At 33.1% G+C, this 461,373-nt stretch carries 325 protein-coding genes, 4 pseudogenes, 1 riboswitch and 2 other annotated features (2 of these 332 only partly in view); of the genes and pseudogenes, 280 read left to right on the top strand and 49 right to left on the bottom strand.

Translation table 11 applies throughout. The annotated features are described in order from the left end of the window. From EHE19_RS14905 to EHE19_RS14835, 15 genes are all read left to right on the top strand, one after another. Positions 1–529, top strand: the 3' end of a protein-coding gene (locus EHE19_RS14905; RefSeq protein ID WP_137696900.1) for a hypothetical protein. Its footprint begins 587 nt before the window's first position; only the last 529 of its 1,116 coding nucleotides appear in the window; its start codon lies beyond the left edge, outside the window; its stop codon occupies positions 527–529. A gap of 524 nt (positions 530–1,053) precedes the next feature. Continuing rightward, positions 1,054–2,517, top strand: coding sequence for an aminotransferase class V-fold PLP-dependent enzyme (locus EHE19_RS14900; protein WP_137696899.1), 1,464 nt, complete (start codon positions 1,054–1,056; stop codon positions 2,515–2,517). A 282-nt stretch (positions 2,518–2,799) separates the two neighbouring features. Then, positions 2,800–3,852, top strand: coding sequence for an energy-coupling factor ABC transporter permease (locus tag EHE19_RS14895; RefSeq protein ID WP_137696898.1), 1,053 nt, complete (start codon positions 2,800–2,802; stop codon positions 3,850–3,852). 65 nt (positions 3,853–3,917) lie between these two features. Beyond that, entirely contained in the window at positions 3,918–4,721 is an 804-nt protein-coding gene (gene cbiQ / locus EHE19_RS14890; protein WP_137696897.1) for a cobalt ECF transporter T component CbiQ, read from the top strand. Positions 4,722–4,728: 7 nt separating this feature from the next. Further along, positions 4,729–5,493, top strand: a complete 765-nt coding sequence (locus EHE19_RS14885) for an energy-coupling factor ABC transporter ATP-binding protein (protein ID WP_137696896.1) — start codon at positions 4,729–4,731, stop codon at positions 5,491–5,493. 19 nt (positions 5,494–5,512) lie between these two features. Then, positions 5,513–5,935 carry a DUF3842 family protein gene (locus EHE19_RS14880; RefSeq protein WP_137696895.1) on the top strand — a complete coding sequence of 141 codons (423 nt, stop codon included), beginning with the start codon at positions 5,513–5,515 and terminating at the stop codon, positions 5,933–5,935. Further along, entirely contained in the window at positions 5,928–6,119 is a 192-nt protein-coding gene (locus EHE19_RS14875) for a CooT family nickel-binding protein (protein ID WP_137696894.1), read from the top strand. The genes EHE19_RS14880 and EHE19_RS14875 overlap by 8 nt, the downstream gene beginning before the upstream one ends. Before the next feature lie 82 nt (positions 6,120–6,201). Continuing rightward, positions 6,202–7,110 (top strand): hydroxymethylbilane synthase, encoded by a 909-nt coding sequence (gene hemC, locus EHE19_RS14870; RefSeq protein ID WP_137696893.1) that lies wholly within the window; start codon positions 6,202–6,204, stop codon positions 7,108–7,110. After that, positions 7,107–8,609, top strand: coding sequence for a uroporphyrinogen-III C-methyltransferase (gene cobA, locus EHE19_RS14865; RefSeq protein ID WP_137696892.1), 1,503 nt, complete (start codon positions 7,107–7,109; stop codon positions 8,607–8,609). The genes hemC and cobA overlap by 4 nt, the downstream gene beginning before the upstream one ends. After that, on the top strand, positions 8,606–9,583 hold the full coding sequence (gene hemB / locus EHE19_RS14860; protein WP_137696891.1) for a porphobilinogen synthase: 978 nt from the start codon (positions 8,606–8,608) through the stop codon (positions 9,581–9,583). Before cobA ends, hemB begins: the two co-directional genes overlap by 4 nt. Beyond that, complete coding sequence (gene hemL, locus EHE19_RS14855) at positions 9,583–10,866, top strand: glutamate-1-semialdehyde 2,1-aminomutase (protein WP_425314290.1); 1,284 nt, start codon at positions 9,583–9,585, stop codon at positions 10,864–10,866. Before hemB ends, hemL begins: the two co-directional genes overlap by 1 nt. Positions 10,867–11,276: 410 nt before the next feature. Beyond that, complete coding sequence (locus EHE19_RS14850) at positions 11,277–12,764, top strand: ABC transporter ATP-binding protein (protein WP_137696889.1); 1,488 nt, start codon at positions 11,277–11,279, stop codon at positions 12,762–12,764. Positions 12,765–12,769: 5 nt separating this feature from the next. After that, a complete protein-coding gene (locus EHE19_RS14845) occupies positions 12,770–13,561 on the top strand; it encodes an ABC transporter permease (RefSeq protein WP_137696888.1) in 792 nt (263 codons plus the stop codon). Beyond that, on the top strand, positions 13,558–14,370 hold the full coding sequence (locus EHE19_RS14840; protein ID WP_137696887.1) for an ABC transporter permease: 813 nt from the start codon (positions 13,558–13,560) through the stop codon (positions 14,368–14,370). Before EHE19_RS14845 ends, EHE19_RS14840 begins: the two co-directional genes overlap by 4 nt. Continuing rightward, complete coding sequence (locus EHE19_RS14835) at positions 14,351–15,886, top strand: extracellular solute-binding protein (RefSeq protein WP_137696886.1); 1,536 nt, start codon at positions 14,351–14,353, stop codon at positions 15,884–15,886. The genes EHE19_RS14840 and EHE19_RS14835 overlap by 20 nt, the downstream gene beginning before the upstream one ends. 283 nt (positions 15,887–16,169) lie before the next feature. On the opposite strand, the gene EHE19_RS14830 is transcribed toward EHE19_RS14835, so the two are convergent. Then, entirely contained in the window at positions 16,170–17,024 is an 855-nt protein-coding gene (locus tag EHE19_RS14830) for an AraC family transcriptional regulator (RefSeq protein ID WP_137696885.1), read from the bottom strand. Positions 17,025–17,593: 569 nt separating this feature from the next. On the opposite strand from EHE19_RS14830, the gene EHE19_RS14825 reads away from it, so the two are divergent. From EHE19_RS14825 to EHE19_RS14720, 22 genes are all read left to right on the top strand, one after another. Then, positions 17,594–20,149, top strand: a complete 2,556-nt coding sequence (locus tag EHE19_RS14825; RefSeq protein WP_137696884.1) for a beta-L-arabinofuranosidase domain-containing protein — start codon at positions 17,594–17,596, stop codon at positions 20,147–20,149. Positions 20,150–20,470: 321 nt separating this feature from the next. Then, positions 20,471–20,956, top strand: coding sequence for a DUF4256 domain-containing protein (locus EHE19_RS14820; protein ID WP_425314318.1), 486 nt, complete (start codon positions 20,471–20,473; stop codon positions 20,954–20,956). A gap of 601 nt (positions 20,957–21,557) precedes the next feature. Next, complete coding sequence (locus EHE19_RS14815) at positions 21,558–21,917, top strand: response regulator (RefSeq protein WP_137696882.1); 360 nt, start codon at positions 21,558–21,560, stop codon at positions 21,915–21,917. Between the two features lie 52 nt (positions 21,918–21,969). Beyond that, positions 21,970–22,212, top strand: a complete 243-nt coding sequence (locus EHE19_RS14810; protein WP_137696881.1) for a hypothetical protein — start codon at positions 21,970–21,972, stop codon at positions 22,210–22,212. Between the two features lie 156 nt (positions 22,213–22,368). Beyond that, positions 22,369–23,220, top strand: coding sequence for a methyl-accepting chemotaxis protein (locus EHE19_RS14805; RefSeq protein WP_137696880.1), 852 nt, complete (start codon positions 22,369–22,371; stop codon positions 23,218–23,220). Positions 23,221–23,294: 74 nt separating this feature from the next. Beyond that, positions 23,295–24,275, top strand: a complete 981-nt coding sequence (locus tag EHE19_RS14800; RefSeq protein WP_137696879.1) for a methyl-accepting chemotaxis protein — start codon at positions 23,295–23,297, stop codon at positions 24,273–24,275. Positions 24,276–24,293: 18 nt separating this feature from the next. Then, the gene (locus tag EHE19_RS14795) at positions 24,294–25,766 is read left to right on the top strand and encodes a chemotaxis protein CheW (RefSeq protein WP_171003532.1); all 1,473 of its coding nucleotides are present in this window, start codon (positions 24,294–24,296) and stop codon (positions 25,764–25,766) included. 55 nt (positions 25,767–25,821) lie between these two features. Next, on the top strand, positions 25,822–26,925 hold the full coding sequence (locus EHE19_RS14790) for a protein-glutamate methylesterase/protein-glutamine glutaminase (protein ID WP_171003531.1): 1,104 nt from the start codon (positions 25,822–25,824) through the stop codon (positions 26,923–26,925). Between the two features lie 77 nt (positions 26,926–27,002). Then, the gene (locus tag EHE19_RS14785; protein WP_137696877.1) at positions 27,003–27,413 is read left to right on the top strand and encodes a response regulator; all 411 of its coding nucleotides are present in this window, start codon (positions 27,003–27,005) and stop codon (positions 27,411–27,413) included. 30 nt (positions 27,414–27,443) lie between these two features. Next, positions 27,444–28,592, top strand: coding sequence for an Hpt domain-containing protein (locus EHE19_RS14780; RefSeq protein WP_137696876.1), 1,149 nt, complete (start codon positions 27,444–27,446; stop codon positions 28,590–28,592). Further along, entirely contained in the window at positions 28,576–30,330 is a 1,755-nt protein-coding gene (locus tag EHE19_RS14775) for a HEAT repeat domain-containing protein (RefSeq protein WP_137696875.1), read from the top strand. Before EHE19_RS14780 ends, EHE19_RS14775 begins: the two co-directional genes overlap by 17 nt. Beyond that, entirely contained in the window at positions 30,327–31,151 is an 825-nt protein-coding gene (locus EHE19_RS14770) for a CheR family methyltransferase (RefSeq protein ID WP_137696874.1), read from the top strand. Before EHE19_RS14775 ends, EHE19_RS14770 begins: the two co-directional genes overlap by 4 nt. Positions 31,152–31,165: 14 nt before the next feature. Next, on the top strand, positions 31,166–31,534 hold the full coding sequence (locus EHE19_RS14765; protein ID WP_244648253.1) for a response regulator: 369 nt from the start codon (positions 31,166–31,168) through the stop codon (positions 31,532–31,534). A 17-nt stretch (positions 31,535–31,551) separates the two neighbouring features. Then, entirely contained in the window at positions 31,552–32,580 is a 1,029-nt protein-coding gene (locus EHE19_RS14760) for an Hpt domain-containing protein (protein WP_137696873.1), read from the top strand. Between the two features lie 5 nt (positions 32,581–32,585). Beyond that, a complete protein-coding gene (locus tag EHE19_RS14755) occupies positions 32,586–33,770 on the top strand; it encodes a chemotaxis protein CheA (protein ID WP_190530341.1) in 1,185 nt (394 codons plus the stop codon). Between the two features lie 263 nt (positions 33,771–34,033). Beyond that, positions 34,034–34,810, top strand: a complete 777-nt coding sequence (locus tag EHE19_RS14750) for a ParA family protein (RefSeq protein ID WP_137696871.1) — start codon at positions 34,034–34,036, stop codon at positions 34,808–34,810. Then, positions 34,791–36,578, top strand: coding sequence for a chemotaxis protein CheW (locus EHE19_RS14745; RefSeq protein WP_137696870.1), 1,788 nt, complete (start codon positions 34,791–34,793; stop codon positions 36,576–36,578). The genes EHE19_RS14750 and EHE19_RS14745 overlap by 20 nt, the downstream gene beginning before the upstream one ends. 585 nt (positions 36,579–37,163) lie before the next feature. Beyond that, positions 37,164–38,948 (top strand): sensor histidine kinase, encoded by a 1,785-nt coding sequence (locus EHE19_RS14740; RefSeq protein WP_137696869.1) that lies wholly within the window; start codon positions 37,164–37,166, stop codon positions 38,946–38,948. Positions 38,949–38,952: 4 nt separating this feature from the next. Next, the gene (locus tag EHE19_RS14735; protein WP_137696868.1) at positions 38,953–40,503 is read left to right on the top strand and encodes a response regulator transcription factor; all 1,551 of its coding nucleotides are present in this window, start codon (positions 38,953–38,955) and stop codon (positions 40,501–40,503) included. 391 nt (positions 40,504–40,894) lie between these two features. Next, positions 40,895–43,198, top strand: coding sequence for a pectate lyase family protein (locus EHE19_RS14730; RefSeq protein WP_137696867.1), 2,304 nt, complete (start codon positions 40,895–40,897; stop codon positions 43,196–43,198). A 382-nt stretch (positions 43,199–43,580) separates the two neighbouring features. Then, entirely contained in the window at positions 43,581–45,290 is a 1,710-nt protein-coding gene (locus EHE19_RS14725; protein WP_137696866.1) for an ABC transporter substrate-binding protein, read from the top strand. A 927-nt stretch (positions 45,291–46,217) separates the two neighbouring features. Next, entirely contained in the window at positions 46,218–48,734 is a 2,517-nt protein-coding gene (locus tag EHE19_RS14720) for a glycoside hydrolase family 9 protein (protein WP_244648252.1), read from the top strand. 293 nt (positions 48,735–49,027) lie between these two features. Here EHE19_RS14720 and dinB read toward each other — a convergent pair whose 3' ends face one another. Then, positions 49,028–50,248 (bottom strand): DNA polymerase IV, encoded by a 1,221-nt coding sequence (gene dinB, locus EHE19_RS14715; protein ID WP_137696865.1) that lies wholly within the window; start codon positions 50,246–50,248, stop codon positions 49,028–49,030. A 437-nt stretch (positions 50,249–50,685) separates the two neighbouring features. Here dinB and EHE19_RS19995 point away from each other — a divergent pair, with 437 nt between their 5' ends. The 12 genes from EHE19_RS19995 to EHE19_RS14665 all read left to right on the top strand — a co-directional run bounded on the left by EHE19_RS19995 (position 50,686) and on the right by EHE19_RS14665 (position 61,858). Beyond that, positions 50,686–50,820: a hypothetical protein gene (locus EHE19_RS19995; protein WP_280513951.1), complete on the top strand. Its 135-nt coding sequence runs from the start codon at positions 50,686–50,688 to the stop codon at positions 50,818–50,820. 41 nt (positions 50,821–50,861) lie between these two features. Next, entirely contained in the window at positions 50,862–51,485 is a 624-nt protein-coding gene (locus EHE19_RS14710; RefSeq protein WP_137696864.1) for a GyrI-like domain-containing protein, read from the top strand. Between the two features lie 32 nt (positions 51,486–51,517). Then, positions 51,518–51,868 (top strand): DUF2200 domain-containing protein, encoded by a 351-nt coding sequence (locus EHE19_RS14705; RefSeq protein WP_137696863.1) that lies wholly within the window; start codon positions 51,518–51,520, stop codon positions 51,866–51,868. Positions 51,869–52,046: 178 nt separating this feature from the next. Beyond that, positions 52,047–54,602, top strand: a complete 2,556-nt coding sequence (locus EHE19_RS14700; RefSeq protein ID WP_171003529.1) for a PEP/pyruvate-binding domain-containing protein — start codon at positions 52,047–52,049, stop codon at positions 54,600–54,602. Between the two features lie 8 nt (positions 54,603–54,610). After that, a complete protein-coding gene (locus EHE19_RS14695) occupies positions 54,611–54,802 on the top strand; it encodes an alpha/beta fold hydrolase (protein WP_244648251.1) in 192 nt (63 codons plus the stop codon). Next, entirely contained in the window at positions 54,738–55,103 is a 366-nt protein-coding gene (locus EHE19_RS19825) for a hypothetical protein (RefSeq protein WP_137697033.1), read from the top strand. Before EHE19_RS14695 ends, EHE19_RS19825 begins: the two co-directional genes overlap by 65 nt. 131 nt (positions 55,104–55,234) lie before the next feature. Next, positions 55,235–56,641: an aminodeoxychorismate synthase component I gene (pabB, locus tag EHE19_RS14690; protein ID WP_137696862.1), complete on the top strand. Its 1,407-nt coding sequence runs from the start codon at positions 55,235–55,237 to the stop codon at positions 56,639–56,641. 29 nt (positions 56,642–56,670) lie between these two features. Beyond that, a complete protein-coding gene (locus EHE19_RS14685; RefSeq protein ID WP_137696861.1) occupies positions 56,671–57,288 on the top strand; it encodes an anthranilate synthase component II in 618 nt (205 codons plus the stop codon). Further along, positions 57,285–58,142 (top strand): aminotransferase class IV, encoded by an 858-nt coding sequence (locus EHE19_RS14680; RefSeq protein WP_137696860.1) that lies wholly within the window; start codon positions 57,285–57,287, stop codon positions 58,140–58,142. Before EHE19_RS14685 ends, EHE19_RS14680 begins: the two co-directional genes overlap by 4 nt. Before the next feature lie 371 nt (positions 58,143–58,513). Next, the gene (locus EHE19_RS14675) at positions 58,514–60,067 is read left to right on the top strand and encodes a UDP-glucose--hexose-1-phosphate uridylyltransferase (protein WP_137696859.1); all 1,554 of its coding nucleotides are present in this window, start codon (positions 58,514–58,516) and stop codon (positions 60,065–60,067) included. Positions 60,068–60,077: 10 nt separating this feature from the next. Continuing rightward, positions 60,078–61,274, top strand: a complete 1,197-nt coding sequence (locus tag EHE19_RS14670) for a galactokinase (protein WP_137696858.1) — start codon at positions 60,078–60,080, stop codon at positions 61,272–61,274. 251 nt (positions 61,275–61,525) lie between these two features. Beyond that, positions 61,526–61,858, top strand: coding sequence for a hypothetical protein (locus EHE19_RS14665; RefSeq protein WP_137696857.1), 333 nt, complete (start codon positions 61,526–61,528; stop codon positions 61,856–61,858). Positions 61,859–62,019: 161 nt separating this feature from the next. Here the strand turns inward: EHE19_RS14665 and EHE19_RS14660 are convergent, their stop codons facing one another. From EHE19_RS14660 to EHE19_RS14645, 4 genes are all read right to left on the bottom strand, one after another. Further along, positions 62,020–64,632 (bottom strand): RICIN domain-containing protein, encoded by a 2,613-nt coding sequence (locus EHE19_RS14660; RefSeq protein WP_137696856.1) that lies wholly within the window; start codon positions 64,630–64,632, stop codon positions 62,020–62,022. Between the two features lie 38 nt (positions 64,633–64,670). Continuing rightward, complete coding sequence (locus EHE19_RS14655; RefSeq protein WP_137696855.1) at positions 64,671–66,785, bottom strand: HzsA-related protein; 2,115 nt, start codon at positions 66,783–66,785, stop codon at positions 64,671–64,673. Positions 66,786–66,807: 22 nt separating this feature from the next. After that, positions 66,808–68,700, bottom strand: a complete 1,893-nt coding sequence (gene ccsA, locus EHE19_RS14650; RefSeq protein WP_137696854.1) for a cytochrome c biogenesis protein CcsA — start codon at positions 68,698–68,700, stop codon at positions 66,808–66,810. A 1,210-nt stretch (positions 68,701–69,910) separates the two neighbouring features. Then, complete coding sequence (locus EHE19_RS14645) at positions 69,911–70,789, bottom strand: peptidoglycan-binding domain-containing protein (protein WP_137696853.1); 879 nt, start codon at positions 70,787–70,789, stop codon at positions 69,911–69,913. Positions 70,790–71,088: 299 nt separating this feature from the next. On the opposite strand from EHE19_RS14645, the gene EHE19_RS14640 reads away from it, so the two are divergent. The 5 genes from EHE19_RS14640 (at position 71,089) to EHE19_RS14620 (ending at position 77,289) form a co-directional block, all read left to right on the top strand. Beyond that, positions 71,089–71,766, top strand: coding sequence for a polyphosphate polymerase domain-containing protein (locus tag EHE19_RS14640; RefSeq protein ID WP_137696852.1), 678 nt, complete (start codon positions 71,089–71,091; stop codon positions 71,764–71,766). 18 nt (positions 71,767–71,784) lie between these two features. Continuing rightward, positions 71,785–72,456: a DUF4956 domain-containing protein gene (locus EHE19_RS14635; RefSeq protein ID WP_137696851.1), complete on the top strand. Its 672-nt coding sequence runs from the start codon at positions 71,785–71,787 to the stop codon at positions 72,454–72,456. 25 nt (positions 72,457–72,481) lie between these two features. After that, positions 72,482–75,085 carry a CotH kinase family protein gene (locus EHE19_RS14630; protein ID WP_190530336.1) on the top strand — a complete coding sequence of 868 codons (2,604 nt, stop codon included), beginning with the start codon at positions 72,482–72,484 and terminating at the stop codon, positions 75,083–75,085. 232 nt (positions 75,086–75,317) lie between these two features. Continuing rightward, positions 75,318–76,004, top strand: a complete 687-nt coding sequence (locus EHE19_RS14625) for a response regulator transcription factor (protein ID WP_137696850.1) — start codon at positions 75,318–75,320, stop codon at positions 76,002–76,004. Beyond that, complete coding sequence (locus tag EHE19_RS14620; protein ID WP_137696849.1) at positions 75,997–77,289, top strand: sensor histidine kinase; 1,293 nt, start codon at positions 75,997–75,999, stop codon at positions 77,287–77,289. The genes EHE19_RS14625 and EHE19_RS14620 overlap by 8 nt, the downstream gene beginning before the upstream one ends. A gap of 439 nt (positions 77,290–77,728) precedes the next feature. On the opposite strand, the gene EHE19_RS14615 is transcribed toward EHE19_RS14620, so the two are convergent. After that, positions 77,729–78,730: a methyl-accepting chemotaxis protein gene (locus EHE19_RS14615; protein WP_190530334.1), complete on the bottom strand. Its 1,002-nt coding sequence runs from the start codon at positions 78,728–78,730 to the stop codon at positions 77,729–77,731. 793 nt (positions 78,731–79,523) lie between these two features. On the opposite strand from EHE19_RS14615, the gene EHE19_RS14610 reads away from it, so the two are divergent. The 5 genes and pseudogenes from EHE19_RS14610 (at position 79,524) to EHE19_RS14590 (ending at position 85,822) form a co-directional block, all read left to right on the top strand. After that, entirely contained in the window at positions 79,524–79,793 is a 270-nt protein-coding gene (locus EHE19_RS14610) for a DUF6323 family protein (RefSeq protein WP_342343327.1), read from the top strand. Between the two features lie 433 nt (positions 79,794–80,226). Beyond that, positions 80,227–80,385, top strand: a complete 159-nt coding sequence (locus tag EHE19_RS14605; RefSeq protein WP_171003526.1) for a hypothetical protein — start codon at positions 80,227–80,229, stop codon at positions 80,383–80,385. Positions 80,386–80,639: 254 nt separating this feature from the next. Continuing rightward, the gene (locus EHE19_RS14600; RefSeq protein ID WP_137696847.1) at positions 80,640–81,944 is read left to right on the top strand and encodes an ATP-binding protein; all 1,305 of its coding nucleotides are present in this window, start codon (positions 80,640–80,642) and stop codon (positions 81,942–81,944) included. Between the two features lie 72 nt (positions 81,945–82,016). Then, positions 82,017–82,607: pseudogene (locus tag EHE19_RS14595) on the top strand (dTDP-glucose 4,6-dehydratase); the annotation flags it as partial. A 497-nt stretch (positions 82,608–83,104) separates the two neighbouring features. Next, positions 83,105–85,822: a glycosyl hydrolase family 8 gene (locus tag EHE19_RS14590; RefSeq protein ID WP_137696845.1), complete on the top strand. Its 2,718-nt coding sequence runs from the start codon at positions 83,105–83,107 to the stop codon at positions 85,820–85,822. Between the two features lie 300 nt (positions 85,823–86,122). Here EHE19_RS14590 and EHE19_RS14585 read toward each other — a convergent pair whose 3' ends face one another. Next, positions 86,123–87,106, bottom strand: a complete 984-nt coding sequence (locus EHE19_RS14585) for a glycoside hydrolase family 43 protein (RefSeq protein ID WP_137696844.1) — start codon at positions 87,104–87,106, stop codon at positions 86,123–86,125. A 681-nt stretch (positions 87,107–87,787) separates the two neighbouring features. On the opposite strand from EHE19_RS14585, the gene EHE19_RS14580 reads away from it, so the two are divergent. The 3 genes from EHE19_RS14580 to EHE19_RS14570 all read left to right on the top strand — a co-directional run bounded on the left by EHE19_RS14580 (position 87,788) and on the right by EHE19_RS14570 (position 91,915). After that, positions 87,788–88,843, top strand: coding sequence for a chorismate transformation FkbO/Hyg5 family protein (locus tag EHE19_RS14580; protein ID WP_137696843.1), 1,056 nt, complete (start codon positions 87,788–87,790; stop codon positions 88,841–88,843). A gap of 219 nt (positions 88,844–89,062) precedes the next feature. Beyond that, positions 89,063–89,719, top strand: coding sequence for a dockerin type I repeat-containing protein (locus tag EHE19_RS14575; RefSeq protein WP_171003525.1), 657 nt, complete (start codon positions 89,063–89,065; stop codon positions 89,717–89,719). An 894-nt stretch (positions 89,720–90,613) separates the two neighbouring features. After that, positions 90,614–91,915 carry an endo-1,4-beta-xylanase gene (locus EHE19_RS14570; RefSeq protein WP_137696841.1) on the top strand — a complete coding sequence of 434 codons (1,302 nt, stop codon included), beginning with the start codon at positions 90,614–90,616 and terminating at the stop codon, positions 91,913–91,915. 153 nt (positions 91,916–92,068) lie between these two features. Here EHE19_RS14570 and EHE19_RS14565 read toward each other — a convergent pair whose 3' ends face one another. Continuing rightward, entirely contained in the window at positions 92,069–95,509 is a 3,441-nt protein-coding gene (locus EHE19_RS14565) for a [FeFe] hydrogenase, group A (RefSeq protein ID WP_137696840.1), read from the bottom strand. A 722-nt stretch (positions 95,510–96,231) separates the two neighbouring features. Here EHE19_RS14565 and EHE19_RS14560 point away from each other — a divergent pair. The 28 genes and pseudogenes from EHE19_RS14560 (at position 96,232) to EHE19_RS14425 (ending at position 127,833) form a co-directional block, all read left to right on the top strand. After that, a complete protein-coding gene (locus EHE19_RS14560) occupies positions 96,232–97,485 on the top strand; it encodes a chloride channel protein (RefSeq protein ID WP_137696839.1) in 1,254 nt (417 codons plus the stop codon). Positions 97,486–97,691: 206 nt separating this feature from the next. Then, on the top strand, positions 97,692–100,304 hold the full coding sequence (gene alaS / locus EHE19_RS14555; protein ID WP_137696838.1) for an alanine--tRNA ligase: 2,613 nt from the start codon (positions 97,692–97,694) through the stop codon (positions 100,302–100,304). 177 nt (positions 100,305–100,481) lie between these two features. Beyond that, a complete protein-coding gene (gene asnS / locus EHE19_RS14550; RefSeq protein ID WP_137696837.1) occupies positions 100,482–101,834 on the top strand; it encodes an asparagine--tRNA ligase in 1,353 nt (450 codons plus the stop codon). 361 nt (positions 101,835–102,195) lie between these two features. Next, positions 102,196–102,723, top strand: coding sequence for a DUF6512 family protein (locus EHE19_RS14545; protein WP_137696836.1), 528 nt, complete (start codon positions 102,196–102,198; stop codon positions 102,721–102,723). A 219-nt stretch (positions 102,724–102,942) separates the two neighbouring features. Beyond that, positions 102,943–103,119, top strand: a complete 177-nt coding sequence (locus EHE19_RS14540) for a hypothetical protein (protein ID WP_171003524.1) — start codon at positions 102,943–102,945, stop codon at positions 103,117–103,119. A 109-nt stretch (positions 103,120–103,228) separates the two neighbouring features. Further along, positions 103,229–103,375 carry a hypothetical protein gene (locus tag EHE19_RS19620; RefSeq protein ID WP_171003523.1) on the top strand — a complete coding sequence of 49 codons (147 nt, stop codon included), beginning with the start codon at positions 103,229–103,231 and terminating at the stop codon, positions 103,373–103,375. Between the two features lie 34 nt (positions 103,376–103,409). Beyond that, a complete protein-coding gene (sfsA, locus tag EHE19_RS14535) occupies positions 103,410–104,090 on the top strand; it encodes a DNA/RNA nuclease SfsA (RefSeq protein ID WP_137696835.1) in 681 nt (226 codons plus the stop codon). A gap of 639 nt (positions 104,091–104,729) precedes the next feature. Then, positions 104,730–104,826, top strand: a riboswitch (glycine riboswitch). A 123-nt stretch (positions 104,827–104,949) separates the two neighbouring features. Continuing rightward, positions 104,950–106,362: an alanine/glycine:cation symporter family protein gene (locus EHE19_RS14530; protein ID WP_137697031.1), complete on the top strand. Its 1,413-nt coding sequence runs from the start codon at positions 104,950–104,952 to the stop codon at positions 106,360–106,362. A gap of 231 nt (positions 106,363–106,593) precedes the next feature. Then, positions 106,594–106,749, top strand: a complete 156-nt coding sequence (locus EHE19_RS14520) for a hypothetical protein (protein ID WP_171003522.1) — start codon at positions 106,594–106,596, stop codon at positions 106,747–106,749. A 194-nt stretch (positions 106,750–106,943) separates the two neighbouring features. Further along, positions 106,944–108,677, top strand: coding sequence for a proline--tRNA ligase (locus EHE19_RS14515; RefSeq protein ID WP_137696834.1), 1,734 nt, complete (start codon positions 106,944–106,946; stop codon positions 108,675–108,677). A 139-nt stretch (positions 108,678–108,816) separates the two neighbouring features. Then, positions 108,817–109,091 (top strand): annotated as a pseudogene (locus EHE19_RS19820) (IS66 family transposase); the annotation flags it as partial. A 472-nt stretch (positions 109,092–109,563) separates the two neighbouring features. After that, complete coding sequence (locus EHE19_RS14505) at positions 109,564–109,848, top strand: hypothetical protein (protein WP_137696832.1); 285 nt, start codon at positions 109,564–109,566, stop codon at positions 109,846–109,848. Further along, a complete protein-coding gene (locus tag EHE19_RS14500; RefSeq protein WP_137696831.1) occupies positions 109,848–110,486 on the top strand; it encodes a hypothetical protein in 639 nt (212 codons plus the stop codon). The genes EHE19_RS14505 and EHE19_RS14500 overlap by 1 nt, the downstream gene beginning before the upstream one ends. A 10-nt stretch (positions 110,487–110,496) precedes the next feature. Next, entirely contained in the window at positions 110,497–111,756 is a 1,260-nt protein-coding gene (locus EHE19_RS14495; RefSeq protein WP_137696830.1) for a DUF6365 family protein, read from the top strand. A gap of 40 nt (positions 111,757–111,796) precedes the next feature. Then, the gene (locus EHE19_RS14490; protein ID WP_137696829.1) at positions 111,797–112,681 is read left to right on the top strand and encodes a hypothetical protein; all 885 of its coding nucleotides are present in this window, start codon (positions 111,797–111,799) and stop codon (positions 112,679–112,681) included. Between the two features lie 14 nt (positions 112,682–112,695). Next, the gene (locus EHE19_RS14485; RefSeq protein ID WP_137696828.1) at positions 112,696–113,553 is read left to right on the top strand and encodes a radical SAM protein; all 858 of its coding nucleotides are present in this window, start codon (positions 112,696–112,698) and stop codon (positions 113,551–113,553) included. 16 nt (positions 113,554–113,569) lie between these two features. Further along, positions 113,570–114,391, top strand: a complete 822-nt coding sequence (locus tag EHE19_RS14480) for a nucleotidyltransferase family protein (protein WP_171003521.1) — start codon at positions 113,570–113,572, stop codon at positions 114,389–114,391. Between the two features lie 37 nt (positions 114,392–114,428). Further along, a complete protein-coding gene (locus EHE19_RS14475) occupies positions 114,429–115,376 on the top strand; it encodes a radical SAM protein (RefSeq protein WP_137696826.1) in 948 nt (315 codons plus the stop codon). 4 nt (positions 115,377–115,380) lie between these two features. After that, entirely contained in the window at positions 115,381–116,283 is a 903-nt protein-coding gene (locus tag EHE19_RS14470; protein WP_137696825.1) for a radical SAM/SPASM domain-containing protein, read from the top strand. 52 nt (positions 116,284–116,335) lie between these two features. Beyond that, the gene (locus tag EHE19_RS14465) at positions 116,336–117,232 is read left to right on the top strand and encodes a radical SAM protein (protein ID WP_137696824.1); all 897 of its coding nucleotides are present in this window, start codon (positions 116,336–116,338) and stop codon (positions 117,230–117,232) included. 19 nt (positions 117,233–117,251) lie between these two features. Then, positions 117,252–118,490: a DUF6365 family protein gene (locus tag EHE19_RS14460; protein WP_137696823.1), complete on the top strand. Its 1,239-nt coding sequence runs from the start codon at positions 117,252–117,254 to the stop codon at positions 118,488–118,490. A gap of 34 nt (positions 118,491–118,524) precedes the next feature. After that, positions 118,525–119,541, top strand: a complete 1,017-nt coding sequence (locus tag EHE19_RS14455; protein ID WP_137696822.1) for a nucleoside hydrolase — start codon at positions 118,525–118,527, stop codon at positions 119,539–119,541. A 17-nt stretch (positions 119,542–119,558) separates the two neighbouring features. Then, entirely contained in the window at positions 119,559–121,259 is a 1,701-nt protein-coding gene (locus tag EHE19_RS14450) for a B12-binding domain-containing radical SAM protein (protein ID WP_137696821.1), read from the top strand. 41 nt (positions 121,260–121,300) lie between these two features. Then, positions 121,301–121,510, top strand: a complete 210-nt coding sequence (locus EHE19_RS14445; protein ID WP_137696820.1) for a hypothetical protein — start codon at positions 121,301–121,303, stop codon at positions 121,508–121,510. 189 nt (positions 121,511–121,699) lie between these two features. Continuing rightward, a complete protein-coding gene (locus EHE19_RS14440; protein WP_137696819.1) occupies positions 121,700–122,593 on the top strand; it encodes an ABC transporter ATP-binding protein in 894 nt (297 codons plus the stop codon). After that, on the top strand, positions 122,593–123,396 hold the full coding sequence (locus EHE19_RS14435) for an ABC transporter permease (protein WP_137696818.1): 804 nt from the start codon (positions 122,593–122,595) through the stop codon (positions 123,394–123,396). The genes EHE19_RS14440 and EHE19_RS14435 overlap by 1 nt, the downstream gene beginning before the upstream one ends. Positions 123,397–123,443: 47 nt before the next feature. Beyond that, positions 123,444–126,677, top strand: coding sequence for a non-ribosomal peptide synthetase (locus tag EHE19_RS14430; RefSeq protein WP_137696817.1), 3,234 nt, complete (start codon positions 123,444–123,446; stop codon positions 126,675–126,677). A 373-nt stretch (positions 126,678–127,050) separates the two neighbouring features. Then, positions 127,051–127,833: an S-methyl-5'-thioadenosine phosphorylase gene (locus tag EHE19_RS14425; protein ID WP_137696816.1), complete on the top strand. Its 783-nt coding sequence runs from the start codon at positions 127,051–127,053 to the stop codon at positions 127,831–127,833. A 749-nt stretch (positions 127,834–128,582) separates the two neighbouring features. On the opposite strand, the gene EHE19_RS14420 is transcribed toward EHE19_RS14425, so the two are convergent. Continuing rightward, positions 128,583–129,095 (bottom strand): ferritin, encoded by a 513-nt coding sequence (locus EHE19_RS14420; protein WP_137696815.1) that lies wholly within the window; start codon positions 129,093–129,095, stop codon positions 128,583–128,585. 356 nt (positions 129,096–129,451) lie between these two features. Here EHE19_RS14420 and EHE19_RS14415 point away from each other — a divergent pair, with 356 nt between their 5' ends. Together EHE19_RS14415 and EHE19_RS14410 are read left to right on the top strand one after the other, a co-directional pair. Then, complete coding sequence (locus tag EHE19_RS14415; protein WP_137696814.1) at positions 129,452–129,715, top strand: TfoX/Sxy family protein; 264 nt, start codon at positions 129,452–129,454, stop codon at positions 129,713–129,715. Positions 129,716–130,517: 802 nt separating this feature from the next. After that, positions 130,518–131,957, top strand: a complete 1,440-nt coding sequence (locus tag EHE19_RS14410; RefSeq protein ID WP_137696813.1) for a cellulase family glycosylhydrolase — start codon at positions 130,518–130,520, stop codon at positions 131,955–131,957. A gap of 168 nt (positions 131,958–132,125) precedes the next feature. Here the strand turns inward: EHE19_RS14410 and EHE19_RS14405 are convergent, their stop codons facing one another. The 6 genes from EHE19_RS14405 to EHE19_RS14380 form a co-directional block, all read right to left on the bottom strand. Beyond that, positions 132,126–134,060 (bottom strand): discoidin domain-containing protein, encoded by a 1,935-nt coding sequence (locus EHE19_RS14405; RefSeq protein WP_137696812.1) that lies wholly within the window; start codon positions 134,058–134,060, stop codon positions 132,126–132,128. Between the two features lie 909 nt (positions 134,061–134,969). Beyond that, positions 134,970–136,943, bottom strand: coding sequence for an alpha-amylase family glycosyl hydrolase (locus EHE19_RS14400; protein ID WP_137696811.1), 1,974 nt, complete (start codon positions 136,941–136,943; stop codon positions 134,970–134,972). A gap of 645 nt (positions 136,944–137,588) precedes the next feature. Next, positions 137,589–139,955, bottom strand: a complete 2,367-nt coding sequence (locus EHE19_RS14395) for a glycoside hydrolase family 9 protein (protein ID WP_137696810.1) — start codon at positions 139,953–139,955, stop codon at positions 137,589–137,591. Between the two features lie 281 nt (positions 139,956–140,236). Continuing rightward, positions 140,237–142,015 carry a glycoside hydrolase family 9 protein gene (locus EHE19_RS14390; RefSeq protein ID WP_483314007.1) on the bottom strand — a complete coding sequence of 593 codons (1,779 nt, stop codon included), beginning with the start codon at positions 142,013–142,015 and terminating at the stop codon, positions 140,237–140,239. A gap of 147 nt (positions 142,016–142,162) precedes the next feature. Next, positions 142,163–143,893, bottom strand: coding sequence for a glycosyl hydrolase (locus EHE19_RS14385; protein WP_137696808.1), 1,731 nt, complete (start codon positions 143,891–143,893; stop codon positions 142,163–142,165). 440 nt (positions 143,894–144,333) lie between these two features. Next, positions 144,334–145,980 carry a cellulase family glycosylhydrolase gene (locus tag EHE19_RS14380; RefSeq protein WP_137696807.1) on the bottom strand — a complete coding sequence of 549 codons (1,647 nt, stop codon included), beginning with the start codon at positions 145,978–145,980 and terminating at the stop codon, positions 144,334–144,336. A gap of 819 nt (positions 145,981–146,799) precedes the next feature. On the opposite strand from EHE19_RS14380, the gene EHE19_RS14375 reads away from it, so the two are divergent. Continuing rightward, positions 146,800–147,510 carry a lysoplasmalogenase family protein gene (locus EHE19_RS14375; RefSeq protein WP_137696806.1) on the top strand — a complete coding sequence of 237 codons (711 nt, stop codon included), beginning with the start codon at positions 146,800–146,802 and terminating at the stop codon, positions 147,508–147,510. 413 nt (positions 147,511–147,923) lie between these two features. Continuing rightward, positions 147,924–150,959 (top strand): pectate lyase, encoded by a 3,036-nt coding sequence (pelA, locus tag EHE19_RS14370; RefSeq protein ID WP_137696805.1) that lies wholly within the window; start codon positions 147,924–147,926, stop codon positions 150,957–150,959. A gap of 135 nt (positions 150,960–151,094) precedes the next feature. Here the strand turns inward: pelA and EHE19_RS14365 are convergent, their stop codons facing one another. After that, positions 151,095–152,576, bottom strand: a complete 1,482-nt coding sequence (locus EHE19_RS14365; protein WP_137696804.1) for a methyl-accepting chemotaxis protein — start codon at positions 152,574–152,576, stop codon at positions 151,095–151,097. A gap of 762 nt (positions 152,577–153,338) precedes the next feature. Between EHE19_RS14365 and EHE19_RS14360 the strand changes: the two genes are divergently transcribed. From EHE19_RS14360 to EHE19_RS14265, 21 genes are all read left to right on the top strand, one after another. Next, a complete protein-coding gene (locus tag EHE19_RS14360) occupies positions 153,339–154,025 on the top strand; it encodes a hypothetical protein (protein ID WP_137696803.1) in 687 nt (228 codons plus the stop codon). A gap of 220 nt (positions 154,026–154,245) precedes the next feature. Next, positions 154,246–156,399 (top strand): AAA family ATPase, encoded by a 2,154-nt coding sequence (locus tag EHE19_RS19815; RefSeq protein WP_137696802.1) that lies wholly within the window; start codon positions 154,246–154,248, stop codon positions 156,397–156,399. Positions 156,400–156,445: 46 nt separating this feature from the next. Beyond that, positions 156,446–157,054, top strand: coding sequence for an eCIS core domain-containing protein (locus EHE19_RS14350; RefSeq protein WP_205314714.1), 609 nt, complete (start codon positions 156,446–156,448; stop codon positions 157,052–157,054). A gap of 266 nt (positions 157,055–157,320) precedes the next feature. Further along, on the top strand, positions 157,321–158,220 hold the full coding sequence (locus tag EHE19_RS14345) for a hypothetical protein (RefSeq protein WP_137696801.1): 900 nt from the start codon (positions 157,321–157,323) through the stop codon (positions 158,218–158,220). A gap of 3 nt (positions 158,221–158,223) precedes the next feature. Beyond that, on the top strand, positions 158,224–159,378 hold the full coding sequence (locus tag EHE19_RS14340; RefSeq protein ID WP_137696800.1) for a hypothetical protein: 1,155 nt from the start codon (positions 158,224–158,226) through the stop codon (positions 159,376–159,378). Between the two features lie 326 nt (positions 159,379–159,704). Next, entirely contained in the window at positions 159,705–160,229 is a 525-nt protein-coding gene (locus EHE19_RS14335) for a Pvc16 family protein (protein ID WP_137696799.1), read from the top strand. A 132-nt stretch (positions 160,230–160,361) separates the two neighbouring features. Next, positions 160,362–161,150, top strand: coding sequence for a hypothetical protein (locus EHE19_RS14330; RefSeq protein WP_137696798.1), 789 nt, complete (start codon positions 160,362–160,364; stop codon positions 161,148–161,150). A gap of 189 nt (positions 161,151–161,339) precedes the next feature. Next, a complete protein-coding gene (locus EHE19_RS14325; RefSeq protein ID WP_244648250.1) occupies positions 161,340–163,625 on the top strand; it encodes a phage tail sheath family protein in 2,286 nt (761 codons plus the stop codon). A gap of 36 nt (positions 163,626–163,661) precedes the next feature. Beyond that, positions 163,662–164,099, top strand: a complete 438-nt coding sequence (locus EHE19_RS14320) for a phage tail protein (protein WP_137696797.1) — start codon at positions 163,662–163,664, stop codon at positions 164,097–164,099. An 18-nt stretch (positions 164,100–164,117) separates the two neighbouring features. Beyond that, positions 164,118–164,486 (top strand): phage tail assembly protein, encoded by a 369-nt coding sequence (locus tag EHE19_RS14315; RefSeq protein WP_137696796.1) that lies wholly within the window; start codon positions 164,118–164,120, stop codon positions 164,484–164,486. After that, positions 164,483–164,665 carry a DUF6760 family protein gene (locus EHE19_RS20165; RefSeq protein ID WP_137697028.1) on the top strand — a complete coding sequence of 61 codons (183 nt, stop codon included), beginning with the start codon at positions 164,483–164,485 and terminating at the stop codon, positions 164,663–164,665. The genes EHE19_RS14315 and EHE19_RS20165 overlap by 4 nt, the downstream gene beginning before the upstream one ends. Positions 164,666–165,161: 496 nt before the next feature. Then, positions 165,162–165,581 carry a phage tail protein gene (locus tag EHE19_RS14310; protein ID WP_137696795.1) on the top strand — a complete coding sequence of 140 codons (420 nt, stop codon included), beginning with the start codon at positions 165,162–165,164 and terminating at the stop codon, positions 165,579–165,581. A gap of 12 nt (positions 165,582–165,593) precedes the next feature. Continuing rightward, on the top strand, positions 165,594–168,197 hold the full coding sequence (locus tag EHE19_RS14305; RefSeq protein ID WP_137696794.1) for a hypothetical protein: 2,604 nt from the start codon (positions 165,594–165,596) through the stop codon (positions 168,195–168,197). A 1-nt stretch (position 168,198) separates the two neighbouring features. After that, entirely contained in the window at positions 168,199–168,837 is a 639-nt protein-coding gene (locus tag EHE19_RS14300; RefSeq protein ID WP_137696793.1) for a CIS tube protein, read from the top strand. A 5-nt stretch (positions 168,838–168,842) separates the two neighbouring features. Continuing rightward, a complete protein-coding gene (locus EHE19_RS14295; RefSeq protein ID WP_137696792.1) occupies positions 168,843–170,762 on the top strand; it encodes a phage baseplate assembly protein V in 1,920 nt (639 codons plus the stop codon). A gap of 14 nt (positions 170,763–170,776) precedes the next feature. Continuing rightward, positions 170,777–171,175 carry a GPW/gp25 family protein gene (locus EHE19_RS14290; RefSeq protein ID WP_137696791.1) on the top strand — a complete coding sequence of 133 codons (399 nt, stop codon included), beginning with the start codon at positions 170,777–170,779 and terminating at the stop codon, positions 171,173–171,175. 37 nt (positions 171,176–171,212) lie between these two features. After that, on the top strand, positions 171,213–174,215 hold the full coding sequence (locus EHE19_RS14285) for a baseplate J/gp47 family protein (RefSeq protein ID WP_171003518.1): 3,003 nt from the start codon (positions 171,213–171,215) through the stop codon (positions 174,213–174,215). Between the two features lie 133 nt (positions 174,216–174,348). Then, on the top strand, positions 174,349–176,580 hold the full coding sequence (locus tag EHE19_RS14280) for a putative baseplate assembly protein (protein WP_137696789.1): 2,232 nt from the start codon (positions 174,349–174,351) through the stop codon (positions 176,578–176,580). A 158-nt stretch (positions 176,581–176,738) separates the two neighbouring features. Next, on the top strand, positions 176,739–177,932 hold the full coding sequence (locus EHE19_RS14275; protein WP_137696788.1) for a phage tail protein: 1,194 nt from the start codon (positions 176,739–176,741) through the stop codon (positions 177,930–177,932). A gap of 120 nt (positions 177,933–178,052) precedes the next feature. Further along, positions 178,053–179,615 (top strand): bromodomain-containing protein, encoded by a 1,563-nt coding sequence (locus EHE19_RS14270; RefSeq protein ID WP_137696787.1) that lies wholly within the window; start codon positions 178,053–178,055, stop codon positions 179,613–179,615. A gap of 26 nt (positions 179,616–179,641) precedes the next feature. Next, positions 179,642–180,172 carry a hypothetical protein gene (locus EHE19_RS14265; protein ID WP_137696786.1) on the top strand — a complete coding sequence of 177 codons (531 nt, stop codon included), beginning with the start codon at positions 179,642–179,644 and terminating at the stop codon, positions 180,170–180,172. A gap of 39 nt (positions 180,173–180,211) precedes the next feature. Here EHE19_RS14265 and EHE19_RS14260 read toward each other — a convergent pair whose 3' ends face one another. The 3 genes from EHE19_RS14260 to EHE19_RS14250 form a co-directional block, all read right to left on the bottom strand. Beyond that, on the bottom strand, positions 180,212–180,598 hold the full coding sequence (locus EHE19_RS14260) for a DUF4280 domain-containing protein (RefSeq protein ID WP_137696785.1): 387 nt from the start codon (positions 180,596–180,598) through the stop codon (positions 180,212–180,214). Positions 180,599–181,069: 471 nt separating this feature from the next. After that, complete coding sequence (locus EHE19_RS14255) at positions 181,070–182,749, bottom strand: MORN repeat-containing protein (protein WP_137696784.1); 1,680 nt, start codon at positions 182,747–182,749, stop codon at positions 181,070–181,072. Between the two features lie 129 nt (positions 182,750–182,878). Next, on the bottom strand, positions 182,879–185,761 hold the full coding sequence (locus EHE19_RS14250) for an adenylate/guanylate cyclase domain-containing protein (RefSeq protein WP_137696783.1): 2,883 nt from the start codon (positions 185,759–185,761) through the stop codon (positions 182,879–182,881). 653 nt (positions 185,762–186,414) lie between these two features. Here EHE19_RS14250 and EHE19_RS14245 point away from each other — a divergent pair. The 3 genes from EHE19_RS14245 (at position 186,415) to EHE19_RS14235 (ending at position 192,091) form a co-directional block, all read left to right on the top strand. Further along, the gene (locus EHE19_RS14245) at positions 186,415–187,821 is read left to right on the top strand and encodes a Wadjet anti-phage system protein JetA family protein (protein WP_137696782.1); all 1,407 of its coding nucleotides are present in this window, start codon (positions 186,415–186,417) and stop codon (positions 187,819–187,821) included. Between the two features lie 309 nt (positions 187,822–188,130). Continuing rightward, positions 188,131–188,793 (top strand): DUF4194 domain-containing protein, encoded by a 663-nt coding sequence (locus tag EHE19_RS14240; RefSeq protein ID WP_137696781.1) that lies wholly within the window; start codon positions 188,131–188,133, stop codon positions 188,791–188,793. After that, on the top strand, positions 188,738–192,091 hold the full coding sequence (locus EHE19_RS14235; RefSeq protein WP_137696780.1) for an ATP-binding protein: 3,354 nt from the start codon (positions 188,738–188,740) through the stop codon (positions 192,089–192,091). The genes EHE19_RS14240 and EHE19_RS14235 overlap by 56 nt, the downstream gene beginning before the upstream one ends. A gap of 452 nt (positions 192,092–192,543) precedes the next feature. Here EHE19_RS14235 and EHE19_RS14230 read toward each other — a convergent pair whose 3' ends face one another. Beyond that, positions 192,544–192,711: a hypothetical protein gene (locus EHE19_RS14230; protein WP_171003517.1), complete on the bottom strand. Its 168-nt coding sequence runs from the start codon at positions 192,709–192,711 to the stop codon at positions 192,544–192,546. 322 nt (positions 192,712–193,033) lie between these two features. Between EHE19_RS14230 and EHE19_RS14225 the strand changes: the two genes are divergently transcribed. From EHE19_RS14225 to EHE19_RS14200, 6 genes are all read left to right on the top strand, one after another. Then, positions 193,034–194,293, top strand: a complete 1,260-nt coding sequence (locus tag EHE19_RS14225; protein WP_137696779.1) for a hypothetical protein — start codon at positions 193,034–193,036, stop codon at positions 194,291–194,293. A gap of 16 nt (positions 194,294–194,309) precedes the next feature. Beyond that, entirely contained in the window at positions 194,310–195,203 is an 894-nt protein-coding gene (locus EHE19_RS14220; protein WP_137696778.1) for an ATP-binding cassette domain-containing protein, read from the top strand. A 1-nt stretch (position 195,204) separates the two neighbouring features. Next, complete coding sequence (locus EHE19_RS14215) at positions 195,205–197,646, top strand: hypothetical protein (RefSeq protein ID WP_137696777.1); 2,442 nt, start codon at positions 195,205–195,207, stop codon at positions 197,644–197,646. Positions 197,647–197,938: 292 nt separating this feature from the next. After that, positions 197,939–198,304 (top strand): MmcQ/YjbR family DNA-binding protein, encoded by a 366-nt coding sequence (locus EHE19_RS14210; RefSeq protein WP_137696776.1) that lies wholly within the window; start codon positions 197,939–197,941, stop codon positions 198,302–198,304. Between the two features lie 123 nt (positions 198,305–198,427). Beyond that, complete coding sequence (locus EHE19_RS14205) at positions 198,428–198,901, top strand: VOC family protein (RefSeq protein ID WP_137696775.1); 474 nt, start codon at positions 198,428–198,430, stop codon at positions 198,899–198,901. 64 nt (positions 198,902–198,965) lie between these two features. After that, positions 198,966–199,625 carry a nucleotidyltransferase domain-containing protein gene (locus EHE19_RS14200; protein ID WP_137696774.1) on the top strand — a complete coding sequence of 220 codons (660 nt, stop codon included), beginning with the start codon at positions 198,966–198,968 and terminating at the stop codon, positions 199,623–199,625. Between the two features lie 185 nt (positions 199,626–199,810). Here EHE19_RS14200 and EHE19_RS14195 read toward each other — a convergent pair whose 3' ends face one another. After that, positions 199,811–200,095 (bottom strand): ribosomal protein L7/L12, encoded by a 285-nt coding sequence (locus EHE19_RS14195; protein WP_137696773.1) that lies wholly within the window; start codon positions 200,093–200,095, stop codon positions 199,811–199,813. 349 nt (positions 200,096–200,444) lie between these two features. On the opposite strand from EHE19_RS14195, the gene EHE19_RS14190 reads away from it, so the two are divergent. The 9 genes from EHE19_RS14190 (at position 200,445) to EHE19_RS14150 (ending at position 210,194) form a co-directional block, all read left to right on the top strand. Further along, positions 200,445–201,131: a DUF2726 domain-containing protein gene (locus EHE19_RS14190; protein ID WP_137696772.1), complete on the top strand. Its 687-nt coding sequence runs from the start codon at positions 200,445–200,447 to the stop codon at positions 201,129–201,131. Positions 201,132–201,224: 93 nt separating this feature from the next. Further along, the gene (locus tag EHE19_RS14185) at positions 201,225–201,551 is read left to right on the top strand and encodes a hypothetical protein (protein WP_137696771.1); all 327 of its coding nucleotides are present in this window, start codon (positions 201,225–201,227) and stop codon (positions 201,549–201,551) included. A gap of 1,047 nt (positions 201,552–202,598) precedes the next feature. Then, entirely contained in the window at positions 202,599–203,837 is a 1,239-nt protein-coding gene (locus EHE19_RS14180; RefSeq protein WP_244648249.1) for a phosphoadenosine phosphosulfate reductase domain-containing protein, read from the top strand. A 147-nt stretch (positions 203,838–203,984) separates the two neighbouring features. Continuing rightward, positions 203,985–204,728 (top strand): hypothetical protein, encoded by a 744-nt coding sequence (locus tag EHE19_RS14175; protein ID WP_137696770.1) that lies wholly within the window; start codon positions 203,985–203,987, stop codon positions 204,726–204,728. Positions 204,729–204,783: 55 nt separating this feature from the next. Beyond that, a complete protein-coding gene (locus EHE19_RS14170; protein ID WP_137696769.1) occupies positions 204,784–207,198 on the top strand; it encodes a DEAD/DEAH box helicase family protein in 2,415 nt (804 codons plus the stop codon). Positions 207,199–207,210: 12 nt separating this feature from the next. Next, the gene (locus EHE19_RS14165; RefSeq protein WP_205314713.1) at positions 207,211–207,792 is read left to right on the top strand and encodes a class I SAM-dependent methyltransferase; all 582 of its coding nucleotides are present in this window, start codon (positions 207,211–207,213) and stop codon (positions 207,790–207,792) included. A 63-nt stretch (positions 207,793–207,855) separates the two neighbouring features. After that, a complete protein-coding gene (locus EHE19_RS14160; RefSeq protein WP_137696767.1) occupies positions 207,856–208,095 on the top strand; it encodes a hypothetical protein in 240 nt (79 codons plus the stop codon). Between the two features lie 2 nt (positions 208,096–208,097). Further along, the gene (locus EHE19_RS14155; protein ID WP_137696766.1) at positions 208,098–209,471 is read left to right on the top strand and encodes a hypothetical protein; all 1,374 of its coding nucleotides are present in this window, start codon (positions 208,098–208,100) and stop codon (positions 209,469–209,471) included. A 174-nt stretch (positions 209,472–209,645) separates the two neighbouring features. Next, positions 209,646–210,194, top strand: coding sequence for a phosphohydrolase (locus tag EHE19_RS14150; protein ID WP_137696765.1), 549 nt, complete (start codon positions 209,646–209,648; stop codon positions 210,192–210,194). 247 nt (positions 210,195–210,441) lie between these two features. Here EHE19_RS14150 and EHE19_RS14145 read toward each other — a convergent pair whose 3' ends face one another. After that, the gene (locus EHE19_RS14145) at positions 210,442–211,251 is read right to left on the bottom strand and encodes an alpha/beta fold hydrolase (RefSeq protein ID WP_137696764.1); all 810 of its coding nucleotides are present in this window, start codon (positions 211,249–211,251) and stop codon (positions 210,442–210,444) included. A gap of 652 nt (positions 211,252–211,903) precedes the next feature. Here EHE19_RS14145 and EHE19_RS14140 point away from each other — a divergent pair. Continuing rightward, positions 211,904–212,467, top strand: a complete 564-nt coding sequence (locus tag EHE19_RS14140; protein WP_137696763.1) for a hypothetical protein — start codon at positions 211,904–211,906, stop codon at positions 212,465–212,467. 180 nt (positions 212,468–212,647) lie between these two features. Continuing rightward, complete coding sequence (locus EHE19_RS14135) at positions 212,648–213,193, top strand: AAA family ATPase (protein WP_137696762.1); 546 nt, start codon at positions 212,648–212,650, stop codon at positions 213,191–213,193. Between the two features lie 7 nt (positions 213,194–213,200). Here the strand turns inward: EHE19_RS14135 and EHE19_RS14130 are convergent, their stop codons facing one another. Then, positions 213,201–215,579, bottom strand: coding sequence for an ABC transporter ATP-binding protein/permease (locus EHE19_RS14130; RefSeq protein ID WP_137696761.1), 2,379 nt, complete (start codon positions 215,577–215,579; stop codon positions 213,201–213,203). A gap of 350 nt (positions 215,580–215,929) precedes the next feature. On the opposite strand from EHE19_RS14130, the gene EHE19_RS14125 reads away from it, so the two are divergent. After that, a complete protein-coding gene (locus EHE19_RS14125) occupies positions 215,930–216,343 on the top strand; it encodes a hypothetical protein (protein ID WP_137696760.1) in 414 nt (137 codons plus the stop codon). A gap of 567 nt (positions 216,344–216,910) precedes the next feature. On the opposite strand, the gene EHE19_RS14120 is transcribed toward EHE19_RS14125, so the two are convergent. Continuing rightward, positions 216,911–218,593, bottom strand: a complete 1,683-nt coding sequence (locus EHE19_RS14120) for a DEAD/DEAH box helicase (RefSeq protein ID WP_137696759.1) — start codon at positions 218,591–218,593, stop codon at positions 216,911–216,913. Positions 218,594–218,741: 148 nt separating this feature from the next. Beyond that, entirely contained in the window at positions 218,742–219,653 is a 912-nt protein-coding gene (locus EHE19_RS14115; protein ID WP_137696758.1) for a metallophosphoesterase family protein, read from the bottom strand. A 1,280-nt stretch (positions 219,654–220,933) separates the two neighbouring features. Between EHE19_RS14115 and EHE19_RS14110 the strand changes: the two genes are divergently transcribed. The 10 genes from EHE19_RS14110 to EHE19_RS14065 all read left to right on the top strand — a co-directional run bounded on the left by EHE19_RS14110 (position 220,934) and on the right by EHE19_RS14065 (position 230,887). Then, positions 220,934–221,332, top strand: a complete 399-nt coding sequence (locus tag EHE19_RS14110) for a VOC family protein (RefSeq protein ID WP_137696757.1) — start codon at positions 220,934–220,936, stop codon at positions 221,330–221,332. Positions 221,333–221,612: 280 nt separating this feature from the next. Continuing rightward, positions 221,613–221,896 (top strand) — a binding site (T-box leader). 306 nt (positions 221,897–222,202) lie between these two features. Continuing rightward, positions 222,203–224,734, top strand: coding sequence for an AMP-binding protein (locus tag EHE19_RS14105; protein WP_137696756.1), 2,532 nt, complete (start codon positions 222,203–222,205; stop codon positions 224,732–224,734). A 437-nt stretch (positions 224,735–225,171) separates the two neighbouring features. Next, positions 225,172–225,615, top strand: a complete 444-nt coding sequence (locus tag EHE19_RS14100; RefSeq protein WP_137696755.1) for a hypothetical protein — start codon at positions 225,172–225,174, stop codon at positions 225,613–225,615. Next, on the top strand, positions 225,590–225,961 hold the full coding sequence (locus EHE19_RS14095) for an ASCH domain-containing protein (RefSeq protein WP_137696754.1): 372 nt from the start codon (positions 225,590–225,592) through the stop codon (positions 225,959–225,961). The genes EHE19_RS14100 and EHE19_RS14095 overlap by 26 nt, the downstream gene beginning before the upstream one ends. 305 nt (positions 225,962–226,266) lie before the next feature. After that, on the top strand, positions 226,267–226,506 hold the full coding sequence (locus EHE19_RS19610; RefSeq protein WP_205314712.1) for a hypothetical protein: 240 nt from the start codon (positions 226,267–226,269) through the stop codon (positions 226,504–226,506). 14 nt (positions 226,507–226,520) lie between these two features. Then, positions 226,521–226,760, top strand: coding sequence for a hypothetical protein (locus tag EHE19_RS19605; RefSeq protein ID WP_205314711.1), 240 nt, complete (start codon positions 226,521–226,523; stop codon positions 226,758–226,760). Positions 226,761–227,098: 338 nt separating this feature from the next. Continuing rightward, positions 227,099–227,530, top strand: a complete 432-nt coding sequence (locus EHE19_RS14080) for a hypothetical protein (protein WP_137696753.1) — start codon at positions 227,099–227,101, stop codon at positions 227,528–227,530. A gap of 168 nt (positions 227,531–227,698) precedes the next feature. After that, positions 227,699–228,385 (top strand): hypothetical protein, encoded by a 687-nt coding sequence (locus EHE19_RS14075; RefSeq protein ID WP_137696752.1) that lies wholly within the window; start codon positions 227,699–227,701, stop codon positions 228,383–228,385. Positions 228,386–229,079: 694 nt separating this feature from the next. Further along, complete coding sequence (locus EHE19_RS14070; protein WP_137696751.1) at positions 229,080–230,138, top strand: GerMN domain-containing protein; 1,059 nt, start codon at positions 229,080–229,082, stop codon at positions 230,136–230,138. Between the two features lie 554 nt (positions 230,139–230,692). Next, a complete protein-coding gene (locus EHE19_RS14065; protein ID WP_137696750.1) occupies positions 230,693–230,887 on the top strand; it encodes a zinc-ribbon domain-containing protein in 195 nt (64 codons plus the stop codon). A gap of 482 nt (positions 230,888–231,369) precedes the next feature. Here the strand turns inward: EHE19_RS14065 and EHE19_RS14060 are convergent, their stop codons facing one another. Continuing rightward, positions 231,370–234,036: a cation-translocating P-type ATPase gene (locus EHE19_RS14060; RefSeq protein ID WP_137696749.1), complete on the bottom strand. Its 2,667-nt coding sequence runs from the start codon at positions 234,034–234,036 to the stop codon at positions 231,370–231,372. 898 nt (positions 234,037–234,934) lie between these two features. Here EHE19_RS14060 and EHE19_RS14055 point away from each other — a divergent pair. From EHE19_RS14055 to EHE19_RS13945, 23 genes are all read left to right on the top strand, one after another. Next, positions 234,935–236,935 (top strand): NAD(P)/FAD-dependent oxidoreductase, encoded by a 2,001-nt coding sequence (locus EHE19_RS14055; RefSeq protein ID WP_137696748.1) that lies wholly within the window; start codon positions 234,935–234,937, stop codon positions 236,933–236,935. Next, a complete protein-coding gene (locus EHE19_RS14050; protein WP_137696747.1) occupies positions 236,928–237,908 on the top strand; it encodes a polyprenyl synthetase family protein in 981 nt (326 codons plus the stop codon). The genes EHE19_RS14055 and EHE19_RS14050 overlap by 8 nt, the downstream gene beginning before the upstream one ends. A gap of 14 nt (positions 237,909–237,922) precedes the next feature. Continuing rightward, positions 237,923–238,825 (top strand): UbiA family prenyltransferase, encoded by a 903-nt coding sequence (locus tag EHE19_RS14045; RefSeq protein WP_137696746.1) that lies wholly within the window; start codon positions 237,923–237,925, stop codon positions 238,823–238,825. Positions 238,826–239,074: 249 nt separating this feature from the next. Continuing rightward, on the top strand, positions 239,075–239,464 hold the full coding sequence (locus EHE19_RS14040) for a NusG domain II-containing protein (protein WP_137696745.1): 390 nt from the start codon (positions 239,075–239,077) through the stop codon (positions 239,462–239,464). A gap of 18 nt (positions 239,465–239,482) precedes the next feature. Further along, positions 239,483–240,004 carry a Gx transporter family protein gene (locus tag EHE19_RS14035; protein ID WP_244648248.1) on the top strand — a complete coding sequence of 174 codons (522 nt, stop codon included), beginning with the start codon at positions 239,483–239,485 and terminating at the stop codon, positions 240,002–240,004. Between the two features lie 85 nt (positions 240,005–240,089). After that, positions 240,090–241,172 carry a hypothetical protein gene (locus EHE19_RS14030; protein WP_137696744.1) on the top strand — a complete coding sequence of 361 codons (1,083 nt, stop codon included), beginning with the start codon at positions 240,090–240,092 and terminating at the stop codon, positions 241,170–241,172. Positions 241,173–241,557: 385 nt separating this feature from the next. Then, positions 241,558–242,607, top strand: a complete 1,050-nt coding sequence (locus EHE19_RS14025) for an FAD:protein FMN transferase (RefSeq protein ID WP_137696743.1) — start codon at positions 241,558–241,560, stop codon at positions 242,605–242,607. 64 nt (positions 242,608–242,671) lie between these two features. Continuing rightward, positions 242,672–242,854, top strand: a complete 183-nt coding sequence (locus EHE19_RS14020; RefSeq protein WP_137696742.1) for a DUF1540 domain-containing protein — start codon at positions 242,672–242,674, stop codon at positions 242,852–242,854. A 195-nt stretch (positions 242,855–243,049) separates the two neighbouring features. After that, positions 243,050–244,306: a [Fe-Fe] hydrogenase large subunit C-terminal domain-containing protein gene (locus EHE19_RS14015; RefSeq protein WP_137696741.1), complete on the top strand. Its 1,257-nt coding sequence runs from the start codon at positions 243,050–243,052 to the stop codon at positions 244,304–244,306. A gap of 621 nt (positions 244,307–244,927) precedes the next feature. Then, on the top strand, positions 244,928–246,847 hold the full coding sequence (gene speA, locus EHE19_RS14010) for a biosynthetic arginine decarboxylase (protein ID WP_137696740.1): 1,920 nt from the start codon (positions 244,928–244,930) through the stop codon (positions 246,845–246,847). A gap of 708 nt (positions 246,848–247,555) precedes the next feature. Next, entirely contained in the window at positions 247,556–248,755 is a 1,200-nt protein-coding gene (locus EHE19_RS14005) for a saccharopine dehydrogenase family protein (protein WP_137696739.1), read from the top strand. A gap of 199 nt (positions 248,756–248,954) precedes the next feature. After that, positions 248,955–250,091 (top strand): carboxynorspermidine decarboxylase, encoded by a 1,137-nt coding sequence (gene nspC, locus EHE19_RS14000; RefSeq protein WP_137696738.1) that lies wholly within the window; start codon positions 248,955–248,957, stop codon positions 250,089–250,091. A gap of 862 nt (positions 250,092–250,953) precedes the next feature. Beyond that, complete coding sequence (locus EHE19_RS13995; protein ID WP_137696737.1) at positions 250,954–252,288, top strand: extracellular solute-binding protein; 1,335 nt, start codon at positions 250,954–250,956, stop codon at positions 252,286–252,288. Positions 252,289–252,729: 441 nt separating this feature from the next. After that, positions 252,730–253,632 carry a carbohydrate ABC transporter permease gene (locus EHE19_RS13990; protein ID WP_137696736.1) on the top strand — a complete coding sequence of 301 codons (903 nt, stop codon included), beginning with the start codon at positions 252,730–252,732 and terminating at the stop codon, positions 253,630–253,632. Positions 253,633–253,636: 4 nt separating this feature from the next. Further along, positions 253,637–254,470, top strand: coding sequence for a carbohydrate ABC transporter permease (locus tag EHE19_RS13985; RefSeq protein WP_137696735.1), 834 nt, complete (start codon positions 253,637–253,639; stop codon positions 254,468–254,470). A gap of 650 nt (positions 254,471–255,120) precedes the next feature. Further along, positions 255,121–256,416, top strand: coding sequence for an extracellular solute-binding protein (locus EHE19_RS13980; protein WP_137696734.1), 1,296 nt, complete (start codon positions 255,121–255,123; stop codon positions 256,414–256,416). A gap of 51 nt (positions 256,417–256,467) precedes the next feature. Continuing rightward, entirely contained in the window at positions 256,468–258,234 is a 1,767-nt protein-coding gene (locus EHE19_RS13975; RefSeq protein WP_137696733.1) for a sensor histidine kinase, read from the top strand. A 22-nt stretch (positions 258,235–258,256) separates the two neighbouring features. Next, positions 258,257–259,819 (top strand): response regulator, encoded by a 1,563-nt coding sequence (locus EHE19_RS13970; RefSeq protein WP_137696732.1) that lies wholly within the window; start codon positions 258,257–258,259, stop codon positions 259,817–259,819. Positions 259,820–260,043: 224 nt separating this feature from the next. After that, complete coding sequence (locus tag EHE19_RS13965; protein ID WP_137696731.1) at positions 260,044–260,577, top strand: methylated-DNA--[protein]-cysteine S-methyltransferase; 534 nt, start codon at positions 260,044–260,046, stop codon at positions 260,575–260,577. A 229-nt stretch (positions 260,578–260,806) separates the two neighbouring features. After that, a complete protein-coding gene (locus EHE19_RS13960; RefSeq protein WP_244648247.1) occupies positions 260,807–261,055 on the top strand; it encodes a hypothetical protein in 249 nt (82 codons plus the stop codon). Positions 261,056–261,218: 163 nt separating this feature from the next. Continuing rightward, positions 261,219–261,701: a hypothetical protein gene (locus EHE19_RS13955; protein WP_137696730.1), complete on the top strand. Its 483-nt coding sequence runs from the start codon at positions 261,219–261,221 to the stop codon at positions 261,699–261,701. Positions 261,702–262,104: 403 nt separating this feature from the next. Next, positions 262,105–262,242 (top strand): CPC_1213 family protein, encoded by a 138-nt coding sequence (locus tag EHE19_RS13950; RefSeq protein ID WP_280513976.1) that lies wholly within the window; start codon positions 262,105–262,107, stop codon positions 262,240–262,242. Positions 262,243–262,655: 413 nt separating this feature from the next. After that, positions 262,656–263,429 carry an SDR family NAD(P)-dependent oxidoreductase gene (locus EHE19_RS13945; protein ID WP_137696729.1) on the top strand — a complete coding sequence of 258 codons (774 nt, stop codon included), beginning with the start codon at positions 262,656–262,658 and terminating at the stop codon, positions 263,427–263,429. 216 nt (positions 263,430–263,645) lie between these two features. On the opposite strand, the gene EHE19_RS13940 is transcribed toward EHE19_RS13945, so the two are convergent. From EHE19_RS13940 to EHE19_RS13930, 3 genes are all read right to left on the bottom strand, one after another. After that, positions 263,646–265,907 (bottom strand): WG repeat-containing protein, encoded by a 2,262-nt coding sequence (locus EHE19_RS13940; RefSeq protein WP_137696728.1) that lies wholly within the window; start codon positions 265,905–265,907, stop codon positions 263,646–263,648. Positions 265,908–266,197: 290 nt separating this feature from the next. Then, positions 266,198–267,142 carry a hypothetical protein gene (locus EHE19_RS13935; protein ID WP_137696727.1) on the bottom strand — a complete coding sequence of 315 codons (945 nt, stop codon included), beginning with the start codon at positions 267,140–267,142 and terminating at the stop codon, positions 266,198–266,200. 664 nt (positions 267,143–267,806) lie between these two features. After that, on the bottom strand, positions 267,807–268,652 hold the full coding sequence (locus EHE19_RS13930; protein WP_137696726.1) for an undecaprenyl-diphosphate phosphatase: 846 nt from the start codon (positions 268,650–268,652) through the stop codon (positions 267,807–267,809). A 1,182-nt stretch (positions 268,653–269,834) separates the two neighbouring features. Between EHE19_RS13930 and trmB the strand changes: the two genes are divergently transcribed. The 4 genes from trmB (at position 269,835) to corA (ending at position 273,688) form a co-directional block, all read left to right on the top strand. Beyond that, entirely contained in the window at positions 269,835–270,497 is a 663-nt protein-coding gene (trmB, locus tag EHE19_RS13925) for a tRNA (guanosine(46)-N7)-methyltransferase TrmB (protein WP_137696725.1), read from the top strand. Positions 270,498–270,654: 157 nt separating this feature from the next. Continuing rightward, on the top strand, positions 270,655–271,380 hold the full coding sequence (locus EHE19_RS13920; protein WP_137696724.1) for a class I SAM-dependent methyltransferase: 726 nt from the start codon (positions 270,655–270,657) through the stop codon (positions 271,378–271,380). Between the two features lie 336 nt (positions 271,381–271,716). Next, on the top strand, positions 271,717–272,439 hold the full coding sequence (locus EHE19_RS13915; protein WP_137696723.1) for a helix-turn-helix domain-containing protein: 723 nt from the start codon (positions 271,717–271,719) through the stop codon (positions 272,437–272,439). A 184-nt stretch (positions 272,440–272,623) separates the two neighbouring features. Continuing rightward, on the top strand, positions 272,624–273,688 hold the full coding sequence (corA, locus tag EHE19_RS13910) for a magnesium/cobalt transporter CorA (protein ID WP_137696722.1): 1,065 nt from the start codon (positions 272,624–272,626) through the stop codon (positions 273,686–273,688). Positions 273,689–274,055: 367 nt separating this feature from the next. Here corA and EHE19_RS13905 read toward each other — a convergent pair whose 3' ends face one another. From EHE19_RS13905 to EHE19_RS13890, 4 genes are all read right to left on the bottom strand, one after another. Next, positions 274,056–275,183: a GerAB/ArcD/ProY family transporter gene (locus tag EHE19_RS13905; protein WP_171003516.1), complete on the bottom strand. Its 1,128-nt coding sequence runs from the start codon at positions 275,181–275,183 to the stop codon at positions 274,056–274,058. A gap of 87 nt (positions 275,184–275,270) precedes the next feature. After that, positions 275,271–275,495 (bottom strand): hypothetical protein, encoded by a 225-nt coding sequence (locus tag EHE19_RS13900; protein WP_137696720.1) that lies wholly within the window; start codon positions 275,493–275,495, stop codon positions 275,271–275,273. A 52-nt stretch (positions 275,496–275,547) separates the two neighbouring features. Continuing rightward, positions 275,548–276,711, bottom strand: coding sequence for a Ger(x)C family spore germination protein (locus EHE19_RS13895; protein ID WP_137696719.1), 1,164 nt, complete (start codon positions 276,709–276,711; stop codon positions 275,548–275,550). Continuing rightward, positions 276,708–278,252, bottom strand: a complete 1,545-nt coding sequence (locus EHE19_RS13890; RefSeq protein WP_137696718.1) for a spore germination protein — start codon at positions 278,250–278,252, stop codon at positions 276,708–276,710. The genes EHE19_RS13895 and EHE19_RS13890 overlap by 4 nt, the downstream gene beginning before the upstream one ends. A 525-nt stretch (positions 278,253–278,777) precedes the next feature. Between EHE19_RS13890 and EHE19_RS13885 the strand changes: the two genes are divergently transcribed. The 6 genes from EHE19_RS13885 to EHE19_RS13860 all read left to right on the top strand — a co-directional run bounded on the left by EHE19_RS13885 (position 278,778) and on the right by EHE19_RS13860 (position 286,234). Then, on the top strand, positions 278,778–279,458 hold the full coding sequence (locus tag EHE19_RS13885; RefSeq protein WP_137696717.1) for an ABC transporter ATP-binding protein: 681 nt from the start codon (positions 278,778–278,780) through the stop codon (positions 279,456–279,458). Then, a complete protein-coding gene (locus EHE19_RS13880) occupies positions 279,459–281,975 on the top strand; it encodes an ABC transporter permease (protein WP_137696716.1) in 2,517 nt (838 codons plus the stop codon). Positions 281,976–282,387: 412 nt separating this feature from the next. After that, on the top strand, positions 282,388–283,077 hold the full coding sequence (locus EHE19_RS13875) for a response regulator transcription factor (protein ID WP_137696715.1): 690 nt from the start codon (positions 282,388–282,390) through the stop codon (positions 283,075–283,077). Next, positions 283,074–284,315, top strand: coding sequence for a sensor histidine kinase (locus EHE19_RS13870; RefSeq protein WP_137696714.1), 1,242 nt, complete (start codon positions 283,074–283,076; stop codon positions 284,313–284,315). Before EHE19_RS13875 ends, EHE19_RS13870 begins: the two co-directional genes overlap by 4 nt. A gap of 39 nt (positions 284,316–284,354) precedes the next feature. Then, positions 284,355–285,257, top strand: coding sequence for a carbohydrate kinase family protein (locus EHE19_RS13865; RefSeq protein WP_137696713.1), 903 nt, complete (start codon positions 284,355–284,357; stop codon positions 285,255–285,257). 65 nt (positions 285,258–285,322) lie between these two features. Continuing rightward, positions 285,323–286,234 carry a metal ABC transporter substrate-binding protein gene (locus EHE19_RS13860; RefSeq protein WP_137697024.1) on the top strand — a complete coding sequence of 304 codons (912 nt, stop codon included), beginning with the start codon at positions 285,323–285,325 and terminating at the stop codon, positions 286,232–286,234. 108 nt (positions 286,235–286,342) lie between these two features. Here the strand turns inward: EHE19_RS13860 and EHE19_RS13855 are convergent, their stop codons facing one another. After that, a complete protein-coding gene (locus EHE19_RS13855; RefSeq protein ID WP_137696712.1) occupies positions 286,343–286,570 on the bottom strand; it encodes a DUF2188 domain-containing protein in 228 nt (75 codons plus the stop codon). An 18-nt stretch (positions 286,571–286,588) separates the two neighbouring features. Beyond that, a complete protein-coding gene (locus EHE19_RS13850) occupies positions 286,589–286,846 on the bottom strand; it encodes a hypothetical protein (RefSeq protein ID WP_137696711.1) in 258 nt (85 codons plus the stop codon). A 417-nt stretch (positions 286,847–287,263) separates the two neighbouring features. Between EHE19_RS13850 and EHE19_RS13845 the strand changes: the two genes are divergently transcribed. The 11 genes and pseudogenes from EHE19_RS13845 (at position 287,264) to EHE19_RS13795 (ending at position 303,384) form a co-directional block, all read left to right on the top strand. Then, positions 287,264–288,619: an AAA family ATPase gene (locus tag EHE19_RS13845; protein ID WP_137696710.1), complete on the top strand. Its 1,356-nt coding sequence runs from the start codon at positions 287,264–287,266 to the stop codon at positions 288,617–288,619. Between the two features lie 12 nt (positions 288,620–288,631). Further along, positions 288,632–289,507, top strand: coding sequence for an RloB family protein (locus EHE19_RS13840; RefSeq protein ID WP_137696709.1), 876 nt, complete (start codon positions 288,632–288,634; stop codon positions 289,505–289,507). 538 nt (positions 289,508–290,045) lie between these two features. Beyond that, positions 290,046–291,287, top strand: a complete 1,242-nt coding sequence (locus tag EHE19_RS13835) for a hypothetical protein (RefSeq protein ID WP_137696708.1) — start codon at positions 290,046–290,048, stop codon at positions 291,285–291,287. Between the two features lie 93 nt (positions 291,288–291,380). Beyond that, positions 291,381–292,700 carry a nucleotide sugar dehydrogenase gene (locus tag EHE19_RS13830; protein ID WP_137696707.1) on the top strand — a complete coding sequence of 440 codons (1,320 nt, stop codon included), beginning with the start codon at positions 291,381–291,383 and terminating at the stop codon, positions 292,698–292,700. A gap of 18 nt (positions 292,701–292,718) precedes the next feature. Beyond that, positions 292,719–293,696, top strand: a complete 978-nt coding sequence (locus tag EHE19_RS13825; RefSeq protein ID WP_137696706.1) for an SDR family oxidoreductase — start codon at positions 292,719–292,721, stop codon at positions 293,694–293,696. Positions 293,697–294,655: 959 nt separating this feature from the next. After that, positions 294,656–298,201: a pyruvate:ferredoxin (flavodoxin) oxidoreductase gene (nifJ, locus tag EHE19_RS13820; RefSeq protein WP_137696705.1), complete on the top strand. Its 3,546-nt coding sequence runs from the start codon at positions 294,656–294,658 to the stop codon at positions 298,199–298,201. Positions 298,202–298,707: 506 nt separating this feature from the next. Beyond that, positions 298,708–299,946 carry an AAA family ATPase gene (locus tag EHE19_RS13815; protein WP_137696704.1) on the top strand — a complete coding sequence of 413 codons (1,239 nt, stop codon included), beginning with the start codon at positions 298,708–298,710 and terminating at the stop codon, positions 299,944–299,946. Then, positions 299,939–300,595 carry an RloB domain-containing protein gene (locus EHE19_RS13810; protein ID WP_137696703.1) on the top strand — a complete coding sequence of 219 codons (657 nt, stop codon included), beginning with the start codon at positions 299,939–299,941 and terminating at the stop codon, positions 300,593–300,595. Before EHE19_RS13815 ends, EHE19_RS13810 begins: the two co-directional genes overlap by 8 nt. A gap of 648 nt (positions 300,596–301,243) precedes the next feature. Next, the gene (locus tag EHE19_RS13805) at positions 301,244–302,806 is read left to right on the top strand and encodes a cellulase family glycosylhydrolase (protein WP_137696702.1); all 1,563 of its coding nucleotides are present in this window, start codon (positions 301,244–301,246) and stop codon (positions 302,804–302,806) included. A 50-nt stretch (positions 302,807–302,856) separates the two neighbouring features. Beyond that, positions 302,857–303,057: pseudogene (locus EHE19_RS13800) on the top strand (dockerin type I domain-containing protein); the annotation flags it as partial. A 174-nt stretch (positions 303,058–303,231) separates the two neighbouring features. Next, a complete protein-coding gene (locus EHE19_RS13795) occupies positions 303,232–303,384 on the top strand; it encodes a hypothetical protein (protein WP_171003514.1) in 153 nt (50 codons plus the stop codon). 743 nt (positions 303,385–304,127) lie between these two features. On the opposite strand, the gene nifJ (EHE19_RS13790) is transcribed toward EHE19_RS13795, so the two are convergent. Then, on the bottom strand, positions 304,128–307,655 hold the full coding sequence (gene nifJ / locus EHE19_RS13790; protein WP_137696700.1) for a pyruvate:ferredoxin (flavodoxin) oxidoreductase: 3,528 nt from the start codon (positions 307,653–307,655) through the stop codon (positions 304,128–304,130). 68 nt (positions 307,656–307,723) lie between these two features. Next, a complete protein-coding gene (locus tag EHE19_RS13785) occupies positions 307,724–307,915 on the bottom strand; it encodes a CDIF630_02480 family spore surface protein (protein WP_137696699.1) in 192 nt (63 codons plus the stop codon). A gap of 688 nt (positions 307,916–308,603) precedes the next feature. On the opposite strand from EHE19_RS13785, the gene EHE19_RS13780 reads away from it, so the two are divergent. The 3 genes from EHE19_RS13780 to EHE19_RS13770 all read left to right on the top strand — a co-directional run bounded on the left by EHE19_RS13780 (position 308,604) and on the right by EHE19_RS13770 (position 315,692). Then, complete coding sequence (locus EHE19_RS13780) at positions 308,604–313,463, top strand: InlB B-repeat-containing protein (RefSeq protein ID WP_171003513.1); 4,860 nt, start codon at positions 308,604–308,606, stop codon at positions 313,461–313,463. A gap of 840 nt (positions 313,464–314,303) precedes the next feature. Further along, positions 314,304–314,963 (top strand): DedA family protein, encoded by a 660-nt coding sequence (locus tag EHE19_RS13775; RefSeq protein WP_137696697.1) that lies wholly within the window; start codon positions 314,304–314,306, stop codon positions 314,961–314,963. Positions 314,964–315,194: 231 nt separating this feature from the next. After that, positions 315,195–315,692, top strand: coding sequence for a hypothetical protein (locus tag EHE19_RS13770; RefSeq protein WP_425314289.1), 498 nt, complete (start codon positions 315,195–315,197; stop codon positions 315,690–315,692). Positions 315,693–315,775: 83 nt separating this feature from the next. On the opposite strand, the gene EHE19_RS13765 is transcribed toward EHE19_RS13770, so the two are convergent. After that, on the bottom strand, positions 315,776–316,702 hold the full coding sequence (locus EHE19_RS13765; protein WP_137696695.1) for a DMT family transporter: 927 nt from the start codon (positions 316,700–316,702) through the stop codon (positions 315,776–315,778). A 331-nt stretch (positions 316,703–317,033) separates the two neighbouring features. On the opposite strand from EHE19_RS13765, the gene EHE19_RS13760 reads away from it, so the two are divergent. Then, entirely contained in the window at positions 317,034–317,891 is an 858-nt protein-coding gene (locus tag EHE19_RS13760) for an AraC family transcriptional regulator (protein ID WP_137696694.1), read from the top strand. Positions 317,892–318,157: 266 nt separating this feature from the next. Here the strand turns inward: EHE19_RS13760 and EHE19_RS13755 are convergent, their stop codons facing one another. Then, positions 318,158–318,607: a hypothetical protein gene (locus tag EHE19_RS13755; protein WP_137696693.1), complete on the bottom strand. Its 450-nt coding sequence runs from the start codon at positions 318,605–318,607 to the stop codon at positions 318,158–318,160. Positions 318,608–319,114: 507 nt separating this feature from the next. Here EHE19_RS13755 and EHE19_RS13750 point away from each other — a divergent pair. The 15 genes from EHE19_RS13750 to tnpB all read left to right on the top strand — a co-directional run bounded on the left by EHE19_RS13750 (position 319,115) and on the right by tnpB (position 355,419). Further along, the gene (locus tag EHE19_RS13750; protein ID WP_137696692.1) at positions 319,115–319,438 is read left to right on the top strand and encodes a PadR family transcriptional regulator; all 324 of its coding nucleotides are present in this window, start codon (positions 319,115–319,117) and stop codon (positions 319,436–319,438) included. Beyond that, positions 319,438–319,962: a DUF2812 domain-containing protein gene (locus tag EHE19_RS13745; protein WP_137696691.1), complete on the top strand. Its 525-nt coding sequence runs from the start codon at positions 319,438–319,440 to the stop codon at positions 319,960–319,962. The genes EHE19_RS13750 and EHE19_RS13745 overlap by 1 nt, the downstream gene beginning before the upstream one ends. Before the next feature lie 310 nt (positions 319,963–320,272). Further along, complete coding sequence (locus tag EHE19_RS13740) at positions 320,273–321,322, top strand: type I phosphomannose isomerase catalytic subunit (RefSeq protein WP_137696690.1); 1,050 nt, start codon at positions 320,273–320,275, stop codon at positions 321,320–321,322. Positions 321,323–322,116: 794 nt separating this feature from the next. Then, positions 322,117–322,818: an ABC transporter ATP-binding protein gene (locus tag EHE19_RS13735; protein ID WP_137696689.1), complete on the top strand. Its 702-nt coding sequence runs from the start codon at positions 322,117–322,119 to the stop codon at positions 322,816–322,818. After that, complete coding sequence (locus tag EHE19_RS13730; RefSeq protein ID WP_137696688.1) at positions 322,818–324,374, top strand: putative ABC exporter domain-containing protein; 1,557 nt, start codon at positions 322,818–322,820, stop codon at positions 324,372–324,374. The genes EHE19_RS13735 and EHE19_RS13730 overlap by 1 nt, the downstream gene beginning before the upstream one ends. A 456-nt stretch (positions 324,375–324,830) precedes the next feature. Beyond that, positions 324,831–325,808, top strand: a complete 978-nt coding sequence (locus tag EHE19_RS13725) for a phosphotransferase family protein (protein WP_137696687.1) — start codon at positions 324,831–324,833, stop codon at positions 325,806–325,808. 144 nt (positions 325,809–325,952) lie between these two features. Continuing rightward, positions 325,953–326,897, top strand: a complete 945-nt coding sequence (locus EHE19_RS13720) for a tetratricopeptide repeat protein (protein ID WP_137696686.1) — start codon at positions 325,953–325,955, stop codon at positions 326,895–326,897. An 882-nt stretch (positions 326,898–327,779) separates the two neighbouring features. Then, positions 327,780–328,589 (top strand): CPBP family intramembrane glutamic endopeptidase, encoded by an 810-nt coding sequence (locus EHE19_RS13715; RefSeq protein ID WP_137696685.1) that lies wholly within the window; start codon positions 327,780–327,782, stop codon positions 328,587–328,589. Between the two features lie 719 nt (positions 328,590–329,308). Beyond that, positions 329,309–330,142 carry a CPBP family intramembrane glutamic endopeptidase gene (locus EHE19_RS13710; protein WP_137696684.1) on the top strand — a complete coding sequence of 278 codons (834 nt, stop codon included), beginning with the start codon at positions 329,309–329,311 and terminating at the stop codon, positions 330,140–330,142. Positions 330,143–330,516: 374 nt separating this feature from the next. Continuing rightward, positions 330,517–342,603 carry a non-ribosomal peptide synthetase gene (locus EHE19_RS13705; protein ID WP_137696683.1) on the top strand — a complete coding sequence of 4,029 codons (12,087 nt, stop codon included), beginning with the start codon at positions 330,517–330,519 and terminating at the stop codon, positions 342,601–342,603. A gap of 23 nt (positions 342,604–342,626) precedes the next feature. Beyond that, positions 342,627–343,958: an MFS transporter gene (locus tag EHE19_RS13700; RefSeq protein ID WP_137696682.1), complete on the top strand. Its 1,332-nt coding sequence runs from the start codon at positions 342,627–342,629 to the stop codon at positions 343,956–343,958. Positions 343,959–343,985: 27 nt separating this feature from the next. Beyond that, positions 343,986–352,082 (top strand): non-ribosomal peptide synthetase, encoded by an 8,097-nt coding sequence (locus EHE19_RS13695; RefSeq protein ID WP_137696681.1) that lies wholly within the window; start codon positions 343,986–343,988, stop codon positions 352,080–352,082. 289 nt (positions 352,083–352,371) lie between these two features. Continuing rightward, positions 352,372–354,540, top strand: a complete 2,169-nt coding sequence (locus EHE19_RS13690) for a DNA topoisomerase III (protein ID WP_137696680.1) — start codon at positions 352,372–352,374, stop codon at positions 354,538–354,540. 196 nt (positions 354,541–354,736) lie between these two features. Next, a complete protein-coding gene (gene tnpA, locus EHE19_RS13685) occupies positions 354,737–355,072 on the top strand; it encodes an IS66 family insertion sequence element accessory protein TnpA (RefSeq protein ID WP_190530278.1) in 336 nt (111 codons plus the stop codon). Next, on the top strand, positions 355,066–355,419 hold the full coding sequence (gene tnpB / locus EHE19_RS13680; RefSeq protein WP_137699309.1) for an IS66 family insertion sequence element accessory protein TnpB: 354 nt from the start codon (positions 355,066–355,068) through the stop codon (positions 355,417–355,419). Before tnpA ends, tnpB begins: the two co-directional genes overlap by 7 nt. A gap of 201 nt (positions 355,420–355,620) precedes the next feature. On the opposite strand, the gene istB (EHE19_RS13675) is transcribed toward tnpB, so the two are convergent. Both istB (EHE19_RS13675) and istA (EHE19_RS13670) read right to left on the bottom strand, forming a co-directional pair. Further along, positions 355,621–356,373 carry an IS21-like element helper ATPase IstB gene (gene istB, locus EHE19_RS13675; protein ID WP_190530324.1) on the bottom strand — a complete coding sequence of 251 codons (753 nt, stop codon included), beginning with the start codon at positions 356,371–356,373 and terminating at the stop codon, positions 355,621–355,623. After that, positions 356,366–357,658, bottom strand: a complete 1,293-nt coding sequence (gene istA / locus EHE19_RS13670; RefSeq protein WP_190530322.1) for an IS21 family transposase — start codon at positions 357,656–357,658, stop codon at positions 356,366–356,368. The genes istB (EHE19_RS13675) and istA (EHE19_RS13670) overlap by 8 nt, the downstream gene beginning before the upstream one ends. A 96-nt stretch (positions 357,659–357,754) precedes the next feature. On the opposite strand from istA (EHE19_RS13670), the gene tnpC reads away from it, so the two are divergent. From tnpC to EHE19_RS13640, 6 genes are all read left to right on the top strand, one after another. Next, positions 357,755–359,215 (top strand): IS66 family transposase, encoded by a 1,461-nt coding sequence (tnpC, locus tag EHE19_RS13665; RefSeq protein WP_190530320.1) that lies wholly within the window; start codon positions 357,755–357,757, stop codon positions 359,213–359,215. A 731-nt stretch (positions 359,216–359,946) separates the two neighbouring features. Beyond that, positions 359,947–362,964, top strand: a complete 3,018-nt coding sequence (locus tag EHE19_RS13660; RefSeq protein ID WP_137698850.1) for an N-acetylmuramoyl-L-alanine amidase — start codon at positions 359,947–359,949, stop codon at positions 362,962–362,964. A 341-nt stretch (positions 362,965–363,305) separates the two neighbouring features. Continuing rightward, positions 363,306–364,298: an acyl-CoA dehydratase activase-related protein gene (locus tag EHE19_RS13655; protein WP_137698849.1), complete on the top strand. Its 993-nt coding sequence runs from the start codon at positions 363,306–363,308 to the stop codon at positions 364,296–364,298. Beyond that, positions 364,270–365,385 (top strand): CoA protein activase, encoded by a 1,116-nt coding sequence (locus EHE19_RS13650; RefSeq protein ID WP_137698848.1) that lies wholly within the window; start codon positions 364,270–364,272, stop codon positions 365,383–365,385. Before EHE19_RS13655 ends, EHE19_RS13650 begins: the two co-directional genes overlap by 29 nt. Next, positions 365,354–366,358 carry an acyl-CoA dehydratase activase gene (locus EHE19_RS13645; RefSeq protein WP_137698847.1) on the top strand — a complete coding sequence of 335 codons (1,005 nt, stop codon included), beginning with the start codon at positions 365,354–365,356 and terminating at the stop codon, positions 366,356–366,358. The genes EHE19_RS13650 and EHE19_RS13645 overlap by 32 nt, the downstream gene beginning before the upstream one ends. 1,027 nt (positions 366,359–367,385) lie before the next feature. Beyond that, entirely contained in the window at positions 367,386–368,858 is a 1,473-nt protein-coding gene (locus tag EHE19_RS13640; protein WP_137698846.1) for a dockerin type I repeat-containing protein, read from the top strand. Between the two features lie 276 nt (positions 368,859–369,134). Here EHE19_RS13640 and glgP read toward each other — a convergent pair whose 3' ends face one another. Next, on the bottom strand, positions 369,135–371,696 hold the full coding sequence (glgP, locus tag EHE19_RS13635; protein ID WP_137698845.1) for an alpha-glucan family phosphorylase: 2,562 nt from the start codon (positions 371,694–371,696) through the stop codon (positions 369,135–369,137). A 404-nt stretch (positions 371,697–372,100) separates the two neighbouring features. On the opposite strand from glgP, the gene EHE19_RS13630 reads away from it, so the two are divergent. The 6 genes from EHE19_RS13630 (at position 372,101) to EHE19_RS13605 (ending at position 377,738) form a co-directional block, all read left to right on the top strand. Further along, positions 372,101–372,502, top strand: a complete 402-nt coding sequence (locus EHE19_RS13630; protein ID WP_137698844.1) for a putative ABC transporter permease — start codon at positions 372,101–372,103, stop codon at positions 372,500–372,502. 825 nt (positions 372,503–373,327) lie between these two features. Further along, positions 373,328–374,359: a phosphodiester glycosidase family protein gene (locus EHE19_RS13625; RefSeq protein ID WP_137698843.1), complete on the top strand. Its 1,032-nt coding sequence runs from the start codon at positions 373,328–373,330 to the stop codon at positions 374,357–374,359. Positions 374,360–374,372: 13 nt separating this feature from the next. Continuing rightward, a complete protein-coding gene (locus EHE19_RS13620; RefSeq protein WP_137698842.1) occupies positions 374,373–375,413 on the top strand; it encodes a hypothetical protein in 1,041 nt (346 codons plus the stop codon). Between the two features lie 332 nt (positions 375,414–375,745). Then, positions 375,746–376,072: a thioredoxin gene (gene trxA, locus EHE19_RS13615; RefSeq protein ID WP_137698841.1), complete on the top strand. Its 327-nt coding sequence runs from the start codon at positions 375,746–375,748 to the stop codon at positions 376,070–376,072. 450 nt (positions 376,073–376,522) lie between these two features. After that, positions 376,523–377,548 (top strand): DUF2793 domain-containing protein, encoded by a 1,026-nt coding sequence (locus tag EHE19_RS13610; RefSeq protein WP_137698840.1) that lies wholly within the window; start codon positions 376,523–376,525, stop codon positions 377,546–377,548. After that, positions 377,532–377,738, top strand: coding sequence for a hyaluronate lyase N-terminal domain-containing protein (locus tag EHE19_RS13605; protein ID WP_244648245.1), 207 nt, complete (start codon positions 377,532–377,534; stop codon positions 377,736–377,738). The genes EHE19_RS13610 and EHE19_RS13605 overlap by 17 nt, the downstream gene beginning before the upstream one ends. A gap of 286 nt (positions 377,739–378,024) precedes the next feature. Here the strand turns inward: EHE19_RS13605 and EHE19_RS13600 are convergent, their stop codons facing one another. Continuing rightward, positions 378,025–379,842 (bottom strand): Kelch repeat-containing protein, encoded by a 1,818-nt coding sequence (locus EHE19_RS13600; RefSeq protein ID WP_171003635.1) that lies wholly within the window; start codon positions 379,840–379,842, stop codon positions 378,025–378,027. A gap of 1,414 nt (positions 379,843–381,256) precedes the next feature. Here EHE19_RS13600 and EHE19_RS13595 point away from each other — a divergent pair. The 29 genes and pseudogenes from EHE19_RS13595 to EHE19_RS13450 all read left to right on the top strand — a co-directional run bounded on the left by EHE19_RS13595 (position 381,257) and on the right by EHE19_RS13450 (position 417,981). Then, the gene (locus EHE19_RS13595; RefSeq protein ID WP_137698838.1) at positions 381,257–381,688 is read left to right on the top strand and encodes a DivIVA domain-containing protein; all 432 of its coding nucleotides are present in this window, start codon (positions 381,257–381,259) and stop codon (positions 381,686–381,688) included. Beyond that, on the top strand, positions 381,678–381,809 hold the full coding sequence (locus EHE19_RS19990; RefSeq protein ID WP_280513950.1) for a hypothetical protein: 132 nt from the start codon (positions 381,678–381,680) through the stop codon (positions 381,807–381,809). The genes EHE19_RS13595 and EHE19_RS19990 overlap by 11 nt, the downstream gene beginning before the upstream one ends. Before the next feature lie 361 nt (positions 381,810–382,170). After that, positions 382,171–382,501 (top strand) — a binding site (T-box leader). Positions 382,502–382,578: 77 nt separating this feature from the next. Then, complete coding sequence (locus EHE19_RS13590) at positions 382,579–383,058, top strand: Lrp/AsnC family transcriptional regulator (RefSeq protein WP_137698837.1); 480 nt, start codon at positions 382,579–382,581, stop codon at positions 383,056–383,058. Further along, positions 383,055–384,224, top strand: a complete 1,170-nt coding sequence (locus tag EHE19_RS13585) for a pyridoxal phosphate-dependent aminotransferase (RefSeq protein ID WP_137698836.1) — start codon at positions 383,055–383,057, stop codon at positions 384,222–384,224. The genes EHE19_RS13590 and EHE19_RS13585 overlap by 4 nt, the downstream gene beginning before the upstream one ends. Before the next feature lie 204 nt (positions 384,225–384,428). Then, positions 384,429–385,253, top strand: a complete 825-nt coding sequence (locus EHE19_RS13580; protein WP_137698835.1) for a Cof-type HAD-IIB family hydrolase — start codon at positions 384,429–384,431, stop codon at positions 385,251–385,253. A 303-nt stretch (positions 385,254–385,556) separates the two neighbouring features. Continuing rightward, a protein-coding gene (gene prfB / locus EHE19_RS13575; protein WP_190530318.1) for a peptide chain release factor 2 occupies positions 385,557–386,673 on the top strand; the annotation gives its coding sequence in 2 pieces (ribosomal slippage) (positions 385,557–385,631 and positions 385,633–386,673; 1,116 coding nt in all). A gap of 186 nt (positions 386,674–386,859) precedes the next feature. Continuing rightward, a complete protein-coding gene (gene larB / locus EHE19_RS13570; RefSeq protein ID WP_137698834.1) occupies positions 386,860–387,606 on the top strand; it encodes a nickel pincer cofactor biosynthesis protein LarB in 747 nt (248 codons plus the stop codon). A gap of 71 nt (positions 387,607–387,677) precedes the next feature. Beyond that, positions 387,678–389,069, top strand: a complete 1,392-nt coding sequence (gene larC, locus EHE19_RS13565) for a nickel pincer cofactor biosynthesis protein LarC (protein WP_137698833.1) — start codon at positions 387,678–387,680, stop codon at positions 389,067–389,069. Next, complete coding sequence (mnmL, locus tag EHE19_RS13560; RefSeq protein ID WP_137698832.1) at positions 389,056–390,006, top strand: tRNA modification radical SAM protein MnmL/YtqA; 951 nt, start codon at positions 389,056–389,058, stop codon at positions 390,004–390,006. Before larC ends, mnmL begins: the two co-directional genes overlap by 14 nt. 373 nt (positions 390,007–390,379) lie before the next feature. Beyond that, positions 390,380–391,915, top strand: a complete 1,536-nt coding sequence (gene guaA, locus EHE19_RS13555; RefSeq protein WP_137698831.1) for a glutamine-hydrolyzing GMP synthase — start codon at positions 390,380–390,382, stop codon at positions 391,913–391,915. 293 nt (positions 391,916–392,208) lie between these two features. Then, positions 392,209–393,010, top strand: a pseudogene (locus EHE19_RS13550) (tyrosine-type recombinase/integrase). Between the two features lie 553 nt (positions 393,011–393,563). Further along, positions 393,564–393,761, top strand: a complete 198-nt coding sequence (locus EHE19_RS13540; protein ID WP_137698829.1) for a hypothetical protein — start codon at positions 393,564–393,566, stop codon at positions 393,759–393,761. Between the two features lie 21 nt (positions 393,762–393,782). Then, a complete protein-coding gene (locus EHE19_RS13535) occupies positions 393,783–394,028 on the top strand; it encodes a hypothetical protein (protein ID WP_137698828.1) in 246 nt (81 codons plus the stop codon). A gap of 12 nt (positions 394,029–394,040) precedes the next feature. Continuing rightward, positions 394,041–394,586, top strand: a complete 546-nt coding sequence (locus EHE19_RS13530; protein ID WP_137698827.1) for a hypothetical protein — start codon at positions 394,041–394,043, stop codon at positions 394,584–394,586. Positions 394,587–395,161: 575 nt separating this feature from the next. Continuing rightward, the gene (locus tag EHE19_RS13525; protein ID WP_137698826.1) at positions 395,162–395,551 is read left to right on the top strand and encodes a hypothetical protein; all 390 of its coding nucleotides are present in this window, start codon (positions 395,162–395,164) and stop codon (positions 395,549–395,551) included. Positions 395,552–395,812: 261 nt separating this feature from the next. Next, positions 395,813–396,058 carry a TIGR04540 family protein gene (locus EHE19_RS13520; RefSeq protein ID WP_137698825.1) on the top strand — a complete coding sequence of 82 codons (246 nt, stop codon included), beginning with the start codon at positions 395,813–395,815 and terminating at the stop codon, positions 396,056–396,058. A 15-nt stretch (positions 396,059–396,073) separates the two neighbouring features. Beyond that, positions 396,074–396,655, top strand: coding sequence for a DUF1819 family protein (locus EHE19_RS13515; RefSeq protein ID WP_137698824.1), 582 nt, complete (start codon positions 396,074–396,076; stop codon positions 396,653–396,655). After that, positions 396,643–397,230, top strand: a complete 588-nt coding sequence (locus EHE19_RS13510; protein ID WP_342343326.1) for a DUF1788 domain-containing protein — start codon at positions 396,643–396,645, stop codon at positions 397,228–397,230. Before EHE19_RS13515 ends, EHE19_RS13510 begins: the two co-directional genes overlap by 13 nt. A gap of 13 nt (positions 397,231–397,243) precedes the next feature. Continuing rightward, positions 397,244–400,819 (top strand): BREX system P-loop protein BrxC, encoded by a 3,576-nt coding sequence (gene brxC / locus EHE19_RS13505; RefSeq protein WP_137698823.1) that lies wholly within the window; start codon positions 397,244–397,246, stop codon positions 400,817–400,819. 42 nt (positions 400,820–400,861) lie between these two features. Beyond that, complete coding sequence (gene pglX, locus EHE19_RS13500) at positions 400,862–404,398, top strand: BREX-1 system adenine-specific DNA-methyltransferase PglX (RefSeq protein WP_137698822.1); 3,537 nt, start codon at positions 400,862–400,864, stop codon at positions 404,396–404,398. A gap of 58 nt (positions 404,399–404,456) precedes the next feature. Continuing rightward, the gene (gene pglZ / locus EHE19_RS13495; protein ID WP_171003634.1) at positions 404,457–406,994 is read left to right on the top strand and encodes a BREX-1 system phosphatase PglZ type A; all 2,538 of its coding nucleotides are present in this window, start codon (positions 404,457–404,459) and stop codon (positions 406,992–406,994) included. Then, positions 406,978–409,038 carry a protease Lon-related BREX system protein BrxL gene (brxL, locus tag EHE19_RS13490; protein WP_342343325.1) on the top strand — a complete coding sequence of 687 codons (2,061 nt, stop codon included), beginning with the start codon at positions 406,978–406,980 and terminating at the stop codon, positions 409,036–409,038. The genes pglZ and brxL overlap by 17 nt, the downstream gene beginning before the upstream one ends. A gap of 329 nt (positions 409,039–409,367) precedes the next feature. After that, the gene (locus EHE19_RS13485) at positions 409,368–410,516 is read left to right on the top strand and encodes a competence protein CoiA family protein (protein ID WP_137698819.1); all 1,149 of its coding nucleotides are present in this window, start codon (positions 409,368–409,370) and stop codon (positions 410,514–410,516) included. A gap of 628 nt (positions 410,517–411,144) precedes the next feature. Next, positions 411,145–412,620, top strand: coding sequence for a DUF4236 domain-containing protein (locus EHE19_RS13475; protein ID WP_137698818.1), 1,476 nt, complete (start codon positions 411,145–411,147; stop codon positions 412,618–412,620). A gap of 17 nt (positions 412,621–412,637) precedes the next feature. Then, complete coding sequence (locus tag EHE19_RS13470) at positions 412,638–416,279, top strand: AAA family ATPase (RefSeq protein WP_137698817.1); 3,642 nt, start codon at positions 412,638–412,640, stop codon at positions 416,277–416,279. A 4-nt stretch (positions 416,280–416,283) separates the two neighbouring features. Beyond that, a complete protein-coding gene (locus tag EHE19_RS13465; RefSeq protein ID WP_137698816.1) occupies positions 416,284–416,730 on the top strand; it encodes a hypothetical protein in 447 nt (148 codons plus the stop codon). A 1-nt stretch (position 416,731) separates the two neighbouring features. Continuing rightward, entirely contained in the window at positions 416,732–417,400 is a 669-nt protein-coding gene (locus EHE19_RS13460; protein WP_137698815.1) for a hypothetical protein, read from the top strand. 79 nt (positions 417,401–417,479) lie between these two features. Continuing rightward, positions 417,480–417,746 carry a type II toxin-antitoxin system Phd/YefM family antitoxin gene (locus tag EHE19_RS13455; RefSeq protein WP_137698814.1) on the top strand — a complete coding sequence of 89 codons (267 nt, stop codon included), beginning with the start codon at positions 417,480–417,482 and terminating at the stop codon, positions 417,744–417,746. Further along, a complete protein-coding gene (locus EHE19_RS13450) occupies positions 417,739–417,981 on the top strand; it encodes a type II toxin-antitoxin system RelE/ParE family toxin (RefSeq protein WP_205314710.1) in 243 nt (80 codons plus the stop codon). The genes EHE19_RS13455 and EHE19_RS13450 overlap by 8 nt, the downstream gene beginning before the upstream one ends. Positions 417,982–418,682: 701 nt before the next feature. Here EHE19_RS13450 and EHE19_RS19805 read toward each other — a convergent pair. Beyond that, positions 418,683–418,829 (bottom strand): Fic family protein, encoded by a 147-nt coding sequence (locus EHE19_RS19805; RefSeq protein ID WP_244648244.1) that lies wholly within the window; start codon positions 418,827–418,829, stop codon positions 418,683–418,685. A gap of 107 nt (positions 418,830–418,936) precedes the next feature. Here EHE19_RS19805 and EHE19_RS13440 point away from each other — a divergent pair, with 107 nt between their 5' ends. The 14 genes from EHE19_RS13440 to EHE19_RS13375 all read left to right on the top strand — a co-directional run bounded on the left by EHE19_RS13440 (position 418,937) and on the right by EHE19_RS13375 (position 433,661). Beyond that, positions 418,937–419,965, top strand: a complete 1,029-nt coding sequence (locus EHE19_RS13440) for a 3-oxoacyl-[acyl-carrier-protein] synthase III C-terminal domain-containing protein (protein WP_137698813.1) — start codon at positions 418,937–418,939, stop codon at positions 419,963–419,965. Between the two features lie 13 nt (positions 419,966–419,978). Beyond that, a complete protein-coding gene (locus EHE19_RS13435; RefSeq protein WP_244648243.1) occupies positions 419,979–421,118 on the top strand; it encodes a type I restriction enzyme endonuclease domain-containing protein in 1,140 nt (379 codons plus the stop codon). A gap of 96 nt (positions 421,119–421,214) precedes the next feature. Continuing rightward, positions 421,215–422,507, top strand: a complete 1,293-nt coding sequence (gene istA / locus EHE19_RS13430; protein ID WP_190530273.1) for an IS21 family transposase — start codon at positions 421,215–421,217, stop codon at positions 422,505–422,507. Beyond that, on the top strand, positions 422,500–423,252 hold the full coding sequence (istB, locus tag EHE19_RS13425; protein WP_190530271.1) for an IS21-like element helper ATPase IstB: 753 nt from the start codon (positions 422,500–422,502) through the stop codon (positions 423,250–423,252). Before istA (EHE19_RS13430) ends, istB (EHE19_RS13425) begins: the two co-directional genes overlap by 8 nt. Before the next feature lie 58 nt (positions 423,253–423,310). Continuing rightward, positions 423,311–424,027, top strand: a complete 717-nt coding sequence (locus tag EHE19_RS13420) for a M48 family metallopeptidase (RefSeq protein ID WP_137698365.1) — start codon at positions 423,311–423,313, stop codon at positions 424,025–424,027. 214 nt (positions 424,028–424,241) lie between these two features. Beyond that, entirely contained in the window at positions 424,242–425,309 is a 1,068-nt protein-coding gene (locus EHE19_RS13415; RefSeq protein ID WP_137698360.1) for an ATP-binding protein, read from the top strand. Then, positions 425,302–427,536 (top strand): S8 family peptidase, encoded by a 2,235-nt coding sequence (locus EHE19_RS13410; protein WP_137698359.1) that lies wholly within the window; start codon positions 425,302–425,304, stop codon positions 427,534–427,536. The genes EHE19_RS13415 and EHE19_RS13410 overlap by 8 nt, the downstream gene beginning before the upstream one ends. A 108-nt stretch (positions 427,537–427,644) precedes the next feature. Beyond that, positions 427,645–428,649, top strand: coding sequence for a hypothetical protein (locus EHE19_RS13405; RefSeq protein ID WP_137698358.1), 1,005 nt, complete (start codon positions 427,645–427,647; stop codon positions 428,647–428,649). A 149-nt stretch (positions 428,650–428,798) separates the two neighbouring features. After that, positions 428,799–429,185 carry a VOC family protein gene (locus EHE19_RS13400; RefSeq protein WP_137698357.1) on the top strand — a complete coding sequence of 129 codons (387 nt, stop codon included), beginning with the start codon at positions 428,799–428,801 and terminating at the stop codon, positions 429,183–429,185. A 161-nt stretch (positions 429,186–429,346) separates the two neighbouring features. Beyond that, positions 429,347–429,832: a CDP-alcohol phosphatidyltransferase family protein gene (locus tag EHE19_RS13395; RefSeq protein WP_137698356.1), complete on the top strand. Its 486-nt coding sequence runs from the start codon at positions 429,347–429,349 to the stop codon at positions 429,830–429,832. A gap of 7 nt (positions 429,833–429,839) precedes the next feature. Further along, entirely contained in the window at positions 429,840–430,277 is a 438-nt protein-coding gene (locus EHE19_RS13390; RefSeq protein ID WP_137698355.1) for a GNAT family N-acetyltransferase, read from the top strand. Positions 430,278–430,518: 241 nt separating this feature from the next. Next, positions 430,519–430,662, top strand: coding sequence for a nicotinamide mononucleotide transporter (locus EHE19_RS20160; protein ID WP_171003611.1), 144 nt, complete (start codon positions 430,519–430,521; stop codon positions 430,660–430,662). Between the two features lie 523 nt (positions 430,663–431,185). Continuing rightward, positions 431,186–432,226: an acyltransferase family protein gene (locus EHE19_RS13380; RefSeq protein WP_171003610.1), complete on the top strand. Its 1,041-nt coding sequence runs from the start codon at positions 431,186–431,188 to the stop codon at positions 432,224–432,226. 355 nt (positions 432,227–432,581) lie between these two features. Beyond that, a complete protein-coding gene (locus EHE19_RS13375; RefSeq protein WP_137698353.1) occupies positions 432,582–433,661 on the top strand; it encodes a GGDEF domain-containing protein in 1,080 nt (359 codons plus the stop codon). Positions 433,662–433,870: 209 nt separating this feature from the next. Here EHE19_RS13375 and EHE19_RS13370 read toward each other — a convergent pair whose 3' ends face one another. After that, positions 433,871–434,833 (bottom strand): protease inhibitor I42 family protein, encoded by a 963-nt coding sequence (locus tag EHE19_RS13370; protein WP_137698352.1) that lies wholly within the window; start codon positions 434,831–434,833, stop codon positions 433,871–433,873. 567 nt (positions 434,834–435,400) lie between these two features. On the opposite strand from EHE19_RS13370, the gene EHE19_RS13365 reads away from it, so the two are divergent. Then, the gene (locus EHE19_RS13365; RefSeq protein ID WP_137698351.1) at positions 435,401–436,552 is read left to right on the top strand and encodes an MFS transporter; all 1,152 of its coding nucleotides are present in this window, start codon (positions 435,401–435,403) and stop codon (positions 436,550–436,552) included. A gap of 882 nt (positions 436,553–437,434) precedes the next feature. Here EHE19_RS13365 and EHE19_RS13360 read toward each other — a convergent pair. Continuing rightward, the gene (locus EHE19_RS13360) at positions 437,435–439,120 is read right to left on the bottom strand and encodes a peptidoglycan-binding protein (protein ID WP_137698350.1); all 1,686 of its coding nucleotides are present in this window, start codon (positions 439,118–439,120) and stop codon (positions 437,435–437,437) included. A gap of 859 nt (positions 439,121–439,979) precedes the next feature. Between EHE19_RS13360 and EHE19_RS13355 the strand changes: the two genes are divergently transcribed. From EHE19_RS13355 to EHE19_RS13300, 12 genes are all read left to right on the top strand, one after another. After that, positions 439,980–440,957 carry an AEC family transporter gene (locus EHE19_RS13355; protein WP_137698349.1) on the top strand — a complete coding sequence of 326 codons (978 nt, stop codon included), beginning with the start codon at positions 439,980–439,982 and terminating at the stop codon, positions 440,955–440,957. 167 nt (positions 440,958–441,124) lie between these two features. Next, entirely contained in the window at positions 441,125–441,637 is a 513-nt protein-coding gene (gene purE / locus EHE19_RS13350; RefSeq protein WP_137698348.1) for a 5-(carboxyamino)imidazole ribonucleotide mutase, read from the top strand. 428 nt (positions 441,638–442,065) lie between these two features. Further along, positions 442,066–443,529 (top strand): amidophosphoribosyltransferase, encoded by a 1,464-nt coding sequence (purF, locus tag EHE19_RS13345; protein WP_137698347.1) that lies wholly within the window; start codon positions 442,066–442,068, stop codon positions 443,527–443,529. A 60-nt stretch (positions 443,530–443,589) separates the two neighbouring features. Further along, complete coding sequence (gene purM / locus EHE19_RS13340) at positions 443,590–444,612, top strand: phosphoribosylformylglycinamidine cyclo-ligase (RefSeq protein WP_137698346.1); 1,023 nt, start codon at positions 443,590–443,592, stop codon at positions 444,610–444,612. Next, on the top strand, positions 444,606–445,229 hold the full coding sequence (purN, locus tag EHE19_RS13335) for a phosphoribosylglycinamide formyltransferase (protein ID WP_137698345.1): 624 nt from the start codon (positions 444,606–444,608) through the stop codon (positions 445,227–445,229). The genes purM and purN overlap by 7 nt, the downstream gene beginning before the upstream one ends. A gap of 106 nt (positions 445,230–445,335) precedes the next feature. Beyond that, positions 445,336–446,880 (top strand): bifunctional phosphoribosylaminoimidazolecarboxamide formyltransferase/IMP cyclohydrolase, encoded by a 1,545-nt coding sequence (gene purH / locus EHE19_RS13330; protein WP_137698344.1) that lies wholly within the window; start codon positions 445,336–445,338, stop codon positions 446,878–446,880. Between the two features lie 387 nt (positions 446,881–447,267). After that, positions 447,268–448,527: a phosphoribosylamine--glycine ligase gene (purD, locus tag EHE19_RS13325; protein ID WP_137698343.1), complete on the top strand. Its 1,260-nt coding sequence runs from the start codon at positions 447,268–447,270 to the stop codon at positions 448,525–448,527. A gap of 446 nt (positions 448,528–448,973) precedes the next feature. Continuing rightward, entirely contained in the window at positions 448,974–449,591 is a 618-nt protein-coding gene (nadD, locus tag EHE19_RS13320; protein ID WP_483313991.1) for a nicotinate-nucleotide adenylyltransferase, read from the top strand. Positions 449,592–449,628: 37 nt separating this feature from the next. Continuing rightward, positions 449,629–450,192, top strand: coding sequence for a bis(5'-nucleosyl)-tetraphosphatase (symmetrical) YqeK (gene yqeK / locus EHE19_RS13315; RefSeq protein ID WP_137698342.1), 564 nt, complete (start codon positions 449,629–449,631; stop codon positions 450,190–450,192). A gap of 42 nt (positions 450,193–450,234) precedes the next feature. After that, the gene (locus EHE19_RS13310) at positions 450,235–450,750 is read left to right on the top strand and encodes a LytR C-terminal domain-containing protein (protein ID WP_137698341.1); all 516 of its coding nucleotides are present in this window, start codon (positions 450,235–450,237) and stop codon (positions 450,748–450,750) included. A gap of 165 nt (positions 450,751–450,915) precedes the next feature. Beyond that, positions 450,916–451,257, top strand: a complete 342-nt coding sequence (gene rsfS / locus EHE19_RS13305) for a ribosome silencing factor (RefSeq protein WP_137698340.1) — start codon at positions 450,916–450,918, stop codon at positions 451,255–451,257. 338 nt (positions 451,258–451,595) lie between these two features. After that, on the top strand, positions 451,596–453,212 hold the full coding sequence (locus EHE19_RS13300; RefSeq protein WP_137698339.1) for an ABC-F family ATP-binding cassette domain-containing protein: 1,617 nt from the start codon (positions 451,596–451,598) through the stop codon (positions 453,210–453,212). Positions 453,213–453,303: 91 nt separating this feature from the next. Here EHE19_RS13300 and EHE19_RS13295 read toward each other — a convergent pair whose 3' ends face one another. Both EHE19_RS13295 and EHE19_RS13290 read right to left on the bottom strand, forming a co-directional pair. Then, positions 453,304–455,025, bottom strand: coding sequence for an AMP-dependent synthetase/ligase (locus EHE19_RS13295; RefSeq protein ID WP_137698338.1), 1,722 nt, complete (start codon positions 455,023–455,025; stop codon positions 453,304–453,306). 252 nt (positions 455,026–455,277) lie between these two features. Beyond that, on the bottom strand, positions 455,278–456,585 hold the full coding sequence (locus EHE19_RS13290) for a D-alanyl-D-alanine carboxypeptidase family protein (protein WP_137698337.1): 1,308 nt from the start codon (positions 456,583–456,585) through the stop codon (positions 455,278–455,280). 758 nt (positions 456,586–457,343) lie between these two features. On the opposite strand from EHE19_RS13290, the gene EHE19_RS13285 reads away from it, so the two are divergent. The 3 genes from EHE19_RS13285 to thrS form a co-directional block, all read left to right on the top strand. Beyond that, a complete protein-coding gene (locus EHE19_RS13285) occupies positions 457,344–458,195 on the top strand; it encodes a ComEA family DNA-binding protein (RefSeq protein WP_137698336.1) in 852 nt (283 codons plus the stop codon). A gap of 761 nt (positions 458,196–458,956) precedes the next feature. Beyond that, the gene (locus EHE19_RS13280; RefSeq protein ID WP_137698335.1) at positions 458,957–459,493 is read left to right on the top strand and encodes an ECF transporter S component; all 537 of its coding nucleotides are present in this window, start codon (positions 458,957–458,959) and stop codon (positions 459,491–459,493) included. Positions 459,494–460,236: 743 nt separating this feature from the next. Further along, positions 460,237–461,373, top strand: the 5' portion of a protein-coding gene (gene thrS / locus EHE19_RS13275) for a threonine--tRNA ligase (RefSeq protein WP_137698334.1). The gene runs 771 nt beyond the window's last position; the window shows 1,137 of its 1,908 coding nt (coding positions 1–1,137); its start codon is at positions 460,237–460,239; the stop codon falls past the right edge of the window.

The raw sequence follows: 461,373 nt of genomic DNA, 5'->3' as shown, positions 1-461,373 counted from the left end.
AGCCATATATATGATGTGTGTCACAAAAAATGTGGAGAGGAACTGGCAAGATCCCTCTTTCTCTAAAGATATATTTGAAGTTAATATTAAAAAAATAATCAACGATTTAAAAGAATATTTGCTTTTGGATAATTATGCCGAAGGCTATAGATATAGTAATTACTATGTTTTTGGTATAGATTGCTATAATGAATTGATGAAATTTGTTCGAAGTGCAATTGAAAATGGTCAGCATGTTGACCGCAGAGCATTTTATTCATTTATAGAGCATAAAAAGCTTATGCTGTTAAGAATGGAGTTTCTAAATGATAAATATAATGATAAATATGATTTAAATCAATTAATTGAGAGATATAGTAATTTAGTAAATGAATTTAATATAATACTGTCAAGTGTATTGAAAGCAAATATGATCAAAGATAATGATTTGTGGGAAAAAATAAATGTAAAACTGAAAGAGTGTAAAGAAGAAGACATAGTGCTAATGAATGAATTTATAAGAATTCTTAGCCAAAGTGAAATTCTTTAAGTGTCAAAGATAAATCTAGTAGTATTTTAAAATAAATTTAAAATTTTAGATTAGCCGTCAATTTGAAGATAATATCTTCGGATTGGCGCTTTTTATTTTGCGATAAATAGCAAGGCTATTAGCGAAAGTTGACAATAGTATGCAGGTGTCAGAGTTGTGGTTAAAAATTAAATTTGCCGCGTATAAAGTAAAATGCTAGAAATCCTGTAGAAATGTTTTTATTGATATCTGAATAATAATATCTGTCTCAAGATAAAACATCAATAATGATTTAACAACACAGGGATAGTTTATTATTTAGATAGTATTATTATTTTGAATAGTGTTTGAATAGCATAACAAGGTAATGGTGGATAATTATTGAAAACAACTGAGGTATATGCTAATATGTACAAAGCACAGTAGACTGGGTATTAAAGTGTTAAATTTTTTAATAAAGTTAAAAGGTTTTATGAATAAGAAACCAGTTCTAAATATTTTGGGATATATAATTAACTAATCTTATAGGAGTAGAAGGTATTGATATGATTTTAGAAGATTATTTTCATGAATTCAGAAGAAATACAATAGGATATAATCATTATTTTGACTCACCCTATGGAAAACAAAAAATTGTGTATGCAGATTGGACTGCAAGCGGACGTTTGTATGGACCAATAGAGACAAGAATTATTAATGAAATTGGTCCATTTGTGGGAAATACTCATTCACAGTCAAGTTTTACCGGCAATGCTATGACAACAGCATACAATTTAGCAAAAGAAAAAATTAAATTACATGTAAATGCAGACGAGAATGATATTATTATCCCTACTGGTTTTGGAATGACATCGGCAGTAAATAAGCTGCAGCGTATTTTGGGATTAAGACTATGTGAAAAATATAGTAGAAAAATTAATATACCTGAAGTATATAGACCAATTGTATTTGTTACTCACATGGAACATAACTCTAATTATATTTCATGGCTGGAAACCACTTCAGATGTAATAATTATTCAGCCTAATTCGGAAGGGAATGTAGATCTGGACTATTTAGAAAGCCAACTAAAGAAATATTCTACAAGGGCTATAAAAATTGGTGCATTTACAGCTTGTTCAAATGTAACTGGAATACAAACACCCTATCATAGTATGGCAAAATTAATGCATATGTATAATGGCTTATGCTTTGTAGATTTTGCAGCATCGGCACCATATGTTGAGATAAACATGCATACTGATAATCCTTTGGAAAAGCTGGATGCAATATATTTCTCACCACACAAATTTTTGGGTGGACCAGGAGCAGCGGGAGTTCTTATTTTAGATTCTAATCTTTTAAATAATGAAGTTCCTGATATACCTGGTGGAGGAACAGTTAACTGGACAAATCCATGGGGTGAAAAAAGTTATGTATTAGATATTGAAACAAGGGAAGATGGGGGGACTCCAGGCTTTCTGCAAATTATAAAAGCTGCATTATGCTTAGAACTAAAAAATAAAATGGACATTCAAAAAATGAACCAGCGAGAAGAAGAAATATTGGATATAGTTTTTAAAAAATTATATGATATTCCGGGGGTTCATATATTAGCAGAAGGTATAAAAAATCGTTTGGCTATTATTTCATTTTATATAGATAAGATACACTATAATTTGATTGTTAAGCTATTGAACGACAGATTTGGTATTCAAACAAGAGGTGGATGTTCTTGTGCTGGTACATATGGTCATTATCTGCTAAATATAGGCATGGAAAAATCAAAAAAAATCACACGGAGAATTGACGGAGGAGATTTGTCAACAAAACCTGGTTGGGTGAGGATGTCCTTTCATCCTACTACAACAGATAACGAGGTGAATTTTATTATAGATGCTATCAGGCAAATAACAATAAATTATTCAAAATGGCAGAAAGATTATGAATATAATTGCAAGACAAATGAATTCACTAATTTATTAAATCAAAACAAAGAGAATATATATGATAAATGGCTTGCCATATAAGTTATATATGAAACAATGTTCAGGAAGTAAAAATCAGAACTTGATGTTTTGAAAGCTGAATAGATTAATTTATTGACTAAATTTAACTAATTTATTTAACTAAGTTTAAGTAAAGAAAATTTTTTTGACAATGTTTATAGATTATGATACTTTATTATTAATTGAGACCAAGAAGGCTCAGCAGTAATTAGATGATTTTAACAAATGTAAAACAGACCCACGAAGGGGCTATGTACTTTATTACCCTTTTTGGGTTATTTATTTTGTAAAGGAGTCGATATTATGCACATGGCTGATGCCTTGATTTCACCAGCAGTTGGTGGAACTATGTTGGCTGTTACCGTCGGAGTTGCAGCTTATTCTGTTAAGAAAATCCAAAATGATATGGATGAAAAGAAAATTCCATTAATGGGAGTCATGGGAGCGTTCGTGTTTGCAGCTCAGATGATTAATTTTTCAATTCCAGGAACTGGTTCAAGTGGACATCTTGGAGGAGGAATACTGCTTGCAATATTATTAGGACCTCAAGCAGGATTCTTAACCATGGCTTCTATACTTCTTATACAGGCGCTATTTTTTGGTGATGGAGGATTACTGGCGTTTGGATGCAACGTATTCAACCTCGGTTTTTACACCTGCTTTATTGCCTACCCTTATATCTATAAGTTTTTTACACGTAAAGGCATTAATGCCAAAAATATTTTTGGAGCTTCGATGGTTTCTGCAATAATTGGTTTGCAATTGGGTGCTTTTAGTGTTGCACTTCAAACTCTTTTATCTGGGAAAACCGAACTTACTTTTGCAAAATTTGTTCTTCTTTTGCAGCCAATACATCTTGCAATTGGTGTGGTTGAAGGCCTTGTAACTTCAGCCATTATAACTTTTGTATGGAAAGCTAGACCTGAAATCTTAGAAAAGGCATACATTGGAGAAGCTCTTGGAAATATATCAATGAAAAAAGTTTTGACTGGACTTATTGTTGCCATTATAATTGTTGGTGGAGCCCTTTCATGGTTTGCTTCTTCAAAACCAGATGGTTTGGAATGGTCTATGGAAAAAACTGCTGGAACAGCAGAGTTGGAAGCAACAGGTGATATATATAGTACTTTGTCTGTAATGCAGAGTAAGACAGTGCTCTTACCAGATTATAGCTTTAAGGCGAGCGAAGCTGAAATGAAAGATGGAACTGCTACAAATGAGGAAGCTTGGCCTGCCGTTAGCGCTGGAACCAGTGTTTCTGGTATTGTTGGTGGTGCAATGACACTTGTATTAGCGACATTTATCGGTTTTGTAATAAGTGTAGTGAAAAGAAGGAATAAAAGAACAGCAAATTAAGTAAATAAACAGGCAGGGTTTATGCTCTGCCTGTTAAAATTTATTTATATAAGGTTTGGTTATTTATGTTAAAACTTATAGATTCAATTTATAATATACGGCTTCTTGATGACTTGGCGCAAAAAAAGACTTCTATACACAAGATTCATCCGCTTGCGAAGCTTTTAACCACATTTGTTTATTTGGCTACTGTTGTATCATTTGGAAAATACCAGATTGAGAACCTTTTAATATATGTTTTTTATCCTGTATTAATTTTAGTATTGGCAGAGTTACCTGTTGTTTCAATTATAAAAAGAGTTTTGCTTGTAGAACCTTTGATTATTGGAATAGGAATATTGAACCCGTTGTTTGACGAATATACTGTTACACTTGGCGAAATTACTATTTCACGTGGATGGATTACATTTCTCTCAATTTTTATTAAATGCAGCTTAACAGTTTTGGTAAGCATATTACTTATTGCAACAACAGGAATGGATAAGCTAGGTTTAGCTTTGAGAATACTAAGAGTTCCTAAAATCTTTGTTTTGCAATTACTATTAACTTACCGGTATATTTATGTCCTTATAGATGAAGTATTCAGAATGCAGAGGGCTTATTCATTGAGAACACCGGGACATAAAGGAATCCATAGAAGTGTTTGGGGGTCTTTTGCAGGACAATTACTGCTAAGAACCTTTGATAGAGCACAACGAGTATACCAGTCAATGTGTTTAAGAGGTTTCACAGGTGAGTATAATATGGGTGATGACTTAAGAATGGGTTTTAAGGATTTTGCTTACTTTTTAGTATGGAGTTTGTTTTTTATAATAGCAAGAATATATAATATCCCTATGATGATAGGTTTATTATTTACAGGAGTGTAAAATATATATGAGTCACCATAAGCTTGAAGCAAAAAACATACATTATTCATATCCAGATGGTCATGAAGCTATTAAGAATATATCCTTTACAATTCATCATGGTGAATCTGTAGGAATTATCGGCTCCAATGGTGCAGGAAAGTCAACTTTGCTAATGCTTTTAATGGGAATCTTTTTTCCAGATGCAGGAGAAGTTTTAGTTGGAGATGTTCGTCTGACAAAAAAAACTCTGCCAATGATACGACAGCGATTGGGTATGGTTTTTCAGGACCCTGATGATCAGTTGTTTATGACAACTGTATATGATGATGTAGCATTTGGACCGAGAAACTACAAGCTAGATGAGAAAGAAGTTGAAAGAAGGGTATTAGAAGCTTTAGAATTGGTTGGAATACCCCATTTAAAAAATAGAGCTCCTTTTAAATTATCTGGTGGAGAAAAAAGGTCTGCGGCTATTGCAACAGTTCTTTCAATGCAACCTGATGTTTTAATTATGGACGAGCCCACATCAGCTCTAGATCCTAAATCAAGGAGGAGAGTTATAAGCTTGTTAAGAAGCTTTGAACATACTAAAATAATAACTAGCCATGATTTAGATATGGTATTTGATATTTGCACAAGGATTATTGTGATTAAAGAGGGGGAAGTAGTTGCAGATGGACCAGCAAATGAGATATTGACAAACGCTGAGTTGCTTAACGACTGTGGGCTAGAAGTACCTCTTTCAATTCAAAATTGTCCTATTTGTGGGCAACCTAAAAATTTAGAATAAACTTGGGATTGGTGATAAAATGCGTATTGCGGTTATTGATGGTCAGGGTGGTGGAATTGGAAAATTAATTGTAGAAAAGCTGAAAACTGCTTTTTCTGAAAAGGTAGATATAGTGGTTTTAGGAACCAATGTGCTGGCTACATCTCTTATGCTTAAGGCAGGTGGAAATGAAGGGGCTTCAGGTGAAAATGCAATAGTAGTAAATGCACCGAAGGTTGATATAATTATAGGAAGTATCGGAATAATAGCTGCAAACTCAATGCTTGGCGAATTAACTCCATTAATGGCAAAAGCTATAGCAGAGAGTCCAGCAAAAAAGATTTTGATTCCTTTAAATAGATGTAATATTGACGTTGTAGGAGTAAATAACCAGCCATTACCGCATTTGGTAGATGAGGCTATAGAACTTATTAAAAAATATAGAGGTGAATATAATGTGTGAAGCAAATGTATATTTGATTGACAAAGAAGGCAAGGAGCAGTTAATTCTTGAATCAGTTGACAAAGTAATACCTAGTGAAGAAGGCGTTTTGTTAGAAAATATTTTCAGCCAAAGAAAAACTGTGAAAGCCAAGATTAAGGAAATGGCTTTAGTAGATCACCGGATTGTATTAGAGGACTTATGATATTTATATAATGACAGATGAACAAAAATAACATATTTGATTATATGGTTTGAGCTTTTATCTCAACTATAGAGGTGGTTATATGAAAAAAATAAAGGTTGGAAGTCGTGACAGCAAGCTTGCGATAATCCAATCCAATATGGTTATAGACGCTATCAACAAGTATGATCCATCAATTCAAGTTGAACTTATAACAATGAAAACAACTGGTGACAAGATTCTAGATAAATCACTTGATAAAATAGGCGGGAAAGGGCTGTTTGTTAAAGAGTTGGACGAAGCCTTATATAGTGGTGAAGTAGATATTACTGTTCATAGCTATAAAGACATGCCTATAGAGGAAAATCCACGATTGCCTGTTATTGCTCTTTCAAAACGAGAGGATGCCAGAGATGTGTTGATTTTGCCCAAAACTCATCAAGCAAAAGCATTTCAAGATATATTGAAATCAGATACAAAAGCACTTCCAATTGGAAGTTCCAGTCTTAGACGAAAGCTTCAACTAAAAGAATTATATCCTAACTGTGAAACTGCACCAATAAGAGGGAATGTTCAAACACGACTTAATAAGTTGGAAAAAGGTGAGTTTTCTGCAATAGTACTTGCTGCCGCAGGAATAAAAAGATTGGGGCTAGAAAGATACATAAATAGATATTTTACAATAGATGAAATAATTCCTGCAGCCAGTCAAGGGATTATTGCTGTACAGGGAAGAGCAGGTGAAAACTTTGATTATCTAAAGCTTTTTGATAGCGAGGATTCTCATTTTATATCACTTGCAGAGCGCTCATTTGTTAAGGCATTGAATGGTGGCTGCAGTGCTCCTATTGGTGCATATGCAGAACTAGATAAAGATGAAATTATTTTGAAGGGGCTGTTCTATAATGAGGCAGCTGATGAAATAATAAAAGAGAGTATTAGAGGAAACAAGCAAAATGCAATAGAACTAGGAATAGAACTGGCGAGAAAAATAGGGGTAAGAAGTAAATGAAAAAAGGCTTTGTAGCTTTAATAGGTGCAGGACCAGGGGACAAAGGACTTTTGACGGTTAAGGCAGCAGAGATGTTGGCTAAAGCAGAGGTTGTTGTGTATGACAGATTGGTTTCAGATGATATTCTAAAGTTAATCCCACCAAATGCACAGAAAATTAACGTTGGAAAAGAGAATAAGCACCATCCTGTAAAGCAGGAGGAAATAAATGAGATACTTCTCCAAAAGGCATTGGAAGGTTATTTTGTCATACGTTTAAAAGGTGGTGACCCATTTGTATTTGGCAGAGGAGGAGAGGAACTGGAACTACTGATAGAAAACAATGTACAATATGAAGTAGTACCCGGAATCACCTCGGCTATTGCTGCACCTTGTTATGCTGGTATACCTGCTACACACAGGGATTACTGCTCCTCGTTTCATATTATTACTGGACATGCGAAGGCAGGTGGAGAACTAGCAATACCGTTTAGGGCTTTAGCTGAACTTAAGGGAACGCTAGTATTTCTCATGGGTATTTCATCACTTCAATATATAATGGATGGACTGATGGAAGCTGGATTTAATAAGAATACTCCTGCAGCAATAGTAGAAAATGGGACAAGGCAAAATCAGCGAAAACTGATAGCTACTGTTGGAACCTTGGAACAACAGGCAAAGGATAAGCAAATAAAATCCCCTGCAGTTATTGTGGTTGGGGAGGTTTGCAAACTATCAAACAGCTTTGACTGGTTTATGAATAAGCCTCTATTTGGTAAAAAGGTACTGGTTACAAGACCAAAGGCAGCTTTGGGAACAATTGCTCAAAAGCTTTATGAACAAGGGGCGGAGACTATTGAGTATCCATGTATTGAAGTGATTTCTATACAAAATAATGAAAGTTTTTATAATGCATGTAAGCATTTGAATGAATATGGATGGATATTATTCACCAGTAAAAACGGAGTTGATATATTTTTTGATTATTTAAAGAGCAAAAGGCTTGATGCAAGAGCCATTGCTAATGTGAAAATAGCAGCAGTAGGAAGGCAGACAGAAAAAGCCTTGGAGGAAAGAGGCATATTTTGTGATTTCACACCTGAAATTTTTGACGGAGAACATTTGGCTAAGGGTATAGCCAAACTTTTGAAGAAAAATGAAAAGGTGCTTATTTGTGACGGGTTAAAAGCCAGTGATGATATAGTCAATGTCTTCAACGAGAATAATATTGAATTTGACAGAGTTCATCTGTATGACACTTTATATACAAGTGAAAATAACGAAATGGTGAAAGAACTAATATATAAAGGTGAACTGAAATATGTAACCTTTACAAGTGCATCTACTGTAGAGGGATTTGTAAAATCAATGGGAGATATAGATACCCATAGCTTAACAGCTATATGCATTGGAAATCAGACTGCAAAGGCTGCTAAAAGGTACAACATTAATTATGTGGTTTCAGATGAAGCAACAATTGAATCAATGATAGATAAATTGGTGGAGGTGTCTAAAGGATGATAAATAGACCAAGAAGATTAAGGGGAAGTGACACTCTACGTAAGGCGGTAAGAGAAACAAGGATGTCAGCCGACTCATTAATATTGCCACTTTTTATAAAAGAGGGGAAAAATATAAAGCAGGAGATACAGTCGCTGCCAAATCAATTTCACTATAGTCCTGATATGGTAGGGCAAGCTATTGAAGAGGCTTTGAAGAATGGGGTAAAAGCTGTTCTTCTATTTGGACTTCCGGAGAATAAGGATGAGTTTGGAACGGAGGCTTTTAATGAAAATGGTGTATTGCAAAAGGGCATACATGAAATAAAGAAGAATTATCCTGAAATGTATGTAATAACGGATGTTTGCATGTGTGAGTATACCTCTCACGGACACTGCGGGATTTTAAACGGTGAGCAGGTGGATAATGACAAGACATTGCCTTACTTAGCAAAAATAGCACTGTCACATGTAAAAGCTGGTGCAGATATGGTAGCACCCTCTGATATGATGGACGGAAGAATTAGTGCGATTCGAATGACTTTGGACCAAAATGGGTTTTCTGATACTCCCATTATGTCTTATTCAGTAAAATATGCGTCAGCATTTTATGGGCCATTTCGTGAGGCTGCATGTTCTGCGCCTGCTTTTGGAAACCGCAAGGGCTATCAAATGGACTATCACAATAGCAGGGAGGCTATAAAAGAGGCTCTATTAGATGCTAGTGAGGGTGCAGATATACTTATGGTAAAGCCTGCTCTTTCTTATCTTGATATAATAAAAGCAGTTAAGGAGCAAACTCACCTGCCTATAGCAGCATACAGTGTCAGTGGTGAATATGCAATGATCAAGGCTGCTGCAGGTCAGGGGCTTATTGATGAGTATAATGTAATGTGCGAGAGCGCAGTCAGTATTTACAGGGCTGGTGCAGATATACTCATAAGCTATTATGCAAAGGAAATAGCAGCTGCAATAAAAAGAGGTGATATAGGATAGTGAACAGTCAGGAATTGTTTGAAAGAGCAAAAAAAGTAATACCGGGTGGTGTGAATAGCCCTGTAAGAGCCTTTAAGGCAGTAAACTCAAATCCCTTATTTATAAGCCGGGCGAAGGGCTCAAAAATATATGATGTGGAAGAAACTGAGTATATTGATTATGTTGGCTCATGGGGGCCAATGATTTTAGGACATAACAATGAAGCTATATTAAAAAGTGTTGAAAAAGCTATATGTAATGGACTTAGTTTTGGAGCACCTGTTGAAGCTGAGGTACAGATTGCAGAACTAATAACAGAAATGGTACCAGGCATTGAGATGGTCAGAATGGTGAATAGCGGTACAGAGGCAGTTATGAGTGCTATCCGTCTGGCAAGAGGTTTTACAAAAAGAGATAAAATAATAAAGTTTGAGGGCTGCTATCATGGTCATAGTGACAGCATGCTGGTAAAGGCTGGTTCAGGAGTGCTCACAGCAGGTGTTCCAGACAGTATGGGAGTTCCAAAGAATGTTGCAGCTGATACCTTGACAGCTATATATAATGATATTGCCAGTGTAGAGAAACTCTTTGCTGAAAACAAGAATGAAATTAGTGCTGTTATTATTGAGCCTGTAGCTGCCAATATGGGGGTTATTGCTCCGAAAGAAGATTTTTTAAGGGAACTTTCAGCTTTGTGTAAAAGAAACGGAACCTTGCTTATTTTTGACGAAGTTATTACAGGCTTTCGTTTAGCAAAAGGTGGTGCACAGGAGTACTTTGGAGTCTCTGCGGATATAGTTACCTATGGGAAAATCATTGGTGGAGGGATGCCTGTAGGTGCTTATGCAGGACGGAGAGAGATAATGGAATGTGTAGCACCTGTTGGAGGAGTATATCAAGCAGGAACTCTTTCAGGAAATCCGGTAGCTATGGCAGCGGGACTTGCTCAGCTGGAGATACTAAGAAGTAATGAACAGGTTTATAAACATATCAATGCAATGGCAAAAATACTGGGTGATGGAATAGAACTGTTAGCACAAAAATATAATGTTCCTGCTAATATAAATAGAGTCGGTTCACTGCTTTGTGTATTTTTTGCAGAATCGGTGGTTACAAACTACGCAGAAGCAAAAAAGAGCGATACCGTGGCTTATGCGAAATACTTTAAGAGTATGCTTAAGAAAGGTATTTATCTTGCACCATCACAGTTTGAGGCTATGTTTGTAAGTTCCGCACATAGCGAAGATGACATAAAAAATACTTTGAATGCCATTGAAGGGACTTTTATGGAGATGTCTAAATAACCACAATTATTTCAGCGTCAATTTTTGGGGCGAGCAATAGATTTATTGCTACTTAGTACTATTTAAGCAGTTTACGGCTATGTATATTTTATTGTCAAAGGATGAATAGTATTGAATAGAGATGCTTAAAAAAATGGCGTAATTCATGCATTGACGCTATTTAAGTTTGTGTGATAAAATATACGTGTTTTTGAGAGTTATACAAAATAAATAATTCGGCAAATATTAATAAATAATAGCTTTTAAGCACGTTTATATAAAAAGAATGAACGTGCTTGATTAGTGTAAAAATTCAGTTTACTTGCTTAGCTAAGAGCTTATTAACAGTAAATGGGATACGGATTAGAGCAATAGAGCTAAGTTGCTAGGGCGACTTGATTTTATTGCTTTTTATCATGAAAGGATTTAATATGGATAACATTATTGAACTAAAGGGTATCAAAAAGTGCTACGATGACTTTGTTGCCGTTAAAGATTTTAATCTTGAAGTTAAAAAGGGCGAGTTTGTCACGTTTTTAGGCCCATCAGGCTGTGGAAAGACCACAACACTTAGAATGATAGCGGGCTTTGAACTCCCTTCTGAGGGACATATTCTTCTCAATGGAAAGGATATCAGCGTACTTCCTCCTAACAAAAGACCTATAAATACAGTTTTTCAAAGGTATGCTCTATTTCCGCATCTGAATATTTTTGACAATATTGCATTCGGACTAAAAATGAAAACAATTGAGACAACATATACGAATAGTAAAGGAGAAACCGTTACACGCAGAGAAAAGCTGTCAAAGTCAGAAATCAGAGAAAAGGTAAAACGTGCATTGGAAATAGTGGATTTGGAAGGCTTTGAAAAGCGTAATGTTTCAACTCTTTCGGGAGGTCAACAGCAGAGAATTGCCATTGCAAGAGCTATTGTAAATGAGCCTGAAATTCTTTTGTTAGATGAACCTCTAGGTGCATTGGACTCAAAGATGCGAAAGGAAATGCAGCTAGAGCTCAAAGCCATGCACGAAAAATTCGGAATTACCTTTATATATGTAACCCATGATCAGGAAGAGGCTCTTACCATGTCGGACAAGGTGGTTGTAATGAGTGACGGCATGATTCAGCAGGTCGGAACACCTGAGGAAATTTATAATGAGCCAAACACTGTATTTGTTGCAGACTTTATTGGAGAGAGCAATATCTTCAGCGGAAAAATGTCAGACAAAAAGAAGGTTAGTTTCTGCAATGCAGAATTCCCATGTCTGGATGATTTTCATGTTGGAGCAGATGTTGACGTTGTTATAAGACCTGAGGATATTGAAATGACAGCTCCTGAAAAGGGACAAATAAAAGGAACTGTTCAGTCTGTTATCTTTAGAGGTATGCACTATGATATTACAGTTCAATCAGGAAATAATGAAGTTCTTATTAAAAGCACTAAAAATGCAGTAATTGGAGAAGAATTAGGGCTTACAATTGAACCAGATGGTATCCACGTTATCTATGCTCAGACAAATATAAATACATATGACGGAGTTATTACGGCAATAGATAAGGTGGCTTTTGCAGACGGTGAATTTTATTGTGATGTAACTAAATTGTACCCTGGGTCAAAAATAATCAATAACAGTATTATAGATAAAGATGGAAATAAGTTGAACGTAATTGGAAAGGATGTAAAGGTTAAGATTCCAATTGCTGCTCCTGCAATGAGTGACGACATCGATGCTGGAGGAACAAAAGGACATATCATTTCTCTTATATATAAAGGAGATCATTACCATTATATTGTCCGTACTAAGAGCGGAGAGGATATTCATCTTCATGACCAGAGCCTCTGGAATGAAAATGACTATGTTAGTGTCTTAATCTCTAAGGAAAACATTGAATTGTCACTAAATGTAATGGAGGCGTAGCAAATATGAAATATCATTTTTCGCGTAAGCAGCTGTGTATTCCTTATGCAGTATTTCTAGTATGCTTTGTCATTGCACCGCTTATAGTTATATTATACTATGCCTTTACAAATGGAGAAGGCTCATTTACAATAGACAATTTAACAGGCTTTTTCACCAGTAAAAATACAATAGGAACTCTGTTTTACAGTGTTCTAATTGCGGTAACTACCACCTGTACGTGTTTGTTGATTGCCTATCCCATAGCCTATATACTAGCACGCAGCAAAATGAAGAAAAAGACTGTACTTATGGCTTTATTTATTGTGCCAATGTGGGTTAACTTCACACTTAGGATATTAGCCTTAAAGGAAGTGCTCACTATGATTGAAGGGAATTTGGCGTTTCATCCGTTTTTGAACACCATAATAGGTATGACCTATGACTTTTTCCCATTTATGATTCTTCCATTATATACAACCTTGATAAATCTCGATAACCATGTTTTGGAAGCTGCCTATGATCTTGGTGCAGGCAAAATAGATGCATTTATGAAGGTTACATTGCCACTGTCATTGCCAGGTATTGTAAGCGGTGTAACAATGGTATTTCTGCCTGCTATGACCAACTATGTTATCTTGGACATGCTCTATAATAATACCTATATTATGGGCAGCCTGATTGGAAGTTACTTCAATGCCTATGATTGGCACAGCGGTTCTATGATATCCATTGTATTATTGCTTATAATATTTATAGCTATGTGGGCAACTAATGGATTTACTGAAAAGGAATCAGAGAGGAAGTCAATACTATGATTAAGAAGATAATGAGATCTTTGTGGCTTGGAATTGTGTTACTTTTTATATATTTGCCCATATTGATTTTGGCTGGGTACAGTTTTTTGGACACTCCTACAATAGGTGCTTCCGGAAGCTTTACTCTTCAAAACTATGTAAAGCTTTTTACAACACCTGAGCTTTTGGACATGATTTCCGGAACTCTTTCACTGGCATTTCAATGTGCAGTTATTTCTACTATTTTAGGAACACTTGGAGCTATTGGTGCATTCTATTCCAAAAAAGGCATGCGTAACTTTATAGTTACTGCTAACCAGATTCCAATAGTCAATGCAGATGTTGTAACTGGGTTTTCATTATGTATATTGCTAATTGTAGTTTTAGGTATGGATAAGGACACCTTTATACCACTTATAGCAGGCCATGTAGTTTTGACATCCCCTTTTGTGTATCTTTCGGTTGTACCAAAGCTAAAGCAGATGGACTACAGTCTTTACGAAGCAGCACTTGACTTAGGTGCAAGTGCGAGACAGGCGTTATTTAGAATTGTAATGCCTCAAATTATTCCAGGAATTATCTCAGGATTTTTATTGTCAGTAACACTTTCCATGGATGATTACTTTATTACTTCATATACAAAACCTGCAACATTTAATACTATCAGTACCTATGTTGTCAATGCTACAAGAGGTTCTAATACAGAAGTGAAAACAGCGCTTTGGGCACTATCAACCTTAATCTTTGCTATCATTCTGCTTGTAGTGCTGATTAGCAATATTACTGCCAACAGAAAGGCTGGTGAGAAGAATGATACAAATGAAATTTAAATGGAAAAATAAAATATGTTTAAAGCTTTTAGCCCTTTTCCTTCTTACGGCATTAATGTCCGGAATAATTCAGGTGCCGAAAGTTCTTGCTGAGACTGAGGATACGATAGTGCTTAGAGTTGGCAGCTGGGAAGAATATATTGACCAGGGAGACTGGGGCGAGGACGAAGAGGTGGACCTTGAAAGTGAAACTATTACCAGCGAGAACGGATTGATTTCAGATTTTGAGGAATGGTATTTTGATACCTTTGGAAAGCATGTGAAAGTGGAATACTCTACCTTTGGCACAAATGAGGACTTGTACAGTAAGCTTATTCTTGGTGAAGCTTATGATATAGTGTGTCCTTCAGAATATATGTTTTCAAAGCTTCTAAAGGAGAATATGCTTGAGCCTCTTTCAAAGGACTTTTTTGATACTTCAAATGAATACAATTATTATACAAATGGAGTTTCTCCTTTTATAAAGGAACTCTTTGAAAAAAATAAGATTGACGGAAAGCCTTGGAGCGACTATGCAGCGGGCTATATGTGGGGAACCATGGGAATAGTTTATAATCCTGATGAGGTTGATGAAGATGATGTATCCGGCTGGGATATTCTCGTCAATCCCAAGTATGCTAAAAGAGTCACTATTAAGGACAGCGTAAGAGAGTCCTATTTTCCTGCATTAGCTATTTTGAACAAGGACTTGCTGCTAACTAAGGAGTTCAGAGAGAACAAGGACTATTATGAGAATCTGGCTAAGGCTATGAATGACACTAGACCAGAGACTATCGAAAAGGTTGAGGATTTACTCCAAAGAATAAGGCAGAATGTATATTCTTTTGAGACAGACAGCGGTAAAGCTGATATGATTACTGGGAAAATAGTTGCAAATGTCCAATGGTCTGGAGATGGAGCTTATGCTATGGAACAGGCGGAAGAAGAGGGATATTACCTATATTACTCTGTTCCGGAGGAATGCACTAATCTTTGGCTAGATGGTTGGGTAATGCTAAAATCGGGCATTGCTGGTAATAGCGATAGAAAAAAGGCAGCAGAAGCATTTATTAATTTTATATCAAGAGCAGACAATGCCATTAGAAATATGTACTATATCGGCTATACTTCCTGTATTTCAGGAGGGAATAACCCCTTAATTTATGAATATGTCAAATGGAAGTTTGAGGCAGAGGATGAATCTGATGCAGTAGAATATCCAATGGGCTACTTCTTCAGCGGGGATGATGCTGATGAAAATTATAACCTCAAAACTACAGAGGATTATTCTAAACGCTTGCTTTTCGTCCAATATCCTCCCAAAGAGGTTATTGACAGAAGTGCGATAATGGGCTACATGTCCGACGATGTAACTTCGCAGCTAAATCAGATGTGGATTAATGTGAGGTGCTTTAACTTTGACCAGGTACCTGGGAAAGTGTGGTTATGGACACTAGCTATTATTTGCCTAGTGATACTTTTGATACTTGTATGGAGTTATCGCTATAGGATTTTCAGGAGGGTTCATAAAGGCTAGGTAATAAGTAGAACTATCAACATAACACTTACCATAAGTGCTTCACGTGGTTTATTATAGACTAGGTAATGAGAAAACATTGATGAAATTTGAATATATTTAATTTGTCTCATATATCCGCAAAATTGGATGCTCAAATGTCCATTTTGCGGATTTTTATCTTGTAGCGCGTATAGCCTTGACTTATGTGACAAAAGTCCAATAAGGATAGCTTCTACTCGATATTAAGTATTATTTGCACAAAAAATTATTATGATAGCATGTACATTTTATAAAATAAAATTTATTTATAAAATAATAACCTTTTTGAGTATGCATCTCTATATTGTGTAGGTGTTAGTCCTACCGTTCTCTTGAACCTTTTCATGAAGCTATGGTTATCATTAAATCCTATGCTGTAAGCTATATTGCTTATATTATCATTAGTTTCGCACAGCAGGTATTTAGCAAGGTCAATTTTTTCATTGATAATATACTGCTTAAGTGAAAAGCCTGAATAATTTTTAAAAAATTCAGATAAATATCGCCTATTATATCCAAAATGCTCTGCTATATCTGATACCTTAATATCAGTATTACGGTGCCACTTTATATAATCCTGAATATCATAAAAGAGCTGCTTTTTCTTCACATTCAAATTCTGAGGAGAATTTTGTTCTATGAACTGGCAGAATAATTCGCATAGAACAGCTGTACATAAATAATTGTTCATAAGTTTGTTATGATAACTTCTGACACTATCCTGAAGATGTTTCATAACAACTACAATCTTTTCAAGATTTGTTACTTTGCCATATTGAGGTATGTATAATTTTTCGGCAGGCAGTTCTAACGGAAGTTCATCGAAATCTACTGTTTTAAATGAGTTCTCAATAGTAAAGTGCAGCCAATAAAAACCACAGCTGCTGCTTTTATAGCCAGATTGTTTTGATAGTGGCGGGAAAAGTAAGAATTCACCCTTACATACATCAAAAAACTGCTCGTCAAACTGAAAATAAGCAGTACCCTCCGTAACAACTATAAGTTCAAAATTCTCCATCTGTCTTGAAAAATGCATCCACTCTGGAGATGGTGCCTGAAATTTTCCTGTTAAATCGTATTTTAATGGAGTCTCAAGTGAAAGTTCATAATATGTCATATGACTTTTTACCACCTATTCTGTAGAAAATCCATTTAATTCATGTATAAATATTGGTAGACTTAATTTAAGGTACCATTAATTATTAAGGGGGTTTTACTAGATAAAATCTTTTCTAAAGTCGTAATTATTTGAAAAGTTAATTCTAAAATTGAGTAATTAAACCTTTTGCTGCAGCATCTATATCTGCTTTATTAGATAAAAAATTCTATTATCTAAGGCAGAAAACTACCCGGGTGAAAAGCTGCTTAGGCTAGAGACTACTAATTGAGCAGTTGTATTAATAAAACTTGGTATGAAATTACTCAACAACTAAATTATATCAAAGTAGTATAAATAAAATCAATATTCGATATTCTGCCCTCTTAATCAATTTTATATTGAAAATTTCATTTTAATCTACGCGTTATAATGCCTAAATGATTGTTGGATTATATTGACTGCAAATTATCAATCCATAAGTATCGTTAATGGGTCTATGACTTGTAGACGTATTCTTTTTCAAAACTGACAATTGGACACATTAAATCCAAGCAACTACTATTAATAATAAAAAGGAGATATTAAATATGTTTGGAATATTTAAAAAGTCAAATAGTTCGTTACTGTTTCAAATACTTGTACTGCCATTGTTATTAATTTTTCTGTCACCTTCGCTAGTGTCAGCGGCAAGCGTTGACAAGCTTCAATCATTTGATATGGAGCAAGTTAAAGTGACTGATGCATATTTAGTAAACGCATTCAACAAAGAAATATCATACTTGCAATCTATTGATCCTAACCGTTTGTTAGCTGGTTATAAGCAAACTGCTGGCTTATCAACAAATTACAGTAAGTATGGCGGCTGGGAAAACACTCCTCTTAAAGGGCATACATTGGGTCATTATATGTCTGCATTAGCGCAAGCATATAAAAACACTAAGGATAATCCTACAGTAAATGCAGATATAAAAAATAGGATTGATCTTATTATTTCTGAATTGCAGGCATGTCAAAATAAGAGGGGTGATGGATATATATATGCTGAATCTACAGCCCAATTTGATGTTGTTGAGGGAAAAGCAACTGGTACACTATGGGCTCCTTGGTATACAATGCATAAGATAATGGCGGGGCTTATTTCAATTTACGAATTAGAAGGTAATCCTGCTGCGTTAACCGTAGCAAGCAATTTAGGAGATTGGATTTATAGAAGAGTTAATGCTTGGGATTCTGCAACGCAGGCCAAAGTATTAAGTGTTGAATATGGAGGAATGAATGATTGTTTATTTGACCTATACAAGCTGACTGGCAAAAGTACTCATTTAGCAGCAGCTAAAAAATTCGAAGAACCTTCTTTGCTTAATGCAATTGCTTCAGGAAATAATATATTGCCAGGTAAACATGCAAATACAATAATACCTAAGTTTATTGGTGCAATGAATCGTTATCGTACATTAGGTACATCAGAAGCTTCTTATCTTACAGCTGCACAACAATTTTGGAACTTTGTAGTAAGGGATCATACATATGTTACAGGCGGAAATAGTCAATGGGAGGCCTTCAGAGCTGCAGGAAAACTCGATCAATACCGTGACGAAGTAAATAACGAAACCTGTAATTCATATAATATGTTAAAACTAACCCGTGACCTATTTAAAGTAACTGGGGATGTTAAATATGCTGATTTTTACGAAAGATCATTTATAAATGAAATTCTAGCTTCTCAAAATCCTGAAACAGGTATGACAACATATTTTAAGCCAATGGGAACAGGATATTTTAAAGTATTCAGTAAGCCATTTGATAATTTCTGGTGTTGTACAGGAACTGGTATGGAGAATTTCACAAAATTAAATGATAGTATATACTTTAATAGTGGGACGGAATTATATGTAAATCTGTATATCAGTTCGGTTCTGAATTGGAAAGAAAAAGGGCTTGTATTAACACAAACGGCGAATGTTCCTTTATCTGATACAGTAACCTTTACAATTGATAGTGCTCCTTCCTCTGAACTTAAAATCAAATTCAGATCACCTTATTGGATTGCTGCTGATAAAAAGGTAACAGTTAAAGTAAATGGTACAACTGTTAACGCTCCAGTAACCAATGGCTATATTGATATAAGCAGAGTTTGGAATGTAGGAGATAAGATTGAGGTAACCCTTCCTGTCGAGGTACAGGTGTCAAGGTGCCCTGATAATCTAAGTGTAGCAGCTTTCACCTATGGCCCAGTTGTGCTATGTGCAGGACTTGGAAGTGAAAGTATGACTACATCTTCTGTTGGCTGGAATGTAACAACAGCTACAAAAACCGTTTCAGTTAAGGATACAATTAACATAAATTCTTCTACATCTGCAAGTTTAGATGACTGGCTTGCTAATATTAATAAATATTTAATTCAGACACCTGGAAAGATGGAATTTAAATTAAAGGAAACAGATGCGGATAATAGTTTAGTGTTTACTCCTTATTATTCAAAATATACAGGACGTTATGGTATTTACTTTACGTTTAAAGGTTCTTTTACAGGCCCAAGAAATCCATTTTCCAGGATTGAAGCAGAAAGCTATAATGCGCAGTCAGGTATTCAGGATGTAACCTGTGATGAAGGAACAGGTGCTATAGGATATATAGAAAATGGAGATTATGCAGTTTACAAAAATATGGATTTTGATAGTGCTGTAGTAGGCTTTATTGCAAGAACCTCCAGTGCTGAAAATGACGGTAAAATCGAGATTAGACTTGATAGTATTAACGGACCTTTGGTAGGAACATGTCCGGTTAAGAAAACAGGTGGATGGCAGATATTTACTGATTCTGAGTGCAGTGTCAGCGAAATAAGCGGGAAGCATGATGTTTACTTGAAATTTACAGGAGGAAGCGGATACTTATTCAACATTAATTGGTTTAAATTTATCAAAGAAGATATAGCACCAGTACTTATAGGAGACCTCAATGGAGATAATTCTGTTGATGCAACAGACTTTGCTTTGATGAAAATGTATCTTCTTGGAATAACTGATGACTTTCCTGTTCAAAACGACCTAGAGGCAGGTGACTTAAATAAGGATAATGTTATTGATGCCCTTGATTTTGCAATGTTCAAGCAATATCTATTAGGTGGCACTGAGTTAAATTGAAATGGAGCGGAAATAAACTTGAATTATAAATATCATTTATATTTATGTAAAACAAAATGAGTACTAGAAATATAAGATAATCACAGTATCTATGCAAATATATATTATATAAACAAGCACTAATGGATTATATGGACACCTCTTATGATAATTTTCTATCATAGGAGGTGTTATTTTTGGGAATTAGTGAAAAAAACAAAGCCGAATATTTTTTTACAAAGAGGGCATTATGGTTTTATCAATGTGATACATTAGGATGGAGGAAAAATTGTGAAAGACTTAGAATTAATTAATTTATTAAAAAAGCGTTTTGAGGATAACATGAATCGCCATAAAGGCTTTGAATGGGATAAAATTCAAGCAAGGTTGGAATCTAATGCTGATAAACTTTGGTCACTCAAAGAAATGGAAAGAACAGGCGGTGAGCCTGATGTCATTGATTATGATAAAGAAACTGGAGAATATATTTTTTATGATTGTTCATCGGAAAGTCCTAAAGGCCGCAGAAGTATTTGTTATGACCGTGAAGCGCAGGAATCAAGGAAAGAACATAAGCCAAAAAATAATGCACTCGATATGGCTGCTGCTATGGGTGTTGAAATTTTAACGGAAGAACAATATCGAAGGTTGCAGAAGCTGGGGAGTTTCGACCTGAAGACATCTAGTTGGGTGAAAACACCTGACTATATTAGGAGGCTTGGTGGCGCAATCTTTTGTGACCGTCGCTACGACACTGTCTTTGTATACCATAATGGAGCGGATTCTTACTATGGCGCAAGAGGATTCCGTAGTTTGCTTAAAGTATAACATTTACAATGGGACTTTTAGAAGTTTATTAAAAAGAGAATACCGACCTTTATAAAAATCATTTTGTCTACTCAGGCCAACTATAAATGCTGAAAATGAATAATTACGATTTCTAGTAATTATTAATTAGTGAAAAATATTAAATAATTTATGAATTAAACTTTTTTGATGAATCTTACGTAATAATACACTATTATATGGTAGTTATACTATTTTTAACAACCGTATTCAATTGAAAGTATATCTTCGTTTTTGAAAATTAATTCTACAACATTTAGCAGAAGTATTTGTTAAAGCATCCTTATAATCACAAGAGGCTGCTTTTCTGCGTAATTCTATATATTAATTTCTATTTACTATATAATACAACCAAATTCGATTTTTTTCGACAAAATACGACTTGCTTTAGCGAAAAATAAAGATTATACTCAATGCAATAATTAAAATTTTTTTGTTTTAGTATTACCAAATATTAGATACAAATATGACTAACGTAGACAACTTAATTCTCATTAACTTTATTTTATATTCGAATTTGCTAGGATTTTTAGACCATTATTTTATATAAAAATTAGTTCTTGTAGCTTAGAGAGGAGTTTTTATGACATCAATATTAATTGTGGATGATGCTGCTTTTATAAGACTTCAGTTAAGGCAGATGCTTGAAAGAAACGGTTATAATGTTGTTGGCGAGGCAGCTAATGGCAAAGAAGCAATAGTTAAGATTAAGGAATTAGACCCTGATATTGTTACTCTTGATATAACAATGCCCGAAATGGATGGACTTGAGTGTATGGAAGAAATTAATAAGATAAATAACAAACCTTCTGTTATTATGGTCTCTGCTATGGGACAGGAAGTTTATGTACAAAAGGCTATCATGAGTGGGGCCAAGGGATTTATTGTTAAGCCTTATAAAGAAGAGACTGTTATAAAAAATCTAAATAAATTCAAAAAATAACATATTTAAAAGAATTTTTTTTGCCTATATAACTAGGCTAGGAGGAAAGAGAATGAGTAAACTCAATGATGAGGAACTTTTAAAATGCATAAAAAGCTGTGAGTCAGAGTTTAGTACTCTGGCAGAAATACATAAACTTCTTATTCAAAATCAAATTTTATGTAGTATAGAAGAGCTCCGACAAAAAATTATTCCGTTACATCGGGATGGATATTTGGGAAATGAACCTACGGGGGATGGAGTTAATATGTACTACATTATTTTTTGTCCAGAGTATACAACATCAAGCGTTTAAACTTAAAAATCTTAATCTGATGATGTACAAAAAATTTTGATTGGATTTAAACTGTTTTTTGCATTTTATCAGATAAACCGAATTATTCGAAAGATATAAAATTTTAGGAGGTCAAATATTTATGGAAAAAAACTCGCGAAACCTTCAAGCGACAAAATGGAAAGAACAGTTGTACATTCATCAACAGTTTCAGATGAAATGGAAAGAAAGAGAGAACTTGCAAGAAAGCAGGCACAAGATAAAGTAAAGGCAAGGACATTAGCAAAACAGCAGCAACTAGCTGAAAGGATTGCAGTAGCTACGGAACAACTGGCTTCAGGTATAGAAGAAGCAAGTAGTGCAGCTGAAGAATTAGGTGCAACTATGCAACAAATTGCTAAGGGAGCTAATGAAGCCTCTTCCGCAGCTGAAGAATCTAGAGCTGCAATCAATCAAGTTGACAAAGCGTCAGTTATTGCCGATAAAAGTGCAAAGGAATCTTTGGAAAAGGTAGATATTGCTAAGGAGCTAATTGAAAATACCTCAAATGATATTGAGTTAATGATTAAGGGTATTAAGGAATCTGCTGACACCAACATGGAGTCTGTTAAGCTGGTTGGGGAATTAGAGAAACAGTCAAACGAGGTTGGAGAAATTGTTCAAGCGGTTGTAAGAATCGCAGATCAGACAAATCTCCTTGCACTGAATGCAGCTATAGAAGCAGCAAGAGCTGGTGAACATGGAAAGGGCTTTGCTGTTGTTGCAGATGAAGTGAGGAATCTTGCTGAGACCTCTGAAAAGTCTGCTAGGGATATAAGAGAGCTTGTTAATGAAATTCAGAGTAATGTGAAGATTGTAGTGACTGATATTGAAAGTGCCGGCAAGGCTGCCAATGATGAAGTTGAAAAAGCTAAGAAAACTACAGCAGACCTTATAAAAATAAATGAAGAAATTTTATTGGTACAAAATGGTGTTATGGAGGTGTCCCAGAATGCAGTTGATGCAAACAAGGGAGCGGTGAATTCCTAGCACTTGCTGAACAGATTGCAGCAGCGGCTGAACAGCAGAGTAGTGCAGCAGAAGAAGTGGAGAAATCTATTCAAATGCAGAACAAAGCCTTTAACGAATTAAATGCAGGTGCAGCAGATCTTGCTCAGATGGCTGAGGATTTAAAGGTATCTACTGATGCACAGAAATCATCAGAGTCTCTTGCAGCAGCTTCAGAGGAATTATCAGCTAATGTAGAGGAGGCAAACTCTACAGCAAATGAAATATTAAAGGCTATGCAGCAAATATCAAGCGGTGCACAAGCTCAAGCAGAGTTAACTGATAAATCAGCATTGCTTGCAGAAAGATTGGCGGTAGCTTCAAAGCAGATGAGTGAGAGGGCAGGATTTTCTGCAGAAAAGATAGCTGAACTTCAAAAGCTTTTAGACATAAATAAAACAGCTGTAGATGATATGATTGCAGGGATATCTTCAGCGGCACAAACTTCACTTATGGCAGCAAAGAATATCAGAAGTCTTGAGGAAACTACACGTAGGATTGATAAAATCGTTGATGCTATTGTAAATGTTACTATTCAAACAAATATGCTAGCTGTAAATGGTTCTATTGAAGCAGCAAGAGCTGGAGAATTTGGAAGAGGTTTCTCTGTAGTTGCTGGAGATATAAGAGCACTTGCTAATGAGTCTGCAGAAAACACAGATAAGATAAAAGATCTTGTAAGAGGCATACAGAATCAAATTCAAAGGGTTTCAGCAGATACTGATTTATCAAGTAAAACCTCTTTTGCTGAGGTTGAAAAAGCAAAGAAGACTACTCATAACCTCAATGTAATTGAAGAAAGCATGATCAAAATCCTAAATGGAGCTAAGGATATTCAAAAGGGTGCAGATGAGTCCATGATAGCACTGGAGCAGGCTAGAAAAGGTGTTGAACAGATTGCAACTGCAGCTCAGGAAGCTAGCAGTGGTGCACAGCAAGCTTCAACTGCAGCATCTGAACAAGCAAAAGGAATGCAGGAACTTGCTGAAGCTATAGAAGAAATATCCGGTTTAGCTGATGAACTTCAGAATATGTAATGAATGGAGGGGATAGTTATGGCTACTGGTATAAATAATACCAGCTTTACAGAACGCCAGCTAGTTACCTTCCTGCTAGGAGAAGATGAATTTGGGGCTGATATCATGGATGTAAAGGAAATCATTAGAGTTCCTGAAATCACAAAAGTACCCAATGCTCCTAGTTATGTTGAAGGTGCTTGTAACTTAAGGGGTAATGTGCTGCCAATTATTGATGGAAGAACTAGGTTTAGTATTGACAGGAAGGATAAGGATGAAAGCAGTAGAGTTATTGTAATAGATGTAAATGGTAAAGCTACTGGAGTGGTTGTTGATAAAGTATCGGAGGTAATGAGAGTAAATACTGCAGATATTGAAGAACCACCAATGATAGTAAAAAATATTGACGCAGATTATCTTAATGGTGTAGTAAAGCTTGATAATGGGAACAGGCTTGTTATGCTATTGGACGTTGTTAGGGCTTTAAGTGTAAGTAATGAAAAAGATAAAAATAATGCCTATAACGAAAGTGTTAATATGAACAAGGTCTTCCAAGCTTCTGCTGACTCTGAATCTATTGAGGAAGAACAGTTGGTATCTTTTCTTTTGGATAATGAGGAATATGCTATTGGAATCATGAGAGTCAAAGAAATCATACGTGTACCTCAAATTATTAAGGTTCCTAATTGTGAAAATTATATTGAGGGTGTTGTTTCAATACGTAACAATTTGCTTCCAATAATAAGCCTTAGAGCCTATTTTGGGATGGGACATGTAGATATTAATGACCATACAAGAATACTTGTGGTTGATATGGGTAATTTTACAGCAGGAATTATGGTGGACAAGATTTCAGAGGTATTGAGAGTACCAACAAGTATTATACAACCTCCTCCTAAATTCTCTGCTCAAAGTGGAGAACAGCTTAAGGGAATAGCTAAGCTTAATGATGGTAGACGAATGATTCTTATACTCGAACCCTCAGAACTAGTTTCAGCTGATGAAATAAGTGCAATTAGTGCTGGTATAACAAATCAAGAAATGAATGATGGAGAAAACAGCATTGAAAAACAGATTCTTGATGAAGAGAAACTGGTTACTTTCAAACTAGATATGGAGGAGTATGGTGTAAAGATTGCCAATGTACAGGAAATCAATAGAATGACGGAGGTAACTAAAATACCGAGAGCTCCTTACTATATAGAGGGTATCGTAAATCTTAGAGGAAATGTAATTCCAGCATTGGATTTAAGGAGATTGTTCAACCTTTCTGAGAAGCAGGAGACTGATGCTACAAGAATAATAATTGTAGACTTCGATGGGAAAAGAACAGGAATTATTGTAGATTCTGTATCTGAAGTTTTAAGAGTTGAAAAGACGCTGATCGAATCTCCACCAGATATATTGAACAATGGAATTGACAGTGCTTATGTAGAAGGTGTAGGCAAACTAGAAAACGGTAAGAGAATGATTTTAATTCTGGATATAAGTAAAGTATTAAGTTTTAGTTAATCTTAATTGTATGGGTGATACCTCGGAGTATAAGTTAATATCGCTCCGAGGTATCATGATTTATACAATAGTTACGGCAGGTGATTTTGTGTCTGAAAAAATAAAAGTATTAATTGTAGATGATTCAGCACTTATGCGTAAATCGCTAAAAGAGATCATCATGACTGATACAAGTATGGAAGTAGTTGGTACAGCTAGAGATGGGCAGGATGCTATTGAAAAAGTACGTGACTTAGAGCCGGATGTAATTACTATGGACATCAACATGCCAGTTATGGATGGGTTAACCTCAATGCAATATATATTGTCTGAATTTCCGGAAATTCCTGTTATAATAATTAGCTCTTTAACTGAAGATGGTGCATTGACAACATTTGAAGCATTAGAATTAGGAGCATTTGATTATGTTGCAAAGCCTTCGGGAACAGTATCCTCTAATCTTCATATTGTTGGAAGAGAAATTATTCAAAAAATAAAACTAGCATATAAAGGTATGAATAAGAAGAGTATAAGAGATAGGGTTAAAAGACAGCAGAGTATTATATTACCTAAAAAGTCGTTGCCTTTAAAAAAAGATTTAAGAGTAAAAGATAAATCTAAGGTTGTAGCCATTGGGATTTCTACTGGAGGGCCGAGTACTTTAATGGAAGTACTTCCAATGTTACCACAGGATCTTAAAGCAGCAGTTGTAATTGTTCAGCATATGCCACCCTCTTTTACCTCATCTTTTGCAAAAAGGTTAAATGATGCATGTAGGATTCCTATTAAGGAAGCAGAAGCTGGTGATGTACTACAGAACGGTAGAGGATATCTAGCACCTGGGGGGTATCAGTTGGTGGCTAGAGGAAATGGAGGAATATTAAGACTTACCAATACTCCCATAACAGTTTTTATGCCATCGGTTAATGTGATGATGGAATCAATGTTAGATGCATTTGGTGGGGAGAATGTAGTAGGAGTTCTCATGACTGGAATGGGAGATGATGGAGTAGAAGCAATGATAAAGATTAGAAATGCTGGTGGAGTAACAATAGCAGAGGATGAGTCAACGGCAGCTGTTTTTGGTATGCCGAGGGAAGCAATTGAAAGAGGTGGTGCTGAAATTGTAGTACCATCTTATAAAATAGCAGATGCAATTATTAAAGCAGTTAATAAATAGGAAAATATGAAAATACTTTAATAAGCATATTTTATGCTTGGCATATTTAACTATAAAGTTTGAATGGAGGTAATCAAATGAGGCAGAAATACAAGGTTCTTATTGTAGATGACGAAGAAGGAATTGTTGCTGCTCTAAAAAATAACCTTGCGCTGGAAGGCTACATGATAGATAATGCATTAAATGCTGAAGATGCCTATTTAAAAATAAAAAAGGATAAGTACCATATAGTATTAGCTGATATTGAGATGCCTGAAATGGACGGTATTGAACTATTAAAGCAAATAAAAAGTTATGATGCATTAACGCAGGTTATAATGATGACAGGTTCCTCTACCATGGATAAAATTCTCAGATCCCTTGAGTTTGGAGCAAACGATTATATACTTAAACCTTTTATTAGCGTTGATTATGTGATTCAAATTATTGATTATTCTATACAAAAGCTGGAAAGATGGAGAGATTCAATTGTTCAAGTTGTAAAATGAAAGGTTACTCTTTTGAGAGAGGTGGCATAAATGGATGAAATGCTTCAGGTTTATTTTGAAGAGACAGAAGAATTGATACAAAAAGCAGAGGAGTGTATCATAAGTCTTGAGATGGAATACTCACCTACATATGTAAATGAACTATTTAGAATAGCACATACAATTAAAGGGTCTTCACATATGGTTGGGTATGAGGATATAGGAAATCTTATGCATAAGATTGAAGATATGCTTGACTATGCAAGAAATGGTTCTATTACTTTTGACCAAAGTATTGTATCTATCTGTTTTGAGGGTATAGACACTGTAAAAAAAATTCTTATATCTAAAAGAGAGCCAGATTTTAATGAGGATATTATACAATTAGTTAACTCTGCTTCTAGGATTAGTGAGAAGGTGGATAGCTTTATCAGTGTAGGCAAAAAAGAAGAGAAGGTTGCTGCTCCACAATCTGACACAGGAATTGTTTCTTCACTTTTAAATGCAAAGCCTAAAGGTAAAAACAAATTTTATATATCTTTCTTTATAGAAGATGATGCACCAATGATATCTCCTATACTAATGATGATATTTAATAGCGTTAAGGATATAGGAACACTTGAGTACTCTAGCATTTCTGATGAATATTTTAGCAGCAATTTTCATGACAAAAATATAAAGATATTAAATATCATTATATGTACAGATGTTGAGGAAGCTGATTTGAACTCATACTTTACCATATTTTATGTGGAAAAAATTGATATAGTTGATTTAATCAAAAATAAGCAGAATGATGTTAGTTTCAATGTAAATGGTAGAAATTTAATTAGAACTTTTAAACCAGATAAGGATAACTTCATAAATAATTTTAAGTCTTATATTGAATTAATAAATCTTAACTCAGTTTTAATAATTCTTATTGATACAAGTGAACTAACAATAATTCATGAGTATGAAATAAAAGAGTTAATTCAGATAAAGAAGCAACTAAAATCCCAGGAAGTAGGGATGGGTATAATTGTAAACTCTTTAAAGACAAAAAGAATATATAACATTTTTGAAGCTATTAGTTTTATCGAAAAGTTTAATATATATGAGAATCAGATGGATGCAATGATAAATTCTATTAAGAATGAAGAATCATCATTCAAAATAAATAAAATTGCAAAGGAGGTGTACCATGGAATACATAAATAACAGCTTTGATAAACAGAAAGTAATAACTCTCATAAATAATTTAATTATAAAAAAAGAAAGATATGAACAAGAAAAACTTGCTAAAAAGCTTGGGAATATAAAAGATGAAAGAACACCAGAGTTTGTTGCTCCTTTGCTTTATTCAAAGGATGCATATATTCGTAATATCGCAATTGAAATATTTATATCATTGGGTGAAAAGTCATTAAAGGTATTAGAGCAAAAACTATCAGATCCCGATAGAAACATACGAAAATTTGCCCTTGATGCGCTAAAGCATATTAGAGAAAAGCGAAGCTGTGAAATTGCTATGACAGCACTTGATGATACAGATGAGAATGTTGTGGAAGCAGCATTAGAAGTTATTGAAGAACAGTCATATAAAGAAGCAGCAAGTAAGCTGGCAAATATTTTAGAAGATACAGACAGCATTTGGATTATTAATGCGCTTATAAGAACATTTGATAAATTAGGATTAAAAAAATATTCACAAGTTATATCAGAAAAAATATTCTATATAAATGTTTCGGATATCGAAAAAAATATCTTGATGAATACATATGTTAAAGCTTTGGGAAATATTGGTTCATATGAAGACATAGATTTAATCATATATAAATATAAAAAAGATTTTATTATTGATGACTCAAATTTAGTTTTTGGATTGTGTAGTTTGATTGTTAATAACAATATTAGCACTTTGCCAGAAAATACTTATTTGGAATTGGAAAGGATTTTTAAAGAGGGCTGGAACTATAAGGAGGAAACTTTATTTTTTATTTCGATAGCTGCCTTTGTTCAAATTAATATGGTCTTCTTTCTTCAGGATATTAACGAAATTTATAATTTCTATAAAAGAGAAGAATTTTTTATTGAGAATATTTGTAATATTTTACAGAGACTTGACCAGATCCCTGATAGTTTTATTAATAAATTGTTATCTAGTGAGGAACCTGAACTCGTAATGTTAGGCTTGGAGTTAGAGAATAAAAAAAACATTGATTATATTGACAATACAGTATGTAAAGAAGCATTAGAAGAGATTACTTTTGGTGAAAAAAAAGACTCAATGGATCCTTTGGATGTTGATATGCTTTTTTTAAAGCTTGAGAATAAAAATTCTTTTGTTCGAAAGGAAGCAGCACAAAGGCTAATTATGTTTCAAAAACTGGAGAATGTTGAGTTAATTGAAGAAATTATAAATCGCAATTCTGGGGTGGAAGGTATGGAGGCTTTAAAGGTTCTATTCAGACTTAATTCAGATATAGGATTGAAACATATAGCCTATAGAATGGGTAGTATGGATGAAAATATTAGGTCCGGTTTGATAGACATTATGGAATATTCCTCAGATTATGATTTTTATGATTTTATGAATACTATGATAAATGACCCTTCTCAAAAGGTCAGAAGAAAAGCAATTAAAGCTCTTAGTAAAAGGATAGATGACCGAAGTTTGCAGTTATTACTAAAGCTGTATGAAGATGAATATGAAGAAGTAAATAAAATGGAAATTATCTTTAATATATATAAGTTTAAAAGTGAAAGTGCATTTAACTTGCTATCAGTTGCTGCTACTAGCAACGCTATCCTCATAAGAATTGCAGCTGCAAGTTCATTAGGTAAATATAATAGTAAAAAGGCTGAAATTGTCTTGCAAAGTATGTTAAGTGATCCAGTAGAGGAAGTGAGAGAGGCGGTAAGAGAAGCTTTTACCGGAGTAGAGGTGATGGAATGATATTATCTGATGAATTATTTGATAAATTCATTAAATTAATTTATAAAAGAACTGGAATTTATTATGAATATAATAAAAAGTATTTTGTCCAGAAGAGAATAGAAAAGCGCGCTGAAATTCTTGAAATAGACAGGCTGAGCGAGTATTACATTATGCTGAAATTTTCTGAGGATACATCAGAATTTGATCAGTTAGTTAATGATCTTACAGTAAATGAGACATACTTTTTCCGTGATTTTCCGCAATTGCGTAACTTTGCTGAAGATATCCTTCCATTGTTTGAAAAGGAAAATGAAAGTAAGAAAAAAATAAAAATTTGGTGCGCAGCCTGCTCTACTGGAGAAGAACCCTATACTTTATCTATCATTCTTCAAGAAATGCTCGATAAATATGAAAAATGGGAAGTTCAGATACTGGCTTCTGATATAAATACCGAAGTATTACAATATGCCAGAATTGGACTTTATGAGAATAGATCTGTAAAAGATGTACCGCCTGAATATTTGAAAAAGTATTTTACAAGACGTCATGATAAGCACTTGATAAACTTAAATGTACGGAAGCCTATAACATTCAAGAGGATTAACTTAATGGATGAAAATGCAATGGCAAATATTAACGGATGTGACTTTATATTCTGTAGAAATTGTTTAATATATTTTGATGATGAGTCAAGAAAGAACGTTTTGTCAAATTTTTATGAGGCTTTAAATCCTGGCGGTTTTATATTCCTTGGACATTCAGAATCTGTAGGGAGAATATCATCAGCTTATAAAGTTCAAAGAATAGGTGATACCATTGTGTATTCCAGGCCTAAATAAGTACAGGAGGCAATATGAAGCAAAACATTAAAAAAGAAATCTTGGTGGTTGATGATTCTGAAATGGTCAGAAATTTTCATAGTTATATTCTAAAAATGTTTGGCTATCAAGTTGAGACAGCTGAAAATGGAGCAATTGCACTTGAAAAACTACTTAGCGGAGACTATAGATTAATTGTTACTGACATCAATATGCCTAAAATGGATGGTTATGAATTAATAAGAAATATGCATGTACATGGAATACATATTCCAATAATTATAGTTTCAACAGAAGAGGAATACAAAGTTAGTTACCTAAAAGAACAGTTAGGTGCAGGAATCCATATGATAAAACCAACTGACCCAGAAAAGCTTGTTAAGACAATAAAAAGACTTCTTTGAGGTAGAGGAGTGAAATTATGAGCAGTAGGATTTATTTAGAAGATATAGATGTTGTTAAAATGTTTATTGAAGAATGGATGGAATCTCTAAAGGGACTTGAGAAGGAAATTTTGAAGCTTGAAGTTTGTTCTGAGGATACTGAGTTAATCAATGATATTTATAGAAGGGCTCATTCTATAAAAGGCGGTTCTTCCTTCGTGGGTCTTTCAATTATAACAAGTCTCAGTTATGAGGTAGAGGTTACACTTGATGCTATAAGAAAGAGAGATATTACAGTAAATACTGAGCTTATTGATAGTTTGCTTTTATTAGTGGATTTTTTGAATACTTATATAGCCAATTTGCTTAGCAAAATTAAAGAACAGGGAACAACTGACGAAAATGAAATTTTTATAGACTTTATAAATGAGCAGAATGAAAATTCAGTTTTGGAAAGACTTAAGATTGCTCATGAAAAATGCAAGAAACTTGAACTAAATACAAGCGTATCTGAAGGAGAACCTAAGGAAGAGGTTGAATTGGATATACTTCAGACAGAAGAGTTTAAAAACGGCCTGGCCGAAGGGATGAAAGAACAATTTCTTCTTGAGAGTACAGAACATATTGAGAGAATTGAGAATTATTTGCTAATAGAGTTAGACAAGAATTCAGATAACAGAGAGGCAATAAATGATATATTTAGGTCTGTCCACAGCATTAAAGGTGGAACAGGAATATATCTTTCAGCTCTATCTGCAAAAAATCCACTTTTTTCAGGACTAAGGAAATTCTCAGAAGTTGTTCACAACTTTGAAAGTTTATTAGTGCTAGTGAGAGATAAGGTTATCAGCTTTGATAAAAGCCTTATTGATTTAAGTTATAGTGTTACAGATTATTTTAAAGCTTTTATAAATGCTGTTGATGCTAATGATAATATTGACTTAAATGAGATCGAAATTCTCGGAAAAATTGGTGCATCGATTGTATGTATTGAATCTGGTTCCTGCTACATTTCACAAAAGGTATTGCCAATTACTCCTGAGGTATCAGAAAAAAACAGCCTATAAGTAGCGTGGCCCAGAGTATCAGAGTAAGCCAAGAAAAAATTGACAAAATGATGAATATGATTTCTGAGTTGTTAATTGCAAAGAATTCATTTATGCATATTTCTACAAAGCTAAATGTGGAGTATGATCTACCTGAGATGTCTAAAGAAGTAAAGCAAGTAGGAGCTTATGTAAACAGAATCTCGGATGAACTTCAGAATGCTATTATGTCCATAAGGATGGTAGAGGTGCGAACTGTATTTCAAAAAATGCCCCGTGTGGTAAGAGATATAGCTCAGAGTACCGGTAAGAAAATGGATTTGATTATGGAAGGAGAAAGTACTGAGATTGATAAAACCATTATCGAGCAAATTAGTGATCCATTAGTTCATTTAATACGAAATGCTGCAGACCATGGTATTGAAAATCCTGAAGAACGATCATTAAAAGGAAAAGCCGAAACAGGCAAAATTATATTAAGGGCTTACAATAAAAATAAAAATGTGTATATAGAAATAGAAGATGATGGAAAAGGAATGGATGCTGAAAAATTAAAGGAAAAAGCTATTGAAAAGGGTTTTATTTCAAGAAGTGAAGCTGAGTTGTTGAATAGAACTCAATTGGTTAATCTTATTTTCCTTCCTGGTTTTAGTACAGCTAGACAAATTACTGAAGTATCCGGTAGGGGAGTTGGTATGGATATTGTCAAAAGCAATATTATGAAAATTAATGGAAATGTAACCATAGAGAGCGAAGTAGATAAAGGAACAAAAATGACTATTCAACTGCCACTGACGTTAGCAGTTTCTAGAGGATTAATTGTTGAAGTGTCCGGCGAAAGCTATATTTTCCCTTTGGAGTATATATACGGAACTGCAAAGATAAAAAAGGACAATATTCATATGTATAATGGTAAATGTTTTACTCACTTAAGAGGTGAAGTACTTGGTGCAGAATGGTTAAGTAAAATTTTTCTTATGGATGAAATTGATGATACACAAGATGAGTTAAATGCAGTTATTATATCAAACGGTGCGGAGAAATATGCCATTTTTGTAGACAAGCTTAAAAGTGAACAGGAATTTGTTGTGAAGACACTTGATGGACAACTATCATCAATTCCGGGAATATCAGGCTCAACTTTGTTAGGTAATGGAAAGGTTGTTCTGATAATAAATCCTCTTGATATTATGCAGCTTGTTCATAATTAGAATGAAATTATATATTTAATGTTGAGGGTATGGTGTAACTTTAAAGATTATGTTTTTCGATGATTTTCATGTTATTCATTAGAGTATCAAAAAGACAGCCATAAATATCTAGAAAAAAATAATCCTTATTTTATATGGGAAAATATAGGTGAGTATCAGTCAAGTTAAACCCCAAATTGCTGATATAAACTCATCTTTTGGGCATTTTGAACTCAATCTTGGACTGGAAATATGACCTAAGGTACGCAAGGAGATAAATCAGTATGGATGGAAGATTAAAAAAGTTTGCTGTATTAAATAATAAGGGTGGCATTGGTAAAAGTACCATCGCGGTGCATGTTGCACACGGTCTTGCGATAAAAGGGAAAAAGGTATTGCTTATAGATATGGATGGACAAAATGACGCAAGTCTTTTTCTTGGATTTACTTCAGAAGACTATAAAAAAAGCTTTTATAATATTGCAGTTGAAAATGAAAGAGTAAGTCTATTCGAATGTATTATTCATGCAAGAGAAAACCTTGATTTATTACCTTCCAGACGTATTGATCTAATAAATTTAGAACTTTATAAAGAACATAATATAAGTTCATATTTATTTAATAAGCTTAAAGAAGTAGAAAGTAGCGCTTATGATTATGTTATTATAGATTGCGGACCACAAAGAAGCAGGATAAATGATGCTGCGTTATATTACGTAGATAAAATTATTGTACCAGTTCAAGTTGAGGCTGCATCGGTAAGGGCGATTGGGAATATTTACGAATACCTTTCAGATTTAGGACTGGATTCAACTATGATTTCACTGGTGGTACCTAACATGTATGATGAGAGAACTAGCGATAGTAAAGAAAACCTTGAATTCGTTAAAGAATTCTTTTCTGGAAGTGATGTATTGACAGAACCAATATATCGTAGAGTAAAGATTACCGAAACCGGGAAGCTAGGCAGAACGGTTTATGAAAGTGATAGGGAAGCTGCGAGGCAGTTTGATCATATTGTTGAAAGGCTGGTGAACATTGATGGCAACAAGAGGCAGTAGAAAAGGGAATACTAATTTTGAAAAGATGAAAAAGGAAATGACGAGCAAGAAGCAAATGGCTAAAAAGCAAATTGATGTTGAAATCCCAGTGACAAATATTGAAAATCTTACGCAAGAGAAGTCTTTAAACAAAAATGAAGCCATACAAGGTCAACAGGATATATTATTGAACTTGAATGAAAAAGTTGTTGCTGATGAGAAAGTTGTAAAAAACAAAAAGACTGATAAAATCAAAAATGAGAATAAAGAAGAAATAGTCCAAATACTTCCGAAAGCTAATAAAGATGTTGACAAGGTGTCTTACAAAGCTGAAGAAGAGGATTTAGTAGCAGAAACAAAAAAGACAGATATGGTAATTTTCAGGATTGAAGATGAAGAATTTGCATTGGAAATATCTAATGTAAAAGAAATCATTCGTTTACCATTAATGACTAAAGTACCTAATGCTTCTGACTTTATCACAGGCTTATGCTGCTTAAGAGGAGAGTTGTTGCCAGTAATAGACAGTAGAAAATTGTTTGGTATAGCTGCATCTGATTACGAAGAGGGAACAAGGATTGTTATAATCGAAATTAATGGAAAAAAGGTTGGGATAATTGCTGACAAAGTTTCAGAAGTACTTAGTGTTGATGAATCGGTAATTAAGGAACCGCCTGAAAGTATTAAAGAAATTGACGGTGGAGTAATAACTAGTATCCTATTATTGAATGATGGGAAAAGAATTATTATGGTGTTAGACGCGTCTAAATTAAGTAAGCTTGAGAATAATTGTCAAGAATACATAAATCAAAATCAAATACAGAATATATCTGACAATGCTTCAAATAAATTATCACAGGAAGAAGAGCAGTTTATTATATCTAGTATTGGTGAAGAAGAATACGCATTTAGTGTTAACGATGTAAATGAAATTATAAGAATACCTGAAATTGTGAAGGTCCCAAATACGCCAGACTATGTTGCAGGTGTTATTTCTATCAGAAATCAGCTTCTTGCTGTAATAAATTTAGGCACATTATTAAACGTAGATTCAAATCAATTAAATGAGTATAGCCGTATTGTAATTGTAGATAATGGAAATTATAAATTTGGAGTTATTGTTGATAAAGTGTCCCAGGTTATAAGAACACGCAAAGATTCTTTGAGTAACCAAATTGCAAATTTGTCCAAAATGGAATATATAAAAGGATTTTTGGAATTAAATAATGGAACAAGACTTGTAATGCTATTGAACACTTTTAATCTTATTACAGCTGAAGATGTTAACAGCTTCTTATCTATAGATAGTAGTAAAGAAATAATGAACAGTACATTGACAGTAAATGATGAAACAGAATCTAACCTTGAACATGTTGTTGTATTTAAGTTAGGAGATAATGAGTTTGGAATAAGAATCAAATATGTGAAAGAAATAAATAGAATAAGTGATATTGTTCATTTTCCAGGAGCTCCGGCTTTTATTGATGGAATGGTAAATCTTCGTGGAGAAGTGATTCCTGTTTTGAACTTAAAAACAATGTTTAATGATGAATCATCATCCAGTGAATCTTCAAAGTTTTTAGTTGTGGAGTTCAATCACAGGCGAATTGGGATAATGATAGATTATGCCACTGAAGTTTTAAAGCTACCAAATAATATCCTTGAAAAGGTTTCAGCTATACTCGATGGAAATGGAATTGATAAGTGTGTAGATTCCATTGCTAAATTAAATGAAGGCAAGAGAGTGGTATTGTTACTAGATCTTTCATTTGTACTAAGTTTTATGTAGCCTAGAGTCAACTTTTTTATTGTTTCCCTTAAAAAATACTATGAAAACATTCTTGATGGATTTTTAAAAATATTGGAGATATGTAAAGCTATAAGTAAGAAAATATCAAATTTATTCTAATTGGGTTTTTACAAAATTTAGATTTTTAAAAATACATGACTTAAAAAATGATTTAAACACTACACACACCTGTAGTGTTTATTTAATTTACTTTTAATTGGTACTTATGTCAATAATATAAATTTGTAAATGGATTTAAACAATAAACTTTTTAGTCAAAAGTATTTTGCTACAATTGCGTAGTATTTTATATGAAATAGCTAAATCGTCATTTCACAGAAATTTCGCAGAAATCACCTCATTTGGAAATTGAACATTTTAAACTTCTAGAGACTTTTTTCGGCAAATAATAACGAAATTACTGAAAAAGCAATAAAATAGGATGTAAGCTGCTTTACCTTAATATTTGAATATGATATATTGTTGGTATTAAAAGATTTCCTGTTTGTGCTATTTGTGGATAAATATTTTCTTCAGAAGGGTTACGTATATCACAATTAATGTAGATATTTTAAGGTTAAGAAAATGAAGAAAATTCATATTTTAAAATGGTTGAATAATGTAAATATCAGAAATAAACTTTTGTTTTCCTATATCTTAGTTGTATTGCTTCCTGTACTTCTTATCGGATTTGTATTGACCTTTAGCATGATGGATATGGCTACTGAGAGGGCAATGTATGAGGCTAGCAACAGCGTTGATAGGGTATATGGAAGACTTGATGAAACTTTAAAGCTGGCCAAAGATCTATTTGGACAGTTTAACATGGATAGTAACCTAGAACGTACAGTAATGACAAGATATCAAACCGTAAATGAGGTGTTGGAGGCTTATTCAGGATACACAGGGATTATAAATTGTACACGCTATTATTCTAGGGAGATAGAGGATATAAAGCTGTATACATATAATGAAACGATGTTAGACAGTGGGCAATTTATTGTTGTTGATGATGATATTTACGGAGAAACTTGGTTCGAAGAAGCTAGAACACTTAATAGAGGGGGTTATTGGCAGATGCTTTATAATCCAAATAGGAATTCTAGCTATCTATCACTTACAACACAACTCAATGGTGTTATTCATTTAAAACCCCTTGGAATTTTGGTAATCAGTATAAAAGAAAGCTGCTTGACGTCTATTGTGGAGGATGAATCCTATGACACCATTATTCTGGACGACAAAGGAATTGTACTAGCTTCAAAAAAAGTTGAATTTGTAAATAAAGAGTTGGATATTGAGAATCTTAAAACCCTTTCAGACATCTCTTCAGGTATTCATGATATTATTTATGGAGATAAAAAAGTAAAAGCCATTGTTAAAACATTTATTCCTAGTGCAAACAATAAGGAGTTTCGGATAGTATCGTTAGTACCCTTAGGTGCAATTACTGATAAAGTCATGAGAACCTTTATGCTTGGTTTCATAATAATGATGATAAGCTTTGTAATGGCTGCAGTTTTGTTCATATTTTTTGCCAATACCATAAGCAAACGGGTAAAGCGTATAAGTGAGGATATGCATACTGTAGCTTTGGGAAACTTTGATTTTTTACCATCCATTGAAGGGAATGATGAAATTGGTCAGCTTTCAAGAGATTTAGGGGTAATGGTAAAAAGCATAAATGACTTGATAAGTGAAGTGTATGTAGTGAATATGCAAAAGGATCAATTGGCTATAAGGCAAAGAGAAATAAAGCTGAAAATGCTAGCAAGCCAAATTAATCCACATTTTCTTTTTAATGCATTAGAAGCAATTAGAATGAGAGCCTATTGTAATGGAGATGAAGAGGTTGCAGAGGTTATCATGCTTTTAGGAAAAATAATGAGACGAAATCTGGAAATAGGGAATGAACTAGTCTTTTTCCATGAAGAAGTTAATTTAGTAAAGGCTTACCTTGACATTCAAAAGTTCAGATACAGGAATAGATTTAACTATAAATTGAATTATAGTTGCGAACTTGAGAATTATAAGCTGCTTCCATTAATTATACAGCCTATCGTGGAAAATGCCGTTGTACATGGATTGAAATGGGTGGAAGAAGGTGGTGATATTTCGCTTAATGCCGAAAAGGAAAGTGGAATATTGCGAATTATAGTTGAGGACAATGGCTGCGGAATGGATGAGGAGCAGATGAGGAATGTTATTGAAAGCCTGAATGAGGCAGAAAATGATCCTGGTCAGCATATTGGACTAAAGAATGTACATCAGAGGATAAGGCTATATTATGGAGAGGATTATGGAATAAGTATCGAAAGTACCTTTGGAAAAGGTACTAGAGTGGAGATTACTTTACCGTGGGGAGGGTGAAGCAATGCTCAAGGCAATGATTATTGATGATGAAGATTACATCAGAGAGGGCTTAAAAAAAATCATTAATTGGAATGGACATGGGTTTTATATTTGCGGCGAAGCTAGTAATGGCTTGAGAGGACTAACGCAGATACGCGAATTAAACCCAGATCTTGTTATTGTGGATGTTAAAATGCCAATAATGGATGGATTAGAAATGATTAAGAACTTGCGGAAAGAAAATATATTCTGCGAGTTTATTGTCTTGTCCGCATATTCAGATTTCAAATATGCGCAGTCAGCTATCGAATTGGGTGTAGATTCCTACATACTTAAACCAATAGACCAAAATGTGCTTATAGAAAAGGTTTGTAAGGCTCATGATAAGATAATTAACAACAAGCTAATCAAAGATAATATAGATTTAAGCATATCATTTTCAAAGGATAAAATACTTCAAAGTATTATATTTAACACGATAGATGTTAATACATTTGAAAAGTATTATTCATTTTTTGGCTTTGATTTTCCGTGGAGCAATTATCGAATTGCACTTGTAGAAATAGAAGGTGAAAATTTGAATGAAATAACTGCGAAAATGAATGTTAAAAGTAATATTGAAAGTATTATTTCTGAAAATGAATTGGGGTATGTTTTTGACATTGAAATTTATGTTGGTATTCTTTTTAATGAAATAAAGCTTAAGGCAAATTTAAAAATTCTTCAACAGATGCCTTTACATATCAAGGAACTATGCGGAGCAGATATCACAATAGTATTAGGCAGTTTAGCGGAAAATATATCAGACATTTCTTCTTCTTTTCATCATGCCTGTAAATTGATAAATAGGAAGTTCATTCTTGGCTCAAAAGGCATTATAAGTGATAGTATAGAAGAATCAAATATTGCTGGTGAAGGTGGAAATATCCCAGTGAGATATAGTATGGAGCACATAGCAGACAGTTTGTACAAAGCCATTGATGCTGGTAATATAAGTCAAATAGAAAATGCTATGGACATTGTATATCAGGAATTTTTATGCGAAAAGTATTGTGAAGATGTTATTAAAGTTAATTATTCCAATATTTATTCGGCTGCCTTAAATAAACTGGTTCTAGTTAATTGTGATATGAAGGAAAAACTTAGTGTCTGCCAGGAAGTTCTTAAGGAAATATGCCAAAAAGATAGTTTGCAGGAGTTACATGTTTACATGAAGCATAAATTTATAGAAATTTCAGAGGAACTTCAAAAAATGCGACCCGATGATCCATTTAAAAAAATAATTGACTACATAGGACGAAATTATAATCAGGATTTAAAGCTGGAGACAATTGCTGCTTTATTTAATTATAATAGTGATTACTTAGGCAAAAAGATAAGACAAAATACTGGAAAACACTTCAATACATATCTTGATACCATTCGAGTTGAAAAAGCAATACATTTTCTGAGAGAGGGATACAAGGTATATCAAGTTGCACAAAAAACAGGATTTAAGGACATGAATTACTTTTACAAAAAGTTCAAGTTTTATGTAGGAGTATCCCCGTCTGATTTTAAAGGTAGAACTTAGAGAATGGCTGCCTGCTGTCATGTTTTTTTATGAAACAAAGTAAAATAAACAAGTATGTAACTTATTTATGTAGGATTTTACTATATAAAATACTTGAATTTTTACAGTATTACTTAATAAATGCTTATGTTATTTTATTACATATGCAGTGTAATTTCATGACATATTCGTTAAATTTAGATATATTAAATTATGTTTATATAAGAAAAAATTATTTACAAATTAAATGTCAGTGGTTTTATACATAACTTGTAATATACCAAAAGGAGGATGATTAAAAAACATTTGTATTATTCAAAGATATCCTTAAAAATGCAGTTATGAAGGTATTATAACATTTTTAGGATATTAAATTTGAATAGACAAAAATTTTTTTTGGAGGAGGATGAAAATGTTCAAAAGATTTAAAGCTATCATTTTAGCTGGCTTAGTGCTAGCACAGTCAGTTGTTGGCTTTAGCGGTGGTGCTGATGTTAAAGCTGCAACTGGCAGTGAACTTTTTGGACTAGTGGGTTTTGCAACACTAAATGGTGGTACTACAGGAGGAACAGGGGGTAAGGTAGTAACATCTAAAAACCTAACAGACATAAATAATCTGTTAAACCAAAGAAAAAAGGATAAAGATACTTCTCCGCTTATTATAAAAATAAACGGGAAGATTTCTGGAACAGAAGCAATTGCAGTAAAGGAAGTTTCAAACATCACCATTACTGGTGTTGGAACTAGCGGTGAATTAGATGGTGTGGGAATTAACATTGTAAAATCCAATAACATAATCGTTCAGAACCTGAAAATACATAATTGCTTAGCTCCTATGGATTGTATAGGAATTGAGAACAGCAAAAATATATGGATTGACCATTGCGAACTTTACAATATGCTTGGTGATTGCAATGGTGACGGGGTAGTAGACACAAAAGGTGATATTGCTGGAGGAGACGTTGACTGGTACGATGGCTTGCTTGATTGCAAGAAGGATAGTGCATATATTACAGTGTCGTGGAACTACTTTCATGACTCTTTCAAATGCAGTTTAGTGGGAAGTTCAGACAGTGACAACTACGACAGAAAAATGACGTATCACCATAACATATTTAAAAACATTAAAGAACGAACCCCAAGTTATAGATTTGGTACAGGACACATCTTTAATAATTACTTTGGCGATGTTTTGAATAGTGCAGTAAATTCCAGAATGGGAGCACAGCTGCTTATTGAGGGGAACTATTTTGAAAGAGTTGGTTCTGGAAGCATAAATTCAGAATCAGGACTTGCTGCAGGCCCTATAGGTGCATATAACAGCGATGTGAACGGCTTATGGAATGTAAGGAACAATGTGTTTGATAATTGTAAGGGCAATCAACCCACAACTTCAAATTGCAGCTTTACCCCATCATATTCCTACTCAAATGTTTTATCAAGTGTAAATGATGTAAAGTCAATAGTAGCAAGATATGCGGGTATAGGAAGACTTGATGGCTCCAATAACAGTGTTATTGATCTTGGAATAAGTAATATTGGCGATGAAGACCCCGGTGAAAATCCAGATAATCCAGGTCAAAACCCAGAAAACCCAGGACAAAACCCAGGAGGCAAAATAGTATATGGAGATACCAACGGTGATGGTTTTGTTGATGCAATAGACTATGCAAACTATAAGAAGTATCTGTTAGGACAAATAAGCTACATAGATATAGAGGTTTACGATCTAGACGGTGATAAAGCAGTAACTGCCCTTGATTATGCCATTTTTAAAAAATATTTGCTTGGACTAATATCAGTTTTTCCTGTTGATAATAGTACAACGCCAGGTGATGATAATCCACCAGAAGATGGTAACATTACAATAGAACCAAATGGTCCAATCACCTTACAACAGGCTATTGATAGTATTAAGCCTGGAAAAACTATTTATTTAAAGGGTGGTACTTATTATTTTTCCAAAACTGTAATTATTGCAGAAGGAAATAACGGCAGTGCAGGAAGTACTAAAAATATCGCTGCTCTAGGCAATGAAAAGCCTGTATTGGATTTCTCATCTATGGCATTTAATTCATCAAATAGAGGGGTAGTACTAGCAGGGAACTATTGGAATATTAAAGGTATAAAAATTCAAAAGGCCGGTGACAATGGTATGCTGCTGGCAGGTCACAACAATACCATTGACAGCTGTGAATTCTATGCAAATAAGGATACAGGTCTTCAGCTGTCTAGATATAATTCAGCATATAATTCTATAAGCCAGTGGCCAAGCAATAACACTATTATCAACTGCTACTCTCACAACAACTATGACCCTGACGATGGCGAAGATGCAGACGGATTTGCAGCTAAGCTTACATGTGGCAGCGGCAATAAATTTATAGGCTGTGTATCAAAGTATAATATTGATGACGGTTGGGACCTATACACAAAGGATGATACAGGACCAATTGGCTCAGTATACTTAGAAAACTGTGAAGCAAGCTACAATGGAAGAACTGAAGAAGGTATATCTACCACTGATAGCGATGGAAATGGATTTAAGCTTGGAGGCTCAAAAATAAGCGTAGACCACACACTAATAAATTGCAAAGCCTTTAACAACAAAAAGCATGGCTTCACATGGAATAGCAATCCCGGAAAGCTTACATTAATAGGGTGTCAAGCCAGCGGCAATGGTGGAAATAACTTTGAAAAGGTAACAAATAATTAGTTTAAATATTATTTATAGTGCGGGAGTAGTATTTAAGCAGTTTATTGCTGATATATTATTTCTTGTTTTAACAGTTCCTAGCACACTATGAACAATAGATGGTGAATGTGAAAAGCCGTTAAAGTATTAATAATCTCAAAAACTCGAAAGTGCATCTTGTAATTAACAACTGTACTTTCGGGTTTTTTTGTCGGTAAAGCATTAATAAGATTGATTATTGTTAGGTACTTACGTGATAAGTTGAATTGCTTTATTTTTAGGCTATAAAATATACATTCAACTTAATTTAAATTTAATACAATAAATGATAAAATAAAGTCGAGAAAAGTTAAAAGCCATAATAACGCAAATCACAGCGTAAGTGATAATAGGAGGGGCATTTGTGAAAAGAGTAGTAAGCATTGTATTGATAATAATAATGGCAATGGCTTCTAGTTTAGGATGTAGTTCAGAGAATGCAATAGAAAACAGTTTTTCCAATGAAGATGCAGCTGCGTCAATATCAAAAAATATGCCTGTAACTCCTATTAGTTTTTCTGTATATATTGGAGAAATAAGTCCTTTCACAGACACTTGGGACACTCCTGTTGCACAAAAAATTACTGAACTTACTGGAGTTTCTCTAAAAATTGAAAATGCCGTAGGCGATGCAAAACAGAGAATTTCTCTTATGGTAGCAAGTGGTGATTTACCCGATATAATATATGCAAATACATACTTGAATCTTTTGATGGATGTCAATGGAGTTGAGAAATTAGATGATCTTATTTATCAATATGGTTCTAATATTAAAAAGCTATATGGAGATGAATTAAAGAGGCTTAAATGGAGCAAAGAAAAACCTAATATTTATTGCTTGGGTGATGCCGGAGTGGGTGATGAAGATGGTGACCCTGTCAGTGGCTTCTGTTTGCAGCATGCAGTTGTAAAGGAAGCAGGTTATCCCCAAATAAAGACCCTTATGGATTTTGAGAATGCAATAAAGAACTATTATGCAAAGCACCCTACATTTAAGGGGAAAGATGGCAAAGAACGACCCACTATCCCCCTACTTCTTAATGGAAGTGACTGGGGCTATTTTATATCAATTAGCAATCCAGCTAACCTTGCCACAGGATATACCGACGACGAATGGGCAATTACGCTAAATCCAATTGAAGCTAAGCGTCATATTATAACAGAATCCAATAAGGAATATTTCAAATGGCTAAATGGAATGTGGAATCAAAATCTTATTGATAAGGAAAGCTTTACACAAGATGTAGAGCAGTATAAGGAAAAGCTTTCATCTGGTAGAGTACTGGGAATCATTGATGCTTCTTGGAATTACGAAGGAGAAGTTCATAAAGCTTTACGAAGTGCTGGTTTGGAAGATAGAATGTATGGCAGATATCCATGTACATTGAATGAAACAATTAAGTACCCTGAGTATCAGGACAAAGGATATATAGGCTTTGGTTCAGGAATGGCAATTACCTCGAAATGTAAGGACAAGATTAGAGCAATGCAGTTCCTAAATTGGATGGCAGGAGAAGAAGCTCAGATATTGACCAATTGGGGTATAGAAGGCGTTCATTGGAAATATGACAATAGCGGTAAGCGTGTATTTTTTCCAGAAGTATTAAAGCAAATGAATGAGGATGCTGAGTTTAGAAGGAAAACAGGCATTGGTTTATATGTATATCCATGGCCTAGGTATGGTACTGCTTATAGGGATTCTACAGGGAATCCGTTATCTGCAAATACAATTGAGGAACTTTCAAAGAACTATACTCAAACTGAAAGAGATGTACTTTCTGCATATGGAGTTAAATATTGGAAAGATTTATATCCTCAAAAGGGTGAGTTTCCAGTTAAGCCATATGGTGCTGCTTGGAAAATTGAAGGCAGCATGAGTAATGAGTGGATAGCTATAACTAATAGGGTGACGGAAATTAGCAAGAAATACTGTCCAAAGATTATTATAGCTAAGCCGGAAGAGTTTGATGATATGTGGATAGAATTCATTAAAGAAATGGAAGAGGCTGGTGTAAGAGAATTTGAGGAACAGTTTACAAAGGCTTTAAAAGATAGAATAGAGCTTTGGAAATAGATATATAGAGAACTAATTGCAGATAGGAGATTATTTATTTTTAATATTGACTCTCACAATATGATACACTTTATACTTCAAGTAAACTTCATATATGTGGGGTGTAATAAATGCTAATAATAGGTGAAATTTAAAGTTTGTCTAGGGTTAGTATGCGGTTCAGTTGGTGATGCATTTTAATGAATTAGAATTATTAGTGCTAAAAGCACTGATTGTTATATAAGACATCTCTACTTTTTATCATTTCTTATCATTTCTACTTTAAGGAAAATAATGTAATATTTTAAACAATTCTGTTATTTCATAATGTCGGATTTTTACCATATAAAGTACTTGGATTTTTACGGTATTCCTTAATAAGAGCTTGTGTTATTTTATTACTAGCATAGTATAATTTTGTGAAACTTAGTGAAATTAAGTAAATAATAATACTCAAATAGTCATAATAAAATTGAATTTGAAAATATAATAAGATTTGTGTTATTTCCAGTAAAGGCTGATGTAAAGTATAGACTGATTTTGCTTTGTAATGTCAGTGAACCGGCAGAAAACGCCAATATCAATAAGTTTTACGAAGCTAAGTTGAAGAGTTTTAAATTAAAGAGTTTTTTAATCAAAGAGTTTTAAGTTAAAGAGTTTTAAATGGAGCAAGCAGTGTCCCCAATATTTATTGCTTGGGGGATTTTGGAGTTGGAGATATGATGGTAATCCTATCAGTGGATTCTTTTTACAGCATACTGTTGCAGCGGAGGGGAGAATCCCAAAATCAAGACCCTTATATATTTGGAAATGCTATAAGAACTATTATGCAAGCATCCTGCATTTAAGGGAAATGATAGAAAAGAACCACCCAAAATCCCTTCTTTAATGAAAACGACTGGGGTTTTACATATTAATTTAAAAATTTATAAAAAGGGAGGAAGAATTATGGCCAAAAATATTAGAAAGCAAAGGCTGTTAGCGCTTGCTGTATGTATTGCAGTACTTTGTACATCTTTAATTTTACCCCAAAAGGAGGTTAATGCAAGTGCTCCAGCTGGATGGAGAAATCTTCAGGACTTTTATGTATTTAAAGATAAGGTGAGTGGCTGGTCAGGGAGCGGAGCAGGTGAATTGGAAACTGAAAACGGTAATTTGCCAGTAGATACACAAGTTACATATGAAAATTTGCCTTCTTTGAGACTTAATCTTCAAACAGAACTTACTTCCTATTGGATGGCTGTAATATTGACATTAGCAGAATGGAACTGTCATGATGTATCACAATATGTTCCTAATGGATACTTAGAGTTTAATGTAAAAGGTAAAGTTGGAGGAGAAAAGTTTGTAATTGGTGCGGTAGATCATGTGAGTGAGCGAGCATCAGGTGTTGAGAAAACAATAACTAGACCAATTACAGATTACTGCACAGTAACAAAAGAGTGGCAGCATGTAAAAATTCCTTTAAAGGATATTTTAGACCCAGCTCTTGGTATGGACCCTTACAATGCAAAAGCCATTGTTCTGGATAAAGTAACTCTTGATCCTTTCTGTGTTTGGATCAATCAGTTGAAAATTACTTCTCCTGACAAAGAAAAAGCATATCCTGCCATTAAATTAAATCAAGTAGGATTTCTAGAAGATTATGAGAAATATGCTTATGTTTCAGGCTTTGAAGATGAGTTTACAGCTACTGTTGGAACCCAATTTCAAGTAAGAAGAGTCTCTGACAACTCTGTTGCATATAGTGGACAATTATCTCTTGTTAAAGACTATGACCCAGATTCAGGAGAAAGAGTTTTAAAGGCAGTATTTACAGATTTAAAACAGCCAGGTGAGTACTATATAACTGTTAATGCAGAGGGTATAGATAAGTCTGTTAAGTTTAAGATAGGAAATGATGTCTTTAAATCACTATTGAAAGATGCTGCAAGATATTTTTATTATCAGCGTTCAGGAACAGACCTTTTAGAACAGTATTGTCCTGATTATCCAAGAAAGGATAGGACACCGCAGGATGTTGCTGCTATATTTGATTCAAATTCTTCAAAGACAAGAGATGTATCAAAGGGATGGTTTGATGCTGGCGATTTAGGAAAATATGTGAGCACTGGTTCTGGTACATTAATAAATCTATTTTGGTCTTATGAGATGTTCCCAGAGGTATATACTGATAATCAGTTTAATATTCCTGAAAGCGGAAACGGCATTCCTGATATATTAGATGAATCAAGATGGGAATTAGAATGGATTTTAAAAATGCAAGATGCTGCAAGCGGTGGTTTCTACGCAAGAGTTCAGTCCGACGATGACGGCAATATAACACAAAGAATTATAAAGGATAAAGAGGGCTCTGCCACAAATATTAGGCCCACAGAAGATACTGCGTGTGCAGCTGCTGCCTTAGCTCATGCTTCCATCGTATATGAAAAATATGATTCAGCATTTGCTCTGACTTGTTTAAATGCTGCAAAGAGCGCATGGACATATCTTGAGCAGAACCCTAATAATATAAAGTCTCCAAACGGGCCATATAATACTGATAACGATTTAAGCAGCAGGCTTTTGGCTGCAGCATCCTTGTATAGGGCTACTGGTGAGGCAAAATATAATAATTACTTTCTCGCAAATTATACAAAAGGTAAGGATACTTATGAGAATATTTACGGAGATTGGGTTGGAAACTGGAATTTTGCATTCTTTTCATATATGAAAGCTGAGAACCGCAATAATAACGCTGTAAAATGGTTTAATGATGAGTTTAATATATGGTTAAACAACAAAATTCAACGATACCAAGACAGTGCATGGGGTAATGCATTAACAAACAGTAATTATTACTGGGGCAGTAACAACCAGATAATGGGTATGTGTATGGAAGCAGTAATTGGTTCTAAACAGCTTGGAACTAATAATGATACTATAAACAATATGGCACTCTCTTCTATAAATTGGATATTAGGAGCAAATCCATTGAGAAAGAGTTTTGTATCAGGATATGGCGAGGATTGCATTAAAACTATATTTGCAACATTTAATAATGATGGGAAAAGTGGAATAGCGAAAGGCTTTATGCCATTAGGTCCAAACAGATATCAAGGTGTTGGCCTTTCAAACTTCCCTGCTAAATGTTATTTGGATAGTGCCGATGAATGGACAACAAATGAGCACGCAATTGGTTCTGCTTCTACTCTTGTGTTTATGAGCGCATTTGCAAACAGTGATCTATTAGGCGGCGGCAACAGTTCCTCAAAGATGGGGGATTTAAATGCAGACGGTAATATAGATGCCCTTGATTTCGTTTTACTTAAACAGTATCTGCTGGGCACTGTTACAGACTTCCCTGCAAGTGATGACACGTACGTAGCTGATTTGAATGGTGATGGAAGCATTAATGCAATAGATTTTGCACTGATGAAGCAATATCTATTAGGTGTAATTGATAAATTTCCGGCACAAAAGTAAGCATTATTTAGAACAAATTTGAATTATATTTTAGATTGAAAACATAAAACAGTGAAAAAATAACACATATATAATTCACTGTATATAAGTTAAAGTATTTAGATGACATAGAGTTAACCAAAAGCATAATCAAAAGCGCATAATAAAAAAAGAGGCTTAGCTACAGTACAATGTTGACAGCGAAGCCTCTTTTGTCTAACGAAGGAGTTCACTTCATTCTACGTGTGGTCATGACTAAGCATTAAGTATGTTTTAGTTCAAAGTTAAAACTTTTATAAGATAATGCAGCGCAGCTATTTATCATTATTTGGAGTATTCTTCTGTATAAGTGCTGCACGGCATATTTTATCGATTCCATGCTTTGTTCTAATTTTATCGATAGTTCTGTCCATTCGCTCAAGCTTATCATCAAATATAGAATCGTGATTTATACAATCTTCATTAAGATCAAAAAGTGATAATTGACCTGTAGCACAATCGGCATCAAATCCCGAAATACTTACACCAATTAGTCTGATAGGACGGAATCTGTTCCAATTTTGTTCAAGTAAATTGCATGCGGCTTGGTAAATAGCATTGGTAACACAGGTTGGTGGTATAGTAGTTTGTCTGGTAACCACCTTAAAGTCAGAATATTTTATAGTTATATGCACAGTGCGGGCATTTTTTCCGTACTTTCTTGCTGTCATACCAATATCTTCAGTGAGTTCTAATAGAACAAGCTTAGCGCTTTCAAGGTCAGTAATATCATTAGGAAGTGTTGTTGACCTCCCAATTGATTTCATATCTCCAGAAATATGGGGCTCTAATGGAGAGGTGTCATGACCATTTGCATGTAAATAAATCTCATCTCCATATTTTCCAAGGGCTTTTACCAGCCTATTTCTATCATATTTTGCAAGTTCACCAATAGTTTGTATTCCCAATTGATTAAGTCTATCAGCAGTTTTCTTGCCTATTCCATACATTGCTTTTACAGGGAGAGGCCAAAGCTTTATTTGTATATCATTTTTCCAGAGTTCAGTGATACCAAGAGGCTTTTTTAATTCTGAGGCCATTTTAGATAAGAATTTGTTTTCAGAGATTCCAATTGAGCACCAAAGCCCAAGCTTATCTTTGATTTCATTCATAATCCTTTTTGCAGACTCTAGAGGAGTACCAAATAAGCATTCTGTACCAGTCATATCTAGCCATGCTTCATCAATACTATTTTGTTCGATGGTAGGAGAATAATTTGATAGAATATCCATAACCTGATTTGATTTTAATTCATAAAAAGCATGGTCAGGTGGTACTATATTCATTTTAGGGCAAAGCTTTAAAGCTTCATGAAGAACCATAGCGGTTTTAACTCCAAAAGCTCTAGCCTCGTAGTTTGCTGCTAGAATGATTCCTGAACGGTTTTTTGGATCGCCAGCAACAGCAGATGGTTTTCCAACAAGAGAAGGATTTCTTGTCATTTCACAACTTATATAGAAAGCATTCATATCAACAAGAAATATTACATTTTGCATAAAAACCTCTTCTTAAAAATTTCAAATAACATGCCCTAAAGATATAAAAACCATTATATAAAATCAAAATAATAGTCTATAGCTAATTTTAATAAAAACAGATAGAATAATCAACAGCAAAGTACGGTACTTAATATTCAATAGCTGTCCTATTCTTTTTTATTAATTTCTGAATTAACTCTTCAAGAAAAATAAAGAAGACTATTCACGATATCTTATAAATAAGCATCTAATGAGTTAACAGTAGCTTTAAATTGTATGCAATGATAAAATGTTAGTAAAAAATTAACAATTTTGATGGAATTATCAGCTTTGAATTAGTGCCGAATTCCAGTTGAATATCGGTTATGCATTGACCATGAATTGACCAAATGTAAAGAAGGCGAAAACCATGGCTTTGATTTGGTTTATTCGTCAAAACATGGTGATTATCTGGGGTGTTACTCAACAGAAAGAAAAAGGGAATATCACACGGCGATATGATTGACTTGATGAGAGAAAATATCAATGGTTTTGATGTTTGTGAATTTTATGTGGATATTGTCAAAGGATTGATATTAAAAGGATTGTAGACTGTGTCAGTAGTGTTTCTAGATGAAGGAGGATAAATACAATGGACAAATTAGATTATAAAAAGGTATTTAAAGAATTTTATATTCCACAAAATAAGCCCTCTGTTATAGATATGCCTTCAATTAAATTTTCTATTATTGACGGTGAAGGTGACCCAAATGGAGAAGAATTTGCACTTGCTACAGCTGCGCTTTATAGCTTTAGCTATACTGTCAAGATGTCTTATAAAAGCAAGGAGATTCCAGAGGGCTATTATGATTATACTGTATTTCCTCTTGAGGGAGTGTGGGACTTGGTGGATAAAAACAAACCAATAACTGATAAAAGCAACTATGCTTATTCTATTATGATTCGTCAGCCAGATTTTTTAACAAATGAATTATTTGAGAAGTTCATAACCATAACAAAAAAGAAGAAGCCGAATGTTTATCTTGATAAAATAAAATATGACACTATAACCGAGGGCCTATGCTGTCAGATGCTCCATTTGGGAAGCTATGATAATGAGCCTGCAAGCTTTGAAATTATGAGGCAATTTTGTAATGATAACGGATATGAGAGGATTTCTCTCAAGCATCGTGAAATATACCTTTCAGATCCTCGTAAGACAGAAGCCAGTAAATTAAAAACGGTATTGCGGTTTAAAATAAAGAAAATGAAATAAATGATATATATAAAATATTTGGAGGAAGTGCAATGACAAAACACAAAATCTATACAATGAGTTTTGCAAAAGTATATCCACTTTATGTTTCAAAGGCAGAGAAAAAAGGACGCACTAAATTAGAGGTTGATGAAATTATTCGTTGGCTGACTGGATATACTCAAGATGAGTTGGAGGAACAATTAAGAAAGGAAACAGATTTAGAAACCTTCATTAAAGAAGCACCACTTATAAACCCATCAAGAGCTTTAATAAAGGGAGTGGTTTGCGGTGTCAGGGTAGAGGAAATAAAAGAGCCGATAATGCAGGAAATTAGATATTTAGATAAACTGATTGATGAATTGGCAAAAGGTAAATCCATGGACAAAATACTTCGAAGCTGAACTTTAATAAAAAAATATATAGGTTTGATAATAATATTTTGGTAATATTAATTATAATAGAGAATTAATTAAAACGATGCAAATGTCATTCATATATATGCCCCTGATATTATAGGGGATTTTATTATAGGTATAGCTGAACAATTAAATACAGAATCAGATAGAAATGGGGTGTGCTATGAATATAAGTCTAAACGACAAGGTAAGTACAGGCATAACAGGCTTTGACCAGGTGATTGACAACCTGCGGCTTGGAGATAATGTAGTTTGGCAGGTAGATTCAGTTTCGGATTATAAGAAAATGGTTGATTTTTTTGTTACAAAGGCGGCGCAAGACCATATGAGACTTGTTTATATCCGCTTTGGCAGCCATGAGCAAATCCTTGAGGAAAGCCAAGGTGTTATTGTTTATCGTATTGATGCCAATAAAGGGTTTGAAAGCTTTGCAACAGAAATATATAAACTGATAAAAAAAGAGGGCAAAAAGGTTTTGTATGTTTTTGATTGCTTGACTGATTTGCTTAAATACTGGCATTCAGATTTGATGATTGGTAATTTTTTTAAGGCCACCTGTCCATATTTGTATGAACTAGATACGGTAGCGTATTTTGCTATCATTCGAAACTACCATACTTATGGAACTATAGCAAACATACGAGAAACCACTCAGCTTCTCCTTGACTTATATCAGGTAAATAATAAAACATATATCCATCCTCTCAAAGTATGGCAGCGTTATTCTCCTACCATGTTTTTTCCTCATTTGATTCAAGGTCAGGAGGCAATCTGTATAACGGCCAGTTCTGACGCATCTGAACTGTTTACAAACATTCGCCGTGGTGAAAATCGGTTAGATTATTGGAATGTTATTTTTAACAGAGCTCAGAAAGTGCTGAATTTTTCACTTAAGCGACAGGAAGAAACCAAGAAACGCTTAATGTATATGCTGATAGGCAATGATTCCAGAATGTTTGATTTGTGCGACAAATATATGACTTTAAAAGACATTCTCATGATAGCATCTAGAGAAGTGGGGACTGGCTTCATTGGAGGAAAGAGTGTCGGTATGCTATTGGCTAGAAAAATTATAGAGATTGAGGGAGAAGGTCGTTTTACACCATTATTAGAACCTCACGATTCTTTTTATATTGGGTCTGATGTTTTTTACACATATATTGTACAAAATGGTTGGTGGAGGCTTCGTGCAAAGCAAAAGACAGAGGAAGGATATTATAAGTATGCGCCTGAACTTAGGGAAAAGCTTTTGAACGGAAAGTTTCCAAAGGACATTCAGGAACAGTTTATTCAGATGCTTGAATATTTCGGTCAATCTCCAATTATTATACGTTCTAGTTCATTGCTTGAAGATAATTTTGGAAATGCCTTTGCAGGGAAGTATGAAAGTATTTTCTGTGTTAATCAGGGGACACCAGAGGATAGGTATAAGGCTTTTGAACAGGCTATACGTACTGTTTATGCAAGTACAATGAATGAGGATGCACTTAACTACAGAATGAACAGAGGACTTTTTGATCGGGATGAACAAATGGCAATATTGGTTCAACGTGTTTCAGGGGAACAGTATGGAGAATACTTTTTCCCGCATATTGCAGGAGTGGGGAATTCTTCTAATCTTTATGTTTGGGATGAAAGCATTGATATGAATGCGGGGATGCTTAGGTTGGTATTTGGCCTTGGTACAAGGGCTGTTGATAGGACTGATGGCGATTATGTAAGGGTTGTATGCTTGGATAATCCCATGCGGATTCCACCAATGAATTATGAAGACCAGAATAAATTTTCTCAGCATCGAGTAGATACCTTGTCTTTTTCGGATAATGATTTGGTAATTAGGGACTTGAAGGATATTCAGACTCTCGATTTAAAGGCAGATAAGAAACTCTTTATGAGCCCTGATTATGTAACAGCTGCTCGAATGCGTGAACTGGGATATACTGATAGGAAGATTCCGGATATTCTGGATTTCAAAAAAATGTTCATAGAAACGGATATTATGACCGTAATGAGAGAAATGTTGGCATTATTGTCAAAAGCATATGATTATCCTGTTGATATTGAATTTACAGCAAATTTTAAAAAAGATAATAGTTATAAAATAAATATATTGCAATGTAGACCGCTGCAAACTAAGGGATTAGGCAGTACTGTAAAAATACCTGAACTAACTAATGTAAAGGATTGCTTTTTCTTCACTAAAGGTAATTTTATGGGGGGAAGTGTTCGGCTATCCATTGATTATGTTGTATTTATTCAAGCTAATGCATATCTGGAACTGAGCGAGCAGGACAAATATGCTGTAGCCAGACAGATTGGACTGATAAACAAAGAAATAAAAGGTAAAAATGTCTTGCTTGTAGGGCCGGGCAGATGGGGAAGTACAACACCGTCGTTAGGTATACCAGTACATTATGCTGAATTGTGTAATATGACGGTTATTTGTGAGTATTCATCGGAAAAAGCAGGATTTATGCCAGAGTTATCCTATGGTAGTCATTTCTTTTTAGATGTTGTTGAGGCGGGGATTTTTTATGTGGCAATTTTTGATGGACATAAGGATGTAATATTTAATCCTGACCATATTCTTAAGGAGGAAAATTTGGTAACCTCTATACTACCCCAAGGTAATCAATTCTCAGATGTAATTCATATTGCTAAAACCACAGGTATGGAGATATATTCTGATATTGTATCACAAAAGCTGCTATGCAAATAGAGGGATTGTTGCATAATAAGAAATATATGGCGGCAGATATAGTCGGACTAATGGATGCCCTTGGATTCGATAGTGTACATCTTGTTGGTGCATCAATGGGTGGAATGATTTCTCAAACAGTTGCTATAGAATATCCTGAAAGGGTTAGGTCACAAAGAATTAGAAGAAACTCTGAAAATTGTAGCTTCAACTATCGATAGCTGTGAGAAGGCACAACATAAATTTGTAGAGCATACTCCACAGTATACTCTGCTTAAAAATAGAATAAAAGCACTATATATATCTAAAGCACTTATTAATAATGAAAATGTAATTGACAGATACACAAAAGATGAAATAATGGAAGCATTACCGCCTATATCTTCAATTATTAGCAAATGTGAAAAAGCGCAGCAAAAATTTGCTGAGGGTACATCTCATCATACTCGTTTAAATAAAATGATAAAAGCTATGTATATTTCAAAATCTTTTATAGTAGAGGAAATTAATAAAAGAGTCTAAATTCTCATTTTATTGCCTTTGTTGTCTGTAGTGCTAGGTGGATTTTGCCTTGAATCTGTGATAATCTATTGATACTATGGAAAAACATATTTAACTGATTAAGATTAGTAAAAAAAATGGGAGTTGCATTAATGGATAAAGTATATGATGTTTATATAGAAGAAATTAATACTAATCTAGATTCCTTTCAAATTTACAAACAGTTTCATGAAGAGAAATTCAGTTTCTTTCTAGATAGTGCTATGGACGCTGAAAGGCTGGGAAAGTATTCATTTATAGGGTTTGAACCATTTCTTACAATAGAGAATAAGGCTGATGTGACAGTTGTTAATGAAAATGGTAATGAGAAGTGTTTTGCAGACAATCCCTTTGATGTTTTTAAAAAATGTTTATCTCAATACAAAATAAAAAATAATACTAGCTTTCCTTTTGTAGGAGGAGCAGTGGGATTTTTTTCATATGACTTATGCCATAATATAGAGAAGCTGCCAAAGACAGCGGTTGATGACCTGCAATTACCAGATCTAATTATGGGCTTTTACGATGGAATAGTAATTATTGAACATACAACAGGCAAGGTATATGCTGCTTCAGCGGGGCTTCCAGAGGGAAGTGCAGCGGCTGCCAGGTTAAAGCTTGAGAAAATTAAAAGCATAATAGAAAGAAATACTATAAAGGATTTGTCTTATCTAGATATTCCTTTTGAAAAGAACACACCAAAGCTAGTAGCAAACTTTACTCAAGAACAGTACTTTGATTCAATTGAAAAAGCAAAGAAATATATAGAATGTGGTGACATTTATCAGATGAACATGACACAACGCTTTACCACACAGATAAATAGGCACCCCATAAATATATATGAGAAATTGCGAACAATAAATCCGGCACCCTTTGCATCTTATTTCAATTATGACAATTTTATAATTGTTTCTAGTTCTCCAGAAAGATTTCTTCAAATACGAAATAGGAAGGTTGAAACACGTCCAATTAAGGGTACAATTCCTAGAGGGAAAAATAATGAAGAGGATAAATTAAATAAAGAGAAGCTGTATAATAGTGTGAAGGATAGAGCAGAAAATTTGATGATTGTAGACTTAATGAGAAATGACCTAGGTCGCGTGTGCGAATTTGGCAGTGTTGAAGTGCCTGAATTGTTCTGTGTGGAGCAATATTCTACAGTTTTTCATCTAGTATCTACTGTCATTGGTATTTTGAAAGAAGATAAGGATGCTGTTGACTGCATAAAAGCCACTTTTCCAGGAGGTTCAATTACGGGAGCACCAAAAATCAGAGCCATGGAGATTATAGATGAACTAGAGCCTACCTGCAGGCATCTATATACAGGCTCTATTGGATATATTGGCTTCGATGGTGATATGGATATTAATATAGTCATTCGTACCATTTTAATTAAAAAAGATATAGCCTATTACCAAGTAGGAGGCGGAATTGTATGGGATTCGGAGGCTGAAAAAGAATATCATGAAACTTTGGATAAGGGAAAAGCTTTAAAAGAGGTATTATTAAATATTTAAAATAGGAAACTTAAGTGGATGGAGGATAAATGCTTTTAATAATAGATAACTATGATTCTTTTACATATAATTTGTATCAATACATAGGAGAAGTTTATCCGGATATTGTGGTTAAGAGAAATGATGAAATTACTATACAGGATATATACGAAATGAAGCCTATGTATATAGTGATTTCGCCAGGGCCGGGATATCCAGAAGCTGCAGGGATATCTGTGGAGGTCATTAAGCAATTTAGCGGCAAAATTCCTATTCTTGGGATATGCTTAGGGCATCAGGCTATTTGTATTGCTATGGGTGGCATTGTTGGTTCAGCAGATGCTATTGTACATGGTAAACAGTCTAGAATTTATAATGATGGAGAAGGAATTTTCAAATACCTGCCAAAAAGCTTTAACGTGGTCAGGTATCATTCACTCTGCGCGAAGTGGGAGAACTTTCCTAAATGTTTAGAAGTACAGGCAGTCACAGAGGATAACACAATTATGGCATTCAGACATAGGAAGCATCATACCTATGGTTTGCAATTTCACCCAGAATCCATACTTTCAGAATATGGTAAGGAATTATTGATGAACTTTTTAGACATTTCTTACCCACATTATGAGAAACTCAATTGTTCTTATAGAGAAAGGGTGAAAGTATGATAAGTGGTTTTATTTCAATTAATGGACAAATTAAAGATGACAGTGTTCCAGTTTTAACTGCTTGCGACACTTCTTTTTTGTATGGTTTTGGAGTATTTGAAACCTTACGCATATATAATGGTGTTCCTTTTATGCTGAAAGAGCATGTGGAACGTATGAAAAATGCTGCTTCTAAGTTAAAAATACCCTTTGAGCATAATTATCTAAAAATAAGGGCTTATGTACAGGAGTTAATTGACCATGCACAATTGAAAGAATGTGTTATTAGGGTTACACTGTCAAAGGTATCTGAGGATAGTTCAAATATTATTATTACATATAGAAAATTAAATTACGAACAGAGCAGCTACAATAAGGGCTTTATGCTGAAATGCTCCTCTGTGAAGAGAAATCCCACAACACCATTAGTTTATCTGAAGACAAATAATTATATGGAAAATATAATAGAAAAAAATCTAGCTATGTCAGAAGGCTTTAATGAAGCTTTATTTCTTAATATTTATAATCATGTAAGTGAATGCAGTACTAGCAATATTTTTTTTGTACAAGACGGAAAATTGTGTACTCCTGATGTAGAATGCGGGCTGCTTGACGGTATAGCTAGAGGAATGATTTTATGTAAATTGGCAACAGAAATTGGATTGGAAATAGAAGTAGGTAAATATTCTTTAGAAAATTTGTGTAGTGCTGATGAGGTATTTATTTCTAACTCAGTAATGCAGATAATGCCTGTTGTAAAAATTGACAGCACAAAAATAGGTGATGGAATTCCAGGTTCTATAACAAAAAGCCTTATGGCGGCTTACGATACTTATGTTGATGAATTTGTAAGAGAGGCAAAACTCAAATTTTAACTATTGTACTCAGCCCCAATAATATGTTTAAATACAACGATATTTAGCTAAGAGGTTTAGATACCGATAGATTTTGAGGCTGAAAAGTTGGTTTATTAAGTAAGTACATATATTGATTGTGAGTAGGTAAATTTTGATAAACACAAGGAATATTATAGGGCTTTATTTCAAATATATTGAAATAAAGCGTTAATGTGGTATTATTTTAATGAAATGGATTGTCTTACGGTGTAATTAGTGTATTGTCCTAATTGTAAATATATGATTATTGTGGTAATGAGCTGATTAGTTCTTTGCAGAAAACAATAGAATATAAAATATAATTGAAGAAAAAATTGAAAGATATATTGAAAATAGAAGGGTGGAATACAATGATTAATCCCGCATATGAGATTGAAAGATTACTGCAGTTTGGAATAAAGCATGGTATGCTGGATAAGCTTGACGCTATTATTGCAAGAAATCAGCTTTTGGATTTGATGAAAATAAAAGAGCCATATAATGGTGATATAGCTGAGGAGGAACTAGAATACCCTACTGAGATATTAAATTCACTTGTAGAATATGCAGGGAATGAAGGCTTTTTTGATAAGGAAATATATGCTTATCGTGAACTGTTTGACACTAAAATAATGGGCCTTATAATGCCGCGAGAAAGCGAAATAGTAAAAAAATTCTATGAGTTGGCTGAAAAACACTCTATAAAGGCCGCAACAGACTATTTTTATGAACTTTGTACAGCATCAAATTACATAAGGACTGCTCAAAATGCCAAAAATATTAAATGGACAACTAATACGAAATATGGATGCATTGAAATTACTATAAATCTCACAAAGCCCGAAAAGGATCCGAAAACAATTGAGATGGAGAAGCTGCAGCCTCAAAGTAATTACCCAAAATGTATGCTTTGCATTGATAACATTGGGTATTCAGGCAGAGTAAATTTTCCTGCAAGGCAGACACATAGAATAATTCCCATTACATTATGCGGAGAACAATGGTATTTTCAATATTCACCATATGTTTATTATGAAGAACATTGCATTATACTGTCTGAAGAACATGTACCAATGGTTATTTCAAAAAATACTTTTAGACAGCTTTTGGATTTTGTAAGGCAGTTTCCTCATTATATGTGCGGTTCAAATGCTGATTTGCCAATTGTGGGAGGCTCAATACTCAGCCATAATCACTTTCAGGGCGGAAATTACATATTTCCAATGCATAAAGCAGCTATTTTAAAAAATTATCAATGTAATAAATACAATAAAATCAATGTAGCTATTGTCAAGTGGCCATTATCGGTTATTCGTGCTATAAGTGACGATATCTCAGAATTAACTGAATTTTCAGATTATGTTTTAAACATATGGAAAGAATACAGCGATGAAAGTGTTGATATACTTGCATATTCTAAGTCTGAGAATGGAAATATTCCTCACAATACTATAACTCCTATTTGCAGAAGGAATGAAGATGGAAAATACGAGATGGACTTAGTCCTTAGAAATAACAGGACTACTGATGAATATCCTGATGGAATTTTCCATCCTCATAAGGAAATTCATCACATAAAGAAAGAAAACATTGGCTTAATTGAGGTTATGGGATTGGCTATACTGCCAGGCAGACTTAAAACTGAACTTGAACAAATAAAACAAATACTTTGCGGCAAAGCAGTTGATGTGGATATTTATCAAGAGGGGCATGCGTTATATAAGCATAAGGACTGGATAGAAGAACTGCTATCAAAATATGGAAACGCATTAGACGATTCAAGTGCCGATGAAATCATCAGGCTGGAAGTAGGAAGAAAGTTTGAAACCTGCTTAGAGCATACAGGGGTATTTAAGCAGTCTGAAGAGGGGCTAAAGGCATTTGATAAATTTATGAAAGCCATTGACTGTGAGAATATAAATTGAGGGGGCTATTATGAATAAAAATTATGATGATCTAAAGAAGAAGTTTTGTCAGATATATGGGGGCAGTGAAGAAAATTTAAGGATATTTTCAGGCCCCGGAAGAGTAAATCTCATCGGGGAGCATATAGATTATTGTGGAGGACTTGTGCTTCCAGCAGCATTAAGTCTTGATTCTACTGTGATAGCAAGAGTAAATGATGATAACACCCTCAGACTGGCAGCAACAGATTTATCTGACAGAGTGGAGGTTAAATTAGATAATCTAGAAGCTGCTAGGGGGCTTAAGTGGGGAAATTATCAAGCAGGTGTAGCATACATGCTTCAACAGGCAGGCTATGAGCTGGTTGGAGTTGACATGCTTTTTCACGATACTGTTCCTTTAGGTTCAGGACTATCGTCTTCCGCAGCAATAGAACTAGCTGCAGCAGTAACATTAGTTACCTTAGCTAATGAAGCACATGGAATAACAAAACCAATAGATATGGTAGAAATGGCTGTACTAGGGCAAAAAACTGAGAATGAATTCTGTGGAGTAAGCTGTGGTATTATGGATCAGTTTGCGTCTGCAATGGGTAAAAAAGACCATGCTATATTGCTGAATTGTGGAACCCTGCAGTACGAATATTTACCATTAAAGCTTGACGGCTATAAAATAGTTCTTGGCAATACAAAGAAAAAACGTTCTTTGGGTGAATCAAAATATAATGAGAGAGTACAGGAATGTGCAGAAGGCTTAAGAATACTTAAGCAGTATTTGCCAGACAAAAATAATTTATGTGATATCACAATTTCTGAATTTGAGAAGTACAAGTCAAAGATTGAGAATGAAGTAATAAGAAAAAGAGTCACTCATGTTATTAGCGAAAATGACAGAGTTTTAAAAGCTGCTGAGGCTTTAAAGAAAAATGATTTGGTAAAGCTGGGCAGACTTTTAATAGAGGCAAATGCTTCAATTAGAGATTTGTACGAAGTTACAGGAAAGGAACTAGATACAATGACTTCTGAAGCTATGAAGGTTGACGGAGTTATAGGTGCTAGAATGACTGGAGCTGGTTTTGGAGGATGTACAGTGAATATTGTTCCTGAAGATAAGGTTGATTTGTTTATAGAACAGGTAGGCAAGAATTACAAAGAGAAAACAGGTATAATTCCTGAATTTTATATTAGTGAGATAAGTGACGGAGCTAGGGAGATTAAGATTAAGTAGTTATTGGAGGTGCTGAGTCCATGTCATTTCTGTCAGGGAAATGTAAATTTCCTTGTGGTTCTTGTGTAGAACGTGGGACATGGACATAATTATGGAGAAGTTTTATAAAGTTGATTCAAATTCAGAAGTGAATTTTCATAATAATGTAACCAAGTAGATGTAACGCAAGTTATCTTTTCTAAAATTTATGTATTAAAATGACTATGGCATTTAGTAGTATATATTATATTTATATTTGTGAGGGAATGAGAATGGGAAGGATTTTATTTTATATACCATTTATTCTTTTTGGTATGTTTTATGGATTTGCAGCTTTTAGTAATATTGGACCGATTTCATATATCGCTGTAGTTTGGTTGGTCTTATTCTTTATGAGTGGCTTTTTACTAAGCAAGAATTTTTATTGGGGAGGTTTATTGGGAATATTACCAGCTATTAATTTGATTTATATGGGGACGCGAGATACAGGGCAAATAATTAATGAAATGCCAATAGGAATTGTTGTGTTAATTTATTATGTTATTTGTGGAATTGTTTCTTTTATAAATAATAGAAAATCGAAAAACAATATAAATAAAGCATAAAGAATTGGTTTTATTATAATTTTATATTTGGAAGTAGAAATAATAACACAGCCGGCTAAATCGTTTTAGCCGGCTGTGTTAAATAGGTACAATAACTGTATTATAAGAAAAGCTGTATTAAAAACTAGTGATTCAAAACTTATGTAATAAAATCTAATGTACTAAAAACTTGGTTTGACTCCAAGTATAACTTGTTTCATTATAGCAAAGTCAATTGCATCGACTTCTCCATTACTATCAACATCGGCTGCTATTTTCTGTTTATCAGTCAAGGTAGCTTCTCCCATCAAGTACATTTTGAGTAATGCAAAGTCAAGTGCGTTGAATTCGCCATCTTCATTTACATCACCTTTTATTACTGATTGAACAGGGTTACTATCTATCTGAAGCATGTATGCTTCTAACTGAGAGAGTTGCTCTTCAGTAAGATGTGAGGTTTTTCCATGCTTATCGCCAACATTCCTTGTTGTTAGCACTTCACGGAGTGTTGCAGCTGAACCGTCATGTAAATATGGGGCTGTCCTCCACATTTCCTTAAGTGTAGGTGTATAATACAATCCGTCAGGATCAAGAATATCCTTAGTACCTACATCATGGGCCTTTAAATCAGTATAGAACGGACCTGAATGACAGCTTGCACATTTTGTTTCGCTGCTTTCAAAAATGGCTTTTCCGGCAATGGCATCAGCTGTCATTGTGCCATCCTCATTTGAATAAGGATCAGGTTCTGCTGACAGACTTTGAACATATGCGGTAACAGCATCAAGTTCCTGTTGGGTTGGTTCTTTAAATTTTATAAATCTAAAGCCAGCCTTTATACCAACATGGGCATCATCTCTTACTCCACGCCACATAGCAGGAGGTGTGTCAAATACATTCAACATTGATTTTGTATTTTTAGTATTACCTATACCATCATTTGGCATATCCCAATTCAGACCGTCAGCTCTGCCTTCAGGATGGCAGGAAGCACAACTAAGCCATTTTTGTGTAGTAGTAGAGCCATCATAGAATATGCGTTCACCAGTTCTAACTAGGGTTTCTTCTGGTTGAATACCAAGTTTTGCTGTACTTTTTAATGTATTTGTAGCTGTATCAATAAAATATACTTCTCCTGCAAAATATGCGCCTACTGCTACAGTTTTTCCATCAGGAGATAATGAAATACCTCTAGGTCCTTGGCCAGGCAGTTCTATTTTATCAAGCAAACCTGCTCCCCATAATGCTCCGAGATCATATTTTAAATCGCTTCTTTTAGCTGGATTAGCTTTGATTGCTAACCATATATCTGAATATGGTTTTTCAAAACCTGCTTTTGAACGGAACAATAGAGAATAATTGCTTGAACCAGATGCACCAACTTTTGATATTGTCCATTGCTGGCTATAGCTTGTACTGCTGCTGTTTGTTACTAAACCAGCATTGTTAGCAACTGAACCACCACTTACGTCCAAATATTTCTGGCTGGATTTTACTTGAAGCTTGTAGTAACCGTTTTCAAGGTCAATTAATTTCCATTTTTGATTGTTAGAAGAAGTAACATCCCATTGAACTAAAGCTGAATTATCATTTGTAGCACCTGCATTGTCCAATGCTTTGTTTGTTGCTCTATTAATAATGGTATAATATCCGTCAGAATCAACTACGAACCTAAATTGTTGGTTGTTATTGCCTACATTATCCCATTGAATCAATTGTATGTTGTTTGCAGTATTACCGTTTGGTACGTCAACTGCTTTTCCGCTATTTCTGTTAACTATCTTGTAATATGTATTTGGGTTGAATCCTGAGCCGCTATCACCGTCCAAATTTCCTTGTAAAAGCTGATGTAAACCATATAAATCAACCTTCAGCACCTGATGTGTTCCTGACACGCTAACCCACATGGTTTTACTGTCATCAGAAATTGTAAGTCCCCATGGATCTGCTGCTCCTTCCATCATTCTATCCAATAAAAATGTAGTATATATATTCTTATTGGAAATATCTATAATAGTAACAGCATTTGTCAATGTCCATCCTTTTGTTATTTGAGTGGTAGGAAGAGAAGTTTTTCCAAATGTGTGAAGAACATACGCCCACTTGCCGTCAGGAGAACACTTTACACCTCTTACATTTGATGAACCCTGTGGAAGTACAATATTTGCAGCCACACTGTAGGTACTCATGTCAACAAATGAAACTGATGCAGCATATTTTGGTTCGAATGCATTTCCTGAAGGCAATGCATGGCCAATAATTGCATATTTTCCATCAACTGTACCGTCCAATAAGTATGGATAATCATTTACTGTAACATTCTTTTCAATTTTGCCAGAGGATAAATCAACAACAGATACTTTTTTGAGGCCATAATCAGAAACCACAAGCTTGCCGTCTACTATTGCAACTCCAAGAGGTTTTGAACCTGTTTCAAATCTTCTTGTAACCTGCCCTGATACTGGATTAACCTCGGCAACAGTTCCTGCTCCGTACTCACAAACATATATTGCTTCATTTCCATCCCATGCAAGAGCTTTTGGCTGTCCATCCAATTGTATTATCTTTTTTACTTTGCCGTCTGATGAATTCAGTATTTCCACCTGTGCTTTTGTTGTATCTGAAACCGCAATCATACTGCCATCAGGAGAATATGCAGTATCAAATGGTGAAAAATATGTATTGTCAGCCGAATAGCCTATATTACTTTCTGGAAACAGGAAGCTTCCTATAGTAATAGCTATTGCTATGCAAAGTATCATGGGAATTAATTTTCTATTTGTATACCTATTCATTTTTTACACTCCCATCTATTAATATTTTGCCAATTAAATTATTCCAGAGATGGCTCGACCTGCTCACCCCTTAACTGGGCATCTATATTCTTATAGTCTCCAAAGAAAGGCGCAATTCCGGAATCTAACCAAATTATAAATGAATGAAGTTCATCTTGTGTTAGATTACCATGGCCTGTCTTCAGCTTTTGATATAGTTTTGATGCTCTGGAACCAAACTTTCCTGGCTCAGTTCTTGGGTATACACGATCCCAGTTAGCACCCGGATACATTTCATCAAATAGTGCAACATATGGTTTTAAGTTCTTGTAGGAACTAAACCATTTTGTTTGGGAATCTATATTTCCTTGTCTAAGGTCGGGAACCCTCGAGCCATTATGACAGGAGATACACTTTTTATCTAATATAGGCTGGATAAGCCTTGGGAAACTCATTGGTCTTGCACCCTGTGAAGGATCAGGTGTAATTTTTGATGGTTCCCTTCTTAATGCAAGAGGTACGCTTTCAGGATTAGGTGCTGCCTTACGGGCAGGTTCATGACAACCCTGACATAATAAGCGTGTTTGCCCTGGAACGAGATATGTATCTGACCTCATTGTCTGAACAGCAGTTCCATCCTGATCTACAGCTTGGAAGAAAACAGGCTTACCGGCTGGCAAATAGAATGATGCACTTCCATCTTCTTCAACTGGTACGCTGCCTAAAAGTCCTCGAGTATTTCTACCAGCCCATAGACTTTCAGTTCCTTCATAGCTTACTATAGGATCGTTTGCTAATACTGTAGTTTTTGGATATACCTGCCATATACGAAGTTCTTTAATCTTTGTTCCGGAAGGGAAAGGTAATAGAGTATCATAAATATTCATTATAGATACAACTCCGTCCGGAGCTTGTCCTGTAGGTTTAGTGGTACCTGGAATAATATTTGGTACAGGACGTGGCTTTAATGGTACAGGACTGTAGCAAGATCTATTTGGATCGCTATATAGTAAGGACTTATTTCCTTTTGTATCAATTGCATATATACCATAGCGTTTGTTAGCACCATTGGTATTTGCGTTTGGATCATATACACATAAGAAATATTCTTCGCTTAATGGGTATGGAGTTCCATATTTTTGATCTGTTGTTGCAGCAACTTCTGTTTCTGGGTATTTACAATCTGGGGTGATTTTTGTAATTGTAGAAAGGTTGTCATCATCCTCAACATCTGGATCAATAATAATTAGTGGTCCATAATTTTGAGCGTGATGTGGTGCAGCTGTTGCAACGTACTTATTTGAATTTGGTATTGCACGCAATGAGTTCTGCATCATTGGTACATTTTTCCACCATTCAGCGCCTGAGTTTGGATAATTTAACGTGATAGATCTTGCATCAAGGCCATCTGGAGTAGTTATCCAAGCAGAATGTGGATGAGTGGCACCTCTGTCTACATAGTCCCAACGAGTATAAGCAACCATACCGTTATTATCAACACAAGGACTCCATTCATTTGTTTCATGGAAACTTATACATCTTATATCACTACCGTCAGCATTCATTGTATGAAGGTTAAAGGTAGGCACTTTACGCTGATGGCAGCGACCATATCCTCCTCTTCTTTCTGAAATGAAAACAATTCTTCCATCTGGAAGCCAACGAGGATCAAAATCATTTACACTTCCGTCAGTCAGCTGTGTAAGATCTGTTCCATCCACATTCACCTTGAAAATATGGTAGGTAGTATTTTCATTCCAAACACCGTATGAATTCTGTGCATCAGTATAGGCGAATACAATCTGTTTTGCATCGTAACTTAAATCAAAGGAATAAACGTTTCCCCCTGAAAGCTTTTTCCCCGCGTAACGTCCGTTTTTACAGACAGAATTTTGCAAAACATTTGTTACAGTAGGTCTGCCTGAAAATGCATCATTTAGTATGTACAAGCCACCCCCTTTTACCCCTAAAAATCCAAAGTTTCCGTCAATCATATGGTTTTCATAACCTGAATATGGCTGATGAGTGGTAAATATGATTTTATCAAAGTCAAACTCTGGCTTTGTAAAATCAATACTACCTGACAATACAGCAGACATCTGTGTTGCCATGAAAATTGCTGTTAGTACTAAAACAACAATAATCTTTTGAGATAGTTTTGAAACCTTTGTCATTTTTTAATCCCTCCTGTTCTTCTTATTCTAATTTTTTTATTAATTTATCTTTTGTTTTTTTGGTTTCAGAAAAATAATACAGTACTGTACCTAATATTAGTAAAACACTCCCAATCCAAATAAGGCTTATCCATTTTACTATCTTGACTTTTAGTGATATGTTGTCATTCTCATCTATTCCTTCAAAAATAATATACAAATCTTCTTTAAATGTTGATTTTATTACCGCTCTGGAGTGTGCTGTTTTCATTTTTTGATAATAAGATAGTTCAGGTTTTAATTGGATTTTTCCCATTGGACCGCTTACACCTACCACTGAAACAGCTGTAGTTTTTCCTGGTTCCTCTTTCCAATAGAGGTTCCTGTATTTTACTTCATATTCCTTAACAACCATGACATTGCCTTTTTCTAGAGTTTCATTGGTGCTAACAAGCATACCCATAGAACATGCAACTCCAACTGCCATTATTATAAGTGAAGCATGCAGTAATATATTTGCTGTATGACTTAAATGTACAGTACGATTTTTATATTTTATTACAAGTTGTATAATCAAGTTAACTGTAAGCATTGCACATACAGACAAACACAAATTTGTTAGAATGCTATACTCAGTAAGGAACAGCATTAATCCTAAGATTATTAATCCGCATGCAGAGCCTGGAATAAGAAGAAACTTCTTAGGTGAAAACATAGGATTGATTGCCATAATTAGAAGTATTAAGATACCATAAATTCCAAAAACGTACTCATAGAAACTTATTGGCGTTGCTGATGCATCACTTACAAAGAGACCTCCATACAAGGGGAAAGTAGTACCACCGAAAACTAATACAGCTGTGATAATAGTCAGTGTTGAAAACATATTACTAGGCTTAATTAAAGCCAATAATATTTTTTTAAACGAATTTTCATTATGATTATCTGATATGTCGTTAGCGTGCAATTTTTTGATTTTGAAGTTATAAATGATGAAAAATAATATAAGCACCAATAAAACCACACCGAAGACCACAGTTACGCCACGACTGCTATAAGCATGTACTGATTCTAGCAAACCGCTTCTTGCAATGTATGTTCCCACAAGTATGGTGAAAACAGTTAAAAATATCAAAACGAAATTCATTCGTTTATTGTTTTTGCCTTTGATTCGCAGACCATGAATAAAAGCGGTTGCAAATAACCAGTTAACCAATGATGAATTCTCTATTGGATCCCAAGCCCAATAACCTCCCCATCCTAGTTCGGTATAAGCCCAAATTCCACCGGTTACAATACCAAAGGTAAGAAGAATCCATCCCCACATTGCCCATTTCCAAGTGATTTCTACATGTTCTTCGGTATTTTTTCTGATGTCGAATAATTGATATGCAAAGGCAATAAAGAAAAATGAAAACGAAATAATTATAACAGGTGGGTGAAAGACCATACCTAAACTTTGTAGTGCTGGGTTAAGGCCAAAACCATCACTTTCAGCAGATACCAGTTTAAATGGGTTATTTATAAAGGTTACAACGAACATAAAAAGTGTCATAACAAATAGCAAAACACCAAATATGGTTTTTGTTGAATTTTTATGCCTATCTCTAAAATAAATTATTATAAGAAGAACGGCAAACGCTGAAGTCCAAAAAAGCATTGAACCTGAACTACCTGACCAGAATGCTGAAATTTTATAAATTAGCGGTAGTGATTTTTCTGTACTGTGATACACATATTCAACGGAAAAGATCCCACTTATTAGTGAATAAAATAGAAGAATTGAAGATATCAGAACTCCGAAACAGGAAACAACACCTGTTAGAATTCCAAGATTTTTGCTCTCATCACTTTCTTTTTTAAATACAATAAGCAGGAAAGCAGTAAGACAACATGCAAAAGCAAAACGCAACATCCATGTACCAATAAAATTCATTTGTATTTCCCCCAATTTTGAATTTTGTTTTAAACTTTTCAGCTTTTTATGCCACCATAAGAAGTAAAAATTAGATTGAATGATTTGTTTACCGTCCATTTGAAGTCTGATTACTACGAAGATAAGCGAAGATTTACCAAATGATTTTATGAAATTATTTACTATTTAACTTTCACTTGATAAGTCATACACCTATATTTTGCAACTGAAAAGAAGATTGAACATAAGTCCAGTATTATTACGTACATATTAATTATATAATAGGCTTTCGACATACTAAAAGGTGATATTTTTAAGAAAAAGTAGATTTTTTTACTATTTTATATTATTTTATAGTGTTATTAGTCATGTGTTTTTTGCATTTATATGAATTTTATAATCTATTTCTATTTACTCAGCTTTCCTGTTCCAAAATCTATAGAAGTTTAAACTTATAAGTGGATTGTTGCTTAAATAATTTGAAAGTAAAGTTTGCTCTTACATGGTGTACTTACTAGCTAAAAAATGCAAGCTTTTTGGGAAAGTTAAGATATTAAACTAGAAGTGATTAAAAATGTCAATGTCTTTAGAATTTTTCAAAGTGCTTTGGATAATGCTTTGGATTCGATAGAAATATGAATTAGATATCAAATGGGAAGGACAATTTTATATAACATTTCTGGGAACAGGCTTATGAGATTATAAATGAATGGGGCTGTTGCAAAAGATAAATTAATATATATAAATAGTAAGCGAGTTTGATATATCTAATTGCGAAGTTCTGTTAGAAATTGATGCTAGAAATAGTAGGTGAAGAACAAGTATTGTAGCCGACACAGCGGAAGTTAAGTAGCTGTAAGTATTAATCCGAGACTGGATGCCTTGGTAATACGATCGGCGGTAGTGCTTTTTCTTCACCACAATTATTTCAGCGTAAAATTTGAGTGAGAGCAATAGATATATTGCACGGATATACTATTTAAGCAGTATTCTATTTTTCAATAAGTTATCGATATACATAAATTATTGTTCTGTAACAGCCTCTTTTATTTGCTAAACATTTTTGCAAAAGCGTATATAGAGCAGCTTTTGAAATAAATAAATATAAAGTAGGTGACGTAAGAATTATCAATGGTTGTTGTATAGCAAAGCGACCTATTTTGTATACATATTTATTATTTAACTTTTCATTGATAAGGTTTCACACACATACAATTATCAAATGCTAAAACTATTTAATAAGTAAAAGGAAGGTAGAACTATCACAAACACCATTTTGTGGTAAGTTGTTAGCTTTTTTGTATGTATTTATTGCTGCTTTTAATCCTGAACCGAAGGTTCCCGGATATTCTACACCCTTTGGGTCATATCCCTGCAGCATTAATAAAATTTCAGCAGCTGTTACCATGTATTGCTTTTCTCCAAATTTAACATAATGACTGCCTAAAGCTTTTTTTGATTTGGTACCCCAAACTCCATCAACAACAAGACCTGCATTATAATCTAAATTTATAGCAGTTTGCAGAACTTTAATGCCAGCTTTTTTTGTTTCTGGACCTCTAACTCCATCTGCAGAAATATTTAAATTTGCAAATTTGTTTACATGTAATTGTCCAGCTTGAACAATCTTTTTAGCATTTTGTGTGGGATTATTATTGTACTCAATATACCTGAGAATACAATCCCAAGGCTTGTTATAATAGCTTCTAATACAGATTTCTTTTCCTGTTTGATCTCCTGATTTTCCTCCAGATGCGGTACCTTTTTCATTATTGCTTGCATGTACGATTTTCCCATTTCCAATATACATTGCAGTATGTGAATTTGATTTAAGCAAGACATCACCACGTAACAGTCCTGTGCCTTTTGATAATTCTATGGAGGATGTTACATTAATAAAACCTGAGTTGATAAAAGCATTCTTCATATTGCCGGTATATGTTGCACCATTAGTTTTTACTGGTACACCAGCAGTTTCCCAGGCGGTAATGACTGCAGCAGAACAATCATAATCACCGTACTGCCCCCATCTATAGATTTGATCATATCCGTGACTATCATCATTTGCCAAGTCTATCATCCATTGTGTCGCAAATTCAACCTTATTCATTATTAATCCTCCTTTAATATACTAAAATATAAAGAACAGTTGGTAGCAACGAAGCTATCTTCTCATTTTAGTAAGAAAACTAAAAAAGTTTCTTTACAAATAATGTGTTTTTAGTTCACATTTAACAACTTGTATAATATTAGTATAAATTATTTTTGATGTATTTGGTCAGAAAAATGAATATTTTGTTGTAAAAAATGTAAAATTTTAATAGTTCAGATAAAGTTCAGATAAAAAACAAATACACTTCAGTTCAGTAAATTAAAATTAAGCTATTCCCAAGAAAGGAGTGAATAAAATTGACAGAACCTAAAGGCCGATATGAAATAAAGCATTATATAAACTATGCCGATATGATGCAGCTTAGAGCAAGGCTTCCATTTATAGCTGCTCTAGATAAAAATGCAATTGAAGACAATGGATATAGAGTTAAGAGTCTTTATTTTGACAACTACAAAGACAAGGCCCTAATAGAAAAGATTAATGGCGTAAATGAACGTGAAAAATTCCGTTTACGTTTGTATAATAACGATACCTCATTTATTCGCCTTGAAAAAAAGAGCAAAAAAAATGGCATTTGTTATAAGCAGAGTGTCTCTATATCTGAAAAAGAATGTAAACGACTGCTTGATGGGAAACTTGATGTACTTAAAGAAAATGGGAGCCCTATATGCTTGGAGTTGTATACAAAAATGCATTATCAGCAGCTTCGGGCAAAAAGTATTGTGGACTACAGGAGGGAGGCATATATTTATCCAATTGGAAATGTACGTGTAACTATGGATTATGACATCCGCGCAAGCAATAATGTACAGCGGTTTTTAGAACCTGAACCGGTTCTTGTACCAATTTCGGAAGTTTATATTCTCGAAGTGAAATATGATAATTTTTTGCCAGAGATAATTCGTGGCATAGTATCTCTTTCTAGCAGAAGAAGTACTGCGTTTTCTAAATATGCAGTAACAAGAATTATATAAAATAGGAGGTCTTTAAATATGACATTTAATGATATTTTTAAATCAAGTTTTTTGGAAAAAGCTTCAGAGTTTTCAATATTAGATGTAGGACTTGCAATGCTGTTATCATTTGCAATAGGTCTATTTATATTTTTTGTGTATAGAAAAACTTTTGCAGGGGTTATGTATTCAGCATCCTTTGGAGTTTCCATTATGGCTATGACATTGATTACAACTTTCATTATTCTAGCAGTAACATCAAATATTATATTGTCACTTGGTATGGTTGGTGCTTTGTCTATTGTTCGCTTTAGAACAGCTGTTAAAGAACCCCTAGATATTGCATTTTTATTTTGGGCTATAGCTGCTGGTATTGTTTTAGGAGCGGGGCTAATTCCACTAGGAATAATCGGCTCAATATTTATTGGTATTATTTTATTGGTGTTTGTAAATAAGAAAAGCAGTGACACGCCATATATAATTGTACTCAATCTTGATAATGATAAAGCTGAAAATAATTGCATGGAATTAATAAAGTCAAAAACTAAGAAGAACTTAATTAAGGCAAAGACAGTTTCAAAAAATGGCATTGAACTCACTGTTGAAGTACGGCTCACAGATATGTCCGCAAAGCTGCTTAATGAATTGCTGACTATAGATGGCGTAAGCAATGCTTGTCTTGTAAGCTATAATGGAGAATATTCTGCTTAAATATGCCAAGATATGGGGTGAAAGCATGATACAAAGTAAAAAAATAAATATAATTACTGCGATAGCTGTAATTCTTGCTTTTTCAGTAAGCGTTGCTTTCGTGTTAATTAGTAATATGCAGCTAGCAAATACAAGTATAAAAACCCAAGCAGAATATTCATCTAAGCTTTTTGGAACTGATATTATATCGCTTGAGATTCTTGCAGATGAGAAGGATTGGAATGAAATGCTTGAAAATGCTATGAGTGAGCAGTATATAATGGCTGATGTTATTGTGAATGGTAATAAATTTACAAATGTTGGTATTAGGCCTAAGGGCAACTCCAGCTTAACTCAGGTAGCAAATTCAAATAGTAATAGGTATAGTTTTAGATTACAGTTTAATGAATACATTAAAGAGCAGACCTGCTTTGGGCTTGAAAGCTTTGTAGTAAATAATATGCTTGGAGACAATACCTACATGAAGGAGTATGTATCTTATGAGTTGATGCAGGAAATAGGCGTAGATTCACCCTATTTTGGTTATGCTGATATTAAAGTAAATGGAGAAGACTGGGGATTGTATCTTGCAGTAGAATTATATAACGATAGCTTTGAACAGCGAGTTTTTGGAAATACAGCAGGAATGCTTTATAATGTAAAAAGTATGGACATGGGTGGCAATAAGGGAGCAATGCCTTGGCAGCAAGGAGGGAATTTTCCGCCTATGCCAAATTGGAATGGTGAAGACAACAGACCCCAGATGCCAAATGGGGAGGATAATGGTAACAGACCTCAAATGCCAAATTGGGAAGGTGAAGGCGACAGACCCCAGATGCCAAATTGGAATGGTGAAGACAACAGACCCCAGATGCCAAATGGGGAGGGTAATGGTAACAGACCTCAAATGCCAAATTGGGAAGGTGAAGGCGACAGACCCCAGATGCCAAATTGGAATGGTGAAGACAACAGACCCCAGATGCCAAATGGGGAGGGTAATGGTAACAGACCTCAAATGCCAAATTGGGAAGGTGAAGGCGACAGACCCCAAATGCCTAATTGGGAAGGTGAAGGCGACAGACCCCAAATGTCAAATGAGGAGGATAAAGGCGACAGACCAAGAATGCCAAATGGTGAAAGCGATAATCTCCAAACACCTAATGTAGAAAATAAAAACAACAGACCACAAATGTCTCAAAGGTTCAAAAGACCCAACGATGCATCTGATGATGGTATTTCGCAACAACAAAATGCAAATCCAAATATGCAGAATAATATGGAACAACAGATTGTTCCACCATCAAACTCGCAAAGTAATATGGAACGACAGCCTATTTTTTCAATAAACTCAATAGATAATAGGGAACAGCAAACAGTACAGCAAAAAGAAAGTAACAGTAATTCTGACAATAATTCATCCAATAATACAGACAGACCTGTATTTCCTAATCAAATGGATGGAGGAATGGGCGACAGGAACAAAGCCTTTGGAGGTAAAGGAGGACGTGGCAGTTCTGGCGGTAGTCTTGAATATATAGACGATAATACCGAAAGCTACGGTGCGATTTTTAACAATGTAGTTGGAAAAGGAACAAAGAATGATTTTCAGCGTGTAATAACGGCACTAAAAGCACTTTCAGAAGGTAAGGATTTGGAAGAATATTTTGATGTAGACCAGATTCTTAGATATCTTGCAGCACACACAATTGTTGTCAATCTAGACAGCTATAGTTCAACTATGGCGCAAAACTATTATTTATATGAAAGTGAAGGTAAGCTTACCATTCTTCCTTGGGACTATAATCTAGCTTGGGGTGGTTTTCAAAGTGGAAATGCTTCATCTGTAATAAACTTTCCTATTGATACACCAGTAAAAGATGTTGAAATGTCAAGCAGACCGTTGATTAAAAAGCTATTTGAAAATTCAGAATATCTAGAAAGATATCATGAATACTTACAACAGCTAATAGACGAATATTTTGCTAATGGCAAATTTGAGAGCAAATTAAATTCATTAGATTCACTCATTTCGGATTATGTAAAAAATGATTCGACTGCATTTTGTACCTTTGACGAATATAAAAAAGCTGTTTCAGCATTTATTACCCTTGGAAATTTACGCGCTCAAAGCGTACAAGGTCAGCTAGACGGAACCATTCCATCTACAACAGCAGAGCAAAGTGCAAATGCAGATAAACTTATTTCGTCAGGAGATTTGAAATTATCAGACCTTGGGAGTATGATGGGAGGAAAAGGTTTCGGTGATTTTCCTAACAGGATGGGTGAACAAAATCAAAACGCACCTTTTGGTGGACCAGAAGGAATGATTAATGGTTTGGATAATGAGCTTTTTGTTGAGGCTATGGGCATTATCATGCAGGCAAATGGTAAAGTAACTGATGAAGTTAAAGAGAATTTGCTTTCTATTGGTTTAACACTAGAACAGGTTGAGCAGCTTTCCACAATGAGTGCAAATCCTTTTGGTGGTATGGAGCGGGGCAGACAGCCTAGAAATGATATGAATGTTTTTGGTGCAGGTGCTCCTGTAGGTCAAAGAACATCAGCTAATAATATAATTTTAATTGGTGCGTTATCAATTATTCTTATTGCTGCTATAATATTTGCTGCAAAAATGAAAAGGAACTATTAATCAAGACTGTTATTTATGTATCTATTATTATGTATTATGTAAGTTTTGATTATATAAGATTTGTACCATTTGTGAAGAAGTTCAAATAACCTTGTGCTTAGTTTGATTTGTGCTACAATTTAACTCAGATAATATAAATTTCAGTTTCTTATACAGAGAGCTTTGTTTATAAGGCAAAGCTCTCTATCTACAGTAATAGTCAATTAATTATCGGGAAGGAGAGGGTTATAAAATGGCTAAAGTTTTAATATGTGATGATGAAGAAGGTCTTCGTGCTGTAATAAAGCGATATGCCATATTTGAGGGGCACGAGGTCACCGAAGCAGGAGATGGTATGGAGGCTGTGGAACTTTGTCGACATAATAGCTTTGACATAATTATTATGGATATTATGATGCCAGGGCTTGATGGCTTTTCCGCTGTAAAAGAAATACGCAAAACAACTGACACACCGGTAATAATGTTGTCTGCTAGAGGCGAGGAGTATGACAAGGTACTTGGCTTTGAGGTTGGTGTAGATGATTATGTTGTTAAGCCATTTTCTTCAAAGGAAATTATGCTAAGGATAAGCGCAATTTTGAGAAGAGTGGAGAAAAGCAGCCCTGCTAAGTCAGATGACAGCGGACATATCATATATGAAAAGGATGGATTCAAAGCAGATTTAACAGCTTATAAGGTATTTATAGATGGAGAGCAGATAAACTTAGCTCCTAAGGAATATGACCTTCTGTTTTTCCTGATAAGAAATAAAAATATTGCTGTACCTAGAGAAAAGATAATGTTAGAAGTATGGGGATTTGACTATTTTGGAGATGATAGGACGCTGGATACCCATATGAAGCTGCTGAGGAAATCTCTAGGCCCGTATGCGCATTTTATTAAGACATTGCGTGGATTGGGGTATAGATTTGATGGATAAGCTTAAATTACAATGGAAGATATTCGGTTTTCTTTTTGGTTTTTGTGCGCTTTTATTAGTAATTTTATGGATATTTCAGACAGTCTTCTTAAGTGATATGTATAAGTTTATTCGCAAAGTAGAGATAGATAAAGCCATTACACTAGTGGAGAAAAATATCAACAGCACAAAGCTCCAAGATGTATTAAATGAGCTTGAAGTCACCAAGGAGATAATTGTGAGACCTACACAGGGGTTTGCGCCGCCTGAGCGTCCTATACCTGATAAACGTATACGCAAGCAGCCTGAAACTATCACAAAGGCAAAAGAATTTGTTTTGGAGGATGGCAGCAAGATATCTCTTACCTTTCATGCAATGATAACACCGGTTGATGCGACAGTATCTACCCTAAGAATGCAGCTTTTTGTTATAACAGGGATTATGGTACTTTTAGCGACATTACTCGCAATTATAATATCAAAGCATATATCTAAACCAATTGTGCAGATTAATCAAAGTGCAAAGGTGCTAGCTATGGGAAACTATGAGACTAAGTTTAATGGCAGAGGTTTTTTGGAAATAAAAGAACTTTCAGATACACTTAACACCGCTGCTTTAGAACTTTCGAAGGTGGAGCAGCTGCGACGTGAATTAATGGCAAATGTTTCTCATGATTTAAGAACACCTCTTGCCTTTATATACAGCTATGCTGAAATGATGCATGATTTTCCGCAAGAAGTTACCTCAGAGCAAAGCCAAATAATTATGGATGAAGCAAAAAGGCTTACTGCTCTTGTAAATGATATGCTTGATATTTCAAGTCTTGAAACAGGTATAGCAAAGCTGAATAAGGTGAATTATAACCTCACTGAAAGCTTGAGAAAAACTATCCTTCGTATGAAGGAACTTGTTAAAAATGATGGTTACCAGCTAGAATTAGAGAATGCTGAAGATGTTTGTATTTTTGCTGATGAGGTAAAGATTACACAAGCCATTTATAACCTATTATTTAATGCCATCACATACAGTGGTGATGACAAAAAAGTAATTGTAAGGCAAAGCGTTAACGGGAATGTGGTGAGAATAGAGATAATTGACCATGGAGAAGGCATTAGTAAGAGTGATTTGCCTTATATATGGGAGAGATACTACAAGGTTGACAAAAAGCATAAAAGACCCAAAATGGGTACAGGCATAGGGCTATCAATTGTGAAAAAAATTGTTGAATTGCACAAGGGTGAATATGGAGTTGAATCAGAAGTAGGTAAAGGCAGTACTTTTTGGTTTCAATTAAGAATTGAATAGTTAAATATTTGTAGTTGTATACGAAAAATTTATTTAAGGAGAAGTTGCAAAACAAGAAATAATATATACTAGCAATAAGCTGTTTAATAGTACTCTAGCGCAATATATCTATGGCTCTCTCATAAAATTGATGCTGAAATAATTGCGGAGAAGAACAAGCACTTTCGCCGAACGTATAACAAAGGCATCCTGTCTCGGGTTAATGCTCACAGCTGCTGAATTCCGCTGTGTCGGCTGCAATGCTCGTTCTTCACCTGCTATTTCTAACATCAAGTTATAACTTAGTTTCGTAAATAGATATATTACTACTTAGTACTATTTTTGGTCTAAGACAAATAAGACATTAGTATACAGAACTTATTGTTTTGTAACAGCCCCAAAATTATATATTTTAGTTAATAATAACTTTAACTAGTTGTAGTTAATTCATTGACTTAAGCTATTGTGTCTGCTTAGGCGTAGCTAAATGTACTAAATTATTAAGCTTAGCAGACATGTTATACAATGTTTCGGCAATAGTACTAATTTCTTCTAAGGTTGCGTTTTCTTGTTGAGCTGCTGCTGCTACATCCTGTGATGCTTTTGAAATGGATTCAGAAGCCTTTTTAGTTTTGCTAATTGATAAAACAACATCATGTGAATTTTTGTAAATATCATTTACATTTTTAGATACAGAATTTGTATAACTGGAAATTTCATTTACAGAAGTAAGAATTTTTCCGAATATTTCTCCAGCTTTTGTAATAATTTCAATGCCTTCATTAACAGAATTATTACTTTCGTTTGTAATGCAAGTGGTATTTTTGACTTCATTTTGCACTTCTTCTATTATCTTATTGATATTTATAATAGAATCTTTTGACTGTTCGGCTAGTATACGTATTTCAGAAGCTATAATAGAAAAACCTTTGCCTGATTCTCCAGCTCGTGCAGCTTCAATAGAAGCATTAAGAGAAAGAAGATTTGTTTTTTCGGCAATAGAGTTAATAATTGCTGTAATCTCACCAATTTCGGTGGATTTCTTTTCTAATATGTCCATTGCGTTAGACAACTTAGATGAATTTGAATTTATCAATTCTATCTGACTAATAGCAGAGCGAATAGTGTTGTTACCATTATTAGTAAAGTCTAAGCAGTCTTGTGAATGTGAAGAAACAGTTTTTATTCTTTCTAATATTTCCATTATTTTATCTGAAATATCAATTACTAAATTATAAGCTTCTGTAGTTAAATCTCTTTGAGAAGATGTACTTTCAGCAATATTAATTATAGATGTCATAGTATGCTCTGTAGCTTTATTGGCTTCAGTTAGTCCATCATTAAGATTTTTAGCTATTTTGGATATTGTTTCAGAGCTTTCTGCAATATCAGTAATAGACTTATTTAATAGGTTAGTAAGTGATTCACTTTCATTTTTCTTATTTTCAATATCTATAATCATTGCACGCATGCGACTAGATAAAATATAAGAAATAAAAACAGAAATAATGAAGGATATGCCAAAAGAAAGCCAACTAATTAGATTCTTACCGGCTCCTTCATAGAACAGATTTGGGAAAAGTAATATTGCACTTATATAGAAAAGCAACGTACTTCCTGAGTATAAGAATACAATTTTGTAATTGTAATACATATTTACAACAAATAAACAGGTGAAACTGAAAGCGATAGAAGGCAACCCAAAACTACCTGTTGATTCTAACATATAAAAAACAGCAATAGGAGCAAATGAAAATATTAATAAATAAATGAACCGTGATATGCTATAGAATTTAGATATTTTTTTCTCTAAAAGCCTAGCAATAATAGCTGTAACTGCACATACAAGAAAAACCATAGTAATAAGAATGTCTTTCAATAATAAGAAAAAACAAATTCCAACTGAGACGCTACTAACGAGGGCACTATAAAACGATACAGTGTTAGCAAATTTGTCTTGCTTAATTAATATTGATGGGTTCATAGTCATATCCTTTCATTATTAAAAATATTGCTATGGATAATATATGTAAAATTTAATTGTATAAAAATTTTATCAAAATATGTCGAATGACACAATATCATATTTATAGTTATATCATTACATAGAACTTATTTTCTATTATCAGATTATCAACGTCAGATTTGAATTTCTCAACTAGAAGTAGTAATTGAACAAAGGGAACAGACACTTGTCGGTACAACTAAAAAAGATATTAATAACCTTGATGAAATAGTCAGAAATATTTTAATTTATGGTATTTGAGTTATCTATATTCAATGGTGCACTAATTCAAAAACAGGCTGTTAATGAGATAATGAAATGTAATGATTTGACTGTTAAATTTGGACTTATTTTAACTGAGGAACAGGCTATTGAATTAGTTGAAACTCGCTCATATGCATTAAAGCAAAATGGTCGTATTGAATTTGGAGGTGGTGTAATTGACAAGATAATAAGGCAGAAAGATATGATGAGACAAATGGCAGAAATTATTGATATTACTGATAATTTTATGGAATAGAAGTTGGCATAATAAGTTAGCCCAGCTAAAAAAGCATAAATTATGAAATGAATACTTATATCTAAAAAATAAAATAGTAATTAACTGGTTATGTGTATATATGTTTTGATTCCATTTGGGGCTCATTTACAGTTCTTTATGTTTCACATTTGTTTGTAATGCTTGCGGGAAGGTTTGAACTGAGTACATGGATATCAGGCTTAAATAATTGTATATTGATTTTTGGAATTGGTGGTAGTATGCTGATTACAGCAGGTCTATTGGTCTATTTAAGGAAGAATTACAGATATCACAATAAAAATATGTGCGAGGAAAGCAAAGGCTTTTTTCATAATTAATAAACTTAACTTTGATAATAACTTTGATAAGGTTGAACACCTGCAATTTAAGCTGGGAAAGTCAAATTAATTTGAATACATAATAGGATATAACAATGAATCAAGAAAATAAACCAGAAAAAGAACTCTACGAGTTTCCAGAAGAAGATATTAAAAGAGCATATAGACCTATAGAGCAACTGGTTGTTTTTTTTGATAATCAGTATTTGTATGGTCATAGGAATAATAGCAGAAAGCTTTTTAATGGATTTTAAAAAAGAGTATCCGAGGCTTTTCCACTATTACTTATTATAGCATTTTCTGCAATATTCTATTTTTCTGGTCTGAGAGGTATCTGAGATGGACTAGACCATGAAAAATGCTTTGAACGTATAAAAAACGTGCAAAATATCATTAAAATTATGCTTGTAATAATAGCTGTAGTATTAGCTATAGTCTTATTTAGGACTTTCGCATCTGATATTATAGACGGTTTGGAAATATAAAATTGAAAGGTAAAGGATAATTAATGTACAGAGAAATAGCAAATTTGATTATATACCAATTGGATGAGGACAGTATTTTACTGAAAATAGCAAATATATTTAAGCATTTGGAAAATAATAATATTTCCGATACGCAGCTTACACAGGAGATTTATGCTCAAGTTAGAAGGCTTCTTGGTATTTCAACCCAATATGGCTTTGACAGAAACCTGTGGCAAAATTATCTTACTTTTATTTTGATGACTAATGAAAATCCTTTTAGCATAACCTGTGAAAAGATTGGTGCAAGAACGGGAAGTGTAAATGAATTTGCAAAAAATGATTTTAAGGTATATATGAAGCTGTTTCATTTTGACTTTTCAGAAATAGAGCGCAGGCTAGGAATTAATTGTTTTACTATGCTTTCTGACTATAATGCAGTCAGTAAAAATGAAAGAATGTACAACAAAAATGTTAGCGAAAAGGTTCAAGCTTTGAGTATAAAGCTTGAAAAGGCGAAGAATGAGGAGGAGTTCTTCATATATGTTACAGACTTTTATAAAGCCTTCGGAGTAGGAATGTTCGGACTTAACAAGGCATTCCGTATTATCAGTAATGAAAATGGAGCCTTAGAATTCTGTCCTATTAATAATATGGATAAAGTAATGCTTGATGATCTTGTTGGTTATGAATATCAGAAAAAGGAACTTATTAATAATACAGAAGCATTTGTTCAGGGAAGGAAGGCAAATAACTGCCTGCTTTCTGGCGACAGCGGAACTGGCAAATCAACTAGCATTAAGGCAATTGTAAATGCTTATTATGAGCAGGGGCTTAGAATGATTGAGATATATAAGCACCAGTTTAAGTATTTGTCATCTATTATTTCCACTATAAAGAACAGAAACTATAAGTTTATTATATACATGGATGATTTGTCCTTTGAGGAATTTGAAAGTGAATATAAGTTTTTGAAAGCAGTTATTGAAGGCGGTGTAGAAACCAAGCCTGATAACGTTTTGATATATGCCACATCAAACAGAAGGCATCTTATTAAAGAAACCTGGAATGACAGAAATGATATGGAAAGTAATAACGAAATTCATAGGTCGGATACAATGGAGGAAAAGCTGTCTCTGGTTAACAGGTTTGGCTGCATAATCAACTATTTCAAGCCCTCACGTAATGAATTTTTTAACATTGTGATGGAACTAGCAAGGAGAAATGGAGTTCTGATGAAGGAAGAGGAACTCTGTGCAGAGGCAAGCAAATGGGAAATGAGGCATGGAGGCTTATCTGGCAGGACAGCTCAGCAGTTTATTAATTATTGCCTCAGCAAGCAGAATTAAGAAGCATGTAGGTTAAAATGCTAGGAACTCAGGTTGTGCTTGATGCTGCCAGATAAAATGGTCTTCAAAGATTTTTTGCAGATTTCTACAGATGAGGTATATGGGTCTTTAGGACAAACAGGCTATTTTAGTGAGGAAACCTCAATTGCGCCTAATAGTCCATATTCAGCTAGCAAAGCATCGGCAGACCTGCTGACAAGAGCATATTTTAAGACCTATGGTTTACCTGTAAATATAACAAGATGCTCAAATAATTATGGACCCTATCAGTTTCCCGAGAAATTTATTCCTTTAATGATTCTGAACACTTTGAGAGATAGGAAACTTCCAATCTATGGTGATGGGCTTAATATACGTGATTGGATTTATGTGGAGGACCACTGTAAAGCCCTGGATTTAATTTTGCATAATGGTAAAGCAGGAGAGGTCTATAATATAGGTGGAGGTAATGAGAAGAAAAATATTGAGATTGCAAAATTGATCCTTAACCGATTAGGCAAGCCAGATTCTCTTATAAAATATGTGGAGGACAGATTGGGGCATGACAAAAGGTATGCCGTTGATTCATCAAAAATTCGAAAGGAGCTTGGATGGGAGCCTGAATATACCTTTGATAAAGGTATTGCCGACACAATTACCTGGTATTTGGAGAATAGAACATGATGGGAAGGCTTAAGCGACTAAATTTTTTAGCTAAGCATCCTATTTATCTAAGTTGTACTCGTGTACCAGCAGAATAAAAAGCAGGTTATCTGAAATTTACTTCAAAATAAGTTAGCACAATGTGGGAAATGAAACCGTTGTGCTAATTTTTTTACTATTCAGATAATCATAAAGTACTGATTTATTTTACTGGTACTTCCGTACAAACTTATCTAAATGGGCTACTTCTAACGAAAAATGTGTTGAATTTGGGCACTATTATGCAAAAATAGGGATAATATGATATAATATGGGAAGATAATGGAAGAGATTTAGTGCTATATTTTTCAATATTTTGCTGCGCCGAAATTCAGAGTTGATGTTATCAAAAAAAACTATCGACAAGAAATATTTTTGCTGATAGTAATTATCGTATATCTAAAAGAATTCCATTATCCATGTTTTATTTCTAATCAAAAAAGCGGGGTTGAAAAATTTTAGAAGGGGGATAATGTAGAATGAATTTAGAAAGTAGAAGGAAGAAAAGGCATCTGTCTGTAACAATTTTACTGGTAATTTCAATGCTTATAAGTTTTATGGGTATTCCAAGCTTTGCAGCAAATAATTCGGAAATGGCAGGGGCTAGTACTGAAAGGCAATACAGAAATGTTGCATATTTTACTTCATGGTGCGGTTACGCAAGAGAAGTTGAGGTGGGCAATATAAATCCTAATCTGTTGACACATATTAATTTTGCTTTTGCTAATTTATCAGCAGATGGTACTGTTACGGTTGGGGACCCGTGGATCGATACTCAAAAGCCCTATGGAGATGATACATGGCAGACTGAACTAAGAGGACACTTTGGACAATTGAAAAAATTAAAAGCGCAATATCCTCATATAAAAACATTGATATCGGTTGGGGGATGGACATGGTCAAAGAACTTTTCAGGAGTAGCAGCCGATGAAGCATTAAGAAAAGCATGTGCACAATCAGCTGTAGATTTTGTTGTAAAATATGACTTTGATGGTGTGGATCTTGACTGGGAATACCCTGTTGCTGGTGGGGATAACATCCCTCATAGACCAGATGATGGAGATAACTATATATTGCTTCTAAAAGAAATTCGAATGGCTCTTGATGCACAGGGGAAAAAGGACGGCAAGAAGTATTTGTTAAGTATTGCAGGAGCTGCTAGCCCGCAGTTTGTTGCAAATTGTAAGGTGGCAAGCATGATGCAGTATTTGGATTACATAAATGTAATGACCTATGATTATCATGGTGCTTGGGATACAACAACAAATCATGTTACACCGCTGTATGACGGTTCTTCTACAAGTTCGTTATGCGTTGCGGACACAATTGAAGAATACATAAAAGCAGGAGTAAAACCAGCTGATTTGAATTTAGGTTTAGTGTTTTATGGTAAGGGTTGGATAAATGTAAAGGATCCTAATGGTTCAGGATTATTCAAAAACGGCTCTGCGGCAACATCAGCTGGTTATGGATACGGTACTTGGGAAGGCGCATCTTTTGACTATTGGGATATTGAAGAAAATTATGTTGGCAAAAACAACTATGTTCGTTATTGGGATGATACTGCAAAAATGCCTTATTTATATAACGGCAGCACATTTATTTCATATGATGATAAAGAGTCATTGGGATATAAAATTGATTACTTAATGGAAATGGGACTTGGAGGTGCAATGTTCTGGGAATTTTCCTGCGACAAGAATTTAGTACTGCAAGAATTTGTTGCTGATAGGCTTGGAATAAATAATGGTGAAATTGTAGATGAGCCTGAAACACCGCCTGTAGACGTTAAGTACTATGGTGACTTAAATGAAGATGGTTTTGTAGATTCAATTGATTTCGCATTGCTGAAGTCATATCTTTTAGGCAAAGAAAGCTCCATAAGTATGGAAGCTGCAGACATCAATGCTGATGGAAGTATAGATGCTATTGATTTAGCAAACCTAAAGCTAATATTATTGGAAAATCGTACACCTCAGCCCATTGAGCCTAAAAATACAGTTTTATTGCCAAGTGTAGGAATAAATGCAATGACTGAGGTAACTAAGAAATTCTATGATGTATGGAAGAAAGCCTATCTAGTAAGAAATCCGTATACTCAGGATGTTCAGTATTATGTATGGTATAGCGGACAGAAATACAATCCTAACAACCCTCCAGCAGGAGCAGGTGTGGCTGTTACTGTTTCAGAAGCTCATGGATATGGGATGCTTATTACAGCCTTAATGTCAGACTATGATAAAGATGCGAAGAGCATTTTTGACGGGCTTTACCGTTTCTATAAAGCTCACCCAAGTTCTATAGGCACTAACCTTATGGCATGGCAGCAAGCAGATAACGGCAAAAAGATTTTTGACTGTGAAAATGACGGGTACTATGCCACAAATACTCCTGATTCTGCAACAGACGGAGATATAGACATTGCATATGCTCTGCTGCTTGCAGATGCAAAGTGGGGAAGTAGTGGTGAAATTAATTATAAGAAGACTGCACTAGCCATTATAAATGAAATAATGACATATGAAGTCAACAAAAAGGACTGGACACTTCAATTAGGTTCCTGGTGCAGCACAAGCAGCTATAATGACGACTATTATACAGCAACAAGATGTTCAGATTTTATTATGCAGCAGCTTAAAGCATTTGCCCAAGTAACAGGTAATAATGACTGGAATAAGGTAATAGATAAATCCTATTCTATTGCATTAGATATTATAAAAAGGAATGGATATAACACAGGCTTGTTACCTGATTTTGTAATTAAATATACTGATGGTTCTTATGGGCCTGCTTACGAATATTTCTTAGAAGATGTGACTGATGACGATTATGCATATAATTCATGCCGTACTCCTTGGAGATTTGCAACAGATTATATTATGACAGGCGATAAAAGGGCAAAAGAAATTCTTGATATGCAAAACAGCTGGATTATGAAGTCTACTGGCGGTAATCCTTATAAAATAATGGGAAGCTATGACCTTAAAGGAAATCCCCTTGTTAATTATAATGATACATGCTTCACATTGCCTTTCTTTTTAGCGGCAATGTGCCAAGATAGTTCAGTACCAGGTGCCCAGAAATGGGTGGATTCCCTTTGGGCGGCTTCTTCTGATATTGAAGCCTATGATTATTATGGAGACAGTATAAAAATGCTTACACTCATTACAGCAAGCGGGAAATGGCAAAAGCCTTGAATGAATTTATTTAGTTAGAGTTTATTTGTTTTTGTGAAAGTAATCTAAAATAACTAAAGCCCTTATTCTAATATAACTTGGAATAGGGGCTTTAGTTTATATTGGGGGGTGTTAAAACAACTTTCACATATAAAAATCTATTGTTGTGAGAGAAGTATCACTGGTTTGCTGCCTACTAAACCAACTTGTTTTTGAAAATTATTAACTTTCATAAAATAAGTTTCTCACATCTATAAATTTAAAATGTAAAAGTTGAAATATTTTTTAATTTTTTATTTAATGTATGGCTTTGGTTGGTAATTAATCTTCATAAGGTTTAATAGTTTGAATTGTACCATCTTCATTGTACTTTAATTCTGTAAATTTAACACAACGCTTATGGTTAACTCCGCCTGAGTATGAGCTGTCATGATAGAATAAATACCATTTATCTTTAAATTGGACAATAGAATGATGAGTTGTCCAACCAATAACAGGCTCTAAAATTCTTCCTTTATAGGTAAAAGGCCCTTTAGGGCTTTTACCTATAGCATAAACTAAATAATGGGTATCTCCTGTAGAATAGGATAAATAGTAATATCCATTATACTTATGCATCCATGGTCCCTCAAAGTATCTTTTGTCACGCTGACTTGCAGTAAGAGGATTACCGTCTTCGTCAAGAATAGTAATTTCTTGAGGCTTCTCTTTAAAAGTAAGCATGTCATCGCTTAATTCTGCCACCATAGGGCCCAAAGCTGGTTCATTATCTGCGGGGCCAGCTGCATCAGGAATGAAAGTGCCAGTTTGCCATCTTTCTAATTGTCCTCCCCAAAGACCCCCAAAATAAATATATGATTTACCATCATCATCAACATATACAGCAGGATCTATACTGAAGCTGCCTGGTATGTAATTAGGCTCTGCCTTGAATGGACCTGCAGGATTTTTACTGGTTGCAACGCCTATACGGAAAATACCCTCTTTGTCTCTTGCGGGGAAGTACAAATAATAAGTACCATTTTTGAAAGCGGCATCAGGTGCCCACATTTGCTGGCTTACCCATGGCACATCCTTCATGTGAAGTGCTTCACCATGGTCAATGCAAGGAGCATCTATATCATCCATTGATAAAATATGATAATCCTCCATTCTATACTGGTCACCATTGTCATTATCAGGCCCATCATGATCTAGATCATGAGAAGGATAAATATAAATTTTATCCTCGAAAACATGTGCTGAAGGATCAGCAGTAAAGATATGGGTTACTAAAGGCTTATTTTGATTGCTATTATTACTCATAGTTACCTCCATGCCTCTATGGCAAATTATTATTATAATATCAGTGGAGAACACTGATGTATATGCACATTAATTTGAAAAATTTTTGCTTTTTGACTTAAAACCTTCATATTGATAAAAAACACTTATAAGACAACTGATATTAGCATAAAAAGAGTTGTTTTAAGTATCTTCATATTAGTTTATCACGAATAATCTTTCTATACTTTACATATTTTGTCTTGTTTTGCGCATTTATTTACATTTATCATTTCAATATTAAATAATATATTGTAAAATTGGATTTGGATAGCATGGATAAATTTGTAACTACTTGAATAAAATCAATAGTTGATATTTGAAAAAGCTATTCTTAATCTTAATACCTATGGAAAGGCTATTTTAATTAATCTTCCTTCATGTATTTGGGTATTTAACAAGGTTATTAAGCCGAATTTATCATGTAATTAATATGTAAATTTACTAGTTTATCAATTTTCGCTGATATGGTTAATGTATGGTGAATATATGCAAAATACCCCAAGATGCTGAGAATGAACAATTGCTAGCTCCTGAAAAACTTACTATATAGAAAATTTATCTAATAAACATTTGTAAGTGGTCAGAAACGATAGCCATTTTATATGTAAGATTGAGTAAATAATTAAAAGCTTTAAAATTATAGTGGGGGGTATATGTATAATGTTTAATGTATCAAAAGAAGAGATTAGTAAGGGTACTATTTCAAATGAAGAATTTCCAAAAGTTAATGTACATTTAATTCCAGCGGATTTGATTAGACTGAAGGAGATTCAAAAAAAGGAAAATATTCTTGGAGTAATAAAATTCAGTGATTTAAATGAACACGAAGATCTTAAAATTCTAGGTGAAGATTTACCTACAATGAATATAAAGATGAAGCCATTTATGGAAAATGCATTTTATGAAATTTGGACATCAGATCAGCCCATCAACTATGGAAATAATGAAATATTGAAATTTGCGTGTGATGGATATCATCATTTTTTAACAGTAAATATTAAAGAACAAAACAGGGACTTGCGTGAGATTGGAAGGCTGGCATATGACTCCATATTTGAAATTCTTAAAAGAAATAACTATTCAAATATATCAAGAGTATGGAATCATATTCCAAATATAAATGAATTTTCAGATGCGAAGGAGAGGTACACTAAGTTTTGTCACGGAAGGGCTGAATCCTTTGAAGTAAACGGGAATATTTATCCTGCAGCAACTGGAATAGGATGTAGGGGTGACAGCTTATGTATTTATATGCTATCTACGGTACAAAACATACAGAAATACATTGAAAACCCCAATCAGACTCCAGCCTATAAATATCCTCCGAAATATGGGATAAAGTCTCCTAGCTTTGCAAGAGCTACATATACCAATTACAATTCCTTAATTTCAAGATTATATATTTCTGGAACGGCTAGTATTTTAGGCTCTGATACAGTACACGTGGGAAATGTTGGAAAACAATGTGAGACTACACTAGAAAATATAAGGGTTTTAATTTCTAGTTCAAATTTAAGTAACTATGGGATAAAAGAGAACTTTACGCTTGACAATATAGATTGTATAAAGGTCTATATAAAAAATAATGAGGATTTTGAAGTAATAAAAGATATTTGCAGCAATGCGTTTTCTAAAAATAGGTCAATTGCTTATTTGAAAGCAGATGTGTGTAGAAATGATTTGCTTGTTGAGATTGAGGGCATTGTACAGAAATAGCTTCAAATTTAAATCTATTGATACTATTTTCTAATGGAAATGAAAATTTCTATTTTTAACAGTTTATTGTTGATAATTAATCATTCTATAATAAAATTAGCAAAAATATATTGACAAACAAATAATGTAATAAAAAAAGCGATATTAAAACCTAATAATGACAAATAAACCAAAATAAGGTATAATGTAATTAACAAAATAAGTTTGGGGGGGATGATAATGTTCAAAAAGGCAAAGATTTTGGTTGTAATAACGGTTATTTGCTCGCTACTGTTAGGAAGCACCATGGTATTTGCTTCAGATTTACCTGTGGTGGCAGAGTCTGAAAGTGAAATTGTTTATGGGGATGCCAATGGTGACAAATATGTAGATGTATTAGACATAGTATATATTAAGAATTATCTTTTGGGGAAGGTAGATTTTAAATCATCAGACAACTTTATAGCAGCAGATGTAAATGGGGATGAAGGAGTAGATAGTCTTGATATGTCACTTATAAAACAATATCTTCTTGGAACAATTGTAATTTTCCCTGCAGAAAAAATGAAAATGTGGGTTCTATATACTCCAAAGAAAGAGGACATAACATATCACATAGAAGAGACTTCTGATGGAAGGTATCAGATTGTGTTTGAAGTTCTCTTCCCGTCTTCTGGTTATATGATTGAGTATACTGACGAATTAGCGGTAGCTCTTGGAACATTGCCAGATGGAGGGACGTTGATTTCTCTTCGCCCAATAAATGGACCTATTTTCTGGAAATATTTAGGTCCTTCTCTTACAGTTATGACAACAAAAAGAATTGTGTACACATTAAGTGGTAAGGGTAACTACACATTTGAATTGCTGGGAACATGGTATAACTTTACTATTTAGTGATGGATGATGATGCTTGTTTCAAAATTAATGTGTGGTAGTTAAAAAAAATGCTAAATAAGCTATAAAAAAGAGAAATAAATTTGTGAATACCATATATGTTAGTATTTGATTTTGTTTAAATAATACCTAATTATTTAATAACAACTTTCTAAACTAAATAAATACAAATTATATTAGGGCTTACTATATTTTTAGTAGGCTCTTTTCTATAGTGTAAATATTGTTTAGGTGTAATAAGTAAATAGCATTTACATTGGAAAACGGCTGAACTATATAATTACATAAGTTTTACAGTGTTTATTTCATTATGTTATTAATCATGGATGGTGAATGGTAAAGGCAGTTCAAAGAATAATGTTCTCTAGACTCAAAAGAGCAGCGTGTAAGTGCATCATCCATATTAGCAAAAAACGCATGTGTATCTTAAGACTTAAAAGAGCATCATGTAAGCAGCATCCACATTGACAAAACCGCATGCGTATCTTGAGACACAAAAGAGCACCATGTAGGCGCATCACCCATATTAGCAAAAAACGCATGCGAATCTTAAGCCTCAAAAGAGCAGGTATGTAAGCAGCATCCACATAAAAAACGCTTGCGTTTTTTGAAACTCGAAAGAGCACTATGTATGTACAAACTATAATTTTGAGTTGGTTATATATAGATATAGTGGAATGTATATACATAAAATGGTATAATTATATCATAAATTATAATTTTTTGAACCTTGACAATTTAATAGTTAGGTGTTCTTTATTCCACATAATATAATGCGGATTTTGACGCCTAAAAATTTTTTGAAGAAATCATATTTATTAAAAAACAACTAGCTCAGTGCAGATATTTTTTCATTTATGCTTTGAGCGAAGAGAAGGAGTGAAAGTAACTAAAATGAGTAAATTGAGAAAAGGTATTTTGTTTTTAACAGCGTTCTCTATGTGTATGCAGATATCCTGCATAGGAGGTGCAAATGTTTCAAAAGCTGCAGAACAGACTGATTTGCCCCTTCGCGTATTGGCAGAGCAATTAAGAAGTCAGGGAAGAGAATTTTATATCGGAGCAGCAATTCCGTCAAATTTCAGCAGTAGTGACCAAGCAATTGTAAAAAGAGAATTTGATATTGTTACATGTGAAAATGACATGAAAATTGGTACAATTTCACCAAACCAAGGTCAATATAATTATAGCGGCGGAGATAGCTTGGTGAATTTTGCGAGAGCTAATAATATGCTTGTTCATGGTCATGCTTTTGTATGGCACAAATATAACCCCTGGTGGGTAGATGGCACAAAGACCATGATGGAAAATTATATAAATGCTGTAGGAACACATTTTAAAGGCGAGATATATGTGTGGGATGTAGTAAATGAAGCATTCCACAAGGATGGTACTTATCGTATTAATGCAATTGGAACAAATGGACAAGATGGGGCTTCTGTATTTGGTCAAAGACAAGGTAAAAAGTACATAGAAGATGCATTTATAGCGGCACGTAAGGTTGATCCTAATGCAAAGCTTATATATAACGATTATGATTTAGAAACTAGGCCAGCCAAGTTTGAAGGCGTTTATGAGATGGTTAAGGATTTTAAGGCTCGTAATATTCCTATTGATGGTGTAGGTTTCCAAATGCACTTAGGTCCTAACTTCACTAAAGCTGATGCAGATAGATTTGCAGAGCAAATGCAGAGATTAGCAGATTTGGGTGTAGAAAGCTACGTAACAGAAATGGATGTAGGATGTCCAGATTCAACACAAAACGGACTCAATAAACAGGCAGAAATATTTGGCTGGATTACAAAGGCATGTTTAGAGCAGCCTTACTGCAGAGCTCTTCAGGTATGGGGAATAAGAGATTCTCAATCATGGCGTATAAATCCTGAGTCTCCAGAAGACAGAGCCATAGCTCCACTTATTTTTAACGATAGTGGTGCGAAAAAACCAGCATACTATGCTATACAGGCGGCTATGGTAGAAGCTGTTAACAATCCGCAGACTAAAGTGGTTGAAGGAGATGTAAATGGCGATAAGGTTTTTGACGCTATAGATTTTGCTATATTCAAAAAGATTTTATTAGGCAATATTGAGACTACTTATGATAAATGGAAGGAAGCTGCAGACTTAAACAAAGACGGAGCATATGATGCAATTGACTTTGCTTTGATGAAAAAGAAGCTTCTTGAACAGAACTAATTTATGGCTGTTTAAATAAAATTTAAAGCTGAAAAACGGAAGTAGAAGCAATAGCTAAAACAATAGATTATATTTAATACCCCCATCAATAAATTTTGATGGGGGTATTAATAATTTTACTGTAATAAAAATCACTAACAATTTTGCTTGTAATTACGCTTTAACTATATCATATAAATTATTTATTGATGGTACTTCAATTTGTTCTCCATCAAGTGAAACATAAACACCTTCGCCAGTGTGAGATTCCTTTAAGCGGATTGTCTTAACTGCTATAAATGAATCCATTTTTTGATCTTTGACTACATTTGTTAAATTCTCATAGAGTTCCTTTGCACCTTTTGAAGTACACTTATCACACATACATACAGTTAAATCATGTGTTTTAAAAGCAGAATCTGCTTTCTTTAGCGTATTATCACAGCCACAAGTGCCAAATACAGGTGTATAATGTGTGTGCAGCAGCTTGTGTGCAAGTTCGGAATTAGCTTCACCGTAGAAGTCCTCATATAGCCTTAGTATGTCAGGATTTTCTTGTGATTTACGATATTTTGATGTCTTATCAATATTCACAAGTACATTTTGACGTTTTTCTAAGGAATCAATTTTTTCTGGAACAGGATGGCCGGCACCACAGATACATCCTCCTGGACATGCCATTACCTCTATTAAATCATAGCCAACCTCTTCACCTTTAATAATTCTCTCAACTATAGGCTCTGCATTTTTTAAACCGCTTATTACAGCTACACGTACTTTTGTTCCATTAGCTTCAACAGTTGCCTCTTTCACACCTTCAAAGCCTCTGATTTCTTCGAAATCAAGGTGGTCTGTAAGTACATTACCTGTGAGCTTTTCAACTGCCATACGAAGAGCTGCTTCAGCAACACCGCCAGAAGCACCAAAGAGGATACCAGCACCTGAAACCTGCTTGTATGGTTCATCAAACTCTTGTGGAACAATAGCTTTTGTATCAATGAATTTCAATTCTGCCATTCTTATCATTTCGCTTGAGGTTATTACAGCATCTACGTCACGAATTCCTTCAGGCGCAAATTCTGGACGGTAAGCCTCAAATTTCTTTGCGATACATGGTACAATAGATACTACATAGAGATCCTTTTTATCTATACCGCTAATCTTTGAATAGTGATTTTTTACTGTTGCACCCATCATCATCTGAGGAGATTTACAGGTTGAAAGATGAGGTATAATCTCAGGATATTTTCTTTCAACATAATTCACCCATCCAGGACAACAGGAAGTAAACTGAGGCATAACACCTTTATTTTCAACTCTTGTTAAAAATTCAGTAGTTTCTTCAACTATTGTTAAATCAGCAGCAAATGTGAAATCAAATACTTTATCAAAACCTAGCTTTTTGAGTAATCCAGCCATATATGGTGAAGCTTCATCGTATGTTACACCATAATGAGAGGATACAATACTTCTAACTGCTGGTGCAACAAAGGCAACTACAGTCTTTGTTGGGTCGTTGATGGCATTGAATACCTTACCTCTTTCTGTACGTACTCTTAGGGCACCGCAAGGACAAGCATTTACGCATTGACCACAGCTAACACACTCAGTTTTTTCCAATGGAAGACCGCTCTTTGTTCCAACTAGCTGACGTCCTTGCTTCATATAATAGGACAATACATCAGGGCCTTCTACCTCAGCACATGCAGCTATACAGCGTCCACAGGATATACATTTGTTGTGGTCACGTACAATAAATGGATGATCCTTTACTATTGGAATTAATGGTCTTTCATGAATTGGTTTTGCAAATTCTATACCATGAGTAGTTGCTTCGTTTCTCAAGCTGCAACCATAACGCTCACTACAGCCGCATTGTAAGCAACGCATAGCCTCTTCCTTTGCAGTTTCTTCAGATAAACCTAATTCAACCTCTTTAAAGTTGTTTTTACGCTCTTCAAGTGAGAGTGAAGGCATTTTTGCACGCTCAACTTTTGGCATACTTTCAAATTCCCATTTTGGAAGGTCTTCCATTGAGCCACGGCTGCAACTGTAGTCTATTTGAGATTCCTTGATATATCCATGCATCAAGAAATTGTCCATAGCTTCAGCAGCACGACGACCAGCTCCAACTGCTTGTATAACTGTTGCAGGACCTGTTACGCAGTCTCCGCCTGCAAATATGTTAATTTCTGAAGTTTGGGATGTTTTCCCGTTAACTTCAATATCTCCCCATTTATTGAGTTTAACAGGAAGGTCGTTATATAAGAACTGTGTATTTGTACTTTGACCAATTGCACCTATAATAGTATCTGCTGGAATAGATGTCTCGCTGCCTTCAATTGGAACAGGACGACGACGACCTGAACGGTCAGGCTCACCTAAAGTCATTTTGATACATTTGAGCATTTTTCTGCCGTTTTCCATATAAATGCCAGTAGGTGCCATCAAGAATAGCATTTCAACACCTTCGTGAAGTGCTTCTTCAACTTCATATGGCTCAGCAGGCATTTCTTCTTGAGTACGACGATAAATAAGTTTTACAGATTTAGCACCTTTACGAAGAGCTACACGAGCACAGTCAATTGCTGTGTTACCACCACCGACAACAATAGTATCACCTAGCTTTATATCTGCACCTTTTGTTTCTTGTTCGAGATAATTAATACCAAGCCATACTCCTTCTAAATTTTCACCTTCTATGCTCATTGGAGTAGCACGCCATGAACCAATAGCAAGATATACAGCATCGAAGTCCTTATGTAGGTCTTCAAGGTGTATATGTGTTCCAAGAGCTTTTCCTGTCATTATTTTAACGCCTAATTTTTTCATTATATCAATTTCTTTATCTAGAGTAGCCTTTGGAAGACGATATTCAGGAATACCGTATCTCATCATACCACCAGCATGTGGCTGACGCTCAAAAACTGTAACATCATGACCGTTAATAGCACTATAATATGCTGCAGAAAGACCTGATGGTCCTGCGCCTACTATTGCTATTCTTTTACCTGTGCTTGTTTTTTTCTCTGGTAGCCAAGGATTGCCAGTATTCATATCCAAATCGGCAACAAAACGCTTAACATAATTGATTGCAACAGGAGAATCAACAAGATTACGTCTGCATTGTGCTTCACATGGATGAGGACATACACGGCCGCATACTACAGGGAATGGATTTCTGTCTTTAATAACCTTAAGGGCTTCTTCAAAATTACCAATTCTAGCGTGGCGAAGATATGCTTGGATATCTATATTAGCAGGACATGTCATTACACATGGTGCAACACAGTCTGCATTGTGGTCAGATAGCATTTGCTCTAAGCGTATCTTTCTGTAATTTTGCAATTTTTGGGTGTTTGTAAATATGACCATACCTTCTTTTATAGGGGTCTGACAAGCTTTTACTTCTTTTCTTGCATCTTTGTCTTCAACTTCAACGACACATAATCCACAGTTACCATTTGATCTTTCAACTCTTATATCGTAGCAAAGATGTGGAATATGAATATCTTCTTGAAGCAGTGCTTGTAGAATAGTAAGATTGTCATATACTTCTACTTCTCGGTCATTTACAGTAACTTTAATTCGTTTGTGATTTGCAAGTGATTTCATGTTTCCTCCATAATGTTTATTTTATTTAAGATATTATGAAAAAAGGTATTATGAATACCATTGTTTAAAATTTATCAATATACAAAGTATAACAAATATTTTCGAATTAATAAACTATTTTATAAGAGAAAGTATAATTTACGGAGAAAATAAAATGTGGTTTGAAAAATTCAAAGAATTTAGGCTTAAGAGACCTATTACAGCAAATTATAATTGTAAAAGATAGTAGAAATTAATTGTAAAATGATATAATAATTAGTAAATATAATTATCTCAAAACTCCCAGTTGAGAATACAGCTTAAAGCTTAATAACATCAGGAGTGACAGTAAACTAATATTGGTAAAAATTGCTTTCGTTATTATGAGACTCGAAAGTTTACCACGTAAGCCATATACTTTCTGATTATTTTTGTTATATTGTCAATAAACCGGTGATAATATAAAGCATCAATAGATTTTATGGGCGAAAATTGAGTGGTTAGAAATTTTAAAATAGTTAACAAAAGGAGACTAGTTAGATTACTAGATTCAAGAAGATTATATCATTATTAGTTTTAACTTTAATATTGACCAGTACAATATCAGATTAATCATTTGCTATTGATACAAAGACTGTAAAATTTGAATCAGTGGATGTTGGTAACAGGTTTACAATTGCACTAAAGAGTGAAAGTTATAATTGATTACGCTATATATAGCAAAATTGAAGGTTGGATAAAAGATGGACGTAATAAAAATAAAGATTAAATCTGCACTAAATTATATCTTAACATTTTTAAGATGGGTTGTGCTTGCTAGCATTACAGGCTGTGTAGGTGGAATTATAGGAACGGTATTTCATAAAAGTGTTGAATTGGTTACAGAGATAAGATTATCAGATGGATTTATGATATTTTTGCTGCCATTAGGAGGACTTTTAATAGCAATACTTTATAAAAAATGTAATATAAGCGATAACACCGGTACAAATTATATAATCGAATCTATGCGAACAGATGATAAAGTACCTGTTAGAATAGCACCTTTGATATTTGTAAGCACAGTAATAACTCATTTGTTTGGAGGCTCGGCAGGAAGGGAAGGGGCTGCCTTACAGCTAGGAGGTGGAATTGGTTCTCAAATAGGACGAATTTTTCATTTAGATGATAAGGACACAAATGTTATTGTAATGTGTGGAATGAGCAGTGTTTTTTCAGCATTGTTCGGAACTCCATTGACGGCTGCCATATTTGCAATGGGAGTAATAAGTATAGGTATTACGTATTACTCTACATTTTTACCTTGTCTTGTTGCATCAATTGTCTCATATCTGATCTCAATATATTTTGGTATAAAACCTATTAGGTATGTATTGAGTTCTGTACCTGACCTTTCACTTAATTCCATAGGTTATACTGTCTTACTTGCTGCACTTTGTGCATTGCTGAGTATAGTATTTTGTGTAACAATGAGAAAAACAGAAGTCATATTTGAAAAAATAAAGAATAAATACTTACGTATTTTCACAGGTGGTATTTTAGTAGTTTTACTTACTCTTATTGTTGGTATAAGGGATTATAATGGAATTGGTATGGATATAATAGAGAATGCAATGATTGGTAATGCAAATCCAGAAGCATTTTTACTTAAGATTATATTTACAGCTTTAACTATTGGTGCAGGCTATAAGGGAGGAGAAATTGTACCTACATTTTTTATTGGTTCAACATTTGGCTGTACATTTGGAATTATTTTTGGAATTAACCCTGGCTTTTGTGCTGCAATAGGTCTTATTTCACTGTTTTGTGGTGTATTAAATGTACCAATAGCTGCTATTGTTTTAAGTGTAGAAGTATTTGGCTCAGAAGGACTGCTGCTATTTGCTATTGCATCAAGCGTGAGTTACATGCTGTCAGGATACTATAGTTTATACAGAAGCCAAAAAATAATATATTCAAAATTGAAGACTGAATTTATAAATATAAATGCAAAGTGATATAAATTAAGTATAATATGAGGTCCATGCTTCATATGGAGAAAATTAGGGAACAATTACAACATCCACGAAAATAAAAGGCTGTTTTTAAGAGTAAATAATTTGTCAAAACAGGATACAATATGCATTGTTTATTGATATTAAGCGCAGTATATGATATAATTCATAGCTAATTGGGAAGATTTATTTTGATTTGGAGGAGCAATATGTATAAGATTACAAGTGATGAAATCAGAACAATATTTTTGGAGTATTTCCAAAAACATAATCATAAAAAGATATCAGAGTCTTCTGTAATTCCTGAAAACGATCCTACATTATTATTCATTAATTCCGGAATGGCTCCATTAAAGAATTATTTTACTGGAGAAGAGGTTCCACCTGCCAGCAATCTTTGCAATATTCAACCTTGTATTAGAACAATCGATATTGATGATATAGGTGACAGACATCATCTTACTAGCTTTGAAATGTTAGGCAGCTGGTCCTTTAACAACTATTTTAAAGAAGATGCAATTAAGCTTGCCTTTGAATTACTTACAGAAGGCTTTAAAATTCCAAAAGAAAAATTGTACGCTACTGTATTTATGGGTTCGAAGGAATTGAATCTAGAGCCTGATACTGAATCTATTGAAATATGGCAAAAAGTTGGTATGGATAGAAGCCATATTGTTCCTCAGCCCTTTGAAGATAATTTTTGGGGGCCAACTGCTGAAACTGGCCCATGCGGACCTTGTACAGAAGTGTTTTATGATACAGGAGAAGAGTTTGGAGAGGCTTATGTAGAAGGCGGAGTATTTGATACTAAAAAGCGTTACATTGAAATATGGAATGCTGGAGTATTTATGCAGTTAAATAAATTAGCTGATGGAACCTATGAACCACTGAAGTTTAAAAGTGTTGATACAGGTGCAGGCTTAGAGAGACTTACTATGACACTAAATAAGCTTAATTCTGTATATGAGATAGATTCACTTCGCCCAATAGTAGAGATTATAAAGAAGCAGTGTGCAAGCTTAAATCCAGATTCCGATATACCTGAGCAAAAAATTAATATTCTATCAGATCATTTAAGAACAGTTACTATATTATTGGCTGCTGGAGCTGTCCCAAGTAATACAGGAAGGGGATATGTACCACGTAAGCTTATTCGCAAATGCTGTACTATTCTTGCAAAATATAAGATGGACAACTTCAATTTCCAAGAAGTATTAGACAGAGTTATTGAACACTATAAGAAGTATTACAGCCATTTCGAGACTAACAGGAAACAGATACATGATGTATTCAATAAAGAGGTAGAAAGCTATTCTGCTGTTTTAAAGGATGGAACTGCTAGAATCGAGAAAATGTGTGAAGGCAAAACAACTATCTCTGGAAAGGATGCTTTTGTCTTAGTAACTTCTTATGGCTTGCCATTTGACTTTATACAAGATTATGCTGCTGAGCATGGAATGACAATTGATAAGGAAGAGTACGATAATGAAATCAAGCATCACAAAGAAATATCCAAATTAGGTAATAATGAAGAGGGTGGAAGTGGAAACAGCTTGGAAGCACTGAAAGGTATGGCTGCTAATTTCACCAAAACAGTTTTTGTTGGATATGAGGAATTATCATGTACTGGTCATGTAATTGGTATTATTAAGGATAATGAAGAAGTAGAAGCTGCTTTGGCAAATGAACAGGCAATTATTGTAACAGACAAGAGCTGCTTTTATGCTGAGAGCGGTGGACAGATTGCCGATACTGGTGTGATGGATAGCGGTGACATGCAGCTTCAAGTAACTGACGTGAAAAAAGTTGATGATATATTCTTCCATTTTGTAAATATATTAAATGGACAAGCTAGAATTGACCAAACTGTTAATATGAAGGTTGATGCTGAACGCAGAACAAAAATAGAAGCAAATCACTCAGCAGTTCATTTACTGCAAAAGGCATTAAGAATTCATTTAGGAGACAGTGTAAAGCAAGCAGGTTCACTTGTTACAGATGATAGGCTGAGATTTGATTTCCATTGTGACAAGAAGTTAGAAAGTGATGTTTTAGATGCAATTGAAGCAACTGTAAATCAGTTTATCAGTGAGAATTATACCAGAGATGTAAAGGAAACCACATATGAACAAGCTGTAAAAGAAGGTGCTTTGGCTTTCTTTAGCGATAAGTATTCCGACTTAGTTAGAATGGTTTCTTTTGGAGATGTATCAAAGGAACTATGTGGAGGAACTCATATATCGTCAACTGGTAGAATTGGTTTTTGTAAAATAATTTCCGAGGAAAGTGCGGGAAGAGGCATTAGAAGAATAGTTGCACTGACTAGAAAGGAAGCTGTGGCTTATGTTCAGGAAGAACTGAAACTATTAAATGATATTTCTGCAAAATTGAGAGTACCTAAAAAGCAAATTCTCTCTAAATTAGATACATTGGGTACGAAAAAGGAACAACCTATTAATGTAGAATTTTCTGTTATGACTAAGGAACAGATAAGCAAGAAAACAATGCAGGGCGCAAACGGAATTTCTTATATGACAAACGAGTACGCTGCAATGACTGATGAGGTTCGTGATGAAGCAATTCGAGTAGCAGAGATTATTAAAGGAGTAGTTTGCTTCTACAGTATTGCTGATGGCAAGGTTCAATTAACGATTGCTATTGATAAAGAATTATCCAAAACTTGCAATGCAAATGGTGTTATCAAAAAGGCATTAGCATATCTTGATGGTAAGGGTGGAGGTTCTGCTTATCTAGCACGAGGCAGCGGAAATAATGCTAATGGCTTAAAAGATATGCTTGAAAACTTCAAAACATTTTTTTAAGTAGGTTTGATAATTATTGGTAATTATTGTTGAATTAAATTAGTTTGATTACATTGTAATGTTGGTTTGCCTCCATCTTATAAAAAAAGATGTGCAGGCTTGCCAACTTGCTTTGTTTATTTAGAATATATGATTTAATATAGAACACCTAATATTAGTTAGAAAGGAAAGTAAAAAATGTATATTAATGATTTGTACGGTGATCAGAAAGCGAGTATTGGCAAGGAAGTAAAACTTAATGGTTGGATAAGAAATCATAGAAAGCAGAAAAAAATGGGCTTTATTGATTTCTTTGATGGTTCATGTTTTAAATCAATTCAAATTGTATATGAAGATACTTTAGCTAATTTTGATGAAATACAGAGCATTCATATAGGTGCTGCTATTAGCATAGAAGGAACGGTAGTAGTTAGTGCTGTTAATGCTGACAATATTGAGATTAATGCTAGTAATATTATTTTAGTAGGTGATGCACCAGAGGATTACCCTTTACAGCCTAAAAAGCACTCAATTGAATTTTTACGTGAAATAGCGTATTTGCGTCCGCGTACAAGAGTATTTCAAGCTGTGTTTAGAATAAGAAGCTTAGCTTCAATGGCTATTCATGAATATTTTCATAATAAAGGTTATGTTTATGTGCACACTCCAATAATAACAGGAAATGATGCTGAGGGTGCAGGTAATACATTTACTGTTACTTGCTTGGAAAACAATAATTACGAAGAAGATTTCTTTGGTAAGAAAGCATCGTTGGCGGTAACTGGTCAGCTTGAAGGAGAAACCTTTGCAATGGCGTTTGGTAAGATATACACCTTTGGACCTACCTTCAGGGCTGAAAACTCAAACACAAAGACACATGCAGCTGAATTTTGGATGATTGAGCCTGAAATAGCATTTTGTGATTTAAATCAATTAATGGATATTGAAGAAGATTTCTTAAAGAGCATAGTTTCATATATATTGGACAAGGCAAAGGATGAATTGGAATTCTTGCAGGGCTTCACGAAAATTGACTTGTTTAAGCGTTTGGAAAAGTTAAAGGAATCAAAAATTGCAAGAGTTACACATAAAGAGGCAATAGAAATATTAAAAAAGGCACCAAACCAGTTTGTATTTACACCTGAGTTTGGCAAAGACTTAGCTCGTGAGCATGAAAAATATTTAACTGAAGAGTACTTTAATGGACCTGTATTTGTATACAATTGGCCAAAAGATATTAAAGCATTTTATATGTATCAGAATGATGATAATGAGACAGTAGCTGCTGTAGATTTATTGGTTCCAGATGCAGGGGAATTGATGGGCGGAAGCCAAAGAGAAGTAAGATATGACTTGCTTCGTGACAAGATGGAGAAATTAGGAATCAACACCGAGGAAATGTATTGGTATTTGAATCTACGTAAATTTGGTTCTTGTGACCATGCTGGATTTGGAATGGGCTTTGAGAGATTCTTAATTTATGTAACTGGTGTTGATAATATACGTGATGTAATTCCATATCCTAGAACACCAGGCTATTGTGAGTTTTAGAATTTGTTTTAGCCTGTATTGGACAATATTAATATATTTTAGGACTGTATAAAATAAAACTTCATATTTTAATTCAATTATACTCGTGGACATTATAATAACATAAAGACCAATAATACACTCAAATGTGTTATTGGCCTTTTTTTTTGAATTTTCGATTTTTTGAATTTTCGATTTTTTGAATTTTAGATGGTTGATTTTTAAAATTCTTGCATGACCCAATTAGTATTATCATAGGAATTTAAGGGAATACTTGAAGTTAACTTTTCTATGTGAAAATTGTTGGTGTAAACCAATAATGTAAACCTATAAATGGATAGTTGAGCAGATAGTTTAAAAATAATTTAAGGGGGAGTAATTAATGAGCTTTATAAAAAAACATATTGTCGGAGTCCTGTTTACCTTAGTAGCCGGCGCAATTCTGCATTTTGCATATGAATGGTCAGGCAATAATCTAATAGTTGCAATGCTTGCACCTATCAACGAAAGTGTATGGGAGCATTTAAAGATATTAGTTACACCAATGCTTTTTTATTTTGTTATTGAATATTTTACTTATGGCAAAAAAACAGCTAATTTTGTTCCCGTAAGAGTTTTATCAATTATTATAGGTATGCTTGTAATTATTGTTTCATACTATACTTATTCGGGTATTATAGGTAGTAAATATCTTGTCGCAGACATTGGAACTTTTGTTTTGGGAACGCTTGTGGCATACTGGGCTAGCTATAAAATGCTTCAGTCACAATATTTTGGGTCAAAAAAGGCTGATATATTGGGGTGGATAGGTCTGGTATTTTTAATTTTTATAGTTATAATATTTACTTTTTCACCTCCTCATATTGCTCTATTTAAGGATTTTAGTACAGGAGCTTATGGGCTAATATAAAAGGCAGCAAGCTTTTTGATTAAAATTTTTTGCTGGACAAATAGGGTTTATAGTTCAGCCTCATAATATGGATAACTAACTCAACTTTAGGATGGAAAGACAAGAACTGTTCAAGTTTTGATTCTAGACTCTATAAAAGTGCGCTAAAACATAGAGTATTTAAATTATAAATTTTGTGAAGCACGTGCGGGATATTACTATAAAGTTTGATGTGCTTAAATGAAAACAGCACAAGTTCTGAGAAAGCATATGCGGTATATTACTATAGAGTTTGATGTGCTAACTTGTAAATCGTGCAAGTCCAGAGAAGTCATGGGTGATATTACCGAAAAGTTTGATGTGCATGCTTGGAAACAGAACAAGTATAGAGAAAGCATATGCGGTATTTTACTATAGAGTTTGATGTGCTAACTTGTAAATCGTGCATGTATAGAGAAGTCATAGGTGATATTACTGGAAAGTTTGATGTGCATGATTGGAAACAGCACAAGTCCAGAGAAAGCATATGAGGTATATTACTATAGAGTTTGATGTGCTAACTTGTAAATCGTGCAAGCATAGAGAAGTCATAGGTGATATGACTGGAAAGTTTGATGTGCTTAAATGGAAACAGCACAAGTATAGAGTAAGCATATGCGGTATTTTATTGTAAGGGCTGGATTGTTATTAATAGGAGATTACATTAGATGAAATATAAAAACATACACAAAGCAAAATTTATTGAGCGTCCAAATAGATTCATTGCTTATGTTGAAATTGATGGAACCATTCAAATCTGTCATGTAAAAAATACTGGACGATGCAGAGAACTGCTTACGCAGGGGTGCACAGTTTATTTAGAAGAAAGCAGCAATGCAAGCAGAAAAACTAAATACGATTTAGTAGCAGCAGAAAAGGGTAAGTTACTTATAAATCTTGATTCTCAGGCGCCTAATACAGTTGTGAAGGAGTGGCTAGAAGCAGGAGGGCTATTTCCTAATCCTACCTTGATATATTCTGAGAAGAAGCATGGAAATTCTAGAGTGGATTTCTATGTTGAAGCAAAAAAACGTAAAGCATTTATTGAAGTGAAGGGAGTAACCCTGGAAGATAACGGTGTGGCAGCTTTTCCAGATGCACCAACAGAACGAGGAGTGAAGCATTTATATCATTTAATTGATGCTGTGCAAGAGGGATATGAGGCGTATATTATATTTGTTATTCAGTTTAAGCCTGTTAAGTATCTTATACCTAATGATGTAACTCACCTCCAATTTGGTAATGCACTAAGGGAGGCGGCAGCGGCAGGAGTTAAAATTCTAGCATTTGATTGTATAGTAACACCGGACACGCTTAAATTGGATCAAGTGGTGCAGGTTAAATTATGAATGATACGTCCTGTAATCTTGTAATAATAAAAGGTTAGCTTTATATAAAAAATTATTCTATGTCAATAGCTAAGGTAGACTGTGAACTGAAATTTTTGAAGGGCTGATTGCTTTTAACGAGGGATTGGCTTTTTGTATTTGCAGAGTATGCAGAATAATTTAAGCTGACTTTTTATTGATAAATAACGCGGTATTAATATTACTGTGTCTAATCAGTTACCTAATTATATTCAGGCTGTTTGTATTGCTTAATAAATATGATTTTAATATAGCAAAATCAATTGAAGCTGCAAAACAGTACTGCTTTGCTTAATGTCCGCAGCGCTAGCTAAATATCCTAGAAAGTTTGAATTTAAAAGATAATATTTTAGTAAGGCATAGTCATTTCTAACAATTTAGTAAGTTTTAGTTTTCAAAAATCTAAATCAGACAGTGTCAATTTCTACTCCATACTATGATGCTAATATTTGTGAGTTTCCATCGTTATATTATGATGACATTTTTATCTGTGTTCGGCATAGAACATTAAAATTAAAATAATTATAATAAATTATAAAAATCTTTTGCATTATAGCACTAATTATGATAAATTATGTATGCGATTCTACATAAATTTTCTTTTTCCGATTATATGATAGAGAATCGTTCTCTGGAGAGTCCCGTTTGGGCGCCGAAGGTGCAAGGTAGATAATTATTTATTTACCAGTCTCTCAGGCAAAAGGACAGAGCTTATAGCTTAATCCTTTCTCTTTTGGAGGTCAGAACATTTATGTTTTGGCTTTTTTTAGTTCAGAGCAATGTAACTTGTTAAATTGCTTTGTTTTTGATTCAAAATATCAAGAAGGGAATGGTAATGTTAATGTTAGAACAGGTTAGTAGTTTTATTTCATGGTTTGATGGGATTGTGTGGGGTATTCCGCTAATAGCATTGGTTTTATTAGTAGGTATCCAATTCACAATACGCATGGGCTTATTACAGGTTAGGCATCTTCCTAGAGCACTTTACTATATGGTTAAAAATGAAGAAGGTGGAAAGGGAGAGGTTTCAAGCTTTGGAGCACTTTGTACAGCGCTGTCGGCCACTATTGGTACAGGAAATATTGTAGGTGTTGCAACGGCAATTGTAGCAGGTGGACCAGGTGCACTTTTTTGGATGTGGATAGCAGCTTTCTTTGGTATGGCTACTAAATATGCTGAAGGTCTTTTAGCAATTAAATATCGTAAAATCGATGCAGATGGTCATGTTTTAGGTGGACCATTCTATTACATAGAAAATGGTATGGGCAAAAATTGGAAGTGGCTTGCTAAGGCATTTGCATTTTTTGGAGCATGTGCAGGACTTTTAGGTATAGGAACTATGACTCAAATTAATGGAATATCTGATTCGGTTCGCAATTTCTTTGATGCTAATAATGAATGGACTGTTTCTTTGCTGGGTAAAAGCTATTCTTGGACTGTGGTAATAACAGCAGTAGTAGTAACTTTGTGTGCTGGACTTGTTATTATTGGTGGACTAAAAAGAATTGCTTCTGTTTCTCAAGTTGTAGTACCATTTATGGCAATATTTTATGTTATTGCTGCAATTATTGTTATATGTGTAAATTACAAAGCAATTCCAAATGCTCTTGTACAGGTATTTGAAGGTGCATTTGGTCTTAGAGCTGTAGGCGGCGGTGCTTTAGGTGCTATGATGGTTGCGATGCAAAAAGGTATTGCTCGTGGTATTTTCTCAAATGAATCAGGTTTAGGTAGTGCACCAATTGCGGCCGCGGCTGCAAAAACGCACGAACCTGTTCGTCAAGGACTTGTATCCATGACAGGAACCTTTATAGATACAATTATTATCTGTACTATGACAGGTCTATGTATTATAACAACTGGTGCATGGAATATAGGGCTAGAGGGTGCAGCTGTAACACAGAAGGCATTCCAGTCTGGTTTTCCATTTGCTCCTTCTTTAGGTGTATTTATACTTATGCTTAGCCTTGCTTTCTTTGCATTTACAACAATCTTAGGATGGAATTATTATAGTGAGCGTTGCATGGAGTATTTAACTAACGGAAATATGAAGTTCGTACTTGTATACCGTTGGCTTTATATATTAGCTATATTTATGGGACCATTTTTAGCAATCAATGCTGTTTGGGAGATTGCAGATATTTTTAATGGATTAATGGCATTTCCTAATCTTTTAGCTCTACTGGCCCTCAGTGGTGTAGTAGTAGCAGAGACTAAAAAATATTTTGAAAAGGTGAATGAGAGAAAGCTTTAGTAGTAACTAAAAAACCGTTTTGGTTATAATAACTATTGAGACGGTTTTTTTAATGCCTTCTCTATAAAGCATGCAAATGAGAATGCAGCTATCCTATTAAAAGAAGAAGACATAGCGCTTGAAAAGCTGTCAACAGATGTTTCTATCAATAAGAAGAGTTTTTCATTAATAGATGATATTATAGAGAAATTTAACATAAAGTATGCTAATGCGAATCAAGAGCTTAGTGATATGGTTGAAAAATTAAGTTTAGATGATGTACTTGTAGTAAATGTACGTGATAGCAATCCAAGTGCATACGAAGCTGCAGTAGCTGACAAGGTAAGTTCAAAAATAACAGATGGGCTTTTAGAAGGTACTTTATCAGGTAATAATGAAAAAGGCTGAATTTTATACTGAAATGAGTAATAATAACGCTATGATAACGAATATTACAAATGCTGTTATTAGAAAAATTAAAGATTTTTTATTGGTTGGTTAAGTAGTTGTATGGTAAAATAAGAGACATGGATATTTTATGAAAGGAGAAAACATTAAAATAATTACATTAATAATGTAATTTAATTGATGTTGATAAAAAAATGAAAGTAAGAAATCTTATTGGTGAAAGATTTAAAGAACGTCCATCAGACTGTGTTATTGACAGTCATATGTTTATGATAAAAGGTGGATATATTAAGAATGTGGCAAATGGAATATATTCTTTATTCCCACCTACAAAAAGAATACTTAAAAAAATAGAAAATATTATTAGAGAAGAAATGGATAGAATTGATGGGCAAGAAGTTTTATTCCCAGTAGTATTGCCTGGAAGCTTATGGGAAGAGTCAGGCAGATATGAAAGCGTTGGTGAAGAATTATTAAGGTTCACTGATCGTAATGACAGCAAAATGGTGTTGGGTATGACACATGAAGAAGCTGCTGTTCATTTAGTGCGTGAATATGCTCAAAGCTATGCAAAGTATCCATTTATGATTTACCAGATTCAAACGAAATTCCGTGATGAAGCAAGGCCTAGAGCTGGACTTATACGAGTACGTGAGTTTACCATGAAGGATGCTTATTCCTTCCATACATCACAGGAAGATTTAGAAGAATACTATGCAAGATGTTATGAAGCGTACAATAGAATATATGCTAGATGCGGTATACCTGAGGTGGTTGCGGTTGCTTCTGATTCTGGAATGATGGGAGGAAGTGTTTCTCATGAATATATGCTGCTTACACCAGCAGGTGAAGATTCCATTGCTATTTGCGGAGAATGTGATTATAAAGCAAATATGGAAGCTGCAGAGAGCATTATAGTAAATAATGCTGATATTCAAATGGGTGATTTGGAAGAAATAGATACACCTAATGCAAGCACAATTGAAGAAGTAGTAAACTTTGTGAATCTACCTATTACAAATATGTGTAAGGCAGTAGTGTATCAGAAAAATAGAGATGACAAATATGTTATTGTGTTCTTAAGAGGAGACTTAGAAGTAAATGAAGCCAAATTGACAAAAGTAATTGGTGAAAAAGTGCATGCTGCAGTTATTACAGAGCAAAGCGGAATTGTTGCTGGGTTTATCGGACCAATAGGCTTGCCAACAGATGTAGAGGTTATCTTTGATTCCTCACTAAAGGGCATTGAATATCTCGTAACAGGTGCAAATAAAGTTGATAAGCATGTTAAGGGCTTCAATATTAAACGTGATTGTGGAGACGTTGATTATAAGGATATTACTAAAATTATTGATGGTGGGATATGTCCTAAATGCGGAAAGAATTCAATAACAATTTCTAGAGGAATTGAAGTGGGGAATATATTCCAATTAGGAACAAAATATACAAAGTCTATGAATATGCAGTATCTAGACGCAAATGGAGAGAGTCAGTATCCTATTATGGGATGCTATGGTATAGGAGTAGGAAGAACAGCTGCTTCAATATGTGAAGTTCATCATGATGAATATGGACCTATTTGGCCTATTACAATTGCTCCTTGGGAAGTACAGATTTGCTGTATTAGAGCAGATGATGAAGAAACAAAAAAATTCAGTGATTCTTTATATGAGCAGCTTCTTAGTGAACACATAGAAGTATTATATGATGATAGAGATATGCGCGCTGGTGCAATGTTCGCAGATGCAGATTTACTTGGAGTTCCGCTAAGAGTTGTTATAAGTCCAAGAAATATGAAGGAAAACTTAGTGGAAATTAGCAGCAGAGACAAAAAGATATCTTTAAAGGTTAATAAAGATGATGTAGTTAATGAAATTAAGCGATTAATAAAGCAATTATATGATGAAATTAACCAAGCAGTTAAATAGAAAGATTAATGTATGCGGTTAAATGAGAACTACACTTTCTGATATTAGATTTTACGTCTGATATATAGAAAGTGTAGTTCATTTTTTATAGGATAATTTACATAGAGTATTAATTGAAATATTAATGCAGAAGTAGTTTTTTTTTGCGTGGCTAAAATCTTTAAATCCTGCGCCCAAAACCAGTTTGGGTCAGGCAGTTCATTATATGAGTAAACAACGCAGATTTCTAGAGCGTTATCTTCTTGACGGCAGACTGGAAATCAGTAATAACCGTGCAGAGCAAACAATCAAGCCGTTTGTGATAGACAGTAAAAACTTTTTTTTGCAAATACACCGCGTGGAGCCAAGGCAAGTGCTGTAATTTTCAGTATCATAGAGACCACAAAAGAGAACGGTCTAAATCCTTACGTTTACTAGGTGTATATTTTCAAAAAAATAACACTAATTGGAATGTTTACAATAATATTATTGCACTCGAACTTTTGCTTCCATCTAAAAAACCAGAATCATGAAAGACTCTGCTCATTAGGGATTGTCAAGGTTTGACTATTTTTGACGCTTACGTTTATTTGAAAAATATATTATACATTCTAAATATAATATGTTATGTAAGATATTGATTAATAATGGTGATTCATGTATAATTAATAAATAAAAGGGTTTGTTTTGTTAGGGTTGCTTTATTATGGGTGAAAAGCAATGTGTATTTATTATTTTGTTTTATAATGTACGTGTATTATAGAAATATAAAATCATATAACCATAAATACATTTATTTAGATTTATATAGATTATATTTTTATGAAGGAAAATATGAATTGCTTGGTAAATAATAGTCTATTTTTGTAATTGAAACTATTAATAAAAAATGAAAGAGGCGAAATTTATGAACAATTTTAGTAATGATGAAACGCAAATTAAGGAACTTATTGAGAAAGCGGTATTGGATCAAGAATTCAAAACATTATTAATTGAAGATCCGGACGAGGCAATGAAAAATTTTAAATTAACTGAAGTACAGCAATTGTTAGTAAAATCACTTCGAAGGGAAGACTTAGAAAAACTTACTCCAGAAAATCTTGAAGAGTATTTTTCAGCGGATTCTGCAGTGTATACACCTGATGCTGAAGAAGAACTTAATGCAGAAGAGGCAGACGAGGAGGACATATAATGAGTACGCTTGTGGGTGAATTTTTGCCAATTAGCCAGTCCGACTGCGAAGCATTTAGAACGGTTGCGTTACTTTCAAGAATGACTGAGAGAATAGAAACTTTGAGAGAAACACTAAGAAAAGAAGCCGAGAAGGCTGGAGCTGACAATAGTTCAAAATTGATGTTTGGCTTGTTTAACTTAGTTGCTAATAATGCTAGTGATGTATTGGAAAGCAAAACAAATGTAGAAGATGCTCTTGATATGTTTGAACAGATAATAGAGGAACAGCCTAATTACTGGCTAGCAAAAATGTATAAAATAAGAATTCAATTAATGTTACCTAATAGTTTTAGGGATGAGGATGAAATAATTGAGGAAATAATGGATATGATTGAACAACAGAAAAAAGGAGAGTTCAGGCCATATTATGTTATTCCTTATTTGTTAATTTCAGGATTGTATTGGTCATTTGGAGAATCTGAGAAAGCAAAAGAGTATATTGCTGAAGCAAAGAAACTTGAGGCATCTCCGATTACTGTAATTTCAGACTTCTTAATTCTTATATTTGATGATTTGGAAACAAAATTGAGATCCTCTGGCGAACATGAATCAGCAAATGATGTTTTAGAATTGAAGAATAAATATTTTAAAATGTAAGGATTATTTTATGAATAAAGTCTTAATTATCGTACTAAGTGAGATATCTGCTGGAGAGTTAACAATTGGATATGAATTTGGAAGTAGGCTGGATAAAAATAAATGTCAAGTTAAGTTTTTAGTTCCATCAAAATTTGTTTCTTATTTGCAAGAAAGAGGACAAGATTATATATCACTAAACATTAATGATGGAGCATTTATAAACAAAACTATTGTAGACAATTTAATTAATTCATATAAACCAGATTATATATTGCTTTCAGATATATATACAATTGAATATTCTAGGTTGTGGTCTGGTGTAAGTATGCAAATGTTGAAACAATATGCAATACCTATTCTTGGAATTGATGAATATGAATATTTGTCAACTAAATGTAAACCAGACTATTATGGAGGAAATTTCGAAATATTACCGCCATTGCTTGATGACTGCGATTACGTTATAAGAAATTGTCCTTTAAATATTAATAGAACTAGCCAAGATCAAAAAGTGAAATGTTTTAGTTTATATGACAGAGATTTAGAGTTATCAATCGAACGTAAGTTAGAAGTAAGAAAGAAGTTAGGCGTTTCAGAATGCAATAAAATGATAATGTACTCATCTTCTTCATGGGAAAGTATAAATTTTCATGATATGCCATCTCTGGGTATGCTTATGAAATGGTTGCCAACTATTTTGCATAATTATTTAAAAGATTTAAACGTTCCAATTACATTAGTTCATGTTGGTCCCAATAAGTGGGATATAGATATAAATCAATGTGGTAAAGTTACATATATGAATTTCGGTTATTTAAACCCTACTGAATTTGATGAGTGTTTATTGTCATCTGATTTATTTATTACTACAAATGTTGTGTCTGTTACTTTATCAAAAGCGATTTTCGGCAGTATTCCATGTATTGTATTTCAAAATTATAAGAATATTGATTTTGCAAAGCTCCAAAAAACTCTTTTAAAGCGTCCAGAGTGGTACCAGAAAATGGCCAAAGACATAAAGTGTGTATTCCCTTTTAGGGCAGGTTTTTTTGGGTGGTTTCGATTGCTTGAAGCAGTGTTATCAGATAATGAATATACAGATACATATGAAGTAGTTCAATTATTTAAGTATGATGAGGTTTTAGAAAAACTACAAGAATATTTATTTAATGAAGACAAAGTTACTGTTCTTAAAGAAAAACAGAAAGAATATATCAGCAAGGTTCTTAAATTAACAACGCCACAACAAATTATTGATGAGATTGAACAAGAAAGACATAATAAATAGGCTTCATTAAGTAATATTTGGAAAGTAGAGTGTTAAATATATGAATTATGAAAATTTGGGAATTAAAGAATATTTTAATAACTTAATTTTACCAAGGTCTATAAATTTGGATACAGACGTTAAGGATAAATACATAATAAGAATGCAGAACATGTATTTAGACGCGCACGGAGAGATTTTAAAGTGGCAGAAATTAAGTACAGAATATAAAAGAGTAATAGAGGAACAAATCTCTAGTTTTTGTGTTTTGACCAGACTTAATGTAGAAAAAGCTACATTTGAGTCATCAGAACGTAGTCCAATGAATTGGAGTTTTGCGGCCGGACATTCTATACCATATTTTCTGCTTAGTGCCGATACTGAAGAGAAGGCCGAGTTTATTTCTCAGGCTGAAGTGTTTGAAAAGGTAGCAAATCAAGTTGATAAATTCAATAAATCATTTGATAGATTTCCAAAATTGCCATCGGTATATCTGTATATCATGCAACTCTATGATATGATAGCTTTTGAGAATTTTGCAACATACTTCTCATGTATTGATTTAAGTACGGAAAAAATAGGAGAGTATGTTGAAGTAGAGATGCTTTCATCATCAAAAGCACAGATAGGGCTTGGATTATATTCGGATGATTCATTGTTTAAAAATGGTAAATTTAAAGCCGTCTATTTGGGAGTTTCTCTTTATAAGAATCGTGAATGTGCTGTTTTTAATTACATATGTGATAAATCTAAAGTAAAAATGGAAGATGCTCAAATCAATGGTGTTAGGGAAGGAAATTCTTATTACTCTGGAACATTACTTTTAGACTTGAAAACATTTGTGCCTGTTCATGGGAGCATGATTGAAAATTATATTGCAAGGCAAAAAAAGGATAATGTTAATGTTAGAAGAGAGATTCATATGCATTTAGTTGAAGATAATTAATCCGGAGGCGATATATGTTCACATTACCTAAAGAGATAATGCTGGAACTTACTGATCGATGCAATTTAAATTGTGAATATTGCTTTAGAAGTAGTTCAAAATCAAAAGGAACTTTCATAAAATGGGATGATTTTACTACTATAGTACAAAAGTTACCCTTTGTTGAAGTGTTTGCACTTTGCGGGATGGGCGAACAACTTATTTATCCACAATTTTATGAAGTTGTTGAATATTTGGCAATATACCAAAAAAAGGTGGCTGTAATTACAAATGGCACGGTCAAAATTAATTATGAACGGTTATTAAAAAGTGGTAATGTAGAATCTGTGACATTTTCTGTTGATGGCGCGGATGAAGAAGTTATTCGAAGGGTGTGTTCACAATATGATTTTAATAAATTACAAGATAATTTAATAACGGGAATGGAATACCCTCAGATTAGTAAAGAAATTAACTGCGTTATGACTGAATCAAATATCGAAGATGTTATTAATATAGTAGGTCTTTGCAGTAAGTTTGGAATCAGTAAACTGAATATGTTATTGCCAACTTATAGTACCGATTGGGTTAAAGAAAATTCAGTTCAAATTAAAAATATTCTTAATATGATACAAGAAGAAGCAAAAGAGAAGAAAATAATATATTCAAGTCCTTATGAAAAGTATTGTTTTTATAAGGGAGCGCCGATTCCTTTTGTGTCTCTAAGTGGAAATATTAGAGCTTGCTGTGATCATTATAATAGAATACCCCGAATTGGGAATTTAGTGACTAATGAGTTTAAAGAGCTGTTTGAGAGTAAAAGATATAGTCGATTTAACTCGGGAGAATACTGTAAAACCTGTAGTATGTATAGCTCAATGGTTAATGAGTAAGGAAAGGAGGATAAAAATGGATGATGATATTATTGGCATTATTCCATCTGGTGGTTTAGGTAAGAGAATGAAGCCATTTCGTGCCTTTAAAGAACTTACGACTGTTGGAAGCAGAATATATGAAAGTAATGGTGAAATGCGAGAGATACCAAAGGTTCTGGGTGAATATACAATTGAAAATATGGTAAGAGCGGGTGTCAGTAATCTGGTTATTGTTATTAATGAAAACAAGAGTGAGCTGCTGAGATTCTATGGTAATGGAAGCCAGTATAAAACTAATATTGTTTATGCGTGCCAAGATATGGACTCCGATTTATATGGTATGCCGGTGGCTTTTGAAGAAGCGTATCCTTGGATTCGCAATAAAACTGTTTTTATGGGAATGCCAGATACAATTGTATTACCATTTGAATGCTTCGAAGTGTTATATGATGTACATAAGGAAAACAAATCAGATTTAACTTTAGGGGTATTTCCAACAGACAATCCACAGAGTTTAGCGCCAGTTGAATATGATTTAAAAACGAAAAGAGTTCTAAAAATATATGATAAACCTAAGGAAATAGACATTAATAATACTTGGAATATTGCTATTTGGAGTAAGAGGTTTACAGAACTTATTCATGAGTATTATTGTGAAGAGTTAAGTAAAGTTCAAGATAAAAAAGAAATAATTTTGAGCGATATTTTTAATTTAGCAATTCATCGGAATTTTGAGGTTTTTTGCCATTTCTTTGCAGAAGGACAATGTTTTGATTTAGGTAATATTAAAGAATATAATTCAACAAAGTTAATGGTTGAAAATAGTTCATTATTATATCGCAATAGTGTAGTATAAATCCTTTTGTAATTTATAAAAGTACTCCAATTATAGTATGGGGAGGTTGTATACATATAAGTGTGTACAAATAAAAGAAATGAATCCAGTTAGTTTATTAAAAAATAGTACGAAATCTGTCTCGATTGAGATAACCACCTGTTGCCCTCTTAATTGTGTATATTGTGAAAGAAAGATACACAACAAAACATTATCATTTGATGAGTTCTTATACCTTAAAAGTATAATAAAACAGCAACCGCTTATTAATAGGATTACGTTTTGTGGAATAGGAGAAGCCTTTCTGCATAAAGACTTTTATAGGATGTTACAACATTTAAGTGATTATAAGATAACTATAATAACCAGTGGAACGATACTAGTTGATTTTGATAAGTTAAGTGAGATGGAAAATGTAGATATTCTTATTTTTTCCATTGATTCAGTTTCAAGAGAAAAAGTAGTTGATATCTGCGGTGAAAATTATAATTATGATAATTTGTTAACAAATCTAGAGAACCTTAAGAAATATTGTAAGCAAGCATTAAGGAAACGTAAATTTGTAACATCAATTATTAATTGTACTATCAATAAATCTAATATTGAAGATATCGTTAACATGGTTGATTTTGCTTTTAAATATGGATTTAGTGGTATTCATTTCTCTTTGCCGTGGGGTAATTACGAGTTAGTAAAAGAGCAGCATCAGATTTTAGTTGAACAGTTTAACAAGGCAATGGATAAAGCAAAAAGATATGGTATTGTTATGGAAAATCCTTTTAATTCATACTGTTGCATTACTCATGATCATATTATGCCGTATATAGATGTAAATGGAAATATGTACTATTGTGCATATGGATTAAACAAAAAAGAGGTTTTAGGAAATATTAAAGTGGATGCATTTGATGATATGAAAACAAATCCAATTTATTTAGACTACATCTCTGGTGATAAGTGTAAGATATGTGATATGACTGAGTTTTGTAATTTAGAAAGAAGGTGATTGTATGAATGAAAAGGAAAACTATATTCATGAATTGGTTAGACTGAAGTCTAATGCAATCGCTCTTGAGTTGACTACATATTGTCCTTTGAATTGTATATATTGTACAAGAGAAAAAGTAGATAGAAAAAACAAAAATCTTGAATTAGAGGACTTTAATATTATAAAGGAAAAAATCAAGGAATTTGAGAATGTTGTTATTTGTGGAATTGGGGAGCCAATGGTATACCCATACATATATGATGTAATTTCGCTACTAGACAAAAATGTTTTATTAATAACAAGCGGAACTGTTGCAATCAATTTTAAGGAACTAAATAAAGCTGGAAATTTAAAAGTAATAGTATTTTCTGTTGATGAACCAACAGAAGAGGGCATGAAAAAAATTGCTGAAAACTATAATTGGAACAATATGATAAGCAATTTAGTAAATGCAAGGAAAGCTAGTATTCCTGTAATCGTTATTAACTGTACAGTAAATAAATACAATTATCGTAATATCCCTGAAATGATAGAATTTGCTAAAAGAAATAAGGTTATGTCAATTAATTTTACACTTGATATTAACGAAGAGGATATGAAAGATGTAAATTCTGAAGAACTTGAACATTATTTGAGTTACACAAATGATATAAGTTTAAGCGGAAAACTTATGATTACATCTTCAACCAATTCATTAAAATGTACTAGTTGGGATCGAATATTACCTTATATTACTCTTGAGGGTAAAGTTTATCCATGTTGTATTGGTTTAAAAGAGGAATTTTATTTAGGTAATATATTTGAGAGTACATTTGAAGAAATATGGAATGGTGAACGTTACAATGAATTTAAAACATGTGACTTTTGCTATAAGTGTAAGCTATATAAAAATTTAAAAAAATACGAAGTATCTAACAATCCATAACAAATAAAAATATGTGATTATTTGAAGCTTTGAAAGAAAGGGACGAATTGAATTGAAAAATTTAAGTATTCATTTGACGGATCAATGTAATAACTCATGTAAGTTTTGTGTGGTTAACTCACACCAAGAAGCAAAAGAAAGAGTGAATAGGAAGGTTGTATATAACTATTTAAAATCAAATGCAAATAAAGGATTTCAAAGGGTTAATATACATGGAGGAGAACCAACCTGTATACCTGAGTTTTTTGAATTTTTAAATGACGTTAAAGAGTTTAATTATCCAGAAGTCTCTCTTCAAACAAATGCTAGGCTGTTAAGCGATATGGAATTTGCAAAAAAAGTTGTGGATCTAGGAGTCTCTCTTTTTGTAGTATCAATGCATGGGAAAGATGCGAAACAACATGATTATTTGACTTCTATTGAAGGTAGTTATGATGAAGCAGTTCAAGGAATAAAAAATGTATTAAGTTTAGGTGCTAGAGTTAGAACCAATACAGTTGTATGTAAACAAAACAAAGATGATTTGATAGAAATAGTAAATAATTGTATGGACTTAGGAGTATACCATATAAATATTTCAGGCATGCATCCAACAGGAAAAGCACTTACTAATTATGAAGTCGTAACACCTAGATATAATGAAATAATGACACAAGTAAAAGCAGCCGTAGACGATGTTGCAAAAAGAGGAGTGGTTTGTACTCTTGAAGGATTTCCATATTGTGTACTTGGTGAATATACAAAGTACTGTATTAATTGGGAGGAAGAACAGTATAAATTACTCTTTAGAACTACTATTATCGAAGATTATGATACTTTTATGCGTGGTCAAGAAAGGAAGCTTGGGAAACCATGTAAGAGTTGTATAGAAGCTGATAAATGTGGCGGCGTTTATAAGGAGTACTTGTTGTTCAATAATTGGGATGAATTCTCAAGTATTACCAAGTAGGAGGAGAAATACTCTTAATATGAATGTTGGAATAATAGTTACTAGTTATTGGGCATATGGCGAATTGTTAATTGCGTTGCAATTTGCAAAAAGAATAAAAAAGTTTGGCTATAATCCATATTTTTTTATACCTCCTTCCCATAAAAATATACTTCAGCAAGAAAACATCAATTATTGTGTACTGATCCCCAATATAGGGAGTATCAATCGCATTTTATTTCAGGATTATGAGAATAGATGTCATCCTGAGTATGTAATTCTTTCTGACTTTTTAAACTATAATTTTTGCGAAAAAGATTATGGACTATCTGTGAAGGATTTAGAAATATTTAGTGGAAGAATAGGTACTTTTGATAACTTTGATTGGACTATTAAGCTGCGAAAAATGGACACGTATGGCTTTGCGGCGAGTATTGCTTCAAAGGTTGATATTAATAAATATGGATTTAAATTAGTTCCATGTCCTATCACAAATGTTAATGAGCAAAATGAGGACGATAAATTTTATTACTCATTAATTGACGAATATTTAGAATATGATGAAGAAAAAAAAATAAAGATGAGGGAAGAATTAAATCTTCCCCAAAAAAAACCGATTATACTCGTAACGTCAGCAACATGGCAAGATACATATAAAAGTTATCCCCAAATTATTAAATGCGTAGAAATATTCAATAATGTGTATGCAAGGCTAATAGATAAAATGTCGGAGAAGGTGACTATTGTTCATGTTGGTAAAAACAGTAGTATAAAATTTAAAAATGAAAATAAGAACATTATTTACCTTGATAACCTTTCGCCCAAATTATTTGATAAGTATTGTATTGCATGTGATGTGTTTTTGAGCCGTAATATTACATCAACAACATTAGCAAAGGTTGCTTGTTCAGGGATTCCAGCAATGGTTTTGACTAATTCATTACATATAAAAAATGGAGTTGTTTTAAGCTCAAACTCTGAAATAACGAATGAGATGAAAAAAGAATTAGAAAAAATAGATGATTTATACCCTTATAGAATGTTTCCTGTAGGTTGGTATAGCTTTTTGGAACCAATACATAAAAATAATCCTTATTTTGAACTTGTAATAGAGGAGGAAGTATTTGATTTTGATAAGGTGCTAAAAAGCATTGATAAAATGACAAATGATGCAGGTTATAGAGCGGAAATAAAAGAGAAAGCAATGCAGTATAGATTGACTCTGGAAAATTTGAAAAAGCCTGAAGAAATACTAAGCTTGTTAAACAATAGAGATTGATAATTTTAGAGAATAATTTTTTAGGAGATAGAATATGAAACCTATTGTAATACATCAAACTGACATATACCACCACCATTTAGATGCAGATGATCACTGGGATTTGGCATGTCAGTTTGCCTTGTATTATCTTAATGAAATTAATTTAGTTGGTATAATAGCGGATAATGTACCTAAAATTAGACTGAATCATGGAGATCCAGCTGTATTTGCCATATCTCAGATGAATTATATAACAGGAAGTTATGTACCAGTTGCGATAGGTACAAAAATTAAACCCAGTTTAGTTAATTCATCAATGTATAATGAGAAAGCAAATGAGTTCGCTGCAGTAAAAATGATAGAAAGAACATTGCGTAATTCAAATGAAAAGGTAGTTATACAGATGGTAGGTTCATGTAAGGATGTTGCTATTGCGATTATGTTGTTTCCAGAACTATTTAAGGAAAAATGTGCGGCAATATATTTAAATGCTGGAGTCAGCAATAGCTTGAGCAAAACGGAATATAACGTTTCGTTAGACCCAAGATCTTTTAATATTGTGTTTAATGCTCCGTGTCCGTTGTATTGGCTACCATCTCATATGAATTTTGTAGATAATTATACAGTTGAAAAATATGCTACATATTACAAATTTAAACAAGAGGCAATTTTACCGTATTTATCAAAGAGTGTTAAAAACTATTTCACATATGCACTAGGTAAAAGTAATGATATTAATTGGCTTAATTATTTAAGTAAAGCAGAACGCAGTGAAGTATTTAATACAATTTGTAATGACTATAGAAACATGTGGTCAACAGCTGGAATTTTATCAGCCGCAGGTAAAGTGGTGACAAAAAGCGGCAACATTGTAGCGGCAGATACAGTTGGGGATAATGCAATTTTTAAATATGAAAAAATACAAGCCCAATGTGATATTAATGGTAAGGTTGATTGGGAGTTTACAAATGAAATTACCAATAAGTATATTTTTACAATAACTGATATGGAATTATATCAAGATTGTATGATAAACGCTATGAAAGAATTATTGGTAAAATTACCATAATTATTGGAGGAATGTATATGATAAAAAATGTATGTTTGCTTATGTCACCATCAGAAAATAGTTTACAGTATCCGGAGAACTTAACAAGACTTACAATTAATTTAGGCGTCGGCGTAATTTGTGGGTATCTTGAGGAAAAAGGATATAATGTAACCATTAAAGATTTAAATATATCATTATCTAAAAATTTTAAAGATGAGTATAATCATAAGCAATTAGAAATGGTATTTAATATAGATGTTTTTAAGAATTATATTCTTACAGGTGAAGATGAAGAAATGGATCGACTTATTTCACTTCTTTTAGAGAATATGGATTTAAGTGAATATGATTTTTTTGGAGTCTCTATAGGCGGCGATTTTTCATTTGTTCAAATGCAATTAGGTTTTATATTAGCTAAGTATTTAAAGAAAAAATATAATAAGCCTGTTGAAATTGGTGGAAATAACGTATCATTTCTGTACATTTTTAAAAGTGTTTTTCAAGAAATGTGGGAAATTGTATTAAGTAAATTTAAGTTTATAGTAAATGGCCCTGGCGAAAAGGTTATAGAAGCAATAATCAAGGGCTTAGATGAGAATAAGGATGAGGATTGGTTTAATCAACTTCCAGGTATGGTTCGCCTAGTGGATGGTGAAATTATTTCAAATAAAACTGAAAAACCAATAGTTATCAAACCTGATTGGGGAGACTTAGACATGTCTTTTTATACCAGGTGCATGATAGATGAGCAGGGGACAGAACAAAAAAAACAGAAAGCGATTAGTGAAAATTTAATTTATAACTATAAGTGGCCAGATGCTTATCTTGATAGTCCAGGACTTATCGTTAGCAAATATAATAGAATGAAAAGAAAAGATGTTACCGAAAAATTAATATTACCATATATTTTTAATTACAATTGTCCTTATAGCTGTGCTTTTTGTACTCAGAGTGATTACGAAAGAGGAAGTATTGTAGGTGGCAATCCAGATCAAGTAATTAAAGATATTAAAGAATTAATAGCTAAATATAATACCAAATATTTCTATTTCTTAAATAATGCATTTAATTTTTCAGGCAAGTTTGCTGATGAGTTTTGCAATAAGGTAATTGATGAAAACCTCGAAATATATTGGTCTGATTGTGGTAGATTTAATAATCTGACTTATGAGAGGCTTGAATTAATGAAGAAGGCTGGTTGTACGAAATTGACTTTCGGATTTGAATCAGGAAGTCAAAAGATTATTAATTTGATAGATAAGCAAATTGATTTGGATCATGCAGAGCAAGTTTTAAAATGGTGTTATGATTTGAAAATTTGGTCAGACATAGAGGTTATTATCGGATTACCGCAAGAGCTTGATGAAGATTTCAATGAAACAAGTGATTTCATAACAAGAAATAAAAAGTATATTAATTATTTTTGGGTAAATGAATATTTTGTTGTGCCTAATAGCTTAATTGGTAGGTTCCCAGAAAGATATGGGATAGAATTGATTAAAGATAATACTAATTATAGGGATTTGCTAATTTACAATTTAAAAATGTATAGAAATGAGCATACGGATGTTCAGACTTCTAATTCAAAGTTATATGGGTTTAATGAAATAAACGGAAGGAGTTTTGAAGAAATAGTTAAACAAAATAGTAGAAAACTTAAAATAATTAATGGAATGCAAAATCCAGAAGGCGATTCTGCTGCTAAACTTTTTAAAATGTTATGCGCAGTAAAATAATGAAATGAGTACGATTCAAAAATCTATACAGGAGGAAGATAGTGTTTAATCACTATAAAAAAGTAATGAAGAAAAAAATAGAAAAATATTTTAGGTTAGTATTGAGGATAGTAGCATTTGCATTTTCAGTTGCTGGGTTAGCATTAATTGTTATTGATACAAGTGATATTAAAGAAGTTATTAACGTAATTGCTATCGCATTAGTCATTAATACATTTATTAGTGTTGAGGAATTTTGTAAAAAGTGTTAAAATCTATATAACCTTGTAATTAGGATATTACTAAGTGGAGCTTAGAGTTTTTACATTGTGGGCAGTTACAAGAAGGATGCTTACCTCAGAGTAAGCTAGCAGTATTGCAGATGGTTTAAATGACAAGCTGTTACATAGTATAAAAGAGAAGGTTAAAATTAAAAAATGAGGATTGGTGATTAAAAAACGATGGGGAAAGCACGAGTAAGAATTGATAATTTGCGAAAGAGTTATGGAGATTATGTAGCTGTAGACAATATCAGTATTGAGGTAAATGAAGGCGAAATATTTGGATTGCTTGGACCAAATGGAGCAGGAAAGACAAGTTTACTTGAATGTGTAGAGGGACTAAGAATACCCGATAGTGGTACTATAGAAATATGTGGATATAATCCTATCAAAGATAGTGCAAAGATTAAGCAAGTTTTAGGCGTTCAACTTCAGTCTTCAGGACTACCTTCATCTATCACTGTCAAAGAAGCAATTGATTTCTTCGCAGCATGTCATAATGTTAAACCTAATCAAGAAATTGTAGAAAGGTTGGGATTGAATGAGAAGTTCCGCAAAAAATATAAAGACCTTTCAGGCGGAGAAAAAAGAAGATTAGTTCTAGCTTTGGCAACTATACATAATCCTAAAGTTCTTATTTTAGATGAGCCAACCGCTGCTTTAGATGTTCAAGCAAGGGTAGAATTACACGAGGTGATGAAAACTCTTAGCTGTAATGGTACATCAATCATTCTCGCCACACACGATATGGCAGAAGCAGAAAAACTTTGTAGTAGAATACTTATTATGATGAAGGGCAAAAAGATAGTGGAAGGTACACCTAAGGAAATCACCGCCATGGGATCGAAAAATAGTAAGATTTTTGTACGTACTGTTGGAAATAGTCTGCAAAATTCTGATGGAGAGTGTGTGGATGATTATTATACATTTATTTCGAATATGCCAGGTGAAAAGGTATCTCAAATATTAAACCTTATTGAAAGCAATGGAGATACACTAGTAGACTTGAGAATTGAGCGAGAATCCCTTGAAGAGAAATTTGTTGAATTGACAGCTGGAAGGAGAAATGTATAATGATAGCGTTTGGTAAACATTTAGTTTTAAATTTTCTGTTTGGGATAAGAGAAAAGACATTACTTCTTATGAACTACCTTTTCCCTATTGTGTTTTACTTATTTATTGGAGGAATAATGCCACAAATTAATGGCGGTTCTACAGAAACACTTATTCCTGCAATGATAATATTTTCAGTAATAGTGAGTACTCTATTAGGTATGCCAAATGAAATAGTTAATTCACGTAATGATGGTGTTTATAGAAACTATAAGATAAATGGTATTTCTAAAATATCTACTTTATTAGTACCAGCTATTTCTACAGCAGTACATTCTTTTATAGTGTCTTGTATTATATTCTTTACAGCTCCTATGTTGTTTGATATAGAATCAAAATATAGCTTAATAAGTTTGTTAATTGTTTTCTTTTGTGTGTATATAACGTGTTCGGGAATAGCATTAATCATTGGAAGCATATCCGATAATACTTCAGTTACTGTGGTTTTGGCTCAGATTATATTTTTACCTTCTATGTTAATAGGAGGATTGATGATTCCAACAAGTCAACTACCTAAGTCATTAATCAAATTTAGCGAATTGTTACCCACGACGTATGCTATGGATTTACTAGAAGCATTAAATAATATAAATCCTTCAAAATACAGCAGCCTTTTAAGTATTTTAGTATTATTATCGGTGGGTTTAATCGGGTATATTGTTGCTAACTATTTGTTTAGATTTGATGTTACTGATAAATCAAAGAAGAAGATTATTGCATTATTTGTTTTATTGCCATTTGTAATAAACATATTATTTTTGTAACAATTAATATTAATGCAGAAAAGTATGAATTATAATGAGGTTTCTTTATGAGTAGAAAAGTTTTAGACAAATTCAAGGATATTAATGCAATCGTAGATTTGATTAACAAAACAGATTATAAATATGATAAGAGTACAAATATAGTAGAAATTTTTCAAAAATGTGCAAAAACATATCCTGATAGGTGTGCTATAAAATTCTATAACAAGAGTTATACTTATAAAGAAATTGATGAATTAACAGATATTATTTCAGAAAATATGATAAGTCAAGGCATTCAATGTGGAGATATAATTGGAATATATATGGAGAAATCTGATGAGTATATTATAGCTATATTGAGTATTCTTAAATGCAATTGTATATATCTCCCTTTAAGTAGAGTATATCCACTAGAAAGAATAATATCAATGTTACAAATAGCTCAGGCAAAAGCAATTGTTTTTGACAAGATTGAGAAAGAGGAATTGGAAAAACTTAATCTTCCTATATCATTTTCGTATAATTCACTAGTTGTACAAAAGCATACAAATTTAGTGAAGAAAATAAATAATAAATGTGGTTCTGCATACATATTATTCACATCAGGATCTACTGGAAAACCAAAAGGAATTGAGATTAAACAGAGCAGTGTAATTAATTTGGTAAATTCTATTAAAGATAAGGTATTGCATGACCAGCAGGTAAAAATTATTGGTGTTTTATCACCATTTGTTTTTGATGTATCTGTTGGTCAAATTTATTTAGCACTTTTGACAGGGAATACATTAGACATTATACCCGATGATATTAAAATGTCATGTGAGCTTTTTTATGAGTATTTGAGCAAAAGAAATTTGCACTGCTTAGAAATTACCCCTACCAGATTAGAAGCACAGCTTAATTATAATGAAACTATTAATATGCATAGCTTTCCACGATATTTAATTTCTTGTGGAGAGGCATTGCCGCTGGGGTTATGTAAAAGATATTTTGAATTAGTTCAAGGTAATCAGTATACTTTACTTAATTATTATGGTCCAACAGAAACGTGTGTCTATTCAACAGTCATGGAAATAAATGGTGATTCTGTGAGCGAAATGGATAGAATGCTAATTGGCAAACCGATTTATAATACACAGGTGTATATTTTAAATCAAAACCTAGAATTATGTCCTATAGGAGTAAAAGGTGAATTGTTTATAGGTGGTGATGGATTAGCAGTAGGCTATGTAAACCAACAAGAACTAACAAATAGAAGTTTTATTCAAAGTCCCTTTGATAAGAACAAACGAATTTATAAAACTGGAGACATAGCACAATATACTGACTCTGGAGATATTGAGTATTTTGGAAGAGTTGACGATCAGATAAAGTTAAGAGGTTTTAGGATTGAACTATCTGAGATAGAAGATATCATAAAAGAAATTAAGGGTATCACCTTAGCAAAAGCAATAGTAGTAAGAGAAAATGAGCAAGATGTCTTGGTACTTTACTATTTGGATAGAAATAATGTTTCTTATGAGACAATTAAAACGCATTGTAAAAAGTATCTTCCATACTACATGATTCCAAATTACTTTGTTCCAGTTAAAAATTTTGAATATACAGTAAATGGGAAACTTGATAAAAGCAAATTACCAGACTATAGGATATGTGCACTCAAAACAAATACAATATCCAAAGAATTTATTGTTGATCATTATTCTGAAGAATTATTAAAAATGTGTAAAGAAGTATTAAAAGTAAGGGAACTAACGTTATATGACAATTTCATTAGTATGGGTGGCGATTCTTTAGCTGCTATGACATTAAATTCGCAAATTAAAAATCATTGGAATGTCATGATTAGTATGATAAATATACTTAGTTGCGAAAGTATAGGCGACATAGCAGATAAAATAAGGCAAGAGGCTATAAAAGGAGAAAAGATTGAAAAATTGTCTATAGAAGGAGCGGATGAAGCCTTTGCTAATACAATGCAAAAAATCGTATTAGACTATGAAGCAAAATTAAGAAAAAGTGAATCAGATAATACTTCAGCAGATAAATGTAATATGATCTATGCTGTTAAATCATCTCTATATCTGAATGCAAGTTTGTTTGAAAACGCTTTAAAAAAAATGGTCTTAAGGCATTCCATGCTTCGAACAACTTTTTTCAAGGTCAGCAGTAAGTATAAGATGAAACGACACGATAATTGCACGGGATATTTTGAGTTTATTAAAGTAGAAGAAGACGTTGATACAATAGAACTCAAAAAATATGTTCAATATTTTGATGTGTCGAAACTACCTTTATTCAAGATAACATTATTTGAAGATACTAATTTGAATCAAATTATGTTGTTTGATTTTAATCATGCTATTTTTGATTTTATGTCTTTACGTATTTTTATTAATGATGTGTTTGCATATTACAACAACATTGAATTACCTAAGATAAAAAGAGATGTATACCACTACTATAATTCAGTATGTTTAAAGAAGAGTGAGGAAAGCATTAAATTTTGGAAAAAGAAGTTGTATAGAAGAGATCATCCGGTTTGTTTATCACCTGATAAGGGCGATAAGAAATTGATACTACATAATGATGATGTGGTATTGAAAAAAAAGTTTATTATTGAGAAAAGAACTTTGGACTTAATTCGAAACAAATGTAACGATATAGGCATTACAGAATATATTTATTTTAGTTCATCAATTATTCTTCTTTTAAGTGCTTTTGAAAATAAACGAGACATTATCATAGGTACAAATGTAATAGGTTGTGATAGAGAGCATATGTCTGAATTATCTGTAATTGGTTTATTTACTAAACTTGTTCCTATGAGGTGTAAACTTGACAATAAGCTTACAATAAAAGATATTTTAGTTGCTCAAAGTGAGGAGTTTTTAGATGTTCTAAAACACTCCGATTTGGAAATTGATGATATTTTTACAAGTATGGATATTAATGATATGGTACGAGGAGATTTGTTTAAAGTTATTTTTAACTTTACTTCAGATTATAATGTAAGAATTCCTTATGATAATAGATATATTCAAACAATTGAGTTAGGGAAAAATCCGGAGGGAACCCCAATATACTTTAGTTGTGTAACTTCAGCAGAGACAGTAATATTTGAACTTTCTTATATACAAAGATTATTTTCAGAGGACTTAATATTGAAAATTATTAATACATTAATTAATATTTTTCAATTGATGTCTCAAAATCTTCACATAAGTTTAGAGGAATTCATCAATAAAGTAGTGGGTATCGAAAATGAGAAAAACTGTATATTGGATAGCAAAGGCTAGAAGATAAATAGAAAAGTTAGGCGGAGTGGTTATCGGTATAATAATTTTTATTGAAATTACTTTTTTGTACGGTATAAATAAACTTAATGGATATGAAGTTCAGTCAGTAATATATACTAACAGCGGTATAAAGCTAACTTCAGGCTAGGAGAACTGACTTAAACAGAAGTAACATAGTATGTCCTAGAGTTCATAGCCATCCTCATAAGATTATTATTACACAAGCATTGATTAAATTCTATAGCTTGAATTTAGTTATCGAAGAGCAATATATTATTCCCAGTTAATTTGTGGATATTAGTCGAGCAAATCCGAGGTTTGTAACTGGAAATTATTAAACTTTCACAAAATTTATTATACGAGGAGAGAAAATATGGAAAACAAAGTTGATATAGGTGTGTTCGGAGGTTCTGGATTTTATTCTTTTTTAAAGAATGTAAAAGAAATAGAAGTTAATACCCCTTATGGAATGCCAAGTGACAAAATAGCAATTGCTGAATATGAAGGTAAAAGGATAGCATTTTTACCTCGCCATGGGAAAAATCATCAGTACCCACCACACAAAATACCTTATAGGGCAAACGTCTATGCAATGAAGCAGCTAGGCGTATCAAGAATCATAGCTCCTACTGCTTCAGGAAGCCTTAAGGCAAATATTAAGCCAGGGGATTTTGTAATATGTGACCAGTTTATAGACAGGACATGGGGGCGTAGTGACACATATTATGATGGTCCTGAAACAAAACACTTTAGTTCTGCAAATCCTTACTGCAAAGAATTAAGGGAATTAGCTATCGAGACTAGCAAGTCATTAGGGATTACGACTCATGAAAAGGGTACTGTTATTGTTATTCAGGGTCCTAGGTTTTCGACAAAGGCGGAAAGTAAATGGTATAGAAATATGGGCTGTGATGTTATAAATATGACACAATACCCTGAATGCTATCTTGCAAAAGAAATGAATATCTGTTATGTTAACATTTCACTTATAACAGATTTTGATGCCGGATTAGAAGGATGTGAGGGCATCGAGCCTGTTACGGAAGAAGAGGTATTCAGAGTGTTCGAGGAAAATAACGAAAAGCTAAAAAAAGTATTATTTGAAATGATTAGAAAAATGGATTGTAAGAAAGAATGCAATTGCGGAGGAGTATAGAGTGATACCTTTGAATTATGACAGCAGGAATTAGAGAAAATCGTGTCCAGCACCACAAAAGCTGAGGATGGTAAACTGTGGAGTTCTGCTGCCAATAATACTTGAATATGAATGATTTCTGCAATAGACGAATTGACTTTTATTCACTAATATTTTATGCAATACCAAAAAGTTGGTTAATCAAAATGTACTTCTTGTTACGTTAAGAAATATATATCTTTTAACTAGACAGGTAGGAAAACTTTCAACTTAAATAGGAGTAAAATTATGTTAACAAGATCGTCTGCTGTGTTATATAGCTAGATGGAAGAACATAATCTTTACTGATGTTATCAGGAATAATGAACAAAAAGCATAGAAGAGATTAAGGATACAAAAATTATATGGTTAGAAAGTAACTGAAAGAATTGTTTCAAAAATAAGAGAATGTAATAATAAAATATAGCAATAGCTATCAATCGACATTCAGTCAATAGATGGCTATTGCTAATTACACAATTGTTTATGCAATTTTTGAATTGCAACTGCTTACCCGGTTGCCATAAAACGGTAGACGGGTTTTTTATGAGTATTTTACTTTTTTACCTTTGATGTCTAAACCTTACCTGGTTCGATATCATCGAAAATTTAGCCGAAAGTAATTGGCTTCTTAAATTAGTTATCTAAGCTTAGAATTAAGGGTGTTTAACTATCAATTTATCATGGAGTTGTTTAATGTAATATTGCCTCATTTTCAGTAAAAGTACAACTTATAAAACCAATGATGGTGCAGTATAAACTCTAGCCCCAAGTTCTTGATTTAACATATATAAGCCTTTTGAATCGTTTCCAAACAATTCAAATTTGCTAATTAGGTCAGAAGAATTTTTTTCTTCTTCACCTTGCTCTTTAACGAACCAATCCAAGAATTGCATTGTACGGAAATCCTTCTGGGCATAAGCTACTGCATAAATATTATTAATTGAAGCTGTTACAGTCTTCTCATGCTCAAGAGTTGCTAATAGAGGGTCTTTATAGTCCTTATAATTGCTATCTGGAGCTGCAATAGCCGTTAAAACTACCTTTTCATCATTATTCAGAAGATAAGTTCTAAATAACATTGCGTGATCTCTTTCCTCCTGAGCTTGTATATAGAACCAATTTTCAAAACCATCAAGACTTTTATCAGCATAATACCCAGCCATATCAAGATAAAGGTAAGCAGAATAAAGTTCCTTGTTAATCTGTTCATTAATAAGTTTTGTAATTTCTGAATTTAACATAATAACCTCCTACGTTCCATTAGGGAACTAATTGTATAATATAGTTTTATTAATATAAACCTTGCAAAGCAAAATCCGCTTTACAAAGCTAAGCTTCGTTATTTATATTGTTTACATATGTAAACAATTATGAATTTTATAATATGTAATTATTTAATATATATACCCTAAAAAATTTACAGCTAACAACAAAATAATATTATATAATATATACATATAAATAATGGTCAATATTTCCTTTATATAAACAAAAAGGAAAAAATGATATGCAGTAATTGAGTGTTCTTTGCCTAGAACATGTTGAGTAGGGGCTTGAAGTAAACAGTAATTGAAGATTAAAAGAGGAGTGCGCTTAAATGAGTCAATTATCAAAATTACCTAACATTGGGAAAATACTAGAGCAGCAGCTAAAGGAAGTTGGCATAGATACTATTGAAAAGCTTCGTGAAACTGGGAGTAAGCAGTGCTGGTTAAAATTAAGAGAAATTGATGCTACTGCTTGCATAAACAGACTATATGCTTTAGAAGGGGCAATCCAAGGAATTAGGTGGCATTACCTTTCTGATGAAATAAAAAGTCAGCTAAAGGATTTTTATACAATGAACACCTCGTTAAAATAATCACATTAGATAAAAATAAATAACTCAACAATAAACAGCAGAGACAGAGCATATTTAAGGTCAAAGTAGAAAATGATATCCGTGTCAGCAGTTATAACAATAGCCATACTTTTGGCATTAAGGTTAACAGAGTAGAATTGTACGTATATCTAACAAATATTTTTTATACTAATTTGTATTTTAAATTTGAAAATTTATTTAAATAGTCGAATTTTCACTACTTTAATACCTTATCTACTTGAATATTATTACATAAAAACCTATAATATAAATAGAACATAAATACTGGGACAACTGTTTGCTTGTTATCTTTGATGAATCCTATATAAAGTTATTCTCGGCAAACTTGTACGTACGTGAGCAGAAGTTCTAGTAGGAAGTAACACTAATAATTTTGTAATTATCAAGTAAATGTGAATAGAGGAGGTGACATTAAAAAAGTACTGATAGACTAAATTGAATTCTAAGAGCATTTCAAAATGAAAAGTATTTTTATTTAAACTGTGTTTAAATTACAAAATTCCAGGGGAAATATAGGTTTTACCTATGTCATTTATTTTGCTAATTACTTTGTGAGAACTTGGTTTTTAGCATTAGTACGGTTAGTTCTGAAATTTGCATTTACTACATAATTTTTCACTTCAACTTGGTATTTGCTAATTATCTAGAATCTTTAGATAAGTGTTATTTCATTATACAAAAGATAAATTAAATAAAAAGTTATTTAAAAATTATTTAATAGTAAAAGTATTACTATTAATACAACATAGCAAAGCTATGAATATTGGGGAGGTATTATTAAATGAAAAGATGCACATCTTTACTATTATGTTTTCTATTAATTTTTACAGCATTATTGCCACTGCAGAATGCTAATGCATACGATGCATCACTTATTCCTAATCTTTCAATTCAAGATAAGAACATTCCGAATAATGATGCAATGAACTTTGTTAAGCGTTTAAGACTTGGTTGGAATTTAGGTAACACATTTGATGCTTTTAACGGTACAAATATTACTAATGATTTGGATTATGAAATATCATGGAGTGGTATTAGAACCACTAAGCAAATGATCGATGCAGTTAAAGCAAAAGGCTTCAATACTGTACGTATTCCAGTTAGCTGGAGTGTACATGTAACTGGCTCTGACTATAAGATTAATGAACAATGGATGAATCGTGTTCAAGAAGTAGTTAATTATTGTATAGACAATAAAATGTATGTAATATTAAACACTCATCACGATTGTGATAAATCAAGAGGATATTTCCCAAGCAGTCAATATTTGGATAGATCAAGAAATTATATAACTAAAGTTTGGGCACAGATTGCTGCTAGATTTGCAAACTACGACGAACACCTTATTTTTGAAGGCATGAATGAGCCTCGTCTTGTAGGACATGCTAATGAATGGTGGCCTGAACTAACAAATGCAGAGGTTAGAGATTCTATTAATTGCATTAATCAACTCAATCAGGATTTTGTAAATACAGTACGTGCAGCAGGTGGAAAAAATGCAAACAGATATCTAATGGTTCCTGGATATGTTGCATCTCCAGATGGAGCAACAAACGATTATTTCAGATTACCAAATGATTCAGCTAATGGTAAGTTAATAGTATCTGTACATGCATATTGCCCATGGGAATTCTGTGGATTAGCAATGGCAGAAGGTGGTAAGAGTACTTGGAATTTATATGATTCAAAAGATCAAAGTGAAGTAACTTGGTTTATGGATAACGTTTACAACAAGTACACTAGCAGAGGAATTCCAGCAATAATCGGTGAATGTGGTGCAGTAGATAAGAACAATCTTAAGACAAGAGTAGAGTATATGTCATACTATGTTGGACAAGCTAGAGCACGTGGTATAGTTTGTGTATTATGGGATAACCATAACTTCTCAGGTACTGGAGAATTATTTGGTTTCTTAGATAGAAGAAGCTGTCAGTTCAGATTCGAAGAAATTATTGATGGAATGGTTAAATATGCTTTCCCACCAGTATATGAGCCTGATCCAGATCCAGACCCAGATCCAGTAATAAAATATGGTGATTATAATAATGACGGTTATATTGATGCAATAGACTTTGCTAGATTCAAGATGTATTTATTGGATCCAGCTCATACTTACGAACCAGTGTTAGACCTAAATCGTGATAATGCTGTAGATGCAGTAGACTTTGCAGTTATGAAGCAATATTTACTTGGAATTATATCTACACTTCCAACTAAATAATCAGTATTAATAGTAATATTTTAAATGCAGCTAAGTTTGATTAATATAAACTGCTATTAAATAAAAAACCTTTCCAAATGTTAAAAATACGTTGGAAAGGTTTTTTTAATGTAATACCAAAACAACCGATAGAATAAATGTCGGATATTCTGTAATTATCATTGTTTATTAATTCGAAGAGTATGGTAATTTTGTAATTGTCCCTAATAGATACATCTTAAGGGTTGCAAAATCAAGTGCATCTATACTATTGTCAAGGTTTAAATCATATATGTACATATCTGCAGGGTCTATAGGATCTCCTTGCATAAGAAGCTTTTTCAAATGAGCAAAATCAAGTGCATCAACAGCGCCATCTTTGTTATAATCTCCGCATGAATAATTAGAACTTCCTACTGGGGTTGTATCTCCAATTGCAACAGCAAAGACAGGATCGACTCCTCCATCAAAATCAAGAGTAAACTTTGCTGTTCCTATTGGTAAAGAGGACATATACTTATTTGTAAATGTAAGGGTATTGTCTGTTAATGTATAATCTATGTTAGGCACTAAGGTGTAATCACCTGTTGTAATTTTTATAAGAGTATTGGCTTTAGGGTTTATGATAATAGAAGGAGCAGCTTGGTTTGCTGGATTTTTATCATAAACTGCTACTGTAGGTGATATTGAAGCACTTAACTCAGATTCTGGACCATATACACCAATCTCGAAAATTGAGAAAGGCCAATCGTATTTATATCTTTGTGAACAGTAAATTCTCAAATAACGTCCTGAACCATTAAGGCTTATTGTTTCTGTCTTACCAGTTCCGTTGTATTGTGTGAATAGGTCTGTCCATGTAGTTTCATCATCTGAAACCTGAATCTTGTACTGAGTTGCGTATGCAGCTTCCCAAACGATTATTAGCTTGTTAATTTCAGTTTTTTTACCAAGGTCGACATACACCCAATTGTTGTCTGATACGGATGAAGCCCATCTTGTACCTTTGTCTCCATCAGTAATATTGCTGCCAGAATAAAGAGCGCTTTCTACAGAGGAAGCCTTAACTGGTTTATTTAGTGCTAAGTTTCCTGCTGGTAAAGGTTCTTCAGGTAATACAGGGGGAAGGTTTGCAAGCATAGATGCTGGTCTTTTTGCAATTTTGTTAATACTGTATGGACTTGTCATGCATACTTCTAAGCCCCAGCCTTGTAGTGTGGCAAATGTGCCGTCAGTAGTCATATCTAAAAATGTCTGAGGGTTATTTCCAGGACCCCATGACCATGGGAGATAGCCTATTTCATTTTTATAGCATTCTTCAATAATAACCTTATAAGGAATTTTTCCTGATTCCGTTTCATCCCATATGTGACCAAACTCACCGACAATCAATGGTAATTCCATTTGTACTGACTGTGCAATTTCATCTCTTACCCTTTGGTCTGTATAGCCATACATATAAGGCCACCACATATGTACTGAAAACATTACATTTTTATCAGGGTCAGCAGCTATAATGTCAGGACCACAGCTTTGAAGAATATCAATATCCTGACCGTATCTAGATGCGTCAATTATCAGTGGAACATGGATACCTGCTGCTCTCATTGTTTTTACATGCTTAGAATAGTCTGCCGTAAATGTAGCTGCAGAAACATCATTTCCTACTTCGTTTCCTATGTTAATTAGCAAGTATTCCTGATGTTTTTTTATTACTTCAAGAATATCTGGTCTTACCCAGTAATCAACAAGGTATTGCAGTTTGTGCCATTCTCCAGTTGCATCGTGAAGTTCTACCATTGGAATCATGTGTTCTGCACGACAATTGCGAATAACAGTATCCAATTCTTCTGCTGTACCTTCTGTTGTCCAAACAATTCTGACGGAATTAGCACCAGTTTTAGCTATTTCAGAGAAGGATGGAACACCGTCTTTATCCATCCAAATAATCATTTTATTAATACCATAAAGAATTACTTTTTCGCCTGCTTTATCATAAAGAAATCTTCCTTTGACTCTGAAACCGGGATATATGGAATCAGTTTCTGCGGAAGCATGATTAGATAAAGGCGTCAGTATAAAAAATAATACTAAAGCTGATAATAAAAAATAAAGTTTCTTCATTACTTTTCGTTCCTTTCTTTAACAAGTTAATATGTTTTTTCACGTTCCAACTATCAGTTTGTATAGTATAGTTGATTTAAAGTAATATTACTTAACCTCCTTTCTTTTAGCAGTGAGTATTTAAAATTTTATATGTAAATATAACTAAACCTTGCTGTTGATAAGTTGAGCACCTATAATTCAACCGGGAAAGTTGAATTGCTAATAATATAATTAATAAATGAATAAACTTGTGAAGGGGTTAATATAATTTCAATTGCATAATGTGTCATAATTATGGATTAATTAAAATATTATATCATATTATATATTATAAGTAATATTATTACATATTACAAGTAATATTATTTAGGTTTGAGTGTAATATTATTACATGTGTTTATTTTGACAAATTTCAGCTTATTAATGGGAAGTTAACATCATTATATTTATACACGAAATGAGCAAATAAAAAATCAACAAATATCTTGTAAGTAGCCCATTTAGATAAGATAGTGCGGGAGTACTTGTTCTGCACTGCAGTTATTTAAGCGTCAATTTCAGTAGAAAGCAATAGATATATATTGCACGGTAGTACTATTTAAATGTCGATTTACAACAGCTCCGCGTAGAAATAAAGCAAGGATGCTGAAGGTAAGCGGTGGTATAATAAACTATGATGAACCACTGCAAGTTCAACAAATATATTGTAAGTAGCCTATTTACATAAGATAGTGCGGGAGTACCAGTAAACTAGGATTATAATTTAACATGCAAGATTTATAAAATAATAAACAAAACGTGTAAACTTAAATTAAAATAGATAATAATAATAGATAATAATATAAGAATCCCCCTATAAATACACATAAAGCATATTTTAGGGGGAATTTAACTTTGCAAAAACAATATTTTGGTCTAAAATTCAGTCTAAATTTCAGGATGGAAGTCCTTTTTTAAATATTCAATTACAACTGCTGTTCTTCGGTCTACAACAACACCATTTTCTATAAGCAGACCTTCATTCAAAGATTCTTCCACAAAGCCTCCAAACTGCTTCCATGCGCTATGGAATACAATTTTAAATAAAGAAGTGTCCTTTAATTCATGGACATAGCTGTTCTGAGGATGGAAATTAAATATAAACGTAAAATATCCTTTAGTAAATGCTATTATTTTACTGAATTCATTTACATATAACAAGCGAACAGGCTCAAGGTATATTTCATTGTCTGCTATGAAACTTAGCATTGCTTTGTCAAAATTATTTAGATATTCATATTTCAAAAATGGGTTATCTACTAAACTCCATTGACGCCTTGCATATTTATAGCTCCAGCCATTGCCTTCACGTGGGAAATCAATCCATTCAGGATGTCCGAATTCATTACCCATAAAATTTAAATAGCCGTCCCCACCAATGGTACATGTAATAAAGCGAAGCATTTTGTGTAAGGCGATAGCTCTGTCAATACCTTCGTTAATTGAGGCTTTATCCATATGAAAATACATTTCTTTATCAGCCAGCCAAAATATTATAGTTTTATCTCCCACGAGAGCCTGGTCATGAGATTCTGTATAACCGATTACTTTTTCTTGAGGTCTGCGTGTTGTTAACTCATACCACAATGTTCCCATATGCCAATAGTCATCCGGAGTCTTCATCATTTTAATGATATAATCAGGCAGCCCCATACCCAATCTGTAATCAAAGCCTATTCCGCCTACTGCAATAGGCAAGCACATACCAGGCATTCCGCTCATGTCCTCAGCAATAAGTATACAATTAGGATTTACTTCTTTAGCAACTTCTGTAGCTAGCTGAAGGTATGTTATGGCTTCAAGATCGGTACTCATTGAAAAGTACTTTTCGTAATTATCAAAAGCAGTTCCTCTGCCGTGATGATGGTATAGCATAGAGGTAACACCATCAAAACGAAAACCGTCCAAATGATATTCTTCTAACCAATATTTGATATTGGACAGCAGAAAATGCTGAACCTCTGGTTTTCCATAGTTAAATAGGCGAGTATTCCAATCAGGGTGATCACCTTTACTGCCATGATGGCAAAATTGATAATCAGTTCCGTCAAATTCGGATAATCCTTCAACTGTATTTCTTACAGTATGAGAATGAACTAAATCCATAATTACCGCTATACCTAAGCTATGTGCTGCATCTACAAGAGCCTTGAAGTCTTCAGGCGTTCCAAAGCGGGAGGAAACAGCGAAAAAGTTTGATACCTGATATCCAAAAGAACCATAATATGGGTGTTCCATAATAGCCATAATCTGAATTGCAGTATAGCCAAGTTTTTTTATACGAGGTAAAACATTTTCTACAAACTCAGAAAAAGTAGATACATCTTCTTTTTCTCCAGACATACCAATATGACATTCATAGATGTATAGGGGCTGCTGGGGTCTAAAGCCTGCATCATGCCATTCAAACTTTTCGGGAGGATACCATATCACTCCATCAAAATTTCTTGATTGGGGATGCTGAATAATTCGTTTGCAATAAAGTGGTATGCGATCATATGTAGTATTGTTGGCCTTTAATTTCAAACGAACTCTAGATTGGTGTGGAATTTTGCCTTTAACAATCAATTCCCAATTACCATTTGGAAGCTTTTTCATCTTGTGTGATTTTTCATTCCAATCATTGAAATCTCCTATTAATGATATCTCTTGTGCATTTGGAGCCCACTCCCTATAAACCCAGCCATTTTCTGTTGGGTGAAAACCATAATAAAGATGACCATTAGCAAAAGACGAAAGTGATTTATTGTCTTCAACTAACTTGTATCTGACTTTCTTGTAACGATCCATACGCAGCTCAATGTCACTGGCAAAAGGTCCTAGAAAGGGGTCAATTTTCAAAATCCCGTATTCTTTAGTCATTTGTACTCATCCTTATCTTATTTTATTAACATAGCAGAGTTGGGTGTTCTGCCAACTTGCGCTGTTTATTAACACATAGATTTATCTCTACTTGATAAAATACAATTATTTTTATACCTCTTTGGTAACATTCAATAAAGCAGAATATTATGTTTTGGCTAACATTAATTAATCAAACATTTTAATTTTATCTATAACAAGATAAAGCTAAACTCATAACATTTAATGTTATTTGTATAGATAATAGATATTATGAGTTTTTAAGTTGTTTATTTACTATTAATAATATACTAAAAGTTGTAAAAATGAAAGTATAGATATCTCCAAAAATTTGAAAGGCTTAAAATTCAATTAAATTGAAACATTATATTTAGAAAATAATTCCTTAAAATTGTAAATATTTAATTATGGACAAGTTAAAAGTAGTTTAAAATATTATTAAAATTCAAAATTTATAAATAATACTTTGAACTTGTTTTTATTGAATATGAAGAATTATTAAGAAGAAATATTTAGAAGAATTAATAAGACATATGAGTTAATAGATGAAATGCCATTATGAACACATATCAAAAGCAGATATTTATATAATAAAGGCCAATAACCGTAAATCCGGTTATTGGCCTTTGCTAAGGTGTGCCTAATTTATACACCTAACAATTGCTTCTTTAACAACGCGAAATCTATTGCATCAACAGAACCATCATCATTCATGTCTGCTGCCTTTAATAAATCTCCAGTTAGTAGCTTTGTACCTAAAAGGTGCATTTTTAGTGCTGCATAATCTAAAGCATTTACTTCTTTATCACCATTTAAGTCACCCTTTAAGATTTCTGGATCAGTAGGAGGGATACTAGTTTCAGGCCTACTTCCGTCTGGTTCGATACCTCCAACAAGAACACCATTATCATAAACACAGATGTAATCTGTTCTTGCAGGTACACCTTTCCAGTTATCATCAGTAGTATTCAGATCCTGATGGCTCCAGTCATCATCAGGATTCCAGTAGTTCTGCCAAGCATAGGTACCAAGTGCAAGCTGATATTTTTTATTGGAACCAGCAATTGGGTATCCATCCCATGTTACTTCGATATAGTAGATATTGTTTTCGCCTAATTTTGAACTTTCATATTTAAATGGACCTGTAAGAACGCCATCAACACCTTCGCCGCCTTCTACATATGCTTGGTCATATAGTTCTCTCAATTCCATTTGGTTAGGATGAAGAGATGTCATTCCTGTAGCATCAAAGAAATATCTTACAGAAATTTTTTCTGAAGCTTCGCTTACATTTTTAGATTTTACATATATAGTTATTTCAGTGGCTTTTGGACCATCATCCTGTACAATATCCTTACAGAAACCTTCTACCCAATATTCAGGAACTAATGGGTGTTCAGGATCTCCATTTCCAGGTAGTGGAGGGAAATCAGGAGTGATTTGCATTGATGGGTCTGCAAAGTAACGGTAAAGACCTGCACAAGCACCAACAAATGCAGCATTATAGTCAATAGTTACCTCGTTGTAGATATAATCTGATGTAACATCTATATGTTCGTCATTTGGACCAGGACCACCAACTAATGCACCGTAAAGTACATACTTGTGTGGATCAGGATCTTCACATCTTGATAAGCCGGAAGCTGCTCTGTGATGAGGATACTTAGCTGAAATATCACTATATCCTACTATATAACAACGATTCATTGGGTTATCACCCATCAGATAATTCATTTGAGATTTTGCCCATTCACTATATTTAGAAGGTTTATCGCCATGGTGCTTGTCATATACTAAAGCTATTAGCTGAGTAGCAGTGTTATATCTAGCTGAACCCCATTGATTGAGGAAGGAGTACCCAGCTGGTGTTATTTGAGGAGTTCTGCCTGTCATCCAATTATCAACAGTTTTTGCTATTTCAGCCCAGAAATCTATAGTTTCATATGGACTCTTATTAGAAGCTTTTCTATATCTGTCTTCAAATGTCTGACTGTCTTTGTCATATAAATCGTTTATTTCAGCTAAAATACATGCTGTACCAGCCCAAACATCATTCCAGCAGTGTGTCCAGCAAGAAGGTGCATAATAATCATAATATTTAAAAGTTTCGTCAAGATAATGATCATCTTGTGTAGCTAAATATAGCCATACAGCTGCCCAGCAATAATCATCCTGCCATTTTAATGAACCATAATAACCTTTTGGTCCATCTGCATTACATTCCTTAACAGGGCTGCTCTCTGCAAAATCAAATAAAGCTTTTGCATATTTAAGGTTTTGTGCTGCATACTCAGGGTCTTCATCCTTAAAATTCATGTAGTTTACAGCAAGAGAAGCTGCTGCTGCAGTAACAACGTCAGTTGAAGGTAATTCCGAAGTTGCAAACCAGCCTCTTCTGAACATTTTATCAATTTCAGGAGCCTGCCAATAAGCGTGGTCAACGTCACCGTCACCTACCTGATAGCAGAAGGCTACAACTTTACCTGATTTGTCTAAGAAAGTACATCTCATAAAATAATCATTGAAATATCTTAATATTGTTTTAGCATGTGCATCCTGCTCTGTAGCTTCATACTGTTCTCTGAATTCATAAAAGCCCCATCCTAATGTGGAACCAGAATATGCTTCTGGCATACCAAATTTTACATGGTCACCAGCATCGTGAAAACCGCCTGAAACGTCTACAGTACCATCTCCGTCAGGGTCAAGAACATCTTTGTTTGCAGCGATAAAGCTTGCTGACATATTTGTATTTGTAGGATCTAACTTGAGCTTCGCGTCGTATGTATGACAGTCTTTTCTCCATACATATAGATTATTTTCATCAACACCAGTACCACACATATTAGCATCATAGAAGAATTGTGAGTACTGTAATGCTTTTGCATAGTTAAATTCCAAATCAGCAGCACTTACATCTATTGTCCCAGCTGGGCTAATTAGCAAACCTAAGACAATAGCACTTATAATAGAAGTGCTTGTAAGTTTGGATAAGATCTTTCTCATTTTCATAAATTTCCTTCCTTTCTTAATTTTCTTTATTTCATTTCTATATTTCATTTAAAATATAGCCGAGTACTAATAAGTTCTTGTTAGATTTATTGGAATTCTAGCTTCATTACATAAACGGCGTTTCAAAGAGGCGAGAAATATTCTCACCTCTTTGAAATCCAAAATTGTACCAACCAATCATAGAAGTAGAGTACATTTTATTGCCTTATTTTAACAACTAGAATTTTTCTATTGCAAAAATATTTATTACATCGGCGGTATTTCAATGAGGCATTGCCTAATTATAATGACAACATATACATCTTCAGCTTTGCAAAATCTATTGCGTCTACAAAACCATCTGAATTCATATCAGCTGCTTTTAAAGCGTCACCTGATAGGAGCTTAGAACCTAATAGATGCATTTTCATAGCTGCTAAATCCAAAGCATCTATGCTTTTATCCATATTCAAATCACCTATGAGTATTTCTGGAGTAACTACTGGAGTATTATCATAGTATTTAGCTTTTACTGGAAGGTCAGTAACAGTTTTCATTGAAGAATCTCCGAAAAATCTGTATAGACCTGCACAAGCACCAACAAATGCAGCATTGTAGTCGATTGTTACTTCGTTATAGATATAGTCTGCAGTGCTATCAATGTGTTGGTCATTTCCGTCAGGACCTCCAACTAATGCACCATAAAGAACATATTTTTGCGGACCAGTTTCTTCACATCTTGAGAAACCTGAAGATGCTCTGTGATGTGGGTATTTAGCAGATACAGAGTTATAGCCAACAATATAGTTTCTGTTTAATGGGTTATTACCTAAAAGATAGTTCGTTTGTTTCTTTGCCCACTCACTATACTTTGAAGGTTTGTCTCCGTGGTGCTTGTCATAAACAGTAGCTACAAATTGAGTAGCTGTGTTATATCTAGCAGAACCCCATTTGTCAAGGAATGCATATCCGCCTGGTGTAATTTTTCCTAATGAACCATTCATCCAATTATCAACTAATTTTGCAACCTGACTCCAGAAGTCTATTGTTTCATATTGATTCTTTCCAGTTGCTTTTTTATATCTATCTTCAAATACTTGGCTGTTTTTATCATATAAATCATCTATTTCAGCTAAGATACATGCAGTACCTGCCCAAACATCGTTCCAGCAATGAGTCCAGCAAGGTGCAGCATAGTAATCAAAATATTTAAAAGCTTCTGTTAAATAATGGTCATCCTTTGTAGCTAAATAAAGCCATGCTGCTGCCCAGCAGTAGTCATCCTGCCATTTTGATGAACCATAATAGCCTTTAGGTCCATCGTTATTAACTGATTTATTTGAACATCTTTCTGCAAATTCAAATAGTGCTTTTGCATATTTTAAACTTTTTTCTGCATATGTAGGGTCTTCATCTTTGAAATTTAAATAGTTAACTGCCAGTGAAGCTGCTGTTGCTGACACACAGTCAGTAGAAGGGAGTGCATCAGTAGCAAACCATGCTCTTCTGAACATTGTATCTTTTTCAGGAGCCTGCCAGTAAGCATGGTCAATGTCTCCGTCACCAACCTGATAACAGAAAGCTATTGCTTTACCTGAACTATTTAAAAAAGTACATTTCATAAAATAGTCATTGAAGTATCTTAATATAGTTTTTGCATGGGTATCTTGACCTGTAGCTTTGTATTGATCTTTGAATTCATAATAGCCCCATCCTAATGTGGAGGCAGAATATGCTTCAGGCATACCGAATTTTACGTGGTCACCTGCATCGTGGAAGCCGCCGGAAACATCTACAGTGCCATCTCCATCTGGATCAAGCACACTTCTGTTGGAATTGATGAAGCTATCTGACATATTTGTATCAGTACTATTTAGTTTTACTTTTGCATCATAAGTATGACAATCAGTTCTCCATTCGTAAAGACCATTTTCATCAACACCTGTACCACACATGTTAGCATCATAGAAGAATTGTGAAAGCTGCAACGCCTTTGCATAGTTGTATTCTAAAACCGCAGCATCAACGTTAATAGCGCTCATTGGACTTATTAACATACTTAATGTTATAGCACTAACCATTGAAGTTTTAGCTATTTTTGCAAGAATTTTTTCTTTTTTCATTTTTGTCTCCTTTTCTATAATTAATAATTTATAGATATGTTTTAAATTTATGATTGGGCACTTCTAAATAACAATTAAAATAATAAACATTTATTGGTGATGATTTTATTTTATACTTGCAGGGAATGCAGTTATATCACCAAGTAAATATCGCTTAAGATAAGAGAAATCCAGTGCATCTATTGAATCATCAGCATTTAAGTCTGCAGCCTTGCTTGAAACAGAAAATTCTTTTATACTTCCAAGCAGATAGCTTTTCATTAATGCAAAATCAATAGAATCAATACTTTTATCTCCATTTAAGTCGCCATATAATATTGTTGAATCAGTGTACGGATAGGTTTTAAGATTTGGAAGTTCATCTAAGGTTATACAATAGTCACTATTGTACATTTCTCTAAGCCATTCAACAGGATTATTTTGCTCACCTGTTAAATGCCAGCCGTACCATGGACAGAAATATAACCATCTTGCTAATTCATTTTCTAGGTTTGATACTTGGGGAATAGTATCGTTTTCACTCATTGCAACAAGTTTTTTACCATCTGTAAGCTTCACTAGACTATAGAAGGTAGAAGCAATTGCACTTCCGTTTGGCTTACCATCCATAGCATTATACTTATCATATCCAACGATATCAACAACATCATTACCAGGATACCATTTTGATGATGTATCGTAAGTATAGGAAGTCCATACCCAAATAATATTATTAAGCTTGTATTCATTTGTGAACTTTTCATAGAGAAGTCTGTAAAGTTTTACGCAAGGCTCAGGGCCTTCAGCACCCCACCAGAACCAACCGCCTTCTGCTTCGTGTAGAGGTCTGAATAGAACAGGAACTCCAGCATCTTGAAGCTGCTTGAATTTTCCTGCCATAAATTCAATATCTTTGAGAAGTGCAGTGTTTTCTGCAGTACCAGGAGTCAATGCTTTTGATATACTAAAGGTTGTACTTGCTGTATAAAAACTGTTATCGGCACTTTTACCTATGTCTCCAGGTGAGAACCAATGCCAGCAAACAGTTGGTATGCCGTTTTTCTCGTTGTACCATTCAATAACACGTTCAGCACAGTAATCATTCCAACTTTCAACGCTTCCTCTGTAATTCATAAAGTCAAAACCTCTTAATGCTGGCATTTTACCGGTTTTCTCTTTTATGTAAGTAAACTCAGCTTCAGAACCTTCATAGTTATGGGAACCACAAAGCTCTTGCTGACCTGATATTATGTGCTTTCCGTAAACATCTACCAGATAACTCATTAATGATTTTGCTTCTTTTGTTGCATTTGGATTTACTAAGGTTTTATCAACCTTAAGATTTGCAATACTTTCATCGGCTGGCTTTACAATCAAATAATCAAAGAAGGTATATCCCCAATAGGCATCAAATTCAATATTATTTACACCTTCGCTAAGTTTTATAATGCCAGCAGAGAATTCTCTCCAACCCAGAGAGTATGCAAAGCTTACCTCACCTTGATTTACAGAGTTTACATTGAGATACTGAACTTTTTTAACCGGATCAAATGGCTGAGCATAACGGACAATTAATTCATAAAGACCTGCTTTCTCAACCTGAACATTAACAGAAGTGCTTGTTCCTTTTTGCCCAATAAAGCTGCAGGAAGCACCTGTAAGGTCGATTATCTTTCCATCATCGGTTTCCCCGAGGTAGTCAGTATAAATTTTAGCGCCATCTTGAATACCAGACTCAAATTCATACTTAACTCCTTCCGATGCGGTGCTCGCTGATGCATTAATGGATGACATTAGTGGAAGTAATGTTACTAATGCCATTACTAAGAAAACTTTTTTCATTGTTTTCTTATACAAGAATCCCCCCTCCTTTCGGAAATTTAGCAAATCCATTTTATTATTTTAACTTGCAAAATGTAATAAAATAGATACACCTATTTATATTTTATGACATTTCGTCTTATGTTACAATTGATTTATTTGTCATTTGTTGCTAAGAATTGAATTAATTTTATGAATAAAGTCATTTTGTTTTATATGTTAATTTTCATAAGGTATTTTATAAAAAACTTTTAACCATGTTGTGAAGTGAATTGACTTTTGTCAGTTTGTTGAGTAAGCTAATTTGGTTTATAGAATTTCATTTCTTTAAGATATAGAGGGAATACAAGTGTATCAATGATGTAGAAGGGCGTGTTATAAAATAACCTGATTAGTTATATAATAGCACGCCCTTATTGTTTATAGTGGACAATCCAATATAAAACATGGAATGTCATCATTTTAAATTAATATTTCTATTTTACAGGTAGTGTAGCTGCGCCTAAGAGATATTTCTTTAAGAGTGCAAAATCAATTGCATCGACTGAATTATCAACATTTACATCTGCAGCCTTTAAATCAATACTCTGGTTAACGCCTAATAAATACATTTTTAAAGCTGCTATATCTAAAGCGTTGATATCTCCATCGTTGTTTACGTCTCCATATTTAACAGTATCTTCATCATCATCTTCATCATCAATAGGAGTTGTACCTAATGGCACACCATTTCTGCCTAAAGGAATTTTATGGTCGAGACCTTGGAATTTTCCATCAGCATTTTTCCAAAGTACAGGCAACAAATAATTATCATACTTATTGTCATTCCACTTTAGGTCTCTTCCGCCTTCAAAAGGTGTTCCTTCACCACGAGTGAATAATCCGCCAGTATCGGCTGAATCAATATTGATGCACCATAAAGTGTGATGCAGCTTATATTTGTTTTCTAAAATATAGTCTCTCATAGATCTAAGATATTTAAGGTTTAGGTCAAGTAGCTTATCATTTCCTTCTGTTAAGCCACCCCATTCACCAAGTAGTAATGGGGAAATACCATCTTCCATAATATAAGCCCAATTGTCTCTCCAACACTGTTCATATAATATTTTTTTAGCTTTAGCATCATCTGCGGTAACGAATTCGCCTTTGAACCATGATTGCTCAAATACCAATGGACCATAATCATGTGGTGAGTAAACCAACTGTTTTTGATGCTTTCCTAAATCAATAGGATAATCTTTCACACCTCTTAAGTTACCGCCCCACCAGTTGCCGTAATAGTCATCATTTCCTGTCCATGGACTTGTGTTAGTTGTTTCATCATCCCATATTCCGTCTTTAGGATATATTTCTACACCTTCAACAAATATTAATGCATTTGGGTGTACTTCTAATATTGCCAATGCAGTTTCTTGAGCAACTCTTTTCCAGTTAGTTGGTCTGTTAGAGTTATCCCAAATAGCACTTTCAGACATTATTTTTAAATCACCGGAATTTGTATGAGGTTCATTTTTAAGGTCAAAACCTATAATTGTATCATCATTTTTGTAATGATTAGCTACCCATACCCAAGCATCTTTGAAAACTTTTTCTGTTATAGCTCCTTTAAACCAAAGTGGGTAATTGTGACCTTGGTTATCGGTTTCTGCGCTATGTACATCTAATATAACTTTAATTCCTACCTTTTTAAAGTTTTCTAACATAAAATTAAATAGTTCAAAGCTGTTTAATCCAGCTAAATCAGCATTATTATAGCTTGTATCTGTTGATGGGGGATATTCACCCTTACTCCAAGCATATAATAAGTCTGTTGCAATTGGCATTCTAACTACGTTAATACCCTTATCGGCTACCATCTGAATGTCTGCAACTATGTTACTGTGATATGAATCTAGAAGCATTCTTTCACGGCAGTTGAAACCAAACCAGTTGGCACCTGTCAGCCAAACTTTATTTCCATACTTATCAACAATATTGGTGCCTTCTACATGAAGCCAGTCATCATTAGCTTCAGCTTCAACAGCTGCTTCAACATATACTGGTTTGGCTGGTGCCAGTAACAATGAGAAAGCTGTTAAAGCAGCAAGAGATAAGCTGATAAACTTTTTCGTTTTCTTTTTCATTCTTGTCGCCTCCATAAATAATAAATATAAAAATGACATCATTATGAAATTTTATTTAGATTAAGTATTAGAATGAGTGGTTGAGAAAATAAATGACATTTTTATTTGAGAAATACATAAATAGTGGTGTTACATATACGCATAAGTCAATATTTTGAATCAGTCACCTCCATAATATTTTTTGCTAAAAACAAGTTAAAAAAGTTAAGTGATAAATTAAGAGGTACTTGTTTTTCATAATTTGTATAATTATATGATATAACATAATTTGCATAAATACAATAAATTAACAGGATTTATGGTCAATAAACATCAAAAATTAACGTATTTAGGACAGTTTTATACATTTTTGTTGTTGTAGTGTAGTTTTATAACTATAAAGGTATAGGTTATGTGTAAATTAATCAAACTTCGCAGTTGAATATACTGCTTAAAACTTAATAATATCAGCTATTGCAATAGATGTTATGCGTGTGCAAAATATATCTAAATGGCGAAGCTAGGTTAGAAATTGATGATTAATAGTAGGTGATGAGTAAGTATTGCAGCCGACACAGATACAGGATGTAGCCGTGAGTTATTGACTCGAGACAAGATGTCTTGGTCATACGATCGGTGTAAGTGCTTGTTTCTCCACCGCAACAATTTCCGCATCAATTTAGGCAGCGAGTCATAAATACATATTGCATGGGAGTACCATTTATGCAGTTTACTGTTAAGTGTTGTTATAGTAAATCTTGTATAGTATAATATACCATAATTTAGAAGAAAAGGATTTATAACTATAAATTTATTAATGAAGTGGGGAACAGTATCAAAATGAATATTATACTATTTATTCTTATGTTAATATCAGCAGGAAATCTCATTATAGTTGGATGGCTTAAACTAGCAGTTGTAACTTTTATTTTCAAGTGTCTATCAAGCTCCTTGTTTATTGCAACAGCAATTTTCAGCTATAAGAAAAATCCATCCAATACAAAGTTCTTTGCATTGATGTTATCAGGTCTTGTATTTTCTTTTGGTGGTGATGTTTTTTTAGCGCTAGACTCAATTTCAAAAGATTTTTTTGCAATTGGTGTAGCCAGCTTTGGCATAGGACATATTATGTACAGCCTTGGATACAGCAGTATGAGTAAAATTTCATTAAAAGATATCTGCATGTTTTTATGTTTTTTTATTCCAACATTTCTTACTATTCAATGGGGAGACTTTGAATTTAATGGCATGAAAAATATGATTATTTTTTATGCTGTAATTATTAGTTTTATGGTAGGTAAATCACTATCCATGTTAAAATTTTATTCTATTAGTAAAAAAACTATACTCTTAATGGTTTCTGGAAGTATGCTGTTTTTTGCCTCTGATTTTGTACTCTTGTTCTCGTTATTTTATCCAAATGTATCATCTGCAGCATATGAATTACGAGCTGTTAATCTTACATTATATTACTTGGGACAGGGGCTATTGGCATTGAGCTTTGCGTATCCAATAAAGGATAATAAAGAGGGCCGTTATTCTTTTACGTAATGTTTATCTTTTTGGTTAAAAAACTTATTCAATTAATAGAAAACATAAAAGAATCAGATGTTTCCAATATCAAAATACTCATAATAAGAATTCTCAACAAATACTTATTGCCAAAGTTTAGACAAAAAGCAATATAGTTTAGGCAAGTTGTACAGTTTTATAGAGAGAATACCACTAAAATATGGTGAATTTTACGCATTATATATAAACTGATTTATTAAGAATTAGAAAATCAATGCACTATTTAACTGAAAAAACTCGTTGTCTAATTTGTTTTGAATTGAGATTGCAGATAAACACATATAGCTTAAAATATAAATTTACCCTGTATATTTTATAAATAATTAGCACAACGCGTTGAATTAATTACTCCATTACAGAATAAAAGTATAAAAAACAAGGAGGTAATAACCATGTTAAGAGATGGTAGAAAATCAGCTTTAAATCTATTAGGAGCTATAATGCTTGTATTTATTTTTTCTTCAGTAGTACTAGCTCCTAAAGGAGTATTTGCTTCTACTCCCGATTGGGGCAGTGTCTTAAAAAATCCTGATACTTGGTTTGGTAGTAGCGATGGAATTAAGTTAGCAGACAGTATAGTTCAGTATCAGCTTTCAGATGGCGGCTGGAGAAAAGACATGACTGAAAGCACTAGTGGTTCATGGGGAAAGTCTACAATAGATAATGACACAACCACATCTCAAATTATTGTTTTAGCTAAGACATACAAACAAACCAACAATTCAAAATATCTTAATTCATGTCAAAGGGGTATTGATCTTCTTTTAAACGGTCAATATTCAAATGGTGGTTGGCCGCAGGTTTTCAATGATCCAGGAACTTATCATGCACATATTACCTATAATGATAATGCTATGATACATGTCATGAATTTACTAACAGATGTGGCAAACAAAACAGGGGATTTTACTTTTATTGATTCAAATAGAGCTTCACGTGCAAGTACTGCAATTCAAAAAGGTATACAATGCATATTAAATACACAAATAACTGTTAATGGAGTCAAAACAGCATGGTGTCAGCAGCATGATGAATACTCCTTGAAGCCAACAACTGGCAGGGCATATGAAGTACCTTCCATTTCTGCAAGTGAAAGTGTTGGAATTGTAAATTACTTAAAAACAATAAAAAATCCAAGTGCTGAGATAACAAACGCCATTAACTCCGCTATTGCATGGATGGCAAAAGTTCAGATTTACGGAATTAAAGTGGTTACTACAAGTAATGACAGATACATTGTGAACGATCCAACTGCAGGACCAATCTGGGCACGTTTTTATGAAATCAATACAAACAGACCAATATTTGTCGACAGAGATGGTTCTATACATTATCAAATGTCAGAAATCAGTCAGGAAAGAAGAGCTGGCTATGCATGGTATGGGACTTGGCCTTCTAAGCTAGTTAAAGAAGCTAATATTTATGATATAGTAGTTGCAAAGGATGGAACTGGAAATTATACTACTGTTCAGGCGGCTATAAATAGCGTACCTAATAATAGTGCAAAAAGAACAACAATATACATAAAGAATGGTACCTACAAAGAGAAAATGAACATAGGCTCCTCAAAAATAAATATTACATTAATTGGTCAAAGTAAAGAGGGGACAATATTAACCTACAATGATGCTGCAAGTACTCCAAATTCTTCAGGTGGTACATTAGGAACAACTGGAAGTGCAAGTATTACAGTAGCAGGTAGTGGATTCCAGGCAGAAAATATAACTTTTGAAAATTCCTATGATGAAGCGAGAAATGGCAGCAGTCAAGCAGTAGCAATGCTTGCTAAAGCCGATAAAATGATATTTAAAAATTGTTCTTTCAAGGGTAATCAAGACACCTTGTATGCAAATAGCGGCAGACAATATTACTACAATTGTTATATTGAGGGAGATGTAGATTTTATATTTGGAGCAGCAACTGCAGTATTTTATAATTGTGAAGTTTATTCTCTAAATAGGAGTGGAGGATGTGTCACAGCTCCAAGTACAAAAGCTGATCAAAAGGGTTATCTATTTTATAAATGCAAATTGACAAGCAGTAGTGCTACGCCGAAGAACATTTCTTTGGGAAGACCGTGGATACCAAGCTCAGATCCTAACAGTATTACTCCAAAAGTATTATTTAGAGAATGTGAACTAGGTAACCATATTTCTTCAGCTGGTTGGACTAGTATGTCAGGTAATAATCCTGAAAATTATGAAATGTGGGAATACCTCAATACTGGGGCTGGCTCAAATCCAAATAGAAAGCAATTACCTTCATCAAGAGCGTCTGAATATACAATGGAAAAGTTCCTTGCAGGTACAGATGGCTGGGATCCAAACATAACTGAAGAAATAGAGCAGCCTATATTGGAAGGAAAATATATTAAGTCCTTAGTAGTAAACGATTCACCAAACGCAGCTGACTGGTCAGTACAATCAAATTTACGGGTTGGGGATTTGGTTTATGGAGATAGGACAGTAAAATTCATTAGCATGCCAGATTACCTATTAGGGTCAGAATGGATTAGAACAGCTTGTGATTCAAAAATGTTTACAACAACAGAGGCAACCTTTACTCCAAGCACAGATATAATTTGTTATATTGGATTGGATACAAGAATAACATCTATTCCAAGCTGGTTTAGCAGTTGGACCAATACAGGTGAAACCTTTGATAATGATGGAGCAGTTACATTTAGAATATATAAGAAGAGCTTCCCTCGTGGCGCAACAGTTGAACTTGGAACAAATGGGGCATCAAGTAGTGTTGTAAATTATGTAGTCATCGTTCAACCGCAGCCTATATCGGAAGGAGAATATATTAAGTCCTTATTAGTAAACGATTCAACAAATGCAGCCGACTGGTCAATTCAATCAAATTTACAGGTTGGGGATTTGGTTTTTGGAGATAGGACAGTAAAATTCATTAGCATGCCAGATTTCCTAATAGGGTCGGAGTGGATAAGAACAGCCTGTGATTCTAAAATGTTTACATCAACAGAGGCGACCTTTGTTCCAAACATACCTATAACCTGTTATGTTGGGTTGGATACAAGAATAACATCTATTCCAAGCTGGCTTAGTGGTTGGACTAATATAGGTGAAACCTTTGATAATGATGGAGCAGTTACTTTCCAAATATATATGAAGAGCTTTCCTGGCGGAACAATTGTTGAACTTGGAACAAATGGGGCATCAAGCAGTGTGGTGAATTATGTCGTTATAGTTAAACCAGATTATCCACCAATGATTATACCTGGTGATGTAGTTCCAGATGGACAAATAGATGCACTGGATTTCGCTTATATAAAGAAGCATCTTCTTGGAATTGAACTTTTGACAGGTGATTCATACAAGGCCGCTGATATTGATAATAGCGGTACTGTAGATGCAATTGATTTAGCGTTGCTCAAGAAGGCGTTATTAGAGGGAATACATTGAATTAAAATAATTATGACGGAAAGGTAGAACACTAAATTTTGCTGGTATAAAGAGTATTCTCTGATAGAGCACTATGAATGAAAAACGTCCAAAGCTTATTTCACCAAGCTTTGGACGTTTGAGTTTTATTTTTATTTAGTTCTTATTTACCATAGTTATAAGCTGTTGACTTAAATCATGTATAACATTTACAGAGCTAGAGATTTCTTGTAATTCTTTATGTTCGTTTTCAGTAGTTGCTAATACTTCTTCAGTTGATGCTGCATTTTCCTCTGCAATACTTGCCATATTTTGTATTTGATTTTGAGTGTCCTTGAATATATCTGTAACACTTTCAATTTTGTTCATTCCCTTAGAAATATCAGTAATTGTGTCTTCAAAAGATTTTTTTAAGTACATAAAATAAGAGGATATATTTTTAACAAGTTCTTGTCCTTTATTTGTTGCAGTTTCACCATTATTAACTTTTTCAGCAGCTTCCTGAGATTTATTAAATAGCGCTGTAGTTACGTTAGAAATGTTGCTTACAATTTTTGAACTTTGTTCTGCAAGCTTTCTTACTTCATCGGCAACTACTGCAAAACCTTTACCGTGTTCTCCTGCACGGGCAGATTCTATAGCTGCATTAAGTGCAAGAAGGTTTGTTTGCTCTGCAATTTGAGTTATCTCTTCAAGTAAGCTGTTAACTGTTTTCATACTTGTTTGTAATTCAGATACAGTAACGTTTGCTGTAGTTATGGAGGAGCCTATGATATTCATCTGATTGTCCATCTGCTCTATTTTGCTCCAGCCTTCGCTAAAGGCTTTATTCATTTCATCTGTTTTATCAATTACACCTTTAGATATATCTAAGGTTTCATTAACTATTTCAAGAGAATTAACCATTGATTCATTAATATTATATGCGCTAGAAGCTTCCTCTTGAATTGATTTAGCCATTTCATGCATAGATTTAGTTACATTTTTGCTTTCTTCTTCAATAGTAATAATATTGCCATTGAGTTTTGTTATGCTGTTTTCAAGAATACTTGCACTACTCTCAACATTGCTAAAGGTTTCTTGCAATTTATCCAATAACTCTTTAGCATTAAGTTCTCTTTGATTTGATTCATAAATTAACTCACTGCCCCATTTAGTTAAGAAATACAATATAGCGAGAATTATGTTTAGTAATACAACGATAGGTACAAAAGAAGTTAAGCTAGTGTCACTGCCCATTAAATTATTAGGTCTTAGAATATATACTGAAATCAATAAGATATTTAGTATAATTCCATGGACGACGATAAACTCTTTTTTAAAGTATAAAGAACATAAGGCAACGGTGGAAAATACCATATAATGCTTTAGCTGTGAAAATTCATTAAAATAAAAAAGTACAATGGATACCATTAAGGGTATCAGACAAAACAAATATCCTTTTACATTGTCTTTTGAAGGAATAAAGTAGTTTGCCAAAGCACTAAGAAAGATAACAGATGCTGGAATAATAAACTCCATGAAACGACTTAAACCACCAATTACAAAGGATTGAGTGCCTAGAAGAAAACATACAGAAAAAGTTATGAGTAAACTTACCTTATGAACCCTTTTTATATTATAAGTATTATTTTGCATTAGATATAACCTCCTACTAGATAGATCAACTATGAGTGTATTGTAATTCATACAATTAGTATCGTAAAGTTTTTATTATTACTTAACAGTAAAATAGTTGTATATTGTAAAAAATGTACGAAAAAAGTCATGTAATAAATGGTAAAAGAAGAATAAATTTGCATATGTAATTAGTTTATCTGAATATGCTCCAACTTCAGTATATAATGTTTTTTAATTGGCACTATTATGTAAGGTTATGAGTAAACATATTTTATAAAGTCTTTATATATTATTAGTATCTTAAAGCATATTTGTAATCCTCCTGTTAATAAATACGTATGTTGCTTTTTGCTCAAATAATAATATCGGATTATTTTGTCGAAAACTAAACAAAAAGATAAAATAATGTTGTAAGAAAATATGAACATGGGTTGAAATATATGTATACCTATAACTTGTTGAAGAAATAGTATGCCAGTGAAATATATATTTAATTCCGAAGATCTATTTGCCCCTTTATGTTTTTGTATAGAAACCCACCAGCGTTACTTCATTAACCCTGCATAATAATTGTTTAAATATTATTGATATGGTAATATTTAAAAAAGTACTGTGATTTGTCAGATAATAAATTATTTTGTTATACTAGTTTATTTTATGCAGTTTACTTGCGAATTCAGTAAAAATAAAGTAGCACAGCAAATTAAATTAATGTATTAGTATAAAGGATATATATAAGGTGAATTTATAATATCAAATAATTAAGGAGGGTCTTGATACATGTATGAAAGAGCGGGGAAGTTCAAAGATAATAAAAACAGCGTTGCTACTAATTCCATTACTAAAAATAAACATAGTGTAAAACAAAGATTTAAGTTTGTAAATGATTCTTTGGGAACTAAAAATCAAAACTTACTTCAATGTCAATTGCCATGTAGTAAATGTGGCAGTAAAGAACATAAAACAAGTAAGTGTACTATGACAAAACAACAAATGGATCAACATAAAGCGGAAACGAAAGCATTTCATGAAGCAAAAAAGAGAACATTGGTTGAAATGCCTAAAGTAGCAACTACATCAGCTTTTTCAAAAAAACATCTTGTACCTCCTGGAACTACTATGGGAAATGCATCTAGGCTTGTAGCAAGTACAAGAACTTGGGGGGGCGGAGGACAGGCTGGTACTAGTACTGTAGTTAAAATGTCTGCCGAAGATCAACATGCAGAGGCACGTTTTATGATGGAAAGATTGAAAATGAATGAATCTAGAATCGTAAATGGAAAACTTGTACCTAACATGGGCGTGAATAAACAGACACGCTTTGTATATGCAACAAGATCAGCTAGAGTTACCTCCGATGAACATGGAAAACGTACTATCAAAGAGCAAAGAGATAAATATGCACATCCTGTATTGGGTCTAAGAGGAGCGCAAATTCATCATTTGCATGGTGTTGAGGAGGAATAAAAAAGAATACTGGGTTGACTGAAAAAATGCAAAGTTTACCTTTCGTGTATTCGCCGTTCTTTTGGCATATTAAGAAGTCGCCAGCATCATTTTGTGAATTTGGGCAATTCAGGTATTATAAAACCATACATTAACTAATTGTCCAAATATTATTAGTATGGTAATATTTTTATATGTACAGTGATAAATCAAACACATGTAGTTAGAAAGGTACAAACATATGGTGAAAAGAAGTACACACAAAAAATCATTAAAAAATAAGGATATAGACGGTTATATCCTTGATTTACTTGAAATTCTTGATATTAAAATACTAAGACTACTCATTATGATTCAAAACCTATGTATTGAATCTTCAAACCGTGGTTTTTCAATGAATTTTATCGAAATATTCAGGCTTTTCACAAATGATGTAGATTCTCAAAATGCCGAAGAACTACAGCATTTAAAAAATGAATATATTTCAAGGGAAATGAGTTTAAAGAATAACACACAAAGAAATAAATTGGATTTTTTATGCGAGAAATTTTCTCTTTCATGGCTGGAAAGGCAAATCGTGATCATGAGTTTTGCAGCTGAACTGCATCCCAAATATGAAAAAGTATATGGACTTATTGCCGATGACACTTCAATCAAATATCCTACACTGGAAATTGTATTAAAAATATTATATGATGATGCCGCAGAAATTATTAAGAACAAAAGACAGTGGTTTTGTGGCGGTTCTTTGCAGAAATTTCTATTCTCTGATTCACCATGGAATCTAAATGCTCAAAATCGAGAAATGCGCCTAGATGAAAGAATTATATTCTATCTATTGGGCATAGATAAGCTTCCACAAGAACTTGAAGGTTATATTGAGATATTTCATCCCGATGACATTATTTCTCCGCTTCTTATTCAGACAGAACTACAGAAAAAGCTTCAGAATTATTATACAACCGAATTGAAGGAAAGAGAAACCATTCTAATTCACCTGCAAGGAGCTTGTGGAACAGGTAAAACATTTCAGCTCAGGCATTTATGCAAAAGCTTAGGCAGAACTTTGTTAATAGTGGATATGAAGTTATTTTTATCGGATACAAGCTCTGAAAAACTAATAAAATTAATCCTGTGTGAAACCATTCTACAAAATGCAGTTCTTGCAGTAAAAATGCCAGATACCCCAGATGCCGTTGAAGATAAACTAATAAACGCATTGATTAAGCTAAAAACAGAGTACATAAAAGAATTTCAAAATGGTGAAATATTTTATATTCTTTCTACATATTCCATGAAAAAATATTTGCAAGAACAAAAAAATCCTATCCTTCACTTTTTATTAGAATTACCTGATGAACAAGAGAGAAAGATACTTTGGCAGGAGATGGGAAAGAATTATATATTCAGCACTTCAGTTAATTGGGGAGAGTTTGCGTCTAAATTCCGATTTACACCAGGTCAGATAATGGATACGCTTGAATTAGCAAAGATTAATGCAGCAGGAATTAAGAATAAGACAGAGGGGATAGATATAAAAAGTCTTAATTCTGCTTGTTATCATAATGGAAAAACTCACCTCATAACCAAGGCTAGAAAAATTGAAGCAAAATTTTATTGGAATGATATTATTCTTCAAGAAGATGCAAAGAATTTACTTATTGATGCTTGCAACCAAATGAAATTCAGGCAGAAGGTATTCGGGGATTGGGGATTTAATAAAAGACTTTTCTATGGAAAGGGGCTCAGTATGCTTTTTTCAGGACCTCCGGGTACTGGAAAAACCATGGCTGCACAGGTTGTGGCAAATGAACTTCAACTTGAACTTTACAAAGTGGATATTTCTAAAATGGTAAGTAAATATATCGGAGAAACAGAAAAGAATTTAGAAGAAATTTTTGATGAGGCACAGCTTAGTAATGCAATTCTCTTTTTCGATGAAGCTGATGCTATTTTTGGCAAGAGAACTGAGGTTAAGGACTCTCATGACCGACATGCAAATGTAGAAACGGCATATTTGCTGCAAAGAATTGAAGATTACGAAGGGGTCACCGTTCTAGCTACTAACTATATAAAGAATATTGATGATGCTTTTTTGCGGCGTTTTAATTTTGTTGTTGAGTTTCCATTTCCAGATGTAGCTCATAGAGAAATGATTTGGCGTTCTTTATTTCCAAAAGAAACTCCTTTATCGGAAGACATTAGTTTTCCTTGGATTGCCGAAAAATTTGAGGTTAGCGGAGGAAATATAAAAAATATTGCATTAGCTGCAGCATTTATTGCAGCCGAAAAAAATGAAGCAATAGGGAATAGACACATTATAAAAGCTGCTTTAACAGAACTTAAGAAAATTGGGAAGATGGTTATTTTAGATGATATAGAAGAATATTTGTAATCAAATGTTTGTAATCAAATGTTTGTAATTAAGGAAGGCGAATAAAATGTTTGCAGAAAAAAGTAAAAAGAATGATAAAGAAGTCCAGAAAATAAAATCAGATAATAAATTGCAAATGCGAAAAGTTCCTTCTATTAAGTCTGTTCAACATGCTGCAAAAGCATCTAATACCTTGCTTGCAGAATCTAATTCAGTGCAGTTTAAGAAAAATACAGAAGGTAAGTTGCCTATGAATTCATTTAATGACGAAATTCTTCAAAGAAAAGCAAAGTTAGGAGAGGAAGATTCGCCAGTAAGAGAAACGCTTGAGCCTGTTAATAAGAAGATAAACAATACTGGAATGCCAGATAGATTAATGGAAGGGATAGAAAAACTTTCTGGTATGGATATGAGTGATGTTAGAGTTCATTACAATTCAGATAAACCTGCACAGGTGGGAGCATTAGCATATACACAGGGAAGGGATATCCATGTGGCAGCAGGACAGGAAAAATATCTTCCTCATGAAGCATGGCATGTGGTACAGCAGGCACAAGGAAGAGTACAGCCAACTATGCAGATGCAAGGTATTAAGGTGAATGACAATCCAGGACTAGAATATGAGGCGGATGTGATGGGAGCAAAGGCTCAAAACTATACAGGGAATGAAGAATAGTGTTGAATTTTATTATATTGAATACTATTGGATGGTAATTCTGTGAATAGTGGTTATTATCTAATAAACTGATAATGATAGTCAAAATTATTTGTTACTAGCAGTTGTTATTAATGATAAAGATATTTAGCTGATATTTAATTCTAACTCATTGTGCTAGTTTATTTTAATCTTAGTTTGAAGCTAAACTTGTTCTAAAATTTTCAACTTAAAGATGTGTAAAATAACTATCATGGTGGATAAATTTAACTTAGGAGTAAAGTGTTATGTATGAACACGTAAGTAAGAAAAAAGAAAATAAAAGTAGGACAGTTTCAAATTATGTTCCTCAGAGAAAAAGCTGTTCTAAGGAAGGTTTTGATTTTTACAAAAGACCAGAAACCAAACAAAGTATTCAGTTGAAGAGTAATAAAGATAATTTTTCAAATAATATGCCTATTCAAATGGTGGTATTTATAAAATCAAAAGATGGGAAAACAAGAATGGAAGAAGATGATTTTTATGATCTTCAAGATGATGAAGAATATGATTATGAAGCGTTGGAGGAATATGAGGAACGTATAAGAGAGGAAAAAAAAGCAATAGCAAGACAAAAAAGAGCTGAGGAGGAAGAATTAAAAGCACAAGAAGCTGCAAAGAAAAGGCAGCAGATTTTGGAAAGAGAAAGACAATTGAGTGGAATACCACTTATAGTTACAAGAAGAGATAAGGATTTTAGAAATCCCCAAAATAGGAGAGGGCAAGGAAAAGCACATATAACTGAACACGGACTAGCACCTGCTGGCCGAATAGCTGTTACAGCGGAAGAACAGTTAGATCAAACAAGTATCAATAAGGGGGAAAGTGATCGAATATCTTTCACAGGACCAAAGCAAAATGATGGCGTAATTTATGGCGATCAAGAAATTGAGGTAAAATTACGAAAAATAGCACGAGCTAAAATAAAAGGTAAAAAAGATGCACAGCATTTGGAGGTATTTACAAGTAAAATGTTATTAGATAGAGTACGAGATGATCGACTTCGAGGGTATGTAAGAAGAGATGATGAGCATCAAGTAAGAGTTGCACAGCCAGAAAAAGGTGAATTATTGACCATACCGGCGCGGTTCATTAGGGGTTCTGGTTTTATGGAACAACATGATTCTGATTCAGAAGACGAACTCTAGATAATGCTTCAGTTATTATGGTTGCTTTTTGAATATTGGATAGAAGAACAGACACTTGATTCAGTAAGGGTGGTAATGGATGTATTCAGCAAAGAAGAAAGAAGAAAAAAAACAGAGAATAAAAGCAGAATGACAGCCAATTCAGTCACTCAAAAGAAAAGCAAAGGGAAGAAAGGTTTTCAGTTTGTAGATAATCTATCTAGTATAGTTGTTCAAAATAAACTGATAGAAAATGCAACAATAAATCCACAAGTAAATAAAGCGGGTACGTTACAGTTAACAAGAAGTAAAAGAATAGTTAAAACAAATAAAAAGGGTTCCAGTCGCATACCCCCAAAAATTAAAAAGGCGGGAAAAACTAGTTCGAATAGAATGTTTGTAATAGGACTTCCGCAGGGTAGTATACGATTTAATATTGGTCAACATGGTGCCAAGTCTAAAGAGCAGGAACGACTTACAGAACTTTTTGGAAAAGTGGTTTCTGGTTCAACACACCAGTCAGAACATACTATTGGTTATGCAGTGCTAGCAGATGGCTGGTTACCACGAAAAGAATCTAGAGATGCTCATATTCTAGAGAACATTGCACCTGCATATCAAGAGGTACATGATTTGCATAGAGCACACATCGGAACTGGATCTAATTCGAAGCCTGACCAAACTGGAATGAATGCAGATGAGTATCGTGAGATGCAGCGTGGATTATTAGTAGGAGATACAGATTACCATAAACAGCTAGCTAGTCGACCCTACAATCCAATTGGTGCTTCAGCGAAAGAAAGACAAAATGCAGTTAGTAATGCAGTTCAAATAAATCAATTGGGATACGGACAACTACTGCATTCTGGAAACACACACATATCACTTGACGATATCGTACTAAAGCAAGCTATCAATTCATATAATACTATGGTTAAGAATATGTCGGATGTTAAATATATGAAAAATGCGACAACAGCAGAGTCAGTATCTGTCGGTGAAGTCTCAAAACTGGAAATGATTCTGGCAAGGTCTGCGGCTATTTCTGGCAAATGGCCAAAGGCACAAATGGAGCAAATAAATCTATTGCTTGAGCAGTTCGAAAAATCTGGAGTGTGGCCAACAGAGGATATTAACAAAGTCCTCATGACTCTAAATTACACAGTACCTCCCAGATAATAATAATTCTTGTTTTGTATTGTAATCAAATAGAAAGTAAGGCTTCTAAAAGATATAATACATACCAACTCAAAGTATGGAATTTCACTTAAAGTAAAGCCAATTATTATTTAGCATTATCTGATTGTAATTGACTTAGTAAAAAAAATAGTATATTATAAACTACAACAATAATTATGTATATAATTAGATAAAATAGACCAAATATCCATAATTTCTTGGGTATAAAAACATTACATATAAGCACAAGTAATATAATTATTTCTAAAAAACGACAAAATTTTACGTAATAATTATGTGCTTCGGAAATGCAATAGGAGGAATAGATGGGGAGCTTTACTTCGATATCAGATGCAGGTTACTCTTTTGTTAAGCTGTTAAGAGACAAGTTGACTCCAAATCCAATATTGAAGCCGGAATTGATAGGATTATGTTCTCCTGCTGAAAAAGGCGACTTGCGCTTGACTATTTATCCTTATTCAATTAAGGAAAATGGAGCATGGAGAAGTCCTAATGGTCAAAATCTTTCGCTGAGTATTTACTTTTTGCTTACAGCACATTCAACTGTAGAAATATCTTCACGAGCGTATGATGAACTATGTATATTAGGTGCAGCAATGAAGGTAATTGCCATGAATCAAGTTCTAAAAGGATCTTATCTATGCGGTACATTGGCAGAACGGAATGAAGAGTTGAAAATTATACTAAATAATATGACGCTTGAAGAACAGTCAAAAATATGGAATTTTCCGAATGTTGCATTTAAAACTTCTCTTTGCTATATTGTTGAGCCAGTTCTTATTGACATAAATGAAATATCCGATTTTGCTGAAGTTAATAGAGTTATATGATTTTGTCAAACAGTTTGAAAGTGATAGTATTTAGAAATATTTGAAGAATTACTCTTTTCAAAGAAGTAGCTTTAACAGTTAAAAGGGCTACTAGCAGTGTATTATATAAACAGTATGTGTAGGGTGGAGACAATGGATTATAACATATGTATGCAGCTTGGTGACAAAGTATCAATGGCGATATATTTAAAGGATGAATTTACAGCACAATATATTACAGATTCCAGTATAAAGATTACTTTGGAGGACACTGATTTTAAACCTATTGTAAAATCCGATTGTTATGTTTTTACTCGATTAAATAATAAAATGTACAATGTAATAATTAAGTCAGATATATATCTTATGGAAAAATTTTCGGTCAATATGGAAGAACTACCCTCTAATAAATCTATTTTTATTACTCTTAAACCTTCACCATTATATCCTTTTCCTAAAAAATCAAATATTATAAGGCTTTCGTTGGTTGATTCTAGAGGAAAAGCAATAGAAGGAACATCCATTGAAGCTGCAATTGTTTCTGATAGATCGGCTGTGGCTAGAATTGTGAGTACTGAAGGCGAAAATGATATATTGAACCTTGTTAATATATCCGGTTGTATTGAAAGAGGAGATACCTTTGTGATAAAGAAAAAAGATGAAGATTTTACAGAAACTAATACAACTTGTACGATTGAAGGCAAAATTAAAAATGGAAAATTCAAGCTAACGAAGCCGCTTGTTAATGACCAGGTAAGGGGAGCGCTTCTTATGCCATTAATATATACAAGAACAGACTCAAGAGGGGAATGTGTTATTTTCTTTAGAAGCTTCAGGGAAAAAAGCTGTGAAGTAAGTCTCAAGATTGAAAATGAGGATACAAAAAGGTGTATCGTTATGGAAGAAGGTAAGCCTGTTTTTTTAAAGCTAATTACGGCTTAAATTATTGCTTTTTAAGTATGCCCTTTTAGGTAAGTTGTGTTTTTTGCGTAGTTTGAATTTAGGTTTGAAAAGTAAAATAGTTATTTTAGCTATTAATATAAAAAACTTTGTAAGACTTTACAAAAGCGTGTAATTACTAATAGAAAGGGGGAAAGGTTTCGGATATATATTTCCGAACCATAAAAACTTATGCCAGAGTATTTATCTCCAGGTGTTTATGTAGAGGAATTTGAAAGCGGTCCAAGACCTATGGAGGGTGTTAGCACTAGTACCGCTGGATTCCTAGGATATGCAGAAAGAGGTGTTATTGAAGGTTTGCCTGAGCTTGTAACTAGCTTTGGTGATTTTCAGAGAAAGTTTGGAGGGTATTTGCCAAAAAACCTATATGGGAATAATCGGTTTTTATCCTATGCAGTTGAGCACTTTTTCAATAATGGAGGAGGACGCTGCTTTGTAATGAGAGTAGTACCTCCAGAAGCAAAACAAGCCAAAAATTTTGATGATGATGGCGAACAAAGTGTTTTACATATCCTTGCTAAAAATCCAGGTGTTTGGGGAAATAGAATAAAGATAACTGTTACACCTTCTAGTAAGGCAAAGACAACTATAGAAGAAGTTATTGGTGATGCTGATACATCATTGCAGTTCAAAGTTAAGAACAGTGGAGGCTTTAATATTGGGGATGTTGTAGCGTTTTTTGACGGTGTAAATAAAATTCCTCAGAAGTATGCAATAGTTAAGGATGTACAGGATAATGTCATAACACTATCAGAAAAGCTAGCTGAAAATGCCAGCGAAATGATAGATAAAAGCTTGCCTCCTGTAAAAATTCTATATACATGTGAGGTTAATCTCAAGGTTAGTTATCAGGATATTTCTGAACTATATGAAAATGTATCATTAAATCCTTCAGCATCAAACTACATAGAAAAGGCAGTTTCAAAGTCTTCATTAGTAGTTGTTGAGAGCAACAATAAAGGGGATAGTTTACCGCTGCATCCATATCAGGTTATAACAAATAGAGAAATTATGCCCACTGAAAAAATAGTAGTAATTAAAGTCAAGGGCGGTATTGAAACCGAGGTTGAAAGTGGAGTAACAGACTTAGCTGGAGAGGAAATTGTAATAAAGAGGATAAAAGCTATCCAGTTAATAAAAGAAAGTGTTGAGAGCACAGAACTAAAGAGGATAAAAGACGGCATTAAAGTTGAAATATCAGCTGACAAAAAGATAAAAGTATTTGGAGACGCTGACAAGGAACTTTATAGTGGTGATTTTTCAACATTAAAACCAACAGAGAAAGTAGAAGTTATTAAAGTAAAAGATGGAATAGAAACTCAGCTGCAAGATGGTGAAACAGATTTAGCTGGTGAGGAGATAGTAATTAGAAAGATTAAAACAATTACCGAAGTTGAGACTGAGGATATATTAAAAAAAGTAAAAGATGGAAAGAAACTAGAAGTAATTGCTGATGATGAAGGCAAGACCATAATTGTGCTAGGTGAAAATGATAATGAACTCTATAAGGAAGAGTTAAAATATACCAAAGAAATAAGGTATAGTGAGCACACTATCACACTTATGAACGGAAGTGATGGAAATCTCAGCAAAACAACTGCGGCTGACTTTATAGGTCAGGATAATGGACCAGGAAAGCGTACAGGAATACAGGCATTTATTGATAATGAGGATGTAAGTATTATAGCAATGCCGGGAATAGTTGATCCTGCTGCACAGCTTGCACTTGTTGCTCACTGTGAAAATCTAGGAAGCAGATTTGCGGTTCTTGACATTCCTAATGATAAAAAGACTGTTGCAGATGTTGAAGCCTTCCGCAATATTGTGGATAGTCATTATGCTGCAATGTATCACCCATGGCTGCAGGTGTTTGATCCTTACGAGAAAATAAATACTTATATACCGCCATCAGGTTCAGTAATGGGTATTTATGCGCGTTCGGATACATCAAGAGGTGTACATAAGGCTCCAGCCAACGAGGTTGTAAGAGCGTGCACAGGCTTGGAATATCAATATAACAAGGGTGAACAGGATATTTTGAACCCAAAGGGAGTTAACCTTATCCGATACTTTACCGGTGAAGGAATAAGAGTTTGGGGAGCTAGAACTTGTACCTCTAATTCCCTGTGGAAATACATAAATGTAAGAAGACTATTTATATTCATTGAGGAGTCAATCAAACGAGGCACAAAATGGGTTGTTTTTGAACCTAATGATGAAAAACTTTGGTCAAGGGTTCAGCGTACAATTGAAAACTTCCTTACTACAGTGTGGAGAAATGGTGCTCTTATGGGAAACAGTCCAGCAGAAGCCTTTTTTGTTAAGGTTGATCGCTCTACAATGTCTCAAGACGATATTGATAATGGAAGATTGATTTGTGTAATTGGGGTTGCTCCAGTTAAGCCAGCAGAGTTTGTGATTTTTAGAATTTCTCAGAAAACTGGAGATCAACAATAGAGATAGTAATTAAGAAAACGGAAGGAGAGAAGAATCATGGCTACTAATGCCCGATTGGACCCATATAGAAATTTTCGGTTTAGGGTTGAAATAGAAGGTATTCAAGTTGCAGCTTTTTCAGATGTATCAGGATATGATCTTTCGATGGATGTAATTGAGTATCGAGATGGTAATGAGGCAATAACACCTAGAAAATTGCCAGGATTAAGAAAACATAGCAATATAACCTTGAAAAGAGGTATTACAGATTCAATGGATATATACAACTGGATGAAGAGCGTTTCAGAAGGAAAAGTTGAACGTAAGTCAGTTACAATTATTTCAATTGATGAAGATGGAAATGACTCGGCTACATGGCAGGTTGTTGAGGCATGGCCAATGAAATACAGTGTGTCAGACTTTAAGGGAACAGGAAATGAAGTATTGATAGAGACACTAGAAATTGCACATGAAGGAATGACTAGAACAAAATAATAATATTGGAGGATACAAATGGCTTTTCAAACAGAGTTTAATTTTGAGTTGCCTAAGGGCTATGTGGATATAGATGGGAATTTACATAAAAAAGGAGTAATGAGATTAGCTACTGCTGCTGATGAGATATTACCTCTTAAGGATCAAAGAGTTCAGCAGAATCCAGCATATTTAACAATTATATTGCTCTCAAGGGTTATTGTTAAGCTAGGAAGTCTTCAAGCTATTAATACTAAGGTGATAGAGGATTTATTTACAGCAGATTTGGCGTATCTTCAGGATTTATACCAAAGAATAAATGAAACGGGAACGTCAGCTATTAAAGTATCCTGTCCTAAATGCTTACATGAATTTGAATGGATTAATGAACCGATGGGGGAGCTATAAAGGGCTATCCGATAGCTAATATTTATGAAGAGGTAGCCTTCATTGCATATCATTTTCACTGGAGTCATGATGATATCATGGCAATGGAACATGCCGAAAGGAAAAAATGGTGTGAGGAGATTTCAAAGATTAACCGGAAGCTGAGTGAGGACAAAGAAAACGTGTTTGATCTAGGCTAAAAATATTTTATTGTTTACATATCAAAAGGGACTGTTGCAAACAAAAACAATATATCAACGGTGAAATGATTAAATAGTACTTCCGTGCAATATATATCTAATGCTCGCTCACGAAATTGACGCTGAAATATTTGCGGTTCAGAACAAGTACTTCAACCGACCATATTAACAAGGCATCCTGTCTCGGGTTAATACTCACTGCTACTTCCTGTAGCAGTGTCGGCTACGTTACTTGTTCTTCACCTACTATTTCTAGCATCAATTTCTAACTGAGCATCGCAATTAGATATATATTACACTCGCGTGCTATTTCTTACAATAAGTCATTGGTATACAGAAATTGTTGTTGTGTAACAGCCGTAGATTGAATCTATTGTATGTAGCTAAATAATAGATTAATGAAAATTAGTAACGAAATATTAAAAAGCAATTATTAAAAGTAGTAAAGGGGGTACTGAGCCCACGTCAACACTAATTGACGTGGGACGGTTGCAAAATGGAGAAAAGTTATCCGGTTGGTTCTTTTAAGTTTAAGGTGGAGATTAATGATATTGAACTTTATGGCGGTTTCTCTGAGGTGTCAGGCTTAGAAGCAGAGGTAGAACTAGAGGAATACAGAGAAGGCGGAACAAATTATATTCATCATTTTCCCAAATTTATTAAGCATCCAAGGTTGACGCTTAAAAAGGGGATTGTAGAATCAGGAGAATTACTCAACTGGTACAAAAGTGTATTAGCCGGACAAATTTTGAAGCAGAAGATTTCAGTTATATTGTGTAACAGCTTTGGAAAGGATGTAGCTAGGTGGGATTTTGTGGATGCATATCCTGTCAAGTGGACTGGACCAGAACTAAAGGCAGACAGTAATATGGCTGCTGTGGAGTCTATTGAATTTGTACATAAAGGAATGAAATAGAGGAATGAAATAATGCTGCAAAACAAGAAACTGTTTATACCAAAGCAAACACTAGCACCAAATAGAGTTTTGAAAAAAAAACATAATGATGCTTTTGTACAGAAGATATTTGCTAAGTACAATGTTTCAAGAAATAATTTGGCTGCTTGGTTTGATCTTTTCTATAAGGTTGATAGAGCATTTGATAATTATGTAAGAACTGATATTGAGCAGTTATTGATTAATATAAATATGCAGCTGCAAATATTGGAGCAAAGCGATAAAAGCAGTAATAACCATAAAAGCAGCACAAGTATTTTAAATAAGCAAGCTTTGACAAATTTTAAGAATCAACTTGAAAATACAGTTAAAGCAGTACACTCTTCTTCTAGACATCAAAGCATAAGATACTTAAAAGAAAGGCTTATAAATTATAATCTTTCAAATAGTATGGTTTTGGAAAATGCTTTTTATTTACAAAGTATAAAAGCTAATCATACTTTTCAGAGAGATTTAAAAAATGAAGCATCTCTAAATATACAAGCGATTAGTTCTGGGACTAATTTAGGAAGCATTTATAGTTTCCTAACTAGAGAGGAGTCTGTTTTAGGGAGAATATTAAGTTTTCCGAAGAGAGAGAGCCTGGATTTAAGTAATGTTTTGAACTTACCTGCCAGATTAGAACTTAATTTGGGAAACATTTTGAGTGTTCCTACCAAAGCGGAGCATAGATTGCGGAGCATTTTTAGCTTTCCAATTGGATTTAATTTAAATAATACTATAAAAGCTATAAACGAGTACATAAGAACTATAAATGGCCTTTATTTAAAAAGTATAAAACCATATCATGCCTATCAGAGAGATTTAAAAAATGAAATTTCTTTGAATTTTATTGATAATACAGTGAAACTTAGATTAGGGGATATTTTGAGTGTTCCCGCCAGAGCGAGGTATGGTTTTGAAAATATTATAAGATTTCTGACTAGAGAAGATTCTGGTTTAGGCAATACTTTGAGTGTTCTAACCCGAGCGGAGCATAGATTACGGAGCAATTTAAGCACTCCGATTGGATTTAAAATAAATAATACTATAAAAGCTATAAATGAGTATATAAAAACTATAAATGTCTTTTATTTAAAAAGTATAAAACTATATCATGCCGATCAGAGGGATTTAAAAAATGAAATTTCTTTGAATTTTATTGATAAAGCAGTGAAACTTAGATTAGGGGATATTTTGAGTGTTCCCTCCAGAGCGAGGTATTGTTTTGAAAATATTATAAGATTTCTGACAAGAGATGAGTCTGGTTTAGGCAATACTTTGAGTGTCCCTATCCGAGCGGAGCATAGATTAGGAAATGTTATGAGTTTTCCTGCCAGAGCAAGGTATAGATTAGATAACATTTTAAGATTTTTGACCAGATTTGAAATATCTGAAGCTAGAAAAGTTATAAAGGAATATAGAAGAACTATAAATGGTGGATTTGGAAGTGTGCTGCTTCCATATAATTTCAAAATGGTTAGCGGTGGCAAAGGTATTAATAGTTTTTACTTAAGGTATATTAGCGATAGTATTAATACTATTTATCCTATAGAAAATATAAATGGATTTGACAGATTATATTCTGAAATAGGCAATTATGAGGAGAATTATACAAATGTAATTAATATGAATCCTTATAATTTTAGGAATTATTACCACATTTATTTTCCGGGTTTATCTTCATTTATTAGCTCTGGATTTAAGAAGGCTTTTATACAAAGTGAATCTATAAAGGCATTTTCATCTATAATCCATGATAAGATTGTTTCTGGATTACGACAGGAACTTCCTGAGACATTGCGTTTAGCTTACCGTTTAGGGCTGTTTAGAGCAAATAAGCTGACAAAGCGGAAGCAAAAAAGAGAAATGAATAGTGAAACAAGAGAGTTCTGGCATAATATGACCTACAATATTATACAGGGCTTTAGAAAAGAACTTGAAAATAAGACCACTTACTTTTTTACAAATTATATTGATAAAAAAGCATATGGACTATCACCATTTCTTGATAATGAGGATGAAGATGATTATAACGAAAGACAAAATGGAGATTGGACATTAAAAGAAACATTTACACATAATAAGAATACTTCCTTTTTACATATGAGTGAACGGGAAAGAAATAGGATAACTCCATATAGTATTTATAATTTAAGAAAGACATACCCTGATATTTATAATATGCTTACTTTTGCAGGGCTACTGCCAACACTCTATGTACAAAAGCATTCAAGAGAGACTGCTATGAGTATTTTAAGCAAGAGTGTACAAAATTACTATACGTTGAACAGAAATTTAACGGTAAAAGCATATGACCATTTAAGAAATAAGCTTGAAAAAGAAGATAGGGGCTTTGTTTGGCCAGAGGCTATGAAATATAAAGCAACAATGGACTTTCGAAGTGTTAACAAACCGCAGAAGAACTCAAGCTATATAGAAGAAATACAAGCTTTGAAAACACAGGTTGTTAATATTGAAAAGCAAACATTACAGTATATACATACTTCAAATGTAAATGTTAATAGCTTGGTTGAAAGAATTTATAAAGAAATAGAGCAAAAAATCAAAGTTGACAGGGTAAGGCGAGGTTACTAGTATGCCAATGGAGAAAGCTATTATTGAAATTGTAAATGGAAGTAGAATGGGTGAGGTTATCAGTGTACTTTATTATCCTAATGAGTACACAATTGAGACAGGTAATCAATATGCCTCAACTACCATTGTTGGACTATCCGAACCTATAAATCAGTTTGTAAGCGGCAATTCTGAAACCCTTTCGATGGAACTTTTTTTTGACACCTATGAGACTAATGAGGACGTAAGAAAATATACAACTAGAGTAACTATGCTTGCAAAGGTTGATTCTGAACTTCATGCTCCTCCAATTGTTAAGTTTACATGGGGAGGAAGCAGAGGAGGAACCTTTAAAGGGTTCATGGAAAAGGTAACACAGAAGTTTACTATGTTTACCGAGTCTGGAGTACCTGTAAGAGCAGTCCTTAATATATCACTGAAATCAAGCAAAAGTATCAAGGAGCAGTTTCAGGAAATACCAAGGAACTCTTCAGACAGGACAAAACAAAGGGTTCTGAGTCAAGGTGAGCATTTATGGATGTTAGCTAGCAAAGAATATCAGGATCCAGAGATGTGGAGAGAAATAGCAAGAGCAAATAATATAGATAATCCCAGACTTATAACTGGAGGAAAAAACATCATTATTCCGCGTTTGAGGTGATTGATTTGGCTATAGAAATTTTGAATTCCAAAGGAAGAGAAAGCTTTTCATTTGATGAACTGGAATCAAAATACTACAATTTTTATGCCCCGGCTTTTGAAGTGATTTGTGGCTTATTCAACAAGACTGAACTTGTAAAAATGAAAGGAATGGCTATAACAGAAATTACGGTTGACAGAAGTGTTGAAAAGGCAGATATGTGTACTTTTTCTGTTTGCAATGCTTATGATATGGCTTCAAGCGACTTTAATAAAGATTGGATTGATAATTATCTTGCTATTGGTAATTTTATTGAAGTAAAAATGGGTTATGGTGATAAGCTTACCACTGTTTTCAAAGGACTTATTACTTCAGTCAAATTTGATTTTCCATCGGAGGGGAGTCCCATAGTGTCGGTAGAATGCCATGACAAATCATATCTTATGATGAAGCATAAACTGTCATTTGCTTGGCATCTTTTGCCATACTCTGCCGTAGCAATTATATTTGCTGGATTGTATGGACTTGACTTTGATGTGGATTTTAGTGTAGATATTCACGATACTATACAGCAGGAAAATGAGAGCAATTATAGTTTTTTACAAAGATTAGCCAGTATGATAGGATATGAGTTTTTTATAAGTGGAGATACTCTTTATTTCAGAACTCCTTACACTGGCAGTGATAATCCAATAACAACACTGAAGTGGGGAAAAAGTCTTAAAAGCTTTTCACCTGAATTTGATCTTGCTGATCAAGCTTGTGCTGTTATAACTAGAGGTTATGATGAAATACTAGAACAGGCTGTAATAGGATTGGCTGGCTATGTTACTGCTCCTGGTATTGACAGTCAAAAGATAAAGAATATTATGAAAAACCTATTTATGGGGAATGTAATCGATTATGAGTACAATAGAGAAATAGGTTCTTTTTTTGAAGCTGAAAGAGTAGCTTTATATAAAATGAAAGAAAGACTAATGAAATTTCTTTCGGGAAGAGGTGAATGCATTGGATTGCCTGAACTGTCACCCGGAAGATTTATTAAGATTGAAGGGCTTGGAAGTCAGCTTAGCAATACTTACTATATTACATCTGTAACACATAATATTAGTGAATCAGGATATTTAACTCAGTTTGAAGTAGGAAAAGGAAATGAGGACCTGTTTGGTGCTATTTCTAATGGAATAAAGAATATGAATAAAGCTGGTCAAGGTGGAATGGCAGGAGAAGGCTCTATAAGTAAGAGCGGTGTATCCATAGGTACTGTAATATCAAATATTGATCCTTTAGGGCTGGGAAGAGTGAGAGTGGCTTACTCAATGAGAGAAGGATCAGATCTTTTTATGGATGACAGTGGTTGGGCTAGAGTTGCTGTACCTTATGCAGGAGCAAGTAAAGGAACATACTTTATTCCTGATATAGGTGATGAGGTTCTTGTAGCCTTTGGAGAAGGAGCATTGGAATGTCCGTATGTCATAGGTTCTCTCTGGAGTATGAAAAAAAGACCTCCTGTTATTGATCCGCTGAATCTAAAGCACGTAATTAAAAGCAGGCTTGGAAATACCATAACCATTAATGATACACCCTCTCAGCCTAGTATATCGTTAAAGACTGTAACAGGACAAACAGTAGAATTACAGGATACTCCTCCTAAAATAAAAATATCGGATGCAACAGGATTAAATGCTGTTGAGATAGATGGTGTCACAAATGCGGTAACAGTTAAGGGTAATATGAAAGCAGAGATAAAATCAAATGCTTGCCAGATTAGTCTTGATTCAGTTCAACAGAGTGTAAAAATAAGCGGACCACTTTCGGTAAATATCGAAAGCTCGGCACAGGTTGGTATTAAAGGTGCACTAATAAATATAGAGGCTGGTCAAGCACTGAACCTTAAAAGTGGTGGTGTGTTAATGATAAATGGAACAATGGTTAAAATTAACTAGGTGAGGGTAGATTTATGGATAGTTATTTGGGAAGAGGCTGGAAATTTCCTATTCAGGTTAATCCAAATACAGGAAGAATACTGATGTCTGAAAATGAACAGGACATATCGGAAGCAATAACAATCATATTACAAACCTCTAAGGGTGAACGTGTTATGAAGAGCGACTTCGGATGCGGTCTAAGGCGGTTTGTATTTGACCTGACAGATGAAGTTACAATGAGAAAGATAGAAGAGGACATTAGAGAGGCTATTATGATTTGGGAACCAAGGGTAGGAGATGTAGATATAAAAGCACATAAAGATACAGAGATACCCGGTAAGATTAATATTGATATAAATTATACAGTGCGCTCAACAAACAATAGATATAATATGGTTTATCCTTTTTATCTGGAAGAGGGTTCAAGATAGTAATAGATTAAATTGAGCATGAATGGAGGTAAGTGTTTTGTATCCTGCAATTGGTGGAAAAGATTATACGGAATTAATAGATAAAATGATAGAGAATTTTCACTATTATACTCCTGAGTGGAGATATACAAAACAAAACCCTGATGCTGGGAGTGCACTTTTTTTAATATTTGCAGAAATGTTTAAGGGAAATATAGACAGGTTTAAAAAAGTACCCTATAAGAATTATATTGCATTTTTAAACATGCTAGGAATAAGTACATTACCTGCAACTGCTGCAAGAGCTTACATTACAGCAAAACTCCTTCCTGGAGTAACAGAGTCAGTAATGATTCCGGCTGGAACGAAGTTTTCTGCTAATAAAGCAGAAAGTGAAAAGGTTATATTTGAGACAGAACGGGCATTTATTGTTACACCTGCAAATATTGTAGATGGATATAATGTGTGCGCTGAATTAGATGCTATATCAAGTGTTAAACAAGGGCTTTTCATGCCTGATAATGATATACCAGAAAAACTGTTTTTTACACAAGATAAATTGAATTTACAACAGCATATCCTCTATATAGCTAATGACAATATGTTTAATTTGTCAAGCAGCGCAACAATTGAACTTTATTTTAAGAATAGTACAAGTAAATATTTAGAGGAGGATATTACAAGAAGGCTAGCTGACAGTTCAAATACAGAGTGGATGTACAAAAGTGAAGATGAATGGAAAACATTTGAGTATGTAAAAGCAATAGGCAAAAAACTTATATTACATAAAGAAAACAGCGTACAAATAGTAGAGGATGAAATCCAAGGAATAAAAAATAAGTGGATAAGATGTAGTATAAAAAATATCAATGAGGTAGCGGATATTGAGATTGATGCTATAGAAGCATTAGCATTCATGATGGGAGACAAGCAGGGCTTTGAACCAGATATGGTAATGTGCAATGATATAGAACTTAATAAAGAAGGGTTTTATCCTTTTAAAGAGATTTTTTCTGTATACGATATGTTTTACATATCCAGTAAAGAAATATTATCAAAAAGAGGATCTCAAATCACATTAAACTTCAAACTGAAGTTTAGAGAAAACAGAGTTAATGAAGAAGTGGAAAAGCAAATTAACTGGAAGTTAATCATGGAAAAGTCCGATTTTATTTTGCCAGAACCCTATAGAATAAGCATTACAAGCGTATACTGGGAATATTGGAATGGAAGAGGTTGGGTTAAGCTTTCATTAAATGAAAATCAGGATGAGTTATTCCAAACAGATGATAGAGAAAATAACGAAGTTAAAGAAATATCTATTAGCTTCAATTGTCCAGAGGATATATGCGAAACTATTGTAAATAATCATACAAATTACTGGATAAGAGCTCGTGTGGTTAGTATAAAAAATCAGTATGCGCCTTTGTCAATTTACAACTCACCATGGATAGAGGATTTGAGGCTTAAATTTGAGTTCTTAACGGCTGTTCCTGTAAATTCATGTGTAACCTATAATAATTTAGAGTATGAGGACAATAGCTTTAATATCTTAAATGATAAATCTCTTTTTAAACCTTTTAGAGCATTTGATACTCCTGCAGATGCGTTTTATTTAGGCTTTGATGCTCCGCCATTAAAAGGCCCAATCAGTATCTTTTTTTCTATCAATAACAAAAATTTTAAGGAACTTTCAGCATTGAACTGGCAATATTTAGGGAATAATGGATGGCAAAGTTTGGACATTCTTGATAATACAAATAATTTAACACGTACAGGGATAGTTATGTTTACAAGCTCTGATGACTTTGCAGAACAGACTATTTTTGGCAGAAGTTTATATTGGATAAGAATTTTGCGTGAGTCTGGCAATAAAATGGGATTCCCAGAGGTTGAATGCATTTTAACTAATACAATGGAAATAACCCAAAAGGAAACTGTTGTAGGTGAACTGCTTGAGTGCTGTGATACTTTTGGAAGAGAATATAAACTGAAAAGATGTCCTGTAATTCAAGAAGAGATTTGGGTAAATGAAATAAACAAGTTAAGTGCTGAGGAAATGGACGAACTTTTGAAAAAAATGCCGGAGAGTATAGAGGTAATAAAGGATTACACAGGAGAAATAAATGAGTTTTGGGTTAAATGGACATCAACCGACAATTTAGCTGATTCATCTCCAAAGGATAGGCATTATGTTATAGATAGGGCTAGCGGAAAAATTCAGTTTGGAGATGGCAAGAATGGGGCAAAACCAGTTCAGAGCGGACTTCACGGTGTAAAGGTTAAATATTTTGTAGGTGGCGGTGAAAAAGGAAACGTGGATGCAAACAGCATTTCAGTTTCTTATCATAGAATTGCTTTTGTTGAAAAGGTATTTAATCCGAAGCCGTCATTTGGAGGTCATGAAGCTGAGACAAACGAAGAAGCTATTAATAGATGGCCTCAAATTATAAAGCATAGAAATAAAGCTGTAACCACAGGAGATTTTGAATACCTCGCTATGGAAGCAGCAAGGAATATTAAAAAAGTTAGATGCCTGCCCTGCACTAATGAGAATAGTTCGGCTGAAACAGGGCATATAACTATAGCTGTTTATCTAGGCGACTTGGGCGAAGAAGCATTTATTATAACAAAGGAACAGGTGGAAAGCTATATTGCAAAGCGTTGTTCAGCAACAATGGCACTTCCGGGAAGAATTCATGTAATAGAAGCTGTAAAGCTAGAATATTCAATATTTGCTGTGGTTATAACAAATAATATGGAAATGGTTGTTCCTATTGAAATTGAAGCTGAAAATAAGCTTAAGGAGTTCCTAGACCCATTAGAAGGAAATATAGATAATAAGGGATGGGAAATTGGACAGTTTCCGCATGAATCGGTAATTTACCCACTTCTGAAATCAATTGAAGGTGTAAGCTATGTGGAAAAAGCAGTTTTATCTGTCAGTTTAGTAAAGGACGGTAAAAGAAGAAATATAGGATTGGAAGAATTAGAACACTATACTTACGGTATAGTATATAGCGGAGAACACAATATTGAAGTAAAATCTGTCACTAGGTAATTTTAGATAATTCAAGCATTGTAGTTGAAGACACTGCTTAAAATTTAGTAATATTTGGTGAGGTAGAATTATTAGTTATTTTTATATGAGAGATTTGAGCAAATAATACATAGAACTGGAGGTGTATATCGTAATGCTTCCACAAATTAATCTTGATGATCGCACATTTAAAGATATGGTTGAAAGTGCAAAAAAAATGATTCCTGGATTAATTCCTGAATGGACAGATGAAAATCACCACGATCCCGGAATTACACTTATTGAACTTTTTGCATGGCTTATTGAAATGCAGCAGTATTACCTTGATAGAGTAACCTCTAGAAATGAACTTAAATTTTTAAAGTTATTAGGAATAAAGCCTAAAAGCGCAGAAATGGCTAAATCATATGTGACATTTGATAATGTTTTGAAAAATACCTTTATACCTTTAGGAACACCATTAGGTGCTAGGGATGAGATTTTTGAGACAATACAGGGGAATTTATTACTGTCAGCAAAAATTGAAAAGGTACTATCTGTCTATGAAAATCAGACATGGGATTATACTGAGCAAAACAATGAGTGGGGAACAGCCTTTTATCCATTCGGAAATGAGGCTAAAAAAGGAAGCAGGCTGTATATTGGTTTGAATGAAGCTTTGCCAGAAGGGACTAATATTAATATTTCATTAAATGTTTTTGAGGATTATCCTGTACCAGCAGTAATTCCTAATGAGGGTGAGTTTATTCCATCGGCAAAGCTTTTATGGAAATATTATGATGGATATGAATGGAGAAATGTAAACATTATTAAGGACAGTACATATAATCTGCATTTCAAGGGACAGCTGTATTTTAGCATTGACAAACCTATGATGCCATTACAGCTTGAGTACTCACCAGAAGCTGAAAGGTATTGGCTTTGCTGCATTGTAGAAGAGGGAGGGTATGAAATTGCACCAAAGCTTTGTGAATTGGGATTTAATACAGTAGAAGCGATACATAGGAATACTTTATGCGATTTCTATCATTTTTCATCAACAGGAAAACCTAATCAAAAGTATATTTACTCAAGCCATATTGCCTTAACAGGTAAATGCAATATACAGGTAAGGAAAATAATCGAAGGCAATGAGGTTTGGGTTAACTGGGAGAGAGTTGACAGCCTTGCAAAATCTGAACCAACGGACAAGCATTTTGAACTGAGTTTTGATTTTATTAATAATAATTGTGTTATTTTATTTGGTGACGGTGAAAATGGGAAAATCCCTAATGAAGGAATTGATAATATACGTTTTATTACCTGTGCAAATTCGTTTTATGAAACGGCTTTGATTGCTGAGAGTAATGGATTACCAAATCAAAGGATTAAAACAAACTTAAGAGATATAATTCCCGATAGCTTTAAAATACAAGTGGGACGAAAGCCAAAAGGAATGAGCAGCTTATGTTGGGAGGATTGGGTAAGGGTTGACAGCTTTGATAGTTCAGCTCCTACTGATAAGCATTATATTTTAAATGATGATACAGGAGAAATTATTTTCGGAGATAATGAAAGAGGTGCTATCCCTCAAAACCTAGGCATTAATAATATATCAATAATATCATGTCAAACAGGTGGTATGGAAAAAGGTAACGTAAAGACAAATGAAATTAATGAGATATATTCTGAAATTGATAGCTTGAGGGATATTAATGTGCTTAAAAGTACTCCCGCAGAAGGTGGAAAGAATAAAGAGTCTATTCAGGACGCAAAGCAGCGTGCAAGAAGGGATCTTAAAAAGCTTTATAAAGCTGTTACCTGCGAGGATTATGAGGAAATAGCTAAAATGACTCCTGGATTACGTGTAGCAAAGGTAAAAGCAATTCCTCTTTATGAACCGGGGCTCAAGGGATATCCAACTAATCATGTTGAAGCAAAGGTTTGTATTGTAGCAGTTCCATACAGTACAGCTGAAAAGCCTTTGCCAAGTAAAGCCTTTCTTGAGAATATGAGAAGGCATCTTGACAAATTCAGGCTGATTACAACAGAGTTAGAGGTTGTTCCACCTGAATATGTGAAGATTACAGTTAGTGCTACAGTGGTTGTTGAACAGCATATCAACCTAAATAGCCAGAAAGTAAAGGATGCTTTAAAGGAGATGTTGTCCCCCGTTGGAAGCGGAGAAGCTTCAGAGGGCTGGGACTTTGGCAGAACAGTGTACAAAGGAGATATTTACGGAAGAATAAAGCAAATAGAGGGTGTAGAATATGTTCGAGATCTTAAAATTCAATTTGAGGGGCGTGCGGCTGAAATTGACAGTGGTGGAGATATAAGGCTGCATCCTCATGCGATTGTGTATTCAGGAGAGCATAAAATACATGTAATTAATAAGACAAAAGTATGACTCAATTTGCAAAATAATCTATTTGGTGCGGCAGGAATTATGGGTTTTACCATTTGAGGATGCCACCACACTTATAGTGATATTATTAATATTTGCATTTAACTGTGAAAGTTGTTTATTAATTTCCTGTAAAAGGGCGAATGAAGGATGTATGAAAAATGTATGATGAGTTTAAGTTTTTTGCTATGAACAAAAATGAATGGCAAAAAGGATTTGGCATAAATATACATATAGCAGACAATGGAATACAATTAGAAGAAGGCAGCTATGAGGGTGTTTATTATTCACTAGGAATAGACAGCACTGAAAGTGAAATGCTTTGGCACAGAATGGTGCTTGAAACCGATACATATAAAGAAGGTGATATTAAGCTATATTATTTTGCATCGGATGAAAAGGTTATTAATATTGATGGCAAAAGCTATGACATTGATATGCTGATAATGGATAACACGTATCCAAACAGAAGAAATGAGCTTGAGAAAGTATGGGCTTTTGCAGGAAGTGAATTTAAGGAGAAGCTTGGGGAACTTTTTATGCCTTGGCTTTGGCCCATTACAAGACCATCTGATATATTATTGCACAAGGCTAAGGGAAGATATTTTTGGTTTAAAGTGGAGTTTAAAGGAAACAAAATTAATAATCCCTGCATAAAAAAGGCAAGGATTTACTACCCAAGAATGTCTTACTTAGATTATTTGCCTAGCGCATATAGCAGTGATGAAAAAAGCCGCGATTTTCTTGAACGGTTTCTGTCAATATTCAGCAGCATTATGAGCGATATGGAGGAAAACATCGCAAATGTATCGAGATTATTTGATATAGATTGTGTTGATGGAGAATATCTTAAATGGCTTGCATCATGGTTATCTATAAAGGTTGATGAAAGCTGGGGAGAACAGCAATTAAGAAAGCTTATAGAAAGAGCGCCTGAGATTTATAAAAAGAGGGGTACAAAGCAGTCTATTATAGATATAGTAGAGATATATACAGGCAGCAAGCCAATAATTGTGGAGCATTTTCAGATAAAAAATATAGAAAAAAACCCCAAATTGATAGATTTGTATAATGAACTCTATACTATGGATCCATATACCTTTTGTGTTATTGTGAGAGCGGATTGTGTGCCTTCTGTGCAGCAGCAGATAGCGTTGCAAAAGCTTTTAGATGAAGAAAAGCCAGCATTTACAAAGGCAAAGCTAATCATACTTCAGCCGCTAATTTACCTTGATTCGCATACGTATCTAGGTTATAATACAACGCTTTCCAGCCTCCCCACAATACGTTTAGATGAAGATTCTTCAAACCTTTTTAACAACATACTTATAGATAAGGATGAAGAACTTAAGTAGGTAATGATAAATTGACTTATCAATAATTAAGTGCAAATTGTAAAAGGATGAAGAACTTAAGATAGAAATTCATAACATAAAATTATTCAGTTATTTACCATATAGGAGGGGATACTTTTGATGGATGATATTAATAGCAGCAGCTTTGAACGCAATAGATATTTTAAGGGAAAGCTGATGACTACTAGAGACTTTGAAACGGAACAAAAATATTTTAATGATAAACGCAGACTGCTAAACAGGCTTTTCTTTGGAGGAGGAATAGTATGCGGTCTTCAAGTAATTAAAATTGATGATAAAACCATTTCAATCGAGAAAGGTATTGCAATTGACAGCTCAGGCAGAGAGGTTATTCTTGAAAAAAATATTATTATGGATAAAGGAATAATAACAGCTGAGCTCAATAAATTTGAAGACGAAGAAAACGAGGAGTTTATGAAGGATCTTTATCTTTGTATTCAATATAAAGAGGAAGAAAAGGATGTAGTAAACTCTGTTTTAGAAAACAAACAAGAACATAATTTGGTAAAGGACTCCTGTGAAATATTTTTATCTGATGAAAGCCCTGATACCTCTGATTTCGGATTATATAATTTGATAGAGGACAAAAAGCTTCTGTGTGTTGTGGAAGACATAAAAGAAACCAAAACAGTAAAGGAGTCACAGCGATTAAAGGTATGGCAAACTGTACCGCGATTTGTTAATCCCGGTGATGTATTTGAAATTGTTGTAACAGTTGAAAAGGGATATTTCTCTGATGCAGTCAGATTGGAATATGAAATTGAAAGTGAAGAATTTGAGCCTGTAGAGAAAGACGGCTTTAAGGTATCTTATTCTGAAAGCTTAAAGAATAAGGAGTGGCTGCAAAGCTATAAATGTCTTGTAAGGGCTAAGGAAACTCTCGACAACAAGTCAAGCAAAATTAGAATTAAAGATGGGAAAATAAAGATTTCAATTGGTGACAGGCAATACATAGAAGAAGTACATATTGTAAATTCACCCAAAATAATAGTGGAATCTTTAAAGGAAAGAGTATTAAAAGAATATTCCAATCGAAGCTATGACGATGCAGTACTAAGTACTAAGGGAAATGCCATATGCCTTGCAAGAGTTAGCATTTATAAATACAAGAGTTCCTATACTATAGAAGACGTTGAACGGGTGAGGGCAGATGAATATGCTGTATCTCTTCCTCTGATGAGGGTGTTGGATAATCTTGATAAAAAACATGATAAGAATGCTGCATATTCAAATGACCAAAATTTAATTGGTGAAGTAAGAGCATTTCTTGCGCAAACTGCAGCAACATCGGCAAAGACTTATTCATCAGGAATTCAGTATATTGACTTTAATACTGCTCAGAAGGTGGGCAACAAGTATTTTACTGAAAATGAAATATCCCATGAACTTGGTATTGGACCAGTATATATAGGAACAGGTCTTGAACTGAATTATCAGGATACACTAAGCGGGATTTTAAATAATGATAGTGAAATATTTTATGGCTCAAATACGGTATTTGAAGACAGCGAGTATGCACCTGATATTGTGGGAGTAAATATCGGGGTTATATTATATCCCAATAGAGGGACCTTCAGAATTGGTGTAAGTTTACCACCTCAAAAGCATAGGCAAAAGAAGTTACAGGGGATAAATGTACGTTGGTGGGCGTTTAGGAAATAGGCTGCCAGGGAAAAGGAGTGAAGGACATGTATGAAAATAAAGGGAAAGCTGATTATGGAAAATCAGATCGTACTCATCAATTAAAAGGATGTCAATTAAGGCAACAAAATAGTAAAGCTGCAAAGTTAGATAATTCAAAGAGAACTTTTCAAATGAAAGCTGATTATCCAATGTCTGCTATTCAGAGGGCAGGCAAAGAACTACAATCATTAACAGCAGTAGGGGCTATACAGAATCAGAGTACCATTGGAAGTAGTGCTGATTCACAGTTAATGTTAGGAGAAAAGGCTGAAGTTTACCAAATGAGAAGAAGAGAAACCAAAAACCCAGAATACGAATTGACGCCTGAAGAAGAGGCAATGTGTGAGACAACTGGGCGCGACCTTAGTAGACAAAAACATAACCATGCAGGTAAAGGAGTGCATAGTGTAAAGTATAAAGCTAAGAAATATGATGAAAGAAATGATGAACGTGATGCACAGCAGGCAATAGATATGTTAAAAGAACAAGTTCTTCAGCGAAAAGAGACAGGGAATAATTATGATAATGTAAATTAGAGTAATTTTATACATAAAAACACCGTTGTGCCGTTTGTTTTACGGCACATTAATAGCTGTTTGACCGGGTGAAAGGATTTGTATAACTCCGCCCCACATGCACATAAGCTTTGAACTATTATTTAAAGCAGGAAAATTTGCTAAAAGTACCGTGGGTGAACCGGGGGCCCAAGGAGCAGATATTGCAGGAACACATGGCATCGGGGTTAATACACCCAGTGCAGCTGATGTTGCTGACGCAACGGTTGGATTTGTAAGTGAGCTACACATCCCGAAGGGAAGAATATTTACCATTGGTACATTATCCATTATATTGGCAGCAGGCATAGGACTCATAACCTTACTTTTTGGAAGCACAGTAAGGCAGGAGGGAGCTGCACCGAAACTGCATTGGAGCTGTGCTCCACCACAAACTAAAAAACTCATAATAATTTACAAGCCCAGCATTTAGCATAAATTAGGAATGCATAAAGGGCCGTTGTAAAACAAAAAATATGATGTGTCGGCTACAATACTTGTTCGTCATCTACTATTTATAGCATCAATTTCTAACCGAGCGTCGCAATTAGATATATACTGTTACTTTGTACTATTTCTCTTAATAAATTATCGGTATATAGAAATTGTTGTTTTACAACAGTTCCTTTGTGAAATTTTATTTATTTTGGCAATTATGTTGCTATGGGCTTATTTCCTCCTCTATCAGATTTTATACTAACTTTATCAAGCTTATATTATTACAGTTTTCATATATGAACATGTAGCTATGGAATGTAGTCCGCAAATGCTGTTCAAATTATTTAGTATTAAAAGTTTTCTATTTTATAATTATAAAATTGTATTATTGCACTTAATCTTCCTAAAATGGTTGGGAGAAGTATATGCTAATTGCATTCATTAACTGCTTTCCCCGAGGTCTTCCGCTTGTATTTCTATATAATCCAAGGAGTCGTTTGCGTTATTAAAGTACAGTGTATATATGTATTCATTTTCTCTAAAACCTGCAATTGTGAAATTATCAACCTTGCGAAAGACCGACATTTCTATTCCTTTATTTGCAGAGATATCTTTAAAATCTTTATAGCTAATTCCACAGGAGATACCTGCTACGGTGTTTTTACCTGATACCCTCACAACTTGAACCACAGGTGTTTTTTGAGTAGGGGATAAGGGCTCCATTATAAACTCCATTGCGTACTTTTCATAACTCAAGACTGTGCCTTTTTCTGTTGGTGTAGCTGTAGGAGCAGACATAGATATAGCTAGCGGTGAATAAGCTGGAATAATAGGTGCTGATGCTGGTGAAATTGAAGCTGCAGGATTATATGCAGTTTTAGAGGTAAACGTAGATGCATATGCGGAAAGTGAATCAATGGAAATATCATTAATATCTGTTTCAGATGATGCACCAGATATATTATCAGAAGGTTTGTCAGGCTCGCCAACAATTTCTTTCAATTTTGAATCAGAAAGTCCGAGAAACCCTTGATAAAACGGATTACCGTCCTTAAAATAGCCTTTATAAATGTCTCCAAGCTTTTGGTTATAAAGTGTTCCAATTCCATTATATTTATTATCGGAAAAGAAACCTTTGTATAAGACATTTCCGTCTATAGTATATTCAGTTCCTTCACCTGAATAATTTCCGTTTTTATATCCGCCTTCATACTCTTTGTAACCCTCAATTGAGTATTTAACACCTATTCCGTCAAAGCTGCCAAAATAAAAGCTTCCTTCATATTGACGGTTTCCATTAGAATAGTAAAGCTTTCCATTTCCGTGATATTTGCTGTTTTTAAACTCACCCTCGTATTTTACAGTGCCTGAATTATAATATTCTACGCCTTTACCCTCATACTTGCTATTTTTAAACTCACCTTCGTATTTAATTTCGCCTGATTCAAAATATTCTACACCTTTACCTTCATACTTGCTGTTTTTAAATTCACCCTCATATTTGATTTTGCCTGAACTAAAATATTCTGTGCCATTGCCATCATAGTTACTGCTTTTAAAATCACCATTATAAAGCTTATAGTAAAGGTTACCTGTATTATCTTCTAAATAAAAAGTGCCGGTTCCATCATATTCACCATTTTTAAACTCGCCTGTATACTTTACATTGCCAGTTGTATAATATTCTGTGCCATTACCTTGGTATTTGCCATTTTTAAACTCACCGATATAAGTGGTATTTTTATCTCCATTTGTATCATATGAAACAAGCCTTGCTTTGCCGTCATAATTTTTATGTAAAGTTGAACCATAGACTATAACCTTTGTGAAGTCATAGTTCTGTAATAAGTACTTGATAAATGGAACAGATACCACAATTATGGCTAAAAGCATTACCACAAGCAGAACAAGCTTTTTCAGTATATAATATCTGCCTAACTTAAAATAACTTTTTATTGTAGGTTCATTTGCCATTAGAAGCTTTCCTGCTGCTTTTGGAATTCCTTTAATAAGCTTTACAGGAAAACTTATAATCTTCATGGGTATTTCAGATATTCCCTTAAAAAGCATAGAACTTGTTTTAGTTATAGGTAAAGACTTTTGTATGTTTTTTTCCAGCATAGTAATTACCCCTTATGTAAATCTCAAAAGAAATTAGTTAATCAATTTAAAAACGTCTTCGGTGCAGGGGAAATATCTAATCCGATAATTATCCTACACCTATAAAATCAACTTTGAAAGTTGATTTATCTATTTTATTTTTAAAACTCCATTCCAGTCCTTTAGTAATTCATCTGACTGATATTTTTCACTTAATTTGTCACACTCAAAAAAGTATAATTTTGCAGCTATATCATCATGGTTTTGCTTTATTACTTCCACAAAATTTCTTCTTGCATTATTGAATTTGCCAGAAAGGTAAAGAGAAACTCCTTCATCAAATAACTCCTTAGTGTCCTCTTTAAGCCTTTTCACGAAATCTTCTTCTCCTTCAAATACATCATAAACCTCTAAAACCTCACCAATATTGAATTTTCCGACAAAACGGTTTTTGTATTTCAGAGAGTCATCCATGTCAGTAATAACATTTTTACTTACAAGGATAGAGGCACCAAGCTTACGAGCCAGATTTTCTAATTCATTTGCCTGATTTACCACATAGGATACAACTGAAGCTTCCATTCGCTCGCTTTCTCCTACAATACCCATCATAATTGAGCCTTTATGAATTCCGATTCCAATATCAATTGACTCTTTTCCTTGTTTATTTCGGCTTATATTTAGCTTTAGCATTTCTTTTTCTATTTCAACAGCACTTTTTAGAGCATCACTTGCGCTTCTTGGGAAAACTGCTATTAAATTTGCTCCAAAACTCTGGCTTACAAATCCATCATTAGTTCTTACAACTTGTCCCATAATACCAAGAAGCTTATTAATTAATTCAAAGCTATCGTGTGGTATCTTAGCCTCCTCCATGTCAAAGAAGGATCGAATACTTAAATACAATATGCTCATATCGTCTTTTTTTATACCGCTAAGTTCTACTTCTGTTATATTATCTAATCCAATATTTTTTAAAAACAAACTAGGAACAAATTTATCTGAAGCAGACCTATATTTGTTAATAAACTCTGTCATATCATTAAATGTATTGCATAATTTTCCTATCTCATCTTGAGTTCTAACAGACAGCCTTGTATCCCATTCCTCATTTGCCAGCTTATTAGCTCCTTCTTCAAGTTCCTTCAAAGGTTTTAACAATTTCCTTATCAAGAAGTACATCATAATTGTGAAAATAATTACTGCCCCAATCATGATATAAATTATTTGATTGATTAATTGCAGAGCTTGGAGCTGTATACCTTCCATATTTAAACTTGCCTGATAGAAGCCTACTGTTTTACCGTCACCATCAAAGATAGGTGTGACAGCAAATTTGGTGTTCTTTTCATTATATATAGATATATTTACTGCTTTTGTGTCTTTCATATTTTCAGGAATAAAATATCTATTATTCACTATAGGGGTAAAAGGCATGGTGTTTTTACCAAAGTCAATACAAGTGAATAGCTTTCCAGATTCATATTTATATAGCGCAATGGTTATTCCGCTTGAATCAACATGGGATTTTATGTATTCAGATTCTGTATCTAAATTTCCATTTCTATTATTTTCAATAGATAAATAAATATATTGCCATAACTCGTTATAATCATTATTCATGTAGTCGGACGGCTGTTTTATAGCATTAAACTTTTCTACATCAAGATGCTGAACTCCGGAATGAACAATAAGCTTTAATTTATTATTCATTTCACTTTCAATAATATCCTGATTGAGGGAAGTATAAATCCGTACTCCAGAAAATCCTAATGTTAGTATCATTACAGGTAACAGTATTGATAACAACTTTAGCCATAATTTTTTGCGAAGTACGTTTTTTACCAGCTTTATAAATAAGTAAAGTATGCACAAAAGTACTAATATGGCCAAAAGACATATAAGCATATGCAGGAATATGTCCTTTGCAGAAAATTTGGCTTGATTTATTGTTTGCAGTACTTTTCCTTCAAGGGTCATAATTGTAAGGGTATTTATTGATTTATCAGAATCTTTGGGTATTTCAGAAGCTGCAACCATTATATTTCCATCAGAATTTACACCTATACTTCTTATATCAAAAAAGGATGCTTGGTCATTATCATACTTTCGCAAAAAATTTAAGGAATAAAGAGTTTCGGGTTGCCCGTCAGGTTTTATTCGGATAATACTATTTGTATTCTTGTCACAAAATAATAAATCATCATTATGCTTGTATAGATTGAAAGGAATATACCTTTGATTACTAACTTTGTCGGAAGGATATATCAAATTGAAGTTTCCGTTAGTATCCATTGAAAAAATATTACCCTGTGTTGTAGAAATATATCTTATATCCGTATCTGTTCCAATGATGTCAGCTATATAGTTCAAATTAATATCACTATCGCAATTCTCAAAAGTAAAGGTTTCACAGTTGTACTTTTTAATTTTTGCTCTGCTGTCTTCAACATTTTTTATGTAGAAATATAAAAAACCATTCTTTACCTGAAGTCCTTTTAGTCTGCCTACTGAAATTGGAGATGATTTTTCATCGTATATTTCGCAGTATACCTCTCTGTTAAACTTGCCAAAGGGGTTATAGGATAATAATAAACTGTAATGAACATAGCGACCGTGAATACCAAAGCAATCTACAAGAATATACAAATTCTGATTTTCATCCACTGAAAAATCTACAATATTATAAATAATTTCTTTAATGGGATTTGCAGAAATGTTAGCATTATCATTCAAATAAGGCATTATACTATCCTTATCAAGCTTAAATACTAGATTACCACTAGAATCAATTTTCATAATCTTGTTACGATTATTGTCAATGGCATACATGTTTTTCTGAGTATCTGATGTAGCAAAGGATATATCTGAAAATTTAATACTGTTATTAAGCGGGGATTTAAAATAAATTTCATTTGTAGGTGAGTAGTCAGTAAAAGTATCTAATACTAAATCTTTATTAAGAAAATAGCAGATGATAGTTAAAGATAATACTGACATAAGCAATGTGAACAAAATTATTTTACTTCTCATTTTACCATCCTAATTATTTTGATTTTGCAAACTCGTATTTTTATTCTATTATTGCATTTATTTACAATTTAAATATACTATTAAGATACTAAAATAGCAAATATTCGTCAATGTTTTTTTGATATATATCTATGCAAGAAGTAAATACATACTTAAATAGTACTCCTGTGCAATATATATCTATTGCTCGCTCACGAAAATGACGCTGAAATAATTACTGTAAAGAACAAGTACTTCCGCCGACAGTATAATCAAGGCCTCCTTGTCTCGGATTAATACTCACCGCTACTTTACTTTTGCTGTGTCGGCTGCAATACTTGTTCTTCACCTATTATTTCTAGCATCAATTTCTAACTTAGCCTCGTAATTAGATATATTACTACTTTGTACTATTTATTGCATATAGCAGTAATAGATGGGTATACAGAAATTTTGTTTTAATATTTTTAATATTTTATCTTCAATAAAATTGATACAGTGTTATAATTACAAGTGGTGTTTTTTTAGCACCAATAGACTTTATATATGATAGTTGAATAAAATGAGCAATTAATATAAATATTTCAAATGTAGTTAATTAATTTAAGACTCAGTATTTTACACTAGGTTTGCAAGGGATAATTGCAATAAGGAGACCCCAATAAGGAGACCAAATGAAAGAAATTTTAAAAATATCGCAGCAATTCTGGCATTTGTTTCATTCTAAAAATCGATATATTTATATGGAAGCATTGATGGTTATATACGATGAATATTTGTATAACGATTATTTTTTGACCAAGGAAACCTGTATACAGCTTATTGCAGAGCATTTTTCGGATAGGATTATTGATATAACAGCGGATGATGAAGAACTGGATTTTGAAAGTCTTAAAGATGTGGACGCAATTGCAGAGCCAATGGCAACTAAAATATTGAATAGACTGCTGCGTTTTACTTGGCTGAAGAAAGTAGAGGATTACAGTTCTTTTAAAACCAATATTGTAATACCAGATTATGCATCTGCTTTTATTGAGGTTTTCAAAAAGTTAGCCAATCCCGATTCAAGTGAAACAGATATTTACATACAGAATATTTATACCAATATATACTCTTTTTATTATGATAACAAGGCTGGAATTGAGTTGCTGAAGACAGCAAAGGTAAATACAACAAGGCTTAATAGAGCCTTACAGGACATGCTTCACAATATGGATGAATTTTTTGAATCATTATTAAAAAAGGAAAATTATGAAGAACTTTTGCAGGAGCACCTTGATGTGTATGTTGAAGCTATTGTAAATAAAAAATATAGTCTTTTAAAAACTAGCGACAACTTTTATATCTACAAAAATGATATTAAAAAGCTGCTGCGGCTAATCCAAGAGGATGAAGGAAGGCTGCATTTATTAGAACAAAAAATGTTAGCAGAAGGCATAAAACAAGAAGACATTGAAAATGAATTTTTGGATTTAATTTATGAGATTGAGCGTGGAATTATTAACATGGAGAATAGAATTGCCCATATTGATACAGAGCATAGCAAATACGTGCGGGCAACTGTAAGCCGTTTAGAGTATTTGTTAAGCAATGATGACAGTATGCAGGGAAATGTGATTGCGTTGCTCAATCTACTGTCAAGTGAAAACAATAATGAGATGCTTAATCAAGTGGCAGCAGCAATTCGTATAAATGACCATACCATTATTTCTGCCGATTCCTTATATAAAAAGAGAGGCAAGCACAAGGTTTTTGAAGAGACTGTTGAAGTTGAAGAGGAAGTTGAAAAGGAACTGTCAAAAGAAGAAATTCTGAGAATTAACCGAAATAAAAACAGGTACAGCAAAGCACAGATTGAGCAGTTCATTTTAAGCCAAATGGACAACGGGATATATTCTACAAAAGAGCATTTAATTGAAAATGATGAGCAATTTGAATTGCTTATTCTAGCTTATGATTATAGTATCCGTAAAAACAGCCCTTTTCATGTAGTGCCGGGTGAGAAGGCTGCCATTACAAATGGAAATTACACTTACCCTGATATTATATTTAAAAAGAATTTCAATGACAGTTCAGGGTAAGGGGCCAAACTTCGTACATTATAATATATTGGTGCGGTAGAATTATCAATGGTTGTTTACGAAATAATTGCAAAGATTAGTAGTGCTTCATCTCAGCTTTTATGCCGTCTCACATTCACCATCCATGGTTCATAGTGTGCTAAAACCGACATCGTGTCGTTTTTTCGGCAAAAAGGCTTCGTCTCAGCAAATAATCTGTGCAATTATTTCTAACTCAACTGCCCATTGCTAAGTGTCTATAATTTTTGCCTTATAAACAGATTGTGCAAATAAAAGTATTGTTAAAAGAATTACAGAGAGGATAATTTAATGTTTCCATATTACCAAGAACTTTTAGACGAAGAGAAAAATGAATTGACAGAGGCAATAAAAGCTCTGCAAAGCCAGACCTTTATGCTGGAAAGAAAATATGACAAAAAGACAGAGCGGTATATCCCCAATAAACTGTATCGAACTTGCGAAAGACATCTGGATTTTCTTAGAGAGTATTTTAAAATTGCAGATGTTGAAATAGTAGAAAATAGGCAGTTCGGAATTATTTTTATACGAACTCAGAATTTACAGGGTGATAAACTGAGCAGGCTGACTACTATATTTATTTTATTGCTGAAGCTAATATTTGATGAGAAGATGAACACAGCTTCTAATTCAATATATGTATACACAACTCTTAATGAAGTTTATGACAAGATACAGCTTTTTCGTCTGTGGAACAGTAAGTCTATTTCTCCTACAGAAGTGAGAAAAACAATTGCTGCTCTTAGAAAATATCAGGTTATAGAGATTATTGATGATATTGGAGATTTGGACGGGGATACAAAATTCATAATATATCCTACAGTTAATCTTCTATTTGACGGACAGGCAATTGAAGGCATTATACAGCAGTATCAAGAGGAAGAGGAGGATACAGACAATGAGCCGATTTCAAGTACTGACGAAGATGTGTCTGAACAATTGGCATTACATTAATGAAAAGCTAATCAGCTTTAATGAAGAAATAAACTTTTTTACAGGACATTCAGGAAGTGGTAAATCCACTGTTTTAGATGCTTTGCAAATAATATTATATGCTGACAGTAATGGACGTTCCTTTTTCAATAAAGCAGCTAAAGAAGATTCTGACCGAACTTTAATAGAGTACCTCAGAGGAATGAAGGTAGTTCAGGAAAACAATTATATAAGCTATCTGAGAAACAAGAATTTTTCTTCTACAATTGTGTTAGAGTTTCAAGATTCTGAAACCTTGAAGCATCAAAGCATTGGAGTGGTTTTTGATGTTGATGTTGCATCAAATGGTGTTAATCATATGTTTTTCTGGCATACGGGAGAATTACTTGAAAACCGCTATCGCAGCGGAGAAAAGACTAATTCAATTAATGAACTGAAGGAATATATCAGAGACAATTTTGCAAAAGAGGATTATTATTTCAGCAGAACAAATGAAAAATTCCGCAATGAATTATACAGCAATTATTTTGGAGGGCTACACCCAAAGCATTTCCCGTCGCTATTTAAAAAAGCTATTCCATTTAAAATGGATATGAAATTAGAGGATTTCGTCAAAAACTATATATGCACTGAAAATGATATCCATATTGAGGACATGCAGGACAGTGTGGCACAATACATCAGGCTGAAAAGAAGACTAGAGGACACTAGAAATGAAATAGAGGCTCTGACGGGTATTCACAATCAATTTCAGGTATACCGTACATATTGGAATGAAATTATTCAATATCAGTACAATTATGACAAGTTGGATATACAATCAATTGAAAATAGGCTTGAAAGAATTGAAATTCAGCAGAAAAAGTATAGTGAGGATATTCTGGATTTAGAGAAAACAGTTAATTCTGTAGAGCAAGTGCTTAGGGACTTGCAAAACCAGAGAGATGAAGTGGTTAGTTCAATCAAAAGCAGTGGATATGAGCATCTAGAGGCAGAGTTAAACTCATTAAATCAGGTTCTGGAATTGCTAAACAGTAATAAAGCTGAATATGACAGGATTGCCAATGGATTAAATGAATGGTTAGCAGATGATATTTTAGATGCATCAGTATGCAGGGGCATAGAGAATTTTAATAATTATTCTGTAAGCCGTGAACAGCTTGAAAATATTCAATCAGCTATTACCAGCGCTAGAACTGGGTTTGAAAAGGATAAGTCAGAACTTTCCTCAAGAATTAATGAATTAAAAAAGGCTATTGCTGAACTTACAAAGCAGATTGAGACGTTGAAAAATGGTCAGAAAGCATATCCTTCCTATTTGCTTGAGGCTAAGGATTACATAACAGCTGAACTGGAAAAACACTACGAGAAGCCAATTAGCGTAGACATTTTAGCAGATGTTATAGAGATAAAGGACGAAAAGTGGCTTAATGCTGTAGAGGGCTATATGGGCAATAATAAGCTGGCTCTGGTTGTTCACCCTGATTATGTAAAACATGCAATGGAAATATACAGAGAACTAAATCCTAAAAAATATTACAAGGTGGCCATAATTGACACTGAGAAGGTACTTAGAGATGCTAAGCCAATGTTAGATAAGTCACTTGCAGAAGAAGTAGAAACAGCAATTGATTATGCAAGAGCATATATTGATTTTCTAATGGGTGCAGTGATTAAATGCAGTACAATTGAAGAACTCAGAGAAAACAAGAGTGGAATTACCCCCGATTGTGTGCTTTATCAGGGGTATAAGCTGCAGCACATTAACCCTCGCAATTATACGGAATATGCTTACATTGGAAGAAATGCAATTGAAAGAAGACTGCGACAGCTTGAACAGGATTTATCAGAATTACAGTCTGAAAAAAGACCTCTGGATCAGCAATTAAGCAAAATTGTTGAAGTATTAGGCTATGAGTCTTTTTCCAAGGAAATTGACTACTATGATAAGCAGCTGCAGGGAATTAAAGAAATTCAAATAAAAGAAGAGCAAAAGAAGGAATACATTAGAAAAATTAATGAATTAAAAGAAAAAAACATAGACGAATGGAAAGCAAAGAAAGTTAAGCTAGAACTTGCAATTAGTGAGAAAAGCAAGCAGAAGGAGTCGGCTAGATTAGAACTGATTACTAAAAGCAGAGAGGTTTTGGAGTTTAAAAATATCATTATTTCATTGAGTGAGGAATTAGTTCAAAAGAAAAGAGCCTTTGTTTTTGATAATAATAGAGAAGAAGCATTTAGCAGCTTTATGAGGGGACATTCATCTTCAAAAATAGAGAATGTTAAGAATATTTTATTAACTCTAAAGCATGACAGCGAAGTTAAGTCGGGTGAGGAATATGATAAATTGGTGAGAATGAGAGAAATCTACAAAAACCAATATGCTTACCGAGGCTTTTCACTTACCTGTAAGGATAATGACGTGTATGACCAATTGCTTGAGACTCTTAGCAGTGAAAAGCTTAATGAATATATGGACAAGGCAAATGAGCAGGCTAAGCTGGCCGTTTACCATTTCAAGACGGATTTTGTTTATAAAATTCGAGATGCAATAAAAGAGGTTATGCAGCAGAAGGACGATTTGAACAGGGTACTTGCTCAGCTGGATTTTGGTAAGGACAAGTATAAGTTTATTATCACAAAGAACCAAGGGGAGGATGGTAAGTTCTATGATATGTTCATGGACGAGAATTTAGAGATTAATCCCCATCAGCTCACTGGAAAGATTGATAATCAGATGGATTTATTCAGCACTAAGCATGAGCAGGATTATAAGGAACTGATAAATGAATTGATAGAATTGTTTATGCCTCCTGAAAACAGTGATTCAAGAGCAATGGAGGAAGCAAGGGCAAGCATGGAGAAATATGCTGACTACAGAACTTATCTGTCCTTTGATATGGAGCAGATAGTTGATGGTATGCCACCAATGCGACTTAGCAAAATGCTGTCAAAGAACTCAGGCGGTGAAGGTCAGAATCCATTGTATGTAGCTTTATTGGCAAGCTTTGCACAGGTTTACAGGATAAATCTGAAGGCCAATATTAGAAGAAGACCAACTCCAAGGCTGGTTGTTCTTGATGAAGCGTTTTCAAAAATGGATGCTGAAAAGGTAGGAAGCTGTATTGGCTTAATCAGAAAGCTGGGCTTCCAAGCAATTATCAGTTCAACAAATGACAAGATACAAAACTATGTGGAAAATGTTGACAAAACCTTTGTGTTTGCCAACCCAAACAAGAACCGTATATCTATACAGGAGTTTGAAAAGAAGGATTTCGGAGAACTGCTGGTTGTGGAGGGGGAAGAGGAAATATTATGATTGAGTCCAGATGCGGAATTGTTGTGAGCATAGGGAGAAATTTAATTGTGGAGGTTATGTAAAAAAGGTTGCTTAGACATTTAGTAATGGACACCATTTATGCTTTGGAATATCATGATTTAAGACAGCATTCATGAGCCTGATTTTTACAGATTATAAATGAAATTTCATTATGTTACAATACTAAAAAACAAATATTTTGTATTTAATTGTAATATCACTTAACATATGGTATTTTTATATAAAAAGAAATGATTTTATGTTATTTTTTTCACAACCAAACAACAAATTTCTTGTGAACTACACCTAAATTTATATTTATTGTTAATAAGTTTATCAAAAATTGTGATAATTGTATATGTTGAAAAATAATAACAATTATGCTATATTATACAAGGTTAGTTTTAATCACTGCAGTGTATTTTACGAACTAAAAAATTTATTTTTGGAGGTCATTTCGTATGAAAATAAAAAAAAATAATAGGAATAGGTGCATTAGTTGCCTGCTTATCAGTACTACCAATTAGTACTTTTGCTGCGTCATCCGTTTCTGGATATTGTGGATTAATTAGATGTAATGGTGGTGTATCTTTTGGAACAGATTCTGCTTCTGCATACACAAGTGCTTCTTCCTCACAAGTTGCATGTACAGCATCAGTTCGTTACAAATATGGATTTGGTACTAATACTTATGAAGTAAGTTCAAGTAATTCTAGTCCATCCTCTTCAGTAAATGCATATGTCAATGCTAATCATTACAGCGTACGAAACCTTGGTGCAATTGGAACACATGGTGTTTATGCTAATTCCAGTTCATGGTATGATGTTTCTTCTATAGGAAGCTTTTAATTAAATTTTTCTACTACTAATTCTAGAAATAGCTGTAAGATTTTTTTACAGCTACTTCTAGAATTTTTTGCTATAGTAAATAGGGGGATAAATATGAAGTATCTAAAAAATAAACTTATTCTAGTATACATAATGACTTTGTTAATTACATTATCTGGCTGTGGAGGTAAGCAATCTACTGAAAATACGTATATAAAAGATCAAGATTCTCAATTTATGTATTTTAGCCAAGGTTCTAGTCCAATTATGGCTGAGGCAGAAAATGGATATTATTTTTTTAGTGGCAGTTATCTATATTATGCTGACAAGAATACCATGAAACCTGTTATATTGTGTAATAAGCCTAATTGTATTCATGACAGAGAAAATGATCCTAAAAAAGTATATAATTGTAATGCGTTCTTTAGTAATGATGCATCACCATTTATATCTTATTATAATGGGAATATCTATGTTATTTCTATTATTTTAGGCAGTAGTAATCAGCAAACAGAACTTTTAAAAGTGTCTTCTGATGGAACAAAGAGGAAAAGTATTTTAAAATTTGATGTCAAGCCAATGTCTTTGACAATCCATCGTGGTAAATTATATTATGAACAAGCTGCTTATGATAAAAATCAAAATTCCGTATACTCCATTAAAGAATTTAATTTAAATAAGTTTAATGCAAAGCCTAAAACTATCTATACAGGTACCTTAGAAGGAGGACATATTCAAGATTTAATGTGTTACGGAAATAATCTTTATTTTTTAGAATTTGCTCATAATGAAAATAGTTTTACTGATATTCATATGAGATATGATATTCTTACTGGAAAAGCAAATAGGCTTTATAATGATATAGATTCTGATGATTTAGAGTTTGCTTCGTATCCATCAATACATAATGGAAAGATATATTATTCTGTATCAAAATATAATATGGACGGAACATCCCAAACAAAAAATTCCTATGTTTGTAATTTAGATGGAAGTAATAAGAAAGAAATATTTAGTATTGATAAAGATAGCGTATTTTTATCAGACCAACAATATTTATATTCAAATGACATCATATGGTCTGCTGACGCAAAGCCGAAAGACCAGCAAAAACTTAGAATATTGGATAACAACGGCAAGGTTATAAATAGTATAGATACTGGCTACATAAATGATAATAGTTCTGTAATATGTGGAGGTGACTTACACCTGTTTATTACCACTAGCACGAAGGATAAATTTCAGATTTTTTATGCTGATAAAAAACAGTTTACAAAAACGGGGAAAATAGAGATAAAAACCTTTTTCGAAATGGATATAGATCGTATGACACCTGCTATTGTAACAGGTAATGATTTAATAATTGAAAATTAGTAAAGGAGTACGCCTTATGGTACTTACAATGAACAAAATATCAAAAACTTATAAAGGAGGTACAAAAAAAGCTCTTGATAGTTTCAGTACTTCCCTTACTGCAGGAGTATATGGTCTATTAGGGCCTAATGGAGCAGGTAAATCCACTCTTATGAATATTATAACGGATAATATAAAAGCTGATTCAGGTAGTATAGATTATGATGGATCAAATATTCAAAAAATGGGTAAGGATTTTAGAAATATACTTGGGTATATGCCTCAACATCAAGGGCTATATGATGATTTCTCTGCAAACCGTTTTTTATGGTATATGGCGGCTCTAAAAGGTTTAAAGAAGAAGCTGGCAAAGGAAAGAATAGAGTATGTACTTGACTTGGTCAATTTACGTAATGATGCACACAAAAAGCTAGGCTCATTTTCAGGAGGTATGAAACAGAGAATATTAATAGCACAAGCACTGCTGAATGATCCTGAAATATTGATTCTAGATGAGCCTACAGCAGGTCTTGACCCAAAGGAAAGAGTACATATCCGTAATTTTATAAGTGAGGTTGCGTTGAATAAAATAGTTATATTTGCTACGCATGTTGTATCTGATATAGAGTACGTTGCTAAAGAGGTTATTTTTCTTAAGCAGGGAAAACTTATTCTACAAGATACTCCGTCAAAAGTTCTGTCGCAGATGGAAAATAAGGTTTGGCAGGCACACATACCAGTTGATAAGCTGAATGAATTACAAAAACAGTATATGGTAAGCAATATTGTAGGAGAAAAAAACAATCTGGTAGCAGTGAAAATTGTAGGAGATAATTTGCAGTCTGAGCTTGATGCAAGTCCTGCACTGCCTACTCTTGAGGATATTTACCTTTATCTTTTCAATGATTTTAATAAAGAGAGAAGGGCGTAAAATGCGTATACTCAAATATGAATTTTATAAATTATTATCTAAAAAATTACTGCTATTATTTATTTTAATTTTGTTTGCTATTAATTGCTATCTGTATATTGCTGAACAAAATAAAAATGACTTTCAGATCCCAAATGAATATGAAAATATGTTACAGCAGTATTCAAACTTATCTGAAAAAGAAGCATTGGCACTAATAAGTGAAAGCTATGATGAGCTGAATATACTGTCAATTATTAATAACCTTAGAACCAGTAATATTGCTGAAGAGGCAATTAAGGATCAAGTATCTCCTATTTTAAAATTATCAGCTATAGAAATCTCTTATGACCAGCTTTTGGAAAAATATGATAATAGTAGATTTATGGAAGATAATAGTTATTTACAAGACTATATTACTTCTTTGGGGCTGATAAACAATCAACTTGAATATATTGAAAGCTATCCTGATTTTATAAATTCGATGGAAGAAAAGGCTGAAGATATGCAAAGTGTTTCTATTTTTAGCCAAGAGGGGACTTTTGCGTATAGGAATATTTTAAAAACTCCAAATGACTTTAGACATTTAAAAGATATTAAACTAAAGCTTGGCGATGAGACAGGAATTATATCAGCAACTCAGTATAGATTTACTGACTTATCAATGGCAGCAATAATATTCCTGATGTGTGTTTTTATTTTCATAATAGAAAAAGAAAGCGGACTTATTAGACTTACTAAATCTACAAAAAATGGGCATGTTCCTGTAATAGTATCTAAGATTACTGTATTAGTGGTTACAACAGCTGTATTATCATTATTATTCTATGGAAGTATATTGTTCCTAGGAAATAAGCTTTATGGATTTGGTGATTTATCGAGGTACATTCAATCTATGAGCTCTTTTAGAGACTGTAGTTTTTTGCTATCAGTGAAAGAATTCATATGCCTATTTATTGTTACCAAAATTTTTGTAACTGTAATTACAGCATTTATTTTTGCTGTAATATTTAATGCGTTTTTATTTCCAAAAGTAATATATCTAGTTTTGGCATTGTTTACCGGTTTTAGTTATATATGCTATACATTGATTCATCCTGCTTCATATATAAATACGCTCAAATATATAAACTTATTTTCATTTTATGATGTATTTACATTCTATGGAGAATATACAAATATTAATTTTTTTGGCTATCCTATAAGTAAGGTATTTGCTTCAATATTTGTATCTTTAGTAGTATCTGTTTTAACAATAGCATTAACTATATTTTCATATGTAAGAAATTATTCGTGTGCTACACCTATACTTCATAAGCTAATAAATAAAATTATTATAAGACGGAAAAGAATTAATGGAAGTACAAGCATGCTTATTCATGAGACTTATAAAATATTTGTTACAAATAAGGTCGGTTTAATAGTTGTTGCAGCTTTAATTATTGGATATCAAAATATACATGTGGCTCCATTTCTTATGACTAAAGATACAGCTGTATATAAAGGCTATGTTGATTCTTTGGCTGGAGAATTAACTGCCCAAAAGCAAAAATTTATCCAAGACGAACAAAAACAATTTGATAATATTCCATTGGAATTACAAAAACTAAAGAATTCATTTGAAAAGGATGAACTAGATAAAGCTGAATACACCAGAGAACTGAACAAAATTACTCTTTTTTCAGAAAAGAAAACAGGATTTGAAAGACTTAAAAATCAATACCAGTATCTTGTTAATTTAAAAGAAGAAAAGAAAATTAACGGAAGTTTTATTTGCGAACTATCCTCACGTTATATATTTAATAATAGAACCAGAGATTTATACAATGGACTTATTTATTGTATATTACTTATATTATGTTTGAGTAATATATTCCCTATGGAGTATAAAAACGGGATGGTGAGAGTTTACAAAAGTACATATAATGGCAGGTTACGGTTATTTGCACAAAAGGGCTTTATAGGTAGCATAATTGCCATAATTCTTATGATAATAGTATACCTGCCTTATTATATCAATTTATTATCACGATATGATATAAAATCTTGGTCAGCTCCGATACAAAGTATATACTTGTTCGAAAATCTTGACTTGAATATTAGTGTTTTGGGTTTTGTTGTTCTTGCTAATTTCCTCCAGCTTATTGGCTGTATCGCAATTGCTAAGCTTATAATTCTAATTTCACTTATTGTAAAGAAACACTCTATTTGTATATTAGCATCAACAGTGATTTTAGGCTTCCCTATTATAATAAGCTTAATGGGTATTACATCTTTAGATAGCTATTCATTTAACACTATATTTGTGCTGTTTTCTTCATTTTCTAAAAGTAAGGATATAATCAGCATAATTAGTTATTATGTATTTTTAGTTATTATATTGATATCATCAGTACTATTAGGTAGTAAAATATACGGAGGTAATTTGTTTAAAAATATATTTGGTTTAAAAGAAGTGAAATAGATGTTAGAACAGAAAGTTAATGAAAAAACATTTGGATATGAAATTTTTTTCAACTAAATTACTTTCGAAGTGTGAAAAAGAAATTGCTCTAAAGTATGGATCTGATAGTATAAAAAATAATCTATGTTTTATATGGGATAATACTAATGCACAATTGCACAATGATTCATTAATACTGCTGCAATTGATGAATTGGATTCTGGTATCTTTGAGCATTTACATAATGAACTATTAATTTTTTATGCCAAAATGACTTTAGACACTAGCAAATATGATGCATAGGAGATTTTTTATGAAATATCTATGGCTAGACGAATACCTTCTTTCAATGAAGGGAGCAACAAAGGATTTTAAGGTAGAGTGGGGCTGGACAAGGTATCTAATTGGAAATAAAATGTTTGCGGCAATATGCAAGGATGCCAAGGGTGAAAGAGACATTATTACAATCAAGCTGGAGCCATTTGAGGGCGAGTTTTTGCGAAGCCAGCACCAAGATATTATTCCTGGGCACTACATGAATAAGGAACACTGGAATTCAATTTATTTAGACTGGAATATACCTGACGAAATGATGAAAGACTTAACAAAAAAGTCATATCAACTGGTGCTTGGTGGACTAAGTAAAAAGTTACAAAAGGAAATTCTTGGATTGTTCTAGCAGTAATGACTTCAATTTTTGCATTTTTACAGTTAGAATAATTCCTAGAAGATTAAGAAATGGACAGTTAGCAAAATTCGATATATGGCTAACAGAAAGAAATAAGTTTAAGGAGGGAAGACAATGAAATACATAACTACACTTATTGCAGTAAAGGATATGGAAAAATCTAAAAAGTTTTATCATGATGTGCTGGGACTCGAGGTCGTTGCTGATTTTGGAGCAAATGTCGCTCTGACAGGTGGGATATCATTACAGACAGCCGATACTTGGAAGGATTTTATTTACAAGCAGGAAAGCGATATTATTTTTGGTAATAATGCAGGGGAGTTATATTTTGAAGAAGATGATATAGATTCTTTTGTTGAAAAGCTAAATTCCTTTGATATCGAATATGTTCACCCGTTAATTGAACATTCATGGGGACAGAGAGCAGTGAGATTTTACGACCCAGACAAGCATATCATTGAGGTGGGTGAAAACATGGCCATGGTTATTAAGCGTTTTATGAAAAGTGGACTTAGTGTAGAGGAAACTGCTGAAAGATTGTATGCGTCTGTTGAGTATGTGATGGGGTGTTTGGAGGGCAGAGGGTAGTAATAAAATTATATTATTTTATTTAAAAAATTATGTTTCTTGTGAATGTTGTAGGGGGATTAATATGATTGAAATTACTACTTGGATGAATGATTTTTTACATGCATTACATACGAATTTTGGAGAACGAGTGTGGTTCATTGGGCTGCAAGGAAGTTATGGCCGTGGAGAAGCAACTGAAAAAAGCGATATCGATATTGTTGTAATACTCAATAAACTTTCCGCTTTAGATGTTCAAGTCTATAACAATATGTTGGATACACTTCCTCATAGAGAATTGATTTGTGGCTTCCTTTCGGGCAAAGACGAAATCTTGAATTGGGAAGCATCAGACCTTTTCCAATTTTACTATGATACCAAGCCAATAAAAGGGAGTCTCGATGAACTGCTGTCACATATTGACGATGCTGCCGTTAATAGAGCAATCAAAATTGGTGCTTGTAATATCTATCATGGCTGTGTACATAATATGCTGTACGAAAAAAGTGAAGATATTTTGCGAGGTTTGTATAAGTCTGCATCCTTTGTTGTACAAGCAATCTGCTTCAAACAGACAGGCAGCTATATTACTCACCAAGTAGACTTGCTTAATGCTATATGCAAAGAAGAACAGGCAATCATTCGAACTTTCTTAAATTTAAAGAATGGCGGTGCTGTTGAATTTGATAAAATGTCTGAAATATTGTTTAATTGGTCAAAAAGTTGGATTACACAGTTGTTGTAAAAGAGTGATGGTTGGAATTTTATATGTGTGCATAAAAAGAATAGGTTATTTCAAATTATCTAGTAACCTATTTAGTTTATGCATGTAATTATTCTGCGGATTTTGATACATTTACAGATTTTGTTTTATGTGTTTTAACTATATCAAATCAAACGAACTATAAGTGAGTTATATTTTGTGCGAACTCATGGAATGGTACTCTGAGTTAGTTTTTCCACGTAGTCAGCTGCTTCCTTTAAACCTGCACCAGTAAGTTCACGGTATCTTTTAATAGCTTCAATTTTCTTGCAGTCCACAATAAGAGATTTTATCAGATCATCTCCTGCTGGATCAGCTACACCAATTTTCTGAGCAATTTTATCTAAAGTTAGATTAATGCGCTTAACGCTTTTTATTAATTGATTAATAGCGATAAGTATTAATAGTAAAAGTGCGATACCTATAACTGAGAAAATGTATTTACTGTCCATTTTAATTTCCTTTCATTCAAAGCCTATCACGTTGTTTGTTACAGAGAATATAACGATAGTGATGTCTAAGCATATATTAAATTAAATTTCCATATAATGCAATTGATGCATTATATAATATACTCATTTACTAAATCCATCTTAAAGTAGCGTTTGTTGCTTTGGGGTGGATTTTTTGTATGAAAATTACTTTGTAATATGGAAGCAAGTAGCTATGATTTATTGCCTCAATTCTACAAATATAGTTAAATAATAGAAAAAATTACAAATTTAAAAGGGAATCTTTAGATTTGTGTTGAATAATAAGAATTACACTAAATTATAACTATATAACAGAAAGGATTTAGAAATGGACTTAATTTTAGGAATAGCGGTAGTCGCATTAATAGTTTATATTGTTTATGAAAAATTAATGTCAAATAAGTCTGCAGAGAAAGAGGCTATAACTACTAATGAAAAGCTTCCTTATAAGGTTGCAGATAGTGTGTTAACTGATGCAGAGCTTAGATTTTATAATGCTTTAAAGTTATGCGTGGGTGAAAAAGCAATTATTTGCCCCAAAGTAGGATTAAAAGACATTTTCTTTATCGGTAAGGGTAATGAAAAAGAATATTTGAAGCACTTTAATAAAATTGCGAAAAAGCATGTGGATTTTCTTTTGTGTGAGCCAAATACAATGAAACCTTTATGTGGAATAGAATTAGACGATATAAGTCATACAAGTAAGAAGGCTAAAGAAAGAGACTTGTTTGTTGAGAAGGTTTATAAGGATGCAAATTTAGAGTTAATCCGCTTTTTATCAAGGTCGGAATATGAATGTTCAGAAATAGAAAACACATTGTCTGTTATTTTAAATAGAGTGGATGGAAAACAAGAAAATAAAGTTGTTTTATGCCCTAAGTGTTCTATACCAATGGTTTTACGTAAAGCAAACAAAGGCCCCAATAAGGGTAATGACTTTTATGGCTGTCCTAATTATCCAAAATGCAAGGAAATAGTTAATATAGAAGAGCCAGCAGTGATTAATTGTACATAGTACTTAAAGATTTCTAAAATATAAAATTATAAAAGACTCAAAGACAATAATCACATGAGAAAGATATTACTAAAAGCTATATTGGTGGTGTTAATGATATTTGTAATAGAGGCCACTACAAATATTATGGAACAATATAAATCTAAAAGCTTTGAGGATTTATTAGGAATCAATGAAACAAATATAACAAAAGTTTTTATGAGAAATGGCTTGAACGGGCACGCAGTAGAGACTACCGATAAAGAAAAAATTAAAGAACTAGTTAGTTTTTATAAAGATAGAACTTACAGGAAAGAGCTTAAAAAGAGGCTTGGAACAGGATTTGTTTACTTTTGCGATTTCTATTCTGAAGATCTATGGTTCCTAAGAATAAGTGAAAATGGAAAATATAAAGCTTTAATAGTTCTGATTATAAGGTAAGTAAAAGAAATACCCACTGATTTGATAATTAATTGGTGTGAGGGTATTTATGATGAAAAGTGAGTAAATATAAATAATAATATCTTTAAAAATAAGTTCATTAAGTATTTCGACCTTAATTTTAAAAAATCCATCTTAGAGTAGCGTTTGTTGCTTTGGGGTGGATTTTTTGTGTAAAAAATTGTAATTATGCTCTATTATTTAATTAATAAACACAAAATTATTGGGATATGTATAAATAATACATATTAAATTTCCAAATAAGAAGGGATTTGTTAAATTAGTGTTGAATTATAAGATATCCAAATGCATTAAATTAATAAATGTAATTATTTGGAACTGATTGAATGCTATTTCAATTATTCTACTACCATGCTTTTAAACATAAAAAAGTTGTCAAATTGTATGAAAGATAATTTATAAATATCTTAAATTAATAGTATTAGTAATATTTGATGCAATAATTTATTTGATAATAAAAATGTAGATGTGATTATGTAGCAATTGATAAAAATAGTGGAGACAGATAATGATTCAATATATATGTAAAGAATGTAATGTAGCTATGTAAACTGAAAGATGTTCTTATTGTGGACAAAAAACAATTTTATCTTCAGCGTTATATTTGTGCTCGAAATGTAATATACCTATTTATACAGATACATGCCCTTGCTGTAAAAATAAGGGGAAATATGTATCAACTGATTTAAGACCTGTGTTTCCTAAAGAGAAACTACTATTAGGAATTATATTAAAGAAAGAGACCCCATTTTATTTTGATAATTCCTCCGTTTGGTGTAGCAATAACTTTTATATTGTAGATGGAGAAAAATTAGTTATATCCATTACTGAATTAAATGATCTTCCATTAGAAGAAATTATAAAAATAAAAGAAAATATGATAAGTATGTTGATGATATCGATATTACTTATTTTGATGCAATAATTGAAAAGTTTATTTCAGCTAATAGTGTTAGGTTTAATGAAATAAATGAAGAAGCAGTTAGTTATATTAGGAAGTATTTAGATACATATAAAATTGAAGATATGTTTGTATCATTTAGTGGTGGCAAGGATTCAACTGTTACATCTCATCTTGTAACTAAAGCTTTAGGTACAAATAATGTTTTACATATTTTTGGTGATACAACTTTAGAGTTTGAAAAAACCTATGAATATAAAAATAGGTTCAGAACAAACGAAGTGTCTAAAGGCATTCCAATTATATCTGCTAAAAATAGAGAAAAAAATTTTGAAGAATTATGTGAGACAATTGGTCCACCTAGCAGGGTTATGAGGTGGTGCTGTACTGTTTTCAAAACCGGTGCAATTACTCGAACAATAACATCGGCATTTATAAATAAAACTAATATTCTAACTTTTTATGGAATTAGAAAGAGTGAATCTGTAAGTAGAAGCAAGTATGAAAGAGAAAGCGAAAGCCCGAAGATTGCAAAGCAAACAGTAGTTTCACCAATTATTGATTGGCTTGATTACGATGTATGGCTATACATTTTAACAGAAAAGATTGACTTTAATGAAGCATACGAACTAGGATTCTCTAGAGTTGGATGTTGGTGTTGTCCTAACAATGGTTTTTGGTCTGAGTTTCTGACTAAGGTACATATGTATGATCAATATAAAAATTGGAGAAATTTATTAATCAATTTTGCTAAAAAAATCGGTAAGCCTGATCCAGAAGTTTATATAGACACTGGAAACTGGAAAGCAAGACAAGGCGGTTATGGGTTAGAAGTGGCTAATACATCAATAATATCATTTAAACCATGTGCAACAGAAGATAATTCTTTTAATTATGAATTACAGAAACCAATTACTGAGGAACTTTATGAATTGTTCAAACCTTTTGGCTATATTAATAAAGACTTGGGCAACAAGAGACTAGGCGAAGTCTATATTATTGATAAAAAGGGGAAGGTTGCAGTAGTTCTTCAAGGGAGGATAGGGACAACAAAATTAAAAGTTACTATAAAAAAAATTAATATTGCAAGAGCACGTTCAATGAAAGTAGCGGAAGGAAAGGTACAGTGCCAATTAACAAAATACCAGATGTGTATGGGATGTAGAGCGTGTGAAGGCGTTTGTAAGTATAATGCTATTTCTGTAAAAGAGACAGATAATGGTACCACAGAATATAAAATTAATGATGAAAAATGTATAAGATGCGGTGAATGTGTAGGACATTTTAATGCTGGATGCTATATGAGGAAGGTACTAGCGATTAAATATAAAGGATTTAATGTAGTGAGTATTAATAAAAGCTAACATACAATCTGCTGGTTTCACAATCCATTAAGAATAATACATTATATAGATATTCTGACGCCTTTTGTAATAGTGTTGGTAAGTACGCTGATATTAATATATTTATGTAACAACATAGAAAAATTCACTTGCTAAAGGAGAATAGTTATGAGTATGATATCAAAAATTATTTCTGATAATGAATACAAAACACTATATGAGAGGAAAATAGCTATAAAAGGTAAATATAGGTTTAAGTCCAAAAATATATTTCTAGATTTTATTGAGAAGATAATAAATACAATTAATACAGAATTTCTTGATTCAGTTAGAATAACTGTAATGACAGAGTTCGGTATTATAAGAGCAAATTGTTTTCCGGATTTTAGAGAAATTATTAATGGTTCAGATAGTATTTATAATGTTAATTTAGAAATATTTGGGAAAGATGCTAATGAAATTAGAGTTATTGTCGTAGATTTATTGGAATTTGAATCTATTAGAAATAAATCCAATATAAAATTATATGGTACTAATAAAGTGTGGATAAGTAAAGCTGAAGAAATGATAAAGGAAAATCTAGCATTACATAAGAATTCTCTATCTTTAATTTCGAACAAGATAATTAAAACTTTTTTAGCAAGTTTTATTGTAGCATCTATTTTTGGCTATTACTATCCGAAAAACATAGATCCAATTATATTTTTGGTTATGTTAATTTATGGATTATTATTAGTATTTATAATTGTAACGATTGAAGATGTATTTTTTCCAACTTTTAAAGTAAATTTAAAAGTTAGTTATATAAAGCGTTTTATACAAAAAATAAAAGAAGATTCATTTATAAATATAATTTCTATTTTGTCCCTACTAATTGGAATAATATCGCTTATAATATCTGTTTTTAATTGATAGAATATAAAATATATACGCTCTTGAACAACATATAATAGCAAAGAGGTCCACCATGCTATCACAAAACGCCCTAATAACCAACACAAACTCAAATTTGCTTCCACACTTGAAAGAAGCAATTAGAAACTCGAACAAAATTAAAATATTGGTTGCATTTATTAAAGAATCCGGTGTGGATTTGATAATAGATGATTTAGTGCATGCACTAAGAAATGGTGCTCAGATACAGATTTTGACTGGATATTACCTTGGAATTACTGAGCCGTCGGCATTATATTTGCTCAAGATGAAGCTGGGAGAATGTGCAGATATAAGGATTTATAAGCATACAAACATTTCATTTCACCCTAAAACCTATATATTTCAAGATGACCACAGCAGTGAAATATTTATAGGTTCTTCAAATATATCTGAGTCGGCTTTAAGACACGGAGTAGAGTGGAATTATAAAATAGTAAAAAGCAATGGTGATGAGGATATTAGTCAATTCATAGATAGCTTTGAAAATTTGTTTGAAAACCATTCTTTCAAGCTTGATGATGAAGCACTCAAAAACTATAGTATTGGCTGGAAGCTAAACAAACAGCTATATAGAACTGGTAAGGAGCAATTTGAGCAGGAAAAAGAATGTTTAAGGGAGATTGCTGCAGAAGCTAAATCTGTACAAGTCGTAAAGCCTTATGGTGCTCAAATAGAAGCTTTATACTACCTTAATCAAACAAGAGATGAAGGAATGCAAAAAGGTCTTGTTGTTATGGCTACAGGTGTGGGGAAAACATATCTTGCAGCTTTTGATAGTCAAAAATTCAATAGAATCTTATTTGTAGCGCATAGAGAAGAAATTTTAATTCAAGCCTGCAAAAGCTTTGAAAATGTTATGCCAGACAAAAGCTTAGGCTTTTTTAAGGCATCAAATATAAACAAAGATGCTGACGTTATTTTTGCTAGCGTACAAACTCTTGGCAAAGATAACTATCTCAATGAAACATATTTTAAGCCTGATGATTTTGATTATATTATAATTGATGAATTCCATCATGTAGCTGCTAATACTTATAGGTGTATTGTAGACTATTTCAAACCTAAGTTTTTACTTGGACTTACGGCAACACCATTCAGAATGGATAATAAGGATATATTTGAATACTGTGATGATAATCTTGTTTATGAGATTAATTTAAAAGAAGCTATAGAAAGAGACTATCTTGTGCCGTTTAAATATTATGGTGTCTATGATGATACTGATTACAGTAAAATAGACTTCAAAAATGGCATATATAACGAAAAAGAGCTTGAAAAAGCATTGTCAGTTGGGAAACGAGCTGATTTGGTATTTAAATATTACAAGATGTTTAATTTAAATAAAACTGTAGCTTTTTGTTGCTCGGCCAATCATGCAAACTTTATGGCAAGCGAATTTAACAAATCTGGAATTAAGGCTGTTACAGTACATACGGGTGATGGAGAGTATAAAGAGCAAAGAGAAAAGGCTGTTGAATTGTTAAAGAGTGGAGAAATTCAAGTAATATTTGTTGTTGATATTTTTAACGAAGGTGTAGACATTCCAGAGATTGATTCTGTTTTATTCTTAAGACCAACTGAATCCTATACAGTCTTTATTCAACAGTTGGGAAGAGGCTTGAGAAAATTTCCCGGTAAAAGCTGTGTTACAGTACTTGATTTTATAGGAAACTATAAACGTGCATATATTCTACCAATATTATTAAGCGGTAAAAATCCAATGTGCAGAAAATATTGCTCATTTGTTAATGTAGAATATCCAGAGGGCTGTAATGTTCAGTTTGACTTAAAGCTGATTGATCTTTTTGAAGAACTTAAAAAGAGAGAAAAGCTATCGGTAAGAATTGGAAATGAGTATTATAGATTAAAAGAAGCGCTTGGAAAGCGACCTACAAGGACAGATATATTTGAGGGGTCAGATATTAAAGCTGAGGAGTTCATTAAGCTGAAAAAAGGATATCTTGGCTTGTTGGCTCAACTTGGGGAACTAAATGATGAGGAAAAATCGTGGATAGGTACAGATGTAGAAGGACTCTTCTATGAAATTGAGACTATGAAAATGGACAAGCTCTATAAGATTCCTACATTAAGAACATTTATAAAAGGAGAAAAACTTTGTAAAAAGGTAAGTGCAGATGAAGTGGCAATAAGTATGAAAGCTTTTTATCAGAATCCAAGGTATTCTGTAGATATGCAAGATAAAGGAAGTAAAGACTATATGAACAGGACAATTGAGGATTATAGGAGAAAAGCTATACAAATGCCAATATATCATATAAACAAGAGTTCCAATTATTTTAGTTATGATGAAATTAACAAAGAGTTTTATATATCTGATGAAATACTAAAATTTAATAGCAGTTTATTAGCAAAGCATTTTAGTGATATACTTGATTATAAATTGAGAAACAAACATGCCAAACTATATAAGAAAATTGAAGAATAGAAGGAAATAAAAATGAGTATAGATTTTTACAATAAGAATTCTAAAGAGTTCTTTGAAAGTACAGTATCTGCGGATATGACAGAAACTTATATTGAATTTTTAAAATATATTGAACCAAATGGAAAATTACTTGATGCTGGCTGTGGCTCTGGCAGAGATAGCCTGTTTTTTTTAGGAAAAGGCTTTTCAGTAGTCTCAATTGATGCATCTGATGAAATGGTAAGACTCAGTTCGGAGTTAACAGGGCAGAAAACAGTTAAAATGAAGTTTCAAGAAATGAATTTTAATGATGAATTTGACGGAGTTTGGGCATGTGCCTCTCTCTTGCATGTCAGCAAAAGTGAAATTAAAGATGTAATAAAAAGAATAGCAAATAGCCTAAAGTTAAATGGAATTTTCTATGCTTCATTTAAATATGGAGAAGGAGAAATAGTCAGAGATGGCAGACTGTTTAACTCCTACAATGAAGAATCATTGAAAAGCCTTATTGAAATGCAAAGAGATTTAAAAATATTAAAAATATGGAAAACTCAAGATGTTCGCCCTGATAGAGAAAATGAGTATTGGGTGAATGTGTTGTGTAAAAAAGAATAGTGTGTAATTTTTAACATTTATATATTTTTTCGGTTTAATTAATAAAGATAAAAGGAGGGGAAAATGGCTACAAAAGTTTCTAGAAGAAAAGATATAACTATAATGGTTCCTCAAGTCTCAGATGGAAATAATTTTGAACTTAAGTATCAGGAACATTATACTATATTTAATCCATTTTTGAATCTATTAGAGTTAGTGGAGTACTATTATAAGTTATCAGATTTTCATGATTTAAATGAACTATCATATTTTGCCCAAAATTATTCTGGTGAGAGAAAATACCCTAAATTAATTAAACATTAGATATGTATAAATTTATTGTTGAAACAATTGTTAGTTCTATTGATCCAGAAGAAAATGATGCATGGATGGATTTTGATGAAGAAAAATGTAATAAATTATTAAATGAAAGTTTTTTCGATGAATATAATAAAACCATAGGTAAGGTTGCAAATCAATATAAACGTAAGTATCCATTGATTGAGTTATACGCATTTACAAAATTACAGTCTCTTGCCACAACCATGTTAACAGAAGAATTTACGGTTGATATAAATTATATTTGGACATTTGAAGATTTGATTGTAAATATTTATGAGTTAGGATGGTACGATATAATATCTACAGTGTATAAAGCACAAGGCATTCATTGGTTTTGTAATAATGGAGAAAATGATCCTATTATGTATAAATGGGCTTGCTATGCAGTAAGTGCTTGTAAAAGGAACCATTCAGTAAAGGATGAAAAATTGAAATCTGATTTGGCAGATATTTATTCTGAATTACTAATTGCCTTTACTATTAGAAATAGTATTGAAAAGAATAATGATATTATTAATTATGTAAAAGAGAGTGTTATTAATTTTGATGATGAGAAAATAAATGCGATTATTGATAGTTTTAATACATTAAAAAAAGAACATGAATTACTAATAGATGAAAAGAGGCAACTCAATGAAGGTATTCAATTGTTACGAGAACAAATAAAAGAATTACAAGGAAACAATCAAAAAACAGATTTTGAAAGAATTGAAGAAATAGCATATAGAGTATATTGCTTATCTCCACAAGATGGTAAGATGAGTGATAAGGTCAAAAAGTTTGAAAAGTTGTGGAATGACATTGATGAAAACAGCAGAAAAGATATTAAGTTATCCATTTCAATTTTTGAAAAATTTAAATCATTTGATTTGGCTATTTTTCCAATGATAAGAAGCCTTGAACATGAATTTGTTAGACATATTTTTGAACCATTTTATAATAGTCAAGAATATAAGAACGTAGATATACCTATATGTAAAAACAAAAAAATAAAAAAAACACATGAGTCTTTAATAAAAAAGAAAAATGTTTATCCAACATTAGGAAATATACCTTTTATTGGAATATATGTAGCTAATGAGAATGCGAAGAAAGCAAGTAACTTGATAAATGCTTTTGACATGTTTCTAGGAGATAAGAGAAATGGATTTATAGAAATATGCAAAATACTTTATACTCATAAAATAGGTGAAAGAAATTATAAGTTGGTTGATATTCGAAATGGAATTGCACATGGTGATGATGATATAACAAGAAACATTAATAAGAAGTGTTACGAAGAAATAAGCCATATGTTATATGAGCCACCATTACAAATTCTATATAAAGTTATAGAAAATTCGAAGTTATACTTTTAGAAGTATAATAAAGATACAAGAACTAAAACTCAATAAAAATCATTACTTATGTATAAAACTTAAGAATATTACTTAAAAATTACTATAATAAATTAATTGCTGTACATAATAATATTTAGTGATATACTTACCATAGATTACAGCATAGTAAATAAATAATAAACAGGAGCCCCCATGTCAGACTACATTCTAACATATTCAAAAACTAAATTTTATCCACTTGAGCCAGTAAAAGAGGACATAAACATTATAGACATAGCACATGCGCTGTCGCTAATGACCAGAGCTAATGGGCATTTTAAGCATTTCTATTCAGTAGCGCAGCATTGTATCAGCTGCTGTAAGGAGGCCAAGCAGAGGGGATATTCTCAGAGGGTGCAGCTTGGGTGTTTGCTGCATGATGCAAGCGAAAGTTATATTTCCGATTTGACAAGACCTGTTAAAAAGAATTTGTCAGCGTATTTTAATATTGAAGCAAAGCTGCAGCGAGTGATATATGATAGGTTTGGGCTTGGTGATTTAACTGAGGCTGAGAAAATGCAAATATCAGAGGTGGATGATGCATTACTTTATTGCGAGTTTAAGGAATTAATGGATGTGCAAGTTACGACCTCAATACCCCAAATGGCTATGGCGCATGATTTCTCACAGCGAGATTTCATTAGTGTGGAGCAAGAATTCATTTCGTGCTTTGAAAGTCTTGTACAGTTACAGTTTAAATAGAATGAGTTAATTGTAAAAAGACTGACATATTAATAAGACTGACATTATTGCTTTGAATCAAAGCGGAAATGGAGTTCAGATTTAAAGATTGTTGATTCATTTGATTTTTGAATACACTATAATTACTCCTTTCAGAGCACGATAGGGTACAACTTATTTTCCGCACTCACCGCTGTAAAAAAATACGTATGAATCAGTGAAAATAATCTTCTTTGGATAAGAGTTTGTTATTTAACATTTTGATGTGCTACAGTTTTTGTAGGAAAGTGTCAATTGCGCTATTTACGAAATCTGGATTATCTGCGTTTGAATTATGACCAGCGTTTGGAACCATTATTAGTTGGTAGCCTTCACCTTTACTCCATTTCTTATTATAGCTTTTTGTAAAGCCAGCAGCATCCTTTTCACCACAAAGAAGAAGGATTGGGCAAGAAATAGGGTAAGGGCGGTCAAGCTCAATTGCCTCTGCCACTGTGTAAAAGCCTCGTCCTGCTAATTTGCAAAAATACTTCTTTTGATAAGCTTCTATATCATTCTTGTAATTTTGGCGACCATAGCTGCTTGTGACTAATCCAACAAGACTCCATTTAATAAGCAGTTTCCACGGAATGCTGCGATACATTCCTTCTGTATGTTTTAGCCACCAGAGAATCCATTTTGAATAATATTTCTTTTGCAATGGGCATGAATCAATTGATACAAATCCCCGTATAGGTTCTGAATACAATGAAAGATATGCTTGAGTGACATATGCTCCATAGGATTGTCCAATTATAACTGGCATTTCAATTTGTTCTAACTGAATAATTTCATGCAAGACTTTTGCTACTTCATCCAACGTAAAATCCATTGCGTATGGACGTGATTTGCCATGAGCCGGTGCATCCCATACCAGGCAATTATATTTGGTGCGAAAGTACTCTATTTGCTTGTCAAACAAATTATGACCAGCGGTCAAGCCTGGAAGAAAGACTATCCATGGCATGTCATTTGAGTTGTCATTTGTTACCCAATAATGTACATTTCCTCGTTCTGATTCATATATCTTTTCTTTCATATTTATCATCTCCAAATGCTATATTTGTATTAATATAGCTATTATTGGTGTTAATTTAACTTATTGTGCAATTTATTTTGAAATGAGTTTGCAGGTAAATTACTTATTGAACATTAATATATGCGAGTAGAACTCATGGGAATGCTTGGTTAAAGATATTAGTTTGAATTTATAGGTGAAATGATAGTTGATTTTTACTAGCTTACAATGAAGCATGGATACTTAATGTAAGCGACGGTATAATTAACTATGAATCAACCCATTCTAATTCAACAAATATCTTGGAAACAACCCATATAGGTAAGTTTGTACGGAAAAATCCCAGTAAATAAGTACAATAAATTGCCCTTAGCTAGTACTTGTAAGGAAGTATCACTAAGCCAGTAATATATTTTACCCTGCAAGGTCTATAAAACAATAAGCACAACGCGGTAATTTCTTAATATAAGGATAACACATAGACAAGTATATATCTACTAAATGTATATCTGCACAATTAAGTACCATATATAGTTTTATGTTTAATTATTTGACAAAATTACTAGATGTAGATAATATATAGTGAATGAATATATTTAATTATTTTATTCTTTTTGCAAGGATATCAGGAATATTTAAAAACTTGATGCTGAAATACAATTTAGGAGGAAAAATGTTAGAAATATTTAATTTTCTAGATAAGTATACAGGTGTTTTACAGGCTATAGGTACAATGCTTGCTGCGATAACATCTATATTTGCAATAGTAGTATCCATTATTACTTATGAGTCACAAAGAAGATTTAATGTAAATAGTGTCAAACCTATATTAAACATTGTTTTTGGTGATTATGAAACTCATATATTTATTAGGGTGCATAACAATGGTTTGGGTCCAGCTATAATTAAGAACTTACAATGTGAAAATATAAAAAATGAAAAGGCAAATTCAGTAATTGAATTAATTCCTCAAGAAATAATCATAAAAACTCAGATGGGAAGTAAAATAGTGAATTTACATAGTTTTAACGATTTTGTTGAAAGTATTGAAGGAAGAGTAATTGCGCCTGATAATGAAATTACTCTAGTAAGCTATACTCCTACTGATGCATTAGATATACAAGGTATTAGGCAAATATTGAAAGATTTGGTTATAAGGGTTGATTATGCAGACATATACGATAATAAGCAAAGTTCATGTATTAGAGACTGTAAATGGTTCGGAAGAACTTTATAATCAAAAATCAAATGCCATTAGGTTAAATTCCAAAGCAATATGAAAAATTAAAATACAAAAACGGTATGGACTGATTAAAAAGTTATGTGTATGTAATAAAAATATGGATATTACTCCTATATTAACTGACTCCTCGATTGGTTTTAAGAAACAATCTGTAAAACTTAGGAGGCGATACTCATGAAAAAGCACATACACATCACAGGAGCCTCTGTTTCAGGAACTACAACACTTGCAAAAGCACTAAGCAGGGAACTAGGGTATAGACATTTTGATACTGATGATTATTATTGGCTTCCCACTGAACTGCCATACACAACTAAACGACCCGTTAATGAAAGGCTTGAATTATTAAAAAATGATTTGGATAAAGCTGAAAAATGGATATTATATGGTTCAAATTGCAGCTGGGGAGATTCTCTTATAGAACTCTACGATTTGGTTATATTTCTGTATGTGCCTAAAGAAACACGTATGGAAAGGCTAATTCAGCGTGAAAAGGAAAGATATCCAAAGAAGCGTATTTCTTTAGGCGGAGATTTATATGACAGCCATAATGCCTTTGTTCAATGGGCAGCTGCATATGATGATGGTGGCCCGAAAATGAGAAGCCTTTACGTACACAATGAATGGCTTAAAAGGCTAAAATGTGACGTTATCAGAATTGAAGGAATGCAAAGTGTAAAAGAAAGTATGAATATAGTAATGAATAAGATAGGTAAATAATTACTAACTACTCCGTCCTCAACGCCTCCACAGGGTCTTTTTTAGCAGCCATTTTAGCAGGGATTGTGCCTCCAATAAGTGTGAGTATTACGCTAATAACCACCAAAGCCAGTGCATGAAGAGGATTCAATTGTGCAACATTGGGCAGATCTGTCATGTTTTCTATAATAATATTAGCTGGTATAGTCAATAAATATGCAATGGTAATGCCCAAAAAGCCAGAACAGCTGCCAATTATAAAGGTTTCTGCATTAAACACACGAGAAATATCCTTCTTTCTAGCACCAAGAGCACGGAGAACACCAATTTCCTTTGTACGTTCCAGTACCGAAATATATGTGATAATACCAATCATTATAAGAGAAACTATTAGAGATATAGCGGCAAAGGCTATTAATACCAATGTAATAGCATTCATAATGCCACTTGTCATTTTGGTGATGGTGCTTGCAAGGTCAGTATAGATTATTGTGTCTTTTTCTGCCTTTCCTATGTTGTAAGCATTTAGATAGTTTAATACTGCATCCTTTGCTTCAAAGCTGGAGGGGTACAAAAAAATCATAAATGGAGTTGGATTTCCTCCTAAATATGTGAGAAAAGCACTTTTAGAGGCTTCGTCCAGCTGCTCCATTGTCATGACATTGTAGTCTGCTTCACGCTGAGCCATGACTATTTCGGATTTATTTGCATTGTTAGTAATTCTCTGAACCAGCTTGTCGCTGTAAGCAATTCCATTGCCGAGGACACCTAGTGAGACGCTTGATTTCAAACGGATAATTCCTGTTATTTTTAGAGTAATACTATCTTTAGATTCATACATAGTATCATAATTATTGCCTGGAATGAAGCTTCCCAGTTCGGTTTCAGTGTAGTAATCATCATTGGTTATCAGCTTTAATTCTGTTCCTACAATTTCTTCAAAATCAATGCTGTCTACATTATCAACAGTAAATCCAAGATTTTTTAGAACATTGTAGTCTACACGATTCTGGTTATCAACTACAAGCACCAGACCTGTTTCATCAGAAGGATACGAGCCTGCAAGTAAATCATAATTCTTTTCTAAATAGGATTCGGAAGATTTTCCCAGCGTCTCGGGGTAGGAGGTCAGACCAATTCCATTCATACTGGTCATGTTAGTCATGCTAGCGGACATGGTCTGCATATCCATTTCACCACCACTGGCAACATTTATGCCTATTGCCATAGATACTGGTTTGATTTCACCATTAATTTTACGCAGCAAATTCATGCCAACCAGTCTTGTATAACCTATGTTGTTACATATAGAGGGGTCAATTGCTTTAATGTAATCAAGATAATCTTCAGTGAATATGTTTGTATGGGCAATGGAGGTTTCTGCCGGGTCATAAAGAAAGACCTTTTTTTCATTTGTATATTCCTTTTGATTGGCTAGGCTATTATTCCTCATTTTATTTATGCTTTCCTCATCCATATTCATTGCAGACTGCGATATTATAATTGGAAATTCCGACAAAGCATCTCTTTGAAATTTGTCAATTTGCTTCTGAAATCCTGAGGAAAGACTCAGAATCAGTGCTATTCCTATAATTCCAATACTTGAGGCAAAGGCTGTGAGAATAGTTCTCCACATTTTTTTAGATATATTTTTACCTGATAACTTAAGGGCGGTGGAAAAGCTCATACTAGTTTTTTTCAGCTTATAGCCAAACTCATTGATAACTGAACCATAGGGATTGCTATCATCCACCACATGACCATCCTTGAATTTAACAATACGGTCTGCATATCGCTCAGCAAGTTCAGCATTATGTGTAACCATAATAACAAGCTTGTCTTGGGCAATTTCCTCTATAAGTTCCATGATTTGCTCACTTGTAGCTGTATCTAGCGCGCCTGTTGGTTCATCAGCCAAAATTATATCAGGATTATTAGCTAGGGCGCGTGCAATGGCAACTCTCTGCATTTGACCACCAGATAGCTGATTTGGTTTTTTGTGAATATGTTCCTTTAGTCCCACTCTTTCAAGAGCTTCCAAGGCTTTCTGGTGCTTTAATTTAGCTGAAACACCGCTTAGTGTCATGCCCATTTCTACATTATCAATAATGCTCAGATGAGTAATAAGGTTATAGCTTTGAAAAATAAAACCTATGCTATTATTTCGGTAAGCATCCCATTCGGGATTTTTAAAAAATTTTGTGGATTTACCATTTATAATCAAATCACCGCTATCATAATGGTCCAAACCGCCTATTACATTCAAGCATGTGGTTTTACCCGAGCCGCTCGGCCCTAAGATAGCAACAAATTCATTTTTTCTGAAGGAAAGGTTTACATTATTTAATGCCACTTGTGTAAATTCACCAGTAGTATAGGTTTTTGTAATGTCTTTCAATTGCAGCATTTGTAATTAACTCCTTTTGATTTGCTGTTGTTTGCTATGTATTTTATAATTAGGAAATTTGATAGAAATAATACGTGGAAATACTTAAAAGATACTCATGTAATAAATATATCTAATAATATTGGTTAAATTTACATAAATTACAATTAATACTATAATATTATTAATTACGTTTTGGAAGTAAGTTATATATTTGAGAATAGCTAATGTAATAAGAGCAATATTTAGTTTAATCAATAATTCAAAATAGACCAATTGATATATTTTAATTAGAAAGAGAGGTGCTTTTTATTAAAAAATTATCTGCAATTATTCTATCTGTGATAATCATATGTGGAGTAGTATTTATATTGTGGTGGAATATTCCCTCAAACATAAAATCAGAATTTGCAGGGCTTCAGTATGATATGGACACTAAAGCCAGTGAACAAGTTAATATTAAAATAGATGGAAATTTATATAAAAATCATGTGTTCAAAGGTAAAATTGTTATAGAAAATATTGAATATACAAAATACTATGACCTAATACCTATTACATTTGATTTAAATGTAATGAATGGAATGGGAACTCTTGCGTATACAACAGTTGATGATGACGGTCAGCCTATACTGAAAATGATTGGTACAATAAAAAGTAATGATGATTTTAGCAAAGTATACATAACTACAAATAAACATGAAACTAAGAAAGATTATATTATTGCCGCTCCTGCAAATAATTTAGATGAATTAAATAGGATAAAAGAAGAGATGGAAAAGTAAATTGTGTTATTAACTTATGCTGGTTGTGCAAATTATTTTATAAACCATGCAGGGAAACTTTCATTACTAATTTACAGGTACTCCCATACAACTTATCTAAATGGACTACTCCCAAGATATTTGTTGAATTTGTATTGGTTCATTATAGTTAATTATACCGCCTTACCACATTCAGCGTCCTTGCTTCATTGTATCGCTAAAACCTACATCCTGTAGGTTTTACGGTATATTTAACTATTCTTCACCAACAAATTCAAACAAATATCTTTAATCAAGCAGCCCATTTAGATAAGTTGTACTCGCGTACCAGCAAAAATAATAAGTAGTACCTGCAAACTCATTTCAAAATATATTAGCACAACCAGTTAAATTACTAATGTCTCATTATTCATACAGCACTCTGTTGGAACAATGAGCCTAAGCTTTGTGATTAACCCAATCCATATTATTAAAGCCGAGAAAGTTATAAAAAACCGAGAAAACTCATTATGGGCTTCCTCGGCTTTGGTTGCGCTTAAAGAATACAATCTGCACTATTTTTGCTATGTGTAGTCACCTAAATACACCTTACTTCCCAAACAAACGCTGCATAATACGTTTGAGTAGAGGCTTTTTGTTTGGCTGGGTTGTTTTGCTTTGTGCAGCAGCTGAGTGCCCATGTACTGACTGTGCTGACTGAGTATTTGCAATAGCAGCAGCTTTACTGTCAGGCGTTCCTATACGTCCTTTTGTGCTGACTGTTTTACTGCGAATTACTTTTCTAGTTGCAGTCTTGCCAGTAGAACTCTGTATTGCAGGAGCAATATCAATAGTCTTGTCAGCAAAAGCTGTTTGCTTATTGGAATTAGCTTTACGCTGTGATTTTTGACTTCTATCAAATTCATTATGAGTTAAATTACTCTGTTCATTGCTCTTAGATTTATTATTGCTTTTCTTATCAAAGGGCTGTTTGCTTTTGTCGTGGGAGTACTTATTTTGAGCAGTTCTTGTACTAGTACCTGATGCAGTTCGAGACAGCTTCTTGCGGTTTTCTTTGATAAGGCCATCATTATTTAAGCGAGGAGCTGTTTTACTCTTGTGTGAAACAGATTTAATCCATTCATCACATTGAACCTTTTGCTCATTTAAGACATCCTCTGATGGCAGTTCTTCCTCGGGAATCATAGTTCCAATGTGCTCTTCAATTTCATATAAGGTCATAATATCGTCACTTGTAACCAAGCTGAGAGCACGACCATCATTTCCAGCTCTGCCTGTTCTGCCTATTCTATGTACATAATTGTCCTTGTCTTGAGGAATATCATAATTGATGACTAATGATAAACTCTCAACATGAATACCACGTGCTGCAACATCAGTAGCTACTAATAGAGGAAACGCACCAGCCTTGAACTGTTGTATAGTTTTTAGACGTCTTGCCTGTGGAATATCACCATGTAATGCATGGCATGAATAGCCCTTTCGTGATAAAAAGCTTTGTACTTTGTCAACTGCAAAACGAGTATTACAAAAAATTATGCAGCTTTCAGGTCTTTCCAGCATAAGCAGGCGGTTTAATTGTATGTTTTTTTCATTATCATTTACACGATAATATACCTGACTAATAGTATCTACAGTCATGGTCTGTGACTCAATTTCAATTGTCACAGGATTTTTCATATAGTTTCTGCATATTTTATGCATCTCGTGAGGCATTGTTGCAGAGAATAGCAAGGTAACCCTGTCTTTAGGAATAGTTTTAATAATTTTTACAACCTGATCAAGAAAGCCCATATCAAGCATCCTGTCAGCTTCGTCAAGTACTAAAAAGCCTATATGCTTTGTCTTTAAATTGCCTTGCTGTATGTGATCAAATACACGTCCCGGAGTTCCGGTAACAATAGAAGCACCCTTTGCTAAAGCTTGAATTTCAATGTTTATATTATGCTGTCCGTACACTGCTGTTGTTCTGTGTGACAAATACTTTGAGTAATGCTTAATATCATTGTCTATTTGTACGGCTAATTCTCTTGTAGGAGTAAGAATCAAACCTTGTGGCTCTAAAGCCTTGCTATCAGTCAGCTGCAGCATGGGAACGCCAAAAACAGCGGTTTTTCCGCTGCCTGTCTTGGACATTACAATTAAATCTTCTTTGTTAAGTATATGAGGTATTGCTCTTTTTTGTACTTCAGTAGGTGCTTCAAATCCCATTTCTTCTAAGGCTTTTAATATTGGGGGCGATATGCCCAATTCACTAAAACTCGTATTCATCGTTATCTTCTTTCGTTTATATAGTTGTAATAATTATATCATTTACTTATGATTTGTTCTAGATATATGTTATTGTTTGAAATAAGAAAAAGCTAAAAAACGATATAAATTTTGTATAATATTAATTTTTCGATAAATAATTACATAATTAATGATCAAAATTATTTTTATTAAAGTCAAAGTTTTCAATTGGCTCAGGGCCCCTCATTACATGCCTTTCAACCTGAAGTACTCCATCCTTGTCAGCTAGTATTCTCCAGTCTACCATTAATATTTTGCCCTCTAATATTTCAATACCCGTTATTCCTCTTGTATGAATGCCACATCCGGTATTAAAGTAAGGCAATTCTTCGCTTTTTGGAAATTTTGGTCTGTGAGTGTGACCGCAAATTAGCATTATTTCATGGCGCTCAATCCATTTCTTATAGTTCCTTTCGATTTTGTGTCTTTTATACATGTTTCTTGCGGGGCTAGATGGATTTTGAAATCCTACTACATGCATGAACCGCCACAAGTATCTTAGAAAAAACATTGATACTACCCAGAATTGATCATTAATAAAATCACCTTGGTGACCATGAACAGTTAGAATTTCTTGGCCTGTAGAGGAGTTCTTAAGTAATAATGCTTCAAAAGGCTCAATTCCCTTAAGAAAATCATGATAATCCTGATTGTAATCGTCATAATAGCTATAATAATTTTTTTTAACAAAGGTTTTATTCTTTAGATAAATATTATGGTTTCCATAAAGCAAAATTAATCTATTATCATCAAAAAACTTTTTGATAACTAAAAATACATCACTGTGCGCAAGTCTTATATGCTTGAATTTTGGGTATTCCCAGAGTTCATCTCCATCTCCTGCCTCAACATAAACATAGCCTTCATTATAGTAATAATCAAGAGCATGCAGGAAAAGGCTTTGATTTCTGCAAAATTCATCTGATACACTGTCATCACCTCTGTGTAAATCGCTAAAAAATATATATTTAGAAGTATTGTCAAAATACTCTACTTTGGCATTGTTGTATGCTTCAGTTAACCTTCTGTCTGTGAACAATAAAATCACTCCGCAGCTTTATATAATTAAAGTTAATTTTCTTGGAATACTAACTGATTCATCAAAATAATTATTAAACTTAGAATTGACTATATTTTTATCAATTACTTTTAAGTATATTCAGAAAAGAATATTAGTTTTATTTTTGTTCAACAGTGAAAGTTAAAAATTTTGTCGTTCATGATTATCAATTATAGTCATTTGTATTTAATTGGAAATAAAATTACCTCCATAATTCATCACATAGTAAAAAAATAAATAAAATTTATGTTATTAGTTGCCGATAAATGAAATAATATGGTAGAATATAGTATAAAGGATGTATATTTTAGTATATATTAAATTGTTTAACATTGTATACATATTATATAAATTTATACATTTAATAGGTAATGGTATTTATTTATATTGTCAATCAATTACAATTGGCTAAATATACGATATATGATAGCTTTGAGCTGAGTCTGGCATGGGATACAATTTTATATGAACATGATGCTTTTTCAAGTAGCAAAATACCATAATATTTTAACAGTGTAGGTTAAGGTTTAATATTCAAGTCATAGAACAAATTCAAACCAAAACTGTATTAAAAATTGCCTATAAGCTTAATTGACCTGAATAAAACATATGCATTGTCACGATATAATTTCTATCGTGTTAAATTTTGTTGTGGAGGTTTAAGTAAAAAAATAGTTAAAATTAGGTTAAATACCAATAAAATACATGGTATTATATAGTAAACAACATAAAAGAACTATAAAATTATTTAGAAAATCGTTCACTAATTTTGATTTTATATAGGTGTAGAGCATATAAATAATTTGTAGTCTGTGCAAGAATTCTAATATATTCCAGATTAATGGTGTTGTTTAATTATTTATTATGTTATATTTGACAAAAGTAATTGCATATACAAAAATATTCAACTGTTATTGAGCGTAATAGTAAATATTTATTAATGTTAAAGTTGAAAATCTAATTGAATAAATATATTTGGCAATGCATAAAGTTATTTATAAGAAAAGGTATATATTGGATTATTACGAGACTGGTAAAGTTAACACTTCAATATAAGTAGATTTTATCGCTTTGTTTTTCAGACAGTATGAATATTTCTTGTCTCGTAGACATACCGCTGAAGTAATCGAACTTTTCTGCAATCCAAAATTTTGATACTTATTCTAGGCGTTATGAACTAGTTGAGTTGTGCTGAAAATTAAAATGCAATGATTACACTTCAATTTATTTAATAAACTACTTAAGGAGGAACACGCATTATGAAATTTTGTTGGTGTACATTGACAGTTAAAAATTTAGAAGAGTCTATTAATTTTTATAAAGATATAATAGGACTTCCAATAATCAGAGAATTGGAGCCTCAGTCTGGAGTAAAAATTGTATTTTTGGGTGATGGTGAAACAAACATTGAACTAATATACAATGAGACAATCAAAGAAGTCAATTTTGGCCCAAATATATCATTAGGATTTGAAGTGGAATCTGTTAGTGAGAAAATTCAATTTTTAGAGAAGAGAGGAATTAAAATTGAAAGTGGCCCCTTTAGACCAAACCCACATGTTAAGTTTATATATATTTTAGATCCAAACGGTTTAAAAATTCAGCTAATAGAAAAAATAACTGGTTCTATTGAAGACGATAAGAATGAATACTTTTAACCTTTATCATACATAGAATTGAATAACTCTCTACAAAGTGGCATTAAAATTGTGAACAAAGCTAAAATAATAATTCATTGTTATATTTATACTTAAAAAGTGGATAAGCTCTAAATATTTAATGTGTTTTGAAATATTACTCTATAAAGCAATATGAAAACACAATAAGAAAAAAGATGCAAAATAGAAATATATGAAAATAATTGGCATAAATTGAGATATTTAAACTAAAATTAATTGACAAAGTAAAATAATTTTGATATGATATTTTCAATAGCGCAAAAATGCATTGATAGGGAAAACACACTATTTCCTAGTGTTCCAGAGAGCTGTCGTTTGCTGAAAGACAGTACACAGAGTAGGTTGTGAACTCACCCTTGAGCTTTCATCTGAAAGCAAAAGCTGTTTAATATATGGCTTTAGTAAGTAGGAATGAACGGGTTTCTCGCCGTTATCAAGAGAGGTTATTTCTCCATGAATAGTTCATTGGATAGATGACGCAGAGTGGGTATGCAAATACCAATAAGAGTGGTACCACGGAGGCTTATAGCTTTCGTCTCTAACAGAAATGTTGGGGATGAAAGCTTTTTTGTTGTTCTTGGATCAATTTTGACATAATAGTGCCATTAAAATAAAAATTATATCAAGGCAAGAAAATTATATTGATACAAGAAAGTGCTTGCTGCTTCTATAAGCGAGTGGGTTCTGAATTGGTTTTAATCGATGAGAATGAGTTTCGCCTTGATGAAATACCGTTGATTAATAAAATTTTTCTATAATCGAGAAATTTAATATTGATTTAGGTATTAATAATCAACTTATTTTAATTGTCATTCAAACAGTAAAATAAATTTAAGGAGGAGATAATTTATGAAAATTGCTTTTTCAACACTTGGGTGTCCAGATTTTAGTTGGACAGATATTTATTCCATGGCTAAGGATTTTGGATTTGACGGTATTGAAATCCGCGGTTTAGGTGATGAAATCTTTGCTGTTAAGGCCCAGCCATTTACTGAAAGTCAGTTGCCAGAAACTTTAGAAAAACTCTCAAAACTACGTCTAGAAATTCCTTGTCTGTCTTCAGGAAATTGTCTTAAATTTGCTGATAAGGAAGAAGAAAACTACCAAGAACTTGTACAATATATTAAACTTGCATCAAAGCTGGGAACACCATATGTACGTGTACTTGGAGATTTAGAACCACACGTAACTGGAGAGGTTGATGATGAGATTGTTCTTGCTGCATTAAAGCGTCTGATTCCTGTTGCGGAAGAACACAATGTAACATTACTTATTGAGACAAATGGTGTATATGCTGATACTGAACGTCTTTGCAAGCTGCTTAATGATGCTCAAAGTGATGCGGTAGCTGCATTGTGGGATGTTCATCACCCATTTAGGTTTTTTAATGAAAATCCAGGCAAGACTGTGCAAAACCTTGGTGCTTATATAAAATATATTCATATTAAGGATTCTGTAGTAGAAGACGGAAAAGTTAAATACCGTATGACAGGTGAGGGTGATTTGCCTATCGAAAGTATTATGTTCGCTCTTCGTTCAATTAATTATGAAGGCTACATTTCTCTTGAATGGGTTAAGCGTTGGGCTTCTGAGCTTAGTGATGCAGGGATTGTATTCCCTAACTTCATAAACTACATGAGCCAGTTTACTGAGAAGAGTGTATCAAAGGGACATCTTTATTATAATAATGCAGGAACTGGTCAATATGTTTGGGAAAAAGATACACTAATTGATTTAACTTTCCCGCAGGTGCTGGACAGAATGGTTGAGGAATTCCCAGATCAGTATTGTTTCCGCTATACTGAATTGGACTACACAAGAACTTATTCTGAGTTCCGTGATGATGTTGACACCTTTGCTCGTTCACTAATTGCATTAGGTGTAAGGCCTGGAGATCATGTTGCAATATGGGCAACAAATGTTCCTCAATGGTTTATTACATTCTGGGCAACTACAAAGATAGGTGCGGTACTTGTAACTGTTAATACTGCCTACAAGATTTATGAGGCTGAATATTTGCTGCGCCAATCAGATACTCACACGTTAGTAATGATTGATGGCTACAGAGATTCAGATTATGTAGGAATTATGAAGGAACTCTGCCCTGAACTGGAGACTGCTGAGGCAGGAAAACCATTACATATTAAACGTTTGCCGTTCCTAAGAAATATTATTACAATTGAATCAAAGCAGAAGGGTTGTTTATCTTGGGATGAAGCAATTGCTTTAGCCAATAGAGTACCAATTGAAGAGGTTTACAGACGTGCATTTGCCATCAACAAGCATGATGTTTGCAATATGCAGTATACTTCAGGTACAACAGGCTTCCCAAAAGGTGTTATGCTGACTCATTATAATGTTATTAACAATGGAAAGAACATAGGCGATTGTATGGATTTATCTACAGCTGATAGATTTTTGATTCATGTACCAATGTTTCACTGCTTTGGAATGGTTCTTTCAATGACCGCCAGCATGACTCATGGTGCTACAATGTCACCTATTACAGCTTTTTCTCCTAAAAAGAGTCTTGACTGTATTAACAGGGAGAAAATAACTGCTGTTAATGGAGTGCCAACAATGTTTATTGCTATGCTTGAGCATGAAGATTTCGCAAAAACTGATTTTTCACATATGAGAACAGGTATTATGGCAGGAAGTCCTTGTCCTGTAAAGGTTATGCAGGATGTAGTTGATAAAATGAACATGTCTCAGATTACTATTGTTTTTGGACAAACTGAGTCTTCACCAGGATGTACACAGAGCCGTGTTGATGACCCTCTTGAGGTGAGAGTAAATACAGTTGGAAGGGCATTGCCAGGAATAGAGTGCAAAATTGTTGATCCTGAAACAGGAAAGGATTTACCAGACAATGTGGATGGTGAGTTTGTTGCTAGAGGCTACAATATAATGAAGGGCTACTACAAAATGCCTGAGGCCACAGCAGCTGCAATAGACAAGGATGGCTGGCTACATACCGGTGATATTGCAAGACGTGATGAAAATGGTAATTTCAAAATTACAGGCCGTATGAAGGATATGATTATTCGTGGCGGTGAGAATATTTATCCTAAGGAGATTGAGGACTTTATATATACTCATCCAAATGTAAGAGATGTTCAGGTTATAGGTGTACCAGACCAGCAGTATGGTGAGGAAATTATGGCATGTGTTATACTGAAGGAAGGTATGGAATTGACTGAGGATGAGCTAAAGGATTATATCCGCTCACATATGGCAAAGCACAAAACTCCACGCTACATTGATTTTGTAACAGAATTCCCAATGAATGCTGCAGGAAAGATTCTTAAATACAAGATGCGTGAACATGCTGTTGAGAAGTTTGGCTTGCAAGCAGCCAAAAATATTGTTACAGCGTAATAATTTTTCTTTACAAAGGTTACTTAAAGGCACAGGCATAAAGCTACAATGCTGATTACCTAGGTGTTTTTTGAGAGCATAAATATAATATTAAGGTGACTCAAACTTCGCACATATTAAATTTATTGGTGTGGTAGAATTATCAAAAGTATGTTATTCAATAAACTAACTCAATTTTAAACGATTATATACTTTTCATTTGATAATTGCTATCACACCTGATAATATTAGGCTTTAAGAAGAATATTCAACTGTGTAGTTTTAGTAAGGTAAAAATAAAAACAGCTTTTCAATAGGTTAAGTGATAAAATATCGGCATAGTCGTTATAAGCGGCTATGCTGTTTTAGTTAATGAAGATTATCATTATACTTTATTTCCGTACTCTGAATCATATAATACAATACAAGAGACAGATGAAATTGCAGCCGCTAATGGTATGACAAAGGTATTTATTGCTACACCTACAAGCAAATTAGGATATTTACCAGGTGAGCCTGTTTTAATATACCGAAGGCACACAGGAGAGGGTCCAGCTACATATAAATCGGTTATTACATCTTTTTGTACAATTATTAAGCAAATTAATATAAAACAGATGGGAAGAGAAATAATAGGTTATAATGAATTTGTTAAAATAATTGGCAATAAATCAGTTTTTAATGAAATTGAGTTGAGAAACATATATAATAAAAGCAATGTTGTTGTTTTAGAACTTTTATATAATGGATATTTAGGTAAGGGTAACAATATAAATCATAAAACATTAAAACAGAATGGCTGGTTTGAAGGGTATCCTTATACAAATAAGTTATCTAAAGAGCAATTTAAACGTATATTAGAAATGGGTGGTAAAAATGTGCAAGATATTATTATCGATTAATCCTGAGCATGTAGAGAATATTTTTAATGGAACAAAGAAATATGAATTCCGTAAGAGAAAATGTAAGGAAAGTATTGATAAAATAATAATATATTCAACAGCTCCAGTGATGAAAGTAGTAGGTGAAGCTGTTGTTGAGGAAGTATTAGAAGGAACTCCTACCGATGTGTGGCAAAAAACAAGTAAAAGTTCAGGAATAAACGAGAGTTTTTTTCGAAAATATTATAATGGGAGAGAAAATGCAATAGCCTATAAGCTAAAGGACATAGTAAAATATGAAAGCCCAAAGGAATTGTCCTATTATGGAGTAAAGGCAGCACCTCAGTCTTTTGTCTATATAAGTTGATAATAATAGAGCGACGTCTGATTTATTCGTATACTAAAGGTAAGGGAGGGAGTTATAATGGCAGAAGAAAACGAATTGGATTCTACTTGCGGACTTTCTGACGATGAACTTACAAAACGTTTTGAAGAAGCAGTTAGGATTGAAAATGAGATAAAAAAATAAAAGGTCATCCTATTGCAAAATATGATTATGAAAAGAAAGCTCCTTATTTGGAATATCCAGATGGGAGGAAGGTATATGCTTAAAAACCAGAGATTATTGTATTTGCCGGTCCTAATGGCAGTGGTAAAAGTACTATTACAAAAATGGCAAATATAATAGAGCCTTATATAAATGCTGATGATATTAAGAGGACAAATAATTGCTCTGATTTGGAAGCAGCACAGATGGTTGATGACATGAAAAATAATTTGATTTTAAAGCATATAAGCTTTACTTTTGAAACAGTTTTATCTACCGACAGAAATCTCAAATTGTTAGCCAAGGCAAGAGAAGAAGGATATTTTATTCGTGGCATTTATGTATTACTTCAAATCCCAGTATAAATGTAGTAAGGGTTATGGGGCGAAAGGCTGCTGGCGGTCATGATGTTCCCAAAGATAAAATAATCTCAAGATATGATAAAGCGTTAAAATTAATTTCTGAATTTGTACAACTGTGTGATGTTTGTCATATGTATGACAACTCAGATAAGCCATATCGTATTTTTAAGAAGCGTAAGGATGAATATTTTTATTGGGAAAATAGTTTTTGGAATAAATCTCAAATTGAAAATTTAGTAGATATAAAAATGAAGTAGATGCTCTGGAAGTATTACCAGAGTATTTTTTGTAAATTAGGTTAAAGTCGCAATGTCATTATGTTAAGACATAATAAAAATATCTAAAAAGTAGAGTACAGAAAATGTACCCTGCTCTTTTTTTGCAAAAAAGTCATATGAATAGCTTCCTGTTTTTTATTTTATAAATCTTTATAGTGTATAAGGGTTATAGTTGAATAAATGTAACTGGTTGACATTTTTTTTGCAATGTGTTATCATACATTGGGTAATATGGAAAATATTAATAATTTTAAGATCTTAATAATTACTTTAATAGCCACTATTGATCCTTGACAAAATTTATAAGGAGATTGAATATGAAAAAAGTAAAATTTTTAGCAGTTATTCTAGCTTGCTTATTTTGCAATTTGGTTATGATTCCATTTGCTAATGCTGTGCTTGAATACAGATACAATCCATACGGTTATCATTATCAAATAGTAGAAGTGGATTACACCAATTTATCTAGTTATATGAATAACGCAACCAATGCAAAAGTTTCTTGGAATACTTGCGGATTAATAAACCGAGCCATATCCATAACAACTAGTAATAATAAAATGTATCAAGGCTATTACTATGAAGAATGGTCTGGTTATTATGAACCACTAATATCTGATACCTCTTATTCACAGACTAGAAGCTATTTTACAACTAAATTTAAAATAAGATTAAATGAAAAATACATGGAAGGTTATAATCAAACAGAACGGCAAGGGGTTGTTGCACATGAATTGGGCATGCATTAGGTCTTGAACATAATGATGGTAGTCCAGAACCAAGTAGCACAATAATGAGAACTAGTGCAACCAATTTTTCAAGTATTTACACACCTCAAACGTATGATAAAAATGCTGTAAATTTAGGCTGGCCATGCTATGGCTATGTACCAAATTATGATTATTAGGAGGAGTTTTATGTCAATGTTAAGAAGCAAAAAAATAATTATACCAGTTGTAGCTATAGCAGCAGTAATAATAACTTTAATAGCATACAATATGCAATCTACTGATGTTTTTACAAAGATATCTTTTGGCGAAATAGTCAACTTAAGCGACAACAAACCAAGCAAATCATTAAACAGGCAGGTGGCTTCAGGTTCATATACGTATTACAATAATTATGAAGAGCTTGATAAAAGAGCAGATATAGTTCTTGTCGGTGAGGTTATCAAGGTTAATGCACCTGAAGAAATAAAAATATCTAGTAATAATGATACTATGATTTATACCGTTTCCGAATTCAGAGTTGATAAAGCAATTAAAGGTAATAAAAAACCAGGGGATATTGTTAAAGTAAAGCAATATGGAGGAAACTATAACGGTGTAGATCATATAGAATCAGAAACAGGATCAGGATATTATCAGCTAGGTGAACGGTATATGCTTTTTTTAGCAAGCTATGAAGAAGCCGAATGGGAAGTTCCATGCTCACCAATCAATCCTCTTCAGGGAAGCATGATTATTTCAAACGGTAAAACAAAACGAACAAATAATTATCAGTTTATTAATGATAATGTACCTGAAGATACACTGGTAAAGGCTATTAAAGAAAAAGTAGATAAAATCAAAGCAGAAGGAGAGCAAGAAAAAGAATTGAAGTAAGTAACAATATAGAGGTATTAAACATATCAAATATAATTAATTTTTTAAAGCGGCTTTCTAGAATAGAAGGAAGCTGTTTTTCTGTATACTGATGTCTTATTGTATGAAATAGTACGCGAGTGCAATATATATCAAATTGCGAAGCTCGGTTAGAAAGTGATGCTAGAAATAGTAGGTGAAGAACAAGCATTGTAGCCGACACAGCTACAGGAAGTAGCTGTGAGTATTGACCCGAGACAGGATGTCGAGTGTAATACGGTCGGCGGAAGTGCTTGTTCTTCACCGTAATTATTTCAGCGTCAATTTCGTGAGCGAGCCATAGATATATATTGCACGGGAGTACTATTTAAGTAGTTTACCGTTGATATTTATTATTTCTTATATTGCAACAACGCCTATATAATTAATAAAATTGTGATTATGCTATAATGTCATTAATTTGCCGATATATTATCAGGCATAGGTTTTTATTAACTAATCTTTTAAAATCGAATATTTGATTTATTTTAGAACAAAAGAGGGTATATTAATTAAAGCAATAATTTTGGTATTAACCATTGATTTTAAGTTTGAACATTATTAAACCTTTTATGTGAAGAATTGAACACCATATGCACATATAATTGTTTTATATAGCTTGCATTGTTAATATACAATATTAACTGATTCATTTTTAGGTAAGGTGGAGGTTATTATGAAAAAACACATTTTATTTTTTACTTTAGTTAGCTTTATTACTCTCATTTCAGGCTGTACTGCAACAAATAATAATAATAATAATAATAATAATAATAGTTCAGAAGCACAGGGGAAGGTACAGGAGTATTTTCCTATAAAAGAAAACGTCAAGTATGTATATGAAGGCAAAGGCAATGAATACGCTGCGTATGATGTGTATATTGACTATATTGACTATACTTCCGGAAATAAAGTACAGCAGAGAACCAATAATGGCGGTTCAGAAATAGTTAAGGTGCTTGAAATAAAGGATGGTAAGCTTACTAAAATATTTTTCAAGGGAGAAATCTATTACAGAGAAAATTTTTTGGATGTAGACGAAAAAGAAAATGAAATTTTACTTATGGAACCGTTGGTAAAGGGTACAACCTGGACATTAAAGGATTCAAGTGTAAGAACTATTACTAATACTTCTGCTGACATCACTACGCCCTCCGGAAACTATAAAGCTATTGAGGTAACTACTGATAGCTCAAACGGAAAAACAGTTGATTATTATGCAAGGAATATTGGTTTAGTAAAGTCTGTATTCAATTCTGAGGGTGGGGAAATAAGTTCTTCTCTTAGTAAAATTGAGGAAAATGCATTGTTTACACAGAATATTAACTTCTATTATCCTGATATTGATGAAAGCAAAATAGTTTATCAAAATAAAGAAGTAAGCTTTAGGACTAATGAAACAACAAAGCAAGTATTAGAACAAGCATACAAAGATTTGATTAAAGATAAAATAGGTGACTCAGTTACAACAAATACAAAAGTTAATAGCTTATATTTAAAAGATAATATTGTTTACCTTGATTTAGATAATACTTTTTTAAAAGAAATAAATGCTGGTGCGTATTATGAAAAGCTGATAGTTCAGAGCATAGTAAATACTTTGGGGCAGTACTACAACACAGATAAAGTCGTGTTCACCTTAGATAATAAACCCTATGAGTCAGGACATATTTCTATGGAAAAGGATGGATACTTTAAGGTTGACTTTGACAATACAGTTGAAGCCACACAGTAGTAGTACCAAATAGTATATTATAAACCATCAAGGTTAGATTCTTCTAAAGTCATATTGCATAGGATTTCTTGCCGTACTGTAATACGAATAAAATAGCTGGTGTTAGCTCTTAATGCCACCTATTTGAGTAAATTGATATTAATATGCAATTTTTGTGAATAACTAGTTTTGTAGTGATACAGTGAAAGTAATTAACTGTGAGTATCGATTCGAGACAGATGCTTTGGTTGTATGTTTGACGGAAGTGCTTGTTTTGTACCACAAATATTTCAGCGTTAATTTCGGGAGTAAGCCCTAGATTATCTTACACGGAAGTATTATTAAGCGGTTACTGTATATAGGTTAAGTAAATTTATGATTGAATAAAAATAAATTAATTTGATTAAATGTAAAATATTTCAAATTATGGATTGCAATTATCAAATAAGTGTGGTATGCTTAAGAAGCTAGTTATATAATTAATGGGTTATTTATTTTTGAACAAACCTCCTTTTATTAAGTGGGCTTTACTCAGGAATTTTTAAATCCCAGAAAAATCTAAGGAGGTATATAAAATGGCAGATAAGACTATTACATGCAAGGATTGTGGTGCTACTTTTACATTTACAGAAAGTGAGCAGGCATTTTACAAAGAGAAGGGTTTCGAAAACGAACCACAGAGATGCGCTAGCTGCAGAGCTGCTAGAAAGCAACAGAGATCAAGCAGAGTAGGAAACGGCGCAAACAGAGGCTACGGCAATAGATGGTAAAATAGATTGGTAATAAGTATTGAACTCAATTAGTTGCAATGCTTATATTTAAACTCCGTTGGAGTTAATTTTAATATGATATAAAGAAATAAAAGGATAGTTTAGCTTATGTGGCTGCTATCCTTTTTTGCTTAATTTAATAGCTAGCAGCTAAATAATTGTGACTGAAACGGTTTGCAATGAGTTTAGGTACTGAATAGTATATAAGTTCTGAGCAGGTAAGGAAAATTATTAAGGATAATTATTAGGGAGAATTATAAAGAATATAAATTTCGGTTTGCACATCTACTCCAACTATTGTAATAGAACTCAAAATTATTAAAGCAAATATTTTTGGGCAAACACACCTATTGATAAGTTTGAGCACAGTTAGATTATGTTTGATAAAATTGAGTTTATTTCCTGGAAATAAAATGGCTGCCACAAAATTTATTTTGCAGCAGCCTTACTTATTGGAAATTTGCTTCGCCCAGCATAGAATACTATTCTTCTGATTTGCCTTTTAATAATGACTTTACCAACTTAAATAATTCATTAACTGTAAGAGGAACTAAAGCAAATAAAATTACAATTCCCCAGTCCATTAAACTTAAGTTATGCACTTTAAAGGCGTTGGCAAGCAATGGTATGGATATAACTCCTAGCTGTAGAATGAAACCAGCAATTATAGCACCAATCAAATACATATTAGAGAACAAACCAACTTTAAATATAGATTTAGTTGCACTCCTCATTGATAATGAATAAAGCAACTGGGATGCCGCTAATACAACAAAGGACATTGTTCTGGCATATGTCAATACATCTTCAGGTATATTTTTTGAACCTAAGGAATATCCATGCTCATGTAACCCAAAATAGAATGCTAATAGAGTTAATATACCTATTAGGGAACCACCCAGGATTGCATTAAAGGCTGCACCGTTTGCAAAAAAGCTGTCCTTTGGGTTTCTAGGCTTCCTTTTCATAATATCCTTGTCACCTGGGTCAATTCCAAGGGATATAGCGGGTAAGGTATCTGTGATAAGATTTATCCAGAGAATCTGTGTTGGCAACAAAGGTACAGGCCAGAAAAACAGTATGGATAAAAATACTGTTATAACCTCACCTAAATTACAGGACAATAGGAAAATTACAGACTTCTTTATATTATTATAAATGTTTCGTCCTTCTTCAATAGCATGAACTATAGTAGTAAAATTGTCATCCGTTAAAATCATGTCACTTGCGCCTTTAGCAACATCTGTTCCGGTGATACCCATTGCAACACCTATATCGGCAAATTTTAAAGATGGGGCATCGTTTACACCGTCACCTGTCATAGAAACTATGTTGCCGTGGGACTTAAAGGCTCTGACTATCTTAACCTTGTGCTCAGGAGAAACTCTTGCAAAAACTCTATAATTATTAATATTCTTTGAAAATTCCTCATCTGATATTTCGTCTATTTCTGCTCCTGTTAAGCTTTGTTCGATTGACTCTGCAATTCCCAGCTCTTTTGCAATTGCAACTGCAGTGTTTTTGTGATCGCCTGTAATCATTATAGGTGTAATTCCAGCAGTTTTGGCTTCTGCAATAGAAGCTTTAACCTCCAATCTCGGAGGATCAATCATTCCAACTAAACCAATTATAGTTAAATCCGTCTCCATTGCATCAGGCTCAATAAGGCTGTCTGTATCCTTAAACGCCACACCTAGCACTCTTAATGCCGAATCAGACATTTGTTCTGTGATTTTTAGATAATTTTCTTTCATGTCTTCTGTCAAAGGAACTATTTTTCCATCCACAAGAGCACTGCTAGAAATCTTTAGTAGATTGTCTATTGCACCCTTTGTATGAACTCTGAAACCATTTCCCTCTTTATTTAGGGTTGACATTAATTTTCTGTCTGAATCGAAGGGTTTTTCTGATACCCTATTATGCTTTGTATTTAAACTGTTTCTTGATAGTCCGTATTTATCACCTAAAATTATTAAAGCTATTTCAGTAGGGTCGCCAGTCCCTTGTCCGTTTTCATATGTTGCATCCGAACATAACACAAGGGATTTAACTAGTTCAATGGTATCACCGGAAGCTTCCAAACTAGTTTCTGCTGCTGGCACATCTGAAAGCTTATTATAGGTATAGTGCTTGACAACTGTCATTTTGTTTTGTGTAAGTGTTCCTGTTTTGTCTGAGCAAATGATGTTAACAGATCCTAAAGTTTCAACTGCCGGCAGCTTTTTAACTATTGCATTGATTTTAGACATCCTTGTAACGCCAAGAGCCAGCACAATGGCTACTATAGCGGCTAATCCCTCTGGGATTGCAGCAACTGCCAAGCTGATAGCGGTTAAGAACATTTCAAAAAGGTCTCTTTTTTGAATTAATGCAATAATGAATATGACAACACATATGCCTATTGCAACAAAACCAAGGATTTTGCCAAGCTCTTCTAATTTTTTCTGAAGAGGGGTCATTTCGTCATTATCTTCATCGAGTATCTTTGCTATTTTACCAATCTCAGTTTCCATTGCAGTTGCAACTACAACACCTTCGCCTCTGCCATAAGTGGTTAGGGTTGACATAAAAGCCATATTAGACTTGTCACCTATAGGCGTTTTAGGATCTTCATAAACAGAATTTGCATCCTTATCTGTTGGAACAGATTCTCCTGTTAATGCTGATTCCTCAATCTGAAGATTTGCACTTTCAACAAGTCTCAGATCAGCAGGTACAAATCTACCGGCATCTAAAATGACAATATCACCGGGAACTATTTCTTCAGAATTAATTTCTTTTGCCTCTCCATCACGTCTTACAAGAGCCTTGGGAGTTGTCATTTTCTGAAGGGCTTCTATAGCCTTTCCCGCTTTATATTCTTGTACTACGCCAATTACAGCATTCAAAATAACAACTAATAGGATTATTATGGAGTCAGTATATTCTCCTATAATCATAGTAATTAATGCAGCTCCTAAAAGAACGTATATCAGCATGTCTTTAAGCTGAGAAAAAAATAGTGCAATTAAGCTCTTTTTTGGTTTGCTTTTAAGCTTGTTTTGTCCATATTTTTCAAGCCTTGACTTAGCTTCTGCACTAGAGAGTCCCTTTGAGGGATTTACATCAAGTTTTTTTAATACTTCTTCTTGTGACTGTGAAAACCACATACTAACCTCCCACGCACCATTTAAGTGCAAAAATATATTGAAACCATCAGTGTATAACCTCAGTTTATTCAGAGGTATGCCAATCTATAGATGGTTTAAGTCCAACTTACTGCAAGCTAACTTTCCATACTCCAATTGGGTGCGAAAATATAATGAAATCATCAGTTTGGAACCTCAGCTTAGTATGTTTTAACAATTGAATTTTCTTCACAATGTCTGTCAAAAAAACGCTTGTTGCTGGGTTCCGCTCAAAAAAGCAGAATACTTATAAGCTATGTTTTTGAGCAGAGAGTTTTCATTGTGTTTAATAATTATCAATTACAATTAAACTATTCAATTAAGTACATAATTATGTAAAAAAACAGCATCATCTTACAACAAAAGCAACAATATAAATAAAAGCTAACTGCTTATATATATTAAGATAAAGATGCAGTTAAAGCTAGAATACAGCAGTGTTAGTATTATATTCTATATGGTGTAAATTGTCAATTTGTAATGATTTTTAATCATTATGGAATAAATATTAAAAAGAGCGCTGAACTAGAGTTTTACTTTTGCTAGCAAACCATTGTTATTCTGTACGGTAAACTATTTATTTGTAAAATGATAGTAATTATAATTTTACAGCATAATAATTCTTTTATTTAAGAATGAATTTTTATATATTTACAAACAATATTATTGAAAAAATAATGTTTATAGTGAAAGATATGTTGGTAAATATGATAAAACATGTAAAGGTTAAAATAGAACTATTGCATCGCATAAATAGTTCGTGTTTTGCAGCAGTCCTTTATACCATAATAAATACTATTGATAAATATATAACAATTTGTTAAAATTGAAATCGAATTTTAGGAAATAATGTCGAATAACAATGAAATAGGAGAAGATTATGAAAAGTAGAATTGTAATAATTGGTGCTGGTTATGCTGGTATCTTAACAGCAAAAAAACTGGCAAAAAAATTCAAAAAAAATGATAATGTCAGTATTAAAATTATTGATAAAAATCCATTTCATACTATGTTAACTGAACTCCATGAGGTTGCAGCTAATCGCGTTGATGAGGAAAGCATTAAGATAGGACTGAAAAAGGTTTTTGCAGGAAGAAAAGTTGACGTTGTCCTTGATACTATAGAATCAATAGATTTTAAGAATAAAGTTGCAATTGGTGCAAACCAAAAGTATGAGTACGACTATCTAGTTTTAGCTGCAGGTTCAAAGCCGACTTATTTTGGTGTTCCAGGTGCAGAAGAGTATGCTTACAAGCTTTGGTCATATGAGGATGCAGTAAAGCTTAGAGATCATATTCAGAATGTTTTCAGAAAAGCTGCCTGCGAAACAAATCTTGAAGAAAAGAAAAGAATGCTTAGCTTTTATGTGGTTGGAGCTGGTTTTACAGGTGTAGAAATGGTAGGCGAACTTGCTGAATATGTTCCTATTCTTTGTGATAAGCATGAAATAGATAGAGAACTTGTTACTATTTATAATGTAGATATACTTAAAAGAACCGTACCTAATTTGCCTGAGAAGATTTCAAATAAGGTTGAAAAACGTTTGAAAAAAATGGGCGTTAAATTAATGCTTAATTCAGGTGTTTGCAGGATAGGACCTGACTTTATAGAAGTTAATGCAAATGATACCTGTAGTCGTTATAGCGTAGGTACGGTAATATGGGCTGCTGGTATTGAAAGTTCAGATATTACTAACGAAGCCGCTAAAACATTACAATCGGCAAACAGAGGACGTATTAAACTGGATTCATTCCTACGTTCGGTGGATGACGATAGAGTATATGTCGTTGGTGACAATATGCTGTATACAGCTGAAGGAGAGGATAGACCTGTTCCGCAAATGGTTGAAAATTGTGAACAGAGTTCAGCAATTGCAGCAAAAAATATATATTGTGCAATAACTGGTAACGGTGAAATGACGGTTTACAAGCCATCTTTTCATGGAATGATGGTTTGCATAGGCGGAAGATATGGTGTTGCTAGAGTTGGATTTCCAAAGCGAATGATTAACCTGCCATCTTTCTTGGCGATGTTTGTAAAGCACTTTATAAATATAATTTATTTTGTTCAGGTATTGGGCTGGAACAAGGTATTCAGCTATTTAAAGCATGAATTCTTTACTATACGAAATTGCAGAAGCTTTGTGGGTGGACATTTCTCAAATAGAACACCTAGTTTTTTAACGGTACCACTTAGAATTTGGTTAGGAGTAGCTTGGTTGTTTGAAGGTATTATGAAGGTTGTTGAAGGTTGGTTTGAATCACCTAAATTAACAGCCTTCTTTGGCGGTGCTGAATCATGGTATAACAGTATTTTATACGGTTCTACAGGAGCACTTGAAGGTACCAGCGGAGCAACAGCAGTACAAACAGCAACTGAAGCTGTAAGTTCAGCAACAGGTGAGGCTGCCCAAGAAGTAGCAGCAAGCGTTGGAACAACTATTTTGAATTTTGACTTTTTAGGTTTATTCCGTTTGATTTTTGTTAGTGGAAAAGAACTATCGAAGTCTGTTATAGGCGATTATGCTTTTAAAATTGATATGCCGCTTATGAACTGGTTTACTAATGAATTAATTTTACCAAGCGATGGTGTTCAGATTTTTATGCAAGGCTTTATTGTAATAGCAGAAATTTTAATTGGTCTTGCATTAATTGGAGGATTGTTTACAACTCCAGCAGCAGCATTTTCATTGGTGCTTCAAGCAATGTTCGTTTGTACTACAGGCCTATATTTATCAACATTTTGGATGATATTTGCTGCAATTGCAGTGCTAATAGGAGCTGGAAGAACATTTGGCCTTGACTATTACGTAATGCCATATTTAAAAAATTTATGGAGAAGATTACCTTTTGTAAGAAGGTTGTATATTTATAATGATTAAAGAAAATATGATACTCCAAGAAGAAATCAACTATATAGAAAATGATAAAGCTTTAGATTTAGTAAAGGAAAAAGTAAATAAAGAGTTGCTTACTGCTCCTGTAATAATTCGTCAATACACGCAGCATTTGGCGGCTTCAAGCGGTAAATATATCCGCGCAGCAGCTTTGCTTATTTGTTCGCAAAATGAGGATGGATTAATCCATCCTCATGCAATAAATTTTGCAGCAGCTATTGAAATAATACACTTAGCAACACTAGTTCACGATGATGTTATTGACAATGCAAGCACAAGAAGGGGAAAACCCACACTCCAAAAAAAATATGGTAAGAGAACAGCCGTTATTTGTGGTGATTATTTACTATGCACTGCGCTGAAGGTAGTTGCTGAGATACCAGAAAAAAAGGAATATCTGAATTTAAGTGTACCTGACTATATGAGAAGAGTTTGTCTTGGTGAGTTAAATCAACATATTAACAATGGGTTCTTAGACTTATCAGTTTATAAATACTTAAAAATTATTTCTGGTAAAACTGCTGCCCTTTTTGAAGCATCTTTTCATGCTGGAGCCATTTTAAGTGAAAAGGATAATAAGACCATATCAAAATATGCTAAGTTGGGACGATATATTGGCATGATTTTTCAGATGACAGATGATTGCATTGATTTTGAAACAACGGAGGATATAGCCAAAAAGCCGGTTCAATCTGATTTTGAACAGGGGGTAATTACACTTCCTCTGATACATGCTTTCAAAAATCTGCCTGACTTGAAAAAGAAAGCAATTAGCAACCAATTGACAAGAGAGGATATTAATGCTGCTGTTGCTAATAGTGGTGGATTAGATTATACACGCATTATTTCCAGGAAATATTATAATAAGGCAATGAAAATAATAAATGAACTTCTTATTACACAAGATAAAAGAATAAAGCTGATTTCTATTCTTGACAGGGCTTGTGGTTTGACTTAGGGTTGGGATTTTACATGATAAAGAAATTTTTTAATTATATCGAAATAAAAACTAAAATAACCAGTACATTTGCATTTTTAATGACAATGGCCTACCTTTTCTATATAAGGCAAAGTATAAATTTAGAACTTACTTTGGTATTCTTTGCATCTATGTTTATTTTTGATTTAGCAACAACTGCAATTAATAATTATATAGATACAAAAACCAACCAGCAGATATTGGCATATACAAGAAAAACTGCCAAGAACATAATTTTTATATTATTAGGGATTAGTACAGTTTTAGGATTATATTTGGCTTATAGAACTGACATAATTATTTTAATTATAGGAGCAATATGCTTTGCCTGTGGCATTTTTTACACCTTTGGGCCTGTTCCCATTTCTAGACAGCCGCTTGGCGAAGCGTTTTCAGGGATATTTTATGGACTGTTTATTCCATTCATTTTGATTTATATAAATATGCCAGACAATGCAATACTTTCGCTGAAAATAAGCGCAGAAACAATTAGCCTTGACATATTTGTAGTTCCTATAATAACTATTTTGCTGTTGTCAATTGCACCTATATGTACTACAGCAAATATAATGCTTGCAAATAATACTTGTGATTTGGAGAGAGACATTGCTGTAAAGCGTTATACTTTACCGTATTATCTAGGAAAACAAAAAGCTGTTTATTTGTTTGCTGTACTAAATTACTTAGCTTATTTAGGCATAATAATGATGGTAGCTTTTAAAATATTATCACCAATATGCTTATTATCATTGCTTACAATATTTCCTGTTCAAAGAAATATTAATACATTTTTAAAAGTTCAAGATAAGGAAACGACTTTTATTTCTTCTATTAAAAACTATGTTATTATTATGGGCTCAATTACTTTGGTTATATTTGTAAGCGGCATCATATAGCTGCAAGTAATATTATCAGCTTTCAAATACTTACTGATGTTGGAGAATTATGGATTAGAGAATAATCGTTTGAAAGATTATAAATAGTTTTTATTTAATAAACTAACATAATTATAAGCGTTATATGCTTTTCCATTTGATTATGACTCCTGCACTCCAACTTTCAAATGTGAAGGATGAATAATTTTTATAAGAATATTTTGCAGCTTGGTGGGATAATTTTATTGCAATGATATAGGGAGACAGTTGATGAAGTTTTTTAAAAAGACTGATTTAATAATTATATTTGGAATTTTTATAGTTGGATTGGCATTATGGGCTATATTTACATTTAGCAATTCATCAAAGCCTGCTAAAGCTGAAATTTACTATAAATCAGAACTAGTAGCAACTATAGATTTGAATTCTGGAGTAGATAAGGAATTTTCTATACCTCAGAATAAGAATGTAATTTTTCATTTGACAAAGGATGGTCACATTTGTTTTGAAAAATCAGACTGCCCAGATAAGATATGTGTAAGGACAGGTATGCTGAAAAATGTAGGAGAAACGGCTGCTTGTTTACCTAATGAAATAATATTAAAAATAGTGCCTTTGACTACTCGCGGTGATGATGAGCTTGATATGATTGTAGGATAATAGGAAGGTTAACAGTTCATGTATAAGAATATTAGTGATATACCCAAAACCAAACTTTTAGTATTAACAGCATTGCTTTTTGCAGTTGCATTAGTGCTTGCTATTTTAGAGAACTCTTTTCCACCGATATTTACGGCAGTTCCTGGAGTTAAGCTGGGTCTTTCTAATATTCCAGTAATGTATGCACTGTTCTTCTTAGATAAAAAGCCAGCGTTTATGATAGCGATATTAAAAGGTTTTTATGTTTTAATTACTCGTGGTTTTATTGCAGGAATATTAAGCCTAAGTGGGGGTATACTATCATTATTAATAATGTTGTTGTTATTAGTAGTATTCAGAGACAAAATATCTTATTTTGTTTTGAGTATTTTTGGAGCAGTATTTCATAATATTGGACAATTTACGGCAATTTCATTGATATATACCAATATATATTTGTGGGTATATCTTCCGGTTTTATTAATATCGGGTGTTGTTGCTGGAATGGCAACATCAGTTTTACTAAGGCTAATTATGCCAGCCTTTAACAGAATGTTTTAAACTATACAAAACAGCTTCAATTATCTTTTATGCCCGAAGTGGGTGTGAAGGTTAATATAGATAAAATAGTATTGGAGGAATAAATATGAAGAAAATTATTTCATTAGCATTGAGTTTAACAATGGCAATTATGGTTTTCGCTGGATGTGGAAAACAAGGTGAAGACAATAATGCAGCAGGTAATACAACTGGCACACCTGCAAATACTACTACTGCGATTGATACAGGTACTCCTGCAACTGGCGATTCAGTTAAAACAGGATTTGCTGTTATCTCATCAATTGCAAAATCAACAGATGCAGGTGAAAAGGATGGTCTGGCAGAGGTTGATTCAATGATTGCTGCAGTTACAGTTGATAAGGATGGAAAAATTGAAAAATGCATTATTGATGCTGTTCAAACTAAGGTTAACTTTTCAGCCCAAGGTAAAATTCTTACCGATTTAAAGACAGAAGTCAAGACTAAGAATGAACTTGGCGAAGCATATGGTATGAAGAAGGCATCAAAAATTGGTAAGGAGTGGAATGAACAGGCAGCAGCGTTTGCAAATTATGTTGTTGGAAAGACTCTTGACCAAGTAAAGGGTATAGCTGTAAATGAAGAAGGTACTGCTGGTGATGCTGAGTTAGCATCTTCTGTGACAGTACATATCGGTGACTTTATAGCAGTCATCGAGAAGGCTGTCTTAAATGCTAAAGAGTTAGGTGCTAAATCTGGAGATAAGTTAGGATTAGGTGTTACTACTAATATTGCAAATTCTACAGATGCAGGTGAAAAAGAAGGATTAGCACAAGCTTATTCCATGTACTCTGTTTCCACCTTTGATGCAAGTGGAAAAATAACAAGTTCTATCATCGATGCTTCACAAACAAATGTGAATTTCTCAAAAGAAGGCAAAATTACTTCTGATTTAAATGTTTCATTTAAAACAAAGAATGAACTTGGGGATGCTTATGGCATGAAAAAAGCATCTAAAATAGGCAAGGAGTGGAATGAACAGGCAGAAGCCTTTGCAAAATATGCGGTTGGCAAGACTGTTAATGAGATTAAGGGAATAGCTGTAAATGAAGAGGGTATAACAACTGAAGCTGAACTTACAAGTTCTGTTACAGTTCATGTTGCAGATTTCCAAAAGGTAATTGAAAAGGCTAGTGCAAATGCAAAATAAACTACGAAAGTTGAGATAATGAGCAAAAAATAGGGCTGCTGCATGATAGTATTAGTTGCAGAAGTGTGTTTTTGATTATTTAACAAAGACAAACTATGTAATTAAGCTGCTAGTGTGCAGTGGCCTTGCTTTTAAGTAGTATATACAAAATGAGACAAAGTTAGAATTTATAAGCTATAATGTTATATTGTATAGGTAATGGTTAGTTTTAAAAATTAGGATAAATATTTAAAAGGTATTAATATAAAAATTTTTACATAAAAGGCACAATAAATGTACAATAAATGTAGAATCGAAGAAAGTTAGTTAGATTGTTTTTTAAACATATAGAAGTTATATAAGTTATTAGTTACACCATTTTTGTATTAGTAATGTGGAGGTCAGTTTGTTAAAAAAAATAGTAACTGTAATAATTGCAATTTCATTTTTGATAAATTTAACAGCGTGTGGAGAAAAAGACAAGAAACGATATGAGGCGGAATTTTTACAGCTTTTTGATACAATGACAAAAATAGTTGCCTATACTGAAAGTAAAGAAGAGTTTACAAAGTATTCCCAGCTTATTTATGATAATTTAAAAATATATCACCAACTATATGATATATATAATGATTATGATGGAATAAATAATATTAAAACTATAAATGACAATGCAGGAATTAAACCCGTTAAGGTTGATAAAAAAATAATTGATTTATTACTTTATTCCAAAGAGTGGTATTTAAAAACAGAGGGCAAAATTAATATTGCATTTGGTGCGGTGCTGAAGATTTGGCATAAATATCGTACTGAAGGTGTTGAAGACGAGACCAAAGCTGCTATTCCTAAAATGGAAGAGTTACAAGAAGCAGCAAACCATACAGACATAAATAAAATTATTATAGATGAAATAAATTCCACTGTTTATTTAGAAGATCCACAAATGAGTATTGATGTTGGCTCTATAGGCAAAGGCTATGCAACAGAACAGGTTAGTCAAATTGCTATAAAAAGTGGTTTCACATCCGGGCTCATTAGTGTAGGAGGGAATGTACGTGCAATTGGAAATAAGGGAATTGACGATAAACTATGGAATTTAGGAATTCAGAATCCAGATAGAGAAAGCGAAAACAATACCATTAGCATTGTATATGTTTCTGATTTATCAGTTGTATCAAGCGGGGACTATGAAAGGTATTATACGGTTAATGGGAAACGATATCATCATATAATTGATACTGACACACTTTTTCCATCTGAATATTTTTCAGAAGTCACAATACTTTGTGAAAATTCAGGAATGTCAGACGCATTGTCAACTGCGGTTTTTTGTATGCCTATTGAAAAGGGATTGGAGTTTATAAACAGTCTGCCTGATACAGAGGCATTGTGGGTAATGAAAAATGGTGAAATAAAATACAGTGAAGGCTTTAAAAAATTTACAAAAGAATATTAGTATTAATTTATAGCCTGATACAAATAATATTTTTGAAGTAAAAAATATTATTGGAGGGATTGAAATGTCAGCAAATATGATGGACCACCCAAATGAGGGAGTTAAGTGTGTCGTAGATACCTGTAAGTATCATATGGCAGGTGACCACTGTTCAGCTGAACAGATTGTTGTGAGAGCAGTAGATGCTTCTACTTCAAATCAAACTGATTGTGCAACATTTATACCTCAGAGCCGAAAAAGAAAGTAGAATTAATGTGTGATGCATGTATGTTAGCCTATCGGTAAATTCATATATCGGTGGGCTACTTTTAAATATATTTATATTTTGCTGCTACATATTGCAGGCTTTATCTTAAAAATTGAAGCAAGCAATTTATATTTAATCTACGCTGATAGATTTTGTGTGTAAGTTAGAGATTATATAATTAAGGAGGGGTAAAAAATGCAGGCATTTAATGAACTTTACAGAAGATTAGCAAAGGCAGCAGTTGAAAATAGAACAAATGAAGAGGTTAAAAATGCTATTGAGCAAGGCTTTGATTCACATCAGTTAGATTGCTTATTAAATCCGAAGGAATATGCCTCAGTTTGGAAAATATCAGATTGTGATTGCTCTGAGGATTCGAAATGCAGTATATGTACAGTAAAATGTTTATTTGATGCAATAGAAAAAGATGAAAAGGGCAATACAATTATAAACAAGGATTTATGCGTTGGTTGTTCAGAATGTATTGATGAATGCAAGGCGCAAAAGCTTGTAGCCAGCAAGGATATAATACCTGCCTTGGAGGCTGTAAGGAGCCAAAAGGGGCCTGTTTATGCTTTGATTGCACCTGCTTTTATCAGTCAATTCAGTGATAAAGTTACACCGGGCAAGCTTAGAAGTGCTTTTAAAAGTCTTGGTTTTGCCGGAATGGTAGAAGTTGCACTTTTTGCAGATATTCTTACTTTAAAGGAAGCATTGGAATTTGACCGCACTATTGTTAATGAAAAGGATTTTTTGCTGACAAGCTGTTGCTGCCCAATGTGGATTGCCATGCTTCGCAAAATATATAAACAATTCATGCCTCATGTTCCTGGTTCTGTATCGCCAATGGTGGCATGCGGACGTTCAATTAAATTACTTGAGCCTAACTCCATTACTGTGTTTATCGGACCTTGCATAGCTAAAAAATCAGAGGCAAGAGAACCTGATATTGCTGATGCAGTTGATTATGTTCTTACATTTCAAGAAGTACAGGATATTTTTGAATTTGCAAATATAAATCCTGAGAATATGGAAGAGGATTCTCGTGACCATTCCTCAAAGGCAGGAAGAATATATGCTAGAACAGGCGGAGTTAGTGAGGCGGTAGAAAGTACGCTTAAGGGCTTAAATCCTAATCGTAAAATTTCCATTCGAACTCAGCAAGCAAACGGAATTCGTGAGTGTAAGGAAATGCTTAATGCTCTTAAAGAAGGCAATATTACTGCGAATTTTCTTGAGGGAATGGGCTGCGTAGGCGGTTGTGTCGGAGGCCCTAAAGCAATTTTAGACCGTGAAGAAGGCAGGAAAAATGTTAATCAATATGGAAATCAGGCAAACTATGTTACACCAATTGATAATCCTTACGTAATGGATTTGTTGCAGCGTTTGGGCTTTGAATCCGTTGAAAGTCTCCTGGAAAACAGTGATATTTTTACAAGGGATTTTAAATAAGAAATGCAATTTATCAATATAATAGCTTAATAATGGCTTAATAATAGCTTAATAATAGCTTAATAATTAGCTTAATGGATAAGCTTCTTATTGCTAACCGTTTTACTTAGATAAAAATTTATTTGAATTGTGATTTTGGTAGGTTTATTGAAAAATAAAAACAATTTATAGCAATAATAAACTACTTGAATAGTACTCCTGTGCAATATACATCTATTGGATTGCTCACGAAATTGAAGCTGAATTAATTACGGTGAAGAACAAGTACTTCCGCCGACCGTATTACCAAGGCATACTGTCTCGGGTCAATACTCACAGCTACCGACTTCCGCTGTGTCGGCTGCAATACTTGTTTTTTACCTATATTTATATCATCAATTTTTAATTAAGCTTCGCAATTAGATATATATTACACTCGCATACTATTTATTATAATAATAGTTGTAAAATTACATGTAGATTTTCTATGTTCTGCTATTTTATGTGTATTGACAACGCTGCCAATGATATGATATCGTTTGATTTTAGTAGATTATATTATTATTTACAGTTATTTATTATTTTATTAAAAATAATCTTACTATTTCTGTCAAATTTATTTATATTATGAAAGGAAAAGCCATGAATAAGTCAGAAGTATTAGGTAGATGGACAAAAGCAAAGTCCGAGGAACTGTATGGTGTTAAGAATTGGGGGAACGGCTATTTTTCTATTTCTAATAATGGAGAGGTGCTGGTTAATCCATATAAAGACAATGAACAGGCTGCAATCAGCCTTATGGATATAATATCAGGTATTCGTGAACGTGGGCTTGATATGCCTGTGTTGCTACGTTTTGAAAATTTATTGGATTCACAGATATCTCTTTTAAATGAATCCTTTAGAGATGCAATGAACAAATTAAATTATAAAGGGGACTACCGTGGCGTATACCCAATCAAGGTTAATCAGCAGCAGCAAGTAGTTGAAGAAGTGACTAAGTTTGGTCAGCGTTATCACCATGGTCTTGAAGTGGGCAGTAAGGCTGAGTTAGTTGCTGCATTATCTTTAATGAAGGATAAAGAAGCTTGTCTAATTTGCAATGGTTATAAGGATGAGGAATTTATAGATTTAGGCCTTTACTCAGTTAAGATGGGATTTAAGTGTTTCTTTGTTATAGAGACACTTAGTGAGGTTGATATTGTACTGGAACGCTCAAGAAAACTAGGGGTTAAGCCAAACATTGGACTTCGCATAAAGCTTTCTGCAAAGGCAGGAGGACATTGGACTGAATCAGGCGGGGACCGTAGTATTTTTGGTTTGAATATGTCTCAGGTTATAACTGTTGTAGATACATTGAAAAAGGAAAATATGCTGGATTGCCTTAAGCTGCTTCATTATCATTTGGGTTCTCAGATACCAAATATCAGAGATATCCGTTCTGCTGTATTGGAAGCAACTCGCGTTTATGCAGAACTGGTTAAGGAAGGCGCACCTATGGGTTATTTAGATCTTGGGGGTGGACTTGCTGTTGATTATGACGGTTCAAATACAAATTATATAAATAGCCGTAACTACACTGTTGAAGAATATTGTACTGATATTGTTGAGGCTGTTATGACTACTCTTGACTCAAGCGGTGTTGAACACCCTATTATTGTCACAGAGTCGGGTCGTACAACTGTAGCATATTATTCGGTACTTCTATTTAATGTTCTAGATGTTGAAAGGTTTGAGGAGCACAATTTGCCTGACAGTCTTGATGAAAATACTCCAGAGCAAATTAAGAATTTATTTGATGTAAACAAAAGTATTACTCAAAAGAACATTCAAGAGTGTTATAACGATGCTTTATATTATCGTGATGAAATTCGCGACATGTTCAAGCATGGTAAGGTAAGCTTACGTGAGAGAGCATTTTCGGAAAAAATATTCTGGAATACAATTAATCAGATTGCAAAGGAAAAACAAAAGCTTAAGAATTTTCCTCCTGATTTAGAAGATATTGAAAGTGCGATAGCCGACATATATTACTGTAACTTTTCAGTGTTTCAGTCTATTCCAGACAGTTGGGCTATTGACCAGCTATTCCCAATAATGCCGCTTCACCGATTATTGGAATTGCCAAAGAGAAATGCAGTTATTGCAGACATTACTTGTGACTGTGATGGAAAGATTGACCACTTTATTGACCTGCATGATGTTAGAACAACTCTGCCACTGCATGAGTTGAAAAATGGGGATGATTACTATCTAGGAGTGTTCATAGTTGGAGCATATCAGGAAACTCTAGGTGACCTTCACAACCTGTTTGGAGATACAAATGTAGTTAGTGTCAGAATACATCCTGATGGCAGCTATGACCTTGTAAAGGAAATACACGGAGATAGTGTTGCAGACGTTCTTACCTATGTAGAGTATGACCCTAAGGACATGATTGTGAGTTTCCGTGAAAAGGCAGAAAATGCTATACGTGAGGGGCTAATTAGTGCAAGTGATAGGAAAGTAATTATGAAAGCATATGAGAATGGCTTGCGTGGTTACACTTATTATGAGAGGTAGAAAGATTATTATCAACTTATCATTGATAAAGCTGAAAATTTACAAATTGAACTGAGAAATTTGGATAATTAAGAAAAATATTTCATACAAAAAGCAACGTAATGTCTTATTTTGACACACGTTGCTTTTGTATTTTGTAAGATTGAATTAAAGTTGTATATTAATGTAACAAAATATAAACAAAAACATGTATAAAAATATGTATAAAAAGAAAATGCCGATATATTAAAAGAACGGTAAAAAACTGTAGAAAGAATTATCGTGCGTTGTGATTGAGGAACAACAACTTTCTATTTTGTTATAACAGGCTCAGTAAATTTCAAATAAAATTATAATGTGGTAATATTTAAAAAATAAAAAATAATTTAGAAAAAATGTTTGAATTTTGGAAAAATAATGGTATAATGTAATTCCAATAGAATATTATGTGTTTAAAAGGAAGACTTAGTTTTGACAGACATCTGTTAGCTAAGTCTTTCTTTTATTGTTACTTTCAGTCTTTGACAATAGGTTAGCAATCTATGTTGATTTTTAATACAGCATTTTGTATAATCATTAAAGAAAACTTAGCCAATGCTTATTTTGTAAAAGTCGAGGCTGGTCTGCACTTGTGATTTCAAAGATATAGTTTTTGTAATTGTGTTTATTTTTGATGTTTTAGTGCAAAATTAGTATCATAAATATGATTATGGATTAGGAGATAAGGAAATGGGAAAAGCTTTAATTATTGGCGCCGGTGGCGTTGCTAATGTTGTTATTCATAAATGTTGTCAGAACCCAGATGTATTTGAAGAAATCTGTATTGCAAGCAGAACGCTGTCAAAATGCGATGCTATCAAAGCAAAGCTAGACGGTGGAAAAACCAAAATTCAGACTGCTCAAGTAGATGCAGATAACACTGAGATGCTTATAGAACTAATTAAGAAATTCGGACCAGATATCGTAATTAATGTTGCATTGCCATATCAGGATTTGACAATAATGGATGCTTGTCTTGCAACTGGTGTACACTATCTTGATACTGCAAATTATGAGCCGCCTGATGTAGCTAAGTTTGAATATAAATGGCAATGGGCATATAGGGAGAGGTTCGAAAAGGCTGGGATAATAGGACTTTTAGGCAGCGGTTTCGACCCTGGAGTTACAAGTGTTTTCAGCGCATATGCTCAAAAACATTATTTTGATGAAATTCACTATATTGATATTGTTGATGCTAACGCAGGTGACCACGGATACCCATTTGCAACAAATTTCAATCCTGAGATAAATATTCGAGAAATAACTGCAAAGGGCAGCTATTGGGAGAATGGGGAATGGGTAGAAACTGAACCATTAGAGATGAAAAGAGTATATAATTTACCTGAAGTAGGGCCAAAAGATATTTATCTATTGCATCATGAGGAAATAGAATCTTTAGCCCTCAATATAAAAGGAATTAAAAGAATAAGATTTTGGATGACTTTTTCAGAGAAATATCTTACTCATTTGAGGGTTCTTGAAAATGTTGGTATGACTTCAATTGAACCAATTGAATTTGAAGGTCAGAAAATAATACCACTGCAGTTTTTAAAGGCAGTATTGCCTGATCCAGCATCTCTTGGACCTAGAACAAAGGGAAAGACAAATATAGGATGTATTATTCAGGGTATAAAGGATGGAAAGCCAAGAACCTATTATGTTTACAATGTATGTGATCATGAGGAATGCTATAAAGAGGTTGGTTCACAGGCTATATCCTACACTACAGGTGTTCCGGCTATGATTGGTGCGATGATGATATTAAAAGGCATTTGGAATAAACCAGGTGTCCATAATATTGAGGAATTTGATCCTGACCCATTTATGGATGCTTTGAATAAATGTGGATTACCATGGAAAGAGAGTTTTTCACCTGAACTAATTGATTAAAAATAGCAATTGTTAGTAGCTGTTTTAGTACTTTTATATAGCGTTACCAATTAATAAAAGCAGGACTAGAATTTATTTGCATGGATTAGTTATAATTATATAAACAATGCTAATCCATGCAATTATTTTGGCAGCAACACATAAATAAGGTTGTAAAGAGAAATCCAATATTTTGCCGGAGTCGGCCAGGAGGTTAATATTGAATATAGATTTTAGTAGTTTGCCTACACCATGTTATATTGTTGATGAAAGACTTTTGATAAAGAACCTTGAAATATTGAAATCTGTGCAGGACAGGACAGGATGCAGTATTCTTCTTGCTCAGAAAGGCTTTTCCATGTACAGTGTTTATCCATTAATAGGACAGTATCTTAAAGGGGTAACCTCAAGTTCTTTATTTGAGGCTAGACTGGGATATGAGGAAATGGGTAAAGAGGTTCATATATATGCACCTGCATATATAGAAGAGGAATTTGATGAAATCCTCAGATATTGCGACCATATAGTATTCAATTCTTTTAATGAATGGGATAAGTATAAAGAAAAAGTTAAGAATTATAAGACTAAAAAAATAGAATGTGGTATACGTATAAATCCTGAGTATTCTGAAATTGAGACTCACTTATATGATCCCTGCTATAATTCATCAAGACTTGGGGTAACTCTTTCAAATTTTAAAGAGGACAAACTAGAGGGCCTTGATGGACTTCATTTTCACACAATGTGTGAACAAAATTCAGATACTCTCGAAAGAACAATAAAAGTTGTTGATGAGAAGTTTGGCAAGTATATTAAGGATATGAAATGGCTGAATTTTGGAGGAGGACATCATATTACAAGAGTTGACTATGACATTGAATCTTTAATACGCTCAATTTCATATTTCCAAGATAAATATGGTGTAAAAGTTTATTTGGAGCCAGGTGAAGCCATTGCTTTAAATACTGGCTATCTAGTAGCAAAGGTTTTAGACATAGTTGAGAATGGTATGAAAATTGCTATCCTAGACGCGTCTGCGGCTTGTCATATGCCCGATGTATTGGAAATGCCATACAGACCTAATATAATAGATGCTGGGAAGCCAGGTGAATATGATTATTCTTACAGACTTGGAAGCCATACCTGTCTTGCAGGAGATGTTATTGGAGATTATTCATTTAAGAAGCCACTAAGTCCAGGTGATAAGCTTGTTTTTTGCGATATGGCTCATTATACAATGGTAAAGAATAATACTTTTAATGGAATAAATTTACCTGCAATTCTACTGTATAATGAAAAAGATGGAGCAAAAATTATTAAGAAATTTGGATATGAAGATTTTAAATCCAGATTATAATTTAATTACTAAACTTTCTTTAACAAAAATCTATTGACAACAACCATGTAAGTTGAAAAATTATAATTTTGCTGAGAAAGTTGATTCAATTATTTTTACTCAGTTTCTAAATAAGAAAGGTTATCAATTCTAAAATTCAATTCAAACAAATTATGATGCTGTTGCAAAACAGCATTTTTATATGTCGATTTTGTATTGCAACTAATAGTATGAAACAGCAATATATATCTAATTGAGAAACTTGGTTAGAAATTGATGCTAGAAATAATAGGTGAAGAACTAGTACTTCGTCGACACAGCGGAAGTAAAGTAGCTGTGAGTATTGACACGAGACAGTATGCCATGGTAATGCGGTCGGCTGAAGTGCTTGCTCTTCACTTTAATTATTTCAGCGTCAATTTCGGAAGTGAGCAATAGAAATATATTGCACGGGAGTACTAATTAAGCAGTTAACTGTTGATATTTATTATTTCTTGATTTGCAACTGCCCAGTATTTTTATTTCACATATGATGACAATAAAAAATTTAATAAATATAATTATATTTGGTATACTTCCTATGTAATTAGAATATATAATACTATTTCATAAATTTAGAATAATATCATATGTATTATCTTAAGGCATACATTTCTAAGCGCTTTATATGCAGTATTTAAAGGTGTTTTCCGGTTTTGCTCTATGGTGGGAAGACAAATATATAGAAGTATGATTTTACATTTTAAATAGAAAATGTTTATATAATTATGTGACTTTTTTGCCAATAAAATGTAACAAAATTATATGGAATAGTAACTTTTATAAATATAATTAAAAAAAAACTTATGTTATTCTAAACACAAATATAAAAGGAGGCAGGAAAATGAATAAGGTTATAAGAAAATCACTTGCTGCAGTTTTAGCAGCTGCGATGACAGTTTCAATTGTAGGTTGTGGTGGTGAAAAGGTTTCTGAACCAACAAATACTGCAACAGATACTACAGCGCAAGCATCTACACCAGCAACAGGTGAAAAGGTTACTTTTAATTTATGGCATATTCAGACTACAGATCCTATGCCAGCTATCATTGAGGACAGTATGAAACGTTTCTCAGCAGATAATCCAAATTATGAAGTTGTAGTAACTCCAATGCAGAATGATGCTTTCAAACAAAAGCTACAAATAGCAATAAGCTCAAATTCAGCACCAGATATTTTCCCTCACTGGACAGGTGGTCCAATGATAGAATATGTTAATGCTGAAGTAATAGCTGATTTAACATCTTATATGAATGAAAATGACTATAAGGGTCGCTTTATGGATGCTGCTATTAACCAAGTTACATATAATGATAAATTATGGGCTATACCAGTTGAGAACACTTCAGTAGCTATGATGTTCTACAACAAAGATCTATTTGCAAAATATAATCTTCAGGTTCCAAAGACAATTTCAGAACTTGAAAAAGTTGCTGATACATTGAAGTCTAATGGAATTATTCCTTTCTCACTAGCTAATAAGACTCAGTGGACAGGTTCAATGTGGTATTGCTACCTCGTTGATCGTTACGGAAGCGCAGAAGCATTTAATAAGGCTGCTAACCGTACTGGTTCATTTGAAGATGAAGCATTTACTCAGGCTGGTACAAAACTACAGGAATGGGTTAAGAAAGATTACTTCAATAAGGGCTTCAATGGAACAGATGAAGACTCAGGACAATCACGTACACTTTTATATACAGAAAAAGCTGCTATGACACTTATGGGTTCATGGTTCCTTTCAACAGTTGCTGGTGAAAACAAAGAATTCTTAGAGAAGGTTGGTTCATTCCCATTCCCAGCTGTTGAAGGTGGTAAGGGAGATCCTAATGCATGTCTAGGTACTGTTGGTGATAACTTCTATTCAGTAGCTTCAAGCTGCAAAGATGTAGCTGCAGCATTTAAAGCTATTACATATATGATAGACGATACAGCTGCTGCTAAACGTATTGAAGCTGGAAGAATACCACCAATAAAAGGTGTAACTGTTAGCGATCCACGTCTACAAGAAGTTTTAGATGCTGTACAAAAGGCTCCTACAGTTCAGTTATGGTATGACCAGTATCTATCACCTGAGTTAGCTCAGCTTCACAAAGATACATCACAAGCATTATTTGGATTATCAAAGACTCCAGAAGAAGTAAATAAAGAAATGGAAGCACTTGCAGCAAAGAAGTAAAAAATCATTTGAGTCAATTATTGCTGAAACCATATGGAATAGGGTGATTAGAATACTATAAGAATTTTGTAATATGGTTTCAGCAAGTTTGGGATTATTATGAATATTATATTACTCAAATTATATTAATAAATGATTTGACAGTTTATTATGTTAATTGACTTAGTAAAATAGAAATGATTACCTCCAAATAATTGGTTGGGTGCTTATGCGCGCATCATAAGTGTCCAATCAATTATTTTATCCAATACCCTATTACAATTTTAGTTCAGCTAAGATTATGAGTATTGTAATGAAATAGGGCAAATGGATAAATGATTCTTAGATTAAAAGGTCAATTTAATACTTGGATATCATATATCGGGAGATGATATTTCAAGTACTAATTACAACTTATAATCAGAATATTTACAAATCTATAATATAGGAAGGAAAATAAAAATGAACGCTGCACGCTCACTGTCATACAACAAAAAAAGAAATACTGCTATTGTATCAACTGTGTTTCTCGTTCCAGTATTCTTCTTTATCACAGTTTTTATTATTTATCCTATAGCTGATTCATTTTGGTTAAGCCTTCATGAATGGAATGGTATCAGCTCCAATAGAAACTTTATTGGTTTAGAAAATTGGAAAGTTCTACTAACTGATAGTGTTTTTTATAAGGCATTTTTTAATAATATTATTATTGTAATTCTATCAATAATAATACAGCTGCCAATAGCTATGGCAATTGCTTTTTTCCTAGATGTTGGCGGAAAGAAGCTGAACATTCTTAAAATGATATATTTCTTACCAATGCTTATGTCATCAGTTGCTGTTGGATTCTTATTCAGATATGCTTATGATCCGCAGTTTGGAATAATTAGTGCTATTGACACTTTATTTGGTGGCGAAGGTATGGTTGACCTGCTAGGTAATACTACATATGCTATATATGCAGTAATCGCTGTTATATGTTGGCAGTTCATTCCGTTTTATATGGTATATTTTTTAGCTGGATTAAGTTCAATACCTGTTGAATTATATGAAGCTGCTATTATTGATGGAGCAACACGTGGTCAATATTTCTGGAAAATTGCACTTCCTAGCATGAAAGGTACTATAAAGAGTGCCGCAGTATTATCACTAGTTGGTTCATTAAAATACTTTGATTTGATTTATGTTATGACTCAAGGTGGACCTAATGGTGCTACAGAGTTAATGGCTACTTACATGTATAAAAATGCTTTTCAGATTATGAAAATGGGATATGGATCTACTGTAGCGTCAGCAATGTTTATTATAATTACTGCTATCGCATTATTGACTCTTAAGGCCATAAACGGAAAAGAGGAGGCTTAATGAGATGAAAAAGAAAAAAATTACCATCGGAAAAATTATAGCAGGAATACTTGCAATTGTTTGGTTATTTGTAACTGGAGCACCTTTTTATTTTATGGTTGCATCAGCTTTTAAAGAGCAGTTTGAGTTGTTTACATCTGGAGTGTTTGCAATGCCAAAGGGATTTTATTTGGATAACTTAAAGGAAGTTATAGAAAGTAATTTCCCAAGCTACTTACTTAATAGTTTAACGGTAGTTGCAATTTCGCTTGTATTAATCTTAATTACAGCCTCATTTGCATCTTATCCCTTTTCCAGATTTAAGTTTAAGCTTAATAAACCATTATTTGCTGTTGTAGTAGCAGCTATGGCAGTACCTATACATGTAACATTATTACCAGTATTTCAATTGACACAGAAAATTGGACTTTATGACAGTATAGCTGCATTGATTGGTCCATATGTTGCATTTAACCTCCCTATTTCTGTTTTTATTCTAACCAGCTTTATGGCAGAAATTCCAAATGAACTTGAGGAATCAGCGGAAATAGATGGTTGCGGTAAGTTTAGAACATTTTTTAATATAATTCTTCCGTTATCTAAGCCGGGGTTAGCTACTCTTGCAATTTATAACAGTGTAAATATGTGGAATGAATTCAGCTTTGCACTTGTATTAACTCAGTCACCTAAAAGCAGAACATTACCACTTTCTATATGGGAGTATCAAGGACAGTATCAAGCTAACATACCATTGATAATGGCTGTTTTGACATTCAGTGCTATACCAATGATTATTGCATTTGCAATAGGACAAGATAAATTAATAAAAGGTATGATGGCTGGAGCTGTAAAGGGCTAATTTTGTAATATAAAAGACAATATGATGAGGCAAGAAATCAATCCCCACTTCAATAAGTTGGGGACACCACTTTGAATATTAGACGGTGAGATTATCTCCCGCTTTGCTTACTCACCTAAATTAAATGAAACTTTATTACAGTGAAAATATTATTGAAAATATTGTAATGAAAATTTCAGTTTAGTTTAGGTGTCATATAATTTAAAAATTGGAAAGTTATTAGACATAGTATATAATATATGTATCCTATGTCTAAATTTTTTTAGATTATAGAACTTTTATGTTTTACGAGTAATACAAAGGCAATTGTAGTACTAAACTTAAATTACGTGTTGTAGAATAATTTCTAGATAAAATGATTCCAATATTTAGGGATTGAAAAGTGAAATATCTACTTTTTTGCTATTCTTGGATGTGGAATAAATGCGAGGATTTTGATTGTGAGTTAGCAGTTCTTTGCAGCAAACAATATAATTCGCTTTTGTATATTAATATATATCTTAAAATTTGAGCAAAGCTGATTTTCTTTCTTAGGTTATGTGTGAAAACGTTTATTTTGACTTGTATAAGAGTTCTAAGACTTAGGTAATTAGTAATCCTTTAGTAATAGAATTTTTTTGTGAATCTAAATATAAAGCGCGGAGGTTTACATGAGAAAAGCACTAAAATCCCTTTTTGCTTTTTTGCTATTGATAACTTGTACCGGTTGTTTTTATAATGGGCATAATATGGATGTGCAGAAACGTCAAAAAAAACAATTAACTTTGTATACCATTCAGGGAGATTCAGCCGTTAATCTTGTGATAGACGATTCTATAATGCGGTTTGAACAAAACAATACTGATTATCAAGTAATTCAAGAGAAAATACCAAATGATCTTTATAAGAATAAGTTATCAGTATGTGTAGCTACTAACCAAATGCCAGATGTTTTTCCTACATGGTCAGGAGGTACACTAAATGAGTATATTAGTATTGGTGAAATTGTTAATCTAGAGAAATATATGCTGCAAGACAATTATAGTTCAAGATTCAATGAAAAAGCTTTAAAAATGGTTACAGATGAAAATGGTATATGGGCAGTTCCTGTTGAAAATATGTCAATTGCACTTATTTTTTATAATAAAGACATATTTAACGCTTTGAATATTACTCCTCCAGATACATATGAACAACTACTAGAAGTTATTACCAAGTTAAAGAGAAATGGGTATATTCCATTTGCATTAGCTAATAGAACGGCGTGGACAGGCTCAATGTTCTATATGTACTTTGTGGACAGATTGGGTGGACCATCTATATTTGATAATGCAGCAAATAGAAAAGACGGAGGCTCATTTAGCGACAAAGCTTTTGTTAAAGCTGGTGAAATGGTACAGCAATTAGTTAATATGGGAGCATTTCCAGAAGGATTTAATTGGATGGATGAGGATGCAGGTGATGCACGTGACCTAATGTATAATAACTCTGCTGCTATGATGTTAGCAGGAAGTTGGTTTTTAAGCACATTAAAATACGAAAAACCTGAGTTTTTGGATAAAGTAGGGGTATTTCCGTTCCCAGCTATTGAAGGGGGGAAGGGTGATGCAAGAAATACAATTGGTACATTAGGAGACAACTATTATGCAATAGCAAATTCCTGTGCCCATAAAGACGAGGCTTTTCAGCTTATAAAATATTTAATTGATGATATAGCTGTAGAGAAGAGAATTGCTGCAGGTAAGATACCTCCTGTTAATGATCTTAAAATAACAGATCCGCTAACAAATAAAATATTAGAGTATATAAACCAATCTCCAAATGTTCAATTTTGGTATGATCAATATCTTCCTTTAAAACTGTCAGATGCACATTTGTCATTAACTAGGCAGATATTTGGCGGTGAGGACCCCAAAGCTGCTGCTGAGGCCATGGAAGAGGTTGCAAAACAATATTACTCAAACTAATGTGTGATAGTTATACTTTAATTATTTACTAAAGTTGTTGTGGAGGTTAGAATGAAAAACAGGTTACTGCAATCAGCAAGGATTAATATAAAGAAAATGCCATTTAGATTTAAACTTACATACTATCTTGTTATAACAATTTGTATAACTGTTTTAATAGTATTTGCATGTTCATATATCGTAACCAGTCGTTCTATAAAGCAGCAAGCAAAAGATATGACCATGCTGCAGCTTGAACAGAACACATTAAATCTTCAAAATTTTTTAAATCAGATTGAAAGAACACCTGATAGTTTTGTAACTGATAAAAGCCTGCAGGAGTATCTTTCAATGCGTGCTGAAAACACAATGGAGTTTACTAACATTGTTGATGATGTTTATCAGACAATGTCAAATGTATTTGAATCAAAAGATAACCTTTTCTACATATATCTTTATAAAGCTATGGATGACAAAATACTATATTTAGGGCCAACAAAGGCAGGAAGAAATGCTGATTATTCAAATGTGAGGAGATATCTTTCCAATGAAAATATTACTGGAAGCCCAATTAAGGTCAGTTTCCGAAAGGATCCTATTAATAACAGCAAATACACTTTTGCAATTTACCAGCCAATATTTGATAAGTATAAAATAAAAAAGCCAATAGGTATGCTTTGTTTATCTGTTACAGAGGAAACGCTTACAAGGTTTTATTCTCATGGAAATACTAATCTTCCTCTTGAAACCTTTATTATTAATAGTAATGGAACAATTGTTTCTCATAATGATAAAAGTAAAATATCAACTGACGCAAATCTAAAAAAAATATTAAATAAGCAAGACGGCTCAATTGAGATAGATGGAAAGCTTGTTATGTATAAATACTTTGAAGATTGGGATTGGTATGTAGTAGGAACACTTCCACTAAGCTATATACTCAGAGATAACAATGTTCTTCTAGTTATTATACTATTTATTGTACTTTTAACTGTTATAGTTGCAATATTTATATCATTTATTTTTAGTAAAAGACTTTTAAGGCCCTTTGATGAATTGATTTATAGAATGTCTATGGTTTCAAATGGAGACTTTACTACACGTATTGAGTTATCGCCCTATGGATATGATTTTAGTCAGGTTTCAGATGGGTTCAATATAATGGTGGAGCAGATTAAGGTATTAATGGAAAAGATTTATGATGAACAGAGGCAACTAAAGGAAATAGAATTTAAAGCACTTCAAGCTCAAATAAATCCTCATTTTTTATATAATACGTTGGAATCAATACACTGGCAAGCACTTCTTGGAGGGAATTATGATATTTCCACAATGGTAAAAGCTCTAGCTGGTTTTTATCGGATAAGCTTAAGTGGTGGCGAAGACATTATCCCATTAAAAAATGAAGCAGAGCATGTTGAAAATTATATGACTATACAGGAGATTCGATATAAGGACAAAATGGAAAGCTATATTGATATTCCAGAAGAATTTAATGATGTAAAAATACCTAAAATGACTCTGCAGCCTTTAGTTGAAAACGCAATTTATCATGGCTTGAAGGAAAAGCCAGTAAAGGGTTTTATTAAGATAACTGCTATAAAGGATGAGGAAGATTTAATTGTAAAAGTTATCGATAACGGTGTAGGCATGTCTGAAAGTCAAATTAGTAATTTAAATAAAACTCTTGAGGATAATGAATCAAGTACTGGGGGATATGGTGTGAGAAATGTTCATCGCAGAATTAAACTGTTTTTTGGTGAACCATATGGAATTTTTTATGAAAGCAATGAATATGGAGGCGTTACAGCAAATGTAAGGCTCCATATGAAAACATAATTGAAATGGTTGGTGATATTTTTTGTTAAAGGTTTTAATTGTTGATGATGAAATCATAATTCGAAATGGACTACATAGAATAATTGAATGGGAAAAATTAGGAATAGGAAAAATCCTAACGGCTTCCTGCGGTAAGGAGGCATTGGAGATTGCCCGCGTTGAAAAACCTGATATAATGCTTACTGATATTTGTATGCCAGAAATGGACGGTTTGGAAATGACAAGACTTATGCTTGAAATGCTCCCAAAGCTAAAGGTTATTGTCTTAACGGGATATGATGACTTTAAGTATGCCCAAAAAAGTTGTTCTCTTGGTGTTAAAGATTTTATACTAAAGCCTGTTGATGAAAACAAGTTAACAAAATCTATCAGTCAGCAGATAGAAAATATAAAAAGTGAGATGCAGTCTACGTTAAATGATAATATTATTAACAGAAAGAAAATGATTGATAGCCAGCGGGAAATTGAAAAGTCTCTTTTAGAACTTACAGAAAAAGCTGCAAATCATATAGAGACAGTAAATATAAAAGAGAAGCTGGCATTTGATGATGATTGTGATTATCAGGTGGCATTAATTAGACCTGAAATATCTTATGACAGTGTGTGGCGTCAGCACAAAAATTTGCTTATGATATCCATTAAGAACTTTATAATTGATATGGTGGATAGTAAAAACTTAGGATGGACATTTCAAAATCGAAGTGGAGATATTGTCATAATTTTTTATGTATGTCCGCAATATGAAGACACTAGTGAGCAAATTTCAAAGCTTCAGGAGATAATTAATGTTGAGTTTGATGTTTCTCTAAGAGTTGGAATAGGCTCTGTAGTTTCTAATATGTCAGAGATTACATTTTCTTATAATCAGGCAAATGAAAATTGTAAGCAATATAATTTAGAAAATGACAAGAACACTGCAGCTAGTGTACATGAAGCATATGTAATTATTGATAATAAGTTATTGTATTATAAAGAAAAAATTCTTGAGAATGTAAATGATGCAGATAGCGTAAAGAAATATTTAAAAAAATATATTAACGAAGTTAGAACATCAGAAAATAATAAAAACAGTGCTGAACAAAAATTTTATGATTTGGCAGCAGCTTTTTATTGGGAATACCTAAAAACTACTGGGAATCCCGCAGATGGCAGGCTGGAAACATTTATTTCTACATTGCAAAGTAACAATATAGAAAATTGCAGTGCATTTACTGAAATGTTTATAATGAAGCTAATGTATTCTAATAAAAAGCAGATGCATGAAATAGTTGAAGCGGCTACAGAATACATAAATCAACATTTTAGTGAGGACTTAACTGTATTTACCTTAGCAGAACAGTTTCACGTAGCACGAAACTATTTTTCAAGACTTTTTAAGAAGGAAATGGGAGAGGGCTGTAATGAATATATTACTCGTAAACGTATTGAAAAGGCAAAGCAGCTATTAACAGATTCAAGACTTAAAACATATGAAATAGCTGAACAAATAGGATATCACGATACAAATTATTTCTCATTGGCATTTAAAAAAAATACAGGTCTGTCACCAAAAGAATTCAGAGATAAGGTAAATAATCAGGAGTAGTAAAAGCTAGTATATAAGATATTGTATTAATTAAGGAATTATGCCCCAAATATATAAACTGATATAGCAAGGAGTTTTGCATAGCTGGTATATCTCTCCTGGTTTTAAATTGGTTCTTTTGGAAGTTCAGAGCAGATGGAGCTGTTAATACATTATTAAGCTGCCAATAAAAAAGTAATCAACTTAAAAGAAAGTGGGCGCTAAGAAAGGAATTGGCTAATACCATGAAAAGTATTTTTTACTATATGACTGATATAGGACAAATTGGCATAGCAGAAGAGGCTGGCAGTATAACAAATATTTTTTTTGAAGCTGATATATCTTTGAATCAGGGGAAAGCTTTACTTAAGCATAAATATGAAAAGCGAGAACAGTATAATTATATAAATAACTATAGCATAAAGGAAACAGACCTGCTAAGGGAGGCAAACCGCCAGCTATATGAATATTTCCAGGGTAAGCGCCAAGTATTTAATCTTCCTTTAGCGCCAGAGGGAACTCCTTTTATGAAAAATGTATGGAAATGCCTATGTGATATACCTTACGGTGAAACAAGAAGCTATAAGGAAATAGCAATAGCTGCTGGCAATGAAAAAGCAAGTCGAGCAGTAGGTAATGCAAATAATAGAAATCCAATTCCTATATTTATTCCATGCCATAGAGTTATTGGTTCAGATGGGAGGCTAATTGGATATCGTAATGGACTGCCAACAAAAAAGCTATTATTGGAGATAGAGAAAAAGTATGTAAATAATTAAATATGGATTATCTTAAAAAATAGTTCCATTATCTTTATTGGGGATTATACCAATTAGGATGATGGAACTTTTTTATATAATAGAATTTTTTGATTTAAATTGGGCATTATACTATAAAGTTTAAATTTAAAATTAACAGGAATAATTAAGAAAATAAAAAATAAATTATAGAATATAGGAGGGAAGAAACTCATGCTCCTACTCTTAAGTGAGTAAGCATATGCAGGGCATGAATAAAATTATGAGAAAATTTGAAGGAACTCAAAGGATAGGATTAAAGGATAAGGATACTAAAAAGGTTATAGCAGTATATCCCAAAAAGCCTGAAGGAACTGATGCTCAGGTTGAAAAGAGTGTTAAGGATTGGTACTATACAACAAGCTGTTCTGCTGAGAGTGTTTTGGAAAATGCATTTGTTGATAAAATATCTAAGGATGAGTTAAAGGAATATGAAAATTCAGTTGGAAAAGTAGAATAAATGAATAGAACATTTTGCGTGTATAAGTCTATCGGTGTGGGAATTTAAGGTGTGGGAATTTAAATGGTTAGCTTACAAAGTATTGTCTTATTTATATGAAATTTGAATTAATTTATATATAAGTTCTCACACCTACATTTTTACATGGTGAGAGTTAATATATTTGCATAAATTGAAATGGCTTGATATGGAGGTAGTTTTAATAATAGGTAGCTTAGTGCTTTTTATAATTTTTGTAATTGGTTTGTTTGCATTAATATCTATAAAGGAAGAGGCGTTAACTATGTCAAAATTGAGAAACATATATTTATATCTAGTAAGCTTTGTTTCACTAATGATGATACTAATTGGATTGATTTTTACAGTACAGAATATTACTGATGTCCTATTTCCTACAAATTATTATTATGAGGCATATCCTATTCAGAAGACTCCTTCTATGACTGAAGAAGAATTTAAGAGATATGAAGAAGAGCAGAAAATAAATGAGTATAATCAAAAAATGAACTATAATAACCAATTAATAAATAGTAAAAAAAATGTAGCAAAGTCTATTGCTGTTGTAATAGTTGCATTACCAACCTTCGCTTACCACTGGAGAAAGATAGAGAAGGAAAAAAAGGAGCAAGCTTTAAAAGAAGAATAACTGGAATTGATGCTAGAAATAATAAGGGAAAAACAAGTATTATAGCCGACATAGCGGAAGTAAAGTAGCTGTAAGTATTAACTCAGGATACCTTGGTAATACGGTCGTCAAAAGTGTTTGTTCTTCACCGTAATTATTTCAGCGCTAATTTCGGGAGCAAGCAATAGATATATTGCACGGGAGTATTATATAAGCAGATTATTATAGATATATATTATTTCTTGTTTTACAACAGACCATAGTAGAATTAACTATTCTTCACCCACAAATTCAAGCAAATATATTAATCTAAGTACCGCCTTAAGTGAATAAAATAATAATTTATATTTATACTATATATAAATTGAATTTGTTTTTATAAGCACACAATAAAATTTTTGGAGTGATAATAATGGGTAAAATAATGGGAAAAAACAAGAAAAATAGAAATACAAAAAGCAAACTACAAGATGGTGCTTTCCCATCAAAGAATATAAAACATAACCCACAAGCTGAAAGTGCTAGAGCGGTGTTTGGAAAAGAGACAGAAAAAACAGATTAATGAATTTTAAAAAAAAGACAGAGATTTTATAACTCTGTCTTTTCTATTAGTATATAAAAACAGGATATAAACTAAGGATATATACAAGTCAAAGAACGACAAAATATTATTAAATAAGACAAAAAATTAATTTTGCTGGACTTATTTTTATTAGTGTGATAAAATTAAATTGTTAAATAAATAACGATGTTTGTTATTTTTTTAATATATTCGTTTAATTATATGAATGCTAAATTTTAAGCTGAGATTTAATTAAAGCTACAACTTTCGCAGCTAAATCTCTCTCATCGATAGACTTTTATGTGCGAAAGTTCATTTAAAACATTTTATGTATCTTTTTTAGGATAGTTGGAAGTAGTAGTTGTTAGCAAATATTAACATTATCGTAGCTCAGATAGGATAGGAGGCTTATTATGAATTCAAAGAATTTATTTGATTTAAAGGGTAAAGTAGCTGTAGTAACTGGAGCTTCATCAGGACTAGGTGTACAGATGGCCAAAGCATTAGCGGGTCAAGGTGCTGATATTGCAATACTAGCCAGACGTAAAGAAAAATTGGATAAGGTAGCAGATGAATTAAGAGAATTAGGTGTTAAATGTTTATCAATACAATGTGATGTCACAGATATTGCATCAATTAAATCTGCAGTTGCAGCTGTAAAAGCTGAATATGGTAAAGCTGATATATTGATTAACAATGCAGGCTCAGGTGGTGTTGGCCCAGCTGAAGAAACTACAGATGATGATTGGAGTTATACAATTTCAGTTGATTTGGATGGTGTATTCAAGATAGCTCGTGAGTTTGGCAAACTTATGATTGAAAATAAATATGGACGTATTATAAATATATCATCAATGTATGGTATGGTTGGAAATATGGCATTACCTGCTGCAGCATATCATGCTGCTAAGGGAGGCGTAGTGAATTTAACCAGAGCATTAGCAGCGGAATGGGCTAAGCATAATATAACTGTAAATTGTTTATGCCCGGGATATTTTGCTACTGAGTTAACTGTTGATACTTTAAATACAGAGTACTTCACAAACTATATGAAGGCCAGTGTTCCTGTTGGAAGATATGGGAATGAGGGAGAGTTAGATACTGCTACTTTATTTTTAGCATCAGAAAACTCTGCCTATGTAACAGGTGTAATTCTTCCTGTTGATGGTGGATATACATGTGTTTAAGGTGGCTTATGATAGAGTATATTTAATACTTGTATATGCTACTTACCAACTTTTTATTGTGTAAATTATGACTACTAACTACACAGTGCAATTGTCGGTAATTTAATTTAACATTTAAGCATTTTAAAAGAGGTTACAGCTTTTTAGCAATCTGTAACCTCTTTTATCATCTCAATAATTTTACTAATTTTAATGCACCTTTAAACAATGTCTTCATTACCATTTGAAAATATCAGTCATCTTTAAATTTCCTGTACTGTCAGCCTTTAAGGTATAACACCAACTATATTTATTGTTGACATAGTTTTTTCCAGAGTATTTAATTGCGATTTCTTCCAAAACATATGCTCTGTATTGCTGGTTTACGTAGTCGTAATCAATTGCATAAATCTCATAATTAATGAGCTTTTCCTTTGTATTTTTATTATAAAGGTAAGGAACTAGCTTTTTTTGTGAATTATACAGATTACTTCCCTTCAGCAGACAGCTTTCTACTTTTGAAAATTTGTTGCTGTTTATAGCTTCAATCAGATTTTTTTCATAGAAATCTATAACACTTTCTATAGATTTAACAGTATCAGTAGTAATACCATAGGATATTACGTTTATTTTCTTTGATAATATTACTTTATCAAAGGAATTCCAAAAGGCTCCTTTTGTGTCAATTATACTTGTTAATTGGCCATATGGAATTTCAAATTCAATAAAACCAGCTGCATAGCTAGAAATATCATAAGGATAATAATATACTTTTAAAGAGTCTTTTCCTATAATGAAAGGTTGCTCTGCTGAAACCTCTACCTTATCAACAAAGTAGCTAATTTCTCCAGATATATCCCCAATTCTTTTATTTAAGGCAAATTGGTTATTTACAATGGAGGAAAGCTTTTCTGAATATTTACTATTAGCCTTAAACAAATCTTTCAGTTGGTAAAATGCTCCGGTGTTAGTGTCGATATATAGATATTTTTTTGAAGGCATACCATGTGCAGCACCAATAGGATACCAATAACCTGATTTTTCTATAATAAGCAAGTCTTTATTTTTTTCAAGGTTATATTTTATAGAAATGTCTTCATAATATTCTTCATCTAGGTACTCTGCATTATCATAGGTAGTACTCTTTATTTCAACTGGGTCACCCTCATAGCCATCAAGGAAGAATTTCTTTAATCTTTCATTAACGGTTTCCTGAATGGCAGTATCTTTCATACCTTTTACTTCAGGATACTCAATATACGTAAGATAGTCTCTTCTGTACTTGTGTTTGCTTACACTTATATTATTGCTAAGAGGTACTGTATCATTTTTTTGCCATATAATATTACCTTCATTGTCAAAATATATTAAACCACCATCAACCTGGGCTTTGATGATATCTCCAATAAATTCCATATAACCAATGCCTTTAAGCTGTGGAAGATTCTCTACAATATTTCCTTCTTTATCAATGAAAAGGGTAGTGGCATTTTGATTTGCAATTGCATATTTACCTACAAACTCTGAAATATTGTTGAACTGGTAGTCAGTTAGCAATTCACCTTTAATATTCATTAGTGCTTTAGGGGCATAGTAATTACTAAACAAGTCAAAGTTTTTTGCAACAGCGTATAAACCCTGTCCTAGATATAAAATTTCAGAATACTCAGGTTTTACAACGTATTCACCCTTTTTATTTATCAAGCCATAGCGCTGTCCATATTCTCCATGAGAAATACTTATTATAGCATACCCGTCCTTGAAGGGTTCTGCTGATTTATATTGTGGTTTTATAGAAACTGTACCATTAAATAACTTATATCCATACTTGCTGCTTTTTTCATCGTAATAAACAGTAAGTCCCTCAGAAGAACTATAATTATTATAACTTTTTATATTTTCTAGAACCTTACCATTTTTATCTATGACAGAATATGTATCAGCATTTAGCTGAACTATAGCTTTTCCATTTTTAAAGGGTTCCACGCTATAGTATTTTGCAGGCAAAACTATTTTGCCTTTTAAGTCCATAAAGCCATAGCAGTTTTTTGACGAATCATAAAAGCTTAATAGGTTTTCTGAATAATTATCAAGAGGATATTTGCTCTGTAAGATAACTTTACCTGTTTCATCAACAACAAATGAGGTTGCTTTATCAGTTACAATTATAGCTAAACCATTTGTAAATACAGGTGTATATGAGGTAAATGGGCCTGAAACAACCTCACCTGATTTGTTAATAAAATAAACATCCCCATAATCAAATTCATTATTAGTATTGTTTTTGACAATTGCTATTCCTTTGTCATTGAACTCTGTAGCAAAGTCATATGTAGGCTTAATCACAAATAGACCAGTTTGATCTATATAGCCCCATTTATCGCCAGTACTGGTTGTTTCAACAGCTGGCAAGAGCGTTATTTCTTCTGCTCCTGTATTAATATTAAAGCTTGTAAAAAATATAACTAACAACAACAAAAAGGTAATAGTTTTTTTCATAAATGCAACTCTCCTATATACTTTGCTAAAATTAAGTAGAGATAGACTTTTAATAATCAAAAGTCCACTACTCTATATATACAAGTATATACTAGATGAAAGAAAAAAGTGGTTACAATTTAGAAATACTTTTTTGATTTCTGTTATACCCAGCATCACCATAAGGATGAAGCTTATAAAGCCACTTTCTTTCAAGCTGCTATAATTCATATTGCTTGTCAAAGAAAGCATCTATCTTTTCTAATATCTAAAAGGTAACGTTGCTTTTTATTAGGTAATATAACGAATGCTTAAACAGGTTTATATTCTACAAGCTTTGACCACATATCTTTTTCTTTTATAAAAAGTTCACTTATGCGTTTTTCAACCTTTTCAATTTCTGAAAATTTCTTGCGCAGACAGTGGTTAAAGAAAATATTTTTAACCAGCATCCACTTTTTAATCATTTCATCAGCAATTTGAATAAGTTCATCAGAAAGTTCTTGGCTGATAATACCGCTATCTCTTAATTTTCTAAAGAAAATGATATTTCCCTTCATCCTGTTAGATATTTTTCCGAATTCATATGTATAGTGATGGACGTTAGTAATCTCTGTAAGAGGACGCTCCTCGTCTAGAACATGTTTTCTTTCTAGAAAAAATTCTAATCTATGTATCAACCTTTCAGAATCTGCTTTAATATTATCTAAGTCTAAGACATAGGGCTTAAGATCATTATTTTTAAATGTAATAATTCTATAATCTTCATAATCTTCCTTAAACTCTGAATGAAAAGCCTGTATAACATTTTGAGTAGGAATTTTCCGTAAGTCATAGTTTAAACTGACATCATCTTCAAAGGCATAAAATACATCTTCTTCCTCATCAAATCCAATAACAAATGCAAAATGATTAGAGTGTATTCTGTTATAATATGTACAGTCCTTATTCCAGTAGAATAAATCAACATATAAGGTTACATACGGATTATTAATAATTATATTCTTTAGTTCCGGAAGGAAATTTTCTTTATTGAAAAAATTATATCTGTTAAAAACAAAAATGTTATCTCCAAAAAAATCATAATATTCTTTGGTGTAATCTAAACGGAAAGGACTGATATGATACTCATAACTATTCGAATAAACTAGTGGCACATAGCTGGGGTGTTCCTTTTGAAGAATTGAAGTAAACATATTTGTAATGCAATTTCCCCAAAATTCATTGTAGGGAACTATTTCATTTACATGCCTCATAAAATAACCTCCAATATAAATTATTAAGACATCACTAATTTAAAAGAAATGTTAAGACCTGAAAGATGAGTTTAATCCTAAGCACATTATAAGCTTAATAAATTACATAAACAATACAATTTAGTAAGCATTTTATTAAAATTTCAAATATTACTAATATTTATCGTGGACAATTTAATGATGTTTTTTTACTGATGAAAAAAGAGGTTACATACCAATATGGTCAAATGAATGCGTAGAACTTTGGTTTTTTCTTTATTTTAATCTTTTAGAAAGCAATGTACTAGACAGAAATATTTTAAAAAGTTAAGCGCAATATTAAAGATAAAGTATGATAAAGCAGATAATCATTTTGACTTATTGAATTCTGAGGTTAATCTTAAAAAGGCATGCAGGAACGCTAAAAAGTTATATAAAGATAGTTTATATAAAAAATTTTACGCAGATAAATCGCCTTGTACAAGCACTTTTTGTTTATAGAAGAACTTGAGAACTATTTAGGTATTAGTCTATGTTAATAAATTATCTTTCGCATCTATTAACTATAAACTTATTAAAATAAACAAAACTATCGGCTTATATCATTTTATATATAGCCGATAGTAATTGTCTTGAAAACTACACTATATGAAAACATAAAACTTTATTTTAATTGATAGTGTAATCAAAATAACCCAACTAACCCAGCTAACAACACAATCACAGCAAATATCATTCTATAATATACAAAAACCTTCATAGGTTTCTTTTTTAGATAATTAATAAACTTGCTAATTACAGCTAATGCTACTAAAAACGAAACAATAAACCCAACAATTAGAGAAGTCATTTCTAGAGGAGTAAGAGTAGCAAAGCCGCCCATTTTAACTATCTTCAGAAAACTCATGCCCACCATTACAGGTATTGCTAAAAAGAAGGAGAATTCAGCTGCAACAACAGTTGAAAGACCTGATACCCAACCTCCTATAATAGTTGAAGCTGAGCGAGACATGCCCGGAATTATTGCCAAACATTGAAATGCACCAACAATCAAAGCTTGCTTAGGTGTAACACTTAATTCCTGCTTTACAAGATTGTTGTTTCTGAATTTGTTTTCTGCGTATAGCATCCATATAGCTCCTAAAAACAGAGTAATTGCAACAGGTAAGGGCTTGAATAAGTACTCTTCAGCTATATCATCAAGTAACACTCCAAATATTCCACCGGGAATACAAGCAATAAAAATCATAAACCAGAATTTGAAACCAGATTTTGAATAACCAACCTTATGTGGGAAGAAATTTACAAGTGTATCTTTAATCTTGCTCCAGTATAAAATTATAACAGCTAATATAGCACCAAGCTGAATAACATAAGTATACATCTCAACATAGTTTGAACTTATAGTTTTAAAACCTAATAAATTCTCAAAAATTACTAGATGTCCAGTTGAAGAAACTGGTAAAAATTCGGTAACTCCTTCAACGATACCTAATATAATTGATTTTAAAATAAACAATATACTATCCATACTAACCTCCACGCCGGATTAAGGCACTAAATTTGATAAAGATATGGTGGAGGTATGCGTCTTTTGACTACTACTTCCACATTCTTTTTAGCTAATGGCCTTTTCTTTATATTCTAAGATAAGCATATTTCATATAATAACATATATTACAATGATATTTGAAATAATTTTTACAAGCTGTATTTATTGCTGATATTTCCAAATTATTTTTACGTGTATAACATGAGTTTGTCTGAGTTTTGGGAAATAAATAATATATAGCTAATATGTATGTATGAAAAAATCTAGGTGAAATATGCTACAAAAATATGTTTAAATTTATAGTAGACACAAGTGTGATACTAACTGTAAAATTAGATGTGACTAGCTCGAAAATTTGATTTGTGCAAACATGGTGCATTTTCGAGCGTCAAAAACCCACGTGTGGGTTTTTAGCAGTGTGATGTGTAGAATTTAAAATGCATGTGAGCATACTAAAAATTTAAATTATACTTAAAGTGTATGGCTAAAGTATCAAATTTTTAGCTACATGATATAAGCTCGAAATTATGATTTGTGCAAACATGGTGCATTTTCGAGCAGCAAAAACCCACGTGTGGTTTTTTAGCAGTGTGATGGGTAGAATTTAAAATGCATGTGAGCATACTAAAAATTTAAATTATACTTAAAGTGTATGGCTAAAGTATCAAATTTTTAGCTACATGATATAAGCTCGAAATTATGATTTGTGCAAACATGGTGCATTTTCGAGCGTCAAAAACCCACGTGTGGGTTTTTAGCAGTGTGATGTGTAGAATTTAAAATGCATGTAAGCATACTAAAAATTTAAATTATTCTTAAAGTGTATGGCTAAAGTATCAAATTTTTAGCTACATGATATAAGCTCGAAATTATGATTTGTGCAAACATGGTGCATTTTCGAGCAGCAAAAACCCACGTGTGGGTTTTTAGCAGTGTGATGGGTAGAATATAAAATGCATGTGAGCATACTAAAATTTTAAATTATACTTAAAGTGTATGGCTAAAGTATCAAATTTTTAGCTACATGATATAAGCTCGAAATTATAATTTGTGCAAACATGATGCATTTTCGAGCAGCAAAAACCCACGTGTGGGTTTTCAATATGTAAAAAAGTATTTAAACTTTAAAATTTTAAAATAATAAATATAGGATGTGTTAATGTGAGACTTAGAAGAAAACCATGGGCAAGGCCCGAATTAGCAGCTTGCCATTTCTTTATTTCTGACCCTCCTAAATACAAGGGTAGATGGCAGGAACTTTTTAATAATAACAATCCAATTCATTTAGAACTTGGGTGTGGTAAAGGTGTATTTATTTCTGAAATGGGTGCTGCTAATCAGCATATAAATTATATTGCTGTAGATATAAAAAGTGAAGTTTTAGCCCTTGCAAAGCGTAAAATTGTAAAGAAATATGATGAAGCAGGTATTACTTCTGTTAACAATATAAAGCTTATGTCACATAATATAGAATTGATTGATAATATGCTTGACAGCACTGATGATATAGAAAGAATATATATTAATTTTTGTAACCCATGGCCTAAAAGGGCACACAATAAGAAAAGGCTTACCCATAGCAAACAGCTTGTTAAATATAAGACATTTCTCAAGGATGGTGGAGAAATTTGGTTTAAAACTGATAATGATGAACTCTTCCAGCATTCAATAAAATATTTTGAAGAAAATGGGTTTATAATAAAGTATATAACTGAGGATTTACATGCAAGCGGATTTGAGGGAAGCATTCCTACAGAGCATGAAATAATGTTTACTGAGCAGGGAATACCAACAAAATTCCTAATAGCGTTGCTAAACAAATAAAAGCTCTGTGAAAAAAATTAATTGCATTATGTTCGTGCAAAGATATCGAGTAGCTTTCAAACTCAAACTATCGTCCAATATCATCGGATGTTTAGCTGATAGCAATGATTTCGCAAAGCAGTAGTATATAAATCTTAACTATAAAGGAAGAATTCATATGGGATTTTATGAACAGATATCGCAGTATTACGACTATATATTTCCAACAGGGAATGAGCAGGTTAGATTTATAAAAGAGGTTGCTGGAAAACCGCCTAAAACTATATTGGATATTGCTTGCGGAACAGGAGGATATTCTCTTGAATTGGCAAAGCAGGGCTATGAACTTACGGCATCAGATATAGACGCTGAGATGGTTCGACAGCTGCGGATTAAATCAGAGACAGTTGGAAAGCCTATTGAGTCAATACAGGCAAATATGCTGGACTTAGAAAGTAAAATATTCTGTAAATTTGATGTAGTCTTTTGCATTGGAAATTCTATTGTGCATCTGAAAAATTTGGAGCAAATAAAAAGCTTTATATGCAGTACACATAATTTATTAAATACTGGCGGAAGCTTGATTCTACAGATAATTAACTTTGATAGAGTTTTATTAAAGAATATAAAAAGCTTGCCTACCATTACTGACGAAAGTATTGGACTTACCTTTGAGAGAAACTACAGCTATAATAAGCAGCAGCATTCAATATATTTTAATACAAAATTAACAGTTGATAATAAATCCTTTGAAAATGAAATACCTCTATATCCGCTGCTTGAAGAAGAATTGCTGCAAGCAGTAACTGATGCTGGTTTTAAAAATGTTAATCTCTTTGGAGATTTTGCAGGAAATGCTTTTGATAAATATAATTCATTTATGTTGGTTTTATGGGCTAGGTGATATTTGGTATTTACTTTACTTTTATAAATGCCAAATCACGTAGTTGCTGATAGTTTTATTTAAAGAGATGTTGTTAAATATATATAAAATATAGAATCGGAACACAATAACTAAAGTCAATTAGGGTTCGCTACCCAATTCAATTTGAAATGCTTGAGGTTTAGAACAAGTTTTTTCGCATACCATATACCACAAAGCATACTGCATTTGTACTTGGTATGATACTTACAGCTATATTCAAAAGCTATGTAGGTACTTGTTCTTCACCTGCTATGTGCTATTTAAGTGGGAAGTTGATTATTCACAGAATTAAAAAAAGGAAAGGAATGTATTAAGATGAGTAGGATAGGCCAGGAAATTAACAAATTAAGGATACAAAAAGGCATATCTCCAAAGCAGCTTGCTAAGAAATTAGGTGTATCTGAGGGATTTGTTCTTGACATAGAATCAGGTAGAAAAATTGTTAGTGATGATATGATAGGTAGGTTTTCAAAGGCATTAGATTTTGAACTTGGTCCAATTGGACTATTTGCTTCAGATGATATTGCTCCGTCAAAGGACGAGGACACAGGGAGAGTTCCCCATGCCACTGTTGGTATAAAGCCAAAAGTTGCTGTAAGTACTACTCAAAAATCTGGTTCTCAACAACCTATACAAGAAGTATGGGATGATGCTTTTGGCAATATTCTTAAAACTGTTCCTATATATGACTACAAAATGGATAGAGTAATAGACAAAAAACTTTTACCAATTGAAAAAAATAAGGTTGAGGGATTTACCAAGGAAAAGGTTTTTTATCTTAATATAGAAGATAGTGATATGTCTGGTTTTAGAATTCATAAAGGAGATAGAGCCTTTTCAGTTTTGGTAAGTGAAATAGATAAAGACGGTATTTATTTTGTTGAGTATAATGGGTTAAGAGCTGTAAGGCAGGTCAAGAGAATTCAGGCTGATAAGCTGCTTCTGATTTACAACAAAGGAAACCTAATAACCGAGACTATAAGCATAAAAGAAATAAAGGTAATAGCAAAATTGATAAAACTGGAAATTGAACTTTAGTTGCTAATTGTAATTGTCATGGGGATTAGATTATGAATGGTGAAGCGTACATTTCGTGCAGTTATCAATCTTTTCTTATTTTTGAGTATTCCTTTTGTACCAATATGGTGCATTTTACATCCACAAAACCGCAAGTGATTTTGCAGTATGGTGTGAGCTAAAAAAGAAAGCGTGGAGGGTATGTATGCATAAGATAATCAAATCACGTTCTAAAAATAGAGGCTTACCACCTGGAAGCTTGGTCTACATAGGCGATAAAAAAAGAGATAAAACCTTAATATCTCTAATTGAATACGATGAAGAGTTCTTTGAACAAAGAGAACTAAAGCTGGATGATTTATCTGAATTGGATTACAATAGGAAAACTGTTAAATGGATAAATGTTGAAGGACTTTATCAGATTGATATTCTTTCTAGAATTGGTGAAGTATTTGATATACACCCTCTTGCAATGGAAGATATTTTGAATACCGATCACAGACCTAAAATAGAATATTACGACAAATATATGTATATTTCAGCTAAAATGCTATTTTATAATTCTAAGGATAATGAATTTAATATTGAGCAGATTAGCTTTATTTTGGGCAGCAATTATATCATTTCCTTTTCTGAAAGAGACATTGATGTGTTTGAGCCTGTTATAAAAAGATTGCAGCAGGGTATGATTCGTGAAAGAAAACTAAGTGCAGACTATTTGTTGTACTGTTTATTGGACATAATTGTTGATGATTACTTTAATGTATTAGAATGTATCAGCGAGACAATAGAAGCAGCAGAGGATGATATGATTAACCATACATCAGATAAAACGCTTATAACAATAAATAAATTAAAAAGACAGGTATTGTTTATGCATAAAGGTGTATGGCCCTTAAGAGATGTTCTGTCTTCTCTCGGAAGAGGAGATAGCCATTTGATAAAGGAAGCTACAGAAATATATATCAGGGATTTATATGAGCATGTAGTACAGGTTATGGATACAACTGAAACACTTAGGGATATTCTGTCTGGAATGATGGATGTATATCTTTCTAGCACAAGCAATAGGATGAATGAAATCATGAAGGTTTTGACCATAATCTCAACAGTATTCATGCCACTTTCCTTTATTGTTGGAGTATATGGAATGAATATCCCCAATATGCCTGAACTGAGTTGGAGATGGATGTATCCAGCTTTATGGCTAGTTATGCTGTCAATTGCAGGCACAATGTTATATTATTTTAAGAAAAAAAAGTGGTGGTAATTTCTAAGTTTCTATACTCAGCGGGGATTGGAGAAATACAATGCTTTCTATATAATGATGAATTATTACAATAAATAGTAATAGTAGCAATATATACAATTTCGAACCTAGGTTAGATTTTGATACTATAAAATTTAATAAGATGCTATAAATAGTAAGTGAAGAACAAGTATTTTAGCCTGCAGCGAAAGTTAAGGAGTTGTGAGTAATTAATCAAGACAGGATTCCTTGTGTTATATGGTCGGCATAATTGCTTGTTCTTCAACACGATTATTTCAGCGTCTATTAGTTATACTGAATGGGTGGATACTTATTTAAGCAGTTGACTGTTGAATGATCTGTTTTTTGTGTTACAACTGCTACTTATTCATTGTGTTTGAGGTTCACTGATTTTGATTCCTTCTTTTTGTTTGTTTTTCTGAAATTTCATTTTGATTTTTGCAACAATTAACGTAATAACTGGTAAACCTATTTGAAAAGGGAAAGCATAATATGTGTAATATTTTCTAAGCCATTCAAACATTTCCATAGTACTGTTATAAACAAGAATTGAGATACACATCATCAAAAATCCCAATGGTGCTATCAGATAATTTTTATTATCAATATCAAGCACCGTAGCAACACCAACAGAGGTAGCTAAAAGACAAGAACTAATTCTAACATATGCTCCCAAAATAAATACAATTGACACTACTACTTCTATTCTTTGAATAAAAACACCAATATTTATTACTTCTACTGCAAGTATTGCAGGAAAAAATGTATCATTAATAATATTTGAACCTAACACAAGTATATTTCTCATCAAAACCAATAGTAGTATTATACTTCCAATTATTGCACTAATAAAAAAAACTTTAAAGGTCTTTTTGTTATCATTTAGAGTGTTAAAAATCGCTGTATATATTACCACCTCAAGAAATGGAAAGGACAAAAACGAAACTGAGGTTGATATAACTGGTGATATTCCGTTATATAAAATTGGCTTTATATTTTCATAGTCTGCGTTAGTTAAGGAAAGACAAATTGCAACTACAAGGATGGCTAAAATAAATGGAGCAGTAAAAGACGCCCAACGTCCTAATACCTCAACTCCGGCTTTTGACATCCATATACACAATAAGCCAATTAAAAACACACTTACCGTTTGAGGAGTTTCAGGAAAAGCTACTATATTAACATATTCGGAATAATTACGTATTACCAATGATCCTAGATGAAATGTATACCAAATAAATAACAGAGATATTATTCTACCTGCTATTTTTCCAAATACTTCAACAAATATTTCATGTATATTTTTTCCTGGAAATGTTGTAAGTAATTTTGAGTAAACAAATAGTATTGGAATAGATACTATTGTTGTCAGTATAACAGATAACCACACGTCCTGCTTTGCTTGGATGTTTGTACCTACCAAAACAAAGCTGCCAGTAAAAAACATTATTATTATATATATTCCTTGTCTGATAGGGATTATTTCTTTTTTCATAATTATGTCCATACCAAATACTAGAATATCAAGATAATAAGATTTGGCATGGGCTTAGCACCACCTTTATATTCATTTTAATATTTTTTACTCCTCTAACCTAAAAATAAATGTAAGTATTTTAGCAATTGGCGTAGAGGGACTTGGTAATTTGATACCAAAGTTTATTAGTACTTCATTTATATATGCAAGTGAAATTAGAATTAAATATGTCCAAAATGCCTTCCATTTTTTTTCTCTGAATAAAGGAAGCAATTCAAAAATAATAAATAGAGCAACAGTTATGGTACAAAATATTAAAATTACTGGCATGATAACCTCCGATGTTTCATTTAATACCAAGTTATATTATTTGCTTAAGTTGTTACTTGACTGTTATTGACTTTTTAGTAAATCCACTGTTTATTATTTGAATTGACACATTAACATTAGATTCTATATTTTTGAAAGTGTAATCCCAATTATTTTCAACTTGTCTCCATAATTTGGGTAAATCACGTTGTACCTCTAGTGCAAAGCCAACGACATCCGCATTATATTCTAGCTGTGATTTTTTAATTACATTTTCAATAGATTCTTTTACCTTTTTTTCAGCATCTTCTTTTAATTTTAAGAAGTTCTTGCCACTCATATAATTTTCATTTGTTGCATTTTCAGCAATTGCTGCCTCTATTTTAACATCTATATCTATTGTCAGTTTATTATCAATGTATCTTGGCTTAACTTTTGTCTTAGATTTAAATATTTCCAAGGCTATCTCGGAGGTAGTAGAGTTATCTTCATTAATTGTAATAACTCCTCCCATTATTTTGTCTAATATAAGAAGCTGAGCTTGGGATTCTTCTTCATCAAAATATCCAACCAGCTTGTCGGACTTAAAAATAGCGGTACTTGTAAGTTGGGCTGTTTTTTTGCCAAGATTCTCCTTAAGTTCAATTGCAGGCAATATACCATCAACCGAAACTATATAGCTTAGTAGCTGATATGTCATAATATTGTGGAACTTTCCTGCTATTTTTTGTCCGTGTATCATATTATGAATACAATCTGAACTGGTTTGGGATATGAGCATATCCTGCATTAACACTTCTCTTGCAGTATTTTCCTTAGATATTACTAAATTCAATTCACTTCGTATTTCGGAATCTCTATATATGAAATCTATTATGGGAGTAATTCCTTCTCTAGCTATTTGCTCACTAATTATTGCGATATTTGCATGTGGCCAATAAAGCTTTTTACCACCTAGATTGATTGCATTTCTTATTGCGTCAAAGATTGTTTTACCCTTTAATTCAATAAACTTTGTAGTTTGCTTTGCTTCCTTTCCTGACATTTCAAAATCAAGCACTTCAACTGTAACAAGATACTTACCTTCCCGTTCACTTTTATCAATAGCAAAGCCTGTTACCAGTAATGAGTTTTCAATATCTTTATAATTCCAGCAGCCACAAGATAGTATTGAATTTATAACTATTATTAGCACTAGTAATATAATAAATTTCTTTGAAAATATTGCTTTTTTCATTTCTTTTTACCCCCAGAATTATTCCTGACAAGATTGTCCGGAGCTATAAATTCAGAACGGTATTTCAAAAAATTCCAAGGTGCTCTGATTACTGTATCCTTCATATCGTTTAATCTGAAATTTGTTATACTGAGCATATAAGGAATACCAAAAGAACGCAATTGCAATAAGTGTATTAACAGCGCTGATATTCCGAATAAGTATCCATACAATCCAATTGTTGCTGAAAGTGCTATTAGTATAAATCTTAATAGAATAGCGGGGCCTTTAATCTTTGGAGTAGTCAACCCTGTAACAGCAGTTAGTGCTACAACAATTACTACAGGTGCACTTACTATTCTGGCATCAACAGCTGCTGAGCCTAAAACCAAACCGCCAACCACGCTTACTGCTGTTCCGGAAAATGATGGCATACGTACACCTGTCTCTCTTAGCAATTCAAATACAATTAAAAGCATTACCATTTCCAAAACTGTTGGGAATGGTACCCCTTGCCTTGCTGCTATAATACTTCTAACAAATACTGTTGGTATCATTTCCTGATGAAAGGTTGTTATGGCAATATATAATGCAGGTGCACTTATTGTTATAAAAAAGCTGAGTATTCTTAAGAGTCTATTTATTGAAGCATAATAAAAATTAAGGTAATAATCCTCACTTGTTTGAAAATATTCAATGAATACATAGGGCAAAGTCAATACAAAGGGGGTGCCATCTACAAATATTGCAATGCGCCCTTCTAGTAATTTTGTGGCTATAACATCAGGTCTCTCAGTCCCCCCAATTGTTTTAAAAGGAGAATATGGATAGTCCTTAATGAATTCTACAATAATTCCTGAACCGGTAATTCCATCAATATCTATTTTATCCAGCCTTTTATTAAGTTCATCTAAAATTTTCTTATTAGCGATACCGTCCAAGTAGCATATGCAAATCTTGGTTTTCGTTTGCTTACCTAAAACTTGCATTTTAAATTTTAATTTATTTGTTGCAAGTCTTCTTCTTATCATTGTAAGGTTCATAAGCAAAGATTCTGTAAATCCTTCCCTTGAACCACGCAATGACTTTTCTACCTCAGGCTCTGAGATGGCTCTAGTTTGCCAACCCTTTGAGTCAATGCTTACAACTTCAGATTCACCTTGTGCAAAAAGGACAGGATTTCCCCTTACTATTGAATCAATTATTTCATTTTCATCTGTTAATTTTTTTACGCTATTAGAGGATAATACATGATATATTATTGCATCCATTAAGTTTAATTTAGTATTAAATCCGGTATATGTTAATAAAGGCTTAATGATATTATCATTGAGCTGAGTACTGCTTACCATTCCGTCAGTAAACACAATGCTAAACTTTATATCTTTATTTTGAGCATTTTCAAAGGAACGAATAATCAAAGTATCATCATCTGCAAACTGCTCTTTAATATTTGAAATATTTTCTTCTAAAGATTTGCTTAAAATAAATAAATTATCAGTATTATTTTCATTTTTAGAATTATTTTTTGCTGTAATTTTATTTATTATCTTTTTAAACATCATTACCTCCATAGGTAAAAACTTTATTTTATACCTTAATCTCATTAAAAGTATTATTAACAATTATGAAAAATAAATACTTAGATTTTAAACGATAATAAATTTTAAAATATTTACTGAAATAACAACTTTAGTCAGGTAGCCCATTTTCTAAGCCGTACTTGCATTAGTACAAGCTAAGGGTATTAATATTGTACTGGTTTACTTGTACTTGCGTACAAGTATTAGTAATAAGTAGTTTATCTGAACTTTAGTTAATAATAATTACTCATCGAGTTAATTCAAAGATTACATATTTAAATTACATAATTGTAAGTTTTAAATTTATGTATTTGTAATTTTCAATTCGTATAATCAAATATATAAGATAATGTGTTTGTAAAGTTGGGATATTAAAGCACCTGATTAATGTCTATAGGTTTATGAGGGTAAATCAAATAGATACAGAAATAATGCAGCTACGTATAAAGTGGCAGCAGTTAAAGATAATATTTTTTAAGCCTATGCTAGGCAAGGGAGGATAAAATGGAAGTATTACGAATTGAAAATTTAACTAAAAAATATGGTAAAGGTCAAAATGAGGTAATAGCAGTTGATAATATAAGTTTCTCAGTGAAAAAAGGAGAATTTGTTGCTATCGTTGGACCCAGTGGCTCGGGTAAAAGTACACTTCTGCATTTATTAGGTGGAGTAGACAAGCCTACATCTGGTAAAGTATTCATAGACAATATGGATATTTACTCACTCAAAGAAAATGATCTTTCAATACTCAGAAGAAGAAAGGTAGGCTTTGTATTTCAGGCATATAATCTGATTCCTGTTTTAACAGCTGAAGAGAACATATTGATGCCTCTTCTTTTAGATAATAGAAAAGAAGACAAGGAGTATATTGAAGAACTGTTGACAATACTTGATTTGAAGGATAGAAGAAGGCATCTTCCGTCAGAATTATCAGGAGGACAGCAGCAGCGTGTTTCCATTGGGCGAGCATTGGCAAACAAGCCATCCATTATATTAGCAGATGAACCAACAGGTAATTTGGATACAAAGAATTCAAGAGAGGTTTTGGAATTGCTAAAATATTCAGCAAAAAAATATAATCAGACCTTAATATTAATATCCCATGACATGAACATTGCGTCAATGGCGGACAGAGTTATCAGTATAGTTGATGGCAGGATATCTTCTGATGAGGTGGTGAGATAAATGAAAAAATATTCAGTTCTTACCACGAAATATTTAAAGAAGCATAGAGGAAGAACAGTGCTTACTTTAATTGGAATAATTATAGCAATTGCTATGTTTACATGCATTGGAAGCATATACTACAGCGCTATAAACAGTGAAATAGAGAGGGCTAAAGAAGATAAAGGAGATTATGAGGTAGTATTTTATAATGCTAGCAAAGAACAAGTAAGTATACTTTCAAAAAATGCAGAAATCAAAAATGGAGCTGCTGTTAAAGAGGAGGGCATGTTTGAAATAGATACTAATATTCTTACAGATTCTCTTAGAAACATAGCAGTTAGAGCCTATGATGCTGAAGCTTTTAAGAATGTGTTCAGAGTAAAAATTACTGAAGGCAGACTACCTAATAACGGTTCAGAAGTTATTGTTGATAAAAAATTTTATGCAATATTAAAGGATAAGAAATTTGGAGATACGCTAACTGGCCAGCTTAAACCCAAAGAAGGTTCTGCTACAGAAGCTAAATACACAATTGTTGGTGCTTTTGAAAGCAGTGAAGTGAAGAATTTGGCAATAAGCTATTTGGACATTGATTCATCTGATGATTCAAAGGACTATTACTATTTTACAAATCTAAAGCAGAAAAAGGGAAAGGTTGCTTTAGCCCAAGAGATAGCAAAAGCTAACAATGTAAAGCTAGATGCTAACCAAAAACTTTTATACCTAATAGGAGAAGGGCCGGATAAAGAAAAAAATGATGATATAGAAAAAGTTTTTAGCTTGATATTAGCAATTGTGGTTCTATGTACAGTGGTGGTTATTTATAATGCCTTCAATATATCTGTAATGGAACGCATTAAGCATTTTGGAATTCTTAGAAGTATTGGTGCAACTAAAGCACAGGTAAGAAAGCTGGTATTTAAAGAGGCTGCTTTAATGAGTGCAATAGCTGTTCCAATTGGTATTTTGACAGGCTTTGCAGGAATAATGATTACCTTTAATTTATTACTGGATGATTTTCTAGGAGCCTTTGAAATTGGGTTTTATCCTCAGGTAATAACAGGGGCAGGGGTATTAGGTGTTGCAACTGTATTTATTTCGGCATTTTTTCCAGCAAGAACTGCGTCAAAGGTTTCTCCTATAGATGCTATAAGGGGGACAATGGTTGTTAAGGGTGACAAAGTAAAGAGAAGAAGAGCCATATTAGCAAAATTGTTTTTTAAATTTGAAGGACAGGTGGCTTATAAAAACATAAAGAGAAGCAGGAAGAGATTTTATGTAACCTGTATTTCGTTAATGATATCTTTGATAATGTTTGTATTTTTCTCAAATTTTATTGATATATTTTTTCAAAGTAATAAAATAGCAACACAGAGTGTTAAGATTGAAGGTGCTTTTACTCAGAAAGAATCTGGAAGCAGTTACTTAAAGGAAGAATTAGCAAAGGAAGTTGAGAATTTTGAAGGTGTAAAAGAAATATTTAAAACAAATAACTGCGAAATTCCATATTCAATAGATAAGAGCAAAGTTAATGATAAATTTGCTATATCTATTAAAAAGCTAAAAACAACTAAGGAATACAAGGATAAATATATTGTCAGCAGAACTCAGTTAATAGGGTACGATGAAAATACTTTGCAGCTGCTAGCAACAGAAAATAAGCTGAAAGTTGACTATCAGAGTTTTAACAAAAACAAGGAGGTTATTATATTCCAAAAAGCTGGTGGTTTTGATGAAAATAATACAAGATTTTATGATAACTTCACAAAATATAAGGTTGGCGATGAAATAAAACTTCCAGTACTTACCTCTGATTATTTGGAAAAACCAGATGAAGAAAAAATGAAAAAGATTATAGACAGTGGTGAAGTTATTACCTTCAAAGTGGCAGGAGTAGTTGATTATGAGATAATAAATAATACATTAACTTACGACAGCTATGGAATAATAATGTCATCAGAAAACTATAAAGCTTTGACGGGTACAGATGGTCTGTCTGTTATTGGAATGAATTTTGATTCGCCTGATTACTCTAATAAGTATTTTGAAAAATTTAATGCCATTGCTGATGAAAATAATGCTATTTATTTTGATGTATATACACTAAAAAAGCAAAGTGATGATTTACAGCTTCAGATATCAGTTCTTGTCTACGGTTTCATTGGTCTGATTATTCTGATATCAACTGTCAATATCATCAATACGGTGACTATAAACCTTTTGGTTAAAAAGAGAGAATATGCAACATTTAAAGCAATAGGAATGACAAAGTGGCAGTTTAAAAAGTTGGTACTGTTAGAAGGTGCATTGTTTGGTATTATTGCATGTATAATAGGGCTGCCCATATCATTTTTCCTTACCTATTTTGGAGTTGTAAATAATAATCCATTGGGCGAGATAGGCTATAGTGCTGCTATCTGGCCATATGTAACAGGTGGCGTAGGCATAATTATAATTACCCTGCTGGCAGCACTTTTCCCACTAAGAAAACTAAACGATATGAATATCGTGGAAGCCCTTAGATTGGAAGAATAGAAGAATAATTAGGAGAATAGTTAAAAATAAAATAGAGTGCTGGTAATGACGTACTCCATCTATCTAAGTTGTACTCGCGTACAAGTATTAGTAATGAGTAGTTATCTGTAAACTCAGTTTAGAATAATTAGCATAACTAGATAAAGTAACACGTTATGCTAATTATTTTATAAGCCTTGATGTTAAAATTATATTACTGGTTTACTTGTACTCCCGTACAAACTTATCTAAATGGGCTACTTCCAAGAAAGAGTTTACAGCATTATCACTACTGTCTTGGAGTAAGAAGATATGTAAGTTATAATTAATAGCATATTCAGCTTAAATAAATGGGAATAGGCTATTCGACTATTACTATATAAAAGACTATTATTAGTAAATGGTGGTTCAATAATATATAGGAGATTGCAAAATGAACATTTTGTTAGTAGAGGACGATGCTCCTCTGGCGATGGGAATAGAGTATACATTAAAGAAACAGGGCTTTTCTGTAACAATTGCAAAGAATATAAAAGAAGCTCATGCTTTTTTTAATGCAGAAATAAATTTAATTCTTCTCGATGTTACTCTTCCTGATGGAAATGGATATGATTTTTGTAAAAATATTCGTTTGACAAGTGATGTGCCAATTATATTTATGACTGCACTTGATGATGAGCCCAATGTGGTATTTGGCTTGGATATTGGGGGGGACGATTATATAACAAAGCCAGTTCGTACAAGTGAATTGGTGTCAAGGATAAATGCCCTAATGAGAAGGCAGAAAAATAGCTTAGGAGGCGTGGGGACAACCTCCATTACAAGTGGAAATATAGTTGTTGAGCCATTGAAATGTAAGGTTAGTGTAAATGGAGAAGAGGTATATTTAACTGCGGTGGAATATAAGCTGCTGCTTTTGTTAATTGAAAATAAAGGTAAAGTATTAAACAGAAATACTATTATTGAAAAACTGTGGGATATAGATGGAAATTTTGTAGATTATAATACTCTTAATGTATATATGAAAAGGCTTCGTGAAAAGATTGAGACAGATGCTTATAAGCACATTGAAACCATAAGAGGTATAGGCTATATGTGGAAAAATGAGGTGGTAGAGCCTTGAAGCTGCTTAAAAATAAAGAGGTACAGTTAACTTTTGGAGTATTGATATTTTTAGTTTTATTATTTGGTACAATGGTTATTTATGTATTCAGTGATTTTGCTAATACTATAAATACGATGCAGCTGCGGCAGAATATAGCTGTAGTAGGTGCTATAGCAAAGCAATATCCACAAATTGAAGAGGAAATTGTAAGCAATTATACTAAAGGCTTTCAAGACAATTACGAGTATGGTAAAAAGATATTAGAGAAATACTCATATAATGAAAACCTTAGTATTGATAAAAATAGTTCACTGCAAAATGCTTACAAAAATGCGTATACAAAAATATATATAGTAATTTCTATTTTTGCAATAGTTTTTTTAGTATTTATTACATTATCTTTTAGTAAAATATTTAATAAGATTCGCAGGTTAAGTGTTAATGCCGAAGCCGTTATTGAAGGCAAATACATCATAGCTGACGGAGATACAGAAGAGGGAGATATTGGCCATTTAACATATCAATTAAATACAATGAGTGAAAGATTAAGCGAAACTTTACAAGCCTTAAGAAATGAAAAATTATTTCTTAAGAAGCTGATAACTGATATCTCGCATCAACTTAAAACTCCTCTTGCATCCCTTATTATGTTTAATGATATATTGGAAAATGACAAAGCTATGTCTGAACAGGAGCAACGCAAATTTCTTAGAGAGAGTAAAAACCAGTTAGACAGAATGGAATGGCTAATAAAAAATATGATGAAAATGGCAAAGCTGGAGGCACGAGTAGTTGAATTTGACAAGAAGGAAGCTTTAATATCTGAAACTATAAAAAGAAGCATAGCTGGTTTAAAGCTTATTGCTTCTGAGAAGAATATAAGTATAAATGTTTCGGGCAGTAATAAAGTAACAGTAATGCATGATATTAACTGGACTACAGAGGCTTTTTCTAATATTATTAAAAACAGTATAGAGCATTGTGTATATGGCAGTGAAATTAATATATGCTGGGAAGAAAATAATGTATTTGTTCAGATTGTAATAAGCGATAACGGTTCTGGCATTTCAAAGGAAGATTTGCCTAAAATTTTTGATAGATTTTACAAGGGTTCTAATAGCAGCAGTCCAACAAATATTGGAATAGGCTTATATATTACTAAAACAATAATTGAAGGGCAGGGAGGCTCAATTTATGCTTATAGTCAAGAAGGACAAGGTGTAAAGTTTATTGTAAGGCTAATGAAATTACTATAATTGCAGGTATATAATTAAGAAATCAAGGAGGAAATAACTATGACGAAGTATGATGTATATTTGTATGGAATGACCCTTGTATCCACAATGAATTTATTAATAGGTGAGTATCCTGAAGCGGACACCTATGGTGAAATTAAAGAAAGCTACATACTTCCGGGAGGAGAAACCGGCAGCTGTGCGATAGCATTGGCAGCACTAGGATGTTCTGTAAAAATAGATGGGAATTTTCAGGGAAATAAAACGATAGAAGTCCTTAATAAATATTTAGTTGAGAAATTTGGTATTGATATGTCAAGTGTATATGTTGACCCTACCTTTGACGGAGTTCAAGACATGATTTTGATAGGGACAAATACAAGGACCTGTTTTGGAAGGTTTGGGGCCTATTATGATGATGTTATTAAAAGGTGGAATGCTCCCGTTAAAGAGGATATTGCAAATGCAAAGGTTGTTGGGCTGGATCCGTTTTTTATGGAGCAGACTGATTTAGTTGCACAATATTGTCATGAATTAGGCAAAAAATACGTAACAATAGATTGTAAGCCAGATTCCTTTATAAATAAGTACTGTGAGGTTAATGTTGTATCAAATGAATTTATAAGAAATAATTATCCTAATATGGATGTAGAAGAATTATTTAAAATGTATACTGAAAATACAAATGGTCTTGTAATATTTACATTTGGCTCACGAGAAATAATGTTTGGAAGAAAAAATCAGCCTATAAATAGATTAAAGCCCTATAAGGTTAAAGTTCAAAGTACGTTAGGAGCAGGGGATACCTTTAAGGCAGGAGCAATTTATGGTGTGCTGAAAGAAATGTCAGATGAAGATATTGTTAAGTTTGCAGCAGCTACAGCAGCAACAGTTTGCAGCAGATTTCCATTTGCGTTAAATCCACCAAGCGTAGAAATGATAAATGATTTGATAAATTCATAACTTTAAATATTATTAAAAAAGGGGGACTTAGTTTGTGCCATCCACATAAGGGGCATGAATACATTATGAAAGCTAAAGTATTAAGAATTACAACTATATTAGTTTTATGTTTATTAATTTTTACAGGCTGTTCAAATAATACAGCAACAAATACAGAAGATGAAAAGGATTTCACAATAGTTACTTCTTTTTATCCAATGTATATTTTTACCGTGAACGTTGTTAAAGACATTCAAAATGTTAAGGTAGAAAACATGACAGAGCCGCAAACAGGCTGTTTGCATGATTATCAGTTAGTTCCTGCAGACTTAAAAACCTTAGAACAAGCAGATGCATTTGTTATCAATGGTGCAGGAATGGAATCCTTTATGGAAAAAGTAATGGAGCAAAGAAAGGATTTAAACATTATCGAAGCTTCAAAAGGAATAGAGTTAATTAAAGATGAAAACGGGGAAGAAAATGCACATGTATGGGTTGGTATTTCAGGAGCAATTAAAGAGGTAAGCAACATTGCGGATGGATTGGCTGCATTAGACCCTTCAAATGCTGAAGCCTATAAGAAAAATGCAGAGGAATACATTAAACTCCTTGAAGCCCAAAGTGAAAAAATGCATAAGGAATTAGCAGCATTTAAAAATAAAGATATCGTTACCTTCCACGAAGCATTCCCATACTTTGCAAAAGAATTTGGACTTAATATTGTTTCTGTCGTAGAACGTGAGCCTGGAACAGAGCCAAGTGCAGGAGAACTTGCAGAATTGATTGATACAATAAAGAAAACAAACTGTAAGGTGCTTTTTGCTGAACCACAATATTCACAAAAGGCAGCAGAGTCTATTGCAAAGCAAACCGGTGCAAAGGTTTATTTGCTAGACCCTGTGGTAACAGGTGAAAAAGATGCTTCCGCAGATAGCTACATAAAAGCTATGGATGAAAATTTAAAGGTGCTGGTGGAGGCTTTTCAGCAGAATCAATAGGGTGAATGTAGGAGCCTAAAGAAAAAGAAATTGACTTGAACAATTTTGGAATTAAAACGGAAAAGGTATACTGTTGATTTGACAGCATACCTTTTCTGTTAAATAAGATTAAAATTTTGTATCTTTTGGTGGGCAAGGATCATTTCCATAACTATTTGAATTACGTATTTGACCATTACGCCCATGTATGACTAACTCACTTTGTTGATTAATGGCAATGTTACGACCAAAAGCAATAGCATCTTTTTGAGTATCAAAGTTCTTTGTTGCTTTAGTAGAGTTTTCGCGTTTTACTTGCCATATACCATTATTAGGAATTACATGCTGTTTTGCCATAATTAATCCTTTCTCTACTTAGTTAGTAGTATAACGTTTCCAAGGTATTCTTGCTGGATTGATATTAGCAAGAAAATTTACAATATCATGTCTGCCATAATAAGTAAAATTGCCTCTTGAATTTTGAGCCACTAAAACAATTGGAATATTTCCAAAAAATGAAGTAAACCACATTCGTATTTTCTCTTTGTTTGGACTAGAAAGAATATGAGGCTTAACAACAGCAATAGCAAACGTAACTCCTTGCTCTTCTATTTTAGCTCCATCAAATTGCATATTTGTTCTCCTTTCTTTAATTACTCGGGAAAGAGATAAATTACAAAATGATTGATGTTTCACTCTAATTATGGTACTATTCAAATGCGACTTTGAATTTGTGAAACACAGATTCATTTTAAAAGATGGTTAATTGGCCATCTTTTTTTTACCACTTTGTTAGCACTCACTAAAGAGGAGTGCTAACACCCTACATAAAAGATATCACTAATAGAATTTATTGTCAATATAAATGTGAAAAAATCTCAAAATTATTTTTGAATAATAATATATTTTTGGGGAAATAATAAAATTTGTTTGACAATTGTGAATAATTCACAATATAATATAATAATATAGCATCAATATAATATAAATATAGTATAAATATAATAAAGGCTGTAATTGTTAAAGAAATGTAGAAAGAAGGGCATTAATATGTTGGTTGGTTTTTCTGTGAAAAATTTTAAATCATTTAAAGAACCTCAAAGTATATCTTTTATAGCAAGTAAGATTTCTAGACATAAAGAACATACTTTTTTAGCAGGTAATAAAAAAATATTGAAAAGTGGTTTGATTTATGGTGCAAATGCTGGTGGGAAAAGTAATCTAATCAAAGCGGTACATTTCTCTAGAGAAATTGTGCTTTTTGGGCTTGACAGTGTTGATTTGAACAAGAAATATTTTAGAATAGATAAAGAAGAGTATAAAAAACCAGGAGTATTTGAATATAGAATTATAATAAATCAGAATGAGTATTCCTATGGCATAGCAATATCATATTTCAAGAAAGAAATTATATCAGAATGGTTAGTTAGAATAGAAAAAAATGGAGAAGAAACTTACTTGTTTAATAGAAATGTTGATGAAAGTGGTGTTAGTCATATTGAATCAGAAATCGCTCATGGAACACAAGAAGAAAATACAAGAATGCGTATCTATTTAGAAGACTTTGGTGAGAATATTTCGGAATCATTTCGAAGAAAAACCATTTTGAGTGATATAGCTTTGAGAGGAAACGATAAGCAGAAAGTGTTTGCAGAAATAGCAGGTGTGTATCAATGGTTTACAAATATAATAGTTATATTTCCAAATTCTAAATACAATGGATTAAATGAGGTAGCAACTGATAATGATAAAAAATTATTTTTTTCAAAAATAATGAGTTATTTTGACACTGGTATTGAGTCTATAGAAGGTCAATGTCAAGCAATGGATTTTGACAAAATATTAGAAGATTTACCTAGGGAAGAGTTAGAAAGGATTAAAATAGATATTTCAAATGAAGCTAGTGAAAATCCGATAATGTTTAAGCTGGATAATCAAGTGTTTATTTTACGAAAAGATGAAAATGGAGATATCATATATAACAAAATGCTTCTTAATCATGGGAATTCTGAAGATTTATTTGAATATGCTGATGAATCAGATGGTACAAAACGTTTGTTTGATTTAGTTCCACTATTTTATGAAAATAAAAGAAATAGTGTAATTATGATTGATGAAATAGACAGAAGTCTTCATACAGTCTTAATAAGACGTTTTTTAGAACGTTTTTATAGCATAACGAAGGATAGTAATTGCCAATTAATAGCCACAACTCATGATTCTAATTTGTTGGATTTAGAATTATTAAGGCAAGATGAAATATGGTTTGTTGAACGACAGGAAGATCATAGTTCAAGAATTTATTCATTAAATAAATTTAAAGAAAGATTTGATAAAAGGATTGAAAAGGATTATTTATTAGGAAGATATGGTGCAATTCCTATATTTGATGAAGAAAAATTTTAATGGAGGAAGCAGATGATAAATAGATATAGATTGGCTTCTACAACATTTGATCGAGAAAAGGAAGAAGATAAGGTTGAACCACAAAAAATTTATTTTTTATCTGTAGAAGGTAATGCAACAGAAAAAGAATACTTTGAAGGTATATCAGCTAATAGAAAAAAACTTGGAATTAATTCTAAAGTAGATGTAGAAGTATTAAAGAGGGGGAGTAAGGACACTAACTGTGCTCCACAGCAAGTAATAGAATTATTAGAAGAATATATTAGATTACGTAACCTTGGAAAGGAAAATTTAATTCAGGACATACCAAATGAATTTATAAATAAATATGGAAATGACTTTATCTTAAAATATCTAAACAATCCTAATGATATTCCTAAAAAAAAGAAAAATGCTTTTGTAACAGATTTGATGAAGATAGGATATGATATTAATTATAGAAGGTATTTACAGAAATATGATAAGGATTTAGATGAGTTTTGCATTTTAATTGATAGAGACATTCAGACTCATTCAGAAACTAACATGATAGAATGTATTCAATACTGCAAAGATAAAGCTAGAAATTATAAATGTTACATAGTTAATCCTTGTTTTGAGTTTTGGCTTCTTTTACATCTATCTGATGTAAAAGAAGAATATAAAGAAAGGCTTGATATAATACAAAAGAATCCAAAAGTGACTGACAAACATACTTTTAATAGTAAAGAGGTATCTGAAAAAATGCATCATGGTAAAAGTGGTATTAATTTTAAAAAGAATTATTTGATGCATATTGACGATGCAATAGAACGTGCAAAACAATTTGCTAATGATGAAGAGGAATTAGTAACAAATATAGGGTGTAATATTTGGAAACTAATTGAGGAGATGAAGAAATATAAGTAAAATGTACAATTGAGTTATACATTGTAATTAGTCGGTTTAGTTATGAAATTGATATTTATAACGAAAAATAAAAAATTAATTGCTTTTTTTTAGGCAAAATAAATAAAGTATAGCATCAGCTAACCAGTTTGTATTTGTAAAGTGAACTCTACATGATTTTTATAGAGTTCTTTTTCTATTATAGTCTTATTCTAGTTAAATAATATCGTAATATTTCTCGCTAACTTGTTTATGACTTAAAATTTCAAATAATTTGGAACAATTCTTAAGCTTCTTGCATAGTATGATTTTATATAATAACTAAAGATGATAGTAATTAGCTGAAGGCGATTCTTTGATTGGTAATACCATTTGCACCGCTTGATACTAAAATTAATGTGGTTGAAAATGATGTAGAACTAAAAAATTAATCTATCTCAGCTTTTTAATTAACATAAAACATTGGACAGCAGTTTTTACTGTTTTGGGTATGACAAAGTATATTGAAAAAACATACTACTATGTCAACTTGTGTATTTAAAGGGTAAGGGGTTGGAATATGTCTATATTGCGTAAGATTGCAAATAAGCTGACAAAGCATCCTCAAATAAAACGGTTTTTAAAAAATTTATATCAGTATATTGGTAATATACTAAGTGATAGAAAATCGTTTCCCTCAGATATTAAGCAAATAAGCGGAAGTACGAGCGAGCACATGTTTGGATACTATGACAAAAGCCCGTGGGATGCCAGCGGCAGCAGAATGATATATTTGCGTGTAGCTAATGCTGACAAGTATTCGGTCTCAGCACAATTTGCAGATATTATCTTGAAAAATCTTTCTACAAATGAAGAAATAGTATTAGCCAAAACAAGAACTTGGAATACGCAGCAGGGATGTATGCTGCAATGGCTTGGACCTGATTATAACACCAGAATTATTTACAATGACTTCAGAAATGGTAAATACTGCTCAGTTATTTTAAACATCATTTCTGGTGAAGAAGAAATACTTCCATTGCCAATTTACTCAATATCTCAAGATGGTACTTTTGCGTTGACACTTGACTTTTCAAGACTAAACACATTTAGACATGGGTTTGGTTACATAAATATACCTGACGACACTGCAAATAAGAGTTGTCCTGATACTACTTGCATTTGGAGGCTCAATTTACTTACTAAAGAAATAAAGCCTATGTTTACGTACCGTGACTTGTTTAGGTTTTATACAAGAATAGATATGATGCATGCGTTTCATAAGGTTAATCATATTATGATAAATCCATCTGCTGATAGATTCATGTTTATACATAGCTGGATTTTAAATGGTGTAAAGTATGACAGGCTGATTACGGCTGATATAAATGGGGAAAACCTGTATGTATTATTAGATGATAACATGGTGTCCCATTGTAATTGGAAGAATGACAATACAATTATAGCTTGGGCAAATACCCATGAAGATGGATTACATTATTATCTACTAACAGATAAATCCCAAGAAAAGCATATCTTTGGAGACAAGGTGTTAAATACTGACGGACATCCATCCTATTCTCCAAACGGAAAATATATGATAACGGATACTTATCCAAGCTTTAACAGAAAGCAAAGCTTAATTTTATGCAATTTGGAAACTGAGAAGATTACAAAAATAGCAAAAGTATACACAAACATTAGCTATAAAAATGAAAATAGATGTGATTTGCATCCAAGGTGGAAAAGAGACTCCACTGAAATTTGCTTTGATGGAGCTCCAGGGAAATACCGTCAAGTTTATTCATTGAAAATTAAATAATTATATTTTTATTAGTTTATTTTTTCATTTGCATTTGGCTTATGACACAGGCTTGCTAACAAGTATTTTGCTGATATTAAAGGAGAAAGTGAAATGGGCTTATACGAAAAAATATTAAACCATAAAGTAAAAATATCGGTGATTGGCCTTGGATATGTTGGTATGCCAATAGCGGTTGCTTTTGCAAAAAAAGCCAACGTCATTGGTTATGATGTAAACAATGAAAAAATAGCGCTATACCAAAAAGGCATTGACCCAACAAAAGAAGTGGGAGATGAAATAATAAAAAATACAACAGTTGAGTTTACTTCAGATGAATTAAAACTCAGAGAAGCAAAATTTCACATTGTTGCAGTACCAACGCCTGTTAATACAGACCACACTCCAGATCTAAGATGTGTGGAAGCAGCTAGCCGTACTGTGGGCAGAAATCTTACTAAAGGCTCAATTGTTGTGTATGAATCTACAGTTTATCCTGGTGTTACGGAAGAAATTTGTATACCTATTCTGGAAAAAGAGTCAGCAATGAAATCTGGAGTTGATTTTAAGGTAGGATATTCACCAGAAAGAATTAACCCTGGGGATAAGGAGCATAGGCTCGAAACCATTATAAAGGTTGTATCAGGTATGGATGAAGAGTCGCTGGACACTATTGCAAAAGTATACGCCTTAGTAGTGTCTGCTGGGGTTTATAAGGCTGAATCCATTAAAGTTGCCGAGGCAGCTAAAGTAATAGAAAATTCACAGAGGGATATTAATATTGCCTTTATGAATGAACTTTCAATAATTTTTAATAAAATGAATATTGATACAAATGCAGTTTTGAAGGCGGCAGGGACAAAGTGGAACTTTCTGAAATTTTCACCAGGACTTGTTGGCGGACATTGCATAGGTGTTGACCCCTATTATCTGACTTATAAAGCAGAGAAATTGGGATATCATTCTCAAATAATACTTGCTGGAAGAAGAATTAATGATGATATGGGTAAATATGTTGTTGACAATTTAGTTAAGGAATTAATTAAGGCAGATGTTTCTGTAAAAGCTGCAAGGGTAGCCATACTTGGATTTACCTTCAAGGAAAATTGTCCAGATACTCGCAATACCAAAGTTATTGATATAGTAAATGCACTTAAGGAGTATAGCATTATACCTGTAATTGCTGACCCTACAGCAGATATTGCAGAAGCGAAGCATGAATATGGTATAGAATTTGAGAACGTAGATAATATCAGGAATATGGACGCAGTAATAATAGCAGTTAGCCATAATGAATTTCTACAGCTGAAAAAAGAAGATATTGAAAAAATGTTTAAGCAGGTTTCTAACCAAAACAAAGTTCTGATTGATATTAAAGCTATACTAAATAAAGATGAATTCCAGCAAGCTGGTTACAGATATTGGAGACTTTAATGAAGGGGCTGGGCAGCTATGGGTTATAGTAAAATTAGATTTCGCAAAGAGGCCATTTTTTTAGTCACAGGAGGAGCCGGCTTTATTGGCTCTAATCTTTGTGAGGCTCTTCTTTTCAGAGGATATAGGGTTCGTTGCTTGGATAATCTATCAACTGGAAAACAGGATAATATAGAACTGTTCAGAAAAAATCATAATTTCAAATTTATAAACGGGGATATAAGGGATTTAGATACCTGTATGAAAGCATGTAAAAATGTTGATTATGTTCTTCATCAGGCGGCTTGGGGTAGTATCCCTAGAAGTATTGAAATGCCATTATTATATGAAGAAATTAATATTAAAGGTACTCTTAATATGCTGGAGGCTGCTAGATTAAATGGAGTTAAGAAGTTTGTTTATGCTTCTAGTTCATCAGTATATGGAGATGAGCCAAGTTTGCCAAAGCAAGAGGGAAGAGAAGGGAAATTGCTTTCTCCTTATGCTGTTACAAAGCGTGTAGGTGAAGAATATGCAAAATTATATTCAGAATTATATGGTTTAGACACTTATGGTTTAAGATATTTTAATGTTTTTGGAAAAAGACAGGATCCTAATGGGGCTTATGCAGCTGTAATTCCAAGGTTTGTTAAACAGCTGTTAAATAATGAGCAGCCTGAAATAAATGGGGATGGAATGCAAAGCCGAGACTTTACTTACATAGAAAATGTAATTGAGGCAAATTTCAAAGCCTGTAAGGCTCCGAAGGAAGCGGCGGGCGAGGTTTTTAACATAGCTTATGGAGGAAGAGAATGCTTGATTGATGTGTATAATGAACTTTGCAGAGTTTTAGGCAAAGAAATTAAACCTGTCTTTACTTATGAGCGTAAAGGTGACATCAAGCATAGTAATGCTGATATAAGTAAAGCAAAAAGAATATTGGGATATAATCCTAATTATGATTTTTCAAAAGGAATAAAACTTACTATTGATTGGTACAGACATAATCTAGATTAGCAAATTCAGATAGATATTTCGAATAGATTGTTTTTTGAATAGATAGATTTTCCTACAATAAGAAATCATTGAACATATGCAATATTTCTAACGGATAAAATTGTGTATTCTAATTAAAAATTTATCTGTAAAAAATATATAATTGGGCTATTGCAAAACAAAAAATATGATATATCAAGGGTGAATTGCTTAAATAGTACTCCCGTGCAATATGTATCTATAGTTTGCTCACGAAATTGATGCTGAAATAGTTACGGTGGAGAAACAAGTACTTTCGCTGACCGTATTACATAAAGGCATTCTATCTCTGGTTAATATTCACAGCTACGTCATGCAGCTGTGTCGGCTACAATGCTTGTTCTTCATCTACATTTTCTAGCATCAATTTCTAAACGAGCTTTGCAATTAGATATATATTGCTTAGTACTATTTTTTTGCAAAATGTTATTAGTATACAGAATTATTGTTTTGTAACACTGGTATTGGAGACCAAGCTGAAGGCTCACTTTATAACGACATAACACAGCAAATAGTATTTTTGAGCCAAGAAATCTTAATTTAAAAGTTTTTTTAGACCTAAGGATGGTGTGTTGCCAGATAATCCTGAATTTACAACTATAAAAGTTAAGTTTTAAAATTACTAAAAAACTTAAAAAGCCTTTATATAATTGTAGATACGAAAGAGAATATTAAATAAAACTTTAATAAGTAAGACGTTATGCGTAATTTTTTTTGATGCTTTTTCTTGCAATATGTTAATAGATTGTTAAATTTTTAATTTTTATGCTAGCTGACATTGTTTTTTGTTTGATGTCAGCTTATTTATTTGTTATAATACTATTATAAAAATACTGTATACAAAATTATAGTATCTTAAATTTTTGAAGCCTTTACGAAAAAGCAAATAAATGATAGACTATTTCGTTGAAGAGTATTATTAGAATTAAGGAGGAAGTATAATGTCAAGACGTAAACAATCAATGGACGGTAATACAGCTGCTGCACACGTAGCGTATGCATATACTGAAGTTGCCGGCATTTACCCAATTACACCGTCAAGTCCAATGGCTGATTGCTGTGACATGTGGTCTGCTGCTGGCAGAAAAAACATTTTTGGCAATACAGTTAAAGTAGTTGAGATGCAGTCCGAAGCTGGTGCTGCAGGAACAGTACATGGTTCTCTTGCTGCAGGTGCTCTTACAACAACATTTACAGCATCACAGGGTCTGCTTTTAATGATTCCTAATATGTATAAAATAGCTGGTGAGCAATTGCCATGCGTATTTGATGTATCAGCACGTACAGTTGCTGCTCAGTCATTGAATATATTCGGTGACCACAGTGACGTTTATGCATGTCGTCAAACAGGTTTTGCTATGTTAGCTGAATCAAATCCGCAAGAAGTTATGGATTTGAGTGCTGTAGCGCATCTTGCTTCAATAGAAGGAAGAGTTCCATTCTTAAATTTCTTTGATGGTTTCCGTACATCACATGAAATGCAGAAAATAGAAGTTTGGGATTATGAAGATTTAAAAGAAATGTGCAACATGGATGCTGTTAAGGCTTTCCGTGATCATGCATTAAACCCAGAAAAACCAGCTATGCGTGGTTCACATGAAAACGGAGACGTTTTCTTCCAGCACCGCGAGGCTTGTAATAAAGTTTATGATGAATTGCCAGCTATAGTTGAAAAATACATGGCTAAGGTAAATGAAAAAATAGGTACAAATTATGATTTATTCAATTACTACGGAGCTCCAGATGCAGAACGCGTTATCGTTTGTATGGGTTCATTCTGTGATGTAGCTGAAGAGGTTGTTGATTACTTAACAGCTGCAGGTGAAAAGGTTGGACTTATCAAGGTTCGTTTATACCGTCCTTGGTCTTCAAAGAGCCTTCTCAAAGTTATTCCAAAAACAGTTAAGAAAATTGCTGTTCTTGACCGTACAAAAGAGCCAGGCGCATTAGGTGAGCCACTTTACCTTGATGTTGCTACAACACTTCGTGAAGCAGGAATGCATGATATAGTAGTTGTTAATGGACGTTATGGACTTGGTTCAAAGGATACTCCTCCTTCATCTGTATTTGCTGTTTATACAGAATTGAAAAAAGATGAACCTAAATCACGTTTCACTATTGGTATCGTAGATGATGTTACAAACTTGAGCTTACCAGAAATCAAGCCAGCTCCTATTACATCTGCTCCAGGTACTGTAGAATGTAAATTCTGGGGTCTTGGTGGAGACGGTACTGTTGGTGCTAACAAGAACTCAACAAAGATTATCGGTGACAACACTGACAAGTACATACAAGCATACTTCCAGTATGACTCTAAGAAGACTGGTGGTATTACAATATCACATCTTCGTTTTGGTGATAAGCCAATTAAGAGCCCATATTACATAAATCAGGCTGACTTTGTTGCATGTCACAGTCCATCATATGTTGTTAAAGGATATAAGATGGTTCAGGATGTTAAGCCAGGTGGAATATTCTTAATTAACTGCCAATGGTCTGATGAAGAATTAGCAGCTAATTTAAATGCTGCTGCAAAGAAATATATTGCAGATAACAATATTCAATTATACACAATCAATGCTATTGATAAAGCAGCTGAGATAGGAATGGGTAAACGTACTAATACTATTCTTCAATCTGCATTCTTCAAATTGGCAAATGTATTGCCAATCGAGCAGGCTGTTGAATTAATGAAAGCTGCTGCTAAGAAGTCATATGGCAAAAAAGGTGATGCAATTGTAGAAATGAACTACAAGGCAATTGATGCTGGTGTAGAAGCTATACACAAAGTTGAAGTTCCAGCTTCATGGTCAAATCCTGAGCCAGACGCTCCAGCACCAGAATTAAAGGGCCGTCCAGAAGTAGTTAAGATGGTTAAAGAACTTATGATTCCTATGGCATTAATGGATGGTGATAGCCTACCAGTATCAGCCTTCAAGGATATTGCAGACGGACAGTTTGAATTAGGCGCTGCTGCTTATGAAAAACGTGGTACTGCTGTAAATGTTCCAGAATGGGATCCAGAAAAATGTATTCAGTGTAACAGCTGTTCATTTGTATGTTCACATGCTACTATTCGTCCATTCTTACTAAGTGAGGATGAAGTAAAGGCTGCTCCTTCAAATATTAAGCTTGCTGATACTAAACCAAAGGCTAGCGAATACAAGTTTACAATGAGTGTTACTCCACTTGACTGTATGGGATGTGGAGAGTGTATTACAGTTTGTCCTAAGGATGCTATCAAAATGGTACCTCAGGAATCACAAGCACATGAGCAGCCAGTATTTGATTACTTAGTTGCTAATGTAAGTAAGAAACCAGGAGTGCCAGATGCTACAACAGTTAAGGGTTCACAGTTCTGTCAGCCACTTCTCGAATTCTCAGGAAGCTGTGCTGGTTGTGCTGAAACATCTTATGCTCGTTTAATTACTCAGCTCTTCGGTGAACACATGTATATTTCAAATGCTACAGGATGTTCTTCTATCTGGGGTGGTCCTGCTGCAACATGTCCATATACAGTAAATAAGGATTCAAATAAGGGTCCAGCATGGGCTAACTCATTATTTGAAGATAACGCAGAACACGGATATGGTATGTACTTAGGTCAGAAAGTACTCCGTGACCAAGCTATCGAAAAGCTTAACGAAATTGCTGCTTCTGATAAAGTAACAGCTGAGTTTAAAGCTGCTTATGATAAGTTTATGGAAACAAAAGAAAATACAAGAGAAAACGGTGCTGCTGCTGATGCATTAATCGTTGAACTTGAAAAAGCTGCTGCTGCTGGATGTGAGCTTTCAAAAGAAGTTCTTGACAAGAAACAGTACCTCTCCAAGAAGTCTGTATGGATACTCGGTGGTGATGGATGGGCATATGATATCGGATTCGGTGGACTTGACCATGTACTTGCATCAGGTGATAATGTAAACGTATTTGTATTCGATACAGAAATGTATTCAAATACAGGTGGTCAGGCTTCTAAGGCTTCCAACATCGGTGAGGTTTGTCAATTCGCTGCTGCTGGTAAGGAAATCGGAAAGAAAAACCTTGCTGAAATCGCTATGAGCTATGGCTATGTATATGTAGCACAGATTGCTCTTGGTGCTAACCCAGCTCAGGCTATTAAAGTTATTGCTGAAGCAGAAGCTTATCCAGGACCTTCACTTATCATTGGATATTCACCTTGTGAACTTCACGGAGTTAAGGGTGGCATGAACCACTGTCAGGATGAAATGAAGGCTGCTGTTAAGTCAGGATACTGGAACTTATTCTCCTTTAACCCAGCTCTTAAGGCAGAAGGAAAGAATCCATTTACATTGACTTCAAAACCAAGTGATGGATCATACCAAGATTTCTTGAATAACGAAACACGTTATACAAGCTTGGCTCGTCAGTTCCCAGAACGTGCAAAGGAACTCTTCGCAGCATCTGAAAAAGCTGCTATGGAGCGTTACGAACACTTGTTAAAGTTGGTAGAGCTTTATAAATAATCGGTTTGAAAAGCTATAGAACCAAGTTTGAGAGAACATGGCGTAATTAATTAGTAACCCAACTTTTCAACTAAGAAAATCTGTCGGTGTTTAAACTTATCAATGGTTTGTTGCCGAAATAGTTGCTTGGATTAGTAATGGTTCATGCAATATTTCTAAACCAACTTTCCATTGATAAGCTTCCGCATTTACAATTCTTAAGATGGAAAGCTACATATATTATAAAAATGGTCTGTGATTGTAGGATGCTTTTGGTTCTAATAATCATAGACATCGGACAATAATAAAGCCCCCATTCAACTATCTAGTAAGGTAGTTGCGTGGGGGTTTTGTTGTGTTTGGTTTAAGGTAGGTATATTTTTATATAATTTTGTACACAATAAACATAAAATATGTTTATTATGTACAAAATTATATAAAATCAATAATACCTTTTAAAATATAAACATATATATTGTTTATGATTGATATTAGTGCTATGATTGTATTTATAGGAGGATAAGTGAATGCTATTAAAATATAAGGTAAGAAATTTTTGCTCATTTAAGGATGAAGTAGTTTTTTCAATGAAGCCAGGAAAGGTAATGAGCCGTTTTGAGGATAATGTTGTTTGTATAAATCCAAAATTGAAGATATTAAAGACTGCAGTAATTGTTGGAGAAAATGCAGGTGGTAAAACCTGTTTTATGCAAAGTTTAGATTATTTAAAGTATTTATTTAAATTAGAAAGTAATCAAATAATGCTTAAGTCATTATCTCATAATTATAATGTTGAGGATTCTCAATTCTTTGAACTTACTGTGCTTGCTGATAATGATATGATATATACTTACCAGTTAGAAATTGATGCTAAATCTTTGGTTTTAGAGAGATTATATATTAGAAATTCTAAACAGGAAGAAAGCTCTAATAAGCAGATATTTTGTACGAAAAGAATAAAATGTGAGGATTGCAAAAATAGAGATGATATTAAAACTACAACACTAAAGATATCTTATGACATAGATATTGAAGATAAATATGTTAGCAAAGAACTAATGAGTGTAATTGAATCAAATTATGATAAAAGATTCGATGTGGCAGGATTAACGTTAAATTACCTGGCATTAGTGGGTGTAAATATTGTAAAACCAATGGTTAGTTGGATTAACAACACATTGATTCTTGATTTGCCAAAGGATTATTCATTAAATATTTATAAAAAGTTACAAAAAGATGAAGAAGATCTTGCAATAATAAAAACAGATGAATTTTTAGAAATATTTAGGTTAGTTGACTCTAGCATAACTGCGATTGAAGTTGATGAGGAAAAGCCTTTTGACAAAACAATTATAGTACGAAAAACAGCAGATAATAATGAATTCAGAATTGAACTAAACAAAGATTCATCAGGAACAAGGTCATTTTTTGCATGGTCTATTCAAATTTGGAAAGTAATAAATAAAAATGCTGTTCTTTTTGCAGACGAAATGGATAGTGTACTTAATGCAATTTTATCAGAAAAAATAATTACTTTAATACAGGGAACAAAACATAAGGGACAATTTATTTTTTCAACACATAATGTGTTGCATCTTAATACCAACAACTACATGAAGGAACAATTAAATTTTATAACTAAGAATAGCGAGTCTCTTTCATCTGAATTATATTCATTAGCAGACTTCAAGGATTATAGATATGAAAAAGCAGATGTTTATGATTTGTATTTAAAAGGAATACTCGGAGGTGTTCCTAATGAATAGAGAAGGTAAACTGAAACTAAAATTGTTTGTTGAGGGATATACGGAAGAGTACTATTTTAAGAAGCTTCGTAAGAACAACAATGTTGAAATAACTTACAAAGAAATAAATATGGAAGGTGGAGGATATACAAGTTTTTTAGAAGAAATTAAAAAATCATCAGATTTAGGATTTTTAGCTGTATTTGTAGTTATTGATCTTGATAAATATATATGCGAACCTAATCAAAAGAAGCCATTTGAAGAACTTGTTATGTATTGTAAAAGAAAAAATAAAAATGGTAGGATACCATATTTTTTAGTAGCATCAAATAGAGATTTTGAGTATTTTGCCTGCTCCCATTGTAAAAATTATAAAGATTCCGACACTACGGCATATATTACTAGAAACTTTAAATATAAAAGTCTTGAAGATTTTAAAGCCGATGAAAAAATATATGATTTTCTTAATAGCAATTCAAGATCGTATAAAAATGCAATTAATAAAATTAGGTCAAAAAAACCATACATATCTAATGAATATATTATAGATAATAAGAAGTTAGATAAACTTATTAAAATAAAGAAGACGAACATATGTGAGGATGCTTTATGCTATTTTCATTCCAATTTGTATGAACTATTTGACATTATAGGAGTGGAAAAAGTGTAAGTTTAATAATATTCTATTATTAATTGGACTTTAAATATAAAAAGAGTCTTTGCGTAACTATCTACTAAGGTGATTGTGCAGAGGCTCTTTTGATATGTAATAAAGGTTCTATGTCAATAGTGGGGAGAACTGTAAACTGAATTTTTGAAGGCCGATTGCTTTAAATAGTGATTGGTTCTTTGTACAATTATAGAGTATGTAGAATTCTGGTTCTATGTCAAATTATTGGGGTAAGTGTCTTAGAATATTTGATGTAGAATTCTTTTTTGTTTAAATCTATACTTTTCTATAGTACATGTTATTTATAAGCACAAGTCATTACAAAAGTCAAATACAGTTAAATCCTTAAACCCAAACTATGACCCGATAGCATTTGGGTTTTTCAGTTGATAATAGTTGATTAAAATCAATTATGTGTAAAGTCTTCGTCCATTTGTTATAGGTATTTAGGCTAGTTGTTAGTTTAATGAAGTTTTGGTTTAAATATGTTTTTGACTTATAAAGGTTTAATAGAATAGTAATTGACTTTGTGCAGATAAGGGGATTAACTGCAAATGTTAAACAAAGCCGAGAGGTGAAGCCATGTTAAATGGTATCATTTTTGCGGTAAAAAATGGATTGAAAAGTATTAAAATGGAGGTGTATGTAATGTTCAAAAGTAAGAGATTTAGAGTTTTTCTGCAAATGGTGACTTTTTTATTTGTTATTTCAATTTTTTCAATTGGTTTAAATGTTTCGGCAGCATCAGAACTAACACCTGATTTCAAACAGTTAAACTACGCACAGCTTCTTTCAGAAATGGGAACTGGCTGGAATTTGGGTAATTCCCTTGAAGCGTCCGTCAATGGTAATCCATCTGAGACAAGCTGGAATAATCCTACTATAACAAAAGATTTAATTACAAAGGTTAAAAATGCAGGCTTTAATACAATTCGTATTCCGGTTTCCTACCTAAACAAAATAGGCAGCGGACCTAATTACACTATTGAAGCAGCATGGCTTAACAGAGTCAAGGAAGTTGTTGACTACGCAATAAGTCAGGATATGTACGTTATCATAAATATGCATGGTGACGGCTACAAAACGGTGGTTGGTTCATGGCTAATAGTTGATGCAGTGGATCAAGAGACAATTAGAGAAAAATATGAAAAGGTTTGGCAGCAAATAGCTAATAAATTTATAAACTACGATGAGCATTTGATTTTTGAATCAATGAATGAAGAATTTGACGGGGATTGGGACGACCCTAAGCCAGCTGACTATGCAAATTTAAATGTCTATAACCAGATATTTGTAGATACAGTAAGAAAAACAGGAGGAAACAACAGTGCCAGATGGCTGCTGATACCAGGCTGGAATACCGATATTTATTATACAACTGGTGATTTCGGCTTTAAAATTCCAACTGATAATTACAGATCGGCTTCAATTCCAGCTTCGGAAAAAAGAATAGCGATATCTGTACATTATTATACGCCTTGGGATTTTTGCGGTGCTGAGTCGGACATAACCCAGTGGGGAGCTACAGCAACTGTACCTGACAGGACTGTCACATGGGGGCAGGAAGACTATATGGAGTCCCAGTTTAACACAATGTACAATAAATTTGTAAAGCAGGGCTATCCATTTATAGTAGGAGAATATGGCTCAATAGACAAAACAAGGTCTGACCCAGATAACAATACCTATCGTCAGATATTTGCAAAAGCATTATGCTCAAAGGTAAAGAAATACGGAGGTGTTCCTGTATACTGGGATAACGGCTATAACGGAAGCGCAGGTTTTGGAATATTTGACAGATATACAGGTGCTGTTACTCAGCAGGGAATTATTGATGCCATAATGGAAGCAAATGAAACAACACCTGATTATGACCCTAATGTGGAGCCTATTGTTGTAGAACCCACACCTATACCAGACGGCAGCTTTGTAGTTACTTACGACAGAAGTGAGAGCGGTACTGTAAATATAACTATTGAAAGTAAGCTTAGACTACATATTGACTCGTGGACACTTGAATTTAATTTCCCGGGAGATCAGAAAATAACCAGCATTTGGGGCGGAAAGTTTACTCAGAGCGGTTCCTATGTAGTTATAACAAATGCAGATTATAACGGCAGAATAACTGCAAATGGGGGAACCACCACATTAGGCTTTAATGTTTCCGGAAGTGGCGAAGACCTACATCATTTAAAGTTAATGGCTCTTTAACCGCTGGCAGCGTTACCGATCCTCAACAGGATGTTAAATACGGTGATGTAGACCAAGATGGAAGCATAACTGCACTGGATTTTGCCACTGTTAAAAAGCATTTGCTAGGAATAGAAATACTCACAGGAGATAAATTTACAGCCGCTGATGTAGACGGTGACAAGAGCATCACAGCATTGGATTTAAGCTTTATCAAGAAATATTTATTAGGTATGGCGACATATGAGGATTTTCCTGTTGTGGGGAAATAGAAAATTATATGTTACTCATATAAATAGCAATAAACCTATATGTAACCAAAATTCCTAAACCAAAAGCCGTAAACTGGAAATGTTTACGGCTTTTGAACTATATCATGCACTGTGGCATAATAATTTTCAGCTAGAGGGGATACTATATAAGTTTCATTAATATGATGGATATGATTGACTGGTTATGTATCAATTACACAGGTTGATTATTCACTGCTTTTATTTTTATTTGATCCCTTTGAAATAAGTGATAAAGAAACAATTAATTCAATGCTAATTATTATCCAGTTTAGCGCAGAGATATTTGAAAGTGGTGCTGATCCATAGCATCCATTATAATTCCAAATAAATTCATTCCAAATAGAAATTAATAATAAATGTGTAAAGGTACCAAATAAAAACTGAATGCCTAATTTAAAAATATTAATACACCTCCGTTGATTATAATTTCATGTACAATGTTAAAATAATACTATAAGAGTTAATATTTGTCAAAAGTATATGATATGAAGATTTACGCTATAATGCTTTTTATGAAATTTGTGCTTGAGTTTTCCATATATGAATTCACATTTCGCAGTTAGCACTCACCAATCCCAGCAGAGCAGTATATGTATCAAATGAAATACGCATAGAAATTATTTGATAAAAATTATTTGATAGAAATTATTTGATAAATTTGCTTGCGATAGAACAGAATTTTCACCGTCAAAATGGCAGGAAGCCATTTTGAGCGTCAAACCGAGCCACGGAAGGCGAGTTTACGCGGTGGTGAAAAATCTGTAATGAGCGAATATAAATTTCAAATGATTTCGTTAAGTATTCTCAGGGGATACATATACTGCTGCTGCGACAGGTAAAGGGTTTACTGCGAAATACACCCAATTTATTTCACACATAATTTTATAGTGAATTTATTCAAAAAATAAAAACCTGCACTACAACTAATATATATCAAAAACTGTAGCACAGGTCTTATTTAATTAGTCAGTTTGGTTTTAGATTTTAAAACACCTACAAACTTTCATATGAGAAAGTTGTGTTCATCATTTGTCTGCATGGTTGAGCCTTTACTCCGCCATCTTCTTCAATCTCTCATACTTCTCAGTTGCCTGATTTTCAAGAGTGCTAAATAGAACTTCAGCCTCCTCAGGGAACTGCTTTGCAAGAGAAGAGAATCTTACCTGATCCATTATAAAGTCTCTGAAGCTTAATTTTGGAGGCTTTGAATCCAAAATAAATGGATTTTTGCCTTGAGCCTTTAGTTCAGGATTGTATCTGAACAGATGCCAGTAACCTGATTCTACTGCATACTGCTCATTTGCAACACTTCTTCCCATACCTTGCTTGAGACCATGATTAATACAAGGTGCATATGCAATGATAATTGAAGGGCCTTTATATGCCTCGGCTTCAGTAATGGCTTTGAGAGTTTGGGCTCTGTCTGCACCAAGACTTATCTGAGCAACATATACATTTCCATAAGTCATCATTTGAGCAGCAAGGTCTTTCTTGCCTGCTTTTTTACCGGAAGCAGCAAATTTTGCTATAGCAGAAGTAGGAGTTGATTTTGAGGATTGTCCTCCTGTATTAGAATAAATTTCAGTATCAAATACCAATACATTAACATCTTCTCCTAAGGCAAGAACATGGTCAAGTCCGCCAAAACCAATGTCATAAGCCCAACCGTCACCACCAAGAATCCATTGTGAACGCTTAATGAGATAATCCTGCTTTTCAAAAATTTCTGCAATAAGCTTCTTCTGCTGATCGTCAGAAGGTGAATAGCTATTTAGAACATTTAAGAGATTTGCACTGGCAGTTTTTGAGCCCTCACCTTCTTCTTTGTTTTCAAGCCATTGTGATAATGCTGTTTTTAGTTTTTCATCAACATTAAGTGATATCAACTCGTTGGCTATATCAGCTATTCTTTCACGAAGCTGCTTAACTCCTAGATACATACCAAATCCGTATTCAGCATTATCTTCGAAGAGGGAATTAGCCCAGGAAGGTCCTTTTCCTTCGTGATTAACTGTATATGCAGTAGTTGGAGCTGATGCTCCCCATATTGAGGAACAACCTGTTGCATTGGCAATCATCATACGATCCCCGAATAGCTGGGTTGCCAATTTAATATAAGCAGTTTCGCCACAACCAGCACATGCTCCTGAGAATTCAATTAATGGTTCCTTGAACTGAGTATCTTTAACAGTTTTAGTTCCAAATCTGTCACCCTTATAGGAAATGCTTGTTGATGCAAACTTATAATTAGGAATTTCTTTTTCAGTCTGTGTATCAAGCTTTTTCATAACCAAAGCTTTTTCCTTTGCAGGACAAACATCTGCACAGTTTCCGCAACCTGTACAATCCATAGTACTTACCTGAATCCTAAACTGCAAATCTTCTAATCCTTTTCCAACTGCCTGCTTGGTAACAAAGGTAGCTGGTGCATTTGCTAATTCCTCTTTAGTTGCAAGTACAGGTCTGATAACAGCATGAGGACAGACCAAAGAACAAATGTTACATTGGATACAGTTGTCAGAAATCCATTCGGGAACATTAACAGCTATACCACGTTTTTCATAAGCAGAGGTTCCATTTGGGAAAGTTCCATCTTCATAACCGTTAAATGCACTTACAGGCAAATCATCACCGTTCATTGCATTCATTGGTCTTAAGATATTTTTAATAAAGTCTGGTTCGTCAATGTCAGGTATAGGTTCTTCTACTGCAGTTTTCCAACTCTCGGGAACATTGATTTTAACAACAGCTTCAATTCCTTTATCAATTGCCTGATAGTTTGTGTTAACAATGTTTTCGCCTTTTTTGCCATAAGCTTTAACAACAGCTTCCTTCAGATACTTAACAGCTTCATCAATTGGAATAATGTTTGTAAGTTTAAAGAAGGCAGCCTGCATTATCATATTAATTCTATTTCCAAGACCTATAGTTTCGGCAATTTTAGTTGCATTAACAGTATAGAAACTAATATTATTTTGAGCAATTTCTCTTTTAAGTTTTGCAGGGAAATGCTGCTCAATTTCGTTTTCAGCCCATAAACAGTTCAAAACAAAGGTTCCGCCTGATTTTAGTCCTTTAAGCAAATCATATTGATAAACATATGATTGATTGTGACATGCTATATAATCAGCTTCATCAATTAGATATGCTGATTTAATAGGTTCATCTCCGAATCTTAAGTGGGAGACTGTAACACCTCCTGATTTTTTAGAATCATATGAGAAATAGCCCTGAGCATATTTATTTGTGTGGTCACCTATTATTTTGATAGCCTGCTTATTTGCTCCAACAGTACCATCTGAACCAAGTCCCCAGAATTTACATCTGATTGTGGACTTGCTGCCTGCAGTAATTTTTTGAGTTACTGGTAATGATGTATGAGTAACATCATCATTAATTCCGATTGTAAAGCCATTTTTAGGATTTTGCAACTTAAGATTGTCAAAAACGGCTTTGATTTCAGAAGGAGTAGTATCCTTTGAACCAAGACCATAGCGTCCGCCCACAACTAGAGGTGCATTTTCCATTTCGTATAATGCTGCTTTTACATCAAGATATAAAGGTTCACCTAAACTGCCTGGTTCCTTTGTTCTATCTAAAACAGCTATCTTTTTTACGGTTTTTGGTATTGTGTTAAGTAAATGCTTTACTGAGAAAGGTCTGTAAAGATGAACTTTCACAAGACCATATTTTTCTCCTGCTGCATTTAAATAATCTATAGTTTCTTCAATAACAGGTGTTATAGAACCCATAGCGATAATAATATGTTCTGCATCAGGAGAACCATAGTAATCAAACAAATCATACTGTCTTCCTGTCAGCTTGCTCATTTGTTGCATATAATCTTGAACTATGCCGACAATGCCGTCATAATACTTATTTGATGATTCACGAGTTTGAAAATAAATATCAGGGTTTTGAGCAGTTCCTCTTGTAACAGGATGATTAGGAGAAAGTGCGTTGTTTCGGAAGTCATTTAAAGCTTCTTTGTCAAGTAAGCTTGCCAAATCACTATATTCTAAGGCTTCTACTTTTTGGATCTCATGGGATGTTCTAAAGCCATCAAAAAAATGCAAAAATGGCAATCTTCCTTTAATTGCTGCCAAGTGTGCTACTGGTGCTAAATCCATTATTTCTTGAACTGAGCCTGTTGCAAGCATTGCAAATCCCGTTTGTCTTGTAGCCATGACATCCTGATGATCTCCAAATATACTTAAAGAGGAAGCAGCAATTGCTCTTGCACTTACATGGAAAACACCTGGCAGTAGTTCGCCCGCTATTTTATACATATTTGGAATCATTAGCAGAAGACCTTGAGATGCAGTGAAGGTCGTTGTCAATGCTCCTGCTTGCAGAGAACCGTGTACAGCACCAGCTGCACCTGCCTCTGATTCCATTTCGACAACACTAACCTTTTGTCCGAAAATATTCTTTTTACCTTTTGCTGCCCATTCATCAACATATTCAGCCATTGTCGAGGATGGGGTAATAGGATAAATTGCAGCCACATCTGTAAATGCATAAGCTACATATGCAGCGGCGTTATTACCATCCACCGTCATTTTAATTTTTGACATATACTAACCACCTTTTCAATAATAATAAAACGCAACTTGAATTTGGTACTTACGTACATTAACATTTTTTAAAGCTTACTACCATTATCTACCCATTCTTTTGCGTTTATAACATTGTCTACGGAAGGAATGGAAACATTAGAATTTTTTTGCTTGTTTTTTTCATTTGCCCATGCAGCAGTTCCTTCATTGTCTGTAGGCTTTGAGGATGATAGACGTTTGTTGTTGCTACCGTCTAATTGATTATTTTTTTTTGTCATTTTATTACCTCCAAAGGTTAAAATTTTTTAAAATAATTAATATTTGTAAAAACACATAGTGTAAATAATATTTGTTATTTTTAAATATTTATTCTGTTATTTTATTAAACATATAATTTTTTTGTTTCAAAGTTTGTATTTGTGGAAATATTATATGGAACTTTTTAGATGTATTTTAAAAATCATAAAAATAATAGATTTGATTAAGCGCGTAAATTTCATAGACAATGAACCATATATTTATGTCTAAAGTCAATTACTGTTCAAGTCTGTGGTGATATTTTACAAGGAGGGTTGAAATTTATGACATTTTAAATGCAGCTTAGTTTTGAATTTGATATCTGACAAGAGTTAAACAGGAATTTTTTTCTATTCTTATGCATTCTAATGCGGCATAGAAAAAAGTAAAATTTTGACCATTTTAGTGGGAGAAACCTCAAATTCAAAAAATCATTGATACTTTTAGGTATTGGATAGTATTAATTTGCTTGTTTTATACTATAAAGTTGTATTTTGGTGAAAAAAGAAGTAATATATATAATATATTCGTAATATATTAGAAAATCTGATAAGTTTCAACTATTAAAATACAATTATTAATATGCAACGTAAAATTATAAAAACGTACATGTGATACTATGTTTGAGTACTGAAGTGGATGAATTATATAGAATTTATGGGTGATTATATGCAATTTAGAATATTGAAAATTATTTTTTTTACTTTTTTAGCGATAATGTTTTTTTACACTAACGATGCATTTGCAGCAGATATTACTGTTGGTAGTGTTACATATAATGGAAATGATTTTACTAAACTGCAAACTTTCTTAAATTTGAATTCTGCAGTAGCAGGAAAAACTAATGGAAAGATGATAAATACAGCATATGATGAGAATGATCCTGCAACATGGTCTGGAATTGTTTGGACTGAGGATGCTATAAAACGCGTTAAATCAATATCTTGGAGCAAAAAATCACTGTCTGGTGACTTGGATATAAGCGGTTGTGAATCATTGACAATGCTGGTCTGTGATTCAAATTCACTGACTTCGCTAAATGTAACTGGTAATACAAAATTGACCTCCATTCGCTGTAATACAAATAAATTGACATCTTTAGATTTAAGTACAAATCTAAAATTAGATACACTATACTGTCATACAAATAATTTAAGTACCTTGGATTTAAGTGCAAATACCTCACTATTGTATTTGTATTGCTATTCAAATAAATTAACTGAGATAAATGTCAGTGCCTGTGCGTTATTGAATGAATTCTATTGTTATTCAAATCTTTTAACTTCAATTGATGTAAGTTCAAATACTTTACTTAGTAAGTTTGCCTGTGAATCTAATAAACTAACTGCTTTAGATGTAAGTAAGAATACTGCACTTACTTATTTAGCTTGCTATTCTAATAAAATAAGTGCACTAGATGTAAGTTCAAATACAAATTTGCTTGCATTACACTGCTATACAAATGAAATATCACATTTAGATTTAAGCAAGAATGTTAATTTAACCACATTATCATGTAATAATAATCCTCTAGGGGAACTTGATGTGAGTTATAATACAAAATTGACTTCGTTAAGATGTGATTTAAACAAGCTTACTGAACTAGATGTAAGTAAGAATACGGAATTAACATATCTACAATGTGATACAAATAAATTGACAACCTTAGATGTAAGTCAAAATACGAAACTGAATGATTTAAGATGCTACTCTAATCAACTGACAGAATTAAATTTACAAAACAATGTTGCACTGACTAAGCTTGTTTGCGATACAAATAAACTTACCAATTTGGATGTAAGTAAAAATGTCTTGCTTACTTCTTTGGCTTGCTATTCAAATCAGATAGGTTCTTTGGATTTGAGTGCCAATACCAGCTTAGTTTATTTGTATTGTCAAGAAAATAAGCTGAGCCAGTTAGACGTAAGCAATAATACAGAATTAAAAGAATTATTTTGTTACGGGAATCAATTAACGGCATTAGATGTCAGTAAAAATATAGAATTGGTAAATTTGAGATGCTATTCAAATAAACTGAGTGAACTTTCAGTTGATAAAAATATAGCATTGACTCAGCTGGTATGCTATTCAAATCAAATCACAGAGCTTAATCTAAGCAATAATATGCTGTTAACTAATATAGATTGCAGTTCAAACCAACTAACTGAACTTGATGTGAGCAATAATACCGCTTTGACAACAATACATTGTCAGTTTAATAACTTAACTGAACTTGATGTGAGCAACAATGAACTGCTGACGGAATTATGGTGCCATTCAAATAATATTACTTCTTTAAATATTTCTCAAAATACTAATTTGAAAACAGTTTGGTGCTATACTAATAAATTAACTTCACTGGATTTAAGCAAGAGTAAGGGCTTAGATTACTTAAAGTGTAATGATAATTATTTAAAAGATATAAAAGTTAATGTGTCTAATAAAAGTATTGATATAGCTGCTAATGGAAACGGATATGTTGAACTATCGAGAAACTCAGTATTTCAATTTTATGTTGTAGCCGTTCCTCATTCGGGAAGTATATTTGACAGCTGGACACAAGCAGGCACTAAAGTATCAGATAGTTTAACTTACAATTTGGTATCTGGTAATAGTTATGATCTGAAGGCAAATTTTTCTCAGAATATTGTATTTGATTCTCAGGGTGGAAGCGATATTATAAGCCAAGTTGTTGATTACGGAAGTAAAATAACTCAACCAGAGAACCCAATTAAGGCGGGATTTGAATTTGGAGGCTGGTATAAAGAAGCAGAATGCATAAATGAATGGGATTTTGAAACTGATACAGTTACGCAAAACATAATATTATATGCAAAGTGGGTGAATAGCACTCCGCTGCCCACTGTATATACAGTAACATTTAATGTAGATGGTGGAAGTGCAGTGCCAGCTATCGTAAATATTGCATCAGGAAGTAAAATAACCCAGCCTGAGAACCCAATTAAGGCGGAATTTGAATTTGGAGGCTGGTATAAAGAAGCAGAATGCATAAATGAATGGGATTTTGAAACTGATACAGTTACGCAAAACATAATATTATATGCAAAGTGGGTGAATAGCACTCCGCTACCCACTGTATATACAGTAACATTTAATGTAGATGGTGGAAGTGTTGTTCCAGCTATCGCTAATATTGCATCAGGAAGTAAAATAACCCAGCCTGAGAACCCAATTAAGGCGGGATTTGAATTTGGAGGCTGGTATAAAGAATCAGAATGCATAAATGAATGGGATTTTGCAACTGATACGGTTACACAAAATATAATACTATATGCAAAATGGACAGCTAAAGAACCAGTAGGGACAACTTTCGTGGTAATGTTTGATAGTAATGGCGGAAGCAAGGTGTCTGCCATTAAGGATGTAATTGAAGGAAGCAAAATTACAGAACCTGCGGAGCCAACTAAGACAGGATATGATTTCAAAGGTTGGTATACGAATTCTGCATTAACTGATTTGTGGGATTTTGCAACTGATACAGTTAACGAAGACATGATATTATATGCAAAATGGGTTATAAAAGAGTCAGCAGAGCCAACTTTTGTAGTAGTGTTTGACAGTAACGGCGGAAGTAAGGTGTCTGCCATTAAGGGCATTATTGAAGGAAGCACAATTACAGAGCCATTAGAACCTACCAAAGAGGGTTATATTTTTGAAGGCTGGTATAAAAATTCTGCGTTAACTGATTTATGGGATTTTACAGCTGATACAGTTACTGAAGACACTATATTGTACGCGAAATGGACAGCAATTACTCCACAGCCTTCGGTATTTATAGTAAAATTTAATTCCACTGGAGGAAGTATTGTTCCAGACATAAATGTCACATCGGGAAGTGCTATAACAGTACCTTTAGAGCCTACTAAAGAAGGGTATACTTTTGCAGGCTGGTATAAAGAAGCTGAATATATAAATGCATGGGATTTTGATATAGATGTGGTTAACGAAAATATTATACTATATGCAAAGTGGACTGAAAAGGAACCATTATCAACTTGCACAGTTATGTTTGACAGCAACGGAGGAAGCAAAGTGGCTGCCATAAAAGATGTTATTGTTGGAAGTACAATTACAGAGCCTCCTAAGCCTACTAAAGAAGGATATGATTTTGAAGGCTGGTATAAGAATTCTGCATTAACTGTTTCATGGGATTTTGCTACGGATAAGGTTACTGAAGATATAATACTATATGCAAAATGGAAAGTACGTAGCAGCGGTAGTGTGTTTGTTCCAAGTGTTGTTACTCAAAATGATAATAATGCTCCTATAATTGTTAACGGAAAAACTGAGTATATAGCAAAAAGTGTAACTGAGAATGTGGATGGTAAGGAAATTACTAGAATAATAGTTGATGACAAAAAATTATCTGAAAAAATTGAACAAATTGGAATGTATCCGAAAGCTATCATTCCTATTAATACTGTTTCCCAAATAAAGATAACTGAGTTAAATGGGCAAACAGTAAAAAATATGGAAGATAAAGGAGCTGTTTTTGAAATTGTGGCAGGAGAAATTACATATACTTTGCCTGCTAATCAAGTAAATATTGGAAGGGTTAGAGAAGAAATTGGTCAAAAGATAGAACTGAAGGATATTAATGTAATTATTAAAATTAGTGATGTATCAACAGACATACAAAATTTAATTAGATCTGCTGCCCAAAAGAATAATTATGAGGTTATAACTAAGCCTGTAGAGTTTTCTATAACCTGTACTAATGGCAATAAAGTAGTAGATGTATCAAAATTTAATAAGTATGTTAAAAGAACAATTGCTATACCAAACAGCGCTGATTCTGGCAAAATAACAACAGGAATAGTATTAAACGATAATGGTACTTTATCACATGTACCAACTGCTATAGAAGAAATAGACGGTAAATATTATGCAAAGATTAATAGCTTAACCAATAGTGTTTACTCCGTTATTTGGAGTCCTAAAAGGTTTAACGATGTTGAAGGGCATTGGTCAAAAGCTGCTGTCAACGATATGGGGTCAAGACTTGTTATAAGCGGTGTTGGAAATGAGATTTTTCAGCCGGACAATTACATAACTAGAGCTGAATTTGCTGAAATTATAGTAAAAGGGTTGGGGTTAATGAGAATCGGAACCTTTAAGTCCAGCTTTGAGGACGTAGATAAATCTGCATGGTACTATAATTCAGTAGCAATTGCCAGTGAATATGGCTTGATATCAGGCTACAATAATAGAGAATTTAGACCCAATAATAGAATTACACGTGAAGAAGCAATGACTATTATTGCAAAAGCAATGAAAATAACCGGTCTGAACGTTCAGTTTTCGCTTGGTGAAGTTGAGGATATTCTTAAATCATTTGGAGATATAGAACAGGCTTCTTATTGGGCAAAAGAAAGTATTGCTGCATGTGTTAAAGCAGGAATAGTATCTGGAAGAAATGGTCACAGGATAGCTCCTGATGGCAATATGACAAGAGCAGAAACTGCAGTTATTGTTAGGAATTTGCTCATGAAATCAGAGTTGATTTGATATTTTGCTTTTGTATTCTAGCTGACTTAGGGCTTATTGAAATTTAATGTTCATGTTTAAAAGCTTTAGAGGGGTAGTTGAAAAATTTTCTGTAAACTGATGTCTTATTGAAATAAATAGTAAGCAGCAATATATCTAATGTGAAGAACGGTTAGAAATTGATACTAGAAGTATTAGGTGAAGAATAAGTATGCAGCCGACACAGCTAAAGAAAGCAGCTGTGAGTATAAATCAGGACAAGATGCTCTGATAATACCGTTGGCGAAGGTGCTTGTTTTTCACCTTATTTAATTCAGCGTATATTTTCGGGGTAAGCAATAGATTATGTTGCGTGTGAGTACTATTTAAGGAGTACGCTGTTTATTATATCATTTTTTTGTTTTGAAACAGACCTTTTTTGATTAAAGTTATTTATCCTTATTCATCAAGCCATTGATAAGTTTAAATACCGATAGATTTTGTGCTGGGAAAGTTGAATTGCTTATATTAAACTGACTTTGATATTTTTTCCGCGTACAGGCAGCTTTGAGATAATTTATGGCATGTATACGAAATGGTGATTTAAATAATAATTGAAATAATATTTTGCTTGTTTTGCTGATTGAGTATTTCTAATCAAATTCAAGAATATATTATCAGTATGGATTTTCAGTATGGATTTTATTTGTACGGGAAATAAATGTAAATTCGAAATAATGAAGTATCATTATTATAGGGGCTTTAAAGGTAAAGTATGTTAAAAAATCGTTAACTTTTTAATAAAGGGTATACGAATTGAGACTTTTAGTTTAAATTGTAGTATATAGAATAAATAAGACAAAAGAGTAAAGGGGTTTGGTAATGGATACATTAGTACAATATGCAGTTAAATTTATTGATTTAGTGTTGCACATGGATGAGCATTTACCTCAGATTATTAATGACTTTGGTATTTGGACATATCTGATTTTGTTTCTAGTAATATTTTGTGAGACGGGTTTGGTAGTTACACCTTTTCTTCCAGGAGATTCATTAATATTTTTGCTTGGAGCTTTAGCTAAAGCAGGGGATATAAATTTTCCTGCTATAATTGCTGTGCTGATGTTAGCTGCAATTCTAGGTGATTCGTGCAATTATGAAATAGGAAAGTTCTTCGGTGCTAAATTATTTAAAAATGAGAACTCAAAAATCTTCAAAAAAGAGTATCTTGATAGAACCCATGAATTTTATGAAAAGTATGGTGGTAAAACAATTATAATTGCAAGATTTGTTCCTATAATCAGAACCTTTGCTCCATTTGTTGCGGGAATGGGTTCTATGAATTATAGTAAATTTATTAGTTATAATGTTGTTGGCGGAATTGGCTGGGTTGCTATTTTTTCATTCGGAGGATTTTTCTTCGGTGCAATCCCATGGGTTCAAAACAATTTCTTTATTGTTGCGATAGTCATAATACTGATTTCACTAATGCCAGCAGTTATTACCCTATTGAAAAATAAAATGAGTAATTCAACAAAATAATTCTTAAGGTGTAAAGTGTCTTGTATGTGACCTTCAATATGTAATATAGATGGGGTTGTAAATAAGTATCGCATTTTTATAGTTGAAAATTATAGATGTAGCAACATCATTTTTGGGAAATTTTATATAAAATATTTTGCTTTAAAGATTGGTAAACATTGTTATATAAAAATATAATTTTCACACAATATTTATGCGATAGATGAGAAAGATATATATTGTTGAAGGGAGGTGATAGTTTTGAAAAAACTACAGATTCTGATTGCTATCGCTTTTATATTCTCAATAATATCTTCAAGTACATTTGCAGTTCAAACTATCAATAATGGAGAACAGGTAGGTGCAACTGAACAGGACGCAGGCTTTTTCAATAGGAATCATAAGCATGACAAGTGTGATAAGGATCCAATAAAAAGACTTGAGGAAAGAAAAAAGGAAATTGAGAAGGAATTGAAAGAAGGTAATATAACAAAGGAAAAGGCTGAGGAACTAACTAAAAAAATTGATGAACGAATAGCAAAAATAAAGGAGTTCGACAGTCTTACATTACCACAGAAAAAAGAGCGTATCAATCAAAAATTCAAGACTCATATTGAGCAGAATGTAAAAAAGGGAATCATGACAAAAGAAGAAGGCGATAAGGCTATTCAGGAATTCAATAAACAGTTGGAGAACTGGGATGGCAATAATTTCCCTAAGTTTAAGGAAAAAAGTGAAAGACATAGATAGTAAATAATATTAACACGCATGTTTAGCAATATCAGTGTTAGTTAGGATATTGTAAACATGCGTGTTTTAGTTATTAAATATTTTTAAATTTTTGTATTTATCTGAAATAATAATTTATACATACGTTTTTTGAATAGATGTCTGGGTTTAAGAGACGATATTATTGCAGCGAATAGGATGATAAAGCAGCCTACTACTGCATGTATTCCAGTAAATTTTTCACCTAAAATAGCCGCTCCAAGTATTGCAGTTGTTACAGGCTCAAAGGAATAAAGAATGGTGGCGTTTTCAGGACGTATATACTTTATTGCAGAACTTTGAAACAAGGATGTAAATATTATCACTACAGCATTTAGCCCAATCAGTACAAAGAACAATGGATTTAAAATATTCCCAAAAGCAATAGAACTTTTTTCAAACATAAGTGACAATACTAAAAAGGCTATGAAATTAGTAGCGTGCTGAAAAAATGTAAACTGTACTGGATTAACTTCATTTAAAAACTTATTCTGCAATGCTATGTACAGTGAAAAACATACAGCATTGCAAAGAGCAAATATGTCTCCTAAATTAATCTGTAGACCTTTTCCGTAGCATGTAATTAAATAAATACCTCCCATTGCAAGCAATGCAGAAATTATAATTTTCGGAGTGGGAGCTTTTCTGTCTAGTATAGACATTATTATTGGTGTAATTATTATAGAAAGCTGTACTATAAATGCAGTGTTTGCACTTGAGGTTCTTGTCAGTGCAAGCATACAGAAGGTGTTGCTGGCTACAGAAACAAGACTTATCAATATACAAACTGTAATATTTCTTTTGTTAAAGTCTGTAAGATGTTTTTTGAAAAGTACAACAGTTATTAATAATCCTAATATTGAACAAATAAATAGGATGAAAAAAGGTGGCAGTATATTTAATAACATTTTTGACCATATGTACGAGGAACCCCAAAATAAGGCGTTTAGCAATAAGAAAAACTGAGCATTTGCTTTGGTGATTATTTTCATAAACATCCCCGCCCGAATATTTATTTGCCTTACAGTATAGTATATTCTGAAAGTTGGTCAAGTTCTTTGCATAATATGCTTAAAAAGTGCGCAAAAGCTGTCTATATTAAATTGAAGATCAAAGCTAAATCTATTCTTTAGATGCATAACTAAATATATAGTATTGCTGGATTGAAATTTGAATCTTTTAAATTATTCCATGTGTTTGCTGCTACAGATATACAATTGGTGTGATAAAAGAATGTTTAGTCAAAAATTATTTGGTTTACATATAATGTACTATATATATGAACTGGTTTAAGAATTAAATATTATTTTGTTGAGGTGAAAAATGTTTATTGAACAAGGTGTTAAAAGAGGACAATTGAATAATGACTATAAATTTTTTCACTTAAAAGACAGGAGTGATTTTCAATTTGAGTTTCACTACCATGAATTCAATAAAATAATAATATTTTTATCTGGAAATGTAATTTACAATATTGAAGGGAAGTCATATAAGTTAATGCCTTGGGATATACTTTTTGTTCCGAGAAATCAAGTACATAAGCCCATAGTTGAGCCTGATGAAGAATATGAGAGAATAGTTCTTTGGATTAATGATGATTTTTTGAGACAACATGGCAATGAGGAAGATGATCTTTTAACCTGCTTTAAATTAGCAAGAGAAAACAGACATTTACTAAGACTTTATAAACATTCCATAAATACAATTAAGGCCATACTTACTAAAATTGAATTAGAAGAAAATGGTGTTCAATTTGGAACTAGGATTTTATGTAATGCATTATTTTTGGAATTTATTATATATATTAATAGACTTCAGATGAAACCAGGCGGACATGTAGAGGAAGTTGAAGTAAAATTTGATGAACAAATCCAAAATATTATTAAATACATAAATGCTAATTTAGACTCTGATTTAAGTATTGATATGCTGTCTAAAATGTTTTATATTAACAAATATTATTTGATGCATAAATTTAAGGCAAATACAGGCTGTACAATACATAATTATGTTAATTTTAAGAGGATGCAAAAATGCGCTGCTTACATCAATGAGGGATTATCACCTGCTGATGCAGCAAGCAAATGTGGATTTAACGATTATTCCAGTTTTTCAAGAGCTTTTTCAAAAATGTTTGGGGTTTCGCCTAAAAAGTATTCACAAAGCATTTTTAAGGAATAGTCTTTAAGAAATAGTCAAAAATATAAAACTTTTGATTTAATAATTTGCTTTAATACATCTATGCAATAAAATCAACTTTCCATTGATAAGTCACTATACTAGTAATTATAACTTGGAAAGTTGATTTATTAACATAATCTTCAAACATAATCAATTGAACTGGAATATTAACTGCTAGATATTTCAGAGAAGGTTTATAAAAAAAGACAATCATCTATGCTTTGAACTTTTTTAAACTATATACATTAGAACATGCTTATTAAATGTTATCTAAAAAAAGCAGCAACAACTTTTGTCAGGATATTTTTTTCAATACTATTAAGAGGCTTGCTTTTTAATAGACTTATTATCTCACCATACTCTTTTTGAACATCAATATCAAACGTAGTAGCTCCAAATATGTTTTCTATATGACTTTTAGAGTTTGAAGAGTCTGAAGAAGTATTGCTATTATCTAAAACTTCTGTTATAAATATCATTTCACCTGATAAATTTATTGTAATAAATTTGCTATAACAGGTGCTAGCATCTACCTCCCAAGTACTTGAGCATTCAAAAAAGCCTTTTTGTTTTTCGTGAATAGATATTATATTTAATACTTTGTCTAATCCATTTTTCATTATGGCTTCCATAATTTCAGATGAATTTTTGTAGAAGGAATATTCGATATAGTCTTGAGTCTGTTGTAGGTATTGCATTAATTCATATACTTCCATAGTAAGTGCTCCTTTACATTCTTCGGAATTTTTATACATACTATATCGGTTTATATGTTGCTTTTTATTAGACTAGAAATTCAAAAACTTAATTTTTGAATGGGCAAAATGATTTAATAAAAAGGGAAAATATATCTTGAAATGATATATCAAGGTGTGATATAATCGTCTTGTGATATATCATAATGTGATATAGTATTTGTGTTATAGGAAAATTGTATACATAATGTAATGTGTACTTAGAGAAAAATCTAGAATTACATTAAAAATAAGGTGTAGAGGCTATCGGTTTGAAAAATGATGAGTTTATATTACTGTATTCATGGCATTTTTCACATAGCATGAAACAATGAGTAGCTTTTTGTAAATTGAGCAATCTGCTTTTTCAAGCAGGAAAACCATTTTAGCGGATTTTAAAATTTTACTAAAGGAACTGACTATTAATTAGACGAGACCCGTAGAAGTCTTTACAAAATTTTATACCTAAATAGGGGAGAGGAGGTTAAGGTGAAAGAACAACTAAAAAAATCATATTTACCAATGAGTGAGTCAGCATATTATATATTGCTATCACTAAAAAAGCCGAGACATGGTTATGGGATAATTCTATATGTAAAAGAAATTACAAAAAACAGAATTACTTTAGGGGCAGGGACAATATATGGTACTCTCACAAAGTTTGAAAAGGATAACCTAATTGTATCGGCAGGTGAAGAGGACAGAAGAAAATTATACAAGCTGACCGATGATGGAGTTTGGCTTTTAGAAGAGGAATTAAGAAGAATTGATGAACTATGTAAAAATGGTCATAGTATATTGGAGGGATTATAATGATTAGGATATTTAAGTGGTGGTGGGCATGGAATTATGAAAAAATAGAAAGTTGGCTTGAAAGTATGGAGAATAGTGGCTTGAGGTTGGTTAAAACAAAATTTAAAGGAGTGGTTTTTTATTTCGAAAATTGTACTCCAACTAAAGCTAGATATTGCATTGATTATCAGGATAAATTGACACCTGAGTATATATCAATAATTAATGATGCTGGTTGGAAGATAAATCAAATTGGTATGGGGTGGTATGTATTAAGAAAGCAGTATGAAGATGAGAGACCAGAACTATATACTGATTTTGATGCTCTTATAGCTAGAAACAAAAAATTGTTGAGAATAATGATTGGCGGTCTTTTGCTAGAATTTATTTTTCTAGGAAAACTAATTTATAGTGCAATTAAATTTCCAAGTAATGATATTATAGCTCAAGTAGGTTTTTTAACTGCGTTTGTACTTGCCTTCTTTACATTTTCAATTACTAATTTGTCACTGCAAATACACAAATTTAAGAATAAAAACATATAATAAAAGTTCATAGATGAAAAATAAATAAGTAATATTACAATAGATGAAAAATAATTAGAAGTAATGTGGAAAAATAAATGTATTAATTGACTGTGGAATATTGGTATTGTGCTAAAAAGTGTATAAAATATTGGAAATACAATAATAAATACCAAAGTAATTAGTGGTATAATTGGAAAAACATACATTTATTACGTGTTGCCACTATGTTAGGTCTTGCATATAATGGTCTTAGGAAATGATATGCTGTATAATAAGTCTGAAAGAATGTAATGTTATTCTCTTGGCACTTATTACATGGGAGAGCGACATGTATTATCCAATAAAGCTAAAGCCGGTTTATAAGGATTACCTTTGGGGTGGTCGTTACTTCGAAAAGTTAAACAGAGAGCTTCCAGATGGTACTGTTGCAGAAAGCTGGGAACTTTCTTGTCATAAAAATGGTGTTAGTGTAATTGCAAATGGTGAACATGCAGGAAAAACCCTTCCGGAGATAATTAAAAATGATTCTATAAATATTCTAGGTAAAAATTTCCCTGTCAATTGTGAGGAAATACCGCTATTAATAAAACTTATAGATGCAAATGACAAGCTTTCTGTACAAGTGCATTGTGAAGATAACTATGCAGCAGTGTACGAGGGAGGCTTAGGAAAAAATGAAATGTGGTATATAATGGACGTAAAGCCAGAGGCAAAGCTTGTGGCAGGTCTTAAACCGGGTGTAACAAAAAAAGAGTTTGACAATGCAATTAGAGAAAATAGAATAGAAGATTGCCTTCAGAATATAGAGGTTAAACCTGGAGATGTTATCAATATACCAGCTGGATTGGTTCATGCAATTGGGGCTGGGATAGTAATTGCGGAGATACAGCAGAGTTCAGATACAACATATAGAGTTTATGATTATAACAGAGTTGACAAAAATGGTGCCAAACGTCCTTTACAATTGGAAAAGGCTATGGATGTAATTAAATTTGATACAAATTTCAAAAATATCAAGTGTGAAGGCGTAGATATTAAAATAAATGAAACCTGTAATAAGACAATTTTTTTAGCAAACAAGTTTTTTGCCTGTGAGAGATATGATGTAGATGGGAGTGTCTCTGAAATTTGTGATGGCAGCAAGTTCTATGTGTTTATATGTATTGAAGGTAATGGAGTTATAGAAACTGAGAAAATGACGGTTGATTTTAAGGCTGGAGAGACTATTTTTTTGCCTGCTATGCTAAATGAGTATAAGATGGCGGGAACATTTAAAGCTTTAAAAACCTATGTCCCTGACTTTGTTAAAGATATTGTAGAGCCTATGAGAAAGGCTGGGTGCAAGAATGAGGACATTTATCGTGTGTTAAATCATTAGAATATTTAACTGTTTGCTGTACTGGATTACATTATTTTAATTTGATAATAGAGGCTTTTACAAAACAACAACTTATGATATTGAGGATTTTCATAAGAAATGTTACGCAGTAGCAATACATATAATTGCGAAGCTAGGTTAGGAATTGATACTAAAAATAGTAGGTGAAGAGCAAATAATATAGCCAACATAGCGGAAGTAAGTAACTGGGAGTATTAATAAAGACTAGATGCTTTGGTTATATAGTTGGCGGAAGTACTTGTTCTTCACCCAAATTATTTCAGTGCTAATTTGGGGAACGTGCATGGAGTATACTTTACAGGTGTATTAATAAACACTATACTGTTGATTATATAATTCTTGTTTTGCAGCAGACCATAAAATACTAATGTACTATGGATGGTGAATGTGGAAGGCAGCTTAAAGTATCGATGAACTCATAATTCGAAATGGCACCATGTAAGTACTAGCTATAATTTCTAGGTATTTTTGAGTCAAACCTTTATAAGTTTGGGTGAATGCAATTTAAATAAGAAATGAATTTTATTTTTTAGTTGTATATGTGTTTTGGAAATAAAACGGCTTTAAGCATACTTAATATACAATTTAAACCATATATGATAAAATATTTAAGCGTGAATTTTTATGTTTTTCTTGGTTTATGGCTCTCATGGTGTGTTTATTAATAAATGTTTATGCAAATGAGCAACTAGAAATATAGACTGTGCTTTAGCATGACTTAAATTGGGATGAGTTAATCACAATAAACAATAAATTGGAGGAACAAAAATAAAATGATTTCAGTGAAAAACTTAACAAAGGAATACAAAAAGATTAAGGCAGTAGATAACATATCACTTACTGCAAAACCGGGTGAAATTACAATATTATTAGGACCTAATGGTGCTGGTAAATCAACCACCATTAAGAGTATAGCTGGTTTATTGAAATTTGAAGGTGAGATAACTATATGCGAATTTCCTAATAAAACAATAGATGCAAAAAGGATATTTGGTTACATACCTGAAACACCAGCCTTGTATGAACTGTTGACTCCTTGGGAGCATGCAGAGTTTATAGCCAAAGCGTACAAGCTAAATAATGATTGGAAAGACAAAATTAAAGTTATTTTCGAAAGACTTGAAATTTATGATAAAAAGGATAAATATGTACGTGAGTTATCAAAAGGAATGACACAGAAGTTGAGCATTGCTTTAGCGCTGTTAACAGATCCAAAGGCTGTACTTTTTGATGAACCTTTGGTTGGACTGGATCCAAAGGCTATTAATGAAGTTCTGAGTATTTTTGAGGAACTTAAAGCTAGTGGAAAGAGTGTTTTTGTAAGCACCCATATTATTGATACAATTAACGATGTGTGGGACAGAGCCTACATCATGAATAAGGGGAAAATTATATGCGAAGTCACAAAAGATCAGCTTGAGGGCGGAGATTTGAAAAAAATGTTCTTTGAACTTACTGAGGGGGCTGAAGCTTAATGGAGGCAATATTGTATTTGCTCAAAAGACACTATATAAATAAAATTAAACGTGCCTTTTCCAGTGTAGTTTCTACTATTATTACAGTAGTTGCAGTATTTGGATTAGGATCTTCTTTTGTTTTATCATTTATAGCAAAACGGCAGGCTGCTGACGGTGTATTTTCAGAAACTATTATGGCAGGCATAATTTTGTTGATAGGGGTTATTTTATACAATTCTTTTCTTTCAAGAGATACTGGCATTTTAACAATGGCAGATGCAAATTTTCTGTTTTCAGGACCCTTTGAGAAGAGGACTGTACTAGCCTACATATTAATTTCAACAGCTCCTGTTTCTGTTTTGACCGCACTTTTTATTTGCTTTTACTTTCCGTATATATTAGGAGCTGCGCTTACAGTACCCAAATTTATAGTAGTTTTGCTTGTTATCAGTCTTTTATTTGGCTGTATATATCTGTCCTATTACTATTTCTATATTTTAGATATAGAGAAACCAGGTTTTAAAAAGAATGCAAGGATAATATTTTTGACCTTAATTGGAGTTTTAGTGCTTGTGTTCGTGGTTTTATTTATTATTACAAGCTTTGATTTAAAACAGACTTCACAGAGACTATTCACACATTATTTATATAATCTATTTCCGCTATTTGGTTGGGCAAAATGGGCCATAAGTTCCTTGCTCACTGAAAATATCTTATTTGGTTTTATTCCAGCTGTGGCATTGCTAGTTTTTGTTAATGTTATATTGTGCATAGCATTATACAATACTAAAACTGATTTTTATGAAAAGACTTTAGAAGACTCAATCAATCTTCAAAAGCTATTAGATGACAAGAAGGCAAATGGAAATGTCGATGTCAGATCTGTAGCTAAACTAAAGAAAAAAGCTTCAAATGTGGAGTTTAGCTTAGGAGCAGGTGCTATTTATTCAAGACAGAAACTTGAAAGTAATAAATTAAGTCTTGGAGCTAGATACAGGGAATTGTATATGGGACTTATTTATCTAGCTTTTGGAGTAATATTTGGGCTTGATTTTTATTTTGTCATGATGATGATTGGATTTAGTTCATTAACTATGTCATTAAATGACTCCTGGCATAGGGAGTTTAAGAAACCATATGTGTTTTTAATTCCAGCATCTTCATTCAGTAAGCTGATTGTATCAATTTTGCCAGGACTAACTAAAACTTTAATAAGTGGAGTAATCTCAATTACTATAGCTGGTTTAGTTTATAAACTAGAACCTGTAAATTTAATAGGTTATTTGTTGATATTTGCGAGTTTTGTTGTTTTATTTATATTTGCAGAAGTGTTAACATATAGAATGATTGGGCCTAGTGCTAATGCTGTAGCAGTAACCTTTATGAGAATGTGTTTTGCTTTAGCTACCTTTATTCCTGCTATTGTAGTAATAGTTGTAGTTTCATTTGTATTAAATGATATACCTAATATGTTAGTTACAGCAGCATGCTTATTGCTGACTAATTTGCTTACTAGTACTTTGCTTGCTTTTTTAAGCAGAGGGATTTTTGAGAATAGCGAAATAATGGATTAATGTGCTTTTCCTATTTGACACATATATGTATTTATTGTAAAATAGCAATTATTATTAAGGATGTATGATATCTTAATAATTGCTATTAACTTTGCAACTTAATTAGACTCAAGATGGTAGAAATTTGTACCTCCATGGGTCTATTATTTTGTACGAAATATTATACTATTTCTCTTGATAAAATAGGAAAAGTATATATTAAAAATATTTGCCCAAAAAGTAGAAATTTGCCCAAAAAGTAGAAAGTTTATTGCTGTGAAGAGATATTGAATTCTTCTGCTTTTGTTTTAAAATAATTTAGTTCAGGTGTTTACCTAAAAAAGTATGTTTTTATACAAAATATTTATGCAATTTGTTATTGATTAGTATTATTAACATATGAATTGTAGTATTATTAAAATAGACATCTGTTAATAATGTAAAAAATTAACTTTCTTTGATTAGGAGTAAATACGCATGAGCAGTATAACAAAAACAAATATTTCGAATGAAAATATAGTTAGTATAGTCAAAAAGGCATTCGGAGAGAATACAGCGATAAATAAAATAAAAGAAATAAAAGAAGGTTTTTTTAATACAGCCTATTGTTTGACTATAGAGGGGAGTCGCAAAATAGTATTAAAAGTGTCGCCTCCAAAGCATGTAAAAGTAATGAGATACGAAAAAGATATAATGGAAAATGAAATAGAAGTTTTGAAGAAATTAAGTTCTTCAGTAAATGTGCCTGTTGCAAAGGTCTTATATTATGATGGTGATAGGGACATTATTGAAAATGAGTATTTTTTCATGGAATATATTGAAGGAACGCCTCTTGACAATATATATGATGAACTAAATGAGGCGCAACGAAATTCCATTTCTTCAGAACTTGGAAAATACGTTAAGCAGATTACTGGTATTAAATCTGATTTTTTTGGTGATATTTCAAAAAAGGAAAAGCAATTTAGCACATGGAGTGAGACCTTCTTATTTATGATAAAGGAATTATTAGATGATGCTAAAGATATTAGAGTGAAATTACCTTACGATTATAATACCATTTACAATTTAATTAAGAAGTATAGTGACATTTTGGATAAGGTTGAGGAAGCCTCCTTAGTGCATAAGGATTTGTGGAAAGGAAATATTTTTGTTAATCCCCAAAATCCTGAAATCACGGGCATCCTTGACTTTGAACGGGCTATTTATGGGGATATTTTATTAGAACCTGTATGTGGTTTTCTTTTACATGATACTGCTTTTATGAATAGCTTTATTGGCAGGTCATACCTAGAAGAAGATGAGAAAGTTCGCTCAATAATGTATAGCATCTATTTATTCTTGATAATGGTTATTGAATGCTCTTACAGAAGATACCCGTGGGAGAATTGTGATAAATGGGCAAGGAAGCAGCTTCTTGATGCATTGGATGAATTAATGAACTATACTGGTTGACTTTAGCAAATAAGAAAAAAATATGTTTATTGACAATATGTTACAAACAATAGTAAAATATACTATAGCATTATGTAACAAAAAAGTAAACTGTTAGACATTAAATGTATTGGAGAAGTTGTATTAATATTTATGCAGAATATAATGACTATTTCATATTTAAAGTATTACAAAGTTTTATATTTTATTGCTGGCTTATTAGTTGATATAATTCCTAAGTTTTCAATAAAAATTTATAATAAAGCATTAGATATATATATAAAGAAAAGTTTAAATGTCGATTTTATAGGGATATTGTTAGATATAGCTGTAAATCTTGATATATTAGGAAGAAAAGATGAAGCGCTATTGTTATATGAAAAGATAGTTGAAATAAATCCATTAGAGGCTAGGGCGCACTATGGAATGGCAATTATTTATGATGACAAGAAGGATTACACTAATGCTATTTTCTCATATAAACGTGCTATTGAAATAGATCCGGAGTATGTTGAAGCATATTTTTTTCTAGCTAATGTATTAGATGAAAGTGGTGAAAAGGAAACAGCAGCAGAATATTACGAAAAGGCTATCGAATTAGAGCCAGACCACTTTTGGGCATATAATAATCTTGCTGCCGTTTATGAAGATTTAGGCAAATATGATAAGGCCTTAGCTTCGATAAGAAAAGGTTTGAAGCTTGAGCCAGATAATTACAGGGCATTGTTTAATGCCGGTGTTATTATGAATAAACTTGGATATTCAAATAAAGCAATAGAGTATTATGTTAAATCAATGGAACAGAATGAGAAGTATCCATATACATATTTAAATTTATCTATTATATATGTAGAGCAAAATGACTATGAGAAAGCTATAGAAATAATATCAAAGGGCACAAATAACTGCCCAAACTCTTCATTTTTATTTTATAATAGAGCTTGCTTTTATGTGCATCAAGAAAAGTTTGAACAGGCAATTTGTGATTTAGTTAAAGCTGTTAGTTTGAGCAAGGAACTTGAAGAATATATGAAAGATGATAAGGAACTTGAGCCACTAAAAAGCTTAGAGCAATATAGAAATTTGTTTGAATATTCAATAGAAAACTGAAAGTAAAAATATTAGGTTACAAAAATCAAATCTGTCATCAATTATTCTCAATTCTCAGTCAAAAATGAATTGTATCTCTCTTTATTAAGTCAATTGCTATTTAAAGCCTATGTGATAAAATATCATTTTTTATCATATAGGAATCTATATGTTTTAAGTTCATCTAATCCATTTCTATTATTTAGACTAATCATTAGAATTACAAAAAGTAAGTTACAATACTTGGGATTGATAAGGGAAGCCACTTCTAAGCTTAAAAGCAGAGCAAAGTAATTACAAAGCTATTTGTCGAAGACTATAATTATATTTATAAGGTAGTTATTAAAATATTCAGAGTAATTACAAAGTGATTTTGTCGAAGGGATAAGTAGTTCGCTCCAAACATTTGTTGGAAACCATTTGGGAAATTTTTGAGAATTTTAAGAATTTTACAATAACTATTTGAGAACAAATTAAATCCTGCCAGCTATAAAAATGAGTTAAGGGAGTTGTCTTGAGACAATATAAATTGACTTTAACATATTTTATTCTAAGGCGTAAGAAGTTTATGTCATGTATTGTGTTTATAATCCAATTCTAAATTGCAAATTCAAATCAATTGATGCCAAAAAACAACAATAATCGAAGGTGATTAATATTTAAACTTAGAATAGCTTTGGTTATATATCGAGACAAAAATCCTGAATGCTATTGAAAATAGTGATTTTTAGGGATTGTTACATGATTTTCAAAAAGTAAATAAATAGAAAAAATACAATATATTTCAAAAATATATTATTACACTGATTGACAATTATAGGGCTTGTATGTATAATTAACTTGTTAATGCTATTTGGTAAATATGTTGTTTCTGTGTAAAAATAAAATATATGTGGAGGAGATATGAAAAAATTCTGTAAGATGTTGGGTTTGAATTTACTTTACATACTTGCTTACTTTGCGATTTTCAAATCCGTAGTTTATTTATGGTATGATGTGTTGAAGAATAATGCTATAATTGGTGAATGGGTTAGCGAAAATCAACTAGGGCTTGTAGTTTTAAATGATGTATGTGCAATTCCAATATTTGCAGTATTAATTTATTTGGTAAAAAAGCAGAGTATTTTAGAGGTTACACAGGTTAAACGCATAAACATCCGTAGTGCTGCTTTAAGTACTTTAACAGGTATTGGAATGGGAATATTTCTAGTTAATTTTTTAGGTCTTACCTTCATAAAGCAAATTTCTAAATTCAGCGAATTAATAGAATATATTTATGACAGTAACCTGCTGGTTTTCGCAGGATTTGTTATAATAGGCACATTCTTTAAAGAAATGTTGTTTAGAGGTCTTATTTTTAATGAATTGTCAAAAGCAATGCCATTAATATTTGCAATTCTATTAGATGCAATAATATATGGTGCTTTATTCTTTAATTTCGACCCACCTTTAACGATATTTGGAATACTAGGAAACATAGTAGTTATTCTCGTATATTTCACAACCAAAACCCTTTGGGCTCCTTATATCGCTCAGGCTACAAATAACATATGTGTATACTTCATTTTAAATGTTTCAGGAGACTTTTTTGAAGGATTTAGAGTGCTTGGACTTATTTTAAGTACCGCTATTATAGGTATTGCTCTATTTTTATTATACAGCAATAAACAAAGAAGTAATTTCATACAAGATTCTAAATCGTTAACTAATTAAGTTATCTTTGTTAGCTAAATTATTTTAATTTAGTTTGCAGGTAAACTATTACTGCTTGTTACATATAAGCCAGTACAACTGATAAGTAGATGATTAACTTAAGATATTTGTTAGAACTTAGAGGTAGAAGAATAGTTGATTTTACCGTAAGCATACAAAAGTAGGTTTTAACATGAAAATGAAGCAAAAGTGCTGAATGTAGGCGGTACAATTTATTATATTGAACCAATTTAAAATTAACAAATATCTTGTGAGTGTACCATCTAGGTAGGTTTGCACAGAAAAATACCATAAAGCTAGCACTAATTTTGCTTTAAGCTTATATTTATGCTGAGTTTATTAAAGATTACAGTTTGTCCTGCAAATATCATAAAATAGGTATCAATAACATGTTAAGTTAAAACCATACCATATAAAAAATGAGATTAAATATTATTGTCTAAAACAGTTGAGATATTTATCTAGTACTTAGGTACTCTATTACATTATTTTTGATGAATTAAAAAGTGTCTGAAACACTGAGAATAAATAATTGTAATTAAAACAATTACTTAAAGTTGTTTAGTGCAACACACTATTGTTAATTTTGAACTGATATTGCTATAAATAACACTTATAACTCGGACCCAATAAAACATATTAAATTCCAGTGTATGAATACAACTACATAATATAATATGATATAAAAATATCAGGTGATTTTTGGAGGTATAATAGTTATGAAGTATTTAAAATCTTTTGGCTTAGTAATCTTATACATACTGATACATATTGCTGTAATGAAATCAATGGAGTTTACATTTTATCATTCTTCCCTTTGGGAGATTGAATCATTTAGAGAAGTAATCGGGGAAAATCCGCATTTACCTTTAATGGCTACATATTTAATTTCCATTTTAATTTATATATTAATAACTAAACCAATTAAAAATAAAAGTATTTTAGAGTATATAAGATTCAAAAAAATAAGCTTTAAGGATACTTTAATAGCTATTTATATTGGATTAGGTGCATTAATTTTTAATACTTCTATAATAAACATATCATTTATAGATAAAGCTTTTCCTCAATTTGATAATTTACTATCCTTTAACTATGAAAGCAGTTCTTTAATTATCGGTATTTTAACGGCAGTAATCATCGGACCACTTCTTGAAGAGTTCTTATTTAGAGGATTAATCTTTAATGAACTCAAAGAATCAATTCCATTAATACCATCTGTATTGATATCTTCACTTTTATACGGTGTAATATTCATGGATATTCCACTTATGACTTTCTGTTTTGTAGCCGCTCTATTGTATACTTTTGTTTATATTCAAGTAAACTCACTACTTGCAGTATATGTGATTGATATTGTTGCAACCTTGGGAGTGCTTGTTTCTAGAAGGCTAGGTATCGAGAGTGTTATAAGTGATGTCGGAGATATTTATATGATTCCGGTATTCCTATTTAGTATTGTTATGATAGTAAGTGGTTGCTATTATCTTTGGAAACAAAAGTCTCAAATGACTAATACAATTGACAGAAGCCAAGACATATCAGTAAATTAATAAATAGTTGAAAATTAGCAAAAGCATTATATATTAGGTCTTTATATTTCTAATTAGTGTTGGACAGCAATTTAACAATATATAAGACTTTTTATAGATTTTACAGGAGTTAAATCATTTCTATAAAAATTTCATAAAAAATACTTAATTTGGACTAACTTAACGATGAGAAACATATTTGGAAAATGTAAAAGACAACTAATAAGTGGATTAAAAGCCAAGCTGCTTATTTAAGTTGTACTTATGATATTCCTTTTAAATGCAAAGATTAAAACCCGTACATGTAATCATTAATGTTATTACAGCGAGGTTGTATTTTTGCATGTTTACTAACGTTCAACAAGTCCAAATTAGCTGTTTGATGGAGGAAATATATGAGAAGCCTTGCAGACATTCTTAAAAGAGCATCACTCACACAAAAGGGAATAACATTTATAAATGGAGAACAGGATATAAGCCATCTAACCTACAAAGAACTTTTTGAAAAAGCACAGAAGTTTCTTGCTATGCTTCAAAATAATGGATTAAAAGCGGGAGACCAACTGATATTACAATTAGATGATGATGAGGATTTTATTTATATATTCTGGGCTTGTGTTTTAGGTGGGATTATACCAGTACCATTGACACAGGGAGGCAATGACGAACATAGGCTAAAGGTTATCAAAGTATGGCAGTCATTGCTTTCACCGCATATGATTTCAACAGCTAATGCTTATAACAGATTTAAAACTCATATGCAGAACATAAGTGAATTTGCAAAGGATATAGAAGCTATAGAGAAGAGTATAATCCTGCTTGATAATCAGGAACTTAGTGAAACGTATGGGGAAATATTCGATGCTGACCTTGAACACACTGCTTTTTTGCAGTTTTCTTCTGGTTCAACAGGTACCCCTAAGGGTGTTATACTTTCTCATGAAAATTTACTTACTAATATTAATGCTATTGCAGAGGGAACTAAATGCACACAGGAGGATTCTTCATTTAGCTGGATGCCACTTACCCATGACATGGGATTAATAGGTTTCCACCTTGCACCTATATATGCTTGCATTGATCAGTATATTATGCCAACTGCTCTGTTTATTAGAAGGCCTTCTTTATGGATGGACAAGGTAGCTGAATACAATGCAACAATTCTGTCATCTCCAAACTTCGGATATAAATATCTTTTAGATCACATAGAAACTAAAGAACATAAAAATTGGGATTTATCATGCGTTAAACTAATTTTCAACGGTGCTGAGCCAATAGATGCACATCTTTGCAGTGTATTCTTGGATAAAATGAGCAGCTTTGGACTCAAAAAAAATGTTTTATTCTGCGTTTACGGCTTAGCTGAAGCTAGCTTGGCAGTAACATTCCCACCAATAAATGAACAAATACTAACCCATAATGTAAAAAGAAGTTCACTTAATTTGGGTGAACTTATAGAATATGCTTCAGGTAATGAGAGAACTACAAATGAAGGAACTGCCAATGAAGGAACTACATTTGTGGATTTGGGATATCCCGTAAAGGATTGTTCAGTAGCAATTCTAAATAGCAATAATGAAGTTTTAGGTGAAGAGCATTTAGGTTACGTCCATATAAAGGGAAAGAATGTTACAAAGGGCTATTACAATAACGAAGTGGCGACAAATGAATTAATAAGTGAAGATGGATGGCTGAATACAGGAGACTTGGGTTTTATTAAAAACGGTCGCTTAATTATAACAGGCAGGGCAAAGGATATTATTTTTATTAATGGACAGAATTTTTATGCCCATGATATAGAAAGAATTATTTATAATTTAGATGGAATAGAACTTGGAACTGTGGCAGTTTGTGGGGTATATAATGCTTCTGAAAAAACAGAGCAGGTATGTGCATTTGTTATATTCAAAAAGGGTGTAAAGGACTTTGTGCCAAAAGCTTTAGAAATAAAGAGTGCACTAAATAAGCAGCTTGGATTTAATGAGGTGCTTGTAATTCCTGTTAAGAAAATACCAAAAACCACTAGTGGCAAAATTCAGAGATTTAAGCTTCGTGAAAGCTATTTAGCAGGTGAGTTCTCAGATACTGTTAGTGAACTGAATCAGTATTTTCTTGAAAATGGCAATAACCGCACAATTGAAAACCCTGAAAATGAACTTCAGCAAAAGCTGGTTGAAATATGGAAGGATTTGCTTAAGCTGCAAGCTGTGGGTATAAATGAGGATTTCTTTGAACTTGGAGGCAATTCTTTAAAGGGTGCGCTGTTATTAAATAAAATATATGAAGAATTTAATACAGAAATTGTAATGGCTGATTTTTTTGTTGCTTCTACAATTAAAGAGTTATCTGCTCTAATAGAAAATTCTGAAAAAAGAGAATATGATTACATAAAACCAATTGAAAAGAGGGAGTTTTATCCTCTTTCTGCTGCTCAAAAAAGAATGTATCTTCTAAGCCAAATGGATGGGGCAAATACAAATTATAATCTGCCATACTTTATGCTGGTTGAAGGTAAGCTTGATGCTGCTAAGGTTGAAAAAGTTTTCAATACAATAATTCATAGGCATGAGGCTTTAAGGACATCTTTTTGCGTTGTTGAAGGGGAACCGGTACAAAAGATTAACGAGTTCGTTAAATTTACTGTGTCTTGTAATAGTGGAGATATTGAAAACATTGATAAATTAGCCTCAGAATTTATAAGACCCTTCAATCTTACAGAGGCTCCGCTAATGAGGGTAGAACTTGTTAAATTTAATGAAGATAAGCATTTGCTTATGTTTGACATGCATCATATTATTTCTGACGGAACTACAATGGGCATATTGATAAAAGAATTTTCTCAATTGTACCTGGGAAATAATTTGCCTAAAGTAAATATTAATTATAAGGACTATGCTGTATGGGAAAAGGAATACTTATGCAGTGAACATATTCAAATACAAAAGAAATACTGGTTAGATAGATTTTCAGATGAAATAACAGTATTGAATTTGCCTACAGATTATAAAAGACCAAAACAGCCATCTTATGAAGGAAAAAGAATAAGGTTCAAGCTATCTAGTGATGTTAAAAAGGAAATTGATAAGCTTTCACAAAGGACAAATGCTACTAGCTATATGATTCTTTTGGCTGCATATAATATTTTATTGTACAAATACACAGGTCAGCAGGATATTGTTGTTGGTTCACCTGTGATTGGAAGACCCCGTTCCGAATTAACCAGTGTAGCAGGTATGTTTGTAAACAGCCTGGCAATGAGAAATTATCCAAAGGGCGAGAATACTTTTATAGAATTTCTTGATAGCGTAAGAAATAGTTCTCTTGATGCTTTTAAAAATCAGAATTATCCATATGATAAGCTTATTGAAGAACTTGATATTTCTGTTGACCCATCTAGGAATCCATTATTTGATACAATGTTTTCTGTACAAAACATGGAACTTGGTGAATTTAATATTGAAGGACTTAAGTTTAATAGTTATCAATATGAAACGGGTATATCTAAGTTTGATATAACCTTGCTGGCTGAAGAAAAAGACGGAGCTGTTGAGTTTGAGTTAGAGTATAAAACTGCTCTGTTTAGCCCAAAAACAATAGAAAGAATGTCTTCCCATTTTGTAAATATTATTTCAGAAATACTCAAAAATCCAGAAATCAAGCTGTCTGAAATAGAACTTACTTCAAATGAGGAGCAAATACAGTTACTTAATGATTTTAATATATCAAAAACTGATTTCCCAAAAGAAAAGACATTATCAGAACTGTTTGAACAACAGGTTATAGAAAATCCAGATAGAATTGCAGTAGTGTTTGAAAATGACTATATTACATATAGTGAATTGAATATAAGAGCCAATAAGCTTGCTAGAACGCTATGTGAAAAGGGCTTAAGCAAGTATGGAACTGCAGCACTTTTAATTAATAGGTCTATAGATATGATTACTGCCATACTTGCAGTTTTAAAGGCAGGCTGCTGTTATCTTCCTATAGATACAGCAAATCCAAAGGATAGAGTTTTAAATATGCTTGAGGACTCTAATGCGGATATTCTGATTGCTCATAAAGAACTTTTAGAGTTGGCAGAGGGTGCTAAAACAGGTATCTGTGATTTAGAGGATTTACTTGAGCAGTCACAAAAAGAAAATGGAGAAAATTTAGGTTATGCAATAACCTCTGACAGCCCTGCCTATATTATGTATACATCAGGATCTACTGGCAAGCCAAAAGGCAATATTACAACCCATTATAATATATCTAGAGTTGTTAAAAACACAAACTATATAGATATTACTGCTGAAGATACACTGCTTCAGTTATCCAATTATGCTTTTGATGGCTCTACCTTTGATATTTATGGCGCATTGCTGAACGGGGCAAAGCTAGTTTTGGTAGACAAGGAAAAGCTATTGGACATGAATGCACTTGCTAGATTGATAGAACGGAATAGGGTAACACTGTTTTTTATAACTACGGCTCTTTTCAATACTTTAGTTGATACTAAGCTGGAAAGCCTCAAAAATATAAGAAAAATTCTTTTTGGCGGGGAAAGGGTTTCTGTTCGCCATGTTCAGAAGGCATTGGAATTTTTAGGCTCAGGAAAGCTTATGCATGTATACGGTCCTACTGAGAGTACAGTTTTTGCAACATATTATAATATAGACAATGTTGACAGTAATGCTGTTTCTATTCCAATTGGTAAGCCTATAACAAATACAATGCTGTTTGTTGTTGATAAATATAATAAGCTTCAGCCTATTGGTGTACCTGGTGAACTCTGTATTTCCGGAGATGGCTTGGCAAAGGGCTATTTAAACAGGCCTGAACTTACTGCTGAGAAGTTTGTACAGAATCCCTTCTGTTCAAATAAACAATTCAATTTTGAATATGAGGACACCCGTATGTACAGAACAGGTGACCTTGTTAAATGGCTGCCTGATGGGAATATAGAGTTTTTAGATAGAATAGATAATCAGGTAAAGCTAAGAGGCTTCAGAATAGAATTAAGTGAAGTGGAAAGTACAATTTCAGAAATTGATGGTGTAAATAAAGTATTTGCAACAATTGTGGAAAATGAAATTGGCGGAAAAAATCTTTGTGCATACATAGAATTTGAGGGTGAATTCTCATATGACAATGTTAAAGCCTTTTTATCTGAGAAACTTCCTGAATTTATGGTGCCTGATTATTTTATTCTAGTGGACAAGCTGCCTATCAATGCAAATGGTAAGGTTGATAAAAATAAGCTGCCTGGAATAGAAAAGGCTGTAGCAAGTACTTCAAAATATATACCACCTGAAAACGACATTCAGCAAAGGCTTCAAGCAATTTGGACTGAGATATTAGGAATTGATAGGATAAGCATAGACGCAAAGTTTTCAGACCTTGGCGGACAGTCTATAAAGGCTGCTGTTATAATATCAAGGATATATAAGGAATTTAATAAAGATATACCATTTAGGGAATTTTATAAAGCCCAGACAATAAGGAATATTTCAAATATTATAGCTGAAGCTGAGGAAAAACAATTTCAGGCTGTTACAAAGGCTGAAGGGAAAGAATACTACTCTTTGACAGCTTCACAAAAAGGGCTTTTTGTACAAGAGCAGTTTGAGGGAATAGGTATAAGCTACAACATGCCTATTGCACTGAAAATTGAGGGACAGCTTGATACAGATTGTGCTTCGAAGAGCTTTTTAGCAATAGCAAAAAGGCATGAGGCATTACGTACATACTTTGAAATGGTTGATGGAATACCAGTTCAGAAAATATCAGAAAACACAGATTTAAGTATAGTTTTGAGTGAAGGCCTAGAGGAGAACGCAGATGACATTGTTAAAAATTTTGTGCGTCCATTTGATTTAGGCAAATCAACTTTGCTGCGAGTACAGATTGTTAAGTTCTCAGAGTACAAGTATATGCTGCTAATAGATATGCATCATATAATATCTGATGGTATATCGGTAATGACAATTTTGAAGGAATTTGAAAGGCTATATAATGGAGAGAGCCTAGAGCCAATAAAGCTTCATTATAAGGATTTTGCTCAGTGGCAGAATAAATTCCTTTTATCCTCTAAGGCAAAAAAACAGGAAGCTTATTGGGAAAAGGTTCTAAGCGAAGAAATTCCAGTGCTAAATATGCCTTGTGACTATATTAGGACGGATAAAAGGACTTTTGATGGAGATAGTATACATTTTACAGTTGATAAAAATACAGCATTGGCATTACAGGATATAGCTTCAAAGGAAGGCATTACTTTGAACTCTGTTTTGATGTCCTGTTATGGTGTAATGATAAATAAATATACTGCTCAAAAGGATATAATGATAGGTTCGCTGGTATCGGGCAGAAATCATCCTGATATTTTGAATATGGTAGGAATGTTTAATAATTTCTTACCAATAAAGATTTCTGTAGAAGGTCAAAGTCGCTTTATTGACTGCGCAATAGCAAATACCAAGTCTATTTTCGCTGCTTATGAAAATCAAGATTATCCTTACAATTTAATGGTTGAAAAGTTTAGCGGCAGAATTGAAAAGTCAAGAAATCCATTTTTTGATACTATGCTTATTTATCATAACCAGTTTGAAAATCAATTAAATCTGCAAATGAAGGACTTAAAGATAGATAGGTACCAATTGAAAACTAATACTTCAAAGCTAGATTTAAAGCTTGATATTTACAATGCTGAAGATGGCGGTTTTGACTGTTTTATTGAGTATAATACAAATTTGTTTAAAGATGACACTATAAATAGGATGTCTCAGCACTTTATAAATATTTTAAATAGAGTAGTATCAAATCCAAATACATTAATTGAAGAAATGGATATGATGTCTGAGGCTGAGAGAAATCAAATATTAAGGGGATTTAATAACACTAGGACAGAATATCAAAAGGAAGAAACAATAAATAATCTTTTCAGGCAGCAGGCTTTCAAAACTCCTGATATTTTAGCTGTATCCTATGGTGATAAATTCTTAACCTATAGAGAATTAGACCAGAAATCGGATACACTAGCGGTTATGCTTAGAAAGAAAGGTGCATGTGCTGAAAAAATAGTTGCGGTTATGATTGAGCGGTCACTTACAATGAGTGTAGCTCTCTTTGCTGTGCTAAAATCAGGAGCAGCATATTTACCAATAAGTCCTGAGTATCCTACAGATAGGATAAAATTTATGCTCAAGGACAGCGGAGCAGTGCTTTTAATTACACAGGAAAAATTTCTGAATAATATATCTGAGTTTAATATTATTTCAGAAGAAAAATTAGTTAATCTTAATGACCCTAATATTTACTGTGAAGATAATATTTCAGCTTCTATTAATGCAAATGACTATTATGCTGATTTAGAAAATGTAAACAATGCCCGTAATGCTGCATATGTGATTTATACATCAGGCTCTACAGGAATTCCAAAGGGAGTTGTTATTGAACATTATTCTCTTGTAAATAGACTTAACTGGATGCAGAAGATGTACCCAATTGGGGAAGGAGATATTATTCTGCAGAAGACACCGTATACCTTTGACGTATCTGTTTGGGAGCAGTTCTGGTGGGCACTAAACGGAGCAGCAGTACACTTTTTAGAGCCAGGCGGAGAAAAGGATCCTGAGGCAATAGCTAGAGCAATAGAGCAGCATAAAATTACAACTATGCATTTTGTACCTTCCATGCTGAATATATTCTTAGAGTACATTGATGGCAAAGCTGATTTAAAATGCCTAAAGAGTTTAAAGCAGGTATATGCCAGCGGAGAAGCCTTAGCAGCACAGCAGGTAAATAGGTTTAACAGACTTTTATTAGCAGAGAACGGAACAAGACTTCATAATCTATATGGACCAACAGAGGCAACTATAGATGTATCCTATTTTGATTGTTCTACAAGCATGGAATACGAAGAAATTCCAATTGGAAAACCAATAGACAATATTAATCTTTATATATTAGACAAAAATAACAGGCTTTGTCCTATAGGCGTACCGGGAGAATTATGTATAGCAGGTGATGGTATTGCAAGAGGATATCTTAACAGAGCGGAACTTCAGGCTGAGAAATTTGTTGATAATCCATTTTATGCAGATACAAATTATAAGGTGATGTATAAATCTGGTGACTTGGCAAAGTGGATGCCTGACGGAAATATACAGTATCTTGGAAGACTTGATTTTCAGGTGAAAATTAGAGGCAATAGAATTGAACTAGGGGAAATAGAATCAGAACTTCTCAAGCATGAGAGCATCAAGGAGGCTGTAGTAGCAGCAAACGACCATACAGACGGAAGCAAGTACTTGTGTGCATATTACGTCTCAGATGTAGAACTTTCTGTAAATATGCTAAGGTCACATTTAGCTAAAAACTTGGCAGAATATATGATTCCGTCATATTTCGTGAGGCTTGATAAAATACCACTTTCTTCAAATGGAAAGGCGGATAGAAAAGCTTTACCAAAACCAGAGGGAATAAAAATAAATACAGGTACAGATTTTGTACCGCCTAGAACAGATGTTGAGAAAAGGCTGGCATCACTATGGGGTGAGATACTCAATGTCGAATCAGTGGGTATAGATGACGATTTCTTTGAATTAGGAGGACATTCCTTAAAAGCAACTGTATTGGAAACAAAGATTCATAAGGAATTTGGAGTTGATATAAAATTAAGGGATATTTTCAGCCTTACAACAATCAGAAGTATTGCTGAGTACATTAATAACAACGGACAAAAGGAATTTAAGCAGATTAAAAAGGTAACTCCAAAAGAGTATTATAAGCTTTCACCTTCACAAAAGAGAATTTATTTGCTCAATAAAATTGAAGATGGCGGGACTGCTTATAACTTGCCTGGTGCGCTTATGATTGAAGGTGAACTTGATTTAGTCAGATTTAAGACTGCGTTCAAAAAGCTGATTGACAGGCATGAGACTCTCAGAACATCCTTCCACATGATTGACGGTCAGCCTGTACAGACTATACATGAGGAAACAGATTTTGATATTAATGTACTTGAAGCACAACAGGATGAGATTCCAGAAATATTACGGGCTTTTGTAAGACCCTTTGAACTCAGTAAAGCTCCGCTTATTAGAGTACAGCTGATTAAATTGGCAAAGGACAAGCATATATTGATGTATGATATGCATCATATTGTATCGGATGGATTTTCATCAGTGATTTTAGTTAAGGACTTCGTTGATTTATATACAGATAAAAATTTAGATGAACTTAAAATTACATATAAGGATTATAGTGAATGGCAGGATGAACTATTTGAAAAGGGTGAGTTAAAAAAGCAAGAAGCTTATTGGCTCAATGAATTTAATGACAATATACCTGTTCTTAATATGCCAACTGACTATATCAGGCCAACAATTCAAAAATTTAATGGAAAGAAAATATCCATGAATATTCCAACTGATGTAGTAGAGAAGGTCAGAGAGTTGGAAAAGAACACAGGCTTGACACTATATATGATAATGCTGGCAGCTTACAATATATTACTTTCTAAGTATTCCGACCAGGAGGATATTGTTGTAGGTTGCCCAACTGCGGGAAGACAACATGCTGATTTGGATAATATTATAGGAATGTTTGTAAACACAGTTGCTATAAGAAATAAGCCAGAGGGCAAAAAGATTATAGAAGAGTTTCTTGCTGAGGTAAAAGAAAAATCAATAGAAGCATTTGAAAATGAGGCTTACCCTTTTGAAGAATTGGTGAATAAACTAAAACTCAATAAAGATTTAAGCAGAAATCCTCTATTTGATACCATGTTTGTTCTGCAAAATATGGGAATTCCAAGTATGGAAATAGAAGGGCTTAAGTTTAGCGGATACAATATTGAAAACAACGTTTCAAAATTTGATTTGACAATTGAAGCGGTTGAAGACAATGAGGATATAAGGCTGAATATTGAATATAGTACTTCTTTATTTAAAGAAGAAACTATTATCCGTTTGGCTGGTCACTTTATTAGAATACTTGAAGCTGTGGCTTTAAATCCTAAAAAGAGAATTGAAGAAATTGATATGGTTTCTAATGTGGAGAAAAACAGGATATTAAAAGTGTTTAATGATACGAAGGCAGAGTATCCAAAGGAAGAAACAATTAACAGACTTTTCAGACAGCAGGCTGCAAGAACACCTAATAAATTAGCTGTATCCTTTGGCAGCAGCAGTCTGACTTACAGAGAAATTGATGAAAGGTCTGATAAACTTGCATATACTTTAAGAGAAAAAGGAGCGTGTGCTGAAAAGATAGTAGCTGTGCTGATGGAACGTTCTCTGGATATGAGTACAGCGTTAATGGCAATTTTGAAATCTGGAGCAGCATACCTTCCATTAAATCCAGATAATCCAGTTGAGAGAATAAAATTTATGCTTGAGGATAGTGGAGCAGTGCTGTTGCTCACTCAGGAAAAATTTATAAGCTTGATAACTGAACATGACATTATATCTGAGGAAAAGCTAGTTAATTTAAATGATGATAGTTTATATAGTCATGATAATGCTATAGACTGTGAAAGTGTAAATAATTCACGTAATCCTGCATATATAATTTATACTTCTGGTTCAACAGGAACTCCTAAGGGTGTTATTATAGAACATTATTCACTAATAAACAGACTTAACTGGATGCAGAAAATGTATCCTATTGGTGAAGGAGATGTAATTCTTCAAAAAACACCATATACCTTTGATGTATCAGTGTGGGAGCAATTTTGGTGGGCACTGAACGGAGCAGCTGTACACTTTTTAGAGCCGGGCGGAGAAAAGGATCCTGAGGCAATAGTACAAGCAATAGAAGAGCATAAAATAACAACTATGCACTTTGTACCTTCAATGCTCAATATGTTTTTAGAATATATAGACGGAAAAGTGGATTTAAAAAGGCTAAAGTCGTTAAAGCAGGTATTTGCTAGTGGAGAGGCATTAGGAGCACAGCAGGTTATGAGATTTAACAGACTTTTGTTAAGAGAAAACGGAACGAAGCTGCACAATTTGTATGGACCGACAGAGGCTTCTATAGATGTATCTTATTTTGATTGCTCAATAGACAAGGAGTATGAAGAGATTCCGATTGGAAAACCAATAGACAATATTCACCTTTATGTTATTGACAAGAATAATAGGCTTTGTCCTATTGGAGTGCCGGGAGAATTGTGTATAGCTGGAGATGGATTGGCAAGGGGCTATTTGAACAGAGAACAGCTTACCTCTGAAAAGTTTGTACCTAATCCATTTAGCTCTATTACAAATTATCCATTAATGTACAAATCAGGTGATTTGGCAAAGTGGATGCCTGATGGAAATATACAGTATCTTGGAAGACTTGATTTCCAAGTAAAAATCAGAGGAAACAGAATAGAACTAGGAGAGATAGAAGCAGAACTATTGAAGCATACTGCTATTAAGGAGGCGGTGGTAGCAGCACTTGACAAAAAAGATGGCAGTAAGTATTTATGTGCATATTATGTATCAGATGAGGAACTTGCTGTAAATGAATTAAGAGCATTTTTGACTAAAAATTTAACAGAATATATGATTCCAGCGTATTTCATTAAGCTTGACAAGATACCTCTTTCTTCAAATGGAAAGGCGGACAGAAAAGCTTTGCCAAAACCTGAAGGAATCAAAATTAATACCGGTACAGAGTACGTAGCAGCAAATACTGCAACAGAGAAGAAGTTAGAAGCTTTGTGGAAGGAATTATTGAACATTGATACAGTTGGTATTAATGATAATTTCTTTGACTTAGGTGGGAATTCACTTCTTCTTGTAAGTATGCATTCAAAGCTTGAAGAAGAGTATAAAATCGGAATTAAGGTAACTGATCTGTTTGCAAACCCATCAATATCAAGCCTTGCTCAGTTTATTGATAGCAGCAATAGTAGCAGGAAAAGTGTAACTCCTGTTAAAACTGTTCTGAATGCTGATTACTTTAAAAACGAAGCATCGGTTGAATCGGTGGCATCTTCTTTTGGATATCAATTTAGGAAGGATATGTATGAGATCATAAAGAGATTGGAAGGGTGCAGTGATTATGAGGTTGAGCACATTTTGATAGCATTACTTGTGCATCTTCTTCATCAAATTACGAAACAGTCTGTGGTTTGCCTTAATATTGGAAAGGGAGAGGAAGTGTGCCCTGTAAAAGTAGATACTTCTGGGGCGAAGCAGTTGGCTGAACTTGCAAAAAGAGTTAAAGCTGCTATGGACACTGATACTTTGCAATTAAGAAATATTAGCACAATGAATACTAAAAAATTAAATAATGAAATATTGCTGTTTATTAATGTAAATAATAATTCAAATTTAGCAAGCTATCTTGATTACTTTGATTTAGTAATTGATTTTAATACAATTAACGGATATCCAGTTATACATTTTGATTTCAATAATGCTATTTTGAAGTCTGCAAAGATAAAAGAGCTAGGTGAGAATTATATCAAATTTATAAATGCTGCGATAATGCAGAAAAAATAGGGTTATTTATTGTAGGAGGAAAAGTGGATAATAAAACTTTTAAAATAAATTTTATTTTGCTGGCTATGGGAAGATTAGTATCTGCCCTTGGTTCAAGTGTATTTCATTTTGCACTAAGCCTTTATGTTCTTGATGTTACAGGAAGTGCAGCTACGTTTTCGTTTATTATAGGCTTATCTGTATTGCCTAGAATTGTAGTTAACTTGGTGGCTGGAGCTTTTGTAGACAGACATGATAAGAAAAAGATTATGGTATTAACAGATATTATTACTGGATTATCTATACTGATGTTCTTTATAGTATTTAAAATAATTCCAGATAATATTATGATTTTTGGCGTTTATGTTTTATTGCTTGGGACAATTCAGTCAGTATTTGCTCTAGCCTGTAATGCATCAATACCAAGCGTTGTTAAAAATGAAACAGTGCCAAAGCTTAATTCTACTCTTCAGTCAATCAGTGCTGTAATTGATATAGCAGGGCCTGTATTGGGAGCTATTTTATATGGATTAATCGGTATAAGTAATATAATGCTGATTAACTGTGTTTTCTTCATCGGTTCTGGAGTTTCAGAAATTTTTATTAAATTTATAAGTGAAGAAAAAGTAAGTGAAGAAAAAGTAAGTGAAGAAAAAACAGATGTAAATGAAAAAAGAAAATATATTTCGGATGTAATAATGACATACAAATACTTGGTGGAAAACAGAACAATTGCATTCTTCTTAGTATTTGCAGCAGGTGCTGATTTTGTGTTATTGCCTTTTCTTCAGATGATATTGCCCTTTATAAATTACAATATATTGAAGGTTTCAGGTATACAGCTATCGTTTATACAGGCGTCCTGTGCTATTGGTACAATAATTGGTGCATTGGTTGTTTCATCCTTCAAGAATACAAGTCCATTATTAAAGAGATTTTTTGTGTTATTTTCTATACAGGCTGTAATGGTAGCTGTGTGTGTTTTCCCAGAAGCATCTGTTTTTGAAAATGGATCTAGGTGGATTATAACTGTTGTATTTGGAATAACTTTGTTGATATTCGGAGCTGCTAATGCTATTCAGAATATTCCGATGATTACATATTTCCAACTACAGGTTCCAGCTGAAATGAGGGCGAGAATTTTCGGGGTGTTTATGTCAGCTTTATATATTACTGCACCTCCGGGTATGTGGTTGTATGGGATATTGATGGAAAAATTTCAATGGTATTATATTACAGGGATTTCAGGAGCAGCATTGCTTATCTTTGGTATAGTAGCATCAAAAAATAAAATATTCAAAGAATTTTTGAAATCTGAAATATTTCAAAAAGAAGAAATAAACTTGATTAATCAAGCTAATGAAAGTATAAATTGATTTTTATGAACTAGGGAGGCAATAAATATGGATTTAGATTCATTAATATTTGAGCAGCTGGGTGATACTGACAATGCAAGTGATATGATAAAAGAAGAAACTACAAAGGATATTGCTGTTATTGGAATAGCTGCAAGGCTTCCTATGGCTGAAAATATTGAAATGTTTTGGAATAACTTGATAGAAGGAAGAGATTGCGTTGACTATTTTCCAAAATCAAGACAAAAGGATGCAGATGTTTTTGCAGAACTGGTTGGAATCAATAAGCAGAGCAAGGAATACAATGTTGGAGCCTATTTTGAAGATATAGACAAATTTGATTACAGCTTTTTTAGAATTTCGCCTAAGGAAGCTAGTTTGATGAGTCCAGAACAAAGAATATTTCTTGAAACTGTATGGAAGGCTGTTGAAGATGCAGGATATGGAAATGGAAAACTTAAAGGCAGCTGTACAGGTGTATATTTTGGATACAGTGCAGATGCTTTATTTGATTATAAAAGGCTTATAGAAAAAGTCAATCCTGAATTGCTAATTGATGCACTCCCGGGAAATCTTTCTTCTATAATTCCAAGCAGGATTTCTTATTTGCTTGATTTGAAAGGACCTTCAATATGTGTTGATACTGCTTGTTCATCATCTCTGGTAGCGGTACATATGGCGTGTAAAGCATTAAGAAGTAAGGAATGCGATGTCGCAATAGCTGGAAGTGTAAAAATAAACATACTTCCAGTAAAAAGCAGCAAAAAGCTTGGAATTGAATCCTCTGACGGAAGAGCTAGAACATTTGATGACAGCGCAGACGGAACAGGTATGGGTGAAGGGGTTGCTGCAGTTATTTTAAAACCACTACACAGGGCACTTCGGGATGGTGATAATATATACGCAGTAATAAAAGGTACAGTTGCAAATCAGGACGGTAACTGTATTGGTATTACTGCGCCCAATGCACAAGCTCAGAGAGACGTAATTATTGCGGCATTGGAGGATGCAGGGATAGATGCTGAAACAGTATCCTACATAGAAGCTCATGGAACAGGTACTGAACTAGGTGATCCTATAGAAATAGATGGGATAACAAAAGCATTCAGAAAGTATACTGATAAAAAGCAATTTTGTGCTATTGGTTCTGTTAAAACCAATATTGGACATCTTGATTGTGCTTCCGGCATTATTGGACTTATTAAATCAGTACTATCTCTTAAATATAAAAAATTGCCTCCAAGTCTGCATTTTGAGAGACCTAACAGAAAAATTGATTTTGAAGAGTCACCTGTATATGTTAATAATAAGCTTTCAGATTGGAATAATGATTTTCCAAGAAGATGTGGGGTAAGCGCTTTTGGCTTGAGTGGAACAAACTGTCATATTATCCTTGAAGAAGCTCCGCAAAATGACAGCTATGAGAAAACAGAAGAGATTGGATCAAATATTTTAACTTTATCAGCGAAAAATGAAAATTCTCTAAAACAGTTGGTAATTAAGTACAATGAGTTTATTAAAGAAAATACTGCTATTAATCTTAGTGATATGTGCTATAGTGCAAACACTGGAAGATGGCACTATAATATAAGACTAGCCATTGTATTTGACAATAAGGAGGAACTGACAGCAGCGTTAAATAAGCTTATTAACGAAGGGCTTAAAACTTATGCTGAAAATGGAATTTATTTTTCAGAAAAAGCAACAGAGCAAAAATCTGAACATTTAGCTTTTGATGAAGTGGCTGCAGCTTCAACTATCGAAGCTTTAAATAATACGTCTATAATGGACAGAAGTGTTTTAAATAATTTATGTAAAGAATACGTAAGCGGTAATGAGATAGACTTTAGCTTGATTTATAAAAACATCACTGTTAATAGAATAAGACTGCCAGAATACCCCTTTGAGAGAAAAAGGTGTTGGATTAATGTACCTGAAAACAGCAGTATTGCTGACACAGACACAATAATTCAAGCTATGAAGCGGGATTCAAAATTAATGGAGCAGATAAAGAAATTAATTGACAGTCAAAAGGGTGAGAGGGAAGAAATATTCACAGAGTACACTAAGGAAAATGCTGAGGGCTTTGCAGATGAAAAAAGCTTCAAGCTGCTGGGAAAAGAAGATGGCATATACTCTGATACTGAGATATTAATGGGAAATATATGGTGCAAAGCTTTAGGATATGATGAAATTGATATTAATGATGATTTTTATGAATTAGGTGGAGATTCAATAATTGCCATTCAAATTGCAAATGAATACAAGAAAATCACTGGATTCAAAATTGATGTAGAAAATATTATGGAGCACTACACTATTTCATCACTTGCTGCTTTTGTGGACAGTAATGATAATAAGAGTCATGAAACTCAATTGCCAAGCATTGTAAGAGTTGAGGAAAGAGATTATTATCCTCTTTCTTCTGCCCAAAAAAGAATGTACGTAATAAATAAATTCGAAGGAATTGGAAACAGCTATAATATGCCAATGGCTATATCTATAGAAGGAAGTCTCAATATCGGCAGGCTCAAATGTGCTGTAAAAGAAATTGTTAATAGGCATGATGCTTTCAGAATGTCTTTCCATATCAGAGATAATACACCTGTGATGATAGTAGATAAAGAGGTTGATTTTGAAATAGATGAACTTGAATGTAGTGATCCTGATCAGCTTCCGTCACTTCTCAAGTCCTTTGTAAAACCTTTTGACCTGCAGAAGGCACCGCTTTTTAGAAGCAAAATTATAAAAATAAATGATATGAAGCATGTATTATTTGTTGATATGCATCATATTGTAACAGACGGAATGTCTTCTGTTATATTTGACAAGGAATTAGTGCAGCTTTATCTTGGCAAAGAATTAAAAGAACCTGATGTTCAGTATGCTGATTATGCTGTATGGCAAAATATGCAATTAAATTCAGATAATATGAAAAAGCAGGAAGAATATTGGCTCAAAAAGTTTGAGGGAGAAATACCAGTACTTGAGCTGCCAACAGATTTTCAGAGACCTTCTATACAGAGTTTTGAAGGAGATAGGGTTATTTTTGAGGCCGACAACGACTTAAGCGAAAGAATTCTGAAACTCGCTGAAAAAACAGGAACAACCTTATACATGGTTCTTATGAGTGTATATAAGATATTGCTTTCAAAGTATACGGGTCAGGATGAAATTATTGTAGCTTCTCCTATAACAGATAGAAAAATGGAGGAACTACAGAATGTTATTGGTATGTTTGTAAATACAGTTGTATTATGGAGTAATCCAAGTTCAGAAAAAACATTTGTACAATATTTACAAGAAGTAAAGCAGATTGCTCTTGAGGCTTTTGCAAACAGTGATTATCCTTTTGAAGACCTAATTAATAAAATTAATATAAAACGAGATATGAGCAGAACACCTCTGTTTGACACTATGCTTACTCTGCAGAATACTGAAAAGCTGAAGCTGGAGGCAGAGGGACTTAAATTTGGACAGATAGGGTTTGAAAACAATATATCTAAATTTGATTTAAACCTAAATATATCAGTTCAAGATTTTGAGGACGGTAAGAAAGTTGAGAATAGTAAGAAAATTATATTTGACATGGAATACTGTACAAAACTATTTAGAAGAGAAACTGTTGAAAGGCTTGTAAAGCATTTTATAAATATTTTTGATATAGTTACAAAGAATCCTGATATTTTTATTAAAGACATAAACATGATGTCAGAAAATGAGCAGAAGTTACTGATATCAACGTTTAATAACACTAGCTTTGAATATCCAAAGAATACTGTTATACATAAATTATTAGAAGAAAATGCGATAAAAAATCCTGATGGAATTGCAGTTGAGATTGGTGAGAAAAAGATTAGCTACTATGAGTTAAACAGAAGGGCTGACTGCATTGCAAAAATTCTAAGAGAGAAGGGAATAAATAAAGAAGATATTGTTGCAATAAGTACACATAGATCATTAGAACTAATCATTGGAATTATGGGGATATTGAAATCAGGAGCAGCATATCTTCCTATGGATCCCATAAATCCAGATGGGAGAATAGAATATATGATTAAGGACAGCGGGGCAAAAATGATATTAACGCTGTCAGAATATTTGGATAGGCTGGAAAAACTTCAAATAGGAATAGATATTATTAATCTTGAAGAACAAGAGTTGTATATAGATAATAGTGAAAAACTAGATGTAAGTGTTGATCCTTCAAATGCTGCATATGTAATTTATACCTCAGGTTCAACTGGTAAGCCAAAGGGAGTAATAGTAGAACATCACTCTTTGATGAATTTCTTGTTCTGTATAAATAATACCTTTGATACTATTATTTGCTCAAAAGACAAAGGATTAAGCCTCACAAGTATTTCTTTTGATGTCAGCGTATGTGAACTTTTCCTTCCTTTAGCCTTTGGGGCTACATTGGTGCTATTTGATGAGTTGATGGTTTCTGATATTAGAAGCTTATGCAGAACACTTATTGAAAAAGAAATAACCTTTGCTTACATTCCACCTACAATACTTTGGGAGGTTTCACAGCAGCTTATGAAAAATAAGGATAGTGTGAAACTTAACAAAATGCTGGTAGGTGTTGAGGGAATAAAAGATTATGTTCTGGAGGAATTTATAAAGCTTAATCCGGAAATTAGTATTATAAACGGCTATGGGCCAACTGAAGACACTATTTGTGCAACATTCTACAAGTACAAATCACACCATCCTGTGGGCAAAAATGTTCCTATTGGTAAGCCGCTTGCAAATACAAGGATTTATATTTTGGATAAGGACAATAATATAGTACCCACAGGAGTTATTGGAGAACTTTGTATTTCAGGAGATGGACTTGCAAGAGGGTATCTCAACAGCCCTGAGATGACAGCTGAAAAGTTTGTCTTAAATCCATTTTATTCAAATAATGAATGCCATATGGACAGCAATAATGACCAACACCTTAACGGTCAATGCACAAGCGAAATATACAAACGTATGTACAGAACAGGTGACCTTGCAAAATGGCTTCCAGATGGAAATATAGAATTTTCAGGGAGAAAAGATTACCAGGTTAAAATTAGAGGTTATAGAATTGAACTTGGAGAAATAGAAAGCTGTCTATTAAAGCATGAACAGGTTAAAGATGTAGTTGTTACTGTAAGAGAGGATAATAACGGATTGAAGAGTTTAACTGCATATATTGTTTCAGATAGTCAACCAGATATAAGTGAACTAAAAAAACATTTAAGCAGAGAACTTCCTGACTATATGGTTCCTTCATTTTTCGTAATGCTAGATAGTATTCCTATGACAGCTAATGGGAAAGTTGACAGAAATGCGCTTCCTGAACCAGACAGAACAGTTGGAACAGGCACTCAATATATTGCGCCTGCAAATATCACAGAAGAGAAGTTGGTATCACTTTGGCAAGATATATTGGCCCTAGACAAAGTGGGAGTAAATGACCGTTTCTTTGACCTTGGAGGAGATTCTATTAAGGCAATACAGGTTGTTTCCTTTGTCAACCAAGAGTTTAATATGGATTTACCTGCAAGCAAGCTGTATAGTAATCCTACAGTGAGAGAGATAGCTGAGTTTATTGATGAATACACAGAAAATGTAAGCATAACCGAAAAAACTGAAGAATCGGAACAAGATAAGATTGTTGATATTTCGGATGAGATGCAGCAGCTTGACATACAGATAGATGAAACATCTGATGTGGACACTAAAAATAAAAGTCTTGTTTGTGGCAAGCGAGATGGATATCCCGTATCAATGGAACATGAGATTATATTGCAAAGAGAATTTACCACATATCTCCATAGGAGTTTACCTCTTTGTGCAATACTGCCATATGAAAAATACAAGCCATGGTTTTATAGTAGTTTTATACAGATTTTTGGGTTTATTGATAGAAGTGGAGGTCTGTTTATTGACTTTATGGAACCATGCAGATGTCCTATTGAAGTAATGCATGTGGTCAATTTGGCGTATCATTTACTAAAACATCATAGGGAAAATATTATTGACTTTATTGTAGATAAGATAAATTTAGGCTATTGCCTAACAATATTTGTTGATGAATACTATCTCCCTAATAAATGGGCATACAAGAAGCAACACTTTGTACATTCATCTATGATTTATGGCTATGACAACGAAAAGAAACAACTTAAAGCAATTGGTTTTGACCAGAATATGATTTTCCAAAGAATAGTATTTGATTATGATGAATTTCAAGAAGCATATGAAAGTGGTAAGATTCACTATAAGGAAACAGCACCATGGTGTGAGTTGTCTGCTATTTCACTTATAAGGCAAAATAATTTTGATGAGGAGTTCCCATTTAGTAATGCGTACTTCTTAAGTGAAATAAGGGATTATCTTTTATCAAAAGGTGATTACAGAAGGCTATACGCATTTATGTATTCAGATCACCATGCTGTTTTTGGAATGAAGGTGTATGATGCGGCAATTCAAAATCTTAAAAACCTATTTATAGGTAAGGCAACTATAGATTATAGAGCAATGCATTTTATTTGGGAACACAAAAAGGGTATATATGATAGAATTGCTTATGTGATTTCTAGAAACAATTTAACAGGGGAAATTACCCGACTGCACAAGGAGTACTTAAAGGTTGTTGAACTATCAAATAATTTACGCTTGAAAAGCTTAGAATTAGAAAATAGTAACATTAGAACTGAGGGATTATCAGAAAATCTCAAAAATCTCATTGAAAATATATTGCAATTGGTAGAAGAACTCAAGAATGCTGACTTTGACATATTATCTAGAATATATAAACAATTAGTACTTGATTTAAATATAGAAGAAGAAATGCAAATAAATAAAGCACTTGATATTTGTGTGAATGAGGCATACGTATATTCAAAACAGGTTATAGAATCTTCTGAAGGTTTATTACTGAATGAGAGTTCAGAATTAAATGCAAAAGACCAATTAACTGATAATTCTTTACAAGTGCAAAAAAAGAATATGGAGATAGAATACATGAGTCATATTGGTACTAATAATTCAAATATCTCACTATTTAATAAAAGTACTGAATATCCTCAGATGCTAGAACTAAAGGTTGAAATGCAGACAGATATTACTACCTACCTGCATAGGAGTTTACCACTTTGTGTTGTTCTTGCTTATGACAAATATCTGCCATGGTACTACAGCAGATTTATACAGGTTTTCTCATATACTGATGATAATGGCGTTTCAGAAATTAATTATCTAGAACCTCGTGATTGCAGCAGTGAGATTATGGAGATGGTTTGTCTAGGATATCATTTACTTGATAAAGTGGATAATATAATTGATTTTATTATAGAAAAGATTAATATGGGCTTCTATCTCATAATTAGTGTAGATGAGTATTACCTTTCAAACAAATGGGCATACAACAAAACCCATTTTGTGCATTCGTCTTTGATTTATGGGTATGATAACGAAACTGAAGAACTTAAGGCAATAGGCTTTAATAAGGATATGTTTTTTACAATGATGACCTTTGAGTATGCTCAGTTTTTAGAAGCTTATAATAATGGTAAAATACATTATAAAGAATCTAGTCCTTGGTGTGATACCTCTGCAATACAAATAGTAAGGCCTAATAGCTTTGAAGCTGAATACCCCTTTAGCAATGAAAGATTTATGAGGGAACTAAGCAGCTATATTTTCTCTGTAGGAGACGGAGATAGATTATATACCTTTGAATACTCCAGCAGTAGAGTTGTTTACGGAATAAAGGTATATGATGTACTATTAAAAGATTTAGAAAGTCTTTTACAGGGTAAGAATGTTATTGATTACAGAGGAATTCACTTATTAGCAGAGCATAAAAAAGGCATATATAAAAGACTTGAATACATTATATCAAAAAATAAGCTTACTGGTGATATTATAAGGTTAAAGGAGTCTTATCTTGAAGTTGTTAGCCTAGCAAATTCTATTAGACTTGTTTGCTTGGAGTTTTCCTATAAAAATCTTGATATCACAAATAACAAAAACTCAATATTAGATTTTATAGAAATGGTTAAAAAGCTAAAGGCTACAGAATATGACATACTGCTGCAAATATACAGACAATTAGAGTTGGATCTGAAGAGGGAGAATGTTAAAATAGAATACGAGTTATAATGTCAACTTTACCACATAGAAGTCTAAACACTCTTAGATTTTTATGTGGTAAAATTGAGTTAAATAATATATTTCGTATTTATGTTTAATATATTATTTGATTATTGCTGAACTCAGCATACAACTTTTGGAGTTAATTGATTATGTGAATATTGCCACATACCTGAAGTTGTTACTATGTTATAAGAAATTTCATAGTTTAATGAGATTAGCATAACTCATAAACACAACATAATGTTATTTATAGTGCAATAATTCAATTGAAACATTTGGAGGAGACATAATTTTAATGGGAAAAATATTAGTTTTAGCTGAAAAACCATCTGTCGCAAGGGACTTAGCTAAGGTTCTAAATTGTAATCAGAATTCTAACGGCTATATAATGGGGTCTAAATATATCGTAACATGGGCTTTAGGACATTTAGTAACTCTTGCTGACCCTGAGGCTTATGGAAATAAGTATAAGTCATGGAATATTGAAGATTTGCCAATGCTCCCAAATAAAATGGAGCTTGTTGTTATAAAGCAAACAGCAAAGCAGTTTGGCATTGTGAAAGGACTTTTAAACAGAGCAGATGTTGACCAGCTTGTAATAGCTACAGATGCAGGGCGAGAAGGTGAACTTGTCGCAAGATGGATTATTATGAAAGCAGGATTTAAGAAGCCAATTAAACGTCTTTGGATTTCATCACAGACAGATAAGGCAATTAAAGAAGGATTTGCCAATCTAAAGCCAGCAAAGGATTATGACAATCTTTTTTATTCGGCCCAAAGCAGGTCTGAAGCTGATTGGCTGGTAGGCTTAAATGTAACAAGAGCTCTTACTTGTAAATATAATGCACAGCTGTCGGCAGGAAGAGTTCAGACACCAACTCTTGCAATGATAGTGGCTCGAGAAGAGGAGATAAAGAGATTTGTTCCTAAGGATTTTTGGAGTGTACAGGCTCAATTTAATGGGTTTACAGTACAGTGGCAGGATAAAGTAACAAATCAAACAAGAACCTTCAGTAAGGAGCAGGCTGACAGTATAATTCAAAAGATAACTGGACAAGTGGGTGAGATAATAGAGGTTAAAAAGGAATTAAAAAAGGAACTTTCACCTCTTGCATATGATTTGACTGAACTACAAAGGGATGCAAACAGAAGATACTCATACTCTGCAAAGCAAACCCTAAATATTATGCAAAAGCTATACGAGACTCATAAGCTTGTAACATATCCTAGAACAGACTCTCGTTACATTACTACTGATATAGTTCCGACGCTGACTGAAAGGCTGAAGAGCATAGCGATAGGGCCATATGCTAAGCCTGTTCAGAACATTTTAAAAAACAGAATAAATGTGACCAACCGTTTTGTCGATAACAGCAAGGTTACAGACCATCATGCAATTATTCCTACAGAGCAGTTTGTAAACTTATCTGCTTTAAGTTCAGAAGAGAGAAATATATATGATTTAATAGTAAAAAGATTTATTTCAGTATTAAGTCCAGCCTTTGAATATGAGCAGACCACAGTTAAACTAAATGTAAATGGAGAAAGCTTTACTGCACGGGGGAAAATTGTAAAGTCCTGGGGCTGGAAATCTGTTTATGAAGGCTTTGGGAAAGTAGATGAAGATAATGAGGAAGAGGACAATAATCAGTCCTTGCCTGAAGTTCAAAAGGGGCAGAAGGCAAAGATTATTTCTCCTAAAGCAGTTAATGGAAAGACTAAGCCTCCAGCAAGGTATACAGAAGCTACACTGTTATCTGCTATGGAGCATCCAGGCAAGTTTGTAGAAAACAAAGCACTTAAGGAAACTTTAGAAAATACAAGTGGATTGGGAACTCCAGCAACAAGAGCTGATATTATAGAAAAGCTGTTTAATACCTTCTACATTGAGAGAAGAGGAAAGGAAATTTATCCAACTTCTAAAGGAATTCAGCTTATAGGTTTGGTTCCAAACGATTTAAAATCTCCTGAACTGACAGCCAAGTGGGAGCAGCAGCTTTCTCTGATTAGTAAAGGCAAGGTAAACCCTAGTACATTTATAGGTGAAATGAAGAACTATGCTACAAAGCTGGTTTCGGCTGTTATAGCTAGTTCTGAGCAGTTCAGGCATGATAATGTAACTAGAGAGAAGTGCCCTGAGTGTGGCAAATATATGCTTGATGTAAACGGCAAAAAAGGTAAGATGCTCCTTTGCCCTGATAGAGAGTGTGGATACAGAAAAACTGTAACTGTTATTTCTAATGCAAGATGCCCAGAATGCCATAAAAAGATGGAAATAAGGGGAGAGGGCGAGAAAAAGTCCTTCTATTGTGTATGTGGTTATAGAGAAAAGCTGGACGCCTTCAAACAACGCAAGGGCGAACAGGTTAATAAAAAGGAAGTAGCTCAATTTTTAAAGCAGCAAGATACTAAAGAGTCAATTAATTCCGCACTTGCTGATGCGTTGGCAAAGTGGGGCAAATGATTTTAGCAGTATTAAATGGAATAAAATTTCATAGTTTTTTAATGATGTAAAAGGCTTCTCAATTGTAAAAATTGAGGGCCTTTATTATTGTAATAATACCACATTTTCTATTTGTAATTACGTAAGCGTCAAACCAATGGACACCTACACATGATAGTATTGGGATGATAAACTGAGCCCAAGGGGGTATGAGTATATGGGCTCAGTTAAACGAACTAATGAGGAATGGATTAAATTATATGAACAGCAACGCATGAGTGGTCAAACACTGAAAGCGTGGTGTGCAGAGAATAATATTAATCTTTCTACAATGTCAGATAAGATTAGTAGGTTAAAGAAAGCTGGTCTTCTTTCTGAGCAAAATTCTCGTCGGAATAGAAAAACAAAGGTTGAAACTAAATGGGCAGAAGTGACATCCTTAGCAACAGATACTGAAATACAAGTAGAAATTAACGGCTTTACAGTTATTGTACCTGTAGACTTTAATGAAGCGGCATTTATACGTGTCTGCAAGGTGTTGAAACTATGTTAAATACAAGAGACAAACGAATATATCTTGCCTGTGGATATACAGATATGCGTAAGTCAATAAACGGACTAGCGGCAATAGTCGAAGGTAGTTTTAGACTTGATCCGTTTGGTAGGGCGCTATTTGTATTTTGTAATCGTAATCGAGATAGATTAAAAATTTTAGAATGGGATGGGGATGGCTTTTGGCTGCACTTTAAGCGATTGGAAAAAGGGCATTTCAAATGGCCATTAGCAGGAGATGAGCAAACTATGATGCTTACATCTGAAGAAATGGAATACTTGTTAGGAAGTCCACGTCTCACACAAAAGTTAAAGCGACAGGAAATAAGAGCAAACACCGCTATATAAAAACAGAGTAAAACAGCTGAAACTATGGATTTTCATGGATTTTCATGATATAATAGGAACATGAAAAACGATGAAAAAATTACAATTTCAAAATCTGAATACATATCAATGAAAGAACAAATTGCAGAGCTTTCAAAGAAAGTAGACTGGTATAAACTGTCAAGGAAAAATGTATAAAAAGTATTAAATAATTATGTACAACTATTCTCCTTGCTTCATATGATCCTTTAATCTGTATGACTTTCCAGATATAGATATTACATGTGCATGGTGCAATACCCTGTCAAGTATTGCATTGGCTACAACTGCGTCATAGAATACACCATCCCATTCGTTGAAATTCATGTTTGTTGTAAGAATGGTACTTTTTCTCTCATATCTCATATCTATAAGCTGAAAAAACATATTAGAATCTTCTTTATCAATGGGTAAGTAGCCAAGTTCATCAATGATAAGTAGTCTGTAATGGCAGAAGTGTCTGAGTCTTACATCAAGTCTGTTTTCCAGTTTTGCTTTCTTTAGTTGCTGCAATAAATCATGACATTTGATAAAATATGTGCTAGTACGTTTCTTTGCTGCAGCTATTCCTATTGATGTTGCCAGATGAGTCTTTCCAACACCACTTGGACCAAGAAATACTATATTCTCATTTCTTTCAAGAAAACCAAGCGTGCAAAGTTCTTGTATTTCTTGCTGATTTACTGACGGCTGAAAATTGAAATCATAATCTTTCAATTCCTTTACAAAAGGAAATGCTGCTGCTTTAATCATAGATCTAGATGCTTTGGCCTCCTTAAAATCAACTTCGTAATTACTAAGTCTCAGTAGTCCTTCTGTAAACGAAAGATTGTTGGATGTCACAAAATTAGATATTTCATCAAGATGAATTACCATTTGCCCAAGGCCAAGAATCTCCATATTCCTGCATAACTGTTTGTATGTACTGTTATTCATAACTGTATACTTCTCCTATAACCTGTAAGTTTTCTTTTGCCCGCTCATTTATATTTTCTTCCTTAAATGCATGCGATTTTCTTGCTATAGCAGTATAGTGTTCATTAAGGTAATTAAGTTTCTTTTTACTAAGGGTATGGATAGTTATTAATTCTATGTTATAATAAACATGTATGTAACCATCATACACTTGTAAAGTAAGAGTTTTTCCAACGTATTCTGGTGGTACAGAATACTGGCATCCATTATGGTTGAACATGCTGGATGAATTAACTTTTACTTTATGTGGAGTTATTTGATAAGGCTTTCTTATGGTATAGGCTGGTAAGCTTCCTAAGAAAGCTTTTTCCTTGTTGAAATACATTAATGGAATACGACCTGTACCTTGATTTACCTGCATGTTTACTCTGTTATTTATTCGTGTGACCAACTCATTAAGTTCCTTGTAATCAAGTTTTCCATTGTAGGCTCTTATCTCATCAAGTAGTTTCATTGGTGCTTCTACTTTGGCTTTTGTTCTTGGTCTTCCTGCAATACAAGGGTGCACCTTAAAACCATAATCATCCGCAAACTGCTTAAATTTTATATTTATTTTCCCTTCTGTATACTCTGTTCTTGGCTCATCCATAACTGTTTTCATATTATCGGTGACAATCACACTTGGAACACCTCCAAACGTGTTAAACGCATCATCAAGGAATGAAAATAATATATCCTGTGTTTTTGATAGAGATACCCTGTACACTCTAAAACGTGAATATGACAGCAATAATACAAATATGTTTACTTCTATTATTTCACCTGTTGAAAGAGTAAATCGTATAGACTCTTTCCAGTCTAGTTGTGCTTGTTGACCCATTCCTGTTTCATAACGTATGGTTACGTTATTTGCGTTTGAAGGTCTGCTTTTTTTGAAATATGAGTCTAGTTCAGGATATTTTCTTAGATAGTAGCAGAAATTCACATAAGACCCTTCATAAGAATGATTGTCTACTAGGTATTGCCATAAAACTCTTCTGTAATAAAATATCTGCTGGCTGTTATCAGATAGAAGCTCTGCAATAATGTCATAGTAAGCAGTGATACAATTCACGCATTCTCTGGATTTGGCCTTATGAAAGCCATTAATGTATTTATCAACTGTACGCCTATCGACATCAAGTTCCCTTGCGATCTGGCTTTTATTAACTTTCAATGTTGTATCCTCCATAAATGGTTTTAACTTATAAAGATCCTTGACAGTTTGAATATTTAAATCTGTTATGATACTACTTTTGATAATCATTAGGGTACCTCCTTTTGTACCCTGTAATCATACCATTTGTACATTTTTATTTAATATTATTTGTACATTATTAATTATAACTTTATAGACTGGTTTATGGAACAGGTGCGCCTTGCAAAACATCATCAATTTGGTGCTTCCAGTGAAAAAAGCCAATACGACCAAATCAACCTATTTAATGAAGCTGAAGCAACTGCAGATGAAGCAAAGGCAGAGCCAGAGCTTGTAGAAATAGAACGCCATTACCGCAAAAAAGCAAAAGAAAATGCCGATAGACTTCCACCGGATTTGCCTGTGGAAGTGGTTGAGCATACTCTTCCGAAGGATAAACAAAAATGTCCAGAATGTGGCGAGGCTCTACATATTATGGGTAAGGATGTCCGACGTGAATTAAAGCTGATACCTGCAAAAGCAGTTATTGTAGAACATGTTAGGTATACATATGCTTGCCGAGATTGTGAAAAAAATGCTTGTGGGGTTCCAATCCTTAAAGCACCTGTAGACAATCCCGTTATTAAGGGCAGTTTTGCATCACCAGAAGCTGTAGCACAAATAATGACACAAAAGTTTGTTATGGGAGCACCTCTGTACCGACAAGAGCAGGATTTTCGTAGAAATGGAATATATTTATCACGGCAAACCATGTCAAACTGGCTGCTCAAATGTTCCGAGGATTGGCTGGAGCCAGTATATAACGCATTACGAGAAATACTCTGTACACGCGAAGTACTTCACGCTGATGAGACTACGCTTCAAGTACTACACGAACCTGAAAAGACAGCTCAAAACAAGAGTTATATGTGGATGTATAGGACAAGTGGTGAAGAACAGCATCCTATTGTGTTATATGAATACCAACCAGATAGACGAGCCAAGCATCCTGCAGAATTCCTCAAAGGTTTCCGCGGATATCTTCATGCCGATGGATACAAAGGATATCACAATTTGCCTGAGGGAATTACAGTTGTGGGATGTTGGGCACACGCAAGACGCAAATGGGACGAAGCACTCAAAGTCCTTCCAACAAAAGATAGGGAAAACTCTGCAGCCCTCCAAGGTAAGAGGTACTGCGATGGACTGTTTGATATTGAGTGCAGTTTACAAAAATTAAACTCGAATGAGCGCTTTCAAAAACGTCAGGAACTGGCAAAGCCTTTGATTGACGAATTTTTTGCGTGGCTAAAATCTTTAAATCCTGCACCCAAAACCAGTTTGGGACAGGCAGTTCATTATATGATTAAACAACGTAGATATCTGGAGCGTTATCTTCTTGACGGCAGACTAGAAATTAGCAACAACCGTGCTGAGCGTTCCATCAAGCCGTTTGTGATAGACAGAAAAAACTTCCTTTTTGCAAATACACCTCGTGGGGCCAAGGCAAGTGCTGTAATTTTCAGTATCATAGAGACCGCAAAAGAGAACGGCTTAAATCCTTATGCTTATCTTGTGTATATTTTCAAAAATGCTCCCAATTGGGATATTCACAATAATATTAATGCACTTGAACTTTTACTTCCATCTAACGTGCCAGAATCATGTAATAGTGCTGCTCGATAGGTTTTGTCAAGGTGCTTTTCTATTTGACGCTTACACATATAGACTAATTATGTGTGAAAGTTAATTATTATATTAAAAAATTATTAAATTATACTGACATATATTGTTATGATAGGTCGAATGCTTTATATTTATAATAGAACGAGGCAAAAAAATGTCTTCTGTTTCTTGATGCTAGGTATTATAACGAGGCAAGAAAAAGAGTTTGTACTTTTAAAAGCAATGTGTAACATATTTGTCTTAAGAAGGTGAGAAATTTCTAGCCTCATTGAAATACCGCTAATAAAATAAAATTTTTCTAAAATCGAAAAATTTCATATTGATACTAGGTATTTTAACGAGGCAAGAAAAAGTGAATGTACTTCTAAAAGTAGCGTGTAACAAATTTGCCTTAAAATGGTGAGAAATTTTTAGCCTTATTGAAATACCGCTAAATGTAATGGCTCGAAAATAAAGTATGTACGAATAAGATATATTTTCCAGACACAAACACCATAAGTGGATTGGGCGATGTATAAATTTTGTATATCGAAAAATTTCATTTTGAGCTAGTTATTTAATAAAGTATAAAAAGAAATGTCTTTTTGAGTATTAACATAGATTAGCCTGTTTTTATAATAATTCCCTTGTCTTTCCTAGTAGTAACTAGTTGAAAACTGTAGGCTTGAATACCGTTTGACTTTATGCAGGAAAGTTATAAGCAATTATTGTAAGCGGAAAGGAAGATACATATGAATAAAAAAATTGGAGCAATTTGTGTTTTGCTGGTTGTACTGATGATTTTCCCCATTATTGGTAGCAAGGTATTCATTGATAAACCATATGAGGGTAATGTTTCAAATGCACAGGATATGCAGTTAAATGAGGATTTACGAGGTGTATGGATTGCCTCTGTTAGTAACATTAATTTTCCATCAAAGCCAGGCCTGACTGCAGAAGAACAAATGAAGGAACTGGATAAAATTATTGAAAATACAGAGTATATGGGGCTTAATGCCATATTTTTTCAAGTTCGTCCAACGGGTGATGCATTATACAAATCATCAATTTACCCATGGTCTTCATATTTAACAGGTCAACAAGGAAAAGCAAATGACAAAGATTTTGATCCTTTAGCCTACATTATCGAGCAGGGGCACAAAAAAGGTATCCAGATTCATGCTTGGATTAATCCTTTGAGGCTTTCAATGGGTACAACAAGTAAACCTGACAAAGATTTAAAGGTATTGTCAGCTAACCATCCTGCAAAAAAAATACCTAATGCTGTGGTTACAGCACATACTGGTCAGCTATACTTAGATCCCGGATATCCAGAAGCAATTAAGCTTATTACTGATGGAATTGCCGAAATTGTAAAAAACTATGATGTTGATGGTATTCATTTTGATGACTACTTCTATCCGTCAAAGACTGAGGCAAAAAATAATGAGGACTTTAAAGACGATGAGACATATAAAAAGTACAAAGGCAATTTTAAAAATAAGGATGACTGGCGAAGAAACAATATAGACACCCTTGTTAAGAATTCATATGAAACAGTAAAAAGCATAAAACCAGAGGTTCAATTTGGTATAAGTCCTTTTGCAATATGGTCAAATAAAGATAGAAATCCTGAAGGCTCAGATACACAAGGTGGTATTTCTACATATTATGACTATTATGCAGATTCAAGGAAATGGGTTAAAGAAGAATATCTGGATTACATAGCACCTCAAATATATTGGAACATAGGATTTAAAGTAGCAGATTATTCTGTGCTATTAGATTGGTGGAAAAATGTATGCAGCGGAACAAATGTTAAATTGTATGTGGGACATGCCGCATACAAAATAAATGATACAACACAAGCAAATGAATGGCTTGATCCATTACAAATACCAAAGCAAATTGCATTAAATAGAGAAAGCAATGCTGTTAGCGGCAGTATATTTTATGGATATGCAAAGCTTGCAGCTAATAGCTTGGGCATAAAAGATAAGCTTCATGGAATTTATGTAGCGGGAAGAGATCCTGGCAGCAATGTTCCTGAGGATAGACAGCTAATTATATCTCAGCCTTCAAATGGTTATGAAACTTCAGCTTCAAAGGTTAGTATTCTTGGAAGTGGAGATCCGAACCAGCCCATATATTTAGAGGATACCGAAATAGAAACTTCCGAAGATGGTTATCTTACTGTATTTGTAGATTTGAAGAACGGTGAGAATAGCTTTGTTTTCAAGCATAAGGGAAAAGAGACTGTGCTGAAAATAATAAAGAAGGGAACAACAGCAGCACCTTATAAAATGACAAAGCCGGAATTTAAGCCAAATTCCTTTTCACCTACTCAAGCTATGACAATGAAAACTGGTCAGAAGGTAACCTTCTCTTGTGAAGCACCAAAAGGTTCAAAGGTGTGGGTTGAGATTGGAACATATAAGGTTAATTTGACAAGCGTGGAAGGTGCAAACAATTCTGACGCATCAAGCAACAAGATAGATAAAAATGAATTGACACCTGTAAAGTACACGGGTACCTTTGAATTTCCAGCAGTAAAGGGAAATCAAAGGGTTTTAAGTCTTGGAAAACCAGTATTTGTTCTTGATTACAATGGAAAAAAGGTAACAAAATCGCTGAGCAACATAATTAGTGTACAATCTTCAAAGTATCAAAAATATGCAGTTGTAAATACGAAGGAAACAGAAGTACCAGCCCGTTCAGGTCCAGCTTCATCGTATTCTAGAGTAACTCCACTAATAAATGGTGCCTCTGACTATGTTGTGGGTCAACAAAATAACTTTTATTTATTGAAGAGTGGTGTGTGGGTAGCAGCAAGCGATGTAAAAATTGTAAATGATAAAGCATTAAAGACTAATACTATATCATCGATTAAAGTAAAAGCTAATAGCAATTATACGGATATTGCATTTAAAATGCCTGTAAATACTGTATTTGACGTGTCAGCACAATCAGGAACTGTTACATTGACATTGTTTAATACTAAAGGTATAAAAGTTAGTGCAGCTGCTCCTAGTAGTTCTATTTATTCGTCAGTTATTTGTCAAAACATATCTGGCAATGCAGTTTATACATTTAAGCTGAAAGCAGCAGACAAATATTTTGGGTATTATGCACAGTATAAAAATGGTGAACTGGTATTTTCACTTAAAAATGCCCCTAAAATTGACAAGAACAGCAGCAAGCCTCTTACAGGCTTGAAGGTACTGCTTGATGCAGGGCATGGAGGAAATGAGTCAGGTGCTGTTGGGCCATTAGGAAATCGTGGACTTTATGAAAAAGATATAAACTTATCTATTGCATTAAATACAAGAAAATATTTAAAAGCACTTGGGGCAACGGTTATAATGACTAGAACAAGTGATACTACTGTAAGCCTAACAGAAAGAGCAAATTTAATTAGAAAAGAAAAACCAGATATTGCAGTTTCAATACACAATAATTCTATGGATGTGACAGCTGATTATTCAAAGCATAAGGGCTTTTTAACGCTTTATTCACAAGCAGGCTCTAAGGCAACAGCTGGTTTTATACAGGAAGAAATGGTAAGAGAATTGGGCAGAGAGAACGATGGTTACAGATGGCAGAGCCTGTCAGTATGTATACCAACACAGGCTCCTGCAATACTTGTAGAATGTGGCTTTATGTCAAATCCTTCTGAGTATGAATGGCTTGTAAATTACGAAAATCAAGTGAATATTGCAAACTCACTTGGTAAAGCCATAGAAAATTGGGCTATAAAGAATGCACGATGAAGCAGGGATGCTGAATGTGAGCGACGGTAAAATTAACTATTATGAACCAATACTAATTCAACAAATATCTTGTGAGTAACCCATTTAGATAAGTACGTACGGAAGTACCTAAGTCAATACTATAATCTCACCCTACACTGTTGATGAAATAATTAGCACATATATCTGAATAACTAATTTAAACCATGTCAATAATTTCTACTGACATGGTTTTTTTACGTTTACTTATTATTTAAAAGCAGATTTCCTTATTAGACATATTATACGAAGGAGGGCTAAAGCCTGTGCTGATATTTTTCGGTATTCTTATTTAAAAAGGAATGTGAGGCACGGATATAAATATGATAAAAGTTGGTATACCAAGGGGACTATATTACTATAAGTACTCTAAACTTTGGGAAACATTTTTTAGTGAATTAGGAGCAGAAGTGATTCTGTCTGATAAAACAAACAAAAACTTATTGACTGATGGAGCAAATACATGTATTTCTGAGGCATGTCTTCCTATAAAGATTTATTTCGGACATGTTATGAATCTTGTAGGTAAAGTTGATATTATCTTTATGCCAAGATTTACAAGTATTTCTAAAAAGCAATATATTTGTCCTGAGATTTGCGGAGTACCTGACATGATTAAAAACTCAACAAAGTCGCTGCCTAGAATTATTGATACAGAAATTAACCTACGAGAGTCAAATAAGAATTCTTGGTTGGCAGCTCTTCGTATAGGTGAGTTTATAACCCGTGACAGACGGAAAATTAAAAATGCTTACAAAAAAGCACTTGAAGCATATCGTTTTGAAAGACAAATCTTAAAATCAGGTGTCTTAACTGACGAATTTATGCAGGACAACGTAACTTTAAGAATGATAAAAAAAAGAAGTACCCAATTTACTGTCGCTGTTTTAGGACACTGCTATACAGTCTATGACAGCTATATAAATATGGAACTTATAAATAAGCTAAGAGGCTATGGATTTGGGGTAGTTACATTGGATATGCTTGATTACCTTGAGTCAAAGTTAAGGTGTAAGGAATTGGATAAAATGCTCTTTTGGGACTATGGTACAAGAGCATATGGAGGTGTTTCACAATTAATTGAAAGTGGGCAAGTAGATGGAATATTGGTACTTACATCATTTGGCTGCGGAGTAGATAGCTTTGTGGATGAACTGGTAGAGAAAAAAGTTAGAATGGAGAGTGATATACCATTTATGAAGCTTGTGCTGGATGAACATTCAGCTGAGGCAGGTTTTTGTACAAGGCTTGAGGCTTTTGTAGACATGATTATTAGGAGGAAAACGCATGATTTTTACATTTCCACATCTAGGTAATACATATATTGTAGCTAAAGCATTTCTGGATGATTTTAATGCTCAATATATCATACCGCCTTTTAATACTAATAAAACATTAGAAATAGGTTCAAAGTATTGTTCAGAAGCTAATTGTCTTCCTTTTAAGCTATTTGTTGGAAATATGCTTCAAGCATCGGAACTAGGAGCAGATGCCATGCTTATTACAGGCGGCTGTGGTCCATGTAAGCTGGGCTATTTTGGGGAAATGCTCCAAAAAACTGCTGATGATATTGGAATAAATATGGAACTAATTACATTAGAGGTTCCAGATCAAGGACTAAAGGAACTTAATGCAAGAGTAAGGAAAATTAGTGGAAACACAAGCTTTGTTAATGTTGTAAAGGTTGCTAATTCAGCTAAAAATGTTGCTATTAAAATAGATAATTTAGAAAGACTTATGAGGATAAAAAGAGCTAGAGAACGTGAAAAAGGAAGTGTTGATTTAATATATAGAGCTTTTAAAAATGATATTATGAAGATTAAAGGCTCAAAGAATATACTAGAGTATATTAAGCTAACGGAAAATAAACTGAATGATATAAAGTTAAATGAGAATGCCAACCCATTAAAAATAGCTGTTGTTGGAGAGATTTATACAACAATTGAACCTTATGCAAATTTTGAATTGGAGAGAATCCTTGGGAACATGGGCATTGAGGTTGAAAGAAAAGTAACTGTTAGTGATTGGATTGTAAATGATATGTTTAGAAAAGGTCTTCATCTTCCACGGGATTCAAGTTATGTAAAAGCCTCGAAAGCATATCTTGGAAGGATGGTAGGCGGACATACTCAGCATACAATAGGGAACTCCGTAATTCATGCACAAGAAGGTTATGATGGAATTATACACTTATATCCCTTGGGATGTATGCCTGAAATAGTTTCGCAGGCAATACTTCCAGCAATTGAGGAGGATCATCAAATTCCAATTATGACAATTATAAGAGATGAAATGACAGGAGAAGCTGGTTTTGTAACAAGGTTAGAGGCATTCGTTGATTTGCTAAAAAAGAGAAGAGGAGAAAATATTGATGGGCAAAGTAAACTGTTATATGGGTATTGATGTGGGTTCAGTCAGCACAAATATAACACTGATTGATGAACAGGAAAATGTAATTGAAAAACTTTATTTAAGAACAGAGGGGCAGCCAATTGAGTCAATAAGAGCTGGGCTTAAGGACATTTATAAAAGAATGGGTATGTATGTTTCCATATGCGGAGTTGGAACAACAGGCAGCGGAAGGCAGTTAGCTGCGGCAATTATCGGTGCAGATGTAGTAAAGAATGAAATTACCGCTCATGCAATAGCTTCACAAAAGGTTATACCTGATGTAAGAACAATTATTGAAATTGGAGGTCAGGATTCCAAAATTATTTTGCTGAAAAACAAAATAGTATATGATTTCGCCATGAATACAGTCTGTGCTGCAGGTACAGGTTCATTTCTTGATAGACAAGCCTCACGAATAGGTATATCTATAGAAGATTTTGGTCATTATGCATTAAAATCTCAAATACCTGTTCGAATTGCAGGAAGATGTGCTGTTTTTGCAGAAAGTGATATGATACATAAACAGCAAATGGGATATTTGAGAGAGGATATTATCAGAGGACTGTGTGATGCTTTAGTTAGAAACTATCTGGCTAATTTGGCTAACGGTAAAAAACTGGAGGCACCAATAGTATTTCAGGGTGGTGTGGCAGCTAATATTGGTATTGTAAAGGCATTTGAGAAAGCTTTAGGGCTTGAAATAATTATCCCAAAGCATTTTGATGTCATGGGTGCATACGGAGTAGCATTACTGGCAAAAGAACAGATGCAGTACAGAGCAGGTAAATCAAAGTTTAACGGCTTTGATAAATTAAATGGGGATTATACAGCAGTAAGTAGGGAATGTTCAGGATGTTCTAATTGCTGTGAGATAGTTCAAATTTCATTAAATAATAGTCCTGTTGTATGCTGGGGAGATAAGTGCGGTAAGTGGAGCGGACAGCAGGGCGATAATATATCGAAAAGTGAGGAATTCACTATTTAGAATACAAATCAAATATCGCTTAGTCTATTTATGCAGGAAGCTTACAATGGTTTTGTTGTATATAATTGTATGAAGTAGTATTGGTGTCTACCAACTAATTCATACAATTTTTTTTACCAACCTTCCATTATTAGTAAAAGCATTTTTTGCTATAAAATAGCTGATGAAAGCATATAGAGACTATTGAAATGTAAACTATTCAAGCAATAGTGAAAAATGATGTTTTAAAAGTAAAACATAATATGTAAATAAGTAAATTATATACAAATGTACAGAAGGAAAAATATCTTCAATTGTTGAATAATACTGTGTTCTTGACAAATAAGTTTAAAGCATATTTGAACATATAAATAGATTTTTTATTCAATCATTTAGCTATTTCTAGTTATATAGCTTATTTTAATGCAAAGATATCATATTGAGTATAAATAATTTAATTGATTTTATATTCTATGCTAACTCTTCAAAAGCGTAAAACATTAGTGAAAGCCTATGTTTTTTATATATTTCTAAGCTTAAAATTTTCAACAAAGTAATTTTCGATAAGTATTTTTCAATAAAGTAATAAAGATTTTCAATAAATATAAAATTTCAATAAATAAAATTTTCATATATAAATTAACGACTCAACTTTCACAGTTGATTTGTAGGTGCTTAAGCTTATCAAATGAAAGGCTAACTAATTTTATTAAATAAGTTAGTTTATTTGTCAGTAAGACATCGGTAGTTTAAGAATAGCTTGAATTTTTATTCGAAAGCTTAGTTATTAAAGTGTATTTAAAAGATATAGAAAGAAAGTAAATTGGAAGTAATGCAAAAATGTGTTGCTATTGCACTGCTAAGTATGGTGTAAAGGTACTTTAAAGTCAATTATATTTGAAAGCTTTGACTTCTAAGCATATGCATAATGCGTTTGTTTTGAAGACTTAAGGGGCTTGGTTTTAAATGCTGAAATTAAGGGGATTCCAGCCGAATTGACTTTGGTACTTTACAATAGATAAATTAAAATTTTTAAGGGGGAAATACTATGTTCATTAAGTCTTTAGGTTTAAGAAGAAGTATCTCGTATTTACTATGTTTATCAATTTTAGCCTGCGTTTTTTCTATAACCAGTGCTATTGCTGTTCCTGGTGGAACACAGGCGGCAGCAGTTGTTTATGGAGACCTAAATGGTGATGGGGCAGTAGATGCTCTAGACAATGCACTAATGAAACAATATTTACTTGGAACCACTACATTTACAAGTGAACAGAAAGCTGCTGGTGATGTTGATGCAAGCGGCTCAATAGATGCTCTTGACTTTGCTATTATGAAGCAATTTTTATTAAAGATTATCGACAAATTCCCAGCTGATAAGGGTGAGGATGAATATGTTCATCCAATAGTTATTCCTTCATTCTCACAATTACAAGCAAATCCTAAGCTTCCAGACCCTTTCAAGTTCTATAATGGTGATAAGGTTACTACAAAGGCTCAATGGAAAGCTCGTCAGAAGGAAATTAGTGCTCTTGCTCAGGCATTTATTTATGGAAGTAAACCAGAGGCACCAGATAGCGTAAAAGGTTCATTTAGTAACAATAAAATAACTGTAACTGTTACTGATAATGGTAAAACAATATCATTTACTTGTTCAATACAGTATCCATCAAAAGGAACTGCGCCTTATCCTGCAATGATAGGTATTGGTATGAATACTCTTAATTCATCAAATATATTGAATATGGGTGTAGCGTTGATTACCTTCCCTTGTGATGAGTTAGGTGCACAGTCAGGTGCTAACTCAAGAGGAACTGGTAAGTTCTATGACTTGTATGGCAAAAATCATTCTGCAGGTTCACTGATGGCTTGGGCTTGGGGTGTTGACCGCTTGATAGATGCATTAGAAACAACTCCTGAAGCTAGAATTAATGCAGCTAAGCTTGGTGTAACAGGTGGATCACGTTACGGAAAGGGTGCTCTTGCATGTGGTGCGTTTAATGAGAGAATTCAGTTAACTATACCTCAAGAATCAGGCTCTGGTGGAGCTGCTAGCTGGAGAGTATCTGACTGGCAAAAATCAAGAGGACAAAATGTACAGACTGCTGCACAAATTGTAACAGAAAATCCATGGCAGGGAAGTGCATTTGCACAATTCGGAAATGCAGTAAACAAGCTGCCAGTTGACCAGCATTTGGTTGCAGGACTTTGTGCACCACGTGGTTTATTGATAATAGAAAATACATCAATGGAATGGTTAGGAAATGTTAGCTGTTTTGCAACAGGAAAAACAACAAATATGATATATGAAGCACTTGGAGTACCAAGCAATATGGGTTATTCTTCAGTGGGACATCCTGACCATTGTGTACTTCCATCTTCTCAATTCCCTGAAGTAGAAGCATTTATTAAGAAATTCTTATTAGGAGACAACTCTGTTAATACAAATTACATGAAGCAAGATGGTGGAATTACATTTGACAAAAATATGTGGGTTGATTGGGATATTCCAGTATTGAAATAGCACTTATTTGCGAACTTTACACTAATGTTGCTTTTGAACTATTTATAATTTGATTATTCATTTTAAATACAAATAAAAATAAGCAAATAGAAATATTTTGAGACTAATATAACTACAATAACAATGACCCCTAAAATTCCAAGCCCCATTATGAGATTAAATACGTAAGAACTACTATAAACTCAAAAAGCCACCTCTTCACCAAATAGAGCTTTACTGTTTGATGAAAAGGTGGCTATGTTTTAACTAAATAATATTTATTTGACAGCTATAAAATTATTCAACCCAACGAATTAAGCCTGTGTCAAATCTATTAATAAGGTTTGGATTCTTTGGTGTAGCTCTGAAGGTATAAGCATATTCGCCGCCATCTTCTATTTTTAGATCTAAGGAGTACTTATAGGAACCATCCTCAGTTTTACCATCTAACTTCATTTCTATGGATTGAGCATTAATTATCATACCGTTGCATAAAGAACCATAATATACCTCAACCATAACATCTGATGGATCTATAATTCCAAGCTTTGCATAAGCAGTCAGGTGTATTTCATGTCCAGAGTCAGATTTATAATCTTTTAGGTTGTTCATGAACTTTTCAGAGAATAACTGAACCTGATGCCAATTAGCTTTCATATGCTGTTCAAAGGCTGAAAGCTGTTTAGCAAGGCTATAGTTATCAGCACATACCATTTCGGTGCCATTTATTGCAGGAAGATACATTCTTTCTGTATATTCCTTTACCATTCTATCAGTACTATAGTTCCAAGTTAGAGATTTGATGGAGTTTTTCATCATGCGAACCCATTCTGTTGGAATACCTTTTTCATTAACATTGTAGAATAAAGGTACTATCTTGCTTTCTAAAGTGTCATAGATTGATTCGCTGTCAATATTATCTTGAGAATACTCGTTGTCAAATTCTGTCTCATCACCTATAACCCAACCGTTTTCTCCGTCATAACCTTCACACCACCAGCCGTCTAAAATACTAAAGTTTATAATACCATTTATACAAACTTTTTGACCACTAGTTCCGCTGGCTTCAAGAGGTCTTCTTGGATTGTTCATCCATACATCAACGCCTTGAACTAAATTTCTTGCAACAGTCATATTATAGTTTTCAAGCAAAATAACTTTTCCGTAAAAACCTTCTTGCTTTGCAATATCATTAATGTTTTTAATAACATCATGTGCAGGGCCATCAGCAGGATGTGCCTTACCAGCAAAGATAATTTGCATTGGTTTTTCTGGGTTGTTAAGAATCTTTTGAATTCTGGCTAAATTTCTGAAAATCAGATTTGCACGTTTATATGTGGCGAATCTTCTAGCAAAACCAATAGTAAGTGCATTTGGATCAAGGAAATTATCTACTTGTCTTACAGCTTCCATAGATTCACCATTTGCTAGCTTTTGTTGCTTAAGTTTTGCCCTTACAAAGTTAATTAGCTTTAATTTTAATTCTTTATGAATTTCCCATAATTCTTCGTCCGGAATATTATCGATACCTTCAAAAGTAGAACTTTCGTATATTTTAGATGTCCAGTCACTACCAAGATATTTGTCATAAAGTGCTTTTATTTTAGGTGAAATCCATGTTAATGTGTGAATACCATTAGTTACATGTGTAATTGGAATATCATTTTTTGGTACTCCAGGCCATACATCGCTAAATATATCTCTTGAAACAGCTCCATGAAGCTCACTTACTCCATTTTTTCTACCTGCTAGGGTTAGTGCAAGAACAGTCATATTGAAGTTTTGATCTTCTGACTTTTTAAGTCCAAGTTCCAAGAAATCATATCTGCTTAACCCTAATTGTCCCCAGAAATCTCCGAAGTATTTATCCATCATATAAAGAGGGAATACATCATTACCAGCTGGAACAGGAGTATGAGTAGTAAATATTGATGAATTCTCAACAATTTTTTTAGCTTCACTGAAGCTTATGTGTTTTTCATTAACAAGCTTTCTAATAAGTTCTAATCCCATAAATGCGGAGTGACCTTCGTTCATATGATATACTGTTGCATTAATGCCCAATGCGTCTAATACCCTTATACCACCAATCCCAAGGAAGATTTCCTGTTGAATTCTTGTTTCTTGATCACCGCCATATAATCTTGCTGTAAGAGATCTATCGTTATTAGAGTTTTGTGGAACATCTGTATCCATAAGGTATAAATTAATTCTGCCTATCTGAACCTTCCATACTTGTGCATACACTGTTCTGCCAGCAAAGGTAATACTAATTTGCACTTGCTCACCATTTTGATTTAATGCTGGTAGAATTGGCAATTGTGATACATTTAGGTCATTAAAACAAGTTTGCTGCCAGCCATCTGAATTTATTCTCTGACTGAAGTAGCCCTGCTTATAGAACAGACCTATTGCTGTGAATGGAAGACCAAGATCGCTTGCGGCTTTACAATGATCTCCTGAAAGTACACCTAGACCTCCTGAATAAATAGGCAATACTTCATTTAATCCATATTCAGCAGAAAAATATGCAATCATCTTATCTGTATTTTGAGGATATGTTTTATTAAACCATGTGTTTTTTTCAGACATGTAATTGTCAAATGTATTTACTACATTTTCTAGCCTTTTCATAAAATCTGCATCATTAAGTTTTGATTGGAGCTTTTTTTGACTTACTTCCTGTAAGAAACGTACTGGATTTCTGTTCAGTTTTTTCCACAAGTCTAAATCGATTTCTCTATAGAGGTCAATGGCTTCAGGATTCCATGACCACCATAAATTATAAGCAATATCATTAAGTCTTTTAAATTCTTCTGGCAATGCTGAAATTACATTAATTTTACCGACTAAATACATATGCATTCTCCTATCTTTCATTTGATTTTTAATAAAGCATTATAACGAAGCAAAATGTCTCCCGCTATTAAAAGCGGCGGTTGTTCCTTTGATTTTGAAGCGGTGAGAATATATCCAGCTTCGCTTTAATGCCGGTGAATGTAATGAAATTTCTCTGCACTCTCTGTAATAGAAAAATCTCATTTTGAATCTAGGCATTATAACAAAGTATACATGTCAAATAAAATATACGATTTACTTGTTATAATAACACAAAAGAGCAATTATTGGTAGTATTTACAACGAATTTAATTTTAAGTAGATGTGCAGTTAATATTATATGACATTTATGGAAAAAAATACTGAAATAAATTTATAAACTTTATAAATAAAAAATGATATTTTGATATATAAATAATAATACTATGATTAAACGATTCTTTTTATATGGTATTATTGGCTGGAGCATGGAGATAGTTTGGACTGGCCTATATTCACTAATGAATGGTGATATGGCTTTAGAAGCATATACCAGCCTCTGGATGTTATTTATATATGGATGTGCTGTATTCTTAGAACCCCTGCATGACATAATCCACGATTGGAATGTAGTCTTGAGAGGTATTATTTGGGTTGTAATAATTTGGGGTATAGAATACTCTACAGGAAAGATATTGCTTGGAATGCTTAATGTCTATCCCTGGCAGTACTTTGGCAAATTTGCTGTTGAAGGACTTGTTAGGTTAGATTATGCACCGGCTTGGTTTGTCGCGGGTATATTATTTGAGAGAGTACATGCCACATTTGATAGATTAAAGATAACTTAATGGTTGTGATAATTACTTTATAAGCTTTAATGTATAAGCTTTAATGGTAAAATTATAGTATTGGCTTACTGATACTTCTGTACAAACTCATCTAAATGGGCTACACAAGATATTTTTTTAATTATAGTTAATTATACTGCTGTCAGCATTCAGTATTCATGATTTCATAGCTACGTTGTAATAAATAAACTATTATTTAACTATATGTTCAAAATGTTCAAATAAATATTTTTAATCTAGAACCCCAGTTATCTAAGCTGCTTTCGCGTACGCATTAGTGTAACAGTAAATAATTTACTAAACTCAGTTCAAAAATTAATTAGTGTGTTCAAAAATTAATTAGTGTAATGGCTTATATTAACAGTTCAAATTTTCAATTCATATAATTTCTCTAACTTTATAAATATTGAAAAAAGAGCATTTGCAGAATATAATATAATTACCATCATTTTTGAAGGTATACACAAAAAAACGTGTATACTTTTTATTTGCTTTTTTATTTAAATTAAATAATCAGTATCCGGGATGAAAAAGTTTAATGGTGTTATAGAATTAGTATTTGGTTTATTGCTGATTTTACTGCAATAACGGTGAACTTAAAAAAATTGTAATTGTTACAAAAATGAATTTTGATTAAATGAATTTTGATTATAGGATATTGTGATATATAAGATATTGTAAAAAAGAATTGGTCATTCTCAGCGTTTTACTTGAATGACACTGAATCTTTTTTCATTTGATAAGCACACAACTAAAATATTCAACTGGGATAGTTGAACATTTAATATTTAGAATCATTGGGTTTTGTGTACTTCAGGGGGATTAATGAGTAATAATGCTTTGGTAGATAAAAAGGAGCTTGGTGATAGCAAAAAAAAAGTTAAAGGTAAAAAAAAGAAAAGTAAGCTTAAGAGTTTATTGGAATTTTTTATATTTGAGTTTATATTTTTGTCGTTGACAACACCTTTGCTTATATTTTATGGGCCTTTTGAGAATGTAAAATGCTCTGTTACAGGAGTTTTATGGAATTCATATACGCTCAAGGAAGTAGCGAGAACATTTCTTTCAGATAAAGCAATTGCAAATATATTGGGTGATGGTTATGCTATTTCAAATGTTAATACTGAAGATATAAAGCCGCTTAATTTTGGAATACATCATACCAATAAAACAGAACTTTTTGATATAGAGAGCAGTAATTTTAACGGTAAACTTTTAGTTATAGAGGATCCTACAAGAATTAAAGTGGGATACTCAAATCAAATACCTAGAGCTGGGCAGACCACTAGCAGCATCGCTAAAAGATACGGAGCTATAGCAGCTATCAACGGTGGTGGTTTTATTGATACTAAGTGGGCAGGAACAGGTGGTGCTCCATTAGGATATATAATAAGTGAAGGTAAATATATAAGCGGAGAGTCAAAGGACAAAACCACAAAGAGGGATACAATTGCATTTACTGAGGATGGAATGCTTATTGTAGGAAAACATTCACAAAATGATTTGAAAAAATATAATGTTAAAGAAGCAATAAGCTTCGGTCCTCCATTGATTGTTAATGGAAAACCAACTATAAAAAGCGGGGATGGAGGCTGGGGAATATCTCCTAGAACTGCAATTGGTCAAAGAGCAGATGGCTCTGTCTTGTTTTTAGTAATTGACGGAAGAAGTCTTAAATCATATGGAGCGACATTAAAAGAGGTTCAGGACATATTGCTTGAAAAGGGTGCTGTAAATGCAGCAAACTTAGATGGTGGTTCATCAACAACCATGTATTACGATGGCAAAGTAATAAATACGCCTTCTGATGCTTTAGGTGAACGATCAGTACCATCAGTATTTATGGTAATGCCATAGAAGGAGAAATTGTGTGAAAACTTTAGTTAAGTGGTATAGATGGATTCTGTTAGCGGTTATATTTCAATTTTGTGTGTTATTATATATTAATAATGTTTTTTTAAATTCAGATATAACTGTAAGTATAACAGAAGCCAATAAAAGTAAATCTGTATTTACGGGAGATTTTAAGGTTCCTGATAATGCTAAAAGTATCAGTATGTCTTATAATGCTGAATATGGCGCGTATATATTGGACGGTGTACTTCATATTGTCAATGTGGATAAAGAAGATGATAGGGAGGTTGCAGGTAAGGATAATGATAAAATAACCTATTTTAAATGGCTTCCTGATAGAAATATGGTAATATTTTCATCAGATACAAAGAATGGTCAAAAAGGCATAGTTGAAATATCCACCTACGAGCCTGATTCGGAAACTTTACGACAATATCCTCAAATTGATGGATTAACTGCCAAGAGCCAGATAATGGATATTGAACTATCCCAATATACAAATGTAGTTTATGCTAAAATAAAGACATCTGATACAAAGTCAAAGATTGTTAGTTTTAATGTAATGAGCCAATATGCTCATGTAATGAATTTGGGAGCAGATGCTATAATAAAAGAGTGCTCATTTGTTAATAAACTTGTATATCAAAATGAAGAAAAATCAGTATATATTTATGATGGTAATAAAAAGGTAAAAAACAAAATACCTATTGATGCTGACAAGATAAAGGTTTTGGGTATTGATTTAAATGATTCTTTGTATATCGGAATACTTGATTCACTAGGAAAGGTTACTCAAATTTATCATCAAAAAATTAATGATGATAAGGTAACTGATAATTGGACGAAGGTTGATTTAAAAGCTGCTACAGCTGTAGAGGATATTATTATATCGGGTAATGGAAATATATATACAAATGATATTGAAGAAAATAAAATAATTAATGTTATAAGTGGTCTAAAGGCTTCATATAGAGGAGAATTCATTGAAATTTTAGAGGGTGCACTGGTTTCAAAAGAAGAAAATAAGGTGTTTATTACATCTTTAAAAGAATACTGATAAATTGAAGGTGCTGTGAATATTAACACGAAACAGGGTGTTTTGCAAAACGGTCGGCTGAAGAACTTGTTCTGCACCATAATTATTTCAGCGTCAATTTCTGGAGCAAGCAATATATAATGTTCGGTTGTATTATTTAATCAGTTCGCTGTTGGTATTTTTTTTCTACAACGAACCATTGATAATTCTCACATATCAATAGTAATTTTTATGTGGTAATTTAAAAGTTGAGAAATAAATATATTTTAGACATAGTGTTTTATTTGTTCTTTAATTGGGTATTATTAAATTAAGTTTTTATATATAATAAAATGATTTTGGAGGAATTACTTATGTCAGGTAAAATTATAAATTTAACTAATGAAACTTTTGATGAAATAGTATTAAAATCTGATAAACCAGTGGTTGTTGATTTTTGGGCTACTTGGTGCGGACCTTGCAGAATGGTAGGCCCTATAATGGATGAGTTAGCAGAAGATTTCGATGGTAAGGTTCAAATTGCAAAGGTAAATGTTGATGATCAAGGTGAATTGGCAGCAAAATTTAAAATAATGAGTATACCTACTATTTTAACTTTCAAAAATGGTGAGTTGGCAGAAAAGGTTGTTGGCGTTAGATCAAAGGAAGAGTTTTCAGATATGATAAATAAGCTGTTATAGTTTTTTGCTTTTCTTTATTATTGTATATATAAATATTTAGGTTTGTGATTAGAATTGATAGCACTTATATTTTTAGCTATAAGCTGATAATATGAGTGCTTTTTACTGTAAAAATAATTCATAAATTAACAATAGGTAAGATTTTTCTAAACTATTCAAACAATTATTGTTAAAATTTCTATTAAATTATAATATAAACTAAAAATGATAAAATTTTCATAAAATGATTGTAAATCCTATTTCCATTTTTACATGTATTATGTAAGTCAATAAGAGGTCGACTGCAAATGCTATTTTAAATTTAAAATTAACTAGAACTTTAGAAGGTTAGATAAAGAAAATAGCTTATTATACTTTTAAAGTAGCTAAGTATGAGTTTTAAGTCTTATGCAAAAGCTTCTGACTTTTATTATTGCCTTACAAAATATACATTATTAGGAGGAATTTACAATGACACAAACAATCAGAATCAGAAGAGGTACAAAAAGTGAATTTATTAACTATGGCGCTTTAGAGATGGCGGAATTGGGTTTTTGTACAGACACCAAAGAAGTATTTATTGGTGATGGTGTAACAAACCACTTAGTTGGTGGAGTTATGATGGGTACATTGGCAGAGAGACCCGAAGCATCCACACGTGGTAGATTTTACTTTGTAGAGTCAGGAGAAGGAGAAGGCGTACTTTATTTTGATGATGGAAAAGTATGGCATAAAATTAGTGTAGAATCCTTAAAAGAACTTAATGGTACGCTGGATGATATTGCTGACGGTGTTAATTACAAAAAGGTAAAATCAGAAGATATTATAGATGGACATGTGTACAAAGTATCAGATGGTATAAATGTTAAAACTGCCGCTGAAATCAAAGAGCACATTGATAATCCTGAGATACATAGAAAAATTAATGATGCAGGAGCAGGGAATGACGAACTTTGGTCAGCAGCGAAAATAAAACTTGAGATATTTAATGCAATTAGGGGATTGGACTGGCAGGACAGTGTAAAGAGCAAGGAGGTTAAGTCTGTTCCAGAAAATCCTCAGCTTCATGACAGATATCTAATACCTGCTGATGCAGAAGGCATATTTAGTGGTAAAGAAGGACAAATAGCTGATTGGAATGGCTCAGGTTGGGATTTCTTTACTCCATTGACAGGTTGGGCAGTATATGTTGAAGATGAAAATAAAAACTACACATATAACCTTTCCGGTACTTGGGTTGTAACTGGCGGAGCTAATCAGACAATTGAAACACAGGGAGGACTTATTGGTGGAGGTTCTGGTGATGTCATAACTCTGGCAGTAGGTGAAGGAAATGGTATAACAGTAAGTGAAAAAGAAGTGTCAGTGAAGGCACATCATGGTATTATTGCAGATATTAATGGTGTTAGTGTTAAAATTGACAATACTTCTATTGTGTTTGATGAAGATAATGGGTATTCACTATCAGTAGGAGTAATTGATGGAGGCACATTCTAATATGACAAATAAAGGTAAACAGAACAGCACCTTGATATGTATAAGAAGAGGAACTGAATCTGAACTGTTTGATTACCAATTAGAAGTTGGTGAACTTGGTTTTACCACTGATACACATAAACTATTTATTGGCTCTGATGATGGTAATTTACAACTAGCCGTTGGTAAGCCAAAAAAGAAAAAATCGTAAAAAATTATATACCTAATGAATTTATTACAAAGTAATGATAAGTATATAGTAATAACGAGATATTAGGGCGGATGCTAAGCTTAAATAACAAAAGGACCCATTTATAAAGGGTATAAAGTAATATTTTTTCACTTTCGGCGAGGCAAAGATGGTAATGTAAAAAGCATCGGTAATAAATAGCTTGAACCTGTTACTAGTATGTGTCTTTTTGACTTTTGCTAGTAACAGGTTCTTTTAATCTACATAGAATTGGCTTTACTTTCTATGTGTGGTTAATATAAAGTTATTAAAATGGTGTTTCATACATTTCTACAGCTGAAGATGGGATTCCTTGTAATGTTCCACCAATTGAGAAAATTAAATCATATGCAGATGTAAAAGTTAAATAGCCTCGTGGAGTAGGCATATCAAGTTTATCTGTCCAAGTATCGGTTGTTGGATCATAAACTTCTAATTTTTTAAGTTCTCCACTTTGGTTAATTCCACCAACAGCATATATCATACCACCTACAACCTCAACACCAAGGCTGCGTCTTGCAGTGTTCATGCTTTGTTTTTGCACCCAAAGATCTTCGCTGATATTATAAGCCTCTACAATATTCAAGTAGTTGCCATTATAGCCACCAATTACATATATGGTGTTATCAATAGCTGCTAGTTCATGTATACTTCTTTTAGTAGGCATTTTTTGTTTTACAGTCCATTGATTTGTTGCAGGATCATATTCTTCTACTGCATCTATATACTTATTGCCATTATAACCGCCAATTACATATATTTTACCATTTACTGAAATGGCTGCTGTGTTAAATCTAGGTGTTGGCATGTTAGGCAAAGTAGTCCAAGTTCCTGTTTTAGTATCATACACTTCACTAGTAGCAAGAACATTTGTACCAGTCTTTCCTCCAAATACATATATTTTTTCACCAATTGAAGCGGCAGCCATTCCATGTCGTTCACCAGTCATATCATTTGATTTTGTCCATGAGTTAGTAAGAGGATCATATATTTCTATGGATTTAGTAGCTATATTACCTTTAGTTATTCCTCCTAAAACATAGATTTTGTTGTTTACATTCACTGAAGCAGCACTAGTTTTAGGAATAAACATGTCACTCATTTTAGTCCATGCATTAGGATTTTTATAAACAGTAGCATATTCTTCTTCGCTCCATTCTCCTATTCCTAATGGAGTGATGGCACGAACTCTATATTTATGGGTAGTACCAGGTAATAAATTGAGGTGTGAATAATCTGTTACTTTACCAACATTAACAACTTTGTCGTCAATTTCTAGATCATAGCTTGTTGCTTCATCAATATCTGACCATGATAGATCGATTTGGTATGGGATATTTGCTTCTACATTAGTAAATTCAGGAATAGGAATAATAACAACTACTTCTCCTTCTATTTCCATTTTAAAATCACTAAAAGTAAAGTATGATAAAATACTGCAGTCATGGCTTTTATAAACAGCTATTGGTCCAAAACCATTGCCTATAACTTCTTTTAGTTGATAGTCAGTTATTCTTTGTACACCATTATCCCACAAATTAAGTGTATTTGAATTAACTTCTATTATAATGTTGTGATCTTTACCTACTTTTGTAAATGAAGCAATTCTACTCATAGTATGTGTACCGTTATTAAGGCTAGTAACATTTACAGGACCAACTTTATATAATCCTATACCGCCTTCTTCGTATAATATCATATATGATGTCAGAATATTGTTTTCTATTTTTCCATTAAACAAATATCCGCCTCCATACATGCTGTGATAATTGATTCCATTTTCGCTAAGATTAAAAGAGAAAGTTTTTTTATTGCTTTTATCATATGCCATAAACAAATAATCTACATATTGTGGTTTACCGTAACCATAAAAGGTCATTTTATTTCCGTCAATTATTATATGATCGTTGGAAAGTGCACCGTTTAAATATGTACCGGAATATGCCTGATCTAAGAGGTAATGGGTGTACTTCTGCCATGTGATTGTTTCTTCTCCGGTAGTTTCAGCATTTACCACCGAATATGGCAAGGATAAGCTTGAAAATAATAATAAGGCAGTTACAATAAAACAAATTAGTTTTTTCATTCGCATTTTCTCCTTTGCTTAAAAAATGTATTTATTACATATTATACAATAGCTGCAAATTTATAACAATATTTATATAGTTTTTATTCAATAATTGATTAGAATGATATTTAGGAGTGATTTTAAGGATAATAATAAAGATTAATCTAGATAAAACTACCCCAAAGATGTGTTTTCAAGAAAGCTCCTTTTATGATTAAAGATTTATATATTACATATTACAATATGTAAAAAGGAAATACAATATAAATAATTTGCTATATTCATGGATTAAAATATTCTTCTGTCCAGTTTATATTTATTTACTCCAAGTATTAATTTGAAGCGTATAAAAAGTTATTTTGCTGCCGCTATATATAAAATATTTCTGCATTTTATCTCTGTCATTAGCATTATAAATGATACTTTATGTTGCTGGTTTATGGATATAATTGATTAGTTTATGTAATCAAGATATAATAATCTATGTTATATAATTGAAAATATTGTAAATTATGGAAGGTTGTTAAAGCGTGAAAGCAACGAGAAAATTATTTTGTATTATTTTATTTTTCATTTTTATTTTAAATGGGTGCAGCAAAGCAAACAATGTGGATTTAGAGAAGGTGAGTAACTCAATTAACTCTCCGGTGAGTAATGTTCTGTACGTATAAGTATATAATAAAATTTTTATTTGCGGATATTTTGTCCTTCAGCTGATAATTATTAAGGTTTGATCCTAAACTATCTTATGAGATATTAGTATAAATATAAAAGATTTAATTAATTGTTAATAATGATAATATTATACAAAAATGTAATTAAGAGTGATATAATATAATAAACTAGAAAAGCGTTATTTCAATAAATTCTTCTAAATGATTGTTAAATTTGGCATTTTAGATTTCAGATTTTTGATTGCAGTTTCTTGTATAAAGAGTGATGCAGAACATATGATATGCCAACTATATAAACTGATAGTGTGTGGCTTGCAATTAGCAAAATGTTGAATGCAGCAGTAAAATACACTTTCTGTTCAATAAGCATTCCTATAGTGTGATTTGTAGTAAAACTTATGAATAGGATATAGCAGAAAGAAATTAGCAGCAGCTTATATTAAATATACTTTTACTAAAGAGGTGAAAGTGGAGGTAAGCTTTCAAAATGAGAGGTTTATATTTCGTACATTTGTTATTCTCTTTGATTTGATTTTCGAGAAATATTTTGTGAAAAAGGTGTATTTCTGAGAACTGAAATCACAAATGGCTAAACGATGTATTCTGATGTAGGACATATGGACATATAAAGAGTATAAGAGACAAATGGCTTAATGATGTATTTTGAATGTGCTGAAAATGTTGTACATCAAAAAGCAGAGATTTTCTACTGAGGTGTTTAATAAATTTTTAGACTAAATGGGGCGTAGGAGGTTAATATGGCAGGTGAGAAGATATTTTCCACATCTCTTTTCGGATTTAAGAAGAGAGACGTTAATTCTTATTTAGAAAAGATGAACAGAGAATATGAGGAAAAGATAAGACATAAAGAGAAAGAAATTGCTGATATCAAGGCACAGTACCGAGATATAAAGAGTAAATATGATGAACTTAATGCAAATATCAATCAATTGCAGGAAGACAGAAAGAAGATAGCAGATGCTATAATTACAGCTCAGGAGAAGGCAGAAGCTATAATAGATGAAGCTAGACGACAAGCAATTGATGAAAAGAAAAGGCTTGAACAGCAGGTGGAAGAGGAAAAAGAAAAGCTGGTGGATATTAAACAGGAACTTAAGGGATTAAAATATGAGGTTGTGGACAAGCTAAAAAAATATGAGGGTGAGCTTTCAAATATTATTGAAGAATAAAAGAGATATGGGGAACAATATCAGCAGGCTCGAAATTGTTGCAGAAGAGGCTACATTGAAAACATATATTTGGAGCAGTGCTGCATGGAATTGGCATCACCAATCCACTTACGACCTTTAACGGCACCTTTATTGCACCACAATTAAACCTATTTCATTGATTGTGGTGTTAGCCATATATCATGTTTGTTTACTGCAAAATAACATTTTATAAATATTATGGAAAAAACATTAATAAGGTTGAAATCCCCATCGACTAAGTTAAATTATTATTAGTCTGAAAGCTACGAAAGGAATATAATAAAGAATAACAATAAATACATTTGAAAGAAGAATAATACTTGAATAATTAAGCAAACTAATTTATAATTTACATAATAGTTTTGTAATTTTTGTAATCAATTTGATTCAAAATAATATTATATATTGATAGTTAATGTATCAGTTTTACATTATAGTTCATTGTAAGACATATTACATTGGTAAATGCAGTGAATAGGAAGAGTAAATAAGTAATCAGTTTTAGAGAGTCGGTTAAAGAGTTTTTGTGGATGTTGCTCTTGGTGGAAAGCCGATACTGATTTTTATTGAATGCAGCCTAGGAGCAGTTTTTTCGAACGGATAATCAAATTCGGATATTTAAATTCGGGTAGTCAATTCCGAATAAATAATTCCCAAAAAAATTCCTTAGTAGAGAAAAACGTCACGCCACGTTACAGGCGAGTAATGTAAGCATTATTTAATGTCGCATTATTGTTGAGAGAATGCATATGCATTAATTAGGGTGGTACCGCGGAAACCTTCGTCCCTGTTTAGGAGGACTAAGGTTTTTTTGTTATAATTTTTTATGCTATTAATTTTGTGATTAAGCAGAAAGGGAGAGATGGATAATGGATGAGATTTTAGAAATATTAGAAAAAAATAGTAAGACGACTGCTGCTGAGATTGCAGTAATGCTAGGAAAGCCTGTAGAAGAGATAGAGGCTGCTATAAAAAAATACGAAGCAGAAAATGTTATTGTTGGTTACAGTACTTTAATAAATTGGGACAAAACAGAAAGGGAAAAGGTTACTGCTCTTATTGAAGTAAAGGTTACACCACAGAGAGGTCTGGGCTTTGATAAGATTGCAGACAGAATCTACAAATATCCCGAAGTTACAGCATGTTATTTGATGTCTGGAGGCTTTGATTTGACTGTTATCATTGAGGGGAAAACAATGAAAGAGGTGGCTTTGTTTGTTTCTGAAAAGTTGGCACCATTAGAATCAGTTCTCAGCACATCAACACATTTTGTACTGAAAAAATTCAAAGATAAAGGTATTATTTTTGAAGAGAAACCAACGGACAGAAGGGAGCCGATATTTATATGATAATGAAGGATATGATATTAGATAGAATTAAAAATGTGCCTCCATCTGGTATAAGAAAATATTTTGATTTGATTAATGAAATGAAGGATGCTATTTCATTAGGTGTTGGAGAGCCTGATTTCATTACGCCATGGAATATTAGAGAAGCAGGTATATATTCATTAGAAAATGGGCATACAAATTATTCCTCAAATGCAGGCTTTATTGAACTTAGAGAAGAAATAAGCAAGTACTTGAAGAAGTTTTCACTTGATTACAATCCTGTTGATGAAATTTTAGTTACAGTAGGTGGAAGTGAAGGAATAGATGCTGCTTTAAGGGCTCTCGTTGGGCCAGGAGATGAGGTTATTATACCAGAGCCAAGTTTCGTAGCATACCAAGGCTGTACACAATTTACAGGGGCAACCCCAGTTACCATTTCACTAAAAGAAGAAAATAACTTTAAACTTACTGCAGGTGAGTTGGAGGCGGCAATTACCGATAAAACAAAGGTGCTAATAATTCCGTTTCCTAATAATCCTACAGGCGCAATAATGACTAAGGATGAACTTTATGAGCTTGTCAAGGTTCTGAGAGATAAAAACATTGTTGTTATATCAGATGAGATTTATTGTGAACTGACATACGAAGGTCAGCACACATCTATTGCAAGCTTTCCTGAGATGAGAGACCGTACTATTGTTATTAATGGATTTTCAAAATCCTATGCAATGACAGGATGGCGTTTGGGCTATGCATGTGGGCATAAAGATGTTATAAATGAGATGAAAAAAATTCATCAGTATGCAATAATGTGTGCTCCAACTGTGGCACAGGATGCTGCTATAGAAGCATTAAGGAATAGTGACGAAGATGTAAAGATGATGGGGAAAGAATATAACAGAAGAAGAAGGGTTACAATAGATGGCTTTAGAAAAGCTGGTTTTTCATGCTTTGAACCCAAAGGAGCTTTTTATGTTTTCCCATGTATAAAAAGTTCTGGACTAAGTTCTGAGGAATTTTGCGAGAGACTTCTTGTTGAGTATAAAGTGCTTGTTGTACCTGGAACTGCATTTGGAAAATGTGGAGAAGGATATGTACGTGCATGTTACGCTGCATCAATGGAAAACATAAATGAAGCTATGCGGAGAATTAAAGCTTTTTCAGATAGTTTGGCTAAAAGATAAGCAAAGAACCATTTAACATCAACTAGTGTGTTCTGTTGTGTTTGTGATTGTATTTCCCCGGCGGCTTCTTACAACAACTATTGAGGAAGAAAGAAGCTTGCAGGTATAAATATTTATGTTTGTTGTTAACATGTAAAAAGTTCATCAAGATATATTTATATAGTGTTAATTATTATTTGCATTTAGGCATGTTTGGAGGAATAAATGTACAAATTAGTGGCAATAGATTTAGATGGAACATTGCTGGACTCAACAAAAGAGATTTCTGCCAGGAATAAAAAAGCAATTGCTTCAGCTATTGAGAAGGGAGTAAAGATTGTAATTTGTTCAGGAAGAGTTTACTCTGGTGCAAGGCTATATGCAAAACAGATTGGCTCAAAGGATCCAATAATTGCATGCAATGGAGCCGTTATTACTGAAAAAATAGATGGAAGAATTATTTACTCAAATTATTTACATACTGAAGCTTGTCTAAGGATAAATGATATATTTCATAAGCATGATTTGTATTTTCATGTTTATGCTGGTGATACAATGTATACTGAAAAGTTGGCTTTTACCTCTCTTAAATATTTTGAAAAAAATAAAACACTGCCAGAAGAAGACAGAGTTGATATTGAGGTAGTCAAGGATATGGCCGCCAAGCTTAAAAGTATATCTGGAAAGGTGCTTAAATTTGTGGCAGTTTCTGATAATAGAGAACTGCTTAAAATAGCCAGATATGAAATAGAGCAATTAAAAGATGTTGATGTTATGAGCTCAAACTATGACAATTTTGAGGTGTTGCAAAAAGGTGTTAATAAAGGTGATGCTTTAAAGAGGTTGTCAGAGTATTTGAATATTCCGCCTTCTGAAATGATTGCTATAGGTGACAATGAGAACGATATATCAATGTTCAAATATGCAGGCTTGAGTGTTGCAATGGAAAATGGTGAAGATTTTGCCAAGGAAGCAGCCCAGTATGTTACAGCTTCTAATAATGATGATGGTGTAGCTTTGGCAATTGAAAGGTTTATTTTAAATAAGTAAATTTAGCATGAAATAAATTTTGAATGGATGAAAAAATACTTAATGTTAGCTATAATAGGAATATAAAGCGGCAAGATAATTTACTTACTTCTATTAGTGGTGAATACTTATTTGGTTTTCAGACGGTGAGATAATTTCTCGTCTCCATAAAGGCTGCTGATTCTAGTGAAATTTATTCTGTAAATTATTCTATAATTGAAAGAAATAACTGAAAGAAATAAATAAAAGAAAACATTAAGAATAAGAATTTCATTTTGAATTTAGGCATTAATAATAAAATAAATATTTGAAAGGGATGATTATGTGCTTGAGTTAGAACAATACAGACTAGAACTACTGGGTCTGAAAAGCAATTTAGATGAAATGAGGGCTTCACTTTGACATCGCTAGATTAAACGATGAGATAGTGGAGTTAGAGCATAAAGCTTCTGAGCCAGATTTTTGGAATGACATGGAAAAATCTCAGAAGATATTACAGAGAATAAAAACCTTGAAATCAAAAATTGATAATTTTGAAGAAATAAGTTCTCTTTGGGAGGATTTGCTTACATTATCTGACATGGGTTTAGAGGAGCAGGATGAGAGTATTATTCCTGAAGTTGGAGAAGGGCTCCAAAAAGTAAAAAAGCGTCTTGAAACACTTAGATTAGAAACTCTTCTTACCGGCCCATATGACAAAAATAACGCTATTTTAACACTTCATGCAGGAGCAGGTGGAACAGAAGCGCAGGATTGGGTACAGATGCTGCTCAGAATGTTTACGAGATGGGCAGAAAATAAAGGCTATCAGGTTGAAATTTTAGATTACCTTGATGGCGATGAAGCAGGAATAAAAAGTGTAACATTACAAATTATTGGCGAAAATGCTTATGGATATATGAAGTCGGAAAAAGGAGTTCACCGATTAGTTAGAATTTCTCCCTTTGATGCGTCTGGAAGAAGACATACTTCCTTTGCATCTTTAGATGTTATGCCAGAAATTGATGAATCAATTGAAATTGATATTAATCCTGAAGATATTAAAATGGATGTTTATAGAGCTAGTGGAGCTGGAGGACAGCATATTAATAAAACCAGTTCTGCTGTTAGACTTACTCATATTCCAACAGGTGTTGTTGTTGCATGTCAAACACAGCGCTCTCAATTTCAAAATAAAGAAACTGCAATGAAAATGCTTAAAGCAAAGCTTTTTGATATAAAGGAACGAGAGCAGAAGGAAAAAATTGAGGATTTAAAGGGCGTTCAAATGGATATTGCTTGGGGAAGCCAAATACGCTCTTACGTTTTTTGTCCATATACACTAGTAAAAGACCATCGTACTAATTATGAAAATGGAAATGTTGATGCAGTTATGGACGGAGACCTCGATGGCTTTATAAATGCGTATCTTTCAATGGACAAAAAAGAAGGTAAGGCATAGTGCTATGGTTGGCGTGGAGGTTAGCGGCTAGAAATAGAAGTAAAATTTCTGCCTACATGGAGCATTTTCTAGTTTCCAAAACAAAAAGAATTTTTGAAAGTATGATAGAGAATTTACCAAATTAATTGCGTACCGCCACGAGCACTGAACTATTAATTCAGTACTTTAGTTGGCGTGGAGGTTAGTATGAATTCAAAGGAGCTAAAGAAGCTGCTTGAGGATGTGAAAAATGGCTCTGTTGAGGTAGAACAGGCATACAAGGAGATAAAGGCTCTGCCTTATGAGGATTTGGGCTTTGCTAAGGTTGATCATCACAGAACCATTAGAAATGGATATCCAGAGGTTATTTATTGTGAAGGTAAAACAAGTAGTCAGGTTGTAGAAATTGTTAAGAGGCTAATGCAGAAGAACAATAATATACTAGCTACAAGGGCTTCTCAGGAGGTATATGATGCAATATGTCAATTGACTTCTGATGCAGAATATCATCGGGATGCAAGGATTGTTGTTGTCAAAAGAAAAGAAATTATTATTACAGAGAAGCAAATTGCAGTTATTACTGCAGGAACTTCTGACATTCCTGTGGCTGAGGAAGCAGCTGTAACGGCTGAGGTGCTAGGCAATAGAGTTACTAGAATATATGATGTAGGAGTTGCTGGAATTCATAGACTATTATCAAAAATGGATATTATTTCTGAGGCAAATGTAATAATTGTAGTTGCTGGTATGGAAGGTGCACTAGCAAGTGTTGTTGGTGGATTAGTGGATAAGCCGGTAATTGCAGTTCCTACAAGCGTTGGTTATGGAGCAAGCTTTGGCGGCTTGGCGGCACTTTTGACAATGCTAAATAGCTGCGCTAGTGGAATTGGGGTAGTGAATATTGACAACGGTTTTGGGGCAGGATATTTGGCGAGTAATATAAACAAGCTTTAAATAGAAAATTTAAATAGAAGCTTTAAATAGAAATAGGATTAATGGAAACAACTGTTTAAATGGAGGATGTAATGAGAGTATTATATTTTGACTGCTTTTCTGGAATTAGTGGTGATATGACTTTAGGTGCGTTGCTTGATTTGGGCTTAGAGCAAGACGTTTTTCTTAATGAACTTAAGAAACTAAATCTAACTGGATATTCAATAGAAATCAGGAAGGTTGTCAAAAATGGGATTTCTGGTACTGATGTAGTAGTAATACTCGATGATGAGGAATCAGGTCATATGCATTGTCATGAAAATGAAGATCATAAGGCTATAGAATTTATTGACTATGAGAAGGTATATGAAAACCAGTTTATAAATAATAATGAAAATAGCAACGGTTGTCATCATGAAAAAACTCATTCACACTCACATATAGAGAAGTGCTCCGGACAAACTCACTCTCATTCTCACCACTCTCACTCACAGCCTGAGAGAAACCTTGCGGATATTGAAAATATTATAAATATGAGTGATTTGAAGCCTAGAGTTAAAGCTATGAGCACAAAGATTTTTAGAGAACTAGCAAGAGCAGAGGCAAAGGTTCATGGCAAGGGAATTAATGAAATACACTTTCATGAGGTTGGTGCAGTAGATTCTATTGTTGATATTATAGGCGCTTGCATATGTATTGATATGCTTGGTGTGGAAAGAATCTATGCTTCAGAACTTCATGATGGAAAAGGTTTTGTAAAATGTGCCCATGGGCTGATGCCTGTACCAGTACCAGCTGTTATGGAAATGCTTTGTGAAAGTAATATTCCACTAGTTACTGAAGATGTACCCTGCGAGATGGTAACTCCAACAGGAATGGCTATTTTGAAGGTTACCTGCTCAAGCTTTGGGAAAATGCCTCCATTATCAATAGAACGTACAGGATATGGCATGGGAAAGCGTGATACTGGTCGTTTTAATGCATTAAGAGCAGTGGTTGGAACGCTTTATGAGCATGATTCTATTCCTAATGATGAAATATCAATTCTTGAAACCAATATAGATAACATGTCGCCTGAAATATTAGGTTATACAATGGAAAAACTTTTTGACAGCGGAGCGTTAGACGTATATTATACACCTATTTACATGAAAAAAAGCCGACCTTCAGTAGTGCTTACTGTATTAGCTAAATGTGGTGACGAGAAGAAGTTCACTGATATCATTTTTAAAGAGACATCTACATTGGGTGTTAGAATCAGCCATTCTCAGAGATATTGTATGAACAGGGAATTGGTTAAAGTAGATACCCAATATGGTGCTGTTAGGGTTAAGGTGGCAAGCAGTGATGATATAATGAAATTTGCTCCAGAGTATGAGGATTGTAAAAATATTGCAATGAAAACTGGTATGCCTATTAACAAGGTGTATGAGTTGGTAAGCGAAAAATATAAACGAGAAGGTAATTGTGTTGCTATACAATAAATTTTCTGATTATTTACGAAATAAATATGGTACAAAGGTATACAAGCTTCCATTAAATCTTCCTGTAACTTGCCCAAACAGAGATGGGAATATCAGCAAAGCTGGCTGTATTTTTTGCGGTGAAGAGGGTGCAGGCTTTGAAAACCTTTCTTGTGAAATGTCTGTTTCAGAGCAGCTTAAGCAAAACGCCAAATATATAGGAAAGAATTATTCAAGCCAAAAGTTTATCGCTTATTTTCAAAATTATTCAAATACATATTTACCATTTGAATTGTTTGTTAAAAATATCGAAGAAGCTTGCGCTGATGACATTGTAGCTATTTATATTTCTACCAGACCTGATTGTATTTCTGACAGGTATATGGAATTTTTGGCAAAGCTTAAAGGTGAGAAGGTTATAGATATTGTTATTGAACTTGGTTTGCAGACCGTTAACTATCATACCTTAAAAAAGCTTAATAGAGGGCATACTTTGGCTGAATTTATTGATGCGGTGACTAGAATAAAGAAATATCAGCTTGAGGTGTGCGCCCATTACATAACTGATTTGCCAATGGAAAATATAGACGATGTAGTTGAAGGTGCTAAAATTCTCTCTGCCCTTGGTGTTTCGCAGGTTAAGTGCCATTCCCTATTTATATTGAAGGACACAGAACTTGAAAAACAGTATTTGCGAGGAGAAGCTTTGCCTATAACTATGGATGAATTTGTTGATAGAACAATAGCCTTTTTGGAGCATCTCAATCCTGATATTGTTATTCAAAGATTAATTGGACGAGCTCCAGCTGATAGAACGGTTTTTTGTAACTGGAGTACTAGCTGGTGGAAAATTCAAGATGCAATTGAAATGAAAATGACTGAGATTGGGAGTTTTCAGGGAAAGCGCTTTAATTATTTGAATGGTGAGAGGGGAATGGGTGGGTATTCCACTAAATAAATCTTAAAAACTTTGTGGGGAAGAGATATTTTTAAAAGCCGATGTCAACTGTATTTAAGCGTAGCCAATTTTGGGTTGAGGCAATTTTTTATACTCTTCTTTGTTATATATGAATTTTTCAATTTTCTTAAAAAGTTCTCGTAACTGAGTAGCTTCTTTTGTTTTTGTAAAGTTTCAGCGCAGATAGTTTTTGTGTGGGTGTGTGGGTAAGTAGATTAATAAAAAAACACATCTTTATGCTATGCACAATTAATAAAATTCGTTATAATATATTGAAGACTTATTCAAATGTTGTTTTATGTAAAAGAGTGTACATATTCTTTTATTTTACAATTATAATAAAATTAATATTTACAAAGAGGAGCTGTGAAAGTTGAACAATGAAATGGTTTTGGTAATTGATTTCGGCGGTCAATATAATCAATTGATTGCTCGCCGTGTCAGAGAAGCAAACGTTTACTGTGAGGTTATTCCATACAGTGCTTCAATAGAACGTATAAAGTCATACAATCCTAAAGGAATTATTTTTACCGGTGGGCCTGCTTCTGTATTAGATGAGGGTGCACCAAAATGTGACCCAGGTGTTTTTGAATTAGGAGTTCCTGTACTTGGAATTTGCTATGGTATGCAATTAATGAGTGTTATGCTTGGCGGAAGTGTTGCAGCAGCAACCCAGAGAGAATATGGTAAAGTTGATATTAATGTCGATAAATCACAGCCATTCTTCAAGGATGTTGATGAAAATACTACTTGCTGGATGAGCCACACATATTATGTTGATAATGCACCAGAGGGCTTTAAGGTTACTGCAACTTCAGCAAACTGTCCAACAGCAGCAATGCAGAATGAAGAAAAGAAATTTTATGCAGTTCAATTCCACCCTGAAGTTATGCATACACCAAAGGGAAAGGAAATGCTACGAAACTTCCTGTACAGCATTTGTGGCTGCAAGGGTGACTGGAAGATGTCTGCATTTGTTGAGAATTCTATTAAGGCAATAAAGGAAAAGGTTGGAGACAAAAAGGTACTTTGTGCATTATCAGGCGGTGTTGATTCATCTGTAGCAGCTGTACTTATAAGCAAGGCAGTAGGAAAGCAGCTTACATGTATATTTGTTGACCATGGTCTTTTAAGAAAGAATGAAGGCGACGAGGTTGAAAATATATTCAGAAAGCAGTTTGATATTAATTTGATTCGTGTAAATTGCGAAGATAGATTTTTAGCAAAGCTTGCTGGAGTATCTGATCCAGAAAGAAAGAGAAAGATTATTGGTGAAGAATTTATAAGAGTTTTCGAGGAAGAAGCAAAGAAAATTGGAACTGTGGACTTCTTAGTTCAGGGAACAATTTATCCTGATGTTATAGAAAGCGGACACGGTGATGCAGCTGTAATAAAGAGCCATCACAATGTAGGCGGACTTCCTGACTATGTTGATTTTAAGGAAATTATTGAGCCATTAAGAAATCTATTTAAGGATGAAGTAAGAAAAGCTGGAGAAGAGCTTGGAATACCAGAGGATTTAGTTTGGAGACAGCCATTCCCAGGTCCAGGACTTGCTATCAGAGTTATTGGCGATTTGACAAAGGAAAAGCTTGATTTACTTAGAGATACAGACTACATCTTCCGTGAGGAAATAAAGGCAGCAGGTATATCAAGAGACATAAATCAATACTTCACAGTACTTACAAACATGAGGAGCGTTGGTGTTATGGGCGATGAAAGAACTTATGACTATACATTAGCACTTCGCGCAGTAACAACAACTGACTTCATGACAGCTGACTGGGCGAGAATTCCATATGACTTGCTGGAAAAAATCTCAAACCGCATTGTCAACGAGTGCAAAAACATAAACAGAGTAGTGTATGATATCACCAGTAAGCCACCTTCAACTATTGAGTGGGAGTAAACGCCAAGCGCTGCACAAAGGCAGAAGAAGCGAGGCGTTTATTGCGCAGCGCAAGGAGCAATGGGAACGTAGGTGAGCAGGGCGACTATGCAGCAAGCCAGGTACAATAGTGATGCCGAAACGCTGTAATAAAGGGTCTGAGTATTTAATTTAAATAAAATAAATAATAAAAGTGTGTATGATGTTGCTATAAAAATAGTATATTGTACACACTTTTTTTACCATTTTTTGATGGTTTTTAACGTGTGTATGATGTAGACACGTCAAAAATAATAAGGAAGGGAAGAGTAATTATGCTAAAGGGGAAAACATATGGTAAACAAGCATTTCGGACACAAAAAAGTAAAGAAAAAAGTTTGGGTGAAGTAGCTGAAAAATACTATAATTTATGTACTATACGAGGTACATCTGAAATTACGATTAAGGGATACAAATATGCATTAAAGTATTTTAACGAGTTTAATGGAGATAGTCCTATTAATTCAGTCACTGTTAACATGTATATTCTTTACTTAAAAAAGAACGGTTTTAAAGATACTACAATTAACTCATATATTCGAAAATTGTCTCCTATTTTTAATTATGGACATAGTAAAGGGTATTTACCAAAAGTCGAAATAATTGAATTAAAAGTTCAAAAGACATTCAAGGATATCTATACTGAACAAGAAATGAATCTATTGTTAAAACCACCTAAACAGAAGGATTTTGTATCAATACGCAATTGGTGTATAGTTTGGGTATTTGCCAGTACAGCTATTAGGCGTACAGAATTAATTAATCTCAAGGTTATGAATGTTGATATGGTCAACAGAGTAATAGCTTTAAATCATACAAAAAACAAAAAGGTATATTCCAGTATCTAGTTCACTATATGAAGTACTTGAAGAATATTTAAGTATCAGAAAATTTGACAACCCTGATGAGTATTTGTTTTGTACAGTATATAACAATAGGTTAAGCACTAGTACAATCAATAAGGAATTAAAAAAATATAATAGGTCTAGGGGAGTGCTACAGACAGGAATTCACAAATATAGGCACACATTTATAACTAATGCTGTAAATAATAATACAAATGCTCTCCTACTTTAAAAACTCACAGGACATAGTACACTCAAGGAGTTAAATACGTACTATAATGCTAATACTAAGGATATAGCAATTATAATTGACGAGATTGCACCAAAGAGTCAAACGAAGAAGAATATGTTTAAAAAGTAACAAAGAGCCAAATAACCGTATCCAATTAAGAGCCTTGCCGATAAAATCGAAAAGGTTCTTTTTTCTCTTATAATCAACCCTAAAACACACTTTAAACCGTTCAAATAATATACCCTATACCCCTTATACCTGAAACTCTAATTTGAGGTTCAGATAGTCTGTATTTGATTAATTTATATGGAAATTTAGAAAGGTGTTAAATTCACTTCTAAACTCAGTCCTTCCAATGTGATTGAGTTTGATTTCTGCTCCCCTTTAAAGGGGAAAACTAATGTAGTTTACGCTTTCGTAAGCGAGAACCTATTACTTAGTTATAAGGACTCAACATCTGACAACTTTCCTTCTATTTTTTACATTTATTATTGATATTTCCATACATTGGTTGTAAAATAAAAGAAAATGTTAATGTAGGAGGTATATTGAAATGGCTGATGAAATTAAATGTCCTAAATGCGGATCAACACAAATAGCAGCTGGAAATAAAGGATTTGGATTAGGTAAAGCAGCAGCAGGGGGATTATTGCTTGGTTCCGTTGGTTTATTAGGTGGAATGTTGGGAAGTAAAAAAGTAATGATAACTTGTTTAAAGTGTGGTAAAAAGTGGGAAGCGGGAAAAGCTTAATTTTTATTTGGAGGAATTACTATGTGTGAGAAAAAGATTGACATTTCAAAAAGGTTTTCTATTGAAATTCAAAACATCAATAATAAACTTCAACAGTTAGAAAATGGTAGGGTTTATGACTTGACAAATGCACAAATGGATGGCTATCTTTCAACACATATTGGTCAATTAAAAGAAATGATTTCAGATTTACTTTATAAGATAGAGTATGGAGAAGATTCTCGTAAAGAAGAGTTAGAGAAAAGTATGGGTTGTATAAAACTTTAGGGGTAACTGATAATGAATATTACAAGAGAAGATTTTTATTGTGGAGCTTTTTTATCATATTTATTAAATAATGGAATTGTTCCTGCTCTCTTCGATGAACGAGTTGATATAAATAGAAAAATATATGATTTTACAACAGACAAAGGAGATTTTAGAGTATATGTAAAATGTAGTGAAAGTCCTTCCAGTGAGAGTGATTCAAGGGGTAGTAGCATATGGAACTTTCCATTTACGAAAAGTCAAATTGATGAAATAAAAACACTTAAAACAAATAGTAGAAATTTATATTTTGTCTTTGTTTGTGGAAGACATGCACTTAATAAAAGTAAGATTGCTGTTATACCACATAATGTTATATATCAATGCATTGACATAAATAGACCAGATAAATATAAAGGACAAAGCGTTAAAATAAGACTTATTAAAGGACATTGGGATTTTGATGTTTATGGTACTGCAAGAGCAGATAAGATTAATAATATTGATAATACAATAAAAGTAAGAGTAAATAATATTGATGAACTATTCAGAAAAGAACAAAGTGAAAAAATTAGTTGATATAGTCCTATACTATACGCCTTCCAGAAACGGAGGGCGTTTTTTGTTTAGCAAGCGGTTAGTACCTAACAATGTGCTGAGATAGTAACCGCCCTTGATAGAAGTTTACAATTTATCCTTCTTAACCTTATTTATTACAACAATCTTACTTTGATTATCTAAATTGAGTATTTGTTTACTTGCAACCCATTTATCATATTGTTCATCAGTACATACAATAGAAAATTTTGGTTGTGCAATGAAATTGATAATGGATATAAAGGGTAAAGAGCATTTATTGCAGGTTGGAGTACTGCATTTTGATGGAATGATTTATTACGGCTTGGGTCAACTTCTGGTAAGAATCCAAAAGTAAATATGGATAGATTACATATGATTCCATTTTTAAATTGTACCGATGGATATCTAAGTACAGTAAAAACCCAATATAATTTACGTGAAAGCAAATATAGAGTTATGGGAACTTAGGATACTCAATCAGACTTTTTATTGTTGACGAAAATAACCAACATGTACATGCAGATAGCATAAAACGCATAAGCAAATACGAGTATACATATTCCTGTTATCCTAAAATGGAACGTAGCTATAATAGTCAGGAAAGGGCTGAATTAGCTTTGTTAAAGCTAGAGAGTGACAACTACAGAGCAAAAATGTCTCATCATATTAAAGTTAAATCAATGTTAGTTCCAGAGAAAAAATGTTATGTAATTAAAAATCAGTTTGGTAGATTTGTTGATAGTAACAGTATATTTATACTAGCTGACGATGATAAACAACTGAAATGGTGGTACACAAGCTTCAGCACTGAAATCAACAGTATTTTCAGATATCCTACAATGGAATATGCTGAGAGCGTATTAAACAACCTGAACCGCTTAAAAGTTATAGCAGGTCTCTCTGACGGTGGGAATTTTTTCGATAGTTCGCATATATCATTAGCCATTTCTTTGGCCCTTTGGTAAACGATCAACGATCGAAAATCACGAATTGTAGCATACATATAAGGCAATATATATCGCTCCTTTGTAATGTGATATTATTTTATGTCTTCATATTAGCAATGATGGGATGTAAAGTCTATTTTTACTCACAAGCATGATAAACAGTGGAGTGGGTCGTAATTAAAGACTTACAAAAAATTACATTTAATGTTGTAGTATAAAAATGATAATGATATAATAAGAAAACAATATAAAAATGATAAAAGGTAAGCAGGTGACTAAATGGAAATCAAAAGTTTTTATAAAAACCAGCGTGAGCTTGCAGAAGCTTTGTCAAGAGTAATTGATAAGTATTGGTGTAGTGAAATTCTTGAAAATGAAATGATTGATAGTATTAAAAGAATAGTAGAAAACAATGAAACCAAAGTATTTACCAATACATCTGGAGAATTTACAACTGTACTTCGTCAACAATGCGGAAAAAAGCGACTTGAGGTTGTGTCGAAAATTTTAGATAGAAAAGATTGAAGATTGGAGGAGCATATGTTAAGGTACAGTTCTACACTAAAAGAAATGCCATTGCTCTTCAATGAAATGAGGAAAGCAGCATCACTAAAGGTTAATAGCTTTGATGATAAAGATATAATAAGGAAATCTGAAATGGAAAATATTTTCCAAGTAGTTAAAGAACGAAGGAAAAGAGATCTTGCTACAAAAATATTGACTCGTTTGAAATCTTTATCACCTGAACTGCTGAATGTTTTGGCTAACGGCAGTATAGATACTGCAAAGGCAGTAGCGTTATATGCATTATTGAATGTCGATTTGTTATTTTTTGAGTTTTTTAAAGAAGTATATTCCGATAGGCATTATGCTGGAGAACACTTGATATACGATTCGGACTTTATGCTTTTCTTTCAAAGAAAAGCTGAAACAAGCAACATAGTAGCAAAATGGAAGGATAACAATCTCCGACAGCTGCGGAATGCTTATAAAAAGGCTTTGCTAGAGGCAGGGTTTGCAAAGATGAACAATTCCTATCTCGAGATAACACCTCCGCTAATAGAAAAGGAAGTCTGTGGGTTATTCTCTGAACTGTATAGGAAGGCTATGTGCCTCGAATAATGAAAGAAGGTGAACACATGACTATTTATGAAAGACTGGATAAGATACTGCCTGAAATATCAAAGAAGCAGTTTCGTGAAAACCGAGGAACTGGAAATGAAATTAATTTTCACATATTTGATTATGATCCCAAGGACGAGCATATTGTTCGGGCTCATGTGGACTTTCTTGTAAAAGAAATGCCAGAAATTAAAGTGTTTGATTTATATAAGATTATGCTTAATATCCTGAAGGATAAGGGCTATTTAGAAAAAGTATTCCAAATGGAAGAGGCAAAAGGTTCGGATGCAATAGTTAATCCTATTAAGAAAACCCTTCGTCTTACTATGCCAAATGATTTGATTATTGAAACCATAAAGAGTAATGTGAATGACGGTAATATTGTATTCCTAGTTGGAGTGGGTAAAGCGTATCCGTTTATTAGGTCCCATACCATATTAAACAACCTCCATTCGGCTATTAATGTACCGCTGGTAATGTTTTTTCCAGGTACCTATGACGGTTTATCGCTGAAGCTGTTTGATGAAATTAAAGATGATAATTATTATAGAGCTTTCAGGCTAATAGAAAGGTAAGGTGGATTTGAAGATGTTGATCAGGAATATGTTTGAAAAAGACATTACCAGAGAGATTCAAGGAGTTATCAAGGTTGATCAGCGTGAGGAGGAGATAATATACAATGACCTCGAAGAATATGTAGTTACACGTGAGCTTTACAAGCACCTTGATACCTTTTTTAGTGCATATATAAAAAGTATAAATGGCCGTACTGATAAAATGGGTTGTTGGATTTCAGGCTTCTTTGGAAGCGGTAAATCCCACTTCTTGAAAATTCTTTCATATCTGCTAAAAAACGTTGAGGTAAAAGGGAAAAAGGCTGTTTCATTTTTCGACGGGAAGATAGATAACCCTGCTCTGCTTGCAAACATGAAGCTGGCTGGTGATATTAGCAGCGATGTAATTTTATTTAATATCGATTATAAAGCGGATTCTGACTCAAAACTAAATAAGGACGCAATCGTCAAGGTTTTTATGAAGGTATTCAATGAAATGCAGGGCTTTTGTGGAAGTATGCCTTGGGTTGCCGAAATTGAATATCAAATGAGCAAGGAAGGTACATATGAAGCCTTCAAAAACAAGTTCCTTGAATTGTCAGGTCAGGATTGGGAAGATGCTCGAAATGACTTCTATTTTGAGGGTGACAACATTGTTCAGGCACTTGCCGATACAACAAAAATGAGTGTTGAATCAGCTCGTAACTGGTATGAGAAGTGTGAGTCCACTTATAACCTTTCCGTAGAAAAATTTGCTCAAAGAGTGCGTGAATATATCGAAAGTAAGCCAAGAAATTACCATCTTGTTTTCCTATGTGATGAAATAGGACAATATATTGGTGATAATACAGATCTGCTTCTTAACCTGCAGACTGTAGTAGAAGCTTTGGGAACACAGTGCGGTGGTAAAGCATGGGTAATTTGTACTTCCCAGCAGGATATTGATAGTATTGTAAAGGTAAAAAGTGACCAATTCTCAAAGATTCTTGGAAGATTTGATACTAGGCTTTCACTTTCCAGTGCTAATGTTGACGAAGTAATTAAACGCAGGCTGTTGGATAAAAAAACAGCTGCTCGTGAAACACTGGAGCTTTACTTTAGTGATAAGGAAGCAATTTTGAAAAATCAGCTTTCATTCTCTGCTGATGCTGCGGAGATGAAGATTTATAAAAATTCTATGGATTTTGCAGCTGTTTATCCTTTTGTACCATATCAGTTCCACTTGGTGCAGTCTATTTTCAACGGAATCAGGCTACATGGTGCAAGCGGAAAGCATTTAAGTGAAGGTGAAAGAAGCCTTTTGAGCGGCTTCCAAGAGTCAGCAATAAAGTATCTTGATAAGGAGTTAGGTACGCTTATTCCGCTTCAGGCCTTTTATGATACTATCGACAAGTTCCTAGACCATAATATCAAAATTGTTATAGACAGGGCTGAAAGGAATGATAATTTAGAAAAACCTTTTGATATTGATGTACTTAAGGTCTTATTCATGCTTAAGTATGTCAAGGAGCTTCCAGCCAATATTGACAATCTATCTGCAGTAATGCTTTCATTTGTAGATGAAGACAAGTTGGTTCTTAAAAAGAAAATTGATGCTAGTCTCCGCCGTCTTGAAAAACAGACATTAATACAAAAAAATGGGGATAGATATATCTTCCTGACCAATGAAGAACAGGATATAAATAAAGAAATTCAAAATATCTCTATTGATTCTGGAGAATTGATTGACAAAATCGGTGACGAGATCTTTGCTGGCATATACCCTGATCGTAAGTATAAATATTCACGGTATGATTTTGGCTTTAACCAAATTATAGACGACAGGCCTCGTGGAAACCAAAAAGAGGAACTTACTTTAAGGATACTCACTCCGTATTATAGTGGAGATACAACAGATACAGGGCTTAAACTTCTTTCCTACCATGGCAATGCTCTTGTCATCAAGTTGCCAGATGATACAAGTTTTATTGAAGAAATGGAACGAGCAATGAAGATAGACGCTTTCTTACGCCGTAAAAGCGGTGTGCTTGCTACCGAGGAAGTTGAGCTTATCAAAGCAAGCAAAACTGCTGAAATCAGAACAAGAAGAGAAAGAAGCCGTGAACAACTCATTGATGCACTGAAAAAAGCTGATATGTACGCTTTGGGCAACAAATTAGATATTCGTGAGAAGAGTGTGCAAGAGAGAATTTCTGAAGGCTTTAAAGTACTGGTAGAAGGAATATATACAAAACTTGGATATATCAAAAAGTTTATCGATACAACATCTGAACTAGCTGGGCTTCTTATGAAGGATAACCGTCAGATGAGGCTATCCAATATGCCAGATGGTGAAAATCCAAATAAGCTGGCAATAGAAGAGTTAACTGCATTTCTTACGAGAAACAGTGAGCGGAATATTCCTACTACAGTAAAGACTATACTTGACCTTTATAGTAAGGCTCCTTATGGTTACCGAGAGCTTGATATTCAAGGACTAATAGCCGAGCTCCTACGTGAACAGGAAATTCGGCTCATTTATGGCAGCGAATATATAGAAGCTTCTAATCCCCAGATAATAAACTACCTTACTAAACGTGATTTCGTGGAAAGGGTTTTGGTAAAAATCAGGACAAGGGTATCTTCAAGCTTACTCAACAATGTAAAAACCCTAGCAAAAGAGTTGTTTAACCGTACAGCCCTACCAAGCGATGAAGACGGCCTTATGGTAAGCTTTAAAGAGCTTTGCCAGGGTGAACATGATACAATCGTAGACCTTCTTGGTGAGTATAAGGTAGCATCTTATCCAGGCAAGCAAGTTCTTGAAGATGGTAAAAAAATATTCTCTGAAATACTGAAAATAAAAGATTCAACAGAATTTTTCAGCAGAATGGCTGAAGTGTCCGATGATTTATTAGACTACGAGGAAAAAGCCTCTGATATAAAAAAATTTTTTGCGGGCAACCAGAGAGAAATATTTGATAAGGCACTGAAAATGCTTTCATTATTTGAAGCAAACCGCACCTATTTTACCGATAGTACCATTGCGGTTGGTATTATTAAGGAGATTGAAAGCATTGTTGAGTCACCGATGCCATATTCGCAGATCATAAAGCTCCCTGATTTGGTAGAAAAATTCAGGGTGGAGTTTGGAGTGCTGCTTGAGAAGGAATGTGAGCCTGTTAAGAAAATAATTGAAAATGACTACTCAAAAGTTATAAAAGAACTGGATGAGCTTTCAGCAAGTGAGCAATTAAGGGCAGAATCTAAAAAAGAGTTTGAGAACCTGCTCTATAGAATTGACCACGCAAACAATATGTATGAAGCAATAGCTATGAAGACGGAAAGTGATAGGCTAAAAATCCGCTTGATAGAAAAGATAAATGCTGAATACAAGAAAAGAAATGCTTCGGTTGGAGGAACTTATTCTGGTACCTCGACCATTGGTGAAGATGATAAGTCGCCAAACAGCAACTATAAAACCAGCAGAACCATTAATGTTACTGTAAATGAACTCTTTGAGGAGACTTGGATTATACGAAATGATGAGGATATTGACCGTCTCCTTGGAGAGTTAAAACAGAAGCTGAAGCAAAAATTAACCACTGATACAGTAATAAAGCTGCTGTAATACAGTTTGTCATAAAAGAGATGAAAGGTAGGTTGGCTTTTAATGAATAAATCAGCAATTCGCAACTTTGCTGTTGCCGCTAGAGCAAAACTTAAAGAACAAATTAAAGACAAGGCTGCTATTTACGGCATTACAGAAAATGAAATAAAGAAAATTGAACTATTTGGTGATGGCTTTCGTGTTGGGGGAAAGACATATGATAAGGCAACCCTTGCCCAGTATCGGCAGCTTGTGAGAGCTATAGAGCAAAAAGGTTTTGATAATGTAATAGAGGAAGTTGCATATACATGGTTTAATCGTTTTATTGCTCTGCGGTTTATGGAAGTGAATGAGTATATGCCTTTTAACATTCATACTAAAGTTCTTGCAGGTGTAGATGGAAAAAACGAACCAGAGATTATATCTGTATCAAAGGATTTGGAGCTTGTATCTTCAGAAATGTATTACTCCTGTCTGGATAAAGGAGATATTGAGGGCTTGTATAAAACAATTCTTATTAACTTGTGTAATAAGCTATCAAAGATAATGCCCAATATGTTCGAGAAGATTTCGGATCATACAGAGCTTTTGCTTCCAGACCATCTTTATACGGATGGAGGTATTATCAACCTACTTGTTTCAAGTATTGATAAAGAAGATTTTACCGACCAGGTTGAAATCATAGGATGGTTGTACCAGTTCTATATTTCCGAGAAGAAGGCACAGGTAGACGATGCGGTTGCAAAGGGTAAAAAGGTGTCAAAGGATGATCTCCCTGCAAAAACACAGTTGTTTACGCCTGACTGGATTGTCAAATACCTAGTTGAAAACTCCCTAGGTAGACTTTGGCTTGAAAAGGGTGATGAAAACTCTCCGTTAAAAGAAAATTGGAAGTATTATCTTGATGGAGAGCTTATAAAAGATGGGGCAAAGCTCTCACCAGAGGAAATCAAGATTATAGACCCTGCTTGTGGAAGCGGTCATATGCTGGTATATGCCTTTGATGTACTTTATGATATATATGTTTCTTGCGGATACCCAGAAAGAGATATTCCACAACTTATACTTGAAAAGAATCTGTATGGCATCGATATCGATGAGCGTGCAGCCCAACTTGCTTACTTTGCTCTGATTATGAAAGCCAGGAGCAAGAACAGAAGGCTTTTTAGAAAAGAGGAGCCTATTACAGTCAACGTATGTTCCATAAAAGAATCCAATGGCATTGCATCCATTGAACGCCCAGCTCAAAGCCAGTTTAGGATTGATGACCGCTATAGACAAGTGGCCGATTATCTGATTAAAACCTTTTATAATGCTCGTGAATATGGCTCTATACTCAAGGTAGAGCCTATGGACTATGATGGTCTTTTAGATTACGTAGATGATTTATCACATCAAGGTCAACTGGATATATTCGACTCTGCTTTTATAAATCAAGTTATAAATGATATGCCCGATCTTGTTAGGCAAGCAAAGATTTTGTCGCAGAAGTATGACGTTTATATAACAAACCCTCCATATCTTGGTAAGGGGATGTCTCCTTTGCTTTCTGATTATGTAAAAGAGAATTATCCTGACTCAAAGAGCGATTTATTTGCAGTGTTTATGGAGTTACCATTGCTTAAGCAAGGTGGCTATTTAGCGATGATAAATCAGCATAGTTGGATGTTTTTATCGAGTTATGAAAGATTAAGACAAAAAATAATACAAACATATACATTAATATCTATGTTGCATCTTGGTCCACATACATTTGAGGAAATCAGTGGTGAAGTTGTACAGTCTACTGCTTTTATATTGAATAAGAGCAGCAATCTTGAGTTTATTGGTAAATATATTAGGCTTGTAGATTTTTCAACTTCATATGAAAAGGAAATACGCATGATGGAAGCAATTAAAAACGCAAATTGTGAATATGTTTTTAAAAGTATCAGTACGAAATTTAGCAAAATACCTGGAGGTCCTTTTGCTTACTGGGTAAGTCAGCGAATGATATCGAGTTATTTATATGCTACTACACTAAAGAATGTTTCGACACCAAGAGCAGGATTAGCAACAGGCGATAACTCAATTTTTCAAAAATTATGGTATGAGGTTTCACTGAATAGTATAGGTTTTAATTATTGTGATATTAGTGAAACAATAGATGGAAAACACAAATGGTTTCCATGCAATAGTGGTGGCGATTTTAGGAAATGGTCTACTAAAAACGAATATGTTGTAAATTGGCAATATGACGGCAGAGAAATAAGAAATTTTCGCAATGCTAATGGAAAGTTCGCTGCAAGACCACAGAATACACAATTTTATTTCAAGGAAGGACTTACATGGAATAAATTAAGTTCTTCAAAATTTGGTGCAAAGTTTAAGGAAAAAGGATTTATTTACGATGACACAAGCCGTTCCTCATTTCCTGAAGACAATACAATGGTAATGTATATTTTAGGCTTTTTATGTTCAAATGTATGTTTTGAATTTTTAAGAGCACTAAATCCGACAATGAGTTTTACAAACAGTGACATAGAGAGATTACCTTTGATTTTTGATTTAAGAGAAAAAAGTGTAGTAGATTCTATTGTTTCACAGAACATTATTTTGACTAAAGCTGATTTGGACGATTTTGAAACCTCTTGGGACTTCAAAGTACATCCTCTTATTAGGTATAAAGCGGCCAATATAGAACAAGCCTTTGTTAACTGGGTAGTCGTTACTGACGAAAGGTTTAGAAAGCTCAAAGCTAACGAGGAAGAGTTAAACCGTATATTTATTGAAATCTACGGTTTACAAGATGAACTCACCCCAGAAGTTGCTGATGAAGATGTAACAGTTAGACGTGCAGACCTTGATCGTGATATTCGATCCCTTATTTCCTATGCCGTTGGCTGCATGTTTGGTCGCTATAGTCTAGACTGTGAAGGGCTTGTATATGCTGGTGGTACATTTGATAAAGAAGCTTATACTACTTTTATCCCTGATGAGGATAATATTATACCTATTACTAGTGAGGAGTACTTTGAGAACGATATTGTAACACGATTTATAGAGTTTATTGAAAAGGTCTACGGATCTGAAACCCTCGAAGAGAACCTTACCTTTATAGCAAAGGCTTTAAAGCCTACTTCAACCAAAACTGCAAGACAAATTATCAGAGAATACTTTTTCAATGACTTCTTTAAGGATCATTGTAAAATATATAAGAAGAGGCCGATATATTGGCAATTTGAGACGGGTCCTGCTGGTGCAATGAAGGCTCTTGTATATCTACACCGTATGGATGAATTCACTCCTGCCCGTGTGAGAACTGACTATCTCCATCCTCTTATGAGAGCATATGAAGGTGAAATTAAGAGAATAGACCAGATGTTAGAGGATTCTCTCACTGCTGCTGAAAAAGCTTCCTACCGTAAGAAAAAAGAAGACTTGCAGAAGAAAACAGCTGAAATAATGAAGTATGATCCTGTAATAGCCCATATAGCTAGCAGACGAATTAAGCTCGACCTTGATGACGGAGTTGTGGTAAATTATCAAAAGTATCAAAACGTTGAGGTTATTGAGGATGGAAAGCCTTCCGTCACCGCAAACCTGTTGACAAAGATATAGAATATAAGTGTGAATACTTCTTTTTAAGAAATATTCCGATGTAATGGAGTTGAAACATATGAATCTAACTGAAGTACAAAACGTACTAAATACAATGCTTTCTGCCGAACCCAGTGATGGGCAGAAAAGGAATATTGTTTTCTGGTATGATGATGATGGAGAGTTCCAAGAAAGAATATCAGAAATAGAGCTGAAATCGGCAAAGCTCCTGACAATAAGTAATAATAGCTTTTATATAAAGTATCTTATTGAGGAGGAAGAACCAGAAACTAATTTTCTGGTTTATTCTCCATGCTCAAAACCACAGCCAAGAGATAATTTTCTTATTGACATACTTAAATATTCAAAAGAATTTTCAGCAGATTCTACAACTGTCATCATGCGTGATTTGAAAATAGATGTCTCCCTTCGGAGTGTAGTTAAGAAATATGCTGTCTTTTTTGGTAACAAGGACAGATATAGGAAATTTGCTTCTTATGGACTTACAAAGTACAGTGAGCAGATTATTGACACTGCTGTTCTTTCTGCTTTATTGAAACTCCCAGCTCTAGACATTGAAGGAGTATTTAAAACAGTCCTAGTTGACGGGTTGCTAGGCGAAGGAAAATTCATAACAGATATTGAAAAGTTTGGCGATATGGAAGCATTCTGGAGTCTTGCAGGCGATATTTATGGTTATACACTAAAGGATAAGGACATAAAGCTATTGGCAATATCAATGTTTCTGAAGCATATGTCTGTAACCTATCGTGGTAGCATATCCGAAAATATGGCAAAGTTTATCGGAGAAAACATATCTAATGCCTTTGTCTTTATTGAAAACTTTATGAATACACCTAATTATATAATGATAGCCGAAATGATTACTGACGATATTAAGCTACCTTCATTAATTAAGGACATTGAAACCGATAGCTTTATAGAGACCGATACCTTCCCTATTTTTGACAGAGAAATTATTAGACGGCTTATTGAAAACCTTACTCATAAAGCTGGTGAGTTTGATAAATATATCAGGCAGATTAAAGAAAGACGGAAGAGCCATTTTTACAAGAATTATGAAAATGAGTATTCAGCTCTTTATTATGCTGCCAAACTATTGTCTTTAGAGCAACATTATGGAAAGAAAATCAAAGGTAGTACTGCGATTGATTTGTATGAGCTTTATAAAAAGGAGTATTACCTCTTTGATACCTATTACAGGAAGTTTATTCTTCACTATGATCGTATCCAGAACCTTGAAGAATTTACGCCTCTTTTCATGTTGATAGAGAATACTTATATAAACTTCTTTTTGTCGGAGCTCTCGGTAAAATGGGAATCAGCAGTTTTAGGTTTACAAACCCAATGGTCTCTGCCTTCTGAAATACCACAGCAACAGTTTTGTAAAAAGATTGTGTCTTCTTACATTGATAAAGGAGAAAAGTTGTTTGTGGTAATAAGTGATGGGCTGCGATACGAGGTTGCTAAAGAACTATGTGACGTACTAAATACAGAACACAAAGGAATAGTGAACCTTGATACCATGTTAGGGGTATTGCCCTCCTATACATCTCTGGGAATGGCTGCCCTACTTCCAGGTGAAGAAATTTCATACTCCGATTCGGGTGAGGTTCGCATAGATGGAATGCCTACAAAAAGCACGGAGCAAAGGGCTACAGTACTTAAAAAGAAATATCCCAAATCCACTTGTGTCAGTTTTGATGATATAAGAACCATGTCAAAAGAAGAATTGCGAGCCGTTACAGTTGGGCAGGATTTAATTTATGTATATCACAACACCATAGATGGACGAGGCGATAATGCATCGACGGAAAAGCAGGTATTTGAAGCTGCTGAAGACTGCATTACAGAGCTTACCAAGCTTGTAAGAAAGCTTAAAAATGATGGAAATGCTACAAATATACTTATTACTGCTGATCATGGCTTTATATACCGAAGAACAGCATTAAATGAAAGTGATAAGACACCTAAAGAGCTTATTTCATATCTTATTGCCAAAAGGCGGTTTATAATGACAGCCGATAAGAAAGAAATACATGGAACAAGCCGTTATGCCATGGATTACCTTATGAAAGATTCATCCCTTGAAGTTGTAATTCCTAAAGGAACAAATTGCTATAAAGTATCGGGTTCTGGTAGTAATTATGTGCATGGTGGGGCTTCTCTGCAGGAGATTATGATTCCTGTTATTAGATTTAAGAGTGACCGAAGCAGCAGTGATAAATTAAAGGTTAAAAAAGTTTCTGTATCCTTAACCTCACTAACAAGGAAGATAACCAGTATGATAACATACTTGGAGTTCTTCCAAAATGAGGTAGTGGAGGAAAAATGGGTACCCGTTCGTCTTAAGGCATACTTTGCTGACGAGGAGGGAAACCGCATTTCTAATGAGAATATAATCATTGCTGATAGCAGATCCAAAGAGTTTGCAGATCGAACCTTTAAAGAAAAATTTACCTTGAAGAGCGGTAAATATGATAAGACAAAGCCTTACTATCTTATATTGGCTGATGAGGAAGAAAAAATAAACGAAGAAGTGCAGAAGATTAAATTTAATATAGACCTTATATTTAATAATGATTTGGGTCTGTAAAGGTGGTGATTTTGTGTCGGAACTTAATCAGAAACTCAATGAAGTTTTTGCTGGCAAGGTAGTTAGAAAAGATCTGACAAAAAAAATTAAAGAAGGAGCCAATGTTCCAGTTTATGTCTTGGAATACTTACTTGGAATGTATTGTGCCACAGATGATGAAGCAAGTATTAACGATGGCGTAGAGCGGGTAAAGGATATAATTTCAAGAAATTTTGTACGTCCAGATGAAGCAGAAAAAATAAAATCCAAAATCCGTGAGATGGGAATGTATACCGTTATTGATAAGGTTGAGGCTCGCCTAAATGAGAAAAAAGACATATATGAGGCTGTTTTCTCAAATTTAGGAATAAAGGAAGTCATTATACATTCAGACTATATTAAGAGATACGAAAAGCTTCTTGCAGGTGGTATCTGGTGCATTGTAAAAATGTCCTATGAATTTAATGAGGAAACTCGTGGAGTAAGCCCTTTCGTTATTGATGAGCTCACTCCGATTCAGCTTGCTAATATGGATATGGATGAACTCTATGAAGGCCGTAGAAGGTTTGCTAAAGATGAATGGATTAGTATTCTCCTCCGCTCTGTAGGTCTTGAGCCAACAAAGCTTGACAATAGAGTAAAATGGCACATGTTAGCTCGTATGGTTCCGCTAGTTGAGAATAATTTCAACCTCTGCGAACTTGGGCCAAGAAGTACGGGTAAGTCTCATATTTATAAAGAAATCAGTCCGAATAGTATTCTGGTTTCAGGAGGGCAAACCACAGTTGCCAACCTTTTCTATAATATGAGCAGCAAGAAAGTTGGACTTGTTGGGTTGTGGGATTGTGTAGCTTTTGATGAGGTTGCAGGAATTACATTTAAAGATAAAGACGGAATTCAGATTATGAAAGATTATATGGCCTCTGGAAGTTTTGCAAGGGGGCGTGAAGAAAAGAACGCTAACGCTTCCATGGTATTCGTCGGCAATATAAATCAATCAGTTGAAGTGCTTTTAAAGACTTCTCACCTGTTTGAACCATTTCCTGAAGCTATGGCTTATGATACTGCATTTTTTGATCGTATGCATTGTTATATCCCAGGCTGGGAAGTTCCAAAATTCAAGCCGGAGCACTTTACCAATGAATATGGCTTTATTACCGACTATCTCGCTGAATACTTGCGAGAAATGAGGAAAAGGACATTCGGGGATGCGTTTGATAAATATTTTCGGTTGGGGAGCAATCTGAACCAGCGTGATACTATAGCAGTGCGAAGAACCGTATCTGGATTAATGAAACTGGTATATCCTCATGGAGAGTTTGAAAAGGAAGACGTTGTAGAGGTGCTTGAATATGCTCTTGAGTGCCGGCGACGTGTGAAGGAACAGTTGAAAAAGATAGGTGGAATGGAGTTTTATGATATCCATTTCTCATATATCGATAATGAGACCTTTGAAGAACACTTTGTTGCAGTGCCAGAACAAGGGGGAGGAAAACTGATTCCAGAAGGGATTAGCAAGCCTGGGCATCTTTATACAGTTGGAAGAAGTGATACTGGAGTATTTGGAGTATATAAAATAGAGAATGAAGCTGTACCGGGGACAGGAAAATTTGAAAAAACAGGTATTGGCTCTAATCGTGGTGCTCGGGAGAACCTGGGTATTGCTTATAATTATTTCAAAGCGAATAAAAAAAGTATCAGCAGTGGTATTCATACCGATACAACGGACTTTCTGATGCATATACAGGATTTGCAGGGAGTCGGAATGACCGAAGAACTTGGCCTTGCAGCATTTGTCTCATTATGTAGTGGAGCTCTGCGGAAGCCTGTTCAGAGTCAATTGGTTATTCTTGGTTCGATGACTATAGGTGGGACAATCACCAAGGTCGATGAGCTTGCTAGTGTTCTGCAGGTTTGTTTGGATTCTGGGGCAAAAAAAGTGCTCATACCAATGGCATCTGCGGTAGATATTCCTACCGTTCCTGCGGATTTATTCTCTAGGTTCCAAATATCGTTCTATAGTTCGCCAGAGGATTGTGTATTTAAAGCTTTGGGCGTTGATTAAAAACAATTTAATATGTGAGGACCCAGTTGTTTCAAGGTTTTTTAAGACCTTGTGACAGCTGGGTTCTTTTGTTTTGTGAGTAAAATTAGACTTTATAATTTATATTCACTATAATCGAATCATCAGTTACACAAAGTGCTATACAAATTGGATTCAAAAAAAGTTGAGTAGAATTTGATTTGAGAAGATTAATGGTGTTAAAATTCGAGTAAAGGGACACAAACTCATCAAAATACTTGAAAAGGGGTCGAATACAATATAACAATACAAACAGTATAGGCAAATCGACATAATGAGAAAAGTGAAAAGATAATAAAGTAGGAGATTATATGCTTAAATGTATTATTGAAGGAGTAGATTTTATTGCATCTGATTTAAAAGATGAATATGGAGTATATAAATCAATAGAGCGTGAAGAAATTAGACTAAAAGGATATTCAAATGCTTTAATTTGTCCATGTTGTAAAAAGCCTGTACGCCTTGGTGCTGGGAATATAAGAGAACCATATTTTGCACATAAGGATAAAAAAGAATGTATATACAGTAGAGAATTCTCAGAGGATATCCAAAAAATTAAATTGAAATTATACACTATTCTAAAAGCTAATTTTAATGGTAATGTAGCTATTGATTATTTCCATGACGATAAATTATTCTCAAGTATTCTTTTACAAAAAGATAATAAAAAACTAGCAATCGAATTCTTTAAAATAAGTCAAATAAGAAGGATTAAGTCAAAGATAGAATCTTATCAAAATATAGGTAATCGTTTTTTAGCAGTCATTATCGATAATCCTAGTACAGTTAGTACTTATAACAAGAGTAGTTTAGAGTATTATGCTTCAGACAATAATCCTAATGGCATTGTAGTATATGCTTCTAATAATGAATTTGAGTTACATAAATTTATTAGACCATCATCTAAGTATCAAACGAGATTAAAGAGAAGTTTTGACATTGACCTGTTTAATGTTTCAATTGATGGAATATTTGATGTTAAATTCGATGAGGATTCTGATTATAAAATGAATTCAGAATCAGAAATAATTAGTGAGCAAATTCCTGATAATTATTCATGCAAGTATGAAAAGGATGAAGCTGAATTAATTACTACTGATATACCATATATATCAAAACAAAAGATTACAACTAAACAAAATATTACTTACAATCAAATTAATTCTATTAAGCAAAAAAAGAAAAAAAGAACTTTTGATATTATTTATTCTGTTCCATTTGACTTAACTTTGTCATGTTTTATTTATAAGGTAAGATCATACTGTTATAATATTAGGAATAATATTGCGGTTAATGATAATAAGTTTAAGTTGATGGCTTTAATTCAAAATCATTTTGATTATCCTAATTATATTAAGGCTTTAAAAGATTGTGCCAATAGAGAAGGGTTAGATTATGTTTTAATTGTTATTGAAAAGTGTGAGATCAAAGCAAAACAAATATATCAAAATATTGAATAATTAATATAAGAACCAAAAAGAGACTAGCTGATTAGCCTCTTTTATTTGTTTATAATCCCCCTGTCTAAGCCTAATGTCATTAAGTTAAGCTGGTGGTTTTGACTCGTGTATTAATGATTAGATTGATAATTTTCGCTTAAGCGTGTATACTTTGTTATAATAGAAAAAAATGGTTAATCTTGTTTGTTGAGAAGAATTATGATAGAAGGCTACACAACAGTTCAAGAAATGGCAATAAAATGGAAATTGAAAGAAAGAACAGTTCAGATAATGTGTTCTGAAGGAAAATTGAAGGTGTGACAAAGTTTGGCCGTGCTTGGGCAATTCCAATAAATTCAGAGAAACCAGCAGACTTTTCATCAATTTCATCAATCAACAATGCTTTTAGAATTTTGAAAATACATAGATTATTTAGTCCATTGAGAGTTTTTAGAGTTTTTAGGTCATAATATATTAAAAAGTATAAAAATGATAGTTAATATATTCAAACTTTTTAATCATTTTTTGATGCAATATATTAGGAAACTGCATCTTTGACAACAGTAGAATGTGGTGACATTTATGCAGTTTCAACAGATGGTTATTTGATTAAAAAAATAAATGCTGAAAACTAAGGAGAATTCATAACATGGGATTTCGGTATAGGAAAAGTATTAATTTGGGTGGTGGGTTTAGAGTCAATCTTAGCAAATCAGGAGTTGGATATAGTTGGGGGACAAAAGGCTATAGAGTAACAAAAAAAGCAGGCGGTGGAACGCGAAAAACTTATTCTATTCCAGGGACAGGATTATCATGGACAAGTGATAGTGGAAAAGGAAATAACAAATCTCGTTCGCGTATCAATAATAGTCTAAATGCATCAAGTTATGCATCACCTGAAGAGGGGAATGTTGTTTACCAGGCGTCTGATGCTAATGTAAAAGATTATGCTACAGATAATACACAGGAGTTTTTGGCTGCGATTAAAAAGTATTCACTGATTAGGGCAATATTAATCTGGACAATTGTAGTTTCGGCTGTATTAATGACATCCATGCCACTAATGATTATTTTAACTATATTAGGTATTAGTGGATTAATATATTTGAGAACTACTCAAAAAATACATTTGGATTATGATTTTGACGAATATGGAAATAGAAGAATCCAAATGCTGAATCAAGCCATGGAGTATTTATGTAAAACAAAGATGGCATGGCAGATTGATACAATTAATGCAAATAGTTCAACCAAAATACACGCTGGAGCAGCTCATAGTGTAAAGAGAAAAGTAAATAAATTTAAAAAGAAAACCCCTTATTTCTTGAAAACAGACGCTATTTGTTATCATGTGAAACTTAGAAAAGATAATGTTTTTATCTTACCTGATAGATTAATTGTTAAAGGAAAAAAGGGATGGGGAGTTATTGAGTATTCTGACCTCAATATAAGAGTAGAGAATCAGGTTTTTGTTGAGAGCGGTACTGTTGCAAAAGACGCTACTGTAATAGGACATGCATGGCAATATGTGAATAAGAACGGCGGACCAGACAAGAGATTTAAGAATAATAGGCAACTTCCTGAATGTAATTATGGCAAGATTATGTTTCAATCTAGTACAGGTTTTAATGCTATCATATATATTTCTAATCTCAGTAATGCAGAGGCATTTAGTAATACTGTTAGTGCTATGATTGATGAAGCTAAACAGGCAAGGATTCAGGAAGAACAAGAAATCAAGCATATTAAACAAAGCGATGATTTAGAGAATATCTATTCTGCTGAGGAAATTACCAGTGGAAAACAGGAAAAATTAGTTTCGGATGAAGTGAATGATTCATTTGATGCTAATAGTTTTGAGCAGGAAATATTGAATGCTTTTAAAACTAACTTAATAGATGCAAATCTGCCTTTGACATATAAGTGTAAGAGACAAAATGACGGAACGACAGACATTATATATAAAGGAACAAAAATCGGAAGTATGAGTCTCTTTGATGATAAAGGCTGGATTAGTTATAAGATGGGAGCTAATGGGAAGTGGAACCAAGTAGAAGGTGACTTGTCAGAATTGGTTAAGCATGTTCGTAAATGGATAAGATATATTAGCAATTATTTAAACTAAAACGGGGATGATACATTATGGCAAAAGACATTAAAAGTATTATACGATTTTTGTTTCCAGAATATCAGATAAAGGCTTGCGTTGATGAGAGAGGCTTCATTGCGAAATCTAATAAGACAAAAAACTATGTGACTTCAAATAATCAGACATATGCAAGTCAAGGAGCACAGAATCAAGCATCATCATATGAAAAGATGCAAGTACATGGAGGAGTTTCATTTCAGCAACCATTATCACAAATACAGCAATCAAAGGCGCAAAGCAATACGTTTACAAGTACAAAAGATGAGAATAAGGTTGCGTCTAAAGCTTCGGAAGTATTTGATGAATTACCAAATGAATTTAAAAAGTATTGGATAGGTAGTGAAGAGGATAGGAAGGCCTTGGCTAAGGCTTTTGAGAGGCCATATGTCAGAGGATATGATAATGTTAAACCTAAAAATTCTATACTGATAATTGGCTCTGAAAGCAGGGGTAAGAATTATGCGGTCAAGTGTATTTGTCATATATTAAAGTCTAAAAAGATTTTTAGATATGCAGAGACCATTTCGATGGATATGGGACAATACGGGGCTGATTCATCAAACATTTTGTTTACCAGTGATTTATACAAGGTGCTTAACAAGAATACAGAAGTAGTTGTATTTGAGAATGTAGAAAATATGACAACTGCACAATTGGATATTCTCTATCAATTGATGGCAGTAGGATGTTATAAACTCTCCAAAAGATATATGGTTAGCAATGGGAGCTTAGTTGAAGCTACTGGTGTCTTGAATACAGAATTAGTTTCTGAAATAACCAGTAATGGTAAGTTCTTTGTATTAACAACCCAAGTATCACAAAACAAAATAATATCTACACTAGGAAATAAGATTATTAAAGAAATTGGAGATATTATCTGTTTGGAGGGTATTTCAAAATCTCAAGCGAGAGATTTAGCGTATACTTTATGTACCAAGTTGGCCACTAACTGCAAAACTAATTTACATATTAATGTAACCTTTGATGAAGTTGTGTTTGATGAAATAGGTAAAAGGTATAGCGAAGTCTCTGGAGTAAAAGGGTTAGAAGATTATATAAATAACAATATTTTTGAACCTTTGTCAGAAATGAAACTTCAGGATAAGTTATGGGATGATGAGTCTGTTCATATCACATATGATAATGACTTTTACGTAAACTTAAAAGGTGGAGAAATCATTAAGGTTTCACAATTCATTAAAAACTATAATGCTCTTGAATTAGAAGAAGCTAAGAAAGAGTTGAACAATGTAATTGGATTGAAGGCTGTTAAGGAATATGTATTGGATTTAGAAACAAACTTTAAAGTTCAGCAAATGCGTGAAGGAAAAGGTTTGAAAAAGTCAGACATTTCAATGCATATGATATTTGCGGGAAACCCTGGTACAGGTAAAACAACAATTGCTCGTATTGTTGCGAAGTATTTAAAAGCTATTGGAGTATTATCATCAGGCCACTTGTCGGAAGTGACAAGGGCAGACTTAGTGGGGCAGTATGCTGGACATACTGCAGTAAAGACAACAGAGGTTATAAATGGAGCAAAGGGTGGAGTTCTTTTTATTGATGAAGCATATTCATTGTGCAGAGATAAGCATGACACTTTTGGACAAGAAGCAATTGACGCTCTTGTTAAAGGCATTGAAGATAATAGAGAGGACCTAGTTGTGATTCTTGCAGGCTATGATGATGAAATGCAAGAGTTCTTAAAAACAAATACAGGTCTTAAGTCAAGATTTCCAAATGTTGTTCATTTTGAAGATTATTCTGTTGACGAAATGTATGAAATTGCCAAGATTACAGCACATTCAAAAGGATATAAAATATCATCAGAATGTGAAGAAGGCCTTAAGTATGTTTTTGAAAAGAGCCAGATTAAGGGAAGAAATGATGGTGGCAATGGTAGATTAGTTCGAAATGTAATTGAGGCAGCTATATTAAAACAATCAAAGAGAATAGAACAAAATCCTTCATCAGATTTGGAATTACTTGATGCTTCTGATTTTGGCTTGTATGAGAAAAAGGAATTTGATTTAGAAAAGAGCTTATCCGAAGTTATTGGTATGGATGAAGTGAAGAATTTTATACGTACTCAATACGCTCTGCTTCAGGCCAATAAAAAACGTAAAAGTGCAAATATAAATGTTGATACATCACAATCATTAAATATGATATTTGTTGGGAATCCGGGAACTGGAAAAACAACTATGGCTCGAATAGTTGCTGATATGTTTCATTCAATGGATATTCTTAAAAAAGGTCATTTGGTTGAGGTTGATAAATCAGGACTGATAGCTAGCTATGTTGGACAAACGGCTAAGAAAACGGAAGATGTGTTTAAGTCTGCATTAGGTGGAGTTCTTTTTATCGATGAAGCATATTCTATTACAAATGATGGAAGTAGTTTCGGACAAGAGTGCATTGATACATTAGTAAAGCTTATTGAAGATTACAGAGGAGAGATTCTTGTAATACTTGCAGGATACAGTAAGGAAATGGCTGATTTCATGAAAGCAAATTCAGGATTGGAGTCAAGATTTCCTTTGAAAATTGAATTTCCAGATTATTCAGCAGATGAATTGTACCTTATCGGCTTGAGAATGATAGCAGGTAGAGGATTTGTTTTGACTCAAGAAGCACAAAGCCAATTTAAAGCTAGGATAAATACATTAAAGCGTCATTCTAATGAATCATCGGGAAATGGAAGAATGGTTAGAAATTTTGTTGAAGATATTATTCGAAGGCAAAGTTTTAGAATTGCATTAGATGATGTAAGTACTAAGGAATTGACAACCATTACTTCTGAAGATATTCAACCTAAAAAGGATGTCAATGATAAGTTTGACTTAGAAATAGAGTTGTCAAAGGTAATTGGTCTTGAATCGGTAAAGAGATATATAAGAAGTTTGAATGCAAGATTGAAGATGCTGGAAGAGCGAAAGAAAGCTGGATTGAAGACTGATAATACTCAAACCATGCATATGATATTTGCTGGGAATCCAGGAACAGGAAAGACTATGATGGCGCGTACCGTTGCAAATGTCTTATATAATATGAATGCCATTCGTACCAATAAACTTGTAGAAACTGACCGATCTGGACTTGTGGCTGGTTATGTTGGACAGACTGCAATAAAAACCAGACAGGTAATAGAGACAGCATTAGATGGGGTGCTTTTTATTGATGAAGCATATGCACTTGCTCAAGGTGGAGAAAATGATTTTGGTCAGGAAGCCATTGATACTCTCGTTAAAATGATGGATGACAATAGAGATAGATTGGTTGTTATTCTAGCGGGATATAGTGAAGATATGCAGAGATTTTTACAGAAGAATGCTGGATTACAATCAAGATTTGCGAATATAATTGAGTTTCCAGATTATTCTACAGAGGAATTACTTCAGATTGCTGATGGATTGTATTCGGAGCAAGGATATGTCTTAAGCGATAGTGCAAAGAAAGTGCTGTCAGAGAAGATTGAAGCGGCGAAAGAAAGCAAACAGTTTGGAAATGGTAGGTATGTAAGAAATATTTATGAGCGTTCTTTAAACAATCAAGCATTAAGACTTAGTACTACAGGCAATTATACAAAGGAAGCACTTACAACTATAACAGACCAAGATATAAAGGAGGCGTAGAACTATGAAAAATGCTATATCTAATATTTTTGCCTTTTTATGGTTTTTTGGCGTACTATTATGGGTGATTCTTTTCATGTTAATAGCTATTCCTATGATTTTCTTTATAAATATTATGGGAATGATAAATACAGGATTTGCAACTTCAACCATTGGATTGGCTTTTGTGTTTCTAAGTGGATTTATTTTGGCTATAACGGGATGGGTTCCTGCCTTTAGGAAGTGTTATATTAAATTGCCATGGTTGTATCCGTTGAGCTCTATGTTAATGATTCATTTAATTATTTTATCTATTGCAGAGGAAATTCTCGCTAAGGGTTATGCTGTAATAAGCGCACCGAGACATACGGTAACATTAATAATAATGATTGTTCAAATTATAGCATGCAGAATTGCCATGTGTTTCTATTTTTATAAGAAACCGCTTATTGTAAAAAAGGGAGAGATATAAAATGGAAGAGAGAAAAGATGTTTCGTCTAATACTCATAGCAAGAATGTTTCTAATAATGTAAATTCAAATGAGTATAAACCATTAGAGTATAAGTCACTAGAGAATGAACAGCATTCTATACAAGATATTCCGAAATCAAACCCTAAGAATAATAAAGAACAACCAGCTTTCGTGAAGAGGGTAAAGAAAAGTGCTGTATTTTTTATGGCAGTGGCTATTGTTGGTATGATTATATACTCAATGGGGCACCCATCAAGTTATGTAAATACAACTGACCAAGCTGCAGATGCGCTTAAAACTCATATGTCTACATCATTAGGTGTAGGAACAAGGTTAATGTCAAGTGATGAAAAATATGTTGGAGGAGATTTGACAATAACTCATAAATCAAATTATGATGAAACAACCATGTATATTTGGGATTATGCTGCTGAAGATGGTGATTATGTTCAGGTTGTAATTGATGGAACTCCAATGGGGGAACCATTTATGATTAAGAATAAACCAATATCCTTTAAGGTTCCCACTGTCGGAGAGGTTCAAATAATAGGAACTCGTGATGGAGGCGGTGGAATAACTTATGGCGTATATTATGAAGCTAATAGTACTACATATTTTAATGGTATGGATGTAGGTGGAGATAATATATATACGTTGATAAGAGAATAGGATATTAAGCTATATTTCTTTGTAGGATTTTTGTTGTTCATTTATCACAAATATGCTAAATTGTTATTGAGGTGGTTTTATGAAAACTATTAGACCAGTATCTGATTTGAGAAATAATTTTGCAGAAATTTCAAAGATCGTGCACGAAACTGCACAGCCTGTTTTTTTGACCAAGAACGGTTATGGTGATATGGTTGTTCTGAGCATGGAGGCTTTTGAGAATCTACAATTTGAAAGCGAAGTATATTTTAAACTACAAGCTGCTGAACGCGAAGCTAGTTTAACTGATCAGCGTTATTCTTCTAAAGATGTACTGAAAGCTTTGAAAGAGGCTATCGATGAATGAAAAATATAGACTTGTGTATCTGCCAGTTGCCAAGCAAGATATGATTGATATTATGAGATATATTAGTCATGAATTGGGCAATTCTAGTGCTGCAACAAAACTAGCTGAGGAAATGATTGAGGCAGCCGATAAGTTAACAACTTTTCCTTATGCTCACCAAGTCTATCAACCAATTAGAACTTTGAAACAAGAGTATAGAAAATTGATTGTGCAAAACTATATTATGATTTATTAGGTAGATAATGAGAATATGACAATTACAATTTCGCGAGTTATATATGTGCGCCGAAATTATGAGAAACTTCTTTGAAGCAGGTAATCTTTTTTTGATAATATTAATTTGTTGAATACATTTTATTGGCAAGAAATTCTGTAAACTGTATTTATGAAGAAGTGGTATCAAAATGAGATAATAATGTTCTATATCAACATCTAGGGTAAAACTGTAAACTGAAATTTTTGAACGGCCAATCGCTATAACGAGTGATTGGCTCTTTATATTCTTTCTACTGCTGTTTTTGATCATCAGAGATATTGTCCATATTAGCAGGAGTAATTTACAACTATTTACGTTGCGCAAGGGCACCCCACCTTTCCCTGAAAAGAGTAAAATGGGCTTTCCCCAAAAACAAAAGAAATAAATGAAGATGAGACCTTGAGATAAGTTATTTAGACTTGTTTCAGGGTCTTAATTGTTTATCCATATCAAAACCGTAGGTAAGAGACTGCTAAATTTGACTTGTTCTATGCTTTATTATGACATTGTGATCCTAAAATAATAAACTGTACCAGTATAGTAACGAGTATTTTGGTTTATGGCAGTTTAGGAAGAGGGATATGCAGTAGGTGTATGATCTCCTTCTCAGAACCTGCTCTGCAATAAAGTCCATAAAAGGTTGATTATTTTTATGAGACTGCTCCAACAAGCTAATATACTCATGCCGTAAGATTGGTGGAATTATGGCCTGTATAACCATCTTGGATAAGCGCTGTATTCATTAGCAACCTTGCAACTCTTCCGTTTCCATCTATGAAAGGATGAATAAATACAAACCGCTTATGAATCTGTGCGGCAAATATCAATATATTACATTTTATTGCAATTGTTGTATTATTATGTTACGAAATACTTACATATATTATATAATTTGTATTATAATCGAATAATTTAAAAAGGAAGGAGACTAAAAATGAAATACCATAATGTAATAATTAAAAGTGTGAGTATATATCACCCTAAAACAAAAGTAACGAATGAAGAAATCATCGATCATTTTAAAAAACAAGATATTGAAATTACAGGGTTATTAAACCATCTTGGCAGAAATATTAGATACAAAGCAAGTGAATATGAAAATTCGTTATCAATGGGTTATGAGGTTGGTAAAAAAATATTTGACATTTCTAATGTTAAACCAAAAGATATTGATTTATTATACTTTGTATCAGACACACCTGAATATTTAATTACTACTAATGCTTTAAGATTACATAACATGTTGGGTACTGTTAATGCAAATATAAATGTCGATTTAAATTCTAATTGTATCGGAATGATATCTGCTTTAGATATGGCACAAACTTTTATGAAATCTAAAAAAATATCATATGGATTAGTTATAGGAAGTGCTAATATTCTCAATATTGCAAGACCAGACGATACAGTTGCTTATGGCTCATTTGCTGATGGAGCATGCGCTGTATTATTAGAATTAGTAGATAGTAATAGAGAATTTGGATTTATAAACTCAAATTATTTTACAGATTCAGCATTAAACCATTATATACAATATCCTATTTGTGGAACTTCTAATATAAGTAAAGATAATATAGATAGTCTAAATAAAAAATTACAATTTATACCACATGATGTGAGTTTCTTTTCTGATAGATGGAAAGATTTAATTTTAAATATGCTATTTTTAAATAAAGTTGATATAACTGATATTGATCATTTTATGTTTTCTCAATTTTGTAAAGCAGAAATTGCAGAAACATTAGAAAAATTAAATACACCATTTGAAAAAACAACCTTTGTTGGAGAGATATATGGTTATACAGGTTGCACTAGTCCAATATTTTCTTATTATCATGCTTTACTTAATAATAAAATAATTCCTGATAAATATAACGTCTTTTGTAGTGTAGGTGCAGGTTATAATATGTGTGCATTATTGTACAAGAATGCAGGGGAAAAAATATTTTTATGCTCCTATTGAGCAGGTTATGTATTTGGATAGACCTCTTAAAGAGCATGGTCTACTACAGGCTATTGTCCGGGTGAACCGAACCTGTGGTGAAAAAAAGAAATGTGGCTATGTAGTTGATTATTATGGTGTAACAGACTTCCTAGAGGAGGCTCTGGCCATTTTTGACCGTGAAGAGCTCGGCCAGCCTATGGAGTCACTGGATTCCATTTTTAAACAAATGTTATCGTATCGTGAAGCAGTCATGGCAATGTTTGTTGGGGTAGAAAAAGATAATTTGGATGCTCTCGTCAGAATAATCGAGCCCGAGGACAAGCGTGCCGAGTTTGAACTGGCGTATAAACGGTTTGCGTCAACGATGGAACAGATTCTGCCTGCCCATGTACCAACAGAGCACATCAATGACCTGCGATGGCTGGGTTATATCCGAGCAGCGGCAAAAGCACGCTTTGAGCCTGGGAAAGAACTAGATATTGCTGACTATGGGGAAAAGGTCAAGAAGCTGATTTCGGAGCATTTAGAGTCTTTAGGAGTCCGTCAGTGGATTGCACCAGTGACGCTGTTTGATTCGGATTTCTCTTCAAAGATGAAAACACTTAAATCTGATGAAGCTGTTGCTTCAGCCATGGAACATGCTATCAAGAATGTTATCCATGTCAAAATGGATGATAACCCTGTCTATTATACAAGTCTTCTGGAAAAGTTGCAGCAGCTTCTGGAGGAGACTAAAAATAACTGGGTGGAGCGAAAAAAGCAGCTCGAAGAGTTTATCAATGGGCATATGCAAAAGGGCGAGCAGCATGAGGCGAATGCTCTGGGACTGTCTGTGGAGGAATATGCCTTCTTTGAAACCGTTAAGAAATATTTAAGCGAATCAGCAGATGTTACAGCTACGGCAAATTGTGTAAAGGAAGATGCTGCTGAATACATCAGCCAAGATATAATTGAGCTCTCAAAGGGGATTGCGAAAGATGTGTCCGAGATCATCCGGCAGAATTATGTTGTGGATTGGACGACAAACCTTACAAAGACAGGAGATATTGAACGGGCTATCTATATGATGCTGAACACCCGATATTTTAAGCAAATTAAGATGAATATACGAAAACAGCTAGTGCAGCCGCTTTTGATGCTGGCGAAGAAACATTACGCTGTTCTGGATTGAGGTAGATATTATAAAGTTATAATTAATAATGTACAAATAATATTAAATAAAAATGTACAAATGGTATGATTACAGGGTACAAAAGGAGGTACCCTAATGATTATCAAAAGTAGTATCATAACAGATTTAAATATTCAAACTGTCAAGGATCTTTATAAGTTAAAACCATTTATGGAGGATACAACATTGAAAGTTAATAAAAGCCAGATCGCAAGGGAACTTGATGTCGATAGGCGTACAGTTGATAAATACATTAATGGCTTTCATAAGGCCAAATCCAGAGAATGCGTGAATTGTATCACTGCTTACTATGACATTATTGCAGAGCTTCTATCTGATAACAGCCAGCAGATATTTTATTACAGAAGAGTTTTATGGCAATACCTAGTAGACAATCATTCTTATGAAGGGTCTTATGTGAATTTCTGCTACTATCTAAGAAAATATCCTGAACTAGACTCATATTTCAAAAAAAGCAGACCTTCAAACGCAAATAACGTAACCATACGTTATGAAACAGGAATGGGTCAACAAGCACAACTAGACTGGAAAGAGTCTATACGATTTACTCTTTCAACAGGTGAAATAATAGAAGTAAACATATTTGTATTATTGCTGTCATATTCACGTTTTAGAGTGTACAGGGTATCTCTATCAAAAACACAGGATATATTATTTTCATTCCTTGATGATGCGTTTAACACGTTTGGAGGTGTTCCAAGTGAGATTGTCACCGATAATATGAAAACAGTTATGGATGAGCCAAGAACAGAGTATACAGAAGGGAAAATAAATATAAAATTTAAGCAGTTTGCGGATGATTATGGTTTTAAGGTGCACCCTTGTATTGCAGGAAGACCAAGAACAAAAGCCAAAGTAGAAGCACCAATGAAACTACTTGATGAGATAAGAGCCTACAATGGAAAACTTGATTACAAGGAACTTAATGAGTTGGTCACACGAATAAATAACAGAGTAAACATGCAGGTAAATCAAGGTACAGGTCGTATTCCATTAATGTATTTCAACAAGGAAAAAGCTTTCTTAGGAAGCTTACCAGCCGATACCATAAGAAAGCCTTATCAAATAACTCCACATAAAGTAAAAGTAAATTCATCCAGCATGTTCAACCATAATGAATGCCAGTATTCTGTACCACCAGAATACATTGGAAAAACTCTTACTTTACAAGTGTATGATGGTTACATACATGTTTATTATAACATGGAATTAATAACTATCCATACCCTTAGTAAAAAGAAACTAAATTATTTTACAGAACACTATACTGCTATAGCAAGAAAATCGCATGCATTTAAGGAAGAAAATATAAATGAGCGGGCAAAAGAAAACTTACAGGTTATAGGAGAAGTATATAGTTATGAATAACAGTACATACAACCAGCTATGCCGGAACATGGAAATTCTTGGTCTTGGGCAAATGGTAATTCATCTTGATGAAATATCTAATTTTGTGACATCCAACAATCTTTCGTTTACAGAAGGACTACTGAGACTTAGTAATTACGAAGTTGATTTTAAGGAGGCCAAAGCATCTAGATCTATGATTAAAGCAGCAGCATTTCCTTTTGTAAAGGAATTGAAAGATTATGATTTCAATTTTCAGCCGTCAGTAAATCAGCAAGAAATACAAGAACTTTGCACGCTTGGTTTTCTTGAAAGAAATGAGAATATAGTATTTCTTGGTCCAAGTGGTGTTGGAAAGACTCATCTGGCAACATCAATAGGAATAGCTGCAGCAAAGAAACGTACTAGCACATATTTTATCAAATGTCATGATTTATTGCAGCAACTAAAGAAAGCAAAACTGGAAAACAGACTTGATGTAAGACTCAGACACTTCTGCCATTACAGACTACTTATCATTGATGAACTTGGCTACTTACCCATTGATAAAGAAGATTCTAATATGTTTTTTCAGCTTATAGATATGAGATATGAGAGAAAAAGTACCATTCTTACAACAAACATGAATTTCAACGAATGGGATGGTGTATTCTATGACGCAGTTGTAGCCAATGCAATACTTGACAGGGTATTGCACCATGCACATGTAATATCTATATCTGGAAAGTCATACAGATTAAAGGATCATATGAAGCAAGGAGAATAGTTGTACATAATTATTTAATACTTTTTATACATTTTTCCTTGACAGTTTATAGATATATATGCAAATGTCCTTCCAGTATGGGACAAAGACAATTACATATGATGTGACATATTCCTCCAGAAGAAGGACTATGGAGATTAGTGTTGAGCCTCCAGATTTAGTTCATGTTGTGGCTCCTGAAAGTGCATCCGAAGAAGCTATCTTGAACAAGGTCAGAAGTAGAGCCAGCTGGATTGTCCAGCGGCTTTTTGCTATGCGAGATATGGCTTATATTCCAATTAAGAGAGAAATGGTCAACGGAGAGTCTTTCATGTACCTGGGAAGGAATTACTCCATGCAGGTCACTGTCGAGCTAGGGATTGAACGGCCACGAGTTGGCTTAATTAACGGAAGATTCCAGGTTGTGGTAGCTTCTTGGGATGAAGCTGAAATACACAATGCTCTTGAGCAATGGTATAAGCAAAAAGCTCTAGAGAAAATCAGAGAAAGAGTGAAGTTCTATCAGAGCAAATTCCATGTTAAACCAACGCAAATAAAGGTCAAAGATCAGCAAAAGCGTTGGGCAAGTTGCACAAGCAAGGGGGAACTATTATTCAATTGGAAAAGTATCATGGCTCCATCGCCTGTTTTGGATTATATAGTAGCTCACGAAATGGCCCACCTGATAGAGCGTGGTCATTCACAGAAGTTTTGGGACATTGTTGCTGCTGTGCTACCTGATTACAGCAGCAGGAAAGAATGGCTTAAAAATAACGGTATAAAGATGGATTTGTAATCGAAAGTTTAGTTGACTTTAGTATGATGGCGTAGCCAATCGTACAAAGCAAGAATCATACTATCTAGTTAGTTTATTTATTTTGTTCTATACGAGCATAAATCTAAGTAGCTATGATTTAAGTAGATGTTTTTAAATTTTGTATTAATTGTCCCAAAATATTGACTTTCGTCCCAGCATATTATATTATAAAAGAAAGCTGGAGGTGGCTAATGTGAAGAAACAAAATGTTTTAAATCTAATAAAATATCATGTTGAAAGAAATGAGAATGGTTTTAGAAATGAAGCTATAAATATTGCGAGGTATTTTGATAGCATTGGGGATGATCAGTTAGCTGAATATATTATGAGTTTAATAGCTGAATCAAATCTTTATATGCCACAAGGAAGTGATTTCGAAAGTGAATTTTTAAAACAGCTGGATACACGTGTAATTGAACCTTTATATTTACCGTCTGTAATATCAGAAGATATAAAGGGGATTATTAATGCGGTTAATCATAATATTGGGATTAATAAGTTTTTATTTGAGGGATTACCAGGTAGTGGGAAAACAGAAGCAGTTAAACAGGTTGCACGCTTATTGGATAGAGCATTATTCTGTGTGGATTTTGAGAATCTAATTGATAGCAAATTAGGACAAACAAATAAGAATATTGCTACAGTATTTAATGAAATAAATATGCTTCCACAACCTAATAAAGTAGTTATATTATTTGATGAAATTGATGTGATAGCGCTAGATCGTATCAATTCTAATGATGTAAGAGAAATGGGAAGGGTTACATCGACCATTTTGCGCGAATTAGATAGATTGACTGATTTAAATAAAGAGATTGTAATCATTGCAACAACAAACTTGTTTCCAAACTTTGACAAAGCATTAGTTAGAAGATTTGATGCAATAATTAATTTTGATCGATATACTAAGGAAGATTTAATAGAGATTGCACAATATTATTTTTCTTCATTTGTTAAGAATTTTAAAGGAATTTCAAAGGATACTCGATTGTTTAAAAAAATTTTGACCCTATCAAAGAAAATACCTTATCCTGGGGAACTTAAAAATATAATAAAAACCTCTCTTGCTTTTAGTGATTTGAATTCAGAAAATGACTATTTACGTAGAATGTTTAACAGCATGATTGGGAGTATCGATGGAATAAATATTTCTCAGTTACATGAAATGGGTTTTTCTGTACGAGAAATAGAAAAGTTGAAAGGGGAATCAAAAAGCAGTGTATCTAGGAAATTAAACAAGGAGGACAATCCAAATGAATAATGTTTTGGAATTAAAGGGGAAACGTTTTGTGCAAGCACCAAAAACAAATCCAGGTGGAGGTGCTGCAATGAAAAGTAAAGTAGTGGTTACAAGTGATTACATTATTCGGTTGATTGAAAAACTTAATCAGTTACAGACATTTTGGGAAAATGAAAAAAGGCCTTTTAGTGGAATATTAATCAGTGTCTATTACAATAAAATAGTAGCTAAAACAAATAGAATTTCTGGAATATTCAAAGGAGATAAATCAAATTATGCGATAGTTGGTGCTAAATTTAACAAGGATAAGACAAAGCATATTATAACTTATTTTCTAGACTTTTCAGACTTAAAGCAGAGTATAGATTTATTGTATAAGGCAAGTAATATTTTAGAATTACATTTTCGTGGGGAAATTTCAAAAGAAGTATTTGAAAATCGAAAGATTATTGATGCGATTGACTTTCAAAAATTTAATTTAAGTAAATCATTATTTAAGCAGATTATAGCTGATGTATCATACATTGAAGATTTTGATGTTGAGCAAGCTGATAAACATGAAAAGGAAAGTATTGTTACTATATATGATACAGGCCTAGATGCAAAAACATTGTTTAGAAGCATTGGAATAGATATTTTATCAGCTAGGATTCTTGATAATCGAACTGTATACTTAGATGCAAATCAGCTAAATTTGTTATATGAGAAAGCTCCGTACCTTGTGGCCATGGCAACTGAAAATCTTTCAGATTTATTGCCAGAAGATTTTATTGACAAATATGAAAATAATATGGCAACTATTCCATCTCCCGTCAATGAACCTACTATTGGAGTTATAGATACACTGTTTGATAAAAGGGTATATTTTGGAGAGTGGGTTGAGTATCATAAAATGATTGACGACAGTATTCCTGTATCTTCAAATGATTATCGCCATGGAACAGCAGTTTCATCAATTATAGTAGATGGACCAAAACTTAATCCTTGGCTGGATGATGGCTGCGGGCGATTTAGAGTGAGGCACTTTGGAGTAGCTGCAGGTTCGAAGTTTTCTTCATTTACAATTATAAAATTAATTAGAAGAATAGTACAAGAAAATAAAGATATAAAAGTTTGGAATATTTCGCTTGGAAGTAATCAAGAAATTAACGATAATTTTATTTCTGCAGAAGCTGCTATTTTAGATCAAATACAGTATGAAAATGATGTAATATTTGTTGTTGCAGGAACAAATAAGCCAAATGCAGATGTAGTGAAAATTGGTTCGCCTGCTGATTCTATTAACAGTATGGTCGTAAATGCTGTATCAAAGAGTGGTTTATCAACAAGATATTCAAGAAAAGGATTGGCACTTTCTTTCTTTGCTAAACCAGATGTAAGCTATTACGGTGGGAGTGAAGAACAATATATTCAAGTATGTGCACCGTTAGGAGCGACAAATGTTGCAGGAACATCATTTGCTGCACCATGGATTGCCAGAAAGTTATCTTATTTGATAGATATTCTAGGGTTAAATAGAGAACTTGCTAAGGCTTTAATTATTGATGCTGCAAGGGGATGGAATGAAACTCCTAGCCCTGAAGAAGTGGCACTTTATGGTCATGGTGTTGTGCCGATAAGGATTGAAGATATTGTTCAATCTAAAGATGATGAAATTAAATTTCTTGTAACAGATATTAGTGAAAAATGGAATACATATAATTATTATTTTCCAATACCACTTAAAGATGATAAATATCCTTATTTCGCAAGAGCGACAATGTGCTATTTTCCTGTATGCGATAGAGCACAAGGAGTTGATTATACTAATACAGAGTTAAATCTCCATTTTGGTAGAATAAATGATGATGGAAAGTTAAATGAGATTAATTCAGATAAACAAAACCAGGATGAAGATTTAGGCGGAGAGAAAAACTTTATTCTTGAAGGAGAGGCACGAAAAAAATTTCGAAAGTGGGACAATGTAAAATATATTTCTGAAGGAATAAAAGAAAAAAGAGTCCCCAAAAAATCGTATAGCAATAAGAACTGGGGAATGGAGATTAAAACTAATAATAGATTGGAACCACAAGATGGAGTCGGATTACGTTTTGGTGTAGTTGTGACATTAAAGGAAATGTATGGTATTAACCGTATAGATGAGTTCATACGAAATTGTAATCTGAATGGATGGTTAGTAAATAGGATTGATATCGAAAATAGAATTGATATTTATGAAAAGATTAATGAGGAAATCGAATTTGAGTAAGTTATTATGAAGCAGTATTATCTGAAAATATGAGAGTTAATTATTAAGGAATGTATATTGTTTGAAAATAGATGGCTGAAAATTTATAGAGATGATAGGAGAGTTTTTGTGCTGTACAGGTTCGAAAATTGTCAATTAAAATTTAAAAATATTACTACTTCGAAGGAGTATTTATATGATATACCCAAAGTAAGCGGAGTAGATTTTGTTACTATAAATAAATGTGGGACACATATTGCTTTTACTGCATATGACAATGATGGTGAAAGCAAAGGTATTTTTTTATGTGATTTACCTAATGAAAGGTTACAAAAAATATATGACAAGCAAGCCTTTGATTTAATGTTTGATATTTTTCAAAAGAGGTTATTTTTTAACTCTGGAAATACAATAAATTATATTGATTTACAGACTGGAAAATCTACTAAGCTTTATAAGTTTTCTCGTATCACATACGCCCCAATATCACTATGTCAGAATGATAAAGGTACTTATCTTTCATATCACAAGTGGAAATCTAATAGAAGAAGGCTTTATATTTATGATTTAATGGAGAATACAGAAAATGATATGGGTATTTCTTTTTATGAGTATAATTGGATTGATGAACATAGGATTATATATTCTTTATGTAATGGGTTAGTTATTCTTAATGTTAATACAAAAAAGTCAGAAAGGATAATAAGTAATACTGAATCACTAATAAAAAATTATGTAGATAATAATGATAAATATAATGTTCTTAATAAGTTCAAAGGTATAGATTTAGTAGTAGACAATATTGATAAGCCTATTTTTTTTAATAAAAGAATATATTTTGAAGTTTTTATTGCATCTGATGAGGATAAGCATATAGGAATATACTCAATATCAAATAATAAAACTGATTTACAATGCCACTTTGCATCAAATCAAGGTTTAATCAGAAACTATGGGATATTAAGTGATGGAGAGACTATTTATATTTCTATTACGCCAAATAACCTTCAAAAAGAAACAATAAACTCTGGAATAATTTATTTAAAAAATAACTTGCAAATAGAAAATAATGGATGGTTTCCTGTAAACACTTATACTAAACCAACTGTATACGAAATTATTCAAGGCACTTAGAAATTGAGGAACCTAATAATGAAAAAATTAGTGAGCAGTATAAAGAAATAATATAACTCCATTCTGGCATTATAGAATAGGTATACTCTAGTAGGAGCTTCCATTATTAGATGATATTGATTAAATATTTTTGAAAGGAGCACTTCTAATTGAAATCCCACATATCACATATAGCACTTTACGTAAAAGATATTGAAAGAGCTAGAGAATTTTACATGAAATATTTTGATGGAAAAAGCAATGAAAAATATATAAATTCAAAGGGCTTTCAGAGCTACTTTATTACATTTTCATCGGGTGCTAGAATGGAAATAATGGCGCATAGTGAATTAGTAATTCGTGAAAATATGGAAAAGGTAAACGGTTGGAGTCACATAGCTTTTTCAGTGGGAAGTGAAGAAAATGTACGGACGTTGACGCAGCAAATTGTAGCTGATGGTTATGAATTGTTAAGCCCAGTGAGATACACAGGAGATGGCTACTATGAAAGCTGTGTTTCAGACCCAGAAGGCAACCGTGTTGAAATAACAGTGTGAGCAATCATACTAAAAACAATTAATAGTGCATCATCATTGGCAGGTTGTATTATGATAACAGTATGAGTAAAATAGAAACATATCTGCTGCGAAAATTTGTGACCTCGGAAGATAATGCAAATTGAGTGAGTGAATCAAATAATACGGAGAGGAGCGGATGTATGGCGAATATTATAACAGGCAGCAGAATTATTCTCAGCTTCGTATTATTGTTTTGTCCGACACTCTCCATTCCTTTTTATGTGGTATATGTAATAGCAGGCCTCTCTGATATGATTGACGGAACCGTGGCAAGAAAGACCAATACCGTCAGCGAGTTTGGCTCCATACTCGATACAATTGCAGATTTTGTGTTGGTGACAGTTTGTCTCATTAAGCTGATACCAGTATTATTTGTTGAAATATGGATGTATATCTGGATTGTGATTATAGCATTAATCAAGGCAATAAATATTGTATCCGGATTCGTGATGCAGAAAAAACTGGTTACAGTTCATTCAATTATGAATAAGGTTATCGGCGTAATGTTATTTGCATTGCCCCTTACACTAAATTTTATTGAATTGAGGTATAGTGCAGCAGTTGTTTGCGTTATAGCTACCTTTGCGGCAATTCAGGAGGGATATTTCATTAGAACAGGAAGGTAAGAACAGAATGATCAAAGCTTTAGACAGAAATGAATTGGAAAACGCACTTCCTCTTGTGTGGAGTGTATTTTGTGAATACGAGGCGGTCAATTATCCGGAATCAGGCAAGCAGGCATTTTGGGACGCAATTCATTCTGAGGAATACCTAAATATGCTTTCTGCTTATGGCGCTTTTGAGGAAGATTCTCTTGTCGGTATTATTGCAACAAGAAACGAGGGCAGCCATATTGCTCTTTTCTTCGTAGATGGTAAATATCAGAATAAAGGCATTGGCAGAAGTTTATGGACTGCTGTTATTGAAAACAGCAGTGCTAAAGAAATAACAGTGCATTCCTCGTTATATGCAAAAGACATATACAGGAAACTTGGCTTTTCGCAAGAGGGTGATTTGCGCGAGGTTGATGGTATTCAATACATTCCTATGATTTATAAAAATGTAATTTAGAAATTACATAATAATCTGTACTCTCATATTAACAGTGTCCTTTACAATAAAGGGGTATAGATGATTTTTCACATTAGCAAATTATTCTTATTTTCGAGGAAGGTGTGGCTTTAATCAGAGAAGTGGTCATGCAGGTACTGCCCATATACAGAAAATAGCACAGGGCTATGCCTCTGAACTTTGCGTTTGAGGATTTTATCTGCTAGGTGGCAGTCAAACCTGGTTAGACAGCACTACACTTGTGATTTTCATAGTTGCAAATACACTTATGGTGCTAAGATTTAAGGAGCAATGGATCCTTTGGATTGTTGTTGATTTTATTACAATTACCATGTGGTTTATTGATGGAGACATGATTCAGGTTCAATGTGGACTGTATATTTGATTAATGCGTTTTATGGCTTTTATAAGTGGTCAAAAATGAGTAAAGTAAATTATGAAAATGAATAAGTAAATGAGATAATAAGGCTAATAGCAAGACCTTCATGCAAGAGGGTCTTTTATTATAGGTGAAATCTTTGAGTGACTTAGCACTAAGTAATGTTTATACACTTGTGTGGGAAATAATGGAAAGATAATGCGGTTTTATGATAGACTGATTACAAACTCTAAAATCTCTTAAATATGATTTATAAACAAGTATCAGAACAGGCATAAAAACCCACAGTAGTTTATTGGCAGTATGGCAGATGCTTATAAATAGCATTTTATCAAAAGTTACAAATTGATTTTGGCTGTACTTAAATGGTCATTATCGAGTCATATAAATAAAAAGTAATACAGGTGTTTATAATGAGCTGTTTATAATGAGGATGCAGCTATTTTAGAAAAGCACTGCGTAGTTGACCAATACTGTGGTTTTATATATGTTTCTTAAATTTTATAGCCCAAATGGGGTGGAGGTTAGTATGCTTATAACATTAGCGATTTTAGCGGTATATGTATTTATCGCAGTCTATGGAATTGCATTTACGAAGGATACCAGTCATTTCTTCAGCAAAGATTATACCACTGTATTAAAAGGCTTGTGCTGTATAATTGTTATTTTTGTTCATATCCCCAATATATACGGAAATGCTATTCAAAATGCTGCAGGAAGCTTTGGATACATTTGTGTAACTTTATTTTTTATGTTTTCTGCATATGGATTAACATGGAGTGTGAAGCATAAGGAAGGATATTTGAATAATTTTTTTCGTAAACGAGTTTTAGCGGTATTAACACCATATATAATAATTTGTTTATTAAAAGCTATATGTGGTTTCAAAGTTTTTCGTGATGGAACAAATTTCGTATTTGTAATATTTATGTTTTATATTATATTTTATTTATCTCACAAATATATTAACAAAAAGTATAGGGACATATTGATATGCGCTTTTGTTATTTTCTATAGTTTAGCAGGCCAAATAGCAAACGATTTTTTTGGATATGAGAATATTATCTTAAAATGGCAAACAGAATCCTTAGGCTTTATGTATGGAATAATTTTTGCAAATATAATAGAGCCATTTAAAGAAAAGGTTAAAAAGCAATATGTAGTAAAAATAGGAATACTATCGGCAGTGTCTGGAATTTTAGGGGTTACATATTTGAAGTATAAATATATACTTTTTGCTGGAGATTATATTTTAAGAATAATACTGGGTATTTCTTTAATTTTATTATTGTTTACAATTACAATACATTTTAGAATTGGTAATATTTTTACTAAATATTTAGGGAAAATTTCATATGAAGTTTTCTTATTGCATGGTTTTGTAATGAGTGTGTATAATGTTCTGAAACTCCAAGTGTCATCAGGAGTATACATCTTAATGGTTATCTTGGGAACATTAGTTATTGCAGCTGTTTTAAATAAAATAGACACCATTATAATTCAAAGAATTGCTAATCCAACAAAATTATTTTCTCTTAGACAATCTAAGGTAAGTAAAATTGATACATAAATTAGCATATATCAGCAACTAAATGTTTTAAATAAAAGAATGTATGTCGAATAAGATAACATTAAAATGAAAAATAGATAGTTTCTTGAGTGCGGTCAATAAAAATTGACTGCATTTTTATTATATTGTAGAAAAATACGAATTATATTGGTATAATATAACATAATAATTAAAAAAATCTAATATTTATTTCATATAAATGGATTGTTTGAGTGAAATATGATTACGATAACATGTAATAAATATTTAAAAATATAATGTGAAAAGTAATAGATATTTTCTTGATAAATAGTTGCATATAATAACTAATATATAATATCTCACTGAGTTTAGCTATCAGAGAAAGGAAAAGCAAATGAGTTTTCTGACTTTGAAAGGTAATTTACGTAAGGAGTATCTTCAGAGTAAATACGAGTATTATTCTAAATTTAACCTATGGGTTTTAATTTGTGGAGTTATTGCAGATATACTTAGCATTATTTCAGATGGAGTAATTATCGGAGGCTTTCCATATGAGACATTGTTTAATAGACTTTGGGTTCTTCTTCCTCTTGGGATTTATTTTTTAATATCTAGGAAGCAAAAAAACTATTTTGTTATGTTCTGGCTATCATATGGATTACTTTATTTGCTTGTTATCAATAATATGTGGCTTCTTACAATACTGCCAGATATATCTCATGCTGGGGAAGGCTATATAGAATGGACTTTGGCATTCTTCTTAGTTACATATTCTACACCGTTTTTAGCTAGTACAATTGCTTGCTGCGGATTGCCTTTACTTATATATATATCTAGCTTTTATATTGATTATGTGGATTTTGGTGGATTTATGGCATTGCTGCTTCCTTTGATTACTGTTTGTATTGTGGCGAATTATGCAATGAACTTAGTCTATTATGACCATTATATGGTTAAGAAGCAATTAGAAAGAGCAAGTGAGTGTGATCCCCTCACAGGCTTATATAATAGAAATAAAATGAAAAGTATAACTTCTCTAGATGGAAATTTTATTACTACAAAAGGTATTAGTGACATCTGCTGTCTTTTGATAGATATTGATTATTTCAAGCGAATTAATGATGAATTTGGGCACGAGGCAGGAGACGTTCTGCTTAGACAGGTATCAGAAATATTGTGTTCATGTGTAAGAGAAAGCGATATTGTAATACGTTGGGGAGGAGAAGAGTTTTTTGTATTGCTATATGAATGTGATAAGAAGCAAGCAGAATACGTAGCCGAAAGAATAAGAGAATCGGTGGAAAATTTAGCAAGCATAACTGTTTCTATAGGTGTGGCTGTACATAATGGGGGGAGTTGGGAAGAATCTGTAAATCACGCTGATTTAGCCCTCTACAAAGCAAAGAATAAAGGAAGAAATAAAGTAGTTATATTCAGTGAAAACGAATTTTCAGAAAATGAAACTATGCATTAAATTATAAGTTTTTTTAGTATAGAAGCGATGGGAAGACAGGACTTCTGATAGGATGGCCTTAATTGGATTACAGGCTATTATCACAGGAATTTAGATTATATTAATAAATATAACATATATTTTATACGACGCTATCGCAGCATTTTTAAATATAAGTAATTTATTAAAAACGGCTTACAGCCTCATGCAGAGGTGTAAGCCGTTTAATGCTATTTAACATTAACAGTATAAACAATTTTGGTTTCAAAGGGTCTTTGTGTAAAAACAATTTTATATTGTCCAGGTTCAGTTGCTATAAAAGTGTATATTCTTGAATAAAGCCAATCTGCAATCTCTGGTCTAAAGTCATCAAGTTCTTCAGAAACTAATAACACAGATTCATCTGAAATTTTGCAGGTTGAAGTAAAACCAACTATACCACCTTCTTGCATAGAGATACTAAAAGGTTCATTTGTAGTAACATTTATAACATTTTCATCTGAACTGCTAACAATAATTGTACACTCAACAATTTCGATAGGTGCTATACCTTGTTGCCAAGGACGTTTGTATTCAAATGTAAGTGTATATGTTCCAGGCTCTAGAGCCTCAAATGTCCATATTTTTTGAATAGGTGCTCCATCTAATTCAGGGCTGGTATATATTAGGTTTTCTTCAGAAATTAAATTTAAAGCAGAAATGTCAGAAATGCTATAGAACCACTGATAACCTGTAGAGCCATTTTCTTCTAAGGTTATTTCAAAGGACTTATTTTGCTCTACATAAATTATGCTACCATTTTCTGTATCTACAAATGTATTTCCTACTGGAAATCTTAGTATACTTCCAAGAAGAAATTGCTTCATTAATGATAAATCTAATACATTAAGCTCATTGTCACCATTTACATCTGCGGTCTTTATATATTTACCAGTATTGTCTAACAGTAACGATTTCATAAGTGCATAGTCTAAAGCGTTAACTCTTAAATCATTATTTAAGTCACCATATATAGTAGTAAATTCAGTAAAACCTGAGATACCTTCATTTGTTAATGATTCTGCATTTACACTTCCAATTGGAACGAATATTAGTGAAAGCATTAAAACTGCCAATGATATAGCTATGTGTTTTTTAATAGAATGTGATATTGGTTTTAATTCTTTTGTTTGAGTTTTTAATGTTCTTTTCATGTTATTTCCTCCTTTAAAAATTAAATAGACTTGAAAAAGTTTTTAAGTATCCATATTAGGTTTAGAGTGAATTGGAGTTTTTGTAGGAATATAAACGTCAGAATATATAGCTTAAAATACAGGCCTAAACCTCATATGTGTTTTGCTTTTCGAAAAAAAACCATGTTTATACATGCTGTCATTACTGCCCAAAAGCTTATTATTGATTTGAAATACTTGAATTACTATATATGTATAAGGTTAATTTTCGAGATAATTTAAAGAACCTATTATCATAATTATACCATATTATGGAGTTAATGTAAAATAGTAAAACTAGTCAAAAGTCTAGATGAAATGCTGATAAAGTAATGAAATTATTCTATAATCGATATTTCTTATTATGTATCAACCAAGATTTTATTTACTAAGTCTAGTTAGCAATAATAAGGTATAGAATACACTAGAACATGAATGGATTTTGTGTTAGGATTAATTGAAGTAGAGAATTAAGAAATATATGTATGTAAAGTTAGAAGTTATAAATATTTACTAAAATAATTGATTTAAAAGGATAAAGATTACTATATGGCAACACTTTTACTAATTATCATTTATATGGCTTTTATTAGCTTGGGATTACCAGATTCAATGCTAGGGGCTGCTTGGCCAGCAATGCGTATTGATTTAGCTATGCCAATGGCTGGAGCGGGTTTAATATCCATGATTATATCAGGAGGAACTATTGTCTCTAGTATGTTATGTGGAAAATTGCTTAATAAGCTAGGTACTGCTAAGCTTGTTACTATAAGTGTTTTTATGACGGCTATTGCGTTATTTGGTTTTGCGTTTAATAAAAATTACATATGGCTTTGTATAATGGGTATTCCTTTAGGACTTGGTGCGGGTTCAGTTGATTCTGCATTAAATAATTTTGTGGCTTTACATTATTCTGCAAGGCATATGAGTTGGCTTCACTGTTTTTGGGGAATTGGTGCTACAACAGGGCCAATAATTATGTCTGCTTCTATTGCAAAAAATGGTTTATGGCAAAAAGGATATTTTACTGTTGCAGTTATACAGATCAGTTTAGTAGGTATTTTAGTGCTTTCCCTTCCTCTATGGAAGAGATTTCAAAGTAGCAGTGGGGAAGAAAATACAATTCAGAATAGTGAGCAAAATGTATTCAAGATACGTGGAGTAGGCTATTCACTTCTAAGCTTCTTCTTTTATTGTGCAATTGAGACTACGACAGGGTTATGGGGAGCCAGCTATCTAGTAAACACAAAAGGGGTATCTGCAGATGTAGCAGCTGGCTGGATATCTATATACTATTTTGGAATTACAATAGGAAGGTTTATTAATGGATTTGTAACTACAAAATTAAGCAACAATGCATTGATTAGAGTCGGGCAAATTATTATAGGGCTTGGAGCATTGCTGCTGTTAGGATTTAATAACAGCTATATTAGCTTAATTGGATTTATTTTGATAGGAACTGGCTGTGCTCCTATTTTTCCATCAATGCTGCATGAGACTCCAGTGCGTTTTGGGAAAAATAATTCTAGCAGATTGATGGGGCTTCAAATGGCATTTGCATATATGGGAACCACTTTTATACCACCAATTTTGGGATTATTGCTTGGTGTAATAGATATTTGGTTCTATCCTGCGTTTGTTTTTGTATTTCTGGCAGCTATGATTTTCAGTAACGAAAAGCTTAACAGGCTTGTGAAGTAATAAATTAACTCTACTTTTTAGTAAAAAATATATGGGTGTTCAAACCTATAATAGACGCAACTTATCAAATGAATAGTTTATCAATGTTTCAGTTTGACAATTGATTGTTACAAGTAAGGGGGGCAAAACAAGAAAAAATAAACAGCCCCTAAATTTTTTATTTTAAATGTATTCTATATCATGGGAAAGGTTAGAGAATCAGAACATATGACTTCCAAAATCTCCAACAGCAAATTTATTTTCCAATTTATTTTCAAGGTGTTTTTATAAAAGACAGCAGAAAGGCTGGGTTTGGTTCTATTATATTAAATACGATGACTGAAAAACGACAAAACACATCTAATAAAATTAAAATAAAACAATTTAAAACAAATATCGACAAATAAAGAATTACATGATATAATAATATCAGAAACAGAACTTACATTTAAATATGTAATATCACAATGAAATTGTGTTGTGTAAGTAGTAAGTAAATTAAAATGTATTGCTTAATAGAGATTTTAAAATTTGCTATCTCCCCCCAAAAAATTTTACATAGAGTGCGAATTATCGGACTTTCCCCTTCTGATAATAAGCAGAATCAGAAAACCAGTTGAGAACGTTATATCTCAGCTGGTTTTTGGTATTTATCAGCAAGTTCAAATAAATATCTTTAACCAATTACCCCATTTATCTAAGCTGCGGAGATGAAAAAAAAATTAACCTTAAGATTTATAAAAAATCGGTTAGCACTTATTAACTGAGCCAACCGATTTTTCTTGAACTTATTTGAATTAATTATTTGAACTAATATATACATTTACAGTTTATTTTTATAATTTATTCTTTAAATTTATTCTTTAAATTTATTCTTTAAATTTATTTTCTAATGGTCAGTGTCTAAAATATTCTAAAAGCACATTTGAAATTCCTTGTCCAGTATGAGGAAGTTATATTGGTAATACGAACTTTTCCAGAACCTGAGGAAGCATCAATCATTTGATTTCCTCCAAGAGCAATACCAACATGTCCATTAAATGCAATAATATCTCCTTTTTTAATGTCGCTCATATTTGTAATTTTTTTATACTTAGTGTTTCTGCTCCAACCATATGAAGTCATATAACTCTGTTTGACACCTGACTTATTTAATACCCAATATACAAAGCCTGAGCAATCAAAGGTAGAAGGTCCCTTAGCACCGTAAACATATTTTGCACCCAGCTTTGACTTTGCAATTGCTATTAAATTAGATACACTTGGGCTGCCTGAGTTATCGAAATAATCCTGATTGTTTGAATTGCTATTTTTTGAACCTTTGCTTCCGCCAGATTTATTATTATTTGAGCCGCTGCTTCCTTTAGTGCCATTCCAACTCTTAGCATCTGATGATAAAAGCTTGCTTATTGTTTGAGCTCCTGCTTTTCCATCTGCTGAAAGACCGTTACGTTTTTGGAAGTTTAGTACCGCCTCATGGGTGTCGGAACCAAAATATCCAGTTACACTATTTAAATAACCAAGTTTTTTTAAATACTTTTGAATATTGGAAACAGCATCTCCACTATCTCCGATTTTAAGTGCATTTTCAGCAACATTTCCTGATGTTAACAACTCTTTGGTTGCTGGACCAATATAGCCATCTGCTATTAAACCGTTAGATTCTTGCAAAATTTTAACAGCAGCGACAGTATCATTTCCATATTTACCGTCAGGTTTAGTGGTAAGATAACCAAGTTGGTACAGCTTTTCTTGGTATTTCATTATCTCATCATTTTCATCACCCAAATAATATGAAAGTGGAACAGCTTCAGCCGAATATAGGGTTTCTCTTGTTAGAGCACCTACATTACCATCATCATATAGACCGTTTCTTTTTTGGAATTCTTTTACCGCTGCCTCAGTTTCAGTTCCAAAATATTTAGTTACCTTTGATAAATAACCTAATTCATAAAGCCTTTCTTGGATATGCTCAACATCTATTCCTTCAGCACCTAAAAAAACAGTATATTCTTTTGCTTTATCTGAAAACAATAGTTCATAGGTTTTTGAATCAACTTCACCAGTGACTTCTAATTTATTTTTTGCTTGAAATTTCTCCACAGCACCTTTTATGGTTTCGCTGTATATTTCTGTTGGCTCATCTAGTTCTATGTAATAAAGTTCCATTAGTTTTTTCTGTATGGTGTTGACAATAATATCCTTATCACCTAACTTAACGATATCACCTCTTGATGGATCTAGAGAACTCTTCATACCACGAGAGGTTATTGAATTAATAGAACTGTTTGTATCATTTGAATATGAGGTTTCAGCTTGTCCACCATCTTGTGCAGCGTATAGAGAGTCTTCAGCTGAAGAGTCTTCAGTAGAACTTTGAGAAATTATATTATCAGCAGTGTTGATATTTGAACCAGAATCCTTTAATAATGGTGAGAATGTAGTTGCATATAGTATTGTAATTGCTAAAACAGCAACACCTGAACAGGAAATTACTATATGCTTAAGCTTTAAGGGATGGTTTGTTATTAATTTTTTCATTTTTTGAATAAAACCTTGAGTAAAATTTTTAATTTTATGTATGTTCATAATCTCTCCTAAATATAAGTATATTTTTCAGGATAAAATTTAATAAACATATACATAAAATCCAGAATACTCAAAGAGTATTGATGCATTGGAAAACTATGATAAGCCAAATTAGTAATATCAAAGAACAAAGTACCTATGCGGAATTACTTAACTGCAAAACTAAATTCTCTATAAATATAACGAGGCAAAAAACTTTCCCAAATCAAAAATAACGTAAGTACGAATAAGGTGCATTTTCTAGCCAAAAACCACTAGTGGTTTTTGACGGTGAATAAATATTTCGATAATCGAAAAACTCATTATGAATCTTGTCGTTATAATCTATAGAAGAAGATGTTAAGGGATTACTAATATGTAACTGTTTATTTAACTTTATCCAATTTTAAAATATAAATTATTTAATTTCAATTAACATAGCAATTATATCACAAATAAAATAAAAAGTTATTAACAAATAATTAACAATTGAAAAAACATTGTCGTAACATATCGATAAATAAGAAAATAACACGAACTAAATCGAATTTATAATGCACACTACTTGTTCTTCACCGTAATTATTTCAGCATCAATTTCGTGAGCAAGCAATAGATATATATTGCACGGGAGTACTATTTAGACAGTTTGTTTATTTCTTGTTTTACAACAACTATAGCACACTATGAAGCATGTATAGTGATGAACTCAAAACTAGAAAGTATACATTGTAAGAACTAACCATAAGTTCGAGTTAATTTTTAAATTCTTATGGACAAGATATACATATAATTATATGATAAAAATTACTAATAAATCAAAACTTTATATATAGGTACAATGTTGGAATTTCAACCTGCATTGTTGGAGGAATATTTTAATGAATGAAATAGCGATAATAGTTAAGCAAATAATTATACTTACTTTACTTGGAATAACAGGTTTTGTAGCTGCAAAAAGAAATATTTTACCTGAGGAATCACAGAAGCATATATCAGCTCTTATTATAAAAATAACTACGCCATTTTTAATTTTCACAACTATGGGGAGTTATTCCTTTACTAGGGATACATTAAAAAATGGCGTTTATATATTTGCTTTTGGTATTGTCTTTATTCTTATTGCAGGGCTGATATCCTTAGCGCCTTGCAAAGTAATGGGCATAAAAGATAAAGCAAGAAATATTTATATAGCTCAGTCAATGTTCGGAAATGTTATTTTTATGGCATACCCTCTGCTTGAAGCAATGTACGGGAAAACAGGCATTTTGTACGCTATATTTTATAATTTATCTAATGATGCAATACTGTGGACTTTAGGCGTTTATCTCTTTAATAAGCATAATTCTAACAGCTGGAAAGAAAATCTTTCCCACTTAATTAATCCAAATACGTTAGCATTTGTAGGAGGAATAATACTAATAGCACTAAAATCTTACTTTAGAATAGGTGAAATTTCGGTTTACAATGCAGTTTGGGATGTTTTTTATACCACATTTAATGGTTTGGGAAAAACAACAATATATATTTCAATGATTTTTATAGGAATGCTGCTTGCAAATACCAAAATAAGCGGAGTGAAGGATGTATTATCTCGAACAAGATATCTGGTTCTTTCTATATTTAAACTATTGATTGTTCCAGCGATAGCTATAGTATTTTTCAGATTGACAAATAATTATTTTGACAAGTTCGTTAAAATAATTGTAGTGCTGCAATTGGCAATGCCTTCATCTACAGTGGTTTCGGCTCTAGCTCTGCAATATGATTCTGATTATAACGCTGCCACAGAAAGCATATTTGTTTCTACCATATTATCAATATTTACATTACCAATTATAGTATATTTACTTGTGTAGATTTATTTATAAATTCCGAATATTTTAATCAGAGATATAAAAAATGTTCGCTTGTTCAATTGACAATACAGTTAAATATTTGATAATATTAGTATATAAAAAGCGAATGATTTTAAACAAAAAATAAAAAATGTTCATAAATACATTTACATATGGAGGATAATTTAATGTGTATTTCAAAGGACGCTAAAGTAGCAGTTGTTATGGGAAGTGATTCAGATCTTTCAGTAATGAAAAATTGTATAAAAGTTCTCAAAGATTTTGAAATTGATTATGAAGTAATGGTTTGTTCTGCGCATAGAACACCAGATAAAGCAGCAGCTTTTGCAACTAATGCACATAATAATGGTATAGATGTTATTATAGCAGCTGCAGGTAAAGCTGCTCATTTAGCTGGCGTATTAGCAGCACATACACCTGTTCCAGTAATCGGAGTTCCAATAAAGTCATCAACAATGGATGGTTTAGATTCATTGCTTTCAACAGTTCAGATGCCTTCTGGTATACCAGTTGCCACAGTTGCTATTGATGGAGCAGAAAATGCAGCGTTATTAGCAGTACAGATTCTTTCTATTGCTTATCATGAGTTAAGACATAAGATGATTGATTATAAAAAATCCCTTGCAGAAAAGGTTGAAAAGAAAAATATAGAATTACAGAATAAATTGTCAGAAATATAATTATAAATTTAATCGAAAGTTTATTTGAAGCATCTAGCTATTAAAATTTTCATAATATTGAATTTAATTATATTTATATGCTATAAGTTCAGGCTTTTATTTAGAAGTTTAGCTGTAAATAATGTTATGAATTAGTTGGTAAAAAGCTTGTTGAATAAGTACAAGGATTCTTTAGTGTTTATTTTCATAAATGCAAAATATACAATTGTTCAGCAAGCTCTATATGTTTTGTTGTGAAAATTTTTTAAGCATGAACGATTAATGTACACGAAGGCTAAAACGCTATGATGTATAAATGCTTAATTACATTTTAATGGTTTTGGCTTACCGTAGCATATTTTAGTAATAAAATATTTTACTGGTTTAAGTGCCGATAGACTTAATACTTGGGAAAGTCAAAAAATAATAAAAATAAAAAGGAGTAACTCATGTGTGATTTTGGGCAATGCTTACAATGTAACAATTTAGACTGCTTTGATGAACGAATGGATAAAATGCACGAAGAGTGCGGAATATTTGGTGTGTATTCATTAGATGACAAAGAATTAGATGTAGCAGGTATGACATATTACGGATTGTACTCGCTCCAGCATAGAGGTCAGGAGAGCGCTGGAATTGCTGTAAGTGACAGTGAAACTATCGTATATCACAAGGACATGGGCTTAGTTCCAGAAATATTTGATAAGGTTGTATTGAATCACTTGAAAGGAACTATGGCAGTTGGTCATGTTAGGTACTCAACAACCGGTGCAAGCAGACATGAAAATGCACAACCGATAGTTGTCAGATCAAGAAATGGTCAAATTGCTCTTGCGCATAATGGAAACATTGTTAATGCTGCAGAACTCAGAGAGGAAATGGAGCAATGCGGAACTATTTTTCAAACTACAAATGATACAGAGGTTTTAATAAATCTCATAACAAAACATAGCATTTCTACAAATATCCTAGAAGAAGCAGTTCAAAAAATGATGTTAGATGTTAATGGTTCCTATGGATTGATTTTAATGACAGCTAACAAAATGTTAGGAGTAAGAGATCCTTATGGAATAAGACCATTATGTATCGGAAAAACATCAACCTCTTATGTTATAGCATCTGAATCCTGTGCATTAGATGCTGTTAATGCTGAATTTATCAGAGATATTGAGCCTGGGGAAATTGTTGTAATTGAGAACAATGAAATTAGGTCGATTAAGTCATTTAATAAAAAAGATACAAGATTATGTATATTTGAGTTTGTTTATTTTGCTAGGCCTGATAGCATAATAGATGGTGCTAGTGTTCAGCAATCCAGATATGAGGCAGGAAAAAGATTAGCAATTGAGCATCCTGTTGAGGCAGATATAGTAATTGGAGTACCTGATTCAGGACTTTCAGCGGCATTAGGCTATTCGAGACAGTCAGGGATCCCTTATGGAGAGGGTATTGTCAAAAATAGATATGTTGGAAGAACATTTATTCAACCAAGTCAGGGTATGAGAGAAATGGCTGTTAGAATTAAGCACAATGCTATTAAACAGACAATTCAAGGTAAGAGAGTAGTAATTATTGATGATTCTATTGTTCGAGGCACAACTACAAGACGAATAGTTCAAATACTTAAAAAGGCAGGAGCAAAAGAGGTACATATGAGAGTTAGTTCACCTCCTCTTAAATACCCATGTTATTTTGGAATTGATATTTCTTCAAGGAAAGAACTTGTTGCAAATAAACTTTCTATAGATGAAATAAGAGAAATGATTTGTGCCGATACATTGGGTTATTTAAGCTTAGAAGGGCTATTAGAAACACCTATAGGTGCAAAATGCGGATTCTGTGCGGCTTGTCTGACAGGGGATTATCCTATAGATGTTCCTGAAGAAGGAGATAAATTCAGTTGTGGCTGTTAAGCCTTGATTGAGTTCAAAATGAATTTAACTATTTTATATAAATATTTGGAGGATAAAAAAATGACCACTTACAAAGATGCAGGCGTTGATGTAGAAGCAGGTTACCAATCAGTTAAACTGATGAAAGACCATGTTAAACGCACATTTAGACCAGAGGTAATGACAGAATTAGGCGGATTTGGAGGACTATTTAGTTTAGACAAATCAAAATATGAGGAGCCAGTTTTAGTTTCTGGTACAGATGGAGTTGGTACAAAGCTTAAAATGGCTTTCCTATTGGATAAGCATGATACAGTTGGTATAGACTGTGTTGCAATGTGTGTAAATGATGTTGTATGCAGTGGGGCAGAGCCATTGTTCTTTTTAGATTATATCGCTGTTGGAAAAAATTATCCTGAAAAGGTTGCTGAGATTGTAAAAGGTGTTGCCGAAGGCTGTGTTATGGCAGGTTGCTCATTGATAGGTGGAGAAACTGCTGAAATGCCAGGTTTTTATCCAGTAGATGAATATGATTTGGCTGGTTTTACGGTTGGAATTGTTGATAAGAAAAAAATAATTGACGGAAAAAATATAAAAGCTGGAGATAAGTTAATTGGACTTGCTTCTTCTGGAATTCACAGCAATGGATACTCATTGGTTAGAAAGCTTATCAATCCAACAGAATCCAACTTAAAAGAGTATGTTGAAAAGCTTGGCTGTACTTTAGGTGAGGAATTAATTAAGCCAACTAGAATATATGTAAAAACAATACTTGATTTAATAAAGAAATTTGAGATAAAAGGAATTTCACACATAACAGGCGGTGGATTTATTGAGAACATTCCAAGAATGGTTCCAGAAGGTTTAAGGGTTAAAATTCAAAAGGGAACTTGGCCAGTACTTCCAATATTTGATTTGCTAAAGAGTTTAGGAAATATGAATGACAGAGATATTTACAACACCTTTAACATGGGTATTGGTATGGTTTTGGCTGTAGATGCAGACAAAGCTGATGAAATAACAGCATATTTAAAATCAGTTGGAGAAGAAGCCTTCATTATTGGTTCTATTATTGAAGGTGAAGCAGGTGTGGACTTATGTTAAATATAGGTGTATTGGTATCAGGCGGGGGCTCAAATCTTCAGGCTATAATTGACAAGATTGAAAGCGGATATATAAAAAATGTGAGAATAGTTACTGTTGTATCCAGTAAAGAAGGAGTGTATGCACTTCAAAGAGCTAAGGAACATGGCATTAGTAATACATTTATAGCTAGAAAGTCTTTCAGCAATATAGATGAGTATGATGAAGCACTAATAAAGCATTTTACTGAGCATAAGGTTGATTTGGTAGTTATGGCTGGATTTCTTTCAATTTTAGGAGAAAGATTCAATAAGTTTTTTGAAAAAAGAGTTATAAATGTACATCCGTCACTAATTCCTGCTTTTTGCGGCAAGGGTTTCTATGGAATAATTCCACATCAGCATGTTATAGAGTCAGGTGTAAAGGTGACAGGTGCAACTGTGCATTTTGTTGAATTAGAAGCAGATACTGGACCAATTATACTTCAAAAGGCAGTTTATGTAGAAGATAATGACACGCCTGAAACACTTCAAAAACGTGTTATGGAGCAGGCTGAGTGGGAGATATTACCAGAAGCCATAAAGCTATATGCTGAAAACAGATTAGTTGTTGATGGTAAGAGAGTTAAAATAATATAAGTTTTAGCTTATATCAAACCATTAGCTGAAAATAGATTAAGTGATACATATATTTTTTAGTTTGATTTTGTTATATACAAATTTTTATAAATTGGAGGATTAGATTATGATTAAGCGTGCATTGATAAGTGTTTCAGACAAAACAGGCATAATAGAGTTTGCTTCTGCACTAGCTGCAAAGGGAGTAGAAATAATATCTACAGGTGGAACAGAAAAGGCTCTGTCAGCAGCTGGATTAAAGGTAATAAATATATCTGATGTTACAGGATTTCCAGAATGCCTTGATGGAAGAGTAAAAACTTTACACCCAAAGGTACATGCAGGAATATTAGCGATGAGAAGCAATGAAGAGCATATGAAACAAATAAAAGATTTAGGCGTAGAAACTATTGATTTGGTAGTAATTAATCTCTATCCATTCAAGCAGACAATTCTTAAAGGCGATGTAGAACTGGAAGAAGCAATTGAAAACATAGATATCGGCGGACCAACAATGATTAGAGCAGCTGCTAAAAACTATCAAGATGTTGTAGTAATAGTTGACCCTGCTGATTATGAAAAAGTACTTGCTGAAATAGATGAAACAGGAGAAGTTAGTTCAAAAACTAAGTTTAGACTTGCATACAAGGTATTTGAACACACAAGTCATTACGATACATTAATAGCAAAATATCTAAGAGATACTCTTGGAGATATAGATTACCCAGAAACTCTTTCTCTTACTTTTGAAAAAGTTCAAGATATGCGTTATGGAGAAAATCCTCACCAAAGTGCTGTTTTCTATAAAGAGGTTGGAGCTAATAGAGGATTTTTACCAAGTGCAGTTCAATTACATGGTAAAGAATTATCCTTTAATAATATAAATGATACAAATGGAGCACTCATGCTTCTTAAGGAGTTTGAAGAGCCAACAGTAGTTGCTGTAAAGCACACAAATCCATGTGGAGTTGGAAGTGCAGACAATATTTATGATGCTTACATAAGAGCTTATGAATCAGATCCTACTTCTATTTTTGGTGGAATAATTGCAGCAAATAGAGAAATTGATAAAAAGACAGCAGAGGAAATAAACAAAATATTTATTGAAATAGTTATAGCACCTTCATTCTCAGATGAGGCATTTGCTGTGCTATCACAAAAGAAAAACATCAGATTGTTAAAACTTGAAGGAATTGAAGAAAAGGCTGCAGCCGATACTCTAGATATGAAAAAGGTTGCTGGCGGTCTGCTAGTTCAGAAAAATGATGATGTTCTATTTAATGAAGAGGATGTTAAATGTGTAACAAATGCACAGCCAACCAAAGAGCAGCTAGAGGATTTGAAATTTGCTATGAAGGTTGTTAAGCATACAAAATCAAATGCTATAGTTGTTGCAAAGAATAAGAGTACTTTAGGTGTTGGACCTGGACAAACAAATAGAGTATTGTCTGCAAAAGTAGCTATTGATTATGCAGGAGAGAGATCAGTGGGAGCTGTTATGGCTTCAGATGCATTCTTCCCATTCCCAGATTGTGTTGAAGTTGCAGCTGCTGCAGGCATTAAGGCAATTATACAGCCAGGTGGATCAATAAAGGATCAGGATTCCATTGATGCATGTAACAAGTATGGAATCGCTATGGTATTCACAGGAATGAGACATTTTAAACACTAATATAGATGGAAGTGTTGCAAAACAGACCAATATACAAAATTGAGTTACTGTATAAATAGTACTTCCGTACTAACTTATATCAATTCAATGGATTGCTTCTAAAGTAATTGCTTGAAATAGTACAGTTCACCAAAAGTATTTTACCGTCGCAGAATACAAAGGCATCATGTCTCGGATTACTGCTCAAAGTGGCGTCCTGTCGCTTTGCCAGCAAAAATACTTGTGCTTCACCTACAATTTTAGCAATTACTTTTATCCGAGATTCCCATTGATATAAGTTGTACTTACGTACTATTCATACAAAATATTCTGAAATGTATAGTATATGGTATTAGTTTAGCAGCACTCTTTTTTAATAAACAAAATTCGAATTATGGAGGTTTATATATGAAGGTATTAGTGGTTGGTGGTGGCGGAAGAGAGCATACTCTAGTATGGAAACTATCTCAAAGTCCCAAAGTTAGCGAATTGAATTGTGCCCCTGGAAACGGTGGCATTTCAAAGCTTGCTACATGTGTTGATATTAAAGCAACTGATATAGATGGAATAGTTAATTACTCAAAAGAAAATAAAATGGATTTAGTTGTGGTAGCACCTGATGACCCACTTGCAGCAGGCATGGTTGACAAGCTTAATGAAGCTGGAATCAGAGCATTTGGACCTGTAAAGGATGCTGCTATTATCGAAGGAAGTAAGGCTTTTGCAAAGAATTTAATGAAAAAATACAACATACCAACAGCTGACTACAATGTGTTTGAAAATTGCAGTGATGCCCTTCGTTATATTGATGAATGCGGTGCTCCAATAGTAGTCAAAGCAGATGGTCTAGCATTAGGTAAAGGTGTTATTATCGCAAAAGCAGTTGAAGAAGCAAAAGCTGCTGTAAATGGGATGATGAACGATAAGCTATTTGGAAACGCTGGCAATAAAGTGGTTATTGAAGAATTTATTGAAGGGCCAGAGGTTTCTATTTTAGCATTTACAGATGGCAAAACTATTGTTCCTATGGTATCTTCTCAGGACCATAAGCGTGTATTTGATAATGACCAAGGGCCAAACACAGGTGGAATGGGAACTTTTTCACCAAGTCCATTATATGATGAAAAGCTTGCTGACTACTGCATGAAGGAAATTTTCGTTCCAACAATTGAGGCAATGAATAAAGAAGGACGTAAGTTCAAAGGCGTATTATACTTTGGATTAATGATAACAAAGGATGGTCCAAAGGTTCTGGAATACAATGCAAGATTTGGTGACCCTGAGACACAGGTGGTTATTCCAAGATTAAAGACAGACTTGTTAGAAATATTTGAAGCAATTATTGATGAAAAGCTTGCAGACATCAATATAGAGTGGGACGACAATGCAGCTGTTTGCGTTGTAGCTGCATCAGGAGGATATCCCGGGAAATATCCTACAGGCCTAGAAATAAAAGGTCTTGATGCTGCACAGGCAGATAGCAGCACAATTGTATTCCATGCTGGTACTTCATATAATGATGGAAAATTCTATACTGCTGGTGGAAGAGTATTAGGAGTTACAGCGGTAGAGAAGACAATGGATATGGCTATAAATAAAGCATATGCCGGTATTGAAAAAATCAGCTTTGAAGGAATGCATTACAGAAAAGATATTGGAAGAAAGTAATATATTTCGAGGCAAGAAAATGTGCCATACTTCTATAAGTGATGGGTATGGCTATGGTTTTTAGCGCTAATTTATGCTTGCCTCGATGAATACCGTTAAAGTAATAAAATTTATTTACAGTGGCAAAATTTATCAGGTATAATAACCATTTGTTATTTGTTAATATGTGGGGCGAAAGTGGACAACAATAGTTGGCTTGTTATTATAAAAGCTAATTAGGGTTTAAAGCTTTTGCCTTTTATGTTATAATGTTTTCTGTATGAAAAGGGGAAAGGGCTTAATCAATGCTTTAAGCTGCCTTTTCACATTCAGCACCAATGGGGATCATAGTGTACTTAATCCTACATTGTGTAAATTTCTTTAGTTTTTGGAATAAATAAAGAACAGAGCATATTATTGGTTGTAAATCTAGTAATTAAATTTATATTGATTTTGAGGAATTCTTAATGATAGATAAAAATTTGAAAATAGGAATATGTGGAGGTACTTTTGACCCTATCCATTTAGGGCATCTTGCAATTGCTGAAATGGTAAGGTGCCAATTAAATTTGGACAAGGTTTTGTTTATTCCTACTGGCAGGCCCCCACATAAAGACATAAATGCTGTTACCGATCCTATTCATAGGCTAAATATGGTTAAATGCGCTATTGAGGGGAATGAGTACTTTGAAGCTGTTGATATTGAGATTAAAAGAGATGGCTACACTTACACAGTTGATACGCTCAAGGAACTTCATCAAATATATCCTAAAGGGACAACCTTTTACTATATAATTGGCGCAGATGTAGTTAAGGATTTATTGACTTGGAAAAGCCCTGAAGAAGTTTTTACATTAACGAAGTTTGCTGCAGTAATGAGAGCAGGATACTTAGACAATGATTTTTTGGATCGCATAGAGTTAATGAGAAATAGATTTGATGCAGATATACTGAGTGTTGAAGCACCACTTATAGAAATATCCTCTACTCTTATAAGAGAAAGAGTTAATAAGAATCAATCGGTTAAATACCTTGTGAATGATTGTGTTGATGCTTATATAAAAGAAAATAATTTATATCGATAAATTAAGCTGACAACAGTTTAAAAAGGAAAGGTTACCAATGAATATAATTGAAATGGATGCATTGCTAAAGGAATCGTTAAAACCCAATAGGTATGTTCATTCTGTTAATACGATGAAAGCAGCAATACAATTGGCAGAACATTATGGTGAGGATAAAGATATTGCTGCAGTTGCAGGTCTGCTTCACGACTGTGCAAAAGAATTGAATGATATCGAAATATTAAAATACTGCAATGACAATAAAATAGAATTAAATGAAATTGAAAAAAATCAGCTGTTTTTAATGCATGGCGAGGTTGGTGCCATAATAGCAAAAGAGAAATATAGTGTTGAAAACGAAATTATATTAAATGCTATAAGGTATCATACTACAGGTTTTTCAAAAATGAATATGATAGATAAAATAGTTTATCTGGCAGATTATATAGAGCCTGGGAGAACCCATCGCAGTGCTGACGATGTTAGAAGTCTTGTATATGAAGATATTGATAAAGCGTTGATTTGTGCTTTTAATAATGTTATTAAGTTTGTTATAATGCAAAATGGTTTAATCCATCCATTTACTATTGAAGCAAGAAACACGCTATTGTTGAAAGGATAGTTATATTATATTTGTGCTGTTTTTACTAACTTGGAGGAGATAATGGGGAAATTTTTAAAAATAGGTTTTTATGCATTAGGAACCTTTTTGCTATTTTTTTCATCAATTATAGTAGGTGCTAATTTCTATAAGGATTCAGGAGTATTTGACAAAGCCGTAGTTGAGGTCAAGAAACAAAATACTCAGTCACAATCAAATAATAAAATCATAGTAGACAAAGAAAAAGACAAAGGTGAAGCTTCAAAAGAGCCTGCAGAGAAAACTCCTGCCCAGTCTACAGTTAACAATGAAAAGCTGGTTATAGAGGTTATAAACTGCACAGACAAAAGCGGATTAGCTGAAGAAATTAGGACAATGCTTGAATCGAAGGGCTATAAAGTAAGTGCAGGAATTTCTCTTGATGGTACACGAGGAACTTCTCAAATTCTGATACGAAAAAAAGGTGTAATAGCAGATACAATTAGAAATACTCTAAAAATATCTATTATAAAGGAAGAACTTCAGCCTGAATCACGATTTGATGTTACTATTATTTTAGGTAACGATTTTAATCCATAAAATACAACTAAATATTTTACGTAAATATTCTATTATATATTAGAAAATTTGTATATAATATGGATTTGTAAGTTACAAAGGTTGATGGTATAATTAACTGAGTTCTTGGATAAGCAATTCAAGCTTTATAATTTAATATTTTCAGTAAAAGATGAGGTGCAAAATTTGGATTCAAAAAAATTAGTTGACAGAATAATGTTAGCAATGCAGGATAAAAAGGCTAAGGATATAAATATTATTGATATCCATAGTATCACAATAATTGCTGATTATTTTGTGATTTGCAGTGGTACTTCTACCACACATATAAAGGCAATTGCAGATGAGATTGAGGAAAAGCTTACTGAAATGGGCGTTGAGCCATATCATAAAGAGGGTTATGACACAGCAAGATGGGTTTTATTGGACTATGGGGATGTAGTAGTTCACGTTTTCTATCATGAAGATAGAGAGTTCTATAATCTTGAAAGGTTATGGTCTGACGGTGAAATGACCTGTATAAGATAGATGAAATCAGTGAGAAAAACATAAACTCAGTTTCAAGATTAGATTAAGAATTTAGATTATGAATTAGGATAGAGGTTGTTTGTACTTTACTTGTGTTTTGCCAAAAAAGGTATTATATATTTACACAAGAATTATTTAAGATAGCAAACCTGCTGTTGTTTGAGCAGGTTTTGTTTATGATAATACAAATTATTTATTACATGTTTATAATGGGACTCGATAAATTTTTGCAATAACTTTGAAAAATTTATTGGGTTGGATTTAATATAAAATATTAACAAATTAAAATAAAAAGTATAGAGGATATTGACATCTATACTTAGAAATGGAGATAGGAAATGATTAGTGCAAATGGTGTTTCTCTTAGATACGGAGGACGTGCTTTATTTGAAAATGTAAATATCAAATTTACGGCAGGGAATTGCTATGGATTAATTGGTGCTAATGGGGCTGGTAAATCAACATTTTTAAAAATTTTATCAGGTGAGATTGAGCCTAGCAAGGGAGATGTTACAATTACTCCTGGTGAAAGACTAGCTGTACTTAAGCAAGACCACTATGAGTTTGATGAATATGAGGTTCTAAGAACTGTAATTATGGGCCATCCAAGACTTATTGAGATAATGGAAGAAAAGGAAGTACTTTATGCGAAATCTGATTTTACTGAGGAAGATGGTATTAGACTTTCTGAATTAGAGGCAGAGTTTGCAGAATTAAATGGTTGGGAAGCAGAGTCCGATGCTGCTACTTTATTAAATGGTCTAAATATAGGTGAAGAGTATCATAACAAGAAAATGAAGGACATTGACGCTAATTTGAAGGTCAGAGTATTACTAGCCCAAGCATTATTTGGTAATCCTGATATTTTGCTAATGGACGAGCCTACAAACCACTTAGATGTCGCTTCAATTACTTGGCTTGAAAACTTTTTGGCGAACTTTGAAAATACAGTTATAGTTGTATCTCATGATAGACATTTTTTAAATCAGGTATGTACTCATATTGCAGATATTGATTTTGGAAAAATTCAATTGTTTGTTGGTAATTATGATTTTTGGTATCAGTCAAGCCAATTGGCATTACAACAAGCAAAAGATGCAAATAAGAAAATTGAAGCTAGAATGAAAGAATTGCAAGAGTTTATTCAGAGGTTTAGTGCAAATGCATCTAAATCTAAGCAGGCTACATCACGTAAAAAGTTACTTGAAAAGCTGACACTTGAAGACATAAAGCCATCTTCAAGAAAATATCCTTTTGTTGATTTTAAGCCTGATAGAGAAGCAGGAAATGACTTACTTATGATAAATGGGATTACAAAAGAAGTTGAAGGAGAATTGCTCCTAAATGATGTAAACATTATAGTAAACAAGGGTGATAAAATTGCTTTTGTAGGAACATATGGAAAAGCAAAAACAACCCTATTTAAGATATTGATGGGTGAGATGGAGCCTGATAGCGGTGATTATAAATGGGGTGTAACAACATCTCAGGCATATTTCCCAGCGGATAATTCTGAGTATTTTGACGGTGTAGACCTTACTCTTGTTGATTGGCTAAGACAATTTTCAAAGGATCAGACTGAGACCTTCTTGAGAGGCTGGTTAGGAAGAATGTTATTCTCAGGAGAGGAAGCTTTGAAAAAGGCATCTGTACTGTCAGGAGGAGAAAAGGTTCGCTGTATGTTATCAAAGATGATGCTTTCAGGAGCCAATGTTTTGATTCTTGACGAGCCTACAAACCACCTTGACTTGGAATCAATAACAGCTTTAAATAATGGTTTGATAAACTACAAAGGAACTATTTTGTTTGCCTCCCATGACCACGAGTTTGTTCAGACAATTGCAAACAGAATAATTGAAATAACTCCAAAGGGAATTATCGACAGACAAATGACATATGATGAGTATTTAGAAAATGAGGACATAGCAGCACTCAGAAAAGAAATGTGGAGTTAGGAAAATACAAACGAAAACTGATACAAACAAAACCCGTATGTTTTGTGCCGTAAAAAGCAGCAAGCATACGGGTTTATATTATTTGTATGTATTAACTCATATTTTCAGCATATCGCTTAATTTTCTTTGTTGTGGTTTTTATGAATTCCTCTTCACGAATAGTGAAGTTTTTAATGCGCTTATATAAAGGCATTTGTTTATTTATTTCTTTAACATCAGCTTGAATAAGCTTGTATATTTCATCCATGGAAATAGTGCTCACATTAAGTCTTTCCTTAATTTCTTCCATATCAATAACAATCTGGGCATTTACTTCTGTCTCGCCTGATTCTTCGTCAATGCGGCCCCATACTAAACTCTCTTTCACATAAGGACTTTTTGCTAGGTAAGCCTCAACCTCTTCAGGGAAAATATTTTTTCCGTTTTTGGTAACGATAACGTTTTTCTTTCTTCCAGTTATAAAAATATATCCTTCTTCATCAATATATCCTAAATCTCCAGTATATAAACAACCGTTTTTAAGTACCTTTTGAGTTGCAACAGGATTTTCGTAATAACCGAGCATTACATTGTCTCCACGTACAACTATTTCTCCGATACCATCGTCACCAACATTTTCAAGCCATACTTCAACACCTGCAAGGGGTTTTCCAGCAGAATCATCTCTGTAGCCATGATCATTATTTACAGCAACAATTGGCGCACATTCGGTCAAACCATACCCTTGAATAATTCTAACTCCCATACTGCATAAATCATTTGAAACATCAGGGTTTACAGCAGCGGCACCACATATGACTAATCGAACTCTTCCGCCAAATATATTATGTACCTGTTTGAACAACTTCTTTCTGATATCAATTTTAAGGAATGAATATAAAAAATTGCTTATTTCAAGAGCTACATTAAGCTTAAGTTTTCCAAATTTTGTTTTTGAAGCTTGCTTAATAATTTTTTTGTGCATATTCTCTAGTATTAGAGGAACTAGCATTAAAACAGTTGGTTTTACTTCTTGCAGATTTTTAACAATATGTTTTAACCCTTCGTTAAAGGAGAAGCATGCTCCATTGTACATCATAACAAGAAAATTAGCAGTACATTCATAGGTGTGATGAAGAGGGAGGATAGATAAAGAACTATCAGTTTCATCAACCGTTAACATTGAACAAACTGCCATTATATCAGAAACAATGTTTTTGCTAGATAGCATTACTCCTTTTGCCAAATCAGTAGTTCCTGATGTGAAAATTAATGCACACATTGCATTTTCATCTATTTCAGCATCTAAATAAGTTCTGTTACCATTTTGAACTAATATTTTTCCTTTTTCAATAAGCTTAGAGTATGAAAGTAAATCATTATCTTTGTCAGTTTCAGCATCTATATTAATATAGTATTCAATTTGATTAGATATTTGCCTTAGCTGCAGCATATCTTTTTCATGCTTAGAGGAGAATATTATTGCGCTGACCCCTGCACGTGAAATAAGATTTTCAATTTCATTAAAAGGCAACTCTCTGTCTAAAGGGACAACGACACCAACACCGCAAGTAATTGTCAAATAAGAGGTACACCATTGTTGACTATTTTCTGACAATATGGCAATCTTTTTATCCTTAAGCCCTAGATCGATAAGAGCAGTACCAAGTGCGTCAATTTCAACCTTTAACTCATTATATGTTTTGCCATAATACTCACCGTTGCTACCTTTTATGTAAAATGCATTTCTATTTCCATATAAATTTACACTTTGAGAAATCATATCTTTTAGATCTGTAATTTTCCTTTGCTTGTAAATCGGTTCGGTTTTCATAATTACACTCCTTTTAATAAAGTCAAATACTATCAGAGATGAAAAAGGCTCTAATATTATACAAAAGAAAGCTTAACCTATAACATTTTCTAAAATAACATACCAGTCAAAAAATAAATTTCATTTGTTTGCATTTGTTAATGTACAATCCTATACTATAATATAAGTATATTTAGATTAAATCAATATATGAAGTAAAAAATTTTAAATTAAATTATTGCCAGCTTAAAGTTTTAGATTATAAAATTAATGTTATCGTAGTCGCCTTCTTCTGTTTCTTGCCCTTGATATTTTTCGGAGTATTTTTCGAAGGATTAAAAAGCAAACCACTACAATTAATGCAATGAAAATAAATTTAAATATTGAATTTTCAATAACTTTATTTATATAATCTTCTATTTTAGCTTTTAAGCTTTGATCTACTGTTCGTGAAGAAACAATAGATACTTTGCCGATTGAAATACCTGCTTTTTTATATTCAATATTTCCTAAAATATCACCCTTTTTAATTGGTGCTTTTAAATTTTGATTTATCGTTATTATTTTTTCTATATTCCATTCATTTTCATTATTAGGTAATACTGCTTCAAGTTTACCATTTGTAACAAGAGCAAGGTTTCCATCGTCAGCAGCGTCTTCTACTTGAACATTTTTAATAACAGTATTCCTGTCAACAATCAATTGATTAGAGAAGTTTTCATAACCAGCTTTTAAAAGGGTTTCTGTAAAATCAAATACAGTTCTGCCAGGTTTATTATTAACTCCGAGTATTACAGATATTAATTCAAAACCATCGTCATTAACTGCTGATGATATAAAGTTTGCGCCTGCACGAATAGTTGAGCCAGTTTTTAAACCTGTTATTGTAAATTGTTTTTCTCCATTGATACCGTATTTAATTGTTTGTCCTAAAAGCTTATTTGTGTTGTTTACAACATTCCACTTCTGATGCTTGTTAGTTGGTGAAAGTGAGTTTAACTGCTTTTGGCTGATAATATCTCTGAATTTTGGTAGTGTAAGGCATTCCTTTGCAATAATTGCTAAGTCCCTTGCGGTAGAATAATGATTTGCATCTCTTTCATATTCATCAATTCCGCAAGGATTTGTAAATGTACTATTTTTAGCTCCAATTTGAACTGCCATTTCATTCATAGCATTAATAAAATCAGTCTGGTTTGGATATATGTTTTCTGAAATAATATTTGCAGCCTCATTAGCTGATGCTATTAGCATAGCATGCAGTAAGTCGTCTAAGGATAACTGCTCTCCTACCATGATGCCAACATTCATTCCACCAACGCCTATATCAGATACAGCTTTGCTGCTTGCAGTCATTACTTGGCTCAAATCACCTTTCTTTAGTGCTACAAGTGCAGTCATTATTTTTGTCGTACTTGCTGGTCGAAGTCTGATATCTGGCTGATATTCATAAAGCACACTGCCTGTTTTGGCATCCATTAATATGTATGCAGCTGCATCAATATCTAAAGCACAAAAGACTGGTGAAGCTTGAAATGACAAAATTAATAAAATAATTAGTGCGGTAATTGCTTTTTTCATAATTAATTTAATACCTCATAGTTATGCACCAAACTCCATATAAATTTTCGAATGGATTAAGTGCCTTCTTTAATTTAGTTATTTTTCTTTTGTTGGACCTAGTAAATATTATAATGCAAAATAACATATTTTTAAACTCAAAATTAATAAGAAAAAATTTGTGTCATAAATTTAATTTTTCTATAGATATTTACCAATTATTATACTATAATACTATATGTTAGTTATTCAATATATGATAAATTCTTTATCATATTTCTTTTCAAAAATTTTTTTTCTAAGTATCCCATTTATCAAAGTTGTTCCGACTCACAAGTATAAAAAGTTGTTTACTTTAAGTTGATTACCTTCAAACCCTGTTTAAATCAATTAGTACAACAAGATAAGTTAATTATTTTATTGATTTTTTAGGAAAAATCAAAGCACTAGCTTAGTTGCGCTTCTGTACAAGCTTGTCTAAATGTTTTCTACCTAGATATTTGTTGATTTATTAGTGGTTGATTCATAATTAATCATACCGCCGCCTACAATTAGCATATATGCTTCATTATAAAGCAGAAAAAACAACTATTCTTCATAAGCAAATTAATTTTATCAGATTCTAAATGAATTTCAGTATAAATTTCAGGTCTACCATTTGATACTGCTACTAATCTGATATTAATAGGCTCTGTTCTGTTTATTTCATTAAAGGTTAAATAAAAAATATAGGAGGTGATGAGTCCATTGGCATTTACATATGTGCAATGGATATAAACATGGAAATAACATTATTCGGAAAGCAAATTTACATTAAGAAAGTTTTGTTGATAAGTGTATCAATAATTCTTATTCTTGGTTTGGGGGGATTAGGATATTTTTTGAAGCAGGTGTATAAGCCATTATCTAGTTCTGATATAGAAGTAACTAACACAAGTGTAGTCAAAGCTGAGAAAGTTGAGTCATCAGGTGAGACTAATTCTTCTGAGGAACTTGATAAAGTGGAAGAAGAGCCAGAAATAAAGGTATATGTTGTTGGCTGTGTAAATAAACCAGGCGTAGTTACTATAAAAAAGGGGCAGGTAATTGACGATGCAATAAAGATGGCTGGTGGTGCTACAGAAGAGGCTGATTTAGAAAATATTAATTTGGCTTACATAATAAATGAAAACACAATGTTAAGAATAAAAGCAAAGGTTTCAAATATTGCTGACAATAAAATTATTTCTGAAAATAATTCAAAAGAGAACGCCAATATACAAGTGGATTCTAACAAGCCAAAAGCAAATGTTAGTCAACAAAAAACGAGTGTTTCTGCCAATTTTAAAAGTGATGAGAATAGCAGTTCAAATGTATTAAATAGTGGTGTAGATATAATTAAGGATAGTATGGGCTGTGTTGTTGAAGCCCCAAAGACTGGCAGCAAAGAAGAAAGCAGTTTAATTAACATAAATACGGCATCACAGTCCGAACTTGAAAGTCTGCCTAATGTGGGGCCTGCTACTGCTAAAGCAATAATTTCCTATAGAGAAAAGAATGGAGGTTTTAAAAAACTTACAGATATTATGAAAATTACTGGCATAAAACAGAAAACTTTTGACAAAATCAAAGATTTTATTTGCATAGAATAAATTATGAAAGTTAAGGGTAACAACGCTCAGATATTAGTCCAGATAATACTGCTAAAAAGAAAAGACCGACTCAAAGGTCGGTCTTACATAATTTTAAGGAGAAACCGTTTAGTTTTCAAATTTATTATATAGCTTTACAGTAAAAAATCAATTGGTATAATGAACGATATTTTAGTCGAAATAAGCAAAATATTATACAAAATTAACATGCACCTCATTTATCTAAAATAGGAATTATAAAAATTGATATCAAAATATATGAAATTAGAAGAGTTAATGTAGGAATAATAAACCCAAATAGCAATAATTTAATGTTTCTTTTATGTCTATTTTTTTTATGTCTTTTGAACCTTGTATTTCTCAATGATTACCTCCAAAATATAAAATAGTATTTTTGGCAGTGTTTTATTAAAAAAATTCAAATATGCTAAGTTTTTGGTCTGTCATAAAGTTAAACTATTACAATTAACTTGATTTCTATTTCAGTAGTCCATATAATTATCAACTGGGAAAGTTGAGCAAGTAAATTAAAACAAAAAAAGCCTAAACAATTATTTATAAATTTGTGATTAATGTTATAATAACTATATTATTACACAAATAAGAATTTTTATTTACCAAATGGAAAATTATGTTTATTATTATTTAGCACAGCTGTTTAGTACTTAGAGAATTGGATTTCAAAATTATATTAGCTGGCAACAAAATGCTTACATATTAATATGTATAAATATAAATTTACATAAAAGGAGTACTTAGTTATGAATAATAAAGTTTTATGGATTACAAGAACAGCGGCACTTACAGCCTTACTTATTGTGATGCAGGCTGCTACTTCATCCCTTGGCAATACCTTAGTTACTGGTTCAATTGTCAATTTGATTTTAATTGTTTCAGTTATGACTTGTGGCGTGTCTACGGGAATAACAGTGGGGATAATTTCACCTGTGTGTGCAAAGCTTTTTGGTATTGGACCATTTTGGTCGTTAATTCCATTTATAATTGCGGGTAATATTGTGTTGATAATTCTGTGGCACATTATTGGAAATTGTAAGATGGAAAAGTTTAAGTTGTCATATGTTCTTGCATTGATTGTGGCAGCAGTTGCTAAATTTTTAGTCTTATATTTAGGGATTGTCAAGCTTGCAATTCCTGTTTTCTTGAAACTTCCTGAACAAAAGGCTATTGTTGTGTCAAATATGTTTTCCATTCCGCAATTGATAACTGCCCTTATAGGTGGTGTTCTTGCCTTAATAGTACTGCCTGTGCTGAAGCGCGCTATTAAGTTTAAAGGATAAAGCTAAAACCAACTCAAACTTAGCACTAAAATTTAATTAATTAATTAATTCATGCATTTAAATTTAATCAATTAATTCATGCATTTAATTTGTAAACAAACTTTTGTAAGGAAGAACACAGTATGCTTTATTATGTTTACAAATATTATACAAACTTTCCTTTGCTAATATTATGCAAATTAAAGAGGTATTGACACAGTAAAATTGTGAGAATATAATTAATAGAAGATGTTAAAACTAACTTAAATATTGAAATTAGCGTTGATGAGAAGAGTAGGTAAGAAACAGGGCTTCAGAGATTGAGCACATTAGCTGAAAGTGTTCAAGCCTATGCTTTACTGAAGACCACCTCTGAGCTACATCGTTGATTACGTTATAATCCTTGTACAAAATGCAGATTATTAATAAATTTATTGATATGAAAATATCAAAATGAAATATTAATATGAAAATTTTTTTATTCAATAAATACATTTTGTGCAAAATGAGCAGCAAGTAGGGTGGAACCACGAGAATAACTCTCGTCCTTATATTATATATATGGACGGGTTTTTTTTATTTGGTGATTATAACACAAGTTCTACTATTAAAAGCTATGGATAAAAGCTATGGAAATTAAAGCAGGATTTCTATACAGGCAAAATTCCACTACATCTATTTTAACTTGAAAGCTTTAGTAAATGGATGATATAACAACTTAATTTTAACAAATAGATAAGAAAAATAAAACGGAGGTATATGCTATGATAAAAATTACTTTAAAGGATGGCAGCACAAAAGAGTACCAAAAGGGTATTACAATAAAAGAAGTTGCTGAAAGCATTAGTGCAGGTTTAGCTCGAGTGGCACTAGCAGGTGAGGTTGATGGAAAAGTAAAAGATTTAGGTTTCAAGCTTGAAGAAGATTGTAATTTAAACCTTTTGACATTTGATGACGAAGGCGGAAGGTTAGCTTATAGGCATACTACATCACATGTTTTAGCTCAAGCTGTAAAGAGACTATTCCCAAATGTTAAGCTAGCAATAGGTCCTGCAATTGATAATGGTTTTTATTATGACTTTGACACAGAAAAGAATTATACACCTGATGATTTGATTAAAATTGAAAAAGAAATGGAGAATATTATAAAAGAGGATCTCCAATTAGAAAGATTTACTCTTCCTAGAGATGAAGCTATCAAATTTATGGAAGAAAAAGGCGAATCATATAAAGTAGAGCTTATTAGAGATTTGCCAGAAGACGAAGAAATATCTTTTTACAAGCAGGGTGATTTTGTAGACCTATGTGCTGGCCCTCATTTGCCTTCAACTGGAAAAATTAAAGCAATAAAGCTTATGAGTGCTACAGGTGCTTATTGGAGAGGTAATGAGAAAAATAAAATGCTTCAAAGAATATATGGTACTGCATTTCCTAAGAAAAGCCAGCTTGATGAATATCTTTTTAGAATGGAAGAGGCTAAAAAGCGTGACCATAGAAAGCTTGGAAAAGAATTGGATTTGTTTGACATATTAGATGAAGGACCAGGATTCCCATTCTTCATGCCTAAAGGAATGGTGCTTCGTAATTTACTTGAAGATTTTTGGCGCAGTGAGCACAAAAAAGCAGGATATCAGGAAATTAAAACACCTATGATTCTAAACAAGGAACTTTGGATTAGATCAGGTCACTGGGAAAATTATAAAGAAAATATGTATACTGTAGAAATAGATGAGCAGGATTTTGCAATTAAACCAATGAACTGTCCAGGAGGTATTTTAGTATACAAAAGAAAGCTTCATTCATATAGAGATCTTCCAGTAAGAGCGGGTGAACTTGGACTTGTACACAGACATGAGTTGTCTGGGGCTCTGCATGGATTAATGAGAGTAAGATGCTTTACT

The organism is Ruminiclostridium herbifermentans, from assembly GCF_005473905.2.
GTDB lineage: Bacteria > Bacillota > Clostridia > Acetivibrionales > DSM-1351 > Ruminiclostridium > Ruminiclostridium herbifermentans.
Note: the sequence above shows the minus strand (reverse complement) of the source record. Positions and strands in the feature narration are given on the sequence as shown.

What these genes read in the sequence shown, in the direction of transcription:
- EHE19_RS13470 (WP_137698817.1), top strand. Translation starts at nt 412,638, where the DNA reads ATGGCAAAAGACATTAAAAGTATTATACGATTTTTGTTTCCAGAATAT.
- istA (WP_190530322.1), bottom strand. Translation starts at nt 357,658, where the DNA reads ATGATTATCAAAAGTAGTATCATAACAGATTTAAATATTCAAACTGTC.
- EHE19_RS14245 (WP_137696782.1), top strand. Translation starts at nt 186,415, where the DNA reads ATGAAAGAAATTTTAAAAATATCGCAGCAATTCTGGCATTTGTTTCAT.
- EHE19_RS13660 (WP_137698850.1), top strand. Translation starts at nt 359,947, where the DNA reads ATGAATAAAAAAATTGGAGCAATTTGTGTTTTGCTGGTTGTACTGATG.
- hemB (WP_137696891.1), top strand. Translation starts at nt 8,606, where the DNA reads ATGATAAATAGACCAAGAAGATTAAGGGGAAGTGACACTCTACGTAAG.
- EHE19_RS13885 (WP_137696717.1), top strand. Translation starts at nt 278,778, where the DNA reads ATGGAAGTATTACGAATTGAAAATTTAACTAAAAAATATGGTAAAGGT.
- EHE19_RS14450 (WP_137696821.1), top strand. Translation starts at nt 119,559, where the DNA reads ATGATAAAAAATGTATGTTTGCTTATGTCACCATCAGAAAATAGTTTA.
- EHE19_RS14505 (WP_137696832.1), top strand. Translation starts at nt 109,564, where the DNA reads ATGAACAATTTTAGTAATGATGAAACGCAAATTAAGGAACTTATTGAG.
- EHE19_RS14845 (WP_137696888.1), top strand. Translation starts at nt 12,770, where the DNA reads ATGAAATATCATTTTTCGCGTAAGCAGCTGTGTATTCCTTATGCAGTA.
- EHE19_RS14065 (WP_137696750.1), top strand. Translation starts at nt 230,693, where the DNA reads ATGGCAGATAAGACTATTACATGCAAGGATTGTGGTGCTACTTTTACA.
- EHE19_RS13915 (WP_137696723.1), top strand. Translation starts at nt 271,717, where the DNA reads ATGAGTAGGATAGGCCAGGAAATTAACAAATTAAGGATACAAAAAGGC.
- EHE19_RS14150 (WP_137696765.1), top strand. Translation starts at nt 209,646, where the DNA reads ATGTCAGACTACATTCTAACATATTCAAAAACTAAATTTTATCCACTT.
- EHE19_RS14315 (WP_137696796.1), top strand. Translation starts at nt 164,118, where the DNA reads ATGGCTTTTCAAACAGAGTTTAATTTTGAGTTGCCTAAGGGCTATGTG.
- EHE19_RS13960 (WP_244648247.1), top strand. Translation starts at nt 260,807, where the DNA reads ATGAATAAAATTATGAGAAAATTTGAAGGAACTCAAAGGATAGGATTA.
- EHE19_RS14685 (WP_137696861.1), top strand. Translation starts at nt 56,671, where the DNA reads ATGCTTTTAATAATAGATAACTATGATTCTTTTACATATAATTTGTAT.
- EHE19_RS13535 (WP_137698828.1), top strand. Translation starts at nt 393,783, where the DNA reads ATGTGTGAGAAAAAGATTGACATTTCAAAAAGGTTTTCTATTGAAATT.
- EHE19_RS13390 (WP_137698355.1), top strand. Translation starts at nt 429,840, where the DNA reads ATGATCAAAGCTTTAGACAGAAATGAATTGGAAAACGCACTTCCTCTT.
- EHE19_RS14395 (WP_137696810.1), bottom strand. Translation starts at nt 139,955, where the DNA reads ATGAAAATGAGAAAGATCTTATCCAAACTTACAAGCACTTCTATTATA.
- EHE19_RS14840 (WP_137696887.1), top strand. Translation starts at nt 13,558, where the DNA reads ATGATTAAGAAGATAATGAGATCTTTGTGGCTTGGAATTGTGTTACTT.
- EHE19_RS14610 (WP_342343327.1), top strand. Translation starts at nt 79,524, where the DNA reads ATGGTATTTGAGTTATCTATATTCAATGGTGCACTAATTCAAAAACAG.
- EHE19_RS14155 (WP_137696766.1), top strand. Translation starts at nt 208,098, where the DNA reads ATGTATAAATTTATTGTTGAAACAATTGTTAGTTCTATTGATCCAGAA.
- EHE19_RS13290 (WP_137698337.1), bottom strand. Translation starts at nt 456,585, where the DNA reads ATGAAAAAAGCAATTACCGCACTAATTATTTTATTAATTTTGTCATTT.
- EHE19_RS13600 (WP_171003635.1), bottom strand. Translation starts at nt 379,842, where the DNA reads ATGAAAAAACTAATTTGTTTTATTGTAACTGCCTTATTATTATTTTCA.
- EHE19_RS14760 (WP_137696873.1), top strand. Translation starts at nt 31,552, where the DNA reads ATGAGCAGTAGGATTTATTTAGAAGATATAGATGTTGTTAAAATGTTT.
- EHE19_RS14885 (WP_137696896.1), top strand. Translation starts at nt 4,729, where the DNA reads ATGAGTCACCATAAGCTTGAAGCAAAAAACATACATTATTCATATCCA.
- EHE19_RS14600 (WP_137696847.1), top strand. Translation starts at nt 80,640, where the DNA reads ATGTACAGAGAAATAGCAAATTTGATTATATACCAATTGGATGAGGAC.
- nifJ (WP_137696700.1), bottom strand. Translation starts at nt 307,655, where the DNA reads ATGTCAAAAATTAAAATGACGGTGGATGGTAATAACGCCGCTGCATAT.
- EHE19_RS14895 (WP_137696898.1), top strand. Translation starts at nt 2,800, where the DNA reads ATGCACATGGCTGATGCCTTGATTTCACCAGCAGTTGGTGGAACTATG.
- EHE19_RS14135 (WP_137696762.1), top strand. Translation starts at nt 212,648, where the DNA reads ATGAAAAAGCACATACACATCACAGGAGCCTCTGTTTCAGGAACTACA.
- EHE19_RS13830 (WP_137696707.1), top strand. Translation starts at nt 291,381, where the DNA reads ATGGGCTTATACGAAAAAATATTAAACCATAAAGTAAAAATATCGGTG.
- purM (WP_137698346.1), top strand. Translation starts at nt 443,590, where the DNA reads ATGACCACTTACAAAGATGCAGGCGTTGATGTAGAAGCAGGTTACCAA.
- EHE19_RS13475 (WP_137698818.1), top strand. Translation starts at nt 411,145, where the DNA reads ATGGGATTTCGGTATAGGAAAAGTATTAATTTGGGTGGTGGGTTTAGA.
- EHE19_RS13765 (WP_137696695.1), bottom strand. Translation starts at nt 316,702, where the DNA reads ATGAAAATAATCACCAAAGCAAATGCTCAGTTTTTCTTATTGCTAAAC.
- tnpB (WP_137699309.1), top strand. Translation starts at nt 355,066, where the DNA reads ATGTTAAATACAAGAGACAAACGAATATATCTTGCCTGTGGATATACA.
- EHE19_RS14605 (WP_171003526.1), top strand. Translation starts at nt 80,227, where the DNA reads ATGAATCAAGAAAATAAACCAGAAAAAGAACTCTACGAGTTTCCAGAA.
- EHE19_RS14045 (WP_137696746.1), top strand. Translation starts at nt 237,923, where the DNA reads ATGATAAAGAAATTTTTTAATTATATCGAAATAAAAACTAAAATAACC.
- alaS (WP_137696838.1), top strand. Translation starts at nt 97,692, where the DNA reads ATGTATAAGATTACAAGTGATGAAATCAGAACAATATTTTTGGAGTAT.
- EHE19_RS14255 (WP_137696784.1), bottom strand. Translation starts at nt 182,749, where the DNA reads ATGCTGGAAAAAAACATACAAAAGTCTTTACCTATAACTAAAACAAGT.
- purH (WP_137698344.1), top strand. Translation starts at nt 445,336, where the DNA reads ATGATTAAGCGTGCATTGATAAGTGTTTCAGACAAAACAGGCATAATA.
- EHE19_RS14345 (WP_137696801.1), top strand. Translation starts at nt 157,321, where the DNA reads ATGTATGAACACGTAAGTAAGAAAAAAGAAAATAAAAGTAGGACAGTT.
- EHE19_RS13980 (WP_137696734.1), top strand. Translation starts at nt 255,121, where the DNA reads ATGAGAAAAGCACTAAAATCCCTTTTTGCTTTTTTGCTATTGATAACT.
- EHE19_RS14500 (WP_137696831.1), top strand. Translation starts at nt 109,848, where the DNA reads ATGAGTACGCTTGTGGGTGAATTTTTGCCAATTAGCCAGTCCGACTGC.
- trxA (WP_137698841.1), top strand. Translation starts at nt 375,746, where the DNA reads ATGTCAGGTAAAATTATAAATTTAACTAATGAAACTTTTGATGAAATA.
- EHE19_RS14375 (WP_137696806.1), top strand. Translation starts at nt 146,800, where the DNA reads ATGAATATTATACTATTTATTCTTATGTTAATATCAGCAGGAAATCTC.
- EHE19_RS13525 (WP_137698826.1), top strand. Translation starts at nt 395,162, where the DNA reads ATGGAACGTAGCTATAATAGTCAGGAAAGGGCTGAATTAGCTTTGTTA.
- EHE19_RS13300 (WP_137698339.1), top strand. Translation starts at nt 451,596, where the DNA reads ATGATTAGTGCAAATGGTGTTTCTCTTAGATACGGAGGACGTGCTTTA.
- EHE19_RS13395 (WP_137698356.1), top strand. Translation starts at nt 429,347, where the DNA reads ATGGCGAATATTATAACAGGCAGCAGAATTATTCTCAGCTTCGTATTA.
- EHE19_RS14815 (WP_137696882.1), top strand. Translation starts at nt 21,558, where the DNA reads ATGACATCAATATTAATTGTGGATGATGCTGCTTTTATAAGACTTCAG.
- EHE19_RS13930 (WP_137696726.1), bottom strand. Translation starts at nt 268,652, where the DNA reads ATGGATAGTATATTGTTTATTTTAAAATCAATTATATTAGGTATCGTT.
- EHE19_RS19610 (WP_205314712.1), top strand. Translation starts at nt 226,267, where the DNA reads ATGGCAAATATAATAGAGCCTTATATAAATGCTGATGATATTAAGAGG.
- EHE19_RS14580 (WP_137696843.1), top strand. Translation starts at nt 87,788, where the DNA reads ATGTTTAATGTATCAAAAGAAGAGATTAGTAAGGGTACTATTTCAAAT.
- EHE19_RS14485 (WP_137696828.1), top strand. Translation starts at nt 112,696, where the DNA reads ATGTTCACATTACCTAAAGAGATAATGCTGGAACTTACTGATCGATGC.
- EHE19_RS13695 (WP_137696681.1), top strand. Translation starts at nt 343,986, where the DNA reads ATGGATTTAGATTCATTAATATTTGAGCAGCTGGGTGATACTGACAAT.
- EHE19_RS14120 (WP_137696759.1), bottom strand. Translation starts at nt 218,593, where the DNA reads ATGAATACGAGTTTTAGTGAATTGGGCATATCGCCCCCAATATTAAAA.
- EHE19_RS14635 (WP_137696851.1), top strand. Translation starts at nt 71,785, where the DNA reads ATGACATTTAATGATATTTTTAAATCAAGTTTTTTGGAAAAAGCTTCA.
- EHE19_RS14430 (WP_137696817.1), top strand. Translation starts at nt 123,444, where the DNA reads ATGAGTAGAAAAGTTTTAGACAAATTCAAGGATATTAATGCAATCGTA.
- EHE19_RS13440 (WP_137698813.1), top strand. Translation starts at nt 418,937, where the DNA reads ATGAAATACCATAATGTAATAATTAAAAGTGTGAGTATATATCACCCT.
- EHE19_RS14095 (WP_137696754.1), top strand. Translation starts at nt 225,590, where the DNA reads ATGTGCAAGATATTATTATCGATTAATCCTGAGCATGTAGAGAATATT.
- EHE19_RS14515 (WP_137696834.1), top strand. Translation starts at nt 106,944, where the DNA reads ATGAAAGTAAGAAATCTTATTGGTGAAAGATTTAAAGAACGTCCATCA.
- EHE19_RS14565 (WP_137696840.1), bottom strand. Translation starts at nt 95,509, where the DNA reads ATGAAATCACTTGCAAATCACAAACGAATTAAAGTTACTGTAAATGAC.
- EHE19_RS14080 (WP_137696753.1), top strand. Translation starts at nt 227,099, where the DNA reads ATGAAAAAAGTAAAATTTTTAGCAGTTATTCTAGCTTGCTTATTTTGC.
- istB (WP_190530324.1), bottom strand. Translation starts at nt 356,373, where the DNA reads ATGAATAACAGTACATACAAACAGTTATGCAGGAATATGGAGATTCTT.
- EHE19_RS13410 (WP_137698359.1), top strand. Translation starts at nt 425,302, where the DNA reads ATGAATAATGTTTTGGAATTAAAGGGGAAACGTTTTGTGCAAGCACCA.
- EHE19_RS14765 (WP_244648253.1), top strand. Translation starts at nt 31,166, where the DNA reads ATGAAGCAAAACATTAAAAAAGAAATCTTGGTGGTTGATGATTCTGAA.
- EHE19_RS14380 (WP_137696807.1), bottom strand. Translation starts at nt 145,980, where the DNA reads ATGAAAAAGAAAACGAAAAAGTTTATCAGCTTATCTCTTGCTGCTTTA.
- EHE19_RS14270 (WP_137696787.1), top strand. Translation starts at nt 178,053, where the DNA reads ATGGATGATATTAATAGCAGCAGCTTTGAACGCAATAGATATTTTAAG.
- EHE19_RS13590 (WP_137698837.1), top strand. Translation starts at nt 382,579, where the DNA reads ATGGATGAGATTTTAGAAATATTAGAAAAAAATAGTAAGACGACTGCT.
- EHE19_RS14615 (WP_190530334.1), bottom strand. Translation starts at nt 78,730, where the DNA reads ATGATTATAGATATTGAAAATAAGAAAAATGAAAGTGAATCACTTACT.
- EHE19_RS13355 (WP_137698349.1), top strand. Translation starts at nt 439,980, where the DNA reads ATGAATGAAATAGCGATAATAGTTAAGCAAATAATTATACTTACTTTA.
- EHE19_RS14520 (WP_171003522.1), top strand. Translation starts at nt 106,594, where the DNA reads ATGGTTGAAAAATTAAGTTTAGATGATGTACTTGTAGTAAATGTACGT.
- EHE19_RS14805 (WP_137696880.1), top strand. Translation starts at nt 22,369, where the DNA reads ATGGAAAGAACAGTTGTACATTCATCAACAGTTTCAGATGAAATGGAA.
- EHE19_RS14305 (WP_137696794.1), top strand. Translation starts at nt 165,594, where the DNA reads ATGCTGCAAAACAAGAAACTGTTTATACCAAAGCAAACACTAGCACCA.
- EHE19_RS14490 (WP_137696829.1), top strand. Translation starts at nt 111,797, where the DNA reads ATGAATTATGAAAATTTGGGAATTAAAGAATATTTTAATAACTTAATT.
- EHE19_RS14620 (WP_137696849.1), top strand. Translation starts at nt 75,997, where the DNA reads ATGGATAAGCTTAAATTACAATGGAAGATATTCGGTTTTCTTTTTGGT.
- EHE19_RS19605 (WP_205314711.1), top strand. Translation starts at nt 226,521, where the DNA reads ATGGGGCGAAAGGCTGCTGGCGGTCATGATGTTCCCAAAGATAAAATA.
- EHE19_RS14040 (WP_137696745.1), top strand. Translation starts at nt 239,075, where the DNA reads ATGAAGTTTTTTAAAAAGACTGATTTAATAATTATATTTGGAATTTTT.
- EHE19_RS14050 (WP_137696747.1), top strand. Translation starts at nt 236,928, where the DNA reads ATGATTAAAGAAAATATGATACTCCAAGAAGAAATCAACTATATAGAA.
- EHE19_RS19620 (WP_171003523.1), top strand. Translation starts at nt 103,229, where the DNA reads ATGAGGTATATTACTATAGAGTTTGATGTGCTAACTTGTAAATCGTGC.
- EHE19_RS13625 (WP_137698843.1), top strand. Translation starts at nt 373,328, where the DNA reads ATGAGTAATAATGCTTTGGTAGATAAAAAGGAGCTTGGTGATAGCAAA.
- EHE19_RS14110 (WP_137696757.1), top strand. Translation starts at nt 220,934, where the DNA reads ATGAAATTTTGTTGGTGTACATTGACAGTTAAAAATTTAGAAGAGTCT.
- EHE19_RS14190 (WP_137696772.1), top strand. Translation starts at nt 200,445, where the DNA reads ATGGACTTAATTTTAGGAATAGCGGTAGTCGCATTAATAGTTTATATT.
- EHE19_RS13990 (WP_137696736.1), top strand. Translation starts at nt 252,730, where the DNA reads ATGAACGCTGCACGCTCACTGTCATACAACAAAAAAAGAAATACTGCT.
- EHE19_RS14165 (WP_205314713.1), top strand. Translation starts at nt 207,211, where the DNA reads ATGAGTATAGATTTTTACAATAAGAATTCTAAAGAGTTCTTTGAAAGT.
- EHE19_RS14665 (WP_137696857.1), top strand. Translation starts at nt 61,526, where the DNA reads ATGGGAAGGATTTTATTTTATATACCATTTATTCTTTTTGGTATGTTT.
- EHE19_RS14655 (WP_137696855.1), bottom strand. Translation starts at nt 66,785, where the DNA reads ATGACAAAGGTTTCAAAACTATCTCAAAAGATTATTGTTGTTTTAGTA.
- EHE19_RS14015 (WP_137696741.1), top strand. Translation starts at nt 243,050, where the DNA reads ATGCAGGCATTTAATGAACTTTACAGAAGATTAGCAAAGGCAGCAGTT.
- EHE19_RS13985 (WP_137696735.1), top strand. Translation starts at nt 253,637, where the DNA reads ATGAAAAAGAAAAAAATTACCATCGGAAAAATTATAGCAGGAATACTT.
- EHE19_RS14495 (WP_137696830.1), top strand. Translation starts at nt 110,497, where the DNA reads ATGAATAAAGTCTTAATTATCGTACTAAGTGAGATATCTGCTGGAGAG.
- EHE19_RS14475 (WP_137696826.1), top strand. Translation starts at nt 114,429, where the DNA reads ATGGGGAGGTTGTATACATATAAGTGTGTACAAATAAAAGAAATGAAT.
- EHE19_RS14220 (WP_137696778.1), top strand. Translation starts at nt 194,310, where the DNA reads ATGGTACTTACAATGAACAAAATATCAAAAACTTATAAAGGAGGTACA.
- EHE19_RS14175 (WP_137696770.1), top strand. Translation starts at nt 203,985, where the DNA reads ATGAGTATGATATCAAAAATTATTTCTGATAATGAATACAAAACACTA.
- nifJ (WP_137696705.1), top strand. Translation starts at nt 294,656, where the DNA reads ATGTCAAGACGTAAACAATCAATGGACGGTAATACAGCTGCTGCACAC.
- EHE19_RS14200 (WP_137696774.1), top strand. Translation starts at nt 198,966, where the DNA reads ATGATTGAAATTACTACTTGGATGAATGATTTTTTACATGCATTACAT.
- EHE19_RS13775 (WP_137696697.1), top strand. Translation starts at nt 314,304, where the DNA reads ATGGATACATTAGTACAATATGCAGTTAAATTTATTGATTTAGTGTTG.
- EHE19_RS14820 (WP_425314318.1), top strand. Translation starts at nt 20,471, where the DNA reads ATGAATCGCCATAAAGGCTTTGAATGGGATAAAATTCAAGCAAGGTTG.
- EHE19_RS14900 (WP_137696899.1), top strand. Translation starts at nt 1,054, where the DNA reads ATGATTTTAGAAGATTATTTTCATGAATTCAGAAGAAATACAATAGGA.
- EHE19_RS13705 (WP_137696683.1), top strand. Translation starts at nt 330,517, where the DNA reads ATGAGAAGCCTTGCAGACATTCTTAAAAGAGCATCACTCACACAAAAG.
- EHE19_RS14235 (WP_137696780.1), top strand. Translation starts at nt 188,738, where the DNA reads ATGAGCCGATTTCAAGTACTGACGAAGATGTGTCTGAACAATTGGCAT.
- EHE19_RS14310 (WP_137696795.1), top strand. Translation starts at nt 165,162, where the DNA reads ATGGAGAAAAGTTATCCGGTTGGTTCTTTTAAGTTTAAGGTGGAGATT.
- EHE19_RS14105 (WP_137696756.1), top strand. Translation starts at nt 222,203, where the DNA reads ATGAAAATTGCTTTTTCAACACTTGGGTGTCCAGATTTTAGTTGGACA.
- EHE19_RS14070 (WP_137696751.1), top strand. Translation starts at nt 229,080, where the DNA reads ATGAAAAAACACATTTTATTTTTTACTTTAGTTAGCTTTATTACTCTC.
- EHE19_RS14440 (WP_137696819.1), top strand. Translation starts at nt 121,700, where the DNA reads ATGGGGAAAGCACGAGTAAGAATTGATAATTTGCGAAAGAGTTATGGA.
- purN (WP_137698345.1), top strand. Translation starts at nt 444,606, where the DNA reads ATGTTAAATATAGGTGTATTGGTATCAGGCGGGGGCTCAAATCTTCAG.
- pelA (WP_137696805.1), top strand. Translation starts at nt 147,924, where the DNA reads ATGTTAAGAGATGGTAGAAAATCAGCTTTAAATCTATTAGGAGCTATA.
- EHE19_RS13530 (WP_137698827.1), top strand. Translation starts at nt 394,041, where the DNA reads ATGAATATTACAAGAGAAGATTTTTATTGTGGAGCTTTTTTATCATAT.
- EHE19_RS14205 (WP_137696775.1), top strand. Translation starts at nt 198,428, where the DNA reads ATGAAATACATAACTACACTTATTGCAGTAAAGGATATGGAAAAATCT.
- EHE19_RS14330 (WP_137696798.1), top strand. Translation starts at nt 160,362, where the DNA reads ATGGATTATAACATATGTATGCAGCTTGGTGACAAAGTATCAATGGCG.
- EHE19_RS14210 (WP_137696776.1), top strand. Translation starts at nt 197,939, where the DNA reads ATGAAATATCTATGGCTAGACGAATACCTTCTTTCAATGAAGGGAGCA.
- EHE19_RS13865 (WP_137696713.1), top strand. Translation starts at nt 284,355, where the DNA reads ATGACGAAGTATGATGTATATTTGTATGGAATGACCCTTGTATCCACA.
- EHE19_RS13645 (WP_137698847.1), top strand. Translation starts at nt 365,354, where the DNA reads ATGGGCAAAGTAAACTGTTATATGGGTATTGATGTGGGTTCAGTCAGC.
- EHE19_RS13855 (WP_137696712.1), bottom strand. Translation starts at nt 286,570, where the DNA reads ATGGCAAAACAGCATGTAATTCCTAATAATGGTATATGGCAAGTAAAA.
- EHE19_RS14700 (WP_171003529.1), top strand. Translation starts at nt 52,047, where the DNA reads ATGAATATAAGTCTAAACGACAAGGTAAGTACAGGCATAACAGGCTTT.
- EHE19_RS14745 (WP_137696870.1), top strand. Translation starts at nt 34,791, where the DNA reads ATGGCAACAAGAGGCAGTAGAAAAGGGAATACTAATTTTGAAAAGATG.
- EHE19_RS14435 (WP_137696818.1), top strand. Translation starts at nt 122,593, where the DNA reads ATGATAGCGTTTGGTAAACATTTAGTTTTAAATTTTCTGTTTGGGATA.
- EHE19_RS14675 (WP_137696859.1), top strand. Translation starts at nt 58,514, where the DNA reads ATGATTAATCCCGCATATGAGATTGAAAGATTACTGCAGTTTGGAATA.
- EHE19_RS14020 (WP_137696742.1), top strand. Translation starts at nt 242,672, where the DNA reads ATGTCAGCAAATATGATGGACCACCCAAATGAGGGAGTTAAGTGTGTC.
- EHE19_RS13895 (WP_137696719.1), bottom strand. Translation starts at nt 276,711, where the DNA reads ATGAAAAAAGCAATATTTTCAAAGAAATTTATTATATTACTAGTGCTA.
- EHE19_RS14630 (WP_190530336.1), top strand. Translation starts at nt 72,482, where the DNA reads ATGATACAAAGTAAAAAAATAAATATAATTACTGCGATAGCTGTAATT.
- EHE19_RS13370 (WP_137698352.1), bottom strand. Translation starts at nt 434,833, where the DNA reads ATGAAAAGAACATTAAAAACTCAAACAAAAGAATTAAAACCAATATCA.
- EHE19_RS13515 (WP_137698824.1), top strand. Translation starts at nt 396,074, where the DNA reads ATGTTAAGGTACAGTTCTACACTAAAAGAAATGCCATTGCTCTTCAAT.
- EHE19_RS14335 (WP_137696799.1), top strand. Translation starts at nt 159,705, where the DNA reads ATGGGGAGCTTTACTTCGATATCAGATGCAGGTTACTCTTTTGTTAAG.
- EHE19_RS13605 (WP_244648245.1), top strand. Translation starts at nt 377,532, where the DNA reads ATGGAGGCACATTCTAATATGACAAATAAAGGTAAACAGAACAGCACC.
- EHE19_RS13760 (WP_137696694.1), top strand. Translation starts at nt 317,034, where the DNA reads ATGTTTATTGAACAAGGTGTTAAAAGAGGACAATTGAATAATGACTAT.
- cbiQ (WP_137696897.1), top strand. Translation starts at nt 3,918, where the DNA reads ATGTTAAAACTTATAGATTCAATTTATAATATACGGCTTCTTGATGAC.
- EHE19_RS13905 (WP_171003516.1), bottom strand. Translation starts at nt 275,183, where the DNA reads ATGAAAAAAGAAATAATCCCTATCAGACAAGGAATATATATAATAATA.
- EHE19_RS14480 (WP_171003521.1), top strand. Translation starts at nt 113,570, where the DNA reads ATGGATGATGATATTATTGGCATTATTCCATCTGGTGGTTTAGGTAAG.
- EHE19_RS13595 (WP_137698838.1), top strand. Translation starts at nt 381,257, where the DNA reads ATGGCAGGTGAGAAGATATTTTCCACATCTCTTTTCGGATTTAAGAAG.
- EHE19_RS14730 (WP_137696867.1), top strand. Translation starts at nt 40,895, where the DNA reads ATGTTCAAAAGATTTAAAGCTATCATTTTAGCTGGCTTAGTGCTAGCA.
- purF (WP_137698347.1), top strand. Translation starts at nt 442,066, where the DNA reads ATGTGTGATTTTGGGCAATGCTTACAATGTAACAATTTAGACTGCTTT.
- EHE19_RS13745 (WP_137696691.1), top strand. Translation starts at nt 319,438, where the DNA reads ATGATTAGGATATTTAAGTGGTGGTGGGCATGGAATTATGAAAAAATA.
- EHE19_RS14560 (WP_137696839.1), top strand. Translation starts at nt 96,232, where the DNA reads ATGGACGTAATAAAAATAAAGATTAAATCTGCACTAAATTATATCTTA.
- EHE19_RS13735 (WP_137696689.1), top strand. Translation starts at nt 322,117, where the DNA reads ATGATTTCAGTGAAAAACTTAACAAAGGAATACAAAAAGATTAAGGCA.
- EHE19_RS13420 (WP_137698365.1), top strand. Translation starts at nt 423,311, where the DNA reads ATGCAAATGTCCTTCCAGTATGGGACAAAGACAATTACATATGATGTG.
- EHE19_RS14770 (WP_137696874.1), top strand. Translation starts at nt 30,327, where the DNA reads ATGATATTATCTGATGAATTATTTGATAAATTCATTAAATTAATTTAT.
- EHE19_RS14545 (WP_137696836.1), top strand. Translation starts at nt 102,196, where the DNA reads ATGAGCTTTATAAAAAAACATATTGTCGGAGTCCTGTTTACCTTAGTA.
- EHE19_RS13860 (WP_137697024.1), top strand. Translation starts at nt 285,323, where the DNA reads ATGAAAGCTAAAGTATTAAGAATTACAACTATATTAGTTTTATGTTTA.
- EHE19_RS14710 (WP_137696864.1), top strand. Translation starts at nt 50,862, where the DNA reads ATGGACAAATTAGATTATAAAAAGGTATTTAAAGAATTTTATATTCCA.
- istA (WP_190530273.1), top strand. Translation starts at nt 421,215, where the DNA reads ATGATTATCAAAAGTAGTATCATAACAGATTTAAATATTCAAACTGTC.
- EHE19_RS13845 (WP_137696710.1), top strand. Translation starts at nt 287,264, where the DNA reads ATGTTGGTTGGTTTTTCTGTGAAAAATTTTAAATCATTTAAAGAACCT.
- ccsA (WP_137696854.1), bottom strand. Translation starts at nt 68,700, where the DNA reads ATGAATTTTATTGGTACATGGATGTTGCGTTTTGCTTTTGCATGTTGT.
- EHE19_RS14280 (WP_137696789.1), top strand. Translation starts at nt 174,349, where the DNA reads ATGCTTCCACAAATTAATCTTGATGATCGCACATTTAAAGATATGGTT.
- EHE19_RS14735 (WP_137696868.1), top strand. Translation starts at nt 38,953, where the DNA reads ATGCTCAAGGCAATGATTATTGATGATGAAGATTACATCAGAGAGGGC.
- EHE19_RS14390 (WP_483314007.1), bottom strand. Translation starts at nt 142,015, where the DNA reads ATGGTTAGTGCTATAACATTAAGTATGTTAATAAGTCCAATGAGCGCT.
- EHE19_RS14365 (WP_137696804.1), bottom strand. Translation starts at nt 152,576, where the DNA reads ATGCAAAATAATACTTATAATATAAAAAGGGTTCATAAGGTAAGTTTA.
- EHE19_RS14160 (WP_137696767.1), top strand. Translation starts at nt 207,856, where the DNA reads ATGGCTACAAAAGTTTCTAGAAGAAAAGATATAACTATAATGGTTCCT.
- EHE19_RS14035 (WP_244648248.1), top strand. Translation starts at nt 239,483, where the DNA reads ATGTATAAGAATATTAGTGATATACCCAAAACCAAACTTTTAGTATTA.
- EHE19_RS14195 (WP_137696773.1), bottom strand. Translation starts at nt 200,095, where the DNA reads ATGGACAGTAAATACATTTTCTCAGTTATAGGTATCGCACTTTTACTA.
- EHE19_RS13295 (WP_137698338.1), bottom strand. Translation starts at nt 455,025, where the DNA reads ATGAAAACCGAACCGATTTACAAGCAAAGGAAAATTACAGATCTAAAA.
- EHE19_RS14720 (WP_244648252.1), top strand. Translation starts at nt 46,218, where the DNA reads ATGGCCAAAAATATTAGAAAGCAAAGGCTGTTAGCGCTTGCTGTATGT.
- EHE19_RS13850 (WP_137696711.1), bottom strand. Translation starts at nt 286,846, where the DNA reads ATGCAATTTGATGGAGCTAAAATAGAAGAGCAAGGAGTTACGTTTGCT.
- EHE19_RS14145 (WP_137696764.1), bottom strand. Translation starts at nt 211,251, where the DNA reads ATGAAAGAAAAGATATATGAATCAGAACGAGGAAATGTACATTATTGG.
- EHE19_RS14530 (WP_137697031.1), top strand. Translation starts at nt 104,950, where the DNA reads ATGTTAGAACAGGTTAGTAGTTTTATTTCATGGTTTGATGGGATTGTG.
- EHE19_RS14795 (WP_171003532.1), top strand. Translation starts at nt 24,294, where the DNA reads ATGGCTACTGGTATAAATAATACCAGCTTTACAGAACGCCAGCTAGTT.
- EHE19_RS14265 (WP_137696786.1), top strand. Translation starts at nt 179,642, where the DNA reads ATGTATGAAAATAAAGGGAAAGCTGATTATGGAAAATCAGATCGTACT.
- EHE19_RS13890 (WP_137696718.1), bottom strand. Translation starts at nt 278,252, where the DNA reads ATGTTTAAAAAGATAATAAATAAAATTACAGCAAAAAATAATTCTAAA.
- EHE19_RS13950 (WP_280513976.1), top strand. Translation starts at nt 262,105, where the DNA reads ATGGGAAAAAACAAGAAAAATAGAAATACAAAAAGCAAACTACAAGAT.
- EHE19_RS13965 (WP_137696731.1), top strand. Translation starts at nt 260,044, where the DNA reads ATGAAAAGTATTTTTTACTATATGACTGATATAGGACAAATTGGCATA.
- EHE19_RS13460 (WP_137698815.1), top strand. Translation starts at nt 416,732, where the DNA reads ATGGAAGAGAGAAAAGATGTTTCGTCTAATACTCATAGCAAGAATGTT.
- EHE19_RS13810 (WP_137696703.1), top strand. Translation starts at nt 299,939, where the DNA reads ATGAATAGAGAAGGTAAACTGAAACTAAAATTGTTTGTTGAGGGATAT.
- brxC (WP_137698823.1), top strand. Translation starts at nt 397,244, where the DNA reads ATGTTGATCAGGAATATGTTTGAAAAAGACATTACCAGAGAGATTCAA.
- EHE19_RS14880 (WP_137696895.1), top strand. Translation starts at nt 5,513, where the DNA reads ATGCGTATTGCGGTTATTGATGGTCAGGGTGGTGGAATTGGAAAATTA.
- EHE19_RS13815 (WP_137696704.1), top strand. Translation starts at nt 298,708, where the DNA reads ATGCTATTAAAATATAAGGTAAGAAATTTTTGCTCATTTAAGGATGAA.
- EHE19_RS14540 (WP_171003524.1), top strand. Translation starts at nt 102,943, where the DNA reads ATGAAAACAGCACAAGTTCTGAGAAAGCATATGCGGTATATTACTATA.
- EHE19_RS13785 (WP_137696699.1), bottom strand. Translation starts at nt 307,915, where the DNA reads ATGACAAAAAAAAATAATCAATTAGACGGTAGCAACAACAAACGTCTA.
- nadD (WP_483313991.1), top strand. Translation starts at nt 448,974, where the DNA reads ATGATAGATAAAAATTTGAAAATAGGAATATGTGGAGGTACTTTTGAC.
- tnpC (WP_190530320.1), top strand. Translation starts at nt 357,755, where the DNA reads ATGGAACAGGTGCGCCTTGCAAAACATCATCAATTTGGTGCTTCCAGT.
- EHE19_RS13360 (WP_137698350.1), bottom strand. Translation starts at nt 439,120, where the DNA reads ATGAACATACATAAAATTAAAAATTTTACTCAAGGTTTTATTCAAAAA.
- EHE19_RS14075 (WP_137696752.1), top strand. Translation starts at nt 227,699, where the DNA reads ATGTCAATGTTAAGAAGCAAAAAAATAATTATACCAGTTGTAGCTATA.
- sfsA (WP_137696835.1), top strand. Translation starts at nt 103,410, where the DNA reads ATGAAATATAAAAACATACACAAAGCAAAATTTATTGAGCGTCCAAAT.
- EHE19_RS14800 (WP_137696879.1), top strand. Translation starts at nt 23,295, where the DNA reads ATGCAGAACAAAGCCTTTAACGAATTAAATGCAGGTGCAGCAGATCTT.
- EHE19_RS13280 (WP_137698335.1), top strand. Translation starts at nt 458,957, where the DNA reads ATGAATAATAAAGTTTTATGGATTACAAGAACAGCGGCACTTACAGCC.
- EHE19_RS14140 (WP_137696763.1), top strand. Translation starts at nt 211,904, where the DNA reads ATGTTAGAAATATTTAATTTTCTAGATAAGTATACAGGTGTTTTACAG.
- EHE19_RS13540 (WP_137698829.1), top strand. Translation starts at nt 393,564, where the DNA reads ATGGCTGATGAAATTAAATGTCCTAAATGCGGATCAACACAAATAGCA.
- EHE19_RS14740 (WP_137696869.1), top strand. Translation starts at nt 37,164, where the DNA reads ATGAAGAAAATTCATATTTTAAAATGGTTGAATAATGTAAATATCAGA.
- EHE19_RS14790 (WP_171003531.1), top strand. Translation starts at nt 25,822, where the DNA reads ATGATTTATACAATAGTTACGGCAGGTGATTTTGTGTCTGAAAAAATA.
- yqeK (WP_137698342.1), top strand. Translation starts at nt 449,629, where the DNA reads ATGAATATAATTGAAATGGATGCATTGCTAAAGGAATCGTTAAAACCC.
- tnpA (WP_190530278.1), top strand. Translation starts at nt 354,737, where the DNA reads ATGGGCTCAGTTAAACGAACTAATGAGGAATGGATTAAATTATATGAA.
- glgP (WP_137698845.1), bottom strand. Translation starts at nt 371,696, where the DNA reads ATGTATTTAGTCGGTAAAATTAATGTAATTTCAGCATTGCCAGAAGAA.
- EHE19_RS14415 (WP_137696814.1), top strand. Translation starts at nt 129,452, where the DNA reads ATGAGTCAATTATCAAAATTACCTAACATTGGGAAAATACTAGAGCAG.
- EHE19_RS14645 (WP_137696853.1), bottom strand. Translation starts at nt 70,789, where the DNA reads ATGAATAAGGTTGAATTTGCGACACAATGGATGATAGACTTGGCAAAT.
- EHE19_RS13710 (WP_137696684.1), top strand. Translation starts at nt 329,309, where the DNA reads ATGAAGTATTTAAAATCTTTTGGCTTAGTAATCTTATACATACTGATA.
- EHE19_RS14400 (WP_137696811.1), bottom strand. Translation starts at nt 136,943, where the DNA reads ATGACTAAAGAATACGGGATTTTGAAAATTGACCCCTTTCTAGGACCT.
- EHE19_RS14875 (WP_137696894.1), top strand. Translation starts at nt 5,928, where the DNA reads ATGTGTGAAGCAAATGTATATTTGATTGACAAAGAAGGCAAGGAGCAG.
- hemC (WP_137696893.1), top strand. Translation starts at nt 6,202, where the DNA reads ATGAAAAAAATAAAGGTTGGAAGTCGTGACAGCAAGCTTGCGATAATC.
- larC (WP_137698833.1), top strand. Translation starts at nt 387,678, where the DNA reads ATGAGAGTATTATATTTTGACTGCTTTTCTGGAATTAGTGGTGATATG.
- asnS (WP_137696837.1), top strand. Translation starts at nt 100,482, where the DNA reads ATGTATATTAATGATTTGTACGGTGATCAGAAAGCGAGTATTGGCAAG.
- EHE19_RS14670 (WP_137696858.1), top strand. Translation starts at nt 60,078, where the DNA reads ATGAATAAAAATTATGATGATCTAAAGAAGAAGTTTTGTCAGATATAT.
- EHE19_RS13720 (WP_137696686.1), top strand. Translation starts at nt 325,953, where the DNA reads ATGACTATTTCATATTTAAAGTATTACAAAGTTTTATATTTTATTGCT.
- EHE19_RS13780 (WP_171003513.1), top strand. Translation starts at nt 308,604, where the DNA reads ATGCAATTTAGAATATTGAAAATTATTTTTTTTACTTTTTTAGCGATA.
- EHE19_RS14625 (WP_137696850.1), top strand. Translation starts at nt 75,318, where the DNA reads ATGGCTAAAGTTTTAATATGTGATGATGAAGAAGGTCTTCGTGCTGTA.
- EHE19_RS13375 (WP_137698353.1), top strand. Translation starts at nt 432,582, where the DNA reads ATGAGTTTTCTGACTTTGAAAGGTAATTTACGTAAGGAGTATCTTCAG.
- EHE19_RS14100 (WP_137696755.1), top strand. Translation starts at nt 225,172, where the DNA reads ATGACAAAGGTATTTATTGCTACACCTACAAGCAAATTAGGATATTTA.
- EHE19_RS13935 (WP_137696727.1), bottom strand. Translation starts at nt 267,142, where the DNA reads ATGAGGCATGTAAATGAAATAGTTCCCTACAATGAATTTTGGGGAAAT.
- pglX (WP_137698822.1), top strand. Translation starts at nt 400,862, where the DNA reads ATGAATAAATCAGCAATTCGCAACTTTGCTGTTGCCGCTAGAGCAAAA.
- EHE19_RS13975 (WP_137696733.1), top strand. Translation starts at nt 256,468, where the DNA reads ATGAAAAACAGGTTACTGCAATCAGCAAGGATTAATATAAAGAAAATG.
- EHE19_RS13875 (WP_137696715.1), top strand. Translation starts at nt 282,388, where the DNA reads ATGAACATTTTGTTAGTAGAGGACGATGCTCCTCTGGCGATGGGAATA.
- EHE19_RS13900 (WP_137696720.1), bottom strand. Translation starts at nt 275,495, where the DNA reads ATGCCAGTAATTTTAATATTTTGTACCATAACTGTTGCTCTATTTATT.
- EHE19_RS13740 (WP_137696690.1), top strand. Translation starts at nt 320,273, where the DNA reads ATGTATTATCCAATAAAGCTAAAGCCGGTTTATAAGGATTACCTTTGG.
- cobA (WP_137696892.1), top strand. Translation starts at nt 7,107, where the DNA reads ATGAAAAAAGGCTTTGTAGCTTTAATAGGTGCAGGACCAGGGGACAAA.
- EHE19_RS13365 (WP_137698351.1), top strand. Translation starts at nt 435,401, where the DNA reads ATGGCAACACTTTTACTAATTATCATTTATATGGCTTTTATTAGCTTG.
- EHE19_RS13310 (WP_137698341.1), top strand. Translation starts at nt 450,235, where the DNA reads ATGGGGAAATTTTTAAAAATAGGTTTTTATGCATTAGGAACCTTTTTG.
- EHE19_RS13485 (WP_137698819.1), top strand. Translation starts at nt 409,368, where the DNA reads ATGCTTAAATGTATTATTGAAGGAGTAGATTTTATTGCATCTGATTTA.
- EHE19_RS14300 (WP_137696793.1), top strand. Translation starts at nt 168,199, where the DNA reads ATGCCAATGGAGAAAGCTATTATTGAAATTGTAAATGGAAGTAGAATG.
- EHE19_RS13610 (WP_137698840.1), top strand. Translation starts at nt 376,523, where the DNA reads ATGACACAAACAATCAGAATCAGAAGAGGTACAAAAAGTGAATTTATT.
- EHE19_RS14850 (WP_137696889.1), top strand. Translation starts at nt 11,277, where the DNA reads ATGGATAACATTATTGAACTAAAGGGTATCAAAAAGTGCTACGATGAC.
- corA (WP_137696722.1), top strand. Translation starts at nt 272,624, where the DNA reads ATGCATAAGATAATCAAATCACGTTCTAAAAATAGAGGCTTACCACCT.
- EHE19_RS13455 (WP_137698814.1), top strand. Translation starts at nt 417,480, where the DNA reads ATGAAAACTATTAGACCAGTATCTGATTTGAGAAATAATTTTGCAGAA.
- EHE19_RS14830 (WP_137696885.1), bottom strand. Translation starts at nt 17,024, where the DNA reads ATGACATATTATGAACTTTCACTTGAGACTCCATTAAAATACGATTTA.
- EHE19_RS13380 (WP_171003610.1), top strand. Translation starts at nt 431,186, where the DNA reads ATGCTTATAACATTAGCGATTTTAGCGGTATATGTATTTATCGCAGTC.
- EHE19_RS13995 (WP_137696737.1), top strand. Translation starts at nt 250,954, where the DNA reads ATGAATAAGGTTATAAGAAAATCACTTGCTGCAGTTTTAGCAGCTGCG.
- EHE19_RS14185 (WP_137696771.1), top strand. Translation starts at nt 201,225, where the DNA reads ATGATATTTGTAATAGAGGCCACTACAAATATTATGGAACAATATAAA.
- EHE19_RS13465 (WP_137698816.1), top strand. Translation starts at nt 416,284, where the DNA reads ATGAAAAATGCTATATCTAATATTTTTGCCTTTTTATGGTTTTTTGGC.
- EHE19_RS13825 (WP_137696706.1), top strand. Translation starts at nt 292,719, where the DNA reads ATGGGTTATAGTAAAATTAGATTTCGCAAAGAGGCCATTTTTTTAGTC.
- EHE19_RS13725 (WP_137696687.1), top strand. Translation starts at nt 324,831, where the DNA reads ATGAGCAGTATAACAAAAACAAATATTTCGAATGAAAATATAGTTAGT.
- istB (WP_190530271.1), top strand. Translation starts at nt 422,500, where the DNA reads ATGAATAACAGTACATACAACCAGCTATGCCGGAACATGGAAATTCTT.
- EHE19_RS14780 (WP_137696876.1), top strand. Translation starts at nt 27,444, where the DNA reads ATGGATGAAATGCTTCAGGTTTATTTTGAAGAGACAGAAGAATTGATA.
- pabB (WP_137696862.1), top strand. Translation starts at nt 55,235, where the DNA reads ATGGATAAAGTATATGATGTTTATATAGAAGAAATTAATACTAATCTA.
- EHE19_RS19815 (WP_137696802.1), top strand. Translation starts at nt 154,246, where the DNA reads ATGGTGAAAAGAAGTACACACAAAAAATCATTAAAAAATAAGGATATA.
- EHE19_RS14360 (WP_137696803.1), top strand. Translation starts at nt 153,339, where the DNA reads ATGTATGAAAGAGCGGGGAAGTTCAAAGATAATAAAAACAGCGTTGCT.
- EHE19_RS14340 (WP_137696800.1), top strand. Translation starts at nt 158,224, where the DNA reads ATGCTTCAGTTATTATGGTTGCTTTTTGAATATTGGATAGAAGAACAG.
- larB (WP_137698834.1), top strand. Translation starts at nt 386,860, where the DNA reads ATGAATTCAAAGGAGCTAAAGAAGCTGCTTGAGGATGTGAAAAATGGC.
- EHE19_RS14225 (WP_137696779.1), top strand. Translation starts at nt 193,034, where the DNA reads ATGAAGTATCTAAAAAATAAACTTATTCTAGTATACATAATGACTTTG.
- EHE19_RS14410 (WP_137696813.1), top strand. Translation starts at nt 130,518, where the DNA reads ATGAAAAGATGCACATCTTTACTATTATGTTTTCTATTAATTTTTACA.
- EHE19_RS13690 (WP_137696680.1), top strand. Translation starts at nt 352,372, where the DNA reads ATGGGAAAAATATTAGTTTTAGCTGAAAAACCATCTGTCGCAAGGGAC.
- EHE19_RS13630 (WP_137698844.1), top strand. Translation starts at nt 372,101, where the DNA reads ATGATTAAACGATTCTTTTTATATGGTATTATTGGCTGGAGCATGGAG.
- EHE19_RS14750 (WP_137696871.1), top strand. Translation starts at nt 34,034, where the DNA reads ATGGATGGAAGATTAAAAAAGTTTGCTGTATTAAATAATAAGGGTGGC.
- EHE19_RS14320 (WP_137696797.1), top strand. Translation starts at nt 163,662, where the DNA reads ATGGCTACTAATGCCCGATTGGACCCATATAGAAATTTTCGGTTTAGG.
- EHE19_RS14405 (WP_137696812.1), bottom strand. Translation starts at nt 134,060, where the DNA reads ATGAAGAAACTTTATTTTTTATTATCAGCTTTAGTATTATTTTTTATA.
- EHE19_RS14420 (WP_137696815.1), bottom strand. Translation starts at nt 129,095, where the DNA reads ATGTTAAATTCAGAAATTACAAAACTTATTAATGAACAGATTAACAAG.
- EHE19_RS14260 (WP_137696785.1), bottom strand. Translation starts at nt 180,598, where the DNA reads ATGAGTTTTTTAGTTTGTGGTGGAGCACAGCTCCAATGCAGTTTCGGT.
- EHE19_RS14460 (WP_137696823.1), top strand. Translation starts at nt 117,252, where the DNA reads ATGAATGTTGGAATAATAGTTACTAGTTATTGGGCATATGGCGAATTG.
- EHE19_RS14215 (WP_137696777.1), top strand. Translation starts at nt 195,205, where the DNA reads ATGCGTATACTCAAATATGAATTTTATAAATTATTATCTAAAAAATTA.
- EHE19_RS14705 (WP_137696863.1), top strand. Translation starts at nt 51,518, where the DNA reads ATGACAAAACACAAAATCTATACAATGAGTTTTGCAAAAGTATATCCA.
- EHE19_RS14170 (WP_137696769.1), top strand. Translation starts at nt 204,784, where the DNA reads ATGCTATCACAAAACGCCCTAATAACCAACACAAACTCAAATTTGCTT.
- EHE19_RS13450 (WP_205314710.1), top strand. Translation starts at nt 417,739, where the DNA reads ATGAATGAAAAATATAGACTTGTGTATCTGCCAGTTGCCAAGCAAGAT.
- speA (WP_137696740.1), top strand. Translation starts at nt 244,928, where the DNA reads ATGAATAAGTCAGAAGTATTAGGTAGATGGACAAAAGCAAAGTCCGAG.
- EHE19_RS14455 (WP_137696822.1), top strand. Translation starts at nt 118,525, where the DNA reads ATGAAACCTATTGTAATACATCAAACTGACATATACCACCACCATTTA.
- EHE19_RS13755 (WP_137696693.1), bottom strand. Translation starts at nt 318,607, where the DNA reads ATGGAAGTATATGAATTAATGCAATACCTACAACAGACTCAAGACTAT.
- EHE19_RS14425 (WP_137696816.1), top strand. Translation starts at nt 127,051, where the DNA reads ATGGAAAACAAAGTTGATATAGGTGTGTTCGGAGGTTCTGGATTTTAT.
- EHE19_RS13840 (WP_137696709.1), top strand. Translation starts at nt 288,632, where the DNA reads ATGATAAATAGATATAGATTGGCTTCTACAACATTTGATCGAGAAAAG.
- EHE19_RS13655 (WP_137698849.1), top strand. Translation starts at nt 363,306, where the DNA reads ATGATAAAAGTTGGTATACCAAGGGGACTATATTACTATAAGTACTCT.
- EHE19_RS14055 (WP_137696748.1), top strand. Translation starts at nt 234,935, where the DNA reads ATGAAAAGTAGAATTGTAATAATTGGTGCTGGTTATGCTGGTATCTTA.
- EHE19_RS13520 (WP_137698825.1), top strand. Translation starts at nt 395,813, where the DNA reads ATGGAAATCAAAAGTTTTTATAAAAACCAGCGTGAGCTTGCAGAAGCT.
- EHE19_RS14810 (WP_137696881.1), top strand. Translation starts at nt 21,970, where the DNA reads ATGAGTAAACTCAATGATGAGGAACTTTTAAAATGCATAAAAAGCTGT.
- EHE19_RS13945 (WP_137696729.1), top strand. Translation starts at nt 262,656, where the DNA reads ATGAATTCAAAGAATTTATTTGATTTAAAGGGTAAAGTAGCTGTAGTA.
- EHE19_RS14240 (WP_137696781.1), top strand. Translation starts at nt 188,131, where the DNA reads ATGTTTCCATATTACCAAGAACTTTTAGACGAAGAGAAAAATGAATTG.
- EHE19_RS13650 (WP_137698848.1), top strand. Translation starts at nt 364,270, where the DNA reads ATGATTTTTACATTTCCACATCTAGGTAATACATATATTGTAGCTAAA.
- EHE19_RS14585 (WP_137696844.1), bottom strand. Translation starts at nt 87,106, where the DNA reads ATGAGTAATAATAGCAATCAAAATAAGCCTTTAGTAACCCATATCTTT.
- EHE19_RS13285 (WP_137698336.1), top strand. Translation starts at nt 457,344, where the DNA reads ATGGAAATAACATTATTCGGAAAGCAAATTTACATTAAGAAAGTTTTG.
- EHE19_RS14785 (WP_137696877.1), top strand. Translation starts at nt 27,003, where the DNA reads ATGAGGCAGAAATACAAGGTTCTTATTGTAGATGACGAAGAAGGAATT.
- EHE19_RS14835 (WP_137696886.1), top strand. Translation starts at nt 14,351, where the DNA reads ATGATACAAATGAAATTTAAATGGAAAAATAAAATATGTTTAAAGCTT.
- EHE19_RS14680 (WP_137696860.1), top strand. Translation starts at nt 57,285, where the DNA reads ATGATAAGTGGTTTTATTTCAATTAATGGACAAATTAAAGATGACAGT.
- EHE19_RS14325 (WP_244648250.1), top strand. Translation starts at nt 161,340, where the DNA reads ATGCCAGAGTATTTATCTCCAGGTGTTTATGTAGAGGAATTTGAAAGC.
- EHE19_RS13580 (WP_137698835.1), top strand. Translation starts at nt 384,429, where the DNA reads ATGTACAAATTAGTGGCAATAGATTTAGATGGAACATTGCTGGACTCA.
- EHE19_RS14825 (WP_137696884.1), top strand. Translation starts at nt 17,594, where the DNA reads ATGTTTGGAATATTTAAAAAGTCAAATAGTTCGTTACTGTTTCAAATA.
- purE (WP_137698348.1), top strand. Translation starts at nt 441,125, where the DNA reads ATGTGTATTTCAAAGGACGCTAAAGTAGCAGTTGTTATGGGAAGTGAT.
- EHE19_RS14290 (WP_137696791.1), top strand. Translation starts at nt 170,777, where the DNA reads ATGGATAGTTATTTGGGAAGAGGCTGGAAATTTCCTATTCAGGTTAAT.
- EHE19_RS14275 (WP_137696788.1), top strand. Translation starts at nt 176,739, where the DNA reads ATGTATGATGAGTTTAAGTTTTTTGCTATGAACAAAAATGAATGGCAA.
- EHE19_RS14350 (WP_205314714.1), top strand. Translation starts at nt 156,446, where the DNA reads ATGTTTGCAGAAAAAAGTAAAAAGAATGATAAAGAAGTCCAGAAAATA.
- EHE19_RS14775 (WP_137696875.1), top strand. Translation starts at nt 28,576, where the DNA reads ATGGAATACATAAATAACAGCTTTGATAAACAGAAAGTAATAACTCTC.
- EHE19_RS13730 (WP_137696688.1), top strand. Translation starts at nt 322,818, where the DNA reads ATGGAGGCAATATTGTATTTGCTCAAAAGACACTATATAAATAAAATT.
- dinB (WP_137696865.1), bottom strand. Translation starts at nt 50,248, where the DNA reads ATGCAAAATGTAATATTTCTTGTTGATATGAATGCTTTCTATATAAGT.
- EHE19_RS13640 (WP_137698846.1), top strand. Translation starts at nt 367,386, where the DNA reads ATGTTCATTAAGTCTTTAGGTTTAAGAAGAAGTATCTCGTATTTACTA.
- EHE19_RS14005 (WP_137696739.1), top strand. Translation starts at nt 247,556, where the DNA reads ATGGGAAAAGCTTTAATTATTGGCGCCGGTGGCGTTGCTAATGTTGTT.
- EHE19_RS14470 (WP_137696825.1), top strand. Translation starts at nt 115,381, where the DNA reads ATGAATGAAAAGGAAAACTATATTCATGAATTGGTTAGACTGAAGTCT.
- EHE19_RS14130 (WP_137696761.1), bottom strand. Translation starts at nt 215,579, where the DNA reads ATGCTGCAATTGAAAGACATTACAAAAACCTATACTACTGGTGAATTT.
- EHE19_RS14060 (WP_137696749.1), bottom strand. Translation starts at nt 234,036, where the DNA reads ATGTGGTTTTCACAGTCACAAGAAGAAGTATTAAAAAAACTTGATGTA.
- EHE19_RS14590 (WP_137696845.1), top strand. Translation starts at nt 83,105, where the DNA reads ATGAATTTAGAAAGTAGAAGGAAGAAAAGGCATCTGTCTGTAACAATT.
- EHE19_RS13940 (WP_137696728.1), bottom strand. Translation starts at nt 265,907, where the DNA reads ATGAAAAAAACTATTACCTTTTTGTTGTTGTTAGTTATATTTTTTACA.
- purD (WP_137698343.1), top strand. Translation starts at nt 447,268, where the DNA reads ATGAAGGTATTAGTGGTTGGTGGTGGCGGAAGAGAGCATACTCTAGTA.
- EHE19_RS14575 (WP_171003525.1), top strand. Translation starts at nt 89,063, where the DNA reads ATGTTCAAAAAGGCAAAGATTTTGGTTGTAATAACGGTTATTTGCTCG.
- EHE19_RS13805 (WP_137696702.1), top strand. Translation starts at nt 301,244, where the DNA reads ATGTTCAAAAGTAAGAGATTTAGAGTTTTTCTGCAAATGGTGACTTTT.
- EHE19_RS14250 (WP_137696783.1), bottom strand. Translation starts at nt 185,761, where the DNA reads ATGAGAAGTAAAATAATTTTGTTCACATTGCTTATGTCAGTATTATCT.
- EHE19_RS13715 (WP_137696685.1), top strand. Translation starts at nt 327,780, where the DNA reads ATGAAAAAATTCTGTAAGATGTTGGGTTTGAATTTACTTTACATACTT.
- EHE19_RS13585 (WP_137698836.1), top strand. Translation starts at nt 383,055, where the DNA reads ATGATAATGAAGGATATGATATTAGATAGAATTAAAAATGTGCCTCCA.
- EHE19_RS14030 (WP_137696744.1), top strand. Translation starts at nt 240,090, where the DNA reads ATGAAGAAAATTATTTCATTAGCATTGAGTTTAACAATGGCAATTATG.
- pglZ (WP_171003634.1), top strand. Translation starts at nt 404,457, where the DNA reads ATGAATCTAACTGAAGTACAAAACGTACTAAATACAATGCTTTCTGCC.
- EHE19_RS14570 (WP_137696841.1), top strand. Translation starts at nt 90,614, where the DNA reads ATGAGTAAATTGAGAAAAGGTATTTTGTTTTTAACAGCGTTCTCTATG.
- EHE19_RS14180 (WP_244648249.1), top strand. Translation starts at nt 202,599, where the DNA reads ATGTTTGTATCATTTAGTGGTGGCAAGGATTCAACTGTTACATCTCAT.
- EHE19_RS13920 (WP_137696724.1), top strand. Translation starts at nt 270,655, where the DNA reads ATGGGATTTTATGAACAGATATCGCAGTATTACGACTATATATTTCCA.
- EHE19_RS14660 (WP_137696856.1), bottom strand. Translation starts at nt 64,632, where the DNA reads ATGAATAGGTATACAAATAGAAAATTAATTCCCATGATACTTTGCATA.
- EHE19_RS13880 (WP_137696716.1), top strand. Translation starts at nt 279,459, where the DNA reads ATGAAAAAATATTCAGTTCTTACCACGAAATATTTAAAGAAGCATAGA.
- brxL (WP_342343325.1), top strand. Translation starts at nt 406,978, where the DNA reads ATGATTTGGGTCTGTAAAGGTGGTGATTTTGTGTCGGAACTTAATCAG.
- EHE19_RS13835 (WP_137696708.1), top strand. Translation starts at nt 290,046, where the DNA reads ATGTCTATATTGCGTAAGATTGCAAATAAGCTGACAAAGCATCCTCAA.